Raw genomic sequence first — 461373 nt, forward strand, 5'->3', positions numbered from 1 at the left:
TCGTTTTACCCTTCTCCATGCTTCAGCCAATATGTCAGGACGATATATTTTGTCATACAACGCGTGAAACCTACGACTTGAACTTTCTTTGGCACAAAGATATAAAGTCTTCCAAAGTTCTTGAGCTTTTACATCAGTGTAGTTAGCTAGTTTTCCAGCATTCACTCACTCTTACCTCCTTCCAACTTATGAACAAAGTAGAGGTCCTTCCCTACATAACGTTGTGTTGTCGTTATGATATTCAGTACTATGACCTCCTCCGACTCCCTCTTTACAGTCCACCATTTCGTATATGCTTATAGGTTTCCTCTCTCCTTTCTGAAAGAAAGGGCAAAGGAGGGGCTCCCCAGTTCCAGACACTACTTTCTCAACATACCGCCCTCCGTACCCCGAGGGATTCTTCGATGTCGTATTTCCAAGTTCTTTACATCTTCCATGGTCTTCGCCCATATTCACCAGGCTCGACTTCCCTTTGTCCTATTTCTAGGTTGCTTTTAACGAGGCGGCAAGGTTCACTTTATGTTACGGTCTGTTGATTCGCTCGCACTTCTAGTAAAAGTTACTTTGTCACAGGGCTTCAACCTTAGGATTTCTCCACCAGCTGCCTGTCAGCTACTAGGCGACTTGGCTCTTACCTAGGCTGGACTTTCACCAGCAAGCAGTGCCCAGCTTAGCTGGGCACGCTAAATAAAAAGCCCCTCCTTACAAAAGGAGGGGCTTACATGTATTTCTATTATGATAAAGCAGGAGCTTTTTCAAGAAGCTCTTTCGCATCAGCGTATTGTAAGCTGTGCGCTTCTGCAACTGCTTCGAATGTTACGTAGCCATCTAATGTGTTAATACCTTTTAATAATGCAGTGTTGCCTAGGCAAGCTTCTTTGTAGCCTTTGTTAGCAATTTGTACTGCATATGGTACTGTTACGTTTGTTAATGCAAGAGTTGATGTACGTGGAACCGCACCTGGCATATTTGCAACTGCATAATGAACAACACCATGTTTCTCATAAGTTGGGTTGTCGTGAGTTGTAATACGGTCAGTTGTTTCGAAAATACCACCTTGGTCAATCGCGATATCTACAACGACAGAACCTGGTTCCATTGATTGAATCATTTCTTCTGTTACAAGTTTTGGCGCTTTTGCACCTGGGATTAATACTGCACCGATTACAAGATCAGATTCTCTTACAGCTTCTGCAATGTTATACGGGTTAGACATTAACGTTTTCACTTGGTTTCCGAAAATGTCATCTAATTGACGAAGACGTTCTGCACTTAAGTCGATGATTGTTACATCTGCACCTAAACCTACTGCAATTTTCGCTGCGTTTGTACCAGCTTGACCACCACCGATAATTGTTACTTTACCGCGTTTCACCCCTGGAACACCTGCAAGTAAAATACCTTTACCACCTTTGTTTTTCTCAAGGAACTGTGCACCGATTTGCGCAGACATACGACCAGCTACTTCACTCATAGGTGCAAGTAATGGTAAAGAACGATTGTCTAATTGTACTGTTTCGTATGCAATTGATACCACTTTGTTATCAATTAATGCTTTCGTTAATTCTGGCTCTGGAGCTAAGTGTAAGTATGTGAATAAAATTAAACCTTCGCGGAAATAACCGTATTCACTTTCAACTGGCTCTTTTACCTTCATAACCATATCTTGATTCCATGCTTCTTCAGCAGTTTCAACAAGTTTCGCACCAGCTTGTACGTATTCTTCATCTGTAAAGCCTGATCCTACACCTGATCCTTTTTGAACAAAAACTTCATGACCATTTTGTACTAAATGTACAGCTCCCGCTGGCGTCATTGCCACGCGGTTTTCATTGTTTTTAATTTCTGTTGGAATACCGATACGCATTATTAGTTCCCCCTTGAGTTATGAAATGACCCCTGAATCATTTTTTTAAAGCGCTTTCTATACTCTTATATTCTAACATAATATCTCAATATTTGACAAAAAATAATACAAGTTTTCCGATAGATTTAATCTTACATGAAAGGACAGTATTATCCGTACCTCTCAGTATAAAGGATAAACTGTCCAATTATTCGAAACTTCACTTTATTTAATTCTATCGATGTCTATGAATAACATCAACAGCGCCTGTTACTTCAATAATCGTGCCAGTAATCATATCAGAATCGTCCTCACATAAAAACGAAATGGTTCTTGCGATATCTTCCCCTGTTCCAGATCTACCAATTGGTGTGTTACTACCTTTCAGATTTCGTGCTTCTTCAATCGTTGCCTCTTTCATTTCACCAATTATATCACCAGGACATACCATATTCGCAGTAATACCGTATTCAGCTTCTTCGTATGCGACTGTTTTCGTTAAAGAAACAAGTCCGACTTTCGCAGCTGCAAAGGCTGAACGATAAATCCATCCAGGCGCGCTATCTGCCCCTTGAAATCCATAGTTAATAATACGACCAAATTGCTGGTTTCTCATAATCGGTACGACAAGTTTTAATAAATGAAACACCGCTGTTAAATTACCCTGGATCATTTCATTCCATTCGTCTTCTTCGTAATCGACTAATTTTTTCCTTTCAAATACGTAAGGACCAGCATTATTAATTAAGAAGTCAATTTTGCCAAAACGGCTCATCGCTTCTTCTACTATTTTATGTAAATCTTCCTTTTTCGTGACATCAGCTTGCACGAACTGTAGACGTTCTTCCATATTTTTATATGTTTCTTTCATTGTTTCCATAGCACTTGTATCGCTATGATATGTTATTGTTACTGAATATCCTTTATCCAATAACTTTTCTGTTACTTGCTTTCCTAAACCTTTCGTACCGGCTGTAATGAGCGCGTGTCTCACAAACATGCCTCCTTTTAAATTGCTATACTCCATATGTAACAAGTTCTCGCTTCAATTACAACTAAAATGAATTAAGGAAAAGTTTTCAAAATTCTGTAACGTTTCCGACAAGCACATTACCAAAATTTGTTTTATAATAAAGTTGTAAACGGTAATAAAAATGATTGGGAGGAATTTACTATGAATAATACATATACAAATATTTTAATTGCGGTGGACGGTTCTAAAGAAGCAGAAAAAGCCTTTAAAAAAGCAATTCAAGTTGCAAAACGAAACAACGCAACATTAACAATTGCTCATATCGTTGATGTAAAAGCATACTCAGCAGTAGAGGCTTATAGCCGCGCAATTGCTGAACGTGCAAATCTATTTGCAGAAGACTTATTAGAAGACTACAAAAAAACTGCGCTTGAAGCTGGTCTTGAAAAAGTGGAAACTGTATTAGAATTTGGTAATCCTAAATCTAAAATTTCAAAAGAAATCGCTCCAAACCATAAAGTGGATTTAATTATGTGTGGTGCAACTGGTTTAAATGCTGTAGAACGTTTCCTAATTGGTAGCGTCTCTGAACATATTATTCGCTATGCGAAATGCGATGTCCTTGTTGTTCGTGGTGACGAGGAGCAAGGTGATCTTTAATTTATAAATAAAACACCAAGTCCACATAGGCTTGGTGTTTTTCATTTCACAAACTTCACTATAAATACAAGACAAGCTACAACAACAACGGTACCTGCCAACACATACGGCGGAAGGAATTTCAAAGACCATAGCGCCATCATTATCGTCGCAACAATTAAGTACGTTTGCTTTGCATCTTCTGTCATTTTTTTACGAAGTAAGAAAACATACACATAACCGATTGGCGGCGCAATGAAGCAAAAAACATATATAATTTTTGATTTTAAATACCACTTTTGTTCGCCAAGTTTCTTTATGTCTTCTTCTATTCTCTTACTCTCTTGTTCTCTCACTTCTTCTTCAATCGGATCTTCCTCTTCTCCTCGCTTTTCTTTCATATAAGGAAGAAAGTGCATAAAAAAATAATATGCAAACACGAACGCTCCAAATCCAATATCTAATCTTTCTAATGGAATATACTCACTAAAAAAGACAGCAATAAGCACTAAAGATAAACAGTATGTCGGCATCCAAAATGAACGTTTTCTCTTTTTCCGTTCCATTTCTTTTTTATCTTGTACATGTTTTCTTTTCGAAAGCCATATCGATATACAGCAATCTACTACAAATAGAGCAAAGATAAATGTCGCAATGTGTACTGTTTCTATATCCTCAAATGAAAAGATATTTGGGAATGCACCGTGTAATACAATTAGCGTGTACAAAATTAACCGATACTATAAACTTAACTAAATCTATACAATTCAATCAAATTTACACAAGTTAGTGCTTCATCGTGTTCTCGCAACCCCGAAGGGACGAGGGGTATAACACTCCACACGAGGCAGTATCGTTACCTCCTATTATCAAGCATTTATTTTACCCATCTTGATAAATTTATCGAAGCATTTACATCCCTATCGTGATGGCTATTGCATGGAACACAGTCCCATTCACGAATCTTTAAACTCCATTGTCCTTCTGGTTGAACTGAATGGTCGTATTTTACTCCACAACATGAGCAAATCTTGCTTGAGGCGAACCATTTATCAGCTTTTACATATTCAATGCCGTACTTCTCACACTTGTATGATAAACATTGAAAGAAGAAGTTTAATTTTTGAAATGAAAATGCTTTCGATAGTTTTTTGTTTTTTAACAGGTTTGAGATAGGTAAGTCTTCCACAACAATCCTCATTGGTTTGGTTTTCACCAATTTAGCTGTTGATTGATGGATATGGTTATTTCGGATATTCGTAATTTTCCTAGATAACCGAAGGTGCTCAGTTTTAGCTTTTTCATATCCGGCAGATTGAATTTTTACACCTTTTTTAAATCTCCTAGACATATCTCTTTGCGCTGACTTTTTCCTTTTCAAAAGTTTTTTAACCTTAGCATCTTTGTTTATATTTCGTTCTTTCGTACCATTAGAAGCTACAAACAGCTCTTTTAAACCAACATCCACACCAATCGACTCATTGGTTAGTTCTTGTGATTCAAAGTCTTCCTGGAACCCTACACTAATCCACCAGTGACGACCATCAAATGTAACTCTTGGATTTGATGATTTTTTGTTTCTTGGTAGTTGTTGGCTTGTTTTCACTTCTCCAATGGACTGAATATGAACTACTTTCTTTCCTATAATCAGTCTTTCATAATTGGCATAAAATCCTTGGATTAAATCTTTTTTGGATTTATAAGAAGTGTGATAACCATTTTTGTACTTTTCGAACGAATTTTTCCTCGCCTTATCAAAATCTTTTGAAGCCTGTTTAGGAACTTGTGCATTGATGTCTTTTAACCACTCATATTTCTTTCGCTTCTTGATCTTTGTAAATCGTTTCTGTAAATCTAACTGTGAAACAGATTTCCCAAATAGCTTATAGTATCTATCACTCATTCTTTTACAATAGTTATAAGCAAATCTTGCAGCACCAGCATGGTTTCTAAGCACTTTTTCTTGTTCAGGCGTTGGAATCAGTCTAACTTTCTTCGCCAATATCATCAGAAGCCTACTCCTTTACTGTGCGATTATTCGAGCACGCATCTTTTAGATAATGAAAGATTGATTCTTCTGAATGGTAGCGTGTTCCATCAGCATTCTCCTAAGACTACTCGGATACAAACCTGTTAATTCCGATACTTGACTAACTCGTGAAAATTTCATTATTATTCTCACCTCATTGAATTTACCATAACACATACGTTCGATAGATTCATTAAAGTTTGATAGATTTAATTAATTTTATCTTGTTCAACTAGGGGCGCAATTCCTTAGCCAGTTCTCTTATGAACTTCTCATATTTTCACATGAGCGCAGACTATATGTTTATCTCTTTATAGGTAGAATATTTTTCCATCACCATAGGCTTGTGATGTACTCTCGTCAGTTATACGAGATAGTCGTTGAACGTTCATCTTATCAATTTTGACTTAGATGATTCGAGGCGGAAGACCCATTGTTCTAGTGTTTAGGATTTAACCTTGCACCATCTGATTGATTTTTTCTGCTTTCGCAACATTCACGCTCACCATTTCTAGCCACGTTGTAGTTCAATCAGCTTTAGGGATTGCCCGCAGTTAACCCTCACTACTAGCCAATTACTTGACTAGCAGGGCTTACTGATATATTTAATTAACTTTCGTTATAATTGGTTAGATAAATCGTAACAGTTAGTTACCCTACAAAATATATACGTCTCATTTCCCATTCCTTTCTCATTTCCTAACATTACGTTAACATACATTTTTTAGAAATAGACGGACAAAATATATATGTCTAAAAAAGGAGGATGCTATATGGATGATTCTGAACGTATTATTTTAGATGTGAATGGAAAAGAAATCGAAATGTTAGATACGATTCGTACTCATTTTAAAGAAAAACATGGTGTTGAACTAAGTCACGGTGCATTGCTTCGAGATTTAATGGATATTGAATACATTCGGATTACGGAAGATCGACACAAGTATGATTAATCGATGAAACTTTAAGCCTAGAACATATTGCTCTAGGCTTAATTACATCTATACGAAAAATGTTATAATTAGGAAAAAATGCAGAGGATACCAGAATATGAAATCTGAAAATATCTCAAAACATTTTCACACATTACATGTGCAAAGAAACCAGTTCCTTCCTGAGCTTCATTCACTTTCACAAGAACAACTATGGCATAGAAAAGAGGACGGAAAATGGTCTATTGGTGAACACTTTTATCACTTATATTTAATTGCAAGGATGCTAAAAGTAGCGATTAAATTCTCTTTCACTCTTATCCCTTATGCCAAACTAAGAAAAAACGCCCCATTTGCAACTGACATGCATGACATTTATGCCGAATATAAAGAAAAACACGGTAAAGGAATGAAAGCTCCTTGGATTTTAATCCCTTCAAAAAAAGTCTATTACTCTATGAATGTAAACGAATTAGAAGAATTACTTTCACGTGAAACAGATGAAATAAAAAAACTAGTTCAAAATATAGAAGAAGATATTGCAGGACATATCGTATTTTTAGATCCAATTGCTCACTATCCTAACCTTATTCAATCTATCCAACTATTAGCGATTCATGAGAAGCATCATTTTAGCATTATGAAGAACAACTATAAAATGCTCGACTCCCTTCTAAAAATATAAAAGACTGCTCATATTACTTATCAGCAGTCTCCTATATCTATTTAAGCTCTTGATGCTTCCCACCCATACCACCTGGCTCATTGCTATCTTGGTGTACAGTTATTTTATTTGTTTTAGCATCTTTCGAAACTCTATATGTATACGATTCATTTGGTTCATCTTTAAACTGTACATTCATACCGTAAGAACCGATTTTACTATAAAAGGCCGGTTTTATGTATGAAATATCACTTTCTTTATATCCTTTCTCTTGCAAGTGCCACATCGTTGCGATAATCGCTTCTTCTCGCTTTTCTTGTTCACCAACAAACATATATTTGTCCAAAAGAAATACTTTCACGTTTGCAATTAAGCTAATTAACAGTAAAATGATAAATACTATTTTTTTCATAAATTTCCCCTAAATTGTGTTTTTTCACTATACTATAACTTACACACTAGTAAAAAAGAAAGTACGCCAGACTTTCACAGACTGGCGTACTTTCCAACTCAATTCCTAATAACTTCTTTAGTTAACCCCTTCGCCTTCTCCAAAGCCTTTTCAATCTGCTCAAATCCTGTCCCGCCAGCACTGTTACGACGCTTTACAGCTGCATAAGGTGAAAGAACTTCATATAAATCTTCTTCAAATAACGGACTCATTTCTTTATACGTTTCAAGTGGTACATCTAATAAATAGATTCCTTTTTGCGTACAATGAAGAACTAGTTTCCCGACAATTTCATGAGCTTGACGGAACGGCAGTCCCTTGCTTGCTAAATAGTCGGCAATTTCTGTTGCGTTAGAGAAGTCTTGCGTCACAGCTTGCCCCATTTTTTCTTTGTTTACAGTCATCGTTTCAAGCATGCCTGCCATAATATGAAGGCATCCTTCTACTGTTTTCACTGTATCAAACATTCCTTCTTTATCTTCCTGTAAGTCTTTATTGTAAGCGAGTGGCAATCCTTTCATTACTGTAAGTAAACTGAATAAATTACCATATACTCTGCCCGTTTTACCACGAATAAGTTCCGCCATATCCGGATTTTTCTTCTGCGGCATAATACTGCTGCCTGTTGCGTATTGATCGCTCATTTCAATAAATTGAAACTCTTGGCTACTCCATAAAATAAGTTCTTCGCAAAAGCGTGATAAGTGCATCATAAGCATAGATGAGTTACTTAAAAACTCCAGTATGAAATCACGATCACTTACCGCATCTAAACTATTTTCATAGATTCCATTAAATCCAAGAAGCTCCGCACTATATTCTCGGTCAATCGGGAATGTTGTACCAGCTAGTGCTCCTGCTCCTAATGGTGAAATGTTAATACGCTTTAACGAATCTTCATAACGATTCACATCGCGCTCTAACATCCAAAAATAAGCAAGAATATGATGCGCAAATGAAATCGGCTGTGCACGTTGCAAGTGCGTATAGCCGGGCATAATTGTTTCGATGTTATTTTCCGCTTGATGAACAAGAACAGTTTGCAATTGTTTTGTAGCTTTTATAATATCTTCTACTTTTTCTTTTAAATACAAATGCATATCTGTCGCTACTTGATCGTTACGGCTTCGGCCTGTATGAAGTTTCCCTCCTACTTCACCGATTCTTTCAATTAACATCTTTTCAATATTTAAATGAATGTCCTCAGCCTCGACTGAGAAATTCAATTTATTTTGTTTCGCTTCCTCTAGTAAATATTGAAGCCCTATCTTTATTTTCTCTGCTTCTTCTTTCGTAACAATGCCTTGCTTTGCTAACATCGTTACGTGTGCGATACTCCCTTTTATATCTTGATTTACTAATTGTTGATCAAAGGAGATGGATGCTCCAAACTCTTCAACCCACGCTTCCGCTTCTTCTGTAAAACGTCCGCCCCAAAGTTTGCTCACGCTTCCACCTTCTTTTGATTCACTTGGCTGTATACTTTCGTAGGTAAACCGAATAATGAAATGAATCCAACTGCTGCATCATGATTAAATCCATCCTGGGCAGTATACGTTGCTAATTTTTCATCGTATAAAGAGTACTCAGATTTACGCCCTTCTACAATCGCATGACCTTTAAATAATTTCACACGCACTGTACCTGTTACATTTTTTTGCGTTTCTTGTAAGAAAGCATTGAGCGCTTGTTTTAAAGGTGAGAACCATAAACCGTTATAAATTAATTCTGTTAGTTTTTGCTCAATCATCGGTTTGAAATGAGCAACCTCTTTCACAAGTGTTAAATCTTCAAGTTCTTTATGCGCTGTTATTAATGTCATTGCCGCTGGGCATTCGTACACTTCACGAGATTTAATACCGACAAGGCGATTTTCTACATGATCGATACGTCCAACGCCATGTTTTCCAGCAAGTGCATTTAACTTTTTAATTAGTTCTGAAAGTGAATATGCAGTGCCGTTTAAAGTCGTCGGTACTCCTGCTTCAAATCCGATTTCTACAAACTCTGGTTTATTCGGTGTATCTTCTAATGCTAATGTCATCTCGTATGCTTCTTCTGGCGGCGCTGCCCATGGATCTTCTAAAATTCCACATTCGTTGCTGCGTCCCCATAAGTTTTGATCGATTGAAAACGGGCTATCTAAATTAATTGGAATCGGTATATCATTTTCTTTTGCATATGCAATTTCTTCTTCACGTGACCATTTCCATTCACGTACAGGCGCAATAACTTCTAAATATGGATTCAACGCTTGAATAGAAACTTCAAAACGAACTTGGTCATTCCCTTTCCCTGTACATCCATGTGCAACTGCACTTGCGCCTTCCTGCTCTGCAATTTCTACTAATTTTTTTGCAATAAGCGGACGAGATAATGCAGAGACAAGAGGATATTTCCCTTCGTATAACGTGTGAGCTTGCATCGCTATCAATGCATATTCATTCGCATATTCTTCTTGAACATCAATCATATATGATTTAATTGCACCTACTGAAAGTGCTTTTTCTTTTACAAACGCTAAGTCTTTACCTTCCCCTAGATCTAAGCAAAGCGCGATAATATCATAATTCTTCTCTTGTAACCATTTAATTGCAACGGAAGTATCAAGACCTCCGGAATATGCTAATACAACTTTTTTCTTCTCCATTTTGCATCCCCCTAAAGAATAAATATTCATCTTTTTTTATAATAATCCAAACTTTATCACCTTTCATAAAATGAATCAAGGGGAATTTATAAAATTTTTTCAAACAATTTCGTCGAACTTCTTTCTTTTTTTATGTAAAATAGAGGAAGGAAAATGGAGGGGTGTCTATGAAAAAGTATTTTATATACAATGAACATCTAGGAATTGAAGTACCGAACATACAAAAAAAATGGGAAGACATCTCTGAACAAGCGCAGCATTCTATTTTATTAAAATGGGAGCAAGTTCGCGGAAAAATACCTGATCGCATAAAGGAACTTGAGCACCATATTAACGCTAAACAACACCACTTAAATAACGAAGAAGACTTCGAAATTTCTTGCAGGCTAAATTCAGAAATTGCCGATCTTGCTTCAATTATTAACGATCTTTGGCTTTGGTATCGTCTAACCCAAAACGTATCTGAGGGAAAAGCACACCAATGAAAAAAGCATGCCCCTCAATTAATTCGGGTCATGCTTTTTTGTCGTAACAAGCTTTGCAATATATTTCTTGCGCCGTTTTTGCTAAACATACATCAAACGGGCCTACTAATACACTTCTTTCTTTCGGCAACTTCACAAAAGCAACTAGCTCTTCTTCATATTGAATCTTTTTCTGACATGAAACACATTTTAATTCTTTTCTTTTAAACATGTCTTTTAGCATATCTCCATTCTCCCCCTCATCTATCTATATTAATATACTCTCATAATAGTTAGAGCTTGTAAAAAAATGACACATTCCGAAACAAATTATTCATATACTATGTACAAAAGGAGGTCTCAAACTTATGCGAGCTTTCATTATTATCGCTTTAACTTTTTTAAGTATCATTAGCTGGGATGCATTTTTTAAAGATAAAAGTGATGAGAACAATACAATTGAATAAAAACCCTTCTTTTCTTACTTATTGGACAAACTTCTAAAAGTTGTCCAGTTCTACGAAATAACTTAGGCTTTTCTACAAAAATATTTAAACATAACATTTTTTGTAGATTCTCTTCGGTTATTGTCGGTTTCCATCCGCATGTATTTTTTGAAAGTATGATATAATAATATAAATCTTGAAGGAAGGGATTTTGATATCATGATCGCTCGAAGGAGCATGTGGCATCGTATTGACGAATCATACACGTAGCGTATTTTTCAGCTCAGATACTTTAGTCTAGCGAAAAAAATACGAGAGTGGGGAAATTATGATTGCCCGAAGGATAATTTGGCAAAAAAAAGACTCTTCTTACACATAGCGTTTTGTTTAGGACTTAATTGTTACTAGCTAAACAAAACAAAGAAGAGCAGGATTGCTAAATGAAGAATCCTACTCCCCGTTTTGTTTAGTCGCTTTAAGACTTAAACTAAAACGAAGGTAGGGAGAATTGATGGACGAGAGGATTATTCGTTATTTCTTCAGCGACATATAGCGTAGTTAGTTTTTTTCGTAAACTAACTGAAAGCTACATGTGAGCTCGTAGTTAGTTTACAACACCAAAGGACTACTAACTACGGAAAGAAGGAATAACGATGAGGAACATCCAAAGTCGACAAATTATTAAAGAAGTTTTTATGGTTTTAATCGGTTCATTTATATTAGCAGCAGCGCTATATCACATTCACTTCCAAAACCACTTAACAGAAGGTGGCTTTGTAGGTATTGCACTATTCATCCAAAATTTTTATGATATTTCACCATCTATTTCAACTGTAGTAATGGATATCCCTATTATTTTACTATGTGCTTCATTTTTAGGTAGAAAAATGGTTGGCTATTCATTCTTAGGTTCACTTTCATTCGGAGTATTTTATTCCCTTATGGAAAATTATTCTCCTTTTACGGTAGATTTATCAAATAATTTATTTGTAGCTGCAGTAGTTGGCGGTGCGTTAGCTGGTATTGGACTCGGTTTTATATTGCGATTTGGCGGTGCAACCGGTGGAGACGATATTTTAACAATTATATTAAGTAAACGAACTCGGTTTACAATTGGGCAAATTTTCTTCGTCTTTGACGCGATTGTTCTTGCGCTTTCATTATATTATTTAAATTGGACAGAAATTGCTTTTACTATTCTTTCGATTGCCGTACAGGCAAAAACATTGGATTTAATTTACTATCCAAAAACAGAAAAGAAAGCAGCAAAGCAACCCGTTTCTATTCCAATATCCAAAAAACATGCGACAAACTAAAAAGCGAAAGGCTTCGGCCTCTCGCTTTTTTCATGCTCTCTTTTCTTTTTCTAATATGTAGCGTACTTGATAAAACTTATTTGCAAATTCAGTAACATTCCTCGTTAAGCGGTAGTTCACTGTAGAGCCAATTGCCATTCCAAGTACAGGAATGCCTTGGAATACTTTACGACGGAGAGCATAAATCGAAAATGTCTTCAAAATTTGTTTTAACACAACCTCAGTAGAAGCTGGCTTTAATACTGCTTCGTCTCCTTCATAGAAGAATGAATCCTCTTGTTCGAGTTCTCTCAGTAAATTGTACCATGCATATTGCTGAAGTCTCGCCGGCAATAATGCTGCATGGAATACCTTTAACGCAAGCATCATTTCATACGGCTTGTTCACATCATGCCCAAATGATGTCGCAACAAGTTGGACAGCCTTCACATTTAACGCAATCATAACCGGAAAATCAGCCGTTAATAATAATAAACCACCAGCACCAGTTGCTCCACCTTGTACGAATGAATATAGACGATGACGTGCTGTTTGCTGCTCTGCTATGTATGTTAATTGATCAATAGATAACGCCTTCAAATCTTCAAGTTGCTCAATTGATTCATCAAACAATCTCGATGTTCCTAAAATACGATTACGTGCATCTAACTGTGATTGTGAACTTTGAATAAGTGCATGCAAATGAAAGAGCCATCCATCTGCTTTCGTAAAAAAGTCTTTTCGTTTTTTCTCAGGTAGTTTTGCAACTGTAGTATGCAACCACTTATCAAACATCTTTTGAAAATCGGTCGCTTCTTGCTCTACTAATTGCCCTTCCCACTCTTTTATATTGTCTAAAATGGCTTGTTCTCGCTTCGATCGCATCACAACAACCACCTCGTTCGATTTTTTTCCTATTGTAACATATTTCCGCTTGTTCTTTGCAAATATGCTTGTCTATCTTTATTCACATACCATTTTTTAATGACATAAAATATTAGCAAAAAGGATGAGATGCCTCACATGAATTTATCCAATATAAAACAAAATTATAATGCAGTATTCAGCTTAGGACAAAACTGCTGGCCTGCTTGGGCTTTATATCAATTCGAATTATCACCATTTTTTGGTGTTATCGATTTTATGCTAAGCCCTTCATTAGAAAAAGTGAATTTATTATTACAAAATCGATTTGACCGTTTTTTAGGATTAGAAAATTTGTCTTTCATCTCATTTTGGGATGATGATGCTAAGTTACGACTAAGAGACAATCTTTATGAAATCGACTCCTGCCATGATTTTAAAACCGATGTAAACACACCAACATCCTGGCCTTCTTATACAGAAATTAAGTTAAACTATGAGCATCGAATTAATCGTTTTCTAACTACAATCGAAACGGCAGAATCCACATTGTTTATTCGAACGGGAGGAACATACGAAGAAGCACGTTCCTTGGAACAAATTTTATCTCAAATAGTTAAACATACATTCTCTGTCCTATTACTCATTCCTGAAGATGTACCAACTATCGCCCAAGAAGATTGGGGATTACAAAATATTTGTGTTATAAAATGCCCAGTGATGGATATATACCAGTACAATGAAGCATTTTGGAATGACTTATTTAATGGCATCACAATTCGGCCAAACGCTTAAATACACGTCACCTTTTATCACACCCTGCCTTATAATCATCCTTATACAAAATAAATAAGGAGTGATTATATATGTATCCACGTGCAAAAGCTTTTGGCATTGCTATACATCACGGTCGCCTTCTTGTACAAGAATATCATACAGGCGATGAAACATATTACCGACCTCTTGGCGGATCAATTGAACTTGGTGAAAAATCAGCACATACTGTTATTCGCGAATTTCAAGAAGAGCTTCACACAGAAGTGGAAATCACCAATTATTTAGGCTGCTTAGAAAACATCTTTCATCTAGATGGAGAAATTGGTCATGAAATCATTCAGCTATATTCTTTACGCTTATTAGACATGTCACTATATGAAATGGAAAAAATGAATATACAAGATGAGCAAACCGTATCGTATGCGAAATGGATTCCCATTACAGCTTTCATTCAGAAGGAAAAATTACTATATCCGGATGGAATTTCGAAATATATCCAAAAGAAAAAAGACGAAATCCTATAGGATCTCGTCTTTCTTTTCATATAGTATATTAACCAATATCTCCAAGACGTAGTACGTCACGAGCGATCATAACTTCTTCGTCAGTTGGAATTACGATAATTTTTACTGGAGAGTGCGGGAAGCTGATGAATGCTTCTTCACCGAATACATTATTACGTTTTACGTCGAAGTATACGCCCATGTACTCAAGGCCTTCTAATACGCGCTCACGAATAATTGCACTGTTTTCACCTACACCAGCTGTGAAGATGATTGCGTCAACGCCTTTCATACGAGCTGTGTAAGAACCGATGTATTTATGGATACGGCTCACGAACACGTCAAGTGCTACTTTCGCACGGTGGTCGCCTTCTTCTTCTTTCGCAATGATGTCACGTAGGTCACTAGAGTAACCAGTAAGACCTAACATACCACTCTTCTTGTTTAATACGCTAACTACTTCTTCTACAGTTTGGCCTGTTTTTTCCATGATGTATGGAATTAACGCAGGGTCAATGTTACCAGAACGTGTACCCATTGTTACACCAGCAAGTGGAGTGAAGCCCATAGAAGTATCGATAGACTTACCGCCTTCTACTGCTGCGATACTTGCACCGTTACCTAAGTGACAAGAAAGTAGGCTTAAGCTTTCAATTGGACGACCTAATAATTCAGCCGCACGCTCAGTTACATATTTATGAGAAGTTCCGTGGAAACCGTATTTACGGATGCCAAATTTCTCATAGTACTCATATGGTAAGCTGTATAGGAATGCAGATTCCGGCATTGTTTGGTGGAATGCTGTATCGAATACTGCTACTGCTGGTACGTTTGGTAGTACTTCTTGGAATGCTTTAATACCAACAAGGTTTGCTGGGTTGTGAAGTGGTGCTAAATCGCTTAATTCTTCGATATCAGCTAATACTTCAGCATCAATTAAAACAGAATCAGCAAATTTTTCGCCGCCGTGTACAACACGGTGACCGATACCGCCAATCTCATCAAGAGATTTTACGATTCCGTTTTCAGTTAATTTCTTAAGAAGCATGTTAACTGCTACTGCATGATCTGGGATGTTTGTAATTTCTTTTTGTTTTTCGCCATTTACAGTAATTGTGAAGATACTATCTTCTAAACCGATACGTTCTACTAAACCTTTTGTTAATACTGTTTCACTTGGCATTTCAAATAATTGGAACTTTAACGAAGAGCTTCCTGCGTTAATCGCGATGATTTTTGACATCTAGTCTTTCGCCCCTTTTTCTCTTGGTAGTTGTGTGGATCATTCCACAAACCGCTCGATTTTATCTAATTAAATTCACTCATTATGAAAACGTTTCATCATTAGTAAATTTTATACTCACGATTTTAATTTAAACATCGTCCGACATATATTTCAAGTGAAAAAATTGTAACACCAAGAAAAAAAATATATTACAGATTTCAAAAAAATTCAGTTAAATCTTGTATATATTAAAAAACATTACATATCCTATAAAACTGTACTACATTAATTACTAACCCTGTTACATATATATCGTATTATTTATGTGTTGCAAACCAAGTATTCAATTGATCCATAATGTTCTCCATAGCCTTCATGTTAGAGAATTTAGGTAATTCCACTAGTAGTGCCTGTTTCGGCATTGTTACACCTTGGCCTTTCTTTTGGAGAACAAATATACTTTTTGCATTTTTCTCGTTTTTAAACATGGAAACAGGAAGCTGTAATAATCCTTGAATAAAACATGTCTCTTTAATGAATGCATGTAGCTTTGGCGCTTGATCACTTTCAAAAATGAAGTTTGGTACTAAGAAGAATAAATACCCGCCTTCTTTCGTATGTTTCACACTTTGTTCAATAAATAAGTGATGTGCATATGACATTCCTTCATTTGCTTTTAATGTATATTCACTTGCAACAATTTCATTTGGATAATAACCAATTGGTAAATCTGAAACGACTGCATCAACTGGATCAATATAAAGTGGTGCTAGTCCATCTTGGTGGAAGAATTCGATTGCATGCTTTTGTAAATTTGCATTTACTAAAGCAAGTTTAATTAACACCTCATCCACTTCTACACCAAATCCACTCATTGTTAGTTCTTCTTTGGCGCTATTAAACAATGTAGTCATTAAGTTACCAGTTCCAATTGCAGGGTCTAAAACAGTAATTTCTTTTTGACCTTGCATAAACTTATGGAATAAGTAGCTCATGAACATTCCAACTGCATCTGGCGTCATTTCGTGATTCGCTTGTACGCCCTCTTTCATTCCTTTTAAAATGGCTAGCTGAAATGCTTTACGAATTTCTTCCCCTTTATATGTTTCTTCATTAAACGTACTATATTCACGATTCAACCGTTCAATTGTTGATTCGGATAATTCCTCTTGTAAAATCGCTCCTTCAAACAAGTTATCACCTGTTTCTACAAGCGCCTCTAAATATGTTACATCTAATTCTTTACGTAAAACTACCGTAGAAGAATCAAAAATAGAAAATAATGTTTCTACTGCCTGACTCACGTACATTCCTCCTTCTCTCTTTTACACATAACTTATATCATACCATAATCTAAATTTTTCCCAAAAGAAAAAGCGACCTCTTGCAAAGAGCTCCCCTTCAAGTTGTTTATGATGTAACGTCTTTTCTCATATATTGGTTCAGTTAACAATACATGAGAAAAGACGACCTCTTCTAAAGTAAAACTTTAATGAGAGGTCGTCTTCATTTACATTACTTCGCAGATTTAGCTGCTTCTAATGCTGCTTCATAGTTTGGATGGCTTGTACCTTCGCCTACGTATTCTGCGTAAACTACTTTGTCATTGCTATCTACTACGAATACTGCACGAGCAAGTAAACGAAGTTCTTTCATTACTAAGCCGTAAGCTTCACCGAATGAAAGGTCACGGTGATCAGAAAGTGTTACAACATTTTCTAAACCGTTTGCTGCACACCAGCGTTTTTGAGCGAATGGTAAATCAGCGCTAATTGTTAATACTTTCGCGTTTTCAATACCTGCTGCATCTTGGTTAAAACGACGAGTTTGTGCATCACACACACCTGTGTCAATTGAAGGTACAACACTAATTAATTTCACTTCACCTTTGTATGTCTCTAAACTTACTGGAGATAAGTCATTTGCTAATACTTGGAAGTTAGGCGCTTGATCGCCAACTTTAACTTCTGTTCCAACTAAAGTCATTGGGTTACCTTTAAAAGTTACATTTGCCACTTAAAAATCCTCCCTTATTTTAAACAAAATATGTACAATGTAAATGATAGTTTGTCCCTATCAATAATGCAAATAAAATCGCTTTATTTACAAAAAAATAAAGAAGCTAATCCATTGATCAGCTTCTTTATTCGTTAAATTTGAAATTCAGGATCATCTTCTTTTCGTTTATCCATCATTTCTTTCACTTTATCAACAGCTTGTGGCGCTAATTCAATTATTTTATCGATGACGTGTGTTTGCTTATCTAAGTGTAATACTTTCACACCTTCTCCATTTATAACAAGAAAGGCAACAGGATTAATAGAAACTCCTCCACCACTTCCCCCGCCAAATGGATGACGGCCTGAATGTTCTACTTTACCAAATTCACTTCCACCAGCAGCAAATCCAAAACTGACTTTCGAAACTGTAAGAATTACACTTCCATCTGCCGCTTTAATTGGGTCACCAACAATTGTATTTACATCAGTCATTTGTTTTAAATGCTGCATTGCGGTTGTCATTAAACCTTGAATTGGATGGTCCATTTTATATCCCCCCTATGATTGAACTGATTTTTCGTTCGTACCAGATCTTTGTCTTCTCATAAACGTGAGTAATTTGATACCCGTTTTTATAGCACGAAATATACGAAAAGATGCTGTTAACTCACACCTTGATGCAAATCCTTTCCCTTGAAAAACAGGGGTAATTTCAAATTCTGGTACGTCGACAATATGCATATATTGTCCTACAACTCCAGCAGCCATTCCTTTTGTCCCCCATGCATACCCAGTGACAATTCCAGTACTAGCCGCATCGCCTGCTCCAATTTGTGAATGCCACTTCCAACTATTGATTTTCACTCGTTTGAGAAAATCTTTAACAATAGTATGAACTTCTTGAAGCTTTTTTATCAGTTCTCCAATGCTATCAAGTTGTGCCATAATTTTATTATCTATTCCGCCATCTTTCTCAGCTTTTTCGATTTTCTGCCCCGTTTTTTTCTGTTGTTTTTCAATTCTTTCCAATACATCAAACGTATATCGAATCATCCATATTTTCACTTGAAATAAACATTGTTTTTCCATTTCTGAATATAAAAACGTCACCTTAAGCGATATTTTCGATAATAGTATAAGCAAAATAAAAAGTAGAAGAATTATCATTCCAATTACAAGCCATTTCATTCTTACCATCCTTTCACTCCATACCCATTATCGACAAGTTTATTCATCATTAAACAGACTTTGATAAAATTGAATATAAAAATTTTTCTAAAAATAAAAAGGAATTTTGACAATTTATATCGAAATATACTATTTGAACATATCATCCAGAAACATACTCTGACGATATGTAGCACTAAGACTAGAAAATTTAACTGCAGTGGAGGGATACATAATGGCAAATCGTCGCAATTTATTTTTCTTTTATGGTGATGACAAAGTAACGCTCGTTGAAAAAATGAAACCAGTATATCGTATTTTAGAGGAGAATGGATTTACCATATTAGATCATCCAAAAAATGCAAACGCTATCGTCAGCGTTGGAGATGATGGGACTTTCTTACAAGCCGTTCGTAAAACCGGCTTTAGAGAAGATTGCTTATACGCAGGTATTTCTACGAAAGATGAAATTTCTTTCTACTGCGATTTCCACATCGATCACGTTGATACAGCCCTTCAAGAAATTACAAAAAACGAAATTGAAGTGCGAAAATATCCAACAATTAAAGTAGATGTAGATCACGGTACATCTTTCCATTGCTTAAATGAATTCACATTACGCTCTAGTATCATTAAAACATTTGTCGTAGATGTACACGTCGACAATTTACATTTCGAAACCTTTAGAGGTGATGGATTAGTTATCTCCACACCAACAGGTAGTACCGCTTACAATAAATCATTACATGGTGCAGTTGTCGATCCACTTATCCCATGTTTCCAAGTAAGCGAACTAGCATCTTTAAATAACAACACATACCGTACACTCGGGTCACCGTTCCTTTTAAATCACGAGCGTACGTTAACTTTAACACTTAAACCAGATGGAAATGATTATCCTGTTATCGGAATGGATAACGAAGCACTTAGCATTAAACAAGTGGAAAAAGCCGTTGTTCGTTTAAGCGATAAACAAATTAAAACTGTTAAATTAAAAAACAACTCTTTCTGGGAAAAAGTACAGAGAACGTTTTTATAGTAATCAAAAAACCCTCGAATTATGGGATTTCCATAATTCGAGGGTTTTTTATTTATCAAATGCAACTTGACGCTGTTTCACAAAACATTTTGGAACAGGACAAAAGTATATGAAATTATATCAACGATTTTATCCAAAATATCAATTTACCGACATCATCAACCTATCTAAAAAGAGGAAGCAGCACCAAAATGTATTTTCGGAGCCGCTCCCTCAAATTTTTAGACGTCTTTTCTATAAACAATCTTCCCATCAATGACGGTCATTTCTGCCTGTACTTCTTTTATTTCTTCCGCCTCAACTTCAAAAATATTGCGGTCTAATATCGTAAAGTCTGCTTCATATCCTTTTGTAATTTTTCCTCGCTTTCCTTCTTTTCCAATTGCATACGCACTTCCTGTTGTAAATAAAGAAACAGCCTCATACACCGTTAATCTTTCCTCTGGCATATAGCATACGCCGTCAATAAAACTTCTACGTGTAACAGCACTATATATACCTAAAAACGGATTCACTTGTTCAATTGGAGCATCAGAGCCTCCATTACAGTGTAATCCTGCATCCAGTAACGTCTTCCAAGCATACGCATAACGAAGACGGCGTTCTCCTAGTTTTTCAATAACTGATGGAAAATCTGACGAAACAAAGACTGGCTGAATATCAATAATAGCTGGCAATTGTTTCATTCTTTCAATCAACTCTTCACGAGCTAGCTGACAATGAATAATACGGTCACGTAATCCTTCTGCAGGTGGATATAATTCAAGCGCATCAATGACATATTCAAGCGATAAATCACCAATTGTATGAATGGCAACTGGCATATGTAAATCTCGTGCTTTTTTCACTAAACCTGCAAGCTCTTCACGTGAGAAAATGGCAACTCCATTCGTTTCCTTCGCATCTTCATACGGTTCACTTAATAAAGCTGTTCTTCCGCCGAAAGAACCGTCAGAAAAAATTTTCATCGCACCAAATTCAATATAGTGCTCATTTTCATATTCTTTTCGTTCATTCGCTACTTCATGGTGAACGAGTAAATGCGCTTTAAACCGCATTTCTTTTATAACGTGTGAAAACGCATTGTACGTTTTTTGAAAGCCGCCATAATAATTTAAGTCTTCCGTATGTCCGCCAACGAGTCCATATTGCCAGCAGTCTGAAATCGCTGTTTGCAGAGCACTTTGCAAATACACTCCATCTATTTCGGGCTGAACATGTTTAATTAACTCTTGTCCTTGCTCATATAAAAGTCCTGTTAATTTATTTAATGAGTCACGACCAATTTTTCCGCCCTTTGGATCTTGCGTCGCTTCTGTTATGTTCGCTTCTTGCAATATGTATGAATTCACCCATGTCACGTGACGACAAACACGCTTTAATAAAATCGGATGTTCTTTAGAGATTTCATCTAAATCACGTACATGAACTTGTTTTGTATCTGTGAAATTATTTTCATTCCATCCTTCTCCGATAATCCAAGATCCTTTTGGCGCTTCTTCTACGCGCTTCTGAACAAGAGTAAGTACTTCGCTATAAGATTTGCAATTTGATAGATCTAGACGAAGCAACCTCTCCCCATGCCCAATAAGATGCATATGGCTATCAACGAGTCCTGGAATCATCGTTTTCCCTTTTAAGTCATATAACTTCACTTCTGAATATCGGTTTTCTAACTCTTCTTTATTCCCCATATGAACAATGACGCCATTTTCAACGTAAATAGCTTCTACTTTTTCATTCTCTTCTCGCATAGTGTAAATGGTGCCGCCATACCAAATTTCTCCCATATACTCGTCCCCCTTTTCCTTTAGTCTACGAAATTAGAGCGTATAAAAAAAGCACCATTTCGATTAAAAATGGTGCTTTTCCAAAAATTATTTTTGTTCAGTAGGGTTCGTTGTAACTTGCCATTCAATGTTAAATTTATCTTTTAGTTGTCCGTATGCTGGGCTCCAGAAAGTTTCTTGAAGTGGCATAATAACTTCTCCACCTTCTTGTAACTTATCAAATACTTCTTTCGCTTTTTCTGCATTATTAATTTGAATTGCGATTGTTACTTGAGATCCGATTGCATGCCCTTGACCTGGGAATGTATCAGAAATCATAAGGTCCGTATTACCAACTTTTAAAGTAGCATGTAAAACGCGCTCTTTCGCTTCAGCTGGAATTGAGTATTCTGGATTTTCAGGCATGTCACCAAAAGTTTGCATTACTTCTACTTTTGCGTCTAACGCCTCTTTGTAAAACTGTACAGCTTCTTGCCCACTACCATCTAAAACTAAGTACGGATTAATACCTAAAATCATACGGACACCTCTTTTTTTAGTTTATAAAATCGAACTTGTGTTCGTTTTTATAATATCATCGTTTTACATTTCATTCAACTATTTACTTCCCTATTTTCAAAATTATTTTGAAGGAAGCTCCATTTCTTGTTTTCTAAGTTCAATACGGCGAATTTTTCCGGAAATCGTTTTTGGTAGTTCATCTACAAATTCAATTTTGCGAGGGTATTTATATGGTGCAGTCAATTCTTTGACGTGTTGTTGGAGCACTGGAATTAATGTTTCTTCGTTCTTGTCTATATTCTCTCTTAATACGATAAATGCCTTCACGACACTTCCGCGAATTTCATCAGGGCTTGCGACAACCGCACATTCTCTTACATATGGATGTTTTACAAGTGCATCTTCGACTTCAAACGGTCCGATTGTATAACCAGAGCTAATAATAATATCATCACCGCGACCTTCAAACCAAAAATAGCCTTCTTCATCTTTTTTCGCTTTATCACCGGTAATATAATAATCACCGCGGAATTGCATCGCTGTGCGCTCATCGTCTTTATAATATTGTTTAAAGAGTGCTGGTGTTTCAATGTGAACTGCAATATCACCAACTTCTCCTACCTGTACAGGAGTTCCTTCTTCATTTACGATATCAACATGGTTTCCTGGCGTCGGTTTTCCCATTGATCCTGGTCTAATGTCCATCCCTTTCATTATCCCAACGAGTAATGTGTTTTCCGTTTGCCCATAACCGTCTCTTACCGTAATATCAAAATGCCTTTGGAACGTTTCAATAACTTCCCTGTTTAACGGCTCACCTGCCGATACAGCGCTATGTAACGCTTCTAAATTGTACTCACTTAAATTTTCTACCTTTGCCATTAATCTATACTCAGTCGGCGTACAACAAAGCACATTCACCTTATTATCGCCTAATAAATTTAAATACGTTTTTGGTTCAAACTTACCATTGTATACAAATCCTGTTGCACCTGAACCGAGAGTCGCTACAAACGGGCTCCAAATCCACTTTTGCCAACCTGGACTAGCCGTTGCCCATACAACATCATTTCCTTCAATTCCGAGCCAGTTCGGAGCGCTTGTACGTAAATGAGCGTATGCCCATGCATGCGTATGAACAACTCCTTTTGGATTTCCTGTCGTCCCTGACGTATAAGATAAAAAGACCATATCTTCTTTATCTGTCTTCGCCATTTCTAACATGTCACTTTCTGTTTCTAATGCTGTTTTTAAATTTTTCCAACCATCTACTGAACGCTCGCTCAAAACGAATTTTTGAAGAGATTCCACCGCTTCTACGCCGTCGAATTGTCCAATATACGGTTCGTAACTTACAATTGCTTTCACTTCTCCGTGCCCAATACGGTACTCAATATCTTTTTTACGCAACATTTCTGAGCTTGGAATAACGACAAATCCTGCTTTAATCGCAGCAATATACGTCATGTAAGCTTCAATTAAGCGCGGCATCATAATAAGGAGCTTGTCCCCTTTTTGTAAGCCACTTTTTATAAAAGCGTTTCCAATTCTATTCGCACCTTGCATTAATTCAAAATATGTAATCTCTCGTCTATTCCCTTTATCATCTTGCCAAATTAAAGCAAGCTTCTCTTTATCACTCGTATATTTCTCTATTTCCGAAACTAAATTATAAGACGGCGGCGCTAACAATTCCTCTCTCTTCATATAACATCCTCCTTTATTTCTATGCCTCCCTTATATAATAAAGAATTTTCAGTAAATTTTGAACCCTCTTCTTTTGACAATTTTTTTATATTTATGTCGAATTGATGTATGAATGTATAGCGACGATGTTTTTAACATAACGATTCATCGGCAAATAACGACGAAAACGACAAAAAGAAAGAGCGGGAGAACCCGCTCTTTCTAAGCCATCGTATATGGGATTATTTTTGGTAACCGCCTAATTGTTGCTCAGCTAGTGAAACTAGACGTTTAGTAATTTCGCCACCAACAGATCCGTTAGCGCGAGATGTTGCATCAGCTCCAAGTTGAACACCAAACTCTTGAGCGATTTCGTATTTCATTTGATCTAATGCTGCTTGAGCACCAGATACTGCTAATTTATTTGTGCTTGCCATGTTGTATCACCTCCTTGTGAGTATAGAGTGTGATAAACAACATGACTTCATGCACATTTGAATGTGGTAATTTATGGGTTTAGAAAAGTTCTTCGAATTTTTCTTCTTCAGCCACTACTTCTACTGTTTGTAATACCATTGTTTCTTTGTTCGCTACAGCCTCTTCAATTAACGGCGCGAAATCGTACTTCGATTCAAAACGATTTGCTTTCTCACGCTTCGGTTTCGTCGATGGACTTGCTGGTGTAAATACTGTACAGCAGTCTTCATATGGACGAATTGAAATATCATACGTTCCAATTTCTTTTGCAATTTTAATAATTTCTAATTTATCCATCGTAATAAGCGGACGAATAACAGGATAGTTTGTCACTTCGTTAATCGTATGCATACTATCTAACGTTTGGCTCGCTACTTGTCCAAGACTTTCACCAGTCGTAATTGCAAGTGCATTACGCTCCTCTGCAATACGCTCTGTAATACGCATCATCATACGACGCATAACTGTCATAGAATAGCTAGATGGAATTTCTTTATTAATCGTTTTTTGCACTTCAGTAAATGGAACAAGGTGAAGTGTTACACGTTTACAGTATTTCGTTAACTCTTGTGCTAAATCGATTACTTTTTGTTTCGCGCGCTCGCTTGTGAAAGGTGGACTATGGAAGTGAACTGCTTCCACAGATACGCCGCGTTTCATCGTTAAGTAAGTTGCTACCGGGCTATCGATACCACCAGAAAGAAGTACCATTACTTTTCCGCCAACGCCAACTGGTAAACCGCCAGCTCCCATGTGCTCACCACACATAATATAGCTGTAACCACTGCGAATTTCTATACGTACATTCACATCTGGATTATGAACATCTACTGTGATATCCTCTGTATTTTCTAAAATGTGCCCACCGATTTCTGGAAGTAACTCCATCGTCTTCATTGGGAAGCGCTTATCAGAGCGGTGCACTGTAATTTTAAATGTTTTCACATCACCTTTTACTTGTAAGAAAGCTGCTAATGCACCTTTTTTAATATCTTCTAATTCTGATGGTACTTTCATTGCTAAGTTAAACTTATGAATACCAAATACATCTTTCAATCTTTCAGAAATTGCTTCATGGTCTTCACCATTTAACTGAATGTACATACGATCATGTGTTGCATCAATTTTAATGTTTGGGAATTTTTTTAATTTGAATTTCACATTATCTTTTAACGTACTTACAAACTTAGAACGGTTCTTTCCTTTTGTCGTCATCTCTCCATAACGAACTAAAATATATTCATATGTCATCATATTTCTTTACCTCATCACTTCATATAATTTTGGCATCGTCTCTTTAACAATACCTTCAAATTGTTTTACTTCTTCCATCGTGTTGTCTGGTGCTAGACTAATGCGAATCGCACTTGTAGCTGCGGCGTGCGGTACTCCCATTGCCACTAGTACTCTGCTCACTTCATTTGCTTTTGAAGAACAAGCAGACTTCGTCGATACATATACACCATGCTCTTCTAAAGCATGAACGACTACTTCTGGTTTTAAACCGACAAATGATACATTTAAAATGTGCGGTGCCGCATATTCAAGTGATGTATTAATCGTTACAGTTTCCATCTCTTTAAAGAAACGGACCAGCTCTGTTTGTAAATTTTGCAAATGAACTATCTTTTCTTTCACTTGTTCCATCGTCATACGAAGTGCTTTCACCATCGCTACAATACCAGGTAAATTTTCTGTACCTGAACGATACTTGAGCTCTTGTTGACCACCTGATAAGATTGGATCTAATCTTACACCATCACGTACGTAAAGAAGACCTGTCCCCTTTACGCTATGAAATTTATGTCCAGATATTGAACAAAGGTCAATATGAGAAGCATATAAATCAAGTGGTACTTTTCCTATCCCTTGTACATGGTCCACGTGGAATCTTATTTTCGGATAGTTCGTTAATAATGTTCCAATTTCAGCAACGGGCTGAATCGCTCCAGTCTCGTTGTTCACGTGAATAATTGACACAAGAATCGTATCTTCACGAAGTGCTCGTTTTAGATCTTCTACCGATACAACACCGTGCTCGTTAACCGGTAAATACGTTACATCAAAACCGAGATCTTCTAATTGTTTATATGCTTCAAACACAGACGCGTGTTCAATATTTGTTGTAATGATATGTTTGCCGCGCGAACGATTCCTCATCGCTATCCCTTTAATCGCAAGGTTATTCCCTTCCGTTCCACCTGATGTGAAAATAATTTCAGAAGGTTTAACGTGAAGGAGCTGTGCCGCAATCGTTCTCGATTGTGTTAATAGACGCTCTGCCTCTCCTCCAAGCGAGTGAATAGAAGAAGGATTACCAAAATATTTCCCTGCAACCGTTACGTACGATTGCAGCGCTTCTGGATATGGCTTCGTCGTCGCACTATTATCAAAATAGATCATCGTTCTTCCCCTTTCAGCGCTATCACATCATATAATCATATCACAAATACGTGTAATTACGCTAAGACTACTCAAAGGTTCCGTTTTTATATAAAAGTGTACATTTCCCCCGGCCATTTGCAGGCATACTGAGTGGTGAAGATTAATAATCAGTGGTGGATGAAACCCCATTACTTATGGTTTCACTTTATTTTGAAACGAACAACCTTACTGTATTCCGCTATTCATTATAGCAACATCGACTTCAAAATTACACAAAAAAACAAACCCTTTATTAAAGGGTTTGCTCATTGTCTACATATTCAGCTATTTTTTGAACAACACCAGGTTCAAGTTGCTCTAATATAGAAGCCGCTTGTTCTAAAGCTGCATCGTATTGATATTCACGGAATAATTTCTCCGCATAATTTAAGCTTTCTGCAAGATTCTCATCATGACTGCGGTATCGGTTACCGTATTGAATTAGTTTTTCAACTAAATAAGCTTGTCCAATTAATTCTTCTGTCATTTCAGATACACCATTCACAACTGTGTATGCTTCTTCTAAACTGCTATTTACAGTATTCATATTTAACGGCTTTACTTCTAATTGCTCATATACAGCTTGCATCGCCATTTGCCCTTTTTGTAAATCTTCCATAATATTCTCTGGAAGACCTGGTAAATTCGACTTCTGCATAAAACGTTTCGTCTCAAAAATTGTATTTCGCATTTCTTGTAACTTCTCACGTGCTTCAAATTCTTCTTTGCGCATCGTTTGCAGCATTTCTTTATATTCTGCATGAAGTACTTTTAAAGTTTCACATTGCTCATAAACCTCTTCTAGTTCCTCACGAATGATAGAGAATGCAATATCTTGTTCAGCAACGCGTATTTGTAACACTTCAAAACGTTTCATTAAAATATGCATTTGCTTTTCAATTACTTTTTGTGACTCAATATCTTTGTCTTGTAATTGATAACTTTGTTTCACAAGTTGTGTTTCTATTTTCGTTTCAATTGTTTCTGTACGAATTTCTTCTAAATCTTCATAAACAGACAGTGTTTTTTGCTCCACATAATGTTTCGCATGCACTTCTTGTTCAAGTTGATCATAAAAACTGTCTAAACGAGTCTTTAAGTTCTCTACTTTTTCTGCTGCTTCTGTTATATGAAGTTCCTGTATATCCATTAAACATGTGTGTAGTTGTGTCGTCATATCGCGGACTTCTTTAGGGATTTCCAAATACTCTAATACATAGCCTTGTCTTATCATATCATCATGGCCTTGTAATAAATCTTCCAGCTGAACTGGTAATGTCGCTTGACACTCTACCAATAAATCCGGAATTTGATGAATAACGATTTCTAAACTTGCTAAACCTTCTTCTAAACTAATAACAATTTCTCTCGCTTTTAAATAATCACCATTATCTGTTGCCTCTTCAAAAGTTTTGAACTTCTCGGATTCAACATCTAACATCTCTTCAATTTTTTGCTCAGCTGCTCCATACATGTGTCGATGAGCAAGAACGCTCTTTTTCATACTACGATATGTATCACGTAACCCTTCAATTTCCGAGCTATTTTTCTCATGGCTTTCTAACAGTTGCTGTAATTCATTTAAAATGTCTGTAATACGATTATCAGCGTCATCTAAACCACCTATGGATTCTTTCATCGCATGCTTTGCTTTGCGGAAGGAGAATTGCGAGGCGAATTTTCGCGCTTGCGCTAAATCTTTTTCAGCTTTCGGAAGAGTTGTTGATACAATTTCATCCCACTCTTCACGCCATTTACCAAACAGCTCTTCTGTTTGACCTGTCATATTTAAATCTTTTACCCGCTTTAGTTCATCTGCCACAGGTTTATCTTTTATCTCTTGTTTCCACTGCTCCAGTGCTTCAATATCTTTATATGAACGATTTCTTATCACAAGCTCTATCATGAGCAGCACTAGAATAGAGCTTACTACAATGATAACGATCGTCAGGATAGAATCCATGCAAAAAAGCCTCCTAGTTATATCTCTTTTTTTGTCCGTTCCGTTTATGAAATGGAAGGCATTATGTATAAAAAGGGAATTCCCCTATATTTAACAACTAACAATGTTCTAATCATACCATGTAATGACGTGTTTTTGACCTAGTTTTTTTTAAAATTTCATGTTTCTTTACATATGATTGTAATATTTCTTAATATTCCACTTATTACATTATCCGTCCTCAAATGAATGCAATAAAGGTAAGGCTTTTACGGGCAGTTAATGCAGGATAACGAGCTCTCTTTCATATGAGAGACGAAATAAATCTTTCGCATTAGTGGTGGTTCTACAGAAATCGCACGTACGTTACCTTGCATTACAGCTTACTGTAAAGCGGTTTCCGGAAGCAATGTTATACCAAGTCCAGCTCCTACCATCGCAATCATCGGTTCTGCATAAGATGTTTCAACCGCAATTATTGGTTTCGCGCCCATACATTGAAACACATTCATAATCATTTTCCTTACATCACATATTTCTAGGTATACAATTAGCTGTTCATTAACAATTATTGCGCTAGTATGCAACAATTTATGGCAAAGAAAACAACATATAAAAATCCCCACCTCAGTTCGTTAGGTGGGGATTTTTTACATATGAACAGCTCTTGGTAGTTCATAATACATACTCGCTTTATATAATGTTCGTTCCATCCATTGCTCAATTTCCTTCGTATACATTTCTAAGAAAAACGTCTCAGACGGAAATGAGTGTAGCACCTCTGATATATATTGTGGATATAAAAACGGCATATTTATCATGCCTTTTAATTGCGTCATAAACATTGTAAAAGATATCTTTTTAAATTCTTGCTTCATTTGTCCTTGTTTAATGATTTGCTCTATATAATATCTTTCTCTAGAAAAATAAACGGTCATCACTTCACGAATTAATGTCGTATCAAGCGAAAGCTCTCTATAAAAAAAACGTGTCAGTTCTCTATTATCAAATTGATATCGTAAAATCCCGCGCACCATTTGCACCATCACATCTTTAGCCGATAAATATTCTCTCTGTTCAAATGACGTTTCAATTACGTGAATATATCCTTCTAAAAAATCAGTAATAAGCTGTTCTAATAACCCTTGCTTTCCAGCAAAATAATATGAAATATTCGCTACATTCACATCCGCTCGCTTTGCAATTTCTCGCACCGACGTTCCATCATAACCTTTCGTATTAAACAATGATATTGCCGCATCAATTACTTTTTGTTTCGTCTGTTTCATGCGCTCACTTCCTCTCACTGAACAGCTATAGTTTAAATTTCTTGACTTTTAAGACAAATTCCTTTAATTTTCTATCGACAAAGTCATGTGAAATACATCGTATTTTGCTATCGTTTTACATATCTCGCTAAAAAGGGAGTTGTTTCCATGTTTACAAAAGAAAGTTATGCAGGATCTCGTGAAGAGCAATATGAGACAGTAATTAAACAACTGGATGCATTATTAACTGGCGAACCGAACGTAGTCGCAAACTTATCAAATGCGTCCGCACTATTAAATCAATTTTTAGATCGCGTTAATTGGGTTGGCTTTTATGTAACAGAAGGAAATCAACTTGTTCTTGGACCATTCCAAGGGATGCCAGCTTGCGTGCGTATTCCGTTCGGACGTGGTGTTTGCGGCGTTGCAGCTGAAACAAAAACAACGCAACTTGTAGCAGATGTTCACCAATTCCCAGGACATATCGCTTGCGATAGTGCCTCTAATTCTGAAATCGTTGTACCGATTATGAAAGAAGGGAATATCATTGGTGTGCTTGATATTGATAGTCCTGAAAAAAATCGTTTCGATGAAGTAGATCAGCACTATTTAGAAAAGTTTGTGGAAACACTCCTAAAACATATTTAAAAAAAGAAAAGAGCGAGTTATCGATTACGTACGTAACGTACGAAACCGATAGCTCACTCTTTTTTATTGATTACTCACAGTAGATATCTTCTTTAGCGCCTGTTCTAAATCAGAAACGATATCTTCCCATGATTCTAAGCCGACAGATAGGCGTATTAAATTATCGAAAATACCCATTTCTATTCTTAGTTCAGCTGGAATAGCTGCATGCGTCATCGTCGCTGGATGCTGAATTAACGTTTCTGTATCACCTAAACTTACGGCAATTGTAATAAAATGGAGGTCATTGATAAACGACTGTGTTTCCTCTTTCCCGCCTTTAATTGAAAAAGAAATAACGCCCCCGCCTCGTTTCATTTGGCGGGATGCTAATTCTCCCTCCGGATACCAAACACCTTCTACTGCTTCATGATTTTTCAAAAACGATACAATTTTTTCCGCATTATCACAATGACGATCCATTCTTACTGCTAATGTTTTTAATCCGCGTAACAATAACCACGCGTCAAACGGCGCCATAATACCGCCGATATCTTTTCGCATCGGACGAATTTTATCAGCTAACGTTTTCGTTCTACAAATTGTTACACCCGCTACAACATCCCCGTGACCACCAATATATTTTGTCGCACTGTGAACGACGGCGTCACAACCGAGCTCAAGAGGTCTTTGTAAATAAGGGGAACAAAACGTATTATCGACAATAACAAGCAAATCATTGCGCTTCGCTACCCCGATCACCTTTTCTAAATCAATTAATTTCATCGTTGGATTTATCGGTGTTTCAACGAAAATGAGCTTTGTATTTGGACGAATTTTATTTTCAATATCAGTCTCTGTCTCCATATCACAAAACGAATGCGTAATCATAAATTTCTCTTCTAATACTTCTAAAAAACCGTACGTACATCCATATAATCCATTTGAACAAATAATATGATCTCCAGCCTTTAGAAAACCGATTAAAGTTGCTGAAATGGCTGCCATACCTGAACCGAACGCCAGCGCTTCCTCTCCATCTTCTAAAACAGCCATACGTTATTCAAATAATTTCACTGTTGGATTCCCAAGCCTTGAATAAATATAAGATGGATCTTCTCCCGCAAAACTCGCTTCTCCTTGCTGTGCTGTCTCAAACGTAAATGTAGAAGTTTGAAATAAAGGTGGTGTTAAACTCCCTTTATTTTCATTTGATTCATATCCGTGATGAATTAATGCTGTCTCTATATGTTTCTTTTTCATAAAAACATCCCCCTTATGTCTTTATTTCCACATATCCACCAGGAAAAATCTGATGAACGTCTTTACTACATTTTATGTAAGCGTTTCACTTCTGTTTCTATCTCTTCTTTTATATTGTTTTAAATTCCTTCTTGTTAATTTCCAAAATTTATCTGCATAAAACAAAAAGGGAGTCTCTTGACGAAACTGTAAGTAAAAGATATAATAGCGTTTGTGTAAAATAAAAAGGCAGCCTTGTAATGTGAGTTTATCGTTTGTATTTTGTTCCTCTGCGGAGGTGTATCTCGTAACTCCCTGCTGCTGGAGCGAAGGTACATGAAAACAAAATACCCGTAAATATCGATTACGTCTGTTTTTATTTTACGAAAATAAAAACATTTTTAAAGGAGGAGTCAACTATGGCTCGTTATACAGGTCCAGCATGGAAACTGTCTCGTCGTCTTGGAATCTCTCTAAGCGGCACAGGAAAAGAATTAGAAAAACGCCCTTACGCACCAGGTCCTCACGGTCCTAACCAACGTAAGAAACTTTCAGAATACGGTTTACAATTACAAGAGAAACAAAAACTTCGTCACATGTACGGCATGACTGAGCGTCAATTCCGTCGCACATTTGACCAAGCAGGTAAAATGCCTGGTAAGCACGGCGAAAACTTCATGATCCTTCTTGAAGCTCGTCTTGACAACCTAGTTTACCGCATGGGCTTAGCTCGCACTCGTCGTGCAGCTCGCCAATTAGTAAACCACGGTCACATCACGGTTGATGGCGCTCGCGTAGATATCCCATCTTACCGCGTTAAACCTAACCAAACTATCAGCGTTCGCGAAAAATCTAACAGCCTTGTTGTTGTTAAAGAAGCGATCGAAGTTAACAACTTCGTACCAGAATACTTAACTTTCGATGCTGATAAGTTAGAAGCTACTTACACTCGTCACGCTGAGCGTTCTGAGCTAGCAGCTGAAATCAACGAAGCATTAATCGTAGAGTTCTACTCTCGTTAATCTCGGTACTCTGCAAAGAGTATTATTAAAAGCCTTAGGAACCTTGTTTATCAAGGGGCCTGGGCTTTTTTTATTTATATAAATGTCGTATGTATAGTAAGATACTTCAAGGAAGTTTTTTCATGAGTTATGGATAATCGTCCTTACTTCTCTTTTATTCATTCCAACGATTGGATTCTCTTTAATACTAGCTCCGTTTATTGTGCAAAATTTTATAATCCATCTTCATTACATGCTGTTATACTTATTCCTTTAAACATATAATCATTTCATTTTCAGACTACTCCTTTTTTCATTACTTCCAAATTATACCTCAATAGAAAAAGCTACCAAAGAAACTAAAACGTTCTCTCTGGTAGCTTTTATTTATATATTAAAATTATTTATTTTCCTCTTTTTGAACATATACATAAGCATCTTTCTGCTCTTTATGTACATCAACCTTCGAATGCTCTGCAAGCTGACCAGCGTTTAACAAAGAAAAAATAATGAGCGCTTCTAGTGACATTTTGTTTTACCACTCCTTTCTATTTGTTATACATTTATCATACCGCTTACATGTGATTTCCGTATGAACTCGAAAAGGAGATTACAACAAAAAGGTTCCAGGAATACGAATGCACGCTATAATAACCATTAAATAGGAGGTTGTTTCATTTTGACAATAAACCAAATGGTTCAGTTAGGCAGTGCATTTATGCTGTTTATTACTTCAGCACTTATGAGTTGGTATCAAGGGAGTAATTTAATAGATTATCCTGATGAATGGAAATATAGCGCTAAGTTTACGAATTATTTTAAAGGGTACGTTTCACATTATGACGATATTTATCAAATCGATTTCTTTATATATGCGGCAAAATTTTATCCCGGGGCATTTGTCGTTATGCTAATTAGCTTACTTTATATGCTCGTATTAATTCTTCATATTCTATTTAAAAGAAATCATGAGGCAATTTAAATGCATACATAAAAACCCCGAACGATAGACTTTTCAGCCTACCATTCGGGGTACTATTTGTTTTAAATTCTTTTCTGATTAGTAACGAATTAAGAAATATTTCTTCTTACCGCGACGAATGATTGTAAATTTACCTTCAATGCGGTCGTTTTCTGTTACAACGTAGTCTAACGCTTGTGTACGCTCACCGTTTACGTAGATTGCACCGTTCGTTACATCTTCACGTGCTTGACGTTTAGATGGTGAAATTTTGCTTTCTACAAGTAAGTCGATTAATACTGTATCTTCTGCAGTACGTTCTACAGATGGTACGTCTTTGAATCCTTGCTCGATTTCGCTTGCAGTAAGTTCTGCTACAGAGCCACTGAATAATGCAGCTGAAATTTTAATTGCTTGCTCTAACGCTTCTTCGCCGTGAACAAGTTTTGTCATTTCAGATCCTAATGATTTTTGTGCTGCACGTTTTTCTGGTGCTTCAGTTACTTGCTTCTCAAGCTCAAGAATTTCTTCATGAGATAAGAATGTGAAGTATTTTAAGTATTTAACTACATCGCGGTCATCTGTATTGATCCAGAATTGGTAGAACTCGTAAGGAGTTGTTTTCTCTGGGTCTAACCAAATTGCGCCGCCCTCTGTTTTACCAAACTTCGTACCATCAGATTTTGTAACTAGCGGAATTGTTAAACCGAATGCTTTCGCATCTTCTTCTGATTTACGGATTAATTCAAGACCAGCTGTAATGTTACCCCATTGGTCACTACCACCGATTTGAAGACGGCAATTGTGTTGTTGGTATAAGTTTAAGAAGTCGTATGATTGTAAAATCATGTAACTAAACTCAGTAAATGAAATACCAGTTTCTAAACGAGATGCTACTGTATCTTTTGCTAACATATAGTTTAAACCGAAGTTTTTACCGATATCGCGTAAGAATGAAATTACATCTAAGTTACCAAGCCAATCATAGTTGTTAGCCATTGTTGCTGGGTTGTCCACGTTTTCAAACTCTAAGAAGTTTGAAAGTTGGTTTTTAATGCTTTCTGTGTAGTAAGCAACTGTATCTTTCGTATTTAATGTACGCTCTGCTTTTTTACCACTTGGGTCACCGATCATGCCAGTACCACCGCCAACAAGTGCAATTGGTTGGTGACCAGCTAATTGGAAACGACGTAACATTAATACTGGTAACATATGACCGATGTGTAAGCTATCCGCTGTCGGGTCGAAACCACAGTATAATTTAACGCTTTCTTTTTCTAATAATTGCTCAAGTCCCTCAGCATCTGTTTGCTGATTAATTAAACCGCGAAATTCAAGATCTTGTAAAATACCCATATCCTACATACTCTCCTTTAAGTTCATTACTGGCGTGAAGGTTGAAAACATAAAAAAATCGCCCCTTAAATAAGGGACGATTTTGATTATCGCGTTACCACCCTAGTTGCAGGCAAAAAAAGCCTACCACCTTATTTACATAACGGCTTAGCACCGTCTTTTCCCTTTTGAATACACTTCAATCGAAAAAAGATGCTCTAGGGGCGTAATTCGCGATCATCTATGTGCTGATTTCCACCGACCATCAGCTCTCTAAAACAGGGAAATGATCACTACTTCTCCCTTTCCACGCTCAATTATTCATATACTTTTCTTTATACCATCATTTATATAGGCGTGTCAAATAGAGGTATGAGTTCTTTCCCTACCAATCCTTTATAAAGTCGCAAGGAATATCGTAATAAGAGAAATAACTGGAACACCAACTAATAACGACACATGAAACACAACCGATAAATCATTCCCAATCGTCGCTTCCACAGGATCTTTCGCTGGAGAAGCAAGAAATCCAAGAAATCGCTCGAAGCGGCTTACCGTTTTTGGAAAATCCGGTATTTCTACATGATCGCTATCTAAATGCTGCTTTAATTTATATTCATTCTTAAAAGGATTTTCGCTCAATTTCATCCACCTCCAGCAATTGTTTCAATTTCTTTATCCCGTTATGAAGTCTCGACTTCACTGTTCCAACAGGAATATCCAGTACCTCTGCAATTTCTTTTTGCTGCATATCATGATAATAAGAGAGAATCAGGACCGCTCGCTGTTCTTCAGGAACTTTCAAAATTGCTTCTCTTACCGTAAGCCGGTCTTCATGGGAAAACTCTACCTCTTGCACTGGTACTAAAAACGGTAAGAGCGAACGCCACTTTTTTCTTCTATTTAATTTATTAATCATAAGACGATAACCGATTTGAAATAAATACGTTTTAATTTTTCCTTTTCGGGTTTCATACATATGTTTCTTACGCTCTAGAGTCAAAAACGTATCTTGAACGAGATCTATACTCAGTTGTTCATCACGATTAAATCGATACAAAAATGTATATAGCGCTGGTTTGATTAAAACATATAGTTTTTCTCCAGCTTGCTTATCTCCATTTTGGTACGCAAGCATGAGCTCCTCCTCAATCCCAATCTGCGCCATTTTTTCTGATCTCCTTTATTCCTTTTAACGTTAATGAAATACGGGAAATTAAATATGCACTTGCGACAATGACCCATGCTTGTGACTGATTCGTAAAAAATTGAACATATGGGTTTTGAATCGTATGGCCGGTTGAAACTAAAATATTTAACGCCAGCACACATATACATGCATACACTGCAAGACAGACCGAAATTGTATCAAATACATTCCAACGAAAATATATTTTTGTTTTTGTAAAATCAATTTTATTTCCATTTTTTCGTACAATATACTTCTTATCAAACGGAATAAGGATTGAAAAGATAACAATCATTATAATCCCAACTGTAATCATTGAAATTTTAAATCCAATTGGTATAGGCAATAACATACCACAAGAAAACACAACTATAATTCCAATTAAAGCAAAAGTCAGCATCAATTTATTAGACATAAAAAAGCCTCCCTCATCTATTCTTTCATAAATGTATACAGACGAGGAAGGCGCTTCGTTCAAATATTATTTTATTTTTTTTATGATTCTCGCAGGATTCCCGCCAACTACTACATTACCTGGCACATCTTTCGTTACAACAGCGCCAGATGCGATGACAGCATTATCTCCAATTATTACGCCCGGATTAATAATCGCTCTTCCGCCAATCCATACGTTATCGCCAATTGTAACTGGTTTTCCGTACTCTGATCCGCTTATGCGCTCTACCGGATCAAGCGGATGCGTTGCTGTATAAATGTGAACACCTGGAGCTAACATACAGTTCACTCCGATTGTAACTGGGCATACGTCTAAAATCGTACAGTCAAAGTTTGCGTAAAAGTTTTCACCAACGTGAATGTTATAACCGTAATCACATCTAAAAGAAGATTCAAGATGAATGTTATCTCCAGTCGTTCCGAATAATTCTTTTACGATTGCACTACGTTCTTCTAGTTTTACTTCTGGTGTTTCATTTAATTTTCTCGTTAATATACGAGCTTGCTCCCTGTCCTTTACTAAAACGGGATCAGCCGGTATGTACATTTCCCGATACGATAAACTTAACTAAATCTATACAATTCAATCAAATTTACACAAGTTAGTGCTTCATCGTGTTCTCGCAACCCCGAAGGGACGAGGGGTATAACACTCCACACGAGGCAGTATCGTTACCTCCTATTATCAAGCATTTATTTTACCCATCTTGATAAATTTATCGCAGCATTTACATCCCTATCGTGATGGCTATTGCATGGAACACAACGCCACTCACGTATTTTTAAACTCCACTGTCCTTCTGGTTGAACTGAATGGTCGTATTTAACGCCGCAACATGAGCAAATCTTGCTTGAGGCGAACCATTTATCAGCTTTTACATACTCAATGCCGTACTTCTCGCACTTGTATGATAAACATTGAAAGAAGAAGTTTAATTTTTGAAATGAAAATGCTTTCGATAGTTTTTTGTTTTTTAACAGGTTTGAGATAGATAAGTCTTCCACAACAATCCTCATTGGTTTGGTTTTCACCAATTTAGCTGTTGCTTGATGGATATGGTTATTTCGGATATTCGTAATTTTCCTAGATAACCGCAGGTGCTCAGTTTTAGCTTTTTCATATCCGGCAGATTGCATTTTTACACCTTTTTTAAATCTCCTAGACATATCTCTTTGCGCTGACTTTTTCCTTTTCAAAAGTTTTTTAACCTTAGCATCTTTGTTTATATTTCGTTCTTTCGTACCATTAGAAGCTACAAACAGCTCTTTTAAACCAACATCCACACCAATCGACTCATCGGTTAATTCTTGTACTTCAAAGGATTCTTCAAACCCTACACTAATCCACCAGTGACGACCATCAAAGGTAACTCTTGGATTGGATGTTTTTTTGTTTCTTGGTAGTTGTTGGCTTGTTTTCACTTCTCCAATAGACTGAATATGAACTACTTTCTTTCCTATAATCAGTCTTTCATAATTGGCATAAAATCCTTGGATTAAATCTTTTTTAGATTTATAAGAAGTGTGATAACCACTTTTGTACTTTTTGAACGAATGTTTCCTCGCCGTATCAAAATCTTTTGAAGCCTGTTTGGGAACTTGTGCGTTGATGTCATTTAACCACTCATATCGCTTTCGCTTCTTGATCTTTGTAAATCGTTTCTGTAAAGCTAACTGTGAAACAGATTTTCCAAATAGCTTATAGTATCTATCACTCATTCTTTTACAATAGTTATAAGCAAATCTTGCAGCACCAGCATGGTTTCTAAGCACTTTTTCTTGTTCAGGCGTTGGAATCAGTCTAACTTTCTTCGCCAATATCATCAGAATTTAACTCCTTTACTGTGCGATTATTCGGCACTCACCTTTCAGATAATGAAAGATTTGTTCTTCTGAATAGTAGCGTGTTCCACCAGCATTCTCCTCAGACTACTAGGATACAAACCTGTTAATTCCGATACTTGACTAACTCGTAAAAATTTCATTATTATTCTCACCTCATTGAATTCACCATAGCACATACGTTCGTCATATTCAATAAAATTTATCTCGTTCAACTAAGGGCGCAATTCCTTAGCCAGTTCTCTTATGAACTTCTCATGTTTTCACATGAGCGCAGACTATATGTTTATCTCTTTAGAGGTAGAGGATTTTTCCATCACCATAGGCCTGTGATGTACTCTCGTCAGTTATACGAGATAGTCGTTGAACGTTCATCTTATCAATTTTGACTTAGACGATTCGATGCGGAAGACCCATTATTCTAGTGTTTAGGATTTAACCGTGCACGATCTGATTGATTTTTTCTGCTTTCGCAACATTCACGCTCACCATTTCTAGCCACGTTGTAGTTCAATCAGCTTTAGGGATTGCCCGCAGTTAACCCTCACTACTAGCCAATCACTTGACTAGCAGGGCTTACTGATATATTTAATTAACTTTCGTTATAATTGGTTAAATAAATCGTAACAGTTAGTTACCCTTGTATCATCTTTTCTTTTTCTGTTTTCATCATACTATCCCCTTTAACTCATATATATAAGTTGAACAACTACATCATAACATAAAAAAAGAAAGGTCTGAACATATTACTTGTTCAGACCCTTCCTCTTTTAATCTTCCATCGTCGATAAGTCACCTGTTGGTAAGTTTAATTCCCACGCTTTTAATACGCGGCGCATAATTTTACCACTTCTCGTTTTCGGTAATTTATCTCTAAATTCAATTTGTCTTGGCGCTGCATGAGCTGCTAAGCCTTTTTTTACAAATTGACGAATCTCTTCTTTTAATTCTTCAGATGGTTCGTATCCCACGCGAAGCGCGATAAATGCTTTAATGATTTCCCCGCGTACTGGATCAGGAATACCAATTACACCAGCTTCTGCTACAGCAGCATGCTCGATTAATTTACTTTCTACTTCAAACGGACCAACACGCTCACCTGACGTCATAATTACATCGTCAATACGTCCTTGGAACCAGAAGTATCCATCTTCATCCATATAAGCAGAGTCACCTGATACGTACCAATCTCCCGGCATAAAGTAAGAATCATATTTTTGTGGGTTATTCCAAACCGCACGCATCATAGATGGCCAACCTTTACCAATCGCTAAGTTCCCCATTGTGTATGGAGGCACTTCATTTCCTTCATTATCAACAATCGCTGCTTTCACACCCGGAATTGGTTTCCCCATTGAACCTGGACGGATTTCCATACAAGGATAGTTACAAATAACTTGTCCGCCTGTTTCTGTCATCCACCACGTATCATGAATACGAAGTCCAAATGCGCTCATACCCCAGCGAATTACTTCTGGATTTAATGGCTCACCAACACTTAATACGTGACGCACTTGTGATAAATCATATTTTTTAATTGCGTCTTGTCCAGCTCCCATTAACATACGGAACGCTGTCGGTGCACTATACCAAACTGTTACACCGTAATCTTGCAGTGCTTCATACCATGCCTCTGGACTAAATCTCCCGCCTAAAATAACATTTGATGCTCCCACTAACCACGGTGCAAAAATACCGTAAGCTGTTCCAGTTACCCAGCCTGGGTCAGCTGTACACCAATATACATCATCTTCTTTTAAATCTAATACCCATTTCGCTGTTTGATAGTGCTGAACCATTGCGTTTTGAGCATGAAGGACGCCTTTTGGCTTACCAGTAGAACCAGATGTGTAATGTAGAATTAAACCGTCTTCACGGCCTAACCACTCGATATGTAATTCTTTTGAAGCTTGTTCAAATAAAGGATTGAACGCTACAGTTTTACCGCCTTCTTCTGCATTGTCTCCAACAAGGAAAACTGTTTTTAAAGCAGGTAAATCATTTAATGGTATGCGCTCTAACAATTCAGGAGTTGTAATTAACACCTTCGCTTCGCTATCTTCTAAACGATCGCGAACTGCGCCTTCCATAAATGCTTCAAATAATGGTCCAACAATTGCCCCTAATTTCACTGCACCTAAAAGTGCGAAATATAATTCTGGGGAACGCGGCATAAAAATAAAAACGCGATCGCCTTTCTCAACATCACCATAGTTTTTCAGGACATTTCCTGCTTTATTCGAAAAATCCTTCATTTCCTTAAACGTATATTTCTCTTTTCGCGATCCATCTTGATAATAAAGTGCTACTTTATTCTTTCGATCTGATTTCGCATGCTTATCAATTGCCTCATACGCCATATTTACTCGTCCTGTTTCATTCCAAGTAAAATTTTTATTAACCTCTTCCCAGTTAAAATTCGCGTATGCCTCTTCATAATTCGGCAAATTATTTTCTCCTTTAATGACAGGAAGCGTTTCCACTTTCATACTTTACATCCCCCTCCTATGTATTCTATTATCTATTATAATGACATTATTTAAAATTTTCAGTATTTTTGTTGATTTTTAGACAAATTTTTAATGACAAAATTCGATTCACATCGCATATATTATAAAGTACGATATTAATAGATTCACAAACCCTCAAGGTGGTGAGCAATAAATTGATTCATAAAAAAATATATAATGCCAGAAACTTAAAAACAGCGAAAGGCACTTTAATTATTGAAGGTCCTGTCTCTACACATAATCTTGAAATGTATGAATTTCATCCAGACTTAATTGCGTTTCGTCCTGTCGAGCAGCAATATAAAGCAATTGTCGAAATTTCTAAGTTACCAGAAGCTCGTCTCATTATTGCTAGACATGACCAAACGATCGTTGGATATGTTACATACTTATATCCTGATCCGCTCGAGCGATGGTCAGAAGGAAAGATTGAAAACTTAATTGAACTCGGGGCGATTGAAGTTGTCCCAGCCTTTCGTGGTTGCTCTGTCGGAAAAAATTTATTAGAAGTTTCAATGATGGACGATCATATGGAAGATTACATTATATTAACGACTGAATATTATTGGCACTGGGATTTAAAACAAACAGGCTTAAATGTTTGGGAATACCGAAAAGTAATGGAAAAAATGATGAATGCTGGTGGTTTACAATGGATGGCTACAGATGATCCTGAAATTTGTTCACATCCTGCCAACTGTTTAATGGTCCGCATCGGTAAACGTGTTGATACGGATTCCATTCAAGCATTCGATCGTCTACGTTTTCACAATCGTTTTATGTATTAATAAAGGGGGCAACTGGAATGATTGTAGAAGAAATTATGAATCAAAATGTAGTAACACTACATCCAAACGATACAATCGAAACAGCAATCCGAACGATACGTACGAAAGGCATTCGGCACATTCCAATTGTCGATCAAAATAATCATGTCGTAGGCATTATTTCTGATCGGGATGTAAGAGATGCAAGTCCGTCTATTTTAGATGAACAAGTTTCACTCGATATGCTGAAGCAACCGCTTGAACTCATAATGAAACACCCTGTTATGACTTGTCACCCTCTCGATTTCGTTGAGGAAATTGCGACTTTATTTTTTGAAAATAAAATAGGCTGTCTTCCTGTTACGAAAGCTGGAAAACTCGTAGGTATCATTTCTGAATCTACAGTGCTGCACACGTTAGTAAAATTAACAGGAGCTCATCAACCGAGTTCACAAATTGAAATTCAAGTGAAAAATGAACCTGGTATTCTTGGAAAAGTCGTTGCTATTTTTAGTGATTTACAAATAAATATTGTGAGCGTTCTCGTCTATCCAGCAAAAGATGAGAATGATAAAGTACTCGTTTTCCGCATTCAAACGATGAATCCTCTAAAAGTGATCGATGCACTCGAAGCAGAGGGCTACCGCGTATTATGGCCAAACATAATGGGGATGCAAGCATGAGCAGCGCCTTCATTTATTCGGATGACTTTCGGGGCTATTCTTTTAGCCCTGATCATCCTTTTAACCAACTACGCGTCACACTTACGTATGACTTATTACAAAAGAGCGGTTTTATCTCCCCTTCTCAAGTCATCCCGCCAAGAATGGCTACAGATGAGGAAATTGCATTCATTCATACAGAGGAGTACATAAATGCGGTAAAACTTGCTGGAGAAGGAAAGTTAGAAAAATCAATTGCGATGACATATGGACTTGGAACAGAAGATACACCAATGTTTCCAAATATGCATGAAGCAAGTGCATTACTCGTTGGCGGAACATTAACAGCTGTCGATGCTGTTATTTCTGGGAAAGTAAAGCATGCCCTCAATTTAGGTGGCGGCTTACATCATGGCTTTCGTGGTAAAGCATCTGGCTTTTGTATTTATAACGATAGCTCTATCGCAATGAAATATATTCAGAAGAAATACGGTTTACGCGTTTTATATATTGATACAGATGCTCATCACGGTGACGGGGTACAATGGTCTTTTTACGACGACCCTAACGTATGCACCATTTCATTACACGAAACTGGGCGTTATTTATTTCCTGGAACTGGCGCAGTAAATGAACGTGGACAAGGAAATGGATATAATTATTCTTTTAACGTTCCACTCGACGCTTTTACAGAAGACGCATCGTTTTTAGATTCATATCGAACAGTTGTAAAAGAAGTGGCAGCATACTTTAAACCGGATATTATTTTAACGCAAAATGGTGCTGATGCACATTATTACGATCCACTTACACACCTTTGCGCAACGATGAACATTTACCGTGAAATACCGAAGCTCGCTCGTGAAATCGCTAATGAATATTGCGACGGTCGCTGGATTGCTGTCGGCGGTGGTGGCTATGATCACTGGCGCGTCGTACCAAGAGCTTGGGCACTCATTTGGCTCGAAATGAACAACATCCAAAACATCTCAGGTTATCTCCCTCCAGAATGGATTGACGCTTGGAAAGGACAAGCAGAAACCGACCTTCCCCTTACATGGGAAGATCCAGACAACATGTATCAACCTATCCCTAGAAAACCAGAAATCGAAGAAAAAAATGCATTAACTGTAGCGAAATCTCTTGAAATTATTCGGAATAATATGACAAAATCTTTATATTAAACAGAGAGGAGGCTCGCTTTTGAACAGCCTCCTTTTATTTATAGCTAGCTATTATTGTCGTTTTCTGTCGGTAAGTCGATATATTTTGAGATTCGCTGATATATTTTATTTAAGAATTAGCCGGTCCAACTTTTATGAGAAAAGGTCGTGATATTATGTGGACACAACAAATAATCAACACGAAACGTGGCACATTTGAAATCTTTACAAAAGGAAATGGCGAACCGCTTTGCATTACACATCACTATTCACAATTTAATGAAACTGGCGATTACTTTGCGGATGTTTTCACTGCTACGCATCGTGTATTGCTCATTAATTTACGTGATGCTGGTAATTCTGTAAAAGCCAATTCTGTAAAAGAATTGACCATGATTGAAACGATTCATGACTTAGAAGCAATAAAAGAAGCTTTACAACTTCCTATATGGCATTTCGCTGGTCATTCAACAGGCGGTATGCTGGGACTGTTATACGCTATTACATATCCAAATTCCTTACAATCATTATTCATCGCCGGAGCCGCAGCAAGTAACTATATCGAAACACCATTTTGTATTTATCATCCAAAACATCCACAGTTCCATTATATGCAAGAACTCATCGAAAACTTGAAAAGCCCTCATCTTACAAATGCAGAACGAAAAAAATTATCTACTAAGAGAACCGAATTATCATTGTATAAACCTGAAAACTACAACTCTTATTTTTGTAAACCAATCCAAAAAACAATGTCCGCTAGCCGGATGAATGCTTTCTCTTGTGAATATCCGTTATTTGATTTAAGAAAGTACTTACCTTCTATCCACACAAAGACGCTTATTATTTGCGGAAGACATGATGTGCAGTGCCCGATCCAATATTCTATCGAGATGCATGAGGGTATACGTAATTCTATCTTTGTGATATTTGAGGAGAGTAACCATTATCCTTTTTTAGAAGAAGCTGCTCAGTTTACTTCTACTACTCAAACATTTTATAAATCGTTACACTAGTACCGTTATTACTAAGGAAAGCTCACAGCCTCTATAAGAATATGAACTTTTTTCAAAAGAAATATTTCACACTAGAAACAACAAGAAGAACAAAAAAATCATTAAGCCTACATCAATGAATATCGACTTTTTATCTCCTGCTTTTATACTCATCATAAAATTAGAAATTATTTTAATTCCAAAAAAGACCATCATAAATAACCCACCGAAATGATCATTCGTAGAATCTTCATCATAAAACATTTGTATTGCACCGATAATTAATAAGATAAGTATGATATTGGTTCCAATCTTTAAAGCCTTGTTTGATTTATTATCTTTTAATGTATCTCCCAAAATGTAGCACGCCCTCTCATGCTCTCCTATGTTTTATCTCTCTTTATATTTTAACATAAATTACCTATTATTCCCTTTTTGTTCGAATAACATAAAAAACCTACCAATTACTTGGCAGGTACATTACACGTTAAAGCGATAACCAGCTCCCCACACTGTTTCAATATATTGCGGGTGAGCAGGATCTCTTTCAATTTTTTCACGTAGCTTTCTAATGTGAACAACGACAGTGGCTAAATCGCCAGCTGATTCTAGTCCCCAAATACGTTCAAATAACTGTTCTTTATTTAATACTTGGTTTGGATGCATTACAAAGAATGTTAATAAATCAAATTCTTTCGTTGTAAACGCAATTTCTTCATTGTTTATAAAAACTTTTCTCGCTCGCTGATCGATAGAAATTCCATGAATATATAACGTATCGCGTTGCTTACTCACATTTCCTGATAATCTTTCATAACGAGAAATATGTGCTTTTACTCTTGCGACTAACTCACTTGGACTAAATGGTTTCGTTATATAATCATCTGCACCTAATCCGAGTCCGCGAATTTTATCTATATCCTCCTTCTTTGCTGAAACAAGCAAAATAGGAATGTCTTTTATAGCACGTATTTGTTTACAAATTTCAAAACCATTCATTTTCGGAAGCATAATATCTAAAATAATTAAATCATAATCTTCCTGTAAAGCCCTTTGTAAGCCTGTTTCTCCAGAATGCTCTACATCAACTTGAAAATCACTAATTTCTAAATAATCTCGCTGTAATTCTGCAATACTTATTTCATCTTCTACTAGTAAAATTCTCTTCATTCTACTCACCACATTCCTGTACTTTTTTCAATGAGAAGAAAATACTTGTACCTTCCCCAAGCTTACTTTCCGCCCAAATTTCCCCGCCATGTTCTTCAACAATTTGCTTCGCTATCGCTAAGCCAAGTCCACTTCCACCTGTGCTAGAATTTCGCGATTGCTCTGCACGATAAAACCGCTCAAATATATACGGCAGCGTATCAGCTTCTATACCTGACCCATTGTCCATCACTTTCACAATAACTTTATTGTTATCACTCAATACTATTACAGTAATTTTCTTCTCTTCTTTATCCATGTATTTCACACTATTATGAATCAAATTTGATATAACTCTATTTATCTTTTCGCAATCAGCCGTTACATATAGTGGTGATGATTGTAATTGTAAGTAAACTTCTATACCTCCCTCACTTAAATCCATCTGCATCTCTTCTAATAATTCCTGCATAAACACGTTTAACTCTATCGTTTCAAACTGAAATGGAACTCGGTTCAAATCAAGCTTCGAAAACAAAAAGAGCTCATCAATGAGTGTATCCATATGTTTTGCCTTCGTATGAATGGTCGTTAAATACTTATCCATTTTTTCTGGCGTATTTGCGACTCCATCTTTTATGCCTTCTACATATCCAATAATAGATGTAATCGGTGTTTTTAAATCATGAGATATGTTTGAAATGAGTTCTTTTCGATTTTCTTCATACTGTGTTTGCATCTCTATCGACTCTTTTAATCTCTTCCTCATTTCCTCAAACCCTTGATTTAATCGTCCAATCTCATCATAGGATGTAACTGGAATTTGAAAATCTAAATCCCCTTCTTTAATTCTCCCAGTCGCATCTTTCAATACAAAAATTGGTTTTATCACACTTCTTGAGACGAAATAACTTAATAACCCTATGAGTAAAATGGCTAACAGTAAAAGCGCTCCGAACAAAATTGGAAATAATTTTTGTGTAAGATCGACAAATGAACTCTGCCTTTTTAGTACAAATATACTCCCTTCTTCATCTCCGGGAAAATAAAAATCAAATTTTACATATCGATAAAATGTGTCGCCTAGTTCCGTTGTACCACGACTATTAATATTTGCTGATTCAAATTTCGGAATGGCTTCTTTTAAAGATACACCTTCAAATATTTTTGTAGCATAAGAAATGGTTTCTCCCTTTCTTACAACTATTTTCACACCTTCTTTTTCAAGTGATGAAACGAACGATTCATCTAATAGTTGTGATTGATTTTTCTTTGCCGCTAATTTCAATTCAATATACGTATTCTCTTCTTCTGGCGTAAGCGGCTTTTGAATATAGGAACTTTTATAGAAATTTTTCACAGATTCCAAGTCTCCTGTTATGGAAAAAACAATTAAAAATCCCGCGACTAATATGAGCGTGATGGAAACGAGAATAACAGCGATATAAGAAAATAAAAATCTTGTTTTAATAGACATATGTTACATCCTCACTTTATCCCGCATTAACGGGCAGTAAGACCCCCCACCTCAAAATTCAGAGAAAGCAACGAAGTTAGGTAGGGATCAACTGCCCATAAAAGCCCGATTGGTTCAACTAATAATCAGTGGGGGGTACCCCCCACTGATTAAAGTTTCACTTTATCAAACCTTGTTATTCATAAGCATAAAAATATATGTTCAAATACTCAAGCGATTTTATAGTAATTTTAGCGTCAGTTTATAAAAATTTAATGTTCTTATTTTACAGTTGAAATGAGGAGGTTGGAATTCCATGTTCAAAAAAACATTAAGCATGATCTGTTGCGTAATTTTTTTGCAAGGATGCTCGCAAGAACAAGAGGTTAAAAAGGAGATGACAAACATGGAGACAGCGCTACTAACAGCTACTGAGAAACAAGAAACGAATACTGTTATATCATTACTCAAAAAAGGGGCTGACATAAATATAACAGACAATAAAGGACGTACCCCTCTTATGATTTCTACATACAAAAATGATGTAAAAACCGCCAAAGCTCTTATCGACGCTGGTGCTGACGTAAATATCCAAGACGATATGAAAAACAATCCCTTTCTATACGCCGGTGCAGAAGGTTACTTTGATATTTTAAAACTAACGATTGATGCCGGTGCAGATCCATCGCTTACAAATCGTTACGGCGGAACAGCTCTTATCCCCGCCTCAGAACATGGCTATATTGATGTTATTAAAGAACTCCTTACGCGAACAACTATTGATGTTAACCATGTAAATAATCTCGGGTGGACCGCTTTAATGGAAGCCATCGTACTAAGTAATGGAAACGAAACACAGCAACAAGTCATTCAGCTTCTTATTGAGCACGGTGCAGATGTAAATATTCCAGACAACGATGGTGTTACCCCGTTAGAGCATGCTCGCGCTCATAACTTTGAAGAGATAGAGAAGATTTTGTTAGAAGGGCGTAAGTAAAAAGCTAATTTTTGCCTTCCTCCCCCACCCTATGCTACATTTAACCCGTTACATTAATATTAATAGGGTGGGAATAAACATGAACAAACCTAAAATTGGGATGATTGGACTTGGAAGTATTGCGCAAAAGGCCTATCTTCCAACACTTACAAAAGAAACAGATTGGAATTTTGTAGGGGCGTTTACACCTAACGCAGAGAAAAGGAAACAAGTTTGCCAGCAATACCGCATTCAAGACTTCCATTCTATTGAAACGTTAGCTTCGGAATGTGATGCAATCTTCGTTCACAGTTCAACTGCTACACATTATGAAATCGTTTCTGAACTTCTAAAAAAAGGAATTGACGTTTATGTTGATAAACCGCTAGCAGCTACAGTGGAACAAGCTGAGCAACTAGTCGAGTTGAGCGAAAAGCATAACCGAAAGTTAATGGTCGGATTTAATCGCCGATTCGTTCCTATGTATGTTGCTGCAAAAGAACAAGCTCATAATATTTCATGGGTTCGAATTGAAAAACACCGCACAAATAAAGTCGGGCCATATACGTACGACTTTACTATGTTAGATGATTACTTACATATTGTAGATACTGCTCGCTGGTTAGCTAATGATGATCTTAACGTCGTTCATAATATGATGCAAATTAATGAAAAGAATGAACTTCTTTACGGACATCATACATATACAACTCCAAGTGGACTGTTACTTTCTACCGCGATGCATCGCCATGCAGGTACAAACTTAGAACAAATTGAACTTGTAACGACAGGGAAAATTATTCGCGTAAAAAATATGAATACATTTGAAATTGAACAAGAAAACTCCGTTTCGCAAAGCGGTTCACCATCATGGGATACGACGTTAAAACAGCGCGGTTTTGAAGATGCTGTTCATCATTTTATCGAATGTGTTCACGGAGATACAAAACCTGTTGTAGATGGATTAGAAGGATTAAAAACGCAGCAACTGTTGCAATCTCTACTGGAGAATGCAACTAAAAATTAAAACGGATACATTTTTCAGAATTTACTTTCATTCCCATTTTCCCTTTATTTCTGTCGCAAATTTCTATAGAATATGTTGATAGGAATTATAAATTTCATAATGAATCGTGGAAAGGATGGGATTAACACATGTGGAACGAGTTTAAAAAATTCGCATTCAAAGGGAATGTAATCGATTTAGCTGTCGGGGTTGTAATCGGTGCTGCATTCGGTAAAATCGTTAGTTCTTTAGTAAAAGATATCATCACACCATTACTTGGTATGGTACTGGGCGGCGTTAACTTTACAGATTTAAAACTTACATTCGGTAAATCATCTATTATGTATGGTAACTTCATCCAAACTATTTTTGATTTCTTAATTATTGCAGCTGCTATCTTTATGTTTGTTAAAGTTTTCAACAAACTAACATCTAAAAGAGAAGAAGAAGAAAAGAAAGAAGAACTTCCAGAACCAACAAAAGAAGAAGAAATTCTTGGCGAAATTCGCGACTTACTAAAACAACAAAACTCTTCTAAAGATAGAGCATAATTGAACGGATAAAAAGGCATGCCCCCTCGGGACATGCCTTTTCTATATGCTATAACGTTTCTGAATTCATATGAATAAATAAAATAATACCAGCGACCATAAGTACCATAATACTACCTGCAAATAGTGTAATACCCATGAACATTAAACTTGTGCTCATGTCCACTGATACACTTTCAATAAAAATAGAAATTACATACGTGATAAGGGCGATTCCTGCAAGAATACTTCCTGGAACAAATCGCTTTAAGCCATTTTGTTTTAACGTCATATATGCAAAAATAGCAGTCATGCAAAGCGTAATTATCCAAAGAACGATCATCTCTTCTCCCCCCTCACAAGCCTTTTCTTTCTATTATACATGACATTGCCCTATAATAGTTAAATTTGCACTTGTGTGACATATAACAAGGAATAATCCAAACTGTAGCGAATATCTTATGAAGAATCCAAAATACATTATCATTATCAAAGTAACGTATTTACAATACCGGCTTCACTTATCGCGAGTATTGTTTATAAAATAAAACATTCAGCATAAGGAGACTGATCTCATGTGTATGCTGTAAAATTATTATTTGAATCTGTCCATTCAGGTGAGCCTAATCCTAGTAAAATTGATGAACATTATGAAGAGAATCACGATACACTTTTTGAAGAAAGTATCATTCTCGTTAAGGCGAACAGTTTAGAGGAAGCTCATGAGCTAGGTGAAAAGATAGCTCTACAGTCTGAAGATACGTACGATAATATGTACGGTGAGCAAGTAACATGGACGTTTAGAAAAGTGTTGCATGTTTTCGAATTAGATGACACACCATTTGAGACAGGAAAAGAATTATATGCACGCTTTTTACATGTTAAGAAAACTGAAAGTGTAGATACAGTAGTTAAACACCATTATCCTGAATATGAATAAAAGCTCACAGCTATCGCTGTGAGCTCTCTTATTCTTACTTCGTTGAATCTCTAAATTGGATACGGTGAGGTAAGATAACTGAGTGATCTTCTACTTTTTCTTTGTTCATATATTTCGTTAGTAGACGCATTGCTACTGCACCGATATCATACATTGGTTGTACAACTGTCGAAAGTTGCGGGCGAACCATTAATGCAAGACGTGTGTTGTCAAAACCAAGCACTTCGATATCCGTTGGTACGTTTAATCCCGCGTCTTGTGCTGCGTGGATTACACCTAGTGCCATTTCATCAGAAGATACGAAGATTGCTGTTGGTTTTTCATCCATGCCCCAAAGTCTTTCAAACGCTTCTATACCTGAATCATATGTGTAATCTCCATCAATTATAAGATTTTCATCATATGAAATACCTGCTTCTTCTAAAGCTTTTTTATAACCTTGTAACTTCTTCGCGCTTCCTGCTTTATTAATGAAAGGACCAGAGACGAAACCGATACGTTTATGTCCTTGCTCAATAAAATGCTTCATTGCATCGTAAGCTGCTTGTGTATAATCAATATTTACTGATGACGTTTCATTTTGTTCATCAAATGACGCTGCTAATACAATTGGTACTGGAGATTTTTTGAACTCTTCAACGTGAATATCTGTAATATCTTCACCCATGAAAACAATCCCGTCCACTTGTTTCCCAAGCATCGTATTTAATAAGTGGAACTCTTTCTCTTTGTTCTGGTCAGAGTTACTTAAAATGATGTTATATTTGTACATTGTTGCGATATCTTCAATTCCACGAGCAAGTTCTGCATAAAACGTATTTGAGATATCCGGAATAATAACACCCACTGTAGTTGTCTTCTTACTTGCTAGTCCACGTGCTACCGCATTCGGGCGGTATCCTAAACGATCAATTGCTTCTAATACTTTCTTTCTTGTTGTAGGCTTTACATTTGGGTTACCATTCACAACGCGTGATACGGTAGCCATTGAAACATTTGCTTCACGCGCTACATCATAGATTGTTACGTTCATCTCTTCGCACACTCCTTCTATTTATGTTATCTATTTTTATGTATCGGTTCACTTGAATGAAAAAAAGACATCAACTCTATTTGCAGATGCCAACAATCGTCCCGAGTTCTTCCTTTTACTAATGATACGCTAAAAACACAGGGTCATACAATATTTTCCCGCAAAAGTTTCGAAAAAATTCGCTTCTTTTCTCGTATTTTCGTATTTTTTATGCAAAAAAGGTCAATTTTTGTAAAAAAACCATGTAACAAGGGCTACATAGACTAAGAAATCTTTTTATAATTTACTTCCGAATGATTTTAATTCTTTCATAAACTCATTGAATTCTGGAATGTCCATTTGCTGCGCTTCATCTGATAAAGTGAAACTTTAATCAGTGGGGGTTTTGTTCATCCCCCGCTGATTATTAGCCTTCACCAATCGGGCTTTTACGGGCAGTTGATCTCCCACCTAACTTCTTTGCTTCAGCCGAATTTTGAGGTGGGAGTTTTACTGCCCGTTAATGCGGGATAATGCAACTGCTGGGTCTGGATGTACTTCAGCCATAATAGCAAAAGCACCAATTGCCATAGCCGCTTTTGCAAACGGTAATAGAAGGCCACGTCGCCCTGTAGAATGCGTTACATCGACAACAACAGGTAAATGTGTTTCTTTCTTTTAAATTGGCACAGCGGAAATATCAAGCGTATTACGCGTTGCTGTTTCATATGTGCGAATACCACGCTCACATAAAATGATATTACCATTCCCCTCTGCCATACTATATTCTGCTGCATTAATAAATTCTTCAATTGTTGCTGATAAACCACGCTTTAATAATATTGGTTTATTTACAGCACCAGCTGCCTTTAACAGTTCAAAGTTTTGCATATTGCGAGCGCCAATTTGAATAACATCAACATAATCTGACACTTTAAAGAAGGCACTGAAAGAGTCTATTTCATAAGAAAAAAGAGGTCATTCCCTATTATGTACAGGTAATGACCTCCTTTCTTCTTTCAACATCTTTAGGAAATTCGAAATGTTTTTCTCGAAGTATTCACTTTTTCAGTAGCCTCAGCTTAAAAACTGTCTTTTTTTATTATAGGAAAGAAACAAACGGTTTATCGCTGTTCTTCTCTTTTATAATAACAGCCTCGATTTTATTCTCGGACTTTATTTGTAATTGAACTTTAGCATCTTTAGGAAATTGTTCTAACATACTTTGAGCAGCCGTTTGAGAGAGTGCCATTAATTCTGACTTACCGTTATATTTAACGACAATATCCATCTTTAATTTATCCATCTTATTTTGCTTATAAGAAATCTTAGCATTAACAGGGATATAATCTCCTGGAGAAAATGCCTTCATTGCTTCAGAAAATTTCTTTAGCTTATCATTATCTTCTCCATGTGCCCCCCCAAATTCTTGAGAAGGATACGAATACGACTTTTCATCAATAGTATCCCAATTCCCAAGATTAGTCTCGTTCTTTTGAACAGTAGCGCTTGAAATATAAGTACCATTCTTTAAAGAACTTGTACTTTCTTGCTTGAATATAGCAAATGTAATTGGAGATTTGTTATATTTATCATTTTTATTAATAGCTTCTATAAGCCCCTTAGCGACTTCAGTACCTTTAGAAATAGCTTCCTCATTAGATACACTTGAAGACATAGATAAACCAATAACAACACCAGATAAGCTTAGTTCATTTGAATTTTGTTTGCCGAAGTAGTCCTGTTCTATAATATTAGTCAAAACTGGTACTTCTTGTTTCGTAACTAATTCATCAATTGTTTTCTCTGGAATATATTGATTTAATTGTAATACGTAATTTTCTGTATCGAATTGTTTTGAAGCAATATCCATTAAACCATTTTCATATTCTGCTAAATCTAGTTTAGAATTAGTTTTAACATTAACTGTATTAATTACCTTTTGTTCTTTTAAAGGAATAACAGTTCTATAGTAATCCTTAGAAACAGCAGTTCTTGGAATCATACTTTTTTCTTTCGTATCTTTCTGTACAACTTCATCCTTCTTCTCAATAGTATTATTGCTGCAAGCCCCCAGTAATAAACTTAAGCTTGCGATGCATAATGCCATTTTCTTCATTGCTTAAAACCCACTTTCAAAAGTCAATTTACTTAGTTTTAAAGTATCTCTAGTGTACCACTAAATATATTGCAACAAAATAAAAAAGAAGCAAGCCCTTCGCTTGCCTCTCCCTATTTTACATTCTCTTCTAAAGCTTCTTTTTTAATATTCCAATGCGATGTATGCCATACTACCATTCCATCTTTTATGTATAACACTTGCGGAGATTCATGCTTAATGCTGTACTGCTCTGCAACATGGTTCGAAACATCTCTCGCCTCTTGTACGTATAAGTAATATGCTGGCACTTCTCTTTCTTCACCGCAATATGCTTGAAACTCTGTATATGCACCGTGACTAATTGGGCATGTCGTACTATGTTTAAAAAGAACGTAAGGCTCGTTCTTTTCTACTAACGCTTCAAATTCTTCAATTGTTTCAATCTTCATCATACTCATCATTACTCACCTCTCATGCGAAGTCTAGAGCGCTTCTCTCTCTTTTCAGCCTTCTGCTCAGCTCTCTCAAGTTTACGCTCTTCTTTTTCAATCTTTTTCTCTTGTCTCGTAGTACGGTAATGATTATATACTTCAATTGCTGCGCTGCTCCACTGTACAACTTGTGCTACTTTATCTGCATTATTTTCAATTTCGTCCGTAACAGACTCTGATACATTGCGAAGCTTCGTATTTAAAGAGTGAATCGTCGTTCCGATTCCATCCACACCTTCTACTACTTTATTTAGCGACTGTGACTTCTGTTGAATATCATCAGCTAACGCATTTGTCTTATGTAATAATTGCTCCGTCTCTACGCTTATTCCTTGCATTTGCTTTTCTAAACCTTCTAACGTGCTCGCAACGTTTTCTAACGTCTTCTGAACCGATAACAACGTTCTGCATACATACACTACTAATACTGCGAAAGCAACTGCGATAATAGCCGCACTTACATATAGAAGAACTTGCATTTCATCACTTCCTTTATCTTTTTCATACTTTCTCCCATTATACAATCATTTTCCGTTTCATTCTAATCCCTATCTTTTCATTAGAATTTTCATACTTATTCGTTAACTTTAACATAAATGATTCAACAAATTCCACTAAGTAGGTTACAATAGGAGAGGATACATAATTAGTAGGGAGGCTTTACATATGAAAGATCCACGCATTGAAAAGTTAGCATACAATTTAATTAACTACTCTATTCGTTTACAAAAAGGCGAAAAAGTATTAATTGAAAACTTTGGCTTACAAAAAGAACTTGTAACTGCACTTGTAAAAGAAGCATATGCAGCTGGTGGTTTCCCATTCGTTTCTTTAAAAGATCATCAAGTAGATCGCTCTTTATTAATGGGTGCTACTGAAGAACATTTCGAACAAATCGCTGCATATGAAGCTAGTGTAATGAAAGATATGGATGCTTACATTGGCCTTCGCTCTGGCGATAACATTAACGAACAAGCTGACGTTCCAAGTGAACGTATGAAAGTTCACGGCCAAACAGTTGGCAAAAAAGTTCATAGAGACATCCGTGTTCCGAAAACACGCTGGGTTGTTCTTCGCTACCCAAATGCTTCTATGGCGCAGCTTGCTAAAATGAGCACAGAAGCTTTCGAAGACTTCTACTTCGAAGTTTGTAACTTAGACTACGGTAAAATGGATAAGGCGATGGATAGCCTTGTTACATTAATGAATAAAACAGATAAGGTTCGCTTAACTGGCCCTGGAACTGACTTAACATTCTCTATTAAAGACATTCCAGCTATTAAATGCTCGGGTCATTTAAACATTCCAGATGGTGAAGTATACTCTGCACCAGTTCGCGATTCTGTTAACGGTACAGTTTCTTATAACACACCCTCACCTTACAACGGCTATACATTTGAAAATGTACAACTTAAATTTGAGAATGGCCAAATCGTTGACGCAACTGCAAACGATTCAGAGCGCATTAACAAAATCTTCGATACAGACGAAGGCGCACGCTACGTTGGTGAGTTCGCAATCGGCGTAAACCCATACATCTTACATCCAATGGGAGACATTCTATTCGATGAAAAAATCGATGGCAGCTTCCACTTCACTCCTGGACAAGCTTACGAAGATGCATGGAACGGCAACAACTCAAACATACACTGGGATTTAGTATGCATTCAGCGCCCTGAATACGGCGGCGGTGAAATTTACTTCGACGACGTATTAATCCGTAAAGACGGACGCTTCGTTGTAACTGAACTAGAAGCTTTAAACCCAGAGAACTTAAAATAATGAAAAACGCTCGGAATTTTCTCCGAGCGTCTTTTTATTAATATTGTAATAAATCTTTCGCCACATCTTCTGGCACTTTAAAACTCATTTTCTTATTTTTCATTTCAACTTCGACATACGGAACATCTTTATATACTGTCATAGTACCAATTTCATGTAATTCTTTTTTATCTTTACTCGACTCCGATAATTTTTTTGTATCCGCTTGGTACATTTTAAATGTTTTCCCTTGCGGAGTATCTAAAGGAGCCGACTGCATTTCCCACTTATCCATATTCATAACTTCAAACAGCTTTTCAATTTCTTTCTTATCAGTAATTACTTTTTTCTCACTTGAATCAGTAAGTGTTTCAATTTCAACCTTTTGTGCCTTTTCTAAGTTCATATCTGCCTTTTCCTTCTTCGTACTACACCCTATTACAAGAAATGATGCTGTTATCAGAAGCAAAAACAACATACAGATTTTTTTCATTTCTAACCCTCCTGTACTACATAGAGCTACTTTTCTCGCTTTTTGTTTGCTGAAAATGAAAATAATATAAAAGCGCCACTGCAATAGTACCTATTAATATTGGTACATATAGAGGCAGATCCCATTTCATATATACTCTAGTGCAACCAACAAGCACAAACAAAATTTCTAAACAGAATAAAGGTTTTACATATTTCATTTCTTACCTACCATTGCTATTTTCACATTTGGGTTCTCTTTCTCGATAAGCGCGAAAAATTCATTCATATCTTGCGGCATCGCAACCATATGTACTTTGTATGCATTCGTCGTAATTTCAAGAGATTTTCCCACTTGACGAATGATTCTTATCTCTTTCAATACGATATCGTCATTTAAAATGCCGTACTTTAATACACCATTTTCTACTTTATGCTTTTTAATAAATACTTCCCAAACGAGTGGTACATTTACAAGGAAACATAAACCCATTCCAATTAACGCTGACATCCACTGCTCTTTATTTGTGAGAATCATGACAAGTGGATATACAAACATAAAAGCTAACGTGAGACAAACGAAAATTACTACCGATTTACTTCTTTGAATCGGAATGTTCATACACGCACCCCCTACCCCAAATTATACCACTTTTTCCATTTTAGTTCATAAAAAAAGGCCATTTCTACATGACCTTCTTAAACAATATATCTATAGAATTTCTTATCCACCTGTAACACTGGAAAACTTTTTGGCAACTCGTCTATACTCACACTTTGGAAATTATTCTTTTCATAAAAGCGATGCGCTGCTAAAAATTTCACTGTTGTTCCTAAATAAATGTCTTTCAAGTTCTTTTCTTTCGCCCAAGAAATTGCCGTTTGAAGTAGCGTATATGATGCGCCCCATTCTTTTCCGCGGAACTCTTTCTTCACGAACATTTTTCTTAGCGCTACTTGATGCTTCCCAATATCTAATAAAGCTATCGTTCCAACTACTTTCCCATCATAAGTTGCTACCCAAAAATTTCCGTTGTCCCTTTGATAGAACGTTTCTATTTCAAGTAAGTCCGGCTGCTCTTCTTTCGTAATAGGGACATTGTACTCTTTTCGCTGAATATGAACGATAAGATCTACTACTTCATCTTGAAACGTACTTTCATACGGAATAATACAAATCTTCTCGTTCATCGAATCTTCTTCCATTCTGAAGCTAGTAAACTATACACAGCGATATCTTGGAAATGATCATATATCCATTCTTCATCTCTTAAAATACCATCTAATTTAAAACCTAAACGTTCTGGAATCGCACGGCTTTTCGCATTTTCAACACCGCAACGAATTTCAATTTTATTCAGCTTTAAATTATCAAATGCATAATGAAGCACAGTCTTCACACTTCGCGTCATAATACCTTTCGCGCCAGCATCTTCTGCAAGATAATATCCAAGACTCGTAGCTTTCTTACCCCAGCTCACCGGATGAATACCTACCATCCCAACGAGCTTTCCTTTATAGCGTATACCAGCCTCAAACCCATCTCCCTCTGCAAATTTCTTTAACCACATCGGAAAAATCTCATTATACGCATCAGCTGATTTCGTCCCATCTACCCACGGAAGCCATCTTCTTAAATGATTACGATTTTGATCTATTAATTCATATAGTCCCTCTTTATGATGTTTTTCTAATAGTTGTAATTCGATTTCGTCATCTACTCGGAGTGTGAACATGTTTTTTCAGCCCCTTTTAATTTTCCTATTATTCTAACACTTATAGGTGAAAAAAAGTTAAACATTCGCACTTTTTCGGTTTTACATAAGAACAATCACTATATATGATTGATATCTAGATATGAATCATATATAGTTAAAGTATGGAAAAAAATGATAATTTTATAATTCAATTACGTAAAGGTGTTTTTGATCTCGCTATTTTGTCTTTAATAAGCAAACAACCTATGTATGGATACGAAATTACAAGTGCCTTACAAGATATCCCTGTGTTTCATATCCCGAACGGTTCGATATACCCTATATTAAATCGAATCACGAAAAACAATTGGGCTGTTTCCTATTGGGAAGAGTCCGGTGATGGGCCAAAAAGAAAATACTATCGCATTACAGACGAAGGGAGAGAAATTTTAAATAGTCGCTTACATGATTATGATGCAGTATACCAAGCTCTAATGTTACTAGCTAAAGGAGAGGATAAAAAATGAACAAGGAACAATTCTTTTCAAATGAACTCATTGTTTCTTTCTTACACGATCTTCATAAAGGTTTAATGAACTTACCTACGTCAGCAAGAGAACAACATGTGCTAGAAATCAAATCCGATTTATATGAAAATGCATTAAGTAAAAAAAGTGAAGGGATACCATCAGCAAGCATTCCTTCACAAGTGATTGAAGAATTTCTTCCTCCAAAAGAATTAGCAAAGGAAATTGCAGTAGAATATACAGATGTTATTCAAAATGCACAGCAATCTACAAATACATTTATTAAATATTATTCCGGCCTATCTATCGGTCCACTCGGCGCTTTATCAGTGCCTATTGTACTCGGTTTTATAAATTTTTCTGCTAATTTACCATTTTTACTAGCCTTTATTGCAAGCAACATTTGGTTTATCTTTAGAGAAAACCATTGGAATATAGATTTATTAAAATACTTTAAAACAATTATTTTCATCAGTTCAAGACTGCTAATTGCTCTCCCATTCAGCTTTTTCGCTATTCGAATTATGATAACAAAACAATTCGATATGTTTTCATTCTATTATTTAATTGGATATGTACTTTTTAGTTCACTATATATATTCTTATTAAAACAACTATACAAAAAAAATGAACAATACCAACATATCAACGCTTTTTAAAAGATATCGAACACAACAAAAAAGACGCACAGCCACAGCTATGCGTCTTTTTTCTTACTTCTCTGCAACTTGAACTTCTTTTACGTAAGCTGCTTCGAATTTTTGGATGTCACCTGCGCCCATGAAAATAAGAACGCCGTTTTTATGTTTCTTTAACACATCCGTTGTTGTATCTGTAATTAGTTCTGCGCCATCGATACGTTTTTGCAGATCTTCAATTGTTAATTCACCTTTGTTTTCACGTGCTGATCCGAAAATATCACATAAGTATACTTGGTCAGCTTTACTTAGGCTTTCCGCGAACTCATCTAAAAATTTCTCTGTACGTGAGAATGTATGTGGTTGGAATACAGCGACAACTTCACGCTCTGGATGTTTTTGACGTGCTGCTTCAATCGTTGCATTAATTTCTGTCGGATGGTGTGCATAGTCATCAATGATAACTTGTTCTCCCATTGGCTTTTCATTAAAGCGACGTTTTACGCCTTCAAAAGTTGTTAGCTGATGCTTAACTGCTTCTACATCAACGTTTTCATAATGGCAAAGCGCGATTACTGCTAATGCATTTAATACGCTGTGATCGCCGTATCCTGTAATTTTGAACGTGTCATAATACGTATTACGAACGAATACATCGAATATAGTACCATCAGTTCTCTTTTGAATGTTACGTGCTTGGAAATCGTTATCTTCTCCAAATCCATAGAAAATAACAGGTACTTTCGCTTGAACTTTTTGAAGTTCTTCATCATCACCACATGCAATAATACCTTTTTTCACTTGCAATGCCATCTCTTGGAATGCATTAAATACATCATTGATGTCTGCAAAGTAATCTGGGTGATCGAAATCGATATTTGTCATGATTGCATAGTCTGGATAGTAAGACAAGAAATGACGACGATACTCACAAGCTTCAAATACAAAATACTTACTATTTTCTACCCCATGCCCCGTTCCATCTCCAATAAGGTATGATGTTGGGTGTGCACCTTGCATTACATGGGCTAACAAACCAGTTGTTGATGTTTTTCCATGTGCACCAGTTACAGCAACACTTGTGTACTGATTCATAAGATCACCTAAGAAGTGATGGTAACGATGTACTGGGATATTTAATTCTTTTGCTGCTACGATTTCTTCATGCGTATCAGGAAATGCATTTCCTGCGATAATCACTTGTCCTTCTTTAATATTATTCTTATCAAAAGGAAGGATGGAAATACCACGCTTTTCCAATGCTGTTTGTGTAAAGAAACGCTTTTCATAATCAGACCCTTGAACAGTATGCTTCATGTCATGAAGAATTTGTGCTAATGAACTCATTCCTGTTCCTTTAATTCCTACAAAATGGTAAACTGTCATCTTAAAGAACCTCCAACATTTCGAACTAATACAACGGCCTATCTATAAGACAGTATATGAATCTTTTCTTATTTTGGTAATCATCATACATTTCTGATGCAGTGAATTTCTTTTTATATTCACTTATCAGTGATAAACTCGTACGTACTTCTTTTATGTCCATAACACATTTATTATAGCAAAAAACAAGCCGCTATACTATGATAACAGAAAAACTGATAGGGTCAATCACCTATCAGTTTTTCTCGCTTTTACATATCTTCTTTTGTTTCTAATTGAACACGCTCTAGACGTGAATTTGGACGGTATTTACGACCAGCTTTTGCTTCTGGTTTTCCATTTAATTCTACGTTATCACCAGTAAAACCAATATTCATTTTTAATAAGCTACTTCCTACTCCGTATATATCGACAGGAACATTTTGAGCTTCAAATTCACGAATACGCTTCTCATCAAACCCACCAGTTACAACGATATCTACATGTTGGAACCCTTCCTCATCAAGAGCCTTACGAAGTGCAAATACAAGTGATGGATTTACACCACGTGGATCGAATGTTCCAAGTACTTCTGGGTGACGAATGAAGTATTGATCAATCATTGTGCGAGACGTATCGACACGTACACCTTTTAATGTTGATCCAAATTCACGCGCTACGCGAAGTGCATCTGTAATGACATCATTGTTATAATCAATTAGTACGACTAATTCATCTTCTGGGAATTTTTTATGATATGCCTTTGCAGCTTCAACAACATCACCATTAAACATTTGAATTAAAGCATGAGGCATCGTCCCCATACCACTTCTGCCCCACCATTCATTCATTGCATGCGTCGCTTGCGCGCTCATACCTCCGATGTATGCGGCATAGCCGTCACCAGCTTGTTGCGTATAATGATCGTCACGATCTCCCATGAAAATAACCGGTTTTTCTTTATCTACACTACGTGCAGCTTGGACAACGTTATATACGTTTGTCGCAACTGATGTACGACGAGCTAAAATCCCATCAATTACACCTTCTAAAAAGCCGAAGTATTCATAAGGACCATGAATTGTTAAAACTGTTTCAAACGGACTAATATTATCGCCATCCTTTAAAGAATGAATTTCTAATTCCTCAGGATTTTTGGCAAATGTTTGTAGCAATGCGATTACCTCATCTGCTCCGCAAAGAACTGCATGTTCTTTTTGAAAAAACTGCATTGTTACAACACTTTTCGGGCGAAATTCTTCAATGATTTCTCTAGTTTTTAAAAAGTAAACGGCAGAGAACCAGCCTTCTCCAACACGTTCATCAAATTTAAATGTTTTATTTGTTAGTCGATTTATTTCACCTTTTAATTTTAATTCAATTTCTTTCATGTCGCTTTACTCCCTACTTTACTATCCAACATTTTCTATTAGTATACAGCAAAACCGTTTCCTATACATTTGTTTCCTGCATAGCAGCGAATTCATCCTCAGAAATAAGGACATCTCTCGGTTTCGTTCCTCTTCCTTCAGAAATAATCCCTTGCGACTCCATCTCTTCAATTAGACGTGCCGCGCGATTATAACCTATGCGGAATTTTCTCTGTACAGAAGATGTGGACGCTCCCCCTTGCTCTACAACAAATTGACATGCATCAAAAAATAGTTCATCTTCAGACTCACTCTGCTCTGATTTTGCTAATAAATCCTCTTGCTTAAATAAGTAGTTTGGCTTCATTTGCTTTTTCACATGATCAACTGTTCTTTCAATCTCATCATCTGATACGTATACACCTTGTACACGAACTGGTTTAGATGTGCCGTTTCCTAAAAATAGCATATCACCACGACCAAGTAACTTCTCCGCGCCCCCAATATCGATAATCGTACGCGAATCAACTTGAGATGATACTGTAAACGCAATACGCGTTGGAATGTTTGATTTAATTAAACCTGTAATAACGTCTACAGATGGACGCTGCGTCGCAACTAATAAGTGAATACCACAAGCACGCGCTTTTTGTGCAATACGACAAATCGCTTCCTCAACATCACCAGGAGCAACCATCATTAAGTCCGCTAACTCGTCAATGACAATTACAATATAAGGTAATGTCTCACCTGGGATTTCTCTACCACTTACAATCGTATTGTAACGAGTTAAATCACGAGCACCAGCATGAGCAAACAATTCATAACGACGTTCCATCTCTTCAACCGCCCACTTTAACGCAGCTGTAGCTGCTTTTACGTCAGTAATAACAGGTGCTACAAGATGTGGAACAGAATTGTATGGTGCAAGCTCAACCATCTTCGGATCAATTAGTATCAACTTCACTTCATGCGGCTTCGCTTTATATAAAATACTCGTTAAAATCGCGTTAATGCACACACTTTTCCCTGAACCAGTTGCACCCGCAATAAGTCCATGTGGCATTTTTCGAATATCAGTTACAATTGGATCACCTGAAATATCAAGCCCCAGCGCAACTGTAAGCGGTGATTCACTCTTTGTAAATACAGGACTTCTTAAAATTTCACGCAGGAATACTGGCTTACTTTCCTTGTTTGGAACTTCAATTCCAATTGCACTCTTCCCTGGAATTGGCGCTTCAATTCGAATATCTTTCGCAGCTAAACTTAACTTAATATCATCACTTAAATTTGTAATTTTATTTACTTTCACACCTGGGTCTGGTTGTACTTCAAAACGAGTTACCGCCGGCCCTTGTGACACATTAATCACATGTGCTCCAACATGGAAATTATTAAATGTCGTATTTAATAATTCTTCCTGTTCTTCTAGCCACTCCGTATTATCTAATGCTGCCTGCTGTGGAATTGACAACAACGTTAATGGCGGAAGTTCATACTTCGGTGGCGCTTGTAGTACGTTGCGCATATCGTTCTCTTTTTGATTTACAACATATGCTTTCTCTTGTACTTCCGTACTTGAAATTGGCTCTTGTACTTGTCCAGCCACCACTACTTGTTGCATCGGTTTTTCTTCCACTTGCGGTTCCACTACCACTTGCTGCATTGGTTTTTCTTCCACTTGGGCTTCTACTACCACTTGCTGCATTGGTTTTTCTTCCACTTGGGCTTCTACTACCACTTGCTGCACTGGACTTTCTTCCACTTGCGGGTTTACTACCACTTGCTGCACTGGTTTTTCTTCCACTTGCGGGTCTACTACCATTTGCTGCACTGGCTTTTCTTCTGCTTGTGGTTCTACTACCACTTGCTGCACTGGCTTTTCTTCCACTCGTTCACTGACAGTTGATTGCATTACGTTCGTTCTTGCCGCATGTCTTTCCATTAATTTCTTTCTATCCTGCTTTAACATGACAACATTAAATGGGACATGACGTTTTTTCTCACGTTTCGGTTCTTCTATTTGTAAAGCAGGCTGTTCTTCAGCAACTTGCTTCTTTTCTTCCGCTTCTTCAATTAAAACGTTCGCAAAGTTTTGAACATCTTTCTTTGTTTGCTCATCCGTTTCTGAAACTGGTACGAATACTTCACTTTCTTCCTTGAACGTAATTGTTTCTTGTTGAGAAATCACTGGTTGCTCTGCAACTGGTGTATTTTCCACTAAATCTGTATTCATCGTTTCTTCAATTACTGTTTCTTGAGAAATTGGTTCTTCTTCCTTAGTACCCTCTAACTCCGCAACTTCTTCTGTCGCTTCCTCAGGTTTCTCTAATTCCACAACTTCTTCTGTCGCTTCCTCAGCTTCCTCTAATTCTGCAACTTCTTCTGCTGCTTCCTCAGGTTTCTCTAATTCCACAACTTCTTCTGTCGCTTCCTTAGTTTCTTCTAATTCCACAACTTCTTCTGTCACTTCCTCAGATTTCTCTAATTCCATAACTTCTTCTGCCGCTTCCTTAGTTTCTTCTAATTCCACAACTTCTTCTGTCGCTTCCTCAGATTTCTCTAATTCTGCAACTTCTTCTATTGCTTCCTCAGTTTCTTCTAATTCCACAACTTCTTCTGTCGCTTCCTCAGGTTTCTCTAATTCCACAACTTCTTCTGCTGCTTCCTCAGATTTCTCTAATTCCACAACTTCTTCTGTCGCTTCCTCAGGTTTCTCTAATTCCACAACTTCTTCTGTCGCTTCCTTAGTTTCTTCTAATTCCACAACTTCTTCTGTCGCTTCCTTAGCTTCTTCTAATTCTGCAACTTCTTCTGTCGCTTCCTTAGTTTCTTCTAATTCCACAACTTCTTCTGTCGCTTCCTCAGATTTCTCTAATTCTACAACTTCTTCTACTGCTTCCTCAGATTTCTCTAATTCCACAACTTCTTCTGCTGCTTCCTCAGGTTTCTCTAATTCCACAACTTCTTCTGTCGCTTCCTCAGATTTCTCTAATTCCACAACTTCTTCTATTGCTTCCTCAGTTTCTTCTAATTCCACAACTTCTTCTGCTTCCTTAGCTTCTTCAAAAGCATCTGGTATTTCTATAGTAATTGTTTCTTCAAGCTTTTCATCTGCTTTTACAATCACTACATCTTCTAATGTTTCTTCTTCGACTTGATTTGCTGCAACTTCAGCAACAGTTTCTTCTATTTCTGTATTACATTCATTTTCTTCTGTTAATATCGAATACACATGCTCTACTTTAGAATCTATTGACTCTTCTTGTAAAGTTTCTTCGTTATCTTCTGTAGATGATAACGCTACTACATCTTGCTCCTGCTTCAAGGCTTGTACAATTGTAGCCTCTTCTTCCACATGCTGTCCTACTGTTTTATGAAGCAAATCATCACTTAGGCTTTCTTCTAATGAAGGGGCTTGACGTTCAACTTCGTAACCGTTTTTCTCTAACCATGTATCCACAACCGATTTTTCTTCTACTTTATTACTTCGTTCGTTCACTCCGTTCTTAACAGATGAACTTCCTTGTAGAACTCCCGAAAAGTCAGATAATGTATATCCCTTTTTCTCTAACCATGCGTCAACAACAGCTTTTCCTTCAACAGATATTTCAAGATCTTCTCTTACCTTTTCTTCCTCCTGCACAACCTTCGTTTCTACTGAAGGACGGTTATATCCATAAATCGGAGAAATCATTTCTGTTGGACGAAATGGTCTACGGTTACTTTCTTGCGACGGTACGAATGCTTTTTTTACGACAGGCTCTGGTTCCGGTTCATATTGCAATTCCGGTTCCTCATATGTAGGTGCTTCTGTTTCCACATACGGTCGTCTGCTTCTTTCCACTTTTATTCCTCTTTGAGTAGGCTGTTCTTCATATGCTCCTCTTTGAATAGGTTGTTCTTCAAAGTTAGGCAGTTCTCTTACATCCTCCTCATCGAAGCCATTATCTGGTATTAATGGAAAACGACATTTCCCTGCATTCCGACTTGCCATTTGTGCTTCTCTTGCTTCAGTGTAGTGGTTTACACGAGGAATTTTCGGCTGACTTTCAATTTGTGCCGGTACTTCTTTATTCATCACTGTTTTTTCTTCCTCTTTGTTAAACAGCTTTTTCATCCAATCTAACATGTTTACCACTCTTTCTACTAAATAGTAACATCCTTTATTGTATCAGCATTCGGCAAAAAGTGCAGGTAAAATTAAGCATATTAGTTTTATCCATAATATTCTAATTCACGATTGTTTTTCATATAGAAAAACGAGGTCTTACATGTAAGACCTCGTTTAATCTTTACCCTTCCGATATTCATCCACACTATCCGTTACACTTTGCAATAAAGAATTTACATACTGTGGGTCAGATAATTTTTTGTCTTCTTCAGGGTTTGACATAAATCCAAGTTCTAATAGTACTCCTGGAACTTTTGACCAATTAAATCCAGAAAGATCATCCCGAAATTTAATTCCATTTACTTTCACTTGATGATTCTCTCTCATTTTATTTACTATCGTTTGAGAGATTTGAAGACTTTCAGCATAAATCTCTTTCGTATACGGACTTCCTTCTGCCGGTGTCAATACAGCAAATCCACTTTGATTTGGATTTTCAGAACCATCTGCGTGAAGGCGCAAAAATAAATTCGCTTTATAATCATTCGCGAATGTTGCTCGTTCCTTATTACTTATATCAACCTCATGTGACGTTCTCGTCATCAATACTTGTATACCTTTTGCTTCCAGTTTTTCTTTCAATATAAAAGCCATCTCTAATACAAGAACTGATTCCCTCTTTTTCGTTACAACTCCCGCTGTTCCGTCTGTTACTTTATATTTTTGCGTAGTTGCTCCTGGACCAATTGCCTCTAAATTTAAATTCGCTTTTTGTTGATGCCCTGGATCAATAACGACGAGAAACTTTCCTTGTTTTTCATTACTCTCTACTTTTTGTTCATTATTTTGTACTGGTTGCTCAGTTGGCTGCAGCGGCGTAGTTTCCTCTTTCTTTTCCTCGGCCGGCACTTCCTCCTGCTTATGTTCCACTTGCTCATTCGTTTGAATTGCTTGCGGCTGTTCTTTCTTTTCTTGTTCTTCTTGCTGCTTTTCTACCGGTGCGTCTTCCTTATTATCTTTGTTTTTTTCTTGTATAGAAGATGTTGTTTCTTTTTTCGTCTCTTCTTGCGAACAACCTCCCATATATATTCCAATGACTGCAATAGCGCTCATTATTTTTATATACTTCATTTTTCTCTCCTATCACTTTGCACCGGTCTCAAAGTTTTTCTTATAATTGTTTTATAATTTCATCCATATTTCCAATATGAACGGGTTGCCACGTTTCTGTACCACGCTCTGCGGTATAGACTAGATAAGCATCATCAGCTACATTTACGAAAACAGGATCCCCCATATCCGTTTCATATCCGATAACAATCCATTCCTCTTTCCATTTTCCACTTTCTTCACTTATTAATGAATTTTTATGTTTATCATATCGATAACCGATTTGTCCTTTTTCTAATTCATTTTCGCTAAACACATATATTTCATAGGAACCTAGTTCGATATCTTGCTGTTTTGAAGTTTCAATTCGTTTCAGAAGTTCTGCAATTTTTGGTTGTTGCTTCATACGTCTACCCCCTTCTTTTTTCTAAATTTTACCTAATCCGTTTTTGAAATACAATATAGATTTTGAGAGGAAACGTTACAATGCTAGGAATTTCGCACAAAAAAATAGCCTCACATATGCGAGACTACTTTTTCTAACATCAATTAAAATTTAAATTCTTGTCCAACTTCAAAGCTATCTTCTAATACAAGAATACCTTTTTCTTCTGGAGCATCTGGAAGCTCTAACTCACGTGCAGAGCAAATCATTCCAGAAGAAGGAACACCGCGAAGTTCAGCTGGTTTAATTAACATACCACTTGGCATTACAGCACCGATTTTTGCAACAACAACTTTTTGTCCTGCATCAACGTTTGGTGCACCACATACGATTTGTAATGTTTCTGTACCGATTTCTACTGTACAAATGTTTAATTTATCAGCATTTGGATGCTTCTCTTTTTCAGCTACATAGCCTACAACAAATTTCGGCGTGAAATCAGCTTCTACTTTTTCTTCAAAGCCATTCTTCGCTAAAATTCCGTTAATTTTTTCAACAAACTCTTTCGTTAATGTAACGTTTCCGTTGTCTGTTACTTCTACATAAGAAGACGCATTAAAGATGTTGAATCCTGCTGTTACGTTGCTTTCACGATCGTATACGCGAGCAACATCTCCTTTACGGTCAAATGTACGGTTTTCTAAAGTAATATCTTGTAAGGTAACAATTAAAGTGTCACCAATTCCTTCAAGGTTGTAAAAAACGTTCACTTCGTTCATCCTTTCTCTTTTCCATCTGTCTTCTTCCGATTCTTCGCTAAAATAAAGATTGGTTCGAAGTCCCCATCTTCATATACGAATGAAAGTGATGTAATCGGAACATGCCCTTCGGCAAAAAATTTCATTGTCATTTGTGCAATAATATCATAACCGATTTCGTTGACGATATCAGCAATAATTAATACATCTTGGTGAGGAACTGCAACAACCATATCACCAGAGATCTTTTCACGCATCGAGTGTAGTAACGATTCGTTTAAAATACGACTCGCATCGTATCCATCATTTGTGTTTAAAAAGTAGAATGTATTACCTGCTACTGTCTCCTGCTTAAATTCATAGCCTAATGAGCGAGCATTAAATAATGCCATTTCACGTACTTGTTCCTCTGTAAGCTCTAATTTTTGCAATAAGCGCTCATCAATTAATCGATACGTTTTATTAGAATCTAGCGCATAGTAAATACGTGTTTCCGCCGTATGGTCCGTCATAATAAACGGATTTCCTTCTTCTGATTGTTTCGGGAAAGAAGTAGAGCGAATAACAGGTAAAATTTTCGCCGTGCTATTTTCTTCTTTATGCATTGCAATTAGCGCTTCTTGTACGTAATAAGCGACCTCTTCAATTGCTTTTTCTTTGTTCACTTCCCATTTTGCAACTACTCCTGGAAGTGATACGTTAATACCTTTTTTCGAGTCTGTTTGTTCAATACGAAGAACTTCTTTCTCGCTATCATAATGACAGTCCCATTCTGGTCGAGATAATTTCTTCATTAACTCGTCTTTCATCTTTTTACTTGTCATTTTCATCTCTTTTTCCTCCCTTCCAAAAAAATAACCTCCCCCGCGAAGGTAGAGGTTGTTTTTACAATTCAATTGGCTAATTGTCTTATTTTAAACCTTCAATAAACTCTTCGATTTGCTCTTGTGTTTTACGATCTTTATTTACATAGCGTCCAGTTTCTTCACCTTTATTGTACGCTACAAAGCTTGGAATGCCAAATACGTCTACTTTCACGCATAAATCAATAAATTCATCACGATCTACATAGTAAAATGAGAAATCACTATACTTCTCTTCTACTTCTGGCATAAATGGATCAACGAAACGGCAATCTGGGCACCATTCTGCTGAGAACATGAAGACTACATTCTCTTCATTTTTTAATTCTTGGAATTGTTCCATGCTTTCTAATGATTTCATCTATATTTCCTCCTCTAACGAGTGCACTTTTTCACACTATAATCTTTTCTTTATACTACCATACATCGCGCATGGTGCAAGGTTTATGCTTGCTTTTCATCATACTTATATTGCCCAACAAGTAACTTAACAACGTGTACAAATAATTCCGTTCGGTCGACATAATCATCTGTAAAAATACCGATAGCACCTTCGTGACTACGAATATCTTTTCGCTCTACAAACTCTTCCATCACTTCACTTAGCTCTTTTCCTTCTTCAAGCGGTGCTAAAAAATCGTCTGGTAACTTAATACGTGCCCCGCCCGCAACAAATGTTTTACCTTCAATCGTCGCTAAAGCACCCCAGTTACACATAAATAACCCATGCTCCGTTTTCATAACGCCGCCTTCTAGCCCAATGCCGATATGAGCTGCACCTTCCTGCAATGCTCTCTTCGCTCTATTTACTGCTCCTTGCATCGTCTCTTCATCTGAAAAAGGCTGATTTGCTACTCCTGATGGAACAGAAAGAGATGTAATTTCAGCATCTTCCCAAACCTTCTCCACAGCCCCAACCTTCGTCTTATTCTTCGATCCAACTACTACCTTCATTTCATTCACCTCTATATAAATTCATCATTCTATCCTAATACTAGCCTCGAACACCAAATCAGTCTTCATGACTGAGATTTATACCGTAGTGCGCCTGACCGCACACACGCATCTCTGTGTCATCTCTCCCACCTAAAAAAAGAAAAGGTTTTCCAAAAACAGCCTTCCTCTCTCTTCCTACCCGCGGTCTTAATACATCGCTCGAACACCAACTAGGCACTGACCGCTCCCATTCATCGCTGGGTCATCTATTCAACCTAAAAAAAGAAGGGTTTTTCACCCTTCCTCTTTACGCGTTATTCTTAATTGTCTCTAACGTCGTTTTGTCCGTCGCTCTCACAAGCTTCGTAATTAATTCCTTCGCTGCCGCATAATCATCAACATGTAAAATAGAAGCATGTGTATGAATGTAGCGTGCACAAACACCAATTACTGCTGATGGGATACCAGAGTTACTTGTATGCACACGTCCCGCATCTGTACCACCTTGTGAAATAAAGTATTGGTACGGAATGTTATGTGTTTCTGCTGTATCTAAAATGAATTCGCGCATTCCTCTATGTGTTACCATTGTACGGTCATAAATACGAAGAAGAGCGCCTTTTCCTAATTGACCGAACTGCGTCTTATCACCAGATGCATCATTTGCTGGACTTGCATCAAGCGCATAGAAAATATCTGGTTGAATCATATTTGCAGCAGTTTGTGCTCCGCGAAGACCTACTTCTTCTTGTACAGTCGCACCAGAGTATAATGTGTTTGGTAATGTTTCATCTTTTAATTCCTTTAGCAATTCGATAGCAAGGCCACATCCATAGCGGTTGTCCCAAGCTTTCGCCATAATTTTCTTTTCATTTGCCATTGGTGTGAATGGGCAGATTGGAACGATTTGTTGCCCTGGCTTTATGCCAATTTCAATCGCATCTTCATAACTATCTGCACCTATATCAATTAACATATTTTTTATATCCATCGGTTTTGCACGTTGCGCATCACTTAATAAATGAGGAGGAATGGAACCAATAACCCCAATAACAGGACCATTCTTCGTCATAACTTGTACACGCTGAGCTAATAGTACTTGGCTCCACCAGCCACCTAACGTTTGAAAACGAAGCATCCCATTTTTCGTAATTTGCGTAACCATGAAACCTACTTCATCCATATGACCTGCTACAAGAACGCGCGGGCCAGTTTCGTCCCCTTTTTTCAGACCAAATACGCTACCTAAACCGTCTTGCACAATCTCATCAGCATATTTGCTTAATTCTTGCTTCATAAAACTGCGCACATCATGTTCAAAACCTGATGCACCTTGTAATTCTGTTAACGTACGAAATAATTGTAATGTCTCTTTATTCACGAAGTCCCCTTCTTTCAAACCTTAGTAGAATACCTCTTTTATTGTAACGAAATTTTCGAAATGTTTCTAGTTTCTTCTTTTTTAGTTGCATTTGCATTATAATTATTATTGGTACACTATTTTTATTTTACAGAATTGAGGTGAATATATGAGCTGGAAAGGTTTAGTCACAGGTCTTGGCGTTGGGTTCGCAGCTGGTTATTTCGTTGCAAACAAAGTACAAGAACAATCCCATATTTCTTCAGAAAAAGCATTGAAAATGGTGAAACAAGCATTAAGTCATAAAGGTGAAATTACTGGCTCTTGGGTACATATGGTTCCGGAGGCATTTGAAAAATATGATGTCGCGTACGAAGTTTATCGCGGCGGTCTTACAACGATGTTAGATGAAATACAAGAACGATTTGAATTTTTAGTTGATGCTAAAACAGGTACTGTTTTAGAGGTTATAGCAGCATAAAAAGAGGTTTCCCATTAGGTGAACCTCTTTTTTTTTAGAATTACCAACAAAAGCTGATAATAACAGCAATACATAATAAGTGGAGATTGTTCCAATAAATATTTTTGGACACCTTCCTCTTATTAATATTAAGCTTCTATATTTGTTTTTCTCTCTATCTTCTCCACTATATGCCCTTCCTCATTCCACTTTACTGCACGGTAATATGCATCATGATAAAAAGTAAACCACGCCTCTTTTTCAGCACCATACTTCATCCACTTTTGTTTATGTTCAATCGATGTCATTGGATAGTCATCGTATGCCATTACCCATAATACATTTTGATGTGCATGCGTCGGTAAAATGTCCGCTAAATGAAGCATCGTTTCACCCTGACTTTCAAGGACGACAACAGCATGTCCATCGCTATGACCACCCGTATGCACCATCTTTATTTCATCCGTAATTTCTATTTCTTGCCTGAACGTAACAATCTTATCAACGATTGGCTCCCAATTTTCCTTCCAATATGTATTACGCGATCTAACATTCGGATTTTTCATTTCATTCCATTCAGTCTCACTTACATAAATCGTTGCGTTCGGAAACGCCGGAACAAGGCGATTTCCCTCCCATTTTGTTAAACCAGATGCATGGTCAAAATGAAGATGCGTCATTAAGACGTAATGAATATCTTCATTATGCAGTCCCAATTTTTCTAAAGATTCCTTAACTGATGATTCTTCTGTTACACCTTGATTCCGCTTCATTTTCTCATTCAATTTACCATTCCCTATCCCTGAATCAATAAGCATGTTTCCTTCTTTCGTTTGTAAGAGTAACGGATCTGTTCGTAAATAAATATGATTTGTATCATTATGTTTATATTTTCGTGACCAAAGTACTTTTGGCACAACTCCAAACATCGCGCCTCCATCTAAATGTGTATTCCCACCTTTTAGCCACGTCACTTTTATATTTCCAATTTGTAACTGTTCCATATCCCATCCCCCTTTTCTATTTAATTTTAACATAATATTCCGATTCTTTTTCATATAAAAAACCTATGCATTACTGCATAGGCTCCGTACGATATTTTGCTTCAACTCGATAAATACGATGACCTTTACTAGAAAATTTCTCTTCGTATTCTGTCATAATGTTTCCTTCATAATCACTATTATGAAGATCTAGGCTAAGGTAAGTTAATAACATACCATACTCAGCCATACTCATAATAGAATATTCAAATAAACCTTGGTTATCAGTTTTGAAATGAATTTCTCCACCATCTACTAACACTTCTTCATAATTGCGTAAAAATGTTTTATACGTTAAACGACGCTTCGTATGACGATTCTTCGGCCATGGATCTGAGAAGTTTAAATAAACGCGGTCAATTTCACCTTTCGCAAAGAAAACTGTTAAATCTTCAGCATCTTTATTAATTAACTTTAAGTTCGGTACTTCTTCTTCAATTAATTTATCAAGTGCATCTACAACAACACTTGTGAATTTTTCAATTCCAATATAGTTAATATGCGGATTTGCTTTTGCCATATCATACATGAAGCGGCCACGTCCTGTACCTACTTCAATATGAATCGGCTGTTCATTTCCAAATATTTCTTTCCAGTTACCAGCGCTCTCCTCTGGGTTTCCAATTACGATATGTGAATACTCATTAATTCGATCCATTGCATAAGGCTTATGTCTTAAACGCATAGATGTCTCCCTCTCTTTACAAAACTATTTTAAAGGAAAAATTCCTTCTTTCTGTTTTAATCAATCTATCAAACAAAAAACCAAGTACGTACGAGCACTCGGTCCGTTTCTTTCAAGTATAAGATGTACCATTTTGATAAAAACTACATAAAGCATTAAACATTCCATGACGAAACAGCTTTTTCTCTTATATTTCTAGGGAGAGAAAAACACTCGAAAGGATGATCCGTTCATGCCAATTAATCAACAGCATCAATTAGAAGTATTAAAAGATATTTTAATCAACCATCAAAGTGATTGCTGCGGGACAGTTTCTGAATGCGAGCAATTAGAGCGACTCATTCAATCGTTACTCGCAAACGATAGTATAAGTAGTGACACTAAAGTAATGCTAAACGATGTATATTCTTATAGTCAATCGGGTAAATCTTCCTCTAATTTGGACAACCATATTTCCAATAATCAAGAACAACTTACTCAGTGGATTGCTGGAATGGACAATTTTTCTTAAGTATTATTCTGAAGCAAGTAGTTGCTGTAAATATTGATGCCAATATTTAGCTTCTGCTTGCTGCTTTTTTGTTGTGTGCCATTGCATAGATAAAATCGTTTGTGCTATCACATACCATCTCATACGCCTAAGCAATGATTCATCTAGTTCAATCTCATAATATCCGAGCCACTCACTCCATTCATGGCGCGGAACATACCAATATAATAACATACCAAGATCTAAAGCTGGGTCAGCAATAACAGCCCCATCCCAATCAATTAAAAACAATTCATCTTCGTCCGACAATATCCAATTGTTATGGTTTACATCACAATGGCATACAACGAATTCATTGTACTCAATATCTTTTAATGACTCCGTTAAATATTGAAGACCTTGCTGAATTGTTTCATCAACTCTTATATCTCCTCTTAAAACGAGCTGTAATTGTTGTAATAACTCTTGCGCATGAAGCGGCTGCTTTCCTAGCCTTTGAATCATCTGCACAAGCGCTTTAGAGGAGTGTATTTTCTTCAAAAGTTTCGCAACACGTTCTAGTTTCATATCCTCTGGCTCTAACTTCTGTCCCGGAAGCCATTTTTGAGCAGAAATTACATCACCGTTCGTTACCCTTCTTGTCCAAAGTAATTTTGGAACAATTCCTTCTGCTGACAATACCGCTAAAAAGGGCGATGTATTCCGCTTTAAAAATAACTTTTGTTGTCCGTTTTGCGCAATATATGCATCGCCCGTTACTCCACCAGCCGGTATAAGACTCCACTCTTTTCCTAATAATTGTTCCAACCATTCCATATTCATTACCCGTTAACAAATCCTTATCTTTTATAGTTATGAAAAGAAAAACCGCAACATTTCTACACATGTTGTGGATTCATATATTTTACTGTATTTGAATGAAAAAACTTGGCATAAGCCGAAAACAGGATAAATCACCTGTTCTTCTAGTTTATTTTACAAAATCAATCATAGAATGACAACTTATGAAAATCGTCACCTTTGTCAATTCTACATTTATTACATTCTCATCGTCAAGTAGCGATTTGTCACATTATCGTCAATATATACGTGCTAATTGGAGCCAATTGAAGTTCCTTTCCTCTAAATGAAGAAATTGGCTCTATTTTCGCTTGCTTTTCGTTTACTAACACATGCCACGTTTCTTCTTTTGGAAGCTGCACCGTTTTAGCTTCCAAACCGCTATTAAATAAAACTACAATCTCTTTCCACGGTCCAAATAATTCTACATGCTCTAGGTGGTATGCCAGTACTTCTGTAGATGTTTGCAAAAAAGTCATATGCTTTTTTATAAGGTCCGCATTTTGTAATCGGAATGCCCCGTGCCCTTTGCGAATCGCAATTAACCCTTTTATATAGTTAACGGTCTCCATCTCTTTCTCTTTTTGATCCCAATCTAATTGATTAATTTCATCATTTGCATTATAGCTATTTTCGTTCCCTTGCTTCGTACGATAAAACTCTTGCCCCGCATGTAAGAAAGGAATCCCTTGTGAAAGAATAACCATTGCGGTTGCTAAACGATGACGCCTTTTCAAAATTTCTTCTGATTCTGGATTACTTTGCACTAGTTTATCCCACATCGTCATATTGTCATGACATTCTACATAGTTGATGCTTTGTACTGGCTCTAGGAACAATCCTGTTTCTTTCATACTTAAAAGGCTACCAGCTACTATATACTGCAAATGATTACAGTCTACATGCCCACCAAATGCAAAGCCACGTTTATTTATATTAAAAGTACTTCCTTTTATTCCATCACGAAATTGATCATTAAACTGTGCGATACATGGCATTTTATTCGCATTATTTAACGTCGCTTTCTCTTCAAGAGGAAGCGGTGTTTGCAAATCCCATCCTTCACCTAATAACAGCGCATCCTGCTTTATTTTTCGTACTTCTTTTTGTAATTCATTCATCGTTTCAACATCTAAAATTCCCATTAAATCAAATCGGAATCCATCAACATTGTATTCAGTAAGCCAATATAAAACAGATTCTATAATAAATTTCCTCATCATTTTCCGTTCAGATGCTATATCATTTCCAACTCCCGTCCCATTAGAAGGCATACCGTCTTCCCCATGACGAAAATAATATCCCGGGACAAGCTTCTCAAATGATGATAATTCTCTTTCATAAACATGATTATATACAACATCTATAATCACTCGAATGCCGTGATCATGAAATGTTTCAATTAGTTGTTTACACTCTACTATCCTGTTATATGGATCAGAAAGGTTTGTAACATAAAATCCTGTTGGTATATTGTAATATAACGGATTGTAGCCCCAATTATATGCGGAAGCAGGATTCACTTCATCTATACCACCAAAACAATGTAAAGGTAATAGTTCAACATGTGTAACGCCTAAATCTTTTATATGAGACAATCCTGTTAATGTCCCATTTCGCCCTACTGTCTCCTCTTCCATTAGCCCTTTATATGTTCCTTTCTTATTCACCCCACTGTTTGGGTGAATAGTAGCGTCACGAATATGCAGTTCATACAATATGGCATCTGTCATTGACTGTAATGGTGATAATTCTACTCGTTTTGTCACATTCGTTTTTTCCAAATCGATAACGACGCCGTATTTTCCATTTATCGTCGCAGACTTTGCATAAGGGTCAACCGCTTCGTTCCATATCAAATTAATACAAACAAGGAATGTATATCGTACTCCATCATGATCACCTTGTAATGTATGAATCCACACTCCGTTTTCTTCTCTGTACATTTCATAATCAATATATTCTTTATCACTTTTATAAATCCGTACTTTCGCAAGCCTTGCAGTCGGAGCCCATACTTTAAATATTGTTTCTTCTTTTGTATACACAGCACCTAAGTCGGTACCTTCGTAATAATATTTTTCATCGAAAACTACTGTTCGAATCACAGCGCCTATTTGTAAATCTGTTTCTTCATTCCGTTCATCCCGTACTGTATAATACTTCCCCACATCTATCGGCTCTTCTATAAAACATTCATACTTCGTTGCATCTGGAAGAGCAATAGTATGAACAATCGGTAACTCTTTCACATTGCTTCCTTCTTGTAAACGAAATGTCCGGCTTGTTCCATACGCATGCGGGAGCAAAATTGTAATTTTATTCATTTCATCTAAATAGGCATCAAATGGACGTTTTACTTTCAACATAAAAAATCACCATCATTCTTAAAGTTAAAATGAAACGAGCTGCAAATGATAAGGTTTTTCTTATCAGCGAAGCTCTATACAGTAACACATTATTCCCTATAGTATATTCACCTGTATAAAAAACGTTTTCATACATTCTATTTTTGTAGTTTTATTTCAGTAATCGATTTATACTTCGGCGTTTCCTTAACGTGAGATTCATACAAAGTAATCGTATCTGCTTGAAATGATGTTACAGGTAACTCTTTTACATTTGTCAGATCAAACACTTTTTCTCCTACCCATTTACGCGCAACAGTAATATGTGGATGATAAGGACGTGTATCTAGAGAGAAGCCATTTTCTTCACAAATTGTATGCACTTGCTTTTGTAAAGTAAACAAATCTTGATTATCACTTATCCCCGCCCAAAATATACGCGGCTGGTCCACCTGTCCGAATGTAGAAAGTCCTTGTAACGTGAACGATAATTCCGTTTTTTCTGTAAGTGTTTGTAATCCATTCTTTATTCCTTCTAACTGTTCCTCTGTCGCACTTCCTAAAAATGAAAGGGTAATATGATAGTCTTCTTCATGTACCCACGAGCGAAATGGTAATTCATCCTTCATTTCCTCTTTATAATTAGAAAGAATTTCTTTTATATGACGTGGTAAAGTTACTGCGACAAAATAATGCGGCACCATCTACATCGTCTCCTTTATGTTATTGTTGCTTTTCTTCCATATCTCATTCAGCTAAAAAGAATCCGCCCTCTAAAGTAGAGAGCGGTCATTATTTAAATATCTTTTATTTCGCTAATTCATGAATTGCCTGAGCATAAATCGCTGTCGCTTTTAATAAATCTTCAATTTCAATGTACTCATCTTTTTGATGCGCAAGTTCTTCTTTTCCTGGGAATAACGGGCCAAATGCAACGCCAGCTTTCAATGAACGAGCATAAGTACCACCGCCAATTGCTAACAATTCAGCTTTTTCACCAGTTTGTTCTTCATATACACGTTGCAAAGTACGAATTAACGTATGATCTTTGTCAACGTGATGCGGGCGAGAGTTAGAATAATCCGCTACTTCAAATCCATGAGTACCAACATATTCTTTTAACTTTGCAATCGTTTCTTCAAAGTTAGTTGTAACTGGATAGCGTACATTTAATCCTAAATTACCACCGTTTTCTTGCGAGTAAGACAGGCGACCAACATTCACTGTTAACGGCCCGCTAATATCGTCTTTATAAGAAATACCAGCTTTTTCTCCAATAATATCACCTGTAAATGTTTCTGTTACAAACGAGGCAAATGAAGCCCCTTTTCCATCAAGAGAAACTTTCGTTAAGAAGTTTACCAATAATAAACCTGCATTTTCTCCCTTTTCCGGAGTAGATCCGTGAGCTGAAATCCCTTTGATTTGCAACGTCACCGTCTTTCCTTCTACAATTGCTTTACCTATTTTTTTAGCAGTTTGTAAATACTCTTCATATGCTACTGTAAGTGTATTTACATCTTCTCCTGTAATAACTGCTTCTGCAAAATCAGGAACCATATTTAAACGACGACCTGACTCAAATGAAATAAGCTTAAATGTGCCTTCTTTCTCTTCGCCACCACTTTGCACAACTTGTATGTCAGAAATTCCTTTTTCCGCATTAATAATCGGAAAATCTGCATCCGGCGCAAAACCGATTGTTGGCATTTCTTCATTTTTAAAATAATGATCTACACACTTCCAATTACTTTCCTCATCTGTTCCTAAAATCATACGAACACGTTTTGAAAGAGGTAAGCCCAATTCTTTAACGATTTTCATCGCATAATAAGCTGCCATCGTCGGCCCTTTATCATCAATTGCACCGCGTGCAAAAATCTTCCCGTCGCGAATATCCGCACTATACGCAGGAGTTGTCCAGCCATCTCCTTCTGGTACAACATCAACGTGACAAAGAATACCTACTAATTCTTCTCCTTGTCCCATTTCAAGATGACCTGCATATCCTTCTAAATTTTTAGAACAGAAACCTTCTGCTTCTCCTTTATGTAACATGAAAGATAAGGCTTTTTCTACACCTTCACCAAATGGTGCGCCCTCTTTCGCAGATTCTTCTTCCCATACACTTTTAATTTGTAAAAATTTTTGTGTATCACGAATTAAATCATCTTTTCGTTTTGTAACTTCTTCTGTCCAATTAATCGTCGACATCACGCATCCATCCTTCACTATATTGTCTCTTTCATCATAGCAAACGAAAATCTCTTATGCCATACATGAAAACCTAATAACGGACAATTGTAATATTTCAGATATTTCTTATTAGTTTTTCTTTTATTTTTTAAAAAAAATTTGCAGGAATTTGGCGTTTTACGTAGAAATTTATGAGTTAGTTGACTGACCAGATATACAATGTCAACTACCAATATTTTTCTATATGAATATTTGTTAAACTTTTGTAAAATTTAAGTAAGTTAAAGCATGAATTTTATCATGTAGAGTACAATGGTAGTAACGACCTTCTTTCCTGAATGGGGTCAAAAAAACTAGTAGAGGAGCGGTTTTCTCTTGAAACCTACAACTACTCGTATGCTAACACGCATTAAATCGATTTATATGTACATCAATGAAAACGGTACGGTAACAACGAAAGACCTTGTAGATGAGTTCGGGATCACACCGCGAACAATACAACGTGATCTAAATGTGTTGCAGTTTAATGAACTCGTGTATAGCCCTTGCCGCGGCAAGTGGACAACGACAGGAAAGAAAGTGAGAATGACCTCATAATAAAAAATAATTGTATGTAAATAAATACATACCCCTTTCTAACTCATTAGAAAGGGGTCTTTTCTATGCTCTGAAATTGGCGTTACAGATTTTGCGATACGGGAAAGCCCATATCGGACTTTAGTCCGCCTTTAGGCATGGGATGAAAGGATCGCTTTTTCATAGAAAAACAGTTGTGTGTTGGTTATAATTAAACTATAGACAAGTACAAGTCTTTAAAACGACAATGTGTTCCTTGAAAACAAGATATCATAGGGAGTTCGATAGCCGAATTCATGCTATCGGTAAAATGATATGTGTCGTCAAGAACAAGACGCTAAAACACCTGAACACGAATCTGTACGGTATGGTGATAGTACCGTAGCTCACGAACCTATATGGTCTGTCGTGAGAGTGGTGATGGCACACCGCAATCTTGCACGTCAGCGATACCAGAAATGGACTTCGCCTTTGATAGCAAGAATCCCACTGACGTTAGTCAGCTTGCCCCTTTAGGGGTGGGAGTGTCAATTTTCGTTATCTACTTGATACGTCTTTAACATTTCTACTTCTTCATCTGTTAATTCACGATATTGCCCAAGTTCTAACTCTTCGTCTAACATTAAAGGTCCCATCTCTGTTCTCTTTAAATACACTACTTTTTTCCCTACTGCTTCAAACATACGCTTCACTTGATGGAATTTTCCTTCTGTAATAACAAGCTCAATTTCGGAAATATCATCACTTTTTAAAATTGTAAGTTTGCCTGGCTTCGTTTCATAGCCATCTTCTAAAATAACACCTTTAGCGAATTCTATTACATCCTCTTCCGTTACAACGCCTGAAATGTGTGCATAATATTTTTTTGGCACATGCTTTTTCGGAGATAATAGTTGATGCGTTAACTTCCCATCATTTGTGATTAATAAGAAACCTTCTGTATCAATATCGAGCCTTCCAACAGGGAATGGATCAAAAATCGCATCTTCTAATTCTAATAAATCTATTACTGTTTCGTGATTATCATCTTCTGTCGCTGAAATAACACCCTGTGGTTTATGCATCATTAAATAAACAAACTCTTTATATTCCACAACTTCACCGTGAATCATAACCTCTTGCTCTTCTACATTCACATGAAACTTCGCATCTTTCACTGGCGTCCCATCAATTTTCACAACGCCGTCTTTCAATAATTTCTTTACTTCTTTTCTACTTCCGTGTCCCATGTTCGCTAATAATTTATCTAATCTCATGTTCTTCACCTTCTTTATTTATCATAAGAAAAGGGGACGTATTTACGCCCCTTTTGATTTCAACTTTATTTTGAATCTACTACCAAGTTTACGCTGGATTTTCTCTAAAGCTTCTCCGCCAAATACTCTTTCTAGTACTCCCGTGCGAATCGCTACCAATCCGTAAACAAGACCACCAATACCTGCACAAATCACAACTGTAATAAGAGCACCAATACGGCCATCAGGCGAAATCATGAAGGATAGAAGCCATTGTGATAGTTTCACAGCAATAACCATTACAAGTGTTAAGACTGCAATTTGGAATGTTCTCTTATATACAACACCAAATGAATAGTGTGCGTGTTTTTTAATTTGTCTATTCGTATACCATACGGAAGCTAAGAAGCCGACTGCAGTAGCCAAAATCGCCCCAACTGTACCGAAATAACGAATAAAGATTACGTTACATACAAATTTCAAAATAACACCCATCACAAGCGCAATAACCGCATGTTTCTGCTGATTAATCCCTTGCAGAATTGCTGCTGTTACTGTGAATAAAGCGAATAACAATGCAACTGGCGCATACCACATTAATACTTGTCCACCTAGTGGGTCTGAATCGTAGAAAGCAGTGTAAATCGGATATGCAAGTGTAGAAATACCGACAACTGCTGGCAATGTTAAAAACATATTCGCCTGGAATGTTTGTGTAATTTGTAATTTCAAATAACGGTATTGCTTTTCAGTAAACGACTTTGTAATCGCTGGCACGAGCGTTAAACTAAACGCTGTTGCAAGTGATACTGGAATCATAATTAATTTATGCGTCCACATCGTGAAAATACCGAGTGCTCGCTCTGCGATATCTCCTTGACCAATCGCCTGCATAATAGAGTTAAATGTCAATGTATCAATTTGTTGATATAAAGGAATTGTTAATCCAATTACAACGTAAGGGATTGCATATGCAAACAACTCTTTAAACAATTGAGCGGTACTTACCGTCGATTCTGGTACAGTTTGCTCAATTAAATATTGATCCAAATATTTTTTACGTTTTAACCAGTACCAAATTAATACGCCAAGTGCTCCAACTGCTGAAACGAACGCAGCGAATGTCGCAACCCCAACTGCCGTTGCTACTGTACCGCCAAGTACTTTAATAACGATGAAACTACCCGCTAATAAAAAGACGATACGAATAATTTGCTCAATAATTTGTGAAACCGTAGTCGGTCCCATCGATTGGTGGCCTTGGAAATAACCACGAATCAAACTTGCTGCCGGCACAACAATAAGCGCAAAACTTACGAGGCGAATAATCGTCGTAACTTCTTCTACCTTATTTTGTAAACTTTGTTTACCAAGCATTGCTTCTGCAAATAATGGTGCGGTCATGTACAGTACTAAGAAGGAAAGAACTCCTGTTACTATCATCATAACCATTCCCGAGCGGAACATTCTCCGGCTCGTTTTATAATCTCCAAGTGCATTATATTTGGAAACAAACTTAGAAACAGCAAGCGGCACTCCTGCCGTTGCGATACTTAAAAATATCGTATATGGAATGTATCCATATGTATAGAGCGTTCCGCCTTCTGTGCCTACTAATGCATGAAACGGAAAAACGTAAATCATGCCTAAGAACTTTACTAAAAATGTCCCTAACGTCACAATAAGCGTTCCGCGCAGAAATTTTGAATCGGACATACGAAAATCCTCCTACATCTACATAAAGTGAAACTATAATTAGTGGGAGACTCCCCTCCTACTAATCATTCGAGCATTTACGGACCTTTTTAACTCCCTCTTTACTTCTCCAAAATCTTAAGGTAGTAGTCTTATTGCCCATAAATAGCACGATAATGCTGAACTCTAACTTTTGTATTGTACCACAATTCTCCTCTTAAGCAGTACTTCACTCTATTTTTCTTTTAAGGGAAAACATGCTATTCTTTTAGGCAGGAAATGTAGAAAATGAGGTCGATATATTATGCATTATGATGTTATTGTCATCGGCGGCGGTCCTTCAGGGCTAATGGCTGCAATCGGTGCTGCTGAAGAAGGCGCAAGCGTCTTACTTCTTGATAAAGGAAATAAACTAGGACGTAAACTTGCGATTTCTGGTGGTGGTCGTTGTAACGTAACGAACCGTCTACCACTTGATGAAATCGTTAAACATATACCTGGAAATGGTCGCTTCTTATACAGTGCTTTTTCTATTTTCAGTAATGAAGATATTATTACATTCTTCGAAAATCTCGGTGTACAACTGAAAGAAGAGGACCATGGCCGCATGTTCCCAGTATCAAATAAAGCGCAATCTGTTGTAGATGCACTGTTAACACGATTAAAAGACTTAGGTGTGAAAATACGTACGAATACGCCTGTCGAAACGATTGAGTATGAAAACGGTCAAACGAAGGCTGTTATTCTGCAAACAGGTGAAGTGTTAGAAACGAATCACGTCGTTATCGCTGTTGGCGGAAAATCTGTTCCTCAAACTGGTTCTACTGGAGACGGATACGCTTGGGCTGAAAAAGCTGGGCATACAATTACAGAACTTTTCCCAACAGAAGTACCAATTCTTTCAAACGAACCGTTTATTCGTGACCGCACATTACAAGGTCTTGCTTTACGAGATGTAAACTTAAGTGTATTAAACCCGAAAGGAAAAGTTATCATTTCTCATAAAATGGACATGCTTTTCACTCACTTCGGCCTATCTGGTCCTGCTGCTCTTCGCTGTAGCCAATTCGTTGTGAAAGCGATGAAAAAGTTTAAAACGAACACAGTGCACATGAGTATCGATGCATTGCCAGAAGAAAATAGTGAGCAACTGTTCCAGCGCATGCTGAAACAAATGAAAGAAGATCCGAAAAAAGGAATTAAAAACGTTTTAAAAGGCTATGTTCCTGAACGTTACTTCCTATTCTTATTAGAAAAAAATGAAATTGACGGTAGCGAACAAGCTGGACAAGTTTCTCATGAGAAGATTCGCGCACTTGTGAAAGACTTTAAAGAATTTACCGTCCATGTAAATGGTACGCAGTCAATTGAAAAAGCATTCGTTACTGGCGGAGGGGTATCCGTTAAAGAAATTAACCCGAAAGAAATGGCTTCGAAATTCACGAATGGTTTATACTTCTGCGGAGAAGTTCTTGATATTCACGGTTATACTGGCGGCTATAACATTACATCTGCCCTTGTTACTGGCCGAATTGCCGGAACAACAGCAGGACAAAATGCGAAAATGCAATACTAAAAAAAGAAACAGGGACTCCTGTTTCTTTTTTTAGTATGTTGAAATAGCAAAGCAGTACACGAAATTATATTGGCGATACTTTAAATATATCGACCGTTTCTTCAAAAATATCCCTTCCTCCTAACTTCCCATTGCTTTTTTGTTGCTTTATATACCTTAGTACCTTTATATTTTATATTGTTGAATATTCGAAAAAAGGTAAGGGGAAAACAAATGAGAAAAAAAGTCATGATGTCTTTAATGCTAATGACGTTTCTTTCTGCGGTAGAAGGAACGATTGTTAGTACAGCGATCCCTCGTATAACGAGTGATTTGTCAGGTGTCGAACTTGTTAGTTGGGTATATGCAATCTATATGCTTGCAACAGCTGTTTCGACTCCAATATACGGAAAGCTAGCTGATTTATTCGGCCGTAAAAAAGTTCTGCTCATCGGAGCAACAATCTTCTTAATCGGTTCTGCACTTTGCGGAGTCGTTACATCAATGGAACAATTAATCTTCTTCCGTGCTCTTCAAGGTATAGGGGCTGGTGCTGTTATGCCGATCACAATGACGATTATTGGAGATCTATATAGCGAAGCTAAAGACCGCGCGAAAGCACAAGGCTGGATGAGTGCCGTTTGGGGTGTATCTGGTGTTATTGGGCCGTTAGTAGGTGGATTTTTAGTTGATTCTCTTTCTTGGCGCTATATTTTCTTCTTAAACGTTCCTTTTGGAATTATCGCTTGCTTAATGTTTGCCACTTCTTATAAGGAATCTGTTAAGTCCGCCGCTAAGCAACATATCGACTATCTTGGTGCGACAGTTTTCTCATTAAGTACAATTGCTTTACTATACGCATTATTAACAGGTAGCAGTAAGCAAAACTGGGGAGACATTTCAATTATCGGCCTATTAATCTTTGCCGCTGTTTCATTCATTATTTTCTTATACATCGAGAAAAAGTCTCCGGAGCCATTAATTCCGCTAGCACTTTTCTCTAACCGTACATTATCTACAATAAACATACTAACACTTATTGCTGGCGCAATGATTATTAGTATTACAGTGTATCTTCCAATTTGGAGCCAAGGTGTTTTAGGAAAAAATGCGACAGAGGCTGGACTCATTTTAATGCCGATTCCTGTTATGTGGACATTCGGTGCTATGTTCTCCGGTAACTTAGTTGGCAAGTTACAAACGAAACAAATTATTTTACTTGGAGCTAGCATTTTATCAGTTGCTACTTTCTTATTATTTACATTATCAACAGATTCACCATCATTCCTTATTTATGTTGCAGTCGGATTATTCGGCTTAGGAATGGGGCTTGTTACACCAATTTACATGGTAACAATTCAAGCAGCTGTACCGGCCCATACGCGCGGAACGGCAGTTGGTTTAAATACATTTATTAATACATTTAGTCAAACACTAGGAGCTGCAATCTTCGGAACGATCTTCAATACGATGATTCATGCACGTGGCATTAAAAACCTTGATCTTGTTTCTTCTGGCGGACATGGAGGGGCTACAGCAAACGTAGTAACCGAGTCACAATCCGCATTAGCATCAAGTGTACACGTCATTTATATGAGCACTTTCGTATTAGCGGTATTCACATTAATTATCGCTTGGATCCTATTAAAGCCAGCTAAACAAACAAGTGAACAATAAAAAGAGGATGACCATTTTGGTCATCCTTTTTGCATAAAATCTACTCTTCATTCTCCACAATATGTTTAAGCACGGACAATTTATTATCCCAAAATCGTTCATAGTACGAGAGCCACTGCTGTAATTCCTCTAATGGTTCTGGATGCAAACGATATATCTTCTCTCTTCCGCTCTTTCTTCCACTCACTAAATTCGCTTCTGAAAGAATATGAAGGTGCTTTACAACTGCAGTACGGCTCATCGGAAAATGATCCGTTATTTTTGAAATTGGTAACTCTTTATCACTTAATAACCGTAACACTTCTCGGCGGGTTGGATCAGCAATTGCTTGAAATACATCATATTTCGCTGCTGACGAGGACACTTAACCTTCGACAACCTTTTTCAGTTTTTCATTTACAATCGCTATCCAGCCACCATTCATTCTATCGCGAATAATAGAGCTCTTCGCATTCGCTTTCGGAAGGATTTCATCAGGATGTTTCCAGCCGCCGTGAATTAACGTAAATTCTGTTTTATTATCTCCTAGGTCTTTCAAATTAAATGAAACAACCCAGCCATCTGTGTCCCATGAGAAAGATAAATAATTCGGCTCATCAATCTCTAACACTTTACATGGTGATGGTCCGAAAGGTGATTGCACATGAAACTCATGTCCTACCGCCAATTCGAAATCATTTGGCATAAACCATGACGCAATTCCTTCTGCAGTCGATACTACCTTCCATACTTTTTGAATAGGCGCGTTAAAAACGATTGTTTGTTTAATATCATTTAATATATTTTGTTGTTCCATTTTATATCTCCTTTATTCGGCATTAAAATATAACACCTTTTAGTTTCACATTAACAATATAACACCTTTTGGTTACATGTCAAGAAAGACTCTTTTTCACTGTTGAGAAATTCTCAACATTTTTTCAACAGGACAAACACCCTCTCACCATTCCTTCATAATATACTCACAAAGGCAATGAAAAATAGAAAATTCCCTCAATATGAAACTCTATCACTCCTATTGAGAGAAGCGCCTAACTTATCTCATCTGTACTTCGTCTCCCCTCCTTCCCTCGGGGACAATACGCGAGATATGTAAAAATCAGAAGGAGTATGCCCGCCATTTGGGTAGGTAGTTATTTCTCTTCTCCTCAACATTTCTTTAGGAGCGAAATGACTACCAACCCACTTTTTTAAACAAAAATAAAAAGGAGATGAAAGCTATGTTCTATTGCATTAACTGTTCTGAAATTCACCATGAAAAACACCCGAATGATAAAGTTTTTAAAAACGGTTTTTATATTGATCCATTTTTAGGTGATCGTTATCACCTCGGTATGTGCACTGATGCTCAGGAGCACGAAGCAGGAAAAGTTCTTTTAACGGAAAAGAAAACAGGCGCAACACAATCTATTATGAATATTTTACCGACACATGTTGTCCCAACGTAAAGCATAAAAAAGAGCTGGCTCCCCAGCTCTTTTTTATGCTTTATAAACAATCATCGCTGAAAAACAATAAATTTGATTTTCATCATCGTTAATTGAAACACCAACTTGATACTTTATATCTACAAAATTTCCATCATCAATTTTTTTCAAAAATACATTTACAGCGTCTTCTAAGTCTTTTTCATGACTTTCATCAAACACTTTCACACGAATCATGTTAACACCATCCTAGATCGCAGCCCTCCGCCGCTTGTTTATTGCCACGGTGCGTATCTATGATGCGATAAAACTTTCCATCTTCATATATATATCCGTCTTCTAACACATATTGTTTATCTTCAGTATAGACATAAAACTTACCTATCATAAACTTACTCGTATATAATTCCAAATAATCTTGCCTAAATTTGGCTACAACTTTATTTGTAATATCAATTCTAATTGTGCGCCCCACCTTCTCTCCCTCCCTTGCAAAGAACGGATTTAGGTATATTGTATTAGCGATTTTATATTTTATGCTTAAAAATAAGTGGATATGCCCTCTTTCTGCGCCTGTACTATTTTTCTAAAAAAATTCCCCCTATTTATTCAACTTATAAGAGCAAAAAAACAAACAAAAAAACGACTTTTATATATTGACTACAGCATATCAGATGTGATATTATATAAAATTTGATATTTTTACCCTAGTATGTTATCATTAAAAGTAGTTACCACATACGGAGGTGGATGATTTGTTTCAAATTGGTGATAAAATCGTTTATCCAATGCACGGTGCAGGAATCATCGAAGCAATTGAAGAGAAAGAAATATTAGGCACTACGCGTCAATATTGTGTTATACGCATCATTAGTAAAGATATGCAAGTAATGCTTCCGATAAATCAATTACAAAAATCAGGTATACGTTATATCGTCGATAAAGGTACGTTAGATGGTATACTTCTTGAATTTCATCATGGGGAATCAGACCCCTCACTCTCTTGGAAACAAAGATATACAATGAATATGGAAAAAATGAAGAACGGCAATCTTCAAGATAGTGCAGAAGTTGTTCGTGATTTACTTCGTCGCAATAAAGAAAGAGCATTAAATGCGAGCGAAAAACAAATGCTAGATAATGCGCGTAAAATGGTTATTAGTGAAGTTGCACTTGTACAGAATGTTTCAGAACATCAAGCAACAGAATTTCTTCAAGATACAATCAATCATTAATTTTAAAAATAGCCGACCGCTATTTTTTTTTTGCTTTCAAAACCCCTTTTCCTCAAAAAAATTTCCATTAATTTCACCACATCCACTATTGATAATTGCTGGTACTGAAGCGGACACACGCTATTTTAGTGAAATGGCAATTGCAAGAGCGCAAGAGCCGAAAGAGCTATTCTTAATTAACGGCGCGACGCACGTTGACTTATACGATAGACCGCAGTTTGTTGGACCTGTAGTAGAACAGCTAGATAGTTTCTTTAAAAGATATTTATAGTCACACACATTATAAAAGGACAAAGAGATAAGAAGACTCTTTGTCCTTTTGCATTACCCACGCCCAGCTTGAAACGATGGGTATAAAGTCATTCCACCATCTGCAAATAACGTAATTCCAGTTACGTAACTCGCCTCTGATGAAGCGAGCCAAGTTGCTACTGCTGCGATTTCTTCAGGATTTCCAATGTAGCCCATCGGTATCATACTTTCTACGTCAGCACGTTTTTTAGGATCAGCAAACTTTTCAGCATTGATTGGCGTATTAATTGCACCTGGTCCAATATTATTTACTCGAATACCTTTTGGCGCATATTCTAACGCTAACGTTTCTGTCATAAGTTTAATACCGCCCTTACTTGCTGCATAGTGCACGAATAGTGGCCACGGAATTTTCTCATGAACACTAGACATATTAATGACAGATCCTTTAATGTCGTGTTCCACAAAATATTTAATCGCTTCACGACTTCCTAAAAATGCGCCTGTTAAATTTGTATTGATTACTTTATTCCAATCTTCTAACGGCATTTCATGCGACGGTACGGCGTTTTCTATTCCTGCATTATTAATCATAACGTCGAGCGTACCAAACTCTTTCACAGCAGATTGAATGAGATTCGCAACATCTGATTCAATCGTTACATCACCTTTTACAGCAATCGCTTCTCCGCCCACCTTTTTAATTTCTTCTAACACATCATTTGCTTCTGACTCTCGTGAGCGATAGTTAATAACCACTTTTGCCTTCTCCTTAGCAAATCGTACTCCCATCGCTCTTCCGAGACCAGTCGCTGATCCCGTAATAACTACAACTTTCCCTTCTAAATCGCTATACATTTCAATACCTCCTTTAACTTTTTGCAATCCCTAACATAATTCCGGCTGCGATAATAAAAACGATTCCAACAACAATCCCTGTTAATTGGCGTTTCGTTTTTCTTTCACCTAATATAAGAATCCCACCAAGCGTCGAAATAATAATTCCCATTTGTGAAAGGGAAAAGCTTGTTGCGACCCCGACTCTTGGCTGCGAAATGAATAAAAACATATTCCCAGCTGCCCAAATTAACCCTGGAATAATATTTCGTATCGCATATTTATTAAATGGATGATGTTTAAACGTAAGTAAAATACCTCCTAACACCATACCAACTGCTTGTGGTAATAAAGCCGACCAACCATCTACGTTAAATAGCCTAATAACTACTACGTAAACTAAATAACCGACTGTTGAAATTAATAAAATAATGATGCCTCTTTTAAAATTTGCTGCTTGCTCTGCATTTTTTTCTTCTTCACTTTGAAGTGATGTTAAAATAACACCGATAATAATACAAACGAGCGCCAAAACTCCAAGGACGACCGATATCGTCGTTGACCATTCATGAAACACGATAACCCCAAATAATGTTGTCGCGACTAATTGAAGCCCTGTTGAAATCGGCATCGTTCTGGAAACACCCATTAAATCAATACTTTTTAATTGATTCGCTTGACCAAGTGCCCAAAATAAGCCGGATACAATTCCAACTCCAATAACGGTCGGAGTTAATACCGGCTTCGTAAAAATATAAACAACAATTGAGAAGATAAGTGCACCGAACGTTGTACCGAGCGTTTGACTATACGGTCCCCCGCCCAGTTTCACGTTAAATAGCACAATACTCCCCCAAAATATAGCTGGTAAAATCGCTAAAAGTATATCCATCGCTCATTACCTTTCTCTACAAAATGTCATAGGTTACCGCTCTAAATCATTAGAATGAGCTTTTATTTTTTCGTTTTTCCGTGCACAAATCTTTTCTACAATAGCACCAGAAACATTCTTTTCTCGCTCCACTTTCTTTATCTTTACGTGATCTAAATTATCTTCCAAAGTAAGTGTAACTTTATCATTCGGCGGATTATGTGCACCCTGAAACGTAAGAAATTGTAGCGTCACTTCAAATCTAGGAATGAACTCATCTTTCTTGCCTAGACGCTTTATGTTTGTAACGGATTCACATTCATGTTGATCTTCTGTCACTTGCCTTATAACCGAGTAATATCGATTCAGTAACGCACTTTCTAAAAGCTGTTCCGTCGATTCTTTTGCCAAATAATTGCTTGGAGAAAAGAAAAAAACAGAACATATCATTGAAATCATTACACATATCTTTTTCATAACTTCCTCCTTTTCCTATAAGATAGTATTCTCCAAAACGCCATAAAAAAACGACTTTCCCTATGTAGGAAAGTCGTTTTTTATAGCAAAAATCCAATATTAACCACCACTCACTGGTGGTATTAGTGCAACTACATCACCAGATTGTATCGTATCATCTTCATTTGCGTACTCTTCATTAATCGCAACCATAATTGGCGCTGAAACTGGTACATTATATTCTTTCGCAACAATATCTTTTAACTCTGCAACAGTAATATCTTCTTTCTCTATTTGTAATTCACTCGTTCCTGCTTCTTCTTGCAAGTTCGCAAATAACAATACTCGAATCATATTTATAACTCCTTCCCAGGCTCTCCTGCTGGATATGGTGTTTTTTCTAATTGGTCACCAATCCATGAGTCACCATCTTCCCAAAACTCCTTTTTCCAAATTGGAACAATTTTCTTAATACGCTCCATAATATATTCATTCGCTTCATAAGCCTCTTTGCGATGAGGCGTTGATACAGCAACAACAACCGCTATATCAGAAATTTGCAGCGTGCCGATGCGATGCGTAATCGCAACATGTGTACCGGGCCACTTCTCCTTCACTTCTGACCCAATTTTCTGTAGCATCTTTTCTGCCATCGTCTTATAAGCTACATACTCTAAGTATAGTGTACGACGCCCTTTCGTAAACTCCCTAACTGTCCCGATAAATGTTGTAACAGCACCACATTCACGGCGAACTACTTTCTTTGTCACCTCTTCAATCGAGATTTCTGTATCAATTACTTCATAATACGTATTTATCATTTTGCACCCCTAGCCGTTTGTAAAAACCAGTCTATATACAATTTTTCTTCTGTTATATGAAATACTTTATATTCTTCTCGTACATTTGACGAAGTATCATACCACGTAATAACTGCCGCTATATTTTCTACTTTATGTAAAAGTTCAGCGTCTTCCGCAGAACGAAGTAACACTACTTTCGGATAGTTCTCAGCTTTATAGCCCTCTATTAAAATCGTATCTACTTCAAAAAATTCGTACAAGCGGATAATTTCTTGCAAGGACCATTCATCTCGCAAAGAGGACAAAGATAGTAATCCGGCACCTTCTACACTACTTACTACAGCACCAGCTTTTCTGTGTCTTTCACTATCTTTTTGCGCTACTTCAGGAAAGCCCCCGTGACCATGATGTTTAATTGTAGCAACCTTCATTTCTCTTTCAGCTAATGCATGTACCATCTTCTCTACAAGTGTTGTTTTCCCGCTATTTTGATACCCTACTATTTGTAAGATTGAAGAGGCTTTGCCCACGGCCAATCACTTCCCTCAGAGCATTCTAACAATAATACAGATACTTTCATTCCTACTTCAAATCCTCTCGTCCCTCCAGGCAGCACGATAAAAGCATTTGCATCCGCAAGTGAAGAGACTGCACTCGATTTATCTAAACCGACTGGCATCGCTTGTAGTGCCCCATTAACAATACTCGCTTTTGCTCTTACAAAACGAGTAAACGGATTTGGTTTCGGGAAATCTTTTTGTAAAATAGCATCAGTTCTATATACGTGAGGCTCCTTCACATGCAAATACGTTTTCATAATTGGATGCACAAATAATTCGAAACCTACATAACAAGCTGATGGATTACCTGATAAACCAAAGAGTAGCTTTCCATCAACTTCAGCTACTGTCGTTACACTCCCCGGTCTCATCGCTATTTTATTAAAGAGTACATTCGCCTGTAACCTTTCATAAATAGCTGGCAAATAGTCGTAATCCCCTACTGAAACACCGCCCGTTGTAATTAAAATATCAACCTCATCCATCGCTGATTTAACAGCTGTAAAACATGCATCTAACTCATCGGCAAGTTGCCCATAGTAACGCACTTTCCCGCCAGCTTTCATAATTTGAGCGGCAATCATGTAAGAGTTACTATTTCTAATTTTCCCTGGCTCTAACGCCTCATGCACTTCTAGTAATTCACTTCCTGTCGTTACAATACCGACAACAGGCTGTTTTACAACTTTCACAGTGCTATATCCAAACGTCGCTAATAATGCGGCAACACCTGGATTGATTACAACACCTTTCTTAACGAGGACTTGATTTTGTTTTATATCTTCTCCTTTAAATGACACATTGTCACCGTTTTGGAAAGGACGTTTTAACTTCATATATGTACTTTCGTTCCTCTCGAATCCTTCCGTCAGTTCTAGCATTACGACTGCATTGCAATCTTCTGGAATAGCTGCTCCTGTCATAATACGAACCGCCTGAAAAGCCCCTACTTCTTCTGTAAAAACAGATCCTGCTCCGATTTCCCCTATTACTTCAAATTCAATCGGCTGCTCTTGACTCGCTTCCTTCGTGTCTTCTGCTCGAATTGCGAAACCATCGTAAGGAGAACGATCAAAGTGAGGAACGTCGTGATCTGAGACAACATCCTCTCCAAGAATCCTACCATAACTTTCTGTAATAGAAACTTCTTCTACTTCACCATGCTTAGCATATTTCATAACCCGCTCTACAGCCTCAGCAACTTGAATCGGGATTCGTTTTTCTACCATTGTTTCTCACCTCATATTTGCAAAATATCTAATCTCGATTACACTTTATATATTAAATCGCAATTACTTCAAGGAGGAATTCCATGTCTTCATTCACACATTTCAACGACCAAGGGCGCGCTAAAATGGTTGATATAAGTGACAAAAAAATAACCGTTCGAACAGCAATAGCATGCTCTAGCATTCTCGTTACAAAAGAAATTTTTGATAAAATCTCACGCAACGAAATTGGTAAAGGTGACGTATTAGCCGTCGCACAAATCGCAGGTATTATGGCTGCAAAACGTACTTCTGATATTATCCCAATGTGCCATCCTTTATTATTAAAAGGTGTTGATGTCTCTTTCGATTGGAAACAGTCAGAAGAACAATATCGGCTACTTATTGAAGTAAAAGTTAAAACAGAAGGTAGTACCGGCGTTGAGATGGAAGCTTTAACAGCTGCTTCCGCTACCGCTCTTACTGTATATGACATGTGTAAAGCCGTTGATAAGGGTATGATTATTGGCGAAACGTACTTACTTGAAAAAACGGGCGGAAAAAATGGAGATTATATTAGAAATTCTTAATCCTACCTTTTCCATTTGAACCTAAAGGATTCCCCTTTAGGTTCAACCTATATATCTTGCATATAGTCGTTTCGCAACATTCATATCATTCGTACCATGAATAAACGCCCTGCCATCTGTAAATAAAACAAAACGATATTCTTCCACTGGAAATGATAATAAATACGGCGTTGCTTTTACATCCACACTTTTTTGTAAGCGCTTTTTAATTTCTTCTAAATTAAAACCCTGACGCACACCTGGACGGATTTGAACTGTATTTCGCCCACATAATACTTCTGTTTTCGTTTGTGCTTCAAATGTTAAACTCGGATATGTACGTAACTTTCCACAGGATAAACATGTATCCTTTTTCTGCCTATTCACTTTAAATGCCATCTGTTGATTATTCCAAAGATCAAATGATAGCATCGTTTCACGAAGTGCCTCAAAATCTTCTACTAATATTTTCAAGGCTTCCGTTATTTGATGTGCAACTACTAATTGCACTGCTGGCTGTATAATACCGGCCGTATCACATGTCGCTCCGCTCGCCGGATGTTCCATTAAACATCGAAAACACGGCGTTTTTCCTGGCAAGATTGTATAAGTTACTCCGTAGCTTCCAACGCATCCTCCGTATATCCACGGAACGTTATACATCTGCGATATATCATTAATAAGAAGGCGCGTTTCAAAATTATCTGTCGCATCTAATATTAAATCTACACCTTTAATTAACTCTTCCATTTCTTGCACCGTTACATCAGTCACAACCGGTACAATTTCTACTTCGGAATTAATTGCCTTTAAATGTTCTGCTGCCGCTATTGCTTTCGGTTTATAATGCTTTGCATCTTCTTCTGTATATAATTGTTGCCTTTGTAAATTACTCCATTCTACATAATCACGATCCGCAATTGTTATTTTTCCAACACCTGCTCTAACAATTGCTTCTGCATTCGCTGCTCCGAGTGCACCAGCACCGATAACGAGCACATGCTTCCCTCTTATTTTCCGTTGCCCTGCTTCCCCAACACCAGAAAATAACATTTGTCTTGAATATCGCTCTTGCATACGACATCCCCCTTTCTTATCCTCCTATATAAGACATTTCAATTTTCGGACGATTTTTCGCACTTTCTTCTGTCCGTTCATCTGAATATCGATCTTTTCTATTCTCCCATACATATTGTATAGCTTTTAATAACTCATTATCCGAAAGGTTCTCCCTCAGAAGTTTCCTTAAATCCATTCCTTCTGTTGCAAACAAGCAAGTATAAAACTTTCCATCTGCCGAAATTCTTGCTCTCGTACAAGAAGAACAAAATGACTCAGAAACAGAGGTAATAAAACCAACCTCTACATTCGTTCCAACGTATCGATACCGCTTCGCAACCTCACCAAAATAATGAGCTTCAGCTGGCTCAATTGGATACACCCCATGAATCATATCAATTAATTCTCGTTTCGTAATAACTTGATCAAAATTCCATCCATTCGTACTGCCAACATCCATAAACTCAATAAATCTAAGCGTGATTCCTTGTTCTTTAAAATACGTAGCAACCGGAAGTACTTGATGATCATTCATTCCTTTTTTCACAACCATATTTACTTTCACTTCAAGGCCTGCTTCTTTCGCTGCCATAATTCCTTTTAACACTGGCTTCGTATTCATATTCCGGCCATTAATTGCGCGGAACACATTATCATCTATCGCATCCAAACTAACATTTACTCGGTGTAACCCAGCTTCTTTTAACGCCTTCGCTTGCTTCGTTAAATGAATCGCATTTGTCGTTAATCCTATATCTACTAAACCGTCAATTTTCACGAGACGTTCGATAAGTTTTGTTAAGTCCTTACGGAGCAAGGGTTCGCCACCAGTAAGTCTAATTTTCCGTACACCGATGCTAACAAATACTTTTGCTAATCGCTCTATTTCATCAAATGTCAGTAAAAACTCATCTTTCAAAAAAGCATAATCAGGACCAAACACTTCCGCTGGCATACAATACGTACACCGTAAATTACAACGATCAATGACAGAGATGCGTAAATCTTGAAGTGGGCGTCCGAAAAAATCTTTAACCTTCTCCTGCATCGCCACTCTCCCTTTCTGCCAAATTTATACCTCTCTTCATTCTATTATAATATATTTTTGAACCGCGATGTTTTTGCTCAAGTGAATAAAGTGAAACTTTAATCAGTGGGGGTTTTGTCCATCCCCACTGATTATTAGCCCACAAATAGAGGGATAAAAAACCTTGAAACATAAAAGTTCCAAGGTTTTTTTGCTTATTAACTTAATCTAATAATAGTTAGAGTAGCTCCTGGCGTTGTCGTAGATAATGTAGCCACTGCAAGTAATCCAAATAACTGTAAACTAATAGCAGAGCCCGCAGCTAAATTACTAATAATTGTCGCATTAAATGAACCTGTAGCCACTGCCGGTGAATTTATTGTTCCTGCTAGCGGACTTCCATTTACAGTTATACGCGAACTTACAAGTAAAGCTGCCGTTATATTAATTGTGTAGGCTATATAATAATTACCTGCATTTGTAACGGTAAACACAGTATTTCCACCACTAACTGTTATTCCCGGTCCAATATTTTGATTGTTCGGTAATGGTATATTCGTACCGCCTAACAACACGGAAATAGCACTTCCTGAAGTATTATTTGCAAAGGAATACGTTGCAGTTGTACTAACTCCAGTCACCCCGGTCGCTCCAGTGGCTCCTGTTGCTCCTGTTGCTCCCGTTGGACCTTGAATTCCTTGTGAACCTGTCGCTCCTGTTGCCCCCGTTGGACCTTGAATTCCTTGTGAACCTGTCGCTCCTGTTGCCCCCGTTGGACCTTGAATTCCTTGTGAACCTTGCGCTCCTGTTGGACCCGTGTCCCCGGTTGGGCCTTGTGGACCTTGTAAACCTTGCGGACCAGTTGGACCTATTTCTCCTTGCACTCCTTGTATTCCGGTTGGGCCTTGTGGACCAGTCGGACCTTGCACTCCTTGTATCCCTTGAATGCCCTGTGGGCCTTGTGCTCCGGTTGCACCTGTTGCCCCTTGTATCCCTTGTGGGCCTTGATTTCCTTGGATTCCTTGAGGACCGGTTGGACCTTGGATTCCTTGCGGGCCTTGAATTCCTTGCGGCCCTTGATCTCCCGTTGCTCCAGTTATACCTTGGATCCCTTGTGGACCTTGAACACCTTGCGGACCGGTTGGGCCTATGTCTCCTTGTACTCCTTGTATTCCTTGTGGACCCTGCAGCCCCGTTGCTCCGGTTGCACCAGTTACTCCAGTTGCTCCGGTCACACCCGTCGCCCCTGTTGCTCCCGTATCTCCTACTCCTCCCGTTACACCTGTCGCTCCTGTCGGACCAGGTGGTCCACCTGATGGACCTGTCACTCCCGTCGGACCTGATGGACCTGTTGGGCCAGTCGGTCCGGCTGGTCCACCTGATGGACCAGTTACACCTGTTGGACCAGTTACTCCAGTTGCTCCTGTAGTCCCTTCCCCTGTCACCCCTGTTGTACCCGTATCTCCAGTTACTCCTGTCGGACCTTGGATTCCTTGAATTCCTTGTGGGCCTTGCACTCCTTGCGCACCCGTCGGTCCTTGAATTCCTTGGATACCTTGAACTCCCTGTGGACCCATTGGACCTGTTGGACCTATATCCCCTTGAGTACCTTGCACTCCTTGCGGGCCCTCTGGACCTGTTGCTCCTATATTCCCTTGAACACCTTGAACTCCAGTTGCTCCTTGTGCTCCGGTTGCTCCTGTTATACCTTGAATCCCTTGTATTCCCTGAATTCCTTGTGGACCTTCTGGACCTGTTACTCCTATTGGTCCTTGAATTCCTTGGATTCCTTGTGGGCCCTCTGGACCAGTTGCTCCAGCTGGTCCTGGCACTCCTTGTATTCCTTGCGGACCCTGAAGTCCTTCTGGGCCTTCTGGGCCTGTTGGTCCTATATCACCCATTGGCCCTTGAATTCCTTGGACTCCTTGTGAGCCTGTGTCCCCGGTTGGACCAGGTACCCCTTGGATTCCTTGTGGGCCTTGATCTCCTGTTGCTCCTGTTATACCTTGAGGTCCTATGGCCCCTTGTATACCTTGCGGACCTTGATCTCCAGTTGCCCCCGTTATCCCTTGAATTCCCTGAACCCCTTGGATTCCTTGTTCACCAGTTACTCCTGTCGGACCTGGAATACCTTGAATACCTTGCGGACCTTCTGGACCCGTTGGTCCAATTGGCCCTTGAACCCCTTGTATTCCTTGCAGGCCCTGTGCTCCTGTTTCTCCTGTACTTCCAGTCGGACCTGTATTTCCAGTCACTCCCGCACTTCCAGTTACTCCAGTATTTCCAGTCGCTCCCGTCGCACCTGTACTTCCACTCGGTCCACCTCCTGGCCCTGTCGCACCAGTTGCTCCAGTCGGACCTGGAGGTCCTCCAGATGGGCCAGTTATCCCTGTTGGACCTGTTATTCCAGTCGGACCACTAATCCCCTGACCAGTCGCTCCTGTTGCTCCCGTATTTCCACTCGGTCCTTGTGGGCCTTGTATCCCTTGAGCTCCTTGTATTCCTTGTGAACCTGTTGCACCCGGTACCCCTTGCACTCCTTGAATTCCTTGAGGTCCCTCTGGCCCGGTAGCTCCAATCGGCCCCTGTAATCCCTGTATCCCCTGTATACCTTGTGCCCCAGTCGCTCCGGTCGGACCAATTGGACCTTGTAACCCTTGCACTCCTTGAGGTCCTGTCGCTCCTGTTTCTCCCTGTGGTCCCCTTAATCCTTGTGGTCCCTGCTGTCCTTCTGGTCCTGTTGCACCCATTTGTCCAGCTGGTCCTTGAATCCCTTGCACTCCTTGAGGTCCTGTCGGGCCCATATCCCCCATCGGACCTTGAAATCCCCTTGGTCCTTGTGGGCCAGTCGGGCCTTGTGGACCGGTTGGACCAGTAATCCCAATGCCAGTAAATCCCGTTGGAACGGGAGGAAAAGTAGGTCCAATAAGATTCGGTGAAATTCTGAAATTAGAGTTTAATGAATTTTGTCTATCGCGCTCTTTCACACTTTCACCACCTACACACCATCTTTTTTACTTTAAACAAACCTCTTCTTCTTAATATGTATTTACAAAAACAATCTCAAAGACTATTTTTATTCTAAATAATAAAAACTCCCTTAATTCCTTAAGGGAGTCCAGCAACTGAATCCATATTATCTGTATTAGGGACAGCTTGCGATATACTCGACATATTTGCAACTTGCCCCATATTTGTTCCCGTTACAGTACCAGCAGGGGTACCTCGTGTATAGGTTGTCGTCACCGAATCTCCCGGTTGTAAACAAAGCTTCGTCTCCGTCCCTATTACTGTAACAACGTCAATCCAAGTGCACCCCATTGAACCACTATACGATTTCGAAGCAGTAAATGAAGTATCACTCAAATTATCCCCTGTAAATATATTCCCAGTATTATTAACGATAATAAATTCTTTAATACGTGCAGGCATACTTACACTCTACCTTTCCTTTATGCACCTAATGTACGTGTACTCGTCGCTAATGGCGGAAGAAACACTGATGTTCTAATCACAGCTTCTGGCTGTCGTTTCCCATTTAAAAAAACAGCCGCACTCGATCCTCCAGCACCAGCATATATTTTTGCCACAGCTAAAGGTGAGATATCATAACAGTCGCCAACATTAACAGCTCCTGTATTATTTATAATTTTTACTTTACGCATGTTAATTCCCATTTCGCCTCCCCCTTTTGTATACTGTATGCAAAAGAAAAAAACTTGAAACAGACTCGTTTCAAGTTTTTAACAATTAACTATTTCGTTTCACCTTCATATTGAAGCATACCGCCAACCATATTCACCGTTTTAAATCCTTGCTCATTTAAATAATGGCATACATTTTCACTACGCATTCCCGAACGGCAAATAAAGATATATTCATTCTCTTTCTCAAAGAAATCTACTTTATTTGGAATATCGCCCATTTTAATATGTACAGCTTCCGGAATTTTCCCTGCCGCTACTTCTTCATCTTCCCTTACATCTACTAAAAATAATGTTTCTCCATTTTCTAAACGCTCTTGCACTTCTTCTGTAGTAATTGTTTTTACTTCTGTCATATGTAGTTCCTCCTTATATACAATAAAACCTTCAGTTTCTTCTTTAAACAATCATTTCTCATCAATTTTAGCATGCGAAGGAAGGAACGCAAAGAATGGAACATTTATTTCTCAATTTCCCCGCAAAACTTATTCTTTACAAACATAACTGGCGCATTGTATCCTCAATATACTTGTTTGATGAAAGGAGCCAGTTAAAATGACACTTTTTCTTTTCATTATGGGCATCATTTTCTTAGTTTTTGCAGTTATTGCTCTTAGTATGAAAAATAATAAAAAGATAAAATCCCCTCAAGAAATGTCATTCTTATTTCTATTACTTAGTATAGCTTTCTTCGGTTTATCAGTCGCTTCATATATTTTCCGTCTGCAAATCATGTAAAAAAAGGTGCCTACTATAAATCATGCACCTTTCCACATTAATTATTTCCTACACAAAACTAGATACTTTCCGATTTAAAAACTCGTAAACTTTCTTTTCAAACAAATGAACATCTAATGCCCCAGCCATATGCCCATTTATACTTTCTATCTCATACACTTCTGCATATTTCCCCTGTTTTTGCAAAATGTCTACCATTTTATAATTATAACGAGGTGGCTGAAGTAAATCTTGTTTGCACGGAATCATGAGTACATTCGCTTCTATATTAGAAAGAGCCTCTTCTAAAGAAGAAAATCCATGCGCAATATCATGTAATAAGACTGCTTTCGCAGTGTACATCCACGAATTTGCATCTACTAAATCTATACTTTTGCATGTCACTTTATTAATCTCTTTCTCAAATGATGTTAATGCAGAAAATTCCTGATAAGGTGCCATTTCTATACTGTTCCGCGGGAATGCCATTTCATAAAAATGTTCATCAAACGCATTCATAAACATCATTCGATTTGCTAAATGAAGACCCTTCGTTGGCTGCTCTTCTCCATACTTTCCACCTTTCCAGTTTGGATCAAGCTGAATTGCTTCAATCGCATTTTGCGCTACATTTCCCGACGTTATAATTGGATTTTGTGGATTCGTAATAACTCCAATCACTCGCTCTACCATATGAGGATAGTGAACAGCCCATTGCTGCGCAATCATCCCACCTGCCGACGGTCCCATTACAGCATGTAGCCTAGCAATCCCCATATCTTTTATTAACTCATATTGCATACGTGCTACATCTAAAAATGTGAAAACTGGAAAATCCATCGCATACTCAAAACCAGTCATCGGATTTATCGATTTTGGTCCCGTTGTAATTACGTAGGGGTTCTTCACCTGTACATTACAAAGGTTATCAGTGCATATAACGAAATATTTATTTGTATCAATTGCTTTTCCAGGTCCAATCAATCCATCCCACCAACCAGCTTCCTCATCATGCTCTGTATATTTTCCTGCCGCATGACTTGTTGCACTAAAATAGTGACAAACCAAAATTGCATTTGATCTTTCTCTATTTAAAGTACCATACGTTTCATACCCCATTTGAACAGGAATTTCCCTACCATTTTCAAACACAAACTCTTTTAAAACAAACTTCTCCTTTTTTACAATTTGCACAGACTCGCCTTCTTCCCGCCATATTATGAACTGCTTACTAAAGGATTTTTTCTATACAAACCAATCTCCTCCTTCTTTTCATAAATAAATGAATAATATACAAAATTAGCCACAAAATAGCACTATATTACACAATCAAAGAGGGCATACATATGATTTGGAATTGGTTACGTAAGAAAAAAAACTCAAATACAGCAGAAGCAAAAGAGACAAATGAATCGGAACAACAGCCTAACGATCAAGAGAACAATAACACAAAGCAAACTAGAAGCATGAAACAGAGCAAAGATAAGAATAGCCAGCAAAAAAATATGGAACAAACTGAGGAACCTTCTAAGCAAGATGATTCTTCTCAAAACAAGCAACAAGATTCTAAGCAAGATGATTCTTCTCAAGACAAGCAGCAAAATTCTAAACAAGAAGATTCTTCTCAAAACAAGCAACAAAGTTCTAAACAAGAGGACTCTTCTCAAGACAAACAGCAAGGTTCTAAACAAGAGGACTCTGCTCAAAACAAACAGCAAGGTTCTAAACAAGAGGACTCTTCTCAAGACAAACAGCAAAGTTCTAAACAAGAGGATTCTTCTCAAGACAAACAGCAAAGTTCTAAGCAAGAGGATAATTCTCAAAACAAGCAGCAAGATTCTAAACAAGAGGACTCTTCTCAAAACAAACAGCAAAGTTCTAAGCAAGATGATTCTTCTCAAAACAAACAACAAAGTTCTAAGCAAGAGGATTCTTCTCAAAACAAACAGCAAGATGCTAAACAAGACAATTCTTCTCAAAACAAACAGCAAGATGCTAAACAAGACGAGTCTTCTCAAAACAAACAGCAAGATGCTAAACAAGACGAGTCTTCTCAAAACAAACAGCAAGATGCTAAACAAGACGAGTCTTCTCAAAACAAACAGCAAGATGCTAAACAAGACAATTCTTCTCAAAACAAACAGCAAGATGCTAAACAAGACGAGTCTTCTCAAAACAAACAGCAAGATGCTAAGCAAGACGAGTCTTCTCAAAACAAGCAGCAAAGCTCTGGAGGTAACAGCATTTATGACTTTAGCAAACCAGAAAGTGACCATATTCATTCTCTACAAGACTTAATAGCAAAGCTAAAGCAGTCTAGTGATTTTATTAATTATCACACATCAGATGATGAAACGATGCCTTATTGGATTTCTTATTATCGTCCTTCACTTGATGGAGAAAAGCTTCAAAAGTATTTAATGCCTACACTTTTAGAACACTATTGTTCTTCTCTTGAGGAATTAAAAGAACATATTCCAATGAGCGGTATTACAATTACGAACGACTTACAAAAAATTGAGGATATGGTTTTAAAAGGACATGCGATTATTCAATTGAACCAGCAAGATCAAAAGTGTATGCTTGCAAACATTGCAATTGATACTTATCGGGCACCAAGCCCTCCATTAAATGAATCAACAGTTATCGGTCCGCAAGAAGGTTTTGTAGAAGCTATTGATACAAATATTAATTTAGTCCGTAAACGCCTTCCTGTTTTAGAGTTACAAACAAAAGAAATGATAATTGGCTCCTTTTCGAAAACAAAGGTTGTAATAATGTATTTAGACAACCTTGCAGAAAAAGATAATGTGGATTTTCTCGAAGAATCATTGCGAGCTCTTGAATACGATCAAATTAATGATAGTGCTTATCTTCAAGAATTAATGGGAGAAAAGTCAATTTTCCCATTATATATAAATACAGAACGAACTGATAGAGTGACAAAGGCACTTATTGATGGCAAAATTGCAATTTTTGTTGACGGTTCACCAAACGTTCTACTAACTCCTGTCTCATATTTCGATTTCTTTATTTCACCAGAAGACTATAACGTCTCTTGGCTGTACGCTACATTTTCAAGGATTTTACGACTTATCGCGGTTCTTTTCTCAATTTGTGCAGCCCCATTATATGTTGCCGTTTTAAATTATCATTACGAACTCATTCCAAGCGATTTACTTGAAACATTGATTTTATCAAGAGCACAAGTACCATTCCCACCTTTAATCGAAGCACTCTTTTTGGAATTAGTTATTGATTTATTAAGAGAAGCTGGGGCTAGGTTACCGATGAAAGTAGGACAAACACTCGGTATTGTAGGTGGTATCGTAATTGGACAAGCATCCGTTCAAGCTGGGTTAACGAGTAACATTTTATTAATTATCGTTGCCTTATCAGCGTTAGCTTCCTTTATTACACCCATTTATAAAATGGGTAACGCCGTTCGTTTACTACGTTTCCCATTTCTCGCATTTGCAGAAATAGGTGGTCTATTTGGTATTTCTCTTGGGTTTATCTTTTTATTTACCCATCTTTTTAGACTAACTTCTTTACGTAAGCCGTACGCACTGTTTTATCCAACACGCGAACAATCAGCAAAGGACTCTTGGATTCGTTTTCCATTAACGATGATTGATACAAGGGATGTACAAGCTAGACCACAGCATGTTAAGAAATCAGCAAACGGAATTTCAACAAAACATACATCTGATTTTGATGATTAAGAAATGAGGTGCATCGATGAGTAAAATTAAAGCAGAACACCAAATATCACCTATCTTCGTTTTCTTCTTAATTCACGGTGCACAATTTGGTGCTGGTGTTCTGGGATTTGCCCGCATTATTGCGAAAACAGCTGGATACGATGGCTGGATAGGTGTCCTTCTCATAGGCATCACCATTCATATTCTCCTATGGATGATGTATTCCTCACTAAAAGGTATAGATGGCAATTTAATTGATTTGCATAAACAAACATTCGGAAAGTGGCTCGGGAATGGGATTAACATTATCTTTATGGTGTATTTTTTAATGGTCAGTATTTCTGTCGTTCGAACATATGTAGAAATTATTCAAGTATGGATGTTTCCTTCTGCTTCGATTTGGATGCTAACAACTTTTCTATGCTTAGTCGGTTATTATATAATCTCATCTGGTTTTCGTGTTATTACTGGTATCTGTGTCATTTCTATCGGCGGGACACTCGGATATCTTTTCATTAGCCTTTTTATCTTAAAATACACTCACTGGTCTAATTTACTCCCTGTATTTTCACATTCACTTTCAGACATTTTAAAAGCAGCTCAATTATCAATCTATACTATGAGCGGATTTGAAATTTTTCTTATGATTTATCCATTTGTAAAAGAGTCTAAGAAATCTCATAAATTTGCACAATACGGTGTGCTATTCTCTAATCTTTTATATTTATTTAGTACCCTCTTAGCTTTTACATTCTTTAGCGAAAAACAATTATCCAAAACAATTTGGGCCCAGCTCTCTATGACTCAAGTTATCCAACTTCCTTTCATAGAAAGGCTAGAGTACATTGCAATCTCAGCTTACACTCTCGTTATTGTTACAAGCTTCATTCTTCCTTTATGGGCAGCAACAAGAGGAACACACGAAATATTTCGTGTAAAACAAAGAGGTGTTTTAATTGCTTTTATGCTCATTACCCTCATTGTTTCACAACTTTTAACAAAAAGACATGATATTAATGACTTTATTAGTAATGCGTCAAGAATTAGTTTTTGGCTTATATACATATACATCCCAATTCTATTTATTATTGTGTGGGTGAAAAGAAAATGGAAAAAATCAAAAGAAAATTAATGCTTCTTTCTTGTATCAGCATCCTTAGTCTAACTGGTTGCTTACAAAAAAATATTATCGATGATGTCAATCTCATTCAAGGGACTGTTTTTGATACAGCAAAAGATAATAAAGTAAAAGTCACATTCGTTTGTCCTATACAGAAAAAAGGTAATAAAGTTCAAGTCTTTGAAGGAGTAGGAAACGCAGTAAAACAAGTAAAAGCGGATACTTCTTTAGAATCCTCTCAACCATTTGCAAGTGGACAAATGCGTATTGCTTTATTTACTACAAAAATCGCAAAAAAAGGATTATCAACTTCCTTTGACACGTTAATTCGTGATGTGAACATCGGGAACTCTATGTATGTCGGTTTATTAGAGGGAACAGGGATGGACTTACTAAAAGGTAAATATACAACATCATCTAACGTTGCAATTTATATAAAGAAAATGTTAGACCATAATATGCAAACAGGCCCTTTACCTACTGACAATCTACATTTAGGAGCCTATCGATATTATCGTGAAGGCCAAGATTCTTATTTACCAATCCTAAAAAGAGATAAAGATAAAATAAGAATTACTGGTATCGGTCTTTTAAAAAGAGATAAATACGTTGGAAAAATTAATTATCATGATATGTTCGCTTTCAAAGGTTTATTGGAAAAACACCGATTAGATTCACATGAATTTAAAGCAAACTCCGGATACACAATCATTAATAATATTCGCTCCGTCCCTACTTACCAAGTAAATATTAAAGACGGAAAACCATCATTTTTTATACACGTCAAACTAGAAGCGCGTATTCAAGAACTCTCTAAACAGTTCAACTTAGATAATAAAAAGAACACAAAAAAAATAGAAAAATCAGTTGAAAAACAATTAGATGCAACAGCTAACAAATTAATTAAACAGTTTAAATCGTTAAATGTGGATCCACTCGGCCTTGGTGCAAGGTATAAAGAACATTATCGTCCATTTAAATTAGAAGAGTGGAGAAAAATGTACAAAGATGTTCCCATTACAATAAAATACACAGTTAACATTACAAATTCTGGTGTAATTGAATAAGTTAATGATTGAACTCCCCTCTCTGGCATGGTACAACGGAGAGGGGAGTTTTTATTTTTAAATAGAGAAAAGGGATATTTACGGGGGAGCTTATGTCTAAAAAATTAGTAAAGCCTATTTTAAACGGTATTTTATTTCTCGGCGTCTTTTTATTTGCTCATACATACTTAAAAAATGTTTCCTTCACACGTTATCTACTTGTCGTTATACCAATGCTACTCATCGGAATGTTTGGCATCGATCTTATTTTATCCATTTTAATTAAGAAAGAAGAATAACGAGCGAACATCTTATTTCTCATAAGATGTTCTTTTTATTAAATAACTACCTTATGTTACAATAAACTTCGGCATAACGTAAGAAAGGATGAAACAACATGACAAACGAAAAAGGTTTAGATAAAGGATACGAACTTGTTGCGAAAATGCATGAAGAATTCGGACATCCTGTGACAAGTACTCCAACAAAACTAACAGAAGAGCGTGCAAAAATTCGTGCTAGCTTTATGCAAGAAGAGCTAGAAGAATTTCTAGAAGCAACAACTGTTGAAGATCAATATGATGCACTTATTGACCTTATTTACTTTGCATTCGGAACGTTTGCAGAAATGGGCGTACGTCCAGATAAAGGATTCGAAATTGTAAACAATGCTAACATGGCAAAACTATTCCCTGATGGAAAGCCTCGATTCCGCGAGGGCGACGGCAAAATTATGAAACCAGAAGGATGGCAAGCACCGGAACCACAACTTCGTGCGGAAATCGAACGCCAACGTCAAGAGGCATTAGCAAAAGCAGGAAAATAATATAGAATCAGCTGCTAGGAATATTCTTAGCAGTTTTTTTGTACTATCATTCACAGGTCATGAACCCCGTATTTTACTAATGAATCAATATCGCATTTCGAACTGCAAATATATTTTTCCTCAAAATAAAAAATCCCCTTGTGCACAAGAGAATTTTTCATGTAATTCATTAATGTCCAGCATGACCCGCTGCTCCAGCTGTTCCCGCTGCAGTTCCAGCTCCTCCACCGTACCAAATTTGTTGTTGCCCTTGTTGATGTTGTTGTCCTTGGTGATGTTGCTGCCCCTGGTGGTGATGTTGGCCTTGGTGGTGTTGCTGCCCTTGGTGGTGATGTTGGCCTTGATGATGTTGCTGCCCTTGGTGCTGATGTTGGCCTTGGTGCTGATGTTGACCTTGATGATGGTGTTGGCCTTGATGATGGTGTTGGCCTTGGTGATGGTGTTGGCCTTGGTGATGGTGTTGACCTTGATGAGTTTGATAAAGGACAGCCTGCGGGTGAATTTGATGATGACCTTGGTGATGTACTTGTTGCTGATGGTGGCCGTGGTGTTGATGATGGCCTTGGTGACCATGATGACCATGGTGTTGATGCTGGCCTTGGTGACCATGATGATGAGTTTGATAAAGGACAGCCTGCGGATGAATTTGATGATGACCATGATGATGTACTTGTTGTTGATGATGGCCATGATGCTGATGATGGCCGTGTTGTTGATGATGATGACCGTGATGACCGTGATGGCCGTGATGCTCATGATGTACATGCTGACCGTGATGACCGTGATGCTCATGATGACCGTGAACACCTTGAGGGAATCCGCCGATTCCACCAGCTACAACACCAACGCCTGGTACAGGGAATCCTGGTTGTACGCCTCCAACGAAAGATGGGAATGTAGTTGGCATACCTACAGGCACTCCTCCTTGTGTACCTCCTACTAGTGCCGGAAATCCTGTTTGCACTCCAGCTACTGATGTTGGGAATCCTGGTTGTACACCCGCCACTGACGTCGGAAATCCTCCAGCTGCTCCTCCCATCCAACTTGGAATTCCGCCATATCCGTGTTGACCATCTCCTCCCATGAACATCATTTGTCCATAACTATCCGATCCACCTCCGAAGAAGCCATGTGGTGCATTATTGTCCATCCCTTTCATTCCTTTCACCTCTTCTGTTCAATTTAACCTACCTTTTTCATCATATTTCCTATAGAAGAATAGGTGTTTGTCTATATGGGAATTCCGCGCCTTTTTCTTCGTTCTTCATTCATGACAAACTAAATTAACTGATTATTTTTTCAAAGGAGGCGTTTTCGTTGGAGAACGTAGCAAAAGCTTCCATCGACGATTTAGATTCAATCTTACATATAGATGTTGATGTAATCGGAGACGATAGTAGACGAGATTATATTAAACACGCTATTGATGAAGGAACCTGCATCATTGCAAAAGAGGACAATTCCATTTCTGGTTTTCTAACATACGATACAAATTTCTTTGGTTATACTTTCCTCTCATTAATCATTGTTTCGCCAACGAAAAGAAGACAAGGTCATGCAAGCTCATTAATCTCATATATGTTAAGACATTCTCCTACTCAAAAAATATTTTCTTCAACGAACAAATCGAATACAAATATGCAAAAAGTTTTTAAAGCAAATGGATTTATGCGTAGTGGAATGATCGAAAACTTAGATGAAGGTGATCCTGAGCTTATTTTTCACGCAAAAAAGCTCAGAGCATAAACGCTCTGAGCTTTTATTAATAATTAATTAGTTTGCAACAACGTTAACAAGTTTTCCAGGAACAACAATTACTTTACGAACTGTTTTTCCTTCAATTTGTTCTTTGATTGCCTCAAGTGCAAGTTGTTCCATTTCTTCTTTTGATGCGTCTTTACTCATTGTTAGTTTTGTGCGAACTTTGCCCATAATTTGAACAACGATTTCAACTTCATCTTCTACAAGTTTAGACTCATCAAATGTTGGCCAGCTTGCATATGTGATTGTTTCACTGTATCCAAGTTTGCTCCATAGTTCTTCCCCGATGTGAGGTGCAACTGGTGCAATCATTTTTACGAAACCTTCTACATATTCTTTCGGAAGTGTTTCAGCTTTGTATGCATCATTGATGAATACCATCATTTGAGAAATCGCTGTGTTGAAGCGAAGCTCTGCATAGTCTTCTGTAACTTTCTTCACTGTTTGGTGGTAAGCTTTTTCAAGCTCTTTATTTGGTGCATCAGTGATTTTCTCACTTAATTCACCGTTATCTTGAATGAATAGGCGCCATACGCGGTCTAGGAAGCGGCGAGCTCCGTCAAGACCATTTTCAGACCAAGCGATTGAAGCGTCTAATGGTCCCATGAACATTTCGTATAGACGAAGTGTGTCTGCACCGTGGCTTGCTACAATATCATCAGGATTTACAACGTTACCTTTTGATTTACTCATTTTCTCGTTATTTTCACCTAAGATCATACCTTGGTTGAATAATTGTTGGAACGGTTCTTTCGTTGGAACTACACCGATATCATATAATACTTTATGCCAGAAACGAGCATATAGTAAGTGAAGTACAGCGTGCTCTGCTCCGCCGATATAAATATCAACTGGAAGCCATTGTTTTACTTTTTCAGGATCTACAAGTGCTTCGCTGTTGTTTGGATCGATGTAGCGTAGGTAGTACCAGCAGCTACCAGCCCATTGTGGCATTGTATTTGTTTCACGACGACCTTTTTTACCAGTTTCAGGATCAACAACATTTACCCACTCTTCAATGTTTGCAAGTGGTGACTCACCTGTACCTGAAGGACGAATGTTTTCTGTTTTCGGAAGAACTAATGGTAATTCTTCTTCTTTCACAGCTGTCATTGTGCCATCTTCCCAATGGATTACTGGAATTGGCTCACCCCAGTAACGTTGACGGCTAAATAACCAGTCACGTAGACGGTATGTTACTTTTTGATTTCCTGCGCTTGTTACTTCAAGCCATTCAATCATTTTTACAATTGCTTCTTCTTTATTTAAACCATCAAGGAATGCTGAGTTTACGTGTGCACCACCACCTGTGTACGCTTCTTTCGTAATGTCTCCGCCTTTTACAACTTCCTTCATTGGAATATTGAACATTGATGCGAATTCATAGTCACGCTCATCGTGAGCTGGAACCGCCATTACAGCACCTGTTCCGTAAGTTGCAAGAACATAGTCAGCGATCCAGATTGGTAACTTCTCACCATTTACTGGGTTAACTGCGTAAGCACCAGTGAATACACCAGTTTTCTCTTTCGCAAGTTCTGTACGCTCTAGGTCACTCTTCATTTTTACAGAATTAATGTAAGCTTCTACAGCTTCTTTTTGTTCTGCTGTTGTAATGTCAGCAACAAGTGCATGTTCCGGAGCAAGTACACAGTATGTTGCACCAAATAGTGTATCAGGGCGCGTTGTGAAAACTGTGAACTTCTCATCTGTACCGTCGATGTTGAAGTGTACTTCTGCACCTTCAGAACGACCAATCCAGTTACGCTGCATATCTTTTAAGCTTTCTGGCCAATCAAGCTCATCTAGATCTGCTAATAGACGATCTCCGTAAGCTGTAATTTTTAACATCCACTGTCTCATCGGACGACGCTCAACTGGATGTCCACCGCGCTCACTCTTACCGTCAATGATTTCTTCGTTTGCAAGTACTGTACCAAGTGCTGGGCACCAGTTTACAGGTACTTCATCAACGTAAGCTAAACCTTTTTCAAATAGTTTTAGGAAGATCCATTGTGTCCACTTGTAGTAGGTTGGATCTGTTGTATTTACTTCACGATCCCAATCGTAAGAGAAGCCTAATGCTTTAATTTGATTACGGAACGTATTAATATTAAGCTCTGTAAATTCAGCCGGGCTGTTCCCAGTATCAAGTGCATATTGCTCTGCTGGAAGACCGAATGCATCCCATCCCATTGGATGAAGAACGTTATATCCTTGCATACGCTTCATACGAGATAAAATATCTGTCGCTGTATAACCTTCTGGATGACCTACGTGTAAGCCTGCACCTGATGGATATGGGAACATATCTAGTGCATAAAATTTTGGTTTTTCTGTTTCATCTGGCGTACGGAATGTTTTATTCTCTTCCCAATGCCCTTGCCACTTCTTCTCAATTTCTTGATGATTAAAGCTCATGAGATACCCTCCTTGAAATTCTATTTATTTTCACCGCCCAAAATACAAAAAACCTCTCATCCCTAGAAAGGGACGAGAGGTTATAGATTCCCGCGGTACCACCCTAAATTAATGTAATAAATACATTCGCTTAGATCCGTAACGTGGATTAACGGCAATTGCTACTAATGATTTCACAACTGCAACTCAAAGGCGAGTTCATAACGAAACGTGGATTGACTTGCACCGACCGTCAACTCTCTAAACCAGCTTCTATTACTACTACTCCTTCTCACTGTTATTACAAATATGAGTTAATGTGAACTACCCACCACTTAGTATCTCTTAAGAGCTTACTTGAAGCGAGGGCTTCTCGGTTAATCGTTATTCTTGCTAACTAACGAATTCGTCTTAGGACAGCCGAGCTAACTCCCTTGTTCCAAAGGTTATTTTGTTACTATTTATTTAAATATATTCTAAAACATGTTGCATGTTCCGTCAAACTAAACTGCAATTTTTTCTTCAACTGTTTCTTCTACTTTTACTCGTCTATCATAAATACTCGTTGCTATAAGCGCTACTACAAGCATTACCATGATCGCTATAAACAATACTTCCATATTGTATAAATCAACAATTGCCCCGCCAACGACCGGTCCGAACATTTTTCCTACAGTCGCTGCGCTATTTACAACCCCTTGATAAAATCCAAGTTTATCTTTCGGTGCAAGTATATTTGCAATAGTCGGAACTGCCGGCCATACGAATAATTCACCAATCGTTAATGTCACCATCGCAACAAGAAACATCGTAAATTGCTGCGCTTGGCTTAAAACAATAAACGACGCCGCAAAAATGACGATTCCAATCATAATTTGTTGTTTTAAAGAACGCTTCATCCAGCGAATTAACATACTAACAAGTGGCTGCGCACAAACAATCATCGCTCCGTTTATCGTCCATAATAAACTATAATGGCGGAGGCTAATATCTAATTCTCGCATATGAGTCGCAATTGCCCCTTGCCACTGTACGTATGTAACCCAGCATAAAGCATATGCTACACATACGATTAGAAGCGCTTTGAAGCCAGGTGTAAGTGACCAACCTTTTTTCGTTTCGGCTTCTTTTTGTACCTCTTGCTCTTTTTTTGCTTCCATACCACGAAATCCAATAAACGCAATTAAGAAGAAAATAAAATATAAAATAAAGTTCGCTAAGAAAATATAATCAAAACGATAAGACGCAACTAATCCACCGCACGCTGTTCCAATCGCAATCCCAACGTTTTGTCCAACATACATTGCATTGAACGCTCGTCTCCCGCCTTCTGGCCAAACCGTACCGACCATCGCATACATCGATGGAAACACCATTCCAGAACCGAATCCGATTAATGCTAGCCACACAACATATAATGGCCAACCATGGAAAAATACAAGACCTAAAATCGATACAAGTGTAATGACAATCCCTACTAAAATTGATTTATAACCGCCCCATTTATCAAATAAAACACCGCCGAGCAAGTTTCCGATTACACCAGTAAGCGAGTTGATCATTAATACCATTCCGGCTACTGATAAAGATTTCCCTAAACTATCATGTAAGTAAATTGTATTAAAAGGCCATAAAAAAGAAGCACCCGTGACATTAATAATCATCCCAGCTACTAATAGCCATACTTTCCTTGGCATAGTCTCCCCTCCTATTCTCTTTTTTTCGTTCATATATATAACAGTAAAATTGTAGTCGTTTTTAAATAGGAAGGCAACTGATTAATAGTTGATGAAATTCAGATAATAGCACAAAGACGATTAGAATGTATTCTAATCGTCTTTGTAAAATATTAATCTATAAATAATGGAATCGTTCCCTCGCGAAAGGTTATCCAACTTCCTTTTTACGTTTTGCACTTTCTTTCGCACTCCATTTAAATATTTTGTCTAGTAGAGAGTATATTCTCCCAGACTCCTTCGTTAATAATGGTCCTAACGACGCCAATATTAAAACATATAAAGCTGAGAATGGTTTAATCGTTGCCATTAAGCCACCCGCTATTCCGAGATTCGCGACAATAATGGAGAATTCCCCACGTGATATAAGTGTTAAACCGATATTCGTAGAAGCCTTATGCGATAACCCGGCTTTACGCCCTGCAATCATTCCAGCTGTAAAATTACCGATGAGAGTAATGAAAACTGCTCCTAATGCCAACCATACTGCTCCTCCAAGTGAAAACGGATCTATACTTAAACCGAAGCTGAAGAAAAATATAGCTCCAAAGAAATCACGAAACGGGACGACGAGATGCTCGATCCGGTCACTATGCTCTGTTTCTGAAAAGACGAGTCCTAACAATAAAGCCCCAATCGCTTCCGCAACATGAATTGTTTCTGAAAATCCTGCTACAAAGAATAAAATAGCGAATATTACGATAATAAAAATTTCGTTTGACGAAATATCTAATACTTTATTTAGGAACGGCGTAGCTTTTCTAGCGATTACAAAGAATAGGAGCATATACCCTACTGCGATTAACACCGATGTAAGAGCACCTACAAATGATGTTGCACCTCCGAGTACTAATCCTGAAACAACTGATAAATATACAGCTAAAAAGATATCATCAAACATAATGATTCCTAAAATTAGCTCTGTCTCTTTATTACCAGATCTTCTTAAATCAACGATTACTTTCGCTACAATTGCACTCGATGAGATTGTAATAATTCCAGCAATAATTAATGTTTCTAGTAAGGGGAAGCCCATTATATATCCATAAAGTAAACCTAATATGAAATTAAGCGATATATGAACACTACCCCCAAAAGCAATCGACTTTCCTGATTTAATTAATTTTTTTATTGAGAATTCTAAACCTAAATAGAATAAGAGGAATATGACGCCAACACGGCCGAGGAAGGAAATAACTTCTCCGCTTTCAATAAACCTTAAATCGATAAGTCCTAAATCTGGGGCATGAGGCCCCACTAACATACCGAGTATAATGAGAAACGGAATAATCGAGAACTTTAACTTCGCAGCGAGGATAGCTGCAAAAGCTACTAATACTAACGCAGTTCCAACTTCCAAAATTAAAGTATCCATCGATTAGGAATCACCTCCTGCCGAAAGTAATTCCTTAATGATTCTTTTCACTTCATGTCTTTCGCCCGATAATACGAGCATATCGCCAGCTTCAATGATAGAATCTGGGCCTGGATTAAAGAACTTCTTCATATTCTTTTTCAAAATAGCAATAATCGTTACGTTATACGTTTTTCTGACATGTAAGCTACCAATTGTTTGTTGTACTACTGGTGCATTATTCTCCACCTTAAACCATTCAATTGATAATCCTTCAAAAGCCATCTCAATTGTGTCTAGCGCTTGCGGCCTATATACCATTCCGCCTAATATAGCCGCAATTTGTCTCGCTTCAGAATCACGAAGAGAAATGCTTGAAATACTCTCATCGTGATCCGCATCAAAATGATACATTTCTCTTCGGCCATCATCATGAATAACGATAACCATTTTTTCATTACCTTTTGTTATCACTTCGAATTTACATCCAATGCCCGGTAGTTCACTCTCTCTAATATTCATATTTTCCGCCTCCTAAAGTTTTTAGTTACGGGTTTTACAAATCTACATCAATCTCTGTTTTAAACTTCTCATCTTTTGAGATTCCTAAATACTTGAGCGTCTCTGATGGAGTTGCGTGATGAAAATGCTTTTGCAATAGCGCAATCGCTATTCCTCTTTTGTACGCATGAAATCCAAATGTTTTTCGCATTGAATTCGTTCCAATCTTTCCAACAATCCCAACCGCTTCAGCTGCGCTATGGATAACACGATACGCTTGTTGGCGCGAGATTGAATTTGTCGTTTTATTAGATTGAAATACGTAGTTTTCTCTTTGAGCATCAATAGATTGTACGTAATCTAAAAGGGCTTCTTTTACTTTTGTATTTAAATAAATATCTTGTTTAAATTTTTCATCTTTCACAGGAAGAGAATAGAACTCTTTAACAGTTCCATCTTCATTCAATACCTCTTCAAATTTCATACTAAGTAGCTCAGTGATCTTTAATCCAGTGTTAATTCCAATAACAAATAAAAGATAATCTCGCTGCGAGTGCTCTTTTAAGTACTTTTTCATAGCCTCAATTTGGCTTATATCTTTTAATGCCTCTACAACTTCCATACATGTATCTCCTCATCTTATGAACGGTAATTTTCTCATTATCCTGTTCATTTTACCTTATCATGCTATGAGATTTCCATGTATTATCCATTATTTTCACAATATACGACTTAGGTCTGACAATTTTTCATTTGGAAATTTATGATTGTACAAATACGGTGTGGGTAGAAAAATAGGGGATACAAGTTCAGCTTCTTTCTATAGATCGAATTCCTCCTTTCGTTTTCCAGTTACTGATACTCACATATTATGTTACTTATTTACATTATATTATATATTTCAGTAACATTAAAGTGTTTTTTCTGAAAATATAAAAAGCCGAGCACTTTCACTCGGCTTTTTACCTATTAATCTTCTTTTGGAAGAACAATTCCTTTATACAATTGAACTGTAATGAAGTAATAAATCGCATAAATAACTACGAAAATTACGATTGGTACCCAAATACGGAAGTAAGGATCCATTAAAATAAATCCGAAAATATTCATACCAACTAATACGTGAGCGATCCCCACAATTGCTGGGAATAAGAATACTAAGAATAACTCTTTATAAATTGATTTCGTTAATAATTCACGACGCACACCGATTTTGCGAAGCATTTGATAACGCGTAATATCTTTTGATGCACCAGAAAGAATTTTAAACATTAAACAACTTGCCATCATTGCTAAGAACGCAATTCCAAGGAAGAATCCCATAAATACTGTTCCACTCGCAATGCCGTAGAATCCATTGTAAGATTGATATTTACTATCTAATCTTTCAGCTTTTACATTTTTATATTTAACTAGCTGCAACTCGTCAAGTTTTTTCCATTCTTTTGTGTATGCTACAAAATCGTCTGTTTTTCCAGTAACTACGATTCCTTCTTTACCATTTACAGTATCGTACATTTTCTGATCTACAATTTTAATTGCATGATCTTCATATAGATAAAATGGCTGAATTGTTCTGAAAGCCTCGTTCCATTCTTCTGGAAGTTCTTTAGCACTCGCATCTTTTTCATTCATTTCTCTAGAAACTGCACCTACTGGTAGTTCCTCTGAAACTTTCTTTGTTTTTCCTAAATCCTTCATACTTTCCATCTGTTTTGTATCTTGTACGAAAGGAGGGTTTTTCTCTAAATCTTCTTTTACATAATAAACGTATTTATTATCAACTTTGTAACGATATTCATTTTTCTCTTTAAATGTAATACCATCTAAAATTTTCTTTTCTTCAGCTGTTGGGTTATGAATAACTGAATCATATATTACTAAACCATCAACCATTTTTATAACGTTATTTTTAAACGCCATACCACCTGAAATTGCACCCGCTCCAAGAGCAACTAACATCGCTACCGTTGCAAGTACTTTCGTTAAGCTATTTATACGGAAATTTAATTGTGCAAATGTAAAAGCATTAAGTCCTTTTTCACTACGTTTTTTATTACTCTTTAACTTTCTAATGATAACTGGGAGAAGTGATCCAAATAGCATGTAAGTACCAGTTGTTGTTGTAATTAATGCAATAAGGATTCCCATTTCTCTTAATTTTTCCATGTAAATCATTGATGCATAGCCAATTCCTAATAAAATAACAGCAAGGATTGCAACGACACCTGTCATTTTACCTTTTACTGCAACACGCTCTGTTTGTGCATCTGCATGTACAAGTTGCAGTACTGAAATACGTGATAACTTAATACTGTTCATAATTGCTGATAATACAAATAATGCAAAGAAGAAAATACAAGTAACAGTCATAGATGGTAGATAAAATGCCTTATAGCCTTCACCAGCAAATTCTAATTGTTTCATTAATAACTGTCCGATACCTTCTGCAAGTCCTACACCAACTGTAAGTCCAATCGCAAGAGACGCAGCACCTAATACAATCGTTTCAATAAACATAAGTAATGTAACTTTATGCTTTTTTGCACCTAACATCATGTACATACCAAACTCTTTTTGACGAAGAGATAATAAGAAAGAGTTTGCATATAAAATGTAGAAGAACGTTATAATTGCTAATAAAAATGAACCTGCTTGGAATACGAATCCAATTGATTGAATAACTGAGTTAGATTCGATAAACGCTTTATTCAGCGCTAACGTTTGGAACATATAAAAAATTGAGATAGACATGACAAGACCAACAAGTAAGACGATATAATCTTTCAGCTTACTCTTCAGCCCCGACATGGAAAGTTTAAATAACATACTGGAACCTCCTTTCTTACGCTTTTTGTGTACCTAAATCTGCAAGTACATCTAAAATTTCTTTGTAGAACTCTTCACGCGTACCACCGCGATGAATTTCTTTATATAGCTCACCATCTTGAATGAATAAAATACGCTGACAGTAACTTGCACTATATGGATCATGCGTAACCATCATAATAGATACGCCTTGTTCTTCATTTAAGTTTGTCATCGCATCAAGTAAACTTGCTGCATTTTTCGAATCAAGAGCTCCTGTTGGCTCGTCTCCTAAAATAATTGCCGGCTCATGTACTAGTGCGCGTGCTGCTGCTGAACGTTGTTTCTGTCCACCGGATACTTCAGTTGGATACTTTTGAAGAATTTCTGTAATCCCTAACATATCCGCTACTTTCTCTACTTTCGGTCCAATATTACGTGATGAAACACCTTGAAGTGAAAGTGGAAGTGCAATGTTCTCATAAATAGATAAGTTCTCTAATAAGTTGAAGTCTTGGAAAATGAATCCTAACTTTTGCGAACGGAAATCAGAAAGCTCACCTTGCTTCATTTTCGTAATGTCCGTACCCGCAATTTCAACAACGCCGCCTGTCGCCTTATCAAGCGTTGAAATTACATTTAACAATGTCGTTTTACCAGAACCAGATGGTCCCATAATTCCAACAAACTCACCCTCTTGAATTGAGAATGAAACACCTTTTAACGCGTGTGATTGGTTCTCACCTTTTTTACCGTACACTTTTTGAACGTTTTTCACGTCTACAACTGGTTTCGTCATATATATCCTCCTACGCTTGTTTTTCCATTACCTATTTTGCGCCTTTTGGAGGTGAACTGCTATTTATTAACATTACAATTACCTTACACTTTTGTAATATAAAAAAGGTGAGCGTGTAAGCTTAGCTTTTATCCTTTTAAAAACAAATTCATTTTCTTCATTAGTAGATAAAATTTCATTAGCGATTTACCGCAAAAAGCTGACAAAAAAATAGACTGTTCCACAAGCGGAACAGCCCATTTCTGTCTTTATTTCTTTAAAGGCGTTACCGTCCAATACGTAATAACACGCCAAATCCATTCTAATGGACCCATTTTAAAGATTTTCATCCAAATCACACTGAAAATAATTTGAATTGCATAAATTGCGATACACACATATAGCGTCTGCATGTACGTTAAGTTTCCTGCAAAGTTAAATACACTACCTGCAATTAAAATCATTGCAGTTTGTCCAATATAATTTGTTAAAGCCATACGACCATAGTATTTCAGTGGAGCTAACAATGCTTGAACTGGTTTTAACTGAAGTAATAAAATTAATGCTCCTACATAGAAAGCTGAAATAATTGGTCCAACTGTAACACCAATTTTTAAAAACTGACCTGCAGCATCCATTGTTCCATCCTCAGTCATAAGTATCATATTTACAAATGGATTAGCAGGAACGTGCCCATATTGATACCATAAAGCTATCACACTTAAAACAAACATAACTCCTGTAAAAATAGCGACTTGCTTTATTTTCGCTGAAAGATTTTCAAATACTTTGTACTGTCCTGCAGCAAGACCTAATAAAATTAAACCTAATGGTAATAATTCCTTAGCTGCCATAATACTAAAAACTATCGTAAGAATAAGACCAATTACTAAATTTATTTGCTTCTTCACTTTATAAAATGGTAAAGTGACTAATCCACAAATTGCGTATAACGCTAGTGCTTCCCCAGGCTGAAACATTTGATGAATCAAACCAAAAATAAATAGTGCAACTAAGCGGCGTAGAAATAGAACATATCCATTCTTCCCTTTCGCAATTGCTCTTGTAATGAAGATATAGAATCCCACTCCAAATAAGAATGAAAAGATTGAGAAGAAACGACCTTCTACAAATAAGTATAGAAACCTTTGATAACTTGCATCCACTGTACTAGGATCTGGAACTTTAATATTCAGTAGTGCAAGAATATTTACTAAAATAATCCCCAGTAATGCGAAGCCACGAATGTAATCTAACTCTTCAATTCGTTTGTTTGTAATATTGTTCCCCATAATACAACTCCTTGTCCAAAATTAAATCCTCCCTCACTCTACTGGAAAAGTAAGCTTACAACTATCGACAAACCTTACAGAAATCTTACATTATTGTCATATAGCAAAATAAAACCAGGTCATATTGCGACCTGGTTTACTCTGATTGCTTTGATTTTTGAGGTTGTCCCTTTTTACTATTACGCTGTTTCACTTGAACAACTGGATCAAGTTCATTTGAAAACTCAGCGTTATGTCCATTTTGCGTTTTTTGCTCTGGATTATTTTGATCTGAACGTTTCGCCATTACATTCACTCCTTATTAATGCGGTGTAATAATCATTTGATGTTGCAATTGGCGAATTGCCATACGTGCTCTATTTAATTGCTCACGTTGCTCATCATTCGCATGTTGTTGCATCGTTTGTAAATCATTATATGCTTGTTCTAATTGCAACTGAGCATCCGAATACTCCATCGTATTGTAATGCTCCTGTCTCATGCCTTGGTCTAATTGTTCTTTCGCATATTCCACCGCTTGTTCTGCCTGTGTAATATACTCTTCAAGTGATTGACGCTCTGCCATAATTGTCCCTCCTTGCTTCAATTCCCCTTTAGTGTGTCCCTTCCATATGAACCTTATGAGTATGTTATAATGGATTTTGTTTCATTTTGACTCGTCTTAGGAGGGAAAATAATGAAGGTTCAAAACCCTTTTCCATATACAAATGACAATAAACGTTATCATACATGGAATTACCACTTACGAAATGAATTTGGTGAAAAAATCTTTAAAGTTTCATTAGATGCTGGCTTCGATTGCCCGAACCGTGACGGTACAGTTGCTTACGGCGGCTGCACGTTTTGTAGTGCTGCTGGATCTGGTGACTTCGCTGGTGATCGCCGCGATGATGTTATAACGCAATATCATGAAATGAAAGAAAAAATGCGCTCAAAGTGGAAAGACGGAAAATGTATCGCTTATTTCCAGGCGTACACAAATACACATGCACCACTTGAAGTGTTAAAAGAAAAATTCGAACCGCTTCTAGCAGAAAAAGACGTTGTCGGTCTTTCTATCGCAACTCGTCCAGATTGTTTACCAGACGATGTCGTTGAATATTTAGCGGACTTAAATAAACGTACGTACCTTTGGGTTGAACTCGGACTACAAACTGTTCATGAACGCACTGCAAATCTTATTAACCGTGCTCACGATTATCCATCTTATGTGGAAGGCGTAAATAAATTACGCAAACACGGCATTAGAGTTTGCTCTCATATTATTAACGGTCTTCCACTTGAAGATTACGACATGATGATGGAAACAGCTCGTGAAGTAGCGAAGCTTGATGTACAAGGAATTAAAATTCATTTACTTCATTTATTAAAAGGAACACCAATGGTGAAGCAATATGAAAAAGGACAACTAGAATTCCTTTCTCTTGAAGATTACGTAAGTCTCGTTGTTGACCAACTTGAGATTATTCCAGAAGATGTAATTGTGCACCGCATCACAGGTGACGGTCCGCCTGATTTAATGATTGGCCCAATGTGGAGCTTAAATAAATGGGAAGTATTAAATTCCATCGATGCAGAATTTGTACGCCGCGGAAGCTGGCAAGGAAAATATGCAAATGAGGAGAAACAAAAATGAAATTAGAACGTGTATTACCGTTTGCTCGCTCGCTGCTGCAAACGGCAGTAAAAGAAGGCGATTACGCTGTAGATGCAACGCTCGGCAATGGACATGACACATGCTTCCTAGCTGAAATCGTTGGAGATAACGGAAAAGTATTTGGATTTGATATTCAAAAAGAAGCAATTGAAAGCTCTACTATCCGTCTAAAAGAAAAAGAGCTTTTTGAACGTACTGTTTTAGTTCACGATAGTCACGATACGCTTCTATCCGTACTACCAGAAGATGCAAAAGAAAAAGTAACAGGCGCAATTTTCAACTTAGGTTACCTTCCAGGCGGTGACAAGCATATCGTCACAAAACCGAACTCAACTCTCTCGGCTATCGAACAATTACTAGGCGTAATGGCACCAGAGGGTATCATCGTCCTTGTTATTTATCACGGTCATCCAGAAGGACAAGTAGAACGCGACGCTGTTCTCAAATTTGCAGAAGAATTAGACCAAAAACAAGCTCACGTACTGCGATATGGCTTCATTAACCAACAAAATAACCCGCCATTTATTGTAGCGATTGAGAAGCGATAAAATATCAATGATTCGACAAAACATAACAAAAAAAGATGTGCACTCACTGCACGTCTTTTTCTTATTCTCCTATATAATGGATGTATACACTATTAAAGGGGACTAAACAATGATTGGAATACTAGCAGGAATGGGTCCAAAATCAACCGGACCATTCGTCGATACAGTTGTAGCAGGGTGCCAAACAATATATGGAGCAAAGCATGATATAGACTTTCCTCATATGATGATTTATTCGTGCCCAACACCGTTTTATATGGATCGCCCTATTGATCATGCGGCGATGAAAAAAGCGATTATTGAAGGAGCGCAAAGACTTGAAAGTACTGGTGTAGATTTCATCGCAATGCCATGTAATACAGCGCATCTTTATTTCGAGGAATTACAGCGTTCTATTACCATTCCTATTTTGAATATAGTCGATGAGACGTTAAAAGCAATTCCTGAAAATACAAAAAGAGTCGCTCTTCTTGCAACAGAAGCGACTGTTCAAGCAGGTATTTACCAAGACGGGATTACAAAACGTAATATAGAGTACATTCATAATGAACAATGGCAAGAAATGATTAATCAAATTATTACTTGTATTAAAGGCGGAGAAATTGAGGAAGCTCGCAAATTATGGAGTCTGCTCGTTTTACAGTTAAAAGACGAAGTAGATACCGCTATTATCGCATGTACCGATTTGAATGTGGTGGTGAGTGAGGACTTTGTTGATTCCGCTCAATGTCTTGCGAAAGCAGTTGTTAGGATCTATGCATCAAATATAAAAAGGTCTTCATAAACATAGAACACATCCCTTTTGAAATGTGCTTTGTATTTGATAAAAATCCCCAAAACTTTTAACTTTTTTCACAATTCTTTCAAAGTAATCACACTTAATCTCGCTATATTAAATAAGTAGTTTATTCATATAGGGAAGGTTAGGGGAACTGTCGTATGAAACAAAATCGTTCGCTTCATTATATTTTTTGGCGTTGGCATTTTTATGCCGGGCTTTTTATTACGCCGCTTCTTATTACTTTGTCACTGAGCGGAATTGGGTATTTATTTCGGGAAGAAGTTGAAGATTTCATCTATAAAGATTTATATTTTGGGAAGAGCGCCCAGACAGAATCTATTTCGATGTCTGATTCGCTTTTCTTAACAGAGACAAAATATCCGCATTATAGCGTGACGAAAATTAGTGAGTTTAATGGGGATTATAATACGAGACTTACCATTGCTAATGAATATACAGGAAAGCAAAAATTTGTGTATTTAGATAGCAATAATCAAATTGTTGGGGATCAAAATGCAGCTGAAACGTTTGCCAATATAATGCGTGAATTACATAGTTCTCTTTTAGTTGGTGGCACTGTCGTCAACTATACTGTAGAGCTTGCGGCATGCTGGACAATCTTTTTAATTGTGACTGGATTGTATATGAGTATACGCCAATTCAAAAACACACCCGCATCCACTAAGCGAGAAAAAGCAAAACGACGTCATTCTATTATCGGTATTATATTTACAATTCCACTCGTTTTGTTAGTCGCATCTGGATTACCATGGTCAGGATTTATGGGGAACCAAATTTATAAAATCGCATCGTCGAATGAATCGATTGGATATCCGACATTGTATATGGCACCGCCTGAATCGAAGGTAAAAGAATTACCGTGGGCAACTAGAAAAGAAGCTCCTCCTGAATCGAATTCAAATGAGCCAAAAGCAATTTCTGTCGATGAATTACAAAAAGGAATTGAAATAAAGAAGCCATACGTTATCTCACTACCGACTGATCCGAAAGGTGTATTCACTGTTTCGAAATCAAGCGGTTCCGGTATTACAGGTATGGATGTGGCACCAAATGAAGAAATAACAGCTTACTTTGATCAATATAGCGGAGAACTCATTTCGAAAACGGACTATCGTGATTATGGATTATTTGCACAATGGTTCACTTACGGTATCCCGCTTCACGAAGGACATTTATTCGGATGGCCAAATAAAATATTATGCTTACTAACGACGTTATCTTTATTACTTCTTATTTATTACGGAGTAAAAATGTGGTTAGCGAGAAAACCGAAAGGAAAATTAGCAGCACCTCCTAAGCAAAGAGATAAGAAAAGCACATTCATTTTCTTTATCATGATGGTTATACTAGGCGCTGGCATGCCTTTATTCGGACTATCTGTTTTAGTTATTTTCGCGATTGAACTTCTCATATATGTATTTTTAAAAATACGATCATAATAAAAAAACCACTCTACAAGAGTGGTTTTCTTCATCACTGCGCCATTTTCTTTCGGTACATCTTCCCGTTCCAATAGAAGAATCGTGAAGTAAGCCCTCCGTATTTTACAATGCGCCGTGCCATTTTGTGCATATTCTTTTGTGCTGATACTTTTTGATCTGATAAATAAATACCAAGTAACCCTCGGCTTATGAGACGATGAAACTTCGCATGAGGCAAATCACCAATACTCTTCTCTGCTTCTTCTACAAAATGTTTCATACGATCTAATATCACTTGCTCGTTTTCATAATAACTACAGAAATTCAAATCCCCGCCTATACGGTCTTCTTCTTGATCGATGAAATAATCAAGTAAAATGTGAAGTCCTTGTACGTAAGGGAAGTATCCTTGTCTAATTTTCGCAATATCTTCATCATGTAATTCATCATGAAATGCATATGCGACAAGACAGAAAATTCCAAGTGTAGAACCGGCACATGCTGAAAATTCAAACCAACTCATCTCTGGTAAGTTTTCTTTATGTGCTTCAAACCATGTTTTTAAGCGTGGTTCTCTTTCTTCTAACTTCACGTGTTTATGAATTTGCAAATCACAATAATAACAAGCAAGTTCATGAAGAATTGGAGCAATTTTATCATAATGCTTCGTTTTCTTTAAAACATCCTGACATGTTTCAACAAGCTCATCTAAATAACCACCATCATCTTGATCATCACGATAACGATAATAGTTACCGCCCCCTTCAACTTCAGGGCTTAATGCCATTACCATCGACTCATGAAGAGCCGCAAAGTCTTTCGGGTCAAGTGATGTACTACGATCACATAAATTATCTAAATAGTCGCTAATCGTTTGATAAGCTACGATAAAACGAATACATTCCTCTCGGTGTTCATTTGCTAGTAGCGCTAAAATGCCACCGCCCTCGCAATGAAACGTTTTATTCTCAATACTTGCGATTGCCTGACTATGAAGCTCGTCATTCGGAATATGGTAGGCACGCTCTTTCCACATCGCTAGCTCATGGTGTACTACCGGAAACACATCACGGTATACTTTCGCCATGAGCGTTATGGGATTACTCGGTACGTTCACTTCTTCCTTCATCTCCTCTATTCAATGTACAAATAATTTACTTATTTGTTTCTATTATGTTATTGATGCGTATTTCAGTAAATGACTGAATATAATTCAAAATTTCATCACGCTCATACTCATTTAATAACTCATGATAACAATTCGGCCATTCTTTAAAAGCCTTATCACTTATTTTAACATTATCAAACCAAGTACGGACACGTATTTTATCTACAAGTTTATCCTCACAAGCCTGCATTAGCAAGAGTGGAACGTCTGGAAAATCGCCTATTTTTTTATGCGCAATTTCGATAGACTTAATCAATTCACTATACCAACGTACTGATACTTTGCGCAAGAACAATGAATCATTCTCCATCGCATCTCTCACTTCATGATTACGAGTTGACATTTCCACTGTAAGATTCGTTGCAAATTGCAATTTTGGAGCAACAACATTTAATATTTTTGAGGCAGCTCGAAGCGGAGCAGAAGGTCCAGTTAATACACCTAAACATGGTGAACTTAAAATAATACCATCTACATCTTCTCTCTTCGTTTCTTGCATCATACGAATGACAATAAGACCACCCATACTATGACCAAATATAAAAATAGGTAATCGATACTTCCTTGCCTCTTTCACCCATAATTTAACTTCCTCTATGTATTCATCAAATGAATCAATATGTCCTCTATTTCTCGAAGTCGTTCCATGTGATGGAAGGTCTCCCATCACAACGTGGTAGCCGATATGATTCCACATTTCCGCTATAGCTTCGTAACGTCCGTGATATTCCATTGCGCCGTGCACGATAACGACTACAGCTTTCGCTTCCTCTGCTTCATAATTCCACATACGGACCTCCTCCATTTCACTCTTTCTCATAATTTGATACACTAAAACTAGTCTCTAGGAAAGGAAGGCTTTACATGATATATCCTTACAAAGAAAAAAATCCGAAAATTGCGAGTAGTGCTTTTATCGCTGACTATGTTACCATTACAGGCGATGTGACAATTGGCGAAGAATCTAGCATTTGGTTTAATACAGTCATCCGCGGTGATGTATCACCAACGATAATTGGAAATAGAGTAAATGTACAAGATCAATGTACACTTCACCAAAGCCCCCAGTATCCTCTTATTTTAGAAGATGACGTTACCGTTGGGCATCAAGTTATTTTACATAGCTGCAAAATTGAAAAAGATGCTTTAATCGGAATGGGATCTATCATATTAGATGGCGCTGAAATTGGTGAAGGAGCTTTCATCGGTGCTGGTAGTCTCGTTTCACAAGGAAAGAAAATCCCTCCTAATACGTTAGCTTTCGGTCGCCCTGCGAAGGTCATTCGCGAATTAACAGAAGAAGACCGTAAAGATATGGAACGTATCCGCACACAATACGTTGAAAAAGGACAATATTATAAATCGTTACAAAAGTGATTTTATCGCTGCCATAAGACTGGCAGCTTTTTTTATGAAAAAATCTAACTTTTTCTTTACAAAACATTATTATTCCCTCAATAAAATCTTATTAAAATAGAAGTTAATAACTCCATATATATGTAAATGAGGGAGGAAAAATCTCATGAAGGTCAGTGGACTATATAAAATAGAATGTTACATCTTCAAAGGAATTAATCGCTACTTTGATCAAAAAACATTAAACATCTTTTTCAGCAATATTACCCATATCGGTGGTGCAAGTTTTTCCATTGCACTTACCCTATTCTTTTTAATTTTCGCAACAGGGAATTTGCATCAAGCTGCAATTGCAACTGCTATTTCTTTAACAATTAGCCATATTCCTGTGCAAATATTAAAAAGATGGTATCCACGAAAACGCCCTTATTTAACAATTCAGGATGCGAAATATCCAGTTCATCCATTAAAAGATCATTCTTTTCCATCCGGACATACAACGGCTGTTTTCTCTGTCCTCATTCCATTTATTTGCTATAATCCAAACTTGCTTGTTTTTCTATTACCGTTAGCATTATGCGTCAGTATTTCCCGTATTTATTTAGGGCTTCATTATCCGTCAGATGTATTTGTAGGCATGTGCCTTGGCACTTGCTCTGGCATCATCTCTTTTTATCAACTCATTCCACTCATGTAAAGGAGCGATATGATGAGAGTCGCCATATTTACCGATACATTTACACCACAAGTCAACGGTGTGGCGAAAACTTTGGAACGTTTAACTAAATATTTTCAAAAAGAAAATATCGCCTATTCTGTTTTCGCCCCTCAGCATACGGCAGAAGATAATTTCGTAGCGAATGTGAACAAAATGAGAAGTATCCCGTTAACAATATTATATCCAGAATGTCGCTTTGCCTTTCCTACTCCGCGCATTAAGCGGGAACTTCTTGCCTTTAAACCTGATATCATTCACATCGCTACGCCTTTCAATATGGGACTTTGTGGGTTATATTATGCCAAAAAGTTAAATATCCCAGTTGTCGGTTCTTATCATACTGATTTTGACGCCTATTTACGCTATTACAAAATCGAATTTCTCTCCAATATGCTATGGAACTATTTAAGGTGGTTTCATAGTCATATGCAAAAAAACTTTGTTCCTTCTCCTGAAACATTACATCAATTAAAGAAAAAAGGATTTCAACAGCTCTATATTTGGGGACGTGGTGTAGATTGTACTCTCTTTCATCCAACTTACAATAAAGACCTATTCCGAAAAAAATATAATATTACAGCGAAATATATTCTTTCCTACGTCGGGCGCCTTGCTCCTGAAAAAGATATCGATACTCTTCAAACACTTATTCAAACGACAAACAAAGAACGTGACGATATTCATTGGCTCATCGCTGGAGATGGACCTCTTGCCAAGGGCCTGCATGAAAATGTTCCAAAAACAAATGTAACCTTTACTGGATATTTACAAGGTAAAGATTTAGCTGAAGTCTATGCTTCCTCCCATCTAATGGTATTTCCATCTACTACTGAAACATTTGGGAACGTCGTGCTGGAGTCACTCGCATGTGGTACACCTGTTATTGGTGCGAATAGTGGCGGGGTTAAAAATATTATTACAGATGGAAAAACAGGAATTCTTTGTCCACCAAAAGATATAGATTCCTTTCTATCCTCCATCAATTCTTTATTGCAAAATGAAGATCAACTTATGCAAATGGGCATAGCGGCTTCGTCTTATGCCCAATCAAAAAGCTGGGATGGAATCTTTCGTGGCTTACTTGACCAATATGAAACAGTCCTTCAGCACACCGCATCAGAATTACTCGCTTAAAAAGAAATGACAAAATTTATTAATGCTTATAAAAGTGCAAGTTCTCAACTAATCAAGAAAGACTTTCCACAAGTGAAAAAAACTTTAGAAAGAAATGTTTTGGTCAAGAAGTTTTTGCTTACTAACTACTGGTAGTTCGCCAATAGACGTAGTAAAGAAACATATTGAAAATCAAGGTAAAAAGTGAGGTGAAATGATATGACAAAGCAGAATAAAGCATATAAATTCCGGTTGTATCCAACAGAAGAACAAGCAAATCTTATACGTAAAACCTTCGGTTGTGTACGTTTCGTGTACAATAGAATGTTAGCTGAGCGAAAAGAAGCGTACGAAAAATACAAAGATGATAAGGAACAACTAAAGAAACAAAAGCCTCCAACCCCTGCGAAATATAAAGCAGAATTTGAGTGGTTAAAAGAAGTTGATTCATTAGCTTTGGCAAATGCTCAACTACACTTGCAAACTGCATATAAGAATTTCTTTAGTGGTCAAAATAACTTCCCAACATTCAAAAGTAAAAAGGACAGAAAGTCTTATACAACGAATGTAGTAAACGGTAATATTCTGTTGCTTAATGGTCATATCAAATTGCCAAAACTGAAAATGGTACGTATCAAAAAACATAGAGAGATACCACAAGATTATATGATCAAGTCTTGTACGATTTCTATGACACCTACTGGTAAATACTATGTGTCAATCTTGACTGAATACGAAAAAGAGATTGTACAAAAAGAAGTAGAAACAGTTGTTGGATTAGACTTTGCAATGGATGGATTATACGTCAGTTCTGAGGATGAGAAAGCCAATTATCCTAAGTTCTATCGTAACATGTTAGACCGATTAACAAAGGCGCAACGAGTATTATCAAGACGCAATAAAGGTTCTGAACGTTGGAATAAACAACGTATTCGTGTAGCTACGTTACATGAGAAAGTAGCTAACCAACGTAAGAATTTTCTTCATCATGAGTCTAAAAAGTTAGCTGCCAATTTTGATGTTGTAGCTATTGAATATCTAAACATGAAAGGAATATCGCAAGCACTTCATTTTGGAAAAAGTGTCGCTGATAATGGGTGGGGTATGTTCACTTCTTTCTTAACTTATAAACTAAACGAACAAGGAAAACAACTTGTGAAAATAGACAAATGGTTTCCATCAACAAAAACATGTAGTAGCTGTGGAAATGTGAAAAGTCTGACATTGTCTGAACTAATATATTCTTGTATATGCGGTGTAAATCTCGATAGAGATTATAACTCAGCCATCAATATCAAAAATGAAGCAATACGTCTTTTAGCGTCAGCATAAATTGTAATAAAATAACCTTTGGAACAAGGGAGTTAGCTCGACTGTCTTAGGACGAATTCGTTAGCTATCAGAAGTAATGATTAACCGAGAAGCCCTCACTTCAAACACTCCTTTAGGACGTTAAGTGGCGGGTAGTTCACGAAATCCCCTTAAAATCAACTTACTCACATACCTTTATACAGCAATTGTTCTCCAATTTCTGTATACCAAAAAACCTTTCATTCATTTGAAAGGTCTTTTTGAGCCTGCACATATTCTTCTTTCGTATTCACATTTATAAACCAATCTACATTCGCTTGTACATCTTCACCAGCAATATATTTCACATTACATTGTGATAAAAGCTGGCCCATACTTCTTTTTTCTTCTTGAAGCAAAGCATAAATCTTTTCTTTCACGCGGTTATTATACGCTGCAAGTAACGGTTGTTTTCTTCCATTAATAATAGGTACAACCGCATCATATTCATTGCTCGTTTGCTCTAATAAAATGGTAATCCATTCATTTGAAACGTTCGGTGCATCACAAGGCATGATAATATACCAATCTGAATCTATGTATTCCATTCCTGACACTATTCCAGCAAGTGGCCCATTTCCTTTATAGTGCGACATATCTTCTATAACTGGAACTTGTACTAATTGCTCTACTCTCTCTTTTATATCAGTATGACTAATAACAACAACATCTTGCAAAATACTTTCCATTACTTGCACAATATGCTCAACAAAAGTAGTTCCCTTCCAAATCGCCAATGCTTTCGGTTCTCCGAAACGACTAGACTGTCCGCCAGCTAATACAATTCCTGCAATTTTCATTGACGATGCAACTCAAATGTAATATGACCTAATTCCGGTAAAATTAACTTGTTCATCGCAAGACGAACCGCTCCGCTAGACCCTGGCATCGAAAAGACAACTTTACGCCCGATTGTACCACCGATTGCTCTACTTAACATCGCACTACTTCCGATATCTTCTAAGTAACTTATCATACGGAACAACTCACCAAATCCAACAATTTCTTTATCTAATAACACTGACACTGCCTCAATCGTTACATCACGTTTCGTAATACCAGTTCCGCCATTCGTTAACACGACATCAACGTCTTCCCTATGATAACCTGCTAACACTGCTTGCTGGATACTTTCTTTATCATCTTTCACAATTTCATAAGAGGTCACTTTATGTCCTGCTTCTTTTAATAATTCATGTAATAGTTGTCCGCTCTTATCCGTCTCTTCCGTACGTGTATCGGAAATCGTCACGATTTTGCAGCGCACTTCTTTTGGAGCTTGTTTTTTATGTTCAGTTACACTCATTTTTCATCTTTCCTTTCCTAAAGACTTTTCTTCATTTTATCATACATATCTTTACACAATTATGTATGAAGCCAATGATGCACCGTGATACAATATAAGTATATACGACCACAAAAAGGAAAATATACTTTCTTATACGCCTGGACTACACACCATTAGCTACTCTTTAAATCCCCTTATATTTTCTACATAGTAGATTTCATTTTAAATTACAAAATAATTTGGAGGTTCACTCACTATGGAACTATACAAAAAATTAACAACAACATTCATCCTCTTATTTGTTGCTTCCATCACTGTCGGTTTTTCTCTAAAAGGAGCAATTCCATACGCTACATTAGTGAGTATTATATTCGCAACGCTATTTTTACTGAGCAGTGCTTTTTGCGCAGGAAAAGCACGCCAACTGAAAGGGTGACCGTCTATGTTCCGTAAGAAACCAATCCTTTGTAAATCATGTGACAAGGAAATACAAACGTATGAAAAAGCGTGGATTCATATGCCATTTCCGGCAAGTGGTATGACAAATATGAAGAAGTATATTGAGCTAGACGGGGAAGTTTATTGTAGTTCTTGCATTCAAGTAGTAAATAAAGTGAAACTTTAATCAGTGGGGATTTTGTTCTTCCCCACTGATTATTAGTTAAACCAATCGGGCTTTTACGGGATAAAACCAAATAAAAAAAGCTTTGCGCACACAGCGCAAAGCTTTTTTTCATATATTATAGACCAGCTTGCTCTTTTAAAGTAGCTGCTTTGTCTGTACGTTCCCATGTAAGATCTACATCAGTACGTCCGAAGTGGCCGTAAGCTGCTGTTTGTTTGTAAATTGGGCGACGTAAGTCTAGCATTTTAATAATACCAGCTGGGCGAAGATCGAAGTTGTTACGAACTAGTTCTACTAATACGTCTTCAGATACTTTACCAGTGCCTAATGTATCAACTGAAATTGATACTGGTTGTGCTACGCCAATTGCGTATGCAAGTTGTACTTCTGCTTTGTCAGCAAGACCAGCTGCTACGATGTTTTTCGCAACATAACGAGCTGCATATGCTGCAGAACGGTCAACTTTCGTTGCATCTTTACCAGAGAATGCACCACCGCCATGGCGAGCGTATCCACCGTAAGTATCAACGATGATTTTACGTCCTGTTAAACCAGCATCACCTTGTGGTCCACCAATTACGAAGCGGCCAGTTGGGTTAATGAAGAATTTCGTTTCTCCATCCATTAATTCTGCTGGAACTACAGCTTTAATTACGTGCTCTTTTAAATCGCGATCGATTTCTTCCCACGTAACATCTGGATGATGTTGTGTAGAAATTACAATTGTATCCACACGTACAGGTTTACCATTTTCATCATACTCAACTGTAACTTGCGTTTTTCCATCCGGACGTAAGTATGATAATGTGTCATCTTTACGTACTTCAGTTAAACGACGAGCTAATTTGTGAGCAAGCGAGATTGGAAGTGGCATTAATTCTTGTGTTTCATTACATGCGAAGCCAAACATTAAACCTTGGTCTCCTGCACCAATTGCCTCAATCTCAGCGTCAGTCATTAGACCTTCGCGTGCTTCTAGCGCTTGGTCAACACCCATAGCGATGTCAGCAGATTGCTCATCGATAGATGTTAAAACTGCACAAGTTTCTGCATCGAATCCGTATTTTGCGCGTGTGTAACCAATGCCTTGAATTGTTTCACGAACGATTTTTGGAATATCTACGTAAGTAGAAGTCGTAATTTCCCCCGCTACCAATACTAAACCAGTTGTTACAGTTGTTTCACAAGCTACACGTGCATTTGCGTCCTTTGCTAAGATCGCATCTAAAATTGAATCAGAAATTTGGTCACAAATTTTATCTGGATGTCCTTCAGTTACAGACTCAGATGTGAACAGATGACGTTTTTTTGTCATGTGGTAAACCTCCCTACAGTAATTGTATATATTGTACGGAACTCATCCTTAATTTGCCACAAACTGCGACATACATTTATTCTCCCACACAAGCATACAGAAAAACCTTTCCTACTTAACATAGAGGAAAGGTTTAATTTGCTACTTGCATACTGCTTTTTGCCCTTTGCTCTTATCGTTCGAGACCGTTAGCCTCGCACAGGTTTTAGCACCTATTCACCTGTATTTACCACTACAAGTGAGGTTGCTGGGCTTCATCGGGCCTGTCCCTCCGCCAGCTCGGGATAAGAGAGTATCCGTCCCAACCTATACTAAAGAAATGATATTCATTTGTCAATTAATATTCACATTTTCCTGAAAGTTTTTCTCAATACCCATAGAATGAAATATTAATAGGGAAATGATACATTCACACAAACAAAAATAAATAAATAGTATACATTATTTATATAATTGTGTTATACTATTGATGGGGATTACGAGAAATATTTCATTAAATGAAAAGGATGGTATATAAATATGAGTACTGTGAATGTCCAAATTGGTTTACATGAATTATTGAACGGAAGCAATGCACAGATTCAATTAAGTGTTCCGCAATTAGTGGAAAAAGTATTAATGCGAAACGAAGGGAAATTAACTTCTACTGGTGCCGTTTCTGCTTCAACAGGAAAATACACAGGACGTTCTCCTAAAGATAAATTTATTGTGAAGGAAGCATCGGTTGCTGACAAAATTGCTTGGGGAGCCGTGAACCAACCGATCTCTGAAGAACATTTTAATAAATTATATATAAAAGTTTTAGAATACTTAAAAGAAAAAGAAGAGTTATTCATCTTCAAAGGATTTGCTGGCGCTGATCGCAACTATCGCCTACCAATTCAAGTTGTTAACGAATATGCATGGCATAATTTGTTCGTACATCAATTATTTATTCGTCCAAATGAAGAAGAATTAGCAACTCACGAATCAGAGTTCACAATTGTTTCTGCACCAAACTTCAAAGCAGATCCAGCAATTGACGGTACAAATTCTGAAGCATTCATTATGGTTTCATTCGAAAAACGTATCGTACTAATCGGTGGTACAGAATATGCTGGAGAGATGAAAAAATCAATCTTCTCTATTATGAACTTCTTACTACCTGAACAAGACATTCTTTCTATGCACTGCTCTTCAAACGTAGGCGAAGAAGGCGACGTAGCACTATTCTTCGGTTTATCTGGAACAGGCAAAACAACATTATCTGCTGATCCAAACCGTAAATTAATCGGTGACGATGAGCACGGTTGGTCTGATAACGGCGTATTCAATATTGAAGGCGGTTGCTATGCAAAATGTGTAAACCTTTCTCATGAGAAAGAACCACAAATCTTCGATGCAATCAAATTTGGTTCAGTTTTAGAAAACGTTGTCATTGATGGTCAAACACGCATCGCTGACTATAACGATACTACTTTAACAGAAAATACACGTGCTGCATACCCTATGCATGCGATTGACAATATCGTACTGCCAAGTGTTGCAGGACATCCAAATACAATTATTTTCTTAACTGCTGATGCATCTGGCGTATTGCCTCCAATCAGTAAGTTATCAAAAGAGCAAGCTATGTACCATTTCTTAAGCGGTTACACTAGTAAGCTAGCAGGAACAGAGCGCGGTGTTACATCTCCGCAAGCTACATTCTCTACTTGCTTCGGTTCACCGTTCTTACCGCTTGATGCATCTCGTTATGCTGAAATGCTTGGTGAAAAAATCGAGAAACATGATGCGAAAGTATTCTTAGTAAACACTGGCTGGACTGGTGGCGAATACGGCGTTGGTAAACGTATGAACTTAGGTTACACTCGTGCAATGATTCAAGCAGCACTAAGCGGTGAACTTGCTAAAGCTGAAACTGCAAAACACGACATCTTTGGCCTTGAAGTACCTCGTCATGTTCCAGGTGTACCTGATGAAGTATTAATGCCTGAACAAACTTGGGCTGATAAAGATGCTTACAAAGTGAAAGCAATTGAGCTTGCAAACGAATTTAAAGAAAACTTCAAAAAATTCGATAGCGTTTCTGAAAATATTATTAACTTAGGCGGTCCAATCGCTTAATTACAAATTTTCTGTTGGAATAACCCTTTTACTCATATGAATAAGTGTCGTGTAACCGTAAAGTTCCGCGTACTCACCGACAAAACCCAATGCGGCTTAACGGTTACACACACTTACATAAAAAAGAAGCTTACGTTAAAAACGTAAGCTTCTTTCTATATCTTATATAAAGTGAAACTTTAATCTCTTCATCTATTGCATACCAATACCCATAAATTTACATAAAATTCATTTTATAATCATTCGTTTGTAGTTTCCTATGATATAATTTACATATAAAGGAAATGGTGAGGCCCATGAAAAATTTTTCTCGTACAGGAAAAATTTTATTCAGTTATGGAGCGATTCAAATGTTTTGGGGACTTGTAATGCTTAACGTTAATTTATTTGAGCATACAAGTGAAACGACAAAATACATTATTCTAATTACCGGAATAGTTTGTTGTATTGTATCCAACTTTTTTAAAGAACCTAAGAGTCATACTACTAAGTGATTTCATATTAACTTATTGGAAGCGGAAACCTATATTTTATACAAAGTTACGCTTCCTGTTGTACTATCCATCGCCGGATCCCTTATTCCAGAGTAAGCCAATTTTCAATTTAAATAACCAGATTTTCATATATACAAATTACGGCTTCGAACATATAAATTATATTCCTGCTCACTACCTCGCTCTGGTTTCACACCGCATGGGGCTAAAAAAGGCTCTGAACGCTTCTATCCACCGCCGAATCCTCTATTCCATCTAAAAAGAGGCTTTTCATCTTTTTATCTTTTTCAGCCCTTCGTTAATTCTTCCTCATCCTTCATACTATAATACCCTAAATTAATAACGATTAAGAAATAACCACCCAGAATACCTACTGCAAATGCCCACATTACCATATGATGCTCAATTTCGTACATGATAATAGCACCCAAAATTGCAGCTGCAAAGCGATTAAACATACCAAGCGTCGGCGCTTTCGTCTTCTTTACTATACTATCTCCAAGCTTTTCGATACGCCTTCCTAAAATCCAAACACAATACATGCTTACAATAAGTCCAATTCCTGCACCTAGAAAATGTGCTGAAAACGGTGTTAACATCCAGCCTAATAACAGAATACCTAGTAGATAATACGATTGAATTTTAAACGACCTTAATGACATACTAATCATATTGTACTCCCCTTCAATAGTTTTTATCTATCCAACCAAAGCTATATAACTCATTTCTTTCGAGTCTATGCTACTTAAAATTCATTTCACTCAAATTTAAAAAACATAAACAGTATGTTTATGTTTTTTAAATGCTTTTAGGAAATAATATTATACAAGATTTCTAATATAGAATCCCTCATAAATGTGACGTTTTTCAAAACATTTTCGTCCAATTATGAAAAAATTGATATCAATCTATGAACATACGGATATGATGTAATAAGCACATAAATAAAGGGGGCGTCTAATGATTTATTTTTTAATGGCTCTCATTCATCTCATTGTTCCTGCACTTATTGGACTTTCCTTGTATTGGTACACGAAAAAACATAGTATTTTCTATGCTGTCCTCGGTGTTCTTCTTCCAGGTATTATTCTTATTACACTCTTCCGCATTCCTTTTCTTAATTTAATCCCACTTATTACTGCCATTTTATTCCTCGTATTTTTACCAAAAATAAAAAAATAGGAAAGCAGATCATAGGTGATCTGTTTTCCTATTTTGATATAGGTTCTTGCACGATAGAATTAGCTTCTACTTTCTCTGATTTCACAAACCATAGACCGAAGAAAATGATGATTCCACCAATTATTTGTTGAAACGATACATATTCATTTGCCCATACAGCTGCAAATAAAACAGCTACAAGCGGCGTAATATACATATATACCATCGTATGTGACGCACCAATTTTTTGAACACCAACATACCACATGACTAAACCGAATACTGTTACAAAGAAAATAGAATATAGTAAAGCAAACAATGTCATTCCGTGTGTAATGTGAATTGGCATGACAAATACATGTGGACCACTTAACAATAAGAGCGGAATCGCTCCAACTAATGTCGACCATGCAGTAACACGTAATGCTGAGTATTTTTTAATAAGCGGCCCTGCTAAAACGGGATAAAGTCCCCAACATATTGATGTAATAAGTCCAATCCCATTTCCGTAGAAAGAACTAGCGAGTGAATGCCCCGCTACTAAAACTAATGTAGCACCAATAAAGGCAATCATGGAACCAACTAACTTTCGAGAAGAAAATTTTTCTTGTTTCAAGAAAATCGCAAATACAGTTGTAAAAATAGGTGAAATAGATATGAGTAAAGAAGCATTTGTAGCGGATGTGTATTTTACAGTTTCCATAAATAACGTTTGATACAGTACAATACCTACAACGCTAACGATGATTAATCTTGGTATATCTTTTCGCTCCATATAAAGTGACTTTTCGATAAAGAACGTAAGTAATAACAGTAGTGGTGCTGCTGTCATCATTCGAACTGCAGTAAACTCTATTGCTGTAAATTCTAAAAGTCCATATTTCGCAATCGTATAGTTAATCCCCCAAATAATAACGACACTTAAAATTAATAACTCAATTCCCCATCTTTTCATGCGCAACCCCCTCCGCAAAGAGAATTATACAGAAAATTCAACTATATGTACATTTCATTATGTGAAAAAATCCATAAGAAAAAGGAGCATATTATATACTCCTTCTCTCTTCATTATACTCGAACATGTAACTTCATATTCGGATTATAAAACTGGCTTGGGCTCTTCAGCTGGAAAGTCCCTCCAACTTCATGCCAATCAACTGTTAATTTATCATCCATAAATACAAGCTTTGTGCGATCTGCAATAAAGTTTAGTACGCTTGATTCGATATCTACATCGCGCTCATCTTTCTCTGAAACGGCTACTAAATCAATAATCCCGCTCATAACACAACCGCAACCTTCATTATCATAAAATAACTTTATATATTTCGTTTCACTTGGAATCGTATCCATAATCTTTTTATATGCTGCTTCTGTTACAGTAACGTACATGCGTGAATCTACATCCTCTCTTCTCGTATCATTTATATATTGTACCACCATTTTTCTCGAATCTTATATGCAGAAAATTAAGACTACTATAAAATATATGTGATAAAGTGAAACTTTAATCAGGGAGGTATCCATCCCCCTCTGATTATTAGCCCTCGCCAATCAGGCTTTTACGAGCAGTTAATGCGTGATAAAGGAGGTTGTATCACTGATGTTCAAACTACAGCGATATCTCATTTTCTTAGGTCTATTAGGTAGCTTTTTTATTTCTAGCGGAATGGTATTACAACATATACTTCCCTATTCTCCTTCTATTGGCTGGATTCTAGGTTTTATTTGTTTCCTATCCGCTTCTTATTTTTCCATAAAAAAACAAAAACAACTAACAAAGTAAGAACTATCTTAAAGAGGATTACCAAACATGCCAGCCTTAAAAGAAATAGAACAATAACTTAATCATGTATTACAGGAGAAATCCATTGCCATATCGACAATGATTATGGTAGGCATAAATACTCACTCATCGGTGTGTCACACTCTGCCTCTGAATATTTAGTGAAAGAGACATTGATGTAGATGTTACTTTGATTCCGCAGGAGACCTGGTGGTTATAAAACTAATAACACCTCCCCTATTTTTAAAATCTATATACACAATACGATCGACCACACAAAAATATAGAATCTGCAATATATATATAGTAGTTCTACTTTTAAAACTAGATTTTCAAAAATATAGAAAGGAGATAATATATGTACCAACGCAATTGCTTTAGTTGTGACGGTAGACGCAACAGCGGTTCTATCGGCGCTACTGGACCTACTGGCAATGCCGGGGCCGGTTTGCAAAGTACTACCGCTTTTAGTCTAGCAGCCGCTCCTAACTATAAAACGGGACAAGTTGTCACTTACACGAGTAGCGGCTATGTTGTAAAAAAAGATGCACCTCAAGGATTTCCGAATGTGTCTCAAGATTATATCGTATTGGTAGAAGGTGGTCCTACCGGTTCTACTGGGTCTACTGGCTCTACTGGTTCTACCGGAGCTACTGGTCCTACTGGCAGCATTGGACCCACTGGTATTACTGGACCTACCGGAATCACTGGGCACACCGGTAGCAGTTCAGCAAAAAGCATCCTTTTCCAAGGAACTAACGCTGAGTTTCAACGTATAGCAGGTGCTCCAGCAGTTGATTCCAATATTATTCCTTATGTAATTGCTGGATTTGGAAATATAGCTGGTTTTTCTGCATCTATAAATGTAAATAATTTGCCTATAGAAGTTTATACAATTCAAATCTGCACTAATGTCCCAACAAACCTTTCCGCCCCTACCTCTAATCACGTTATATCTACTATTACTTTTACCACTACGGCTAAAATCACTGGAACAATCACATTTACTATTACTCCTTCAGACGTTGGATCACAGCTAGTTCAAGTGTATGACCCTACCCCTTTACCAGGACCTGCCACTGTTATTTGGACTAGTACAACAACTGGAAATCCAGTTTCAAGAGGAGACGCATTATGCCTTTATATTAGCCCTGGGATTACTGACAGTGCTATATACTCTATTTTTCTAATTACCTCTATTTAAACTGTACTCTATAGAAAAAGCTTTAATCAGTAGGGGGATCCCTTCCCTACTGATTATTGGTTGAACCAATTGGATCTTAACGCAAGATAAATTAAAAAAACATCACTTTTGATTAAGTGATGTTTTCTATTTATCTCTTACACTATCATTAAATCGGCAACATAATCTCAACAGTCGTTCCAACTCCAACTTCGCTTTCAAAGTTCAATTTACCGTGGTGATCTTTAATAATTTTTTCCGTAACTACTAATCCTAAGCCTGTTCCAGTTTCTTTCGTTGTGTAAAAAGCTTCATTTAGCTTCGGAATTTTATCTTTTGGAATGCCGCATCCCTCATCTATAACTTGAACAATGATTACATCTTCCACAATAACTTTCACAGTAATAGTTCCGCCAACTGACATTGCTTCAATCGCATTTTTTATTAAATTAAAAAATACTTGTTTCAATCGTTTTTCATCGCATGTAATTGGAGGTATATCTTTACTATAAATAGCATGTATTTTCACCCCTTGTTCTAATGCTGGCTTTTCCATAACTCGGATAACATAAGAGATGATTTCTTTTATGTTATGAGTTTCTGATTCTATCGATTTAGAGTTCTCAAATCCACTTAGTTCGTTAGCAATTATATTAATACGATCTACTTCCTGTTTCATAATGTCGCTATAAACCTTATCTTCTGGATGTTTTTTCGCTTGCTTATTCACAAGTTTTTTCAATTTCACTAACGGCCTTCTAATCTTATCGCCAATTACTGTTGCCATTTTTCCAACCATCGCTAATTTTTCTACCTTTTGTATTTCTTTATCCATCATTTCAAGTTTGCGAACGTAAGACTGAAATCTTAAAAGTATAATCCAACATATAATAGCAAATACGCTGCATAATGCCATTGGAATTAGAACGATAGCGGATTGAATAACGATTCCCATAAGAGCGTACTTTCCAACAAGTATCCCTGCCACTAACAAAAAATATCTTTTATTCACAAAGATTGGTGCAAATAAAATAAAAAATCCTTCTACTATATTACCGCCATCAAATTCAGCATCACTTCCGTAATAAATAATGAAGTTATGAATAAAATCCAATATATTATAGCCAATTAAAATAATGTACTTCACAATATATGGCTTTTTCTGTTTCATAAAATAAATTCCAGTAAAGAATAATAAGACCATCAAAATATATAACCATAAACCTAATCCTTCTCCAAAAACATCTGCTGGCTTTAGATCTCCCTCCGAGAAAAAGACAGTAGCCTTTTCAGCAAAATCATACACAAAAAATATAACAAAGAATAAACTTAAAAATATTTTCAACGCCTTTATTTCTTCCTTTTCAAATATATAGTCTTTGTCCATATAGTAGCTCCTTTAACAACACCTCTTAATCTTGTGCCACATTACGCTCAAGTTTTTTCAGAAGTACTATTTCTACTCTCGTTCCTTTCTTTACTTCACTAGAAATATGTAATTCTCCAAGATGCTCTTTAATAATTCGCTCTGCTACCGTAAGGCCTAATCCGATTTTGTCTTGCTTCGTTGTATAAAAAGCCTCTGTAACTCTTCCTAAATTCTCTTTTTTTATCCCGAAACCATTATCTACTATACTTACTATTACATAATCTCTTTTTTTATCTTCAACTTGTATTTGTAATGTTCCACCGTGCTCCATTGCCTCTAAAGCATTTTTAATAACATACAAGAATACCCCTTTTACTTTACGTTTATCACATTCAATTTCACTTCTATTATACTCTTCATTGAAGGTGAAATTTATATTTAGCTCATCCATTTTTTCACGCATATTTGCTACTGCTTGTATTAGAACATCACTTACAATATGTTTTTCATAAACAGAAGGTTTACATGTAGCAACCTCCATCAATTCGCTAATCATGTTATTTATATTTTCTATTTCAATAATCATTTGTCCATATGTCGCATCTTTTTTGTGCTTTTCTTTTTGTAATTGCGTAAACCCTTTTAATGACGCGAGTGGATTTTTTATTTCATGCCCGACTGTCGCTGCCATTTTTCCGATAACCGCCAATTTTTGTGACTGACTAGCCTCTGTAATACTTTTCTTTACTGCTGAAAGATATTGTAAAAACCGATTTAAAATAATATACGACACGAAAAGCAATAACATATTCATAACAAGAGGTGTAAATAAATTAAGTTCTCCAAATACAAATAGGTATATCATATATTTCCCTATAAGAAATGGCGTTAACATAAATAAATATCGTTTACTTAAAAATATTGGCACGAAAAAAATGAAAATAAATTCGATGATATTCCCTTCATCAAATGCTATTTTATTATGAAAGGCATACCATCCAATATTAAAAATCTCCGCAATCATGTATGCAAATAAGTATGTATATTTAACTAAATGTGCTTTGCCCCTCTCAAATAAATAAACACTAATACCTAATATAGTCATAATATATGTAATCTTCCATATTACTTTATACCAATTTTCTAAAGGCATTTTATCTTCTAATATAATGGCATATGCAACCTCGTATCCTATTAAAATAACATGTAATATCCATAAGAAAATCTTAGCGTTTTTCTTTTCTTCTTTAGCCGATAGAAAACTTCCTCTCACTTCAACACCCCTTCAAAATGATATTTCAAAGAATACCATTTATTATAATAAACGATTTTAATAGGTAAACAAAGATAAAATAAACCAAATAAGTAATATATACCCATAGTTATATAAGCATAAAACTAACGAAAAATAATACGTATAATATGGGAGGTGCTTTATATGGACGGTCGTGAAAATAAAAAAATAGAACAGTTACAATCCTTTACGAAAAACAATGAAGGAAAAGAGATGACAACGAATACGGGTGTCAAAATTTCAAATGATGAAAACTCTTTAACCGCCGGCGATCGTGGTCCTACACTTTTAGAAGATTTCCTGATGCGAGAAAAACTCGCTCATTTTGACCGTGAACGAATTCCTGAAAGAGTCGTTCATGCCCGCGGTTACGGAGCACATGGTGTTTTTGAGCTATATGATTCTTTAGAAGACTTAACAATGGCTCATTTTTTACAAGACCCATCTAAAAAGACACCTATTTTTATTCGTTTTTCTGAAGTTGCTGGATCAAAAGGTGCAAATGAAACGAACCGAGATGTACGAGGATTCGCTGTTAAGTTTTATACAGAGGAAGGAAATTTCGATTTAGTGGGTAATAACATTCCGATTTTCTTCATTCAAGATGGTATTAAATTTCCGGATCTTATTCATGCTCTTAAACCAGAGCCACATAATGAGATTCCCCAAGGACAAACAGCACACGATACTTTTTGGGACTTTATCGCCAATAATCAAGAATCAGCTGCGATGATGATGTGGATTATGTCGGATCGCGCAATTCCGAGAAGTTTTCGAATGATGCAAGGGTTCGGCGTTCATACATTTCGTTTAGTTAATAAACATGGGAAGTCACGATTCGTAAAATTCCACTGGAAGCCAAAGCTTGGCGTTCACTCGTTAATTTGGGATGAAGCTCAAAAACTAGGCGGCGCTGATCCAGATTATCATCGCCGTGATTTATGGGAAAATATTAATGCCGGAAACTACCCTGAGTACGAACTTGGCGTTCAAATTTTAGAAGAAGAGGATGAATTTAAATACGATTTCGATATATTAGATGCAACAAAAATTTGGCCGGAAGAAGACTTCCCTGTTAAGATCATCGGAAAAATGACGTTAAACCGAAACGTTGATAACGTATTTGCGGAAACAGAACAAGTCGCACTGCACCCTGGAAGCATCGTCCGCGGTATCGATTTTACAAATGATCCTCTCTTACAAGGTAGACTATTTTCTTATACAGATACACAATTAGCACGCGTCGGTACAAACTATCAAGAGTTACCGATTAATCGTCCGGTATGTCCTTTTCATAACAATCAAAGAGATGGTGCGTCTAAATATATAATTGATAAAGGAAAAGTCGCTTACCATAATAACTCTTTAGCTAATAACTCTCCCTTTACTGTACCTGGTACGAAAGGCGGTTTCGTTACATATCCTTCTACTGTTTCTGGACATAAAACAAGAGAGACAGCCGCAAGTTTTAAAGACCATTTCTCACAAGCCCGTTTATTTTGGAATAGTATGAGCCACGTCGAAAAAATCCATATTATGCAGGCCTTTTCCTTTGAATTAGGAAAAGTAAAAAGTAAATCAGTTCGCCAACAAGTCGTAGGTATGATTGGTCATATAAGTACGGAATTAGCTACTTTAGTAGCTGAAGCAGTCGGGGCAACAGTACCAAATGTTCAAGAATCAAATGTTACAAAATCCTCACCAGCACTAAGTATGGAACATACAACATTCAGCCCAAATACATTACGAGTAGGCGTCATTGTCGCAAACGGATATGACGGTCAAAACGCACAATATATTATAAATCAATTCAAACAAGCCGGTCTTCAGCCCGTTATTATTTCCGAACGATTAGGTTTTGTGCAAGGCTCTCAAAATGGACAGTGGGAAGTGAATGATACTTTCTTAACAGGATCACCACTTCTTTATGATGGGCTACTTCTTATTGGTGGAAATATTAATGATCATTTTCTTAACAAGGCAAGTTCATTCGTCGTAGAATCGTATAATCACTTTAAGCCAATTGGCGCTTTCCAAAATGGAACTACTATTGTTCAATCTTTAAACATCGAAGGAAAACCTGGCGTTATAACAGAACAAAATCCTACCTTACTTGCGAATGAATTTATTCAGGCAATGACAAAACAGCGATTTTGGAAGAGAGCCTACTAAAATGCATGAGGAGGATACATCATGTTCGTTACAGTGGAAAAAGATGTACACATTTTTGTTGAGGATATTAACCCAGGCCCTGGAAGTAAACCTGTCTTCTTCGTTCATGGCTGGCCTTTAAATCATCAAATGTACCAATATCAATTTAATATCTTACCACAACATGGTTTCCGCTGCATCGCCATGGATATACGAGGAAACGGACAGTCTGATAAACCATGGACTGGTTACACTTATGATCGTTTAGCTGATGATATCGCAATTGTATTAGATGCACTTCAAATAGAAAATGCTACGTTAGTCGGCTTCTCAGTCGGTGGTGCTCTCTCTATTCGGTATATGTCACGATATAATGGGCGTCGTATTTCCAAACTTGCATTAGTGGATGCTGTCTCTCCTTCTTTCGTGAAAAACCAAGAATCCCCTTACGGCGTACCGAAAGAACAAGCAGATGCTCTGATTGCTCAAATGTATGTAAATTTACCTAAGTTTCTAAGTGATGTATCTTTATCATTTTTTAATAGAAACTTAGGAGCTGCCACGTTAGAATGGTTTTCTTATCTCGGTATGCAGTCCGCTTCTTATGCTCTCATCAAAATTTTGCAAGCCGCTGCAAACGAAGACGTAACGAAGGACTTAAGTAAAATTAACGTCCCAACAAAAATATTCCACGGTGTTCACGACCAACTCATCCCTTATAAAAGTGCTGAGCTAACAAAAGAGCGAATTAAAAACTCTGAACTATATCCTCTTACAAATAGTGGCCACGGCTCTCCAATCGATCAAGCGGATGAATTAAATAAGGAACTGATAAAATTTTTAAATTCATAGTTCCTTTACAGTAAAAAAAGAATTTGCCCTTACGGCAAATTCTTTTTTCTTAACTACCTTTTGCACGAGCAAATTCCACATATGACTTATTCTTCTCTTCCATTAAAAATAAAACGATAATGCGGAAAAAATGAAGAGTTGGAACAATTGTCATACAAAGAATAGATAAAAAATAAACACGCTCATCGTTAAACGCATAAATACTAACCACTCGAAATCCTGTTTGTTTATAAATCCACACAACAAATAATTGTAAACTAAAAACTAATAATAAATCTGGAACTGATTCTATTAAAATTAAACAAATTGTCCAATTATATACTAGATGAAAAATTCACATACTTCTCACAAATCAATTATTAAAACGATTCTATTTTACTTTATACTAAATGTACAAGTAATACTCCCTAAACCTAGCTTGTCTGGTTACCCCGTTAAATACTATGAAAAAAGAACTTGTATCGTATACAAGTTCTTTTTTTCGCTTATTTAAATAATATATCCTTACTATATTGCTTTCCGGCGAGTAAGTCATATTGAATAAGCTCATATTGCTTTAGCATTTCTTTTTGTTTTTCTGTTAAACTTTTTATTGCTTTTCCGTCTTTTCCTATCCTCAATTCGTCACGAAGTACAGGAATTTCTTCATATAACTTCGATAAAAATTGATAGAATGGTACCTTATTTAATCCAGCATAATCAAAGACAAGATTTGAAAAATAAATTGGACTTACTAAACCTAAATTGTCATTTGGTATATCAAAATTTGCATACATTAATAACGGCGTTTGCGCCATCGCTAATCGTTCACTTGGCGTTTTTTCATTCGTTATATACCCATTCTCTTTATAAAGAGATTTATTTGTTCCTAGCGACGGAAGATGGTCCCCAAAGAATACTAATAATGTAGGTCTATCTAAATTATCTAGCTCCTCTATTAAATATTGAAGAGCTTCATCTGAACGTCTTAAACCTTCTGTATAAGTCTCTAATTCAGCCTTCGATTCTTCATTTTCTAATCCACTAATCTCGATTTGATTTTCGCCAAATCTTCCTTCTGTAAATGGAAAATGATTTTGCATCGTAACTGCATGAATAAAAGTAGGTTGTTTTTGCTTCTCTAATTCAGCTATTATCTCTTTACTCATAGATAAATCACTAATATAGTCTCCATCAACTTCTACATTTTTCATCGTATCTTGTGCATTAAACTTATCAAATCCTAACACTTTATATACATCATCACGTTTAAAGAATGAGCGACCGAACGAATGAATAGCGCTTGTGTAATACCCCTCTTTTTTCAGCGCTCGAGGAATAGATGGAACTTCTATCTTACTTGTAACGGCTTGCTGATATGGTATAGATCCTGGCTTTAACAAACTCATTGAATAACTCGTTAACGCCTCAAATTCAACGTTCGCAGTATTTCCTCCAAATGTAGGAGAAATAGTTTGTCCACCAGGAAAATTTTCTATATAATGATGCAAATTCGGTAAAGGATCTTCACTAAAGGACAGGTTCGTTAACTTCGTTGGATCCCAAAACGATTCACTCATTACAAAAATAATATTCGGTTTCTCTTTTTGCTTCTGCGCCCCTATATTGCTACTATATTGTTTCTTTATATCGTTTGCTATTTGAAGCATATTTTCTTTTGAATAATCTTTCGGCTTTTCAATGACTGTCGTATCTAAATTACTTATAAATCCTAGCACAAAACCATTTGAAGCATAATTTTCATTTTGATCCCACAAAACGAACTCTATACCCGACTTTTGAAACCATTTATTTATAAACGTATTCGTAAAATTACCATACACATATAAAATAAAAACGGATCCTATTATAAATAGAACTCGTACGCCTGCATGAACTTTTACATTTTGAATATACTTCCTCACATACATACCCGCCAAAATACAGACAACAACACTTACAATAACAAGAAGAATATAACCCCAACTAAAATAATCCATCACCATTGGTATAACAGATTGCATATGTCCAATCTGTGTAAAATCAGAAGGATATAGTGGGTCTCCCCTAAAAACAATTTTGAAGTGATTTACAATAGCCAAAATGATTAGCAAAATGCTTGCCAAAATAGTACTCAAAAAAACTTTCCCAAGCACGTTATACACCAAAACATATATCGCATAAATTACAATTAAACTAAATATAAACTGTGCGTTATAATTGTAAATCCAATTCAGTGTATTTACGAGATTCATATTATTTTGCGTGAAAATAAAAAGCAAAGTAACCACATGCGCTACTAAAAACATTCTAATATAAATCCGAATAATCGGTTTAAATTTATTAACAATATCTTTATTCAAATGCGCAACATACAATAGTACAATCCACATCAAAATTGTCATTATACTTAAGACAATTTTTTGATTTAACATATCTTTCATCGTATCTAAACTAAAATATTTTAAAATCAAAAAAAGTGTGGGTATTACATATAGGGTTACTAGGCCACTTAACATCGCTGAAATTAATATACTTCTTCTTGGCTGATGAAATGAAAAATCACACCTCAATTCATTCCCTCTTTTCTGTTTATTAATTTCACCCCGCACCGTAAAAACAGTTTCTATTAAGATAACATACTTCACGCATTTCGTCTTCACACTGGATTCTACTATAACTGTAGTTTCTTAATTCTCCCTTAATCAACAGTTAATTTTTGGAATACCAACTATTCATTCTTAAAAAACTAAATTCCTTCATTCCACTTTATGATATAATAACTATGTTTTGGAAAACCTTAATACTAATAGGGTTTTATCATGAAAATACGAAAGAAACAATAAAAAAGGAGATGCTCATTTTTGCTAAATAAGTTTAAAAATCTACCTAAAGCGGTATATGTAATTTTGGCGCTTTCTTTCCTACTGCACGTTTTTTGTCTAGTAAAACAGCCAGGATTAGATGGAGAGTTAGTCAAAGTAACATATGGTGCAAATGATGCCTTTAACTATTCGTTAACAGCTGAACAATTATTAAAACATGGTGTATTTGGCTATGTTTATTTAGAACCTAGTGAAGTGCCTGGAAAAAATGCATACATCACACCAGGTCAGCCGCTATTATTAGCTGGTGCTATGATTATTTCTGATGTTACATCACTTCCTTACTATTACGTAGCAACTGTTATTAATATGATACTAAACCTTTGCACAGTGTTATTAGTATTCTTAATAGGGAAAGAGTTATTTGAAAAGAATATTTATGGAATTGTTGCGAGTATTTTATATGCTATTTATCCAAGTAACTATACATACTTCCGTACATTACTAACAGAAGTTCCTTCAATATTCTTATTATCGTTAAGCGTGTATGTATTTGTTCTCGCATGGAAATACAATAAAGCAAAATTCCATATATGGTTTGGAATTGTCGTTTCCATTTTACTTATGTTCCGCCCAAATCCAGCTCCAATGATGCTCATTCCTGTTCTTGTCGTCTTATTCACATATGGATTTAAAGACTCAATTCGAATTGGATTATTATGGTTCATTGGCCCGTTCTTTATTATCGGTGCCTGGGTTGTTCGTAACTATTTAGCGTTCAATCAATTTATCTTATTCTCAACCCAAGGTGCAGACCCATTAATTGCCGGTGCAGATCCATTTAACAAAATTGGCTATGAAAATGTAGTTAACCAAATGAAAGCCCAGGGCTTAGATGATAAAAATGCATACGCAAAAGATTTAATCAAAAATGGATTTAAAACGGACTTCACATATTGGTTCGCTTGGTTCACTGTCGGTAAAACAATTGAGTTATTCAAAACAGCTCCTGCTGTAGACCAATACCGTATTCATAACTTTATACAAATGTGTCATAGAGTCTTTATCATTGGTACATTCTTGAGCAGTTTCTGCTTCATGCTAAATTCATTTAAGCATAAGCGCGTTATGATGCTAGTAGCAAGTTCTGTTATTTACATCATCTTCTCAAACTTATTCTTAGCAATTAATCGCTACGGATTTTTCATTAACCCTCTTATGTGCTTAATTCTTGCATATGGGTTAGTTTACGCTGTGCAGAAGCTTCCATTTTTCCGCACTAGCCAAGCATAACAAAAAAGAGGTCGTCCAAAAATGGACGACCTCTTTTTTATTTATCCAACACTTTGAACACGGCCAATTTGTCCATCTTGTAATCGAACTTTAATTCCGTACGTGTGTGTTTCTGTGTTTGTTAAAATATCTTTCACAACACCACTCACTGTTTTACTATAATCTTTATCCAATTGAATAACTACATGTGAACCAACCGAAATTTGTGATCTTGTCGGTTTCCCACCTGTTGCTTCTGTTGTTTTTTCTTGTTTCTGTGTTCTCTCTTGTTGTGCAGAATGTTGTTGCTGAGCCTTCTGTTTCTCTTCTTGCTTACGTTTTTCTTGCTCTACTCTTTGCAGCTCTTCTTGCTTACGTTTTTCTTCTTCTACTCTTTGCTGCTCTTCCTGCTTACGTTTGTCTTCCTCTTCCTTTTGCTGCTCTTCTTGCTTACGTTTTTCTTCCTCTTCCTTTTGCTGCTCTTCTTGCTTACGTTTGTCTTCCTCTTCCTTTTGCTGCTCTTCTTGCTTACGTTTTTCTTCCTCTTCCTTTTGCTGCTCTTCTTGTTTGCTTTCCTCTTCTACCTTCTTATCTTCTTCAACTTTCTTCTCATCTATTTTCTGTTCTTCCGCTACCTTCAGCTTTTCCTCTTCATCTTTACAAGCTGTTAAAACAACTACACATAAGCCCGTAAGTAAAAATAATAATAATTTTTTTAACATTAAAAAATCCTCCTATATATATATTACAAATAATGACCTTTAATAGAATAACAAATATGTATGAATCCCTTTGTCGTAATTTGTCGTATATATTGGATTTTCCATGTAACACTACATGCTCCAAATAGAGAAGAACCTGTCGTATGACAGGTTCTTCTCGTTATTTATTAGGATACGATGATTAGCATGTTTACTATACAAGAGGAAGCATCCATATTTTCCATATGATACTTACGATTACTATAAGTACAAAATCAAACAAATCTAATCTCGGACCCTTTTTCATAGTCATGTCTAGCCACATATGAATCCATTTCATTTCCTTATATTTATGAATATTTTTCTTTGCGAATCGGTAAGTGAGCACTTGCATGATGTAAATTCCAATTACACAAATAAGCAATAAGATGAGAAATTCAAACACAAAATTCCTCCCTATTTTTGAAGCGTTCTTTCTACTATATGGTTCTTCAAAACCCATTCCTCAAACTGAGCACTTCCAAATTCCCAGCTCAAATCACGAGCATGTACAGAAAAAACGTAATAACCGGCATATTCGTCCATAAACATTCCTGCCCCTACATCATCTTTTTGAATACCGTATACTCCAAAATTAAAATACACATCCCACACGTCTTCATGCTTCCTCTTATAAGCAATCGATTCCATATCACATTCAGTTCCGAAATAATCAAGATGTAAATGTACGCTATCATCATATTCGTAATCCATTTTATCACCCCTTATATTTGTACTTCTTTATTACCTAAAAAATTCCTGCTATCTATACTCACATATGGGCACTTACCTACATATTATGCTTGTAGATTGACTTCTAGGAGGTGTCATATAGTGAAAAAATTAATAACCGTTTTTTGCATCATGTTACTAGCTGTTTTCACATTCGCTGCTTGTAGTAGTACAAAGGAAAGTACGAAAGAACAAGCTCAAAAAATTCGCGTTGGCGAAGTTACACACTCTCTTTTCTACGCACCATTATATGTTGGAATTGAAAAAGGATTTTTTAAAGATGAAGGCTTAAATATTGACTTACAAACAACAGCTGGCGGAGATAAAACGATGACCACCCTTTTATCTGGCGGAATTGATATTGCTCTCGTTGGTTCAGAAACGTCTATTTATGTTCATCAACAAGGAGCAAAAGATCCTGTCATTAATTTTGCGCAGCTTACACAAACAGATGGCACATTTTTAGTTTCCCGTAAAAAATTAGACTCTTTTAATTGGAACGACGTAAAAGGCGTTACGTTTTTAGGACAGCGTAAAGGCGGCATGCCGCAAATGGTTGGTGAATACGTTTTAAAGAAAAATGGCATTGACCCTCGCAAAGATACGAACTTAATTCAAAATATCGAGTTTGCTAATATTGCAAATGCCTTTGCATCTGGTACGGGAGAATTTGTACAGCTCTTTGAACCGACTGCAAGTATACTTGAAAAAGAAGGAAAAGGTTATATCGTCGCGTCTTTCGGAGCTGAATCTGGTACTGTCCCTTATACAACGTTTATGGCAAAAGAAAGTTTCTTAAAGAAAGATAAAGCTGCTGCAGAAAAATTCACGCGCGCACTATATAAAGCGCAGCAATGGGTTGATACACATAGTCCAGAAGAGATTGCCGATGCCGTTTCACCACTATTTAAAGACACTTCAAAAGACATTTCAGTAAAAGTAATTGAGCGCTACAAAAAACAACATTCATATGCGACAAATCCATTATTAGATGATGCAGAATGGAAACAACTCCAAACGATTATGAAAGAATCTGGTGAATTACAAAAAGAAGTTCCACATGAAGCGCTCGTCAATACAAAAATTGCCGAAAGCGTTATTAAGAAATAGAGGCGAAGTGTATGAGCTTTTTACAAATACGTAACGTTTCTCACTGCTTTTTTGCAAAAGAAAATGCCAAACTTATTCTTGAAGATATGAGTTTGCAAGTAGACGAAGGCGAATTTATTTCAATCCTTGGTCCAAGTGGTTGCGGAAAAACAACGCTCCTCTCCATCATCGCAGGTCTACTTGATCCAATTGAAGGTATCGTATTTTTAGATGGTGAACCGATTACAACTAAGACCCCATCTATGGGCTATATGCTCCAGCAAGATTACTTGTTTCCTTGGAAAACAATTGAAGAAAATATTATGCTCGGACTTCATATTCGGAAGGTTTATGATGAAAATACGAAAGAACATACATTAAAGCTTTTAAAACAAGTCGGCCTATATGATATAGAACAGCAATACCCTCGTGAACTATCCGGTGGTATGCGCCAACGTGCTGCACTCGTTCGAACATTAGCGACCGACCCAAAAATTTTATTGTTAGATGAACCATTTTCCGCTCTTGATTATCAAACAAAATTAAAACTAGAAGATCTCGTCTTCACATTACTACGTAACTATAAGAAAACATCCCTACTTGTGACACATGATATTGAAGAAGCAATTGCGATGAGTGATCGTATTTATTTACTGCAGGCGAACCCTGGAAAAATTGCAAAAACGTTCATCGTCCCAGAAAGTATCCGTTCCTTATCGCCGTTAGAAGCACGCCACCACCATGACTTCCCATCCCTCTTCCAAGAAATATGGAAGGAGCTGGAACGACTTGGATAATATAAAACAACTACATGAACAGTTTCGAAAAAAAGAAAGACAACATGCATGGTTAGCTCGCTCTTTACAACTTGTACTTCTTGTTCTTTTCTTTGCAATATGGGAAATAGCTAGTAAAAAAGAATGGATTGATCCTTTACTCTTTAGTTCTCCTTCAAGTATTTGGGATCTCTTTTTAACGAAATGGATTGACGGTTCACTTTGGGTCCACATATGGACGACATTACTTGAAACAGGAATAGGCTTCATTCTCGGAACTGTACTCGGAGCTATTATTGCTACTCTCCTTTGGTGGATGCCACTTTTGGCCCGCGTACTTGATCCTTATCTCGTCGTCCTAAATGCAATGCCAAAAGTTGCACTCGGTCCAATCATCATTGTTATTTTCGGTCCAAATATTTCATCCTCTATCGCAATGGGGGTAATCATCTCCATCATCATTACCATTCTCGTTATTTACAGCGCATTTCAAGAAGTCGATTCCAACTATATTAAGGTCATGGACACATTTGGCGCAAATAAATGGCAATGCTATAAGCACGTTATTCTCCCTTCATCTTTCCCTGCAATTATTTCAACGTTAAAAGTAAATGTTGGCTTATCATGGGTCGGTGTTATTTTCGGGGAACTCCTCGTTTCTAAACAAGGACTTGGCTATTTAATTAGCTATGGATTCCAAGTCTTTAACTTCACACTCGTCTTGCTCAGTGTATTGCTCACTTGCGTCCTCGCAACTCTTATGTATGTATTTGTCGAGGCATTTGAAAAACTCCTTATTGGAAAACGAAAAAAAAGCTGACTTAGAGCGATATGCTAGAGTCAGCTTCTTTCTCTTACCTTTTATCACACATTTTTGAATCATCTGCAATATTCCCATTAGCAACCGTAACTGTATGGAAACAATCTTTCACACGCACCGTAACGACATTATCTTTTCGATCAATAATATGATAATCATTAAACTCTTTATTTAATGCACTACGAATTTGCTCTCCTTCAAAAATCGGAAAACCGTGAGACATTACCCAAATGAGACCAGCAACAGCAAGAATCGTTTTCATACGTTTCATTACCTCCTCGAGAGTAAACTTATAGCCCCTATACTATGCGCATTATAATTGTGTCTAATTTGTGACGTTTTTATACTAATTCTATTTTAATGATTCAGTTCCTTCTTCTTTTTTAAAAAAAGACAGAATTTTCAATTTTATCAACATAAAGAAACGCAAAGAACTATAATTCTTCACGTTTTCCCTTGGCTAAAATATATCGAACACATAATTCGCATTAGTGTCCACTTGGTTGTTCTATCGTTTTCGAAACATCATATAATCCCGCTAACACTTCCGCTCTCATTTTTACAAGCTCGGGGAATTGATAGAAGAAGATAATTTTTTTATATTTTAATTCTGTTCCTTCTTTCACCTTTTTTGAATCTTGTAAAATAAACGCTGTAAATGTATCCGCAATATCCTCTGCTACATTTGTCGTCCCATACAGTGAAACAAACTCACCATGCTTTTCCTTAAAAAATTCAATTTGAGCTTCTTCGCTTTCTTCCACTTTCTTTTCTGTCCACTCCTGGCCAATTGGTTTCCAGAAAGAATTATAAAATTGATTTATATAAGAGCTCTCCTTCGCACATCCTTCTTGTAAGAAAAGAGATTTACATTTATTTTGGTATGATGAAATATCTTTATCTTCTTCAAAAGCCTTTAAGTACTTTTCATTTACTGGTATTTGTTTATGTCCCAGCGTTAATACGTGAGCCGTCTCATGTATTAATGTTTTCATCACTTGATCGATATTTACTGCAGAATCAAGCGTATCTAAACTAATGGTCCACTCTTTCGGATACTCCATACTCGGCATAACATGAGCCACAATTCCATCGTATCCATCTGTTACCATATCAAACTCTTTTATGTCAGTGCGATACTTAGCAGGAATAAGCGTGCTATACATCTCCCATAACGATTCATGATAATCCCTATCTTGACGTTGCTTTAATACTTCTTCTTTCGCGTCCTTATCCTCCGCAAAAGCCTTATTCAATCGTTTGCGATCTAGTTTATCGAAATAAGGATCTACAATTTCATCACCATCGATATAATAAGAAGCTAAAAAGAAATAATTTTCATCATCCTTTTTTTTCATTTCTGCTTCTTTCATATCGTTACTTGAATGTCCTTCTAAATCATAATCCTCTAGTACTTCAAGTTCTGAAAGTCCATCTATCTTTTTATATACTTTTTGAAGTGTTTTATCACCTATTTGTGTGCATTCTTCTGTCGTTTCGCACACATCTTTTTTCTCTCTTTTCGAAGTTTGCTCCGACATATCACATCCAGCTACTAAGCCCGTTGAAATCATAAAACACATTAACTTGCCATACAGTTTCTTCATACGCACCTCCATTATTCCATTCTACAAAAATATCATAATCATTTTTTAACGAATATGCGATAATTAATTATAAAAGCTGTATGGAGGTTTCCCATGATTCGAGCAATCTTATTTGACTTAGATGGAACACTATTAGATCGTCGCCAATCTCTAGAGCAATTTATTCGCGATCAATATAATCGCTTCGCCTTTCATTTGATAAACATAGAAAAATTCGAGTATTGCTCTCGTTTTCTCGAACTCGACAATAATGGTTACACGTGGAAAGATAAGGTATATTCCACTCTCCTTTGCGAATACAACATTACCACTTTAACGCAAGAGCAACTGCTGCACGACTACATTACAAACTTCCAACATCATTGTATTCCTTTCCAAAACATGCATGAATTACTTCAACAACTAACTCAGCGAAACATTAAAATTGGTATTATTACAAACGGCTTTACTAAATTTCAGATGAGCACCCTTCGAGCACTAAACATACATACGTATACAAACACAATTTTCATTTCAGAAGCAGAAGGAATTAAAAAACCACATCCTGAGATTTTCGAACGAGCTTTGCAAAAGCTAAACGTAAAAGCAGAAGAATGCCTTTACGTTGGAGACCATCCAGAAAATGACGTAATAGGAGCTGAACAAATAGGCATTCTTGGCGTTTGGAAGAGAGATTCATTTTGGGGTGACTTTGAACATTCACGTGTCGTGGATGATTTGTTGGAGGTTCTTTCATTTTTAGAGGTGGAGGTAAAAACAATACAATAGTAAATAAATTATATCAGCGATTTTTCGAATATATCGACCGCAACTCCAAATATATCAGCAATTTTTGAAATATATCGATTTACCGACAAAAAGTGACAATAGTAAGTGGATACTTTCATTCCCAAATGCCTCCCTAAAAGTAAAGATATATTCACACCTTTTTTGGGTATTTAATCAAAAAAAGAAACCGGCCACTTTACTTCGTAAAACAGCCGATTTCTTCTATATGTTTCATCGTACGCGCTAATACATCATCGCGCATAATAAAGCTAAATTTTCTATCAGTTTTAATATTATCAGGAATGTCTTTTAATAAAACAGACCCTTTCGTTTCTTCGTAATGCGTATGTTGCTCTACCGCACTAATTGTTGCAAAATAAATGTTTTTAATGATTATTTTGTCTTTTCCGGATACTTTGTATTGCCCTAAGTAAGTTAAATCAGAAACTATGCCGCCGGTTTCCTCATGAACTTCTCGAACTGCCGCTTCTTCCGGTGTTTCCCCGAGTTCTACTTTACCACCTGGAAATTCAAGACCACGGCGTAAATGATGCGTTAATAACCATTGATCCCCGTACCGGCATACAACCCAAACATGCTTTGGCTCAGGAGAAAATGGGTAACGTTCAAACGATAATTGTACAGTGTTGTGGTAATAATCTTTAAATTTGTACATGCCATTACTCCCCTATTGATGATTACAAGTTTTTCCTACCACAAATTGTAGCATATTCTCGCTTTTCTGCATAATATTATCCAATTACAATCCATTGATTATTCCCATTTGTGCGACTAATTCTTTCGTTTCATGATTCCCTAGATCATAAATCATTTTATATGCTTTTTGTAGTTGTTCATCATATCGATCATTATTCGAATCGTGATGATACTCAACGAATGGAACGTGGGAGCGTACATACGAACCTAAGTCCTCTTCATACGCTTGATCAAAATACTCTCTTAACTCCGTAATCTCTTCGTCATTTGCATAAATTTCAAAATTATACGTATCCGCCGTCTTCACTTGCGAAATTTGACCATTTCCAACTGATATATAATATGTTTTTTTATTCTCCATGTAACACCCTTCTTTCATCCTTTTAATTTCTATTGTTTTCATCAATTACAAAATTATGTAAAATAAAGAAAAGGAGGGATTTCATGCTCAAAATATTAATTATCGGCATTATAATCGTACTGATCGTATTAGTACGATTATAATGCCGATTAATAAAGGCTATTCTTACAAACATTCGATTGATAAACCAGAAGATAACCCTTACTCGAAAAATAATAAGGAGGAATCATAGTATGCTTCGTATACTTCGCATCGCAATCGCACTCACTGTGATAATTATGTCGGCAATTGGGCTCTATACAGGTCAAAATAACTTTCTACCACTTTCACAATTTCTATTAGGAGCTTTAATGTTTCTCATCGCAATTGAGCAAATAAAAAAGAAGGATTCAGGAACCGGATTTATTTGCATTGTTGCTGGTGCTTTCATTTGGCTTGTTTTTATCATTACCTACATAAAATAGAGGAGGGTCTTTTATGCTGAAAGGATTACGGATTACTTTATCACTTATTGCTTTATCTATAGCAATCTATAGCTTTTTTACTGGTAATAGGGAAATCATGCCTTATATGTTCATCTTTTTAGGGGGGATGGCTTTCATTATTAGTATAGAGGAAATCTTAAAACAGCAAAAAGGTGGTAGCATACTTGCTCTGTTAGCAGGAGCTGTTGCTTTATTTCTTGGCTTCTCAGAAATATTTCGATAAATAGTCTCTTTAAAGGAGGAATTCGATGCTAACTGGAATACGCTATTTTTTCATGCTTCTCACAATCTCTCTTTGCACTTATTCTCTTGCTACCGATAATTTCACACTTCTCCCATACATGCAATTTGCTCTCAGTTGTTTCTTTATTCTTCTAGGAATTAATGAACTGAAATCCGGAAGAAAATCAATGGGTATCTCGCATTTTTTCGTTTCTATTCTTATGCTCTTCATTGTAATATCGAACTACCTTCGTTACATGTAACATGTAATTTTAATCACCTACTGACTATTCCCTTTCACCAATTTGGCTTTGTCGAACAGGTAATAAATTTGAGGATAACCTAAACAAAAAAAGGTGGAGAATAGTATGCTAAAAGTATTTCGTATTATATCCGCTCTGATCGTCATCGCTCTCGCTCTATATGGAATGTTTACAAACCCGCTTGTTATTATGCCCTATATGCTTATTGCCTTATCTATCATGGCTTTCATCATGAGCGCAGAAGAAAAACAGAAACAACAGAAAGTAAATAGTACAATCTCTTTCTTTTCTGGTGTCTTTACTTTAATTATTGTCATTCTTATTCTTGTCTCTCGATAACAATACTTCTACTAAGGAGGATTTCATGTTAAAAAACTTTCGAATTATAATAGCTACTATCGCTCTCATTCTCGCTCTACTTAGCCTCTTTGCAAACCTCTCTATGCTTTTACCATTCGTATTTATCCTTTTAAGTATTATGTTTATCCTTTTTGGAATTGATGAAATAAAAGAGCAGCAAAAAGCAAAAGCATTTGTTTATTTTCTCGGTTCTGTCTTTATTTTATATGTTGGAGTGTCTAGTATACTTTCATAAAAGAAGAGCAAGTTTTCTCTTAACAAAATAAAAAAAACTGCCCTTTCACAGGCAGTTTTTCTTTCTATCCAAATACTTTCTCAAGTTCATCTTTATCTTGGCTTAACCAGAAGTTCATTAAGCGTTGTGCTCCTTCTAAGTCGTGAAGCTTCGCTTGGCCACATTGTGTTTCATTTGCAGCTGGAATTTCTGTAATTTGAACCGCATCTTTTAATGTTAGTTCTAATAAATCAATGATTTCTCGAACCGTCGGTGTTCCGCTTACTACAAGATAATATCCTGTTTGGCAACCCATTGGTGAAATATCGATAATATCAAAATGCGGATAACGATCAATATATTTACGTAAATTAAATGCTAATAAATGTTCTAACGTATGAATAACATCTGGTTTCATTGCTTGTTTATTCGGTTGGCAGAAACGAATATCAAATTTATTTACAATACCGTCACTACCTACATTGTGGACTCCGCAATGTCTTACATAAGGCGCCTTTACAATCGTATGGTCTAATTCAAAGCTTTCTACTGATGGCATACAACATCTCTCCCGCTTTTAATTTAATTCCGTTATATCCAATATGATATAACGGAAATCGACATTAGTAAAGAATTATGTACTGTCGTGCTATAATACTTTAAGACTATGCTGAAAAGGAGACCATTATGAAACAGATTTTTATCGGTATTATACGCTTTTATCAAAAGTTCATTTCTCCGATGACACCGCCAACGTGCCGCTTTCATCCGACTTGCTCTCATTATGGATTAGAAGCGTTTCAAAAACACGGTGCCCTAAAAGGATTTTGGCTTACATGTAAGCGTATATTAAAATGTCACCCTTTCCATCCAGGAGGATTTGATCCTGTCCCAGATAAAAAGGATGACAAAGTAAATTCTTAATTGTCGTAACCATTCACAACTAAATCTAATTTTCCTGTGTCAGGATCTATAACAAGACCGTGAACAGGTACTTCTTCCGGAAGTAACGGATGGTTGCGGAGTATTGACACACTATGTTCTACACTTTCTTCTACACTAGAGAACCCTTGTAAGAATCTTTCTAAATCGATTCCAGAATAACGAAGTGTATCTAATTTCTCTTCTGTTACGCCGCGCTCTTTCATTTTTTCAATTGTACTGCTTGCTTGAATTTTTGCCATACCACAATCATGATGACCGACAACACATACTTCGTCAGCTCCAAGCTCATATACAGCGACTAAAATACTACGCATAATACTTCCAAACGGATGTGAAATAACAGCACCTGCTACTTTAATAATTTTCACATCACCGTTACGCATATTCATTGCTTTCGGTAATAATTCAACAAGACGAGTATCCATACAAGAGATAATTACCATCTTTTTGTTTGGAAATTTCCCTGTTTCATACTCTTCGTATTTTTTCTCTTCAACGAATTTTTCATTGTATTGTAAAATCTCTTCTAATGACTTCATAGTAAAGAACCCTCTTTTCTCTCATTTACATTACATATGTAGTGTACCAAAATTTGAAAAACTCAAAAAGGATATTGCTTTATAGTAAAAATAGGATATTTTCAGATAATCGACATAATTCTTTCAAAATATACACACACCTTTGTAACAAGTCTCACATACTTTAAACGTTTTTTCACTATAAACTGATTGTAGATAATGTAAAAAAGGAGTGAATATTTATTATGTCCGACGTTCTGTTACTAAGTCGTTTTCAATTTGCAATTACTATTTTTTATCACTTTTTATTTGTACCTTTGACAATCGGACTTGTTATTTTAGTAGCATGTATGGAAACTCAATACGCCCGCACATTGAATCCAACATACCGAAAAATGGCAAATTTCTGGGGAAAACTTTTTACAATTAACTTCGTAATGGGGATTATAACTGGGATTACGATGGAATTCCAATTTGGAACAAACTGGTCTGAGTACTCCAAATATATGGGGGATATTTTCGGATCACCTCTCGCAATCGAAGCACTCGTTGCCTTCTTCTTAGAATCTACTTTCATGGGAATATGGTTATTCGGTAAAGACAAAATCTCACCAAAGTTCCGTGCTTTCTGTATGTGGATGGTTGCACTTGGAACAAATATTTCTGCCCTTTGGATTATTACTGCAAACGGATTCATGCAAAATCCTGTTGGGTACGTAGTACGTAACGGCCGCGCTGAATTAAATGACTTCTGGGCACTTGTTACAAATCCATATGCATGGAATATGTTCTTCCACACTGTAATTGGTTGTTATATTGTCGGTGCTTTCTTCGTTATGGCAATTAGTGCATATCACTTACTACGTAAAAATGAAGTGGAATTCTTCAAAAAATCATTTAAGTTTGGCTTAATGTTAGGGTTATTCGCAGCAACAATTACACCATTTATGGGCCATCAATCTGGTGTATCAGCGGCTAAGTATCAACCAGCAAAAGGAGCTGCAATGGAAGCTGTTTGGGACACTGGAAAAGGACAAGGTTTCTCAATCATTCAAATTCCTGATGTAAAAAATGAAAAGAACTTTGAATTCCTTACTATTCCAAAGCTCGGAAGTTTCTTCTATACAAACTCATTTGATGGAGAAATTGTTGGTTTAAAAGATATTCCAAAAGAAGATCGTCCAAATGTTAACCTCGTGTACTATAGCTTCCGCTTAATGGTTGCACTTGGCATGCTCTTTATGGCATTAACTTGGTACGGTTTCTATTTAAACCGAAAAGGAAAACTAGAAAACTCAAAACGTTATTTAAAAATTACAATGTGGTCTGTCTTACTTCCGTACATTGCGATTAATGCTGGCTGGATTGTTGCTGAAGTAGGTCGTCAACCGTGGACAGTTTATAAACTAATGCGTACAGCAGAATCCGTGTCACCTATATCAGTTCCACAAATTTGGTTCTCATTAATTAGTTTAATATTGTTCTACACTTTACTCTTAATTGCAGACGTATACTTAATGCTGAAGTTCGCGAAAAAAGGACCAGCTGCATTAGAAGAACCTGCTACTGAAGGAGGTACAGCTCATGTCTCATGATATGCTTGCAATTATCTGGTTCGGTTTATGGGGCGTAATTTGGACAGTTTACTTCATTCTTGATGGCTACGCACTCGGTAACGGGATGATTTTCCCATTCGTGGCGAAAGACCGACAAGAACGAAATCAATTACAAGAAGCAATTGGTCCATTCTGGGGTGGTAATGAAGTATGGTTAATTACAGCTGGTGGTGCAACATTTGCTGCCTTCCCAATCACATATGCAAATATGTTTAGTTACCTATATACACCACTGTTTTTAGTATTACTTGCACTATTTGCTCGTGCCGCTGGACTTGAATTTATGCATAAAGACGATTCACCAATTTGGCAAAAAACTTGTAAATGGGCATTTACAATTGGTAGTTTCCTAATCGCCTTCTTATTCGGCGTTACATTCGCTAACCTGTATTACGGGCTGCAAATCGGAAAAGATGGTTATGAAGGAACTTTACTTAGCTTACTAAACCATTATGGTATTTTAGGTGGTCTTTTCTTCACTGCTATATTCGTCGTATCTGGTGCCCTTTGGATTATGATTAAAACAACTGGCGAAGTATCTGATCGTGCTTATAAAATCGTAAGACCATTTTCAATGGCAGCTGCTATCATTTTAGCTATCTTCTATGTCGCAACTGCAAATCGTACAAATTTATTCCAAAACTTCACGGAATATCCTGTACTATTCATTCTTCCAGTACTTGCAATGTTAATGAGTGTACTCACACTTATTATGGTGTACAAACATAAAATCAGCCTTGCATTCACATTCGTTTGCTTAACAATCGCAATGTTTATGACAACTGGTTTTGCAGGTATGTTCCCAAGAATGTTACCATCTCGTATTAACGACGCTTATAGTACAACGTTATACAACGCAGCTGGTAGTCAATTAAACTTAAAAATTATGTTCTTCATTGCAATCGTCATGGTACCAATCGTTATTGGATATCAGCTTTGGAGCTACAGCATATTTAAAAATAAAATTCATAAAGACTCTGCTAAAGGATATCACTAAAATGAAAAAGACACTTCGCTTGAAGTGTCTTTTTTTACGTATGATTTTCGATAAGATGTTACATTTCTAATCTAACAACTATGATAAAGAAGAATCACTAACAGCTCACAACTAAATTGTATCACAGGGCAAGCACATCATTTTATGCAATTTTACATATAAAAATTATAACGTAGATTGAATTACTTGGTCATACACATCGTTATCCGTTACATCTGCCGTACTAATACCACTGAATGTCCTCACATTTAGTCCCGTATTTGAAGATCCAGATCCATTATAAGCTTTCGTTTTTTCAATTGGATGTACGTTATATTTATCACCTAAGTTAATTGTCCCGTTACAATTCTCAATAATAACCCCTTCCACAATAGCTGGCATTTTATCACCTACTTTCATTTCGTTACTTTTATTTTATGAACATCGCCTACAAAAATAGCATGTTTCAATAAGAAAAAGCACTCAAATTGAGTGCTTTTTCTCTAAGCATTAATGGCAAGTTTGGAGACAGTTGACTTTTTCAAAAATTTATTAGGGGTAATATTTTGAAAAAGAAAGCCTTTCATATTTAACTTAACACCACTGGAATATATAGTAAATTGATAATATTTATACGGAAGATTGCTAATGTTTAGTATAGATAGTTTGCACTACGTTAATAGTGGAAATTATCTATACTAAGAAACAAAAAGACGCCTTTCAAGAAGACGTCCTTTCCCCTGTTTATATATACCCCATCCCGCTTTTTGTAAACACACACTAGAAAACAGAATCATGAATTGTTACAAGATTGTTAGGTAAAAAAAGAGTAGAGGTAAATATTAATATAAAATTCTGCTTTATAGCGTGTATCCACAACTTATATTTTAATCCTCTTCCCTTGAAAATAAACATAATATGCATAATTACATACCAAAAAGAAAAAGACACTCCACAGAGTGCCTCTTCAACCATTTTACTTTTAATATATCACTTTGAATACATTTTACCATATTTAACTATATCGGTTATTGAGAAAATTCGAAATCGTTATTTTTTTATCAACATCTTCAAAATCATGTAATATTAAGGATGCAATAAAACATTATACAAATTGAGGTGTACTATATTTATGTTTTTCGGAATCATTCCTCTTATATTGTTTATTATTTTTCTTATCTCTTACTTAAAAGATCCACGAAAAATAATAAATGGCTTTTTATTTAATGCCTTTTTCTGTTCATTTCTATTATTTTGTGCAATCGCCTCGTTTGCATCTGGTAGTAACACTTTACATTTCATCGTTATTCTACCCATGTTAGCTCTACTTTTCATGATACCTTTTGGCATCGTTGCTCTAATGTTTGGACTATTTCTTAATGCGAGAATCTTGATGAGGCGTGAAGGAAGACGCTTTACAAACTCTTTAACTTTAATTGCTGCTTTAGGGATTTTATTCTGTATACTAATCCCTATCATAAATCCAGCAAGTTTATTCTCAGAGCATTTTCAATTTATTTTTGCTGCTATTTCTCTTGTAACTATGTATTTCTTTATACATTTATCTAACTTCTTAAGCGCTTATTTTCTATACCAATTCAATAGACCGAGACGTAATCAAGATTTCATCATCGTTCTTGGTAGCGGCTTAATTAATGACAAAGTGCCACCCTTACTTGCAAGTCGCATTAATAAAGCAATCGACTTTTATTGGAAGCAAGCCGCTGTGAATACACCACCAACAATCATTTTCTCTGGTGGGCAAGGGCCTGATGAAGGTCTTCCGGAAGCAGAAGCGATGCAAAATTATGCTGTTGAAAAAGGAATTCCGCTTGAACATACGGTACAAGAAAATCGTTCTGTAAACACATATCAAAACATGTCGTTCTCTAAAGAAATTATGGATTCTTTAAAACCAGAAGGTAAGTATAAAAGTATTTTTACAACGAATAATTTCCATCTTTTCCGTGCTGGCATATATGCAAGACAAGCTGGCCTTAATAGCCAAGGAATCGGATCAAAAACAGCCTTTTATTACTGGCCTAATGCAATGATTCGCGAATATGTCGCAATTGTCGTTATGGGGCGTAAACGCCATATGAAAATATGTGGAACTATTTTAGGTTTCGCTTTATTCCTAACAGTCGTTAGTTTTATACTTTCTTAACAACATCCCATCCTTTAAAAGGATGGGATTTATTATACGAATTTCAAAAATATTTTAATGGTAATATGGTGATAATATCCCCTGCATACATCCATTAAAGGAGAATTTTTTCAAATTAAATGTTAAAATGGAATTTAGGTGTGAATTACGTAACAAATAAGAAACTAGTTTGAAACGAGGAAATTACATGAAGAAAATTGTCAAGAGTAAGCCCAATAAGCTAAAAATCGCTTCAAAAGCTTTGATGATTATTATTGGGGCATTTATCACAGCGTACGGATTAGAATCCGTATTAATTCCAAATAACGTATCAGACGGTGGTGTGACTGGTTTAAGTATCGTTAGTTCAAGATTATTTGGATTGCCATTAGGAGCTCTAATCGCAGTTATTAACATTCCTTTCGTTTGGTTAGGATATAAACAAATTGGTAAAAGTTTTGCAATTTATTCTATTATCGGGATTGCTTCATTAGCAATAGGTACCGTTGTCATGCACGGAATACCAATTATTATTGAAGGTGATACATTACTCGTTACAGTTGTTGGTGGTATTATTATCGGTTTTGGTATGGGACTAGCATTACGTAACGGCGGCGCATTAGATGGAATCGATATGCTAGCTGTATTACTTTCTCGTAAGTTACCTTTTGGAACAAGTGACCTTATTTTATTCTTAAATATGTTTGTCTTTATTTTTGTTTCAACAGTATTTGGTCTTCAAGGGGCTATCCTTTCGGCAATTGCTTACTTTATCGCTTCGAAAGTGATTCATATCGTTGAAGTTGGTTTAAGTGGTTCGAAAACATTTAAAATCATCACGAAAGAGCCTGAATTAATGGTAGAAACAATTCGCGATCGTTTAGGCCGAAGCGCAACGTATAACGAAGTATACGGTGGTTATTCAAGAGAGAAATTCAAAGAAATTTCTTGTGTAATTAACCGTTTAGAAGAAAGTAAAATGAAGGACCTGATTAATGAAATCGATCCTAATGCCTTTATTACAGTTTATGACGTAGCTGAAGTAAAAGGCGGTAACTTTAAGAAACGTGATATTCATTAATCATTATGAAAAAAGAGGCTGTGCCAAAATATTGGTACACCCTCTTTTTATTATGAAGTTGGTAAATCGATATTCCTTTTCGAATCGTTGATATATTTTGAGCTACGATAGATATAATCGAAAAACCGTTGATATATTTTACTCCCCCCATCTTCCCCCGCTTTTAATCCAATCGACGTATTTTTGAAAAGCGGGCACTTCATGCTGAAAGCGAAGCGGAATATATAGAAAGAGAGTACATGTACATAGTATCCATAGAATACCTACTATAAAGTGAAATTTCATCGTTGTGCTAATAAACAAACTGAGGAATAAGACGAGGAACATAATCAAACTAAACCTTTTATATATACTCATAATAATCTCCTCCTTATAACTTAATTGTACCAGCTATAAGGAATTAATTCCCATAATAAAAAGACCGAAAAGCAAATTCCACTTTTCAGTCTCTATACTATCTTCTCTTCATAATTTTCCCTGAACCGCCAACCCTTGTTTTCGGGGGCGACGTATTCTTTGGTGGGGTTTTAATGGATGATTTCGGCTTCACATCAGATCCACTCGAGCCACCCGGATTTTTCGAAATTTTCCCTTTGCTTCCGGTAGAAGGCGGTGGCGTCGTTTTACTTCCTTTTTCCGTAATACTTCCTTTATCACCTACAGATGATTTCGGATCTACATTATCGCCTCGCTTAATAATAGATCCTTTCCCTTCCTTCGTAATTGGAGGCGGGGTTTTCTTTTCCTCTTTCGTAGGTGGTCTTTCCGGGATCACCGGTTTATGATTTTGTCTGTCATTATATCCGCGATAATCACCGTATGATGATTTGCGTGAACCGAATATATCGTTTAATATACTCCCCATAATATATCCTTGTAAGAAGGATGGTTGGTAATTTTGACGGACAAATTCTTCATTGCTTATTTCAATTAACGTATCAGATGGTTTCTCTTTATCCTTTTGTAAATTATACATTTTATCAGAATAAACGAGGAACATTTGATTTTCGTCTTCTTTAGATGCTTGCTTCGGTTTCCTTTCGGCTATAAGTTCCTTTGCAACTTCAGGAACTGACCGATTGGCGGCCCTATACACGTAAGATTCTTGTTTACCATCCTTTGCGACAGACTCTAGTGGGTAACGGTCCTGAATTGACTTCGCCTGACCACTTTGACAGCCCGATAAAGCATAACCGGCAATAACAAGTAATGTAACGATAGCAAGTATAGGGATTACGAACGATTTAATCATGGTAAACAATCGGTTTGACATGATTACGCCCCCCTTATGTTGCTCTTATGATTTGTACATCAGCAGGAATAATTACTTCTCCCTCATACATCATTGTGCGACCATTTTGCCATTCAACACGTAATAATTTACGGTTATCAGATTGGAATTCCCATACGTACTGTTCTTCTGAAGCAGCAAATGGTGTTTTCCCCATAACAACAACACGTCCATTATATTGTTCTTCCATATGATACTCTATATCATCCATTTCAATCGTCGTCGGAATTTCATCGATTGAATCTAAACGACCATCAATCGGTGTATACAATTTGTAATACGTATTTTCACGGTCTTCAATTTTCAAATAACGAATATCTTTCCCATCCTGCAAAGTTAAAATAATCTCCTTGCGAGAATGCATGCTCGTTTTCCCAGTTAATTCGTACATGACTAACGAGACTTCAATCATATCGCCAGGAGCCAACGTTAAAAGACTCTTTTCTGGCTTCGGCGGCTCCGGACTCTTCATTATATTTTTAATACGTTTAAATAAACTCACAATCTACCCCTCCTTTTCTCTTTATAAACAAGCACCTAAAATAAGTGCACCAACGATATGTAATGAACCAGCTAACAACGCATGTGCTAAGCTGCCTTCTTTCGTTCCTTCTTCTAAATCTAAACCAGACATTTTCTTTAACACAAACTCAATGAACATTTCTACAATTAATAAAATAACGAATGAAACTGCTGAGGCAAGAAGCGCTTGCCATAAGTCATTCGCTTTCGTTATAGATTGAGATAAAATGTACCCTTGCGCAAATAATTTCATAACGAAACGCGTTGTCACTGCTGTATTTCCATTTTTCATTTCTTTTAAATCATTGTATTTTGTAAAAATCGAATCAACCCACATAATTGCAAATAAAAGTACCGCACTCGCTCCAGTCCATACAAGCATAGCTAAAACATTCATCCACGTCATTACAAAACCTCCTCTAAAAAAGTAAAGTGAAACTTTAATCAGTGGGGAGTTTTCCATCCCCTACTGATTATTAGTTGAACCAATCGGGCATTTACGGGCAGTCGATCTCCCACCAACCTCTCTGCTTTCACAAAATGTTGAGGTGGGAGTCTTTGCCCGCAAATAGCGGGGTAATAGAAAACCGACATGAATTCTCTTCAGACATGTCGGTTTCTTTGTCTATTCTATATTATTTCTCGTACTGCTTCATAATACGAGCTAATTCATCGTCAACAACAGAATTTTTGTTTAAGCTTGCGAATTCATCATCTAACGACTTTTCTTTCTTGTAAATTTCACCGCTTGCTTCTGCTTCAGCCTCTAATTGAAGTGCTTTCTCTTCCATACGGCTTAAACCAGCTTTTGCTGAATTTGAATCAAATCCAGACATCGCCTGATTAATATTCTTTTGTGCTTTCGCTGCATTTACACGTGCAACAAGTGTTTCACGTTTATTTTTCAGCTCTGTTAATTGCTTACGCATTTCTTCTAGCTTAAGACGAAGGTTATCAGCAGCTGCTTTGTTTTGCTCATAGCTCGCTTTATACTCATTCATCTTTTGCTCTGCATTTTGTTTTTCTTCTAAAGCACGGCGCGCAAGATCTAAGTTGCTAGCTTGAACAGCCATATGAGCTTGCTCTTCACGTTTTTTCACAAGTGCTTCTTGCTCTTCAAATAATATTTTGAATTTCTTCTCAAGTGCGATTTGAGCTGCTACACTTTTCTCAGCTTCTTGTACATCCGCTTGCATATCGCGTAAATATTGATCCGTCATCTTAACTGGATCTTCAGCTTTTTCAATTAATGAATACACATTCGACATTGTTAAATCTCTTAATCGTTTAAATACAGACATCCAAATTCCTCCTATGATATACCTCATATTTCAAATTCACTACTTGGAAAATTAAAAATCTCCCTTTTCAGTAAGAATATTCATTTTTACAACCTATGTGTTTATTATAACAAAACTAAGATGTCCTTACATGTTATTTCCAAAATACAACTAATATAATATGACATTCCAGATATAATATTGTATTCCTACTATATCCTTATTATTTCTGCCTTCAAAATTAACTTATTTTTGCGCGATTTCACTAAATTACATAATTGTAATGTTACTGTAAGCTAACTCGATAGTTACGTTTCAATATTTCTTATACACTAATACCAGAAGCAACGGAATAACAAAAAAGCTTCTCATACTGTAAGGACTAATACAAAAACTGTATTTACTATAAAACATATAAAAAGGAGAAATCATCATGAAAAAATTAGTAGGAATCGGGTTAGCAGCAGCAATTTCATTCGGAGCATTATCAGGTTGTTCTTTATTAGGAGAAAAAGCGAACGGCTTAGTATTATACGGAACGGAAGATCAAGTTCAGCAAATCGCAGATAAAAACAAAAAAGATGTAAAAGAAAAAGATGTATATAAAATGAAAGTTGCAACACTTGAAGGTAAAAAAGTACTTGTAATGGATAAGAAAACTGGTGAAGAACTCGTTAAGAAAGAACTACTTAAAAAAGTCGATAAAAATGATGACACAAAAGCAATTGATAAGTTACCAGCTGTAACAGCAGAGCAAGGTGTATTATTTGCAAAAGAGAAAGTTGAAAATGCTACACTTGATGGAGCGAAATTAAAATATGAAGGTAACACAATTATCGGTGACGGCCGTTCTTATGGAGATATGTTTGCCATCGTTGATGACGCAGCATATGGAAATGTAAAAGGTGAAGAAAAATCTGTAGGTATTCTAAAATTTGATAAAGACCCTAGCAAAGAATTACCTGGAGCAAATGGAGTAGAAGCATCACAACTTGTAAAAATTAAAAAGTAAACAAAAAAGCTTTGCGAAATTCGCAAAGCTTTTTTCTATTTCTGAGCAATTTGCTCCATATCTGGACTACAAGTTTGCGACTGACATGACTTACTTAAAGAGCATGCTGCGCATTTTCCCTTTTTACTTCTCTTTACAAAATTAACTAACGTATATGCTGCATAACCAAAAATGATAGCTCCAATTATAATATTGACCATCACCGCGATACATCTCCTTCTAGAATCCGAGTAAGGACCCAACTTGGTATATAATGAGCGTTAATACATAAGCAACAACGAGCGGATAAACGACAGAGAAAACTGTCCATTTCATCGATCCTGTTTCACGTTTAATAACAGCTACTGTCGCTAAGCACGGAACATATAATAAAATAAAGAACATAAATGCATATGCTGATAGCGCAGTATAATGTGCTCCCATTACATTTCCTAGCACATCTTCTTTAACCGCATAAATAATTGCCATCGTAGAAACGACAACTTCTTTCGCTAAAAATCCTGTTAAAAGGGATGCCGCAGCTTGCCACGTTCCAAAACCGAGCGGTGCAAAAAGTGGTGCAATAAATCCACCAATCATCGCTAAGAAACTGTCTCCCATATCAACACCAAATCCTGATGGACCTGCATAGTTTAATAACCAAATGACAACAGAACCACCGAAGATGAATGTACCCGCTTTACGAACAAATCCTTTACCTTTCTCCCACGTGCTCAGCCATAACGTTTTCACTTGCGGCACACGGTAAGGTGGTAGTTCAATTACAAAAATAGATTTTTCTGCTTTTAAAATAGTAAGAGACATAATTTTTGTAACGAGTAATGCAAGAACAATCCCTGCGATATATAAAGAGAACACAACAGTCGCCTGACTATGAGGGAAGAAAACTCCCGCAAATAGTGCATATACAGGTAAACGTGCCGAACAAGACATAAACGGTGTTACAAGAACTGTAAGTAACCTTTCTTTTTCTTGTTCAATCGTTCTCGCTGCCATAATACCTGGAACGTTACATCCAAAGCCGATAATCATCGGAATAAATGCTTTTCCGTTTAAACCGAAAAACTCCATAATTCTATCCATAACAACTGCAATTCGTGCCATATATCCTGAGTCTTCTAGTAATGAAATGAAGAAGAATAGTGCAAAGATTTGTGGAACGAATACTAATACCGCACCAACACCAGCAATAATACCTTCTGTAACGAGTGCTTGAATAAAGTCAGAAGCCCCAACACTTGTGAGCCCAGCTGTAACCCAATCAGTAAGTTGTCCGCCAAAAAATCCATCAAGTATATCAGATAAAGGTGTACCAATCCACGTAAACGTAACCTGAAAAATAAAAAACATAACTGCTAAAAAGATTGGAAGTCCTAAAATTTTATGTGTAATTAACCTATCAATTTTTTCTGAAAAAGGAATTTTTCCTTCTTTCTCATGTTGCATAACATTTGTTTTTAACTTTTCAATATACGCTTCACGAGTCTTGTAAATGTGCTCTTCCAACGTACAATCAAGTTTTCCATCTAAACGAGATCGAATGGCTATAAGTTCCTTATAAATTGGTAATGCTTTCATTTCTTTTTCTACTACTTCGTTATTGCTTAAAAATTGAAGGGCTAACCATCTCGGATGCTCATAATTCACTGTCTCTAAAAGAGCGATTACCTCTCGAATTCCTTCATCCATTTGTACACCATATGAAATAATGAATGGCTTTTTCTCTTTTTGTTTCTCTTCATGAAGAGTAGTAAGTAATTCTTCACAGCCTTTTCCGGTTCTTGCGATGACAGGAACGACTGTTACACCTAATATTTCTGATAGCCGTTTTACATTAATCACAATTCCTCTTTGCTTTGCCACATCAATCATATTTAAACCAATTGAAACGGGCTTACCAAATTCAAGTAATTGCAATGTTAAATGCATATTTCGCTCAAATTGAGAAGAATCCACTATATTTAACATATGATGAAATTCATCTGTTAGTAGAAAATTCGTAACGACACCTTCATCACGTGAAACTGGATTCAAATCATAAACGCCTGGTAAATCAATTAATGTTCCTTGCTTATCTTTTAATTTACCAACCTTCTTTTCTACTGTTACACCGCTCCAGTTTCCTACATATTCATAAGAACCAGTAAGTGCATTAAATAATGATGTTTTCCCTGTATTCGGATTCCCTAGCAAAGCAACCTTATTCACGCTAATTCCACCTTTATCATTTTCGCGTCACAATGACGAATACTAATTAACTGCCCACGACACTCCAATGTACAAGGACCTTTAAACATCGCTTTCTGTTTTATGCGAAGCTCGCTTCCTTCCGCCAGACCAAAAGCAGCTAGTCTCCGCTTTAATAACTGATCTAACGACTGAATACTTTTTACTAACACTTTCTCACCAATTTTAATATCTACTAAGCTCATAACCTTCCCCCTCAGAAGAGAATGATAATTATTTTCAAAAAAATTATATCATACTCTATTTCACTTGGACTATATCTTTTTGCTTCATATTTATTAACATTTCAATACAATTATATTTCAATAATTGTCATACAAAGTATGTTTGCCATTCTCATCCATTTCACTTACAATAAACAATAACAAATAAAGAATCTCGTTATCACAGGGGGAGCCTTACCGCTGAGAGGGAACAATTCGTTCCGACCCTTTGAACCTGTTAGTTAATGCTAACGCAGGAATTGTGCAAACGTCCGAAATACACACCTCTTTTTTTATTTACGTATTTCGTATCCTCCTATGATAATGTTCTTTTTTGTGCAACTTGGATTTAGGGGGAGACAACATGCGTAACACCAATTTACAAGCGATGATCGAATCTGCTATTCTTGCAGCCTTCGCCTTGATTATCGACATTCTACCATTATCAATTAAACTTCCAACAGGCGGTTCCATCTCATTTGCTATGATTCCTATTTTTATTATCGCATACCGCTGGGGCTTCAAAAGGGCTTTCTTAGGAGGCTTAATTTGGGGGCTTTTACAAATTGTCGTAGGCGATGCTTACATTCTAACACCAGTTCAAGCATTCATTGAGTACTTCATTGCCTTTGCCTTTATCGGCTTTGCTGGTTTATTCTATCGTCCAATTCAAAAAGCACTTGCCTCAGACAACAGTAATGCAGAGCATTCAAGTTTTGGTATTCGCAAAGATAAACCAAAACAAAACAAAGGAAAAAAAGCACTCGTTTACATTATCCTTGCCACATTTGTCGGCAGCTTTGCACGCTATTTCTGTCACTTTATTGCTGGTATTATTTTCTTTGGTCAATATGCACCTAAAGGACAATCAGCTGTGCTATATTCATTAATTGTAAACGGCAGTACCATGATTGGTTCTTTCATACTATGTACTGTATTACTAATTCTTTTATTTACAACTTCACCACGCTTATTCAAAAGCATCGGTGCTTATCAAATGAATACACAAAAAAAGGGCGCTTAACTTAGCGCTCTTTTTTCACATCGTAATATCAATTAAAAATACAATAAATGCACAAAAGAAAATAAATACCATTATACTTAGCCAATTGCTATGCACGGTTCATCGACTCCTTACATAACCTCATTTTCTATCCAAATTATACTGCTCCAAAATAAAGATTAGGTAAAGATAATATGAAAACAAATTAAAAAAGCGTAACATGATTGTCTACGCTTTTTTCGGTAAATAGAAGTAAAATAACACACCATCTTCGGTATTCTTCACCCCATATTCAGCATTGTGCAGTTCTAAAATATTTTTTGAAATTGCAAGACCAAGCCCTGTTCCACCTTGTGAACGTTTCCTTGCCGCATCCACGCGATAAAAACGATCCCAAATTTTATCTAATTGTTCTTCTTCAATGTGAGCACCTTTATTTTCAATACATACTTTTATATGATCCTTCCCGTCTATTGTGGAAATAATAATATCTTCTTTTTCTGGTGTATAACGTATTGCATTCGTAATAAAATTCACAATTACTTGTTCAATTCTATTTTGATTCCCAATCACTTCTGCTGGACATATATGTTTGTGCACACTCAGTTCTTTTTTCTCTATCTCCGATGAAAGCTGTTCACATATTTCTTCAATCACTCCATCGATATAGAAAGAATCCATCTTCATGTTGTATGTGCCAGACTCAAATTTAGCTAATTCAAGCATATCCAAAATTAGTATATCCATCTTGTCTACTTCTTTTTCCATCGCCTGAAAATAGTAGTCTTTCTTATGTTCAGCTACCCCATCTTTTAAAATGAAAATACAGCTTTTCATAATACTCAGCGGCGTTTTTAGTTCATGCGATACACCCGCAATAAATTCTTTCCTTGTGTTTTCTAACTTTCTTTCTTTTTCAATATCTTGTTCTAACTGTCCAATATGTGAATGTAGTTTATTAGATAATGTATTAATATTTTGCGATAAATCACCAATTTCATCTTTTGAAGTAATCGGAATTTTTTCTGTGAAATCCAAATGAGCTATTTTCTTCGTTGTATCATTTATTTTTAGTAGCGGTTTTGCAATTTGTTTTGAGTAATAAAACGAAGCTAGAAAAATTAGAACGACTACAAATGCAACAATATAGATGTAATAATCTTGCACCATTTGTACCGCCTCATCGACAGGTTGTAAAGAAGCCATCGCGTATATGTATGTCACCGATCCGTCTTTTTCTTTTTTTGGTTTAATTAATAATTTATATTTTATATCATTTTTTTCATAGTCCATTATTTGTGTTGAATACTGTATATGATTATTCTCTTTTAATAATAAATCAGTTTGAAATTCCTTTATGCTATCTAAGAATAAACTATTTTTATAAATTGGATTCACAGGACCTTTTACATCGGGGAACTGTACTTTCGTAACACGTCCTACTATGAAAGCATCTAATTCCTGAGCAACTTGCTCCTGAACGGCCGGCTTCTTTTCCTTAACAACTTGTTCCTCAGCTGCTTTCTTTTTCTCCTGATCTAATTTAATCATTTTCTCATTAAATGCTTTTTCTAACGGTTTATTAGATCCACTTAAATTTTGCTTACCTAACGAGAAAGAGAATGGAATAAAACTTTCTTCTTTTTTCACTCCAGAAAAATAGATTTCTTGTCCTAAAAACTGCTCTGATAATTTATTATCAATCTCCTCTATATTGACGAGATTACCTAAGGGAATCTTGAATATTTGTTGTCCAAAGCTCTTTTGTTGCCTACGGTCTATCGTTACTTCAAAATAAAAATCATCCACATGTTTTAAATTCCCATTCTGATCTAATATCGTAATCCACGTATTATTTTCTCTTAAAAAATCTTGCTCCAGCTTCTGAATTCCTTCTGCATTTCCTACATAATTCAAATAATTCTTCTCAAAGGAATTTAAATTCACTTTAATATCTTCTACTTTTCGGTTCGCATAATATTGTTTAAAAAATATCGTTTGACCAATAAATATCGTCGCTAAAATCAACATACATAGAGCTGTTGTAAGGATAAATAATTTAAGTACAATCCCTTTTCTCATATGTTCCCCTCGAATTTATAACCGGTTCGCACTACAGTTGTAATGTACTTTGCTTTCTCTCCTAATTTATTTCGCAAATTACGAATATGACTATTAACCGTTCGATCATCGCCAGCAAATTCGTACCCCCAAATTCTTGAAATTAACTGTTCTCTCGTTAAAACAATCCCTTGATTTTTCATGAAATAAGCTAATATTTCAAATTCTGTATGTGTTAAAGTAATGTCTGCCTCATCAACAGTAACAGTACGTGACGGAAAATGGATGTGAATGCCATGAATTGATAACGTATCATCTTCATTTTCTAAAGGTTTCTTTGATGCTTGTCTACTTTCTAATAATCGTTTCGCTCTCGCTAATAAAATAGGCGGACTATATGGTTTCGCAACATAATCATCTGCCCCAAGCTCAAATCCAAGTAACGTATCATCTTCATCTACACGTGCCGTCAGCATAATAATTGGGACCCCGGACGTCTTACGGATCCTTCGGCAAACAGACCATCCATCAAGTTCCGGCAACATAATATCAAGTATAACTAAATCGACCTCTTCTTCTTCAAATAAGACTAAAGCTTCTTTTCCATCTCTCGCTTCAAGCACTTTATATTGTTCACTCAAAAAGTAATCCTTTAATATTTCGCGTAAAATATCTTCATCTTCAACAATTAAAATGTTTTTTGACATAATCTATGTCTCCCCCTCTCATTTTAAGTAGCTAGCATTTTGTACTTGATAATTTTATTTTGAATTGCTCGTAATTAACTTTGCCTCGATAATATATCGATCCGGTGCATCCCCTATATAATCAAATGGATAGCAAGTCGTCAGTGTTAATGTCGGCTCTTCTTTTTTTACAATAACAGTGCGATCATCCGCATGTGTAATCCATGTCTTTTGAATTTCGTATGTGTAAATTTTATTATCATACTCCAAAATAAGGTTATCCTTTTCTTTTAACTCTCCTAAATCTGTAAATACAGTATCTCGATGCCCACTCAGTACAGTATGTCCCCCTCCAGATGGTGTTGTCGTTAAATCACTAACAAACATACCGACTCCTTTTTTCAATATTGCATCATTTGCTCCCCAATATATAGAAAACTTCTTCTTTATTTTCGGTATATTTAACATTGCTACCTTTTCTCCTTCTTTATGCTCGGTTTGAGAAGAAGGTACTTGGGAAGTTACAGGTGTTTCATGTGAAAGTTGATTATCTTGTATATTTTTAAGGCTCTTTATTTCTTCTTTCGTTAATTCTCGAGCAGAGCTTTTTCCTTTATACCATTCCACAGCGCAATACGATCCCATGAATAGCCCTATGGCCATCAATATGATACCGATATAATTGAGTAACTTCATGTTCCATCCCTCCATGCAAAAAATGGTAGGAATAACCTACCATTTTTAATATATGAAATTATCCCATTCTTTATAGAAAAATATTTTATTTACGCCTTAACTTTATTACGACGCTTCAAACCAAATAATGTCCCTATCCCTACAAGACATGCGCTTAGTGCCATCATTGCTACATTATTTGATGCTGTGTTTGGTAATTTTTCACCTTGTACAGCTGGCTTTGCTACTTCCTTTTTCGCTGCATCATTCTTTTGCCCGGCCTTAATTGCTTCTTCTTTTTTTGCAAGAGCTTCCTTTTCTTGAACTTGTGGTGTTACTTCTTTTTTCGCTGTATCATTCTTTTGCCCTGCTTTTATTGCTTCCTCTTTTTTAGCCATATCACTTTTTTCTTGTACTTGTGCCGCTTCTTTTTTCTCTACTTCGCTCTTTTGCTGTTCCTTAATTGCTTCTTCTTTTTTAGCTTTATCTTGCTGCATTTGCGCTGATTCTTCTTTTGTTAATGTTCCAGTAGAAGCGCTCGCTACTGAAGAATATCCTACTGTTAAAAGTGCCATTGCACAAATTGGTAATAGTTTTTTTTTCATTTTATTTCTCTCCTTTTATACTTTATTCTAGTAACACATCACGTCGCACCGGATGTATTATTAGAATAAACAAGAGATGTAAATATAAGATGCAGATGAAATGGAATTCTGTTAAAGATTTCATTTTAGAAAAATAAAAAAACACCGTAATATATACGATGTTTTTTCGGGTGTGTGTCTCGATATTTATTTGTTACTTTCGCGTGATTGAGAAGTAGAAAGGGCCGGAGTGATAACTAATTGTCTCGGCTCAGTTTTCTTGAAGTGATTTTTGACGTTACACTTACGACATTGAACGACCCATGCTTTAATAGGATTTGTTAAAATAATTTTTTGCCTTTCGTTAGGGGCCTCTTCTTCCAATTTACAACTATCGCTCCACTTACTCCATTTCATTGTAAATTTAGAAGAAGAATGATCGTCTTCTCGATCAAACGTATGCAAAAAATCCATTTCTCCAGCTAGCATTACGGTGTTACTAGTTGCTAAAAAAGAAAAGGTCGTCCAATGTTTCTCCATGCCCTCCTACTCCTTTTTCACATATAGAGTGCCTAAAACTTAATTTACCTAAAATATGCTTGCCTTTTACCTTACACCTATAGTTTATCCAAAACACTACTATGCAACTATCGATTTGTCTTACAAATCACCTTACATTTTTGTAAGAAACGAAAAACCTTCACTCTATATACGTGAAGGTTTTTCATTTCTTATCTATAGAATCTTTCATATCATCAAGTCCAGCCTCTTGCAGCTGCGACATCATACCGTGGGAAATTGCGCCTAATACTAAAGCCATTCCAATTAGTGAAATGCGAATTGCAGGTACATCAATTATGTAAGCCAACATACCAAGAACAATTGTTAAAAGCAATGCTTTTATAAATGTTACACTTGTATACTGTTTCTTTTTCATCATAATCACCCTTTTTGGAAGCGTTTTCTTAATATTATCAGTATATCATATCATCTGACTATTTTGTGGGGATTTCTGTAAAAACCTTATATCTTCTTTGACTTTTTTCTTTCTATCCTTTACAGTCGAAATGTTCACAAGTTTTACACTGTAGGAGGATTCAAATGAAAATTGAAATAAAAGACACTTTAATTTCTGAAGAACAATTACAAGAAAAAGTAAAAGAACTAGCGCTTCAAATCGAACGTGATTTTGAAGGAGAAGAAATCGTTGTAATCGCTGTATTAAAAGGATCTTTCGTATTCGCTGCTGATTTAATTCGCCATATTAAAAACGAAGTAACTATCGACTTTATCTCTGCATCTAGCTACGGAAATCAAACAGAAACAACTGGAAAAGTAAAACTATTAAAAGATATCGATGTAAACATTACTGGAAAAAACGTAATTGTCGTAGAAGACATTATCGATTCTGGTTTAACACTTCACTTCTTAAAAGATCACTTCTTCATGCATAAACCAAAAGCATTGAAGTTCTGTACGTTACTTGATAAACCTGAACGCCGTAAAGTGGACTTAAAAGCTGAGTATGTTGGCTTCCAAATTCCAGACGAATTTATCGTTGGCTACGGTATCGACTGTGCAGAAAAATATCGTAACTTACCATTTATCGCTTCAGTTGTAACGGAATAATATAATAAAGTGAAACCTTAATCATTGGGATTTTTGTCCATTCCCAATGATTATCGGCCCGCAAATAGCGGGATCAAATAAGCTTCCATGCATTATTGGTGGAAGTTTTATTTCTACCGTAATTTATAAAAACAAAGGGAGAGATGAAGAATGACAAAAACAAAATTTGAAAAAGTACTCCTCATCGTAAATCCGAAAGCAGGACAAGGCGATTTACATACGAACTTAACAAAAATCGTACCACCACTTGCCACAGCTTTTCCTGACCTACATATCCTTCATACGAAAAAACAAGGTGATGCAACAAAATATTGCCAAGAGTTTGCTAGTAAAGTAGATTTAATTATCGTCTTTGGTGGTGATGGAACTGTATTTGAATGCACAAACGGCTTAGCCCCTCTTGAAACTAGACCTACACTTGCAATCATTCCAGGTGGAACTTGCAACGACTTCTCTCGCACACTTGGTGTTCCGCAAAATATTGCAGAAGCAGCGAAACTCATTACAAAAGGACATGTAAAACCAATTGATGTCGCAAAAGCAAACGGACAACACTTCTTAAACTTCTGGGGCATTGGACTCGTATCTGAAGTATCAAACAATATTGATGCAGAAGAGAAAGCAAAGCTTGGTAAAATTGGTTACTATTTAAGCACCATTCGAACTGTAAAAAATGCTGAACCATTCCCAGTAAAAATTACTTACGACGGACAAGTGTATGAAGATGAAGCTGTCCTTGTTATGGTTGGAAACGGTGAATATCTCGGGGGTATCCCATCCTTTATTCCGAACGTAAAATGTGATGACGGAACACTTGATATTTTCGTAGTCAAATCAACAGGCATTCAAGCGTTTAAAGATTACATCGGAAAGAAACTATTTGAAGACTCAAATGAAAATGACATCTTCCACGTCAAAGCTAAATCCATTCATATTGAAACAGAAGAAGAAAAAGAAGTAGATACAGATGGTGAAAGCTCTCTACATACACCGTGTCATATTGAGTTGTTACAAGCGCACTTTACGATGATTTATAATCCTAATGTTGTGTAATGAAAAAAACGAGTGATATCACTCGTTTTTTTCTTCTAATCTAATTATGCCGTTGTATAATTTCTTGTATTTCTTTAACTCTCTCTAAAGTAATTCCATTTCTTTGTTCTATTGCTAAAGGGTGATTGGTTGGCTCTAATTCAACATTATGAACAATATTTTGGACATGCTTATTATTTGTACATACATACACCATCAATAAAGCCAAAAGAATAATTGAAAGAAATAATAATATTTTCTTCTTAGAAACCTGCATGATCATCTTGTTACTCCTTACTATTTTTTATCTTCTTTATAAAAAAATTTAAAATTATTATATACTACTATATCCAAAGTTTGATCGTTACTTAACAAATATTGAGAAGAGTTCTTAAGAGTTTATGAAGAATAAAAAAACAGCTATCACTTGTAGCGATAGCTGTCTCCTTATTACTTCGCGCTCACAATCTTATAATAAGATCGAACTGTTAAGAAGTAATATCCGATATAAATGACGCCATATACTCCGATACTAATTAGGAGCGGAATCATAATTTCGAATGGTAATAAGTTTGCTAAACCTTTTAGTGCAAATAAGCTATGCAGAATTCCGATTACTAACGGAATCGCAAAAATAAAGCTTACTTGTTTTGCGATAGCTTTTTTCATTTCTTGTTTCGTTACACCAACTTTACGAAGTACAACGTAACGCTCACGATCTGCATTTGCTTCAGTTAATTGCTTAAAGTAAATAATAGAGCCTGTTGCTAGTAAGAATACAAGTCCTAAGAACATTCCGATGAACATCATGAGCCCCGTTCCTTCAAGCCCCGTCTGGAAACCAGTATAGAAATCTCTAAATAGTGGTACCATTTCTGATTCACCAGCTGGCATCACTTTTGCTAACTTTTCTGTTAATACTTTACTGTTTCTTTCATCTTTTACATCAATATTTTTTACAGTACGTGTTCCAAATGCTTGCTTCGCCTGTTCATACATTTCATCTGAAACGACAATCACTAATTCACCTAAGTTCGTAATTGCTGTATTATTTGCACCTTGAATCGTTAATGTCTTCGTTTCATTGCCAATTTGGAATACTGCTTCACTTCCTTTATACCCAGGGCTAAACTCATACCCTTCAATATAAGAGCTATCATATATAAATGCTTCACCAGTAGCTACATTCACTGTTTCTGCATCGATTTTTTTTGCAAGTTTATTAAATTCGGACTGAGACATAAACTGATATTTCTCTGAAATCGTGTAGTTTAGATTAAGAATGAAGTCCACTTTATCCCCTTCGAACTTCCCTTTTACAGGAACCGTCTCAATTTCAAATTGATCTTTGACAGGGTGATTCGCCTTCTCTTCAGCAAAAATCGCATTTACTTTCTTATCAAGCTCTTCATCTTTTTTCTCATAAGAATAACTGTACGGCGCAGCTACTTTTGATTGCGTAAATGTGTTGTAATACATCGTAACTGACGTACCAACCGCTGTTAATGTCACTGCACTTAAAATAGAAATTGTCGCAAGTGACTTTGCATTTCCTTTAATACGATATAGTAACTGTGACGTCGTTACCATATTCATACCGTTATAAAACGATGATTTATTATTTCTTGCACGTTTTAATACGAATACTGTAAAGAACATAAATAGTAAGTACGTACCTACTACTGTCGCAAGTAAAATGTAAAGTGCGACTAACATAAAGTCTGCATACTTAAGTGCCTTCACATACATTAATGCTAAGAAATAACCTGAACCGATTAAGAAAACTGAAATTAATGCCATAATAACTGATCCTTTTGGCATTTCTTCTCCTTCACGTTCTGCGCGGAAAAGTTCAATTAGCTTAAATCGATAAATTAAACGATACCCTTGAAGTGATGTATACAATATAATCACAAAGAAAATAATTGCTGTATCCACAATTGCAGCCATCGGTACTTCAAAATGAACATTTAAGTTTAATCCCATCATGCTTACTAATAATTCAAGGAATAGTTTCGAAAGGACGCTACCAATCGCAATCCCTATAATTAAAGACATTAATCCCATTAACATATTTTCATAAAAGAGCATTTTACCGATTTGTTTTTTACGAATACCGAGTAACGAATATAGCCCAACTTCTTTTTTACGTTTTCGTGTAAAGAAACCGTTCGAATATATAATGAACACCGCTACGAAGATGATTAGCATGACACTTGAAACTTGAAATGCACCGCTAATTTTTTTAGAACCTTCCGCAGCTTTTTCCATTTGTGAATTATACTGCAACGCCTTAAATGTAAAATAGATGACGATGCTAAATATCATAGATGCAAAATATACAAAGTAGTCTTTAAAGTTCCGCTGTATGTTGCGGAGGGCAATGCTAGATAAGGTCATCAGCCATACCTCCAGAAATAGAAGACATTACGTCAACGACTTTTTGGAAGAATTGTTTACGTGTTGATTCACCACGGTGTAATTCTTTATATAACTCACCATCTTTAATGAAAATAACTCGTTTACAATAACTCGCCGCAAATGCATCGTGCGTTACCATTAAAATTGTAGAGTTATCATATTCATTTAACGACTTCATACTTTCTAATAAATCTGTCGCTGATTTAGAATCAAGTGCTCCAGTCGGCTCGTCCCCAAATATCATACTAGGACTTGTAACGATCGCGCGCGATGCTGCGCAGCGCTGCTTCTGTCCACCGGATACTTGATATGGGAACTGACTTAAAATATGATCAATACCGAATTTCTTTGAGATTTCAAGAACGCGGCGATCAATCTCACTCGCTTTCACCTTCGATAACGCAAGAGGTAACGCAATATTCTCTTTCACCGTTAACGTATCTAATAAGTTATAATCTTGGAAAATGAACCCTAAATGATCACGGCGGAATAACGCTAGCTTATCATCGTTCATCTTCACGATGTCTTTTCCATCAATTAAAATCTCACCGTTCGTCGCATTATCAATTGTAGAAAGAACATTTAAAAGAGTCGTCTTACCCGAACCAGAAGGTCCCATAATTCCAACGAACTCCCCTTCTTTTACTTGTAAGTTAATACCTTTTAAAGCTGCAAATTTATTCCCACCTGTGTCATATACTTTTTCAATATTTTTTGCTTCTAACACTGTTTTCATCTCGACATCCCTCATTTCTTCTATTCTCTATTTTCAACTATATACACTCTCTACTCTTGCCACTATCGATGTTTCTTACACAAACATGACAGTTATGTAAGGCACATAAGTAAAGACATCAGAATTTAACCTAATGTACTAAAGTACTTTGTTACTATAACATTGGGATATCATGCCATCCATTCATTCTCCTTACAGGAACATTACAATTTTGTAAGGTTAAAAATGCCCCCTACAAAGTTGTGCATGAAATGTCGGATGGAGCTATTTCATTCCTGATATTCTATATACAAAGGAGGTCATATAATGGATTCACTTAAAAATATGAATGCGGCAATGCAGTATATTGAAGACAACCTTACACACGAAATTGATTTTAAAGAAGTCGCAAAAATAGCTTTCTGCTCCGAATATCATTTCAAAAGAATGTTTTCTTTTCTAGCTGGCATATCACTATCAGAATATATTCGCTGTAGACGTCTTACCCTTGCTGCCTTTGAACTAAAAGATAGCAATGCAAAAGTCATTGATGTCGCTATAAAATATGGATACAACTCACCAGATTCATTTACACGTGCATTTCAAAATTTGCACGGAATAACGCCTTCAGAAGCTCGAAGGACAATTCGCTCTTTGAAGGCTTATTCACCAATGACATTCCAACTATCCATTCAAGGAGGAAATGAAATGAACTATCGAATTGAAGAAAAAGAGCCATTTCAAATCATTGGCATACAAAAACGAGTACCAATCGTTTTTAACGGTGTAAACGAAGAAATTGCTTCTATGTGGAAAAGTTTAACCCCACAGTCCATTCAAACATTAAAGATGCTTTCAAATGTGAACCCAAATGGAATCATTAATGCCTCTACTAACTTTTCTGAAGGAAGAATGGAAGAAAAAGGCGAACTCGATCACTATATTGGAGTAGCCACAACGAAAGATTGCCCAGAGCAATTTGCGCAACTTGAAGTCGCTGCTTCAACATGGGCTATATTTGAAGCTGTCGGTCCATTTCCTGATGCATTACAAAATGTGTGGGGACGTATTTATTCCGAATGGTTCCCTTCTTCGAACTATGAACTAGCAGAAGGACCGGAAATATTGTGGAATGAACAGAAAGATGTAACTTCTCCAAACTTCAAAAGTGAAATTTGGATACCGGCTTTGAAGAAATAATGTCTAGATCCAAATTTCCCTAAAATAAAAAAGCTACTGCTCCTTTCAAAGGAGCAGTAGCTTTTTTATTTTAACTTCTTCTTTACAAACAAAATACGAATATGACATTAACTTTATTTTATACTTCTTCTCGACTCGTTCTTATACAAGAAAATAGTAACAATCGTAAGTACTATAACAACTCCAAAAGTAAACACTCTGTAGTTCGAGATCGTAGCAGTACCGATTAACAAGGCAGGTATAACAGCCATAATTAAGCCACCGAACATACCGACAAACGATCCTATACTTTGTTTTACTACTTGAGTTTCTGATACCCAATCATAATAACCAAATCGATTATTAATAAAAATCCCCCATACTGCCGAAAATAATGAATATGTTATCGGTGTTATTACGATGAAAAGAGAACTCCAAACATCTAGTTTTAACCCTATTATCAGTAATACAGCACTAATAAGTGATGCAGGTATACTTAATGAAAGATTCATAAGAATTTTACTGTCATAAATCATCTTTGGCGCTATAGGCAACGACTTAATAATCCATACATTTTTTCCTTCTAAAGACAATGACACACATGTTGTACACGTCATCGAAATCGCTGCTGAAATAGCAAATGGAGCAATCTTTTGCAACAGGGCCTCAATTCCAGGATACGCTATTAATTGACTTGGCCCTGCTACAACTATAGCTAGTGCGAAAGCTAGCGCCATCACAACTCCCATTCCGCTATTTACCACATACACTGTAGAAGAAAAGAAACGCTTCAGTTCTTTTTTATACAATGCGGCCAATACACTTTCTTTTCTCATGCTATGAATTTCATAATTTGAAAGCATATGATAAGTGGTAATCTCTGTATTTATTTGCTTATATTTTAACGAAAGGATTTTTACAAAAAGATAATACCAAATAACCGATATCCCAACAAACAGGATGAAAGCTACAATATCAGCATGAACAATTGCTTTTTGAAACATGTTAGCTAATGGATACACTTTAGTTAATTGCTCCGAAACAATTGCACCAATCCCGTTCATATCATTAAGGCTATATTGAGCATTTCCGTTTTTCAGCATAAAGAAACCGAATGTAATAATTACTATGAAACTTAAAATTGTAGTTATTTTATTCGTATTTTTAAATTTAGAAGCGATTGCCGTAATCGCAGCTCCAAAAATCGCTGCTATTGTTGTTGGAATTAAAGATGCTATAAACATACTGATGAACCACATAAAGTAAAAAGAAACTGATGGCCTCTCATGTATGCCATAAACAACTCCCATTGGTAGCATGATTATGATTGAAAAGATCGTATTCAGCAAATATAAATATAAAAACCTACTTGTAATAACCGTACTTACACGAATCGGTAATGACATTAAAAGATCGTAATCCTTAAAAGCAAAAATCTCTCCATTTGCCTTAAATATAGTGAAAAACAACGTCAATACACTGCTAATAACTAGTGCATAAACTGGGATAATTTCACTTATTCCTAGTCTCACCAATCCATATGCCGAGGCCCCACAATATAGCATTAACATGACACCCACCAAGGCAATAGATGCTGTCAGTAAAATCTTATTCTGCTTCTTTTTCTTATCTTTTTCGTATTTAAAAGTATTTAAACCAAGCTGCGTTATCAAGCGGATTTTTAAAAGACCTAGACTACTAATATTCATTAGCAAGCTCCTTCATAAAGAGCTCTTCCAATGATCCTTCCTTTATTAAAGAATTCACTTCCCCTGAAAGTGCTAATTTCCCTCTATTAATCATCGCTATTTTATTACATAACTTCTCCGCCACATCTAAAACATGCGTAGAAAAGAAAATCGCGCTTCCCTTTTCACAAAGCTCCTTCATAATACCTTTCAACACTACAGCAGCCTTTGGATCAAGACCCACGAAAGGTTCATCTAAAACTAATAATTTCGGTTTATGCAAAACCGCTGATATAATCGCCACTTTTTGTTTCATACCATGTGAATAAGAAGATATTAAATCACCTAGGTACGGTGTAATCTCAAAAGCATCTCCATACTTTTGTATCTCCTTTTCCCGATCTTTTGCAGACACTTTAAACACATCCGCAACAAAGTTTAAATATTGAATTCCTGTTAATTGCTCATATAAATCTGGATTATCGGGAATATACGCCATTACTCTCTTACATGCAATCGGATCCTTTTTTACTGAATATCCATCAACAAAAATTTCACCCTCTTCAAAATCTATAACTCCAACTAACGACTTAATTGTTGTACTTTTCCCCGCACCGTTATGCCCAATAAATCCAAAGATATCTCCTGCTTGAACAGTAATATTTAACTGATCTACTGCTTTTTTGCCACCTTTGTATGTCTTGCTAAAATTTATAATTTCTAACATGTGATTTCCCCCAAACTATCTCTCGGATAAAAAACAAAATATTCAGATTATCAAGCTTTTAATTTTACTCAGCAAGTTTTGTTTGTTATCCCCACTGAGTATTAGAACCTGTTAACACATAAAAACTATAAATATATAATTTGATTAGTGTAGTTCAATCGCTTATTGCTTACAATTGCATTTCTTTTTTATAAATAACATATGACTTTATCGTTGATATGAAGATGCATACTAATATTATTCCAATCCCCACAAAGATATTGAATGGATCTGGAAGTAACGCTCCCGCATATATACAAAGTGCACCTATTACAAATACCTTCGAAGCAAATCTGTGTGTTTTTCTCCAAACTACAGGATTTTCTAAGGTCCAGTCCATTCGAATGCCTACTAAACCATTTGGCTTCGTTTGTTGCATGTGATTACCTAGTACAAGAAACAACGTTCCAATTCCGAAATTAAAGGCGATTGAGCCTGAAGCAATATAATTAGACGCTGCTAATAACGCAAATATGTTACAGCCGAATCCTATAAAAAGAATGGCATAGTTAATTGCAGAAAGGACTTTAGCATGCTGTTTATACTTATCTTTTGTTACATCAATATACCCCATAGCTAGCCATATCAAATACAGCAACACCATACTACCTATTGAAAATGAACTTGCCTCTACTTTAGAAAAATATCCATCTACTATTCCCGCAGCATTATAATGACGCGGAATTTGTTCCGGTAAATATGGCCATACAATGTACCATCCCATTGCAATTGCAATAATTAAACTCCATGGTAATACGTGTCTTTTCATCCTCTCTCCCCCATAAAATTTCTATTAAGCTCCTATCTCTTTCTTATAAGCAACATAGGAATACACCATCGTACCAACAACCAGTACAACAACAACACTTAACAAACAAATCATCTTCCACATTCCCGGTAGAAACGAGGAAAATATGATTACAATACCGCCAATCATCATGATCTTTGATCCTATCCTATGCGTTTTTCTCCATACATTTTCACTACTTAACGTCCATGGCGTCTTAATACCTATGAAGAAATTTGGTTTACATTGCTGCATATAATTGCCGAGTACGATGAAAAGGATACCGACCATTATGTTCACAACGATTCCAATTGGAATGTTATACCCTAAAGCATTTGCTAGTGTCATCATATTAATAGTAAATAAGAAAAATAAAATTGCTCCATTTATCATTCCAAGTGCTTTAGGAAATCTTTTGTAGTTGTCGTACTTCGGATCTATCTTAGGCAATACAGTAACTAGTGCATATATGAAAACCATAATTGCTACATCAAAAATCAGCATTCCCATTTTTGACATATGTCCATCTACCTCACCATTAATATTCCAATGACTTGGAACTTCTCCCGGTAAATAAGGCCACGCGATGCACCATGCAATAATCGTTAAAGCAATTAATAATAACGGAAATATATGCTTCTTCATTTCCCCTCTTCCCCCTTATTCGTAAACGTAAACACCCAAGTCAATAAATCTTGAAATACAGTTGTGTTTAAAGAGTACATAACAAATTGTCCTCTTTTTTCATCTTGGATAAGTTCAGCATTTTTAAGCGCATTTAGGTGATGAGAAATACTTGGCTTTGTCATATTGAACTGTTCAGCAATTTCGCCAGCTGTTAAATCGCCTTCTTTTAATAAGTCTAAAATTTTTCGCCTTGTCGGGTCTGCTAATGCTTTAAATGCTTGATTCAATGTCTTTCTTCCTTTCGATAATTAGACATTTAGATATTTATCTAAATGTTAAAATATTTTCAGTTAATTGTCAATTGTATCCCTAGCCCTTTTTACTTTTTCCACTTTTGACCTATATTGTTTACTAGCTTATATTTCAACATAATGAAAAGACGAGAAACACATGATACACTATAGCTACAATTGTTTTTTTAGGAGGAATATACATATGTATAAAATTTTAATCGTTGAAGACGATCCAAATATTTCATCATTACTACAATCTCACATTCAAAAATATGGCTATGATGCTGTTGTTGCGGAGAACTTCGATGATATTATGGAATCGTTTAACGCTGTGAAACCACATCTTGTTTTACTTGATGTAAACTTACCGAAATTCGATGGATTCTACTGGTGCCGTCAAATTCGCCATGAATCTACTTGTCCAATTATTTTCATTTCGGCACGCGCAGGTGAAATGGAGCAAATTATGGCGATTGAAAGCGGTGCGGATGATTACATTACAAAACCGTTCCACTACGACGTTGTAATGGCAAAAATTAAAGGGCAATTACGCCGTATTTACGGTGATTATGCACCAAATATTTCTGAGCGTATCGTTGAAGTTGAAGGACTAAAACTATTCCCTGAGCGTCCAGAAATTCATTTCGGCGCTGAGCAAGTTCTTTTAACGAAGAAAGAAGCAATTTTAGCAGAAATGTTGTTATCTAAATTTCCTCGTACAGCGAGTCGTGAAGATTTACTAGCCGCTCTTTGGGACGACGAAAGCTTCGTTGAGGAAAATACATTAAACGTAAACATCACGCGTCTTCGTAAAAAGTTCAATGAGCTTGGTATTGAAAATGCTATTGAAACAGTACGTGGACTTGGGTATCGTTTTAACGCAACTTGGAGTGAATAAGCATGAAACTATTTTTACGTGATCATTTTGCATTTTTCCTACTATATGTATTAAACTTCGGAATCATTTTCGTTCTTTATGATGCAGTAGACGGATTTCAAAATAATAAGTTTTACTTCATCGTTTTAAGTTTATACTTATTCATCTGTTTCCTCGCTTATCGTTACGTTCGTAACCGTAGAATGTATCACAGATTAAGTGAACCACCAGAGAAACTGGAAGATGCGTTTATTGAAAGAGCGACTGCTCCTATGCCACACGGTGTAAACGAGCTCGTTCGTACGCAATATCGTCTATTCCAAAAAGACCTACAAACATTCGAAGTAAAACAGCAAGAACACCAATTATTTATTAACCATTGGGTGCATCAAATGAAAACGCCTGTTTCTGTTATGCAGCTTATGGTGCTTGAAATGGAAGATGAACATTTAATCCCGAAATTCAAAAAAGAATTAGAACGATTAAATCAAGGACTCGATATGGCTTTATATATGGCAAGGCTAAATAACTTCCATGAAGACTTCCATGTTGAGACGATTTCATTAAAAGATGCTGTGACAAAAAATATTAACGGATTGAAAGAATTATTCATTCGAAACGGAGTCTTCCCCGTTTTAGAAGTTCATTCAGATTTAAAGGTTGCTTCTGATGCGAAGTGGCTAAAGTTCATCATTTATCAGTTAATGACAAATGCAGTTCGCTACTCTGGTGAGCGCGGAAAGAAAGTTTTCTTATCAGCTTATCGCAATGGTAAAGATATTATTTTGGAAGTTCGTGACGAAGGCGTTGGTATTCCACAAGAAGATATTCGAAGAGTATTTGAACCTTTTTACACTGGAAAAAACGGTCGTGCATTCGGAGAATCTACTGGTATGGGGCTTTATATTGTAAGTAAAATTTGTGATTATTTAGGTCACTCTGTGAAACTAGACTCTGAAGTTGGTAAAGGAACGACGATTAAAATCATCTTCCACAACGCTGCAAATAATCAAGCAGAAAATACAGAGAAGGTGACCGAAGCATGACCATAACATATGCTAGCAAAATGTATGAGAATTTACTCTCATACATTTTTTGCAATAAGACTACATATCGGCCTGCTAACGGGAGGCATATATTATGACATTTTGGCAGTTTGCATTTAAAAATGTAACGCGCAACTCAAGAGCTTATTTTGCCTATTTTTTAAGCAGTTCCTTTTCCATTGCTGTTTTCTTTTCGTTTGCTGTTTATTTATTTCATCCGAAATTACAAAATTCCAGTATGATCTCTGAAGTTTCAGGATTAATGATTTTTTCAGAAGTTGTCATTGTCTTGTTCTCTTTTTTCTTTTTACTATATTCAATCGGATCGTTTTTAAAAGTACGTAAAAAACAATTCGGCGTTTTGACCGTTTTAGGAATATCAAGAAAACAATTACACCGTCTCATTTTCACTGAAAATATGTTAATTGGTATTTTATCTATCTTTTTCGGTATGCAGTTTGGACTTGTCTTTTCGCAGTTTTTCTTATTAGTAACAGCGAAAATTACACATCTACCAGGGATATATTTATATATCCCTACGAATGCTTTCATTTTAACGACGATTGTGTTTCTTGGTCTCTTTATCGCTGTATCTTCATTTACACCCCTGCTAATTCGTACGAAAAAGACGGTAAACCTTTTAAAAACTAATGCTGGGAAACAAAAGGAAAGAAAACCATCCATATTTATCTCTCTATTTGGCGCTATCTGTTTAATAGGTGGCTACGCTTTAGCGAGCAAACCAATATATTTCGTATCAATAAGCCCACAAATAGGAATGGTTTATATGCTTTCAAGTATTTTCGTCATTCCGGCACTCGTTTCAATCGGAACATATTTCTTCTTTTCGCAAATTAGTTTCTTGCTCATTCACCTGTTGAAAAAGAGACGGAATTTTTATATGAAGCGTATTAATATGCTCTGGATTTCTGATTTAGCTAGCCGCATTCGCTCAAATATTAATATGCTTTTCGTTGTGGCAATGCTATCTACAATTGCTTTTACGATGATTACATTTTTATATGGGTTCGGGAAATTTATGAAGCTTGATGTTGAACGAAATTCGCCATTCGCATTTTCATATTTCTCATTTGATGAGAATCCATTTACTTCCCAGCACTTAAATTGGCTAGAAAAACAATTAGAAGATGGGCAATTCTCTTACGACAAAATTAAAGTAGATTTATACGCTACGCCTGTAGAAGCGAAAAATAATACAGAAATTTATTATGACACATATGCCATAAAGCAAAGTGACTATAATAAACTCGCTACGTCATTACAATTACAAAAACTATTTATAAATGAGAATGAAACATATGTATTATCTGGAGCAGCATATGTCCCATTATTTACTTCATTCGATCCAAATTACAATAGAACACATATTACACTCACTAATACAAATTATAAGCTACAAATAAAAGGGATCAAAATAGATAATACCCTCCCGTCTACTTTTGCTTATGAAACATTAGTATTATCTGATTCTGCCGTTAACAATTTACCAACTAACACTAAACATGTGACAGTCTATAATTACAACGTAGAAAACTGGGAGAATACATATGCTATTGCTGATGAGTTTGTAAAACGAGCAGATAAAGACCGCGCGAGTATCCAGCACGAAGGATCTCTCGTTCGTATTTTTGAATCAGGTAACTCTTTATACAGAATCAAATCCGGAAGTGCTTCCTACTTCCTTATTGGTACATTCCTTGGGATCATTTTCTTTATTGGAGCTGGTAGTGTACTGTACTTCCGTATGTATACAGATTTAACAAACGAGCAAGAAAAATATGTAACGATTACGAAGATTGGCTTAACAGAATCAGAAATGAAGCGTTCAGCGACCATTCAACTTGGAATCTTATTTTTCGTTCCATACATTATGGCTTCTATTCATACGATGTTTGCGACAAAGATGTTGCAAGATATTATTAACTTATCATTGTTCGCTGAAATTACGGTTGTACTTGTGATTTTTGGAACAGTTGAGATTATCTTTTTCCTATTAATTCGTTCACTTTATATGCAAAAATTATCGCAACATATTAAGTTTTAAATAAGCAAAAGGTGAGCTTTATGAAAAGAGTATGCGGACCCCCTCATACTCCTTTCACATTAACTCTATTAGGAGGTTTAGGCGCATGACATTTTGGCAGTTTGCATTTAAAAACGTGACGCGGAACGCCAGAGCTTATTTCGCCTATTTTGTAAGTAGTGCGTTTTCCATTGCAATTTTCTTCTCGTTTGCAGTTTATTTATTTCATCCTAAATTGCATATGACAGGCGTGAATGCTGCTCTGAACATATTAATGACAATCTCAGAAGTTGTCATTGTATTCTTTTCATTTTTCTTTTTACTATATTCAATCGGTACTTTCTTAAAAGTACGAAAAAAACAGTTCGGGATTTTAACAGTACTTGGCATATCTCCAAAGCAATTAAAGAGGCTCGTATTTCTAGAAAACATGCTAATTGGTGGCCTATCCATATTTTTCGGCATTCAATTTGGCCTTGTCTTTTCACAGTTCTTTTTATTAGTTACCGCCAAAATTACGCATGTGCCTGGTTTATATTTATATTGGTGGCCTACAGCTGCTATCGTTTTAACTATAATTATCTTTCTTGGACTCTTCATTCTCGTATCATCTTTTACACCGATGCTAATCCGTACGAGAAAAGCTGTACGTCTTTTAAAAGAAGGAACAAAACAAAAAGAAAGAAAAGCATCTGTACTCATCTCTCTCTTTGGTGCGATATGTTTAATATCTGGATATGTTTTAGCAGCAAACCCACTATATTTTATGTCACTAGGAGATATCGCTGGGCTTTTGTACGCTGCCTCCTGTATATTTGTCATCCCATCACTTGCTGCAGCTGGGACATATTTTTTCTTCTCACAAATTAGCTTCTTACTCATTCGCATATTAAAGACGAGAAGAAAATTTTATATGAAACGTATTAATATGCTTTGGGTTTCTGATTTAGCAACTCGGATTCGGACAAATATTAACATGCTCTTTATCGTGACGATGTTATCGACACTCGCTTTTACAATGATTACATTCTTATATGGGTTTGGGAAATTCACAAAGTTTGATGAAATAAGGCAAAACCCTTTCCCGTTTACTTATTTATCACATACTGAAAATACGTTAGCTGATGAACATTTAAACTGGTTAGAGCAAAAATTTAATGAAGAGCACTTTACTTATACAAAATTTAAAACAGACATATATGAAGTATCTTCAGCAGAAGATAACACACAGCTCTATTATGCCATTAAACAAAGTGACTATAATGTACTTGCTAAAGCATTAAATTGGGAAACGCTCACCGTAAGTAATAATGAGTCTTATATCCTTATTAAAGACATAGATGATCAATTCATTGGAACAGTTTTTGATCAAGAAAAGAGAAATACTCTGACACTTACTCAAAACTCTTTACAGCTACAAGTGAAAGAATATAAAAGTTATAACCCTTTCCCGAATAGCTTAATATCACAACTTCTCGTATTATCTGATGAAAATGTAGAAGCCTTATCAACCGCTTCAAAACAGATGAGTCTATATAGTTTCAAAGTTCCAGATTGGGAAAAGGCACATAATATCGGTTCAGCATTTATAACAAAAATTGATACTGACAATGCAGCTATTCAGGCAGAACATCCACCGTTTCATGCAAGTGAAGCAAGCGATTCTCTATACAAAACAAAATTAAATGTTGCTTCGTTTTTCTTAATTGGTACTTTCCTAGGTGTTATTTTCTTTATCGGAGCTGGCAGTGTTCTTTACTTCCGTATGTATACAGATTTAACAAATGAGCAAGAAAAGTATATAACGATTACAAAAATCGGTTTAACAGAAGTCGAAATGAAGCAATCCGCTACAATTCAACTTGCGATTCTTTTCTTTGTTCCTTACATTATGGCATCGATCCATACGATGTTTGCGACAAAGATGCTACAAGAGATATTACATCTATCATTATTCGCTGAGATTACAGTTGTACTTGTAATCTTTGGAACGGTTGAAATTATCTTTTTCCTTTTAATTCGTTCCTTTTATATGCAAAAATTATCACAACATATTAAGTTTTAAAAATAGAAAGGTGATTATTATGGAAGAAGTATTACACATAAAAAACGTCTCAAAAGTGTATGAAGGAAAGGTCCCTCATACTGCTTTAAAAAATATAAATTTACATGTAGATAAAGGAGAATTTGTTGCTATCATGGGACCATCTGGTAGCGGTAAATCTACATTTTTAAACGTTATCTCTACAATTGACTCCCCTACTTCTGGTGATGTCGTGATTAATGGAAAAAAACCGCACACATTTCGTAGAGAGAAACTAGCTATTTTCCGCCGCCAAGAGTTAGGGTTTGTTTTCCAAAACTTTAACCTATTAGATACACTAACAATCGGTGAAAATATCGTACTGCCTTTAACGTTAGATAATGTTCCTTTAAAAGAAATGGACGAAAAACTCGATAACATTTCAAAGAAACTTGGAATTGATCATATTTTGGACAAGCGTATTTTTGAAGTTTCTGGAGGACAAGCGCAGCGTACCGCGGTAGCACGCGCTGTTATTCATCATCCGTCACTTCTACTTGCGGATGAACCGACAGGAAACTTAGATTCTAAAGCAGCAATTGATGTAATGGAGCTATTTACGAAATTAAATAAAGAAGAGGATGCCACAATTTTAATGGTTACTCATGATCCGTTTGCAGCAAGTTATTGTAACCGCGTTATTTTCATTAAAGATGGTGGGCTTTACAATGAATTACACCGCGGACTATATCGCGAGAAATTTTATCAAGAAATATTAGATGTTTTAGCATTATTAGGAGGAAGGCGTGGATGACGTTTTGGCAATTTGCATTTAAAAATGTCTCGCGTAATTCTAAAGCATATTTTGCTTATTTTGTAAGTAGTGCTTTTTCTATTATGGTTTTCTTTTCATTTACTGTATACGCGTATCATCCACGCTTACAAAATGTACAAAGCTTTCAAGAACGGGATCCTCTAATGAACTTAGCGAGTACAGCACAGCTTGTGATTGTTATGTTCTCGTTCTTCTTTCTCTTATATTCAATTGGAACATTTTTAAATGTACGGAAGCAGCAATTCGGGATACTCACGATTCTCGGTATCTCACAGAAACAATTAAAAAGACTGTTATTTACTGAAAACATGATAATCGGGATATTGTCCATCTTTATCGGTATACAAGGTGGCCTAGTGTTCTCTAATTTTTTCTTATTAGTCACTTCAAAATTAACAAGTGCGAAAGGTCTCTATTTATATTGGCCAACAGAAGCGATTATCGTGACAACCGTAACGTTTATCATTTTATTTTTAATCGTTTCTACATTTACACCTATGTTTATTCGGACTCGTAAAACAGTCCATCTTATTAAAGGGAACAAGAAAGTGACAGCCGAAAAAAGGCCGTCTATACTCATTTCGATATTTGCTTTAACTTGTTTAGGGTTATGTTATTATATTGCTGGTTATCCACAAGGCTACGTAACCGAAAAAAATGTGCAAAACGGATCTGTCTTCTTTATTATATTATCTATTTTGCCACTCGTAGTAGTCGGAACATATTTTTTCTTTTCACAAACATTTCTTCTTTTTATCTATATTTTAAAGAAGCGTAGAAAGTTTTATTTGAAACAAATAAACATGTTATGGATTTCAGACTTAGTTGCTCGTACCCGTAGTAATATTAATGTACTCTTTATCGTTTCTATGCTATCTGCGCTTGCATTTACGATTATTATCGGACTATTTGCTGCGAATAATAATACAAAAGCGTCGATACTAGAGCGATATCCTATTCCTTTCACATACAAATTAGAAGGGGATCATTCCCTTGAACGAAAGCACGTTAATACTATTGAATCCGAACTTTCCAATGCTCATTTTCAATATAAAAAATATAAATTTACGCTTTTAAAAGATAATGCTTCAAAAGAAGAGATTGTAATTATGAAAATGAGTGATTATAACGAAATTGCTAAGCAGTTAAAGAGACCTACAATCACCCTTGATTCAAAAGAAGTTTACATTATTTCTGGCTATTCACCAGAGCTATTAAACCTTGTATCAAATCCATTTGTAAAACAAAATACAATTACGCTTGAATCCAATAAAAAGGAGTTTTATATAAAGGGATTTATTAACAAAGGAATAGCACCACCATTTGCATTAGCAAATTTAGTTATTATGCAAGATTATGCAATCGATACTATGATTCCTCATATTGAAACCATTACAGTTTATAATTACTTCGTGGATAATTGGGAAAATGCAATTATTCCAACGAAAAATATATTAAAAAGTATTAGTAATGACACCGAAAAATATTATGAGGCACATAAAGACGATAAGCATGCATCTCCCGTCCCTTTTAATATTTATACAGCTACTGATGAGTTACTCCATAATAAAGGAAATGCAGTTGCTCAATTCTTTATTTGGGCATTTCTTGGCTTTATCTTCTTTATCGGTGCGGCTAGCGTTTTATACTTCCGTATGTATAACGACTTAACGAATGAAAAACAAAAGTACATTACGATTACAAAACTGGGCTTAACTGAATCAGAAATGTTTCGCTCCGCAACGATTCAATTAGGAATTTTATTTTTCGTTCCTTACATCGTTGCTGGTGTTCACACGTTATTTGCGGTTAAGTTTTTACAAAGCATGTTTTCTTTCTCGTTACTAAAAGAGTTACTGATTGTACTCACCTTTTTCGGGATTATCGAGATTATTTTCTTTTTCTTAATCCGCTCTCTGTACATTAATAAATTATCACAGCATATAAAAATATGAATAAAATAGCCTTGTGCATATTGCACAAGGCTATTTTCAATAGTTTTTAAATAATTAGCAGCAATATCCACCATAGCCGCCGCCATAACCGCCGTAACCACCATAACCGCCGCCGCCTCCGCCGAAGCAGCTAGCACCGATAATGATTAATAAAATAAACAATACGATTAGAAGCGCAAAACCGCCGCCGCAGCCACGTCTACGGTCGCAATCATCATGCCTGCGGTTACAATCATCATGTCTGTGTTCACACTTTTCGCTCATTACTCTATTCCTCCTTTAGTATCATTCATAACAAGATCGTCTTGCTCTAAATGAGGGGATTCCATTTATATTATGTTTTCAGGGCAAATAGGAAGCTTGGCACTCCTAAAAACGGGCTTGTTTCATGAAAAGAGCCCCAACACAAAAAGAGGATACCTTTAAATAGGCACCCCCTTCTTCTAAACAAACATATTAAGTAAAAGCGCAAAGCCGAATGCAATAAATGATAACAATGTCTCCAGCACCGTCCACGTTTTAAACGTTTCTTTTACTGTCAAACCTAAATACTCTTTTACAAGCCAGAATCCTGCATCATTTACGTGAGAAAACATTAATGAACCTGCACCGGTTGCAATAACGAGTAATTCTAAATTTACACCAGACATGTGCTGAATAACCGGTGAAACAATTCCAGCTGCTGTCGTTAATGCTACAGTAGCTGAACCTGTTGCAATTCGGATTAATCCCGCTACCATGAACGCTAAGACGATTGGTGATAATGAAATGTGTTCTGCCATTTGAGCGATGGCTGTTCCAACGCCGCTTTCAATTAATATTTGTTTAAATCCACCGCCTGCACCAATTATTAAAATAATGGAACCGACAGGTAGTAAACTTTCATCTGTTAATTTTTTAATCATCTTTTTATTAATTCCTTGTTTTATACCAAGCAAATAAAACGCTGCGAAACATGAAATAAGTAAAGCGATTACCGGACTTCCCACAAATACTAAAAATTCAGTTATTTTTTTCGGTAATGAAATATATGGTGCGACTACTGATAAAATCATTAAAACTACTGGCAGTAAAATAATAAAAAATGAAACTTTACGACTCGGTAAATCAGTTGATACTGTCGTAACTCGAACAAGCTCCGGTTCATTTTCAGGTATAACCCTCTTATGTACCCACTTTGCAAATACCGGTCCTGCGATAATTGCTGTTGGTAACGCGATAATTAATGAATACAATAGTACCTTTCCTAAATTCGCATTATAAATACCGATTGCTGTCATCGCACCTGGATGCGGCGGCACTAGCCCATGTACAATCGATAATCCAGCAATAACAGGTAACGCAATTAATAATATATTTTGCTTCGTCGTTTTTCGAATTGAAATAACAAGTGGTAATAAAATGACGATTCCCACTTCAAAAAACACTGGAATACCTATAACAAATCCGGCGAATAACATAGCCCAAGGTAATTTTTTCACCCCGAAGAATCGAATGAAGAAATCTGCTACTTGCATGCCAGCCCCTGAATCAGACATCATTTTCCCTAAAATTGTTCCGAGAGCCAAAATACCAACTAAATGCCCTAGTACACTACCAACACCAGTTTCATAGGCAGTAACAATTTTGGTCAAGTTCAACCCAGACATAATAGCTAAAAATAGACTAGCAACTGTTAAACTAATAAACGCATGCCATTTCCACCATGATACTCCTAAAATAACAATTGCGATCGCAATTAACGTGACGATTAATAAGTATATATCCATATCCCATTCCCCTTCGATATGAAATTTTTTTACAAAAAAAGAGGGAATTGGTCCCTCTTCATTTTTTACACATCATAATTTACAACGTAATGCTGCATTTCCGTATTGTAGTAGCCTTCACTATATTCAATTACTTCGCCAACTTCATCGTAAGAATAGCGCATACGTTTTAATAACGCTGTTCCCTCTTTTTCTCCTAACGCTTCTGCAACGAAATTAGGCGCAAATCCAACAGCGAATTCATCTCTGAAGTTTTCTAAATGTATACCACGGTCCTCGACTAGATCATAAAGCGATTGTAAGTCAAAGTCCGCTAAGTCTGTACTTGCCATTTGTGCTGAGAAATAGTGCGTATAATGAATGTACGGAGTATCATTTAAAGCATATAGACGCTCAATACGAAAACTCTCTTTACCAAACAAACGAAATGGTACTGTTCCTTCTTCATTATGAACCACTTCTGCCTTTAGCAATTTCTTTTGTACTTTATAGCCTTCTTCCACTAACACTTCTGTAAATTTCTTTCCCTTTGAAAGCTTTGTCGCAGAAGTATTTCGAATGACTTTCGTTCCTTTACCACTTTTCTTTTCTAAATATCCTTCTTGAACGAGTTCTTTAATTGCATTTCGCACTGTAATTTTACTCACTTTGAACTCTTCTTCTAATTGTGGTTCAGAAGGAATATTTGTATGAATGGCATAAACACCATGTAATATTCGATCACGAATAATATTTTTAATTTGTAAATATAATGGACCTCTTTTTCTCGTTACGTTCACCGTTACACCCACTACCTTTCTACATCACCTACTGATGCCGTCATTGCCCGAAGTATATCTTTCTCTGATGACATTGGCGTATCACCGACGATTGTATGTGCAAGCATTCCAGCTGCTGACGCAAATGAAACAGCTTTCTCTGGTGCAAACTCTTCTATCTCGCCATGAATAATTCCGCTCGTATAAGCATCTCCAACACCTATTCTATCATATACAGAAAACGTAAGTGTTTTGGCAAAAGTGAACGTTCCATCTTTACATATGAATCCGCGAAGTGAGTGTGTATTATCGCTATTAATAGAACGATGTGTACCAGCAATTGTAGCGATATTATATATTTCAGCGACTTTTGGAATAAGATCAACAAGCTGTGCTTCTCGCTCTGTCTCTTCCGTTTTCATTCCGAGAACAAACATCGCATCTTTTTCATTCATCATTACAATATCGGCAAAGCCTAGCATTTCTTCATAATGAGGTTTCGCCTGTTCATACCCATCTTCTCCCCAAAGCGATGGACGATAGTTGCAATCGAAAACGACAGTGCCTCCATTTTCTTTAACTGCCTTCGCCAAAGATTTCATATGATGGCGCACAGTATCATTCATCGCAAGGGTAATTCCGCAAAAATGAACGATATCAATTTCTTTAGCTATTTTTTCAAACTGGTACATCTCTTCAGACGCCGTATTGAAACTACTTTCTAATCGGTTAGAATACGTAACGCGGCTTGCACGTGCGCCAAATCCATTTTCCAAAAAGTACATGCCCACATATTTACCGCCTCTTGAAATAAACGGTGCTTGAATCCCTAGTTTTTGAATGTGCGATACCGCCGCATCTCCAACCGAATTTTCCGGTAAAGTTGAAATAAGAAAACCTTCATGACCTAGATGAGAAAGTGCTGCTGCAACGTTCACACCTGTACCTGAAAATGAGTAATTTAATGAGTTTGCTTGCGACAGCAATTCATACCCTGGCACTTGCAGGCGCATCATTACTTCACCGAATGCTGCAATTTTCTTACGCATATTGATCAACTAACTTCTTCACGACCGCTAGTAATTCACGAACATCTTCTGTTTTCGTATTGCCAGTTTCTTTATCAATAATAGAAGAGTACACGTGCGGGATAACTTGCTCTACATTTGCCTCTAATGCAATACGTACAATTGTTTCAAAGTTCTCTTTATCAATTCCGCCTGTTGGCTCTAATGCAAATCCTTCTTCCGCACATGCTTTCGCAACAGCGCGATATTCTTCTTCATGAGCCAAGCCTTTCATTGGGAAGTATTTCAATGAATTCCCGCCCATATCACGTACAAGTGCGATTGCTGTTTTAATTGGAACGATTGCTTTTTCTTCCCCAGCCGCACTAATTGGGCCAGTAGAAATATTTACGTAACCTACTTTTCCTGTTGGTGATACTAAACTATTAATCCAGCTATCTTTGCCGCCAAGATTTGCGCGCGTCGCTCCTACTGAAGGGAACACTTGGTTAATATGACTACCAGGATAATGCTTCGCAATTTCAGCTACAACTGCCGCTTGGCGATTATCTCCTGCTCCAAGTCCGATTGATACAGCGTCATCAATTTCTTTTCCGTATGCTTTCATCGCAGTTACTGCTTCTTCTACTGTTGGATAATCTTTTGATAACACTCCAACGACTACATAACCTTCTGCTGCTTCAAAAATGTTTTTCGCATTTCGGGTATTGTTCGCTAATACATTTAATGCTACGCGGCCTTTATAAAAACGTTTTTGAATGTTTGTCATTTTAATTTCCCCCTATAATTCCTCTCATTTTTTCTTCAATCACATGTATGTCATCATCTTGAAGTGGACGTGGATCAATATCAAAGAACCCTTGTCTTACTCCGTAATCACGTGTGTAAATTGCGATTTCCCCTTCGCGTAATGCCGTCACAACATCTTTTGCTGATTTATTTAACTCTTTCTCGTTAATATGAATACGCGCTCTAAAAATCGCTCTTCCTGCCTCATCTTGAACGATCGTTACATTTATACCGTTTAATTCTTTTAGCGGCATAAGTACTTGTAATAACTCTTTTTCTTGTTCACTCTTATCTTCTTTTACTCCGTACTCATCAAGCGCTTGAAGTAAACCGAAAGTTGTTTCTTTCCCAACTTTCATACTTCTACCGCTGCAATGTAATTGCACTTTCAGCCACTCAATATATTTTTGTTTCCCTCCGACAATACCAGAAGTAGGTCCTTCAATTGCCTTTGAACCGCTATAAATGGCTAGGTCTGAATACTTCACGTATTTTTGAATGTCTTCTTCAGCTGCTGCATCAACGATAAGTGGTACATTATTTCGCTGTGCTACTTCCCACGCTTCTTCAACAGAAATCATATTTTTTTGTACTGCATGATGGGATTTTACATACAGAATCGCAGCTGTATTTTCGCCGATTGCATCTTCAATATGTTCCGCTTTCCCTTCATTTGCGTAACCTACTTCAACGAGCTTACCGCCGCCTAAATAAATCATCGTTTCAACAGGAGCACCGTATTGAACGTTATGACCTTTTAACATAATCACTTCGTTTTTCAGGATTACCTCTTGATGAAGTCGTTCACTCTTACGACGATTTCCTTCTGTAACAATACCAGCAATAGAAAGCGCAATTCCACTCGATGCTGAGTTCACAACGACCGCTGCCTCTGAATCTAAAATTCTCGCAATATGGTCTCCCGCTTTATCTACTAAATCGGCAATTTCCACATAATTTTGTCCACCATGTTTCATCGCATCCATGACTGTATTTGTCGGAGCGGATACACCTAAAATACTCATTCTACCGCTCGCATTAATAACTCTTTTTAATCCGTACTTAGCATTCAATGAATGACCCATTAATTACAACCCCTTTCGTATCAATTCTTCTTTCAGCAATGCGCTGATCCCCTTCTGAATCAATTAACGTAATCGGTTCATCTTTCACCGTAAACAAAGTTAAGTTTGCAATATCCCCTACTTGAATACGGCCAAGCTCTGGTTTCTTCAGCCACTCTGCCGCATTTTTCGTAACTGCATCAATTACTTCTTCTAGCGGATACCCTAAGTAAAGGAATTTCGAAAGAACGTTAGCCATACTGTAAACTGGACCGTGTATACGATTCTTCCGGTAAATATCTGTACTAATTGTATTAAAGGCAATACCGTAACGCTTCGCTGCCTCTGCTACTTTAAAAGAAAAACTAGCATTACCGTGACCAACATCTAAATGCACACCGCGTTTCAATGCATCTAATAACACAGATATCGGTTTTCCTTCTTCATCAAATAAATTATTTTCTTTCCCGTTTAAGTAATGTGTAATGACATCATCTTTTTCTAAAAGAGGTACAACTTCCTCTATACGTGGAGGAGCTGAACCGATATGTACCATAATCGGCAATGATGTTTCACGAGATAAAGAGCGCGCTACGTGCAGCGGTTCAATTCCGCTATCACAAACGACACTTTTACTCATTCTCGCTTTTAATCCAACGATTACATCTTTATACTTTTCTACTGCATCTATTACTTTCTCTTTATCTATCCATTCCATATTGGATAATTCATCAATTCGTTTCAAACCGATGCGAGAAATATTTAAAAAGGCAAATAAATTCGTTTTTGCCTGTTCTCTACTTAATACTAAATCCGCAATGCGATCAGCCCCGCAGCTTCCCGCATCAACAATTGTCGTTACCCCTTGCTTAACGCCAATTTCATCTACCTCATCGCCATACGGATCAAACTCTGGAAAAGCATGAACGTGCAAATCAATCCATCCACTCGATACGTAAGTACCTGAGTAATCAAGAACCTTTCCACCCTCGCCAGCACCAGCTTTCGTCACCTGTGCGATTTTATTATTTTCAACTACAATGTCAATCTCTTCCCCGTTCACACGCTTCACATTACGTAGCACGAATCGTTCTGTCATTGTATTTCCACCCTTTTCTATAAGAAGCCGTAAGAATACGCTTACATTAAAGTTTCATTTTATATCTCTTTCACATATTTAGAGTATCATGAAAAAAAAGAAAAGTAAATATAACGTTATAATGTTTAATGGTAAATAAAAAAACAATCCACAAAATGTTGATAGTACAGGAAATTATATCAATGATTCGACAAGGAATATCGATTTACCGACAAAAAACGGCAATCTATTTCTTATATGCCAAAAGACTGACCCAAAACGGACCAGCCTTTTTCTCTATTCCTGAACCGTCACAATAACCCCGTCCATATTGTTCCCCGAAATTTCATACTGCTTATTCACCGGAATATTCACGTTCATACGATCTGAAACTTTATAATAAGAAACCGTATATTTCTTACCTTCAACCTCAGTTGAAACTTCTTTTTCCTCTTTTAAAAAGTCCAAATATTCCTCTAACGTAATCTTCTTTTTTTGCATAATTGCGCTATGTGGTAAGCCGACATAACGTATGTGCCACGGCTCATATTGAATGCCCGTAATATCACTTTTATTTTTCGGATAACGTAAAACAAATCCGTGCTTCCATACGTTCTCTTCAATCCATTTTCCTTCAGGAGCTTTCTCCATTTTCTTTTGAGTAGACCCAACGTCGAGTGATAACCCTAAATTATGTTCACTATATCCTGCTGGAAGTGCATAATCCGATCCCATTTCTTTATATAATTTACTTTGTTCTTGAAAATCTCGGTAACCGCTACTCATTAAGAAATGCTGTACTCCATCTTTCCCAGCTGCATCGACAACGTTCAAAAACTTTTTTACAACACCCTCTGATAAGCGAAGATTTCTATCAAATATTACATAGCCTCTTACTAATTCACTATTGTGATTTACATTGACAATATCGGACCTAACACTATCTTTTTTAACCGGATAATCTTTATTAACTAATAATAGATCACCTTTATAAATTTGTTCCTCTGTAACCTCTATCTTTTCAGTGTTCACGGCTTTTACTTTGTAATCTTTTTCTGCAATTTTAACATCAATCTCCTTTTGAAATACTGGTGATATATAAAAGCCTACACATGCTGTACATACTATAAAAAGAGAAATAAATACCCACTTTTTCATTTCTAGTTCCTCCTTAACGTAACTTACGTATAGAATAGAAAAAACTATTAAAATAAAAAGTGGGGTAAAGTTTAAATTTTTATTAAATTGCTTTGCTCTCTTCTTTTGGTAATCTCACTTCAAATATCGTTCTAATTACGTTACTTTCAGCAGAGATTGTCCCATCATGCTGTTCGATAATATTTTTCGCAATAAATAGCCCAAGGCCTGTTCCGCCCTGTTGCTCTGACCTCGCCTTATCACCTGTATAAAACATATCAAATAAATATGGTAAATCCTCTTCTGGAATGCTATCGCCGTAATTAATAATTTGTACAACTACCTCTTCATGATCAATATATCCGTTCACATCAACAAACTTTCCATCGTATCCATAGCGAATCGCATTCGTTAAAAGATTTTCAAATACTCGAGCTAACAATTTCCCGTCACCGTTAATAGGTAAATGCGAATCCATATTCAATCTCGCTTCTAAACCTTTTTTTTCTAATAACGGATATAATTCTTCATCTAACTGTATAAGTAATTCACTTATATCAATTGGTCTTTTTTCAATTTGCAACATGCCATAATTCATTCTCGTTATTTCAAATAATTCATCAATTAAGATTTCAAGCCTTTCGGATTTCGTAAAAGCAATTGTGGAAAAATGTTTAATTTGTTCCTTCGTCAAATTCTCATCTTTAAGAATTAAATCTAAATACCCTAAAACAGATGTTAGCGGCGTTCTTAAATCATGAGCTAAGTTGACAATGAGCTGATCTTTACTACTTTCCGCAAAGTCTCCTCGTTCAACCGCTTCTTTTAATTTTTCACTCGCTACATTAATTTCGCGTGCGATATATCCAAACTCATCATTTGATGAAACACGAACTTGATTTGAAAAATCTCCGTTCGCAAGATGATGAATCCCGTTCGAAATCTCATCAAAATATTTTAAATACGGTCTAGTAAGGAAGAAGAAAAACATAATGGACAGAGGAATAAATACAATTAAAAAGAAATTAATGTCCCCAATTTGTCTTACCATTGAACGAAATTGGGCTAAAGGATCCTCATAACGAACTGCTAATTTATAATAGAGACGTAGCCCCTCATAAATTAAATACGTTACGCCACCAGCTAATATCATACTTAACGCAAATAGCATAATCATCTTCGAGCGAAAGCTTCTCATCGTTTTAGCCATTGAAAGTATAACCTACCCCCCACACTGTTTTTATTAACTTATCCTTTCTTTTATCTTCCCCAAGCTTTTTTCGCAAAGTACGGATATGTACCATAACTGTATTTCCACTTTCGTAATACCCTTCAGCCCATACTTGCTGAAAAATATTTTCCACACTGTACACTTTCTTCGGATGACTTGCTAATACATATAAAATATCAAATTCTTTTGGTGTTAATTCAATTGGCTCTCCGTACACATTTACTGTTCTTCGCTCAGGATCAATAGCGACTCCGCCTATTTCTAAAGCAGATTTATTCTCCGCTACTTTCGGCTGATTTAACGTAAGAAATCTACGCAGTTGTGCATTTACACGTGCAACTAATTCAATCGGTGTGAAAGGCTTTGTCATATAATCATCTGCGCCTAATACAAGACCTGTCACTTTATCAAAATCAGATGTTTTCGCACTTAAGAAAATGATTGGCATGTGGTGCTTGCCGCGAATCTGCCTCGTCACTTCATATCCATCCATTTTCGGCATCATAATATCTAAAACCACTAAGTCAATTGGCTGCGTTTGAATAATATGCATAGCTTCTTCTCCATCAGCTGCTTTAACGACGTGGTAACCCTCTTTTTCTAAATGTATCTCAATTAAATCAGCAATTTCCGCTTCATCATCAGCTATTAAAATTGAAATGCGCTTCATTTTAGTCCCCCTACTTTATTCTGTTTTCATACGCTCGATTTTAAACTAGTCTATCCAATTTGTACAATAAGAAAAGGCTACTCATAAGAGTAACCTTGATAAATGAAATTATATCGGCAATTTTCAAAATATATCAACTGTAATTTAAATTATATCAGCGATTTTTTAAATATATCGACTTACCGACAATTAACGACAAAATCATCCCGCTATTTGCAGGTAGTCAGTACTAATAAAAGCTCCCATTCATCGCTCAAAAATAATCCGCTGCTTTGTTACTTCTTCCAACCTGCCTCGATCTACTTCATACTCACGTTCAATACTTTGCGGTACCCTTACTTTTCCGCCTTCAAGCATCACTTCTGGTGAAATGATATCCTTCTCCCAATGTCTACTAGAAGCAGATATATCTCCAGGAATCGTAAAGTTTGGCAATGAAGCGAGTGCAACATTTTGAGCTCGTGAAATCCCCATTTCTACCATGCCACCGCACCAAACTGGTATGTTATGCTCCATACAATAATTATGGATTTGAACGGACTCTGTTAATCCGCCCACTCGCCCTGGTTTAATATTAACGACGCGGCAACTGCCAAGCCTAATCGCAACACGTGCGTCTTCTAAACTATGGATGCTTTCATCTAAACAAATCGGTGTTTCAATTTTCTTTTGCAGTTGTGCATGATCCAGAAAATCGTAATCCGCTAACGGTTGTTCAATCATCATAAGCCTGAATTCATCTAGTCGTTTCAACTTCTCCGTATCCGCTAATGTATAAGCTGAATTTGCATCAGCCATTAACGGGATGTTCGGAAACTCTTTGCGAATTTCTTTCAGTAATTCGTAATCATGTTCTGGCTTTATTTTCACTTTAAAGCGCTCGTATCCTTCTTCCGCGTACTTCTCGATTTGTTTTAACATAGTGGGAATTGTATTGATCCCAATCACAACGCCGACTTCAATTTCAGACCTATTTCCGCCAAGCAATATCGCTAACGACTGCTTTTGACGCTTCGCATATAAATCCCAAACAGCACCTTCAATTCCGGCCTTTGCCATTCGGTTTCTCTTTATATGTTTGAACAAAGACGGTACTTCATTCGGATGAGAAATTTCAGCTTTCAATAAATCTGGTAATAAAAAATCCTGAAGTACATGCAGCGCTGTCTTCACCGTTTCTTCCGTATACCACGGTTCAGAAAATGCAACGACTTCACCAAAACCAATGTATCCATCTGTATCTTCTAATTCAATGACGATACTTTCACGCTTTTCATAAGTCCCGTAACTTGCCGCAAACGGGATAATGAGCGGCATTTCCGTTATATAAAGTGTCGCTTTTTTTATTTCCACCTACATCTCCTCCACTAATTGTCTTAACTCTCGTCTTAACAATTTCTTCGAAGCATTTCGTGGTAATTCCTCTAAGAAACATGCTTTCTTCGGCACTTTATATTTCGCTAATTTCTCTTCGCAAAAACGAATAATTTCTTCTTCTGTTACGTCTCCACTTTTTACAACAAAAGCAGCTGGTACTTGTCCCCAACTTTCGTCAGCCATACCGACAACACCCGCTTCTACTACCGCCGGATGAGAGAGCAATACTTCTTCAATTTGAGCTGGATATATATTTTCCCCGCCAGAAATAATTAAATCACTGCGGCGATCTAATACGTATAAAAATCCTTCTTCATCTAAATAACCGAGGTCACCAGTATGAAGCCATCCGTTTTTAATTGTCTCACTCGTCGCATCTTCACGGTTAAAGTAGCCACCTGTTACGTTCGGTCCTTTTACTACAATTTCTCCTTCAGCACGTGGCGGCACAACTACGCCGTCTTTTTCAATACGAAGCTGACACTGAAATAGTGGTTTTCCGGCTGATCCTACTTTCGTTAACATGTAATCTGCTGTTAACGTACAAATTTGCGATGATGTTTCTGTCATACCGTACGTTTGATACACAGGAATTCCTTTTTCCACACATGTTTCTAATAACGGCTTCGGTGCTGGTCCTCCCCCAAGTAACATGCATCGTAAAGAAGATGGATATATCTCTTCTCCAAGTCGTTCTAATAAATCTGTTAGCATTTTAGAAACGACAGAAATAATCGTAACGCCTCTCGTTTGAAGTGCTTTATGAATAAAATTAGCATCATATTTTGGAACGAGTAAAATGCGCATACCGTACATAATATTTTTCATTAAAAGAGATAACCCGCCAACGTGGAACATTGGCATACAAGCTAACCAACAATCATCATCACGAAGCCCTAAATTAAGCGAAGAACCGACTGCACTTGCCCAGTGGTTACCGTACGTTAAAACAACGCCTTTCGGTTTCCCTGTCGTCCCTGACGTATAAATAATTGTCATCGCTTCTTCTAAAGAGAATTCTTCTTGTATAAATGCTTCCGCCTTCGGTCCTTGCATCACTTCAGCAAATGAACATACTGGAACATTTTCCGTCTCAAACTCTTGATCGGTCACTAAACAAACAACTTCCGCATCATCTATTTGCCAAAGTAGCTCTTCTCTTGAAAGACGCGTATTTAAAAGCACAGCTACTGCACCTATGTAAGATAGGGCGTGAATAACTGTAATCATCTCCATACCATTTTTCATCAGAACAGCCACCTTTTGCGCCCGCTTCACTCCTACATGCGTGAGGTGTTCACAAACAGATACTACTTTTTCATGCAGCTGCACGAAAGTAACCTTCTCCTCTTCAATTTCAATTGCAGTGCGATCAGGTGTTAAAAATGCACGTTGCATTAACCAATTCGGCATCGTCTCCATCACTCATTCTCCTTTCATGAAAGAAAGAGACCTGATATGACATCAAGTCTCTTAGTTGTTTTGTTTCCGGTGTGATCTTTTGGGAGCGTCTCACATTGTGTGCGAGCCGCTTCCGTCTAAGAACCTTCCGCACGAGAAAGTAAAAAACACTTTCTGTACGAAAGAACCTTAGCCTACGGGGCTAAACAGTCGGCTCCGCTTTGAAACATCCAGCTACAGGGGCTAGAACAGTCGGTCGTTTCACGCCTTCCTACGAGGCAAAAAGCGCCTCTACGTCAGGAGTTCCAACGCCCTCTTGTTCTAAGCGAACCGCTTCCGCTTTTGGTTTCATCCAGCTACAGCGGCTAGAACAGTCGGTCATTTCACGCCTTCCTACGAGGCAAAAAGCGCCTCTACGTCAGGAGTTCCAACGCCCTCTTGTTCTAAGCGAGCCGCTTCCGCTTTTGATTTGATCACGGGAAACGAGGGAATTGACCGAAGTCCGGAGTGCGTTTTTCTTTGAACGCGTCGCGGCCTTCTTTTGCTTCGTCAGTTGTGTAGTACAATAACGTTGCGTCTCCAGCTAGTTGTTGAATACCAGCTAAACCGTCTGTGTCTGCGTTGAATGCAGCTTTTAGGAAACGAAGTGCCATTGGGCTGTTTGCTAAAATTTCTTGTGACCATTGTACTGTTTCTGCTTCAAGTTCTTCTAATGGTACTACTGTGTTTACTAAGCCCATATCAAGTGCTTCTTGTGCACTATATTGACGGCATAGGTACCAAATTTCACGAGCTTTCTTATGGCCTACCATACGAGCTAAATAACCAGCTCCGTATCCACCGTCAAAGCTTCCTACTTTAGGACCTGTTTGTCCGAATACAGCGTTGTCTGCAGCGATTGTTAAGTCACATACAATATGAAGTACGTGTCCACCACCGATTGCATAACCTGCTACCATTGCGATAACCGGTTTAGGGATTGCGCGAATTAGACGTTGTAAGTCTAATACGTTTAAACGTGGGATTTGGTCGTCACCTACATAGCCACCATGACCGCGAACTTTTTGGTCGCCGCCAGAACAGAATGCACGTCCACCTTCACCTGTTAAAATGATAACGCCAACATTTGCATCATCACGAGCGTGTGCAAAAGCATTGATTAACTCCATTACCGTTTTAGGACGGAATGCATTATGTACTTCAGGGCGGTTAATCGAAATCTTTGCGATGCCATTGTATGTTGAATAAATAATATCTTCGTAATTGCCTTCTTTTACCCATTCAATAGTCATTACTATTACCTCCTTTTATATTTCTGATCTCCGCTATAAGTGCAACTTCCTTCTTGCTGAAAAAAGTATCACTGCATAGTTTTTAGAAATCCCTTTACTATTGTATCAAACTTTTCCGGTTGTTCCACATGAATTGCATGGCCAGCCCCATCAATTTTGACAAATTTCGCATGAGGGATGCATTTTTCGATGTTTTTTAATATGCGAAAGAACTTTTCATCGCTTTCTCCATTCAGTAAAAGGACAGGCATTTTTAGGTTTTGCAATTCGTTCCACCATGAAGGCTGAGCCCCTGTTCCCATGCCGCGAAGACTATTTGCAAGTCCTTTTGGATTATTAGCAAGTCGTTCTTTTCGCACCGCTTCTTTTACGCTTTGCACTAAACGTTTTTGCGTTTCAAATAGCGGAATATTTTCCCACATCGATACAAAACTTCGGATGCCTTCTTGCTCAATTTTATCGGCAAGTCGTTCATCTTTTTCCTTGCGTTCTTTTCGCTCCTTTGCACTCTCAAGTCCAGCTGTACAGTTTTCTAAAAGAAGCGAACGCACATATTCTGGATATAAGCATGCCATCGTAATCGCAAGTCTACCACCCATTGAATAGCCAAGTATGTGCGCATTTTCAATATGAAGATGATCCAGTAGTTCTTTCATTTGCAGTGCCACATTTTGAATATCATAATGCGTCACATCTTCAGGACTTTCCGTTTTCCCGTGTCCAACAATGTCTACTAGAATGACTTGAAACTGCTCGCTCCAAGAAGGAATAAAGGAACCCCACGTTTCCATGCTTCCCGTAAAACCATGAAGAAGTAGAAGTGGTTCCCCGCTTCCGGCTACTTCATATTCATACGATACACCTTGCAATGTTACTTTCATTTTGATTCACCTTGCAAAGATGTAGTAATAACGTCCATTGTTTTTGCCCATAGTTCACGATGTAATTTCAAGTTTCCTTCGCGATTCGTACAAATTTCCACAACGTGTAATCCATTCGTTTTCGTTCCAGTTTGTACTTCTTCTCGGAAGTTTTCCCAACCATTTACACGGCTAAATGAACCACCATACATTTTGACAACATGTTCATAATCAAGCCCAATTGGTGTTCCAAATAATGATTCGAAATGTTCCTTTTTCTCGTATTGTGGTAAGAATGAGAAAATACCTCCACCATCATTATTTACAACAACAATCGTTATATTTAACTCATGTAGTTTCGCGGCTAATAGTCCGTTTAAATCGTGATAAAATGATAAATCACCGATTACTAATACGAGCGGATCACAAATAATACTCGCTCCTAAAGCTGTTGAAATGATTCCATCAATACCATTTACACCGCGGTTCGCCATTACTTGAATGTTTTTATCCGATGTGAAGAAAAATGAATCGGTATCGCGAATTGGCATACTATTACTCGCAAATAACGTTGCCCCTTCTGGTAATACACTTACAATATCCGTAATTACTTTTCCTTCAAATGCAGTTTCATATGTTTCCATCTCACGAAGCGTTTCTCTCGTTTTCTCGTTTATATGTTTCCACGTTCCGAACCAATCATTCTTTTTCATAACTGGCATTTTCTCTAGTAATGCTCTGCAAAATTCACTGTCACTAGCTTGTACAACTTCTGTCGCAACTAAAGCTGGATCTCTCCATTGTCCAGATTCATCGACAACGATATGAACAGCTTTCGTTTGTTTTTTGATGAACTGCGTTAATGCTTTAGAGACAGGCATTCCTCCGAAACGAATTAAAACATTCGGCTTCCACGTTTCTTTTAACAATTCATTTCGTAAAAATGTATCGTAACAATCTATAACCATCGTTTTATCATGATTACCACTACGGAGGTTAGAAAGTGGATCTGCTAAAATTGGATACCCTGTTTTCTCAGCTACTTTCATAACAACTTCTGTTATTTCTGGATGACTGCCGTCTCCACAAATAATAAGCCCCTTTTCCATATGTGAAAGGCGCCCTACAAGAGAATCTACATATTCACTCGGCATCGTCACGTTCCCTTGCTGAACTACTCCTGTATATTCACCACGCCCTTTATCCCATAAACTTTCTAATGAGAAATCCGGTATAAGCGGCTCACGAACTGGAAAATTAAGATGAACAGGTCCTTGCGGCGCTAGAAGTGCGCTTGCTATCGTACGCTGCGTTGTCATTCGAGCGTAATGATACATTGCTTCACTCGCTTCAGGAAGTGCCATCTCTGTAAATTGCTTCACAAAAGTACCGTATAAATTAAATTGATTCATCGCCTGTGGTGCACCCACATCTCTTAATTCATGCGGTCTATCCGCTGTTAATACGATAAGCGGCACTCGTGAATGAAACGCTTCACATACAGCTGGATAATAGTTCGCTGCTGCCGTCCCTGACGTACATAATAGCGCAACAGGACGTTTTTTTGCTTTCGCAATACCGAGCGCAAAAAATCCTGCTGATCTTTCGTCTACATGTAAATATGTTTTCATTCCTTCATGTTGTTCCATTAGTAAGGCAATCGGCGTTGACCGTGAGCCAGGACTAATGACAACATCACATACATTTAGACGCGTCAGTTCGTCCACGAACGCGCCTAAATAATATGATAATGCTTCTATATGATTGTTCATTTCATTAATTCCTCCAAAGCACCAAGCATCGGTCTAAACTTCAAACTTGTTTCTTCATATTCAAGCTGCGCTACTGAATCAATTACGATACCACAGCCGGCAAACAAGGATGCCTTCTCGCCATTTAATAATCCGCAGCGAAGTGCAACCGCAAATTCACCATTTCCTTCATCATCTATAAAGCCAATTGGTGCACCATATAATCCTCTATCTAAAAGCTCTACATCACGAATTAATTTCAACGCCTCATGACGAGGTGTACCACCAAGAGCTGGTGTTGGATGTAATTCTTCTACCATCGTTAAAAGACTTGCATCACCTTTTGCTTCTACTGGCGTATATAAATGGATTAAATTTTTCGTCGTTAATAAGCCTGGGCTCTCCGGAATATTAACAGATTCGCAATGCTCACTTAGCACACCTCGAATCATGTTAACTACATAACCGTGTTCAGCCAAATTCTTTTCATCATGAAGAAGCGTCTCACCATTTTGTTTACTTTCTTCTATAGAATTGCCATGACCAATTGAGCCAGCAAGGCACATCGATGTGAACTTCTCGCCTTCTTTTCGAATCAATCGCTCAGGTGTCGCCCCTAAGAAGCATGCTCCTTTATAATCAAAAGAAAATACGTAACAATCCGGTTGCCCAATGCGAAGCGCTTCTAAAACAAGAACGGAATCAATATGCTGATCCATCGTTAATTTTAGCTCCCTTGCTAATACAACCTTCTGCACGTTCCCTTGCTTCATTTCATCTTGCACTTTTCCAATCGCGTTCATCCAGCCACTCGGATCAACTTCTACTTTAGAAGTAACTGTTAATTTTGATCCTACTAGTGCACATTTACTCTCTTGTAAAATTCTCTCTTCTACAGAAATAATTTCGTTATAAAGAGTTTCTGCACAATCTTCAGCTGAAACGAACTGATTAATCGTTAACCACGCCTTTTCATTTTTTACAGTTAATAAAAATGCTGGTAGTGAAAATGTGGTATCATCAAATTCTTTCCAAAGATTCGTTTTTTCTTTTTCTTGGTCAAATGAAAATCCACCAAATAAAAGAGGACCTGTTCCAAATTCGTATCCTTCTCTTTGTACGAATGCTTTCTCTTTTACTTGATCCCACTCGTCACGAGCAGTTTGAAAGCGTTTGTGAGAAGAATTTGCTATAGTGAAAACAGAGCCAATTCCAGCAAATATTACATGCTGAGCTGGGTCTGCAAAATAACATCTATTTTCGAATGCGATCCTTTTTCCTGCTGCATAAAACAGAAGTGGATCCACCCAATCTATTTGTTTTACAAAACTAACTAATGTTTTTTCATCAGTCGTACGCTTAATAGCTGTAACAAGAACTTCTTGTAAGCCTTTTCGTTTCGTTTGAATCACAATTGTCTCCCCCCTATGGGCGAAAAATAGTCATAATTACGCTTGATTTTAAGATACACCTCAAAGGAAAGGCCTGTCAACGTTTAGCATTCAAAGGAAAGGCCTGTCAACGTTTAGCATTTCTGAGAAATTCACCTTCTCTTCCTAGAAAATAAACGTTGACACTAAATGATGCTTTTTCTACACTTAATTGTGTACAATATGTGACCAAGGAGGATTCAACATGGAAATGAACGTCGAAACGAATTCCTCTCCTACGGCGCCAAAGCCAAGTAAACAAACAGGCTGGCGAATTTGGTGGAGTTTATTACGTCCCCATACATTAACAGCAGCTTTCGTTCCTGTTTTCATCGGAACAGCTTTTGCAATGCAGGTCGGAGGTATAAATCAAATACATCTTCCTCTTTTCTTTATGATGCTTCTTGCTTGCCTTCTCATTCAAGCAGCAACGAACATGTTTAATGAATACTTTGATTATAAAAGAGGACTCGATCATGAAGGTTCAGTTGGAATCGGAGGTGCTATCGTCCGCGATGGCATTAAACCAAAAACCGTGCTTAACTTAGCATTCGGATTTTTAGGCATCGCAACGCTATTAGGTGTTTATATTTGTATGAACTCTAGCTGGTGGCTTGCTGCAATCGGTCTTGTTTGTATGGCCGTTGCTTACCTTTACACTGGTGGCCCCATTCCAATTGCGTACACACCATTTGGAGAGCTAACAGCAGGATTATTTATGGGTGTCATTATTATTGGTATTTCATTCTTTATCCAAACAGGCGCAGTAACATCAGAAGTGATTTTATTATCTATTCCAAGCTCCATTTTAATTGGTGCAATTTTACTATCTAACAATATTCGTGATTTAGATGGTGATAAAGAAAATGGTCGTAAAACGTTAGCAATTCTCGTCGGACGCGAAAGAGCCGTTGGTGTACTTGCTTCTATGTTTATCGTTGCCTACATTTGGACAATCGCTTTAATCATCGTTAACATCGTATCACCATGGATGCTTATCGTATTCTTAAGTGTACCGAAAGCATTTAAAGCGACGAAAGGCTTTATCGGCAAAAGCATTCCAATGGAAATGGTACCTGCGATGATTTCAACAGCAAAAACAAATACAATTTTCGGTCTCCTAATGGGAATCGGATTATTGCTTGGATACTTCCTATAAAGTGAAACTTTAATCAGTGGGGGTTTTGTTCATCACCCACTGATTATTAGCCCTCACCAATCGGGCGTTTACGGGTAGCCCGACTCCCACCTAACTTCTTTGCTCCAGCCAAATTCTAAGGTGGGAGTTTTACTGCCCGACAAATAGCGGGATAGAAAGGAGCTGCTTATGCGGCTCTTTTTTCATATACCGACTTCCCGACTGAAATTCATCTCATAATTCCTACTCTCAACGCCCATACTATGTAAAGAAACTGAATTGTAGGAAGGTGGACGACTATGTTAACTCCACAACAAATAAATCAATTTAAATCTATTCTAGAAAAACAACAGCAAGAAGTTGAACAAACGATACAAACTCATGAAGATGAAAACCGTGCATCTGAACGTGATTCAGTAGGAGAATTGTCTAGCTATGACAACCATCCAGGTGATATGGCTACAGAATTGTACGAACGTGAGAAAGATTTCGGACTCATCGAATTTTGGCATAAACAGTTAGAAGATACGAAACATGCTCTGCAAAAAATTGAAGCTGGTACGTACGGAATTTGCGAAGTGTCTGGTGAGGAAATTCCATTTGAAAGATTAGAAGCAATGCCAACTGCTACAACGTGTATTCAGCACACTACAAATAAATTAGATATGCAGACGCGCCCAGTTGAAGAAGAGGTGCTAAATTCTTCGTTTCATAAGCACGACGAAGATCATTCTGTAGAGTACGATGCTGAAGATGCTTGGCAAGACGTCGCAAATTACGGAACATCAGAAACACCATCCGATTTAGAAAGACAGGATTCAAAAAACTATAATGGCATGTACGTAAATAGTGAAGAAAATGTTGGGTATGTAGAGGATTTCGAAAACTTTATTGGAACAGATATGTATGGAAAAAACCCACAAGTTTTCGCAACAGAAGAACATGAAGAATATGAACAATTGCTTGATGACTTTGAAGAACGCACCTTTAAAGGTGAATTATCTTCAGATGAGTCTGGTTCTAAAGCATAAAAAAAGCATTCCGAAATTCGGAATGCTTTTTTTCGCTAGCTAATTAGTTTTTTGTAACGTTAGCTGCTTGTGGTCCGCGGTTTCCATCAACGATTTCGAAAGAAACTTCTTGACCTTCTTCTAAAGTTTTGAAGCCGTCGCCTTGAATAGCTGAGAAATGTACGAATACGTCTTCTCCGCCTTCAACTTCGATGAAGCCAAAACCTTTTTCGCCGTTAAACCATTTAACTTTACCTGTTTGCATGTCATGTACCTCCTAAATAAAAATGAAACTATGAATCCACATGAAAAGGTGGATATAAAGGACATGAATGTATAACAAGCTTACAGCCTTTAATACAACGTGCTTTATTTCCGTACCACATTATGTAGCTCAATAGTGTTTTCACTATATCATGCTATATCAAAAACGTCAAATGAGAACACTTTCGTCCCATCGTTTTTTATAATTCTAGTATAACCTTAAATTTTCATTCTATTTTTATTCAAAAATTAATAAAACTACAGTATTCTAATTCCTTTGATTTCTGTACAATATAATTACTACATATGATGAGGTGAAAAAATGCAAGCACATGAAATCGAGTATAAATTATATGGCGATGATATGCAGTTTGTTGAAATTGAATTGGATCCAGAAGAAAGCGTTGTCGCAGAGGCTGGCGCAATGATGATGATGGAAGATCATATCGAAATGGAAACGATTTTCGGTGATGGTTCTGGACCATCTAGTGGTCTATTCGGTAAATTAATGGGCGCAGGTAAACGTCTCGTTACAGGTGAAAGTATGTTTATGACTGTATTTACAAATACAGGTCATGGCAAACGACACGTATCATTCGCCGCTCCTTATCCTGGAAAAATTATTCCTGTTGATTTAACAGAATATCAAGGAAAAGTAGTCTGCCAAAAAGATGCATTTCTTTGTGCCGCAAAAGGTGTTTCTATCGGAATTGAGTTTACTAAAAAAATAGGAACTGGTTTCTTTGGTGGTGAAGGTTTCATCATGCAGAAACTTGAAGGTGATGGTCTAGCTTTCATGCATGCAGGCGGAACTGTATATAAGCGTGAATTGAAACCTGGCGAGAAACTTCGCATTGATACAGGTTGTCTCGTTGCAATGACGAAAGATGTTAACTACGATGTTCAATTCGTTGGAAAAGTAAAAACAGCTCTATTTGGCGGCGAAGGTTTATTCTTCGCAACGCTAGAAGGTCCTGGAACGGTTTGGATTCAGTCCTTAACACTTAGCCGCTTAGCAGCACGCCTTACAAGCCCAGCAGCTCAAAACAGCGGTGAAGGCAGCGTTTTAGGCGGACTTGGTCGCCTTTTAGATGGGAAAGAATAAATAGTGTCCTTCTGGGGCCTTAGCCATCAACTTAAGAGAATGAATAAAATTAAAACACCCTTTCATAGTACTGCATGAAAGGGTGTTTTAATTTACGTCTACAAACAACAACACGTTGGTTGAGGAGTTACGCATACTAGGTGAAGAATTTCGAAATGAATTTTCCAAATCATCAGTCCATGAGGTTAGATAATATGTCCAGACATAATGCTGTCCTCGTTTTTTCTCCATTTTGGTTCACCCCGCATTATTTAGATAAAATCTGCCTTAAGCTAACGGGCAGGTTGGTTTAATAAGGTAATATTTGGATTAAAATAGATATAAGTAAAAAATTAATAAGGTTTACTTCAGTAAAATAAGGTATATTATATTGGTTGAATAGATTCTCTTTAAAGACAAGAAAAGTAGGTGAACAAAGTGGGAAAATATCAATTGGATTACAAAAGTCAGGTAGCTGTGGCAAAGTTTCATGAAAAACAGACGCCTGCCAAATTTGATAAAAAGCAGCAACTTGAAAAATTGCGTGCGGAGTATTTGAAAAAAAAGCAAAAACAAACAGATAAATAATATGTTATATTTTCCCTGATTTTCTGTATATGGTGCAAACAAACACAAGAAAATAGGTAAGTTATTCATCGTTCAAATATATACAGGCTATTTTTCAAACCTCTTACTTAATGAACTAACGCATGCGTTAGTTCATTAAGTATAAATAAAAAAGTCGATTCCTTGAGATTGAAATCGGCTTTTTTATTTAGGTGGACTATACAAACCATTTTTAACCATATAACATTCCATCGCTTCATTAAGCCATAACTCTTCTTCCTCTGTATAAGGAGAAGGCATCGTATTATTATATTGTTCTTCTACATTCTCTAATTTACCTAGAGAATACATTGTCTCTTCACCGACATACTTAAGAGTCGCTTTCATATGTTCATCAACCAATTTTTGCACTTCTGAATCCTCAATTTGTCTTCCAAATAACCTTTTCACTTCTTTTGCTAAACGCATAAACTCTTTATCAAGTGCTATGTCCTCTTCTTCCGGCTTATTATATAATCCATCAGCCACTTCTTTTGGTACATATTCTTCAAGCCATAAACGTTGTTCGTTTTCTTTTTGGATACTATTAATTAAGCTCATTAATATATTACTATCTACCGCTTCATCTTCCTCAAGGTATTCCATTGTTCGTTCAATCGCCTTTATCGAAACTTCAAGTTGGTTTTTCTTTTCTTCAAAGGCTACTCTTTGATTTTGTAATGTTTCTTTTAAGCTTATATTCAAACTTTTCACATTGAGCATGACACGAATTTCTTCTAAACTATATCCTAATACTTTAAGACTCACTATTTTTTGGAGCGCTAATATATCTCTATCTTTATATACACGGTGTCCTGAACTTATATTTTTTTCAGGTTTAAGCAGACCAAGTTCATCGTAATACTGTAGTGTTCGTATTGATATACCTGTTCTCTTTGAAAACTCACCAATTGAATAGCCTTCCTTTTTGCTCATCCTACACTCCTCCTAACAATATGTTTACAAAAATCATACTCCCTCACGTAACTGTAGGTTCAAGCCTTTTTTCAAAAAGAATGAATCAAGTCCCTCACTGCATATATTGAACTATACCTTTTCTTAAGGAGGGCTTTCTTGATGCGTACTCCTTTATCCTTTGATAAAGACACTGCCATATTGTTAGCATCTTGCTGCGAGTTAACGTATGAACAATATAAACAAAATGGCATTTTCGAAATACCCGATGGGTTCCAATATGTACAAGGGTTTCAAGGAAAGGCCATTCAAAAGACAGAATGGTTCGGATTCATATTAGAATCTGAGGATACGATTATTGTAGCTTTTAGGGGCACACAAACAGATACAGATTGGATTATCGATTCACTCGTCAACCAAAGACCATACCCATACGCTTTAAATAGCGGAAATGTTCATAACGGCTTTCTTTCAATTTATGAATCTTGCCGGGATTCTATTATGGATATGCTCGTGTCATTACCAGCCCATAAGAAACTTCTTGCAACAGGCCATAGCTTAGGCGGCGCGCTCGCCACACTACATATACTCGATGCGCGTATCAACACCGCCTTCGCACAGTACGGTCTTTATACATTTGCCTCTCCCAAAGTGGGCGATATTGTATTTCGTAATTATTATAAACTACAAGTAGCTAGTAGCTTTCGCTTTGTTAATTTATTTGATGTCGTTCCTCTTCTCCCTCCGCGCAATGTCCATTTTAATGAACAAGACTGGGAATATGCACATGTTCATCACAACATGACTTTTACAAAAAACACAAAATCTATTACAAATAATCATGCCATGACAACATACAAAACATGTCTGACTTCTCATTTTTAACCAGGTAATGATTGGAAACCCTATATCCTTATACTATAATAATATATGAAGTTATTTTTGGATAAGGGGACCTTACATGCTAAAATTTATCTTTGCACTTTTTCTAATTGTAATTTTTACGTTTACAGGTTTCTTTACATTTTCATACTTTGCGACGGGAGAATATGGTGGAACAGGTATCATATATACCGCTATCCCATTTCTTTCTTAAGCAAAAAAAGAAAACCGAGCTTAATGAGATTAAGCTCGGTTTTTTAAGTGATTATATTCCTCTTTTAAAAGTGAATACACTTTAGCGTCCCTATACGTATTATTCATTTTTACACTTTGTCTCCATGAATAAAAGTCCCTTCAAAAGGGACTTTCACTTAATACTGTGTAACCGCATTACCAATACTCCAAATCTCATTACTATACTGTAAAATCGTTCGATCACTCGCAAAATGACCAGACTGTGCAATATTTAAAATCGACATTTCTAACCACTTCGTTCGGTTTTCATACGCTCTACCAACAGCTTCTTGCCTTTCCGCATATGGACCAAAATCTCGCAGAACGAAGTATTCATCATTTTGAATTACAAGTGAATCATAAATCGCTTCAAATTCAGCCCCCGACTGTGCAAAGAAACCATTCGTTAACTGATCTACTACTTTTTTAATATGCATATTGTGGTGATAATAATCACTTGCACGATATCCACCATTTTGATAGTAATGAAGAACCTCTTCCGCTGTTAAGCCAAAAATGAAACAGTTATCATCACCGACCCGGTCTTTTATTTCAACATTAGCTCCGTCTAACGTTCCGAGTGTAATCGCACCATTCATCATAAATTTCATATTCCCTGTTCCTGATGCTTCTTTACTCGCAGTTGAAATTTGCTCACTCACATCCGCAGCTGGGAATATATCTTCCGCTAAAGACACTCGATAGTTTTCTAGAAAGATAACTTTCATATATTGGCTTACGTACGGATCATTATTTACTTTCCTTGCGAGTTCATTGATTAATTTAATAATTTTTTTCGCATAGTAATAGCCAGGTGATGCTTTCGCTCCAAAGATAAAAGTACGCGGATAAAATGTAAAACTAGCATCCTCTTTCAAACGGTTATACAAATATAAAATATGAAGAACGTTTAATAGTTGTCGTTTGTAAGCATGTAGTCTTTTTACTTGCACATCAAAAATAGAATTAGGATCAATTGTAATCCCCATTTTATTATGAATACGCTCCGCTAAAATCTCTTTACGCTCTTGTTTTACCTCTGCAAATTTCTCTTGGAAACTCGCATCGTGTTGAACTGTTTGCAGCGCTTGAAGCTTAATCGGTTCTTTCTTCCACTCTCTTCCAATCGCCTCTGAAATCAGGTTTGTCAGCTGCGGATTCGCCTTCATTAACCAACGTCTATGAGCGATTCCATTCGTTTTATTATTAAACTTATCTGGATAAAACTCATAAAACAATCGCATTTCACGTTGCTTTAAAATTTCCGTATGAATTTTTGCTACACCATTTACGCTATGGCTACCGACAATTGCTAAATGAGCCATTTTCACAAGATCATGCGCAATAATCGCCATCTCTTCAATACGATGCCATTCATATGGATAACGTTCCCAAAGTTCATGACAGAAACGTTCATTAATCTCTTCAATAATCATATAAATTCTCGGTAATAACGGTTTAAAAATGTGAATTGGCCACTTCTCAAGCGCTTCTGATAACGTCGTATGATTCGTATAAGAAATCGTTTGTGTCGTTATGTGCCAAGCTTCTTCCCATGCTAGTTTTTCTTCATCTAATAAAATACGCATTAGTTCTGGAATCGCCAAAACTGGATGTGTATCATTAATATGAATCGCAATTTTCTCATGTAATTGACGAAGGTCACCATATCTTTCTCTATGCATACGAACGATATTTTGCAAACTTGCTGATACGAGGAAATACTGTTGCTTCAAACGAAGTATTTTCCCCTCATCATGCGTATCATCTGGATATAAAAACTCCGATACAGCCTCTGTTTCACGCTTATATTTCAAAATATCTTTGCAATTTTGCGGGAAAGGAACTGGTTCAGCATTCCAAAGTCTGAGTGTATTTACAGTACTCGTCTCATAACCTACTACTGGAACGTCATATGGTACTGCCATAATCACTTCTGCATTCGTATGCCTGAACTCTAAACGCCCATCAATGTATAGCGGTTCAACATTGCCGAAATAACTTACTTCTACAGCTTGATCATGCCTTCTTACTTCCCATACGTTTTCATGAAGAAGCCACTGTTCTGGAAATTCAACTTGATAACCATCAACAATTTTTTGATCAAATAAGCCGTGTTTGTAACGAATTCCACAGCCATGACCTGGTAAGTTTAAAGATGCAAGTGAATCAAGGAAACAGGCTGCTAATCGTCCAAGTCCACCATTTCCAAGACCTGCATCTGCTTCCACCTCTTCTAATTGTTGCAAAGAAATCCCAAGCTCAGAAAGTCCTTGTTCACATACATCCCTGATGCCTAAATTTAATATGTTACTTCCAAGCAAACGCCCAAGTAAAAACTCAATGGATAAGTAATACATTTGCTTTTGCTCTCCAGACCGATAACTTTCGTTCGTTGCAATCCATTGACTATTCATATACTCACGTACCATGTACCCAAGCGTATTGTATTGATCACGAGTTGTAGAGTCTTTAAAACTTTTACCATACATCGTCTCTAACTTTTCTAGAAAAGCTGATTTGAAACTTTCAACATGAGTAAACATTTCTTCACCACCTACATGTTATTCCATGAGACTTTTATACAATTTCTTATAGGCAAGAGCTGATTTCTCCCAGCTATAATCTTCAGTCATCGCTTGTTTTACAAGCTGCTCCCATACCGGTTTATCATGATAAAATTCAATCGCACGAAGAACCGTGTGCAACATGTCATGCGCATTAAAGTTCGTGAAACTGAAACCATTTCCTTCTCCAGTTTCTTCGTCATAAGATTGTACAGTATCATTTAATCCGCCTGTCTCTCTTACAATCGGAATTGTACCGTACGCTAATGCAATAAGTTGTCCAAGTCCACACGGTTCAAATAGTGATGGCATTAAGAATAAATCACTTCCCGCATACACTTGGTGGGCTAGCTCTTCATTAAATCCGATATACACTTTTACCTTCTCAGGATACTCGTATGCCATCCACTCAAAGAATTGTTCATATTCAGAATCACCTGATCCTAAAATAATACATTGCACATCTTCCTCCATTATTTCGCGGAATACAGTACGTACTAAATCAAGACCTTTTTGCTTCGTTAATCTCGTTACCATCGAAATAATTGGTGTATCTTCTTTTTCTGGCAAACCAAAATAACGCTGCAATACGCGTTTATTTTCATTCTTTTCCTCTAATGACTCTGCATCATACTGAGCAGTAATATACGAATCCGTTTCTGGATTATATACGCTCGTATCAATTCCATTTACGATGCCGCTAAGCTTACCATTATTTTTTCGTAACAACCCATCTAACTTCTCACCGAAAAATTCATATTGAATTTCCTCTTTGTATGTCGGGCTAACTGCTGTAATTTGATCAGAAGCGATAATTCCGCCCTTCATAAAGTTCACATTTCCATAAAACTCTAGCTGCTCACTATGAAAATATTCATCACCAAGTTCTAACAAGTCGTACATCACTTCAGGAGGAAATACACCTTGGAACTGCAAGTTATGAATCGTATACACCGTTTTAATATGCTCATATAATGGATTATCTTGATACTTTTCACGTAGTAAGAAATTCACCATAGCTGTATGCCAATCGTGGCTATGGAGAACATCCACTTCGAAATCAAGATGCGGAATACACTCTAAAACTGCTTTCGAAAAATAAGAAAAACGCTCTCCGTCATCATAATGACCATATAGAGAATCTCTCTTAAAATAATATTCATTATCTATTAAGTAATACGTAATCCCGTCTTGCTCACCTTTTAAAATTCCGCAATATTGATTTCTCCACCCAAGCGGGACGTTAATTACTTTATGTAACGTACATCCATCCCTTAATTTTTGCGGAATAAGACTATAATTTGGAAGTATAATACGAACGTCCACACCTAATTTTTTCAGCTCTTTTGGGAGCGCACCTGCTACATCAGCTAATCCTCCCGATTTAACAAATGGTACACATTCTGATACTGCAAATAAAATATTCACTTGTTGTCCCACTGCACGAAAAGCTTATACGACTTCCCTTGCAGCTTCCTCCCTTCGAGTTTTCATTTGAATGAATGCTTTAATCAGTGGAGGAAAAACCCCCACTGATTCTTTTAAGAATAACTATTAATCGTACTGTTTTGAATGCTTCCTTTTTCTACAACATATGGCTCATCGGCGTTTCCTTTTAGTACAACACCGTCACCAATTTTCACGTCTTTATCAATAATAACACCGTCTATTATGCAATTATCTCCAATTTGGCTCTTTTGCATAATAATACTATTACGAACAATTGAACCTTTTCCAATTTTAACAGAACGGGAGACAACACTATTTTCTACTTCACCCTCAATAATACTGCCGTTTGCAATCATCGTATTTTTCACTACTGCACCCTTCACATAACGAGTTGGTGGCTCATCTTTTACTTTCGTAAAGATTGGTGCTTCTTTCTTAAATAATTGCTTCCAAATAGAAGGCTGCAAAATTTCTAGGCTATGTTTATAGTAACTTTCAATAGAATCAATAATAGCTACATATCCTGTATGTTCGTACGTAGTAATATGCAGTGATTTCCCGCTCTTTTCTCTCACTACATCAAATAAACTGTATTGCTCCACATCTTTATATGTCTCAAATAAGTCTAGCAATAATTGTTTCTTTAACACATATGTTTGAAGCGAAACCCCTTCATGACAAACTTCAGTAATATCTGCAGACGTATGTATATGTCGCTCTAACACCGCTTGAAAGTTTAACGCTGTTACAAGATGGCTATTCGTAATAACAACATATTCTTCTCTGCTTCTTAGAAAATAATCAATATGTCTTCTAAAATGTGCAAAAGATCCAAATTCGTCATGATCACATTGGCAGTTCGGTGGGAATAAAAACAGTCCATCACGCTTTCTATCTAAATCCCACTGTTTTCCTGAACCGACATGATCCATTAAAGAACGATTTTTATGACTTGTAAAAACCGCCACGCTATGAATATTAGAATTCACCATATTTGAAAGCATGAAATCAATGAGGCGATAACGGCCTCCAAACGGTAACGCCGCTAATGAACGATGCCCTGTTACTTTCTTTAAGGAAGGAAAACTTCCCGTTGCATTAATAATTCCTAACATTTTTTCTCCCATTCATTTCATCCCCCTTTTCTATTTTCCTTCAGCAATTAGTACTACATCATCAACATTTTTTTCTGGACGAATTATTGTCCCATCTTCAATAACCATTTCCGATCCAACGATCGCTCTTTCAATCACAACGTTTTTACCAATCTTTGCCCCCGGCATAACGACAGAATCGATTACCATACTACCTTCTTCCACCGTCACTCCTTGGAATAAAACAGAATGCTTCACGTCCCCTTCAATGACGCACCCTTCATTAATAAGTGACTCTTCTACTTTTGCCTGCTGTGCAATATATTGAGGCGGCTCGTTTGGATTTACAGAATAAATGCGCCAATTACGATCGTTCAAGTTCAACGATGTTTCATCGCGAAGTAAATCCATATTCGCTTCCCATAAGCTTTTCACCGTTCCAACATCTTTCCAATATCCTTCAAATGGATACGCCATCAACTTCTTCCCTTCATCTAACAAGAGCGGAAGTACATCTTTTCCGAAGTCATTACTAGATTCAGGGTTTCTTGCATCCATCTCTAAATATTCTTTTAAAATAGCCCAGTTAAAAATATAAATTCCCATTGATGCAAGATTACTTCTTGGAAATTGCGGTTTCTCCTCAAATTCAACAACTTCCATCTCTTCATTTGTATTCATGATGCCAAAGCGACTTGCTTCATCCCACGGCACTTCAATAACAGAAATCGAAACGTCCGCTTCTTTCTCAATATGGTAATCTAGCATTTTGCTGTAATCCATTTTATAAATATGATCGCCTGATAAAATAAGGACATATTCTGGTTCATACTGACTTAAATAGTTTAAGTTTTGATAAATAGCACTTGCCGTACCTGTATACCACTTCACACCTGAAGACTCCGCATAAGGAGGTAACACAGTGACTCCACCGTTTACACGATCAAGATCCCAAGCATTTCCGATTCCAATATAATTATGAAGTTCTAACGGTTGATATTGTGTTAAAATCCCCACCGTTTCAATACCGGAGTTTGCACAGTTACTTAACGTAAAATCAATAATGCGATATTTACCACCAAATGGAACAGCTGGCTTGGCTAAATTTTTTGTTAATGCACTTAAACGACTACCTTTTCCCCCTGCTAGTAACATTGCTACGCACTTTTGTTTTTGAGCCATCTTGTTTTTTGCTCCCCTTTCTCGTCTTCACTGGTCGTAATATGGATACGCCAAATGGTGGAATTGTAATTTCTACATGTGCCGCTTGATTATGATATGGCTCTAGAATCGTCTTGAGACGTTTCTTATTCACTTGCCCCGATCCGCCATATTGCGCCGAGTCACTGTTTAAAATTTCGTTATAGTACTCGAAATCCGGTACACCTACTTTATAGTTTTCATATGTAGCTTTCGTAAAATTACATACGACAACTAACGCATCTTCCTGCTTATCCCCTTGGCGGATAAACGAGAAAATACTTTGCTCATTATTATTAGCATCAATCCACTGAAATCCTTCAGGCGAGTGATCTAACTGCCAAAGTGGTTTTGAGCGCTTATACAATGCTATGAGCTCTTTAAAGTAATCATGCATATTACGATGCATTTCAAAATCATGTAAATTCCAATCTAAATCTTCAAGGTCTTTCCACTCATCAAATTGCCCGAATTCTCCACCCATAAAGAGTAATTTCTTACCTGGATGAGTAAAGAAATATCCATATAATAAACGAAGCTGAGCAAACTTATCCCAGTAATCTCCTGGCATTTTATTTAATAACGACTTTTTCCCATGAACGACTTCATCATGAGAAAGCGGCAATATGAAGTTTTCAGAGTGAGCATATATTAAAGAGAATGTCATTTTCTCATGAATGTATTTCCGGTACTCTGGCGCACATTCCATATATTTCAGCACGTCATTCATCCAACCCATATTCCATTTATAATTGAATCCAAGTCCACCCTCGTATGTTGGAGCTGTTACAAGTGGCCAAGCTGTTGAATCTTCCGCTGTCATAAGAAACTCTTCATCTTCTGCAAACACGGCTTCATTTAACTCTCGTAAGAAAGAAACAGCATGTTCATTGCTTTGCTCTTTTCCTTCTTTATTCCAGTACAGCATATTCGCAACTGCATCTACCCTGAAACCATCAATATGGAAATGCCTCATCCAAAATAACGCATTTGAAATTAAGAAATTACGTACTTCTCTCTTCCCTAAATCAAAATTAACAGTTCCCCATACAAGGTTTTCTTGTACGTCTCTATCTTTATATTCATAAGTCGGTGTCCCATCAAACAAATATAAACCGTGAGCATCTTTACAAAAATGCCCCGGTACCCAATCTAAAATGACACCGATTCCATATTTATGACATTCATCGACAAAATACATCAAATCATGTGGCGTGCCGAATCTACTTGTCGCTGCATAATATCCTGTTCCTTGATATCCCCAAGAACGGTCATAGGGATGCTCAACAAGCGGCATAATTTCAATATGTGTAAATTGATGTTCCACCACATACGGAATGAGCTCCTCGGCCATTTCTCTGTAAGAATACAGAGCGCCATCCTCTTTCTTTTTCCAAGAACCGAAATGTAATTCATAAACTGTCATCGCTTCTTTATAAATCGATTTTTTCTTTCTCTTACGAATCCAGTTTTTATCATTCCATTCATATCCCTCTATATCAAAAACTACAGATGCCGTATTTGGTCTTACTTCTGCATATACTGCATAAGGATCCGCTTTTAAAATAACGTCACCGTCCATCGTTTCAATCGCATACTTATATATATCATTCTCTTCAATATGCGGTGCAAACAAGGACCAAATCCCCTCTTCTGTCACTTGTAGCATCTTATGTTGCTCATAATCCCATTCATTAAAATCCCCAACAACACTCATTGCTTTCGCATGAGGAGCCCATACTGTGAATCGTACACCTCGCATCCCATCTTCCGTCACAATATGTGCCCCAAAGATGTTATAACTGTCATAGTACTTTTCTGTATGAAACTCATCTCGTTTCACTTCTTCACAATTTATTACATCCAATATGTTCACCTCACTAAGATGACAGAAATTTTTTACTCTTTATCATTTCTGCGAAAAACTGAAATATCCTTGTTATTTTTTTAAAAATATTCGTTTTTTTCTTAAATTTCACTTAAAATGTTCACATTTACTGTGTAAAATATCGAATTTTGACGAATATTCATTGCAAACGCTTCATTTCCTACTAGTCTTTCATCCTATTATTTATTTCTCAACCTTTATTTCATAAGATTTATCCTATTTTACTCGCTATTTATCACTTAAAATCGTAACAAAATAATCTGTCATAAAAAATGTTTCTCAACATTTTTTTGTCACAATTTTATTGAAACGGAAAATTCATAAGCATATACTTGTTCTCAATAAAGAACGTTGAACCTTCGCAAATATAATTCATACTGAAACACTATGTTTACTCTATCGATGCTCCAGGCGAAAGTTTGATAAAAATTAAATTAGGGGGCTTTCTTATGTCATTAAAACAAAAGGTTGGAATAGGAGTTGTCACAGCTTCACTTGGCTTATCCCTTACATTCGGCGGTGTATTCGCCTATTTCAGCGACTCCGAAACATCGGATAATTCATTTCAAGCTGGTACGTTAGACCTTTCTATTAACCCAAGTGTAATCGTTAACGTGAAAGATTTAAAACCAGGTGATTTTATTGAAAGAAATTTCAAGCTTGAAAACAAAGGAACATTGGATATTGCAAAAGTAGCACTTGAAACATCCTATGAGGTTACAGATGCAAAACAAAATAATGATGGTGAAGATTTAGGTGATCACATCATCGTCAAATTTTTAGTGAATGATGGAAAGCCATCTAATCCAAACGATGATCATGAAATTTTGTGGGAAACAAAACTATCAGAATTAAAAACTATGAAACCGGAGGATGTAGCTACTTCTCTAGAACGTCATAACTTAATAGACGGTATTAAATCTGGTGAAACGGATTACTTACACGTTCTCTTCTCATTTGAAGATAATGACCAAGATCAAAATAAGTTTCAAGGTGATTCTTTACAACTAAGCTGGACATTCAATGCAGAACAAACAAAAGGTGAAGAGAAATAATCCTATTTTTTCTCTATTAAAAAATACAAATTATCGGAGGCTTATAAATGAAAAAGAAAAATCGTTTTGTTACCGGAATTGTAACGGCTGGTGTTCTATTTTCAACTACCCTTCCGTTCAATGTACTTGCTGAAAACCCTATTAACCAAATTGACTCTTCAAACGCCCAGTCTTTACTATCAAAACTTTCTAAAGAACAGCGCCAGGCATTACAAACGTTAGATGCCAATCCTGGTTTTACTATTTCGCCAGATATTAATACGAGTAGTTCTGAACCAGTAAATATCATTGTAGAATTTCAAACTGCTCCAGTAAAGATTAATGAATTAAAACAAAAAGAAAAAGGGTTACAAGCTGCTCCTGAAAATATAAAGGCACGTATTGATCAAGAACATGAGGAATTCCAAAAAGGACTCAAACGTCTTTATCAATTTAGCCCATCAGTAAAATCAGGGAATTTCCAGTCTGTACAAATTAAACGTTCTTATAAACATGCGATGAATGGCGTGGCGATGACATTACCAGCTAATACAGTTGAAGAACTGTTGCGAATTGGCGTCGTAAAACGTATTTGGAAAGATTACGAAGTTAAATTAAATTTACCAAAACAAGCGGAGCAGAAAGCACCTCAAAAACTAACAGATAGCATTCCGCAAATTGGGATAGATAAGTTACATAGCGAGGGCATTACCGGAAAAGGAATTAAAGTTGGTGTATTAGATACAGGTATTGATTACAATCACCCTGACTTAAAAGACGTGTATAAAGGCTATCGCGCAAAACCGGGTGAAGATTCTAGTCAGGTAGACCCAAACTCCGTAAAAGGTTGGGACTTTATTAATAACGACGCAGATCCGATGGAAACAACTTATACAGAGTGGCAACAATCTGGCGCTCCTGAATTTGATGATCGTGGTTCTTCCTTCTACACAGCACACGGTACTCACGTAGCAGGTATCGTTTCTGCTCAAAAGAAAAATAAATCAGATTCCGCAGTAAAAGGTGTTGCACCTGACATTGAACTGTATAACTATCGTGTACTCGGTCCTTATGGAAGCGGCGATAGTTCTGGTATTATCGCTGCAATCGATAAATCTATTTCTGACGGTATGAACGTCATTAACTTATCGTTAGGTGACGATAGCAACAATCCGCTTGATCCAACGTCTATCGCTGTCAATAACGCAATGCTTTCGGGCGTTGTTACAGTCGTTGCTGCCGGGAACTCTGGCCCAAATCCAGCGACCCTCGGATCACCAGGCGCTTCTCCATTTGCTATTACAGTTGGGGCAAGCGATAGCTCTATTTCCTTACCGAAACTATCAGGTCATGCTGGACAATTACAATTCCCTAACCTAATTTTATTCGGAAAAAATTTCACTGATAAAATAGAAGATTTTAAAGGACAATCTTTACCTATTGAATCTGTAGGAATCGGTACCCCTGACGAGTTTAGCAAAAAAGATGTAAAAGGAAAAATTGCCCTCGTTACGCGCGGAACAATCTCATTTGATGAAAAAATCGCTAATGCGAAACAAGCAGGTGCAAAGGCCGTTATTATTTATAACAATGTCGATGGAGAGATTCCTTACTACATTGGCGAAAGTACAAAATACATTCCAGCATTCCGCCTAACGAAAGAAGATGGCGAAAAACTAAAAGCTCAAATTGAACAAGGCAAAACATCCTTAACTTTCGATGAAATCAATTACATTCAAACAGAAGGCGATCATCTTGCAGACTTTAGCTCACGCGGCCCTGTTACATCAAATGATGATATTAAACCTGATATTACAGCGCCTGGTGTTGCGGTACTTTCAACAGTCCCTGAATATATTAACGATCCACAAGAAGGGGAAAATTATGATGTTTCCTATGAGCGCATGCAAGGAACTTCAATGGCTTCTCCTCACATCGCTGGTGTGGCTGCACTTATTTTGCAAGAACACCCAGAATACTCTCCATTTGATGTGAAAGCTTCCCTCATGAATACTGCTGATGATTTAAAAGAGAAGTATTCCGTATATGAAGTTGGAGCTGGACGAGTAGATGCTTACAACTCCGTTCATACTGAAACGAGTTTTAAAGTGTTAGATACAACAAAAACAATAGTTAATGATGAAGTGATTGAAGTACCAGAAGAAACTGGATCAATTGCATTCGGGAAGTACTATCAAAAAGATGGGGAATCAATTGAACAAAAACGAAAAATTAAAATTGAAAATCGCAATAAACAGGAGAAAAAAGAATTTAAAACAGAAATTTCTTATACACCAGCATCTTCCACTATTAACGATGCTACCGCAAGCGGTGTAAAAGTTTCTACTTCTGAAACAATAACAATTGATGCTGGAAAAGCAGATGAAATCGAAGCGAAAATCCATGTCCCAGCAGGTGCAAAGCAAGGCCGATATGAAGGATATATTCATATTACGAACACGAAAAATAAAGAAGAAACGTATCAAATTCCGTTCTCTATTCGTGTGTCAGAGCCTGGTATTGAAAATGCACTATTATCAAGAAAAACAATCTCAACTGATACATCTACATTCAATCCATACCGTGAATCATATGTTCACGGGGCGTTCCAATTAAATAGCGAACTTGAAACGTTAGATCTTATCGTGAAAGACTCAAAAACAAATAAAGCGCTCGGCTTCATTGGAACATTGAATACAAGCGGACTAAAAACTGATGTTTATTACTACTTAGATTCATTCTTTAACGGAAAAGTGTATCCTTTTACAAGTGATCCTGCAAAACCAATCGGTGATGAGAAAATCGACTTACCAGAAGGTGATTACACAATTGAATTTGTTGGCTACGATAAAGCCGGGAAGGCACGTGTGAAAGGTGATTATGTCGTAATTGATAATACACCACCAGAAGTGAAATTAACTGGATTACAGCCTGGTATTTATGAATTAAATGAAGAAAACTACACAGTAGAAGACGGTAAAAAAGCACTATGGATTAAAGGAAATGTATATGATTCTAACGTTGACTACTTAAGAGGAAAAGGATTAAACATTACGCAAGAAGCGAACGGTGTTATGTACTATGATTATTCTCCATACTTGCACAAGTTTTTACCTATTAATGAAAATGGTAACTTTAAAGTTGGTATTACACCTGATTCATTTAAAACTGAAGGTCCAATGAACACAGGCGTATACATTTTCGATTATGCAACTGCAGGCCCCGACTATCCAAGCGGTGTAAATAACTATTGGTTTATCCCGCAAGGTGCTCAATATGCAAAAGCTAGTTATGATAAAAAAGAATTATATAAAAATGATGAATTCACTGTGACACTAGATGCTAAACATGTGAAACAATTTGTATCTGGAGAATTTAACGTGAAATTTTTAGAGAAAAACTTTAAATTCTCACACGCTAAATTAAATCCTACTTTTGAAAAATTAGCTGCCGAAAAAGGCGTGAAAACAAAACTAAATGAAACAAAATTAGAAGAGGGATCTGTTACGGTGGGCGGAGCTATCGATGATAAAAACTTCGCTGGATTAGACGGCGATTTCCCATTCATCGATGTAACTTTCAAAGTAGAAAATGATGAATTTTATCAAGCAAATGCTCAATTAGATTTACCAATGTTCGTTTACTGGAAACAAGGTGAAACAGAACCAAATGGAATGCGCATACTACAAGATCAAACATTCTCAGTTATGTCCTTAAATTCACTAGTAGAAGGTAATATTAAGCCTGGTGCATTCGTAAATGAACGTGGATATTTAGATGAAAAGTTCGATTATACGAAACTTGGCGTAAAAGTATATGCAACTGATTCTTACCGTCATAAGTTTGAAGGCTCGTTAGATCGATATGGATACTTCAAACTTAATGGACTCCCTGTTAATAAACGCGATTATAACTTATACGTAGAAGTGCCCGGGCATTTAACAAGCCGTCTAACAACGAAATTAGGTACTGAAAAAGATGGTAAGCTACTCGGTCAATATTATTATGCTCGTCCAGATGAAAACCTTGCAGGCGACGTAAATGGCGATAAAGTAATTGATATTAAAGATGCTGAAATTATCGCTAATAACTATGGTAAAAAAGGAGTATCTGTAAAAGATGGCGATCTTAATAATGACGGCATCGTCGACGAAAAAGACATTCGCTTCATAGAAAAGAACTTCTTGAAAAAAGGACCAGATGCAGCAAAATCACAAACACCTGTAGAAAAATCAAAGAGCGGTACACTCGCAGATATTTTAAAGAAATTAGGATTAACACCGAAAAAATAACACATAAAAGCACTCTATTCGAAAATAGAGTGCTCTTTTCTATAAACGACCCTTATCCAGCAAAAGGGGTATATTGGGGATATACAAGGGAAACCGGAAAAGGAATTTATATTAAATTATATAAAAACTCAGAGGTAGGAAGCAGTTTCCCGCCTCTGAATTATTTAGCAATTATTATAGTACTGGTGCCATTGTTTCTTTTAATACTTTTACAGAATGAGCGAATTTCGCTTTTTCTTCTTCATTTAGCTCAAGTTCTACGATTTCACGTACACCTTCGCGGTTAATAACAGCTGGAACACCTACGAAAGCATCTTTCTCACCATATTGACCTTCAAGGTATGCCGATACAGTTAATACGCTGTTCTCGTTGCTTAAGATTGCTTTAGTTACACGAAGTAGTGACATACCGATTCCGTAGTAAGTTGCACCTTTACGTTCGATGATATGATAAGCTGCATCGCGTACATTTTCGAAGATTTTATCTAAATCTTCTTGGTTATACTGTTCGTTGTTCGCTAAGATTGTTTCTAGTTTTTGTACACCTACAGTAGCGTGGCTCCATACTGGAAGTTCAGTGTCACCGTGCTCACCAACGATGTAAGCATGAACGTTACGTGGATCTACATCTAAGTAGTCACCTAACATGTAACGGAAACGAGCAGAGTCTAAAGTAGTACCAGAACCGATTACACGCTCTTTTGGTAAACCAGATTCTTTCCAAGTTACGTAAGTTAAAATATCAACTGGGTTTGTAGCGATTAAGAAAATTCCATCGAATCCGCTATCCATAATGCCGCGAACGATTTGTTTAAAGATCTTTGTATTTTTCTCAACTAAGTCTAAACGAGTTTCGCCTGGCTTTTGTGGTAATCCAGCAGTGATAACTACTAAATCTGCATCTTTACAATCTGCATAGCTACCGCTCCAAACTTTTGTTGGTGCTGGAGAGAATGGTACCGCATGGCTTAAGTCCATTGCTTCCCCTTCTGCTTTTGCTTCATTAACATCTACTAGTACGAATTCTTCAGCTACACCTTGGTTGATCATTGAGTAAGCGTAACTACAACCTACAGCTCCTGTTCCTACTAATACTACGCGATTAATACCTTTTTTCATGTTAATTTCCCCTTTCAATTGTTTACATCTATTTTTTATTATTGTTTAAGTAATTAATTAAAATACTAATTTAATGTTGTTTAACTTCTTTACATACATATTGTAGCACGGATTATTGTGAAAAAGTTCACAAATTATGACCTATTTGTGAACTTTTTCACATAGAGTGTAAAGTTGTTAGAATGCGGGTGAAATCCATCTCAATGGAGGCGTTTTCTTTAGATTGTGAAAGGTTTTTTCTTAAAGTTTTCTTGGTAAGTGAAATTATATCGAACAAAACTTTGGTTATATCGACGTTTCGACAAGGATAACACCATAAAGAAGCTGTCTCCAATAGATTACCTATTTAGAGACAGCTTCTTCTATCTATATATGTTATCTAAAGCAGACTACTAAAAGTCCGCTTTAGATAACATATATACAACAAAAAAGAGATAGCAGATTATGCTATCTCTTTTAGTATGACCCGTACGGGATTCGAACCCGTGTTACCGCCGTGAAAGGGCGGTGTCTTAACCACTTGACCAACGGGCCAAAATCTGGCAGAGAAGAAGGGATTCGAACCCTCGCACCGCGTTCGCGATCTACTCCCTTAGCAGGGGAGCCCCTTGAGCCACTTGGGTACTTCTCTATAATATGGCTCCGCAGGTAGGACTCGAACCTACGACCGATCGGTTAACAGCCGATAGCTCTACCACTGAGCTACTGCGGAATAATTATGGTGGGCCTAAATGGACTCGAACCATCGACCTCACGCTTATCAGGCGTGCGCTCTAACCAGCTGAGCTATAGGCCCATAAAAAGCGGGTGAAGAGAATCGAACTCTCGACCAGAGCTTGGAAGGCTCTTGTTTTACCACTAAACTACACCCGCATTAAATTAAAAATGGTGAGCCATGAAGGATTCGAACCTTCGACCCTCTGATTAAAAGTCAGATGCTCTACCAACTGAGCTAATGGCTCATTTTGAAAGTGGTGCCGGCTAGAGGACTTGAACCCCCAACCTACTGATTACAAGTCAGTTGCTCTACCAATTGAGCTAAGCCGGCTTGCGATTTCAAAATGGTGGCTCGGGACGGAATCGAACCGCCGACACGAGGATTTTCAGTCCTCTGCTCTACCGACTGAGCTACCGAGCCTTTATGTAAAAAAATGGCGGTCCCGACCGGGGTCGAACCGGCGATCTCCTGCGTGACAGGCAGGCATGTTAACCACTACACCACGGGACCATTTGGTTGCGGGGACAGGATTTGAACCTGCGACCTTCGGGTTATGAGCCCGACGAGCTACCGTACTGCTCCACCCCGCGATGATATAATATTTAATTTAGAAAAAATGGAGGAGGTAGAGGGATTCGAACCCCCGCGCGACTCTCGCCGCCTGTCGGTTTTCAAGACCGATCCCTTCAGCCGAACTTGGGTATACCTCCGAGATATGAACTTTGAGTGGTGGACCTTGTAGGACTCGAACCTACGACCGGACGGTTATGAGCCGTCTGCTCTAACCAGCTGAGCTAAAGGTCCTTTATGGTAGCGGCGGAGGGGATCGAACCCCCGACCTCACGGGTATGAACCGTACGCTCTAGCCAGCTGAGCTACACCGCCATAAGTTATATTCAAATAAGTGGAGCCTAGCGGGATCGAACCGCTGACCTCCTGCGTGCAAGGCAGGCGCTCTCCCAGCTGAGCTAAGGCCCCATATTTTGAAAATATCGGGAAGACAGGATTTGAACCTGCGACCCCCTGGTCCCAAACCAGGTGCTCTACCAAGCTGAGCCACTTCCCGTTAATAAAAAACGCGCCCGAGAGGAGTCGAACCCCTAACCTCTTGATCCGTAGTCAAACGCTCTATCCAATTGAGCTACGGGCGCATATGGTGCCGAGGGCGGGGGTCGAACCCGCACGGTGGTCACCCACCGCAGGATTTTAAGTCCTGTGCGTCTGCCTGTTCCGCCACCCCGGCATGTCATACTGAAAATTGGAGCGGAAGACGGGATTCGAACCCGCGACCCCAACCTTGGCAAGGTTGTATTCTACCACTGAACTACTTCCGCAAGACATGTTTGAGTTATTTTATTAAAGTGCGGGTGAAGGGAGTCGAACCCCCACGCCAAAGGCGCTAGATCCTAAGTCTAGTGCGTCTGCCAATTCCGCCACACCCGCATATTATAATTTAAAAAGAAAAATGGGGCGACTGATGGGAATTGAACCCACGAGTGCCGGAGCCACAATCCGGTGCGTTAACCACTTCGCCACAACCGCCATGATTTTCTGGTGCCGACTAGAGGACTTGAACCCCCAACCTACTGATTACAAGTCAGTTGCTCTACCAATTGAGCTAAGTCGGCTAAATGGTGGAGGATGACGGGATCGAACCGCCGACCCCCTGCTTGTAAGGCAGGTGCTCTCCCAGCTGAGCTAATCCTCCGAATTGCCTGGCAACGTCCTACTCTCACAGGGACAAGGTCCCAACTACCATCGGCGCTAGAGAGCTTAACTTCCGTGTTCGGTATGGGAACGGGTGTGACCTCTCTGCCATCATTACCAGACTGTATTCATTTAAGACAAGAATTATCATAACTTATTCGACATTTAAAGTCAACAAGTTTTTTATATTCTTTCAAAACTAGATAACAGTGCTTCATATTATATGGTTAAGTCCTCGATCTATTAGTATTCGTCAGCTCCACATGTCACCATGCTTCCACCTCGAACCTATCAACCTGATCATCTTTCAGGGATCTTACTAGCTTACGCTATGGGAAATCTCATCTTGAGGGGGGCTTCATGCTTAGATGCTTTCAGCACTTATCCCTTCCGCACATAGCTACCCAGCTATGCCCTTGGCAGAACAACTGGTACACCAGCGGTGCGTCCATCCCGGTCCTCTCGTACTAAGGACAGCTCCTCTCAAATTTCCTGCGCCCACGACGGATAGGGACCGAACTGTCTCACGACGTTCTGAACCCAGCTCGCGTACCGCTTTAATGGGCGAACAGCCCAACCCTTGGGACCGACTACAGCCCCAGGATGCGATGAGCCGACATCGAGGTGCCAAACCTCCCCGTCGATGTGGACTCTTGGGGGAGATAAGCCTGTTATCCCCGGGGTAGCTTTTATCCGTTGAGCGATGGCCCTTCCATGCGGAACCACCGGATCACTAAGCCCGACTTTCGTCCCTGCTCGACTTGTAGGTCTCGCAGTCAAGCTCCCTTATGCCTTTGCACTCTACGAATGATTTCCAACCATTCTGAGGGAACCTTTGGGCGCCTCCGTTACACTTTAGGAGGCGACCGCCCCAGTCAAACTGCCCACCTGACACTGTCTCCCGGGTCGATGAGACCCGTAGGTTAGAATTTCAATACAGTCAGGGCGGTATCCCACCAGCGCCTCCACCGAAGCTAGCGCTCCGGTTTCAATGGCTCCCGCCTATCCTGTACAAACTGTACCAAAATTCAATATCAGGCTACAGTAAAGCTCCACGGGGTCTTTCCGTCCTGTCGCGGGTAACCTGCATCTTCACAGGTACTATAATTTCACCGAGTCTCTGGTTGAGACAGTGCCCAAATCGTTACACCTTTCGTGCGGGTCGGAACTTACCCGACAAGGAATTTCGCTACCTTAGGACCGTTATAGTTACGGCCGCCGTTTACTGGGGCTTCAGTTCAGAGCTTCGCTTACGCTAACCCCTCTCCTTAACCTTCCAGCACCGGGCAGGTGTCAGCCCCTATACTTCGCCTTACGGCTTCGCAGAGACCTGTGTTTTTGCTAAACAGTCGCTTGGGCCTATTCACTGCGGCTTTCCGTTAAGAAAGCACCCCTTCTCCCGAAGTTACGGGGTCATTTTGCCGAGTTCCTTAACCAGAGTTCTCTCGCACACCTTAGGATTCTCTCCTCGCCTACCTGTGTCGGTTTGCGGTACAGGCACCTTTTATCTCGCTAGAAGCTTTTCTTGGCAGCGGGGAATCAAAGACTTCGCTCCATAAGGAGCTTCCCCATCACAGCTCAGCCTTCACGATAAGCGGATTTGCCTACTTATCAGCCTAACTGCTTGGACGTGCACAACCAATCGCACGCTTCTTCTATCCTTCTGCGTCCCTCCATTGCTCAAACGATAAAGAGGTGGTACAGGAATATCAACCTGTTGTCCATCGCCTACGCCTGTCGGCCTCGGCTTAGGTCCTGACTAACCCTGAGCGGACGAGCCTTCCTCAGGAAACCTTAGGCATTCGGTGGACGGGATTCTCACCCGTCTTTCGCTACTCATACCGGCATTCTCACTTCTAAGCGCTCCACCAGTCCTTCCGGTCTGACTTCACTGCACTTAGAACGCTCCCCTACCACTGATACCATTGGTATCAATTCGCAGCTTCGGTGGTGTATTTAGCCCCGGTACATTTTCGGCGCAGAGTCACTCGACTAGTGAGCTATTACGCACTCTTTAAATGGTGGCTGCTTCTGAGCCAACATCCTAGTTGTCTAAGCAACTCCACATCCTTTTCCACTTAATACACACTTTGGGACCTTAGCTGGCGATCTGGGCTGTTTCCCTCTTGACTACGGATCTTATCACTCGCAGTCTGACTCCTAAGGATAAGTCATTGGCATTCGGAGTTTGACTGAATTCGGTAATCCGATGAGGACCCCTAGTTCAATCAGTGCTCTACCTCCAAGACTCTTACACTTAAGGCTAGCCCTAAAGCTATTTCGGGGAGAACCAGCTATCTCCAGGTTCGATTGGAATTTCTCCGCTACCCACACCTCATCCCCGCACTTTTCAACGTGCGTGGGTTCGGGCCTCCATTCAGTGTTACCTGAACTTCACCCTGGACATGGGTAGATCACCTGGTTTCGGGTCTACGACCACGTACTAAACGCCCTATTCAGACTCGCTTTCGCTGCGGCTCCGCCTCTTCAGCTTAACCTCGCACGGGATCGTAACTCGCCGGTTCATTCTACAAAAGGCACGCCATCACCCATTAACGGGCTCTGACTATTTGTAGGCACACGGTTTCAGGATCTCTTTCACTCCCCTTCCGGGGTGCTTTTCACCTTTCCCTCACGGTACTGGTTCACTATCGATCACTAGGGAGTATTTAGCCTTGGGAGATGGTCCTCCCAGATTCCGACGGAATTTCACGTGTTCCGCCGTACTCAGGATACATTCAAGAGAGAACGAAGTTTCGACTACGGGGTTATTACCCTCTGTGACGGACCTTTCCAGGTCGCTTCGTCTACCTCGTTCCTTTGTAACTCCGTATAGAATGTCCTACAACCCCAAGAGGCAAGCCTCTTGGTTTGGGCTAGATTCCGTTTCGCTCGCCGCTACTCAGGAAATCGCATTTGCTTTCTCTTCCTCCAGGTACTTAGATGTTTCAGTTCCCTGGGTCTGTCTTCCATACCCTATGTATTCAGGTAAGGATACCATACCATTACGTATAGTGGGTTTCCCCATTCGGAAATCTTCGGATCAAAGCTTACTTACAGCTCCCCGAAGCATATCGGCGTTAGTCCCGTCCTTCATCGACTCCTAGTGTCAAGGCATCCACCGTGCGCCCTTTCTAACTTAACCAAACTAAAATTAAAAAAATATGAGCTACACTGTTATCTAGTTTTCAAAGAACATACATTTAAACTTGAGAGATAGTTCTCTCAAAACTGAACGAAACAAAACAAGTCAACGTTTATTGATGAACTGCGTTCATCAATTCTCCATAGAAAGGAGGTGATCCAGCCGCACCTTCCGATACGGCTACCTTGTTACGACTTCACCCCAATCATCTGTCCCACCTTAGGCGGCTGGCTCCATAAAGGTTACCCCACCGACTTCGGGTGTTACAAACTCTCGTGGTGTGACGGGCGGTGTGTACAAGGCCCGGGAACGTATTCACCGCGGCATGCTGATCCGCGATTACTAGCGATTCCAGCTTCATGTAGGCGAGTTGCAGCCTACAATCCGAACTGAGAACGGTTTTATGAGATTAGCTCCACCTCGCGGTCTTGCAGCTCTTTGTACCGTCCATTGTAGCACGTGTGTAGCCCAGGTCATAAGGGGCATGATGATTTGACGTCATCCCCACCTTCCTCCGGTTTGTCACCGGCAGTCACCTTAGAGTGCCCAACTTAATGATGGCAACTAAGATCAAGGGTTGCGCTCGTTGCGGGACTTAACCCAACATCTCACGACACGAGCTGACGACAACCATGCACCACCTGTCACTCTGCTCCCGAAGGAGAAGCTCTATCTCTAGAGTTTTCAGAGGATGTCAAGACCTGGTAAGGTTCTTCGCGTTGCTTCGAATTAAACCACATGCTCCACCGCTTGTGCGGGCCCCCGTCAATTCCTTTGAGTTTCAGCCTTGCGGCCGTACTCCCCAGGCGGAGTGCTTAATGCGTTAACTTCAGCACTAAAGGGCGGAAACCCTCTAACACTTAGCACTCATCGTTTACGGCGTGGACTACCAGGGTATCTAATCCTGTTTGCTCCCCACGCTTTCGCGCCTCAGTGTCAGTTACAGACCAGAAAGTCGCCTTCGCCACTGGTGTTCCTCCATATCTCTACGCATTTCACCGCTACACATGGAATTCCACTTTCCTCTTCTGCACTCAAGTCTCCCAGTTTCCAATGACCCTCCACGGTTGAGCCGTGGGCTTTCACATCAGACTTAAGAAACCACCTGCGCGCGCTTTACGCCCAATAATTCCGGATAACGCTTGCCACCTACGTATTACCGCGGCTGCTGGCACGTAGTTAGCCGTGGCTTTCTGGTTAGGTACCGTCAAGGTGCCAGCTTATTCAACTAGCACTTGTTCTTCCCTAACAACAGAGTTTTACGACCCGAAAGCCTTCATCACTCACGCGGCGTTGCTCCGTCAGACTTTCGTCCATTGCGGAAGATTCCCTACTGCTGCCTCCCGTAGGAGTCTGGGCCGTGTCTCAGTCCCAGTGTGGCCGATCACCCTCTCAGGTCGGCTACGCATCGTCGCCTTGGTGAGCCGTTACCTCACCAACTAGCTAATGCGACGCGGGTCCATCCATAAGTGACAGCCGAAGCCGCCTTTCAATTTCGAACTATGCAGTTCAAAATATTATCCGGTATTAGCCCCGGTTTCCCGGAGTTATCCCAGTCTTATGGGTAGGTTACCCACGTGTTACTCACCCGTCCGCCGCTAACTTCATAAGAGCAAGCTCTTAATCCATTCGCTCGACTTGCATGTATTAGGCACGCCGCCAGCGTTCATCCTGAGCCAGGATCAAACTCTCCAATAAAGTTAGTTTGTCTAGCATCTAAAAATAAAAATTGACGTTCACGTTGTTTGTTTCGTTCAGTTTTCAAAGAACTTATCTGCCGCTTCAGAAGCGACTTCATCATATTAACATCTTCATTTTTCGATGTCAACTATGTTTTTCAATTTCTTTTTTGTCGTTTTCTGCGTTTCTGCATCAGCGACGTTTATTAATATATCATGTGAAAAAATGAAATGCAACACCTTTTGAAAACTTTTTTGAAACCAACTACATTTCTTTTTTTAATATCATATACTTAAACGAAACATCTCTTTCATTTCTAAGTAATTCCTACATATATTCTATAGAAAGTCACTCTGTCAAAAAACGTTTCTTTCTATATAAAGTGAAACTTTAATCAGTGTGGGGTGTTAATCCCCCACTAATTATTAGCCTTCACCAATCGGGCATTAACGGGCAGTCGTCTCCCACCTAACTTTCTCGCATTCGGCGAATTTTGAGGCGGGGCTGACTGCCCGCAAATAGTGGGATAAACGTTTTATTCATATACCATATCATACAAGGAGGAATATACATGGACTACACCGACTTATTAATAAAACTAGGTCTCTCGGCTATTTTAGGATTCGCTATCGGTTTAGAGCGCGAATTAAAACGTAAACCACTCGGCTTAAAAACGTGTTTAGTTATTTCTATTATTAGTTGCCTCCTAACTATTGTTTCTATTAAAGCAGCTTACAACTTACCACATACCGATCATATGAATATGGATCCACTTCGACTTGCCGCTCAAATTGTATCAGGAATTGGTTTTTTAGGTGCCGGTGTAATTTTACGCAGAGGAAACGATAGTATTGCGGGGTTAACGACCGCCGCTATGATTTGGGGTGCTTCTGGCATCGGTATTGCCGTTGGAGCTGGTTTCTATATCGAGGCTATTTTCGGAATGTGTTTCCTTATGATTAGTGTAGAACTTATACCATTAGCGATGAAATACGTCGGTCCTAGATCATTTCGCCAACGTGATATCGCAGTGAGACTCGTTGTACGAAATATGGACAATATCCCGACCGTAATTGAAGAAATAAAAGAAATGGATATAAAAGTTAAGAACATGAAGCTCAAAACATTGGAAAATGGTTCGCACTATTTACATTTAAAATTGTCTATCGATCAAAAAAGACATACTGCTGATGTTTATTATGCTCTTCAGCGTCTTGAAAGTGTTCAACAAACTGAAGTTGAAAGTATGTATTAATTATGAAATGAACTCTCTTTTTTATTAGAGAGTTTTTCTTTTTTCTATAATGGTAACAATGAATGTAGTCCTGAAAAGTAAGGAGGAATAGGAACTTGAAATCCCGTCCGAATTTAGTAGATACATTTCGTGATTCCATTATTTTTCGTTTAATTTGCTTTATTATTGTACTTACTGCCCTCTCCGGCTTTCTTATACATATATTAGAGCCATCTCACTTCACCACATGGTTCGACGGGGTTTGGTGGTCAATCGTTACCATTTTCACCGTTGGATACGGGGATTTCGCCCCCCATACAACGATAGGAAAACTTATTGGTATATGTATTATTTTATTAGGAACGGGATTTTGTTCTTATTATATGGTTCTATTCGCTACCGACATGATTAATAAACAATATATGAGAATTAAAGGTGAAACAGCTGCTACCTCTAATGGTCATATGATTATCGTTGGCTGGAATGAGCGTGCAAAACATGTTGTAAAACAAATGCACATATTACAACCGAACCTTGATATCGTTTTAATTGATGAAACACTTTCTTTACTTCCAAAGCCATTTCATCATTTAGAGTTTATAAAAGGTTGTCCGCATCACGATCAAACTTTATTAAAAGCTAACATTACAACAGCTCACACTATATTAATAACAGCGGATAAAGAGAAGAACGAAAGCTTAGCAGATACACAGTCCATTTTAAATATTTTAACTGCAAAAGGACTTAATCCAAACATTCACTGCATCGCTGAACTTCTTACTTCTGAACAAATCCAAAATGCAACGAGAGCTGGCGTATCAGAAATTATAGAAGGAAATAAATTAACGAGCTATGTATTTACCGCTTCTCTTTTATTCCCTTCCATTTCAGGTGTACTATTCTCACTTTACGATGAAATCTCTGATAACAAATTACAACTGATGGAGATTCCCCCGTCCTGCACCGGACAACCCTTTGCAAATTGTAGCTATACTCTTTTAAAGCAAAACATTCTCTTACTAGGTGTAAAGCGCGACGAACAATATATGATCAATCCAGTTCATTCTTTCATTCTCATCGAAAGCGACATACTCATCGTTATTCACCATTAAAAAAATGATTTTCTAGTTCTTGTACCAATACTTTACCAATATTGACATACTTTCTTTTCACATCTCCATCTGGATCTTGCGGCTCCGCAAATTGATCCAATCCACTCGTTCCAGCTGTTAAAGCATTAACATTATCATCTAGTTCGTCTTGATATACGTGCGAAAGAATATACGGTGTTTCAAGACGGACTATTACACCAGGCACATCTAGTTCCCCATCCACCGCTGTAAATGGTACGCGTAAAAATTGATACCCTTCTTCTTCGTCTATTTTATAATCAAAGCATCCTTTATCATAATCCCAATTGCCGCCAATACTATATCCAAGTGGTTTCATAACCTCTTCTAACTTATATAACGCATATGTACATCCTTCTAATTTTGATTGAATCGGAATCAAGCCCATCCCTCCTAGACTTTTCCTTTAGCATACCCATTCTAGTTTGAATATACCGATGTACCTTTCAATAAAATAATAAAAAGCGACCGGAGACCCGATCGCTTTTTATTATTTTAAACGCTCTTCTAATTCTGCTTTTAATTCTTCAAATCCTGGTTTACCAAGTAAAGCAAACATGTTTTTCTTGTATGCTTCTACTCCTGGTTGGTCAAATGGATTTACGCCTAATAGGTAGCCGCTCATCGCACATGCTTTTTCGAAGAAGTATACAAGGTAACCGAATGTGTACTCATTTAATTCAGGGATGTTTACGATTAAGTTTGGTACTCCGCCATCGCTATGTGCAAGTAATGTACCTTCGTATGCTTTTGTGTTTACGAAGTCTATCGTTTCACCAGCAAGGTAGTTTAATCCATCTAAATCGTTGTCGTCTAATTCGATTTTTAGTTCGTGTGTAGATTTACCTACTTTAAGAACTGTTTCGAATAGGTCACGACGACCTTCTTGAATGTATTGACCTAATGAGTGTAAGTCAGTTGAGAAGTTTGCTGAAGATGGGAAAATACCTTTTTGATCTTTTCCTTCACTTTCACCAAATAACTGTTTCCACCACTCAGAGAAGTAGTGAAGTGCTGGCTCATAGTTAACAAGCATTTCAATTGTTTTCCCTTTATTATATAGAGCATTACGAACTACTGCATATTGGTAAGCTGGGTTTTCTTCAAGTTCTGATTTCGCGAAATCATTATGACCAGCAGCTGCACCTTTCATCATCTCTTCAATGTTTAGGCCACTTACAGCGATTGGCAATAAACCTACTGGTGTTAATACAGAGAAACGACCGCCAACATCATCTGGAATAACGAACGTTTCGTAGCCTTCATTATCAGATAATGTTTTTAAAGCACCGCGCGCTTTATCTGTAGTCGCATAAATACGTTTGCGTGCTTCTTCTTTTCCATACTTTTCTTCTAATAATTTACGGAAAATACGGAATGCGATTGCAGGCTCTGTTGTTGTACCTGATTTGGAAATAACGTTAATAGAAAAGTCTTTACCTTCTAGTACGTCCATTAAATCTTTCATGTAAGTGGAGCTAATGTTTTGTCCAACAAATAGCACTTGTGGAGTTTTACGTTGTTCTTTAGAAAGCGTGTTATAGAAAGAATGGTTTAACATTTCAATTGCTGCGCGTGCTCCTAGGTAAGAACCACCAATACCTACAACAAGTAAAATGTCAGAGTCATTTTTAATTTTTTCTGCGCATTTTTGAATGCGAGCGAATTCTTCTTTGTCATATTGAAGCGGAAGCTCTACCCACCCAAGGAAATCGTTCCCAGCTCCAGTTTTTTCGTGGATTGCATGATGTGTTACTTTTACTGCATCACGTAAATAAGTTAGTTCATTTTCACCGATGAAGGATAACGCTTTAGAATAGTCGAACGTTACATGTGTACTCATCTTTTTCCCTCCAATTATGTATATGTATTTCTGTATTCACTTTAGCGAAACTAAAGTTGTAAATCAAGCGATTCAACAATTGTAAACGTAACCATTATTTATTTTTTAGAAAAAGTTCATTTTTTGCATAAAAATTCGAATTTTTCGGTATAGATGTATATACATCGTTTTTCGTACATTTTTCATGTATAAAAACAACAAAACTATACCATTCTATAAAGGAGTTAAATTTTCTTATTAACTCCTTGCTTGCTCACGCTTCACATTAAGGGGGGGCTTTTCATGAGTACCTTGCAACGTATCGCATTAGTCTTCACTGTAATCGGCGCTGTTAACTGGGGACTGATCGGGTTCTTCCAGTTTGACTTAGTAGCGGCTATTTTCGGGGGACAGAACTCAGCTCTTGCACGTATTATTTACGGCATCGTTGGTATTTCTGGGCTTATCAATCTCGGCTTACTATTTAAACCATCCGAGAATCTTGGTACTCACCCAGAAACACATGAAATTCAATAGTCAGTATGTCTTTTTCGCCTCCGACATACGAATATGATTGCATGCAATCATATTTGCAAATATATATATCATAAGTCACAGTAAAAGAGGAACGCTCATATGCGTTCCTCTTTTACTTTATTACTTCCGACTCTTCAATCCATTCTGCTAGCTTTTCTCGCAGTGTATTAAATCCGTTCTCTGATGGATTCGGTATAAGAATTCGTCCTTGCTTTCTTTTCGCCGCTTTTAACGATAAACTCATTTTTCTGTGTTCTTCATCAATTGAAAGTACTTTTACTTCTACTGTATCTCCGACCTTTAAAAAGTCATGAATGTCTTTTACATACCCATTTGTGATTTCAGATATATGCACAAGTCCTTGTGTTTCTGCATCCAAAGCTACAAATGCACCGTAATCTTGAATTCCAGTTACTTTCCCTGTTACAACCACTCCCGTTGTATATTGTTCTGACATGTGAAACACTCCCATACGTTTACCATTTTCTCTACAATTGTAAATAGCAAAGCAGATGTATTTATTGTTAAATATCCGATTAGTGAGTAAGTATCCTAAGTAAAACACCGAGGATACTCCTACCTTATATTAGTAAATTATACCACTTTGATAGAACTCATTCAAAATTCACGAAAAAATTTCCTGTAATACGTATAATTCTCCAATATTAGGATAGAATACTAACACATGGCTTTCTAGTATTCCCCCCCTTTTATGGACAAAACGTATTGTGTTTTGTCCTTTTTTTATTCTCTATGAACCGTTCCATTCTCTTCATTGCTTCCATAAGTTGCTCAAGCGATGTTGCATACGAACAACGAATAAATCCTTCACCACTCCCGCCAAACACATTTCCAGGAACAACAGCCACTTTTTCTTCTAATAATAATTGTTCTGCAAATTCTGCTGAAGATAGTCCGGTTGAAGCTATAGAAGGGAAGACATAAAATGCCCCGCCTGGCACATGACATGTTAAGCCCATTTCATTGAAAGATGTCGTCATAAAGTTACGACGTTTTTTATAGCTATCTCTCATTCGAATTACTTCATCATTTCCCCCGCGTAATGCTTCAAGTGCTGCAAATTGAGACATCGTCGGTGCACACATCATTGAATACTGGTGGATTTTGAGCATTAATTCTGAAAATTGAACAGGGGCTGCAATCATCCCAAGACGCCATCCCGTCATGGCAAACCCTTTTGAAAATCCTGAAATTAAAATCGTATGGTCACGCATATTTTTAATACTCGCGAAACTCGTATATGCTTCGTCGTATACGAGCTCTGCATAAATTTCATCCGATAACACGATTAAATTATACTTCTCAACAATAACAGCTAGCTTTTCTAATTCGGATTTATTTAACATTGCGCCTGTTGGGTTATTGGGAGAACAAAGTAATATTGCCTTTGTTTTCGTTGTAATAGCTGCTTCAATTTGATCTGGCTGTACTTTAAATTCATCTTCTAATGAAGTCGCCACTGGAACTGGGACCCCGCCCGCTAACGTAACAAGCGGTGCATACGAAACGAAACTTGGTTCAATAATAAGTATTTCATCATCAGGGTTTACAATAGCACGCATCGCTACATCTAGCGCTTGACTCGCTCCAACTGTAACAATGATTTCATCATTCGGATCATAAGATACTGCAAATTGTTTTTTTAGATACTTTGCTATTTCTTGACGGAGCTCCAATAATCCTGCATTTGCTGTATATGACGTATATCCTTGTTCTAAAGAACGAATACATGCTTGCCTTACATTCCAAGGTGTAACAAAGTCCGGCTCTCCCACTCCAAGTGAAATAACACCTTTCATACTTGCCGCTAAATCAAAAAACTTTCGTATACCGGACGGTTGTAAAGATTCTGCTACTCTAGATAGGTCAAATTGCTTCACGGTGTCACCACAATTCTCTTATCATCATCTGTCTTTTCATAAATAATCCCCTCATGTTTATACTTCTTCAAAATAAAATGAGTTGTCGTTGAAACGACAGATTCAATTGTTGCTAATTTCTCAGAAACAAACATCGCTACTTCTCCCATCGTCTTTCCTTCTAATGTAATAGAAAGGTCATATGTCCCAGACATTAAATAAACGGATTTCACTTCTGAATAGCGATAAATTTGTTCAGCTACTGCATCAAAACCGACACCACGCTTCGGTGTAACTTTCACATCAATCATCGCCGTTAAACCAGTATGTTCTTTCACTTTTGTCCAATCGATATGTGTTACATAGTCCACGATAATCTTTTCACTTTCTAATTTCGTAACCATTTTTTCCACTTCTTCTACTTCTATATTTAACAACTTCGCTAATGTATCTACAGATAAACGACTATTCTTTTCAAGACAAGCTAATAATTCCAATTCTTTCTCTGTTACCATATAAATCATCCTTCCTTTTAGTTTCTGTCTAAATTATACAAATACTCTTTCCAATTTGAAAAGAAGATTTTTTTAGTGAATTATGTCAAAATAAAGTGAAACTTTAATCAGTGGAAAGACTCACCCCGCTGATTATTATTTGAACCAATCGAGCTTTTACGGACCGTTGCTTTCCCACCTAACCTCTTTGCTTAAGCTGCTTTTTGAGGCGGGAGGCTTACTGTCCGTTAAATCGGGGTAAAGTGAAACTTTAATCAGTGAAAAAACGCAGGATAAAGTGAAAGGGGATGGAACCGTGAAACCAAAAGTATATATTGCCGAACCAGTTCCAACATTTGTAGAAAACTATTTATCAGAACACTGTGATTTTGAAAAATGGGATCAAAACGAGAAAGTACCTCGTGATGTTCTATTAGAAAAAATAAAAGATAAAGATGGGTTATTAAATTTCGGATCTACTATAAATGAAGAGTTATTGCAGGTTGCTCCTAATTTAAAAGTAGTAAGTAACATTTCTGTTGGCCATGATAACTTTGATTTAAAAGCGATGGAGAAACAAAATGTTATCGGAACGAATACTCCATATGTGTTAGATGATACAGTAGCCGATCTCGTTTTCGCTCTTATGTTATCTGCTGGTCGCCGTGTTTGCGAACTCAATTCCTATGTAAAAAATGGTGAATGGAACGCTGAAATTGGAAAAGAACACTTCGGACTAGATGTACATCATAGTACGATTGGTATTATCGGAATGGGACGAATTGGAGAAGCTGTCGCAAAACGAGCGAAATTCGGCTTTGATATGAATGTCCTTTACTATAACCGTCGCCGTAAAGAAGAAGCTGAGCAAAAATTTGATGCTACATATTGTGATTTACAAACTTTAATCAAACAATCTGATTTTATTATTCTTCTTACTCCATTAACAGATGAAACGTATCATCTTATCGGTGAAAAGGAATTTTCACTAATGAAAGAAACAGCAATTTTCATTAATGCTTCTCGCGGGAAAACAGTAGATGAAACTGCATTAATTCATGCGTTAACAGAAAAGAAAATATTTGCAGCCGGCATCGACACATTTACACAAGAGCCGATTCAAAAAGAGAATCCGCTCTTATCATTACAAAACGTTGTAACTTTACCGCACATCGGATCTGCAACATTAAAAACTCGGCAGCAAATGGCAATGACAGCTGCTGAAAATTTAGTAGCAGGATTACAAGGAAAAACACCACCTAATATTGTGCGTGGGTAATTATAAATAAGCGAAAGGCAAGATGACGATGTCATCTTGCCTTTTTTTGTTAACATATTTTGTTTCTTGCCGGGAGATGATATGAACAAAAATCAATGGAGTGACAAAAAATGAACCATGAATGCAAATGCCCTTACTTCACTTTTTCCACTCGCGGGACTACTATTCATTACGAATTGTATGAACATAATACTAAAAAAGAACGACCTACTTTCGTACTCGTTCACGGCTTCCTCTCTTCCTCATTTAGCTATCGACGACTCATTCCTTTACTAACAAAGGAAGGTACAGTAATTGCCCTTGATTTACCACCATTCGGAAAAAGTGATAAATCTCATCTCTTTAAATATTCTTATCACAATTTAGCAGCTATTATTATCGATTTAATCGAACATTTATTTCTCTCGAATATTGTATTAGTTGGCCATTCTATGGGCGGACAAATTTCACTCTTTGTAAACCGTTTACGCCCTGAATTAATTTCAAAGACGATTTTACTATGTAGCTCTAGTTATTTAGCACGCGCAAACTTACCTTTACTGTACTCCTCTTATTTACCGTTCTTCCACTTATACGTGAAGAACTGGATTATTCGAAGGGGCATCGTCCATAACTTAATGAATGTCGTTCATGACCATTCATTAATTGACAATGAAATGATGGAAGGCTATGCTGCTCCTTTTTATGATGATCGTATATTCCCTGCTTTAACTCGAATGATAAGAGACCGGGAAGGTGACTTATCTTCAACTGAATTACAAAAAATCGAAACCCCAGTATTACTCATTTGGGGTGAAAAAGATCGCGTCGTCCCTGTACATGTAGGACACCGTCTCCATAAGGACCTACCTAATTCAACTTTCATTTCTTACGAAAATACAGGGCACTTACTACCTGAAGAAAAGCCCGATCATGTTTATGAAGAAATTATTACGTTTGCGACGCAATAAAGTGAAGCTTTAATCCGTGGGGGTTTTTTACGGGCAGTTTGATTTCTCGCCTAACCTCTTTGCTTCAACCGAATTTTGAGGCGGGAGTCTTACTGCCCGTTAAAACGGGATAAGGTGAAGCTTTAATCAATCAGCACAAATGAAAATAAACAAAAAGGCTGTCGTAAATTCCGACAGCCTATAACGAACAACTTCCGCCTTCTTTTAGTACGAGTAACTCTACTGCTAATTTTTCGCATTTTTCAAGTGCAGGTACTTCTTCAAAAGACATAAAGTATATATGTTGAATCTTCTTTGCGATGTATTTCGGATCATCAAACACACTTACGACGTTTACAACATCGCTCGCTTCTGTTTCATAAAACTCCGGTCCCATTTGAAACGGATCCCAATTTTTCACAACCTCAATCATTTTGTCATATGCACCCATCTGCTTCCCGCCTTTTCACTTTTTAATGCTTTTCTTTATCGTATCACATCAGCTATTCTATAAGAAGAGTGAGAATTTTCATAACTTAACAGTTTGACAGAAGAAAGGAGCAAACATATGCAACTATTTCATAAAACGGTAAATCGTCGCGGAACGCATAGTACAAAATGGGATACATATAAAAATGAAGAGCTCATCCACGCTTGGATTGCCGATATGGATTTTGAAGTACCAAAACCAATTCAAACTGCATTACAAAAACGCACAGAACATCCTATTTTCGGCTATACACTTCCTCCTGAAAATATTGGGGATATCATTTGTAATTGGACGAAAAGCCAATACAATTGGGAAATACAAAAAGAATGGATTGTATTTAGCGCAGGTATCGTTCCAGCTCTTAGTACGAGCATACAAGCTATAACGAAAGAAGGAGAAGCCGTACTAGTACAACCTCCTATTTATCCACCATTTTTTGAAATGGTCAAAACAAATAATAGACAATTATGTGAGAGTCCCTTATTTAAACAAAATGGCATATATAAGATAGACTTCGAGCATCTAGAAACTCAATTTAAACAAGGTGTAAAACTAATGCTTCTTTGCAGTCCTCACAATCCTATCGGACGCGTTTGGACGAAAGAGGAGCTAACAAAACTCGGTACATTATGTACGCAGTATAATGTAACCGTTGTCGCGGATGAAATTCACGCCGATATTATTTATAGAGGCCATACTCATACACCGTTTGCTTCTTTATCTGAAGAATTAGCAGCACGCACTATTACTTGTATGGCTCCGAGCAAAACATTTAATATCGCTGGATTACAAGCATCGATCATTATTATTCCGAATGAAAATCTCCGTAATGCCTTTATGTCTATCCAATATAGACAAGGATTCCACGGATTAAATACATTTGCTTATACAGCAATGCAAAGTGCCTATACAGAATGTAATGATTGGCTAAATGAAATTCGATTGTATGTTGAAGATAACGCTCAATTTGCTTGTGAGTATATTCAAAATCACATACCAGCTCTTTCTGTAATTAAACCAGAAGGTAGTTTTTTACTGTGGATTGATTGTTCCCACTTGGATCTTTCTCAAGATGAACGAACAGCATTGCTTGAAGAGAAAGGTAAAATCATCATTGAGCCCGGTGAGAAATACGGAATGGGCGGGGAAGCCCATATCCGAATTAACATTGGCTGTCCTAGATCTGTTTTAGAAGAAATTTTAAACAGACTACACCATACATTCTCATAACAAAAAAGGAGGCTATCCCAAAATGATTTTGGGATAGCCTCCTTTTTTCGGTAAATCGATATAATTCCACTTACTATCATGCGGTTTTACAACAAAAGCTATCATTCACGGTAGCTTCTATTTTTTCTTCAGATCCGACGCTTTTTTCACGATAACACCGCAAGCAATTCGGCCACCAGATTTACCAGTTGGTTGCGTCATACCATCATCAGCGTTTTCTGTAATAATAATAGACGCTCCATCTTTTCTATGAATCGTCGTTTTTCCTTCTTCAAGCGTTATATGCGGAGCATCGATTTCTGCTTTAATCTTTCCAGAACCATCCGCCACTACATTCGGTAAATCACCATTTTCCGCACCTTTCGGATTCAAGAGCCCATGTTTTTTATTATCTGGATTAAAATGATTCCCAGATGATTCGAAACTAGGCGCTTTACATTCTCCGATTTCGTGTACATGTATACCGTGTGGTCCTGGTGTAAAACCTTCCGCTTTAATCGTAATTTTCACTCCACTTGTTTGCTGAGCTACTTTTGCAGTCCCAACTTCATCACCTGAAGCATTATGTAATTTCACATCAATTTCTTTCGGCTTCCCTTGGTCACAACCCGCCATTAGAAATAATAAACAACAACTGAAAAAAAGCCGTCTTTTCATTCAATTCCCTCCAAAATGCTTTCTGCCCTTAGATTGTCCGAGCATAGAGGGAAACATACAAAAATGAATTACCGTTTCTTTTCAGCTAAAAGCTTTTCTTCTACTTTCTGTAATCGCTCTGCTTCTCGTTTTGATACACGAATAAACATACGCCACGTAGCAACCGCACCGATGATAAATAGAACGCAAACAATACCTGGAATAATATACTCCGTTTTATCTTCAGGGAAATATAAAGGCATCATAACGAACACTCCTTATTATAGGATTCAAAAAAACATCAGAATTTTCTGTTATATATCTTTAAATTATAGTTGAACCAGTTCATATTCTCAAGGGGGCGTTCCGAAAGCGAATGATTTCTTTGACTCCTTCGCGCACTTTCCTTACTATAAACTTGAGGTGAAAAATATGAGAGAAACATTTGAAATTGGTGAAATCGTTACTGGTATTTATAAAACTGGAAAATACATCGGCGAAATTACAAATAGCCGTCCTGGCAGTTACGTCGTAAAAGTACTAGCTGTTTTAAAACATCCAGTGCAAGGTGACTTACATAACGTAAAACAAGCTGACGTACCATTCTTCCATGAAAGACGTGCTTTAGCTTTTCGTGAACAGACGAACATTCCAGAGCAAATGGTGAAGAAATATGAAGGGGAAATTCCGGATTATACAGAGTCACTAAAATTAGCATTAGAAACTCAAATGAATTCATTTTCTGAAGATGATTCACCTTTTGCGGGGCGTAGTCTAGAAACACTTCAGCAATTGAAGCAAGATTACAAACTTTAAAAAACAAAACGACCAAATTACATATTTTGCAATTTGGTCGTTACTGTGTACTCACTTTCTTTAACACTTTCGAAAAATCAACAAGTTCGCCTAATGTCGGAGGTGCTGGTTTGACTAAATACTCTTTATCTTTTTCTACTAACTTAAAAATATTATATGTCGTCATCGCATCATCAAGCGCACAATGATGCTTTCCTGTTCCTGCTTTTCCATACGCCTCAATTGCTTTCCACAGCCCTGTTTGATTTCTCTCTCCAAAAAACTTCTTATACTCAAGCGATAAATCACGACACTGTCCAAAGAATGGAAATTCTACTCCCGCCATTTCACAGTTATGCTTTAAGACTTTCATATCCATATTTCCCCACGTTACAATTGTCGGTTTACCACTCTTTTCATATTCTGCAAGTTTCTCAACAAGTTCATGAAAAGAAATTCCTTTGTCCACTACTTCCTGTTTAATTCCTAAAAATTTTTTACATCGATCCGTTAAAGACGGAAATGTTTTCGGTCTAATATGCGATGAATACGTATCTTCCACCTTACAACCAACAACTGAAACGAGTCCGACCTCAATAATTTCTGGGAAAAAACCTTTTGGCTTTTTTCTATGCTGGGGCATCGTAAACTCAAAGTCTAAAAATAAAAATCGTTGTTCATCCATACGATCCCTTCCTTATCATATTTGTCATTCCTTTCTATTTGACACTCCTACACGAACAAGCTCGAATGCTGATTCGATTTTAAATATTCAGATTGGATGTATCTTATATATATGTCAGATGCCCACAAATATTTTTAAAAATAAGAAAAAATGACCTATGCAGAAAATATGACAAAATAAACCCTTTCATTTACATCCGCCATTTTTCTACTTTATAATGACGTTATGTGTGTTTCATCTAGTTAATTTTTTGACACACTAAGAAAAGTGAATGAAAGGAGATGAGAGTTTTGCACGAAACAACGCAAGAACTCGCAAACTGGCAGTATTATTTCGCTATCGCAGTCTTTTTAATTACATATGCCATTATTATTTCTGAAAAAATTAACCGTGCTGTCATCGCACTTCTTGGTGCAGCATTCATGGTAATTGCAGGGGTCGTTGACTTACACAATGCCTTTACGAAACATATTGAATGGGGAACAATTACATTACTCATCGGTATGATGATACTCGTAAACATTACAAGTAAGTCAGGTGTCTTCCAATACGTTGCCATTAAAGCCGCAAAAGGAGCACAAGGAAATCCAATTAAAATTTTAATTTCACTTTCCTTACTTACCGCGCTCGGTTCCGCATTTTTAGATAACGTTACAACAGTACTTCTTGTTGTTCCAGTTACTTTATCTATTACGCGCATCTTGCAAGTAAATCCTGTTCCATATTTACTTTCTGAAATTATTTTTTCAAATATCGGAGGAACAGCAACATTAATTGGTGATCCGCCAAATATTATGATTGGTTCTGCAAATAAGCATTTAGATTTCAATGCTTTCTTATTCAACTTAGCACCTATCGTGATCATCATTATTGCTGTTACGGCAACAATTCTTTACTTCATGTACCGTAAGCAATTAATTGCTGATCCTGTACAAATTAAAAAATTAATGAGCTTAGATGAAAAACAATACATTAAAGACCCAGTATTAATGAAGAAATCTTTAACAGTACTTGGCCTTACTATTTTAGGTTTCATGACTCATTCCATTTTCCATATTGATGCAGCTATCATCGCCTTAACTGGCGCTACTGTACTTATGCTAATCGGTGTGAAAGAGCATGAAATTGAAGAGGTATTCGCAAGTGTAGAGTGGGTAACAATCTTCTTCTTCGCGGGACTATTCGTACTCGTTGGAGGACTTATTGATATCGGGCTTATCAAAATGTTAGCTCAAAAAGTAATTGGAATAACAGGCGGAGATATTTCTCAGGCATCTATCCTTGTTCTATGGGTATCTGGTATCGCCTCTGCAACAATCGATAACATTCCATTCGTTGCAACAATGATTCCACTTATTAACGATATGGCAGTTGGGCTAGGTTTATCACCTTCTGACGCACAAATCGACGTACTATGGTGGGCATTAGCATTAGGGGCTTGCTTAGGTGGAAACGGAACATTAATCGGAGCTTCTGCTAACGTAATCGTAGCCGGAATCGCAAGTCGTGAAGGACATAAATTCAGCTACATGGAATTCCTTAAAGTCGGCTTCCCAATTATGATCGTTTCATTAATCATTTCTCATATTTACATTTACTTACGCTATCTTATGTAGTAGAAAAAAGCGCCCTGCTCAGCAGGGCGCTTTCGTTCTTTTTTCAGCATATCCGAATTATTATAGAACCAAATATATCGACCGCAGGGCAACTTTGATACGCCTACTCGTTATACCTCACCGGCTCATTCCGAATAATGAACAAATGAATCGGCAAGAAAACCGAAAACGTGATTGTATGAATGATCGTAAATAGTATGGAATTCGTTCCGTATCTATCCAAAATAGCATAGATAAGATAAATAGACAGTACAAGTGATACAGCTGTTGCTAATATATATAGAATTGGTACGAAATTAAAGATGAAGCATCCAACATATATGCCAAATACTTTCCACCCTGCTTCTTCTTTCAAGAAATCTGGTAATTTATCTTTCGCTAAATCACCCCATATCTTACTATTTATAAACGGAATAAAAGCAAGAACACCATCAGTTGCACCATCATTTTTCGCCATCGTATAAAGTGCAAAAGCCGTTAACAAATACGAAATAATTGCCCAAATTATTATAACAAGAATAAACGCAAAACTAAGAGCAAAGAAACCTGCTAGTACGCCTTGATCCTCCATCTTATCCTCTCCTCTCTCTTCTCAACATATTTCATTACATTGCAAGTTATGTTTTAAAATTTAACGCGTTATCCGAAAGAAGTCTCCTTCCTCAAGTGTGTGAAGGACAATAATCCAACGGTAGGTGGGAGATGAATTTCGGTTTAGAATTTATTTCGCCTCTGCTATAATCAGCCTTATAAGAGGTAACGTTTGGTATGACAATGAAATGAGATAATCATGTAGTGTTCATGTTGTGTTATCACCACCATAGATAAAGTAGAAATGTTTATGGGAAAGTGAGATGAACTGATATGACAAAGCATAATAAGGCGTACAAATTTCGTCTGTATCCAACAGAAGAACAAGCACATCTGATACGTAAAACGTTCGGATGTGTACGCTTGGTGTATAATAAAATGCTGGCTGAGCGGAAAGAAGTATACGAAACATACAAAGAGAATAAGGAAGAACTGAAGAAACAAAAATTCCCTACTCCTGCGAAATACAAAGTAGAGTATGAATGGTTGAAAGAAGTTGATTCATTAGCACTGGCCAACGCTCAATTAAACTTGCAAACTGCTTATAAGAATTTTTTTAGTGGTCAAAGTGATTTTCCTACATTCAAAAGTAGAAAGAGTAGAAAATCCTATACAACGAATCGAGTAAACGGGAATATTATGTTATTTCATGGTTATATCAAATTACCGAAACTGAAAGTAGTGCGATTAAAGCAACATAGAGAGATACCGCAAAACCACACCATCAAGTCATGCACGATTTCGATGACACCTACTGGTAAATACTTTGTATCGATCTTGACTGAATATGAAAAAGAGATTGTGCAAAAAGAAGTAGAAAGTGTAGTTGGATTAGACTTCGCAATGGCTGAATTGTACGTGAGTAGCGAAGATGAGAAAGCCAATTATCCTCGCTTTTATCGTCAGATGCTGGATCGATTAGCAAAAGCGCAACGAGTATTAGCAAGACGTATGAAAGATTCAGCGCGTTGGAATAAACAACGGATCTGTGTAGCGAAGTTGCATGAAAAGGTCGCAAATCAACGTAAAAATTTCCTTCATCATAAGTCTAAAGAATTGGCTACTCATTTTGACGTTGTAGCAATCGAAGACTTACATATGAAAGGAATGTCACGAGCACTTCGCTTTGGTAAGAGTGTAGCGGATAACGGTTGGAGGATGTTCACGACATTTTTAGCATATAAGCTACAAGAACAAGGAAAACAGCTTGTGAAAATAGATAAGTGGTTTCCTTCTACAAAGATGTGTAGTCGTTGTGGAAACAAAAAAGAAATGTCACTATCTGAACGCACGTATAAGTGTTCGTGTGGACTAACAATCAGTCGTGACTATAACGCAGCTATCAATATCAAAAAGGAAGCCATACGGTTATTAGCGTTGGCATAAATAGTAACAAAATAACCTTTGGAACAAGGGAGTTAGCTCGGCTGTCCTAAGACAAATTCGTTAGCTATCAAAAGTAGCGATGAACCGAGAAGCCCCCACTTAGGGGTAAGCTCGTAAGAGATACTAAGTGGTGGGTAGTTCACCCAAACTCTTTGTATAATAAGAGAAGAAAGATAATAAGAGAGGAGTACATACCTATGCATCCATTTGTAAAGGCATTACAAGAGCATTTTACAGCTCATCAAAATCCCGAAAAAGCAGAACCGATGGCACGTTATATGAAAAATCACTTCCCGTTTCTCGGTATTCAAACTCCTGAGAGAAGACAGTTATTGAAAGACGTAATTCAAATACATACTCTCCCAGATAAAAAGGACTTCCAGATTATCGTGCGTGAACTTTGGGACCTACCAGAACGTGAATTTCAAGCTGCCGCACTTGATATCATGCAAAAATATAAAAAACACATAAACGAAACTCATATCCCATTTCTAGAAGAACTTATTGTCACAAAATCTTGGTGGGATTCTGTTGATAGCATCGTCCCTACATTTTTAGGTGCTATCTTTTTAAAACATCCAGAATTAATTTCCGCATATATTCCAAAGTGGATTGCATCAGAAAACATATGGTTACAACGTGCCGCTATTTTATTCCAGCTGAAATATAAACAAAAAATGGATGAAGAACTCCTTTTCTGGATTATCGGTCAACTACATTCCTCAAAAGAATTTTTCATTCAAAAAGCAATTGGCTGGGTCCTTCGCGAATATGCAAAAACAAAACCAGATGTAGTATGGGAATACGTTCAAAACAACGAACTCGCTCCATTAAGTAAACGCGAAGCAATTAAGCACATTAAAGAAAATTACGGAATAAATAACGAAAAAATAGGCGAAACTCTATCCTAGATGGGCACGTTCCTCTATTGAGATTTAAAAAAGAACGTGTTAAAATATGTTCATTATTATTAATATAAGTAGCGATGACGGACTTATAAGTACTTGCATAAAAAGCGATTCAGGGATAGTGAAAGCCTGAAGCTGCGAGGAAACGGCAGTCTCGAGCAATACGTGATAAAGTGGATGCACATTTTGTGTATCAACTAGGGTGGAACCGCGGGCAAACGCTCGTCCCTAGGCGATTAAGCCTTGGGATGAGCGTTTTTTTATGTTTTTTAAAGCATATATTGCTCGTTTCCAAAGTACCCATCACGTCATCGCAAATACGTTAACTTTCAAAAGGAGGATTTTATTATGTATTCAATGGAACAAGTTGTAAACTTAGCGAAACATCGCGGTTTCGTTTTCCCTGGTTCTGAAATTTACGGTGGTCTTGCAAACACATGGGATTACGGTCCACTTGGAATCGAATTAAAAAATAACGTCAAAAAAGCTTGGTGGAAAAAATTCATTCAAGAATCTCCACACAACGTTGGTTTAGATGCTGCTATTTTAATGAACCCAAAAACTTGGATCGCTTCTGGTCACGTTGGTAACTTTAATGATCCAATGATCGACTGTAAAAAATGTAAAGCTCGTCACCGTGCTGACAAATTAATTGAAGATGCATTAGACGCAAAAGGTATCGAAATGGTCGTTGACGGTCTTACTTTCGACCAAATGGCTGACTTAATGAAAGAACATGAAGTAAAATGCCCAGATTGCGGTAGCCAAGAATTCACGGAAATCCGTCAGTTCAACTTAATGTTCAAAACATTCCAAGGTGTTACAGAGTCTAGCACAAACGAAATCTTCCTTCGTCCTGAAACAGCACAAGGTATTTTCGTAAACTTTAAAAACGTACAACGCTCTATGCGTAAGAAACTTCCATTTGGTATCGGCCAAATCGGTAAAAGTTTCCGTAACGAAATCACACCTGGTAACTTCACATTCCGTACACGTGAATTCGAACAAATGGAACTTGAATTCTTCTGTAAGCCTGGTGAAGATTTAGAGTGGTTCGCATTCTGGCGTGAAACTTGTAAAAACTGGTTACTTTCACTTGGTATGACTGAAGAAAGCATGCGTCTTCGTGACCACGGTGAAGACGAATTATCTCACTACAGTAACGCAACAACTGATATTGAATTCAGATTCCCATTCGGTTGGGGCGAACTATGGGGCGTTGCATCTCGTACAGACTTCGATTTAAAACGTCATATGGAACACTCTAACGAAGACTTTAACTATATCGATCCACAAACGAATGAGCGTTACGTGCCTTACTGCATCGAGCCATCTCTAGGTGCAGACCGTGTAACATTAGCATTCTTATGTGATGCATATGAAGAAGAGCAATTAGAAAACGATTCTCGTACAGTTCTTCGTTTCCACCCTGCTTTAGCACCATATAAAGCAGCTATCTTACCATTATCTAAAAAGCTATCTGAAGGTGCTACTGAAGTATTCGCAGAACTAGCTAAAGACTTCATGGTAGACTTTGATGAAACTGGTTCTATCGGTAAACGTTACCGTCGTCAAGACGAAATCGGTACTCCATTCTGTATCACATACGACTTCGACTCTGTTGAAGACAAAGCTGTTACAGTACGTGACCGTGACACAATGGAACAAGTTCGTATGCCAATTAGCGAACTAAAAGGTTTCTTAGAGAAAAAAATCCAGTTCTAATTATAAAAAAGAGGCGCTCTATTGAGCCGCCTCTTTTTACTTTTCACGTTTTTCTTTAATTGCTACTGTACATCTTGATATACATAGTAACTCATCATTTTCATCAATGATGCGAATATCCCAAACCATTGTCGATTGTCCTCTATGTATCGGTGTTCCAATTGCTGTTACAATTCCATCTTGCTTTGAGCGAATATGATTTGCATTAATTTCTAATCCGAAACAAATACATTTTTCTTGATCAATTAAATTGTATGAACCAACACTTGCCACAGTTTCTGCTAATGCAACAGATGCACCGCCATGTAAAAATCCAAACGGCTGATGCGTGCGTTCATCAACAGGCATTGTAGCAACTACTTTATCCTCTGTCATTTCTAACAACTCAATTCCAAGCGAATCCATTAAAGTTTTTGACATATCGTTTTCAACCTCTCTCACTTTAGATCAAATGTATAATTTTACCTGTTTAATTTCAAACTACCTATAACACTTATATAAGGAGGTTTCACTTAAATGAAACAGAAATTTTGTATACTATTGCTTATGTTCTCCTTGCTGACTATTGTACCAAATTGTGCAATAGCAGCCAAAGCATCCAACCTGACAATCAATGTTAAGACTGTAACGCAAAAAGGTAAGAAACCTTATATAGAATATCAAATTAATAGGCCTTCCTTTCACAACTTTTCTGATTCAAAATTTCAAAATAAGCTGAATTCCTATTACAAAAACTCTACTACTAAATTTAAAAGTAACTTAGAAAAAGAAGCGAAGAAATATTATGAAGAAACAGAAGGATCTAGCACACCTTTTCATCCATACGTTGCAAATGTTGACTATAAAGTAGCTTTAAACAAACCACCTTTCCTCAGCCTATATGTGAATTACTATCAATATACAGGCGGAGCGCATGGACTGTATACGTGGAAGGCAAATACATTTGATTTAAACGAAAAAAAATTATTACACTTAGACGATTTATTTCAACAAGAGGATAAATATAAAGAAATAATTCGCACAGAGATTGTAAGACAAATTAAACAAAATGAAAGCATTTATTTTCCTGATGCAGTCGAAAAGGTAACGAGCACTAAAAAGTTTCACTACTTTTTAGAACCGGATAATCTTGTAATTTATTTCTCTTTATATGAAATTGCTCCTTATTCAAGCGGAATTCCGCAGTTTCGTATTCCATACACATTGCTTAGAGACTATTTAAAGCCTTCTTATCAAAATATTTTGATTGACAACAAGTAAATATTTTCGCTACGATAATGTTAACCTAAACACAACTGGAGGTTAACATTATGAAGAAGCTTCATGTTTTAGATTTAGCATTAGCTGCCATGTTCGTCGCTCTTATGGCTATTGGTGCAAATATTGTATCGTGGGCACCATTCTTACAAATAGCGGGCATTCCATTATCTATGCAACCATTTTTCGCAATTTTAGCAGGTCTTCTTCTTGGGAGTAGACTTGGGGCATTATCAATGACTGTTTACATGCTTGTTGGAGTAGCAGGTGCGCCAATCTTCGCTAACTTCAAAGCTGGATTTGGAGCACTTTTAGATCCTACTGGTGGTTTTATTATCGCATTTATTATCGTTGCTTACGTATCAGGAAAACTAGTAGAACAAAAAGAACGACCAACATTCAGCACCTTTACAATTTCTTCTTTCGTCGGAATCATTTTAACGTATATTATCGGTACTACTTATATGTACGGGGCAGTCAATATTTTCATGGGTGGTAATATGAGTTATAAAGCTGCCTGGATGATTATGATGTGGTTCGCAGTAAAGGATATTGCGTTTACAATTATCGGCGCTATTATCGCACCTCGCATATACTATGCTGTACGTCGTTCCGCTTATCAGCATTCTCATTCGACGATTTCATAATAAACAAGGAGCTGTTCCTATAGGAACAGCTCCTTGTTTATTATATTAAGACTCTTGCTTCATTTGCTCGTCTAAAACTTTCTTCATCATTACTAGCATATCATCACGTAATTCTGGGTGCTGCAATGCCATTTCAATTGTCGTTTGAACGAATCCTAATTTTTCACCAACGTCATAACGCTTTCCTTCAAAATCATATGCAAATACACGTTGAATTTCATTTAAGCTTTGAATTGCATCCGTTAACTGAATTTCGCCACCCGCTCCAACTTGTTGCTGTTCCAAGAACATAAAGATTTCAGGAGTTAAAATGTAACGTCCCATAATCGCTAAGTTTGAAGGCGCAGTACCTTGCGCTGGTTTTTCAACAAATTTACGAACTTGATAACGACGTCCCTCTTGCTCTAACGGATCAATAATTCCGTAGCGATGTGTTTCTGCTTCAGGAACAGTTTGTACACCAATAACAGAAGAAAGTGTTTTGTCATACTCGTCCATTAATTGACGTAAACATGGTTTTTCAGCTTGAACGATATCATCGCCTAATAATACTGCAAACGGCTCATCACCAATGAATTTACGTGCGCACCAAACAGCATGTCCTAATCCTTTTGGTTCTTTTTGTCGAATGTAATGGATATCTACCATTTTAGAAGAAGCTTGTACTTTTTCAAGTAACTCATACTTTTTCTTCTCTAATAAGTTTTGCTCTAATTCAAATGCGTTATCAAAATGATCTTCGATAGAGCGCTTTCCTTTACCAGTAACGATAATAATATCTTCGATGCCTGATTTTACTGCTTCTTCTACGATGTATTGAATTGTTGGTTTATCTACAATTGGAAGCATTTCTTTTGGCATTGCTTTCGTTGCTGGTAAAAAGCGTGTTCCTAATCCCGCTGCCGGGATAATTGCTTTTCTCACTTTTTTCATGACAAATACCCTCGCTTTTCATTCTAATTCTCTTAGTAAAGTGTAAATTTATAACACTCGCTCGTAATAATCCTCTACATCAAACAAAACTACAAGAAAAGAGGAGGCCGTTCTCCGTTCTCCTCTTTTCCTATCAGTAGCACTCTATTCTATTATAAACGATTCATAATATCTTCTTTAATAGTAAGTAACTTTTGTTCACTATTTTGTAAGGAATCATCTTGTACACCAAAGTAGAATTTAATTTTCGGCTCTGTTCCAGATGGACGTAAGCAGAACCAAGAACCATCTTCTAATTGATATTTTAACACATTTGATTTCGGTAAGTGAATCTCTTCCTTATTTCCATCTTGTAACGTTGTAATGATGCTTTCTTTATAATCCTCAACTGCAACGACTGTTAAACCAGCTACTTCTTTCGGAGGATTCTCACGGAATGTTGCCATCATCTTTTGAATCTGTTCGGCACCATCTTTTCCTTTTAACGTTAACGATACAAGGTCCTCACGGAAGAACCCATACTTCTTAAATACTTCTAGCAGACCATCGTATAACGTTTTACCTTGTAATTTGTAGTATGCAGCTACTTCACATGCAAATAGAACTGATTGCACCGCATCTTTATCACGGCAGAATGGACGGATTAAATAACCGTAGCTTTCCTCATAACCGAATTGGAATTCATATTGTCCGCTTTCTTCATACTGTTTAATTTTTTCGCCGATAAATTTAAATCCAGTTAACGTATCAACTGTATCTAAACCGTATGCTTTTGCGATTGTACGGCCAATTTCAGACGTTACGATTGTTTTTAAAACAACACCGTTTTCTGGAAGCGTTCCATTTTCCTTCTTTTGTGATAATAAGTAATCAAGCATTAACGCACCTGTTTGGTTACCAGTTAATACTTGGAACTCACCATCGTGATTGCGAACTGCTACACCTAGACGGTCTGCATCAGGATCTGTTGCGATTAACACGTCTGCGCCTACTTTTTCACCGTCGCGAATTGCATACTCAAACGCTGCATGCTCTTCTGGGTTTGGTGATTTTACTGTAGAGAAGTTTGGATCTGGTAACTCTTGCTCTTTTACAACAGTTACATCTGTAAATCCAACTTCTTCTAAACCACGGCGTACCGAAATATTTGATGTTCCATGCAATGGTGTAAAGACGATTTTTAAATCTTTTCCTACTTCTTTCACCATCTCTTTATTAATAATGACATTGTTCAATTCTGCTGCATACGCATCATCTACTTCTTGTCCAATTATATGTAATAAACCGTCAGCTTTTAATTGTTCAACATCAGCAACTTCAACTGTTAATTCATTCTCTACTGCATTTACGTAGCTAATTAACTCATCAGCTTCCTTTGGAGGCAACTGGCCACCATCTTCACCATATACTTTATAACCGTTATATTCGGGCGGATTATGGCTTGCCGTAAGAACGATTCCACTTGCTGTATGTAAATGACGAACTGCGAAAGAAAGCACTGGTGTTGGACGTAAGCTTTCAAATACATATGTTGTAATGCCTTGTGCACCAAGAGTAGCAGCTACTTCCATTGCGAATTCAGGTGATTTATGACGAGAATCATACGCGACAACAACACCGCGTTTTTTCGCTTCTTCACCTAATTTTTCAATAAACTTAGCTAATCCTTTTGTTGCTTTACGAACTGTATATACATTTAAACGGTTCGTACCAGCACCAAGTTCACCACGCATACCACCTGTGCCGAACTCTAGATTTTTATAAAAGCTATCCTCGATTTTCTTCTCATCTTGCTTCATGTTTTCTAGCTGTTCTTTTAATTCTGCGTCTAATTCTGCATATGAAAGCCAGCGACTAAATTCTTGTTTCCAATTCATACTTCCATCTCCTCTCGCCTGTCGTACCTTCATTATATGAAAAAAACAACCTGCATCTCAATATTTTTTAAAATCTAACAGGATTTTACTATAAATATTTGTATACACTATGGTTAAATACTCCACCAAAGGGAATGAGGATTATGCAAGAATGGGGCTTGTCAGAAGAGCTCAAAATAAAAACAAAGCAGATGATTGAAATTGCTGAAAAAGAATTATCAAACATGAAGCATGCAATCGATAAAGAAGATGAATGTATTTTATGTAAAATGGAAGATATTCATCATATGTTAACAAATGTACAGACGTTAGCAGCTACATATTATATTCAAGCATATTTATCACCTTATACGGAAAGTTCACATTTCATCACTACAGCTGTCCAACATTTAAGCGCTCGAAAACACGGTGCTCTTATTATCGTGGAACGAAGTGAAGCTCTTGATTCTTTCATTCAAACTGGAACGACATTAAACGCACACTTAACCGCGCCACTACTTGAATCGATTTTTTATCCAGGGAACCCTCTTCATGACGGAGCCGTTCTCATTAAAAACAATCATATTCTCTCAGCAGCTAATATTCTTCCATTAACAAAAAGCACAGAAATCAATCCTGAGCTAGGAACACGTCACAGGGCTGCAATTGGCTTATCCGAGAAAATTGATGCACTTATATTAGTTGTCTCTGAGGAAACAGGGCGTACTTCATTCGCTTTAGGTGGGACGTTATATACGATTTCTTTATAGGACGAATCTTTCACTATGTAGCACTTTTTGGAACGGTAAAATAGTAAATGAAATTATATTAACCGTAACTCCAAATATATCGACTTACCGACAAAAACTGACAATAGTCATACCATATCAATAAGAAAAGGCTATCCCAAAAATTTGAGACAGCCTTTTCTTCAAAAATTATTCTTCTCCGAAACGCTCAACAAGTGTTGCAAGTGTACGCACCATTGCACCTGTTGCTCCAGATGGTCCTAAATCATGTGCTCCTGATGTTTCAGATGTTCCAGCGATGTCTAAGTGTACCCATGGTGTTTCTTCTGCAAATTCACCAAGGAATGCCCCAGCCATAACCGCATGTCCTTCACGGCCTGGTGAGTTATTTAAATCAGCAAATTTACTGTTTTTGACACGTTCTTTATCACGTTCAAAAATCGGCAATTGCCAAATTGGCTCATCCGTTTCCATAGAAGCCTCTAACACTTGTTCAAACAATTCTTCATTATTTGTCATCGCGCCTGTTGTATGATTTCCAAGTGCAACAATTACACCGCCTGTTAATGTTGCAACATCAACTAAGTAATTTGCGCCAAGTTTCTTCGCATACGTAATACCGTCAGCTAACGCTAGGCGACCTTCTGCATCTGTATTTAATACTTCAATTGTTTTTCCGCTCATAGATGTAATAACATCATCTGGCTTAAATGCTGTACCACTTACAACGTTGTCAGTTGATGGAATAACAGCAATTACATTTTGCTCTGGGCGAAGTTCACCGATGATCTCCATCGCGCCAAGAACAGCTGCAGCTCCGCCCATATCACCTTTCATACCAACCATGCCTTCACGTGGTTTTAAAGAATAACCGCCTGTATCATATGTAATCCCTTTTCCAACAAATCCAATTACATCTTTCCACTCTTCTTTTCCTTTATAAATAAGAGCGATCATTTTTGGCGGTTCAGTAGATCCTTGGTTTACTGCAAGTAATGCACCCATACCAAGCTCTTCCATCTCTTCTTTCTCAAGAACCTTATAATCCATATCGTATTTTTCTGCTAATTCAACTGCATACTCAGCAAGCTTTGTCGCTGTTAATACGTTTGGCGGCATATTTACAAGCGTACGAGCTGAATTCGTTGCACGTCCATGTACGTATCCTACCGTTAATGCTGCTTCAATTTCTTGTGCATCTTCTGCTGTAATAGCCGTAAACTTCTCTAATTCTACACGATCCTTTTTATCTGATTTATACGTTTGTAATTCATATGTACCAAGACCTTGTACTTCTGCCGCAATATGAGCTACATCAATCGCATCTAATTTATCTGTCACGAAAGAATCAAGTAAGATTGCTGCATCTTGTACTTTTGCTGCTTGTAACGCTTTAAACGCCTTACCAAGAGCAGCACGTAACGTTTCCGTTGTATATGACTCTTTCTTACCTAAACCAACAAAATAATAACGTTTAACATTTGTTTTTCCTAAGCTATGTACTTTTGAAATGGCTTTCTTCTTAGTTGAAAGTTCTTTTTCTTCTAATAAAACTTGTAATTGTCCTTCAAACGCTTTATCCAGTTCTTGTACAAAGCTACTCGTTTTATCTTCTTCAAATAAGGCAACAATTACCGCTTCATGACTTACTAATTCTTTTTGTACTTGAAACATGTTCAGACCCCCTAAATTTCTCTACGTCCATTATAACTTTATTTTCGATAAAATGCGACAATTCTAAATTCTGTTATTTCATATAAAGTGAAACTATAATCAGCCCGCACCAATCGGGCGTTTACGGGTAGCAGGGCTCCCACCTACCTTCTTTGCTCCAGCTGAATTTTGAGGTGGGGGTTTTACCGGCCGCAAATAGCAGGATAAAGATGCTATCTCCAATATCTTCTATGGTGAAATAAGACAAGAAAAAAGTCTAGCGTTATTACCACTAGACTATCTTTGTTTTAAATATTGTCCACGAAACACTTGCATCGTTTCGTCTTGATTTAACATCGTTAACTCTTCTTCCGAAAACTTGCCATTTCCTATTTTCACTATATACACATTTACTTTTTTCTTACCCCATTGGCTATAAACATCTTTCACCGTATCATAATATAAATCGAGACGATTTCCTTTTATAGCACCGCCCTTATCAGCTACAACACCATATCCGTAACCTGGCACGAATAGAATTGTCCCAAGCGGGAATACGCGTAAATCGGCAGCGATTGTGGAATATAAATCCCTTTTTGCTTTAACACCTGAATATGTAATGCCATACTCTGGATGCCCCGGCCTCTTTCCAGTCGACTCTATACCTGATGTATAACCAGTTGCAGTCATTTCTATAACACGATATTTAGACCAGTCATTTGCCTGCTCTAAAGCATTTATCACTTCTTTACTCGGAGCAACTTTTTTCTCAATTTCTGCTGCATGTACTTCTTTTACACTTGTTCCTTCATATGATTTTATAATCTCTAATAAAGAAACTCCTGTGAAAGCCTGCCATGTTACGCATAATGCGAATGCAAGTAAACAAGTCATCATAATGCGAATACAATATCGTTTTAACATTTTTATATTCCACACTCCTTCATCGTTAATCATTCCCTATACGATGAAGGAATATGCAAAAAAATAATCTCCAAATTGATTGGAGATTAAAACATTTGATATCCACTTTTCCGAAGTTTTTTAATTATAATTCCTGCTAAAGCAGCACCTACTAATCCAGTAGATAGAATAAACACATCTGCGTGTCCTAAATGCGATACACTTGTCCCAAATGAAGAAAATGTTTCTTTTGGCTTTGAAAAATAGTCCCATACACTCGCTTTATTAATAATAAGCATACAAATAATCGGATATACAATAACCATTACCCACGTAGCTCGCAAAATCATGTTGAGTAAAAATCCAATTCCAAAAAATAAAATAAAGAACAACATCATTGAAATAAGTAGTACCGGTATACTCACTTCTTCTCCCTCTCCTTCGCATACGCCGTAAACACATGATAAGCCGTATAACCAAATTGCTCTCCTGGATTTAATGTTTTGTCCATTTCAAAATGCGACTCTGCTCTTCCTTCTAATAAATATTTGATGAGTACAGAAGTATTTTGATCATCTGCAATATTTTCCGGATGTAAAAAAGCTACTTCCGACAATTCTTTCTCCTGTACGATAACGTCTTCTCCCTCTGGCTCTAGAAGAAAAATAATCATATTATCACTAATTTCATTATGAATAACACCTGAGCGAATACCAATAATCCCCTTTACATGAGCAACAATGCCTGTCTCTTCCAAAATTTCACGTTTCACAGCTTCATCAACAGTCTCGCCTTCATTAACAAAACCAGCAGGTAAAGACCATTGCCCTTTCAATCCACCGTATTTTTTCTTAACGAATAGCCATCTCCCATCTTCTGTAGCTACTAAGCCACTGACAGCTAACCACACTTTCCCTCGCTTCCCCATGATGTAACCTCCTCCATCAAAACGAACAGAATATTCTTTCTTTTTTATATATTATACTATATTTTCAATACGAAAAAAGCAGAAACAGCTCATAGCCGTTTCTGCTTTTTCTACTATATATTAAAAGAACTTCAATTTACCTTTTTTAAGAACTAATAAAGGTCCGCCTAGTAAGAATAAGTAACGGTTGTCGATTACTTTCTTCATGAATGAAGCTTTCCAACCTGTTAACTTTTTACCCATAACAACGCCCATTGCATCGTCATGACCTAATGAACATACAGATCCTTTATTATCAAATGCGAACTTTTTCATTTCACCTTTGTCGCGAACTAACACAGTTAAATTGTGTGCAATATTATAACCTTCTTGAATTGCAATCTGTGCTGTTGGTGGGTATGGACGGTTAATCTCTTCGTTGATGATTAACGCTGCATCACCAACCATGAATACATCTTCATGACCTGGAGCGTGCATGTACTCATCCACTTTAATACGTCCGCGCATTGCTTCAAATCCAGACTCTTCCACAATACCATTACCACGAACACCTGCAGCCCAAACTACAGTTTCAGATTTAAGAAGTTCAGCATCATCACCGTTGGCAACGATAATACCTTCTTCAGTTGCTTCCTTAATTGCTGTACCGATGCGGAATTCTACACCTTTTTTCTCAAGTTGTTTTACAGCGTACTCTACTAATGCTGGATCGAAACCAGGAAGTGCTGTTGGAGCAGCTTCTACACAGATGATACGTGCTTTTTCACGTGGAACATCGTACTCTTTGCAAAGTTCAGGAATACGATTTGCCAGCTCACCTACGTACTCGATACCAGTAAATCCAGCGCCACCAACAACGATTGTTACTAACTCATCACGTTTTTCAGTCGCATATTGAGCGAATTTTTCTTCCATATGCTCACGAATTTGACGAGTTGCATTAATGTTAGTGATTGAGAATGCATGCTCTTTTAATCCTTTAATTCCGAACGTTTCTGATTCGAAACCAAGACCGATTACTAAGTAATCATACTCTAATTCACCATCTTTTAAGATAATACGTTTTTCAGCAGCTTTAATCTCTACTACTGTATCTTGTACAAAGTTCACTTTATTTGTATCGATAACGTCTTGAATATCTAGACAGATTTTATCATCTTGTAATGTACCAGCTGCACTCTCATGTAACCAAGTTGCTTGGTAGTGATAGCTGTTGTTGTTTACTAACGTAATTTCAGCTTCACTTACAGATAATGTTTTTTGCAGACGAACAGTCGTAATCATCCCGCCATAACCTGCACCTAAAACTACGATTTTTGGAGTCTTCACTAAATCACAACCCTTTTCTTTATATAATAGTAATAAAAAATAATACCAAGTACTAAAAACTCTATTTGTCAAGAATGTGGAATTCATCACATTCTATATCATAACAAAACGCAGTCAAAAAATCGTACGAAATTTGTCATAGAAATTTAACATAATACTTCCCTATATTAGTCGGTTTCATTCCATAATTCAAGCACCTAGAGAATTATCAATATTTTAAAATAACATAGCGTTTTCAAGGGTTTTTTAGCCTTTTTTTCATGTATTTTCCTTTCGCTATATTTTATACAATTCTAAAACATCTATGCGCAAACTTACTTATTATTCAGTCGTTTCCAGAAGTATTATTAACTGAAATATGCTATCATTTATTTGAAAGTGTCATCATTTGCAGGATTTTCATGTACATATGAACAATATATGAAATCAATATTAAAATTCCATCATCTATAGGGGGAATGAAAATGACAGAAAATCAAAAAGTTTACGACATAACGATTATTGGTGGTGGCCCAACAGGACTATTCACCGCATTTTATGGCGGAATGAGACAAGCAAGTGTAAAAATTATTGAAAGCTTACCTCAACTTGGAGGGCAATTATCCGCACTATATCCCGAAAAATATATTTATGATGTAGCTGGATTCTCAAAAGTGCGCGCACAAGAGTTAGTTGATAACTTAAAAGAACAAATGAAAAAGTTCGATCCAACCGTTTGCTTAGAAGAAGCTGTTGATACGCTTGAAAAACAAGCTGACGGTATATTTAAGCTTGTTACAAATAAACAAACTCACTACTCTAAATCTGTCATTATTACTGCTGGTAATGGTGCTTTCCAACCACGCCGCTTAGAATTAGAAGGCACAGCAAAATATGAAAAGAAAAACTTACATTATTTCGTTGATGATATGAATAAATTTGCTGGAAAACGCGTCGTTGTATTCGGCGGTGGTGACTCAGCAGTAGATTGGACAATGATGTTAGAACCGCTTGCGGACAAAGTTACAATTGCTCATCGCCGCGATAAATTCCGTGCACATGAACATAGCGTAGAAAGCTTAATGAATTCCCGTGCAGAAGTAAGCACACCTTACGTTCCAGTTGAACTTATCGGTGATGATACTATTGAACAAGTTGTTCTTCAGCACGTAAAAACAGAAGAAAAAATTATCATCGATGTTGATGACGTAATCGTAAACTACGGCTTCGTTTCTTCACTTGGTCCAATTAAAAATTGGGGCTTAGATATTCAAAAAAACAGCATCCTCGTGAACTCAAAAATGGAAACAAATATTCCTGGCATTTACGCTGCTGGTGACATTTGTACATATGAAGGAAAAGTAAAACTCATTGCTTGCGGCTTTGGTGAAGCACCGACAGCAGTAAACAATGCCAAAGCTTACTTCGATCCAAACGCAAAACTTCAACCAATGCATAGCTCAAGCATGTTTTAATATAGAAATGAAAAGAGCTCCTTTTACATGAAAGGAGTTCTTTTGTTATAAAGATCCCTAATCCAAATTACCTCTCTTTCTTCACAGCTATGTACCTTAGAAAAAAATACCACATACTCCTAAAATATGTTACAATAAAACAGAACGTACGTTTCATTCAATGGAGGGAAATTTTATAATGAAAGAACCTATTATCATTAAGAAAGAAGCTTTCCAAGCAATCGGCGTTTCTATTACGACGACAAATAAAAAAGAGGCATCTACTGAAGGAAAAATCCCACAACTTTGGAACCAATACTTCCAAGAACAAATCATGCATCACATCCCAAATCAACAAACAAAAGAAACATTCGCTTTCTACTCAAACTACGAATCAGATGAAACTGGTACATATCAATTTACTATTGGCATGCCTGTTTCTTCATTAGAAGACGTTCCTGAAAATATGACAGCCTTAACAATACCTGCCGCAACGTATGCGGTATTTACAACGAGAAAAGGTCCTGTGTCTGAAGTCATTTGTGAAACTTGGGAATATATTTGGCAATGGTCGAAAGAAAACAAACGTGCTTTTACAACAGACTTTGAGCTTTATGACGAAAATGCAGTAGATCCAAATAACGTACAAGTGGATATTTATATCGCTTTAGCGTGAATGACAAAAAGAAGATACCCTTTGGTATCTTCTTTTTTGTCGTTAAATAGCCACTGTGCAAATTCATTATTATTGTCTACAATGAGAAAGTGCAGTATAGAAATATTAGAAACTGTATAAAGTGAAACTATACTCAGTGGGGGTTTACGGGCAGTTGGTCTCCCGCCTAACTTCTTTGCCCTAGCCCAATTTTGAGGTGGGAGTTTTACTGCCCGCAAATAGCGGGATAAAACGATTGTTAATAGGTTTTTCAGTCTAAATTTGGTACATAGAAAGGAAGCAATATGGAGGAACTACAACAAAATAAATCTGCTTTAGAAGGAAGCGGAAAACCGTTATTAAAAAATACGAACTTCCTTTTTCTTTGGGCAGCTACTCTCTTTTCAAGTTTTGCTTTAGCCTTTTTTACTTTTTCACAAACATGGTACATAGCAAAAACATTAAACCTTGAGGCTTCACTCGGTATTGTTTTCGTGGCTCTTAGTGTTCCAAGACTCATCTTTATGATTATCGGCGGAGCATTAGCTGATAAATTCCCGAAAAAAAATATTATGTTTTACTCTAATATTATTCGCGCTATTCTTGTCGCAACCATTCTCACCTGGTTCATCGTCGGTGATGTAACACTATATACATTTGCTTTGTTTGCTTTGTTCTTCGGACTTGCTGACGCTTTCTTCTGGTCAGCAGATGGATCTATTCTGCCTGAACTTGTAGAAAAAAACCGTTTAACACAAGCAAATTCACTTACTCAAATGACAAACCAAGCATCTGTCATTTTAGGACCTGTACTTGGCGGTATTCTCATTAAATTTACGAACTATGAAACAATCTTTTCAATTACAATCCTGCTACTCATTATCGCTGCGATACTCGTTCAAAAAATACAATTTACAGTACCCGAAAAAAATGAAACAGATAAAGGCATGTTTACTTCTATTAAAGAGGGAATTTCATATGTAAAAGAATCACCATTTCTTTCAACTTTCCTTATATGTAGCGCCTTTTTAAATTTATTTTTAATCGGCCCAATGCAAGTAGGCTTCCCGCTCTTCGTCAAAAACGTTCTGCACGGTGATTCACTTCAGTTTAGTTACTTAGAAGCGTCTGTTGGCGGCGGGATGGCGATAGGCGCTGTCATTGTCGGATTAAAAAACATTAACCGCAGACGTGGTCTATTTTGTATTATCATGATGCTACTGTCTGGTGTATTCTTCCTAGCCATCAACTTTAGCACCGTACTTTGGCAAGCGTTATTAGCTGGAATGTTTTACGGTATTACAATTGCGATGGCTATCGTTCCACTTATGGCAATGATTCAATCAACAGTAAAAGAAGAGATGATGGGACGCGTTATGAGCTTACTCATGCTTTCATCGATGGGATTCATTCCGCTCTCTTACGCATTTACATCGCTTACACTTGGGATAGGCATTCCAATTGTAACGGTTATGAAAAGCGGTGCAATCGCTGTTATCGTCTTTGTACTATTTGTAGCAATTCGTGTTCCAGTTGTAAGAAAGTTCGATTAGCTACTTGGAGTCATGTATTATACGCATGGCTCTTTTTTAAATGGATCGAATAACGGTATTCCCTTACTTCTCCTTAATGCCGCTCCCCACTCTAATCCAATTTCTAAAAATAAATCTCGCATCGTACTATACAATAGTGCTCCAACATCTTTACGAATTTCTCCGTACTTATACGCTCTCACAACACTTTTCACCCTCCAAATTAAATTCCCACGCACTTCTTCATCAGCTAATATTCCCTCTAATAAAGCACCTTGCTCTAGTAATCCGCTCTTTTTATAAGCAAGTTCCACCTTACTCCAAAATATATTAATCTTCTTCGGATTACTCGTCATCGACACCAGTGCGTATATAAAAGGCTTCGGTATATCGTGACGACAATACGTTTCATCAAGCTCGTACGTTACTTTTCTTTTCTCTTTTATTTGTGGAATGTTTTTAGAAAGAATTGTTTCTCCCGCTCGTTTTTGCTCGTTTCCACTACAGCCATCTGTACGATCATCACTTTCACATTCGGACATTTTCATACGGTCATCCATGCGGTCAATTGCAGATTTAAGAAATACATATAAGTTTGCACTATATCCCCCGCGCTTATATCTTTCTTTTGTCGCAACACGTTTTATAATTCCAAGCTCCTCTAGCTTCGCAATCGAGCGACGTACCGTCCGAATACTCTTTCCAATATTCGTCGCAATTGTCTCCATTAACGGACAAGCAACACCAACTGTTTTGTTCTTCTCATTAACCGCATACTTTCCTAAAAAATGAATGACGGTAGAATCCGTCTTATTCAGTTGAAACTGATAACATTTAAAAACTTGCTTTTGATATGTATTAAACTCTTCTTTACTTCGAAATTCACTATATGGTTTCATTAAGTTATATAAGCTTCCCATTTCTATCACCTCATCTATAGGTAAGAGTCAGGAAGAGAAATTGGCGTGATATTTAATATTTTTTATTGGAGATGAAAATATGATCGTAATTAGCGCTTGTTTAGGTGGTATTGCTTGTCGTTATGACGGTAACGATAATCTTGTTTCACAAATAGAAGAGTTATTACAGAGGGAAGATACCATCCTTGTTTGTCCCGAAGTATTAGGCGGTTTACCAACACCACGCCCTTCTGCTGAAATTATCGGCGGTAATGGCGATGATGTTTTAGATGGAAAAGCAAAAGTAATGACGAAAGAAGGACAAGATGTCACGGAAGCTTTCGTGCGTGGTGCTTATAAAGCATTAGAACAAATAAAAGATTTAAACCCAGAATATATAATTTTAAAAGAACGCAGTCCATCTTGTGGTAGTTCTACTATTTACACAGGGGAATTTAACGGCAATAAACAAACAGGTTACGGGGTAACAACAGCTTTATTCCGCCGACATGGATTTAAAGTCATTTCAGAAGAGGATTTTGAGAACGAAAAAAGGAATTGACCATGATCGTCAATTCCTTTTCTTCACTACTTATTTCACACCTAATTTTTCTTTCACTTTTGCAGGAAGCTCGTCCTTCTTCACTTCTTCCCAAGCAGATACACCTTTTTTATCTGAGTGGTATACGCGTAGGAATGCTTCTTTACGAAGATTTTTTTGCGCTATGAATTCTAATTCTTTCTCTTTACCGTCTTTATCAAAACCAGTTAGCTTATATTCGTAATCTTTATACGGCTGACCATTATCAGCTTTACCATTATATTCTTTTCCATCTACTGTAATTTGAACGTAATACTCATCTTTACCCATACGGTTTAAATCACAGCCAACTAATAGGCTTGCAAATACGACTAAAATACTAAAAAGTGCAATATATCTTTTCAATTCCTTCACCTCATATGTTTTTCTTATATTGTTATCTTAAGGCCTAAGCTTTAAAGAAGAAATTCAAAAACATGACATGAACATTACACTTTTGTAAGATAGTAAATTAAAACTTTAATCAGTTTTTTTTCATTAAAAACGTTATTGACACTCATCTAGCCTAGTCATGACAATCTATTAACGCCAATTTTTCCACTTGTCACGAATCTTATCACGTAATTTCCTTATACCGCTTATTACACCTTCTATTACGCACTCTATTATGATATCAATTATAAGGTAACTTACGAATCTAATTATAGGTTTAATCACATATCTCCTTACGAATTCAAAAATATCGTCAATCTTGCGTCCCCTCCCGCTCGTACAAAAAACTGCTACTTCCCATTCTTTTTGCGCAATCTACGTTCTGTTACAACCGCTGCGCCTACTGCAGTAGCTATCAACAAAAATAGTACGGCGATAGCGTCCACAATGAGGCTATTGAATTTGGATGAAACCCCAACAAATACTAACGCTATCGTTAATACTGCTAGCATAATTATCGTTATCTTATCTTCGTTCATCATTGTCCTCTCCGATTACTCACGGTTCTCTCTCCAAGACTTTATAAAGCCACCGACAACTTTACTGCAATTGTTCCCGTAATTAACTTATTATCGTTGTAATCCATCTTCTACTACCTGCGTAACAGTTCCATTCGGTTCGAATATTACACGTAATGTTCCTTCGCCGCCATAACCGGTATAGCCGTATACTGAATACGATTTATATTTCTCAATCATACGTGGCTGTCCAATCGCAGCTTTTACTTGATTCGCAGGCATACCTTTTTTGATTTTCAAATAGTGATTATAGTCTACTTCCGCCGAATCGTTATTTACATCTTTATACCACGGTACGCGGTCGTTTTTTTCTTCATATTCCTTTACAGGCTCTTCACTGCTTTTCGTAGATACCTGACTCTCTTTATCCGCATCCTTTATAGCAGTGCGTTCAATATTAACAACGTAACCATATGTATTTAATTCAACCATAATTTCATATGTACCATCCGTATCCTTTTCAGTATAAAACACGCGTTTTTCCTTGTTATTATAATTTTTTATGTTCTCACCGCCGTAGTCAATCGTATTAAGAATATCCGTATATGTCATGCCTTCCTCAATCTTTTCGGCTTCGTCGCGAGAAATATAACGCTTCTGTGATGACGGAGCGTCCTCATATTTAATGCTGTCACGTTCGCTCGTAGTCATAGGGGTTTCCTTCTGTTCTTTTAGTACTTCCGCTTCCGATTTCACCTGTTGCTTTGCTCCCGCTTTTGTTAACACGTCGGTATCGTTAGAACATGCTCCAAATATTGATGCTGTAACCAACGTCATCCCTAATACCAGTACTTTCTTAAATGACTTCATTGTAATTCCTCCGGTAGTTTTTAATTTCTAGTAATCAGCGTATTTTAATTAATATGGAACGAGTCAGTTCTATACAATTTGATATGGCCTGCACCTTCATGCATCCTCTTTATCCTTCTTCTTGCATATATTCGTTATCTTTGTCATGCTCTTTTTCTTTTTAGCGCAAAAGAAAAGACCTTCTTAACGATTTGGTTTCATCGCTAAGAAGGTCTTTATATGCAACCTACCCATTCAATTTCCACTTAGAATAAAGGGATGAAAAAACTTAGCAATCTTCTGGCTTACCAGCATTCGACGCTGTACGGAAAGATGATCCGCATCCACATGATGCGATCGCGTTTGGATTGTCGATTGTGAATCCGCCGCCAAGCATAGATTGCTTATAGTCAACTTTCACTCCCTTTACAATCGGAGCACTTTCTTTATCGATAACAAATTCAACACCGAAAAACTCAAGAACTGTGTCGTCTTCTTTTGGTTCTACTTCAAATCCTAAGCCGTAAGAAAGACCACTACATCCGCCGCCATGTACAGCAAGGCGCACGTACTTCTCTCCATCTTCAGCATCTTTTAACATATCTTTAATTTGAAAAGCTGCTTGTTCTGTTACTTCAATCATGAAATACACCATCCTTTCTGTTCTCATTCTATTATACATCTTTACGCTTCTATCTTGTACTCATACACTCCGCGGCAAATTATTTCCGCAGGTCCTTTCATTAATACATTTCCTTCTTCTGTCCATGCGATCATTAAGTCGCCGCCTGCTAAGTGAACCGTAATTTCTTTACCGTGTTCCATTTTCCCATTTAAAATTGCCGCAACGACAGCTGCGCATGCTCCTGTCCCGCAAGCTTGTGTTACACCAGATCCTCGTTCCCAAACGCGGAAATTCATCTCCTCATCATTCAAAATCTCGATGAATTCAACATTCACTCGCTCTGGGAACATTTCATGCGTCTCAAGAACCGGTCCTAACGTTGTAAGAGGCGCTTTTTCTACATCATCAACAAAAATAACCGCATGTGGATTCCCCATTGAAACAGCTGTAAATGCATAACGGTGATTATTGTATAAGAAGTTTTCACGAATAAATGGTGTTTCTCCTTCACCAAGCATCGGTATCTCTTCACGTGTTAAACGAGGTGCTCCCATGTCGATTTTCGCTAATGTAACTTTGTCATCTTCTACCGTTACTTCTGCCGTAACAATACCAGCTAACGTTTCAATTGTGAAAACTTTACCTTCTACTAGTTTATGCTCATACGCATATTTCGCTACGCAGCGTAAACCATTTCCACAGCTCTTTCCTTCTGAGCCATCGTTATTAAACATGCGCATTTTTACTGGTGCCACGTCAGAAGGACAAATTAAAATCATTCCATCTGCACCAATACCAGTATTAATATTTGAAACCTTTTCCGCTACAATTGCTAAATCTTCTTCTCTAATTTGTTCCTCAAACATATTTACATATATATAACTATTTCCAAGACCATGCATTTTTGTAAAAGAAAATTGGCTCATTTTTATTCACTCCAAAAATAATTTATTATTTCAAGTATAAAATGCATGCTTTTAGAACACAATATGAATGTCCCCCGTTTCTCATATTTGACAGTGTTTTGGCAATAAGCCGTTCTTACACAAATCGTGTAAGAAAAAAGCCCTTCTAAAAGGGCTTTTTTTTTCGAAATAAACACTCCTAATAAAGTGAAACTTTAATCAGTGGGGGGACGGGCAACAGGGCTTCAACCTAAATTCTTTGCTTCAGCTGGATTTTGAGGTGGGAGTCTTACTGCCCGCAAATAGCGGGATAAATGAAAAAAGAAAAACGTTGCCTGTTTGCAACGCTTTAAAACATTGGATTTTCATCCATATAATCATATACATTATTTACAAGTTCTTCTACTGTTGCACCTTGTACCACTTCACCATTTACAAGTGCAAATGGACCTTCAAAACAGATGCCACAATATCCTAAACAACCATATTCCATTACGTCTAAATTAGGATCTTTTTCTAATTTTTCTAAAGCTGCTTGCGAACCGCTTGCAAGGTTACCTACACAAAATTCGATTAATGGTTTAATCAAAACTCTCTCCCCCCTGTATCTCTAAACAAATTACCATTTACTTTATATGGTATGTGCATACCTAATTTGCGAAACGGATAAGTAACCCTCTCTACTTGTTACCATTCCACTTTATTTATAAGAAGAAAACTAAGCTGTTTCTTGTTGTTTTCGTTATATATTCTAAACTATTTAGTTACTTCACTATTTCACTTCATAATAGATGGTCTTCTTTATATAACATACTACTCATAATGAAATAGTAAATAGTAACTAGAAAATGAAAACCACTTACTTTACTTTTCTTCTTATTGTACAACAGAGTATTCATTCATGCATTGTTATTTGTTCACAAATTCGATATAATTTGATTGTGTAAAGTCAAAATATTTTATTAATATAAAATTGTATGATTAGGGGATATTTCAACAGAAAAGGGGTAATCCATCATGAAACACCTCGTACTAATAGGTGGTGGCTACGGTGGAATGAGAATTCTGCAGCGGCTACTTCCAAGCAACCAACTTCCAGATGATGTACAAGTGACATTAATCGACAAAGTACCATATCATTGCTTTAAAACTGAATATTATGCATTAGTTGCGGGTACAATTTCAGAAACGCATATTCGCATACCGTTTCCTGAGCACCCACGTCTCAATATTCAATACGGAACAGTAACAAATATTGACCTCGAAACGAAGGCCGTTCATCTCGATGGCGGTGAAACGATTCAATATGATGATTTAATTATCGGGCTTGGCTGTGAAGATAAATATCATAACGTTCCTGGGGCAAAGGAATATACACATAGCCTACAATCAATTGAACAAACACGTAAGACATATGAACAATTAAATAGCTTAGAACCAAATGCAACAGTAGCTGTCGTTGGGGCTGGTTTAAGCGGCGTTGAAGTGGCAAGTGAACTTCGCGAAAGCCGTTCAGATTTAAAAATCTATTTATTTGATCGAAAAGATAGAATTTTATTCCCATATCCAGAGAAATTAAGTAGATACGTAGAAGAATGGTTTGTAAAACATAAAGTTACCATTATACGAAACTCTAACATTACAAAAGTGGAACCAAACATTGTATACAACCATGATGAACCACTTGAATGTGATGCAATCGTCTGGACAGCTGGTATTCAAGCAAATGAAGTTGTTCGAAACCTTCCAGTAGAACAAGATGGTAGCGGACGGGTTGTTTTAACGAAATATCACAATATTCCAAATAACGAGCACGTTTATGTCGTAGGAGATTGTGCAGCACTTCCACACGCACCATCTGCTCAACTTGCTGAAGGTCAAGGAGAACAAATTGTCCAAATATTATTAAAACGTTGGAATAATGAACCCCTTCCTGATGAACTGCCTGTTATTAAATTAAAAGGTGTTCTCGGTTCTCTCGGCAAAAAACACGGATTTGGTTTACTAGCAAACCAACCATTAATGGGACGTGTACCGAGATTATTAAAATCCGGTCTTCTTTGGATGTACAAATATCATAACGGTTAATACTTTAAAGGCTGCCTACATAGTAGACAGCCTTTTTCTATTCATTTTTAAAAAATAACTTTCTCAATATAGATTCACGAAACTTCCCTATTTTAATATTAAAAACTATCAATTAAAAGTGTATGCTATATGTAAGAGTTGTTTCATTTTATTATTTTCTTTAGGACCGAATACGTTCGGTCTTATTTTTTATGCTATAAGTACTACACATAATAGGAGGCATTTCATTTCACTTATGAACTTAACAAAACTAAATAATCAAATAGAAGTGAAAAAGAAAGAATTAATCCACCTCGTTGAAAAATATGGATTTTCTCACGATAAAGTCATTTCTCTCAGTCAAGACTTAGATCGCTTGCTAAACTTATTAACGAAGCTAACTTCCGTCTCAAAACGATCTAATCCTACAAACAAAGAAAAAAGATGTTCCCTCTGAATAGACTTTATTTTCCTATTTTTCTCCCTTTTTGATACGATATAACTAGAATCAGAAAGGAGCAATTTATGTTTATATTAAAAGACATCATATATAAAGATATTCTACACATTCCTTATTTACAGATTCAAAAAGAAAAAACAACTTGTATTATCGGTGAAAGTGGTAGTGGTAAAAGCACATTACTTCGCATGTTAAACGATTTACAATCACCAACATCTGGCACAATTGAATATAACGGAAAATCTATTTTAGATTATCCTCCCATTCAATTACGCCGTGAAGTTGTCATGCTCGGACAAACTCCGCCTATTTTTGATGGAACAATTAAAGATAATTTATTAATGGGACTTCGATTTTCTGAAAAGCCATTTCCAAATGACGATGCCCTGCAAGGCGCATTAACGACTGTTAGCCTAGATAAAAAATTAGAAGATAACGCCTCTTCTTTATCAGGTGGCGAAAAACAAAGACTTGCTTTCGCTCGTATTATACTAATGGATCCGCCCGTCTATTTATTAGATGAACCAACTTCGGCACTAGATGGTGACACAGAACGCCGCGTTATGAAACAATTTACTATGCTAGCAAGAGAAAAGAAAAAAACAGTTATCTTCATCACGCACTCGCAACAACTTCCAGAAGAAATCGCAGACGATATTATTGAAATTAGTAAAACAAACGGTGCAACTAGAAAGGAAGTGCTATCAATTGAAGGGCGTTATTGAACTACAAATTTGGCAACTTGCAGCTGCATATATTTTCATCCTTATTTTAATCGGGCTTGTGAAATTAAAAGGAATACCGCGTGAGAAACAAATTACAATTGCTACATTACGTATGACAATTCAGCTCGTACTAGTCGCATATGTTCTTACATACATATTTGAAAATAGTAATCCGTTTTATACAATAGCTCTCATTACTTCTATTACTACATTTGCGATTTTCAATATTTATAAACGAGTTAATATTCCAATGTCAAAAGAATTAAAACGAGTAGCCGCCCTCTCCATGATTGCTGGATCAATTGGCCCTCTTCTACTATTTATCTTTGTCATTATCGGACACGATCCTTGGTATGCTCCGCAGTATATCGTTCCTATTGCCGGCATGCTAATCGGTAACGCTATGACAGGTATTTGCCTCGGGGCAAACACCTTTTTAAACAGTATGAAATCACAAAGAGACCATATTGAAGGTGCACTTATGCTTGGCGCAACTCCAAAACAAGCAGCTGCTCCGCTCATACGGGACGCTTTCGATTCTGCTATTTTACCAACAATTAATTCCATGGTCGGAATGGGAATTATAAGTCTTCCAGGCATGATGACAGGACAAATTTTATCCGGTGTATCACCATTTACAGCTATCCAATATCAAATTGCGATTATACTTGGCATTTCTGGAAGTACAGCTTTCTCTGTTATTATCTTCTTACAGCTTGGGTATAAAACGTTCTTTAATAAGCGGTGCCAGTTGAAAGAAGTTGAAGTACAATCATAAAAAAGACGCTCTGCACGTTACTTACAGAGCGTCTTTTTTCTTTGCTAATCTTACGCTTTCTTAACGAACTGTGATTTTAACTTCATAGCTCCGAAACCATCGATTTTACAATCAATATCGTGATCTCCCTCAACTAGACGGATACTCTTTACTTTCGTACCAATCTTTACAACTGAAGAAGTTCCTTTTACTTTTAAATCTTTAATTACAGTAACAGCATCGCCATCTTGAAGAACGTTTCCATTCGCATCTTTTACAACTTTTGCACCATCATTACTTTCAGCTTCCGCTTCTTGACCCCACTCATGGGCACATTCTGGACATACGAAAAGAGCGCCATCCTCATACGTATATTCTGAATTACATTTTGGACAATTTGGTAAAGTAGCCATAAATTCATTTCCTCCGTTCATTATTTATACGTAAAAATCAAATTTGATGTTTACATCTCGATAAATAAAATTTGTATAGCATTTCTTTATACTGCCATAGTCTCACGTTATTGACAACCCTACCTCAAATTCTCATTTTTTATTGTATTTTACAAATTTTCAATTCGTATAGTGTTTCCAATAAAAAAGAAGAACCTTCACAAGATTCTTCTTTTCAAAATGAACGAGCTCTCACTAGAAACTCCAACTATTTTCTTCAATGTAAAATTGATATTCTTCTAACTCTTCTTCACTTAACTTCTTATTATTCTCATATACTTCCTGCCACTCGAAATAATCTTCATCGAAATAAACAGCAAATTTAATTTTTATATTTTTCTTCTCTTCATAATCATATCCAGTAAATTCTACTACTTCATAATCTTGTTCTTTCTTTACAAACTTCCACGTTGGATTATCCGTCATAATCTCTAAAGTAACACCTTCACCACTTGAACGAACAACATTTTTAACGTTTGGCTCAGTTGGTAAAAAGGATAGTCCGAACGTGGCTCCGCCAAATACTATCACCACAATAACTTGTAAACCAATCATGCCAGCATAACTAGCGCCACCCTTTGATTGTAAGTAATACGCCTTCTCATGATCAGGCATATTTTCTCCCTTATGTAAAATACGAACAGCATGCTTATAATATAAACGGTTTCCTTGCCATCCAGTAAATATCATCATTCCTAGTTGAAGAACTACACTAAATGTTAAATAAATCTCATCTGGAATATCTATAAAAGGAGTTACAAATACACTAGGTACCGCCAATAATGTAAGTATAGTAAATAACTTATACATTTTACGATAAGCTAGCCAAAAAAATGGAAAGAAAAAGGCTACCCAGTTCCACGTATTTCCTTGCGCTGGATTTTCTACTTTTCCCCACTTAAAGTCATAATACGCCGTATTCTTTTGAACGACTGTATGTAACTGTTGCGGAGAAATTGTTTCTTGTAAAACAGTGTCCTTCACGTACATCATCCTTTTCTTATTTCTACATACGTGTATTTTATAGAAATAAAAAGAAGGAATCTAACAAAAAGTACATATATTTCATAAAAATGAACGTAAATCGAATATATTCCGACAATTACCTGTTTATTATTCCATTTTACTTTTAAATATATTAAAATACTTATAAATGATACGTTTAATACACTAAGTTAAGAATTTTATATATTTGATAATAAAAATGTTTCACATGAAACTATCCATAATTGTTCTTTATTTATATGTAATTTATACTTACTCATCGTCTTCCCCCATACACATATTTTTTCTATTATCTTTCCTCTACATAATACTTGTAAAGCCTTTTCTACCTACTGCAAAATAGGAAAGACGCCCTTTTCAAAAAGGCGTCTTTTTACATTTGAAAATTTACTAATATAAAAAATGAATTATTTAATAAATGAATTCCCCATGGAACGAGTAAATTATTTGTTTTCTTATATGTGTAGGCTAAACATACACCTATACCAAAAATATATAACATACTACCTAAAGTAAGGGGATGACCTAAAGTAAATATAAAAGCACTTATAACAATACTAGTAAGTGTAGAGAAGCGCTGAGATAATTTCGTGAAAAATATCCCCCGAAATAAAAGTTCTTCCCAAATCGGTGCAAAAATGGTGAGTACAACTACGTATAAAATGATTTCACTTATAGTAGGCTCTATTACTATATTTGACTCATCCACACTAAGCCCATGTGGTAAAACTAAATTTAATACCGCAAGATATATAAGCAGTATGATCATCGTCATTACTATTGTTACATAATGTTTAAAATTATTGAACTGTAGTGATTTTACTAGCTGTGAACAATAATTTCTTGCTGGTGCATACATTACAATAATCGTACAAAACGTAAAGAGTGGAATAAGATGGTCTACATACCATGGATATAATGAGGAGTCATATAAAAAGTTCAAAAAAACAAATCCATGCATTACCCCAAAAATAATTATTATAATGCTAATTACTTCGAGCATACTCATTTGTATATTCTTTTCTTCATATGTAGCTAATTCTGTGTTCATCCTATCTCCTCCAGTATAATTAAACCTTTTAAACCATTATATACCAATTTTAACACAAAAACAGACGATACAATTTACTGTATCGTCTGTTTTTTCCCCTACCATTTCTCTCTACATGTTTCAATTAAATGCAGCAAATACTGCTTCGTCATATCAGCCCTTCTCCACCTTGAGATTATTCGCTTTCCTTCTGGATTCTGCCTCATTCGCTCTACTTCTCTTAATAAAGGCTCCCACTTATGAGAGTAAAGTTCCAACATGTATTGTAATCCTCTATCTTTTGAAACAATTGTTTTATGATCTAACGTATATAAAATACGTCCCATCGTAACGACAGCTGATTCTACCCATTCTTCTATGAAAAATAAATAAGGACGCTTCACTTTTTCAAGCCAGTAATGTTCTACGTTGTATTTCATTGTATTTACTACATCGTCCCACTTTATTTGAAAGGAAAGGTCTTCTACTTCTTTCCCGCTAACTGTAATACCTTGATTTTTCAATGTCCACCATGTGACCGCGTTAATATCCCAATGACCAATATCAGCCTTACCATCTGTACAATACACGTACTCATTTATTTCATGATTGTATTTCCCTAAGTCAGCAAGCGGAATATACATACCATCCATTCTTTTACCTAACGTACTTTTACTAATTTTTTTATGCAGTTCTATAATTTGTTGTTTTTCAGCTCCATTCACGGAATCACTTATTACCGTAACAAAATCAACATCGCTCGTTTCTATATGAAATGCTCCTAGCGCGATTGATCCGTAAATATATACCCCGACTATTTTTTCATCCGAAAAAATTCCTTTTAATTCTACTATGTACTGCTCCATTAATTGCTTTACTTCTTCTGGTAAAGCATGTTTTATTCCATTCTCCACATCTATCCCTCCAATAAAAAAAGCCTTCGCAAATTCGCAAAGGCTTCATGCTTTATAAATATTTCTCGATTTCTTCATAAACATCCTTCAAACGTGGATTTCCTTCTCCAACGATTTCACCATTTACAAGAACGACTGGATAAAATAGATCTTCCTCCACTACTCGCTCTGCGAATACTTTTTTATCTTCATCTTCTTGTTCTTCTTGAAAATCAATATACTCAAACTTAAATTTATTTTCTTGTCCTTCATATTTACGACCAATCGCCGCTTGTAACCACTCAAACGTTTCTGTTGAAGATGGCATTCCAACGCAGCTCGCACAAATTACTTTCGTCCCATACACTTGCACATTAACCATTTCTTCTCCCCCACTTCTCGTTCTAACAGTATATTCAGATGTCTTATTTCATAAGCACATCATTTTACAAACTTATTCCATACCCCTATACTGAAAAAACACGTTGTACACACGATATAATATTTTGACAATAAAACAAGAAGAGAAAAAATAGATTTTCCCCTCTATCTTGATTATAATAAAACTGATGAAAGGAGTCGATAAAAATGGAAAACCCACATATGCAAGAACAGGTACTAGAGGTATTAGATAAATTACGTCCATTCTTACTTCGCGATGGCGGAGACGTTGAATTAGTAGACATTGAAGAAGGTATCGTAAAATTACGCCTTATGGGTGCATGCGGAAGCTGCCCAAGTTCTACAATCACACTAAAAGCTGGTATCGAACGCGCATTACTTGAAGAAGTACCAGGCGTTATTGAAGTAGAACAAGTATTTTAATCTAAAAGCGGAAGCGGCTCGTTCAGAACAGAAGGTCATTGGAGCTCCTGACGAAGAGGCGCTTTTTGCCTCACAGGAAGGCGCGAAATGGCCGACTGTTCTAGCCGCTGGAGCTAGACATTATCTAAAAGCGGCGGTGGCTCGTTCAGCTCTGACTGGCTAAGGTTCTTTCGCATAGAAGGCGCTTTTTGCCTTCTTATGCGGAAGGTTCTTAGACACGAAGAGCTAGCCACCAGAGCTAGATAACATCTAAAAGCGGAAGCGGCTCGTCCAAAATGTGAGGCGGAAGAAGCGAAGCCACCGAACATTTTAGCCGCTGGAGCTAGATATTAATCTAAAAGCAGAAGCGGCTCGTTCAGAATTGCTTCCTAGAAAGAGACCCAAATGGGTCTCTTTTTTTATTCAAATAACACTTCCCCTTTAACATCATAAAACAAAATTGGAAATCCTTCTCAAAAAGTGCGATAATTAATACTATAGAATCGTTCACACATATACAGAAAAAAACATAGGGGGACGACACATGCCAAGAATGGGGAACACTTTCTTAACAATTCAAGAACTAGAAAAGAAAAAAGAGTATTTATTAGACCTTTCATCCGTTATACCAACATGGAATGCAAGTTATCAATTTTTATTTAAAGAAATCCAGCAAGAATTATTGAGTAAAGTAAATGAAAAAATCGAAAGACATCAATTCATTTTAAATATATGTGCAGATCAACAGGTAGGGGCATAATGTATTACATACAATTGTGATATATAAAAAAGAGACCTCACCCGGTCTCTTTTTTCATTTTAAGACAGCCAATCTAATTTCCTAATGCCTAACTTATCAACAGGTAAACGAAATGACTCGTAAAAATGATTCATAAATTGCTCAGTGCGCTTCACATCATGTAAAATGATTTCTAAACGGGCTCTATATATGCCTTTTTGTTCTTCGTTTCCTGTTTGATAATATCGTTCAATTGTTTCAAAGTAGTGAAGCGGGAACAGAAGCCTTGCGAATAATAAGCGCCAACCAAATGAAGAGAGCGAATAATTACGTTCATAATCTGTAATGAATTGAACTACCGTTTGCTCCCAATCTTTCTTTTTTTCTATCATCATATAGCGAATACATTCTGCTATATCTCTACTTGGGTGATCATATACCCAATCAAAAGGAAGTTTTAAACGCTTCGTTTGCTGCCATAATAAAGGTGTAAATCGTTCTTGGCAAATTGTTGCTGCGTCAGTTATTTGTGGTGTATCATCCATTTCTGTATCGACAACATATTGAATTGCATTTTCTGCAACTCCTAAGTAATACGGGAAGGATTCAATAAACAATTGATCGAATACGTCTGAAGGATGGTTCATCACTTGCGATTGCCAAAACCTTTCTAATTGGTCGAGCCTTTTTTCCCATAATGCTTTCCATTCACCAATGCGGCTTAATTGCTCAACTTCTTCTGGAAAGAATGCGCCACGTTTATGGAATATAGAAAGCTCACTTCCTAATGATGTAGCATGTCGCTCTAACATACGCATACCTTTTAATAAGCAGTAATTTTTTTCTTCTATCTCACTTACATAGTAGCCGTGTATAGTCGGAACGAAAGTCGAAACAGTTATATCCCCTTGCTGGTTCATATAATCACTGAGCTTTTTCATCTCTACAAGTACTTCTTCCTCCATTTCTCCAATTGGAACAAGTACATAAATTTTGTTGCGAATCCAAAAGCTTTTATAGGGGCCAAGGGGGATTAATTCTTTAACATGCATGTGATAATGCTCATAAATATGCTGAATCATCGCAGTCGCCACCTATGGTTTTTCTTTATATATATGAGCTTGTGCTCGCCTTTCATTCCTATGCACATGATAAAGCAATGAAACGTATACAAATACTAAAAAGAAAAAAAGGTGATAAACATGAAAGACTCAAATCAACTACAAGAAAGAGCATTACAACTATTACAAGAACGCGGTGTAACAATTGACGATATTGCTGAACTTGTTCATTTTCTTCAAAAGAAATACCATGCAAATTTAGAGATGTCAGAATGTCGCTATAACGTTGAGCGTGTACTATCAAAACGAGAAGTACAAAACGCACTGATTACAGGCATTGAACTTGATGTCCTTGCTGAAAAGGGAATGTTAAGCGCGCCGTTACAAGATATCGTAAAACGCGATGAAGGACTATATGGCATTGATGAAGTCATCGCGCTTTCTATCGTTAACGTGTACGGGTCAATTGGCTTCACGAACTTTGGATATATCGATAAATTAAAACCAGGTATTTTAGAATACTTAAATGATAAATCAACTGGAAAGGTGCACACATTCCTTGATGATATCGTTGGCGGAATCGCTGCCGCTGCTTCAAGTCGTTTAGCGCACCGTGCTGAGCATTCAGAGTAACGTATCTAGGCCGTCAGTTTCATACTGACGGCCTTTCATATTCCATAAGCATAAACTCTCTTCCACGGCTCCAAAAAACAGGTCCTACTTGAAATCCAATATTTTTATATAGCCTAATCGCTCTCTTATTGAATGTCGCTACACTCAGTCGAAACATTTTCGAATTCAATTCCTCAGTAGCAAATGCTATTCCCGCTTGAAAAAATATTTCCCCCATCCCTTTTCCTGTTAACTCCGGCTTCATTCCAAGCCCAATATCTACTACATCTTCTCCCCTATATAAATTAGCATCTCTTCCCCCTGGCACTTGTGCATTTTCTCCAAAACAAAAATAGCCGATGAATTCTCCATTCTCTCCGCAACAACCGTAATACGTTCCATCTAGCAACTCTTCTATTACTTCAGCATCTCCCGAAAAGCTATATAACGTATAGGGATTTTCATACTTCCACGTATTTATTTCTTTCGCTTCTTCTTCTGTTAACTTATGTATATCCATTCATCTCGCTCCTTATCAAATACTCTACTAATCTATATGTATTTACTCATTCATTTTCCAAACTTGATTCTCCTCTAATCGTAATATGCATAGTTACATACGCACACCCCTTTAAAAAATGCTAAAATTTATTTGAATCGCTGTTGTTACACTTCTTGATTAAGAAAGACTGTTAACCGGAAAATTAACGTCTTATCAAACTCAAGCAATTGGCACGTTTTGTCATCATGAAAGACACTCGAAAGAGTGTCTTTTTTTCTATACCTGAGCAGGACCTGCTCATTTACAAAATTAATGCATAAATTAATATAACTCTTTAAACGCATTATTCCCTTTCTATATGTTGCGGCGTTCGTTGCGACAGATTCGGATAATAAAAAGCACTCCAGCCAGAGTGCTTTTTACTTTCAAACAAGGAGGTTACATATATGGATAGTACTCTTGTATTTAACTTTGGCATTGGTATTGTTATCATTTTATTCGTCTTCTTTGTTCTTTGTATGAGTGGAATATAGTAATCTTTTATGCTGATAACTCTTTTAAAGTATCACTTAATTTGAACCTTCTTAATTGTAATGAAGCAATCATTGCTGCTCCTGCTCCGAGTATAATGCTAGCTAGTGCCAATATTAAAACTTGATTATACGGAATGATAATAACCGTTAACTCTAAGCTTGATAACACAATATAACTAAATACAATTCCACCTAAAACCCCAATACAACCAGCTATCGCTCCAAGTAAAGTGCCCTCTAATAAAACAATCCGTCTCATTTGCTTCGGAATAGCTCCTACCGCACGAATCATACTAATTTCAGCACGTCTTTCATGTAAACTTGAGACAATCGCATTCATTAACCCTATACCAGAAATAATGAAAACAATTACAACTAACAAGCGAATTAACATCATCATTTGCGATAATAACTGCTCCTGTTCTTTTAATAAATCATGGCTATTAATAACTTCTACGTTCTCTTTATTATTTGTAATTTGTTTTACTTGCTTCTTAATCTCTTCAAATGATTGATTAGAATTTGTCATAACTTGAATTGCTTCATATCCTTGCACGTGAAACTTATCACGAACCCATTGTTCATTTACGAAAATGTCTAATCCTCTTCCCCTTAATCCTTGCTCAATAATCGAAACGACTTTAATCGTTTGTTTTTCTTTCCCTTTTCCTTGTACTTCAATCGTATCATGCAACTGAATCCCTAATGTTTTAGCAGTTCTCTTCGTAACGACTCCCTCACCATCTTGTAATGGCTTATTTAAATCTTGTCCTGTAATCACTTTCGCTTTGGTTACTTTTTGATAAGCAACAATATCATTCCCCACAACTTCTATCACATCATATTCAAAATCATCTTTCCTCACATTTTCATACCACTCTTGATCCGCTTTTTTAAAATCATAATTTATAAGCTTCGCTGTAAAGTCAGTAACATTTGCTACGCTCTCTTCTACACCATCAATTTTTTTAACCTTCTCCATCCAACTAAATGGTAATACTTCAGTACTTTGCGACTCTATTGGAATTCTTATTACTAAATCAGCTGGTAAATGTTTTTGTAACCCATCTTTCATGCCTTCGTAAATAGAGTTTATATACATCGTTCCAACAAGTGCTAACATAAAACCAAATGCTAGTATAGCAACCGATACAGCTGCCTTATTCCGATAACGGATTACATTCCGGCTGCTAATCGTCGTTTCAATTCGTAATATCATTTGAAGTGGTTTTGCAATCACTGGTGCTATCATCCGAATAAATAACGGAATCGCAAATAACAAACCAACTGCAAATAACAGCGCTCCTATCGCACTTGGATTAAAACCGATATACTGCTCTACTACGTTACCTGCTAGTCCAATAACAGTACCAATGATTAAAATGCTAAGGCTAAAAGCACTCCATCTTTTTTCTGTTTTCTCATTACTAGGAAGACCTGGCCGAAGTGCTTGAACTGGTGGAATCTTCCTAACCATGAAAGCTGGTATAATAGCCCCTATGACAGACATAACAATCCCTAGTAAAAACGTAATGAGTAAAATCTCACCTGAAATCGAGAATGATGCTTTCCCTGCCCCCTCAATATTCACCCATTTATTAATGAATGATGCGGCGATTGTTTGCGTACCCGCTCCAAGAATAACTCCTGCTAGCGATCCGATTGCCCCAATACATAAAGCCTCTAATAAAACGACTAATATAATTTGATTTGGATTACTACCAAGTGCACGTAATAATGCCCATTGCTTAAATCGACTTCTGACAGATAAGAAGAAACTTCCCATTATTAAAAGGGCTACAACAAATAAGGCAATACCACCTAAACTAAAAATTAATGGCTTCATTACATTTAGGCGTTCAAATGCCTTATCTACATAAGTACGTTGGTCCACCTTTATATTTTCAATCTTTTTATATACATCAAAAGCAATTGCTTTTTTCACATTTACATCTTGTACTTTCACTTGAACAAGATTGAATTGATTTGGTAAATTTAATTCTTTTTGAAGCCAATGGATTGGAAAATAAGCACTATGCCCCATTGACGCCATTAACGGTGGATTTAAAATACCGACAACTTTCACAGCCTTTTCACCATGCTGCGGGAATGGCAGTTTAATCGTATCTCCTACCCGTATATTTTCACGATCTGTATACCCTTTTGTCAGTGCTACTTCAGCACCTTCTTTCGGATATCGTCCTTCTAATATTTTATAAGAATGCATTTCTGGAGAATCTTGCTCAACACCCCAATAAGATGGCTTTCCCGATAGTTCTTTATAATGTGGAAAAGGATACGGTATAAGTGCTTTTGATATTTTTTCAGCATTTTCTAAGCCATCTATTCCTTTTAAACTTTCATTATTTAAATACATGTCATTTTTTATATAGCCAAATTGTAAATTATAATCTCCATACCGACTTACTACTTGTTCCTTCACACTTTGCTCTACTGATTGATTACCTAGTAATAACATCGTCGCTAACATAACACCTAAAGCTGCACCGAGGGCAATCAACATATTTCGCAACCAATTTTGTTTCATCGATTTTACCGCATACTTAATTACCCATCGCATCACCTTTACCTCCTACTTTAAAGTGACGATTCATAATCTCTTGAATTTGAGTAACTTGTTGCGGGATATTTCGAAATTTCCACCCTTTACTTTCAGTATGCTCATGAATCACCTCACCATCTAATAAGAAAACGACTTTATCAGCATGGGCCGCTACGAACGGATCGTGCGTTACAATGACAGCTGTTTGCCCTAATTCATCACATGCATTGCGAAGTGCCGCGATAATATTTTTGCTGTTTTCTGAATCTAACGCCCCTGTTGGCTCATCTGCTAATATAATAGCCGGCTCATTTGCAAAAGCTCTTGCTATCGCAACCCTTTGCTGTTGCCCACCTGATAACTGTGCTGGTAAATGCTTTTCTTTTCCTTTCAATCCAACGAGCTCTAATAAACGATTTGCTGTCACCGTTGCCTTCTTGTGCGAAACATTATCTAATAGTAAAGGCAACCCTACATTTTCCTCCGCATTAAACACTGGAATTAAATTAAACTGTTGAAAAATAAAACCGATTTTATGCCTTCTAAATAAAGCGAGCTCTTTTTCTTTTAATGTTGAAATCTCTGTACCATCAACTCGAATACTACCTACCGATGGAATATCTAATCCACCTAGCAGCTGAAGTAAGGTCGTTTTACCCGATCCACTTGCCCCCATAATACAAACAAAATCTCCTTTTTGAATTTGAACATTAATATCTTTTAAGATCTTTACTTTACTATCCCCAATATCAAATGATTTTTCTAACCTTTCAATTTCAATAATATTCATCCCAATATCCCCTTCTCTCTATTTACCAATCTATATATTCTATTCAGAAATGCAAAATCCCTACTATTTTGTATTTTTTTGTCACATACTAACATTTATATTAACCGGTAGTAAGTGCCCGATTAGTGTGAGCAAATACTCAGTGCGGGATGGCCCACCCACCGATTAAAGTTTCATTTTATTTCTCATGTCAGAAAAGTTGATTCTCGCAACGAAAGTAAACATAATAGTTACACAAATATATAAAAACTATTCACATATCCACAAATAGGAGGAAGAACAATGAAACATGTAATCGTTTATGCACACCCGAATACAGAAAGCTTCAACCATGCAATTTTAGAAACTGTAAAAAGTGAATTAGAAGGAAAAGGGCATGAAGTGCGCGTTCGTGATCTATACGAATTAAATTTCAATCCAGTATTAGGTGCTTCCGATTTCACCTCATTTTCTCAAGGAAATACACCAGAAGATATTAAAGAAGAGCAAGAGCATATCTCTTGGGCTGATAGCATTACATTCATTTACCCCGTTTGGTGGGCAGGACTTCCTGCTATTTTAAAAGGATATGTTGACCGCGTATTTAGCCACGGCTTCGCTTATGCTTACGGTGAAAATGGCATTGAAAAGTTATTAAGCAGTAAAAAAGGATTATTATTATCTACAATGGGAAATACAAAAGAAGCATACACAGCAGGTGGTATGTTTGACGCAATGAAGAAAACAGCGGATGTTGGTATTTTTGAATTTACAGGCATTGAAACACTTGAGCATACATTCTATACGAGTGTTCCTTCTGTGGATGACAGTGTGCGTAAACACTATCTTGAAGAAGTTAAAGACGTTGTGAATCGTGCATTTTAATAAAAAACTCCGGTTATAACAACCGGAGTTTTTATTTCATCATCAATTTCGGAATATATCTTTGAAGAATGCTTTCTAATTCATTCATATCTTCCTGTCTAATAAGTAAATTTACATTATCATTCATTTTTTCTCGCCCGCGATATAAAAATATATTTTCCTTTGGATTTTCCCATGTTGATGTTTTATAGCCTTTTAATTCTTCGTATGAATAAAAGTTCAATCCGTCTATTACACCTTTTTCATATATTTGTACACTTTTAATCAGATGGATAGCTATTAAAGTCATAAAACAACTTACTACAGCATAACTACCTGACTGAACGAGAAACTGTTCAATTGTACCAATATCACCACTTACGTACTGAGCATATGTATACATACATTGTCCGATGAAATACGCCGGTCCAAGTGATGCAATCCAACGCCGTTTCACCCGAGGATATGTTGCAATAAGTTTTCCCGCGCTTTTTTTCATTGCATTTATTTTATATATCTTCCATAGAACAAAGAACAAAACACATAATGCAAAAACAAACATAATGCATGACATCCAGTACACTCTTATTCCCTCCCCTTTTATATCAATACATATAAATTCTACATTTTATATAACTACAGTACATATGCAATTATGCATAAAAAAACAGGCAACCTCCTCCGGTTACCTGCATTTCATTACATCTTCTCAATCCACTCCGTCAAGTTGTGCACAACTTGCGTCGGTTGTACTTCATATTCTGTTAACTTGTCCACAGTTGTTACTCCAGTGTGGACAAGAAGGGTATGCATACTAGCATTTATCCCCGCTAAAATATCTGTATCGTAGTTATCCCCAACCATTAAAGCTTCTTCTTTTCCTATGCCAAGCACTTTTAACGCTTGTTCCATAATGATTGATTCTGGTTTACCAATAAAGATTGGGTCCACACCTGTTGATACTGCAACAACTGATGTTAATGAACCGTTACCTGGTAATAATCCGCGCTCAGTCGGAATTGCGATATCCCCATTTGTTGAAATAAACGTTGCACCGTTACGCACAGCAAGGCACGCTTTTGCTAATTTTTCATATGTGATATCGCGATCTAAACCAACAATGACGAAATCAGGATTTTCATCCACAATTTCAAATCCCTTTTCCACAAGAGCAGCGTGTAAGCCCTCTTCACCAATCATATATACAGTTGCATCTTGTTTACGCTCATAAATAAAGTTCGCTGTAGCCATACTTGTTGTGAATACTTGCTCCGCTTTCGCTGGAATATCGAAACGAACAAGCTTTTCTGCAACTTGTTCTGGTTTACGAGTTGAGTTATTTGTAACGAATAAATATGGAATACCGCGCTCTCCTAACGCTTTTACGAAGTCGCTTGCTTCTTCAATTTGCTCTTCACCGCGATACATTGTACCGTCTAAGTCAATTAAATAGCCTTTATACATCTGTTTGTCTCTCCTTCTATGCTAACGTTCTCATCTATCATACCACTCTTATATTAACCCCTTTTTCAAAAGAAAAAAACGCTTTACCTTAAAGCGTCCCATAACGTTCATTTTTTCTCTTTTATTTGGTACGAACAATTACAATCGCCCACGCACATGTTCGTTAGCGCTTTCACATTTGCACCTGCTAATAACCGCTTGTACATATCTTTTTCATCTTCACACACTTGCGGGTATTTCTCCGCTATTTCCTTTAACGGACAGTTTTGCTTTTCAAGTATGAAAGAGCGTTCCCCATCTCTCTTTATTTGAACCATATAACCATTTTTCTCTTGCATAGCAGCTATTTCTTGTACTTTATACGCTAAATTACTTTGGTTACTTATCTTCTTTTTTAACTGTTCTTCCATTCGTTTCGTTCTCGCTTGTAAAACGTAACGAAGTATTTTTTCATCGCCCATTCGAGCTAAATCATCTAATATTTCAATAGCAAACTGCTTATATTCTTTCGGGAATGTATCTTCTCCCTTTTGACTTAATCCATACAAATATGTTGGGCGTCCAACATGCTGCCTTACCATCTTTGAATAAATTAGCTCATCATTTTCTAGTTTACTTAAATGTCGACGAATCGCCATCTCTGTAATTTCTAAAGCTTCGGCTAATTCTGCTACAGTATGCTCTCCTTTTATCTTCAGTAATTGTACAATCTCTTCTCTCGTAGTACGTGCTTCCCCCATAGCTCACCCTTCTCCCTTTTCTTTCTCCTATACAATATAAGATCCCCAAAGGAATTCCCGGGGATCTTATAAGCACAATTATTCTGGTACAAATGCAGATACAGGTCCTAATTCCTTTTCTAAATAACTGTGAATATTCGCTGGGTATTTCTCTACCACGGCGATATGTTTTTGAATCGTCTTATATAATTCATCATGATTCATTTGAATATAATCTTGCGTAAGCATTTTTCGAAGAAGAATAATTTCTTTAATATGCGCTCCCTCTTCTCCACTTATAACTCTCTCGTCCATTAAAATATCAATAATATCTTCGTAACTTCCTGGATCGCGCATAATAAATCCATCAATCATCGCATTCCCTACATCTAATATACAATCGATAATAAGATGCGCCATGCGCTCTAATGCGTAAAATTCAAACTCGGTTTCATATGTCTTTTTCTCTTGAAATGTATTTGTTGCTCGTTCTAAACACACTAGCATTTGTTCTATTTTTTTTCTGTCTACGAAGTACATGAATGTCACCTACCTGGAAATTAAAGCATTTACATTTTAATTGTAACGCTTTCTTCTGAAAAAATCGACAATTTTTCGAATTCACCTTTTCCTCGTTATTTGTTATAGTTATATTTGTATGATTTTTGAAATTGGAGGAATGCAACCTTGGAACGTGAACTCGCACTAGAAATTGTCCGTGTAACAGAAGCAGCAGCCTTAGCATCCGCACAGTGGATGGGCCGCGGAAAGAAAAACGAAGCAGATGATGCAGCAACTACAGCTATGCGTGATATGTTCGATTCAGTAAACATGGCAGGTACAGTTGTAATTGGTGAAGGAGAACTTGATGAAGCACCGATGTTGTATATTGGTGAAGAACTAGGAACAGGTAACGGTCCAGAAGTAGATATCGCCGTTGACCCATTAGAAGGTACAAACATCGTTGCGAAAGGCCTTGCAAATGCAATGGCAGTTATCGCAATCGCGGATAAAGGAAACCTTCTTCATGCTCCGGATATGTACATGGAAAAAATCGCGGTTGGTCCAAAAGCAGCTGGTAAAATTAGCTTAGATGATCCAATTGAAAAAACAATTGATATTGTAGCAGAAGCAAACAATAAAAAAATTCGTGACCTAACGGTTATCATCCAAGAACGTGAACGTCATCAAGATATTATTGACCGTGTTCGTGCAAAAGGTGCACGCGTAAAACTATTTGGTGATGGAGATGTTGGTGCATCAATCGCTACAGCTTTACCTGGAACAGGTATCGACTTATTCGTAGGTGTAGGCGGAGCTCCAGAAGGCGTTATTTCTGCAGCAGCATTAAAATGCCTTGAAGGTGAAATGCAAGCTCGCTTAGTTCCAATGAACGAAGAAGAAGAAGCTCGTTGTCGTGAAATGGGATTAGAAGATCCTCGTCAACTTCTTATGTTAGATGACTTAGTATCTGGTGATGATGCAATCTTCTCAGCAACAGGTGTATCTGCTGGTGAATTATTAGACGGCGTGAAATTCCTTGGCGGAGATTTAGCTGAAACATATTCTATCGTAATGCGTTACAAAACAAGAACAGTACGTTTCATTAAAACGCATCACCATTTAGATCATAAACCACACTTAAACTTAGATATTTAATAAAGGAGCCATGTGTATGGAAGAACGTTTCTTTCTGTACGACGATACAGTCGCTACAAGAACTCGTTTCGTTAGCTTTTTGGGGGAAAATGAGCGTCATGATTTAGCGCTTTTATACTCCGATCGTCATTACGGTAAAACGATAGTCCTTGATATGCAAAGCAACAAATTTGCTATCATTGGTCCTGACGATTTAAACGAACAAGGCTACTTAGAGCATGCATTTTCGATGTCTGAAGAAAATGCAGAAGAATTACGCTCATTTTTATTTGAACTTATATAATTTATCTGGTGCACCAGCTATGTTAGCTGGTGTTTTTTTACAATTTATATTTTGAATTTTCAATCTTATGTGTTATACTTATGAACAAATCTATTTGGATAGAAAGGACGTTATCTGCGTATGCCAACATTTACTTTTTGAGACTCCCACGATTGAAGTCGCAAGCCCGAATCCTTACGGAGTTACGGCGGTGTGGGATTCTTGAATGACTAAACGTTCGCAGTCCATTTCTGTTTTGAACAGCCTTCAAGATAAGGGCATCTCATTGCCCCTCCTAAACCAGACCATATAGGTGCTTAAGCTGATTGACTGTTACCATCAATCACAGTTGCGTAGCGAATATTCATCGCCCCAACGATATCACGATGTGTCTCAAATCCACATTGACACTTGTACTTTCTGTCTTGTGCCCTGTTCTTTTCAGCGCATTTCGGACAGCTTTGACTTGTATAAGCCGGATTCACATATTCAACCTTAATACCAACTAATATTGCTTTGTATTCAATAAATTTTGACAAACGATAGAATGACCAAGTGTGTAGGTTTTTTTCGTTTTTACGGCTTGTTCTTGCCGTCTGTCTTATATTCGTTAGTTGTTCTAATCGAATGACAGAAATGTGATTAGCAATCGCAAAATTAATGATTTCACGACTTATTTTGTGATCTTTTTCTTGCATCCACCTTTGTTCTTTATCATCAAATCGCCGGATGGCATTCATTTTTTTGTCTTTTCCTAACTTCTTACGAACACTACGAAACTTACGCTTCCTATATTTGTTCTGCCTACCATTCCCAAAGAAACGAACCTTATCATCATCTGTGATTGCTACCGCAGGAACTTTGAGACCTAAGTCTACTCCTAAAATTCTTGTCCCTACTTTTTCATTTATAGGAAGCGCGACAGATATTTGTGCAATCCACTTATTCGATTTCCTTGTGATACGAAGTGTACCTAACTTATGTGTTAACAAATCCAAATTGCGATTGTTTTTATCGTTTAATAAAGCGCGGATTTTTAAACGTGTTGCCTTTCCATTTACCATAAACGGGATTGAAATATAAGTGGAATCAAATGAATAATTTTGATTGTTCCATACACAAACAGGTCTCTTTAGAATCGGAATAATTTTATAATTGCTTTTCTTTACTTTTGTAGCAAACAGACTTTTCGCGTCTTTGATTGCTTGATTCTTCACCGCACTTGGGATATTCGCTTCAATATCTTTTGTACTTTTTTTCGTGCTTTTCTTTGCTTCAACCATTTCAGATACAAGCATATTTATAACTTTGATATACTCACAGCTACTTTGTTCCAATAAGCTAATTTGTTCTTTTGTTGGAATCAATTTCACTTTAACTGTTAGGGCCTGTGACATACGTTTCACCCCCTTGTTTTTTTGATTTTCAACATATTGTTGAATTACCTCACTTGATACATTTCCAGCAATAGAAACAAAAAAGGAACGCGTTCATAAACTTTGCAAGTACATGAGATGAGGAAATTATTCTCTCAAACGCTTTGATGTCACTCCTTCTACATTTGCCATTGCATCAACAGGACTAAGTATTGGTAGTGTTTTTAAAAAACTTTCTTCTGTATCGTGGACAAAATACAAAATGATAGTGAATGATACGGTCGTTTTCGTTCTTCTATAATCATACTTACAATGTATCAGTTATTTCCGAAAAATTACAACAAAAAGACTCGAAGAAACATACTTTGAACACTTAAAGTACCACAAACCTTACGATCATTAGTGGTACTCCGTATCCAACCTCACTTTCAGCCCATGCCTAAAGACGATGGGCTTTCACGTTCGGAAATGGCTGTGAAAATTGCAGACGCACTATGAACATTCGCAGGCATAACGCAAACGGAAAGAACATATACCGATTTGCAATTTATAAATGTCCGAAAGATCATACGTGGAATCAAAAACTTCATATTTATAAATCATTTACTGATCACGTCGAAACTGTCGATATGACTCAGCAAGAACAAACGGAAACAAGTACTACTATTTCCATTACACAATACAAAGAAAGTGGTATAGCCGAAATAACGATCGTATTAGACATAGTTTTCGGTTCCCACCGGATTGATAAAGTGTTATCCACATATATTTCTGATTGGAGCCGTGCACTCATTGTGGAGAAAATTAAAAATGGAGCTATCCAACTAAATGGACAACAAATGAAACCAAACAAAACTCTTTCTGAAGGTGATTACATTTCAATTTGTTTGTAAGGAGGACTCTCATGTTAAAGGTGAGAAAAGGTACGATTGATTTATTGAATGAATTAGATGTAATGTAAACAGCCTCCTCATAATTGGTATAATTGCTATGAAAAAATCCTCTTACAATCGTAAGAGGATTTTTTCATTTCTTCACTTTTCGCAATACAAAGTGTGCACAACCGAAGTTACAGTACTCGTATAAATACTCTGATAAAGTACTAATTTTCGTATCATATGTCGAACGTTGATTACTATCATCAAAGAATCCGCGCAATCTAAGTTGCTCATAACCCCAGTCTCCAACGATATAATCATATTTATTTAAAATTTCTGCATAGCGCTCTTTAAGTGCTTCTTCACTAAAACCGTCACGAAAGTTTTTAATTACTTCGTACTGAACATTATTAACGCTCACCGTAGTATGAATCTCTTGCTTTTGCTCCATTATGAACTTCCTCTCTAAGCATTCTTCTTTTTATCGTATCACAAAGCATAACAACCAACAATTTCAAATACAAAAAATTGAAAATTAGTGCATGCTATGGAGAAGGAGGTGCTACATCGTGAAAAAACAAATTATACTCTCTCTTCTCACTCTTTCCTTATTTGCAGGCTGCCAATCAACTAATAAAGCCGAAATGGAGCGTGAAGAAGGAAGTCGTGTTCTTGTTTCCAACAAAAACGACATGTATCATACGGAAAATACAAATACACGGCTCACAAGGGTAGGCTATTCATCTAAACAAAAACATGAAGTATCTAACAAACAAGTAGGCGCCATTAACCGTGAGAAAGTCGCTGAAATGATTACAAGCATGACAGTCAAACTTCCTGACGTCACCAATGCCGCTACACTCGTTACCGACGACGAAGTGTTCGTTGTATACCGTGCAAACACAACAGATCCGAAACTCGTAACAGATCAAGTATATAAAACTGCTTTGTCCATCGTTCCTCGCTATTATAAAGCATATGTATCAACAAACCAAAAGTTGATTTCTCAAATTCAAGGTCTTCAATCTGGTAGCTTAAACGATAAAGAATATGAACAAAGTCTTGATATGTTAAAACGTGAAATGAGCGATAATCCTCATTTGAACAATACGGGGGATCAAACTTTAAATGACATGATTAAAAAATAAAAAGGTGGAGAAAACCTCCACCTTTTTACTATTTCTTACGATCCGCATAAACCTCCATCGCATCACACATAAACTGCGCTAAACCTTCACCAAACTTATCAATATTTTTCGTAAAACGCTCATCAGCAACATACATTTGACCGAGTCCCTTAAAGGCCTCTAATGAATATTCACCGAAGTTTTGCAAGTAATCGTACCATACCCCGATTGCGGATTGCGCCTCTTTAGAATCAGGTGCTCCATTTCGAAGTGTTGCTAGATTTCTGTAAATATTATTAAACTCCTCCTGTTTCTCTTTAGACATCCCCTTCGCTGTTTTATTCGCTTTATCTACAGCCTCATCTCCCCATCGTTCACGTGCTTCTTCTTCGTATGGGTTATGACTAAAATCAAATCCTTCAAATTTCTCTTTATTCGTCATATCAATCTCTCCTTTTGTATGCTGAATTGTTTTATTAATCGTCGCTATCACCTTATCTAACCTGGCACGCTTTTCAAGAAGCATTTTCTTATGAATCTGTAGTGCTTCTTTGTGGTCAAATGACGGACTCTTGATAATTTCTTTAATCTTCTTCAAAGGGAAGCCTAGCTCTTTAAAAAACAAAATTTGCTGTAACGTTTCTAAATTTTCATTGGAATACAGACGATATCCAGACTCTGTCGTCTCGTCTGGGGTTAATAACCCAATTTCATCGTAATGATGCAGTGTGCGCACACTAATCCCAACTAAATTAGCTACTTCTTTTACCTTCATTGTCATGCGTATCTCCCCCTTAGTACATACGATAAAGTATGACGCAACGTTAGAGTCAATAAGTAAATTCATTTATCTCTAAAAGTTTCATCTCTCCCATATTTCATGCATAATAGATATGTACATATATTAGAAAGCGGTGAAAGTATGGTTTCAAATACTGTAATTGCCAGCATCATATTTCAACTCGTTGTTTCGGTTCTGGTCCCAATTATTGTACTCGTTTATTTCCGTAAAAAATATAATATTAATTGGAAAGTGGTCGGCGTTGGTGTTCTTATCTTTATTGGATTTACCCAAATTCTCGAAACACCGTTCCACCTATTTATGCGTGGTAATCCAGCAATCGCTCCATTTTTAGAAAATCCGTATGTCTTTGCAATTTATGGCGGACTAACTGCTGGTATTTTTGAAGAATTAGGACGCTTCGTTGCCTTCTTCTTCCTACTAAAAAAATATCTAGAATATAAAGATGGCTTCGCTTATGGAATTGGTCATGGCGGGATTGAATCCATTTTAGTTGGCGGATTCTCTGCATTGCAGACACTTATATTCGCTAATGCTATTAACAATGGTAGCTTCGCTCAAATGGCAGAAAAACTACCACAATTAAATCTTGTAAAGGATATGTTAATAGAACAACCTGCTTATTTATACTTCCTTGGCAGCTTGGAAAGAATTATGGCTCTTGTATTGCAAATTGCCTTCACAATGCTTGTCGTATACGCAGTAAAACAAAAGAAATACATTTTCCTCGTATACGCTATACTATTCCACGCACTTGTAGACTTTTTCGCAGCACTTTACCAAACAAAAATGATTAACATCTTTGTAGCAGAAGGAATTACTCTTCTCTTCGCGATTGGTGGTTTCATTCTTATTCGTAAAATGAAAGAGAAATTAGTAAGTGTGCCAGAATAAAAAATAACCCACCAGTTGGTGGGTTATTTTTTACCCCGCATTAACGGGCAGTAAGACTCTCACCTCAAAGTTCGGCGAATACAGGGAAGTTCGGTGAGAGATCAACTGCCCATAACTGCCCGATTGGTTCAACTAATAATCAGTGGACAAATCCCCCACTGATTAAAGTTTCACTTTATACGGATTATCGTAATGATGATAGCTTTTCCCCCCTTGCAGCTCCCTCTTTGTTTCTGCATCTATAACGATATATTTATGCAACTCCTCTACTTCATTTTGAGAAAAAGAAGCGAAAAAGTATACTTGGCGATCAGGGTGAATAAACAAATCTTGAAGCACCACTCTACTACGACAGCCGACAGCTGTTTTTTGCCTAAAAATAAATTCCTCATCGGCCACTTCTTTAAATGAGATTTTTTTACGAACACTATATGCTGTATTTTTGTACTCTTTATAGATTTTCTTATCTAACTGTTCATAAAACACATCCTCACTCACAAATGGCTTATTTCGATTGCTTGGATAGTCTAATTTTTGATTTGATTGTGCATATGTTGTGGACAATTGCGCGAGAAAACAAATACTGAATACAATGCATATCATTTTTTTCATAATTGCACCTCAAATTTTCATTATCCACATTACTTTTCCACATACTTAGATCACTATTCCGTTTCCAATAAAAAGGAATTTTTTCCGCATTTGTCGAAGTATATATGGTCAACTTGAAAGATGGGGATGAATTATGAAGAAAATTATTGTAATACGACATTGTTCCGCAACTGGACAAGAGCGTAATGCCGAATTAACAAACATGGGAAGAGACCAATCAAACACCGTTGCTACATTCCTCATGGAAAATCATCTACAAATAGATCATATTATTTCAAGCCCATTTGTCCGAGCTATCGATTCTATTCGGCCATATGCCCTCCAAGCTAATTTATCTATTCAAGAAGATGAACGGTTAGCAGAACGCATATTAAGCACTGTTTCAATGGATGATTGGCTTCAAAAACTAGAATACACTTTTACCAATATAGATATTGCCTTTTCAGGCGGAGAGTCAACAAAACAAGCGATGGATCGCGCCATCTCACTTATTCAGGAAGTTTTAAAACTAGAGCATGACACAACATTACTCGTTACACACGGCAACTTACTCACATTAATTTTAAAGCACTTTAATCATACTATTGGCTTTGACACATGGAAAACTTTAACGAATCCTGATATTTATGAAATTACACTTGATGAACAATCTATCATAAAACGATTATGGGAAGCGCCATCCAAGTAATATCCCTTTCCAATACATTCAGTTGACACCGCGAGGAGATATGGTAGAACTGCAGTAAACATAGAGAGGGGTATCATTCAATATGTACGAAGACGTACTTTCTTTACTACATAAAACAAATGCTTCTTATGAAAAATTTGAACACGAACCAGTACTTGACTATGAAACAGATCGTATCGTTCGTGAAAGACTTGGTTTGCAAGGCACTCCAAGTAAAAGCTTATTTTTAAAATCAAAATCCGGGGAGCATTACGTATTCTTTACGTTAGAAGGCACTCGCCTCAACCGAGGAGAGATGAAGGAAATAACAGGAGAGAGCTTATCTCTCTGTTCTCCTAATGAGCTAAGAGAAGAGACTGGTTGCACTCCTGGATGTGTAGCTCCTTTCGGTTATTCACAAGATGTAACGATTATTGTGGACAGTTCAATTTATACTTACGATAAAATTTTAATTACACCTGGTGTACCTGAATTTACAATTGAATTATCCACAGAGGAATTAAAAAAGATTTTATCCACATGTCAAAATAAAGTTTTAGAGTATAAGAAAAAAGAGAGCTAATGATTAGCTCTCTTTTTTCATTATTTCGCTTCTGCTGTTTTTTCTTTTGCAGAACGTACTTGCTCGTCCGCATGATAAGAAGAACGTACAAGTGGACCAGCTTCACAGTGGCTAAATCCTTTGCTAAGTGCAATTTCTTTAAGCTCTGCAAATTCTGCTGGTGGATAATATTTAATAACTGGTAAATGCTTCTTAGATGGTTGTAGGTATTGTCCAAGAGTTAAAATATCCACATTGTTTGCACGTAAGTCATCCATTGCTTCAATTAAATCTTCTCTCGTTTCACCTAAGCCCAGCATAATGCTCGATTTAGTTGGAATATCAGGCTGCATTTCTTTTGCTCGACGTAAAAACTCTAATGAACGGTCATATTTTGCTCTAGCGCGAACTCGGTTAGATAATCGACGTACTGTTTCAATGTTATGGTTCAAAATATCTGGTTTTGCATCCATTAACATTTTTAAGTTTTCTTCTACCCCACCCATATCAGATGGTAATACTTCGATAGACGTGAATGGATTTTCACGACGTACAGCGCGTACTGTTTCAGCAAAAACAGCTGCTCCGCCGTCCTTTAAATCATCACGTGCAACCGCTGTTATAACAACGTGCTTTAAGCCCATTTGTACTACAGAATCTGCTACGCGTTCTGGCTCTTGTAAATCAAGCTCAGTTGGTAAGCCTGTTTTAACCGCACAAAAACGACAAGCACGTGTACAAACCGCACCTAAGATCATAAATGTTGCTGTTTTCCTTACAGCCCAGCATTCATGAATATTCGGACATTTCGCCTCTTCACAAACTGTATGAAGATTCTTAGAACGCATCATTTTCTTTAAGCCTGTATAGTTTTCATTCGTGTTTAACTTAATTTTCAACCATTCGGGCTTGCGCTTATACTCTGTTTGTTTTGTCATGGTTATCAACTCCGCACAATATGAAATAGTTTACCGTGTTCGCTTCTTTCAATGTAACATATCTATTCTAACGTATGAAAGCGATTTGCTCAAATGAAGATTCTAAGATTTTTTCCAATCGTTCCCTATAATGAAATACTCCGTATATCCCACACTAAAAAGAGTGATGTTGTGAAAGGAGTCTATTTCATGCTTCGAAAAATTTCTCTTTTGCTTTCGATTTGCTTTCTTCTCCACCAAAACATCGCTTACGGTGAAGATAATCAGCAAAGCATATATGAAAAGCGCATGGCACTATATAAAGAAACTGAGCAATCTTCCGGTATTCCGTGGTATTACTTAGCCGCAATGGATCAATACGAAAGAAACATACGGAGCGTAAGAAAAGATATTCCGAAAAAACCAGATGCCATCATTTCCCTTTATTTCAAACCTGAAATATGGGCTGGACCTGTTAATAGTAATGATACTCTCCCCCATACAATTTCTCTATTTGGCGGAATGGGTTTAGATGGTGACAAAGATGGATTTGCAAATGCAAATAACGACCGTGATCTTCTGCATACAGCAGCAACTATTTTAAAGAAACAAGGAACATCGGAAGACCGTATTAACATTATGCTTTGGGAATATTATAGACGTGCAAAAACAGTTGAATTAATTACAGAATACGCCCGAATTTATAAACATTATGGACGCATTAATTTAGAAGGTAATGCTTTCCCTCTCCCGATTCGCAGTGACCATAGCTATCGTAGTACTTTCGGTGCTGGTAGAAGCTTTGGCGGCAGGAGGATTCATGAAGGAACCGATATTTTTGCTGGATATGGCGTACCAGTACGATCAACCTGCTATGGCGTTATTGAAACAAAAGGATGGAATCGTCTTGGTGGATGGCGCATTGGTATTCGTGACCTTCATAATAATTACCACTATTACGCTCATTTAGGCGGGTTCTCTAAAGAAATACAGCTCGGACAAATTGTCGAACCAGGAAAAGTAATCGGATTTGTCGGTAGTACCGGCTACGGTCCTCCTGGTACAGCTGGAAAATTCCCGCCCCACTTACATTTCGGCATGTATAAAGACAATGGCTATACAGAATGGGCTTTCGATCCATACATGCATTTAAGCCTTTGGGAACGAAAAGAACGAGCAAATACAAAACGATAACCGTAGCAAATTGCTACGGTTATTTTTTATAAATATAAATCAATAGAACACTACTGACTAATTATCCGTTTTCTTTTTATCTGGTACAACAACTCCGCCACTTCCGTAATAAGTAGGCACTTCACCTTGAACGATGCGCGTCGCAATCGGAATGTTTTGCTTCACTTTAATTTCTTTCGTGCGTAACGGAATCATAACTTGTAACGTCACTTCCACTTCCATAATAATTTTGATCGCTGTATTATTAATTCCTTGCGGCTCAACTAATTGTTTAATATCCGTATTCACATGACCAATTGGCGTAAAATTAATCGGAATATCCGGTCCTATATTACCAAGAAGCGCATTATCAGTTATACGCCCAAAAGGAACTGACATAGATACCCCATTCTCTTCAAAAATACCAAGTGCTTTCGTATCCCCTTTTTCTACTTGTTGTAAATATTTTTCTATGTATGCAGTAGTCGATGTTAATATTTCATTTACTTGTTTTGTATTTAAATCAATTGTAGATACTTTCCCGTTCCTATCCGTTTGTACTTTCATTAATGAATCTACATCAAACCCTTCATTAATTCGGTCTTTTACCGCTTTCGTCATAACTGCTGTTGCCATTTTATGAGTCTCTGTTTCCCCATATTTAATTAACGTTGGCTGAATACTTTTATTTACAATCCATAAACCTTGAACTACCATTACGATAAAAAGAATAAATGAAATAAGCAGTATATACCGAAAGGAAATCGGTCCCCTTCGAAACCGCGAATTTTTCGAACGAAATATGCCCATAAGAAAACCCTCCTTCTTATATTATTTCTATGCAAGAAAGAGGGACGATATATGCTTATCTCATTTTTAATAGTGCATCTTTTCCGATTGTGCCTACCGGAATACCTAAAGCTTCGGCTCCAGTCGTTACTGATTCCAGCGGTGCTTCAAGAAGTTGTTCAATCGTTCTTACACCAACCGCACGGCCAGCAATAATTCCTCGATCACCTAACTTCTCATTTAGAAGACCTACATCTAAAGCACCGCACATAATATATCCTTTATCGCTCATTACAGCTAGCAAATTTGTCTTTGGAAGTTTTACGCTAACAGCAATGAACGTATAGTTATCAATTATAATTGGCTCTACATTAACCATAGTTCACACTCCTCTCTTTCTTATCTTTATGACAAGAGAAAAATGAGTGTTACAAGTTAACTAGCCTATAGTTTGACTGAAGATGTATAAGTTATCAACATGTCTGTTAGTACATCTCTAAGCAATTCCGGCATATAATATTGTTTGTCAGAAAGTGTGGATAGCTCTGGGTATAAGTATCCGAATGTAAACATATCAATCGTTCCTACCGTATATATCCGGTCTAATTCCAGCGATTCGCCGTTAATCAATACATCTTCTAGTAAAATTTTATTCCCTGGAATCGTATCTGGAATCACTTCCAAACCATCGTAAATCATTTTCCCCATTACTTTTCCACGAAATCCGAATCCTTTCACCTCAAGATTCTCCATATTCGGGCGGCGCGCTTTCAAAATAACTTCTCTTAACGTTTTCCCTGGTACTTTTAACAGACATGGATTAATTGGATGTGGACAAATCCGATGAATATCTCCGCGCGTCACAACACCTTCATTTAATCCCTCAAGAAGTACACCAGCATTCACCATCCCAACATCCGCATTACACCACTCTTTAAGTGCACTTGCCAACATATGAGAAAACGTCGTCTCCTTAAACCAATCAACCGGCAATGATTCTTTTAAATGAACGACAGGCTCAGCCATTATCTGTTTACTTTCTTCCTTTAGCATTTCAATTGTGGATAACGGCTCGCTATAAGCACCTAACCGTTCTGTCTTAATCGCTCTACCGTCTTTTTTCAACAGTCTCTTCGTCTCTTTATCCATAGTAAGCTGAACGTGACCGACGTAATGTCCCCACTTTTCACAACAGCAAAGCAAAGTATTATCCACAAGAACGCCACGCTCAAATAAATGATGCGTATGTGCCCCTAAAATAACATCTATATCATAATGCTCCGCCATATACTCATCCATACTTTTTCCAAGATGAGAAAGCACAACAGTAATATGAGCTGTATCCTTAACTTCTTCTAAAATAGACTCTAAATGGATGATTGGATCTTCAATATGCCAATCTAACATATGATAAAACTCTGGATAAGCTACCGTTAATCCAATAAAGGCAATCGTAATCCCATCTGTCGTTGTATGTAATTTATAAGGCTGCGCCCACGCCGGACGTACACCTTCTTTTTCAAATAAATTCGCTACGAGCACCTCAAACCCAGCATCATCATATAGACGATTCAAATGCTCTTTCGCCAATGTAATTCCTTCATTATTTCCGATCGTTACATAATCATATAGCGCCTCATTTAATAATTTTGTATTCCCAAGTCCATTTGTCGCTTCCGAAATACTATGAAAACGATCCACATGATCGCCAATATCCACAGTTAAAACAGTCTCTCCCGCTTCCTGTCTTCGCCTTTTCTCCCCTAGTACAAACCGAGAAATTTGCGGCCAATTTTCAAAATGACTATGTATATCGTTTGTATGATAAAGGTGGATGATTGTTTCTTTATTTATATTCAGAGAAAAAACCTCCTCTCAGTTCCTTACTGCCATTTACGCTATACGTACGCAATAATCCTGTAAATACTTTTCGTCTTTTCTTGCTATTCTACATTGTACTCGCATTAAGAGAAAAAGCAAAAGATTGCCCTTTTTAATATAAAAACTTTTTCTAGTGTGTGGAAGGATTTTAGTTGGTGGAGTTGGGTTGGGTTGGGTTGGGTTGGGTTGGGTTGGGTTGGGTTGGGTTGGGTTGGGTTGGGTTGGGTTAGGATTCGGGGGATTTGTCAAAAAGTTTAACAGAAATTCCGGTGGTTGGGGTTCGATTGGATTCTCCAATAGATTGTCAGTGGATTTGTCAGTATCTTTGCCTTACTTCCAGTCGTTCTTTTTTCATATAAAATGTTGCGGGGTATATGAAGAATTTCTTTTGTCTTACTTTGTCGATAAGTCGATATCCCTTGTCGAATCGTCGATACATTGCAATAATCGCCGATATATTCCGAGTTGTGGTCGATATATTTGAATAATCGCTGATATATTTTAATGGATACTAGACGGGGGATCACCCTACATATATACCTTGTAATACGACATATGTCGTGTTACAATCTCATCATAAGGTGGTGAACCATAAAATGGATAAAGAGATATTAAAAGGAAGTATTGATATTTTACTTCTCTCCATCATTAAACAGCACGATACGTACGGATATGAAATTATTCAAAAGCTAAAAGAAAACAGCAATGATCTATACACGATGAGCCAAGGTACACTCTATCCAGCACTTAAGCGCTTGGAACAAAAGGATTTAATCAATTCCTACTGGGGTGAATCTGAAACTGGTATGAAACGAAAATTTTATCGCATTACTACGAGCGGCAAGAAAATTTTAGAAGAAAAACTAACAGCGTGGGATTCAGTTACAGCTCTTATTAAAACTTGTCAGAAAGGAGCTTTAAATTAATGACGATTGAAGAATACATAAAGAGTATCGTTCAAAAAACAAACCTATCGCAACCTGATAGAGACGAACTTTACTTCGAAATTTACGATCATCTTACAAGTTTGAAACAAGAATTTCTCGATCAAGGAAAATCTGAAGAAGAAGCTACTACATTAGCCATTCAAAACTTCGGAGAAGCCTCTACTTTAGGAACTGAAATTGAAAAAGCGATGCAATCTTCTACGCAAAAATATGTACAGTGGATTGGTTGGGGATTATTTTTACCGTATTCATTTGTTTTATTATTTAAACTGTTGCTCGGGAGGCCAGCTTTTTACTTTGGTAATCTGAAGTACTTCTTTGAAACAGGTGACTGGCATTCTATACACGGTGGGTTAATAAACTTAGTTCCTTTCAGAAGTACAATCCGCTATTTAACTGAATTTGATTCTTATAATCTAGACATCGTACTTATGAATACATTAGGAAACGTCATCATATTTATCCCATTCGGATTCCTTCTACCTTTATTATTTAAACAAATAAACAATGTAAAAATGGCATCAAAAATTTTCATTAAGTTTATTTTATTAATTGAATCGTTACAACTCCTTACTTTTACTGGTGTTTTCGATATTGATGACATCATATTGAATATGTTAGGTGCTTTAATTGGATATGGTTCTTTCATTGGGATGAAACATATTTTGGAGCGTATTAAACCTGTGGATAAGGTGGATACGATTTAGGTTCGGGGTATACGGGCTGTTCTTCCTGTCGTAATTTGTTGATAAGTCGATATCCCTTGTCGAATCGTCGATATATTTGAATAATCGCTGATATATTTAGCTGAATACCCGCCTTAGTATTCGAAGCCTGACTTAACCAAGCACAACATAAAAAAAGCGCCCTGCACAACAGGGCGCTTTTTTCATACATATATTAGCCGATAGAACCTTCCATCTCAAACTTGATTAGACGGTTCATTTCAACTGCGTATTCCATTGGAAGTTCGCGAGTGAATGGCTCGATGAAGCCCATTACGATCATTTCTGTAGCTTCTTGCTCAGAAATACCGCGGCTCATTAGGTAGAATAATTGTTCTTCTGATACTTTAGATACTTTCGCTTCGTGCTCAAGTGAAACGTAATCGTTTTTGATTTCGTTGTAAGGAATTGTATCAGATGTAGATTGGTTATCCATGATTAACGTGTCACACTCGATGTTAGAGCGAGAGTTTTTCGCTTTTGGTCCGAATTGTACGATACCACGGTAAGTTACTTTACCACCATGCTTCGCAATCGATTTAGAAACGATTGTTGAAGACGTGTTTGGTGCTAAGTGAATCATTTTCGCACCAGCATCTTGGTGTTGGCCTTTACCAGCAATCGCGATAGATAATGTTAAACCACGAGCGCCTTCGCCTTTTAAGATAACTGCTGGATATTTCATCGTTAATTTAGATCCGATGTTACCGTCAATCCATTCCATCGTTGCGTTTTCTTCACAAACCGCACGTTTTGTAACTAGGTTGTATACGTTGTTCGCCCAGTTTTGGATTGTTGTATAACGGCAATATGCATCTTTCTTAATGATGATTTCTACTACCGCACTATGAAGTGAGTTAGTCGTGTAAACAGGTGCTGTACAACCTTCTACGTAGTGTACGTGTGCGCCTTCGTCTACGATGATAAGCGTACGCTCGAATTGTCCCATATTTTCAGAGTTAATACGGAAATACGCTTGAAGTGGTGTATCAACTTTAATACCTTTTGGAACGTAGATGAATGATCCACCAGACCAAACTGCAGAGTTTAATGCAGAGAATTTGTTGTCTGTTGGTGGGATTACTTTTCCGAAATGCTCACGGAAAATATCTTCGTTCTCTTTTAATGCGCTATCTGTATCTTTGAAGACGACTCCTAGATCTTCTAGGTCTTCTTTCATGTTGTGGTATACAACTTCAGATTCGTACTGTGCAGATACACCAGCTAAATATTTTTGCTCAGCTTCAGGAATACCTAATTTATCAAATGTCGCTTTAATTTCCTCAGGTACTTCATCCCAAGACTTCTCAGATTTCTCAGATGGTTTTACGTAGTACGTAATTTCATCGAAATCTAAGTCGTTTAAGTCGCCACCCCATTGTGGCATTGGCATTTCATAGAACTTATCCAGTGATTTTAAACGGAAGTCTAACATCCACTGTGGTTCTTCTTTCATACGTGAAATCTCTTCAACGATTTCTTTTGTTAAACCGCGTCCAGCACGGAAAATCGAAACGTCTTTATCCTTGAAACCATATTTATAATCGCCGATATCTGGCAGTTGCTTCGCCATGTTGGTGTGTCCCTCCTTATATAACCTCGTTTTTAGGAACCTTTAACATTACTTATCTTCGTTTAAGCCCTTTTCTAACGCTTTCCACGCTAATGTTGCACATTTAATACGTGCCGGGAACTTGCATACGCCTTGTAATGCTTCAATATCTCCTAAATCAATGCTGTCATCATACTCTTTTCCTAGCATCATGTCAGAGAAAATTTTAGAAAGCTTAAGGGCCTCTTCAATTTTCTTTCCTTTTACTGCTTGTGTCATCATTGAAGCTGAAGACATTGAAATTGAACATCCTTCGCCTTCAAACTTCGCTTCTTGTACAATACCCTCTTCTACTTTCATCGTAAGTTGAATACGATCGCCGCAAGTTGGATTGTTCAAGTTAACGGTAACACTATCTTCTAACACGCCATGGTTACGAGGATTTTTATAATGATCCATAATAACTTGACGATATAACGTATCTAAATTATTAAATGACATTTGTGAAATACTCCTTTGTCTTGATTAGTGATTCAACAAATGTATCAATTTCTTCTTTTGTATTATATAAATAGAAGCTCGCACGTGCTGTAGAAGAAGCTTTTAGCCACTTCATAAGCGGTTGTGCACAGTGATGTCCTGCGCGAACCGCAATGCCTTCTACATCTAATACAGTTGCTACATCGTGAGGATGTACGTCTTCAATATTAAATGTAACTAGACCAGCGCGATGCTTTGGACCATAAATTGTAACGCCATCTACTTCTGATAGTCTCTCTAAAGCGTATTGCGCTAATTCATGTTCATGCTTTTCAATATTATGAAGACCGATTTCTTCTAGGAAATCAATTGCCGCACCAAGTCCGATTGCATTACCGATAATCGGTGTACCTGCTTCGAACTTCCACGGAAGCTCTTTCCAAGTAGACTCTTGTAAGTCTACGAAATCAATCATTTCACCACCAAATTCAATTGGTTCCATATTGTTTAGCAATTCTTTCTTACCATATAATACGCCGACACCTGTTGGTCCGCACATCTTATGAGCAGATAATGCGTAGAAATCACAGTTTAAATCTTGTACATCCACTTTCATATGAGGTGCACTTTGTGCTCCATCAACGATCATGATTGCACCGTTTTCATGTGCGATTGCTCCGATTTCTTTTACAGGGTTAATCGTTCCAAGTACGTTAGAAACGTGCATGATAGAAACGATTTTTGTATTCGGTGTAACTGTTTGACGAACATCTTCTAAAGAAATTGTACCGTCTAGTTGAAGCGGAAGGTATTTTAAAGTTGCACCAGTTTTCTTCGCAACTTGTTGCCACGGAATGATGTTACTATGGTGCTCCATGTAAGAGATGACGATTTCATCGCCTTCTTTTACATTATCAAGGCCATAGCTAGCTGCTACTGTATTTAATGCAGTTGTCGTTCCGCGTGTGAAAATAATCTCTTCCATTGATTTCGCATTAATAAACTTGCGAACTTTCTCACGTGCACCTTCATACGCGTCGGTAGCTTTCGTACCGAGCGTATGAACACCGCGATGCACGTTAGAATTATATTCTTTATAATAACGTTCTAACGTTTCAATGACTTGAATTGGTTTTTGAGAAGTTGCTGCACTATCGAAATATACAAGTTGTTTGCCGTTCACTTTTTGATCAAGAATTGGAAACTGTTTGCGTATTTCATGAATATTCATTAGCGAACTTTCCTTTCAATTACCTCAACAAGCTGTGCCTTTACTCCTTCAATTGGAAGCTCATTTACTACAGGTGCTAAGAATCCATGGATGACTAAACGTTCTGCTTCGCGTTTTGGAATACCACGGCTCATCAAGTAGTATAATTGGTATGGATCTACGCGGCCTACTGAAGCTGCGTGACCTGCCATTACATCATCTTCATCGATTAAAAGAATTGGGTTTGCATCACCGCGAGCTTTCTCATCTAACATAAGAACGCGAGAAGATTGTTGTGCATTTGATTTAGATGCACCGTGTTCAATCTTACCAATTCCGTTAAAGATAGATGTTGCACTATCTTTTTGTACACCGTGTTTTAAAATCCAACCTTCAGAGTGTTTACCGAAGTGAACAACTTTAGTTGTAAAGTTTTGTGTTTGGTTACCACGACCAATTGTTACTGTTTTTGTATCAGCATATGATCCGTCGCCCATTAAATTCGTAACGTTCTCTGAAATTGTGTTTCCGTCATTCATAAGGCCTAGAGCCCAATCAATGCGGCCGTCGCGTCCAACAATACCGCGGCGGTTAACGTAAGTTGTTACGTCTTTTGCTAATAGATCAACCGCACCGAATTTCACTTGTGCGCCTTGTTCCACGATTACTTCTGCTACGATATTTGCAATACCTTTAGCATTTTCATTTGCAACGTAGTTTTCTACATATGTTGCAGTACTGTTCGCATCAGCTACGAATAATACGTGGTTATATACGTTAGCTTCTTCGCCGTCTACTAAGAATACAGCTTGAAGTGGAGTTTCAAGAACAACGTTTTTCGGAACATATACGAATGCACCGCCGTTGATTAATGCAGCATGAAGTGCAGTTAGACGATGCTCGTCTACTTTCACGCCGTCTTTCATTAAGTACTTTTGTACTAATTCAGCATGCTCTGTTGCAGCTGTTACGATGTCTGTAAAAATAACACCTTTTTCTTTTGCTTCGTCTGCTAAAGAAACGAAAGCAGTTGTACCAGTACGTTGTACTAATACGCTGTTATTTTCATCGATTAAGTTTTTCACTGCTTCTGGAAGCTCTGTTAAAGAACTTACAGGCTCTTGCTTAGCAGCGTCGCCTTTTCCGATAAAGTCCCATTTTTCAATTTTCGTTTTATCAGGCGTTGGCATTGGAAGTTCAGTTGCTTGTGCAAGAGCTTGTAAGCGGAACTCAGTCAACCAAGCAGCTTCGTTTACTTCGCTTGCGCGCTGACGGATTGTTTCTTGATCGAAAGGTAATGTACCGATTGTCATGTTTATGCTCCTCTCTTACGCTTCTTGCTCTGCTGTTTCGTCTTCAATACCTAATTCTTTTTTAATCCAGTCGTAACCTTCAGCTTCTAGACGTTGTGCAAGCTCAGGGCCACCAGATTTAACGATACGACCGTTCATCATAACGTGAACGAAGTCTGGAGTGATGTAGTTTAATAAACGTTGGTAATGCGTAATCATTAGGCAGCCGAACTCTTCGCCGCGCATTTGGTTAATACCTTTAGATACAACTTTTAATGCATCGATATCAAGACCTGAGTCGATTTCATCTAAGATTGCGATTTTTGGCTCAATCATCATTAATTGAAGAATTTCGTTACGTTTTTTCTCTCCACCAGAGAAACCTTCGTTTAAGTAACGTTGTGCCATTTCTGGATCCATTTCTAGGAATTCCATGTTTTTATCTAAAGTACGGATAAATTTCATAAGAGAAATTTCTTCGCCTTCTTCACGACGTGCATTAATTGCAGAACGTAAGAAGTCAGCGTTTGTTACTCCGCTAATTTCACTTGGATATTGCATTGCTAAGAATAGACCTGCTAGTGCGCGCTCGTCTACTTCCATTTCTAATACATCTTCACCGTCAATGATGATGCTACCTTCTGTTACTTCATACTTTGGGTGACCCATAATCGCAGAAGATAAAGTTGATTTACCTGTTCCGTTAGGTCCCATAATTGCGTGGATTTCTCCACCTTTTACTTCAAGGTTTACACCTTTTAAAATTTCTTTACCGTCGATTGATACGTGTAAGTCTTTAACCGTTAATGTAGAACCAGCCATCTCAATACCTCCATTAATCCTCTATATACATTTTAAAAATTCCTAAAACGTTCATATTCTCATTTTATTCTCATTCTAATCTTATAGCAAATAAAATGATATCGCAAACGACGAAAAAAAGTAACAATTTTTTCACAAATGTATATAAGTATTTCCCTTGCATCCTTATATGATACACTTTTCTTCTTATATATATAAAGAAAAAAGGACTGGGAATTTCCCAATCCTTTCCTGCACCTATTCGTTCACAGGAAGTACAGCACCTTTATATTCTTTGTTAATAAAATCTTGAATTTCTTTTGAATGTAGCACTTCTACTAGCTCTTTAATTTCTTTTTTCTTCTCGTCACCTTTACGAACTGCGATAATATTTGCGTAAGGAGAGTCTGATCCTTCAATTGCGATTGCATCCTTTGTTGGATTTAATTTCGCATCAATTGCGTAGTTTGAATTAATGAATAAAGCATCACCTTCATTGTTTTCGTACAGCTTCGGTGAAAGTCCAGGTTCTACATCTGTTTTAAACTTTAAATTTTTCGGATTTTCTACAACATCTTTTACTGTCGCTTTAACAACATCTACACCGTCTTTTAATTTAATAACGCCGCCTTTTTGTAACAACGCTAACATACGACCACGCTCAGCTACGTTATTACTCATAATAACCGTTCCTCCATCTGGAAGTTCTTTTAAACTTTTATATTTCTTAGAATAAATGCCCATTGGCTCTAAATGGATTTTTCCTGCGTTTACAATTTTATATCCCTTTTCTTGAATTTCTTTATCTAAATAAGGGATATGTTGAAAATAATTTGCATCGATTTCTTTATCAGCTAATGCCTTATTTGGTAAAACATAATCCTGGAATTTTTTTATCTCTAACTTAATGCCCTTTTTCTCTAATATTGGCTGTGCCTTTTCTAAAATAACAGCGTGCGGTATATTAGAAGCGCCAACGACAAGCTTATTCTCATCTTTCCCCCCGCAAGCAGCTAATGTAAATACAGACAGTGCTGTAACAACTGACAATAGAATCTTTTTCATATGATGTCCCCTTCTCCCCTATAGTTATGTAGTAAAAAAAGGACCGGCATACACCAGCCCTTTTTCCGCAATTATTCTTTTACAGGAACAACTGCCCCTTTATATTCTTTAGTAATAAAGTCTTCAATTTCTTTAGAATGCAGTACTTCTATAAGAGCTTTAATCTCTTTTTTATCTTTATCGCCTTTACGAACAGCTACTACGTTTGCGTATGGAGAATCATTTCCTTCAATTGCAATCGCGTCTTTTTCTGGGTTTAATTTCGCATCAATTGCATAGTTAGAATTAATGAGAACCGCATCGCCTTCTTTATTGTTATACACTTGTGGCAATAAACCAGGCTCGATATCTGTTTTGAACTTTAAGTTTTTCGGATTATCCGCAATATCTTTTGGAGTTGCTTTAACTGGCTCTACTCCGTCTTTAATTTTTAAAATGCCTTCTTTTTGTAAAATTGCTAAACCACGACCATGATCAGTAACAGAATTACTCATAATAATTGTCGCCCCGTTTGGAAGTTCTTTTAAGCTCTTATATTTTTGAGAATACACACCAATCGGTTCTAAATGAATTTTTCCTGCTATTTCAAAATCATATTTCTTATCTTTAATCTCTTTTTCTAAATAAGGAATGTGCTGGAAGTAGTTTGCATCTAATTCTTTATCTGCTAACGATTTATTCGGTAACACGTAGTCTTGGAATTTTTTAATCTCTAACTCAATTCCTTTTTTCTCAAGTAACGGTTTTGCCTTTTCTAAAATTTCAGCGTGCGGTACGTTAGAAGCACCAACAACAAGTTTTTTTTCATCTTTATCTTTCCCGCCACAAGCAGCTAACCCAAAAATTGAAGTTGAAATAAGTGCTGTAAGTAATAATTTTTTCATTTGAAATATCCCCCTGTTTTCATTATCTTTTATCTATTCGAGTCGTTAAACTATCACCAATCCACTGAATTAAAAATACAACGAGTAATACACAAATTGTCGCAACGATTGTTACATCGTTATTTCCACGCTGGAATCCCTCTAAGTAAGCAAGTGTTCCAAGACCACCAGCACCAACAACACCTGCCATTGCTGTATAGCCTACTAAAGCAATAGTAGTAACCGTAATACCAGATACTAACGCTGGTAACGATTCTGGAATTAACACCTTCAAAATAATTGTGCTTGTTTTTGCTCCCATCGCTTTTGAAGCTTCAATTACACCTTTATCAATTTCACGAAGCGCGATTTCAACCATTCTCGCATAAAACGGTGCTGCACCAATAATTAAAGCTGGCAGCGCTGCACTCGCTCCGAGAATTGTTCCAAGAAGAATCTTTGTGAATGGGATTAATAAAATAATTAAAATGATGAACGGTATAGAACGGAAAATGTTTACGAACGCTCCAATCACCGTATTAATCGCTTTATTTTCCCATAAATTATCTTTCGCTGTCATAAAGAGTAATAATCCTAAAATAAGTCCTAAAACAAATGTGGCAAGCGCTGCGATTGCCGTCATATATAACGTTTCACCAGTTGCTTCTAACATTTGATTCCAATCAATATTTGCGATTAACTTATCCATGTGCAATCACCTCCAGCTCTACTTGATCTTGATGAATCCCTTCTATTGCTTGCTGGATCGCTGTTTCTTCACCATTTAAATGAACGACTAAACTTCCGTAAGAGCCGTTATTCGTTTGCGCGATATTTCCTTGCAAAATGCTAACTTCTATATCACCGCGCTGCATTAACCTTTGAAGTACCGGTCTTTCTACCGCTTCACCGACAAACTGCAAACGAATTACTTTTCCATCTGGATACTTTTCTATTAAACTTTCAATCGTTTCATTTGTATCTTCAGAATCAGTTAACTGCTGTACAAATCGTTTTGTAATGTCTTGCTGTGGATTACGGAATACGTCAAGTACTGGACCCGTTTCTACGATTTTCCCTTTCTCCATTACAGCAACTCGATTACAAATTTTGCGAATAACGTGCATCTCATGCGTAATCAATACAATTGTTAAGCCGAGACGCTTATTAATATCTAACAATAAATCTAAAATTTGATCTGTCGTTTCCGGATCAAGAGCTGACGTTGCTTCATCACATAAAAGTACTTGTGGATTATTTGCTAACGCTCTTGCAATCCCGACGCGCTGCTTTTGTCCACCACTTAGCTGAGATGGGTACGCGTCTCCTCTTCCTTCTAATCCAACAAGATGAATTAACTCATCGACACGTTTTCTTCTCTCCGCCTTATCGACACCTGCAATTTCAAGTGGGAATGCGATATTTTCACGCACAGTTCGTGACCAAAGTAAGTTGAAATGCTGAAAAATCATTCCGATTTCTTGTCTTGCCTTACGAAGTTCATTTCCAGTAATCGCTGAAATCACACGATTCGCAATTGTAATTTGGCCAGAAGTTGGTTTCTCTAACTGATTAAACAATCTGATTAACGAACTTTTCCCAGCGCCACTATATCCAATAACACCAAATATTTCGCCTTTCTCTATTTGTAAGTTGGCGTTATCTACAGCAGTGACATCACCGCTTTTTGCCTTATATATTTTCTTTACATTTTCTAATAAGATCATGATGTTCACCCCTTTTTTTAATAAAAAGCGCAAGCGGCTCGTTTAGAACAAGAGGGCGTTGGAATCCCTGACGTAGAGGCGCTTTTTGCCTCATAGGAAGGGATGAAACGACCGACTGTTCTAGCCGCTGAAGCTAGATTTTGGATAGACTCCGCAATTTTTTTATTTTTGATGCGTGTAGTCCATCGTTATAGCTCCTCTTATTATTTGAATGTCCTCCGCATTCAAACGACAAAAAACCTTTCCGCTTCTAGAGAAGCAGAAAGGTTTATATGCGTATATAACAACATTATCCCTCTCTCTCATCTCTCAAAGCATTTGCTTTGCAGGAATTGGCACCATTTCAACATAAGTTGACGGTTGCCGGGCTTCACAGGGCACAGTCCCTCCACCTCTCTTAATAAGAGAAATCAGATTAAATTTTCGTCTGATTTAAAATTTATGAAATTGTCTATATTTTATGAATTGAATTGTATCAATATCCACACGCTCTGTCAACAGAAATTTTCGTAAAAAAAGAAACTTCAGAATTTTAAGCTCCGACTGACATCGGTTTACATATATGAAACATCGATTCAACTAATAACATCGTTCGATACGTTCCAGAATATTGTACCCGTCCATCACTCATTAACTTTTGCAACCTCATATTTCCAGTCACTAACTTTTGTACATCCTCTTCCTCTAAACAAACGATTTGTTCCGTTCCTCTCGCCTCTTTCAAAAGTTCTATATAATCTCTTGAAATTTGTAACGAACAGCATTCATCTCCAAAACGAAAATTAACAGTTCTTTCTCCTTGCCTTAAAAGCGGTTCTAAATGATATTGACCATTAGCGTAATTTACAAATGATTGAAGCAAAGAATATAATTTCATCCTAAACCACATCCCTCATATCACTTTCTATTACATACCATTCCCTCTTATTAAAGGGCAATCCTGTTATTTTCGCTCGACAAATACTGTATCTATCACGCATGTCGACATATTTCCCAAGAAATATGTCGAGGCGGCAAAAACTTTGCCGCCTACTTTAATTCCGTATATAAATATTCCACCGAATGAAATGCATATATTTTCTTCATCAGTGTCCCATTTTCAAAAATAAGTAAACACGGTACACTTTCTATCCCATACTCTTTCGCTAAATGCGGGGCATAATTTAAATCTAACATTCCAATTTTCAAATCTTCAATCGTCATCTCAACGACCGTTAACATCTTCTTTGCCAATTGGCATGTTCCACACATTGGTGTATACACATATAACACTGTTTTTTCTTCATTTCCTATTAGGGCTGTAGCTTCGGCACCTGTCCAATCAATCACTTCTATCATTCCTTACCGTAAATATTCTGTATAAACGTCAATGTCTGCTCCCCATAATACATTTGCTAAATGTAAAGAAGGTGCAGTCGCCACCTCGCGATACGAGCGATCAATATAAATATGCTCTGCTTGCGGAAATTCTTTTCGGAATTGTTTCCTTAACTTTTCTCCTGCATCATCAGCATCCACTAGCACATATACGTCCTTATCAAAAAATTGATCAATGAGCTCATCCATTTTCGACAAACCAATTGTACCATTTGTACAAACAATTTCCACTGGTTCACGAATAATAGATTCAATCTTTCTTCTATCCGATTTACCTTCTACAATAATGACTTTTTCCACATAAATCATATGTCATCACCCGATCACCATATACTATACAACCTTTAACTTAGTATATAGTATATTCGTTATTTTCATGTTGTTTCCTGTTTATTTTTGCAAAAGAAAAGCGCAAGCGGCTCGTTCAGAACAGGAGGGCATTGGAACTCCTGAACTAGAGGCGCTCTTTGCCTCAAGTGAAGGAGTGAAATGACCGACTGTTCTAGCTGCTGGAGCTGGATCACAACGAAAAGCGCAAGCGGCTCGCTCAGATTGTGGGGGGGATGGAGCTTCTGACGTAAAGGCGCTTTTTGCCTTGTAGGAAGAAGCGAAGCCACCGAACAATCTAGCCGCTGGAGCTGGACAATAACGAAAAGCGGAACCGACTGTTTAGCCCTGTTGGCTAAGGTTCTTTCGTACAGAAGACGCTTTTTGTCTTCTCGTACGGAAGGTTCTTAGACATGAAGGGCTAGGAGGTGGAGCTAGACAAAGAAAAGCGCAAGCGGCTCGTTCAGATTGTGAGGGGGATGGAGCTTCTGACGTAGAGGCGCCTTTTGCCTCACAGGAAGACGCGAAGCCACCGAACAATCTAGCCCGCTGGAGCTAGACAATGAAAAGCGCAAGCGGCTCGCTCAGCATGAAGCCTCCATGAAAAAAGTTTTTCAAAAACGTTCTCCTACATAATAATTAATATATATGTTTTTAAATTCATTATGTACACAACATAAAAAAGGACAGCACAAAGGCTGTCCTTTTTCTTCGACTATAATTAGTCTTGGTTTGTCATTTCTGCATATTTTTCTGCAGTTAATAACTTCTCAACTTGGCTTGCATCAGAAAGTTCAACTTTAACCATCCATGCACCCTCGTATGGAGATTCGTTAACTAGTTCTGGTTGGTCACTTAATTCTTCGTTTACTGCTACAACTTTACCACTTACAGGTGCGTATAGTTCAGAAACTGTTTTAACAGATTCTACGCTTCCGAATGGCTCGTCAGCTTGGATTGTTGCACCTACTTCAGGAAGTTCAACGAATACGATATCGCCTAACTCACCTTGCGCAAAATGAGTAATACCGATAACAACCGCATTACCTTCTGTTTTTACCCATTCGTGTTCTTCAGAGTAACGTAAATTATTTGGAATGCTCATGACTGTACCTCCAGTGAATGTATTAATTATGTAAAAATACCTTATTGGTACTTTTTCCACACACTTTCAAACTGCTCTTCGTTAAAACCAAGTGTTACACTCGTTCCATCTGTTACAATTGGACGTTTAATTAACATGCCATCAGATGCTAAAAGCTCATACATTTCGTCTTCGCTTGCATCCTTTAACTTATCTTTTAAACCAAGTTCGCGGTAACGCATTCCACTTGTATTAAAGAATTTTTTTAATGGTAATTCACTTTTCTCATGTAAATTACGTAAATCTTCTTTTGACGGTGGATTTTCAACAATATGAATCATCTCATATGCTACATCGTTTGCCTCAAACCATTTCTTTGCTTTTTGACATGTGCCACATTTTGGATATGAATAAAATGTTACTGTCATAAATTCACCTACTTTTTTACTAACCTTTACCTTTATCATATAGAAAACATTTTATTATTTCAAACGATTATTCGCTAAACTTTTACTTATTTCGTGATAATTTTTAATAATCCTGCTAATTTTTCTTATTTTTCCGCCATTTATTAAGAAAAAATAAATATATAATTTTTTAAAAATTTTTTCTCATCCCACGCCGAACATATATCTTAAACAAACGTTTGATTAATTTCATATTTTTCTACCTCAACCTTCGGAATACGTAGATTCTTTTATACCGAACATATACCTTAAACAAACGTTTGATTAATTTCATGTTTTTCTACCCCAGCCTTTGGAATACATGAATTCTTCCATACCGAACATACCTCTTAAACAAACGTTTGATTAATTTCATGTTTTTCTATATCACCTTTGGAATACATGATTTTCTATACCGAACATATATCTTAAACAAACGTTTATCCCGTATTAACGGGCAGTAAGACTCCCACCTCGAAATTCGGCAAATGCGAGGAAGTTAGATGGGAGATAACTTCCCGTAAAAGCCTGATTGGTGCGGGCTAATAATCAGTGGGGAATGGACAAAACCCCCACTGATTAAAGTTTCACTTTATTTAAAAAATAAGAAGTCCTTTTACAGGCTCCTTCATCATCGACTTAAATAGTCCGAAATGGTTTGAAATACTACTATATACATATTATGAATACTTTCTTCTGTATTTCCACCATTCGATAAACCTACTCCCCATTGTTGCCCTTCGCCACTTCCAATATTTGCAAAACCTTGCGCGTACATAGCATTTACATCTTTTGGTGCACTGTTATACTCTATATTTTTTGTAATAAAAGTCGAATATGATTTATCTTGTAAGCCAATAAAAAACACTGGTTTCTTTAACGATAAAAATAAATCTTTATACTGCTCTTTCGAAGCTTCTTGAAAGTGCTCTTTCATTATTAGAAAACCATCTACTGCTCCAGATTCCTTTTTCAGTTCTTCTAACTTAACGTTTTCAAACTTTATATTTCTAAACGTATCTTTCGGCTTTTCACCAACAACTCCAATTACGAGTGCTCTCCCGTTGTATTCTAATTTCTCTCCTTCTTTATCCTTTGCACACCCAGTACTCACTAGGCATAACAATATAAAAACTAAGAAATAAAATGAACGCTTCATATAGCACCCTCCCCCTCTTTTAAGTCAAGTGACAAAAATGTAAGGTGAATTCAAGAAAATGTAAGTAAAATCGATAGCCCAATTGGATTTTCTATATTATAATCAATTGAATTTATTTACATTACTAAAACATAGGAGATTATCATGAAGAAATTTAAACTTTCATCTCTTCTTCCGTTAAGTTATATACTTCTACTCGTACTCGTAAGTCCCCTTTACGATGTATTAAATAAATCTACTGTTCACGCAGTAGATGTCACAACTGTAGTAGATGATTGGATTCCATTTGTGAAAGCATTTATTATTCCTTACTTACTTTGGTTTCCATACTTATACGGTGCACTTATTTATTACTGTTTTGCTGATCGAAAGCAATATTATGTCACTTTAAGTAGTGTAATTCTTGGAAAACTTGCTTGTTTTTCGATTTACTTTTTTTGGCAGACAACTGTACCACGCCCAACCGTCGTTGGAACAGATGTATTTTCCGAACTAGTCCGCTATATTTATAGTATTGATCAACCAGTAAACTGTTTCCCAAGCATTCATGTCCTTACGACATTTGTAATTATGTTAGCTGCCTTTAAGCGCAAGGAACAGCATACTTTGGAATATTACATCCTTACTTTCTTCGGTACGCTTATTATTTTATCAACATTATTTACGAAGCAGCATGCATTTGTAGACGCCATTTCTGGAATGACGCTTGCAAGCGTACTTTACTTCGGCGTTCAGTTGTTATTAGCAAAAGAAACCGTACGTGTTCCAGTAAAACAAAATCAAAAAATGTAAAAAGCAGACTGTGGCTTCAGTCTGCTTTTCTCTATATTAAGGAGATTTTCAAATTAAGATTGTGGTACAGTCATGTCACCAGAATGAATACGACCTGCTTTTTTAAGAGCAATGTACAGTATATAAGAAACAGCTACTGGAATGATGATATAAGTGATTACCATCGCTGGGACAACTTCCCACCCTTGGCTGGAAATTAAATTAATTGGTGCGATAAGAGAGCTTAATCCAAGACCTGCAATTTCTTTTCCTGCTTCCAGTTGGAAAATTAATGCTGATACTGGGCCCACTATAGCACTGGCGACGACAGTTGGGATGAGAATCATTGGATTTTTAGTAATGTTCGGCAACTGTACTTTTGGAGTACAAAGTGCCTGAGCTAATATGCCACCTAAATTATTCTCTTTCGCTGAAATAACAGAGAATCCGATAAACTGAGCAACACATCCTGCAAGTGCTGCACCGCCTGCAACGCCGTCTAAGCTAAGCGCTATCGCTAACGCAGCTGATGAAGCTGGAGAGATAAGTAACAATCCCCAAACTACAGCAATCACGATAGAAGCGATAAACGGGCTACCAGCTGAACTATCTTTAATGAATGCTCCAACTGTATTTAAAACTGGGCTAATATTTTGAGCTAACCAAATACCGACTAAACCAGAACCTAATATTGCTGCAAATGGAACGAGCATCATATCTAAAGCAGTTTTTCCGCTTAATCGTTTACCAATATAAACTGCTAAAGTCGCTGTTAATAATGCACCGATTGGTTCACCTGTTTTAATGATGAGACCAGCTTCAGTAATTGAAATGGAACCTGCTCCAATTGCTCCAGCTACCATTGCTGAGAAAATTACGAGTCCGTTTGCACCAAGCATAAAAGCAATTCCGGCTCCAATTGCTGGTGCCATAAGTGATTTTGCAACAACTCCGATTGTAATAAGTAATGGTATATCAACAATTCTTCCTATATTTTCGATCAGTAAACCAATTCCAAGGGATACGAAAATACCCTGTGCGATTCCGGCAGAAGCTTTAAACACACGAGACATTATATATTCCTTCATTTGTTTCACCTTCTCCTATAATTTAGTAACCAATTGTTTTCATATAATCGCGTAAAACATCGTTTGATTTTGCAAAGCGACTTTCTTCATCTTCTGATAAGTTTAGTTCTACCACTTCTCTTACACCGTCTCTAGTAATAATTGCTGGTACTCCTGTACAAATATCATATTCGCCATATTCACCATCTAAAATAGCTGAAACAGCGATAACACGGTGATCATCATTGAAAATTGAGCGAGCAATATAAGCTAAAGAATTTCCGATTCCGTAATAAGTAGTTCCTTTACGCTTATAAATTTCCCATCCCGCTTTTGCAGTCTTCTCAACAATTTCATCTAAATCGATTTCACCAAATCGTTCTTTTTGTTCCTCTAAAATTTGTAGAATCGGCTTACCACCGACAGTTACGTGAGACCAAGCAACCATTTGAGAATCACCATGTTCTCCTAATGAATACCCATGAATACTACGAGGATCTACATGTAACATTTCAGATAGAATTGTTCTTAAGCGAGAAGAATCTAGTGATGTACCAGTACCAATCACACGATTTCTAGGTAATCCAGATAGCTTCCACACTTGATATGTAATAATGTCAACTGGGTTCGATGCGAGTAAGAAAATGCCATCAAATCCACTTTCTATGACGCCGCCAACAACAGCCTCCATAATCTTAGCGCTGGCTCCTAAAGTGTCTAAACGACTTTGTCCAGGCTTCGGCGCTGGTCCTGCTGTAATAATGACAATGTCCATATCTTTGCAGTCTTCATAACTTCCTGCATATACTTTTGTTCTTGTATTTGTAAAGTTAATGCAGTGCGATAAATCCATCGCTTCTCCAACTGCACGTTCATGATTTATATCAATTAACAATAGCTCTTCGCAAATCCCTTGGTTTACAATGGAATACGCACAGCTTGATCCAACTAATCCAGTACCGATAATTGCAATTTTTCTTGTGTTTCTATTCATAGCAATCTCTCCTAATTGATCATGTAGTCTATTTCTTTCGTTCTTTACACCCCTAATTATAGAGGTTCTCACGATAGAAACCATGGATACTTTGTGAAATATTGAGCAAAGTTTTTGTCCTTTTTGTGAATTGTCATATTACATTTTCGTCATATTTGTTACAACTGAAAAAATATTTATTATGTATTTATTGACATATACCAAACAAAAAAACGAGCGAATCCATTCGCTCGTTTCATTCATCACACTATTCCGCACTTAATTGACTTTTCAATTGCTGCACAATCATTGGATTAGCAGGTGCTGCCGGCTTATAATAACTTTTTTGCTTTGCGTATTCATACATATTACGTTGACGGGATTCATCTTGATTACGAATTTGAATTAACGTTTGATGTAACTGTTCATTATCAGACTGAGAAATATAATTTGCATAACTTGTTAAACTTGAGTTTAACCCTGCTAAATAATCATTTACCATATCTTTTTCATTCATTTCTCTCTTCCTCCTATCCTAGAAAATTCATTAATTGCTGTTTCGTATTTCGTGCATCTTGTGCATCCTTTTGTAGCATTTGCTTTAGCTGTGGATCTGTACAAGCCTGTGCATACTGGTCCAATTTGTTAATAATCGTCGCATGTCCACCAATTAAATGACGTAAGTTTTCTACTTCAAGCTCTGTTAAGTTTTGCATAGAATACTCCTACCTTTCTTCTTTCATTCTCCTTTAGTATTCTGTTCTTTCTAAATCATATTCATTAAAAAGCTTTCTTACATTTCAAATCAATCACATCTATTTATAAATCCAATAAAATGTTATAATTACAGAAAAATACAAATTTTCAACAGGTAACCTATAACAACAATATAATCCACAAACAACCCATAGCATAGTAGGTAGGTGTGCTTATGCAAAAACATTTTAAAGTTATCTTCTTAATGGTTTATGCAATCCTGTATGTAAAATTGTTGATTGATATATCAACTTTAAAACCACTATTCACTTCTATACCTTTACATATGTTATTTCTCATTTGTTTTTTGTTCATTGCGCTTAACAACTATAGAAATCGTAATACCACGTTTTTCTTAATATTTATTAGTGCAACTCTATTGGTAAGCGTTAGTTTAATGAAAAACATCCTTTTATAAACTCTACATAACAAAGGAGCAACGACTATGAAAACTCATGAATTCCTTACAGAAATCCAGAAAGGCTCTGAACCTAACCCCTATCAAGATCCTATCGCATTCAGTTTCGTTTGCTTTTTTTTAGCCATATACACATTTTTCAAACCTGCAAAATAATATCATTTAATAAGAAAGAGCCTCTAAACCATTAGAGACTCTTTTCCATCTAATATCTTCTTTTCAAAACTACGATAGTTAAAGCATACGAACAAAGTACTCCAGCTAATAAAAATGCATTTGCTAATTTATACTGTTCGCCTGTCAATGAATATAGATTCCCAATTAAAAAGATAACTAAATATAGAAATAAAAATACAAATAATGAAATTTCAGCTGCATTCCCGTAATATGCTCACCTCTTTCATCTTCCCCCTCATTCTTCTGAAAACGTGTTGAATATAAAACACCTATTAGTCCTGCTACTGAAATTATTATCCCTATTACAATACTCATTCCGTTTCCCCCTCTATCTTATATTGAAAAACTTCATGAAACTCCTTACCTAAAATATGTGCAATTTCAAATGCTAAAATTAAAGATGGATTGTAACGATTCGCTTCAATTGAGGCGATCGTTTGTCTACTTACCCCAGCTTTGTTCGCTAAATCAGTTTGTGACCAGCGCTTTTCTGCTCTAAGTACAACGAGATTATTTTGTGAATTCCCACTCTGTTTCATAACCTCTCCTTGTTTTACATTATTTTCTATATTTTAATTGTAATTTATTTTTAACATCTATAAAGTGAAACTTTACTCGGCCCACCTACCGTTCTTTTAAAATCATATGCACTAAAAAAACCTTAGAATTTCTTCTAAGGTTTCCGGGTGTCTCGCTTCCTATTCAATCCCTCATTACATGTAATCCTTGAATAAACGTTTCCAATAATACATGTAAACTTTTATCTAAATCTAGTGGCAAACCAAATCCACCTTGCTGTTCAATCGACGCAAATCCATGACAAATACTTCTGAATCCACGTGTCGCATGAAGTGCATTCTCTCCCTCTAAGCCGTATTGTTGTAAAACCTGAAGACAAAGCTTTACAATTCCGTCACCTGCTTTTCTTACTTCTTCCTCTCGTAAAAAAGTTGCTTCATATAATCCAGGATGTTTGCGTACGAATGCGACATACGCTTCTCCTAAAGCATGAATTGCTTCGTCCATACATTTACCCTCAGCAGCTTCTTCCAGTCTGTTATGCAGCTGTTTTATTCCGTACATACCGAGATTTTTCCGTACATCTTGTAAACCGTTCACATGATTGTATAGCGAGGGTGAACGTACCCCTAATCTTTTCGCTAATGAAGCTAACGTTACTTCTTGTATTCCATTTGTATCTGCAATTTCTGCCGCTGTTTCTACAATTTTCTGTAATGTAAGTCCGATTCTCGGTGACATAAATTATCCCTCTTTCCTACCTTCTATATTCCGCTTAGCTTCCTTAATAGCAAGTTTTATGACAGTGCCTGGATCCTTTATCATTTTCCCATGTCCTGCCGCAAGTAAGGAAGGCTCATATTCGCTTAGCTTCTCTGCACTTTGTAATGATATTTCTTTGCTCCACGTTGCCATTGCAGGAAACGGAAACCAAAATTTCATTTGCCCCGAAACAGCCATACCCCCTCTTGTTTGGAAGGCATCCCCGACAATAAGAGCTTTATTTCGTACATCAAGAAATGACATGGAGCCTGGCGTATGTCCCGGTGTCATAATCGCAAGAAGGGATCCAACTCGGTCGCCATCTTCCAATAAAACATCAGGTACCGTTTTTACTTTTTTAGGTACACCGCCTTTTATCGGTATATTCGGTTCATCCTTTTGTAACGTCGTATCTCCTTCTAACAGCTTTGCGTCCCGCTTAGAAATATAGACTGGAACATTAGGAAGTACTTCCTTTAACGCGTCTAATGCACCGATGTGATCATCATGCGCATGTGTTAATACAATCTTAGTAATTGGCTTCCCTATTTTCTCAGCCGCCTGTAAAATACCTTTTGCGCTATATGGCAAAGCCGCATCAATTAAAGTTAAACCATCTTCTTCCTCCACAAAGTAACAATTCACAGGAAACACTCTTGGCAAAAATGACAATTGATATACCGTTTTTTCATGCATCATTCTCATATTTCCATCTCCCTTTTCACGAAAACTAATATCATTAGTTTCATTATACTAATGGCATTAGTTTTGTGTCACTAAAAATTTCATTTTTACAAAAAAAAAAGAAAAGTAGCCGTTTATACGACTACTTTTCTTTACAGCTATTAAACTGTGTAACGCTCATCTTCTAAAATTTTCGCAGCAATTTCACGTTTCTTCGGAATTACATTAAGTGGTGTGTGGCGAGTTAATTTACGTAATGATGATAACATCATGCGCAGCATGTCGCCGTTTTCAACTGCGATAAGTGTTTCTTTCGCATCTGCTTCGATTTCGTTGAATGCTTCTTGGCAGAATACTTCAGTGTATAACACTTTTTGTTTATTCTTTTCAAGACCAGTTGTTTTAATTGCTTTCTCTGTACGAAGAACAGCTGACTCCATTGCGTATAGGTTGCTTACGATGTCAGCGATATTCACAAGAATTTCTTGCTCTTTATCTAATGCTTTACCGTATTTTTGAGCTGCTAATCCAGCTACCATTAAGCCGATTTTCTTCGCGTTCTTTACTAAATATTTTTGAAGTGCTAATGGCTCATCGCCTACTTCTTCTGGCATCATCATCATTAACTCTTCTTGTAATTTTTGTGCTTTTTGAAGAAGCGGTAATTCACCTTTCATCGCTTTACGTAAGAACGTACCTGGTACGATTAGGCGGTTAATTTCGTTCGTTCCTTCGAAAATACGGTTAATACGAGAATCGCGGTACATTCTTTCAATCTCGTATTCTGCCATAAATCCGTAACCACCGTGAATTTGAACACCTTCATCTACTGTATAATCTAGTACTTCAGAACCGAATACTTTATTTAAAGAGCACTCGATTGCATATTCAGCGATAGAAGCTGCTACTGCTTTACCGTCCTTTACTTCTTCTTCAGATAATGTGCTCATGCGGCTTTCGAATAAACCTACTGTACGGTATACAGAGCTTTCAGCTGCATATGTTTTCGCTGCCATATTCGCAAGCTTCTCTTGAATTAATGGGAAACGAGCGATTGGTTGTTTGAACTGTTGACGTTGATTTGCATATTGTGCTGAAATTTCTACTGCACGTTTCGCAGATCCAACTGTACCAACACCTAATTTATAACGGCCGATATTTAAAATGTTGAACGCGATAATATGACCTTTACCGATTTCACCAAGTAAGTTTTCTTTCGGTACTAATGCATCTTCTAAAATTAACGTACGAGTTGAAGAACATTTAATACCCATTTTCTTTTCTTCTGGGCTTGTAGATACACCAGCATATTCTTTCTCTACGATAAATGCTGAGAAGTGCTCTCCATCAATTTTTGCGTATACGATAAATACGTCAGCGAATGCAGAGTTTGTAATCCATTGCTTTTCACCATTTAATACGTAATGTGTACCTTCTGCATTTAAACGTGCCGTTGTTTTTGCACCTAATGCGTCAGATCCTGAACCTGGCTCTGTTAATGCGTATGCAGCTAATTTTTCACCAGTTGCAAGTAATGGTAAATACTTTTTCTTTTGCTCTTCGTTACCGAATAATACGATTGGTAAAGATCCGATACCAACGTGAGCACCGTGAGTGATTGCAAAACCACCAGCGCGCGAGAATTTCTCTGCGATTAACGCTGAGCTTACTTTATCAAGACCAATTCCGCCGTACTCTTCTGGTACGTCAGCGCCTAGTAAACCAAGTTCACCAGCTTCTTTTAAAAGACGAACAGAACGATCAAACTCGTGTTGCTCTAAATATTCAAGCTCTGGAAGAACTTCATTTACGATAAAGTCCTCTGTCGTTTTTGCAATCATTTTATGCTCAGATGAAAAATCTTCTGGCGTAAACACTTGATCAATTGTAATTTCCTCTACTAAAAAGCTACCGCCTTTAACCGCATTTCCTACTGTTTTTTCCATGAAAATTTCCTCCTTCATATTTTCATAAGCCGCTTCTCTCATTTTGAAAGAAGCTGGCTCTCAATTTTATTTTTTATAAACCTTTGTTGCTTCCATTCTTTGCTTTAGCGTCCTCTTGTTCTGAGCGAGCCGCTTCCACTTTTTTCATAATCCAGTTCCAGTGGCTAGAACAGTCGGTCGTTTCACCCCTTCCTGTGAGGCAAACAGCGCCTCTTCGTCAGGGCTTCCAACGCCCTCCTGTTCTGAGCAAGCCACTTCCACTTTTTATATAATCCAGTTCCAGCGGCTAGAATGTTCGATGGCTTCGCTTCTTCCTACGAGGCAAACAGCGCCTCTTCGTCTGAAGCTCCATCCCCCTCACATTCTGAGCGAGCCGCTTCCACTTTTTTATAGTAATTCAAACACTCCCGCTGCTCCCATTCCGCCGCCGATACACATTGTTACGATACCGAATTGTTGGTTGCGACGTTTCATTTCGTGAATAAGAGATAGTGTTAGTTTTGCTCCTGTACAGCCAAGTGGATGTCCAAGTGCGATTGCACCGCCGTTTACGTTTACTTTATCTTCATCTAGACCAAGTTCACGAATAACTTGGATAGATTGAGAAGCGAATGCTTCATTTAGTTCAAATAGACCGATATCAGATAGCTCTAAACCAGCTAATTTTAACGCTTTCGGAATTGCAGCAATTGGGCCGATTCCCATTACTTCTGGTGGTACTCCAGCTACTGCGAATGAACGGAATTTTGCAAGTGGCTTCATGCCATCGCTCACTGCTTTTTCACGATCCATTAATAGTACAGATGCTGCACCGTCACTCATTTGTGAAGAGTTACCAGCCGTTACAGAACCGCGAACGTTAAATGCTGGACGTAATTTACCTAAAATGTCTAGCGTCGTCTCTGCTCTTACACCTTCGTCTTGTGCGAAAATGATTGTTTCTTCTTGCAGTTTGTTGTTTGATCCAACCGAGCGTAACGTCACATCTACAGATACTGTTTCATCCGCAAAGTTCCCTGCAGCTAATGCTTTCGCAGCACGTTGATGACTTCTTACTGCAAATGCATCTTGTTCTTCACGAGAAATTCCATATTTCACAGCAACTTGCTCTGCTGTATGTCCCATACCCATATAATATTCTGGAGCAGCTTCTACAAGGCGACTGTTCGGACGAACAACGTGCCCCATCATTGGAACTAAACTCATTGATTCCGCTCCGCCTGATAATACAGCTTCAGAGTGACCAAGCATAATGCGCTCTGCTCCGTAAGCGATACTTTGTAAACCTGAAGAACAGTAACGGTTAATTGTAATAGCTGGAACATCGTAAGAAAGTCCTGCTAGCCCGCCGATATTACGAGCCATATTTAAACCTTGCTCTGCTTCTGGCATCGCACAACCGAAAATTAAATCATCAATTGGTCCTTCATAATTCGCACGCTTTAACGTTTCTTTTACTACTAACGCCCCTAGATCGTCAGGACGAACTGTTTTTAATGAACCCCTCTTTGCTTTTCCAATTGGTGTTCTTGCTCCCGCAACAATGACAGCTTCTCTCATGAACGATATCTCCCCTCGTTATTAGTTACGTAATGGTTTTCCTTTTACAAGCATGTGCTGCATTCTTGCTTGTGATTTCATCTCACTTACTAAGCTAATAAATGCTTCACGTTCTACATCTAATAAATACTGCTCATCAACTTCTGTTCCGTACGGCACTTTTCCGCCCGCAATGACATATGCCAGTTTCTTCGCAATGTGCAGATCATGTTCAGAAATGTAACCTGATAAATGCATTGCCTCTGCACCAAGTACAAGCGCTGCATATCCTGTCTCACCAACAACTGGTATCTTTTTGCGGATAGGTGCTTTATAACCTGCTTCATATAAAGAAAGTGCTTTTTGTTTCGCATCATATAGTAAGTGATCACCATTCACACTAATACCGTCTTTATCGCCTAAGAAGTTGTTCGATACAGCTTCTTGTGCTGATGTAGAAACTTTCGCCATCGCTACAGATTCGAATACTTTATTCGCAACTTTTTGTAAGTCAAATTCTACACCGTTTGCCATTTTGTTTAAGTGTTTAATGTATAACTCTTTGTTACCGCCTCCGCCAGGGATTAAGCCAACACCTACTTCTACTAAGCCCATATATGTTTCGCTAGAAGCTTGAATGCTCGCTGCTGGTAAACAAACTTCTGTACCGCCGCCAAGCGTCATACCATATGGCGCCGCTACAACTGGCTTAGAAGAGTACTTAATTTTCGTCATTGCATCTTGGAAGTTTTTCACAACCCACTCAATTTCAAAGTAGTTGTCGTCTTGTGCTTCCATTAAGATCATTGCAAGGTTTGCACCAACGCAGAAGTTCTTCGATTGGTTTCCGATAACAAGACCTTTATAATTTTTCTCTACTTCATCAACAGCGTAGTTAATCATTTGCGTAATATCCATACCGATTGCATTGCTCTTCGAATGGAATTCTAAGCAAAGGATACCATCGCCTAAATCGATTAAGCTCGCTCCGCTATTTTTCTTTAATACGCCATTTTTCGCTTTTAATTGTTTAAGAGAAATTGCCTTTTTATTACGTTCGATTAGCTTATATTCGCCATTATCGTAATAGTAGCTATCTCCGTTATCGTGTTTGTAGAAAGTAGTGAAACCTTTCTCTAACATTTCTTTCACCCAAGTCGGAACAACTGCGCCGTTTTCTTCCATCTTTTGAACGGACTTTTCAACGCCGATTGCATCCCAAACTTCAAATGGCCCTTGCTCCCAGCCGAAGCCCCACTTCATCGCTTGGTCAATTGCAACGATATCGTCAGCAATTTCTTTATGAAGTTTTGCAGAGTATAAAAGAGTTGGTGTAATGATGTTCCATAACAACTCTCCTGCGCGGTCTTTCGCGTATACAAGCGCTTTCAATTTATTCGATAAACCTTTTTCTTGTTTACTTAACTCGATAGATGCAGCTTTTAATTTCTTGCGAGCTTCGTATTCCATCGTTTCAGGATTTAGTTCTAAAATTTCTTTTCCTTGTTTTAAGAAGAAGCCTTGACCTGTTTTGCTTCCAAGCCATTTTTTATCAAGCATGTCATGCATGAAAGCAGGTACTTTAAATACATCACGCTCTTCTTCTTGTACATTTTCATATACGTTATTTGCAACGTGTACAAATGTATCTAAACCAACAACATCTAATGTACGGAACGTTGCGCTCTTCGGACGACCAATTAATGGACCTGTTACAGAGTCAACTTCTCCAATGCTATAGCCACGCTTAATCATTTCTTGAAGCGTTACAAGCAAGCCATACGTACCGATGCGGTTTCCAATAAAGTTTGGTGTGTCTTTTGCGATAACAACGCCTTTTCCAAGAACGTCTTCGCCAAATAGTTTCATGAAGCTTAATACTTGTGGATCAGTTTCTTTCGTCGGTATTACCTCTAGAAGTTTTAAATATCGTGGTGGGTTAAAAAAGTGTGTTCCTAAGAAGTGTTTCTGGAAGTCGTCTGAACGACCCTCTGCCATTTTTTCAACGGAAATGCCTGATGTATTTGAGCTCACAATTGAGCCTGGTTTACGAACAGCATCTACTTTTTCAAATAGTTTCTTCTTTATATCTAAGTTTTCAACTACTACTTCAATAATCCAATCTACATCAGCTAGAAGCTCAAGATCATCTTCTAAGTTACCTGCTTCAATCAGTGCTAAATTTCCTTTCACTGTCAGAGGAGCTGGTTTTTGCTTTAATAGTTTTTGCACAGCCGTATTACTAAAACGATTTCTCACACTTTTATGTTCTAATGTAAGTCCCTTCGCCTCTTCTTCTTTCGTAAGCGCAGGTGGTACAATATCAAGCAATAATGTCGGAATACCAATATTAGCTAAGTGTGCCGCAATCCCTGAACCCATTACGCCTGAACCTAGAACAGCAGCCTTTTTAATTTGGAACATCCATTTCTCCCCCTATTCTTGAATGAATGCTCATTCAATTTTTCGACATAAGTCGCAATCAATGAGTGAGCCTCTACTAATAAATATATGATACAGTTTGAATTTTCGCAATATATTTATTGATAAAATTTTCTGAAATAAATATATTTCTTTCATTTGGCTATGCTATACATGTGTATTTTCTTCATCAAAATGCACTTTTCCTTTTTATAATCTGACGAAACTGGAGGAATATATATGGCAAAACTTAAGAAGAACCCTTCAAAAGCTGGAATTAGCGCAGCAAGCGTAACTGGAAATGCAGGCCCGCATAATCAAGGTGTTGAAAAAGGGCGTCAAAGTAATAACCAACAATATAAGAAGCATAATATGGGCGAAAAATAACGCTATATTTTTGGGCAGAGAACGTGGCATAATGATTAATGGCTGCTTTTTCTGCCCAATTTATTTGTACATATGGAAAACAAAAGAGGGAACGACGATGAAACGAACAATAATTATGATTGTAATGATTGCCACACTATTTACAGGGATGATTTTCTTCTCTTATGCACAAAGGCAACAAGTTGTAAGAGCAGATCAGCCTAACATTACTGGGCAATACGGGATTACAATCGATGCAGACACAGGTGAAATTTTGTATGGAAAACGGGAAGATGAACGCTCTTATCCGGCTAGTATAGGGAAAATGATGACTACCTTACTCTTACTAGAAAATGTGAAAGAAGATGAAGAAATTACGGTTACAGAGAATGCGATTAAAACGGAAAGTCAAAGTAAGAAGATTAAGCTTCGCGCGGGTGAAAAATTAAAACGTGATGAGGCATTAAAACTTATGCTTATTATTAGTGCAGACCCAATCGCTGAGTCAATTGCAGAACATATCGCAGGATCAAAAAATGAGTTTATGAAAATGATGAACGCTAGGGCGAAGGAACTTGGGACAAAACATGCGACTTTCAAAAACGCAAGCGGTGCTGATGCACTTGGAAATAAAGTATCACCATATGACATTGCTATTATTACGAAAGAAGCCTTGAAGTATCCGATCGTTTTAGAATATATGAATTCAATACATACAACACTACATACTTCAGAGCGTTCTCCGAAAATCGCAAACTATGGACGGGAAGAACTATATGATGATCCATATGCGATTGGAAGTAAAAGCGGTTTATCAGCACTCGGAAAATACACAGTCGTAACAGTTGATGAAAAAGACGGTAAACGCGTCATTAACGTCGTGTTATCTTCTACTCGTACGCAGCTATATCCTGATACGAAGAAAATGGCGCACTACGCATTTCAGCAATTAAAATAACCAAGGAGTATTTTCTCCTTGGTTATTTTTTGATCATACCTTTTAATACGAACGCAACGTTTGCTGGACGTTCTGCTAGACGGCGCATGAAATAGCCATACCAGTCGTTTCCATAAGGCACGTAAACGCGCATTTTGTAACCTTCTTTTACTAGCTCAAGTTGACGCTCTGTACGAATACCAAATAACATTTGGAATTCAAATTGATCCCTTGGAATGTTGTGTTCTTCCGCAAGTTTTTTCGTATATTCAATAATCGCTTCGTCATGCGAAGCAATTGCAGTGTAATTTCCATTTAATAAGTGCATTTTAATAATTTTTTTATAATTGTCATCTACATCTTTCTTTTCCGGGAACGCTACTTCTTCAGGTTCTTTATAGGCCCCTTTTACAAGACGTAAATTAGGATTATAAGCGTTTAAATCTTCAATATCTTTTTCTGTACGATATAAGTAAGCTTGAATAACTGTACCAATATTATCGTATTCAGATTTTAATTGTTTAAAGATATCAATTGTTTTTCCGCAGCGCGTATAGTCTTCCATATCAATTGTAATAAACACACCATTTTCTTTTGCAGCTTCTAAAATACGGCGCATATTGTTCATTACGATTTCGTCAGAAATATCTAATCCCATAGAAGTCATTTTTAAAGAAAGCTGTGAATTAAGACCTTCTCTTCCAATTGCACGAATCGCTTCAATCGATTCGCTAGCCATTTCATTTGCTTCCGCTTCGTTATCAACGAATTCACCTAAATAATCGATTGTTACACAAAGACCTTGCTTATTTAATGCTTTAATTGCAGCTGTCGCTAATTCAATCGTTTCCCCTGCGACGAAGCGACCTGCACCAAAGCGTAAACCGTACTTTTTAGCCAGTTTTGTTAGCGCTTTATTTTTAGATAAGAAAAGAAACGAATTTCGCATTAATTGTTCCATGTAATTCACCCCTACGACTATAATTTATCTGTTTTTTACCCCTCTCCGAAATTATATCACTGTTTAAAATTATTTGATACAAATAATTATTTAGATAATTTATAAAATACTATCAAAACATTTAAAACTCTATATTCTCGTTTGTAAATATAAAGAAACTATTTTTCGACATTCAGAAAAAACGGGTTTACTAGGGAAAAAATGAGCATGCCGAAAATATTCGACATGCTCACAAAACCATTTATATTTCCTGTAAATTATATAAGGATATTAATAACAAAAACTTGAGGTAACATTATCTCAAGCCTTCTTACTTCTCATTTCGCTTCTCATCATTCAGCTTTTTAATATTCGTAATTAACTGTACCATCTCTTCTTTTGCATCTGGATACGTCTCATTCCAATGTTTCACTAAAGCTGGCATCGTCTTAGCCATATAAGAATAAAGTGCCCATTTCTGTACCTGCTCTTTTCGCTCTTCGTTGCTCTCTCCAAGTAATAGTTCCGTGTATTTCTCTAGCAAGCCATCAAACTGCTCATTAAACTTTTCACTCATCTTATTTTCCTCCTATATGAAAAAAGCAGCGAAGATCGCTGCTTTTTCTTATAATTTTGATCGAACAGAGTTTAATTTCTTCTCCATCGTACTTACTTTATCACGGCGATCATCGATACGAATTGTTGTCGCAACGCGCTGTGCACCTTTCGTGTATGGAACTTCATGCATTTGTTGAATGACTTCTAAAATGACAGGAAGATCTCCTTCAATTACTGTATTCATCGGTGTTAATTGATACTTCACGCGATCAGCATTTTTCTCTAGTACCTTTTGTACTTCTGCTACATATTCACTAACACTTGGATTACCTGTTCCTACTGGAATAATCGATACATCAACAATTGCCATAATAATCTTCCTCCTATTACTGCTTCTTATATATCCATTGTCTATTTTACCGAAATTCTCATCATTTTACTAATACGTTACTCTTCTACTTTAAACTGCTCAACCAATCTTTCTAAGTCCTGCATATTCTCTGTCAAACTTTCCATCGTATGAGCTACTTTTTCTAAATGATTCACTTGTGACTCAGTTGCTGCATTTACCTCTTCAGAAACAGCCGCACTCTCTTGACTCGTGCTACCAATTGTTTGCATAACTTCTGTAATTTCTTCTTGCTCGTGACCTATGTTATTTACCTCTTCTACAATTTTTTCAACTGAGGTACTAATAGTATTTACAACTGACATAATTGTGCGGAATTCTGTCTCCGCCTCTGTCGTAACTTTATTTTGTATATCCGCAATGTCTTTCAATTTACTTACAACTTCTACAACTCGTTTTACTTCTAACTGCACATCGCTAATCATTATTGTAATCTCACCCGTTGCCTCTTTTGATTGTTCAGCTAATTTCCGAACCTCTTCAGCAACAACAGCAAAGCCCTTACCTTGCTCACCTGCACGTGCTGCTTCAATTGAAGCGTTTAAAGCCAGTAAATTCGTTTGATCCGAAAGACCTTTTATAAGTTCTACCACATTTTGAATCGATCCAACCCTTTGCTCTAACTTACCGGACGCTTCTTCCGTATGAACAACGATAGAAGATGATTGTTCTCTTGTACGAACTAAATTACGCATCGTATTGAGTCCCTGCTTAGATGCCTCTTCAGCTTTGCCAGCCACTCCTTTTATTTCACCAACGGAGTTATTCATTTGTTCCACTGACTGCGCCATATTCTCGAGCTGTTCTGAAACTTCATCTACACTATTAGCAAGAGTAGACGCGCCTCCGCTCACATCATCCATTGCACCTGAAACTTCTCTACTAGCTGCTACAGTTTCATTCGTTAAATAATGCAGATTGTGAGTCGATTTCTGTACTGTCGATACACTATTTTTAATTTTACTTACCATTTCATTCATTTGCTCAACCATATCATTAAAGTGAGTCGTAAGCATACCAACCTCATCTTTACTTGTCACCTTCATTTGTAGTGTTAAATCACCTTCCGCTACTTTTTGAACGTGATTTGTTAATAGTTGTAATGGTCTTGCTAATCTTCTTGAGAATAAATATGATGCTACTATTCCAACCAATAAACTAATACACGCCATTATAATAACTGTATTTCTCGTACTACTTAACAATCCATCAATCGTTTGTTTCGGATAAAAGATTCCTATCTTCCATTTCATCGCATCAAATGACTGACTATAAACAACTACATCTTCACCTTTTAATGTAGTGACAGCATATTTTGTTACCTCTTTATTTAAACTCTTCATAAGTGGCTCTTTAGAAACATCTTTCCCTACTTTTTCTGGATAAACAAGAGCCATATTTTTATCATTTATAATAAACATTTCTCCGTCATTATTGTATTGAATATTGTGAAGCAATTTCTGAATTGTTCCGAGCGATACATCCATCGCAACAACGCCTAATACAGATCCATCTTGAGCTGTAATTGCTTTAGAAACCCCTACACTTAACTTTCCTGTCGCAATTTCATAAGAAGGTTGTCCCCAATGAACCCTTTTCACATCAGCCTCTGAATCTTTATACCACGTTCTTGTCGTTGGATCATATCCTTCTGGCACTTGCCCACCTTCAGCAAGATTGGCACTTAATGTTTTTTTATCTTTCGTACCAATATATAAATCTAAAATACCGGGATGATTCTTTTTATACTCTGCAAACTCTTTCGTTAAAAACGCTTCCTCTTCTGGAGTAACCCCATCTTGAATCATATTACGAATCATCTCACTGTTCGCGTAATACCCCATATCTTCATCAGTTCTTTGAACAAATGTCGTAAGTTGCTCTGTCACAAGGTCCATCGTATTTTGAGAATACTGGTCTAAGGAACGCACTTCCTTTTCTTTCTGTAATTGATACATAGCTGTACCTAATATTACGAACATCATAGAAATAAGTACCGAAAATACTACTGCAATTTTTAAACGTAAACTTCTCAACATATTCCCTCAAGCATCCCCTTCTCGGTAAAATTTAATCGTATTAATCACTATATTAAGTATAATAGATAAATTAGAAAGCTCAATCCATATAGTTTAAAAAATTGAAATTTATTCTCATTTCAATCAACTTACTTGTTATCTCAACACTTGTGTAAAAACAAATAGTTCATTATCCTTAACATATAATCTCATTCGTTCGGAGGGAACTATGCTACAAAAATTCGGTTTCTCACAATATGAAAGCCAAGCTTATGAAGTTGTCGTATCAAGCAATGACCCATTAGATGCAACAACTATCGTTAAACATTCAGGTGTTCCAAAAGCAAAAATATACGAAGTGTTAGCACGACTCATTGATAAAGGGATGGTAATGGATTCTGTTTCTGAGAAGAAAAAATTGTATACAGCATTACCACTCAAGCTAGCAATTGAAAAGTTAACGACAGAATTCCAATCTAATATTAAAGAACTTGAAAATAATATTTCTAAAAAATCATTTACAGATGACCGCGTTTGGAGTTTAAAAATGCAGTCTTCTATTAAAGTACAAAGTAGGCAACTTATAGAAGATGCGAAAGAATCCATACGCATCTCCGCATGGAACGATACCCTTTTAGAATATCTTCCTTTACTAGAACAAAAAGAAAAACAAGGCGTCCAAGTCGAGTCCCTCATAGTTGGAAAAGTGGAAACTGACTTAGAAAACATGCATTTTTTAATCCCAGCTCAAGAACCTAACGCATTAGAGCGTTATTTACTACTCATCGTTGACGATAGTGAAATTTTATTTGCTGGTGTAGAGCAAGAATCATGGCAAGCGATGAAAACAATGTCACAACCTTTCGTGAAGTTCTTTACGGAGTTCTTCTATCATGACGTTGCACTTGCGAAGATTACAGAGAAGCACCATGATCTCTTTATGCAGGATGAGGAAATTAAGGAATTGTTGATGAAGTTGAGGTATTAACAAATCCCAAAATCGATTCTACCATTTGAATAGATAATATAATTTTTATACAAAAAAAGCTGTACCAAACGGAGTTTTACATACTCATTTGGTACAGCTCTTTTTTACGCTTTCGCTAATTCAATTTTATGTAGTTGGTTTTTCGGATGGTTTTGATTTGTAAATACAGAACGTTCATTTCACGACTTCTTTTGCTCCTTTATCTCCATCAAAAGCTCAATAATCTTCTCATTTTGCTCTACTTGTTTCTCAGAATTTTGATAGATGAAACGAATCCATCTAAATACAAAAATAATAAGAAATAATGGGACTAAAGAAATTAGAAAACCAATAATTGAAAAATTAGACTCCATATACTATCACCTCGCTATATACTCCCTTCTCCATTTCTCTACTAACCCCTGCAATTTTTTACACAAAAAAGAACCTATCAAATGATAGATTCTTCTTTCGTAAGCTGATTCGAGCGTCCTCTCGTAATAGAGAAAATCGCACAAAACAGTGCCAATATAATGAAAACGCCGCCTACCCAAGCGTTATATATAACAGATGATTTCTCAATAACAACTCCGCCCACTGTTGAGCCAAGTGCAATTCCTAAATGAAGTGCAGAGTTATTTAAACCTTGCTGAATACCAGCTGATTCTGGCGCAATTTCAATTAAATAGTTTTGCTGTGCTGGCGAAATTGCCCAGCTCAGCATACTCCAAAGCCCCATCATAATAATGAAAAGCGGGAATGAGAATGTCATCATCGGCAACATAAAGATTGCACATGCAAATACGATAATGATGGAAATAATACTTTTCTTCGATCCCCATTTATCAGCAAGCCAGCCGCCAAGGCCACCTCCAAGTACCGCTGCAATTCCGAAAATGAAGTAAAACACACTAATCCAATTTGCTTCAACATGCATCACATCTTTTAAAAACGGTGTTAAATATGCGTATAGCGTTAAATGACCTGTTAAAAATAAAAATGATGTTAACTGTGCGCTTACAATTTTTTTATCCTTTAACGTAGCAATTTGTTCTCTTATTGATAATACCGATGTCGCTGGTACTTTCGTTAAGAATAATGAAATACAAGCAATCGCCATAACCGTTAATATTGAAATTAATACAAATGGTGCACGCCATCCATATGCATTTCCGAGCACAAGACCGAGCGGTACTCCAAGTACGAGTGATCCACTAATACCCATGAAAATGATTCCAATTGCACGCGCACGGAAATGCGGCTCTACTACACTAGAAGCAAGTGTTACCGATAGTGCAATAATAAGCGATCCACTCGCTGCACAAATTACTCTCGAGAACATTAACATCTCGTAATTCACACTAAATGCCGAAATGATATTTCCAATTAAGAAAATTGATAATGCCACAACATACAATTTCTTTCTTTCAAACTTGCCTGTTAATGCTAATAAAACTGGCCCTGATAGAGCGAATACTACTGAAAATATTGTAATAAGCTGACCAGCTGCACTAATCGACACACCTAAATCATTGGCAACTAAATCAAGCGTTCCTCCTATAATTAGCTCAACCGTTCCGACTACGAAAGCCGCAATAGCTAAAATATATACACGAAAATTCAAGTCTTCCCCCACACTTTCTCTTTTGGTTACTACCATTATAGTAACCAAAAGAGAAGGTGGACGCAAGTACAATTTTTTTACAGCGAAAAAAGCAGGCGTATTATACGCCTGCCCTTCAATCATTAAACTCCAGTTTCTTTCTTCTTATTTAAGTACCAATACACCGGAAGTCCAGTAAATACCATTCCAATTGATAAGAAACAACTTACCGGATCGTTAATAATCGCACTTCCAAGTACAAACAATGACCCTAAAATCGCAACGATTGGTACAATCGGGAATAACGGTACACTATATGCACGCTCTTTATCCTTGTTACGTCTTCGTAAAATGAAGACACCAATAAACGTCATTACGTAGAAAATATAAATAATGAATACGGAAATCTCAGATAGCTTATTCGGATCACTAATAAGCATTAAAATAATTCCTAAAATGATTTCAACAGTAATCGCATTTGCTGGTGTTTTAAATCTCGAATTTTCTTTTGCAATAAACTTAGAAAACGGAAGGTGTCCACGCTCTGCCATCGACATCGGAATACGTGGGAACGTTAAAATCTTTCCATTTAAACAACCGAAAATAGAAATGATAATACCGATACTAATAATTTTCCCGCCATATTCTCCAAGTAACATACCCGCAGCTGTCGCTGTTGCATTTTCTCCAAGGTCTACAATTTTCGCTGCTGGTAATACATTTAATAACGCTAAGTTAATTAACACGTAAGCAGCTGTTACAATTAAAATCCCAACTGTCATTGCCTTCGGTAATAACTTTGTTGGATTCTTCATTTCTCCGCCAATAGAAGCAAGCAAAATCCAGCCATCATAGGCAAATAAAGTTGCTAAAATTGCCATCCCGATACTTTGATTTTCTGATATCGGTACAACTACGTTGAAGATATCACTATTCCCTTTCCAAAACCCTAGCACAACAATTAATATAATTGGAATCATCTTCCCAACTGTCGTAACCGTTTGGACGATGCCCCCATATTTTGTTCCCAAACTATTTATAACGCCTAGGAACACAACTGTTCCAATTGCGATTGGTAAATTCCAGACTTTATCTAAATAGAAAAAATTGATCATTAAAGAACTAAAATACAAACCTAACGTTCCAATAATAGCTGGTCCATAAACAATTGTTTGCATCCAGCCAGATAAATACCCCCAAAAACTTCCGTAAATCTCCTCTAAATACGTATACAACCCACCATTTTTCGGAATTTGCGCTCCAATTTCGGCTACTGTTAAACCACTTGCTAACGTCAACAGACCACCAATTACCCAAGCAAGAATAGCCATATTAGAACTCCCTGAGTAATCTAATACGCTCCCTGGTTTCATAAACACACCAGACCCAATAATAGTTCCTACTACGATAGAAAGTGCTACTGTTAAACCAATTTTGTTTTTCTCATCATGATGCATGCTGCGTATCCTCCTTCCAATTCTAGTGTGATGCAAAAATGAAATAAAAAAACACTCCTCCCTAAAAAAGGGACGAGTGTTGTATTCGTGGTTCCACCCTTGTTTCAATTAGTAAAGTGACACACTTCACCAATTTCTCAAGTCTAAATAACGGTTTTTGCCGGCATGCAATTACTAGATATACGTTCACTGCTGCAGTTCAGAGGTGGTAATCGATTTTCCCGTATTAGGAAGCTCACAGCCAAAGGCCTCCCTCTCTGATAATCGTAAAAAACTGATCATATCCTCATCATCACTTCTTGATGTCGAATTTTGTAGTTGTTTCCCATTATATTGAATTGTTAGAAAAAATCAATATATTTTTTATATAACATAAGAAACATTTCTCTTCTTATATTATAACAGAAGTTCCAACACTTCTCTAATTCCCTAAAATGGTACAATTCATGTAGGAGGTGTACTAATAATGATTGCTATTTTTTGTATCATCGCTACGGTTCTTTCTTTTATATTCGCTATCATGTATCGATATAAGTATCCTAGTTATAGCATTTTAGCGGTAGCTATTATACCAGCTGCTTCCTTCTACGTATTAGGTAAATACCAATATACTGAAGTGTTTATCGGTTTTGCAATCTTCTACTGCATCTTTGGATACATACTAACAATGAAAAGAATTTCAATGAATCATTAAAAGGGACCGATTTCTGCTTACAGAAATCGGTCCTCGCATTTGTCATATGTACCTTTCGGTTGCCCACACGAAAGATACTACATAGTTCAATTATTTATCATCTTTTTTCATAAAAAATTTATGATTTGGAAGATCCACATTTAAATCTGCTAATTGTTTCTTTTCCTTTTCTAGAATCGCTTTCGCTTTTTCTTTTGTCGCCTCATCTAAGTTTGCAAAGATGTCTTCATGCTTCCCTTTCTCTGGAAGATTCACACCTAGTTTTGTCAATTCTTCTTTCGCTTGCTCGCGAGTTAATTCCCCGGACTTTTCTTGCTCAAAAATGGACTTCGCTTTTTCTTTTGTCGCCTCATCTAGATTCGCGAACATATCACCATGCTTCCCTTTCTCTGGGAATTTCACACCTAGTTCTTTCAACTTCGCTTTCGCTTGCCCACGAGTCAGTGTTCCAGACTTTTCTTGCTTCAAAATTGCTTCCGCTTTTTCTTTTGTCGCCTCATCTAAATCCGCGAACATGTCACCATGCTTCCCTTTCTCTGGAAGCGTTACGCCTAATTCTTTCAATTTCTCTTTCACTTGCTCATGCGTTAATGCTCCGGACTTTTCTTGCTCAAAAATGGACTTCGCTTTTTCTTTTGTCGCCTCATCAAAATTCGCGAATATATCTTTGTGCTTCCCTTTCTCTGGGAATTTCACGCCTAGCTTTGTTAATTCCTCATTTGCTTGTTCGCGAGTTAATTTCCCGGATTTTTCTTGCTCTAGAATCGACTTCGCTTTTTCTTTTGTCGCCTCATCTAAGTCCGCAAGCATGTCTTTGCGTTTCTCCTTCTCTGGAAGTTTCACACCTAGTTCCTCTAACTGTTTCTTTGTATCATCCATAATCGTTTTTACTTTTTGTTTTGTTGCTTCATCTAAATTCTTCTTTGCAGTTCCTTTTGTAACTTGCTCAGCTGCTGGAGTATTAGTTGCCGCAAACGCTGGTATACCAGCTCCTCCTACAATTCCAAATGATAGAGCACCTGCAATTACTAAATACCCAACTGTTTTCTTCTTCATAGGAAATTTCCTCCTTCATAGTTCTAAAGCATGTACACTTTCGTATACAATGCCAATAGTAATGTTGGTTTCTTAAAATTTCCTTAACGATTTAAATAAAAAACACCGCTCATCACGAGCGGCGTTTTTCTAAGCTTTTTGTAATTGTAATTCTTCACGTTCCATTACTTTTCTTAATACAATTGTTTGTGTCATTGTAAATAAGTTACCTGTAATCCAATACAGTACCAGTCCTGATGGCGCCGCAAATCCCATAAATAGAATCATTGCAGGCATCATAATTTGCTGTATTTTCAGCATTTGAACTTGTTCTCCAGGCGTTACATTTGATTGGAACACCTTCATTTGAATAAATGTTGTTAACGCTGCGATAATCGGTAATATATGATATGGATCTGCATGTCCTAGGTTCACCCATAAAAATGAAGATGTACGAATCTCTTCAGTTCGGCTAATCGCATAATACAAAGCAGAGAAAATCGGCATTTGTATAAAGATTGGCCAGCACCCAGCTAACGGATTCCAACCGCCTGATTTCATTAGTTCTGACATTTCTTTTTGATACTGCTTTTGTTTTTCAAGATCTTTACCCACATCACCATATTTCTGTTTCAGCTTCTGTAATTCAGGTTGCATTTTTTTCATTTTCGCTTGGCTACGATATTGCGAAACAGCTAATGGAATCATTGCTGAACGAATAACGAGCGTCATGATAATGATGGCAATCCCGAAGCTAGCTCCAGGTATATGATGAGCAACAAATTGAATCATAAATGAGATTGGATATACGAAATAATGGTTCCAAATCCCCGTACTATGTGAATCAATTGTGCCTGCATTACTGCAGCCAGATAAAACAAAAACAAGTAATAATGATAAACTAATGAGCCTAGCTCGGTATGATTTTAACATGTTCATTCCTCCAATGTTTCGTAATTAATTAGCGAAACATTGGTGTATACGGACCTACCTCGTCACTCTCTCCACTCGATTCTTGTCTGCGGACAGAACGAATCATTCCATATTTATAAAAAATAGAAAATAGCGGTACATTTCTTGTACCCTCTTCACACGTATCTACTAGTTTAAAAGCTCTCTGTCTACCGCTCGATGCTTGCTGACGCACAAAGCGAGAAACGTTAGCAAGAAAAAAGACTTCTAATACACAAAGCGCTGTCGTTACAAACGATATATATAGAATTGCATCCTGCAATAAAAATTCCATCGCTTCACATCCTTAATAAAGTCATTTTAGCATATTCAGCAAACATTCTCTATTTCCTTTTGTTCTCAAAAGTTTTTTTGCATATTTTCTCAAAAAATTATGCTAGAAAACCAATGTATTCGCTTTCTTTAGTATATTCACACGTATCTTTGAATAGGTTTGATTTGTTAGAAATTTATAAAATTTTTGCATTATAATAAAACTATTGCCAGTTTTTGAAAAAAGCTTTATTCTCTTCTTGTAATCAAAAATGAATATGGAGATGAAACATACTATGGGTCAACTAGGAGACGCCGATTACGTTCCCGACACCGCCTTTTTATCCTTCCCAGCAGCTAAAACATTTCATTTAGAATTCATCATACAGTTAGTTGTTATTTTTATAGCTTCTATTTTGTATGCAATTTCTATGAATATGTTTTTTATCCCGCATAATATGATTAGCGGTGGATTCGCTGGTGTAGGGATGATTATCGGTTATTTAATGCACTACAATATCGGAGCACTTATCTTTTTACTAAACATTCCGCTTCTTATTTTAAGTCACTTTTACTTAGGAAAGAAGACAACCTTTTTAACGGCATACTTTGTAGCTGTATCATCTTTAGCGATGAACATTATCCCAGTACACCAAGTTTCAGATGATATTTTGCTGTCTTCTGTATTCGGTGGTGTCATCTGCGGTGCTGCCTCAGGAATCATATTCCGATTTGCTTCTTCAACAGGTGGTTTTGATGTTGTTGGATTGATTGTAGCGAAACATCGCGATGTTTCAATTGGAGCAATCATCTTTGGATTCAACTTAATCTTACTTGTTGCAGCAGGATTTATTTTCGGATGGGATATTACGCTTTATACGTTAATTAGTCGGTTTGTAGTCAGCAAAGTAATTGATGCCGTGCATACAAAACATATTAAATTAACGATAATGACAATTACAGAAAAAGGTGAGGAAATAAAAAGCTCACTATTACATCACGGCATACGTGGCGTAACAATGGTAGATGCTGTCGGCGGCTATACAAACCATAAGAAAAAAATGATTTACACTGTCGTAACTCGCTACGAGTTGGGCGAAATGAAACGTATTATCCGCCAAGTGGATAATAAAGCATTTATGAACATTACTGAAACAGTTGAAATTGTCGGCCGTTTCAAACGTATATAAAAAAGCGCAAGGAACTACAATTCCTTGCGTTTTTTATTTTTTACACTTATTACAAAATCAGATAATTCTATTATTGTATCACTAAATATGTTATAATAAAACTAGACTTACAAAAAAGAGTATATAGACTTGGAAGTTTCTCTTATTTTTATAAGCAAAAAGAAACGAGCAGTCGGGTATATTTCAGACACCATACACGTAACGGTTAAAAAAAACCGATCATCTTAGTTATTCTTCACTGATCTTTTTATAAAAGATACGTACAACTAAAATTCACTTCAATATACTATACCTACCTTTTTGACTTCCAAATCATCTTATTACATAAGGAGATGAACATATGAATCAATATATACGATACACACTAGCTGTCCTATTTGCGATCGTCGGCGGCGTGATCTGTTTCTGGACAAACACAGAGCTTGGAGAGAATATCATTTTTAATGGAATCGAAACCCTTGTAAGCGCTTCAATTTTAGGTGGATACATTTTCTTCCTCTTCAATCCAGAAGAAAATGCTCAAAAAACAATGTTATTAACAATGATCGGAATCGTTGGTGGATGTATTTCCTACTCAATGACAAACTATACATTACCACTTCAATTAAGCTCAGCTTTCTTCCACGGTCTATGGACTTGGTTTATCGCATTCTGCCTAGCAGACGTATTCAATCTATTACAGGACACTGAAGAAGAAAATGGTCGTCAAATTGAAAGTAACTCGTAAGCTGGAAGAAATTCTTCCAGCTTTTTTGTTTACTGTTCTTTCCTGTTCATACCCCATCACCAAAATAAAAAGAAGTTACCTCCACGGCAACTTCTTTCCCATATACCCCACTTAGTATTCAATTAAATATATCAACGATTTTTAAAATATATCGATCGTTTCTCCACTTATATCAGCGATTTTTTCATTATACCGACGGTTCGACACTCAAAACGCACAACATGCCTATCCCCCAAGTAACTTACTGCCGAACTCAACAATTAAAAAGATAATTAATAGGATCGCGAGTACCTTTAATGCTACATACGCCACTTTAAAAACAGCATAAATGAGCAAGACTATCAAAATAATCGATAAAATTTCCATATGTATCTCCTCCTATCTCTTTTATTCTACCTGTACTTCGTTTTTTATGAAATCGAATAAGATGACATATAAAAAAGAGGATACCTCACCCATCGTAAGATACCCTCGCCTGTAGCTGCTCAAACCATTCTCTCTCTACTTGTAAATATCCCATTCCACTCTTCTCAGCACTCTCTAATTCCTTATCAGCTTTCTTCATATAACAGCGGGAAGCTTCCATATCGTCCTCTAAATATTTAATAATTCCTTGTGTACGGTAATATCCGTTTAAATCCATTTTGGTAATGGCCTTTGCATGTTCCTTTGCTTCTTGCAGAGAAAGGCTATCCATCTGATAAAGAGCTTTATATAAAAGATACCAACTATGAAAACTACCAACGAAAAATTTATTTTCCTTCGTTACAGATAGCTGAACAATTTGTTCTATATACGGTATCGCTCTTTCCATTCCCTTTTGATCAGCTCGGGCATAAAAGACGAGCATAAGTCCGCTCATTATCTCTCTTATACTTTTATCCTCTTTTAATTTTTCCTCACTAAGTTCTACTAATCTCTCATCCCAATCTTTCGGTCTTTTATAACTAAATAACTCACTCGATATTTGAATCGTATATAAATGCTGCTTAGCTTTTTCATCATCTTTAATTAAAATGAGAAATTGCATGCCATCACTCAGAAGCGTTCCTTTTATCGGCACGATTGTAACTGCAAAAATCACAAAGTGGAAAACGGAAAAATATAAAAGATATTGATAATAGCTCACCATGTATATGTAACCTGAAGTAATACCGAATAATAAACTCATAATTGGTCCGCCTAAAGTCATCCACGCCCATTTCTTTGAAAGGTTCGGTGTCTCTATAGAAGACGGTACTAACATCACCACGCCACCAAAGTACGCCCATAATTTATTTTCTCGAATGCGTAATTTCCCCTTTTCTTTTTGAACAGTGATAGGTCCTACTGTCATAAATTTAAAATTCAAACCACCTATCAAACCAAATACTATGTGCCCTAGCTCATGAATGGCTAACACTAATAATACAATTCCAAATACTGCCCATATATTCAACATTACTTCTAATTTCCCAGTTCGAATTACTCCGTATAAAATGGACAGAACTAGCGCCGCCGTCATGGAACCAGCTGGCCTTCTTAAAATATCCACCTTTTTCTCCCCTTAATAAATCATTTTTCTCTGCATTTCGTACATGAATTTTCCGAGATGCAATATCCAAATAAATGAGATTAAGCCAATTAATACAAAATCGATATCACTAGCCGCTGTATATATAACGGCAGCCCACCATACATATGCCAATATTGTATTCGTAAATTCATATGCTTTATATCCAGCCTCATGCACAATGTGCTTTAATCCTTCATCTGCGTTTTTCGTCCACATTTTCATAGATTCCATATATGTTACACCTTGTTCAGGATATAGCTTATTATAACGATTTTTTGTTATGAGCCCGATAACCACTACAATAGTTAAACAGACAATAGAAGCTACTAAATTCCACACTGCAAATGACACATTTGTATCCTGTAACAGTGCACGTCTACATGTAATAACTGCATATACAAACCATGCCTGCGTAACTATATCACCTACACGTAAATATATACTTATAATGCCTAATTTTCTGCCTTGTACGCTCTCTTCTTCATCGCGTGCCTCCGCTAACATACGTGTATTCTTCCAAGTGTAGTACATCATTAAGATTCCAAAAATAGTACATACACCTATAAATGTATTAGATGATAATTCTCTCGGTTCATTCGAGAGTAAATTTAAAGCTATATAAGATGTTAAAAATCCACCCATCATACTTAATGCTATTTTCCCCACAAAATCAAATTGTTTTTTTCGTTTACTCTTCATCTTCATCGTCCTCTTCCCCCTCCACCAACATAAATATCTCCTCCACCGGCGCTCCAAAAATTTGTGCGATTTTTAGCGATAACACAATAGATGGTGCATAATCTCCACGCTCAATTAAACTAATGGTTTGCCGTGATGAGCCAATCGCTTTCCCTAAATCCCCTTGTGATAAACGATGCTTTGCTCGAAATTCCCTCACTCGATTTTGAAGCTTCATGTCTTCCCTCTTTTTCATTTATTTAAATAAAATTGTAAATAATATCCTTATCTTTGTCAATTATAATTGTCATTTTGACTTATATACATGTCAAAAATAAATCTATATTCTCCTAAATATATAACTTAGATAATAGATTTTAATAATCACATACGGAAAAAAAATAGAAACGTATTATATACCAGCCACCGGTGACGGTATCGATGGAAAAATAAAAGCAAACTGGAAAATACAATAAAAAAGGCAGTGCTTTTGCACTGCCTCCCTAAAATCTGACATAGAATGGATTCCATATTAACTTGCGTTTTGTAAAAATACTCGTTTTAGTTGCTTGCGGAAACGAACGCTTAACGTAATTGCTACAATGACAATCGCTCCGAAAATGATTTTGCCGATATGATCTCCCAGTAATCCGAAAATATCATGTAAGTTACCACCTAACCAGTAGCCGCCAATTAAGAAGAACGATACCCAGAATAAAGCACCTGAATAAATTGTAATTGCAAAGCGGCGAAACGGTAAGTTAATGATACCTGCAAAGTATCCTGTAAAATGACGTACACCAGGAATGAAGAAGCCAATAAAGATAAGGAAATATCCGTATTTATCGAACCACATTCTCGTTAAATCAATTTTTCTTTGTGTTAAAAATACGTACTTCCCGTATTTTTGAACAAAAGGCATACCAAGCTTATTACCTAAAAAGTATTGAATCGTCATTCCTACACTTGTCCCAATAAAGGAAAGGATAATTAAAATAGGTAAACTTAGATCACCCTTCTGTGCTAAAAACCCCGCATATGCTAATGTTGGCTCTCCCGGAAACGGAAGTGCAATATATTCTAACAGCAGGCCTACAAGTACTACATAATACCCATATTGCTGAAATAATTCATGAACCCATTCCATGTCATCTCCCCTTTCATTCACGTACAACTTGTTACTATTATTGTATAAAAAAATTGTCGAAATAACTATCACAATAGCTTACATTTTTATTACATTTTTGTAAGGCTCATTCTAAAGTTTTTTGTTCTCTATTTACTTATATCTATTAGCATTTAAAAACAAGCTAACAACTATATATCACGCGAAGGAAATCCATTAATATACATTTTTCATCCAGTTTTTAACTCTCGAAAACCACCTTATTTTGTTCTCTATAAAAAACCACCACAAACTCATATGAACTTCATATTAGCTTCATATACGTATTGTAAGATTATATCGGAATTTGTTGAAAAATTTAGCTAATATATGACTAAACATTAAACTGAATAAATATAAGTCGCTTTTCGAAATTGAAAAAAGGGTGAATAAGAAATGGAAGCTTATAAAATGCACGATTTTATTAATACGAATGTTGAATCTCATCAAAATGAAACCGTTTTTAATTTACAAATATGTGAAACAAATGAATTTGACGTAAGTTTAACAAAATCTACAACGCTGTCTTTTATCGTTTCAAAAAAGAACATTAAGATCGTCACGAGAAAATGGGTTAATTCAAATCAAGAAAGCATGATTGGCAAAAGCTACATCATTCCAACGAAAGCTTTTCACTATTTCTTACCGATTATTTCTGAAACTGAAGATGAACTAAATATTCGAGTTCAAAGTTTTGGACTACATGGTGAGCTTTTATTAAATGAAAGATTACTTATCGATAAAAACAACAAATGTAATACAAAGATTACTACCTTCTTTGAAACATTAGATGAAAATGTCAATCAAGCATTACGAGGATTACAAATTCATTGTATGTAAGACTACTACAATAAGTAAAAGGAGAATATAATGAAAAAACTATTATTAAGTGCGCTATTATCATTAGGATTTTTAACTCTTCCATTCACTACTGCAGAAGCAGCTACGACGAAAGATCAGCTTATCGTAAACACAAAAATAAATAAAATGGATTATTATCAAGATGGAAAATTCATAAAAAGTTTCACTGTCGCTACTGGAAAAGCAGCAACACCAACACCTAAGGGTACTTTTCAAATCGTAAATAAAATTAAAAACCGTCCTTACTATACAGGAAAAATTAAAGGCGGCGATCCACGTAATCCACTTGGGGACCGCTGGCTCGGATTAAATATGGCAGGAACTTACGGAACAACGTATGCGATTCATGGAACTAACAATAATCAAGCAATCGGGAAAGCAACAACACTTGGTTGTATTCGTATGTTTAACAATGATATTCACTGGTTATTTGAGCGCGTTCAGCAGCAAGCTACTGTCACTGTAAATTAGCCTAAGAACAAGATTTATGTGTAGCCAAGAATTTTATGTCTTGGCTTATTTTATTTATTCATTTACAGTAGCAAAATAACTGTATTTACATATATAATAAAAATAGATTGCATTCAACATCATCGTAACATTGATAAACATAGATATTAAAATTATACAGTTATAATATTTTATAAATTTTACAATACATACTATAATAGAACTACTGTAATTCTGAACTATTCAGTGACACTAAACAATCCCCCTTGCTACTTTCATTACTATTTTATAGCGGGGGCTTATTATATGTATAAACAATCTGAGTCATCCGAAAAATGATGAATTCGAATATTGCAGTAAAAAGCGTTATTTAGGAGGTGTTACTATGACGCATATACTGGTGATTGAAGACAACCCAGATATACAAGAACTTATTCGTGAATTTCTAATGGCACAAAACTTTACTGTTGATGTAGTTGGTGCTGGAACAGAAGGCATTCTTCTTTTCCAAAAAAATTCATACGATCTTGTCCTCCTCGATGTAATGTTACCAGATATAGATGGCTATAGTATTTGTAAAATTATGCGAGGACAATCTGATGTACCAATCATTATGTTAACAGGCTTACATAATGAAGAAAGTGAAATTAAAGGATTTGAGTTAGGTATTGATGACTATATTACAAAACCGTTCCATTACACCGTATTTATAAAACGTGTAGAAGCTGTATTAAGAAGGGCAGCAACAAAGGAAGCAGAAGCTGCAACTATACTACAATTCCATGAATTGATGTTAAATTCTACAGCATATGCCGCTTATGTTCATGGTAATCAAATTGAATTGACTACAAAAGAATTTGAAATTATATATACTTTACTGCAAAATCGGGGAAAAGTACTATCAAGAAGTGATTTGTTGAATAAGGTATGGGGCTATGAACATTATGGTGATGTGAGGGTTATAGATACACATATTAAAAACTTACGAAAAAAATTAGAAATTCCTTATATTAAAACGGTGAAAGGCATTGGCTACAAAATCGAATCGTAGCAAAGACAACATCACCAAAAATATATTCATCAAAACCTTATTATTTTGTATTCTGTTATCACTTTGTCTTTATCAAATTATTTATTTTCTAGCCTCAAATTACGATAAAGATCGTTTGAAAGCTTCTGGAACGCAAACTGCGGAACAAGCGGAATCAGACAAACAAAACGACCAAAGTAAAACAAAGCAAAATAAAGCTGTGTCAGAGAGTAGCATCTCTAATTTTCAATCTTCTCAAATAGACATGAAAACACTCTCTACAGCCATCAATCATCTTTTGCAGCCTAGCCAAACTGCAAAAGCAAAAGAACATGCACAAAATATTCCGGGGAAAAGTAACACAACGTCTTCACTTACAGAAGCGGAAAAGCAAGTTACTAACAATGATTCCTTACATACACAAAATGCAGCAAGTAAAGCAAATGATGCACATGATAATCCAAAGTTAACAGATGTGTTGCAGCAGTTAGCTCCACATATTGGGGCGACAATGCTTGCATTATCTCTGCTTGGATCTTTAATCTACGCAAAAATAATCGCCAAACCTTTCCGATATATGAGCGATGCTTTAAAAGATATTATGAATCTTGATTTCTCAGATAAAAAGCTACTTAACAAAAATACAGATCAAACAGATTTTAATTTGCAAGTAGCTGCCTCACAAGTACCTACTATTGTGAAAAATTTACATGAAAGCAATCAAGATTTAAGAAATGAACTCAAGAAGGAACAACAGTTAGAACAATCTCGTAAAGAATTTATGTCTATGATATCCCATGAATTAAAAACACCAATCGCAGCCGTTATGGGACAACTCGATGGCATGATTCACGGAATTGGCGCTTATAAAGATAGAGATAAATATTTAAAACGTTCATATGAGATGATGCAAGATATTAACATATTAACGGAAAAAGTGTCAGAATTATCCAAAATACAAAACCCTCAATTTAAACCAAATTTAAAAGTTATCTCATTAACTAATATTATTGAGGACGTTATAAAGAAAGTAGATTATTTTGTATCTGTAAAACAATTAAATGTTCAATCTAACATTAAACAAGATGCACAAATTTTAGCTGATCCTAAATTTATGCAAACTGCTATTTTTAACATTATTTCAAATGCAATTCATTATACAATTGACCATCAGCATGTATATATAAAACTTTATGAAAAGCCAAACGGTTACGCATTAGAAGTATTAAATACAGGTTCTCAAATTGATGAAGATAAACTTGCCCATTTATTTGAACCATTCTATCGCGCAAATCCTGACAAACATGGCTTAGTACAAGGTAGTGGTCTTGGGTTATATATTGTAAAACAAATATTAGATAAACATCAGTTTCCTTATGGAATACAAAACACACCTCAAGGTGTAAAATGCTCCATTGTATTCCCAAAAGCAATGTAAAACCTACTCTAATTTCATACCCCAAATTCATACTTCGTATGAATGGCGGAATTTTGTAGAGTATCTTACTCTGTTTCGTTCGCCCGTTATCCTTATTTGGATAGCGGGCGTTTTTTATTATTTAAAAGGAGGATTTTTATGGAGAAGTTTAAGTATTCATTACTAGTTTTATTCGGCGCTTGTAGCTACGGCGTACTTTCAACTATTTTTAAACTCGGATTCATCGACGGATTTTCCGCACACCAACTACTAGGAGGGCAATATGTCTTCGGATGGATTGGACTCCTTTTACTCGTTCTGTTCTTTTCACGTCATAAAGTATCAAAAAAACAATTCTTTTCGTTACTAACAGTCGGCACAACAATGAGTATGACAGGTATTTTCTATGCTATTTCCGTAGAAGAATTGCCAGCCTCTATCGCTGTCGTTTTACTCTTTCAGTTCACTTGGATTGGTGTAGTCATCGAAGCGATTGCCAACCGGACATTCCCAAGCCGTGAGAAAGTTATATCTATTATTATTTTATTTACTGGTACATTGTTTGCTGGTGGAGTATTTGAAGGTCTTGGACAAAACTTTTCTACGAAAGGTATTATTTTCGGACTATTAGCTGCCGTCTCTTTCTCATTCTATGTATTTGTAAGCGGGCGCGTTGCTACAGATGTTCCGCCTTATACGAAAAGCTTTCTTATGACAACGAGTGCTACTCTTATTGTATGCTTATTTTTCCCGCCTACCTTTTTAACGGACGGCGCTTTACAAGCAGGCCTATGGAAATATGCTTTCTTCCTTGGACTGTTCGGGGTTATTATACCTGTCATTTGTTTTTCAATTGGTGTACCAAAAGTCGGAACGGGACTTGGTACAATATTAGGTGCAGCTGAATTACCAACAGCAATTATCGCTTCTATTACACTTGTTCATGAAGTTGTATCGCCAATGCAGTGGATTGGGATTGTGGTTATATTACTCGGTATTTTCACACCACAACTACTTACTGCTAGGAAAGAAAAAAAACATAATCGTGTTCATAGTGCGTGACAACATCAACTTGTATATAAATGTGAATAAAGTTACGATATGTTAAACTTTATTACTACCTTCAAAATAACATATGATATTGCGGCTATTATTCTCGTAATCCTTGCTGTGCTTTTCTTTTTGAAAGATAAGAAAGAGGGTTATACAGCATAACAAAAGACCTTTCATTTATTTGAAAGGCCTTTTCCTTATATTTCACTTTACCGCTCCATATAACTTCTCTACCTCATGTTCAATTTGTTTTACATCGATTCGCTCAAATAATGGCTGCACATTATCAATTCGGTTTGGCAACGTATTTTGAGGTTCCCAATTTACTTTAACACTCGATAATGTATTTCTAACTCTTTCACTTGAAAACGGTAAAAATGGTTCAAGCAGTTGTGCAAAGTTTGCTATTAGGTAAACACAATTATAAATTGTTTCCTCACATGAAACTGGGTCGTCTTCTCTTTGTTTCCAAGGCTGCTTTTCATCAAAGTATTTATTTGCAAAGCGTACTGCATCAAATATTGTTTCTAGTGCCACCTTAAATTTAGTTTGTTCAATCGCCTCTCCTACACTTTTATATAATCCTTCTACTTTATCTTTCAGCTCTACATCAATACTTCCCTTCGGTACAGTACCACCATAATATTTTTCAATAAACTTTAATGTCCGGTTCACAAATTTCCCATATGCACCTAACAATTCACTATTATGACTGTAAATGAATTCACGCCATGAAAAATCAGTATCACGATTTTCTGGTGCGTTAACTGTTAAAAAGTAACGAATAGAATCTGGATTATAGCGTTCTAATATGTCAGGCACCCATACTGCCCAGTTTTTACTTGTCGATAATTTTCTTTTTTCAACTGTTAAATATTCATTCGAAACGATATGACGCGGGATTGCTTCTTCTCCTATTCCAAGTAATACCGCTGGCCAAATGATTGAATGAAACGGAATATTATCCTTACCATGTACATAATATGTTTTCGCTTCTTTATCCCAAAACTCTTGATCATCTTTCCCTGTTTCTTCAACCCAGTGTTTACTCGCCGAATAATATCCTGTCACTGCTTCAATCCATACGTAAATTTTCTTATCTTCATATCCTGCCACTGGAATTGGTACCCCAATTGGTAAATCACGTGACACTGCCCTATCTTGTAATCCTTCCTTTAAATATCTCTCTGTTAATTGAATTGCATTGTCGCGCCATGTTCCTTTCTGCTTTGCAATTTCTACGGCCTCTTTAATTTGCTGCTGAAATTTATGCAATGCAAAATAGAAATGCTCTGTTTCCTGTACTGATGGCGTACTACCACATAACTTACATTTCTTTTCTAACAAATCGAGTGGATCTAAAATAGCGGAACAAGCATCGCATTGATCGCCCCTTGCTGCTTCATGACAATGCGGACAAATACCTTCTACATATCGATCCGGTAAAAATTGCGTACACGTTTCGCAATAAGCTTGTTCAACTACTTTTTTATAAATATAACCTTCTTCTAATAGTCGCAAAAAGACTTTTTGAACAGTTTCATGATGATGCTCGCTATCTGTACGTGTATAGCAATCATAAGTAAAACCAAGGCTACGAAAACATCTCTCAAACTCTTCGTGATACTTATCAGCAATTTCTTTCACCATCACACCGTCTTGCTTTGCTCTAATTGTAATCGGTGTTCCATTACAATCACTTCCTGAAACATACAACACATGCTCACCTTTTGCCCTGTAATAACGTGCTAAAATATCTCCTGGTAACAAACTAGCAATGTGTCCAAGGTGTAACGAACCATTTGCATACGGCCAAGCGCCTCCAATAAAAATACTCATCTTATATTCCTCCTTTAAAATATAAAAAGCCCCGCCCTTATCTTAAAAAAGATAAGGGCGGGGCTTTATAAACAGTCGCGGTACCACCTTATTTCGTCAGTCATTCGCATAACTAACCTTAACAAGTACGGAGCAATTCATGCTCTTATACTGTGGTTTTGATAACGAGTACCAACTCTCGTCGCCGCCTACTATTATCATTTGATAAGTTCAGGACGAAGCTCAAAGGCCATTGTTCAAATGAATATTCTTGCTTCTTCTCAGCTACCGAAGCTCTCTGGAAAGAATGGTTCCATTCTACTTTTCCTTTTCAACGCTTTTATGTATAAAACGTATTTTACGACTTAACAACAGAAAAATCAAACTTTTATTCAAAAAAACAGGAAATCCTACTCATTCACCGAATAACTATACGTTCACAAAAGGAGTGATAAAATTGAATCAAAAACAACTAAGTACTATTAATGAAAAAAGTTGGAACGCAGCTGCTTATGAAGCTTGGACAAATCGCCACGGGGCACCAGAGGATTATGCGAAAAAGCTCATGGAAGATCCCGTGCGCGAGGTAAATCATTATTTACCTTACATACAATCTCCAAAAGGAAAGCGTATTATTAACTTACTCGGATCAAAAGGAAATAAAGCAGTTGCTCTTGCTCTTTTAGGAGCCGATGTAACAGTTGTAGACATTTCAGCAAGTAATGAAAAATACGCAACCGAACTAGCCGAAGCTGCTGGTGTCTCTATTCAATATATCATTTCCGATGTACTAGATTTAAATCTATCCCAATCATTTGATATCGTGTTACTGGAACTTGGCGTGCTCCATTACTTTTTAGACTTAAAGCCACTCTTTCATATAATCTCTCACTTACTAAAACAAGATGGGACCTTTATACTACGTGACTATCATCCCGTTTATACAAAATTATTAGGAGTAGATCATCCATCATTTCGAGCAAATGGAAATTATTTCGACGAGGAACTTATTGAAGATGACGTAGCTTATAGTACTCTCCTTACGGGATCACAGAAATACGCTTTACCGAGAACAAAAATTAGGCGCTGGACACTAGGAGAAATAATTACATCAATGGCAGAAACAAATTTCAAGGTTGAAAAATTGATTGAAGAACACGGATCTCATCAAAGGTGGGTTTTCCCTTCTACTTCACCCGAAGGAATTGAAGAACGTATACCAGGTCTATACACATTAATTGCGACAACATGCAAAAAAGGATCCCTTCACGGATAGGATCCTTTTTTTGCATGCTTACGCATATAAGTTGAGGTTGGAGATTACCATAATTCTGTAGAATAGGACACAAGATATTTCAACATTCGTCTCTGACTTACGTCGTCAAAAAGGGGTATGACCAACATAACGAAGAGTAATGTTTAGTTGATAGTGATAATCGTTATCAACTAATTAGAAGTATACAGGATGTTATTTCAAATTACAATACCATTTCTGATTTTTATTTATGAATTTTTTGATATACAAATGTATACATTTTAAGAACATTTACTCACATTAATCTGCCATATTCCATTATCTGCTATAATTTTCATTGAACAGATTAATAACTTCTTAATTATGTTTTTATTAGTTTCGTTCTCGATATTTATAAATCACAATAAATAGTTTTTCAAAAAAGGTAGGGGTAACAATGAAATATGTTAGCATTCGAAAAAAACTACTGTTCACACTCTTAAGCATTTCTTCTTTATTTAGCATTGCTCTTATTGTTATTCTTTCATTCGCGATGAATCAAGCAAGTGAAATCGAAACATTAAAGAATGATGTATCGAAAAGAGCAACGATTTTAAAAGAACGTGGCGATTGGTTCCAAGCGCAGGTCGCTGGTTTACAAGAATATTTACTATCACATGACCAAAAAGGATTGGATAAATTCAACCGGGAAGGAAAAAAACTAGCTGATACTAGGGAGAAAGTAACAAGTGATAAAAAACTCCCAGAAGGAATGAAAGAGGCCATTTTAATGGGAGCAAAATGGCGCAGCGTCGTAGATAATGAAGTCCTCCCTCTTGCACGGGAAGGAAAATGGGATGAAGCATCCAAAATTGCTCTTGCTCAAACAGATTATGTAAATGATCTTTTAAGTCGTTTTACTAAATATGCAAATGAAGAAAATGACAAACGGGACGTATTAATTGCTGACGTAGAGTCTTCTTCATCCCTTATTCAATATATTATTTTCTTCTCACTCATTACATGTACATTAACGTCTATTCTATTGGCATGGTGGTTCTCTGGTAAACTCGTTAAACCGATTCGACAAATTGATGCGAAGTTAAAAGAATTAGCTTCTCAAGATGGCGATTTAACCGCTAGATTACACGTAACGAGTAAAGATGAAATTGGTGACATCGCAAATTCCTTTAATCAAATGCTTGCTAACTTACAGCGTATAATAAAGCAAGTTCAACAAACATCAACAAGTGTAAAAGAAGCTTCTGAAAATGTGTTTATCGAAACAACTGCTTCTATGGAAAATACCGCAAAAACTAAAGAGACTATGAATGCTCTTGAGCACAATATTCGTTCACAAGTTTCTAGCATTGAAGAAAGTTCAACCGCAATGGATGATATGGCAACGAGTGTTCAGCGCATTGCACAAGCTGCCTCTTCTGCCGCTAGCCTAGCTGTTACAACTTCTGAAAAAGCAGATGATGGAAATAAAGTCATTGAAAAATCTATTACACAAATGCATACAATTAACGAAGCTGTTAACGCTACATCACAAGTGGTAGAGCGACTCATTACACATACGAATCATATTGATACTGCACTTCAATCTATTTCTAATATTGCCGAGCAGACGAATTTGCTCGCTTTAAATGCTTCTATTGAAGCGGCCCGTGCTGGTGAACACGGAAAAGGATTCGCTGTTGTTGCCGATGAAGTACGAAAACTTGCTGAACAATCTCAGCTAGCAGCAAATGACATTAACCATTTACTTCATCAAATTCAAGCGGACACAAAAATAGCAAATGACATGATGACACAAGGTCAGTCAGAAGCTTCTGAAGGAATTACAGTCATTCGTACCGCTGGATCTTCATTCTCAGAAATTGTTAATCACATTAACAATTTCTCTACACAAATACAAGAAATGTCTGCAACTGCTGAAGAAATGGCCGCAAGTTCTGAAGAAATGAATGCAGCTTTAAATAATATCGCTTCTATTTCAAATGAAGTTGCTGCCGAAACATCGAAAACAGCAACTTCAGCTGGTGACCAAGTAAACAAAATGAGTGTCGTTGCTAAAAAATCATCAGAAATGAAAACAATTGTGCAAGAACTTGAAGTGCTCGTTTCTCATTTCAAAACAAATAGTTAAAATGAAAATTTCATTTATACTTCTACGAACTCTAAATTGTTAGAAAGAGCGATTTAGAGTCTCTCTTTTTTCACGCTAAAATATCTCTTTCTATCTCCCATTCTGTCTGCTATAATTCCTAAAGGAAAGAAGAAAGCTTTATTCCAGATGGAGTAAAGCTTTCTTTCAATTTTTTACATTAATTAATTAATTAATTCTAATACTAAGATTTTACAAGGAGGATTTTTATCATATGAATTTTATTAGCATTCGAAAAAAACTAATGTTCATGATGGGAATGATTTGCGCTTTATTCGGCATCGCCTTAGCTTTTATTTTATTCTTTACCATGGATCAGTCTCATAAAGCTGAAACATTACAAAAAGAAATTTCTCCTCTTGCAACAGAATTGAAAGAGCGCGGAGACGCTTATCAAGTACAACTTTCTGCTTTAAGAGGTTATTTACTACAACATGATCAAGTCGAATTAGACAAGTTTAATGAGATGAGTAAACGTCTTGAAGATACAAAAGGGCAACTTCTTTCTAACCCTAACACTTCTCAGTCCGTGAAAAGCACAATGGAATTAGGATCCACTTGGAGAAAGTTCATTGAAGAGAAAGTATTCACTCTTGCAAAAGAACAAAAATGGGAAGAAGCTTTACAAGTAGCTTCTACAGAGAATGGCACTGTTTATAAAGTAATCGGTGATTTCACAAATTACAGTAATGAACAAGCTAAATTACGTGAACAATCTATTGAAAAAATTGATCAATCTTCACTACGAATTGAATATGTTGTCTTCTTATCACTTGTTATTTGTATTGTAACTGCAATTATTCTTGCATGGTGGTTCTCTGGTAAGCTTGTAAAACCAATTCAACAAATTGATACTAAACTAAAAGAATTAGCCTCTCAAGAAGGCGACTTAACAGCCCGTCTACAAGTAAATAGCAATGATGAAATCGGTGCAATTGCATCATCGTTTAATAAAATGTTAGAAAACCTGCAACATATCATTAATCGTGTTCAAAAAACATCTGTAGAAGTACAAACAGCTTCTGAAAATATGCTAGAAAAGACTAATACATCACGCGAGGCAACAATAAGAGTTCAAAGCTCGATGTCCAACTTAAATTCAAGTATTCAATCGCAAACTTCTAGTATGGAAGAAAGCTCGACTGCGATGGATGATATGGCAATAAGTGTTCAGCGTATCGCTGAATCTGCTTCATCTGTAGCCGAACTTGCTGTAGCTACATCTGAACACGCTAACGACGGAAGTACTGTTATCCAAAAATCTGTTTCACAAATGACAACGATACATGAAGCTGTAAATGCTACATCAGAAGTAGTCGAACGTCTAATCACTCATACAAAATATATTGATACAGCTGTACAATCTATTTCTAATATCGCTGAACAAACAAATCTACTTGCTTTAAATGCTTCTATTGAAGCTGCTCGTGCCGGTGAACAAGGAAAAGGATTTGCTGTCGTAGCTGATGAAGTTCGTAAACTTGCTGAACAATCAAAAACAGCTGCAACAGATATTAACCAATTGCTGCACCAAATTCAAAATGATACTGAGACCGCTAGCTCTATGATGTCTCAAGGCCGCTCTGAAGCATTTGAAGGCATTACTGTCGTTCGTGAGGCTGGTACTTCTTTCACAACAATTGTTGAACAAGTAAATAAAGTATCAACTCAAATGCAAGACATATCAGCAACTGCTGAAGAAATGGCTGCAAGCGCTGAAGAAATGAACGCTTCACTTAATAACATCGCTTCTATTTCAAATGAAGTATCTAGTGAAACAGCCGCAACGGCACAATCTGCTGAACAGAAAGTCATCGTGATGAATGAAATGACTCTCACTGCAAAACAAATGAAACAAACAGTTGAAGAATTAGATCAGCTTGTATCTCATTTTAAAACTGAATAGCTTTTCAAAAAAATATTCCTCTCAGGGAGGAATATTTTTTTGAGCTCATTTCCTGCACTTATCCCGCATATCCGTTATAATGAGAACCGATATCATTAATATTTAGGGGGTGCTACACATGTCACAACAAGCATTTGAAGAAAAGTTATATGCCAACTTAGAAGCTGTTATTGACCCTGAGCTAGGTGTTGATATTATCAATCTTGGATTAGTTTATGACGTTACAGCGGATGAAAATAATAATGCTGTCGTTACAATGACAATGACTTCTATCGGTTGTCCAATGGCTGGCCAAATCGTATCAGACGTTAAAAAAGTATTATCAACGAACGTACCTGAAGTAAATGAAATAGAAGTAAACGTTGTATGGAATCCGCCATGGACAAAAGAACGTATGTCACGTATGGCAAAAATTGCATTAGGTATTCGTGATTAAATAAGAAAAAGACCTGACAATGGTCTTACCCCTGTCAAGTAGACAGTATGAAAAAGACTAAGCAGCCATCGAGATTCGATATTCTATCGGAGCTCGATGGTTGAGTCGTTTTTGGAACCGTTTATAGTTATAAAAGTAAATATATTCTTCAATTGCTTGTATTAAATCTTCTTCTGTTTTAAAATGATTCAAATACAACATCTCCGATTTAAAATGGGAGAAAAATGACTCGATACAAGCGTTATCATGGCAGTTTCCTTTGCGAGAGTGGCTACCAATGATACCTAAATCGGAAAGTCGTTTGTTGTAGGCATGAGATGTGTACTGGAATCCCTGATCTGAATGGAGAATGGTTCCACGCACATCTCTTTTTTGTGCCAACATTTCAATCGTATCTAATACAAGTTCATTATTATTGCGCGTAGATATTTTCCAAGAAACAACTTCGTTATTATAAACATCTTGTACAACAGAAAGATACCGAAATCCCTCTTGGAATCGTAGGTAAGTAATATCTGTAACAAGTGCCTCATTTTGTTGGCGATCTTTAAATTCACGGTTTAAAACATTCGGAAAAATATTGGAATAGTTCCCTTTAAAGAAGCGACGCTTCTTTCGAATAATAGATTGAATATTGAGCTCACTCATTAAGCGATATACTTTTTTGTGATTTATAAAATATCCCTCTTCCTGTAAAGCGATTTTCATACGTGGATAACCATATTCTTTGTGCTTTACGTGAATAGATCGTATTACCTTTTTTAATCGTTTCTCGGATTTTAGTCGTATGTTTTTCATACCTTTGGTATGAATCCATTTATAGTAACTTGAACGATGTACACCCGCAAATTTCGTAAGCCATATAACTGGATACTTTGTCTTTAATGATTCAATGATATGATATCTCTCTTTATATTTTAGTACACCTCCATTTATAGATTTGGATACTGCTTTTTTAAATATTCAACCTGTGCCTTATAGTAGTCACGTTCCTCTTCAATTGTCTTAAAATAAACACGTTTTCCTTTTAGAGGGTTTGGTATACCTTTCATTCCCCCATTTTTCCCGCGAGTATCTGTAATCTCACCACATTCTTTATATTTTTTGACCCAATTTTTAAGTTGGGTAGAACTTCTAATCTGATATCTTTCCTTTATCATATTGTAACTTCCTTCTCCGTTTAAATAACTTTGAACAGCTGATAACTTTAATTCTTCTGAATAGGTATTAAATGTCGATCCTTTTTTAGTCATGAAAAATCCCCTCCAAGTAATAGTGTAACATCCATGTGTGTACATGGTCTTTTTTACACTGTCTACCTAAAGGGGATAATATCACAATCCAGTCAGGTCTTTTTTCTCTTATTATTTTACTCCTACTGCATCATAAGCTTTCGTTACAGCTTGTACCTCTTTAGAGTTTTTACCGTATAGATCCTCTGCTGATTGAAGTGCAGCTTGGCGCATCATTTTGAAATCAGAGTTTGCAGTTAAATATTTTGTAAGAGCACGATAGTAAATTTTTTCTGTTGCTTCACGGCCCACTCCAGTTACTTTCACATTGTAATGCGTGCCGCCCTCAGACACTAAATACGCCGCCTTATTGTTAATACTACTGTTAATATGAACGCCGCCATTATCAGCTGTTCCAGTATAACGTTTATTATAGTGATCTGGGTAACCTTCACCTGGTTTTAATGGGTTTGGAATAGATGCTGGATCCTTCAGAGAACGAAGTGCATCACCAGGTTTACCAGGTGTATAAATATCAGCTCCTAAATCCCAGCTCTTCTTCTCTACCATTACACCCATAATGTCAGATAACGATTCATTTAACGCTCCTGATTCATTTTTATATACAAGGTTTGCTGTATGTTCAGTTACAGCATGCGTTAATTCGTGGCCAATAACATCTAGCCCTGCTGATAATGGAATAAATGTCTTACCATCTCCATCACCATACATCATTTGCACACCGTTCCACGCTGCGTTATTCCAAGATTCACCTACGTGAACAGCAGAAATAAGTTTTGCACCTTTATCATCGAAAGAGTTACGGTTAAATGTCTTTTTATAATAATCATATACTTTTCCTGCATTCACATGCGCATCAACTGCCGCTTTATCTTCGAAGAACTTAGATTTACTTGCAATTTCTTCTCCTGTATATCCAAGAATTTGTGAGAATAAATTAAACCAGTCTTCATTCATATTCTCTGCATCAAATGTATGGACACCTTGTCCTCGTGTACCATCAAATAAGTTGAACGCTCCTGTTTTCGTATCTTGAGCAATTTCAAATGATTGTCTAGCACCTAATACTCCGTAACCAAATCCAGTAATGTTATCTACAGCATTATATTTCTCAATAACATTTCCATTTGTTGCATCAACAAAGTAATGCCAATATCCTGGAGCTGGTTTCGAAACCGACGCTTTTACAAGATATGCAAGATAGTATTGACCATCTTTTTCATACACATATAAATCTTTTTTCACACCATCATAATTCTTTACTTTACCAATTTCTTTCTCAATATTAGCTTTTGCAATCGTTTCTGCTTGTTCCGCACTAATACTTGCAGATGCAGGAATATTTTTATCATCTAAACTCGGAATAACTTGTCCGAAAAATGCTTTTACATTGTTCTCTTTATCAAGCGTAACCGTTTGATCTGAACCATACACAGGAATGTTATTATGCTTCTCAACTAACTTCACATGTGTTGTACCAGACTCAGCATCTTTTTCTTCACCAACGATATTGAAATGTTTGTCAATATTTCCCGCTAGTTTAAACATATCCTTTTTACTCTCTAAATATTGAAAGACCGTCTCTTTTTTATCTAGTCCTTCCGGCGCTTTCCATTCTTCACCTATGTAAGCTGGTGTTTTAAACTCTTGGTGATACTGGATTTTTTGCTCTTCTGCTTTCGTCGTAGTTGCTCCAAATGCCCCAAACCCACTTGCGATAACAGTTAATGCTAATGCTGATGAAATTACTTGCTTTTTCAATCTAACACTCCCCATTTCCCTAAAAGTTTTTAACACCTTTATAAATATTCTGAATAATCTTTCCAATACCTGCTCTCAAAAATTGAGAAAGTTTTTTCTGTTAATTTAACTCACACAAAAAAGGATATCGTTTTCGATATCCTCTTCCCTATAACTTTTTATCTCACTATTCACATACTTAAAACCGCCATGGGTTAAAGTTTCACTTTATTCCATTTTCATTTCAATCGCTAAGTAGTGAGAGTTTTCTTTCGCTTGAATGTGAATATCTTCTTCTACAGCCTCCGCTGCATCACGCATTACAAGTGTTTCACCGTTTACAACGCTGCTACCTTCAATTTGTACAAGGTACAATTGACGTCCTTCTTTAACAGGAAAATGAATTTCTTTACCAGCTTCTAATGATAAAGAATATAAATTTGCATCTTGGTGAATATGAATTGGTGCATCTCCATCAGAAGGAGATACCATATGGAACCACTCATTTTCACGTTTACTCCAATCAAATTTAAACTCACCATAGTTTGGTTTATGACCGTCGCGGTCTGGTAAAATCCAAATTTGCAATAAACGTAATGTTTCACTTCCTAAGTTATGCTCACTGTGAAATACACCAGTACCTGCACTCATATATTGAACATGCCCACGCTCAATTGTCCCGCGGTTCCCCATACTATCTTCATGTGTTAATTCACCATCTATAACGTAAGAGATAATCTCCATATCACGGTGCGGATGCATATCAAAACCAGTTTGTGGCGCTATTAAATCATCATTCATAACACGTACTGCTCCAAAATTCATGTTGTTTGGATTATAATAATTTGCAAAGGAAAAATGAAAATGTGTATTTAACCAACCGTGATTTGCTCTTCCCATATTTTTATGATCAACTTTTCTAAACATATCCTTCACCTCATATTATCTCGAAATCGAGATATTTATTTTTAATTTTATCACTGCAACTTCTTCAGTAATTCTAATAATTGTTTTTGTTCTTCTCTATTTAACTTATCAAATTGCTCTGCTTGAAATGTTTCTTGCGGCGGGACTATTTCTTCATATAGAACCTTTCCCTCTTCTGTTAATGAAATATATTTTGTGGTACCTTCTTGTTCACGCTGAATCCAATCTAGTTGCTCCATCTTATTTAAAAGTTGAGTAACATTTCCTTTCGTAACAAACAACTTATTTCCAAGTTCTTGCTGCGTTAAACGATCGTTTCCTCCAATTTGAACTAATACATCAAACTGAGCGGCAGATACATTCCACTTTTTCAAATGCTGATTCGTCTCACGAATACTTCTATTATAAAAGCGTGATAAACGAAACCATAATAGTACTCCAAGTCTTTCCCCTGCTTTCATTCCATCACCTCGCTCATTTGATACTATTAGTTTAGAATTAAACTTATTAAAGGTCAACTACTTATTTTTAATTAGCAATAAATAAAAGCACAGTGATTTTTCTCCACTATGCTTCAGATTAAATTTCTATTTTTATATTCATCTAGCTTCCTCTCCGCGAAATGCCTCGCATCTTTCTCAATCCATCTTTCTTCGTATAGTTCATTTCCAACATATAGTACATCGTCCTTATGCTGCATCGCATGCCTGAATTCATGCAATAGCGTTTTGAGCACTTGCTCATACTCTTCCCACATACAAACGAAAATTAATTGTTTTTCTTTATGATAAAAACCACCTACTGGGAATAAAAACTCCTCTTCTTCTTCTCCTAATGATAAAAGTACATGATTCGCATCACACGTATCACAAAAAATAACTGGCGTTGCACTTACTTCAATAAGAGAAAACAAATCATTTCTTAACTTTTTGACATCCCAAGGAAGCTCCGAATCCAACACATACCAATTCTCAACTTGTTGATATACATTTTGAAACTGGAGTTCCATTTCTCAATAATCCCCTTCCTAAACTCCCTTTTCCTATATGTATGCCACAATATGTAAAATATTAAACATATCCTTCTCTAACAAATAACAGCCAGTTATTAATTTCCCATAAAAAAAGGAATCTATTTAACTATAGATTCCTTCACGATAATACCTTATATAAAATCTGACCTTACACGTCAATTGTTTAAAATTTAGCTATTCTTTGTATCCCACTTAAAGATTTTATTTAAAAATTTATATACATTCTTTGACTCTTTCGTCAGAAGTGGACCTAAGATCGATAGTATAAGCACGTATAGTGCTGAGAATGGTTTCAGTACTGACATTAAACCACCGGCGATGCCGATATTAGCCATAATGATGGAGAATTCTCCTCTTGAAACGATTGTTAATCCAATATTTGTTGATGCTTTATGAGATAATCCAGCTTGTCGTCCCGCAATCATCCCTGCTACAAAGTTTCCGATTATCGTCAGAAGTACAGCACCTAACGTTAACCATATTGCTCCGCCCAATGAAAACGGATCGATACTTAATCCGAAACTGAAGAAGAAGATAGCTCCGAAGAAGTCTCTAAATGGAACAACAAGATGTTCAATTCGATCACTATGCTCTGTCTCAGAGAAAACTAACCCTAAAAGAAGTGCCCCGATTGCTTCTGCAACGTGAATTGTTTCTGAAAAACCTGCAATAAAGAACAACGAAGCAAATACTACAATAATGAAAATTTCATCCGAACTAATATTAAGCAATTTATTTAATAACGGCGTCGCCTTTCTAGCTACAATAAAGAATAGAAGCATATATCCTAAAGCAATTCCAATTGAGGTAAGAGCGCCTAGGAAGGAAGCATGATCCCCTAGAACTAAACCAGAGACAACTGATAAATATACAGCAAGGAATATATCTTCAAACATAATAATTCCTAAAATTAATTCGGTTTCATTATTACCAGTTCTTCTTAAATCAACTAATACCTTTGCAACGATAGCACTAGAAGAAATCGTAATAATACCCGCAATAATTAAGATTTCGAGTAACGGGAACCCCATTATAAATCCGTATAATAATCCTAGTGAAAAGTTAATCAAAATATAGATTGTTCCGCCAATCGCGATAGAACGTCCAGATTTAATTAGTTTTTTCATCGAAAACTCTAATCCCAGATAGAAAAGAAGGAACAGAACGCCAATCCTTCCAAGGAAGGATATCACACTTGCACTTTCAATAAATTTGAGATCGATAACACCTATTGTCGGCGCGTGCGGCCCTACTAACATGCCAAGAACAATTAGAAAAGGAATTACTGAGAATTTAAACTTTCCAGCGATTACCGCCGCAATTGCTACTAAAACTAAAGCTGTACCAACTTCAAAAATTAAAGTATCCATCTAGTCAGTCCCCCTATTCGAAAGTAATTCATTAATAATCTTTTTAATTTCTTCTCTCTCACCAGAAACTACAAGCATATCTCCTTCTTCAATCACCGTGTCTGGACCTGGATTAAATAGCTTTTTCATATTCTTTTTCATAACTGCAATTATCGTTACGCTATATGTTTTTCTTATTTCAAGATCACCAATTGTTTTTCCAATTGCTGGCGCTGCATTCTCCACTTTGAACCACTCAATTGCTAAACCTTCAAAGACCATCTCAACATTTTCTAGTGCCCTAGGCTTATATACCATCCCGCCTAATATTGCTGCAATTTGTCTTGCCTCTGAGTCGCGCAATGAAATGCTTGATAGACTTTCTTCATGGTCTGAATCGAAATGATACATTTCTCTACGTCCATCATCATGAATAACAATCACCATTTTTTCGTTACCTTTCGTAACGATTTGAAACTTGTAACCAATACCCGGAAGTTCACTTTCTCTAATATTCATATTTAGCTCCTCCATAACTTCTTTATTTTAATTTTCTGTTTTTCTGTCTTTTGTTCATCCAATCAATTTTAGAAATTCTAACCATTCAGGATACCTATGACTTGGAAATCTTTTATTGTAATAATAAGTGGCTCCTAAAAAGATACTTAAAGATGTAATGATAAAAAATAAATTACTTCTTATTTTCAAACTCTTAAGACTTACTTTCAATAAAGATTCTTCTTTCAAATTATCCCCTCTTTTTCGCTTTAAATTTAGTTTTTCAAAATGTAAATAATTCTAAAAATATCGCTATGTAACATAATCATAACATAAAACGCATTTAAGTAACATGATTTTTTAGAAAAATTGATTCTGGTATATTTTTTGCATATAATTTTCTTATTACGAAAAAAAGGAAGTGTATTATATGGTTGATATCTTTAGCAGATTCCTTGAAGTAACGAATAATATTTTGTGGTCATATATTCTTATTGCAATGCTAATCGGCTTCGGTCTTTATTTCTCTTTTAAATTAAAATTTGTCCAAATTACTCATTTCAGTGAAATGGTCAGTTTAATTAGTAAAGGGTTCAATCGAAAAGAAAAGAAAAAAGATAGCGTCTCTCCATTCCAAGCATTTTGCTTAAGTGCAGCTGCACGTATTGGTATCGGGAACTTAGCTGGTGTAGCACTAGCAATTTCAATGGGCGGACCTGGCGCAATATTTTGGATGTGGTTTATCGCCATTATCGGTGCAGCTACTAGTTTTGTAGAATGTACTCTCGCACAAATTTATAAAGTAAAAGACGGACGTGGATTCCGTGGTGGTCCTGCTTACTATATGGAAAAAGGCTTAAACAAGCGCTGGATGGGTATTTGGTTTTCACTTCTCATTACAGTTGCATACGGATTAATCTTCAACTCAGTACAAGCAAATACAGTAACAATAGCGTTTGAAAATGCTTTTGGACTAGAGCGAACTATCGTAGGAGCTGTATTAGCTTTATTAGTTGCTGTTATTATTTTTGGTGGTATTAAAAGCATTTCACGTATTACAGAATTGATTGTTCCTCCAATGGCAATCATTTATATCGGCGTAGCTGTTTTTGTCGTTATTAACAACTTCAATATGTTACCAAGCATTTTCATGGAAATATTTAACGGCGCATTCGGTTTAGACCAAGCCATCGCTGGTGGTATTGGAGCAGCAATCAAATTCGGAATTCAGCGCGGTTTATTCGCGACAGAAGCAGGTATGGGTAGCTCTCCTAACGCAGCTGCAACATCAGATGTATCTCATCCTGTAAAACAAGGACTTGTTCAAGCATTAGGTGTTTTCGTAGATACATTCTTAGTATGTACATCAACAGCATTTATCGTATTATGTTCTGGACTTTACAAAGGATCAAATTTACAAGGAATTGAATTAACACAACAAGCATTAAGTTCACAAATCGGACCGTGGGCTAGCACTTTCTTAGCGATTATTATTTTCCTATTCGCTTTCAGTTCTTTACTTGGAAACTACTATTATGGTGAAACAAATATCGCATTCATTAAAGAAAGCAAAACATGGTTAATGATTTACCGTGTTGCAGTTGTAGGAATGGTTTTCTTCGGATCAACCGCTGCCCTTCAAACAGTTTGGAGCTTAGCTGATTTATTCATGGGACTAATGGTACTCACAAACTTAATTGCCATCTCATTCCTTAGCAAATTTGCCTACTCAGCATTAGTAGACTATATAAAACAAAAGAAACAAGGAAAAGATCCTGTTTTCGTCGCAAGTTCTATCCCTGGCTTAAAGAATACTGAGTGTTGGGATGGGCAAGATTTAGAAGAGAAGAAACAAGCTATATAATAATTAAAAGCGGATGCGGCTCGTTCAGAATGTGAGGAGGATGGAGCTTTTGACGTAGAGGCGCTCTTTGCCTCGCAGGAAGAAGCGAAGCCACCGAACATTCTAGCCGCTGGAGCTATATATCAAATAAAAAATCCCTATTACTTCACAGTAATAGGGATTTTTTATTTACAACAGTTCATAATTTGTTCAAATTAATTCCAGCAAAAGGGTTGATTTATACAAATTACTAGATTATAATAATTATAAATTAGTAATTTGTATAAAATAATAACTCAAGAGGAGATTGATCATAATGAATACACAAGTAATCGAAGCATTAAACAAACAAGTAGCAAACTGGAGCGTTTTATTTACAAAACTACACAACTTCCATTGGTACGTAAAAGGACCTCAATTCTTCACACTACATGAAAAATTTGAAGAGCTTTACACAGAATCAGCTACTCACATCGATGAAATCGCAGAACGCATTTTAGCAATTGGCGGCAAACCAGTAGCAACAATGAAAGAATACTTAGAACTATCTTCTATTCAAGAAGCAGCTTACGGAGAAACTGCAGAAGGGATGGTCGAAACAATCATGAAAGACTACGAAATGATGCTAACTGAACTGAAAAAAGGCATGGTAATCGCTCAAGAATCTGACGACGAAATGACATCTGACCTACTACTAGGCATCTACACAGAACTAGAAAAACACGCTTGGATGCTACGCGCGTTCTTGAATCAATAATATATTTTAAAGCGGAAGCGGCTCGTTCAGAATCGCAGGGCATTGGAGCTCTCGACCTTGAAGCGCTTTTTGCTTCGAGCGAGAGAGCGAAATGACCGGAGATTCTAGCCGCTGGAGCTGGATATCATTAAAAGCGGAAGCGGCTCGCTCAGAATGTGAGGGGGATGGAGCTTTTGACGTAGAGGCGCTCTTTGCCTCGCAGGAAAAAGCGAAGCCACCGAACATTCTAGCCGCTGGAGCTGGATATCAACTAAAAGCGGAAGCGGCTCGTTCAGAGTCGCTTTTTTCTATTGATTGGTCGCACTTGATAATACATAAAATTATATCGATTGCAACTCACGATATATCAACGTTTCGACAAAGAATATCGCTTTACCAACAAATCACGACAATAATAGCACTCCCCTCCACTACTTTTATCAATATATTACAATCTCTTTTATGTTAAAATATAGGAAACACCCTTTAGTAATTAGATCCAAAAAGCTTGTCCAAGTTCATCATTTACTACTTAAATGGCGGGAGTGGTTCAGTTGAAAGACTACTTAATTAGAGCATTTTTTGCGTTAATAACAGTTGGGATTCTCTTACTCATAGCTAATATTTTCAACATACGTGTCGAGGTTAAAGACTATGCATTCCTCGTTGTTGTAGCTATTGGTGGCGGCTGGGGTGGCTGGTACCTGTATAAAAAACAAAGTAATCAAAATGATAAAGGCATTCCAAAATAATATGGAATGCCTTTTTTCTCTAATACATAATTAAGCTTAAACCACTAATAAAATCAGTCCCCAAAAACATCATACAACCCATATTCTATCGTAAATAAAAAGAATTCATTTTGAATATAGAAATAGTCCAAAATCTTGCATAACAGAGGTATGCCCCATTTGCCGCAACATTGTGGCTATATTCCCACGGTGATATGCTCCGTGGGTGACGACGTGTAGTATTGTTTCAGAAACCGTCGTATCCAGGAGCCCAGCATACGGATTATCAACCTCAAACACTTTTTCATAATCTTGTTGACTACTTAAAAGTTCTTTATATCGTTTAGATAATTCATAAAAACTAGTTTCCATTTCCTCAATATTTTTTGTTTCTAGCTGTTCTTTCAATTGGTCTGTGTGTACCATTGCATCACTCATACTTTTGCCGGAAATGATCTCGAGCCAGGCTAAATCTGTGAGGTATATGTGAGACATTACTTTTGCCACCGAAGAAAAACCACTCTTAACTTCCTTATGGAAAATGTCTTGCGGTAGTTCTTTTAAGCGATTTAAAATAACTTCATTTGCCCATAAGTGGTAGTTATACATTTTTAATACAGAACGACCCATGCTCATTTCTCCTCCAATTTTCATTTTAATGATTAGATTATGATACATAACTGATTAAAAATTCCCAAAGGATTACATCTATAAAATTTATTCTGATTACGATTAAAAAAACCTCTATTAACTTCATAAAAAACATTCGCCATCTTCCACAATCTGACCCTTTAACGGAACAATTCTATGTCACTCAATAAATCCTTACTCACCGTTTATTCAGATGTTCTTTTTTTAAGTCAGCAAAACATACATCCATCTACTTCCCCTCTTCCAACGATTTCACATCTCGCTATCAATATATTTAACCAAATTAAAAACACATGTCTTTTTGCGATAAAAAGACATGTGTTTCCAAAATCCACTATAAAAATGTACTATGATAACTGCTTCCACTTCGTCCCCAAAACAGGACGCTCATAATTTTGTATTTCATGAATTAATTTAGCAGCCGTCTCAGCTGAAACGATTAACTCTTTATTCGATGGGTTCATAAAGCCTTCTTCCGCTGCGCGATCAACCATTTGCAGAATTGGTCCGTAAAAGTCTTTAATGTTTAATAAACCAACTGGCTTATCATGTATACCAATTTGTGACCAACATACAACTTCAAATAGCTCTTCAAATGTTCCGTATCCGCCTGGTAATGCAATGAAAGCATCCGCAAGCTCTGCCATTTTTGCTTTACGTTCGTGCATCGTTTCTACTTCAATTAATTCTGTTAATCCTGTATGAACGATTTCACCACGGAATAAACCACGCGGCATAACACCTGTTACACGTCCACCTAAACGAAGAACTTCGTTTGCTACTTCTCCCATTAATCCAACGCATGAACCGCCGTATACAAGCTCATAATCGTTCTCAACAAACATTTTCCCTAACTCTATTGCCTGCTCTTTAAATTCTGGTCTTCCCCCTAAATTCGAACCCGCAAACACACAAATCTTTCTCATTCCTACACCCCGAAACTATATATTGTTATGATACAATGGGTATTGTACAACATATTGAAGGGATGAGAAAGAAATGGATATCGTCGCATTTCAAAGGTGGGTGGAGGAATTTTATGAAAAACGAAGCTGGTCACAGTATAATTCCTTTATTCGCTTAAATTTCTTAACTGAGGAAGTTGGGGAAGTTTCACGCGTTGTTCGCGCAATTGAAATCGGTCGTGATCGCCCTGATGAACAAACGAAAACACAAGAAGAGCTAAAACAAGAACTAAAAGAAGAACTTGGTGATGTACTTTCTAATCTTATTATTCTTTCACAAAAATATGATTTGGATTTACAAGACATTATGGAAACACACGTCACAAAGCTTTCAAAAAGATTCGAAACATCTAAATGAGAACATTATCAATTGTGATATAATGTTCTTGTCAAAATAATAAGGGGGATTTTATGTTATCTAAAAAATTGCACGACGCACTAAATGAACAAATGAATTTTGAATTTTACTCTGCCCACGCTTATATGGCAATGGCTGCTTACTGTACAGCGGAAAGCTACGATGGATTCGCTAACTTTTTCCTTGTACAAGCTGAAGAAGAGCGTTTCCACGCAATGAAGCTTTACAACTACATTAATGACCGCGGCGAGCGCGCTATTATTACTGGATTTGATCATCCTAATAACGAATATAATTCTGTATTGAATGCTTTTGAAGTAGCACTTGAGCACGAGCGTGAAGTAACGAAGCGCATTTATCACTTATCTGATATCGCTTGGGATGAGCGTGAACACGCAACAATTACCTTCTTAAAATGGTTCGTTGACGAGCAAGTAGAAGAAGAAGCTTCATTTGATAGCATCATCCAAAAATTAAAACGTATTACAAGCGATTCAAACGCATTATTTATGCTAGATGCTGAATTAGAGAAACGTACATTTACGCCTCCAGCTGAATAATATTTCAATCACCTTAATGAATGTATTAAGGTGATTTTTTTATTTTCTCTATAGCTTAAAATCACCTTAAATTTCCTTGTATTTGACATAGTACCAGTAAAAAAATGGTATTATTTTCAATATAAAGTGAAACTTTAATCAGTGGGGGTTTTGTTCATCCCCACTGATTATTAGCCCTCACCAATCGGGCGTTTACGAGCAGCCCGACTCCCACCTAACTTCTTTGCTCCCGCCGAATTTTGAGGTGGGAGTCTTACTGCCCGCAAATAGCGGGATAAAATAATATACGAGGAGAGAAAAAATGAATCAGCGTGTAGAAGCTGTTGATGCAATCCGTGGTTTCGCTTTGTTTGGTATTTTACTTGTCAATATGACCTTAATTCAATTTGGGTTCTTTTCCAGTGAAAAACCAACTTACATATTTGGCAAACTTGATGAAGGTGCTAATTGGTTTATTCAATTTTTCGGCACCCACAATTTCATGTCCCTATTCTCTTTTTTATTTGGTCTTAGCATTATTTTGTTGCAAAAAAGTATTATTGCAAAAGGAAAAAAGTTTTTCCCTACATATATAAGGCGTATTAGCATTCTTTTACTACTAGGTTTCATTCACGGCACTTTTGTTTGGGAGGGAGATATTTTATTTGCCTACGGGATTGTCGGGATTTTCTTAATGATGTTCATCAATCGAAAACCAAAAACGTTACTCATTTGGGCATCCATTTTATTAGCACTCATTATGTTCGCATCTTATCAATCTGAACCAACATCAAACACATTCAATGATGTCACACCTTATATTGAAAAAGAGCATAAAGTTCATGAAACTGGAAGCTATATGGATCATATCAACTTTAGATTAAATGAGAATCCTTTTGATTACATGGGAATTAACGGTGTCTTCGGATTAGTTATCCTGTCAATTTTCGCATTAATTTTTATGTCTCCACTCTTCTTACTCGGCATGTACGTAGGAAAAAAGGGGTGGTTATTTGAGATTGATAAACATATGTCTGCTGTCAAAAAAATATGGCTTATTACTGGTATTTTCTCTTTTACAATCAAAATTTTAGCCACGTTCGTAAATCATCCGATTTTAATTATGTTACAGGCAGGTATTACACCAGTAACCATGACCTTCTTTTACGGAAGCACAATTATTTTATTGTTCCATTACAAAAAAGCATCGCGCTTACTAACATACATGGCGAACATGGGAAAAATGTCAGTTAGTAATTACTTAGCTCAATCTATTATCGCAACAACTATTTTTTACGCATACGGATTTGGCTTATACGGTAAAATTGGCTATTTCTTCGGTATTCTGTTAACCATCGGAATTTATACGATTCAACTATTTGTTAGCACTTACTGGCTACAGAAATACCGAATGGGGCCTGTAGAATATGCGTGGAGAATGGGAACTTATTTAAAAAGACCACGATTTAAAAAAGACTTGGATAAAGCAAGTTAAACAAAAAAGCAATGAGCCTACGCTCATTGCTTTTCTTAATTTATTAAAGCATAACCCCAACGATAATCGCTGATAATATACTTACTAACGTTGCACCGTATACAAGTTTTAGTCCGAATGATGATACAACATTTGCTTGTTTGCCATCGATACTCTTCGTTGCACCTGCGATAATTCCGATAGATGAGAAGTTCGCAAATGATACAAGGAAGATTGATAAAATACCTACTGTACGGGCTGATAACTCACCAGCTACTTTTCCTAGATCAAGCATCGCAACAAATTCGTTCGTTACTAATTTCGTTGCCATAATTTGTCCCGCTGTTAGCATCTCTGATGTTGGAATACCCATTACAAATGCTAATGGTGAGAAGATATATCCTAAAATGCTTTGGAATGTGATTCCGAAAATAGAATCGAACACACCGTTAATTGCTGTAATTAATGCCACGAAACCAATTAACATTGCCGCTACTGTTACAGCGATAGAGAAACCTAGCATAATATATTCGCCTAACATTTCAAAGAATGTTTGTTTCTTATCTTCTTGTAATTCTAAAATATCGTCTTCTTCGTTTACGTCATATGGATTAATGATATGAACGATAATGAATCCACTAAATAAGTTTAGTACAAGTGCTGTTACTACATATTTCGGATCAATCATTTTCATATAAGAACCAACGATTGACATTGATACTGTTGACATTGATGATGCACAAAGTGTGTATAAACGATTTCTCGGTAATTTGCTTAGTTGATCTTTTACTGTAATAAATACTTCACCTTGACCAACAATTGCAGCTGCTACTGCGTTATATGATTCAAGTTTTCCTAAACCGTTAATTTTACTTAATACGAAACCGACTGCACGAATGATAATCGGTAAAACTTTAATATGTTGCAGGATCCCGATTAATACCGCTAAGAAAATAATCGGTAATAATACTGTTAAGAAGAATGGTGCTTGTCCATCGTTCGCTAGACCACCAAATACGAAATTAACCCCAGCTTCCGCAAATTTTAAAATAGCGCCAAACCCATCTGCAATCCCTTTTACTAACACAAATCCGACCTTTGTATTTAGTAAGAAATACGCAAGTACCAATTGAATTACAAGCATAAGTGCAATTGGCTTATATTTAATTTTCTTACGATCTGAACTTATAAGGAAACCTAGTACAAACACTACAAGTAAACCGACTAAAAACATTACTAACTTCATATGTGAATCCTCCACTTCTCTCACGAGTTATTGGTCGTATAACGTATAACGAATGACGTCTGACCATCGATGTTAAAAAAATTTAAAACCCCTAAATATTATTCAACTGTTATCTAAAACCAGTAAGCGTTTACATAAATTGCGATTTATAAAAGGTAGCCTCTTCTCTCCTACCATACTTGAAAGTCTGAAATTGATACCACCTACAAATCAAATTGTAAGCGTTAACTAATCGAAATGCAATATAAATTTTAAAATATTTTTATATGTTAATATATTCCTAAATAATTGGTTTTTTCATGTAAATTTACCATAAAAAAACAGCCCTAGCTATGAGCTAGGACCATCTTTTTTATAACATAACACCAACGATAATCGCCGATAAAAGACTTACTAATGTCGCACCGTATACAAGTCGTAATCCGAATGATGAAACAACGTTTGATTGATTTTCATCGATCCCTTTCGTTGCACCTGCAATAATTCCGATAGATGAGAAGTTCGCGAATGATACAAGGAATACAGAAAGAATACCGACTGTACGAGCTGATAAATCACCAGCTACTTTTCCTAGATCAAGCATCGCAACAAACTCGTTTGATACTAATTTTGTTGCCATAATTTGTCCCGCTGTTACCATTTCTGCTTGCGGGATACCCATTACGAATGCTAATGGAGAGAAAATATATCCTAAAATAGCTTGGAATGTAATACCGAACACTGAATCAAACAAGCTATTGATTGCTGTAATTAATGCTACGAAACCAAGTAACATTGCTGCTACCGTAATCGCAATCGTGAAACCAAGCATAATATATTCGCTTAACATTTCAAAGAATGACTGTTTTTTCTTATTTTCTAACTTCAGTGTATCTTCTTCTTCTGTAATATCGTACGGGTTAATAATATGAATGATAATGAAACCACTAAATAAATTTAATACAAGTGCTGTTACTACATATTTTGGTTCAATCATTTTCATATAAGAACCAACGATCGACATCGATACTGTCGACATGGAAGATGCACATAGTGTATATAAACGATGTTTTGGGATTTTACTTAATTGATCTTTTACTGTAATAAATACTTCTGCTTGCCCAACAATTGCGGCCGCTACTGCATTATATGATTCTAATTTTCCTAAACCATTTACTTTACTTAGCATAGTACCAATAGCACGAATAAATATCGGTAAAATTTTAAAGTGTTGCAGAATTCCGATTAACACTGCAAAGAATACGATTGGTAATAAAGCTGTTAAGAAGAATGAAACCTCCCCTTTATTAACAAGGCCACCAAATACGAAAACGATTCCAGATTCCGCGTATCCAAGAAGCGCTCCAAATCCATCTGAAATTCCTTTTACTAAAATATAACCAATTGGCGTATTTAATAAGAAATACGTTAACGCTAGCTGAATAACAAGCATAATTGCGATTGGTTTATACTTGATCTTCTTACGATCAGAACTTATAAGAAAGCCGAGTACGAATACAACTAGTAGTCCTACAAGAAACATAACAAACTTCATTAATAAAATCCTCCATTTAACTCTTCATTAACGTTGAACGTCTGACTACTCAAAACAAGGAATAATCCGAACTTTCCATTTCTCCTCCAAAACCTTTAATTGGATATGAAAAACCATAAAATCTCTTGTCTCAAAGCCATTTTCCATTCTAACACAAATTATAACTCACATCCGCACTTTTCTTAAAAAAATACATTTTATTATAAAACACTCATTAATGTTCGTATTTTCCCTCTCCCTTTAGTTTATCACCATAAAAAAAACGAGCATCAAATTTCTCTGATGCTCGTTCCTTTTTATTATACAGCTTTTTCTTTATCTGCTACTGCTGGCTTGTCCCAGCACTCTGTACTGTTTAAACCAGGAATAGACTCCGCATAAAAGACTGGATCTTTTCCTTGTTTCTTTTGTTTTACGTAATCTGATAATGCCGCGAAAGCATACTTAGAAAGGAATACAATCGCCACTAAGTTAATAATAGCCATGATACCCATGAATAAATCTGCTAAGTCCCAAACAATTTGAATTGTTGCTACAGAACCTAACATAACCATACCAAGTACCGCGATTCGATAAACATTTAGTAAAACTTTACTTCCATTTAAAAACTCAATATTTGTTTCACCATAGTAGTAGTTACCTACTAATGAACTAAATGCAAACAAGAAGATTGCAACTGCTACAAATATAGAAGCCCACGGTCCGATATGTTGACTTAATGCTTGTTGCGTTAATTGAATTCCGTTTAAATCAGCCGCTCCAGGCACATCTGATAATAGAATGATAAATGCTGTACAACTACAAATTAATAATGTATCTGTAAATACCCCTAAAGTTTGAATGAAACCTTGTTTAACTGGGTGCGTTACGTTTGCAGTCGCAGCTGCGTTCGGCGCACTCCCCATACCTGCTTCATTTGAGAATAATCCACGTTTTACCCCTAGTAAAATCGCAGCTCCTAATCCCCCGCCCACTACTTCTTTAATTCCGAAAGCATGTAAGAAAATTTCTTTAAATACATATGGAATTGCCGTAATGTTTGTTACAACAACGAATAATGCCACTGCTACATATATAATTGCCATTACTGGAACAATCATTTCAACCGCACGTGCAATACGTTTTACTCCGCCGAAGATAATGATTGCAAGTAAACCAGCCATAAACAGACCTACAAACTTACCATCTGTGTTAAATGCTCCATCAAAAGCCGCCGCTACTGTGTTTGACTGCACGGCGTTGAAAATTAATCCGAAACTAACTGTTATTAGAACAGAGAAGACAACTCCTAGCCAGCGTTTCTTTAAACCCTTTTCCATATAATACGCTGGACCACCACGGAACGCATTCCCATCTTTTACTTTATAAATTTGCGCTAATGTGCTCTCTACAAATGCAGAAGCACCCCCAATTACCGCGATTAACCACATCCAAAATACCGCTCCTGGTCCACCTGCTGAGATTGCGATAGCTACACCAGCTAAGTTACCAGTACCTACACGAGAAGCTGTACTCATACAAAAAGCCTGGAATGATGATACACCACTTTTTTCTTTTTGCGCTTTTCTTGTTTTTGAACTCGCTCCATCCCCAAGTAAACGAATCATTTCTCCAAAGTAACGTATTTGAACAAACTTTACTCGGAAAGAAAAATAAAGCCCAAGTCCAATTAGCATTGCAATAATAATATATGACCAAAGAACATTATTTATATCCCCAATAACACTAGTTAAAAAATCCATCATTGCGTTCCCCCTCTTCATAACACTAAGAAGATTATATTCTAAAAACTTTTAACAATCAAGAATTTTCGACAAGAAATGTAAGGTTTTATAACATGAAAATGTTAACAATTATAACATCCGTATTTTTTATAAAAATTATATTAATCATCTTTTAGCCTTAATATCATTAATTACAACAAAAAAACGAGCATCGAATTCATCTCGATGCTCGCCTTTTTATTATACTGCTTTTTCTTTATCTGTTACCGCCGGCTTATCCCAACACTCTGTGTTCGTTAAACCAGGAATAGAATCTGCACTGAATACCGGATCTTTTCCTTGTTTCTTTTGTTTCACATAGTCCGCCAACGCAGCATACGCAAATCGGCCAAGAAGTGTAATCGCAATTAAGTTTGTGATTACCATTAGACCCATAAATAAGTCTGCCATATTCCATACAACTTGAAGCGTCGCAATAGAACCGAATAATACCATTCCCACTACCGCAATACGGTAAATCGTTAACCAAGTTTTACTTTGCTTAATAAACTCAATATTCGTTTCACCATAATAGTAGTTTCCTAGAAGTGAACTGAAAGCAAATAAGAAAATGATAATCGCTAAGAAGCTACTTGCCCATGGGCCAATTTGTGAACTTAATGCATTTTGCGTTAATTCAATACCTTCTAAATTTGTTGCTTTATATGCACCAGAACATAGTACGATAAACGCTGTTGATGTACATACTAAGAACGTATCTACTAAAACACCGATTGTTTGAATAAATCCTTGTTTAGCTGGATGCGTTACATCAGCTGTTGCAGCCGCGTTTGGCGCACTACCCATACCTGCTTCATTCGCAAATAATCCGCGCTGAATACCAAACTTCATTGCAGCACCGATACCGCCACCTACAGCTGAATCTAAACCAAATGCCCCTTTAAAGATTTCTGTAAACATATCCGGTATTAAATAATAATTTTTAATAACGACGAAAATTGCTACTGCAATATAAATAAGCGCCATTGGCGGAACGATCATTTCAGACATACGCGCAATACTTTTTACACCACCAAAAATAATAACCGCGACTAATACCGCTAACACAATCCCAACAACGTAACGCTCAATACCAAAAGCATTTTTAAATGCTAATGTAACTGTATTTGCTTGTACGGAGTTGAAAATTAATCCGTAAGTAATTGTAATTAGAATAGAGAACCAAATTCCCATCCAACGTTTATTTAAACCTTTTTCCATATAATAAGCAGGACCACCACGGAAGCCACTGCCATCTTTTACTTTATAAATTTGCGCAAGCGTACTCTCTACGAAGCTCGAAGACGCACCGATAATCGCAATCACCCACATCCAAAATACCGCTCCAGGTCCTCCCATTGAAATAGCTAACGCTACCCCAGCTAAGTTCCCAATACCAATACGAGCTGCTGAACTCATACAAAACGCTTGGAAAGAAGATACACTACCTTTTTTACGCGTCTTTCCAGTTAATCCATCACTCATTAGTCGAACCATTTCCCCTAAATGAGTGATTTGTACGAATTTCAATTTAATAGAAAAATAAAGACCTAAACCAATCAACATTGCAATAAGAATATACGACCAAAGAATTGTATTCGTTGATGAAACGAATTGCTCTAAAATATTCATACAATTACCCCCTCCTTTTTTCTTCATAAAACGAATTATATTTAAAAAATATTTAAAAATCAACATTTTTCGACAATTTACACTTTTCCAAATGTTAGTGGTTTATAACGTAACAATCTTTTTATGACTCTCCTCCCTTTAAATGTACATACTAAAACAAAAAATAAATCTACAAACAACACCATTGACAAAAATACCAACCTGTAACTATAATAGTTACAGCAGGTTGTAACAAACCTAATTACAATACATTTATTTACTTTCAGATATACATTTTAACAAAACACTTTGGAGGGATTTATTATGAAAATCGGAATCATCGGAGCAACTGGTAAAGCAGGAAGTCGTATTTTAAAAGAAGCATTAGATCGCGGACATGAAGTAACTGCAATCGTAAGAAGCGCTGCAAAAATTACAGAAGAAAATATAAAAGTTTTAGAGAAAGATGTATTCGCTCTTACATCTAATGACCTACAAGCATTTGATGTAGTTGTAAATGCATTCGGTGCTCCAGCCGGACAAGAACACCTTCACGTAGATGCAGGAAACGTACTTATCGAAGCTATGAAAGGTGCACCTAATACAAAATTACTTGTTGTTGGCGGCGCTGGTAGCTTATTTGTAGACGAAGAGAAAACAACACGTGTATTTGATACACCAGGATTCCCAAATGAATACCTTGCAACAGCTCAAAACCAAGGTAAAAACTTAGAAATTCTGCAACAAACAAACGATATTACCTGGACATTCATCAGCCCTTCTGCACTATTTGCATTAGGAAAACGCACAGGCTCTTATACAGCTGGAAAAGACAACCTTCTTGTTAACTCAAAAGGTGATAGCTACGTAAGTTACGAAGACTTCGCAGTTGCAGCACTTGATGAAATCGAAAATCCAAAACACGTAAACGAACGCTTCACAGTAGTTTCTGAAGCTGAGTAATAGAAAAAAATGCGCGTAGATCCAATATCTACGCGCATTTTTTATTACAATGTTCCCTTTACTAGTTCTAATCCACTTTGAGTGATTTTAAATACAACTTCTGCTGAAGCTACTTGTTCTGCTAACTCATTCTTTTTATACCATTTCAGACGACTTGGTTCTGCATGATACACTTTTACAACATCCCCATACTCAAATGGAGTACCATTTACTTGTTCTGCAAAATTCTTTGAGGTTTCTTGACCGTCTGCTGATATATGCTTTTTCTCATTTCCATTTTGATCATAAATCGTAAAACCTAAATACTGTTCATTCACAAAACGATAATGAATCACATCATTCGTAAATGTTGCATGTAATTTCTTTTCGTCATGATTTAACGTAACAATAGAACGTGTAACATTGGACACACCTTGATACACCAGGCTATCTCCATACGTCACTTCAATCGGTACTTCTGTTATTGTCTTATTCCCAAAACGATCTTTCGTCTCTACTTTTACTTTTTGCTCACCGAGTTTCATTGTGTCTGGTTTCTCTACAAATCCAATTACTTCTCCGTCTTTTACTTCAACAAAGTTTTTCACTTCTAACTTTTCAGCATCTGTTCCGATTACTACTTTTTGCTGTACTGCCTTTACTTCTTGTAGAGCTTCTATTCTTTCAAAACCTTTTTCTGTTACTTTAAAGAATAATTCTTTTTCTACTTTCGCCTTACCTTGACCAGTAAAGTTATTATTTTGATACCAATTAAATCGATCCGATTCTGCATGATACACTTTTACAACGTCACCGTATTCAAATTCTAAGCCGTTAATCGCTTTTGCAAACTCTTTCGTGTTTTCAACACCTTTTACAGTCGCTTTCTTCTTCTCTATTCCTTTTTGATCTAATAATGTAAATTCAAAGTACGTTTCTTCTTTAAAATAATGGTGCACCGGATTCGGATCAGCTGTCGTACTGAATTTTTTCTGATCATGTTGCAATGTTACAATCGATTTAATATCAGTACTATAATTTAGCCCTTTAAATACCAAGCTATCCCCATACGTTACTTCTAGTGATACTTCCGTTACTTTCTTATTCCCGAAACGATCTTTCGTTTCTACCTTTACTTTTTGTTCTCCGATTTTCGTTGTATTTGGTTTCTCTACAAAACCAATCACTTCTCCATCTTTCGCTTGAACAAAATCTTTTGCATTTAATTTTGCATCATCTGTTCCGATTACTATTTTTTGTGGTACTGCCTTTATTTCTTGCTGAGCTTCCATTCTTTCGAAACCTTGCTCCGTAACTTTAAAGAACACTTCATGAACGCCATACTGTGCATCCACGAATTCATTCTTTTTATACACTTTAAATCTATCAAACTCTTTTTGATACACTTTTACCATATCGCCATATTCGAATGACATTCCATTAAATTGCTCTGCGAATGCTTTCGTATTTTCAGACGCTTTTACAGATACTGCTTTCTTCTCTTTTCCATCTTTATCGTATACAGTCATTTCCATATACTTCTCATCTGCAAATGAAGTATGCATTGGACCTTCTGAATTTGTCGTACTAAATTTCTTTTCTTCATGATTTAATGTAACAACCGATTTAATATTTGTTCCGCCATAGCTTGTACCAAAGAACATAATGCTATCTTCGTAAATTATTTCTAACGGTACTTCCGTCACTTGCTTATTTCCAAAATGATCTTTTGTTTCTACTTTTACTTTTTGCTCACCGATTTTTGATGTATTTGGTTTCTCTACAAATCCAACTACTTCTCCATCTTTTACTTCAACAAAGTTTTTCGCTTCTAACTTTTCTACATCTGTTCCAATTACTACTTTTTGTGGATTTGCTTTTACTGTTTGCTCACCGTCTAACCTTTCAAATCCATTTTCAGTAATTTTGAAGACTAATTCCTTTATCTCTTTACTGTTTCCTTCTCCCACATATAAATCTTTTTGGTACCAATGTAAACGAGAAGATTCTGCATGGTATACTTTCACCACATCTCCATACTCAAATGCAAGTCCATTTACTTCCTTGGCAAAAGCTTTCGTATTCTCCAAACCTTTTACCGCTATATTTTTCTTCTCTGTTCCCTCTTTATCGTACAGTGTGAATTCAAAATACTTCTCATCTTTAAAGTAATCATGAATCAGATTCTTTGTATCTGTTGCACTCAGTTTTTTCGTATCATGATGTAACGTTATAATTGATTTCATATCGTCAGCACCATAGCTTAATCCATATACAAGTAAGCTATCTCCATATGTTACTGTTAGAGGAACTTCCGTCACTTGCTTATTTCCAAATCGATCTTTTGTTTCTACTTTTACTTTTTGTTCACCGATTTTTGATGTGTTTGGTTTTTCTGCAAAACCACTCACTTCCCCATCTTTTACTTGTACGAAGTTTTTCGCTTCTAACTTTTCAGCATCTGTTCCGATTACTACTTTTTGCGGTACTGCTGTTACTTCTTGTAAACCATCTTTAAATTCGAACCCTTGCGGAGTGATTTGGAATAATTTTTCTTTTTTATTTTTAGCATTTCCTTGATCTACAAGTGCGTTATTTTGGTACCACTTCAAACGGCTTGGTTCTGCATGGAATACTTTTACTACATCACCATATTCAAAATCCAATCCATTTAGTTCAAGCGCAAATCGTTTTCCATTTTCTTGCCCTTCTGCTGATACACTTTTCTTTTCAATCCCATTTCGATCATATAGCGTTAAGCCCATATATTCTTCTTTTTCAAAACGGTAATGTATTTTATTATTAGTAAAGTTTACATTTAATTTTTTTTCATTGTGACGAAGCATCACTGTGGACATTACTTCATTTGAAAGTCCTTGAAAAATTATACTGTCACCATAAACTCCATTAACTTGGACAGGAATTGAATTTTTATTTCCTTTCTCATCCTCAATTTCTACTAACACTTCCTGTTTTCCATTCTCTAATTTAGGCCATATGATCTTACCTGTTACTTTTACATTCTCACCTAAATTTTGAACGAGTTTACTCGCCTCGTTTTCATCAGAATCCGTACCAACTAAAAGGTTTTGTACCTCATTAGCAGGTTCACCATACGGAACCTTATACGGTTCAACTTGCTTCTCACGAATATCATTACTATCAGTAGCTTTCCATATTTCTTTTTCTAATTTAGGTAAATTTAATTTTTCTATCTTCTCTCTAGTATCATCATTTGGCGTTAATCCCCATTCCTCAAAGAAAGGAATTAAATTTTGCCCAGCCACTTTTGATGTCATATAAATAAATAGTTGCTTTTTCTCTTCATCAGAATTAGGCATTTCACTCTGAGGCAACAAACGATAAGCTTGATGTAACCTAGGATAAAAATGTTCTCCATACACTACATTTAATTGCCAAAACATTGTAAGAGGATTGATTTCATCAATGACCCTTTCTGCTTTAGGTCTCTCTAAATACTCAAATGATTCTTTATAGTGCTCATCCATTTCTAATTGATTCCCTAATGCCTTTTGAACAGCTAATGAGTAAATATTTACTGTGACTTCTCTTACTTTAGACCACTTCCAAGGTTCTTGCTGATGTAAATGTCCAACTTCATGCCATGGTCCCCAGCCATCCTTTTCAAGTACTTCTAAATCTAAAACTCTATTCATTGCCGTCGGGATATATCCTGTATGATAATTTGTCGCAAACATAAAGTTCCCTTCAGCAGGCTTCCGTTTTTCAACAAACTGAACATAATGAGTTGGAGATTTCGCAACCCCAACACCGTCCTCAGATAATCCTGCCACTGCGTTTTCCAAACGAATAATCTTATCGTGTAATTTCATTAGCTCTGTTGGATCCGTATTCTTCGTATATTTCTGCACAGAATCATAAGTAGTAGTAATTAAGCTTCTCTCACCTTTTAATTCAACTGCATAAGGATCCTTATATTTTTTTAACATTTCATCCCAATCTTTTTTCGTATGTTTACCTAAAATAAACAAAGGGAAGTGGCTACCACCATTCGTAACTGTAGCTGTTACATTACCTTCGCTATTCATATTGTAAAAATATAAAATACCGCCTCTTGGAGATGAAATAACGTTTTTCCCTGGTTTTAAATCAAACTCTTCTGGATCCTTTTCATCATAAGATCTCGTTCCTATGAAAGCTTGAATAGACTGCGTTCCTTTTATGTCAATTGTAATCTCTTCATTTGGCGCTGCATAAATTCCAGTCGGCTCATTAGCAGAAAGTTTCCAAGTAACTCTTAAACGTTCATTTTCTTCATCTACGCTACCTTTACCCGGCAACTGAAACGCCCTCTGCTCAAATTTATTCTCTTCTAAATTCCCACCTTTATTCTCTTCCAAAGGTGCCGCATATCCTTTTGATGCTTCGAAAGCTACTGGTGATAATAATGTAGATATGCATATACCAGCTACTAATACCCTACTCTTCTTTTTCTTCGACATAATCTGTGTCCCCTATTCTTTTTGTAATGCAAACCATCATAGATATATTTATTTACTGTAAAATCAAATTATCTTTATACAATCATTTAATATATACAACTCAACCTCGCGCCCCTACACCTCTTACCATCGTTCACTTTAAATGTATCCTCTTTCTTATGTGACAAATTTTTTAAAGCAAAAGTTCCTCCTCACCTTTCTCTATATTTCGTGATGAGTTCTCTTTTTCATGTCAAAATAATGATGAGAGATGGTTTTATCAAGTATTGTTGTCTATACATGAAAAATGTGTATAAAAATATCGTTTTTTACAATTCATTCATAGGCATCCATCTATGGACAGTTTTTCCAAAATGAATTGTACATGATTTCTTTCTCGTTAGATAGCCTTTTCAATTAGATTAATATCACAATTTTATGAGTAAAATCCAAAAATCGTAATGTTTTTATTTTAAACGTTTAATGCTATTTCAAAATAAATCCTTTTCCGTGTAACCACTCATCCTCAATTTCACCGGTTAAATGGAACCCAATTGATTCATATAATTTTTGCGCGAGTTTGTTTTCTGGATGTATGCTTAAATACATAACTTTGCAATTATATTCTGTTTTAAAATGCTCCATTAACAAACACAATAATGGTTTTGCATACCCTTTTCCTTGGCATGCACTATCGATGACAAATTGATTTAAATATACAGCCTTTTCTTCTTCCTCAAACCAGCCATACATTGCATATCCAATAGGTATATCAGCATCATATAGACCTACTGAAACTGCATCTTCTTTATATTTTGTTTCAGCATCAACTAAACAATTTCCAACTGTACTTTCAATAAATTTATGCTGTTCTTCTGTTACTTTTAAGTTAGCAATTTCATGCCGATTTTCTTTCGTTATTTCACAAATACGAAGTTTCATTTTTTATCTCTCTTTCTAATTTCTTGTTTTCATTATACCGTACAGATCAAAACATTAATGCTGGCGATGTAAGAAATCCAAAGCATGCAAAAAAGCACTGGCAAACGCCAATGCTTTTTCCACTATCTTTTAATTTGATTCGGTTTATGTGGTTCATTTGGTGTATAGGGTTTATTTGGTTTATTATCATGACCATTTGCTTTTTTCCAACTTACCGCCAACTCTGGACTTGTTTTCTCTTCACTACGCTCTAATAATACAACTGCATTTTGAATTGTCGGTGTTCCTTTATGTGCAATTCCTTGTAGTTTCGTTAAATTCCCTGATACTTTAAAGCTAAATCCACCCGATGGTGTTTGTTTCGGAATTAAAATGCGGAACTTTTCTCCTACATTAAATTCTGTTTTTCCCTCGCCTTTTTCATTTACGAACTTCGCGCCTTCTGGTGCACCTGTTGCTTGTACTTTATACGTTCCGCTTTTTGCATTTGTTTGCACTGTATATAAACCAGTTTCAAAAAACTCATCTTTTAATACGGCTTCTTGTTCTTCTGACGGTATTACACTCATCGTAATTTCTTGTAAATCTTCACTAGCATTGGCTTTTTCAACTATAGCTTTCGTTACTTTTTCTACATTTTTATTACGGAAATCTAAATCGTTAATATCAATTTGTTTTAACGCATTCCACACCGCAAGCTGCGTTGCGTAATGTGCCTCTCTCCAATCGGAAACACCTAATTCTTGTGGGCTCTTCTGTGGATACCCGTTTAATAGTACACGATATACGTTAATATCTACTTTACCCATTTCAGGTAAGTCTTGGCCGCTCGGAGATTTCAAATCTACATTTAAGCAAAAAGCAATTTTGCCATCTGCTGTTTTAATAAGCTCTGTTCGAATTGGTTTTTTCTTTGACTTACTATAACTCCAATCCATTTGATACTTCGTGTGATCCATAACCTCTGCGGATGCCTTTTGAAGTGGGAATAATAAGTTCGCAAATACAAATAAAACACTCAAAAAAGCGGCCATTAGCTTGAACGATCGTTTTATATTCATGTCTACAACCCCTTATAAAATAACAAATTTACTACTATGTATTATTTAGCTAGAAAAGTTTTTTATGCATAGACAAAACAAAAAAGAGTGCAAACTTTTTTGCACCCTTTGAACTTACCTCTATTAGAAATCAAAGTTATCAGGATCTGGACCAACGCGGTGGTTCTGATTTAAAGCATCAATCTTTTCCATATCTTCTTTTGTTAATTCGAAGTCGAATATATTAGCATTCGCAATAATACGCTGTTCTTTCGTTGATTTCGGAATCGTTACAACTTCATTTTGAAGATCCCAACGTAAAATGATTTGCGCTGTTGTTTTACCGTACTTATCAGCAACTTCTTGTAAAGTTTCATTATCTAATAATTGCCCTTGCATAAGTGGTGACCATGCTTCCATTTGGATTCCTTGTTCTTTACAGAAAGCTTGTAGTTCTTTCTGCGTTAAACGCGGGTGATACTCTACTTGGTTAATCATCGGCTTAATTTCCGCACCTTCCAGTACGTCTTTCAGATGATGGATTTGGAAGTTACTTACGCCAATTGCACGCACGCGTTCTTCTTTATAAAGTGTTTCTAACGCTCTCCACGAATCTTTATATTTCCCTTCAACAGGCCAATGGACAAGATATAAATCTAAATAATCTAGTTCTAATTTTTTTAAGCTCTCTTCGTATGCAGCAAGTGTCGTTTCATATCCTTGATCTGCGTTCCACACTTTTGAAGTAATGAATAAATCTTCTCGAGAAATTCCTGCTTCTTTTATACCAGCGCGAATGCCTTCTCCAACTGCTTTTTCATTTCCATAAATCGCAGCTGTATCAATGCTACGGTATCCTTCTTTAATGGCTACTTTCACAGCCTCTACAAGTTCCGGTCCATCTTCTACTTTAAATACACCTAAACCGAACCAAGGCATTTCCACACCGTTACGCAATGTTGTTTTACTTTGTAAATTTTTCATTATATTTTTCTCTCCTTTATTTTGCTTGATCTCTTTTTTCTAAGTTCATACTCCAAGCTGTTAAAATAACAGCGCCTACTACCATAATGCCGCCTACCCAAGCTGTATGAATTAATCCTAACGAGTTCGTTACAATACCGCCCAAATAAGCCCCAAGAGCAATTCCTGCGTTAAATGCTGCAATATTCATTGCTGATGCGATATCAACGGCACTCGGCACGAAACGCTCAGCCAATATAACGACATACACTTGTAGTCCTGGAACATTCATAAACGCGAATAGCCCCATAAAAATAATTGTGATAAGCCCCGCTACTTGAAACGGCGCTGTAAATGTTAGTACGAATAATACAATTGCTTGAATAAAGAACATGTAAAATAGTGCACGAATTGGATTATGATTCGATAATTTTCCGCCGACCATATTCCCAATCGCAATTGCAATCCCGTACACTAACAAAATGATTGTAACGGTACTCGATTTAAATCCTGTTACTTCTTGTAATAGCGGAGATAAATACGTAAATGTTACGAATGTTCCTCCGTATCCTAATGCAGTAATGACGAAAACAAGTAAGAGTCTTCCGTTCGTGATAAGTTTGAATTGATCACGAAATGATACTCGTGTACCCTTTTTTAAGTTAGACGGAATTAACATGCTGTTTGCGACTAAGGCAACAATTCCAATGACCACAATCACCATAAAAGATGCTCTCCAGCCAAATTGTTGACCAATAAACGTTCCAATTGGTACACCTGTAATCGTCGCAACAGTTAAACCAGTAAACATAAATGCAATTGCACTTGCACGTTTATTCTCTGGTACAAGCGCAGCCGCAATTGTGGATCCGATCGACATAAAAACGCCATGTGCAAACGCAGAGACAACCCTCGCGATAAGTAACACAGTAAAACTTGTTGCCACTGCCGCAATTCCATTACCAATAATGAAAATAATCATAATCCACATTAATAACGTCTTTCGCGACATACTAGCTGTTAATGACGTTAATACTGGGGCACCAAACGCTACCCCTAATGCATATAAAGAAACGGTTAAGCCCGCTGTTGTAACAGAAACATGTAAATCTTCCGAAATAGATGGTAATAAACCGACACTAATAAACTCGGTTGTACCAATTCCAAATGCACTAATTGCTAGCGCTAATAAAGCAAACATACTTCTTCGATTCGTCTGAACAGCCGAAGATGATACTGCATATGAATTCAATTGAATTCCTCCTTAATGCGAGAAATCCAATCATAATAGTGTGATAAAAAGGCCTTTTTATCTTCTACAAAAATAATGTTACTGCTGATATATGCTATTATGAATGGCTTCACTCTTTTTTTGAAGAACGCACTTTAAAGTACGATAGGTACCAAAAAGTAACATAGGCACTTTTTAGTACCGTACTACTCATTTCCCTCTTACGTATGCTATTATGGAACATATTCAACATGATAAAAAGTACGTACTTTAAAGTGCTATAGGTACTTTTTAGTAACATTTAAATTATTTGGCTTCTTTTGTTGGAGAACTGAAATCTACATTCATCAAAGGAGATTTTTATATGAAGAAATATAATATTCCCGTTGAAGCGACTTTAGAGGTTATCGGCGGAAAATGGAAAGTCGTTATTCTTTGCCACTTAACGAAAGGTACAAAGAGAACGAGTGAATTAAAACGTCTCATGCCTGGTATTACACAAAAGATGTTAACACAGCAATTACGCGAATTAGAAGAAGACGGAGTTATTCAAAGAAAGGTATACAATCAAGTACCACCGAAAGTAGAATATTCTCTTACAGACTACGGTTGGTCTTTAGAATCCATTCTTGATTCTCTTTGTACTTGGGGCGAATGCCACCTTGAAAAAAGCGGTAACACATCAATGCTAATTACAGAAGGTGAACAATAAAAAAAGGAAAAAATGAACATAAATTTGTCCATTTCCTCCTTTTTTTCTTTATATATATGTACATTTTTAAGATAGATAAAATAATTTATGCGCTTTCATACCTTGTCATTACTAGGTTACGGGCTCAATATCAAATAATTAGGAATCATTTTTATGTTAACATACGTGTATATAGTATATAATATAGGATATATATTATATACACTTTCCGATAAGGGAACTTTCCATTATGCGGACAAGCCATGTATCGGACAGTTCATAAATAATAGGTAAGACGTTATGGTTTTAAATTTATGTTTTCAGCCTACTTGCTGTCATAAATTTAAAGGCATTTTATTGTGTTTTGTGAAACTTTGTATAAAGTTTCGTAAACGGTTACTATCTTACTTATAAAAAATAAGAGTATTGCTATCGTAAAGGAGAATTGGAGATGCCAGAAACTATGACTCAAACAAAGCCAGAACAAGAAACTGTACAAATTTCTGCTAGCCAAGGACAACTTGATGTACTTGATCAGTTGTTAAAACCTGAGGTACAAGAATCATTAACAACACTAGTGGAACAGCTTCCAAAATTAACTGAGCTTGTTAACATTTTAACTAAGTCTTATGACTTCGCTCAAACTGTTGCTACTGATGAAGTATTAAAAAACGACACTGTTAGTGCAATCACAGAGCTTGTAGAACCTGTAAAAGATACAGTGAAAAGCATGGCTGCAACTGCTATCGAAGCGAAAGATCGTGCTGACGAAAGCAACGAAGTTATCGGCCTGTTCGGTCTATTAAAATTACTAAAAGACCCACAAGCACAAAAAATGTTCCGCTTTGTGAACGCATACCTTCAAATTAGTGCAGAACGTAATAATAAATAATTTTACTTATAACAACAATTAGTAAAGACGGGGGATAACATACTATGTCAAAACAAATTGTCATCTTAGGCGCTGGTTATGGCGGTCTTCTTGCCGCTTTAAACGTACGTAAATATTACAGCAAATCAGAAGCACAAGTTACAGTGATCAACCAATACCCAACACACCAAATCATCACTGAACTACACCGCCTTGCAGCTGGTAACGTTGCTGAGCAAGCAATTGCAATGCCACTTACAAAGCTTTTCAAAGGCAAAGACATCGATCTTAAAATTGCAACAGTTGAGTCATTCTCAGTTGATAGCAAAGAAATCAAACTAGCTGGTGGCACTACGCTATCTTACGATGCACTTGTAGTTGCTTTAGGAAGTAAAACTGCTTACTTCGGTATTCCAGGACTAGAAGAAAACAGCATGGTATTAAAATCTGCTGCTGATGCAAACAAAATCTACAAACACGTTGAAGACCGTATTCGTGAATACGCTAAAACGAAAAACGAAGCTGATGCTACAATCGTAATCGGTGGTGGCGGATTAACTGGCGTTGAGCTAGTTGGTGAGCTTGCTGACATTATGCCTAAACTTGCAAAAAGCCACGGCGTAAATCCAAAAGAAGTTAAACTTCTTCTTGTTGAAGCAGGTCCAAAAATCCTTCCAGTATTACCAGACCACTTAATCGAACGTGCAACTGCTAGCTTAGAAGCACGCGGTGTTACATTCTTAACAGGTCTTCCTGTAACAAACGTTGCTGGTAATGAAATCGACTTAAAAGACGGTCAAAAAATCGTTGCTAACACATTCGTTTGGACAGGCGGCGTACAAGGTAACCCATTAATTGGTGAATCAGGTCTTGAAGTAAACCGCGGTCGTGCAACTGTTGATGCACATCTACAATCTACTTCTCACAAAGACGTATTCGTTGCTGGAGACAGCGCTGTTGTCTTCTCTCCAGACGGTCGTCCATACCCACCAACTGCACAAATCGCTTGGCAAATGGGTGAGTTAATTGGATACAACTTATACGCAGCACTAGAAGGCAAAGCATTCGAAGAGTTCGCACCTATCAACTCTGGAACACTTGCTAGTCTAGGACGTAAAGATGCTGTTGCTACAATCGGAGCAAGCAATACTCCGCTTAAAGGTTTACCAGCATCATTAATGAAAGAAGCAAGTAACGTTCGTTATTTATCACACATTAAAGGTCTATTCAGCTTAGCATACTAATCTGAATATAAGCCCGAATCATGCCCTGCATGGTTCGGGCTATTTTTATCCCGCTATTTGCGGGCTGATAATCAGTGGGGATGAACAAAACCCCCCACTGATTAAAGTTTCACTTTATCCGTAATTTTCTCTAACTTATTTATTCGGCAAAAGAATAATATAACCTCTTTAATTATCAAAATATACTGACTTTTTTATGTCGAAATTGTGTATATGAAAAGAGCGGAAGTAGATATCTTCCCTACTTCCGCTCTTTCACAAGAACTATTCTCCTAATTCCACTAAGCTGTAGTTCTTCTTCCCTTTACGAATAATGATGAATCGTCCATCAAATGAATTTTCTACAGTAACATCCCTACTGACATCCGTTACTTTTTCACCATTCATAGATATAGCCCCATTATTAATATCTTCACGAGCTTGACGTCTAGAAGGTTCAATTCCTAAATCAACTAGCCACTCTACGATATTTTTCGTCTCTTTTGAAGATTGGAATGTCGGCATCTCTTTAAAGCCTTGTTCAATTTCATCAGCTGTTAACGACTTAATATCTCCGCTAAATAACGCTGCTGTAATTTTCACTGCCTGTAAAAATGCTTCTTCTCCATGAACGAATTTCGTCATTTCTTCCGCTAATACTTTTTGTGCTTCACGTTTATGAGGCTCTGTTTCTACCTTCGCTACTAATTCATCAATTCGCTCTTTCGTTAAGAACGTAAAGTATTTCAAGTATTTAATTACATCACGGTCATCTGTATTCACCCAGAACTGGTAAAATTCAAACGTTGTTGTCTTTTCCGGATCAAGCCAAATAGCACCACCTGCTGATTTACCAAACTTCGTACCATCTGATTTTAATAATAATGGAATCGTTAATCCGAATACTTTCGCTTCATGACCTTCTAACTTACGAATTAAATCTAGACCACTCGTAATATTTCCCCATTGATCACTACCACCAATTTGCAATTGAACATCTTCTTTTGTGTATAAATGATGAAAATCCATCGCTTGCAAGATTTGGTACGTGAATTCTGTGAAAGAAATCCCTGTATCTAAACGACTTGCGACAATATCTTTCGCTAACATGCTATTTATGCTAAAGTTTTTTCCGTAATCACGTAAAAACTCGATAATGTTTATTTTATGTGTCCAGTCATAGTTATTTACCATCTTCACTTCGCTATTCCCGCCAAAGTCAAATAGCTTTTTCATTTGCGCTGTTAACGCATCTACATTATGCTGCACCACTTCTAAAGTTTGCAGTTGACGCTCTGATTGACGTCCACTTGGATCACCAATTGTTCCTGTTGCCCCGCCAATTAAAATAACCGGATGATGGCCAGCTAATTGAAATCTTTTCATCATCATGAACGGAATCAAATGTCCGATATGCATACTATCACCAGTCGGATCAACTCCGCAGTATAGTGAAATCTTTTTCTCTTCTACTAACTTACGTAAACCTTCTTCATCAGTCTGCTGATTCACAGCACCGCGCCATTCTAATTCATCAATAATATTCATCTTTTGTCATCCCCTTTATTTTTTTGAAAACAAAAAAGCCCCTATGTCTACAATAGACATAGGGACGATTATTCACCGTGTTACCACCCAGTTTGCATAAATAGCATAGCTATTCATACCACTCTTAGCAATAATATCGATTGCTAGTCCGCTTAGCGTTACCTAAGATACTCCAGAGTGTAATTCACAAGTTTGTTTGTGCTAGGTTCCAGCAACCCCTAGCTCTCTTTAATAACAGTGACAAACTGCTACTGGGCTCTTTCAACGTATATTTTATTTGTTAAATTATTAGCCATTATATTGAATCCAAATCAAATTGTCAACAATACCCAAATGTTATTTCGAAATAATTCATACTTTTATACGTTTTTTATTCAAAGATTACTGTAGATCTTCTCCAATAATCCTTACTTCTCTCTCTAATTTCACACCGAATTTTTCTTCAACAGTTGTTTGTACGAAATGAATTAAATCGATATAATCTTGTGCAGTTCCGTTATCAACATTCACCATAAATCCAGCGTGTTTTAAAGAAACTTCAACTCCGCCAATTCGCTTACCTTGCAGTCCTGATTCTTGAATAAGCTTACCCGCAAAATTATTTGGTGGACGCTTAAATACACTGCCACATGAAGGATACTCTAAAGGTTGTTTTGATTCACGCTTATACGTTAAATCATCCATCTTTTCCTTAATCTCTTCACGCACACCTTCTTCAAGTTCAAACCTCGCTTCAAGAATAATGTAATGATTGTTCGCAAATACACTCTTACGATATCCAAATTCAAATGCATCTTTCGTTAAAGTACGTAGCTCTCCATCACCTGTCATTACGACAGCTTCTGTTAGCACATATGCAACCTCACCGCCATATGCACCAGCATTCATATATAACGCTCCGCCAACTGAACCTGGTATACCACAAGCAAACTCAAGTCCTGTTAAACAGTGATCTAATGCAATTCGTGACACATCAATAATTGCTGCACCACACCCCGCAACAATCGCTGTCCCTGTTACAATAACATTTGTAATATGAATTAAACTTACTGTAATCCCGCGCAGACCACCGTCTTTAATAATAACATTAGAGCCGTTTCCTAAAAACGTAACTGGAATATTGTATTGATTCGCATACTTTATAACTTCTTGAATTTCATCATAATTCGTAGGAGAAACGAACACATCCGCTTTCCCGCCCACTTTAATATGCGTATGATTCTTTAACATTTCATCTTGCTTCACATGACCTTCAGGCAATACTGTACTTAAATATTTATAAACCTCGTGCATATTCATTTTACGATTCCTCTATTTCTATAATCTTTTTATCCCGCTATATACGGGTCCATAATATCCCCACATAAAAATGCATTACAAAACAACAGCTAACGTGGTGAATACAGTGTACATAAAGCACACCTATAAACCTCTTAAATTATAAGAGGTTCCACTCATATTAAAATATATATCGCATAATAAAGCAACCCAAATGGGCTACTAAACTTGACATGTAACCATATAGACAACAATTTGTAAAATATATAGGCTTTTCAAAGTAATACCCTTCAATATCTTACTATACCATACGAAAGAAAAGTGGTATTTTTTTGTAATCTTTACTTTATTTTCATCAATAAAAAAGAGCACATCCCACAGAATGTGCCCTTTCTATACTTTTTAACTTATTTTTCGTTCTCTTCTTTTTCCTTATCAAACCATAATAGCTCATCGTCATCAACTTCACCATTATAATTGATTAGAATCTCTTCTCCCGCTTTTATATCTTTGTAAGCAAAGAAGTTAAACGTATGATTCTCGAAGACAATATCATACGTTGCATTCGGATTATATGCATGATTAAATAACATGCCGTATCCTAACAGGAATGCCGTATGATTTACCCCATACTCAAATGCGTAGTCAGCAAGTAACGTTTTCTCAATGTGTTCATGCTGTTCATTCGGATAAGAGATAACTGGTGCTGAGTGTATCAACTCACCCTTTTTAATATCACGAGTTGCAAATACACCTCTATTAAATTCTCCATCACTAAGTTCAGAAGTCTTAACTTCAATCATATGCGTCACCTATATATTTCTTTCTTCGAAGTATTTTTCTCCTTAAGCTTGGCAGAAAATGCGGAGAAAAGCAATTAAATTCCTACCAAGTGGTCTTTTTCATCGATATTACTTTTCTAAAATATCTTCTAGCAACTTCACTTGCTCGCTAACAGTATGTAACGTCTTCACCGATGTATCATTTCGATGCTTTTCTTCTTCAACACTCGCTAACACTTCTTCCGTAGCTGCAGAAGTTTGTTGAATTACGTTAGAAGCATGTGTAACGTCCTTTACGATATTCGTCGTTTTAGCTTGGAAACTTTCTTGATGACCAACAATCTCCCTCATTACATCATTAATCGCATCAATAAACTTCCCTAAATCCGTTACATTCGTCAAAACACTTGCTAACATTTCGTTACATTCTTCTTGTACTCTTTCTGACTTCTCTACCTGCACTTCTACTTTACTTGCTTGATTACTAAACTCCTTCAAAATTCCTTGAATTCTCCCCGCAGAACGATTCGATTCTTCAGCAAGCTTTAATACTTCATTCGCTACAATAGCAAAACCTTTTCCATGCTCGCCTGCCCTTGCAGCTTCAATATTTGCATTTAAAGCTAGCAAACTCGTCTGACTTGAAATATTCGTTATTACATCTACAATTTCATTAATTTGTTTCGATTGTGTCATTAATTCTCTAAATATCGTTCCTGATTGTGAAACAACATCATTTAAACTTCTCATGTTAGCTTCAAAATTTCTTAAAGTATTTACACTACCCTTTGAGATTTCCAAACTTTTATCAACACGCATCGACGCATTTCTTACTTGAGAGATGATTTGGTCAATATTTCCCTCCATATCATTCAATACTTCTACTGAACGTGACATCATCTCTGATTGCGATTGAGTTCCCACTGCTACTTCTTCAAAAGCAAAGTTAATTTCACTCATTGACTCCATCGATGTATTCATATTTTGTCTTAAATGATTGAAATTACTATCTAGTTTCACAACTGTTCTCTCAATAAGCCTTTGCGTTTCTTCTAACTCCTGAGCTTTCTTCATCACCGCTTGCTTCTCATCACTTAAACGAGCCAACAGATTAGAACCAATCTTCGTTACACCCCACATTGCAATCGTTACAATCGCTAACAAGCTTGCGAAATTTGCAGCTTCAGATGACGCTGTATACGCAAAAAATTGATTTGGCCAATAACTACAAAGTATAAATGTAACAACAACTGCTACCCCGCCAAGAATTAAAATAAGACGTTCACTCAAATAAATAAGTGAAACCGCTAATGTAAAATAGACCATTTGAAATACAGCTGGGCTTTCATTAAATGCTTGTACCATAATGAAAGACATAATAAGTAGCATACATGTCATGATGTATTTATACATTGCTTCCATACTTTCTATAAAAGTAAGCAGCGTTCCAAATACTACGATAGAAATACCACACATCCAAAATGCTATTGCTCTCTCTGTAAAAATATATCCGTAATACCCAATCGCGATTATCCCAAGGAAGAAACTAAACATCGTGATAAATAGCAATAAATGATTTTTCTGTGATTCTTTCTCAAGGTTAGAAAAACAAGTTCTCTTTAACCACTCCATATATGAAGCCCCACCTTCTACTCATACGTATCGATTACTTCAGCTTGAATACCGCACTCACTGGGTTATGATCGCTATTTTCAAACTTCAAATCTTTCCCTTGTACATTTACAATTTCAACATTCGGTGAAACGATAAAGCCATCAATAATCGTGACGAAATTTTCACCTTCCTCATATTTCTTCACATCATCTCTCACAGTCATAACAGACGGATCTACAGCCCACTTAAAGCCACCATCAGTAAAGTCCTTTGGTAACTCTACTAACCACTCAGGACGCTCTTTCACGAACTTCGGATCACTTAACTGAGCGTTAGAAATTAATTGATTCCAGTCTCCGCCCATTATTACATAATCACCATTTTTATAATGCTTGTTCATATATTCTTTTAAATACTCCACTTGCTGCTTTCTAATTTTTCCGCCTTCATCATAAGCAGACAAATGTAAATTTACGAGTCTAACAAATTTCCCATTATTAACAGGAATTTTATGTTCAACAATCGCTCGGTCTAAATCAAATAAACGCTTTGGCCACGGCTCCATTCCAGGAAGCTGAAATCTCTTCGCTGTTTGAACCGTATATTTAGAAAATGTACTTAATCCAGCTTCAGCATATCCCATTGGACTTGTGATTGGTACAGGAACCCATTTTGTATCATAGTTCTTTCCGAACGAAGAAGTATAATCAGGCAGTCCTTTTTTCAAAAATTCATGCCCATTTACATCAAATGATCGCATTGATTTTATATCTACTTCTTGTAATAGCGCAAAATCACTATTCTCATTTTGTAAAAACGAAAGCATATTCTTTAAGTTAGTTTCCGTTTGTTCTTTACTACTTGAACCAGACCCTTTTCCCCCATCCATAAAGAAGTCTTGATCCTTATCTAGTCCAGCATATCCAATATTAAATGTTGTAACTTTAAATTCATTTTCATGCGCAATTACGCGCTCCTTATTGTTTTCCACCTTCAAGCTTATAACATCAGCCGGCTGTTCTTTTGTAAGTGTCATATAAGCTAAAAAACCACCTACAACTCCCACACCTACTAAAATACATATAAGTACTATTTTTAATAACTTTTTCAAATAAACGACTCCTTTTCTAAAACATACGATTTTACTTTTCTTTATTTTCAGTTAAATAAAAAAATGACAGACATACGAAATATTTTATCACATTGAAAACCTTATATCACTATATTTAGTTTATAAGTAAGTATTCCTTATCTTAAACTATTATATAAATACAAAATGCACCAACTTCTCCACTGGAAATTAAACGCAATGTTTAGTACACTATATGTAATAATCATAGGCGATGGAGTTCGCCATAACCGCTGCTTAGCTAATGACTCCTACCAGTATAACTACTGGTAGGAGTCTATTTTTTTGAGCAAGCTATTTAAAGAGGTGAGAAAATTGATTTATATTATCGTTGGCATCGCCGGCATATTAGGAGCCCTTTCCCGCTATTATTTAGGTCTTACTATTCATACATTTTGGCATCATTCTTTTCCATTAGCTACATTACTCATTAACTTAGCCGGCTGCTTCTTATTAGCATGGCTAACTACGTATATCGCCCGGCTAAACATCTTACCTTCAGAGGTTATCACAGGCATCGGGACTGGATTCATCGGTTCCTTTACGACGTTTTCAACATTTAGTGTAGAAACTGTGCAATTAATCAATCATTCTGAATGGAGCACGGCTTTCTTATATGTATCATGTAGCATACTTGGCGGCCTCATTATGTCTAGTCTTGGCTATACACTAGGTGATTTCTTAATTAAGAAACATCTTACGGAAGGTGATCGCTTATGATGGAAGCTTTATTAGTGGCAACTGGAGGGTTTTTCGGTGCGATTACACGATTTGCAATTAGCAATTGGTTTAAAAAAAGAAATAAAACACCCTTTCCAATTGCTACATTCCTTATTAATATAACAGGAGCATTTTTACTCGGGTATATAATTGGCAACGGAGTCTCTACAGGATGGCAATTATTATTAGGAACTGGATTTATGGGCGCATTCACCACATTTTCGACACTTAAATTAGAGTCCATTCAGCTTCTCAATCGCAAAAAAATTTACACATTCCTTTTATATTTAAGTACTACTTACATAATTGGTATCCTATTCGCATTCCTTGGAATGAAGCTCGGTGGAATATAAAAAAGCGACTCTATTGAGTCGCTTTCTTTCATAAGAAGTATGTCCCGCCATATGGAATGGAAAATAAAGTGAAACTTTAATCAGTGGGGGTTTTGTTCTTACCCACTGATTATTAGCCTTCACCAATCGGGCGTTTACGGGCAGTTGATCTCCCACCTAACTTCTTTGCTCCTGCCAAAGTAATAGCCGATCCTACTTGTCTTTCAGGATAACAATAATGATTCACCATGATTCAGCTCACTTTTTATTTTTCTTCCCTATCGTATGTTTCTATTTCATGGCAAGTGTTTTATTACGCTGTCTTTTTTCGAAGCACCGAGAAAAGAGCCACAAACAAAATTGCAACAATTCCAGTGAAGGTAAATAAATATGCTAACGGAATTAAGTAAAATGGCTCCACTAAAGTTCCGTCTGGTTTTACTTCCGAACCAATTACATTAAACATAATGATGCATAACACTCCTAAAAATATTGGACTAGAAGCTAATAAATATTTTTTCATAATATATTCTCCTTTGATTTCACAATTAATTTATCTGCATTCCTTTTTACTATTCTCAATACCATCATAATAAGCCCACTAACATTTTAAGTCAACAACTTTTTATTGTTTTACAATAAAAAGTTGTTGTTAAACATAATAAAAAAAGGCTATAGACAATGATCGTCTATAGCCTTTTCACTCCATTATTTCGTTCTAAAATATTCCTTCTGGAACATGCACATTCTTATCGCATTATGGTAGTTTCCATCAACGAAAAACTCGTCGAGAAGTTCTCCTTCTACCATAAATCCAACCTTTTTATAAACATGTACAGCCTTTTCATTCTCTTTATCAACAACTAAATAGAGTTTATGCATATTTAATACAGAAAAAGCGTAATCCATCGCTAAACGCGTCGCTTCCGCTGCATAACCATGTCCTTGATAATTCGGATCAATAATAATCTGGAATTCAGTTCTTCGATGAATATAATCAATTTCCACTAACTCAACTAATCCAACCATCTCATTATCTTTCTCCAGGATAAAACGGCGTTCACTTTGATCGTGGATATGTTTATCATATAAATCCTTTAGTTCTACAAAAGCCTCATACGGCTCTTCAAACCAATAAGACATAATATGTGCGTTATTATTAAGTTCGTGCACGAACTTTAAATCTTCCCGTTCTAAAGGACGTAACTTTAATTCCTGACTCATTTCTATAACCTCCAAGTAAAATAACCTCTTCACTTAATTTCTCAATTTTTTTCGATTTCAAACGCCCTAATTACATTGTAAACCTTCAAGTAACTTGAAGGTCAAGGTACAAAAAGTAGTGCAAACTTATGTCTGCACTACTCTTTTCTCAAATCTCTCATATTCGATATGTATAAAGCAATAACTAAAACAAGAATGGATCCCGCATATAATAACGTCTCCATCGGTTCCTCATGAGATACAATAATTAATCTAATTAAAGCCGTAATTCCGATATAAATAAAATAACGTAACGGAAAATGATAATTCGATTTGAAATACTTAATAATTAATGCGATAAACTCGAAGTATAAGAAATAGACGATAATACTTTCAACTAATTTATAAGATGTATACTTCTTCGTCGAAAATATGTATTGAATAAAAGTAATCGTTTCATTAATTAAAAAGATAGATAAGACAATGGATAATATGATTAGAGCTATATTTAATATCCACTGCAAGACACTAGCAATAAAATGATCGATGTTAAATGATTTCATTTTCTCTTTAAACTCCCCTTCGTATAAGTACTTGTTCATTATAGCAAACTTACAATTATAGGAGTGTTAAATCATATATGATCGTCCTCTTTCACTATCACCATTAGGATATCTTTGCTTAATATAGTTGCCTCCCCAATCGCAAAGTACTTTTAAAACTTCTTTTAATGATTGTCCCTGTTTCACTCAACTTTCGGTGGTACTTGATTGTATACTTTTCTAGACACAAGCCCATCTTTTTCAAGCTCTTTCAATTGCTCAGTAAGCATTTTTTGCGTAATACCAGTTACCAATCGTTTTAACTCGCCCGTTAATGCGGGATAAAAATCAAACGACTTTATTATCTCTATACAAATAGGGATTAGCAAATAATGTTACTATAACCTCAAAAAAAGAAATCTTATTTTAACTTTCCTATTGATAGGTTAACACGATAATTCCCGTACTCTAATAGTCGTCCTAGAAATTTATCTAAGTCTTCATTGGAAGCAAAATGTGTTTTTAATAAATAACATCCGTCACCACTTATACGGTCTACTTCAGAAATCCCTTCTTCTTTTTGAAAGAAATTCATAAACTCTTGATGATTAGCTGTTGTTACGAATAAAGTAACAAATGCAGTCACTACTTGTCCTAATTTGATTCGGTTTATTGCGATTGTATATTGTTCAATAATCCCTAAATCCTCTAATCTTCGAATTCGATTTCCTACAGCCTGCCCCGTCATATGTATTTTTTGACCAAGTTCTTTCCATTGTATTCTTGAGTTTTCTCCTAATAATTTCAGTATCTCAAAATCTGTTTGATCAATGATATAAACCAATCCTTTCATCGTGAAAGTAGAAAGTCAGAAAGTGTTTCGCCAACTTATTCTGCTTGTCGATACAATTCACTATACTTAGTTTATCCTCTTACATCACATTGTTTATCAGTTATATTTACTTATAACACAGAGGACGCAACAAAAAAATACATCTAGATTTAAAGGAGGTTACAAATATGTTATTACAAGAGATTTTATCGTTCAATGAACAATTTGTAGAAAATAAAGAATACGCTCCTCGTGAAGCGACAAAACTGCCTAAAAAACGTATGGTTGTTGTTTCTTGCATGGACGCTCGTTTAATTGAGCTACTTCCAAAAGCTTTAGATATACACGATGGTGATGCAAAAGTTATCAGAAATGCAGGTGGTAAAATTGCCTCTGCTTTCGATAGTGTTATGCAAAGTGTTGTCGCATCAGTATATGATCTAAATGCAGATGAAATCTTCCTTATCGGACACCAAAGATGTGGTGCGAGCCAAACTAATCCAAAAGGAACACTTCAAAAAATATTAGATCGTGGAGTAGCTTCACCAGAAATTTTATCAGCGATTGAATATGCTGGTGTTGACCTTGAAAAATGGTTATTTGGATTCGATGATGTCAACGGTTCAACTCAAGCTAATGTTGATTTAGTAAGAAATCATCCACTTATTCCAAAAGATGTTCCTGTACATGGTTTAGTTATTGATCCTCACACAGGTAAATTAGATTTAATAGTTGATGGATATAAAGCATTAAATGGTATGAAAAATTAATTATTACTTAAATGAAGGGAAGTTATTAGATATGAATAGACAAGAAGCTACGCAAAAAATTATGGTAGCAAAAATTGCAAAAGGTTTAACATGGGAAGAAATTTCAAAAGTAAGTGAAAACTCTGAGACTTGGGTTGTAACAGCGTTATTAGGACAAGCTACAATGACACGTCCAGAAGCAGAAAAAATCGGTAAACTATTAGAATTAGATGAAGAAGTAGTTCAAGCATTAACAGTAGTTCCACTTAGAGGTCAAGTAATGCAAATGCCTCCTACTGACCCAATCTTATATCGATTATATGAAATGATGTTACAATACGCACCAACTCTTAGAGAATTAATCCTAGAAAAAGCTGGCGAAGGTGTAATGAGTGCAATTAACTTCAATCTAGGTGTGGACACACAAGAAGATCCAAAAGGTGGCGACCCTCGTATCGTGATTACACTTAACGGGAAATTCTTACCGTTCCGTACATGGTAATTAATTAAAAATCTATCTATATAATTAAAGTAATTTTATAGATTTACAAAATCCATCCTTTTTAATCTAGCTGTGTAGAAAGGATGGATTTTTACTATGAGATTCTTTTTATACAAGGGAGAATAATATGAATAAAAAATACGTCGATACGAGCTTTAGTATTCTACAGTGGTTTGTGTTTTTATTAGCAAATGCAATTGCATTGCCGATCATTATTGGTGGCATATTCCATTTATCAATAGAAGATATCTCAACATTAATGCAACGAACTTTTTTAGTTGTAGGAGTAAGTTCATTTATACAAGCATGGTTTGGGCATCGCTATCCCATAGCGGATGGGCCAGCCGGCTCATGGGTAAGTATATTTGTCATATTGGGACAAGTCGCTATGCATCAGGGACAAAGTGCAAAGGATGTATTACAACTTTTAGAAGGTGGATTAATTATTGCAGGTATATTACTCTTCGTCCTTGGTATAACAGGGCTTGTTCATCGAATTCTACGTTTATTTACACCCTTGGTTACAGGAACTTTTCTTTTAATATTATCTCTTCAGCTTAGTGGTGTGTTACTAAAAGGAATGATGGGATTACAAGGAGCTGTAACTCATCCTGATTATACAACGGCTGCTATTGCGCTCTTTGTTTTTGCCCTTATTACTTTCTTATCAATTAAAGGGAACGAATGGATGAAAAGTTACGCTGTGTTACTTGGAATTTCATGTGGTTGGCTTTTGTATGCTGTATTAGGAAAATCATCTCATATGCCTTCACACACACCGCTAGTTAAGTTACCAGAGCTATTTTCTTGGGGCACACCTAGATTAGATATTGGAATGGCTCTAACTGCAACTTTATTTACATTTCTTTTAGTTGCAAATACAATCGCTGCTATTTCGGCTGTAAAACAAGTGGCTCCGTTATCTAAAGAAAATGAAAAGCAAATACTGAACCGCGGCGTGTGGGCCGGAGGTATATCGCATATTATCTCGTCGTTGTTTTCTACAATTGGAATTGTACCATTACCTGCATCAGCAGGATTTATTCAACTAACAGGACAAAGAAAAGTGAAGTCGTTCCTTATAGCAAGTCTTATATTAGCAGGAATTTCTTTTATTCCTTCAATTGTAAACTTTATATCCTTGCTACCAGGTCCTATTGCTAATGCCGCACTTTTAGCAACATTTGTCCAAGTAATAGGCATTTCATTTCAATCCATTTTACGTGAAGAATTAAATCAACGCCGATTAACTATATTAGGAATTTCATTATTAATCAGTTTGGGAATAATGTTTCTTCCAGAAAGTGCATTTAGCAGAATTCCTTCTTCCTTACAATATGTTTTAAGTAATGGATTACTTGTGGGTACCATGCTTGTCATTCTACTGGAACAGTTTTGGAAAGAGTAAAATTTGTGACTAAGTAAAAAAGCGCCCTGCTCACAGGGCGCCTTTTTATACCTAATGGCTAATACTAGCAGTTGGGTATAATGTTGTTCCTCCAATTGAAACTTTTATTTCATTTGTTAATGGAACATTTTGTTCATTAATAATTGTTCTCCACCATTCCCATGCAAGACCAGTACATTCTCTTGCTACGATTTTTATATTTTTTGAATTTGGTGGAAGAGGGATAACTGTAGAGTAATGAGCCGTTTTGTCTTTGCCGCTACCATCCCATGTTTTATGTGTTAGTACTTCTTTACCATTTTGATCAAATGTGAATTCATCCCAAGATACATCAAATTGCGCAACGTAAGCACCGTAATGATCCAGTGTCATTTTAGCACTTGAATATTCTGTAGTTGTCGTCTCGATATAATCTGTATTGTTATGAACAGCAGCAGTTGCATTATCTTTTAAAAAAGTACTTGTATATGAAATTGGGTATGCTGGATTTTTAAGACTTAATTCAGCATTATCTTTAATGATATTTCGGATTTCATTGAAATCTTTAGTAACAACCTTGTTATGCTCTTTCGCATCTCCGCCTAATACTACAGCAGTAAAGGTACTTTCTTCAAAAATATCTTTGTACTGTCCATTCGTTTCGACGCTGTTATTCTTAAGTAAGGCTTTAAAAGCAGCTTGTACATCTTTGCTCTTAGATGTTGTTTCTAATTTTACATAAACAGTTCTACCATAAGCTACATTCGAGACCATAACAGGTGGGGCCGAATTACTTACACCTTTACGAGTTAACTCACCAAAAGTAACACTATTATCAAAAAGATCGGATGGATTGTTAGGTAGTTCAGCACTTACGGTATAAAATATTTGCTTATATGCCGCTACCATCACTTTTTTCTCTCCATTTGCAACCGCATTAAAATCAATGTTTAGACTGTTATCAAGATATTTGGCGTTAACGTTAAGGGCACTTGCGATTTGTGATTTACTATAAACCATAGATTCTGTATACTGCATTCTTGCGGGTAACGTATGTGTTTTAGAATACTTTTCATTCCAAGTAGATACTAAATCATCTACTGCTCCAGCCACATTACCATATGTCGGATTTTGGACAGTAATTGTATTTTCTTTTCTCATGCCAGGTAAGTCTATACTAATATTCAAAGGCTTTCTCTTAGCCACTAATAAACTCGGTTGATTGTCTGCAAAAGCTTTATTTGCAAGTTGTACCGCTCCTGGATACGTACGATTCACCACAGAATCAATAATCGAAATATCGACTGGTGAAGTTGTAAGTGATTTTTTCTCGCGTTCCACTACTACAAATTTACCATTTGAATTGATACTTTCTTTCGGAACAAAGCTCTCTACTTTATCACCATTTACAGCTAAAACCTCTTGATTATTATATTTAAGATTTGCTATACCAGTATCAATGCCACTAGCATTTTTGGTTACATCAGTTGCATTACCTACTTGTGTTTCTGCGAAGGAAATAGATGAATAATTAATAGTGCATAGACTAACTAATAAACACGCAAGGAACTTTCTTCTTTTAGTGTTTTTCTTAATATTCAGAAAAATCACCCCGTTCTTTTTTTAGTAAGATATGATAATGATTGATAAATGATAGCTAACTAATAAACCTACATAAATGCTTTCAAAAGTTCTTGAATTAACGGGATTACGCCACCTACAAATTTCAAAACTGCCATTGCGATTTCCATATTATTTCCTCCTTTTTTATTGCTACGAAAATGTGATTTATCTTTATGCCCTCATTATAGTGACCCCTTACACTTTTATCAATACACTCTTATATGCAATATTACATACAAAAAAAACAAGCTGAATTCTTATAAAAAGTTATACAGAGATAAATTTTCCGTTTGGTAAATACTTGAAAACACGAAGCGTTCCTTTGCATTTCATGAGTAATTTACAAGTTTATTGTTGGAAGCATCGCAGGACCGGAAGTAATGAAATACATGTAGGACTGTTACGAGCAGCCAGAAATATTAAGAGTTATCATGGGCAACCGCATTAAAAAAAGCTGCTGCCTATAAAATACAGACAGCAACTTCAACTAGAGTAGCTGGCATGATTTACACAAGCTACAGTATTTTTTTGACATACTCATTTTTCACATTTTGTAACTAATAAACAGCGATTGGCCCATAAGGACCTTTGATAATTTCAATTTTCGTTTCAAAAATATCTGTTAAAATTGTTGGGTCCATAACCTCTTCTACTGTTCCAAAAGCAGCAATTTGTCCATCCTTCATAGCACAAATTTTATCCGAATATTTGGCTGCAAAATTTATGTCATGCATAACAGTCAAAATTGTTCTTCCAAATTCATTAGCTGCACGTCTCAAATGCTCCATCATTTGAACAGAACGAGCAACATCAAGGTTGTTCAGAGGCTCGTCCAAAAGTACATATTCAGTCTCTTGGCACAATACCATCGCTACATATGCCCTTTGTCTTTGACCACCAGAAAGCTCATCTAAATATCTATTCTCTAAATTAGTTAAATCTAGGAAATCGATATATTTAGAAATAATAGCTTCATCCTCTTTAGTTAATCTTCCCTTTGAATAAGGAAAGCGCCCAAATCCAACTAATTGTCTAACAGTAAGCCTAGTTACAAAATGATTCTCTTGTCGCAATATAGTCAAAACTTTTGCTAAGTCTTTTGATTTGGATTCAGAAACATCCATATTTGCTACCTGAATTTGGCCTTCATCCATATCTAAAAGTCTTCCAATCATCAATAGTGTCGTTGACTTTCCAGCGCCATTTGGTCCAATTAAAGAAGTAAAGCCCGCTTTTGGTATTTCAATATCCAAAGGTCCTATTTTCACCTTATCAGTATAGAACTTTTTAACATTATCAATTTTTATCATAAAGCCCTCTTCCTTAAAACTATAGTTAAGAATATTATTCCACCAAATAATTCAATAATAACTGAAACTACACCTTGAGCATGGAATACATGATACATTAAAAAGTATGCACTCGTCATTATCAAAAATCCTATTGCAAAAGCCATTGGAAAAATATATCTATGATCATAAGTTGACGCCGCCTGATAACTCAAAGTTGCTACTAAAAAGCCGTAGAAAGTAAGTGGCCCAATTAGAGCTGTTGAAATGGACATCAAAATAGCAACTAATACAAGCGTATAAATTACACTAGGTTGATATTTAACTCCAAAAGAAGTAGCAACATCCTTTCCTAGTGACAAAACATTCAAATTCTTAGAATGAGCAAAAATTAATACTGCTACAATTATGATCATAGGAATTACAATAGGAAAATATGCAGGATCTGCGTGATTAACAGAACCAAATAATTTCGCTTGTAAAATATCAAACTCTGAAGGCGCAAGTAGCTTTCTCATAAAAGTTGACACAGAATTTAGTCCGGTACCAATAATAATTCCAACTAAAAGCATAAGTTGTAAATTCCCGTATTTACCGGAAAGTAACCATCCATAAAGTATCAAACTCATGAAGACCATAACAACAACTTGTAATACAAACGATCCAATTCCATTAAAGTTTATTAATGCACTAGCACCAAAGAAGAATATTGTACTCGTATGAATTGCTGAATAAAGTGATTCGAAACCTAAAAGCGAAGGAGTAATAATCTTATTGTTCGTAATAGATTGGAAAGCAACTGTCGACAAGCTATGACAAACTGCAGCAATAATCATCGCAACAATGGCTATTATCCTTCTCTTAACAACTGGGATAAAAGAAGGTGAATCTATCGGAACTGGATTGTTATAAACTAAAAGTCCATATGAAGAAAGGAGACCTAAAGCGATCAATGTTATCAGTACAATCCAATAACGTCTTGCTTCCTTCTTAGAACGAAAAGCGCTAGCTGATCTACTTTCATTATGAAGGCTAGAATCGATTTCGACATTTTCTTTATTTCTATAGTCTAATGTGATCATCGCAGCCTCCTTGGTTTTCTTTTTCTCAATAAAATAGTAATAAATACGACTGCTCCCACTGTTGCAAGTATTAAAGAAACAGGTACTTCAAAAGGCTTTATAATTGTTCGAGAAATGATGTCACAGGCAGTTATTGTCCCCATTCCGATCACACATACCCAAGGTAAATTACTCCTAAGATCATCTCCCCTAAACATTGAAACAATGTTTGGAACAATTAATCCCAAGAAAGGTAAGTTTCCAATAACAGCTGCAACAATTCCAACTGCAACAGAGATAAGGCCAGTCCCAAAAAGAACAATTCTATTGTAATTAACTCCAAGGCTTGTTGCGACATCTTCTCCTAGTCCAGCTAGAGTCAATCTATTAGCATACATAAAAATAAGCACAGTAACGATAACAATCAGCCATAAATATTCATATCTTCCCACCTGAACGGTAGCAAATGAACCTACGAACCAAGTTTCAATACTTTGCGTCATTTGAAAAAGGAGTCCCAAAAAAGTAGACACTGCAGAAATAACTGCTCCAAGCATCAATCCAATAATCGGAACAATTAAAGACGAACGAAGTTTAACTCTTCTTAAAAATAGAAAGAAAATCATAGTTCCTATAAAAGAAAAAATGATTGCACCAGTCATTCTTTGAACTAACGTCGGGGCAGGAAATAATAAATATACAAAAAGCAGGCCTAAGCCTGACCATTCAATAGTCCCCGTTGTAGTAGGTTCAACAAAACGATTCTGTGTAATTAATTGCATTACGAGCCCTGCCATCGCCATTGCGGCTCCAGTAAGCATTAATGCAACTGTTCTCGGAACACGAGTTATGAAAAACATCTCCATTCCGTCCTCTTGTCCACGTATATCATAAACTCCAGTAAACAGTGATATACTCCCTAAAATTATAACAACTATAATCGCTATTATAAAAGGTTTTGTCCATATTTTATTGTGATTATAAAACTGGGGTTGAGAAATATTCTCAACCCTAGAAATCATATTTTTTGACACTGTTTCGTACTCCTTTACACTACTTAGCTAAAGTTTTTGCGATATTTCCAAATAACTCTATATAAGTCTCAATTGATTCATTTGTGTAAGTATCTGCTGGTGCATAAATAACTTGTTTTTTAGAAACAGCAGTTGTATTTTGAAGAGCAGGTGATTTAGAAATAACATCTTGAGCAGGAGCTGAAGTAGCAGCATCAGATGTTGCAGCATCACGATCTAATACGAAAAGCCAATCAGGATTTGTTTGTGCAATAGCTTCAACAGAAACGTCATCACCTTTATGACCTGCAGTAGAATTAGACACTTCTAGTGCTGGAGTCCAACCAAAAATTTCATACATTGGTCCCCAAACGCGACCAGAGTGTGGCGCAGCAAAACCAATATTCCCACCAGTAACGATAACACTCATAACTTTATCTTTTCCATTATAAGCAGATTTTGCATTTTCAATAGATTTATCAAAATCAGCTACTAATTGTTTAGCCTCTTTATCTTTATCAAAGATTTTCCCTAAAGTAGTTGTAGAATCTTTAAGTCCTTTTACTAAGTTTTCTCCAGGCTTAGTAGCTTTCTCAGAAACATCAACATTAAGATCAATAACAGCTGCATTTGGCACTAATTTTTTGATTTCTTCGTAATGGCCAGCAAATCTTTGACCAACGATTACAAGGTCAGGGTTTGCAGCTGCTATAATTTCAAGATTTGGTTCGCGGTGATTCCCAATATTTTTAACTGAATCATCTTTTTTATATGCTGAATCTGCAGGCATTACATCCTTTGGAGCAGCCGCTAATTTAATTCCCCAATCAGATAAAGTTTCAAAAGTTCTATTATCTAAAGCAACTACATTCTTTGGATTTACAGGGACTTTAACAGTTCCATGGGCATCAGTGATTTCAACCGTCTTTGGCTTATCACTACTATCACCTTTATTAGCTTTCGAAGTTTCCTTACTTGAATCTGAGCAAGCTACTAACATTAAAGTGAAAATTGCTAGAATACTTACTAATTTTAAAAGCATAGTTTTTTTCATACGTATACTCCTTATAGTGTAATTTATTTCGAAAATGATGACGTCCATAGATTAAATTAGATAGTAACCTTTATGCATCTAAATTGCTATTGATAATCATTTTCATTTGAACATCCTGTTAATAAGTATAGTCATTAATTATGTGAAAATCTTGTGAATGGTGTGAGTTAATAAAATTAAACATACATTAGATACAGTCTCATCTAATGCGCACCAGAGTCATCCCCCACACGTACTAATCAATAGATTAGGCACCTTATAAACCATGATTTCTACTGCAAAAAAAGTGCCCATTAATAGCTAATTTTTTCATAATCCATTGCCTGGTAGCAATCTTCTTTTTATAGTTTCCGTCTTTTAATATTTCACAGAAACTATTTGATTATCAGGTTTAATAGAAAAAACGAGTAAAACTGAATGAAACAGTTTTACTCGTTTTTTCTATTATGCTGGATATTGATTGTTATGAAAAACCGTACTTTACCTATTATCTTATTTTTATCATTCAATCATTGAATAGCCCCTGCCGTGTATTGTTTGAATATATCTGTCTTTCTTCTCGCACTTTAACTTTTTTCTTACATACCCAATATATAAGTCTACTACATTGGGATTTACTACTACGTTATATCCCCAAACTTGGTTCAAAAGCATTTCACGGCTCAATATTGTATTTTTATTCTTGATTAAAAATACAAGCAAATCGTACTCGCGCTTAGTAAGCGAGAGATTTTTACCACCTTTTTTTACAATATTACTAGATGCATCAACAAAGAGATCTTTAAACTGAAAAAAGGTTGTCTCATTTTGCTGGTTACAGTCACTTCTCCTTAAAATAGCTTGAACCCTTGCTACTAATTCTTCTTTCGCAAATGGTTTTCTTATATAATCATCTGCTCCTGCTTGTAACCCTGCTACGCAATCCTTACTAGAAATATTATCGGTTACAATAATTATCGGTGTCGTTTTAACAAGTCGTATTTGTCTACAAATTTCTGGTCCAGATATACTTAATGAATCCCAATCCAATACGATAATATCCCAATCTTCTTCATATATTATATTTAAACCTTGGTTTTCATTGTGAAGTTTTAAAATGAAATGGCCTTCTTGCGTCAAACCGCTTACGATTTTCTTTGCAAAAGACCGTTCATTCTTAATTACTAACACCTGCTTCACCGATGGTTCACCTCTACTTCAATATAACTTAGTTGGATAAAAAGTTATCCCCAAAAAATAATTTAAGATTTATAAATATTAAATACCTAAAAAAAGTCATTATAACAGCTTATTAGGAGAACTCTATATAATCTTACAATAGATATGGAGAAAAACACAAAATATATGAAGATTTAAATGAATATTTTTCAATCATTAAGGGGCAGCTATAGTATCTACCTGCTTATCATCAATAACTATTCATTCAGTTTCTGTTTCAAGGGCACCATCCTCAACTTAAGCATTTTATAAAACCACAAAACAAAAAAACTGTATTCTTTCTATTAAACCTGCCTTTTATACATTGAATCATTTTTTAAGATGTTCTTAAGATTGACTTTAATAGAGTTTAAGGTTGATCTCCTATAATGCAATTGTAGCAAGTTAACAAACAATGAAATAAGGAGAGATACAACATGAAAAATGTATTGAAATGGGGTTGTCTAACATTATTGATATTAACGATTTTGGGAGGCATTGGTTTATTTCCACTCGGGAAAACGCTTTGGGGAGCTGCAGATAAGATGGTTCAGGATCCTCCGAAAGAAGAATTAGTAACTGTAGATACACACCAATATTCTAACGAATATGTTCAAGATCCAACCGGTAGGAAATACGCTGGGAAAGTCGTTGAGATAGCTGGTGTGGTGAAAAAAGTAAATACAGATAACATTGAGCTAGAGGGCGAAAAGAAAATCAGTATAGATTTTCAAAAAGATGTAACAATTACTGATTTAACAGTTGGCGATACTGTTACTGTACGTGGGTTTGATGCAGGATACGATAAGGATAAAGATGAATTTTCAATTGTGAAAAGCATTATTATAAAATAATAATAAGAAAAGGCAGCCAAGATAAACTGCCTTTTCTTATTAGCAAAAATGAGAATTGATACAATGTTACACAAAGCTAGAAATAGGACAAGCTATTCTATTTGTAAATATTTTATTTATATCAGCTATTTTCAGTCGTTTTATGACGTATTTTTAGGCAATGAAATTGTAAATATCGTGCCTCTATCCAATTTACTATCGACGGTAATATTCCCATTATGTAATTCGATAATACGCTTAGAAATGGCTGCTGGACAAGGTTCTTCCGAATTAATTGGTTATGGTACAGCTGTTATTGTAAAGTAAGAAAACGTTATTACTACTAATAAAAGTGTTTCTAACAATAACCTTTGCCTTCCAAGCATAAGTTCCCTCAAATAAAAAAACAGGCTATTCTTTCTGTATATTTCTACAAAAAGAATAGCGCTTTTTTTGTAAATTAAAAAGTTATTTTAGTGTCTTTTTTACAAACAGAATAAAAATTAGCAGACTAATAAATCCAGATACAGCACAAACAATAAATATCATTTGATATCCCATGAGCTGTGAAACAAACCCTAAAAGAATAGCGCCTAAACCAATTCCTAAATCAAAAGCAGTAAAAAATGTCGCGTTTGCCACTCCTCTTTTCTCTGGTGGAGCTAATCGTAAAATTGCCACTTGAAGCGCAGGTTGTGCCGATCCAAATCCAATTCCGTACAAAATAGCTGTAATAACTAGTCCGACAACCCCATTTGTCATTGCTAGGACTAATAGTGCGACTATCAGTATAAAAAGCGCAGGAACAATAATGACTCCTTCTCCATGTTTATCGGATATCTTTCCCCCAAGTGGTCTAATTACGATAAGTGTAACAGCATAAACTAAGAAAAAAGTACCAGCATTAACTTGAATGTTTGCCGCAAACAGTGGTAAAAATGTTGTAATGCCACCAAAAGTGAAGGATAAGAAAAATGTAACAATAGCGGTTGGTAATACTGTTTTTTCAAAAAATGATATTGGCTTTTTTGATGTATATTGAACTGCTGGAATTTTTGTACCAAATGCAAGTATGAATGCAATAAGTGCTAATGCTGTGCATAGAAGAAATAGATAATGAAATGAAAATGATTTTACTACCCAAAGACCTAATATTGGTCCTAAAGCCATACCTAAAGTCATTGCAAGTCCATACCAGCCCATTCCTTCTCCGCGACGAGATGGTGGAATCACATCAGTCACAGCTGTGGAGATCGAAGTGGTACCAACTGCCCAGCTGATTCCATGAATGATACGTAATACCACTAAAAATGCAATTCCTGTTACCCAATCATAAAAATACATTGTAATTGCAAAAAATAGTAGTCCGCTTATTATAAATACGCGCCTGCCATATCGATCCATTAATCCTCCAACAATAGGACGGAAAATGACTGCCGATATTGTAAACACTCCAATAATAAATCCAACTTGCGATTCACTTCCACCTAATTGTTTAATAAACATAGGTAGTGTTGGCATTAATAAATAAAAACCACTAAATAGTAATAATGATGTAATTGTCAGCATTATATAGTTTTTCGTCCATAAACGTTCCATTGTAATGTAATCCTTCTTTCTATCGTTTGAATAACTTGAGAATGGAAAGTTCGCATCAATTGGGGTCTTAGCACTCAAAAGTAAAGAGATAAGTGAATAAAAAAAGCAGTACCACCGCTATAAAAGTGTTGGTACTGCTATATAGAAGTAACAAATATTTTTGTTACTTAAAACGTACTTGCTACTTTAATCGCTTTTTCAAGCCCTTCAGCAATAATATCTTCTGCTTTATCTGGGAATTGGTTGTGACCTTCAATTACTATTTTTTCTATATCTTTTGCACCGAAGAAGCTCATCATACTTGCTACATATTTAACAGCCATTTCCATTTCAGCTTTTGGTCCTTTAGAATATACACCGCCACTTGCGTTTAATAATGCAATTTTCTTATCTCCAATAAGACCTACTGGACCTTCTGGCGTATATTTAAATGTTTTGCCCGCACGGTTTAAGTAATCAATATATGTGTGTAGTACAGCTGGGATTGTTAAATTCCATAGCGGGAAACCAAATACAACTTTATCAGCTGCAAGGAATTGATCTAAATATTTATCAGCAACAGCTACTGCCTTTGCTTCTTCTGCTGTTAAATCAAATCCTCTACCAGACTTAAATGTACCGTTAATCATATCTACTCCTACATATGGCAATTCCTCATTGTATAAATCAAGCTCTACCACTGTATCATTTGGATGTGATTCTTTATAACTTGCTAAAAAAGCATAATATAATTTCACACTAACTGCTTGGTTTGCTGGACGATTGTTTGCTTTTACAAATAAAACTGTTGTCATGTTTTTTTCCTCCTATTACTCACTCTTACGTTTTTCTATATTTACTCATTAAAAAGAGTAACCTATTACTTTTATAACAAAAACAATATAGTCAACACAATTGACTTCATTATGTATTTTACAACAGCATTAAAATACAGTCAACAAGGTTGACTGTATTTTTTTGAAATCTATATTTTACTACTAATCTAGCATTAACACTCTCCATCTATACTACATTGCAGTCCATCCAACTCATTCTCTTTATTCTTTTCTATTTCTTGATCAATTATCTTTGCTAATTTTTCTTTACTAGTAAACCCTTGAATAACTTCATCACCAATACAGAACGTAGGAACAGCCATAATTTCTGCTTCTCTATGGGCATGCTTTATCGCTTCTTGATGCATTTCTCGGTACTTTCGTGATACCAATGCTTCCTTAAATACATCCTGAGAAAGTCCCACTTCCTCCGCCAATTTTGTTAACACTTCGATATCTTCAATATTTTGTTCCTCTTGGAAATGTGCAATAAACACTTTATGATGAAACTCATTTCCTTTTCCATGTTCCTTTGCAAATTGATAACCTTCAAACGCAAGGTGCGTATATGAACGAAAATGTGGAAACTTTATTTCTAATCCTAATTTTTTAGCAGTAGGATAAATAAATGTATTCCAAGCTTCCATTACACGAGGTTGTGTCCGTGGATCAATTTTCGGTGATGGACTAGGACGCAATTCAAATGGCATCCATTCTACTTCTACATCTTTTTCCTTTACAACCTCATCCAAAGGACCTGTTGCTAAAAAACAAAATGCGCATACAAAATCAGAATAAACTTTAATTTTTACAGTCATATATACGTTACCTCACTTTTTTATCTATCTAGATGAAAAAATATATGCTTACATTGTATCCGCATACTTACGGCGAAGAATTTATTTACTAATAATGTAACGGGATTGTTCCATTGTCATTTATTTTGGTTCCATAACAATTTGATAAAACATCGTCCTTACAATATCTTTTTAAAACTGTACTCCATGTCCCCACCTAGAGCTTCAGGTGTATCACCAGTTTCTCTGAAATCGTGTGTATGAATTTGTTCAAACGGACCAAAATCTGTTTGTTTATAAAATTCATAACAAGGGAACCCATCATGTTTACCTTCAATATCAACAGTACCATCTTTTTTGACATGCACAGTTAAAAGATAGTCAACAGCAGGTGCATTTATATTTAATGGATTGCTAGCACTTGCACTCATTTGAAACTTGACGTCATCAGAAGCCCATTCAATATCAGTGCATACAATACGTTCTGTACTAGCTTTTCCTGATTTCTTATTAACAGAACCATCTGAAGTTGTGACTCTTTCTGTTGTTATACCCGTATTCCCATATGTGAAAATTTCTTTTTTGTGAAAATCTACAACTACTTCTTGTTCAACTCTAGAACGCATAGCGTTTACAGCATAAGGGGTAAATTCACGTGCGTCACCTTCGAATTCGATTAAGGTTCCCGTTTGATTATCTTTCTTAGATCCAGTCCAACCTATTGGAGTCCAAGACGTTGGAATGAATACACTTGCTCTAATTTTAACGATATTAGTCATGAGAAACACCTCTGGAATTTTATTTTGGATAATACATAACCTTTAATCATTGAGCAAAACAGGTTGCAATTTCTTTCTCATAATCAATTGCTTTTCCTTTCATATTCGCTCTTTCTTGTCTAAATAGTAATACGCTTCTGATTCATATTTATATTTAAATTGTCTTTTTAAAACTGTATTCCATTTCTCCAGCTAGCGCCGCTGGAGTATCACCGGTTTTTCTGTAATCATGTGTATAGATTAATTCAAATCGACCAAAATCCGTTTGCTTATAAAATTCATAGCAAGGGAACCCATCATGAGAACCTTCAATATACAAAGCTCCACTTTTGTTAACACGTATAGTTAATAAATAGTCAGCCGCAGGTGCTGCTGTATCTAAAGGGTTGCTGGCACTTGCTCTCATTTCAAAAGAAACTTCATCAGTGCCCCACACAACATTCGTACATACAATGTTGTCTGTACCTGTTTTTCCTTTTTTATGCTCAATAGAACCATCTGGATTTGTAATTTTTACAGTTGTAATACAAGCATCTGCAAATGTGAAAATTTCTTTTTTATAAAAATCAATAATCACTTCTTGCTCTAATCTTGATCGCATTGTGTTTACTGCATATGGTGTAAATTCACGTGCATCACCAGCATATTCTAAGATTCTTCCTGTTGCAGACTCCTTAATAGGTTCTAACCAAGCATAAGGTGCAAATACACTTCCTCTAATTTTTACGATATTAGCCATGAGAAACCTCCATAATGTATTAATTTTATTTAGGTGAATCTTATTCTTTTCATGCTCCAAATACAGTCAATTAAGTTGACTATATCCCGTATAGTACAACAGAACTCTAATATAGTCAACTTAATTGACTTAATTGGAGAAGGTTTTACATATGAATCATCCAATACTGAGTGAATTGGATCTTACATCACTTTTCCCATTATTCATTCTCACCTTTCTGTTTTTAATATGATCGATAACAAACCACGCATAGGGTGGTCGATAAAATAACAAAGTTACAAATAGTAACCTATATGATTAATTTATCCAAATACTTTTTATTGTATTTATATTTTCCTTTCTAAAAAACATCTACATAAATTCTTATTTTCTAAATTATTTCTATTAATTTTTTGATGTAAATAAAAAACAAAACCCTTATTATATATGGTTTTTATTTACGTTTATATAGAGGAAACTATTTATTTACTAGCCTATAAAAAAAGAATTAGAAATAAGAATAAGGGAAAATAAGGAAAAATAAAATTGTTGACTATTTAAATCACCCTGGTTACGATTAGTAACATTGAGTGACACGAGTTACTATTAGTAACCTTGAGTGACGCAATCAAATAAGACACTTTACAAATACATTAAGGGTTTAAGAAAGAAGGAATAATCACATGACTACATTTAATCTTTCCAATGAAGGATCTATTCAAACAAATTTGAAAGGGAAAAATCTTCTTGCTCAACCTTTCTTAAATAAAGGATTAGCATTCACAAAACAAGAACGTAAAGATCTTGGCTTAGAAGGGATATTACCTCCAACAGTTTTAACGTTAGAAGAACAAGTTAAGCGTGCTTATCGACAATTTAAAGAACAACCTAATAACTTACGAAAAAATGTTTGGTTAAATGATTTATCTAATCGCAATACCGTATTATTCTATCGATTACTAACAGATCATCTTAGTGAAATGTTACCTATCATTTACACTCCGACTGTTGGACAAGCCATTCAAGAGTATAGTCATGAATATCATCGTCCAGACGGTGTTTATCTTTCTATTAATGATATGGATGGAATTGAAAAAGCATTTGCAAATAGTGGAGTTAAAGCAGAGGATATTGATTTAATTGTAACTACAGATTCTGAAAGTATTCTGGGTATTGGAGATTGGGGAGCAAATGGAATTAATATTTCTGTTGGTAAATTGGCTGTTTACACGGCAGCTGCTGGTATCGATCCCAGTCGTGTGTTACCTGTTGTATTAGATGTAGGGACAAACAACGAAGAGTTGTTACAAGATCCTCTTTATATTGGAAATCGAAATGAACGTGTTCGAGGCGAAAAATACGACGAATTTATTGATGCATATGTTGAAAAAGCATTAGAAATGTTCCCAAATGCTTTATTACATTGGGAAGACTTCGGTAATGTCAATGCGCGCAACATTATTGAAAAATACGGAGATAAGATTTTAACATTTAATGATGACATTGAAGGTACTGGAGCTATTACATTAGCAGCCATCCTTTCTGCTGTTCAAGTTACTGGTGTCCCATTACGAGAGCATCGAGTAGTGGTATTTGGACCAGGAGCCGCAGGGATTGGTAATGCTGATCAAATTCATAATGCGATGGTGTTTGATGGTCTTTCGACAGAAGAAGCATATAGTAGATTTTGGGCTGTTGATTACCGAGGACTTTTAACAGACGATATGGATGTTATTTTAAACTTCCAAAAACCTTACTTACAAAAATCGGAAGAAGTAAAAGATTGGGCGCGTGATGAATCCGGTAAAATAACTCTTCTGGAAGTAATTAAACAAGTAAAACCTACTATTCTGATTGGAACATCAGGTGTAACGGGAGCCTTCTCAGAAGAAATTGTAAAAGAAATGGCCAAACATGTGGAACGCCCAGTCATTATGCCAATGTCAAACCCAACGCCATTAGCAGAGGCAACTCCGCAAGATTTACTTACTTGGACAGATGGAAAAGCACTAATTGCAACAGGAAGTCCATTTGATCCCGTTTCTTATAAAGGGACAGTATACGAAATTGGTCAATCTAACAATGCATTTGTATTCCCTGGTTTAGGACTTGGTTCGATTGTCGTAAAAGCTAAAGTGATTACAAGTGGTATGTTTACTGCTGTTGCAAATGCTGTGACTGATATGACTGATAGTCGTAAAGCTGGTGCTTCATTACTTCCAAGTACAAAGGACTTGCGTTCTGTTTCTATAGCAGTAGCAATTCAAGTTGCAAAAGCAGCTATTCAAGATGGCGTGGCTCAACATGTTCCAGAAGATGTTGAACAAGCTGTAAAAGATGCTATGTGGCACCCAACTTATAAATCAATCAAAGCTAGTGAAAATTCGGAGATAACTATGTAGGTTTAAATGAATGCCTATCACCTTGATAGGCATTGGTATTTACTAGAAACTATTCACTTTGAAGTTAAATCGTAATTTAGGGATATATATACCCAGATCAATGTGAAGTATGGAGGATTTTAAAATGGAAACGAGTCAAATCTTTATTATTCTAACACCTATTTTCTTTACCATCCTATTAGGATATTTAGCTGGATATTTTAAAAAATTTGATGCGACGACATCAAAAGGATTAAATACATTAGTAACGAAATTTGCATTACCAGCCCATCTGTTTGTGGGGATTACAACAACCCCTAAGCAAACATTAATTGAAAAATGGCCATTTTTACTTGCCTTAGTTATTGGTATTGTAGGTTTTTATATTGTTTTCCTATTAATTGCTAAATACGTATTTAAGTTTTCATTAACAGAAGCATCCATGTTTTCTTTAAACTCAGCCCAACCAACTTTTGCATTTATGGGAACTCCGGTTTTAGGAAGTTTGTTTGGAGCAAGTGTGGCTGCGCTTCCAATTGCCATTACAGGAATCGTTGTGAATGCCATACTAGATCCATTAGCTACTATTATTGGTGCAGTAGGTCAAAGTAAAAATAAAGAGACCGACGAGAAAGAAAGTCTTTTGAAAGTAACTATTAAATCAATTTTACATGGTCTTTCAGAGCCGTTGGCCTGTGTTCCTTTAATTGGGGTTATTCTTGTGCTATGCGGGTTCCAGGCACCTCATTTATTAGCGAAAAGTTTAGAGCAAATTGGTGGTATTACATCGGGCGCAGCGTTATTTGCTGTTGGGGTTACAATCGGAATTCGTAAAGTTCAATTTAGCTCAACTGCATTTGGGATTTCGCTTCTTAAAGTAATCGTCCAACCACTTCTCATGATTGGAATTGCGCATGCAATCGGATTATCTTCAGGTGACGTAACAAAGTTAGTTTTATTAGTAGCATTCCCAGGATCTGCAGTAGCTGCTATGATTTCAGTGAAATTTGACAGTCTAGCAGGTGAGACAGCCTCTTCTTTCTTTATTAGTGCGCTTATGTCTCTTGTCACTCTTCCCTTTTTGATTTCTTGGTTGATGTAAATAAGTTACTGTCAATCAATTGAGATTGTAAAGAATTGAACTGTACTCTATAAAATGGACAGTTTAATAAAAAGACCATAAAAAATCGAGCACTTAAAAGATGGTTTCGATATTCTATCGGAGCCATCTTTTTTAGTGTCTACTGATAACGGTTATAATTATAGCCCTAAAATGATCTGAGTAAACGACTGAAAATTTTTTTGGTGGATTAAGTTGATGTACACAATACTATAGAGCGAGATAATACTGTAGGATGAATTAGATACAAGGTAAGCGAAGAAAATCCTAGGAGAGTTTTTATTAAACACAGTATTGCTACTATAATAAATATAATTAGTAATACTGTGTTTTTAGATTGAAATATTTAAAAATATTTAGCAACTTCTTTAGCTCTAATAATAGCTTTTCCCTTAATTTCTTCAGCCTGTTCTGGAAATTTGTTATGTCCTTCGACAAATATTCCTTCAAAGAAAGAGGTTCCAAAGAATTCCATCATAACCTCTAAATACCGATGTCCCATCTCCTTACGCGCTTCTGGTCCTTCAGAATAAATATCGCCACGTGCTTGAATATGCAATGCTTTTTTACCTGTTAATAATCCTACCGCTCCTTCTTTTGTATACTTAAATGTTTTTCCTGATACAGCCACAGCGTCAAGATATGTTTTTAAAATGGCTGGAATAGAGAAATTCCACATTGGAGCGACGAATACATACTTGTCAGCTAATACAAATTGCCCGCCTAATTCAGCTAGACGTCCTACTTTTGATATTTCAATAGGTGTTAATTCATGTAAAGGAATGCCAGATCTAAGTTTCTTCCACCCATTAAATACATCAGCATCAAGATATGGAATATCCGCTTTGTATAAATCAAGATGAACAACTTCATCATAGGGGTTTAATTCTTTATAGGATTTAATAAATTCTTTTCCAACTGCCATACTGTATGATTCGGTATCGTCAAATGGATGCGCTGTAATATAAAGAAGATTTGCCATTTGTTTCTTCCTGCCTTTCTAAAATGAGGTCAGTTATTACTTTAATATGAAACAGTGTAATTTTTTTAATATGAATTGTCTACTTATTGAATTGATTGACTATATTTTTTAGGAAATTGCACTTCGTCTTGTCTTAATATGTGTTTGATTTACATATTTGAAAGGGCCTTTTTATTTACTCTTTTATCCAACTTTCAGCCCATTGACTAATCGGTCCAAGAATTCTTCCTAATTCTGTTCCTTTTTTTGTTAGTAAATACTCTATTCGTACAGGTCGTTCCGCGGTCACATGTCGTACTACCATATCGTTATCCTCAAGTTCTTTCATTCTTTCTGTAAGCATACGTTTACTTAAATCTGGAATCATTGAATGAATTTCACTAAACCGTTTAGGACCACTCATAAGTACATAAATAATTAGTCCTGTCCATCTTTTTCCTATTAATTCAAAGCTTTTTTCTATTTTCGGCCCTATGTCTCGTTGTTCATCCATTTCTCATACCTCCATATAGATGATTTGTAATCTTTTATTCTCCGTACATTTATTGTAATCACATAAATTATATCAAATAAATAAAACAATTCCTTTACTTTAGTAGGAATTTATAATTAATTGGATATTTAAAGTAACCTGTATATTTTTATGATGAGGAGTTTTATTGAAAAAACTCAATATTTTCATCCTGTTATTTCTTATTAATATGTAATTTTATTGAGCTTTTATGTGAGGAAATAGTCATTGACGTACAAATACCTTAAGGGTATCGCGATTACATAAAGCAAACCAACTTACTAAAGGTTACTTTGAATGCTGTTATTAAGTTTTTGAATATTTGAGTTCTATTACTGTTTATAAAAGAAATTTTACAAATAATGCGTTGCTTTAAGTGAGTCATATTTCTTTCATAACAAAAACTACATAGTTAACTTGATTGATTATGCCGTTTGTAGTAAAATTAAAGTCAACTTAATTGACTTTATTCAAGGAGGTCATATGTATGAATCATCAAGGATTTAAGGAACTAGATCTTACATCACTTTTGTCATTATCCTTTAGTACATCGATTAATGAACTACATGACAGATTGAGTGAATTGGGATTTGGAGATATTAGACCTATACATGGTTTTATGTTTAAATACATCACTCCTAATGGAGCAACAGGTATAGAACTAGCTGAATATTTAGGGATTACAAAGCAGGCTGTAAGTAAAATGGTGGATTATCTTGAGAAAAGTGGTTATGTAATGCGTAAAACTCATCCCACTGATAAGAGAGGGAAAATTATCGTTTTGACTGAACGAGGTTGGTTAGTAGTGCAAGCAAAAGAGAAGATACTAACTGAAATTGAGGCGCGCTGGATTGAAAACATAGGTGCTGAACGAATGCAAATGCTCAAGGAAGATTTAACAAAACTAGTTTATGAAGCAAATGAAGGTAATTTACCATTGAAGTTGAGACCTGTCTGGTAAATATAGAATGCCTCAAGACCTTAACTTGATGCATTCCCATCAAGTTAAGGTCTTATAATACCCCTATAACAAAAATTTTGTGCATTTTGCTTGTTTTTATTGTTTTGGGGTAACTCGTTCTTTTTAGCCTAATGGCAATGGGGCAGGATTCCAAAATGAAAATTTGATCTCTCCACAGTTGTCTATGAAAATTCAATTCATTTATAGCCTCTATTTCAAGTGCAGGCTTACAAACTTGCCAACTTCCTCTATTGTTAGAATCAGCATATGTATAACTCTTTCCACCCTCATTTAAAAAGGCAGGTATAATCTCAAATTTGATACCATCGCTAAAATCCATAAATTAAAGTTAATTACAACGTAAAAATTGGAAGCATAAATTTGCCGCAAACTTATGGTTCATATCACACAATGTAAATTAAATCATATTTTGACCATGTATTAAATCATAAAATATCCTAATATTAGTTAAGAATTATGTATTATTCCAAAATAAATAAAGCATATTTTGACTTAAACTTCATATTTAAACCATAAAGTGTCCAAAATATTGACTCAAATCTAGGAAGAGAAAGAGCATGCTTTGAAAAAATATTGTTCAAAACATGCTCTTATTTATTTTTTCTTTTATTACTTTATTCTGACGTGCATAAAAACTAATTTTCCCTAACTATAACTTCCCCATTAGGGTACCTATACTTAATATAATCTCCTCCCCAATCACAAAGTACCTTTAAAACTTCTTTTAATGATTGTCCCTGTTCTGTAAGGGAATATTCAACTTTTGGTGGTACTTGATTGTATACCTTTCTAGATATCAAACCATCTTTTTCAAGCTCTTTTAATTGCTCAGTGAGCATTTTTTGGGTAATACCAGTTACTAAGCGTTTTAATTCACCTGTTCGTATTGGGCCCCTTGTTAAGTGATATAAAATATGCGCTTTCCATTTCCCACCAATAACTTCTAAAACTACTTCTATTCTATTATTGTATTCCTTCTTCATACCAAACTCCTTTATATATCCGACAGGTACTTTTCCGTGCCTATAGTACGAAAAGGTGTCTATATCACGAAAAAGTGCGTACTTTTCATTATATCAGTACTATACCATAATAGGGGTTGTTAGCAACTTATGTGAAAGGGTGATGTATTCTTATACATTAAACATTCCATTCATAATGAGTTCACTATCATACAAGATAAATAATGGAGGTAACACATATGAAAAAAGAAAATCACACGACAAATTTTTATGATGTGATTCGCGACCGTCGTTCGGTTCGCTTTTACGACCCTTCAGTTAAAATGACTGAAGAAGAAATCAAAGAACTTCTTGGAGAGGCTATGCTTGCACCAAGTGGAACAAATCTAAATCCTTGGCGTTTTATGGTCTTTACAGATCCAGCTATGAAAGAGAAGCTTCTTCCAATGGCTTCTGGACAACAGCAAGTGGTCGATGCATCCGCAGTTATTGTGGTGTTAGGAGATATGAATGCTTATACAATAGAGAACGCTGATAAAATCAATCAAAGAGCTGTTGATATTGGTTATATGACAGAAGAAATTAAAGACAGAATTAACAACAGTGTGCAGGGTTATTATGGTTCTGTAAGTGAACAAGTAAAAAAAGAATGGCAAATGCTTGATGGTGGTCTGCTAGCTATGCAATTTATGCTAGCTGCAAAAGCAAGAGGATATGATACAGTACCTATGCTTGGTTATAGCATTGAAGAATTCCGTAAGGAATTTAATGTCCCAGAAAATTTAGTTAACATCCTAATGATTACTGTTGGTAAAGCAAGAGAGGCGGGATTCCCCACTGTAAGATTAGGTGTTGATGAAGTAACCTGCTGGAATGGAAAGCTTTAATCATCACTAATTTGCAAATCACTTTTTTATAATCGGGGAACCATTGATAAATCGGTTCCCTTAACATAAAAGAACAGCGAAAAAAACAAAATTTCTTAACACCGAAAATCCCTGATTTACTTGTAGACTCTTACTAGTCTGCCTATAGACAAGGAATTTCCAAATACAAGATATGAAACCAATACAGAAATAAAAAACACACTCTAATTATGGATATTAAATATCTATATTAACTATGAAAGAAGGTTATTTTATGAAATTAAGCGTTTTAGACCAAACTCCAGTTTCAAACGGGCAGACTGCTCTTAAAACTATACAAAATACTATTGAATTAGCTCAATTAGTAGATGGATTAGGATATCACAGAATATGGTATTCAGAACATCATGGATCTGCAAACTTAGCGAGTGCTTCACCTGAAATATTGATTGCTCATATTGCATCAGTGACGAACCAAATTCGTGTTGGTTCTGGTGGAATCATGCTAATGCACTACTCGCCATTAAAAATGGCAGAAATATTTAAAACATTAACGACTTTATATCCTAGCAGAATTGATTTCGGTGTAGGTCGTGCACCCGGTGGTGATCAATTTTCTACCCTTGCATTACATGAAGGAAAACAACCGAACTTGTTCAATCAGTACGATAAATTAGCGGAAACAATGATGTTTATGTCAGAAACGATGCCTGCTGATCATCTGTATAATCGTACGCTCGCTGCTCCATTAGGCGCTCCATTACCTGAAGTTTGGTTATTAGGATCTAGTGGTAGTAGCGCTGCGCAGGCAGGACGATTCGGTATTGGATATTCATTTGCTCAATTCATTAGCGGACAATTATCTGCCGAAATGTTGGAGTCTTACCGTACAAATTTCACTCCTTCGGAGTTTATGCAGAATCCTAAAATTAATGTTGGCTATTTCGTGATGGCAGCAGAAACAACTGAAAAAGCTGAATATCATGCAGCTAGTTTAGATTTAAACTTATTATTCTTAGATAAAGGGATGCCTTTTCAAATAGTATCTCCTGAGGAAGCATTAAGTTATTCTTATACGGAAATGGATAAGATGCATATACAGAAAAATCGTAACCGATTCCTAGTAGGAAGCGCAAAAGATGTTGCGAGTACGTTACGTGAACATGATGAGAAGTTTGATATTAATGAAGCTGTAATTGGAACAATAAGTCATAGTCATGAAGCAAGACTACAGTCTTACCGATTACTTGCAAAAGAACTTTTATAAAGAGAAAGGTGGAAAAAGAAATGATTGAAATTTTAAATCGAATTAACATATTAGCAAAAAAACAAAAAGAAGATGGTTTAACACAAACAGAGTTACAGGAGCGTCAAGAATTACGCCAAGAATACCTTCAAATTATTCGCGGTCAAGTGAACAGCACTGTTACAGGGTTAACGATATTAGACCCTTTGGGTAATGATGTTACACCTGAAAAATTGAAAAAAGAACAGGAAAAGCAATCATTCAAAAAGAATGATAACACATGAAAATGACCACTGGTGTGGAACAAGCTGTATATGCTCTTTTGTTACTTAATCGTTTACCTAAACAGGCAATGTTATCAGGTGAATCATTAAGTCAACAACTACTTGTTTCTCCAACTTACCTTCAAAAATTAATGAGAAAACTTGTACGAGCAGGGCTTGTTTCTTCAGTGCCAGGGGTAAAAGGCGGATTTCGATTATTAGCTGTTCCTGAAAACATTCGAATATATGACGTGTACATTGCCGTAGAAGGTGTAGAATCCCTTTATCATTCAAATGGCATCTATCATACGATGTTCCAATTAAAAGAAAACACAACCTGTCTATTATCTGACGTAATGGAAGAAGCTGAAAATGCATGGAAATCCATCCTAAAACATACAACAATTCTCTCTTTACACCAGGCGCTTAATAATACATCGTCAAAGGGCTCTCTTACTAAAATTGATTCTTGGTTGAAAGAAAAAATCGTCTCATAAGGATCAATCTCATTTTTTTCGTTAAGGGAAGTAAAAATTCGTAGAACAACTCAACAATAGAAGGTACGATTGGTTGAAATATGTTCTAAACAAATAATTTTTAGGGGGTAAATTAATGTTAATTAGAGTAGTAACTCTTGATAGTAAAGCGGGAATGGAAGAACAATTGCGAGAAATGGGTCGAGATGTACTCATACCTATCAACAAAGAATCCGGCTCTATGAATGCATATTTCTTAGAGCCTAGTGCTGAAGATGACAATCTTTCTTTTGGTGTAGTAAGTATTTGGTCAGACAAAGAAACATTAGATACTATGAAAAACAGTGAAAGGTATCTTACTTTAATTCAAAATATGAGTCCTTTAATTAAATCATTAACAGATCGTCTATACTTGACTAGGTGAAAGTTTTGAATATTTTTTTCATAATTATTATCATTAAAAAAATAAGAAATATATATCCAAGGTACAATATAACATGCAAACGGGTCATAACTGGAATTACAATCCAAATTATGATCCATTTTTGCATTTGTCTCCGTAGTATCCCTAATCTTTGAAACGAGTGTCCTAGTTAGGGTAGAAAATTCAACACGCTCATCTACCTTATCATTTCTTACAAGTCATAACTTTAGTGCAATATATCCTTGTATAACAAAAAGGAAGCATAAGTTTGCCACAAACAAAAAGAACCATACCCCCGCCACTCTGGCAAAGTTATGGTTCATATCATACAAAATAAAAAACCACCAAACAGTTATGTATTGGTGGAGACGGTGGGAGTCGAACCCACGTCCAAAAATATCGGCACTTAAGCTTCTACGAGTGTAGTCGATATATTAGCATTTCGCGAACTCTTCGGCCTATCGACAGGCTTCCAAGTTGCTAGTCTGATTGTTCTCTTCCTTCGCCCTCAGACGGCGAACTCCGGCGTAGTCCACTTAGTTTGAGTCCCTTACCCTACCACATGGACGATGGAGGGAGGAACCTTTAGTGCAATTAAGCAGCTAAAGAAAGATTGTTTTGTTTGCCAATTATAGGCTTTGACGTTTTAACGAGGCCGATCCCCTCGACTCGCAACCTAAGCTCGAACTATCCCTGTCGAATCCGTAACGTCCCCATGATAAAAATGGAGCATACGAAGAAATATCGTGATAGCTACTAAGAGCTGTTTTTCAATGTGCAACAATCTTACATAAGTTATTATATCATACGCGCGCCGTTTTACAAATGTAAATATCTGTATTACATCTTTTGACGATCACGGAACACGCGTGCAATTTCACGTTTAGCTTCTTTCTCTTTTAAATCGTGACGCTTATCATATTGCTTCTTACCTTTTGCTAAACCAAGTGCCATTTTCGCAAATCCATTTTTCAAATAGATTCTAACTGGAACTAATGCATATCCTGTTTCTTTTGCGTAACCTGCTAGCTTATCAATTTCTTTTTTATGAAGAAGTAACTTCCTTGTACGTAGCGGATCGTGATTGAAACGATTCCCTTGTTCATATGTATTAATATGCATATTATGAACCCATACTTCACCGTTATGTATACGTGCAAACGCATCTTTCAAGTTCACGCGTCCAGCGCGAATCGACTTAATTTCCGTTCCTTGAAGGACAAGCCCTACTTCGTATGTTTCTTCGATGAAATAATCATGAAATGCCTTTTTATTTTGCGCAATAACCTTACCTGTACCTTTTGGCATATAACGTCCCTCCTCTATTTTTACCATTGTAACAAATGTAAACAAAAAGCGAAAGTGGCTCGCTCAGAATGTGAGGTGGATGGAGCTTCTGACCTTGAGGCGCTCTTTGCCTCCTGGAAAGAAGCGAAGCCGCCAAACATTCTAGCCACTGTAGCTGGATTCCATAAAAAGCGAAAGTGGCTCGCTCAGAATGTGAGGCGAAGCCACTCTTTTCTTACTTGCGCTTTTTCTTTTTCTTCTTGAATCCTGGTACATTTTCAAAGAATCCTTTTTTCTTCTTACCATTACTATTACCATCTTTTTTCCCTGGCTGACTAACGGATGTGGATGCAGATGCAGATGCTGATGCTGATGCTTTTCCTTGTCCACTACGATCAAACTTTCTTCCTGTGCCGCGTTCACCACCGCGCTCATTACTACGTTCGCTACGTCCACCGCGTTTCTTTCTGCCTGTTCTTGGCTGTTCAATCACAACTGGACGATCTTTGAACTTACGACGAGGTGTGCCTTTCATGCCAACGATTTCAAAGTCGATTGCACGCTCGTCTTTATTTACGTTAATAACACGAATTGTAATTTCGTCACCGATGCGGAATACGTTACCTGTACGTTCTCCGATCATCGCAAAATGTTTTTCGTCATAACGGTAGTAATCATCTGTTAAATAGCTAACGTGTACAAGACCTTCAATTGTATTTGGAAGCTCTACGAATAAACCGAAGTTTGTTACAGAGCTAATCATACCGTCATACTCTTCACCGATCTTATCGACCATATACTCTGCTTTTTTCATTTCGTCTGTTTCACGCTCTGCTTCAACAGCACGGCGTTCCATATTAGAAGAGTGCTCTGCAATCTCAGGTAAGTTTTCACGCCATTTCGCTTGCGTTTCGTTGTCTACTTTACCATTAATGATGTATTCACGAATCAATCTATGAACAATCGTATCTGGGTAACGACGAATTGGCGATGTGAAATGCGTGTAGAACTCAGTTGATAAACCAAAATGTCCTAAGCTGTTCGAATCGTAACGTGCTTGCTTCATAGAACGAAGCATAACTGTTGAAATGACTATTTCTTCCGGCTGACCTTGAACCATTTCAAGAATTTGCTGCAATGCACGAGGGTGTATTTCATTCGCACGTCCCTTTACTGCATATCCGAAGTTTGTTACAAACTCGAAGAAACGCTCAAGCTTATCTTCTTTCGGATCTTCATGGACACGGTACATAAACGGTACGTTCATCCAGTGGAAATGCTCCGCTACTGTTTCGTTCGCAACAAGCATAAACTCTTCAATTAACTTCTCTGATACAGAACGATCACGCATTACAACATCAGTCGGTTTTCCTTCTTCATCTACTAGTACTTTCGCTTCTTTAAAGTCAAAGTCAATCGCACCACGGCGCATACGTTTTTCACGTAAAATTTGTGCTAACTGCCCCATTTCTTTAAACATTGGTACTAGCGGCTCGTAACGTTCAATTAGTGCTTCGTCTTCATCTTCTAAAATGCTTCTTACGTCAGCATACGTCATACGCTCTGTCGTTTTAATTACACTTTGGAAAATCTCGTGTTTTACAACATCACCTAGATTGTTGATTTCCATTTCACAAGATAGTGTCAGACGGTCTACTTTCGGATTTAATGAACAAATACCGTTTGATAAACGATGCGGAATCATCGGAATTACACGGTCTACAAGATATACACTCGTTGCTCTCTCTGCTGCTTCAACATCAATTGGAGAACCTTCTTGAACGTAATGACTTACATCCGCAATATGAACACCAAGCTTATAGTTACCGTTCTCAAGCTTCGTTACTGTAACAGCGTCATCTAAGTCTTTCGCATCCGCACCATCAATTGTAACAATCATTTGATCACGTAAATCACGACGATCTTTTATATCTTCTTCTGAAATCGTTTCTGGTACACTGTTTGCATGCTCCATCACTTCTTCAGGGAATGCTAAAGGTAAATGATGTTTATGAATGACAGATAAAATATCTACTCCTGGGTCATTTTTATGACCTAGAATTTGAATAACTTCACCTTCTGCACTTAAACGGTTCTCTGGGTAGCCCGTAATTTTCACAACTACTTTATGGCCTTCTACAGCGCCCATAGATGCACTTTTCAAGATAAAAATGTCACTTGTCCAGCGTTTATTATCAGGTATAACAAATCCAAAGTTCTTTGACTCTGTATATGTACCAACTAGTTCCTTCGTTCCACGCTCTAAAATACGAACAATCGCGCCTTCTTGGCGTGATCCACTTGATTGTGCGCTAACACGTGCTAATACTGTATCACCATGAAGTGCACCATTTAATTCTGTCGGCGGGATGAAAAGATCATCATCTCCTGTTTTCTTCTCTTCTGGAACGACGAACGCAAAACCACGTGCGTGCCCAATTAATTTACCGCGTACTAAATTCATTTTTTCTGGAAGACCGTAGCGGTTACTACGTGTGCGGATAACAAGCCCCTTCTCTTCCATCATTACAAGTGCCTTTACGAAATCTTTAAAGCCCTCAGAGCCTTCGATTCCAAATGCCGATTCTAATTCTTGTATCGTTAACGGTTTATACGCTTCTTCCCTCATAAATAATAACAACTTATCAATATGTTCTTGCATGATTTCTTCCAAGCAGAAATACCTCCTTTAAACCCTTATATTATTTAGTGTATCCGAAAGATGGGGGATGTATAAAGTGAAACTTTAATCATCTCCCAATGATTTTTTACAGCTTTCATAAAGTGTAACTTTAACCAGTGGTTTTTTGTCCGTCCCCACTGATTATTAGCCCACAAATAGCGGGATAAAAATTCCCTTATGAAAAAAAGAGGCAACTAGACCTTACCAATCTAGTTGCTCCAAGAAGTTATATACATCCTCATGTAGCACATCACGTTCTTTATCAAGTGTAATGACATGCGTAGAGTCTTCATACCATTTAATGTCTTTTAACGTAGATTCTACACCGTTATAAATAATGTTAGCACTATCTGTATTAATCATCTCATCATGACGTGCTTGTACAACGAATGTTGGAGCATAAATCATATCAACATTATTGCGTACGTCACGAATCAACTCCTGTAATGCTTTTAATGTATTCATTGGTGTCTGTTTAAATTCAAACATTTCCTGCTCAATTCGTTCTGGTGATTTTTGCTCACGCTTTTTATATTCGCGGGCATATGCCAATATACCTTGGTACATAATTTCTTCACTTTTAATGTACATCGGTGCACACATTGGTACAACACCTAAAATCGGTAATGTATAAGCAAGTTTTAATGAGAATACTCCGCCTAATGATAATCCAACCGCAGCTATTTTCTCGTAACCTTGATCTTTTAAATGCTGGTAGGCATTCATTACATCTTTCCACCAGTCTTCAGGGCCTGTACGAACAAGCTCTTCTGGTGGTACACCGTGTCCTTTATAAATTGGCGCATGACAAGTATAGCCTTTCTTCTCTAAGAAACGCCCTAGCATGCGTACGTCAGCTGAGTTCCCTGTGAATCCATGTAATAATAAAACAGCGCGGTCTCCACCTTCAAATGTAAATGGTTTTGGAGATGCTAATTTCATCATGTACTTCTCCTCTTTCTCTTCTGTAATCTAGTCGTATTCTTTCTATTCTTAGTGTACCATATTTATAATTCTATAATCTAATTAGAAACTTTTTTTGAATAACAAATCAAAAAAAGAAGAACCATTAGCATAATCCGCTAACGCTTCTTCTTTTAATTTTATAAATTTAAGTACGTAACACCAATTGTTAGTACGAAGAATAGTACAGCTAAGACAACTGTAACACGGTTTAATACCGCTTCAATTCCACGTGCTTTTTGCTTACCAAACAATTGCTCTGCACCACCTGAAATAGCGCCTGAAAGGCCTGAGCTATTACTAGACTGCATAAGTACCATAACAATCATTAAAATCGATACAATAATAAGTAAAACTGATAATAACGTATGCACTTGGCGTACCTCCTACAAAGATTCAGTTATTTTAAATGTAGCATAAATCCTATAGAAAAGCGAGAGCTATAGAATCGCTCTCGCTTTTCTTCTATTACATGAACATCATTGCGAATAACGGTCCAAGCAAACATGTCAAAATTGCTGTTAATGTCATTGTTACCGATCCAATAACACCTTCATGCTCATTATTTTTCATCGCTCTCATAACACCCATAATATGAGACGCACATCCAAAGCCAATCCCTTTACCAACTGAGTTTGTAACACGGCTCCATTTTAATAAAATTGGTCCTGAAATCGTTCCAGTAATCCCTGCGATAACGACGAATGCTGCTGTTAAGGACGGGACACCACCAACTTGTTCAGATACACTCATCGCAACTGGCATTGTCACTGATTTTGGTAAAGAAGATAAAATTAAGCTTTTATCTGTTCCCATAAGTGTGGCGATAGCAAAATCACTTGCAATAGCAACTGTTGTACCTACTAATACACCACCAGCAATTGGTACAACATATTTTTGCAGAACATGACGTTGTTTATAAAGCGGGATTGCAAATGCTACAACACCTGGTCCTAGTAGCTTCGCAATCCAGCCACCACCACTTTCCATATAATTTTGATATGGTATATCAAGCATTATAAATAAGAAAGCCATTAATCCTGTTGCAACAAGCATTGGAATGGTAAATGGTGTTGGAAATAATTTGTAGATTTTTTTAGATAATTGATATAATAGCACCGTAAAAAGAACCCAACCGATTCCGATTAATATTTGGCTCATTGTGTCTCTTTTTCCTTTCTATTCGCAAGATATTGTCCTGTATGTCCTGCGACAATAATAATTAAAAACGTACTCGCTACAACTGTAATGAAAAGGGAAATTCCTTTACTCATAAAAAAAGCACCGTAATTCATTAAGCCAAGCGTTGGCGGAATTAATAAAAACGGCATAATAGCAACGAGTGTTTCTGCTCCTAAATCAAACCATTTCACTGGAAGTACTTTTAGGCTAAGCAAAACAAGTAGGAGGAACATCCCAATCAAACTTCCTGGAATCGGAAGATTCAACATTTCTTGCACCCAATTTCCAACCATATAAAATACATAAAGAGCAGCAATTTGGACAAGAATCTTTGTAAGTTTCATGTTCATCATCCCTTATGTTTATACGATCTTCTGTTAATATCCTTATCATAGTATAAATTGTAAAAACCTGCAATTTATCAAATCGACAACGAAAACCCACTATATTACACGCTTACACCCTTGATATGACTGCGTTTCCCAATGTGATTTACGTCAAAAACATTGACCTAATATATAAAGTTTATATTTTCTGAATTTTGATGGTTATTATTTTAATAAAACAAAATCCTTCACTTCATTTTTATTCTGCCTTCTCTCTAGCACACATATATATAAAGTGAAACTTTAATCAGTGGGGGTTTTGTTCATCCCCCACTGATTATTAGCCCTCACCAATCGGGCTTTTACGGGACAAAGATAGGTGGTGAACGTATGTCTAAAAAAATTCTCATTTTTTGTGATCCTGGAATCGACGATGCGATAGCCCTCCTCCTCGCATTCTTTATCGATGAAATTGAAATTGTTGGGATTGTCGCTGATTACGGCAATGTTCCAAAAGAAATGGCCGTACAAAATGCTCATTTTCTTAAACAAAAATCAAGAAATAGAGATATGAAAATATTTGGTGGTTCAGACCGTCCTCTCAATGGAGGTCCACCCGCTTTTTTTACTAATATTCACGGTAAAGAAGGGTTAGGGCCAATCATCCCAAATGAAAAGTTACAAAACGGAGAAATGGAGAATTTTTTTGAAGTTATCCCTCTTATCGAGCAGTATAAAGACGAACTAATCATTGTAAGTTTAGGGCGACTCACTTCCCTAGCTGCTTTATTTATTTTATGTAAAAACTTAATGCAGCAAATTAAATCTTATTATGTAATGGGTGGTTCCTTTATGCACCCAGGTAATGTAACTCCCGTATCAGAAGCGAATTTTTATGGCGATCCAATCGCGGCTAACATTGTATTACAATCTGCATCCAACATGTACATATATCCGTTAAATGTAACTCAGTATTCCATCGTTACACCTGATATGGCTGAATATATTGAGGCGAAAGGAAAGGCTTCTCTCGTCAAACCTCTATTCGATCATTACTACTATGGATATTACGAAAAAATTTTACCACAATTAAAAGGCTGCCCTTTTCATGACACGATACCGATATTAGCTTTACTTGATAATTCTATGTTTACCTACTACAAATCACCAATTACCGTCATGACCGAATCTTACGCTCAAGGAGCAAGCATCGGTGATTTCCGCTCTTTAGTAGGATTAAGCCCATTCACCAATCGGCCCTCGCAGCAAATTGCTATCGATTTTGATTATAATCTCTTCTTTAAATACTTCATGTCACTTATGACAGACGAACAATTTTAGCAAAAAAAAACAGACCGTGATTTCTCACGGTCTGTCGTTATTTTCTACAATTATCGTTTGATATTGTAGAAAGATTGTAAACCAGCGTAAACAGCGATTTCGCCTAGCTCGTCTTCGATACGTAATAATTGGTTGTACTTAGCAATACGGTCAGTACGGCTCATAGAACCAGTTTTGATTTGGCCAGCGTTAGTTGCAACTGCGATGTCAGCGATTGTAGCATCTTCAGTTTCACCAGAACGGTGAGATACAACTGCTGTGTAACCAGCACGTTTAGCCATTTCGATTGCTTCGAAAGTCTCAGTTAAAGTACCGATTTGGTTAACTTTAATTAAGATTGAGTTAGAGATACCTTTTTCGATACCTTCAGCAAGTTTTTGAGTGTTAGTTACGAATAAATCGTCACCAACTAATTGTACTTTATCACCGATACGCTCAGTTAATAATTTGTGACCATCCCAGTCGTTTTCGTCTAAACCATCTTCAATAGAGATGATTGGGAAGTCTTTGCAAAGCTCTTCGTAGAAATCAACCATTTCTGCAGAAGTTAAGCCAGTACGGCCTTCGCCTGCAAGGTCATATTTACCAGTTTCTTTGTTGTAGAACTCAGAAGAAGCAACGTCCATTCCTAAGAATACGTTCTCGCCAGCTTTGTAACCAGCTTTTTCGATAGCTTCGATGATTACTTCTAATGCTTCACGGTTAGAACCAAGGTTTGGAGCGAATCCACCTTCGTCACCTACTGCAGTGTTAAGACCTTTGTCATGTAATACAGCTTTAAGTGCATGGAATACTTCAGCACCCATACGGATTGATTCTTTGAATGTTGGAGCACCAACTGGTAAGATCATGAACTCTTGGAAGTCAACGTTGTTATCAGCGTGAGAACCACCGTTGATGATGTTCATCATTGGAGTTGGTAATTGTTTTGCATTGAATCCACCAAGGTAACGGTATAATGGAAGACCTACGAAGTCAGCTGCTGCGTGAGCTACTGCCATAGATACACCAAGGATAGCGTTAGCGCCTAGTTTACCTTTGTTTGGAGTGCCATCTAATTCGATCATAGCACGGTCGATACCAGCTTGGTCAGTTACGTCGAAACCAACGATTTCTGGAGCGATTGCTTCGTTAACGTTGTTTACTGCATTAAGAACACCTTTACCAAGGTAACGAGATTTGTCACCGTCACGTAATTCTACTGCTTCGTGCTCACCAGTAGATGCACCACTTGGTACGATAGCGCGTCCGAATGCGCCGCTTTCTGTGTAAACTTCTACTTCTACAGTTGGGTTACCACGAGAGTCAAGGACTTCGCGAGCATAAACATCAATAATTGTTGACATAATAAATTCTCTCCTTTTTATATAAGCAAATTATTTAATAATTGTTTTACCTGTCATTTCTTTCGGTTGTTCCACATTTAAAAGTGTAAGCATTGTTGGGGCGATATCTCCTAAAATACCACCTTCACGAAGCTCTACATCATTTTTTGTAACGATGAAAGGAACCGGGTTAGTTGTATGAGCTGTCATTGGTCCACCTTCAGCAGTTAACTCCTGATCGGCATTACCATGGTCAGCAGTAATAAGTGCTACACCATCTTTTGCAAGAATCGCTTCTACAACTTTTCCTAAACATTCGTCAGTTGCTTCTACTGCTTTAATTGTTGGTTCCATCATCCCAGAATGGCCAACCATATCACAGTTTGCAAAGTTAAGAATGATAACATCATGTTTATCATTTTCGATGTCATTTACTAAAGCGTCCGTTACTTCATAAATGCTCATTTCAGGTTTCAAGTCATACGTTGCAACCTTCGGTGAGTTAATTAAAATACGCTCTTCTCCTGGGAATTCAGCCTCACGACCACCGCTAAAGAAGAATGTAACGTGCGGATACTTTTCAGTTTCCGCGATGCGAAGTTGCTTTAATCCCGCTTGCGCAACAACTTCACCTAATGTGTTATCAAGGTTCATTGGCTTGAATGCCACGTAACCATCTACAGTTTCACTGAAATGTGTCATACAAACGAACTCAGGAATGTGAGGTACTTTTTCACCACGATCGAACTCACGGAAGTCTTCGTTTGTAAATACACGAGCAATTTGAATTGCACGGTCTGGACGGAAGTTATAGAAGATAACTGCATCATCATTATTGATTGTTGCAACTGGCGTGTCATCTTCGTTAACAATTACAGACGGCAATACGAATTCATCATGAATACCATTTGCATAAGAGTCTTCTACACACTCTTCTGCTGATTTATAAGTAGGGCCTTCACCATTCACCATAGCACGGTAACATTTTTCTACGCGATCCCAGCGCTTGTCACGGTCCATGGAGTAATAACGACCAGAGATAGTCGCGAATTGTCCTACTCCTGTTTCTTTAATTACTTCATTTGTTGCATCGATATAACCTTTTGCTGTTTGTGGTCCAACATCGCGGCCATCTAAGAATGCATGGATATATACTTTCTCCACGCCTTCTTTTGCTGCTAAGCGAAGAAGAGCAAACATATGGTTCATGTGACTGTGCACACCACCATCAGAAAGTAAACCGAATAAATGAAGAGCAGTACCTTTTTCTTTCACGCTTTTAATTGCATTTTGGAAAGTTTCGTTCTGATCGAACTCACCTTCACGAATTGCAACGTTTACGCGTGTTAAGCTTTGATATACGATGCGGCCAGCACCGATATTTAAGTGACCAACCTCTGAGTTACCCATTTGACCTGCTGGAAGACCTACTTCCTCACCAGAAGCTGTAAGCGTTGTGTGAGGGAATTTGTTCCAGTAACCATCAAAATTAGGTTTCTTAGCTTGTGCTACAGCATTCCCGTAAGTTTCTTCACGTAGTCCGAAACCATCAAGAATGATTAAAGCTGTTGGCTTTCTCATTTTACCGCCCCCAGAAGACCTAAGAACGAAGCAGGCTCTAAGCTAGCACCGCCAACTAAAGCGCCGTCGATGTCAGATTGTGCCATATACTCTTTAATGTTTTCTGGTTTTACGCTACCGCCGTATTGAATACGAACAGCTTCTGCAGCTTCTGGAGAAACAGCTTCTGCAACAACTTTACGGATGTGCGCACATACTTCATTTGCATCTGCAGAAGAAGAAGATTTACCTGTACCGATAGCCCAGATTGGCTCATAAGCGATAACAGTTACTTTAACTTGCTCTTCCGTTAAACCTGCAAGTGCTTTTGTTACTTGACCTGCTACTAGATCAAATGTTTTTCCGCTTTCGCGCTCTTCTAAAGTCTCACCACAACAAACGATTGGTGTTAAACCATGTTCAAATGCTGCAAGAGTCTTTTTATTTACTGACTCGTCTGTTTCAGCAAACATTTCACGACGCTCAGAGTGGCCAAGTACTACGTAGCCTACTTTTAAGTCGCTAAGTGCTACTGGGCTAATTTCGCCAGTGAATGCACCATTTTTTTCGAAGTGCATGTTTTGTGCACCTACTTGTAAGTCAGTTCCTTCAGCCTTTGCTACTAAGCGCTCTAAGAATAGAGCTGGCGAACAAACTACTGCATCAACAGCTGAAGCTGCTGGGATTTGACCTTTAACTTCCTCTACGAAGCTAACTGCTTCAGATAGAGTTTTATTCATTTTCCAGTTACCTGCGATAATTGGTTTACGCATGCTTTGCACCGTCCTTTTTCTTTGGCTGCTACTTATTTGTCGTTAAGACAAACTACACCTGGAAGTTCTTTACCTTCCATGAATTCTAATGACGCACCGCCGCCAGTAGAAATGTGGCTCATTTTATCAGCCATACCGAATTTTTCAACAGCTGCTGCAGAGTCACCACCGCCGATAACAGAGTATGTATCTTCTGCATCTGCTAATGCTTGCCCTACTGCTTTTGTACCTTCTGCGAATGGAGTCATTTCGAATACACCCATTGGTCCATTCCATACAACAAGCTTAGAGTTTTTAATTACATCTGCATAAATTTCACGTGTTTTAGGACCGATGTCCACGCCTTCCCATGTAGAAGGGATAGAGTCGATACCAACGATTTGAGTTGTTGCAGTTTCAGAGAATTCCTCTGTGATTACAACATCAACTGGCATATAGAAGTTTACGCCTTTTTCTTTTGCAAGTTGCATAAATTCTTTAGCTAGTTCAATTTTGTCGTTTTCACATAGAGATAGACCAATTTCATGACCTAATGCTTTAACGAATGTGTAAGCAAGTCCGCCACCGATGATTAAGTTATCTACTTTGTCTAATAGATGACGAATTACACCGATTTTATCTTTTACTTTCGCACCACCGATGATAGCTGTGAATGGACGTTCTGGGTTAGAAAGTGCTTTACCTAATACATCTAACTCTTTTTCCATTAATAAACCAGATACTGCTGGTAGGTAGTCTGCGATTCCTGCTGTAGAAGCGTGAGCACGGTGAGCTGCACCGAATGCATCGTTTACGAAGATATCAGCAAGAGCTGCAAATTCTTTCGCAAGTTCTGCATCGTTCTTTTCTTCGCCCGCATAGAAACGTACGTTTTCAAGAACTAATACGTCGCCTTCGTTCATTGCTGCAACCATTTCTTGTGCAACTGGTCCGAATGCTTCGTCCGCTTTTTTAACATCTTTACCAAGAAGCTCGCCTAAACGTGCTGCTACTGGCGTAAGACGTAATTCTTCTACTGCTTGACCTTTTGGACGGCCTAAATGACTTGCTAAAATTACTTTCGCACCTTGCTCTATTAAATATTGAATTGTAGGAAGAGCTGCACGGATACGAGTTTCATCTGTAATTTTGCCTTCTTTCATAGGTACGTTGAAATCAACGCGGCAAAATACACGCTTACCTTTTAAATCTACGTCACGAATTGATTTTTTGTTCATTGGATTTCCCTCCGACTACTAGTTAGGATTGACAAAACCCATTCAAAAGCTTAACACATTTGCTTCTAAAACGAAAGAAGAGAGAGAGGGAACAAACCCTCTCCCTCGTTTTGTCATTGATTGCTTATATACTTAAGAATTAAAGACCTTTAGAAGTCATGTATGCAGCTAGGTCTACTACGCGGTTAGAGTAACCAGTTTCGTTATCGTACCAAGAAAGTACTTTAACCATGTTACCTTCCATTACCATTGTAGATAATGCATCGATTGTAGAAGAAGCTGTACATCCGTTATAGTCGATAGATACTAATGGCTCTTCGCTGTATCCAAGGATACCTTTTAATTCGCCTTCAGAAGCTGCTTTGAATGCTGCGTTTACATCTTCAACTGTTACTTCTTTGTCAAGTTCAACAACTAAGTCAACAAGAGAAACGTTAGCAGTTGGAACACGTACAGCGCCGCCGTTTAATTTACCTTTAAGTTCTGGTAATACTAATGCTACAGCTTTAGCAGCACCAGTAGATGTTGGGATCATGTTTTCAGCTGCTGCACGAGCACGACGTAAATCTTTGTGTGGTAAGTCTAAGATTTGTTGGTCGTTAGTGTAAGAGTGAATTGTTGTCATCATTCCGCGTTTTACGCCGAATTTTTCGTTTAATACTTTAGCGAATGGAGCTAGACAGTTTGTAGTACAAGAAGCATTAGATACTACGTTGTGGTTAGCTGCATCGTATTGTTCGTGGTTAACACCCATAACTACAGTGATATCTTCGTCAGAAGCTGGAGCTGAGATGATAACTTTCTTAACTGATCCACCTAAGTGTTTCTCAGCGTCTGATTTTTTAGTGAAACGGCCAGTAGATTCTACTACTACTTCTACTCCGTAGTCGCTCCATGGTAATTGAGCTGGGTCACGCTCAGCGATAACTTTAATTTCTTTACCGTTAACAACGATGCTGTTTTCGTTAGCAGATACTTCTGCATTTAAAGTTCCGTGAACTGTATCATATTTTAAAAGGTGAGCTAATGTTTTAGCATCTGTTAAGTCGTTGATTGCTACTACTTCTACCTCAGAGTTGTTAAGAGCTGCGCGGAATACGTTACGTCCGATACGTCCAAATCCATTAATACCAATTTTAGTCATTTAAATTTCCTCCTTGGGGGATTATATTAAAGGGTAATACCCTTTGTTAATTGTTTTGCTGCACCTTCATCTGTAATTAGAATTGAAGTGTGCCCTTGCTTTATTACAGCCTGTATTGCTTTTGCTTTTGAAGAACCTCCAGCGACTGCGACAACGTGAGATACATGTTGTAAATCTTCAAGTTGCATACCAACTGTTCTTACTTTATGAACAACATTTCCTTGTTCATTAAAGTAGTAACCGAAAGCTTCGCCAACTGCTTCGCTTGCCTGAATCTTTAACCAATCTGCTTCTGAAGTATTTCTGCGACGTGCCATTGTTAACGCATCACCAATTCCATGAATGACGATATTGGAAGATCGAATCAACTCAAGAACTTCTTTCACGGAGGGCTCTGTTACAATAGACGCATATGCTTCGCTACTAACGTGATCAGGAACATACAATAAGCGATAATTACTCATCGTATTTTGTGCCATTTTGGCGCAAATGGTATTGGCTTCTAACTCGACACCTTCTCCAATTCCACCACGTGCTGGGACAAATAGCATATGTAAATCTTTGCAATCAAGTTGCATCATGTCCGCAGCAGCAGCTAGCGTAGTTCCTCCAGCCACAGCAACGATATTATTCACTGTCAGACGGTCTTTTATACAAGTCACACAAGCACGGCCCATCTCCAGTTTGACCCAAGGTGATTCATCACTATCACCAGGGACAACGAAAACTTCATCCAAGTCTAATGTTTCCTTAAGTTGTTTTTCTAAAACCTTTAACCCGGAAATTTCTTTCATAAAGTCTTCCAAAGCAAGAACTAAAGCTGTTCCTTCTTCTGTCAAAGTCATTCCAGAAGAAGCGACGTGAACTAAGTTTTGTTCTTTCAAAACTTGAACTTCACTTCGCAATACTCGTTCTGTCATACCGAGACTTGCAGATAAGTTTCTTCTTCCAATCGGCTGCATAAGCCTAATGTACTGAAGCACTTGCATTCTCGTTTGCATAACAGGTAGCAGATCAGGTAATAATTTTTTTGTGTTCTGAATCCATGAGCGCATATCTTTTCTCCTCACTACATCGGTTCATTTCCCTTCGTGGTCACTTTATGTCCCGTAGTGACATTTTGTGTCCCACTTAGGTTAAAAAAATAATCCCTGCTACGTGTATTATTGTAACAGGAGACAGAAACTTATTCAACTCTTAACTGCATTGTTTATATAGTTTATTATGACACCTTTGTGAATGTTACCATATTCTACTTGTCTTCCGCCTATTTCTACAACAGGAATCATTAGATGGTATTTCTCTAAAAGGTCATTATCTTCATATATATCTATTTCCTCAATTTGAAAAGAATATTCATATTGTACTTCTTTTAAAACTTGTTTCGCCTTCACGCAAAGACCACAATCTTTTTTTGTATATAGTACAACCTTCATCTTCTTCACCTATCCAATTGTTTTTCTTAGAGACGAAGCAGGAATATGCATTTGTTCTCTATACTTCGCAACCGTTCTTCGAGAAATAACTATTTCATGCTCTTCTTCTAATAATTTTGAAATCTTTTGATCCGAAAGTGGCTTTTTCTTATTTTCTGCTCCAACAAGCGTTTGAATGAATTGTTTCACACGCTTTGTAGAAACCGCCTCATCTTCCGTCGTAGAAATAGAATTACTAAAGAACGATTTCATCTCAAATAAACCGTGCGGCGTTTGCACATATTTATTACGCGTTGCACGACTAATTGTAGACTCATGCACACCTAACTCTTCCGCCACCTCTTTTAAAGCAAGTGGTTTTAAATACTCTGGACCTCCCCAGAAGAAATCATGCTGTTTTTCCATAATAATATTCATCACTTGTAAGAGTGTTTGTTTTCTCTGTTTCAAACTGCGCATAATCCATTGCACATGCTGATACTTCTCCGATACGTAAGAAGCCACTTCACTTTCACTATTATTTAGTAACGCACTATACTCAGAGTGAATTTCAATTCTTGGCATATTTCTCTCATTCATCTGTAAAACGAGATGATCGCCATCTTTTTTCACCGCCATATCAGGCACAATATAAAGTGGTTTATCAGAAGAAAATGCAAGACCTGGTTTCGGCTGCAATGATGTAATACAGTTCACCGCATCCTGTAATTCCTCGTTGGTACACTTCAACACTTGAACGAGCTTTCGCCAATCTTTCTTAACGAAATAATTAAAATGATCATCTATAATTTCTTCCGCTAACCCATTCCTTCTTTGTAAGCGCTTCAATTGGATTGATAGACATTCCTGAATATTACGCGCACCTACCCCTGCTGGCTCTAACGATTGAACAAGCTCCACGGAACAGTCCACTACATCAATTGGCGCAGAAAGAAGCTCTGATAACTCTTCATTTGTTTCTTGTAAATAGCCATTTCCATCCATGTTCATAATAATGAAAGAAGCTGCTTTTCGCTCTTCTTCATCTATTTTATAATACTGTAGTTGATTTAATAAATGTTGCTGAATCGTTGTAGAATCCACACTGTAGATTTCCATTTGATTCTCGACTTGTTTGCGGGTACTTTTACTTGTGTTAGAGCTCTTTTTCTTCTCCCTCTCAAAACCACCTAACTCAATAAGGGGATTCTCTAACGATTGCTCATACAAAAACTCCGATAATTCTTGTACATTATACTGGAGCATTGTAATCGCTTGCCTTAACTCTTGTGTCATTGCCAAACGTAAGCTTTGTTCTTGTAAAAGACTTGCCTTCAAACTAATCTCCCCCTTGTTTCTATTGTACAATAAGTTTGGTAAAAGGAGAATCCTCACGCAGACACCCATTCCAAAATATTATTAATTTATATGTATTAATGAGATTTACAACTTACAACCGAAATTTGAATAATATTGAAAGAAAATAATAACGCATAAAAATTATTACCACGTACTAATAGTAAATCTTATTATCAGATATAACAAGTGATAATAAAAAAAGGTCGGAACTTATACTTGTAAGTTCCGACCTTTTTTTACAATGGCGAGTACATATCGAATATTACACGTTTCTTCACCATTGTCGCATTTTCATTTGATAGATTAATTCCGTTCGTATCCTCTACGAGTACCACACGCACCAAATTCAAAGCGTTGCGATTTGCTATAAAGATACTTTCTTGTTTATCTGCTTTGTGTAATTTTCGAATTGTGACTTGGATTACCTCTGAGTTATTTTTCCAGGGTCTATTCGTACAAGTGAACAACATTTATGACATGTACTTTTTACTTAACTGCAATAAATACCTAGCGATGCCGTTATCTTATAAACTTCATTGAAATTTTCATCTTCCATGAAGACCTCCATGATTTCAGGTATTCCTTTTGCATACACAACTAACATTTCGAATGCATCATCTTTCGTTATCTTGTGACGAGTCACACTACTGTTGTGATGTTCCATCGTTACATAATAGACCTTTTCTCCGCACTCCTCTTCTTCAATACATGTAAGAAACGATTTTATTTCAAATAGCTTGCGAGAACCTTTTTTCATTCTTCTTCTCCTTCATAACGGTCAAGAAAGTCCGATAATGCCAACGAAAGATGATTACTTTTATTAAAACTTCAGCTTACTGGCAAAGACGGCTAGCCTGCCCCTATTGCTTTGTGAATCACTACTATCTTACGTGTCATATCTTCGTTCAGCAACTTAACAATACGCTTGTGCAATATATCTCGTTACAATTTCTTTTAGTGCTAAAATCTGTTCTGATTTGAATTGCATTTCACTCTTTAATTCTTTTCATAACGAAAAACCCCCTATACACGATTATTTCTAATCACATACAAGGGGTTTCTTTAGATTTACTATTAATTTTCAACACGTTCTTCACGCTATTATGTGCTATTTACTCAATACTTTTAAATAGAACACATCACAACAACAATACATAACGCGCCCAGAGGGATTCGAACCCCCGGCAGACGTGGTACCGGAAACCACCGCTCTATCCGACTGAGCTATGGGCGCATGAGATTATGATAATATCAACGGTTTGCTTCCGTCTTCTTCCGATTTGTTCTTACCGAAAGTTAAACGTAGGATACGAACACCAACACGTAGACGTTCGCTTCTTTACATATGGATATTATATCCTGACGCTAACCTAATACGCAAGCATAAAAACCTCTTCTACACTAGCTTTAGCGCGCAGTTTTCCTTCTTTCGTTCCCCCTTAATCTACTTAAATCGAAATAGAACGTATATAGGCTCATAACTTCATCATATTAAATCTAATCGTCTAGAATTGCATCTCTCGGCATCGCACTTTTCGCATATAGTCTATAAAAAAAAGACAGGCGAAGTGATGCCCGCCCATCTCCGCACTATTTTATATATTTTGATCGCAGGCTAAATATATCTTCCCCTTCACGAATGCCTGCCGATCCCTTCCTCACATTTTTTACGACAGTCCAATTCGGGTTAGTTTCATCACCGATGTTCTGTACTGTAAAGTTGCCGTCACCATATTCTCGGTGACCTTCTGCCAATTTCTCCGTTAAATCATTCTCTTTTGATCTCACCATCTTTGCGCCATCTCCCTTTTTATACAACCCTCTTAAACTGTCCAACCGATCACACGTCCAGTCAATTGGAGATCCTCGTTTTCCGCTTCGATTAATTTTAACACACTGTCGGGGGTAAGTTCCGATAACGGCTGCCCAATCGCATTAGAAACGTTATTTTCTTTGATAGTAGAAACTCGGCGAGGATTGGGTAAAAGACAATTCGCTGGGCTGCGTCAGGACTTCGCGAGAGATCAACCCCCTGATTCAAAAATCACAAATACTATCTCTAAGGGACTCCTGCGACGGCTCAGCGGGGTGGCTTGGAGGGTTCGGAAAATTTTCATTTGGGTTGGCTTGTGGTGAATAGCGTATTCATTTTGATGAATGACGAATACAACATAAATGACTTTTGTTACTTTCGACTTTCTCTTCTAAACGTTGATTTAATAACGTTCTTCTTTCGTGAATGACTTCGATTGAATGAATAAGATAATGAAGATATTATTTTTTAAAAACTGAACACATCCTTTTTTTTACTATACAAGAAAATTTTATTTTAAATTGAAAATAACTACAAGAATAGAAATATATATATTTTATTGATGTGTTTTTTGTGAATAATTAGAAATTTAACCTCATGTAATTTTCAGTTACTTTTTAATCTTCAACAGGTAACATACCTACATCATGAATTACATATCATCCTCTTCCATCTTATAAAGCGCCACTATAACAAAGAATTCATTGACGCTTGAATCAAAGCTTCAACTTCAAAAACCTAAATTTTCCAATCATAAATTCACCCAAACCCACAAATTATAATCTTTGAATTGATATTCCAAAGGGGGCTTCATTCAATGACTGTAATTACAAAACTAAAGCAAACTGTTTCTGGATTAAAAAGTGCACAAGCTAGCTTAGAGGGATTCGCTCTTGATACGGATAACCAACAAGCAAAGCAACTTTTCCAAACAGCTGCGCAGCAAACACAAACAATTATTGATTCTTTAAACCCACGTGTTGAAGAAGTCCAGCAAGAAGAACCACAATACACACAGCAATAACCAAAGGTGCCATTGTATCTAATGGTACACAATGCGAGAAAAAGGATGATATGCAATCATCCTTTTTCTCGCAAATTACATACTGCAATAGAAATGGAATGATTATAATGCGAAAACTCGGAATCATAACCGCGTTATTTATGCTCCTATTCGGTTCACTTACCGGATGTGATAATAGCCCGTTAGATAAAAAAGTAAAGAAAGAAGAAGCTAAGCGAACAGATGAGAAAAAGGGCCCTAAATTAACAAAAATGAGTACAGAATCCTTTAATCAATCTATATCGCAAGAAGCTAAGAAAAAGGCTCTCACTATAGAGGGAATTACAGAAGCCACCGCAGTTAATACAAATTTAGATCTTTACATAGCCGTTAAACCTGAACATCACGAAAGATTTGGTTTAAAGCCTTTAAGAAGTAAATTAAAAAAGAAGCTAAGTGATGAAAACCCTACTTTCGATATTCGTGTAAGTACAGACAAAAAGATCTTTATGCTCATAGAAGAACTTGAAAACAAAATTAAGAAAAAGAAAGTGAGTAAGGATGGCATTAAAGAACAGTTAAAACTCATTCAATCAGAAATGGGATCTAATATTTAAGCTTTCTAAAAGAGAAGGAAGGATTCAAATGTCTAGTAAAGATAAAAATTTAACACCTGTACAACAAGAATATAAAAAATTCGAACAACAGCGCGAACCGAAGCGCCCCGTTTTAAAAAATTGTATGAAAGCTTTTTTCGTCGGGGGATTAATTTGTCTAATAGGCCAACTGATTTCCACCTTTTATATTACGTACTTTGATTTCACTGAAAGATCTGCCGGGAACCCTACCGTTGCAACTCTTATTTTTATCTCCATGCTACTGACGGGATTTGGCGTCTACGATCGCCTCGGACAATTTGCTGGTGCTGGTACCGCAGTTCCCGTTACTGGATTTGGTAACTCTGTTATTGCCGCGTGTATTGAACACCGTACAGAAGGGTTCGTTCTCGGCGTTGGTGGTAACATGTTTAAACTAGCAGGATCGGTCATCTTATTTGGCGTATTTTCCGCTTTCGTCATCGCACTTATTAAAACGATTCTCTTTCAATGGGGAGGGCTGTAAATGTTACAAGGACACCGAACATGGGTATTCGAAAACAAACCAGTTATCATCTCAACAGGTGTAGTCGGTGGCCCATTTGAGGCAAATGGAAAAATTCCTGAAGACTTCGATACCCTGCATGAAGATTTATGGCTCGGACAAGATTCTTACGAAAAGGCGCATAAAATTTTATTTGAAGAAGCTTGTAGCCGCGCTACCGAAAAGGCAAAGCTCCGTAAAGACGATATTCAATTCGTACTCGCAGGGGATTTAATTAACCAAATAACTCCAACGAGCTTTGCATGCCGCACACTCGGAACACCTTATCTCGGTTTATTCGGCGCCTGTTCTACCTCTATGGAAGGCTTAGCACTCGGCGCAAGTATCGTAAATGCAAAAGGTGCAAAGTATTTATTAACTGGGGCATCAAGTCATAACGCTGCGGTAGAAAAACAATTCCGCTATCCAACTGAATATGGTGGTCAAAAACCTCCTACGGCTCAGTGGACAGTGACCGGTGCAGGCGCGGCTATTTTAAGCGACACTGGATATGGTCCACAAGTAACATCGGCCACCATTGGACGTGTTATTGATATGGGACTAACAGATCCTTTTAATATGGGTGGTGCGATGGCCCCAGCTGCTGTCGATACGATTGAAGCTCATTTACGCGAACGACAAATTGACGCCTCTTATTACGACTTAATCGTAACAGGTGACCTTGGACATGTCGGTCGCGAAATCGCTTACGACCTACTACATAAACATGGAACAAAGGTAAAGAGCGAGCAATTTCAAGATTGCGGAATCATCATTTATAGAGAAGGTCAACCTGTCATAGCTGGTGGAAGTGGTCCAGGCTGTTCAGCAACAGTCGTATACGGACATTTATTAAACCGAATGAAAAGAGGAGAATTCAAGAAAATACTTGTCGTTGCGACAGGCGCTTTACTATCTCCACTTACATTCCAACAAGAAGAAACGATTCCGTGTATCGCTCACGCTGTTTCGATTGAATTTGGAGGTGCAACGCAATGATTTTTTTCTGGGCTTTCGTCATTGGTGGACTCATATGCGTAATCGGACAGCTTATGTTTGATGTCGGCAAACTAACCCCCGCTCATACGATGGCAACACTCGTTGTTGCTGGAGCTATATTAGATGGATTCAATCTGTATGAACCATTAATCGACTTTGCAGGCGCTGGCGCAACTGTACCTATTACAAGTTTCGGTAATGCCCTCGTTCATGGCGCGATGGAGGAAGCAGCCAAACATGGCATCGTCGGCGTTATTACCGGCATGTTTAAAGTAACGAGTGCTGGTGTATCAGCTGCCATTATTTTCGGCTTCATTGGAGCATTGCTATTCAAACCGAAAGGATAAGGTGTTCGTATGACAGTTATCGCTAGCGTTAAAACCTGCCTTGCCAGTGTAAGGGGCGCTCAAGCAAGTTTAAGCTCCCTTTCACTAAATTCACAGGACGCGGAATCAAAACGTGTATTTCATGAATGTATGTTAGAAATGGACAGCATCATCACCGATTTACAGAATAGAGTTTCAGTATTAGAACGTGAAGAACCTCAATATAAAGGGTTTTAAGTAGACTGGAGGAAATGACTATGTCTCACCTGCCGGAATGGACACTTGTCATTCTTCGCTCTGTATTCATATTAATTATTTTATTCGCTATTACGAAATGGTTAGGAAAAAGACAAATCTCTCAGCTCTCCTTTTTTGAATACATAGCCGGAATGACAATCGGTGACATCGCTGCCCAAGTATCTACAGGGCTTGATTCAAAATTTTTCCACGGCGTCTTTGCGATACTCATTTTCGCTGTGGTACCTTTTTTCACTGGAATCCTCTCTTTAAAGAACAAAACAGCTCGAGATTTTTTTGAAGGAAAATCTACCGTATTAATAAAAGATGGCAAAATACTTGAAGATAATTTAAAG

General features: G+C 36.7%; 477 protein-coding genes, 23 tRNA genes, 3 rRNA genes, 1 other RNA gene, 13 pseudogenes, 4 riboswitches and 5 other annotated features (2 of these 526 running past the window's edge). Of the genes and pseudogenes, 178 read left to right on the top strand and 339 right to left on the bottom strand.

What is annotated here, in order from left to right; all coding sequences use genetic code 11:
• The 3 genes from ltrA to QCI77_RS23515 all read right to left on the bottom strand — a co-directional run.
• Positions 1–165, bottom strand: the 5' portion of a protein-coding gene (gene ltrA / locus QCI77_RS23505) for a group II intron reverse transcriptase/maturase (RefSeq protein ID WP_088031616.1). The gene continues 1134 nt to the left of window position 1, outside the view; 165 of the gene's 1299 nt are visible here — the first part of the coding sequence; the start codon lies at positions 163–165; its stop codon lies beyond the left edge, outside the window.
• Positions 166–733: 568 nt separating this feature from the next.
• A complete protein-coding gene (ald, locus tag QCI77_RS23510; protein WP_002015529.1) occupies positions 734–1867 on the bottom strand; it encodes an alanine dehydrogenase in 1134 nt (377 codons plus the stop codon).
• A gap of 214 nt (positions 1868–2081) precedes the next feature.
• Positions 2082–2873 (bottom strand): SDR family oxidoreductase, encoded by a 792-nt coding sequence (locus QCI77_RS23515; protein ID WP_113770280.1) that lies wholly within the window; start codon positions 2871–2873, stop codon positions 2082–2084.
• Between the two features lie 147 nt (positions 2874–3020).
• Here QCI77_RS23515 and QCI77_RS23520 point away from each other — a divergent pair, with 147 nt between their 5' ends.
• The gene (locus QCI77_RS23520) at positions 3021–3479 is read left to right on the top strand and encodes a universal stress protein (RefSeq protein ID WP_001066676.1); all 459 of its coding nucleotides are present in this window, start codon (positions 3021–3023) and stop codon (positions 3477–3479) included.
• A 41-nt stretch (positions 3480–3520) separates the two neighbouring features.
• Here QCI77_RS23520 and QCI77_RS23525 read toward each other — a convergent pair whose 3' ends face one another.
• Together QCI77_RS23525 and QCI77_RS23530 are read right to left on the bottom strand one after the other, a co-directional pair.
• Positions 3521–4186, bottom strand: coding sequence for a hypothetical protein (locus tag QCI77_RS23525; protein ID WP_353825523.1), 666 nt, complete (start codon positions 4184–4186; stop codon positions 3521–3523).
• A gap of 149 nt (positions 4187–4335) precedes the next feature.
• Positions 4336–5466, bottom strand: coding sequence for an RNA-guided endonuclease InsQ/TnpB family protein (locus tag QCI77_RS23530; protein WP_353825524.1), 1131 nt, complete (start codon positions 5464–5466; stop codon positions 4336–4338).
• A gap of 794 nt (positions 5467–6260) precedes the next feature.
• On the opposite strand from QCI77_RS23530, the gene QCI77_RS23535 reads away from it, so the two are divergent.
• Entirely contained in the window at positions 6261–6440 is a 180-nt protein-coding gene (locus tag QCI77_RS23535) for a ProA domain protein (RefSeq protein WP_113770015.1), read from the top strand.
• 97 nt (positions 6441–6537) lie between these two features.
• On the top strand, positions 6538–7104 hold the full coding sequence (locus tag QCI77_RS23540) for a DinB family protein (protein ID WP_002138616.1): 567 nt from the start codon (positions 6538–6540) through the stop codon (positions 7102–7104).
• 37 nt (positions 7105–7141) lie between these two features.
• Here the strand turns inward: QCI77_RS23540 and QCI77_RS23545 are convergent, their stop codons facing one another.
• The 3 genes from QCI77_RS23545 to QCI77_RS23555 form a co-directional block, all read right to left on the bottom strand.
• Entirely contained in the window at positions 7142–7495 is a 354-nt protein-coding gene (locus QCI77_RS23545; protein ID WP_002067555.1) for a DUF3139 domain-containing protein, read from the bottom strand.
• Between the two features lie 98 nt (positions 7496–7593).
• Positions 7594–8982, bottom strand: coding sequence for an argininosuccinate lyase (gene argH / locus QCI77_RS23550; RefSeq protein WP_002129392.1), 1389 nt, complete (start codon positions 8980–8982; stop codon positions 7594–7596).
• Positions 8979–10184: an argininosuccinate synthase gene (locus tag QCI77_RS23555; RefSeq protein ID WP_113770014.1), complete on the bottom strand. Its 1206-nt coding sequence runs from the start codon at positions 10182–10184 to the stop codon at positions 8979–8981. The genes argH and QCI77_RS23555 overlap by 4 nt, the downstream gene beginning before the upstream one ends.
• Positions 10185–10351: 167 nt before the next feature.
• Here QCI77_RS23555 and QCI77_RS23560 point away from each other — a divergent pair, with 167 nt between their 5' ends.
• Positions 10352–10669, top strand: coding sequence for a hypothetical protein (locus tag QCI77_RS23560; RefSeq protein ID WP_002034320.1), 318 nt, complete (start codon positions 10352–10354; stop codon positions 10667–10669).
• A 28-nt stretch (positions 10670–10697) separates the two neighbouring features.
• Here QCI77_RS23560 and QCI77_RS23565 read toward each other — a convergent pair whose 3' ends face one another.
• Positions 10698–10892: a hypothetical protein gene (locus QCI77_RS23565; protein ID WP_002015541.1), complete on the bottom strand. Its 195-nt coding sequence runs from the start codon at positions 10890–10892 to the stop codon at positions 10698–10700.
• Positions 10893–11747: 855 nt separating this feature from the next.
• Here QCI77_RS23565 and QCI77_RS23570 point away from each other — a divergent pair.
• Positions 11748–12410, top strand: coding sequence for a YitT family protein (locus QCI77_RS23570; RefSeq protein WP_002015542.1), 663 nt, complete (start codon positions 11748–11750; stop codon positions 12408–12410).
• 30 nt (positions 12411–12440) lie between these two features.
• Here the strand turns inward: QCI77_RS23570 and QCI77_RS23575 are convergent, their stop codons facing one another.
• The gene (locus QCI77_RS23575) at positions 12441–13274 is read right to left on the bottom strand and encodes an EcsC family protein (RefSeq protein WP_016102963.1); all 834 of its coding nucleotides are present in this window, start codon (positions 13272–13274) and stop codon (positions 12441–12443) included.
• Positions 13275–13412: 138 nt separating this feature from the next.
• Between QCI77_RS23575 and QCI77_RS23580 the strand changes: the two genes are divergently transcribed.
• Both QCI77_RS23580 and QCI77_RS23585 read left to right on the top strand, forming a co-directional pair.
• Positions 13413–14048: a DUF1796 family putative cysteine peptidase gene (locus QCI77_RS23580; protein WP_215590244.1), complete on the top strand. Its 636-nt coding sequence runs from the start codon at positions 13413–13415 to the stop codon at positions 14046–14048.
• Positions 14049–14119: 71 nt separating this feature from the next.
• Entirely contained in the window at positions 14120–14554 is a 435-nt protein-coding gene (locus QCI77_RS23585) for an NUDIX hydrolase (protein ID WP_215590245.1), read from the top strand.
• 28 nt (positions 14555–14582) lie between these two features.
• Here QCI77_RS23585 and ackA read toward each other — a convergent pair whose 3' ends face one another.
• The 5 genes from ackA to QCI77_RS23610 form a co-directional block, all read right to left on the bottom strand.
• Positions 14583–15776 carry an acetate kinase gene (gene ackA / locus QCI77_RS23590; RefSeq protein WP_002015546.1) on the bottom strand — a complete coding sequence of 398 codons (1194 nt, stop codon included), beginning with the start codon at positions 15774–15776 and terminating at the stop codon, positions 14583–14585.
• 299 nt (positions 15777–16075) lie between these two features.
• Entirely contained in the window at positions 16076–17062 is a 987-nt protein-coding gene (locus tag QCI77_RS23595) for a class I SAM-dependent methyltransferase (RefSeq protein ID WP_002015548.1), read from the bottom strand.
• Between the two features lie 211 nt (positions 17063–17273).
• Complete coding sequence (gene tpx / locus QCI77_RS23600; RefSeq protein ID WP_000024524.1) at positions 17274–17774, bottom strand: thiol peroxidase; 501 nt, start codon at positions 17772–17774, stop codon at positions 17274–17276.
• Between the two features lie 134 nt (positions 17775–17908).
• Positions 17909–18304: a GerW family sporulation protein gene (gene ytfJ, locus QCI77_RS23605; protein ID WP_000350005.1), complete on the bottom strand. Its 396-nt coding sequence runs from the start codon at positions 18302–18304 to the stop codon at positions 17909–17911.
• 12 nt (positions 18305–18316) lie between these two features.
• On the bottom strand, positions 18317–18955 hold the full coding sequence (locus QCI77_RS23610) for a DUF2953 domain-containing protein (protein ID WP_016106347.1): 639 nt from the start codon (positions 18953–18955) through the stop codon (positions 18317–18319).
• Positions 18956–19160: 205 nt separating this feature from the next.
• Between QCI77_RS23610 and QCI77_RS23615 the strand changes: the two genes are divergently transcribed.
• The gene (locus tag QCI77_RS23615) at positions 19161–19964 is read left to right on the top strand and encodes an NAD kinase (protein ID WP_002015552.1); all 804 of its coding nucleotides are present in this window, start codon (positions 19161–19163) and stop codon (positions 19962–19964) included.
• A 221-nt stretch (positions 19965–20185) separates the two neighbouring features.
• Here the strand turns inward: QCI77_RS23615 and QCI77_RS23620 are convergent, their stop codons facing one another.
• From QCI77_RS23620 to refZ, 9 genes and pseudogenes are all read right to left on the bottom strand, one after another.
• Positions 20186–21754: an amidohydrolase gene (locus QCI77_RS23620; protein WP_353825525.1), complete on the bottom strand. Its 1569-nt coding sequence runs from the start codon at positions 21752–21754 to the stop codon at positions 20186–20188.
• Between the two features lie 87 nt (positions 21755–21841).
• Entirely contained in the window at positions 21842–22273 is a 432-nt protein-coding gene (locus QCI77_RS23625) for a VOC family protein (protein WP_353825526.1), read from the bottom strand.
• A 102-nt stretch (positions 22274–22375) separates the two neighbouring features.
• Entirely contained in the window at positions 22376–23962 is a 1587-nt protein-coding gene (gene mbcS / locus QCI77_RS23630) for an acyl-CoA synthetase MbcS (protein ID WP_002034333.1), read from the bottom strand.
• Between the two features lie 221 nt (positions 23963–24183).
• Positions 24184–24378 carry an alpha/beta-type small acid-soluble spore protein gene (locus tag QCI77_RS23635; protein ID WP_000168891.1) on the bottom strand — a complete coding sequence of 65 codons (195 nt, stop codon included), beginning with the start codon at positions 24376–24378 and terminating at the stop codon, positions 24184–24186.
• A 79-nt stretch (positions 24379–24457) separates the two neighbouring features.
• The gene (gene thiI, locus QCI77_RS23640) at positions 24458–25672 is read right to left on the bottom strand and encodes a tRNA uracil 4-sulfurtransferase ThiI (protein ID WP_113770011.1); all 1215 of its coding nucleotides are present in this window, start codon (positions 25670–25672) and stop codon (positions 24458–24460) included.
• A gap of 6 nt (positions 25673–25678) precedes the next feature.
• Positions 25679–26821 carry a cysteine desulfurase family protein gene (locus QCI77_RS23645; protein ID WP_002167571.1) on the bottom strand — a complete coding sequence of 381 codons (1143 nt, stop codon included), beginning with the start codon at positions 26819–26821 and terminating at the stop codon, positions 25679–25681.
• 274 nt (positions 26822–27095) lie between these two features.
• Positions 27096–28805: a septation ring formation regulator EzrA gene (gene ezrA / locus QCI77_RS23650; RefSeq protein ID WP_113770010.1), complete on the bottom strand. Its 1710-nt coding sequence runs from the start codon at positions 28803–28805 to the stop codon at positions 27096–27098.
• 248 nt (positions 28806–29053) lie between these two features.
• A pseudogene (locus QCI77_RS23655) lies at positions 29054–29347 on the bottom strand (LysR family transcriptional regulator substrate-binding protein); the annotation flags it as partial.
• Between the two features lie 87 nt (positions 29348–29434).
• Positions 29435–30073 carry a forespore capture DNA-binding protein RefZ gene (refZ, locus tag QCI77_RS23660; RefSeq protein WP_060750625.1) on the bottom strand — a complete coding sequence of 213 codons (639 nt, stop codon included), beginning with the start codon at positions 30071–30073 and terminating at the stop codon, positions 29435–29437.
• A 147-nt stretch (positions 30074–30220) separates the two neighbouring features.
• On the opposite strand from refZ, the gene QCI77_RS23665 reads away from it, so the two are divergent.
• Positions 30221–30700: a GAF domain-containing protein gene (locus QCI77_RS23665; protein WP_002138633.1), complete on the top strand. Its 480-nt coding sequence runs from the start codon at positions 30221–30223 to the stop codon at positions 30698–30700.
• Between the two features lie 63 nt (positions 30701–30763).
• Here the strand turns inward: QCI77_RS23665 and megL are convergent.
• A pseudogene (megL, locus tag QCI77_RS23670) lies at positions 30764–31942 on the bottom strand (methionine gamma-lyase).
• Between the two features lie 398 nt (positions 31943–32340).
• On the opposite strand from megL, the gene rpsD reads away from it, so the two are divergent.
• Positions 32341–32943 (top strand): 30S ribosomal protein S4, encoded by a 603-nt coding sequence (gene rpsD, locus QCI77_RS23675; RefSeq protein WP_002015568.1) that lies wholly within the window; start codon positions 32341–32343, stop codon positions 32941–32943.
• A gap of 379 nt (positions 32944–33322) precedes the next feature.
• Here rpsD and QCI77_RS23680 read toward each other — a convergent pair whose 3' ends face one another.
• A complete protein-coding gene (locus QCI77_RS23680; protein WP_000050938.1) occupies positions 33323–33451 on the bottom strand; it encodes a hypothetical protein in 129 nt (42 codons plus the stop codon).
• A 150-nt stretch (positions 33452–33601) separates the two neighbouring features.
• Here QCI77_RS23680 and QCI77_RS23685 point away from each other — a divergent pair, with 150 nt between their 5' ends.
• Positions 33602–33904, top strand: coding sequence for a YjdJ family protein (locus QCI77_RS23685; RefSeq protein WP_002190894.1), 303 nt, complete (start codon positions 33602–33604; stop codon positions 33902–33904).
• Positions 33905–33982: 78 nt separating this feature from the next.
• Here the strand turns inward: QCI77_RS23685 and tyrS (QCI77_RS23690) are convergent, their stop codons facing one another.
• From tyrS (QCI77_RS23690) to acsA, 7 genes are all read right to left on the bottom strand, one after another.
• Complete coding sequence (gene tyrS / locus QCI77_RS23690) at positions 33983–35239, bottom strand: tyrosine--tRNA ligase (RefSeq protein ID WP_044442161.1); 1257 nt, start codon at positions 35237–35239, stop codon at positions 33983–33985.
• A 69-nt stretch (positions 35240–35308) separates the two neighbouring features.
• Positions 35309–35537, bottom strand: a binding site (T-box leader).
• A gap of 77 nt (positions 35538–35614) precedes the next feature.
• Positions 35615–35860 carry a hypothetical protein gene (locus QCI77_RS23695; protein WP_353825527.1) on the bottom strand — a complete coding sequence of 82 codons (246 nt, stop codon included), beginning with the start codon at positions 35858–35860 and terminating at the stop codon, positions 35615–35617.
• A complete protein-coding gene (locus QCI77_RS23700) occupies positions 35841–36386 on the bottom strand; it encodes an RNA polymerase sigma factor (protein WP_353825528.1) in 546 nt (181 codons plus the stop codon). The genes QCI77_RS23695 and QCI77_RS23700 overlap by 20 nt, the downstream gene beginning before the upstream one ends.
• Positions 36367–36822, bottom strand: coding sequence for a hypothetical protein (locus tag QCI77_RS23705; protein ID WP_193652351.1), 456 nt, complete (start codon positions 36820–36822; stop codon positions 36367–36369). Before QCI77_RS23705 ends, QCI77_RS23700 begins: the two co-directional genes overlap by 20 nt.
• 66 nt (positions 36823–36888) lie before the next feature.
• The gene (locus QCI77_RS23710; RefSeq protein WP_193652350.1) at positions 36889–37410 is read right to left on the bottom strand and encodes a sugar O-acetyltransferase; all 522 of its coding nucleotides are present in this window, start codon (positions 37408–37410) and stop codon (positions 36889–36891) included.
• A 146-nt stretch (positions 37411–37556) separates the two neighbouring features.
• Positions 37557–38687 carry an RNA-guided endonuclease InsQ/TnpB family protein gene (locus QCI77_RS23715; protein ID WP_193652349.1) on the bottom strand — a complete coding sequence of 377 codons (1131 nt, stop codon included), beginning with the start codon at positions 38685–38687 and terminating at the stop codon, positions 37557–37559.
• Between the two features lie 788 nt (positions 38688–39475).
• Positions 39476–41194 (bottom strand): acetate--CoA ligase, encoded by a 1719-nt coding sequence (gene acsA, locus QCI77_RS23720; protein WP_003191836.1) that lies wholly within the window; start codon positions 41192–41194, stop codon positions 39476–39478.
• Between the two features lie 176 nt (positions 41195–41370).
• Between acsA and acuA the strand changes: the two genes are divergently transcribed.
• The 4 genes from acuA (at position 41371) to QCI77_RS23740 (ending at position 44823) form a co-directional block, all read left to right on the top strand.
• Positions 41371–42003 carry an acetoin utilization protein acetyltransferase AcuA gene (gene acuA, locus QCI77_RS23725; RefSeq protein ID WP_113770005.1) on the top strand — a complete coding sequence of 211 codons (633 nt, stop codon included), beginning with the start codon at positions 41371–41373 and terminating at the stop codon, positions 42001–42003.
• 17 nt (positions 42004–42020) lie between these two features.
• Complete coding sequence (locus QCI77_RS23730; RefSeq protein WP_002123078.1) at positions 42021–42665, top strand: acetoin utilization AcuB family protein; 645 nt, start codon at positions 42021–42023, stop codon at positions 42663–42665.
• Positions 42662–43828 (top strand): acetoin utilization protein AcuC, encoded by a 1167-nt coding sequence (gene acuC / locus QCI77_RS23735; RefSeq protein ID WP_201065574.1) that lies wholly within the window; start codon positions 42662–42664, stop codon positions 43826–43828. Before QCI77_RS23730 ends, acuC begins: the two co-directional genes overlap by 4 nt.
• A gap of 134 nt (positions 43829–43962) precedes the next feature.
• Positions 43963–44823, top strand: coding sequence for an alpha/beta fold hydrolase (locus QCI77_RS23740; protein ID WP_113770003.1), 861 nt, complete (start codon positions 43963–43965; stop codon positions 44821–44823).
• 66 nt (positions 44824–44889) lie between these two features.
• Here QCI77_RS23740 and QCI77_RS23745 read toward each other — a convergent pair whose 3' ends face one another.
• The 3 genes from QCI77_RS23745 to QCI77_RS23755 form a co-directional block, all read right to left on the bottom strand.
• Entirely contained in the window at positions 44890–45159 is a 270-nt protein-coding gene (locus tag QCI77_RS23745) for a hypothetical protein (protein WP_002129432.1), read from the bottom strand.
• Between the two features lie 123 nt (positions 45160–45282).
• Positions 45283–45972 (bottom strand): response regulator transcription factor, encoded by a 690-nt coding sequence (locus QCI77_RS23750; protein ID WP_113770002.1) that lies wholly within the window; start codon positions 45970–45972, stop codon positions 45283–45285.
• A 1-nt stretch (position 45973) separates the two neighbouring features.
• Positions 45974–47428 carry a sensor histidine kinase gene (locus tag QCI77_RS23755; RefSeq protein ID WP_113770001.1) on the bottom strand — a complete coding sequence of 485 codons (1455 nt, stop codon included), beginning with the start codon at positions 47426–47428 and terminating at the stop codon, positions 45974–45976.
• A 295-nt stretch (positions 47429–47723) separates the two neighbouring features.
• Here QCI77_RS23755 and QCI77_RS23760 point away from each other — a divergent pair, with 295 nt between their 5' ends.
• The 3 genes from QCI77_RS23760 (at position 47724) to mscL (ending at position 49940) form a co-directional block, all read left to right on the top strand.
• Positions 47724–48404: an ankyrin repeat domain-containing protein gene (locus QCI77_RS23760; RefSeq protein ID WP_113770000.1), complete on the top strand. Its 681-nt coding sequence runs from the start codon at positions 47724–47726 to the stop codon at positions 48402–48404.
• 79 nt (positions 48405–48483) lie between these two features.
• Positions 48484–49410 (top strand): Gfo/Idh/MocA family protein, encoded by a 927-nt coding sequence (locus QCI77_RS23765; protein WP_113769999.1) that lies wholly within the window; start codon positions 48484–48486, stop codon positions 49408–49410.
• A gap of 128 nt (positions 49411–49538) precedes the next feature.
• Positions 49539–49940: a large-conductance mechanosensitive channel protein MscL gene (gene mscL / locus QCI77_RS23770; protein WP_002015591.1), complete on the top strand. Its 402-nt coding sequence runs from the start codon at positions 49539–49541 to the stop codon at positions 49938–49940.
• 49 nt (positions 49941–49989) lie between these two features.
• Here the strand turns inward: mscL and QCI77_RS23775 are convergent, their stop codons facing one another.
• Complete coding sequence (locus QCI77_RS23775; RefSeq protein WP_000636592.1) at positions 49990–50262, bottom strand: DUF3917 domain-containing protein; 273 nt, start codon at positions 50260–50262, stop codon at positions 49990–49992.
• Between the two features lie 111 nt (positions 50263–50373).
• Here QCI77_RS23775 and QCI77_RS23780 point away from each other — a divergent pair.
• Positions 50374–50481, top strand: a pseudogene (locus tag QCI77_RS23780) (DUF3949 domain-containing protein); the annotation flags it as partial.
• A gap of 15 nt (positions 50482–50496) precedes the next feature.
• On the top strand, positions 50497–50859 hold the full coding sequence (locus QCI77_RS23785) for a DUF4288 domain-containing protein (protein ID WP_002138663.1): 363 nt from the start codon (positions 50497–50499) through the stop codon (positions 50857–50859).
• A 34-nt stretch (positions 50860–50893) separates the two neighbouring features.
• On the opposite strand, the gene ccpA is transcribed toward QCI77_RS23785, so the two are convergent.
• The 5 genes and pseudogenes from ccpA to QCI77_RS23815 form a co-directional block, all read right to left on the bottom strand.
• The gene (ccpA, locus tag QCI77_RS23790) at positions 50894–51892 is read right to left on the bottom strand and encodes a catabolite control protein A (RefSeq protein WP_002034370.1); all 999 of its coding nucleotides are present in this window, start codon (positions 51890–51892) and stop codon (positions 50894–50896) included.
• A gap of 489 nt (positions 51893–52381) precedes the next feature.
• A pseudogene (locus tag QCI77_RS23800) lies at positions 52382–52798 on the bottom strand (bifunctional 3-deoxy-7-phosphoheptulonate synthase/chorismate mutase); the annotation flags it as partial.
• Positions 52799–52973: 175 nt separating this feature from the next.
• Positions 52974–53990, bottom strand: a complete 1017-nt coding sequence (locus tag QCI77_RS23805; protein ID WP_002015611.1) for a CamS family sex pheromone protein — start codon at positions 53988–53990, stop codon at positions 52974–52976.
• Between the two features lie 113 nt (positions 53991–54103).
• The gene (ytxJ, locus tag QCI77_RS23810; RefSeq protein WP_033728252.1) at positions 54104–54430 is read right to left on the bottom strand and encodes a bacillithiol system redox-active protein YtxJ; all 327 of its coding nucleotides are present in this window, start codon (positions 54428–54430) and stop codon (positions 54104–54106) included.
• 2 nt (positions 54431–54432) lie between these two features.
• A complete protein-coding gene (locus QCI77_RS23815) occupies positions 54433–54942 on the bottom strand; it encodes a DUF948 domain-containing protein (RefSeq protein ID WP_088032316.1) in 510 nt (169 codons plus the stop codon).
• A gap of 187 nt (positions 54943–55129) precedes the next feature.
• On the opposite strand from QCI77_RS23815, the gene QCI77_RS23820 reads away from it, so the two are divergent.
• The gene (locus QCI77_RS23820; RefSeq protein ID WP_061689098.1) at positions 55130–56245 is read left to right on the top strand and encodes an aminopeptidase; all 1116 of its coding nucleotides are present in this window, start codon (positions 55130–55132) and stop codon (positions 56243–56245) included.
• A 37-nt stretch (positions 56246–56282) separates the two neighbouring features.
• Here the strand turns inward: QCI77_RS23820 and QCI77_RS23825 are convergent, their stop codons facing one another.
• From QCI77_RS23825 to QCI77_RS23845, 5 genes are all read right to left on the bottom strand, one after another.
• Entirely contained in the window at positions 56283–56717 is a 435-nt protein-coding gene (locus tag QCI77_RS23825; protein WP_137075982.1) for a hypothetical protein, read from the bottom strand.
• Between the two features lie 16 nt (positions 56718–56733).
• Positions 56734–56916 carry a hypothetical protein gene (locus QCI77_RS23830; protein WP_042875795.1) on the bottom strand — a complete coding sequence of 61 codons (183 nt, stop codon included), beginning with the start codon at positions 56914–56916 and terminating at the stop codon, positions 56734–56736.
• Positions 56913–57317 carry a PH domain-containing protein gene (locus QCI77_RS23835; RefSeq protein ID WP_002143426.1) on the bottom strand — a complete coding sequence of 135 codons (405 nt, stop codon included), beginning with the start codon at positions 57315–57317 and terminating at the stop codon, positions 56913–56915. The genes QCI77_RS23830 and QCI77_RS23835 overlap by 4 nt, the downstream gene beginning before the upstream one ends.
• A 77-nt stretch (positions 57318–57394) precedes the next feature.
• On the bottom strand, positions 57395–57886 hold the full coding sequence (locus tag QCI77_RS23840) for a GNAT family N-acetyltransferase (protein WP_012261843.1): 492 nt from the start codon (positions 57884–57886) through the stop codon (positions 57395–57397).
• Positions 57883–58431, bottom strand: coding sequence for a GNAT family N-acetyltransferase (locus tag QCI77_RS23845; protein ID WP_002034364.1), 549 nt, complete (start codon positions 58429–58431; stop codon positions 57883–57885). Before QCI77_RS23845 ends, QCI77_RS23840 begins: the two co-directional genes overlap by 4 nt.
• A 143-nt stretch (positions 58432–58574) precedes the next feature.
• On the opposite strand from QCI77_RS23845, the gene QCI77_RS23850 reads away from it, so the two are divergent.
• The gene (locus QCI77_RS23850; RefSeq protein ID WP_012261844.1) at positions 58575–58919 is read left to right on the top strand and encodes a PadR family transcriptional regulator; all 345 of its coding nucleotides are present in this window, start codon (positions 58575–58577) and stop codon (positions 58917–58919) included.
• A complete protein-coding gene (locus QCI77_RS23855) occupies positions 58916–59578 on the top strand; it encodes an HAAS signaling domain-containing protein (RefSeq protein WP_012261845.1) in 663 nt (220 codons plus the stop codon). Before QCI77_RS23850 ends, QCI77_RS23855 begins: the two co-directional genes overlap by 4 nt.
• Positions 59579–59632: 54 nt before the next feature.
• Here the strand turns inward: QCI77_RS23855 and murC are convergent, their stop codons facing one another.
• The 10 genes from murC to QCI77_RS23905 form a co-directional block, all read right to left on the bottom strand.
• Entirely contained in the window at positions 59633–60943 is a 1311-nt protein-coding gene (murC, locus tag QCI77_RS23860; RefSeq protein WP_002015598.1) for a UDP-N-acetylmuramate--L-alanine ligase, read from the bottom strand.
• Positions 60944–61194: 251 nt separating this feature from the next.
• Positions 61195–62313 (bottom strand): nicotinate phosphoribosyltransferase, encoded by a 1119-nt coding sequence (locus tag QCI77_RS23865; RefSeq protein ID WP_002015597.1) that lies wholly within the window; start codon positions 62311–62313, stop codon positions 61195–61197.
• 61 nt (positions 62314–62374) lie between these two features.
• Positions 62375–66427: a DNA translocase FtsK gene (locus QCI77_RS23870; RefSeq protein ID WP_353825529.1), complete on the bottom strand. Its 4053-nt coding sequence runs from the start codon at positions 66425–66427 to the stop codon at positions 62375–62377.
• 156 nt (positions 66428–66583) lie between these two features.
• Positions 66584–67540: an N-acetylmuramoyl-L-alanine amidase gene (locus QCI77_RS23875; protein WP_353825530.1), complete on the bottom strand. Its 957-nt coding sequence runs from the start codon at positions 67538–67540 to the stop codon at positions 66584–66586.
• Positions 67541–67580: 40 nt separating this feature from the next.
• Entirely contained in the window at positions 67581–67925 is a 345-nt protein-coding gene (locus QCI77_RS23880) for a hypothetical protein (protein ID WP_002015616.1), read from the bottom strand.
• Between the two features lie 143 nt (positions 67926–68068).
• Complete coding sequence (ytpR, locus tag QCI77_RS23885; RefSeq protein WP_002089041.1) at positions 68069–68683, bottom strand: YtpR family tRNA-binding protein; 615 nt, start codon at positions 68681–68683, stop codon at positions 68069–68071.
• Positions 68680–69492 (bottom strand): DUF1444 domain-containing protein, encoded by an 813-nt coding sequence (locus tag QCI77_RS23890; protein WP_002089043.1) that lies wholly within the window; start codon positions 69490–69492, stop codon positions 68680–68682. The genes ytpR and QCI77_RS23890 overlap by 4 nt, the downstream gene beginning before the upstream one ends.
• A gap of 79 nt (positions 69493–69571) precedes the next feature.
• A complete protein-coding gene (locus QCI77_RS23895) occupies positions 69572–69886 on the bottom strand; it encodes a thioredoxin family protein (RefSeq protein WP_002015619.1) in 315 nt (104 codons plus the stop codon).
• 83 nt (positions 69887–69969) lie between these two features.
• Positions 69970–70479, bottom strand: a complete 510-nt coding sequence (locus QCI77_RS23900; protein ID WP_002089045.1) for a DUF84 family protein — start codon at positions 70477–70479, stop codon at positions 69970–69972.
• A gap of 289 nt (positions 70480–70768) precedes the next feature.
• Positions 70769–71842, bottom strand: a complete 1074-nt coding sequence (locus QCI77_RS23905) for a M42 family metallopeptidase (RefSeq protein ID WP_107887359.1) — start codon at positions 71840–71842, stop codon at positions 70769–70771.
• Positions 71843–71990: 148 nt separating this feature from the next.
• Here QCI77_RS23905 and QCI77_RS23910 point away from each other — a divergent pair, with 148 nt between their 5' ends.
• Positions 71991–72302, top strand: coding sequence for a PepSY domain-containing protein (locus tag QCI77_RS23910; RefSeq protein ID WP_002015622.1), 312 nt, complete (start codon positions 71991–71993; stop codon positions 72300–72302).
• A 128-nt stretch (positions 72303–72430) separates the two neighbouring features.
• On the opposite strand, the gene QCI77_RS23915 is transcribed toward QCI77_RS23910, so the two are convergent.
• Together QCI77_RS23915 and trmB are read right to left on the bottom strand one after the other, a co-directional pair.
• On the bottom strand, positions 72431–73285 hold the full coding sequence (locus tag QCI77_RS23915; RefSeq protein WP_002190924.1) for a YtnP family quorum-quenching lactonase: 855 nt from the start codon (positions 73283–73285) through the stop codon (positions 72431–72433).
• A 70-nt stretch (positions 73286–73355) separates the two neighbouring features.
• Positions 73356–74009 (bottom strand): tRNA (guanosine(46)-N7)-methyltransferase TrmB, encoded by a 654-nt coding sequence (gene trmB, locus QCI77_RS23920; protein WP_002015624.1) that lies wholly within the window; start codon positions 74007–74009, stop codon positions 73356–73358.
• A gap of 232 nt (positions 74010–74241) precedes the next feature.
• Between trmB and QCI77_RS23925 the strand changes: the two genes are divergently transcribed.
• Positions 74242–74520 carry a YtzH-like family protein gene (locus QCI77_RS23925; RefSeq protein ID WP_002015625.1) on the top strand — a complete coding sequence of 93 codons (279 nt, stop codon included), beginning with the start codon at positions 74242–74244 and terminating at the stop codon, positions 74518–74520.
• A 3-nt stretch (positions 74521–74523) separates the two neighbouring features.
• Here the strand turns inward: QCI77_RS23925 and QCI77_RS23930 are convergent, their stop codons facing one another.
• The 4 genes from QCI77_RS23930 to pepV all read right to left on the bottom strand — a co-directional run bounded on the left by QCI77_RS23930 (position 74524) and on the right by pepV (position 79901).
• Positions 74524–75321: a phosphotransferase family protein gene (locus QCI77_RS23930; protein WP_002034382.1), complete on the bottom strand. Its 798-nt coding sequence runs from the start codon at positions 75319–75321 to the stop codon at positions 74524–74526.
• Positions 75322–75566: 245 nt separating this feature from the next.
• Positions 75567–77708: a type I pullulanase gene (gene pulA / locus QCI77_RS23935; RefSeq protein WP_353825531.1), complete on the bottom strand. Its 2142-nt coding sequence runs from the start codon at positions 77706–77708 to the stop codon at positions 75567–75569.
• 137 nt (positions 77709–77845) lie between these two features.
• Positions 77846–78391: an RNA 2',3'-cyclic phosphodiesterase gene (gene thpR, locus QCI77_RS23940; protein WP_002067707.1), complete on the bottom strand. Its 546-nt coding sequence runs from the start codon at positions 78389–78391 to the stop codon at positions 77846–77848.
• 103 nt (positions 78392–78494) lie between these two features.
• Positions 78495–79901, bottom strand: coding sequence for a dipeptidase PepV (gene pepV, locus QCI77_RS23945; protein ID WP_002089051.1), 1407 nt, complete (start codon positions 79899–79901; stop codon positions 78495–78497).
• A 357-nt stretch (positions 79902–80258) separates the two neighbouring features.
• Between pepV and QCI77_RS23950 the strand changes: the two genes are divergently transcribed.
• Positions 80259–80480, top strand: a complete 222-nt coding sequence (locus tag QCI77_RS23950; RefSeq protein ID WP_000805512.1) for a DeoR family transcriptional regulator — start codon at positions 80259–80261, stop codon at positions 80478–80480.
• A gap of 506 nt (positions 80481–80986) precedes the next feature.
• Here the strand turns inward: QCI77_RS23950 and QCI77_RS23955 are convergent.
• On the bottom strand, positions 80987–81715 hold the full coding sequence (locus tag QCI77_RS23955; RefSeq protein ID WP_353825532.1) for a pseudouridine synthase: 729 nt from the start codon (positions 81713–81715) through the stop codon (positions 80987–80989).
• Positions 81716–81757: 42 nt separating this feature from the next.
• On the bottom strand, positions 81758–83410 hold the full coding sequence (locus QCI77_RS23960; RefSeq protein WP_353825533.1) for a putative polysaccharide biosynthesis protein: 1653 nt from the start codon (positions 83408–83410) through the stop codon (positions 81758–81760).
• Positions 83411–83693: 283 nt separating this feature from the next.
• Between QCI77_RS23960 and QCI77_RS23965 the strand changes: the two genes are divergently transcribed.
• The gene (locus QCI77_RS23965) at positions 83694–84965 is read left to right on the top strand and encodes a BaiN/RdsA family NAD(P)/FAD-dependent oxidoreductase (RefSeq protein ID WP_002034390.1); all 1272 of its coding nucleotides are present in this window, start codon (positions 83694–83696) and stop codon (positions 84963–84965) included.
• A 213-nt stretch (positions 84966–85178) separates the two neighbouring features.
• On the top strand, positions 85179–86621 hold the full coding sequence (locus QCI77_RS23970) for an MDR family MFS transporter (RefSeq protein WP_078173965.1): 1443 nt from the start codon (positions 85179–85181) through the stop codon (positions 86619–86621).
• Between the two features lie 40 nt (positions 86622–86661).
• Here QCI77_RS23970 and QCI77_RS23975 read toward each other — a convergent pair whose 3' ends face one another.
• Both QCI77_RS23975 and QCI77_RS23980 read right to left on the bottom strand, forming a co-directional pair.
• Positions 86662–86985, bottom strand: coding sequence for an ArsR/SmtB family transcription factor (locus tag QCI77_RS23975; RefSeq protein WP_002015665.1), 324 nt, complete (start codon positions 86983–86985; stop codon positions 86662–86664).
• Positions 86986–87417 (bottom strand): SRPBCC family protein, encoded by a 432-nt coding sequence (locus tag QCI77_RS23980; RefSeq protein WP_353825534.1) that lies wholly within the window; start codon positions 87415–87417, stop codon positions 86986–86988.
• A gap of 424 nt (positions 87418–87841) precedes the next feature.
• Here QCI77_RS23980 and QCI77_RS23985 point away from each other — a divergent pair, with 424 nt between their 5' ends.
• On the top strand, positions 87842–88069 hold the full coding sequence (locus QCI77_RS23985) for a DUF3973 domain-containing protein (protein ID WP_353825535.1): 228 nt from the start codon (positions 87842–87844) through the stop codon (positions 88067–88069).
• A 33-nt stretch (positions 88070–88102) separates the two neighbouring features.
• Here the strand turns inward: QCI77_RS23985 and QCI77_RS23990 are convergent, their stop codons facing one another.
• Together QCI77_RS23990 and QCI77_RS23995 are read right to left on the bottom strand one after the other, a co-directional pair.
• Positions 88103–88285 (bottom strand): sporulation protein Cse60, encoded by a 183-nt coding sequence (locus QCI77_RS23990; protein ID WP_000621746.1) that lies wholly within the window; start codon positions 88283–88285, stop codon positions 88103–88105.
• Between the two features lies 1 nt (position 88286).
• Positions 88287–88523 carry a DUF2553 family protein gene (locus QCI77_RS23995; RefSeq protein WP_002089059.1) on the bottom strand — a complete coding sequence of 79 codons (237 nt, stop codon included), beginning with the start codon at positions 88521–88523 and terminating at the stop codon, positions 88287–88289.
• 280 nt (positions 88524–88803) lie between these two features.
• Between QCI77_RS23995 and QCI77_RS24000 the strand changes: the two genes are divergently transcribed.
• Complete coding sequence (locus QCI77_RS24000) at positions 88804–89283, top strand: CarD family transcriptional regulator (RefSeq protein WP_002143447.1); 480 nt, start codon at positions 88804–88806, stop codon at positions 89281–89283.
• A 133-nt stretch (positions 89284–89416) separates the two neighbouring features.
• Positions 89417–89554, top strand: a complete 138-nt coding sequence (locus QCI77_RS24005) for a hypothetical protein (protein WP_353825536.1) — start codon at positions 89417–89419, stop codon at positions 89552–89554.
• A gap of 53 nt (positions 89555–89607) precedes the next feature.
• Here the strand turns inward: QCI77_RS24005 and QCI77_RS24010 are convergent, their stop codons facing one another.
• The 7 genes from QCI77_RS24010 to QCI77_RS24040 form a co-directional block, all read right to left on the bottom strand.
• Positions 89608–90393: a glucose 1-dehydrogenase gene (locus QCI77_RS24010; protein WP_193645446.1), complete on the bottom strand. Its 786-nt coding sequence runs from the start codon at positions 90391–90393 to the stop codon at positions 89608–89610.
• A 13-nt stretch (positions 90394–90406) separates the two neighbouring features.
• The gene (gene glcU / locus QCI77_RS24015) at positions 90407–91264 is read right to left on the bottom strand and encodes a glucose uptake protein GlcU (protein WP_353825537.1); all 858 of its coding nucleotides are present in this window, start codon (positions 91262–91264) and stop codon (positions 90407–90409) included.
• 33 nt (positions 91265–91297) lie between these two features.
• Positions 91298–91720 carry a DUF3888 domain-containing protein gene (locus QCI77_RS24020; protein ID WP_353825538.1) on the bottom strand — a complete coding sequence of 141 codons (423 nt, stop codon included), beginning with the start codon at positions 91718–91720 and terminating at the stop codon, positions 91298–91300.
• A 99-nt stretch (positions 91721–91819) separates the two neighbouring features.
• Entirely contained in the window at positions 91820–92053 is a 234-nt protein-coding gene (gene moaD / locus QCI77_RS24025; protein WP_353825539.1) for a molybdopterin converting factor subunit 1, read from the bottom strand.
• 2 nt (positions 92054–92055) lie between these two features.
• Complete coding sequence (gene moaE / locus QCI77_RS24030; RefSeq protein ID WP_002164944.1) at positions 92056–92520, bottom strand: molybdopterin synthase catalytic subunit MoaE; 465 nt, start codon at positions 92518–92520, stop codon at positions 92056–92058.
• Positions 92517–93038 (bottom strand): molybdopterin-guanine dinucleotide biosynthesis protein B, encoded by a 522-nt coding sequence (mobB, locus tag QCI77_RS24035; protein WP_353825540.1) that lies wholly within the window; start codon positions 93036–93038, stop codon positions 92517–92519. The genes moaE and mobB overlap by 4 nt, the downstream gene beginning before the upstream one ends.
• Positions 93002–94291, bottom strand: coding sequence for a molybdopterin molybdotransferase MoeA (locus tag QCI77_RS24040; RefSeq protein WP_060750862.1), 1290 nt, complete (start codon positions 94289–94291; stop codon positions 93002–93004). The genes mobB and QCI77_RS24040 overlap by 37 nt, the downstream gene beginning before the upstream one ends.
• 83 nt (positions 94292–94374) lie before the next feature.
• Here QCI77_RS24040 and moaC point away from each other — a divergent pair, with 83 nt between their 5' ends.
• On the top strand, positions 94375–94860 hold the full coding sequence (gene moaC / locus QCI77_RS24045) for a cyclic pyranopterin monophosphate synthase MoaC (protein ID WP_002129484.1): 486 nt from the start codon (positions 94375–94377) through the stop codon (positions 94858–94860).
• 42 nt (positions 94861–94902) lie between these two features.
• On the opposite strand, the gene QCI77_RS24050 is transcribed toward moaC, so the two are convergent.
• The 7 genes from QCI77_RS24050 to QCI77_RS24080 all read right to left on the bottom strand — a co-directional run bounded on the left by QCI77_RS24050 (position 94903) and on the right by QCI77_RS24080 (position 100985).
• Complete coding sequence (locus QCI77_RS24050) at positions 94903–95916, bottom strand: molybdopterin-synthase adenylyltransferase MoeB (RefSeq protein WP_002190938.1); 1014 nt, start codon at positions 95914–95916, stop codon at positions 94903–94905.
• A gap of 16 nt (positions 95917–95932) precedes the next feature.
• Entirely contained in the window at positions 95933–96946 is a 1014-nt protein-coding gene (gene moaA, locus QCI77_RS24055; protein WP_002138702.1) for a GTP 3',8-cyclase MoaA, read from the bottom strand.
• A complete protein-coding gene (locus tag QCI77_RS24060) occupies positions 96930–97118 on the bottom strand; it encodes a hypothetical protein (RefSeq protein ID WP_002089074.1) in 189 nt (62 codons plus the stop codon). Before QCI77_RS24060 ends, moaA begins: the two co-directional genes overlap by 17 nt.
• Before the next feature lie 25 nt (positions 97119–97143).
• Positions 97144–99912: a BclA-related collagen-like exosporium protein gene (locus tag QCI77_RS24065; RefSeq protein WP_353825541.1), complete on the bottom strand. Its 2769-nt coding sequence runs from the start codon at positions 99910–99912 to the stop codon at positions 97144–97146.
• 121 nt (positions 99913–100033) lie between these two features.
• On the bottom strand, positions 100034–100357 hold the full coding sequence (locus tag QCI77_RS24070; protein ID WP_353825542.1) for a hypothetical protein: 324 nt from the start codon (positions 100355–100357) through the stop codon (positions 100034–100036).
• A 20-nt stretch (positions 100358–100377) separates the two neighbouring features.
• Positions 100378–100602, bottom strand: a complete 225-nt coding sequence (locus tag QCI77_RS24075; RefSeq protein WP_000512595.1) for a spore germination protein — start codon at positions 100600–100602, stop codon at positions 100378–100380.
• 77 nt (positions 100603–100679) lie between these two features.
• Complete coding sequence (locus QCI77_RS24080) at positions 100680–100985, bottom strand: rhodanese-like domain-containing protein (RefSeq protein ID WP_000141214.1); 306 nt, start codon at positions 100983–100985, stop codon at positions 100680–100682.
• Between the two features lie 199 nt (positions 100986–101184).
• Here QCI77_RS24080 and QCI77_RS24085 point away from each other — a divergent pair, with 199 nt between their 5' ends.
• Entirely contained in the window at positions 101185–101367 is a 183-nt protein-coding gene (locus QCI77_RS24085) for a hypothetical protein (protein ID WP_002015640.1), read from the top strand.
• A gap of 48 nt (positions 101368–101415) precedes the next feature.
• On the opposite strand, the gene QCI77_RS24090 is transcribed toward QCI77_RS24085, so the two are convergent.
• Entirely contained in the window at positions 101416–102540 is a 1125-nt protein-coding gene (locus QCI77_RS24090) for a homoserine O-acetyltransferase family protein (RefSeq protein ID WP_098167614.1), read from the bottom strand.
• A gap of 152 nt (positions 102541–102692) precedes the next feature.
• Between QCI77_RS24090 and QCI77_RS24095 the strand changes: the two genes are divergently transcribed.
• The 5 genes from QCI77_RS24095 to QCI77_RS24115 all read left to right on the top strand — a co-directional run bounded on the left by QCI77_RS24095 (position 102693) and on the right by QCI77_RS24115 (position 108042).
• On the top strand, positions 102693–105071 hold the full coding sequence (locus QCI77_RS24095; RefSeq protein WP_353825543.1) for a spore germination protein: 2379 nt from the start codon (positions 102693–102695) through the stop codon (positions 105069–105071).
• 16 nt (positions 105072–105087) lie between these two features.
• Entirely contained in the window at positions 105088–106182 is a 1095-nt protein-coding gene (locus QCI77_RS24100) for a spore germination protein (protein WP_113770936.1), read from the top strand.
• Entirely contained in the window at positions 106158–107237 is a 1080-nt protein-coding gene (locus tag QCI77_RS24105) for a Ger(x)C family spore germination protein (protein WP_113770937.1), read from the top strand. The genes QCI77_RS24100 and QCI77_RS24105 overlap by 25 nt, the downstream gene beginning before the upstream one ends.
• A 92-nt stretch (positions 107238–107329) precedes the next feature.
• Positions 107330–107515 (top strand): hypothetical protein, encoded by a 186-nt coding sequence (locus QCI77_RS24110; protein ID WP_000038778.1) that lies wholly within the window; start codon positions 107330–107332, stop codon positions 107513–107515.
• 98 nt (positions 107516–107613) lie between these two features.
• Positions 107614–108042, top strand: coding sequence for a pyrophosphohydrolase domain-containing protein (locus QCI77_RS24115; RefSeq protein WP_113770938.1), 429 nt, complete (start codon positions 107614–107616; stop codon positions 108040–108042).
• A gap of 169 nt (positions 108043–108211) precedes the next feature.
• Here QCI77_RS24115 and QCI77_RS24120 read toward each other — a convergent pair whose 3' ends face one another.
• Positions 108212–109201: a VrrB protein gene (locus QCI77_RS24120; protein WP_353825544.1), complete on the bottom strand. Its 990-nt coding sequence runs from the start codon at positions 109199–109201 to the stop codon at positions 108212–108214.
• A 158-nt stretch (positions 109202–109359) separates the two neighbouring features.
• On the opposite strand from QCI77_RS24120, the gene QCI77_RS24125 reads away from it, so the two are divergent.
• The gene (locus QCI77_RS24125; protein WP_002015699.1) at positions 109360–109788 is read left to right on the top strand and encodes a GNAT family N-acetyltransferase; all 429 of its coding nucleotides are present in this window, start codon (positions 109360–109362) and stop codon (positions 109786–109788) included.
• 27 nt (positions 109789–109815) lie between these two features.
• Here the strand turns inward: QCI77_RS24125 and leuS are convergent, their stop codons facing one another.
• The 10 genes from leuS to QCI77_RS24175 form a co-directional block, all read right to left on the bottom strand.
• Positions 109816–112224, bottom strand: a complete 2409-nt coding sequence (gene leuS, locus QCI77_RS24130; protein WP_113770940.1) for a leucine--tRNA ligase — start codon at positions 112222–112224, stop codon at positions 109816–109818.
• A gap of 65 nt (positions 112225–112289) precedes the next feature.
• Positions 112290–112508, bottom strand: a binding site (T-box leader).
• 198 nt (positions 112509–112706) lie between these two features.
• Positions 112707–113900 (bottom strand): MDR family MFS transporter, encoded by a 1194-nt coding sequence (locus QCI77_RS24135; RefSeq protein WP_002089089.1) that lies wholly within the window; start codon positions 113898–113900, stop codon positions 112707–112709.
• Between the two features lie 190 nt (positions 113901–114090).
• Positions 114091–115314: a cation:proton antiporter gene (locus QCI77_RS24140; RefSeq protein WP_060750061.1), complete on the bottom strand. Its 1224-nt coding sequence runs from the start codon at positions 115312–115314 to the stop codon at positions 114091–114093.
• A 3-nt stretch (positions 115315–115317) separates the two neighbouring features.
• The gene (locus QCI77_RS24145) at positions 115318–115815 is read right to left on the bottom strand and encodes a cation:proton antiporter regulatory subunit (RefSeq protein WP_060750062.1); all 498 of its coding nucleotides are present in this window, start codon (positions 115813–115815) and stop codon (positions 115318–115320) included.
• A gap of 34 nt (positions 115816–115849) precedes the next feature.
• Positions 115850–116416: a tyrosine-type recombinase/integrase gene (locus tag QCI77_RS24150; protein ID WP_060750063.1), complete on the bottom strand. Its 567-nt coding sequence runs from the start codon at positions 116414–116416 to the stop codon at positions 115850–115852.
• Positions 116417–116763: 347 nt separating this feature from the next.
• A complete protein-coding gene (locus QCI77_RS24155; protein WP_016102929.1) occupies positions 116764–118623 on the bottom strand; it encodes an FtsX-like permease family protein in 1860 nt (619 codons plus the stop codon).
• 16 nt (positions 118624–118639) lie between these two features.
• Positions 118640–119401: an ABC transporter ATP-binding protein gene (locus QCI77_RS24160; protein WP_002129519.1), complete on the bottom strand. Its 762-nt coding sequence runs from the start codon at positions 119399–119401 to the stop codon at positions 118640–118642.
• A 248-nt stretch (positions 119402–119649) separates the two neighbouring features.
• Entirely contained in the window at positions 119650–120672 is a 1023-nt protein-coding gene (locus QCI77_RS24165; RefSeq protein WP_326997194.1) for a DUF418 domain-containing protein, read from the bottom strand.
• Between the two features lie 136 nt (positions 120673–120808).
• Complete coding sequence (locus QCI77_RS24170) at positions 120809–120958, bottom strand: hypothetical protein (RefSeq protein WP_001129344.1); 150 nt, start codon at positions 120956–120958, stop codon at positions 120809–120811.
• 15 nt (positions 120959–120973) lie between these two features.
• Positions 120974–121237, bottom strand: coding sequence for a YtzC family protein (locus tag QCI77_RS24175; protein WP_002089099.1), 264 nt, complete (start codon positions 121235–121237; stop codon positions 120974–120976).
• A 111-nt stretch (positions 121238–121348) separates the two neighbouring features.
• On the opposite strand from QCI77_RS24175, the gene mnmL reads away from it, so the two are divergent.
• From mnmL to QCI77_RS24195, 4 genes are all read left to right on the top strand, one after another.
• On the top strand, positions 121349–122308 hold the full coding sequence (mnmL, locus tag QCI77_RS24180; RefSeq protein ID WP_000868033.1) for a tRNA modification radical SAM protein MnmL/YtqA: 960 nt from the start codon (positions 121349–121351) through the stop codon (positions 122306–122308).
• A complete protein-coding gene (gene mnmM / locus QCI77_RS24185; RefSeq protein ID WP_353825545.1) occupies positions 122305–122877 on the top strand; it encodes a tRNA 5-(aminomethyl)-2-thiouridylate-methyltransferase MnmM in 573 nt (190 codons plus the stop codon). The genes mnmL and mnmM overlap by 4 nt, the downstream gene beginning before the upstream one ends.
• Before the next feature lie 109 nt (positions 122878–122986).
• Positions 122987–123661, top strand: a complete 675-nt coding sequence (locus QCI77_RS24190; protein WP_353825546.1) for an aspartate/glutamate racemase family protein — start codon at positions 122987–122989, stop codon at positions 123659–123661.
• A 155-nt stretch (positions 123662–123816) separates the two neighbouring features.
• The gene (locus QCI77_RS24195) at positions 123817–125118 is read left to right on the top strand and encodes a PepSY-associated TM helix domain-containing protein (protein ID WP_353825547.1); all 1302 of its coding nucleotides are present in this window, start codon (positions 123817–123819) and stop codon (positions 125116–125118) included.
• 34 nt (positions 125119–125152) lie between these two features.
• Here the strand turns inward: QCI77_RS24195 and QCI77_RS24200 are convergent, their stop codons facing one another.
• Both QCI77_RS24200 and QCI77_RS24205 read right to left on the bottom strand, forming a co-directional pair.
• Positions 125153–126217: a tetraprenyl-beta-curcumene synthase family protein gene (locus QCI77_RS24200; RefSeq protein WP_353825548.1), complete on the bottom strand. Its 1065-nt coding sequence runs from the start codon at positions 126215–126217 to the stop codon at positions 125153–125155.
• Between the two features lie 37 nt (positions 126218–126254).
• Positions 126255–127058, bottom strand: a complete 804-nt coding sequence (locus tag QCI77_RS24205) for an alpha/beta hydrolase (RefSeq protein WP_002167521.1) — start codon at positions 127056–127058, stop codon at positions 126255–126257.
• Positions 127059–127132: 74 nt separating this feature from the next.
• On the opposite strand from QCI77_RS24205, the gene QCI77_RS24210 reads away from it, so the two are divergent.
• The 5 genes and pseudogenes from QCI77_RS24210 to QCI77_RS24230 all read left to right on the top strand — a co-directional run bounded on the left by QCI77_RS24210 (position 127133) and on the right by QCI77_RS24230 (position 130787).
• Positions 127133–127645 carry a gamma carbonic anhydrase gene (locus tag QCI77_RS24210; RefSeq protein WP_002015678.1) on the top strand — a complete coding sequence of 171 codons (513 nt, stop codon included), beginning with the start codon at positions 127133–127135 and terminating at the stop codon, positions 127643–127645.
• 145 nt (positions 127646–127790) lie between these two features.
• The gene (locus QCI77_RS24215) at positions 127791–128321 is read left to right on the top strand and encodes a phosphatase PAP2 family protein (RefSeq protein ID WP_353825549.1); all 531 of its coding nucleotides are present in this window, start codon (positions 127791–127793) and stop codon (positions 128319–128321) included.
• 12 nt (positions 128322–128333) lie between these two features.
• On the top strand, positions 128334–129476 hold the full coding sequence (locus tag QCI77_RS24220) for a glycosyltransferase family 4 protein (RefSeq protein ID WP_353825550.1): 1143 nt from the start codon (positions 128334–128336) through the stop codon (positions 129474–129476).
• A 3-nt stretch (positions 129477–129479) separates the two neighbouring features.
• Positions 129480–129663 (top strand): annotated as a pseudogene (locus tag QCI77_RS24225) (IS200/IS605 family transposase); the annotation flags it as partial.
• 11 nt (positions 129664–129674) lie between these two features.
• Positions 129675–130787 (top strand): RNA-guided endonuclease TnpB family protein, encoded by a 1113-nt coding sequence (locus QCI77_RS24230; protein WP_353825551.1) that lies wholly within the window; start codon positions 129675–129677, stop codon positions 130785–130787.
• Between the two features lie 218 nt (positions 130788–131005).
• On the opposite strand, the gene QCI77_RS24235 is transcribed toward QCI77_RS24230, so the two are convergent.
• A complete protein-coding gene (locus tag QCI77_RS24235) occupies positions 131006–131605 on the bottom strand; it encodes a molybdenum cofactor guanylyltransferase (RefSeq protein ID WP_113770946.1) in 600 nt (199 codons plus the stop codon).
• On the bottom strand, positions 131602–132111 hold the full coding sequence (locus QCI77_RS24240) for a MogA/MoaB family molybdenum cofactor biosynthesis protein (RefSeq protein WP_002034407.1): 510 nt from the start codon (positions 132109–132111) through the stop codon (positions 131602–131604). The genes QCI77_RS24235 and QCI77_RS24240 overlap by 4 nt, the downstream gene beginning before the upstream one ends.
• Positions 132112–132349: 238 nt before the next feature.
• Between QCI77_RS24240 and QCI77_RS24245 the strand changes: the two genes are divergently transcribed.
• Positions 132350–132529: a hypothetical protein gene (locus QCI77_RS24245; RefSeq protein ID WP_002067722.1), complete on the top strand. Its 180-nt coding sequence runs from the start codon at positions 132350–132352 to the stop codon at positions 132527–132529.
• A 6-nt stretch (positions 132530–132535) separates the two neighbouring features.
• Positions 132536–132718: a hypothetical protein gene (locus tag QCI77_RS24250; protein ID WP_353825552.1), complete on the top strand. Its 183-nt coding sequence runs from the start codon at positions 132536–132538 to the stop codon at positions 132716–132718.
• Positions 132719–132833: 115 nt separating this feature from the next.
• Here the strand turns inward: QCI77_RS24250 and metK are convergent, their stop codons facing one another.
• A complete protein-coding gene (gene metK / locus QCI77_RS24255) occupies positions 132834–134033 on the bottom strand; it encodes a methionine adenosyltransferase (RefSeq protein WP_215554493.1) in 1200 nt (399 codons plus the stop codon).
• Between the two features lie 169 nt (positions 134034–134202).
• Positions 134203–134324: riboswitch (SAM riboswitch) on the bottom strand.
• 228 nt (positions 134325–134552) lie between these two features.
• Here metK and pckA point away from each other — a divergent pair.
• Together pckA and QCI77_RS24265 are read left to right on the top strand one after the other, a co-directional pair.
• Positions 134553–136139, top strand: coding sequence for a phosphoenolpyruvate carboxykinase (ATP) (gene pckA / locus QCI77_RS24260; protein WP_353825553.1), 1587 nt, complete (start codon positions 134553–134555; stop codon positions 136137–136139).
• A gap of 296 nt (positions 136140–136435) precedes the next feature.
• Positions 136436–136633, top strand: a complete 198-nt coding sequence (locus QCI77_RS24265) for a hypothetical protein (protein WP_353825554.1) — start codon at positions 136436–136438, stop codon at positions 136631–136633.
• A gap of 287 nt (positions 136634–136920) precedes the next feature.
• Here QCI77_RS24265 and QCI77_RS24270 read toward each other — a convergent pair whose 3' ends face one another.
• Positions 136921–137304, bottom strand: coding sequence for an ATP synthase subunit I (locus QCI77_RS24270; RefSeq protein ID WP_002089121.1), 384 nt, complete (start codon positions 137302–137304; stop codon positions 136921–136923).
• 289 nt (positions 137305–137593) lie between these two features.
• Between QCI77_RS24270 and QCI77_RS24275 the strand changes: the two genes are divergently transcribed.
• On the top strand, positions 137594–137815 hold the full coding sequence (locus QCI77_RS24275; RefSeq protein WP_002034446.1) for a hypothetical protein: 222 nt from the start codon (positions 137594–137596) through the stop codon (positions 137813–137815).
• A 28-nt stretch (positions 137816–137843) separates the two neighbouring features.
• On the opposite strand, the gene QCI77_RS24280 is transcribed toward QCI77_RS24275, so the two are convergent.
• Both QCI77_RS24280 and QCI77_RS24285 read right to left on the bottom strand, forming a co-directional pair.
• Positions 137844–138749 carry a DMT family transporter gene (locus QCI77_RS24280; RefSeq protein ID WP_353825555.1) on the bottom strand — a complete coding sequence of 302 codons (906 nt, stop codon included), beginning with the start codon at positions 138747–138749 and terminating at the stop codon, positions 137844–137846.
• A gap of 113 nt (positions 138750–138862) precedes the next feature.
• A complete protein-coding gene (locus tag QCI77_RS24285) occupies positions 138863–139186 on the bottom strand; it encodes an iron-sulfur cluster biosynthesis family protein (protein ID WP_002089124.1) in 324 nt (107 codons plus the stop codon).
• A 211-nt stretch (positions 139187–139397) separates the two neighbouring features.
• On the opposite strand from QCI77_RS24285, the gene QCI77_RS24290 reads away from it, so the two are divergent.
• The 3 genes and pseudogenes from QCI77_RS24290 to QCI77_RS24295 all read left to right on the top strand — a co-directional run bounded on the left by QCI77_RS24290 (position 139398) and on the right by QCI77_RS24295 (position 140784).
• Positions 139398–139580 (top strand): hypothetical protein, encoded by a 183-nt coding sequence (locus QCI77_RS24290; RefSeq protein WP_002034443.1) that lies wholly within the window; start codon positions 139398–139400, stop codon positions 139578–139580.
• 68 nt (positions 139581–139648) lie between these two features.
• Positions 139649–139800: pseudogene (locus QCI77_RS30970) on the top strand (Nif3-like dinuclear metal center hexameric protein); the annotation flags it as partial.
• A gap of 138 nt (positions 139801–139938) precedes the next feature.
• Positions 139939–140784: a collagen-like protein gene (locus QCI77_RS24295; RefSeq protein WP_353825556.1), complete on the top strand. Its 846-nt coding sequence runs from the start codon at positions 139939–139941 to the stop codon at positions 140782–140784.
• A 148-nt stretch (positions 140785–140932) separates the two neighbouring features.
• Here QCI77_RS24295 and QCI77_RS24300 read toward each other — a convergent pair whose 3' ends face one another.
• Together QCI77_RS24300 and QCI77_RS24305 are read right to left on the bottom strand one after the other, a co-directional pair.
• On the bottom strand, positions 140933–142150 hold the full coding sequence (locus QCI77_RS24300; RefSeq protein ID WP_353825557.1) for an ATP-binding protein: 1218 nt from the start codon (positions 142148–142150) through the stop codon (positions 140933–140935).
• A 25-nt stretch (positions 142151–142175) separates the two neighbouring features.
• Entirely contained in the window at positions 142176–143405 is a 1230-nt protein-coding gene (locus QCI77_RS24305; RefSeq protein ID WP_353825558.1) for an ATP-binding protein, read from the bottom strand.
• 165 nt (positions 143406–143570) lie between these two features.
• Between QCI77_RS24305 and QCI77_RS24310 the strand changes: the two genes are divergently transcribed.
• Together QCI77_RS24310 and QCI77_RS24315 are read left to right on the top strand one after the other, a co-directional pair.
• Positions 143571–145598 (top strand): catalase, encoded by a 2028-nt coding sequence (locus QCI77_RS24310; RefSeq protein WP_353825559.1) that lies wholly within the window; start codon positions 143571–143573, stop codon positions 145596–145598.
• Positions 145599–145619: 21 nt separating this feature from the next.
• Entirely contained in the window at positions 145620–146429 is an 810-nt protein-coding gene (locus QCI77_RS24315; RefSeq protein WP_002129555.1) for an alpha/beta fold hydrolase, read from the top strand.
• 49 nt (positions 146430–146478) lie between these two features.
• Here QCI77_RS24315 and QCI77_RS24320 read toward each other — a convergent pair whose 3' ends face one another.
• Together QCI77_RS24320 and QCI77_RS24325 are read right to left on the bottom strand one after the other, a co-directional pair.
• Positions 146479–146763, bottom strand: coding sequence for an ABC transporter permease subunit (locus QCI77_RS24320; protein WP_306302657.1), 285 nt, complete (start codon positions 146761–146763; stop codon positions 146479–146481).
• A 151-nt stretch (positions 146764–146914) separates the two neighbouring features.
• A complete protein-coding gene (locus QCI77_RS24325; RefSeq protein WP_040963183.1) occupies positions 146915–148981 on the bottom strand; it encodes an LTA synthase family protein in 2067 nt (688 codons plus the stop codon).
• A 291-nt stretch (positions 148982–149272) separates the two neighbouring features.
• Here QCI77_RS24325 and QCI77_RS24330 point away from each other — a divergent pair, with 291 nt between their 5' ends.
• Entirely contained in the window at positions 149273–150526 is a 1254-nt protein-coding gene (locus tag QCI77_RS24330) for a glycosyltransferase family 39 protein (protein ID WP_353825560.1), read from the top strand.
• Between the two features lie 41 nt (positions 150527–150567).
• On the opposite strand, the gene QCI77_RS24335 is transcribed toward QCI77_RS24330, so the two are convergent.
• The 3 genes from QCI77_RS24335 to QCI77_RS24345 all read right to left on the bottom strand — a co-directional run bounded on the left by QCI77_RS24335 (position 150568) and on the right by QCI77_RS24345 (position 151959).
• Positions 150568–151227 carry a YwbE family protein gene (locus QCI77_RS24335; protein ID WP_353825561.1) on the bottom strand — a complete coding sequence of 220 codons (660 nt, stop codon included), beginning with the start codon at positions 151225–151227 and terminating at the stop codon, positions 150568–150570.
• Positions 151228–151420: 193 nt separating this feature from the next.
• Positions 151421–151651: a hypothetical protein gene (locus QCI77_RS24340; protein ID WP_002034470.1), complete on the bottom strand. Its 231-nt coding sequence runs from the start codon at positions 151649–151651 to the stop codon at positions 151421–151423.
• Between the two features lie 11 nt (positions 151652–151662).
• Complete coding sequence (locus tag QCI77_RS24345; protein ID WP_002112440.1) at positions 151663–151959, bottom strand: DUF3986 family protein; 297 nt, start codon at positions 151957–151959, stop codon at positions 151663–151665.
• 120 nt (positions 151960–152079) lie between these two features.
• Here QCI77_RS24345 and QCI77_RS24350 point away from each other — a divergent pair, with 120 nt between their 5' ends.
• The 3 genes from QCI77_RS24350 to QCI77_RS24360 are packed head-to-tail and all read left to right on the top strand — an operon-like array spanning position 152080 to position 154662.
• Positions 152080–153087: an ABC transporter substrate-binding protein gene (locus QCI77_RS24350; RefSeq protein ID WP_002089139.1), complete on the top strand. Its 1008-nt coding sequence runs from the start codon at positions 152080–152082 to the stop codon at positions 153085–153087.
• An 11-nt stretch (positions 153088–153098) separates the two neighbouring features.
• Positions 153099–153863 (top strand): ABC transporter ATP-binding protein, encoded by a 765-nt coding sequence (locus tag QCI77_RS24355; protein ID WP_016102906.1) that lies wholly within the window; start codon positions 153099–153101, stop codon positions 153861–153863.
• On the top strand, positions 153856–154662 hold the full coding sequence (locus QCI77_RS24360; protein WP_353825562.1) for an ABC transporter permease: 807 nt from the start codon (positions 153856–153858) through the stop codon (positions 154660–154662). Before QCI77_RS24355 ends, QCI77_RS24360 begins: the two co-directional genes overlap by 8 nt.
• Positions 154663–154696: 34 nt before the next feature.
• On the opposite strand, the gene QCI77_RS24365 is transcribed toward QCI77_RS24360, so the two are convergent.
• Both QCI77_RS24365 and QCI77_RS24370 read right to left on the bottom strand, forming a co-directional pair.
• A complete protein-coding gene (locus tag QCI77_RS24365) occupies positions 154697–154924 on the bottom strand; it encodes a hypothetical protein (RefSeq protein WP_002129567.1) in 228 nt (75 codons plus the stop codon).
• A gap of 226 nt (positions 154925–155150) precedes the next feature.
• Entirely contained in the window at positions 155151–156269 is a 1119-nt protein-coding gene (locus QCI77_RS24370) for a recombinase family protein (protein WP_193652306.1), read from the bottom strand.
• Between the two features lie 93 nt (positions 156270–156362).
• Here QCI77_RS24370 and QCI77_RS24375 point away from each other — a divergent pair, with 93 nt between their 5' ends.
• A complete protein-coding gene (locus QCI77_RS24375) occupies positions 156363–157037 on the top strand; it encodes an HAD family hydrolase (RefSeq protein WP_353825563.1) in 675 nt (224 codons plus the stop codon).
• Positions 157038–157233: 196 nt separating this feature from the next.
• Here QCI77_RS24375 and mutTA read toward each other — a convergent pair whose 3' ends face one another.
• Together mutTA and QCI77_RS24385 are read right to left on the bottom strand one after the other, a co-directional pair.
• Entirely contained in the window at positions 157234–157713 is a 480-nt protein-coding gene (gene mutTA, locus QCI77_RS24380; protein ID WP_002015736.1) for an antimutator 8-oxo-(dGTP/GTP)ase, read from the bottom strand.
• 84 nt (positions 157714–157797) lie between these two features.
• The gene (locus QCI77_RS24385; RefSeq protein ID WP_002089150.1) at positions 157798–158115 is read right to left on the bottom strand and encodes a hypothetical protein; all 318 of its coding nucleotides are present in this window, start codon (positions 158113–158115) and stop codon (positions 157798–157800) included.
• A gap of 83 nt (positions 158116–158198) precedes the next feature.
• Here QCI77_RS24385 and ytzI point away from each other — a divergent pair.
• From ytzI to QCI77_RS24410, 5 genes and pseudogenes are all read left to right on the top strand, one after another.
• Positions 158199–158347 (top strand): annotated as a pseudogene (gene ytzI / locus QCI77_RS24390) (YtzI protein).
• Between the two features lies 1 nt (position 158348).
• Positions 158349–158579 (top strand): DUF3953 domain-containing protein, encoded by a 231-nt coding sequence (locus QCI77_RS24395; RefSeq protein ID WP_002190991.1) that lies wholly within the window; start codon positions 158349–158351, stop codon positions 158577–158579.
• 13 nt (positions 158580–158592) lie between these two features.
• Positions 158593–158823, top strand: coding sequence for a DUF3953 domain-containing protein (locus QCI77_RS24400; protein WP_002089156.1), 231 nt, complete (start codon positions 158593–158595; stop codon positions 158821–158823).
• A 367-nt stretch (positions 158824–159190) separates the two neighbouring features.
• Complete coding sequence (locus tag QCI77_RS24405) at positions 159191–159424, top strand: hypothetical protein (protein ID WP_002138769.1); 234 nt, start codon at positions 159191–159193, stop codon at positions 159422–159424.
• 25 nt (positions 159425–159449) lie between these two features.
• Positions 159450–159680 (top strand): YczI family protein, encoded by a 231-nt coding sequence (locus tag QCI77_RS24410; RefSeq protein WP_002138770.1) that lies wholly within the window; start codon positions 159450–159452, stop codon positions 159678–159680.
• A gap of 64 nt (positions 159681–159744) precedes the next feature.
• Here QCI77_RS24410 and luxS read toward each other — a convergent pair whose 3' ends face one another.
• Positions 159745–160218 carry an S-ribosylhomocysteine lyase LuxS gene (luxS, locus tag QCI77_RS24415; protein WP_001141371.1) on the bottom strand — a complete coding sequence of 158 codons (474 nt, stop codon included), beginning with the start codon at positions 160216–160218 and terminating at the stop codon, positions 159745–159747.
• Positions 160219–160346: 128 nt separating this feature from the next.
• Between luxS and yidD the strand changes: the two genes are divergently transcribed.
• Entirely contained in the window at positions 160347–160583 is a 237-nt protein-coding gene (yidD, locus tag QCI77_RS24420) for a membrane protein insertion efficiency factor YidD (protein WP_000809328.1), read from the top strand.
• Here yidD and QCI77_RS24425 read toward each other — a convergent pair.
• Positions 160580–161143 carry a beta-class carbonic anhydrase gene (locus tag QCI77_RS24425; protein ID WP_002015742.1) on the bottom strand — a complete coding sequence of 188 codons (564 nt, stop codon included), beginning with the start codon at positions 161141–161143 and terminating at the stop codon, positions 160580–160582. The two genes, yidD and QCI77_RS24425, sit on opposite strands and share 4 nt — an antisense overlap.
• A gap of 224 nt (positions 161144–161367) precedes the next feature.
• Here QCI77_RS24425 and cydA point away from each other — a divergent pair, with 224 nt between their 5' ends.
• Both cydA and cydB read left to right on the top strand, forming a co-directional pair.
• Positions 161368–162717: a cytochrome ubiquinol oxidase subunit I gene (gene cydA / locus QCI77_RS24430; protein WP_353825564.1), complete on the top strand. Its 1350-nt coding sequence runs from the start codon at positions 161368–161370 to the stop codon at positions 162715–162717.
• Entirely contained in the window at positions 162707–163735 is a 1029-nt protein-coding gene (gene cydB / locus QCI77_RS24435) for a cytochrome d ubiquinol oxidase subunit II (protein ID WP_353825565.1), read from the top strand. The genes cydA and cydB overlap by 11 nt, the downstream gene beginning before the upstream one ends.
• A 165-nt stretch (positions 163736–163900) precedes the next feature.
• Here cydB and QCI77_RS24440 read toward each other — a convergent pair whose 3' ends face one another.
• The gene (locus tag QCI77_RS24440) at positions 163901–164134 is read right to left on the bottom strand and encodes a spore germination protein (protein ID WP_002015747.1); all 234 of its coding nucleotides are present in this window, start codon (positions 164132–164134) and stop codon (positions 163901–163903) included.
• A gap of 712 nt (positions 164135–164846) precedes the next feature.
• Here QCI77_RS24440 and QCI77_RS24445 point away from each other — a divergent pair.
• Positions 164847–165881: a YdcF family protein gene (locus tag QCI77_RS24445; protein ID WP_002129589.1), complete on the top strand. Its 1035-nt coding sequence runs from the start codon at positions 164847–164849 to the stop codon at positions 165879–165881.
• Between the two features lie 187 nt (positions 165882–166068).
• Entirely contained in the window at positions 166069–166941 is an 873-nt protein-coding gene (locus QCI77_RS24450) for a YitT family protein (RefSeq protein ID WP_012261882.1), read from the top strand.
• Between the two features lie 138 nt (positions 166942–167079).
• Here QCI77_RS24450 and QCI77_RS24455 read toward each other — a convergent pair whose 3' ends face one another.
• The 5 genes from QCI77_RS24455 to QCI77_RS24475 all read right to left on the bottom strand — a co-directional run bounded on the left by QCI77_RS24455 (position 167080) and on the right by QCI77_RS24475 (position 170055).
• Entirely contained in the window at positions 167080–167298 is a 219-nt protein-coding gene (locus tag QCI77_RS24455; RefSeq protein WP_353825566.1) for a hypothetical protein, read from the bottom strand.
• 97 nt (positions 167299–167395) lie between these two features.
• The gene (locus tag QCI77_RS24460; RefSeq protein WP_353825567.1) at positions 167396–168214 is read right to left on the bottom strand and encodes a DUF4247 domain-containing protein; all 819 of its coding nucleotides are present in this window, start codon (positions 168212–168214) and stop codon (positions 167396–167398) included.
• 13 nt (positions 168215–168227) lie between these two features.
• On the bottom strand, positions 168228–168734 hold the full coding sequence (locus QCI77_RS24465) for a DUF4178 domain-containing protein (protein ID WP_002015752.1): 507 nt from the start codon (positions 168732–168734) through the stop codon (positions 168228–168230).
• A gap of 21 nt (positions 168735–168755) precedes the next feature.
• Positions 168756–169160 carry a DUF350 domain-containing protein gene (locus QCI77_RS24470; protein WP_002015753.1) on the bottom strand — a complete coding sequence of 135 codons (405 nt, stop codon included), beginning with the start codon at positions 169158–169160 and terminating at the stop codon, positions 168756–168758.
• A 229-nt stretch (positions 169161–169389) separates the two neighbouring features.
• Positions 169390–170055, bottom strand: a complete 666-nt coding sequence (locus QCI77_RS24475) for a PspA/IM30 family protein (protein ID WP_002015754.1) — start codon at positions 170053–170055, stop codon at positions 169390–169392.
• A gap of 412 nt (positions 170056–170467) precedes the next feature.
• On the opposite strand from QCI77_RS24475, the gene QCI77_RS24480 reads away from it, so the two are divergent.
• Entirely contained in the window at positions 170468–171046 is a 579-nt protein-coding gene (locus QCI77_RS24480; RefSeq protein ID WP_044443882.1) for a lipoprotein BA_5634 family protein, read from the top strand.
• Positions 171047–171081: 35 nt separating this feature from the next.
• Here QCI77_RS24480 and QCI77_RS24485 read toward each other — a convergent pair whose 3' ends face one another.
• The 3 genes from QCI77_RS24485 to QCI77_RS24495 are packed head-to-tail and all read right to left on the bottom strand — an operon-like array spanning position 171082 to position 173478.
• Complete coding sequence (locus tag QCI77_RS24485; protein ID WP_033708410.1) at positions 171082–171249, bottom strand: FeoB-associated Cys-rich membrane protein; 168 nt, start codon at positions 171247–171249, stop codon at positions 171082–171084.
• A 16-nt stretch (positions 171250–171265) separates the two neighbouring features.
• A complete protein-coding gene (gene feoB, locus QCI77_RS24490; RefSeq protein ID WP_353825568.1) occupies positions 171266–173254 on the bottom strand; it encodes a ferrous iron transport protein B in 1989 nt (662 codons plus the stop codon).
• Entirely contained in the window at positions 173251–173478 is a 228-nt protein-coding gene (locus tag QCI77_RS24495) for a FeoA family protein (RefSeq protein WP_000060510.1), read from the bottom strand. The genes feoB and QCI77_RS24495 overlap by 4 nt, the downstream gene beginning before the upstream one ends.
• A 194-nt stretch (positions 173479–173672) precedes the next feature.
• A riboswitch (TPP riboswitch) is annotated at positions 173673–173774 on the top strand.
• An 86-nt stretch (positions 173775–173860) separates the two neighbouring features.
• On the opposite strand from QCI77_RS24495, the gene thiT reads away from it, so the two are divergent.
• Positions 173861–174520: an energy-coupled thiamine transporter ThiT gene (thiT, locus tag QCI77_RS24500; RefSeq protein WP_113770448.1), complete on the top strand. Its 660-nt coding sequence runs from the start codon at positions 173861–173863 to the stop codon at positions 174518–174520.
• A gap of 207 nt (positions 174521–174727) precedes the next feature.
• On the opposite strand, the gene QCI77_RS24505 is transcribed toward thiT, so the two are convergent.
• From QCI77_RS24505 to QCI77_RS24530, 6 genes are all read right to left on the bottom strand, one after another.
• A complete protein-coding gene (locus tag QCI77_RS24505; protein ID WP_353825569.1) occupies positions 174728–176581 on the bottom strand; it encodes a sensor histidine kinase in 1854 nt (617 codons plus the stop codon).
• A complete protein-coding gene (locus QCI77_RS24510) occupies positions 176578–177267 on the bottom strand; it encodes a response regulator transcription factor (protein ID WP_353825570.1) in 690 nt (229 codons plus the stop codon). Before QCI77_RS24510 ends, QCI77_RS24505 begins: the two co-directional genes overlap by 4 nt.
• A 54-nt stretch (positions 177268–177321) precedes the next feature.
• Positions 177322–177942 (bottom strand): class D sortase, encoded by a 621-nt coding sequence (locus QCI77_RS24515; protein ID WP_353825571.1) that lies wholly within the window; start codon positions 177940–177942, stop codon positions 177322–177324.
• Positions 177943–178031: 89 nt separating this feature from the next.
• Entirely contained in the window at positions 178032–178526 is a 495-nt protein-coding gene (locus tag QCI77_RS24520; RefSeq protein ID WP_071733392.1) for an LPXTG cell wall anchor domain-containing protein, read from the bottom strand.
• Between the two features lie 186 nt (positions 178527–178712).
• Positions 178713–179045 carry a hypothetical protein gene (locus tag QCI77_RS24525; RefSeq protein WP_000410949.1) on the bottom strand — a complete coding sequence of 111 codons (333 nt, stop codon included), beginning with the start codon at positions 179043–179045 and terminating at the stop codon, positions 178713–178715.
• Between the two features lie 184 nt (positions 179046–179229).
• Positions 179230–179445: a hypothetical protein gene (locus QCI77_RS24530; RefSeq protein WP_353825572.1), complete on the bottom strand. Its 216-nt coding sequence runs from the start codon at positions 179443–179445 to the stop codon at positions 179230–179232.
• 161 nt (positions 179446–179606) lie between these two features.
• On the opposite strand from QCI77_RS24530, the gene hpt reads away from it, so the two are divergent.
• Both hpt and QCI77_RS24540 read left to right on the top strand, forming a co-directional pair.
• Positions 179607–180134 carry a hypoxanthine phosphoribosyltransferase gene (hpt, locus tag QCI77_RS24535; RefSeq protein ID WP_000687586.1) on the top strand — a complete coding sequence of 176 codons (528 nt, stop codon included), beginning with the start codon at positions 179607–179609 and terminating at the stop codon, positions 180132–180134.
• A 150-nt stretch (positions 180135–180284) separates the two neighbouring features.
• Positions 180285–181187: a diacylglycerol/lipid kinase family protein gene (locus QCI77_RS24540; RefSeq protein WP_000167914.1), complete on the top strand. Its 903-nt coding sequence runs from the start codon at positions 180285–180287 to the stop codon at positions 181185–181187.
• Between the two features lie 40 nt (positions 181188–181227).
• Here QCI77_RS24540 and QCI77_RS24545 read toward each other — a convergent pair.
• The 4 genes and pseudogenes from QCI77_RS24545 to QCI77_RS24560 all read right to left on the bottom strand — a co-directional run.
• A pseudogene (locus tag QCI77_RS24545) lies at positions 181228–181335 on the bottom strand (DUF2199 domain-containing protein); the annotation flags it as partial.
• Positions 181327–181449, bottom strand: a pseudogene (locus QCI77_RS24550) (rod shape-determining protein MreC); the annotation flags it as partial. The pseudogenes QCI77_RS24545 and QCI77_RS24550, both read right to left, overlap by 9 nt.
• 167 nt (positions 181450–181616) lie before the next feature.
• Positions 181617–183566, bottom strand: a complete 1950-nt coding sequence (locus tag QCI77_RS24555; protein WP_353825573.1) for an ABC transporter permease — start codon at positions 183564–183566, stop codon at positions 181617–181619.
• A complete protein-coding gene (locus tag QCI77_RS24560) occupies positions 183553–184323 on the bottom strand; it encodes an ABC transporter ATP-binding protein (protein WP_000859659.1) in 771 nt (256 codons plus the stop codon). Before QCI77_RS24560 ends, QCI77_RS24555 begins: the two co-directional genes overlap by 14 nt.
• 306 nt (positions 184324–184629) lie before the next feature.
• On the opposite strand from QCI77_RS24560, the gene QCI77_RS24565 reads away from it, so the two are divergent.
• The gene (locus tag QCI77_RS24565) at positions 184630–185502 is read left to right on the top strand and encodes an AraC family transcriptional regulator (protein ID WP_353825574.1); all 873 of its coding nucleotides are present in this window, start codon (positions 184630–184632) and stop codon (positions 185500–185502) included.
• 113 nt (positions 185503–185615) lie between these two features.
• On the opposite strand, the gene QCI77_RS24570 is transcribed toward QCI77_RS24565, so the two are convergent.
• The 5 genes from QCI77_RS24570 to QCI77_RS24590 all read right to left on the bottom strand — a co-directional run bounded on the left by QCI77_RS24570 (position 185616) and on the right by QCI77_RS24590 (position 189636).
• Positions 185616–187190, bottom strand: coding sequence for a permease (locus QCI77_RS24570; protein WP_353825575.1), 1575 nt, complete (start codon positions 187188–187190; stop codon positions 185616–185618).
• A complete protein-coding gene (locus QCI77_RS24575) occupies positions 187180–187896 on the bottom strand; it encodes an ABC transporter ATP-binding protein (RefSeq protein WP_002089208.1) in 717 nt (238 codons plus the stop codon). Before QCI77_RS24575 ends, QCI77_RS24570 begins: the two co-directional genes overlap by 11 nt.
• Before the next feature lie 169 nt (positions 187897–188065).
• Positions 188066–188704 (bottom strand): SdpI family protein, encoded by a 639-nt coding sequence (locus tag QCI77_RS24580; RefSeq protein ID WP_215590290.1) that lies wholly within the window; start codon positions 188702–188704, stop codon positions 188066–188068.
• Positions 188705–188728: 24 nt separating this feature from the next.
• On the bottom strand, positions 188729–189367 hold the full coding sequence (locus QCI77_RS24585) for an SdpI family protein (protein WP_078421880.1): 639 nt from the start codon (positions 189365–189367) through the stop codon (positions 188729–188731).
• Entirely contained in the window at positions 189364–189636 is a 273-nt protein-coding gene (locus QCI77_RS24590) for an autorepressor SdpR family transcription factor (RefSeq protein WP_002089211.1), read from the bottom strand. The genes QCI77_RS24585 and QCI77_RS24590 overlap by 4 nt, the downstream gene beginning before the upstream one ends.
• Before the next feature lie 208 nt (positions 189637–189844).
• Between QCI77_RS24590 and QCI77_RS24595 the strand changes: the two genes are divergently transcribed.
• From QCI77_RS24595 to QCI77_RS24620, 6 genes are all read left to right on the top strand, one after another.
• The gene (locus QCI77_RS24595; protein ID WP_000276730.1) at positions 189845–190540 is read left to right on the top strand and encodes a response regulator transcription factor; all 696 of its coding nucleotides are present in this window, start codon (positions 189845–189847) and stop codon (positions 190538–190540) included.
• Positions 190541–190542: 2 nt separating this feature from the next.
• Entirely contained in the window at positions 190543–191565 is a 1023-nt protein-coding gene (locus QCI77_RS24600) for a sensor histidine kinase (protein WP_002015836.1), read from the top strand.
• A gap of 94 nt (positions 191566–191659) precedes the next feature.
• Positions 191660–193630 (top strand): FtsX-like permease family protein, encoded by a 1971-nt coding sequence (locus QCI77_RS24605; RefSeq protein ID WP_353825576.1) that lies wholly within the window; start codon positions 191660–191662, stop codon positions 193628–193630.
• 85 nt (positions 193631–193715) lie between these two features.
• On the top strand, positions 193716–195674 hold the full coding sequence (locus QCI77_RS24610) for an FtsX-like permease family protein (protein ID WP_113769848.1): 1959 nt from the start codon (positions 193716–193718) through the stop codon (positions 195672–195674).
• A 19-nt stretch (positions 195675–195693) separates the two neighbouring features.
• Positions 195694–196446 carry an ABC transporter ATP-binding protein gene (locus tag QCI77_RS24615; RefSeq protein WP_000393251.1) on the top strand — a complete coding sequence of 251 codons (753 nt, stop codon included), beginning with the start codon at positions 195694–195696 and terminating at the stop codon, positions 196444–196446.
• A complete protein-coding gene (locus QCI77_RS24620; RefSeq protein WP_353825577.1) occupies positions 196443–198422 on the top strand; it encodes an FtsX-like permease family protein in 1980 nt (659 codons plus the stop codon). Before QCI77_RS24615 ends, QCI77_RS24620 begins: the two co-directional genes overlap by 4 nt.
• 54 nt (positions 198423–198476) lie before the next feature.
• Here the strand turns inward: QCI77_RS24620 and QCI77_RS24625 are convergent, their stop codons facing one another.
• The 16 genes from QCI77_RS24625 to QCI77_RS24700 all read right to left on the bottom strand — a co-directional run bounded on the left by QCI77_RS24625 (position 198477) and on the right by QCI77_RS24700 (position 216039).
• Positions 198477–198686 (bottom strand): YjcZ family sporulation protein, encoded by a 210-nt coding sequence (locus QCI77_RS24625; protein ID WP_353825578.1) that lies wholly within the window; start codon positions 198684–198686, stop codon positions 198477–198479.
• Positions 198687–198865: 179 nt separating this feature from the next.
• Complete coding sequence (gntP, locus tag QCI77_RS24630) at positions 198866–200191, bottom strand: gluconate permease GntP (RefSeq protein WP_002167483.1); 1326 nt, start codon at positions 200189–200191, stop codon at positions 198866–198868.
• 65 nt (positions 200192–200256) lie between these two features.
• A complete protein-coding gene (locus QCI77_RS24635) occupies positions 200257–200982 on the bottom strand; it encodes a GntR family transcriptional regulator (protein ID WP_002015828.1) in 726 nt (241 codons plus the stop codon).
• Positions 200982–201998: a sugar kinase gene (locus QCI77_RS24640; protein ID WP_353825579.1), complete on the bottom strand. Its 1017-nt coding sequence runs from the start codon at positions 201996–201998 to the stop codon at positions 200982–200984. The genes QCI77_RS24635 and QCI77_RS24640 overlap by 1 nt, the downstream gene beginning before the upstream one ends.
• The gene (gene dagF / locus QCI77_RS24645) at positions 201991–202746 is read right to left on the bottom strand and encodes a 2-dehydro-3-deoxy-phosphogluconate aldolase (protein WP_002143558.1); all 756 of its coding nucleotides are present in this window, start codon (positions 202744–202746) and stop codon (positions 201991–201993) included. The genes QCI77_RS24640 and dagF overlap by 8 nt, the downstream gene beginning before the upstream one ends.
• Position 202747: 1 nt before the next feature.
• Complete coding sequence (locus QCI77_RS24650; RefSeq protein WP_353825580.1) at positions 202748–203851, bottom strand: DgaE family pyridoxal phosphate-dependent ammonia lyase; 1104 nt, start codon at positions 203849–203851, stop codon at positions 202748–202750.
• On the bottom strand, positions 203829–204929 hold the full coding sequence (locus tag QCI77_RS24655; RefSeq protein WP_353825581.1) for an amidohydrolase/deacetylase family metallohydrolase: 1101 nt from the start codon (positions 204927–204929) through the stop codon (positions 203829–203831). Before QCI77_RS24655 ends, QCI77_RS24650 begins: the two co-directional genes overlap by 23 nt.
• Before the next feature lie 276 nt (positions 204930–205205).
• Positions 205206–206066: a M15 family metallopeptidase gene (locus QCI77_RS24660; protein ID WP_353825582.1), complete on the bottom strand. Its 861-nt coding sequence runs from the start codon at positions 206064–206066 to the stop codon at positions 205206–205208.
• Between the two features lie 82 nt (positions 206067–206148).
• Positions 206149–207255 (bottom strand): HAMP domain-containing sensor histidine kinase, encoded by a 1107-nt coding sequence (locus QCI77_RS24665; RefSeq protein ID WP_002164874.1) that lies wholly within the window; start codon positions 207253–207255, stop codon positions 206149–206151.
• On the bottom strand, positions 207248–207946 hold the full coding sequence (locus tag QCI77_RS24670) for a response regulator transcription factor (RefSeq protein WP_002015820.1): 699 nt from the start codon (positions 207944–207946) through the stop codon (positions 207248–207250). Before QCI77_RS24670 ends, QCI77_RS24665 begins: the two co-directional genes overlap by 8 nt.
• A gap of 246 nt (positions 207947–208192) precedes the next feature.
• Entirely contained in the window at positions 208193–209299 is a 1107-nt protein-coding gene (menC, locus tag QCI77_RS24675) for an o-succinylbenzoate synthase (protein WP_353825583.1), read from the bottom strand.
• A complete protein-coding gene (locus QCI77_RS24680) occupies positions 209300–210745 on the bottom strand; it encodes an o-succinylbenzoate--CoA ligase (RefSeq protein WP_353825584.1) in 1446 nt (481 codons plus the stop codon).
• 452 nt (positions 210746–211197) lie between these two features.
• The gene (gene menB / locus QCI77_RS24685) at positions 211198–212016 is read right to left on the bottom strand and encodes a 1,4-dihydroxy-2-naphthoyl-CoA synthase (protein ID WP_002089233.1); all 819 of its coding nucleotides are present in this window, start codon (positions 212014–212016) and stop codon (positions 211198–211200) included.
• Between the two features lie 68 nt (positions 212017–212084).
• Positions 212085–212897 carry a 2-succinyl-6-hydroxy-2,4-cyclohexadiene-1-carboxylate synthase gene (menH, locus tag QCI77_RS24690; RefSeq protein ID WP_033709544.1) on the bottom strand — a complete coding sequence of 271 codons (813 nt, stop codon included), beginning with the start codon at positions 212895–212897 and terminating at the stop codon, positions 212085–212087.
• Complete coding sequence (gene menD, locus QCI77_RS24695; protein ID WP_113769857.1) at positions 212894–214648, bottom strand: 2-succinyl-5-enolpyruvyl-6-hydroxy-3-cyclohexene-1-carboxylic-acid synthase; 1755 nt, start codon at positions 214646–214648, stop codon at positions 212894–212896. Before menD ends, menH begins: the two co-directional genes overlap by 4 nt.
• Positions 214645–216039 (bottom strand): isochorismate synthase, encoded by a 1395-nt coding sequence (locus QCI77_RS24700; protein ID WP_113709400.1) that lies wholly within the window; start codon positions 216037–216039, stop codon positions 214645–214647. The genes menD and QCI77_RS24700 overlap by 4 nt, the downstream gene beginning before the upstream one ends.
• Before the next feature lie 223 nt (positions 216040–216262).
• Here QCI77_RS24700 and QCI77_RS24705 point away from each other — a divergent pair, with 223 nt between their 5' ends.
• Together QCI77_RS24705 and QCI77_RS24710 are read left to right on the top strand one after the other, a co-directional pair.
• Positions 216263–217216 (top strand): 1,4-dihydroxy-2-naphthoate polyprenyltransferase, encoded by a 954-nt coding sequence (locus QCI77_RS24705; RefSeq protein ID WP_002015811.1) that lies wholly within the window; start codon positions 216263–216265, stop codon positions 217214–217216.
• A 278-nt stretch (positions 217217–217494) separates the two neighbouring features.
• The gene (locus tag QCI77_RS24710) at positions 217495–218226 is read left to right on the top strand and encodes a yteA family sporulation protein (protein ID WP_353825585.1); all 732 of its coding nucleotides are present in this window, start codon (positions 217495–217497) and stop codon (positions 218224–218226) included.
• Positions 218227–218269: 43 nt separating this feature from the next.
• Here the strand turns inward: QCI77_RS24710 and cspD are convergent, their stop codons facing one another.
• Positions 218270–218470, bottom strand: coding sequence for a cold-shock protein CspD (gene cspD / locus QCI77_RS24715; protein WP_001193051.1), 201 nt, complete (start codon positions 218468–218470; stop codon positions 218270–218272).
• Between the two features lie 321 nt (positions 218471–218791).
• On the opposite strand from cspD, the gene QCI77_RS24720 reads away from it, so the two are divergent.
• Both QCI77_RS24720 and QCI77_RS24725 read left to right on the top strand, forming a co-directional pair.
• The gene (locus tag QCI77_RS24720) at positions 218792–219574 is read left to right on the top strand and encodes a TIGR00266 family protein (protein WP_002191043.1); all 783 of its coding nucleotides are present in this window, start codon (positions 218792–218794) and stop codon (positions 219572–219574) included.
• 417 nt (positions 219575–219991) lie between these two features.
• A complete protein-coding gene (locus QCI77_RS24725) occupies positions 219992–220141 on the top strand; it encodes a hypothetical protein (protein WP_000521653.1) in 150 nt (49 codons plus the stop codon).
• Between the two features lie 183 nt (positions 220142–220324).
• On the opposite strand, the gene QCI77_RS24730 is transcribed toward QCI77_RS24725, so the two are convergent.
• Positions 220325–221095: a MerR family transcriptional regulator gene (locus QCI77_RS24730; RefSeq protein ID WP_353825586.1), complete on the bottom strand. Its 771-nt coding sequence runs from the start codon at positions 221093–221095 to the stop codon at positions 220325–220327.
• Between the two features lie 141 nt (positions 221096–221236).
• Between QCI77_RS24730 and QCI77_RS24735 the strand changes: the two genes are divergently transcribed.
• Together QCI77_RS24735 and QCI77_RS24740 are read left to right on the top strand one after the other, a co-directional pair.
• A complete protein-coding gene (locus QCI77_RS24735; protein ID WP_113769860.1) occupies positions 221237–221959 on the top strand; it encodes a lipase family protein in 723 nt (240 codons plus the stop codon).
• 76 nt (positions 221960–222035) lie between these two features.
• Complete coding sequence (locus tag QCI77_RS24740) at positions 222036–222170, top strand: hypothetical protein (RefSeq protein WP_000911073.1); 135 nt, start codon at positions 222036–222038, stop codon at positions 222168–222170.
• Between the two features lie 157 nt (positions 222171–222327).
• On the opposite strand, the gene glgP is transcribed toward QCI77_RS24740, so the two are convergent.
• The 5 genes from glgP to glgB all read right to left on the bottom strand — a co-directional run bounded on the left by glgP (position 222328) and on the right by glgB (position 230367).
• Positions 222328–224736 (bottom strand): glycogen phosphorylase, encoded by a 2409-nt coding sequence (gene glgP, locus QCI77_RS24745; RefSeq protein WP_353825587.1) that lies wholly within the window; start codon positions 224734–224736, stop codon positions 222328–222330.
• Between the two features lie 18 nt (positions 224737–224754).
• Positions 224755–226185, bottom strand: a complete 1431-nt coding sequence (gene glgA / locus QCI77_RS24750) for a glycogen synthase GlgA (protein ID WP_002143574.1) — start codon at positions 226183–226185, stop codon at positions 224755–224757.
• A 113-nt stretch (positions 226186–226298) separates the two neighbouring features.
• A complete protein-coding gene (glgD, locus tag QCI77_RS24755) occupies positions 226299–227333 on the bottom strand; it encodes a glucose-1-phosphate adenylyltransferase subunit GlgD (RefSeq protein ID WP_002034525.1) in 1035 nt (344 codons plus the stop codon).
• A gap of 18 nt (positions 227334–227351) precedes the next feature.
• Positions 227352–228482, bottom strand: coding sequence for a glucose-1-phosphate adenylyltransferase (gene glgC / locus QCI77_RS24760; RefSeq protein WP_002089246.1), 1131 nt, complete (start codon positions 228480–228482; stop codon positions 227352–227354).
• On the bottom strand, positions 228430–230367 hold the full coding sequence (glgB, locus tag QCI77_RS24765; protein WP_085312677.1) for a 1,4-alpha-glucan branching protein GlgB: 1938 nt from the start codon (positions 230365–230367) through the stop codon (positions 228430–228432). The genes glgC and glgB overlap by 53 nt, the downstream gene beginning before the upstream one ends.
• 470 nt (positions 230368–230837) lie before the next feature.
• Between glgB and QCI77_RS24770 the strand changes: the two genes are divergently transcribed.
• Both QCI77_RS24770 and QCI77_RS24775 read left to right on the top strand, forming a co-directional pair.
• A complete protein-coding gene (locus tag QCI77_RS24770) occupies positions 230838–231443 on the top strand; it encodes a TasA family protein (RefSeq protein WP_353825588.1) in 606 nt (201 codons plus the stop codon).
• Between the two features lie 47 nt (positions 231444–231490).
• Positions 231491–235714: a S8 family serine peptidase gene (locus QCI77_RS24775; protein ID WP_353825589.1), complete on the top strand. Its 4224-nt coding sequence runs from the start codon at positions 231491–231493 to the stop codon at positions 235712–235714.
• Between the two features lie 174 nt (positions 235715–235888).
• On the opposite strand, the gene QCI77_RS24780 is transcribed toward QCI77_RS24775, so the two are convergent.
• The 26 genes from QCI77_RS24780 to QCI77_RS24905 all read right to left on the bottom strand — a co-directional run bounded on the left by QCI77_RS24780 (position 235889) and on the right by QCI77_RS24905 (position 244101).
• Positions 235889–236833: an L-lactate dehydrogenase gene (locus tag QCI77_RS24780; RefSeq protein WP_002129674.1), complete on the bottom strand. Its 945-nt coding sequence runs from the start codon at positions 236831–236833 to the stop codon at positions 235889–235891.
• A 462-nt stretch (positions 236834–237295) separates the two neighbouring features.
• Positions 237296–237367: transfer RNA gene (locus tag QCI77_RS24785), tRNA-Glu, on the bottom strand.
• Positions 237368–237373: 6 nt separating this feature from the next.
• Positions 237374–237464, bottom strand: a tRNA-Ser gene (locus tag QCI77_RS24790).
• 6 nt (positions 237465–237470) lie between these two features.
• A tRNA-Asn gene (locus tag QCI77_RS24795) sits at positions 237471–237545 on the bottom strand.
• Positions 237546–237552: 7 nt separating this feature from the next.
• Positions 237553–237629, bottom strand: a tRNA-Ile gene (locus QCI77_RS24800).
• Between the two features lie 6 nt (positions 237630–237635).
• Positions 237636–237706 (bottom strand) — tRNA-Gly (locus QCI77_RS24805).
• A gap of 13 nt (positions 237707–237719) precedes the next feature.
• Positions 237720–237795: transfer RNA gene (locus tag QCI77_RS24810), tRNA-Lys, on the bottom strand.
• A gap of 10 nt (positions 237796–237805) precedes the next feature.
• Positions 237806–237881, bottom strand: a tRNA-Thr gene (locus tag QCI77_RS24815).
• 14 nt (positions 237882–237895) lie between these two features.
• Positions 237896–237971, bottom strand: a tRNA-Phe gene (locus QCI77_RS24820).
• A gap of 14 nt (positions 237972–237985) precedes the next feature.
• A tRNA-Asp gene (locus QCI77_RS24825) sits at positions 237986–238061 on the bottom strand.
• A 3-nt stretch (positions 238062–238064) separates the two neighbouring features.
• Positions 238065–238141, bottom strand: a tRNA-Met gene (locus QCI77_RS24830).
• A gap of 27 nt (positions 238142–238168) precedes the next feature.
• Positions 238169–238261, bottom strand: a tRNA-Ser gene (locus tag QCI77_RS24835).
• Positions 238262–238278: 17 nt separating this feature from the next.
• A tRNA-Ile gene (locus tag QCI77_RS24840) sits at positions 238279–238355 on the bottom strand.
• A 4-nt stretch (positions 238356–238359) separates the two neighbouring features.
• Positions 238360–238436, bottom strand: a tRNA-Met gene (locus QCI77_RS24845).
• A gap of 20 nt (positions 238437–238456) precedes the next feature.
• Positions 238457–238529, bottom strand: a tRNA-Ala gene (locus tag QCI77_RS24850).
• 14 nt (positions 238530–238543) lie between these two features.
• Positions 238544–238617: transfer RNA gene (locus tag QCI77_RS24855), tRNA-Pro, on the bottom strand.
• 11 nt (positions 238618–238628) lie between these two features.
• A tRNA-Arg gene (locus QCI77_RS24860) sits at positions 238629–238702 on the bottom strand.
• Between the two features lie 3 nt (positions 238703–238705).
• Positions 238706–238794 (bottom strand) — tRNA-Leu (locus tag QCI77_RS24865).
• Between the two features lie 16 nt (positions 238795–238810).
• Positions 238811–238885: transfer RNA gene (locus QCI77_RS24870), tRNA-Gly, on the bottom strand.
• Between the two features lie 28 nt (positions 238886–238913).
• Positions 238914–238994, bottom strand: a tRNA-Leu gene (locus QCI77_RS24875).
• A 23-nt stretch (positions 238995–239017) separates the two neighbouring features.
• A tRNA-His gene (locus QCI77_RS24880) sits at positions 239018–239093 on the bottom strand.
• Positions 239094–239103: 10 nt separating this feature from the next.
• A tRNA-Thr gene (locus tag QCI77_RS24885) sits at positions 239104–239179 on the bottom strand.
• Positions 239180–239183: 4 nt separating this feature from the next.
• A tRNA-Val gene (locus QCI77_RS24890) sits at positions 239184–239259 on the bottom strand.
• 5 nt (positions 239260–239264) lie between these two features.
• Positions 239265–239380 (bottom strand): 5S ribosomal RNA (gene rrf / locus QCI77_RS24895).
• Between the two features lie 101 nt (positions 239381–239481).
• Positions 239482–242403, bottom strand: a 23S ribosomal RNA gene (locus QCI77_RS24900).
• 146 nt (positions 242404–242549) lie between these two features.
• Positions 242550–244101: ribosomal RNA gene (locus QCI77_RS24905) — 16S ribosomal RNA — on the bottom strand.
• The 16S, 23S and 5S rRNA genes sit together here with 22 tRNA genes alongside, the layout of an rRNA operon.
• Before the next feature lie 553 nt (positions 244102–244654).
• Here QCI77_RS24905 and QCI77_RS24910 point away from each other — a divergent pair.
• Together QCI77_RS24910 and QCI77_RS24915 are read left to right on the top strand one after the other, a co-directional pair.
• The gene (locus tag QCI77_RS24910; protein WP_353825590.1) at positions 244655–245338 is read left to right on the top strand and encodes an MgtC/SapB family protein; all 684 of its coding nucleotides are present in this window, start codon (positions 244655–244657) and stop codon (positions 245336–245338) included.
• A 95-nt stretch (positions 245339–245433) separates the two neighbouring features.
• Positions 245434–246429, top strand: coding sequence for a potassium channel family protein (locus QCI77_RS24915; RefSeq protein WP_002143581.1), 996 nt, complete (start codon positions 245434–245436; stop codon positions 246427–246429).
• Here QCI77_RS24915 and QCI77_RS24920 read toward each other — a convergent pair.
• Entirely contained in the window at positions 246416–246829 is a 414-nt protein-coding gene (locus tag QCI77_RS24920; RefSeq protein ID WP_002131278.1) for a YugN-like family protein, read from the bottom strand. The two genes, QCI77_RS24915 and QCI77_RS24920, sit on opposite strands and share 14 nt — an antisense overlap.
• Positions 246830–246937: 108 nt before the next feature.
• Positions 246938–248290 carry a glucose-6-phosphate isomerase gene (locus QCI77_RS24925; protein ID WP_002015845.1) on the bottom strand — a complete coding sequence of 451 codons (1353 nt, stop codon included), beginning with the start codon at positions 248288–248290 and terminating at the stop codon, positions 246938–246940.
• A 282-nt stretch (positions 248291–248572) separates the two neighbouring features.
• Here QCI77_RS24925 and QCI77_RS24930 point away from each other — a divergent pair, with 282 nt between their 5' ends.
• Entirely contained in the window at positions 248573–248806 is a 234-nt protein-coding gene (locus QCI77_RS24930; protein WP_002034535.1) for a DUF378 domain-containing protein, read from the top strand.
• A gap of 112 nt (positions 248807–248918) precedes the next feature.
• On the opposite strand, the gene yugI is transcribed toward QCI77_RS24930, so the two are convergent.
• The 3 genes from yugI to QCI77_RS24945 all read right to left on the bottom strand — a co-directional run bounded on the left by yugI (position 248919) and on the right by QCI77_RS24945 (position 251201).
• A complete protein-coding gene (gene yugI / locus QCI77_RS24935) occupies positions 248919–249263 on the bottom strand; it encodes a S1 domain-containing post-transcriptional regulator GSP13 (protein ID WP_002015848.1) in 345 nt (114 codons plus the stop codon).
• 253 nt (positions 249264–249516) lie between these two features.
• Positions 249517–250707 (bottom strand): aminotransferase, encoded by a 1191-nt coding sequence (locus QCI77_RS24940; RefSeq protein WP_002129685.1) that lies wholly within the window; start codon positions 250705–250707, stop codon positions 249517–249519.
• Complete coding sequence (locus QCI77_RS24945) at positions 250704–251201, bottom strand: Lrp/AsnC family transcriptional regulator (RefSeq protein ID WP_353825591.1); 498 nt, start codon at positions 251199–251201, stop codon at positions 250704–250706. The genes QCI77_RS24940 and QCI77_RS24945 overlap by 4 nt, the downstream gene beginning before the upstream one ends.
• Before the next feature lie 277 nt (positions 251202–251478).
• Between QCI77_RS24945 and QCI77_RS24950 the strand changes: the two genes are divergently transcribed.
• Together QCI77_RS24950 and QCI77_RS24955 are read left to right on the top strand one after the other, a co-directional pair.
• A complete protein-coding gene (locus QCI77_RS24950; protein ID WP_002034537.1) occupies positions 251479–252459 on the top strand; it encodes a 2-hydroxyacid dehydrogenase in 981 nt (326 codons plus the stop codon).
• A 110-nt stretch (positions 252460–252569) separates the two neighbouring features.
• Positions 252570–253409: an alpha/beta fold hydrolase gene (locus QCI77_RS24955; RefSeq protein WP_353825592.1), complete on the top strand. Its 840-nt coding sequence runs from the start codon at positions 252570–252572 to the stop codon at positions 253407–253409.
• Between the two features lie 178 nt (positions 253410–253587).
• On the opposite strand, the gene QCI77_RS24960 is transcribed toward QCI77_RS24955, so the two are convergent.
• The gene (locus QCI77_RS24960) at positions 253588–253839 is read right to left on the bottom strand and encodes a YugE family protein (RefSeq protein WP_002015854.1); all 252 of its coding nucleotides are present in this window, start codon (positions 253837–253839) and stop codon (positions 253588–253590) included.
• Between the two features lie 117 nt (positions 253840–253956).
• On the opposite strand from QCI77_RS24960, the gene QCI77_RS24965 reads away from it, so the two are divergent.
• A complete protein-coding gene (locus tag QCI77_RS24965) occupies positions 253957–255108 on the top strand; it encodes a MalY/PatB family protein (RefSeq protein ID WP_063218138.1) in 1152 nt (383 codons plus the stop codon).
• Between the two features lie 117 nt (positions 255109–255225).
• On the opposite strand, the gene QCI77_RS24970 is transcribed toward QCI77_RS24965, so the two are convergent.
• Together QCI77_RS24970 and QCI77_RS24975 are read right to left on the bottom strand one after the other, a co-directional pair.
• Entirely contained in the window at positions 255226–255765 is a 540-nt protein-coding gene (locus tag QCI77_RS24970; RefSeq protein WP_002089287.1) for a superoxide dismutase family protein, read from the bottom strand.
• A gap of 68 nt (positions 255766–255833) precedes the next feature.
• On the bottom strand, positions 255834–256010 hold the full coding sequence (locus tag QCI77_RS24975) for a hypothetical protein (RefSeq protein WP_000982764.1): 177 nt from the start codon (positions 256008–256010) through the stop codon (positions 255834–255836).
• Between the two features lie 166 nt (positions 256011–256176).
• Here QCI77_RS24975 and kapB point away from each other — a divergent pair, with 166 nt between their 5' ends.
• Positions 256177–256560, top strand: a complete 384-nt coding sequence (gene kapB, locus QCI77_RS24980; protein ID WP_001209324.1) for a kinase-associated lipoprotein KapB — start codon at positions 256177–256179, stop codon at positions 256558–256560.
• Between the two features lie 40 nt (positions 256561–256600).
• On the opposite strand, the gene kapD is transcribed toward kapB, so the two are convergent.
• Complete coding sequence (gene kapD / locus QCI77_RS24985) at positions 256601–257224, bottom strand: 3'-5' exonuclease KapD (RefSeq protein WP_002034559.1); 624 nt, start codon at positions 257222–257224, stop codon at positions 256601–256603.
• A 290-nt stretch (positions 257225–257514) separates the two neighbouring features.
• On the opposite strand from kapD, the gene QCI77_RS24990 reads away from it, so the two are divergent.
• Positions 257515–258840: an ArsB/NhaD family transporter gene (locus QCI77_RS24990; RefSeq protein WP_002145115.1), complete on the top strand. Its 1326-nt coding sequence runs from the start codon at positions 257515–257517 to the stop codon at positions 258838–258840.
• Between the two features lie 103 nt (positions 258841–258943).
• Here QCI77_RS24990 and QCI77_RS24995 read toward each other — a convergent pair whose 3' ends face one another.
• Positions 258944–259411 (bottom strand): hypothetical protein, encoded by a 468-nt coding sequence (locus QCI77_RS24995; RefSeq protein WP_002015861.1) that lies wholly within the window; start codon positions 259409–259411, stop codon positions 258944–258946.
• Positions 259412–259704: 293 nt separating this feature from the next.
• Between QCI77_RS24995 and QCI77_RS25000 the strand changes: the two genes are divergently transcribed.
• From QCI77_RS25000 to QCI77_RS25010, 3 genes are all read left to right on the top strand, one after another.
• Complete coding sequence (locus QCI77_RS25000; protein WP_483298984.1) at positions 259705–260817, top strand: RNA-guided endonuclease TnpB family protein; 1113 nt, start codon at positions 259705–259707, stop codon at positions 260815–260817.
• 197 nt (positions 260818–261014) lie between these two features.
• Entirely contained in the window at positions 261015–261728 is a 714-nt protein-coding gene (locus QCI77_RS25005) for a DNA alkylation repair protein (protein ID WP_353825593.1), read from the top strand.
• Between the two features lie 345 nt (positions 261729–262073).
• Positions 262074–263450: a glycine--tRNA ligase gene (locus tag QCI77_RS25010; RefSeq protein WP_002015863.1), complete on the top strand. Its 1377-nt coding sequence runs from the start codon at positions 262074–262076 to the stop codon at positions 263448–263450.
• Between the two features lie 36 nt (positions 263451–263486).
• On the opposite strand, the gene QCI77_RS25015 is transcribed toward QCI77_RS25010, so the two are convergent.
• Positions 263487–263870 (bottom strand): hotdog fold thioesterase, encoded by a 384-nt coding sequence (locus tag QCI77_RS25015; RefSeq protein WP_002034550.1) that lies wholly within the window; start codon positions 263868–263870, stop codon positions 263487–263489.
• A gap of 96 nt (positions 263871–263966) precedes the next feature.
• Between QCI77_RS25015 and QCI77_RS25020 the strand changes: the two genes are divergently transcribed.
• Both QCI77_RS25020 and QCI77_RS25025 read left to right on the top strand, forming a co-directional pair.
• Complete coding sequence (locus QCI77_RS25020) at positions 263967–264710, top strand: DUF3298 and DUF4163 domain-containing protein (protein ID WP_353825594.1); 744 nt, start codon at positions 263967–263969, stop codon at positions 264708–264710.
• Positions 264711–264760: 50 nt separating this feature from the next.
• Positions 264761–265354 (top strand): biotin transporter BioY, encoded by a 594-nt coding sequence (locus QCI77_RS25025; RefSeq protein WP_353825595.1) that lies wholly within the window; start codon positions 264761–264763, stop codon positions 265352–265354.
• A 45-nt stretch (positions 265355–265399) separates the two neighbouring features.
• On the opposite strand, the gene galU is transcribed toward QCI77_RS25025, so the two are convergent.
• Positions 265400–266287: a UTP--glucose-1-phosphate uridylyltransferase GalU gene (gene galU, locus QCI77_RS25030; RefSeq protein WP_002015869.1), complete on the bottom strand. Its 888-nt coding sequence runs from the start codon at positions 266285–266287 to the stop codon at positions 265400–265402.
• Positions 266288–266439: 152 nt separating this feature from the next.
• Positions 266440–268164: a phospho-sugar mutase gene (locus tag QCI77_RS25035; RefSeq protein ID WP_353825596.1), complete on the bottom strand. Its 1725-nt coding sequence runs from the start codon at positions 268162–268164 to the stop codon at positions 266440–266442.
• Between the two features lie 143 nt (positions 268165–268307).
• Between QCI77_RS25035 and cdaS the strand changes: the two genes are divergently transcribed.
• Entirely contained in the window at positions 268308–268913 is a 606-nt protein-coding gene (gene cdaS / locus QCI77_RS25040) for a sporulation-specific diadenylate cyclase CdaS (protein WP_353825792.1), read from the top strand.
• A 168-nt stretch (positions 268914–269081) separates the two neighbouring features.
• Here cdaS and pepA read toward each other — a convergent pair whose 3' ends face one another.
• The 5 genes from pepA to QCI77_RS25065 form a co-directional block, all read right to left on the bottom strand.
• Positions 269082–270566: a cytosol aminopeptidase gene (gene pepA / locus QCI77_RS25045; RefSeq protein WP_353825597.1), complete on the bottom strand. Its 1485-nt coding sequence runs from the start codon at positions 270564–270566 to the stop codon at positions 269082–269084.
• A 276-nt stretch (positions 270567–270842) separates the two neighbouring features.
• Positions 270843–271469, bottom strand: a complete 627-nt coding sequence (locus tag QCI77_RS25050) for a 3D domain-containing protein (RefSeq protein ID WP_002089307.1) — start codon at positions 271467–271469, stop codon at positions 270843–270845.
• Positions 271470–271555: 86 nt separating this feature from the next.
• Positions 271556–271873 (bottom strand): YuiB family protein, encoded by a 318-nt coding sequence (locus tag QCI77_RS25055; RefSeq protein WP_002089308.1) that lies wholly within the window; start codon positions 271871–271873, stop codon positions 271556–271558.
• Entirely contained in the window at positions 271870–272376 is a 507-nt protein-coding gene (locus QCI77_RS25060; RefSeq protein WP_002015875.1) for an NUDIX hydrolase, read from the bottom strand. Before QCI77_RS25060 ends, QCI77_RS25055 begins: the two co-directional genes overlap by 4 nt.
• 120 nt (positions 272377–272496) lie before the next feature.
• Positions 272497–273705 carry an NAD(P)/FAD-dependent oxidoreductase gene (locus QCI77_RS25065; protein WP_353825598.1) on the bottom strand — a complete coding sequence of 403 codons (1209 nt, stop codon included), beginning with the start codon at positions 273703–273705 and terminating at the stop codon, positions 272497–272499.
• A 464-nt stretch (positions 273706–274169) separates the two neighbouring features.
• On the opposite strand from QCI77_RS25065, the gene QCI77_RS25070 reads away from it, so the two are divergent.
• From QCI77_RS25070 to QCI77_RS25080, 3 genes are all read left to right on the top strand, one after another.
• A complete protein-coding gene (locus QCI77_RS25070; RefSeq protein WP_353825599.1) occupies positions 274170–275159 on the top strand; it encodes an NAD(P)/FAD-dependent oxidoreductase in 990 nt (329 codons plus the stop codon).
• 178 nt (positions 275160–275337) lie between these two features.
• Positions 275338–275814, top strand: coding sequence for a GyrI-like domain-containing protein (locus QCI77_RS25075; protein ID WP_353825600.1), 477 nt, complete (start codon positions 275338–275340; stop codon positions 275812–275814).
• A 284-nt stretch (positions 275815–276098) separates the two neighbouring features.
• Positions 276099–277346 carry an MFS transporter gene (locus QCI77_RS25080; RefSeq protein WP_353825601.1) on the top strand — a complete coding sequence of 416 codons (1248 nt, stop codon included), beginning with the start codon at positions 276099–276101 and terminating at the stop codon, positions 277344–277346.
• Positions 277347–277363: 17 nt separating this feature from the next.
• Here the strand turns inward: QCI77_RS25080 and QCI77_RS25085 are convergent, their stop codons facing one another.
• Positions 277364–278245: a helix-turn-helix domain-containing protein gene (locus QCI77_RS25085; protein WP_353825602.1), complete on the bottom strand. Its 882-nt coding sequence runs from the start codon at positions 278243–278245 to the stop codon at positions 277364–277366.
• 79 nt (positions 278246–278324) lie between these two features.
• On the opposite strand from QCI77_RS25085, the gene QCI77_RS25090 reads away from it, so the two are divergent.
• Entirely contained in the window at positions 278325–278786 is a 462-nt protein-coding gene (locus QCI77_RS25090) for a 2-thiouracil desulfurase family protein (protein WP_044439145.1), read from the top strand.
• 30 nt (positions 278787–278816) lie between these two features.
• On the opposite strand, the gene QCI77_RS25095 is transcribed toward QCI77_RS25090, so the two are convergent.
• From QCI77_RS25095 to QCI77_RS25120, 6 genes are all read right to left on the bottom strand, one after another.
• Positions 278817–279170, bottom strand: coding sequence for a YxeA family protein (locus QCI77_RS25095; protein ID WP_060749319.1), 354 nt, complete (start codon positions 279168–279170; stop codon positions 278817–278819).
• A gap of 377 nt (positions 279171–279547) precedes the next feature.
• On the bottom strand, positions 279548–279739 hold the full coding sequence (locus QCI77_RS25100; protein WP_002166530.1) for a hypothetical protein: 192 nt from the start codon (positions 279737–279739) through the stop codon (positions 279548–279550).
• Positions 279740–279826: 87 nt separating this feature from the next.
• Positions 279827–280585, bottom strand: a complete 759-nt coding sequence (locus tag QCI77_RS25105; RefSeq protein ID WP_002015896.1) for a hypothetical protein — start codon at positions 280583–280585, stop codon at positions 279827–279829.
• A 268-nt stretch (positions 280586–280853) separates the two neighbouring features.
• Positions 280854–281207 carry a HesB/IscA family protein gene (locus QCI77_RS25110; RefSeq protein ID WP_002034566.1) on the bottom strand — a complete coding sequence of 118 codons (354 nt, stop codon included), beginning with the start codon at positions 281205–281207 and terminating at the stop codon, positions 280854–280856.
• 41 nt (positions 281208–281248) lie between these two features.
• Complete coding sequence (dapF, locus tag QCI77_RS25115) at positions 281249–282115, bottom strand: diaminopimelate epimerase (protein ID WP_002015893.1); 867 nt, start codon at positions 282113–282115, stop codon at positions 281249–281251.
• Positions 282116–282443: 328 nt separating this feature from the next.
• Positions 282444–282683 (bottom strand): YuzB family protein, encoded by a 240-nt coding sequence (locus QCI77_RS25120; protein ID WP_002015892.1) that lies wholly within the window; start codon positions 282681–282683, stop codon positions 282444–282446.
• A gap of 428 nt (positions 282684–283111) precedes the next feature.
• Here QCI77_RS25120 and QCI77_RS25125 point away from each other — a divergent pair, with 428 nt between their 5' ends.
• The 4 genes from QCI77_RS25125 (at position 283112) to QCI77_RS25140 (ending at position 286124) form a co-directional block, all read left to right on the top strand.
• Positions 283112–284182: an NAD(P)/FAD-dependent oxidoreductase gene (locus tag QCI77_RS25125; protein ID WP_353825603.1), complete on the top strand. Its 1071-nt coding sequence runs from the start codon at positions 283112–283114 to the stop codon at positions 284180–284182.
• A gap of 235 nt (positions 284183–284417) precedes the next feature.
• A complete protein-coding gene (locus tag QCI77_RS25130) occupies positions 284418–284618 on the top strand; it encodes an aspartyl-phosphate phosphatase Spo0E family protein (RefSeq protein ID WP_044439152.1) in 201 nt (66 codons plus the stop codon).
• 68 nt (positions 284619–284686) lie between these two features.
• On the top strand, positions 284687–285346 hold the full coding sequence (locus QCI77_RS25135) for an ABC transporter ATP-binding protein (protein WP_016102210.1): 660 nt from the start codon (positions 284687–284689) through the stop codon (positions 285344–285346).
• Complete coding sequence (locus tag QCI77_RS25140) at positions 285330–286124, top strand: ABC transporter permease (protein ID WP_002129719.1); 795 nt, start codon at positions 285330–285332, stop codon at positions 286122–286124. The genes QCI77_RS25135 and QCI77_RS25140 overlap by 17 nt, the downstream gene beginning before the upstream one ends.
• 50 nt (positions 286125–286174) lie before the next feature.
• Here the strand turns inward: QCI77_RS25140 and phnA are convergent, their stop codons facing one another.
• The 5 genes from phnA to QCI77_RS25165 form a co-directional block, all read right to left on the bottom strand.
• Positions 286175–286516: an alkylphosphonate utilization operon protein PhnA gene (phnA, locus tag QCI77_RS25145; protein WP_002089332.1), complete on the bottom strand. Its 342-nt coding sequence runs from the start codon at positions 286514–286516 to the stop codon at positions 286175–286177.
• 234 nt (positions 286517–286750) lie between these two features.
• Positions 286751–287545 carry a DUF2628 domain-containing protein gene (locus QCI77_RS25150; RefSeq protein WP_060749325.1) on the bottom strand — a complete coding sequence of 265 codons (795 nt, stop codon included), beginning with the start codon at positions 287543–287545 and terminating at the stop codon, positions 286751–286753.
• 388 nt (positions 287546–287933) lie between these two features.
• Positions 287934–288611: a CPBP family intramembrane glutamic endopeptidase gene (locus QCI77_RS25155; protein WP_353825604.1), complete on the bottom strand. Its 678-nt coding sequence runs from the start codon at positions 288609–288611 to the stop codon at positions 287934–287936.
• A 98-nt stretch (positions 288612–288709) separates the two neighbouring features.
• A complete protein-coding gene (locus QCI77_RS25160) occupies positions 288710–289504 on the bottom strand; it encodes a nucleotidyltransferase domain-containing protein (protein ID WP_353825605.1) in 795 nt (264 codons plus the stop codon).
• Positions 289505–289556: 52 nt separating this feature from the next.
• Complete coding sequence (locus tag QCI77_RS25165; protein WP_002068102.1) at positions 289557–289865, bottom strand: YuzD family protein; 309 nt, start codon at positions 289863–289865, stop codon at positions 289557–289559.
• A 206-nt stretch (positions 289866–290071) separates the two neighbouring features.
• Between QCI77_RS25165 and QCI77_RS25170 the strand changes: the two genes are divergently transcribed.
• Positions 290072–290308 carry a NifU family protein gene (locus QCI77_RS25170; protein ID WP_000431159.1) on the top strand — a complete coding sequence of 79 codons (237 nt, stop codon included), beginning with the start codon at positions 290072–290074 and terminating at the stop codon, positions 290306–290308.
• Positions 290309–290831: 523 nt separating this feature from the next.
• Positions 290832–291047, top strand: a complete 216-nt coding sequence (locus QCI77_RS25175; RefSeq protein ID WP_001137788.1) for a hypothetical protein — start codon at positions 290832–290834, stop codon at positions 291045–291047.
• A 59-nt stretch (positions 291048–291106) separates the two neighbouring features.
• On the opposite strand, the gene yutH is transcribed toward QCI77_RS25175, so the two are convergent.
• Positions 291107–292108, bottom strand: a complete 1002-nt coding sequence (yutH, locus tag QCI77_RS25180) for a spore coat putative kinase YutH (protein ID WP_002089339.1) — start codon at positions 292106–292108, stop codon at positions 291107–291109.
• A 120-nt stretch (positions 292109–292228) separates the two neighbouring features.
• Between yutH and QCI77_RS25185 the strand changes: the two genes are divergently transcribed.
• Complete coding sequence (locus QCI77_RS25185; RefSeq protein WP_002089340.1) at positions 292229–292720, top strand: phosphatidylglycerophosphatase A family protein; 492 nt, start codon at positions 292229–292231, stop codon at positions 292718–292720.
• 19 nt (positions 292721–292739) lie between these two features.
• Here the strand turns inward: QCI77_RS25185 and QCI77_RS25190 are convergent, their stop codons facing one another.
• The 3 genes from QCI77_RS25190 to QCI77_RS25200 all read right to left on the bottom strand — a co-directional run bounded on the left by QCI77_RS25190 (position 292740) and on the right by QCI77_RS25200 (position 297087).
• Entirely contained in the window at positions 292740–293219 is a 480-nt protein-coding gene (locus QCI77_RS25190) for a GNAT family N-acetyltransferase (RefSeq protein ID WP_353825606.1), read from the bottom strand.
• Positions 293220–293741: 522 nt separating this feature from the next.
• The gene (locus tag QCI77_RS25195) at positions 293742–296315 is read right to left on the bottom strand and encodes an FtsX-like permease family protein (protein ID WP_353825607.1); all 2574 of its coding nucleotides are present in this window, start codon (positions 296313–296315) and stop codon (positions 293742–293744) included.
• Positions 296299–297087: an ABC transporter ATP-binding protein gene (locus QCI77_RS25200; protein WP_353825608.1), complete on the bottom strand. Its 789-nt coding sequence runs from the start codon at positions 297085–297087 to the stop codon at positions 296299–296301. Before QCI77_RS25200 ends, QCI77_RS25195 begins: the two co-directional genes overlap by 17 nt.
• A 282-nt stretch (positions 297088–297369) precedes the next feature.
• Here QCI77_RS25200 and QCI77_RS25205 point away from each other — a divergent pair, with 282 nt between their 5' ends.
• A complete protein-coding gene (locus QCI77_RS25205) occupies positions 297370–297951 on the top strand; it encodes an NAD(P)H-dependent oxidoreductase (RefSeq protein WP_353825609.1) in 582 nt (193 codons plus the stop codon).
• 31 nt (positions 297952–297982) lie between these two features.
• Here QCI77_RS25205 and QCI77_RS25210 read toward each other — a convergent pair whose 3' ends face one another.
• From QCI77_RS25210 to QCI77_RS25225, 4 genes are all read right to left on the bottom strand, one after another.
• Positions 297983–298513 (bottom strand): hypothetical protein, encoded by a 531-nt coding sequence (locus tag QCI77_RS25210; protein ID WP_002166524.1) that lies wholly within the window; start codon positions 298511–298513, stop codon positions 297983–297985.
• 116 nt (positions 298514–298629) lie between these two features.
• Positions 298630–299394: a TIGR01457 family HAD-type hydrolase gene (locus QCI77_RS25215; protein WP_002129729.1), complete on the bottom strand. Its 765-nt coding sequence runs from the start codon at positions 299392–299394 to the stop codon at positions 298630–298632.
• A gap of 107 nt (positions 299395–299501) precedes the next feature.
• Positions 299502–300134: a helix-turn-helix transcriptional regulator gene (locus tag QCI77_RS25220; protein WP_002015909.1), complete on the bottom strand. Its 633-nt coding sequence runs from the start codon at positions 300132–300134 to the stop codon at positions 299502–299504.
• Positions 300135–300212: 78 nt separating this feature from the next.
• Positions 300213–300653, bottom strand: a complete 441-nt coding sequence (locus tag QCI77_RS25225) for a DUF86 domain-containing protein (protein ID WP_002015910.1) — start codon at positions 300651–300653, stop codon at positions 300213–300215.
• A 147-nt stretch (positions 300654–300800) separates the two neighbouring features.
• On the opposite strand from QCI77_RS25225, the gene glpX reads away from it, so the two are divergent.
• Positions 300801–301772, top strand: a complete 972-nt coding sequence (gene glpX, locus QCI77_RS25230) for a class II fructose-bisphosphatase (protein ID WP_002015911.1) — start codon at positions 300801–300803, stop codon at positions 301770–301772.
• A gap of 16 nt (positions 301773–301788) precedes the next feature.
• On the top strand, positions 301789–302055 hold the full coding sequence (locus QCI77_RS25235; protein ID WP_002015912.1) for a DUF3055 domain-containing protein: 267 nt from the start codon (positions 301789–301791) through the stop codon (positions 302053–302055).
• 296 nt (positions 302056–302351) lie between these two features.
• Here the strand turns inward: QCI77_RS25235 and QCI77_RS25240 are convergent, their stop codons facing one another.
• Positions 302352–303431, bottom strand: coding sequence for an RNA-guided endonuclease TnpB family protein (locus tag QCI77_RS25240; RefSeq protein WP_113769718.1), 1080 nt, complete (start codon positions 303429–303431; stop codon positions 302352–302354).
• A gap of 9 nt (positions 303432–303440) precedes the next feature.
• Positions 303441–303728, bottom strand: a pseudogene (locus QCI77_RS25245) (transposase); the annotation flags it as partial.
• Positions 303729–303883: 155 nt separating this feature from the next.
• Here QCI77_RS25245 and QCI77_RS25250 point away from each other — a divergent pair.
• A pseudogene (locus tag QCI77_RS25250) lies at positions 303884–304303 on the top strand (cytoplasmic protein); the annotation flags it as partial.
• A 133-nt stretch (positions 304304–304436) separates the two neighbouring features.
• On the opposite strand, the gene QCI77_RS25255 reads toward QCI77_RS25250, so the two are convergent.
• Positions 304437–304739 carry a YutD family protein gene (locus tag QCI77_RS25255; protein WP_002015914.1) on the bottom strand — a complete coding sequence of 101 codons (303 nt, stop codon included), beginning with the start codon at positions 304737–304739 and terminating at the stop codon, positions 304437–304439.
• A 118-nt stretch (positions 304740–304857) separates the two neighbouring features.
• Between QCI77_RS25255 and QCI77_RS25260 the strand changes: the two genes are divergently transcribed.
• A complete protein-coding gene (locus QCI77_RS25260; protein WP_002015915.1) occupies positions 304858–305436 on the top strand; it encodes a YhcN/YlaJ family sporulation lipoprotein in 579 nt (192 codons plus the stop codon).
• Positions 305437–305464: 28 nt separating this feature from the next.
• Here the strand turns inward: QCI77_RS25260 and QCI77_RS25265 are convergent, their stop codons facing one another.
• On the bottom strand, positions 305465–306196 hold the full coding sequence (locus tag QCI77_RS25265) for a MerR family transcriptional regulator (protein ID WP_353825610.1): 732 nt from the start codon (positions 306194–306196) through the stop codon (positions 305465–305467).
• Between the two features lie 99 nt (positions 306197–306295).
• Between QCI77_RS25265 and QCI77_RS25270 the strand changes: the two genes are divergently transcribed.
• Positions 306296–307111: a YhfC family intramembrane metalloprotease gene (locus tag QCI77_RS25270; RefSeq protein WP_353825611.1), complete on the top strand. Its 816-nt coding sequence runs from the start codon at positions 306296–306298 to the stop codon at positions 307109–307111.
• Positions 307112–307273: 162 nt separating this feature from the next.
• On the opposite strand, the gene QCI77_RS25275 is transcribed toward QCI77_RS25270, so the two are convergent.
• A complete protein-coding gene (locus QCI77_RS25275) occupies positions 307274–307714 on the bottom strand; it encodes a hypothetical protein (RefSeq protein ID WP_353825793.1) in 441 nt (146 codons plus the stop codon).
• A 142-nt stretch (positions 307715–307856) separates the two neighbouring features.
• Here QCI77_RS25275 and QCI77_RS25280 point away from each other — a divergent pair, with 142 nt between their 5' ends.
• Both QCI77_RS25280 and QCI77_RS25285 read left to right on the top strand, forming a co-directional pair.
• Positions 307857–308411, top strand: a complete 555-nt coding sequence (locus QCI77_RS25280; RefSeq protein WP_113769711.1) for a histidine phosphatase family protein — start codon at positions 307857–307859, stop codon at positions 308409–308411.
• An 82-nt stretch (positions 308412–308493) separates the two neighbouring features.
• Positions 308494–308973 (top strand): YbaK/EbsC family protein, encoded by a 480-nt coding sequence (locus QCI77_RS25285; RefSeq protein WP_002034581.1) that lies wholly within the window; start codon positions 308494–308496, stop codon positions 308971–308973.
• A gap of 20 nt (positions 308974–308993) precedes the next feature.
• Here QCI77_RS25285 and lipA read toward each other — a convergent pair whose 3' ends face one another.
• A complete protein-coding gene (gene lipA, locus QCI77_RS25290; RefSeq protein WP_002034580.1) occupies positions 308994–309890 on the bottom strand; it encodes a lipoyl synthase in 897 nt (298 codons plus the stop codon).
• A gap of 189 nt (positions 309891–310079) precedes the next feature.
• On the opposite strand from lipA, the gene QCI77_RS25295 reads away from it, so the two are divergent.
• Positions 310080–311063, top strand: coding sequence for a M23 family metallopeptidase (locus QCI77_RS25295; protein ID WP_002034579.1), 984 nt, complete (start codon positions 310080–310082; stop codon positions 311061–311063).
• Positions 311064–311120: 57 nt separating this feature from the next.
• Here QCI77_RS25295 and yunB read toward each other — a convergent pair whose 3' ends face one another.
• The 3 genes from yunB to QCI77_RS25310 form a co-directional block, all read right to left on the bottom strand.
• Positions 311121–311852: a sporulation protein YunB gene (gene yunB, locus QCI77_RS25300; RefSeq protein ID WP_088040371.1), complete on the bottom strand. Its 732-nt coding sequence runs from the start codon at positions 311850–311852 to the stop codon at positions 311121–311123.
• A 55-nt stretch (positions 311853–311907) separates the two neighbouring features.
• On the bottom strand, positions 311908–312210 hold the full coding sequence (locus tag QCI77_RS25305; protein ID WP_002015926.1) for a YunC family protein: 303 nt from the start codon (positions 312208–312210) through the stop codon (positions 311908–311910).
• Between the two features lie 65 nt (positions 312211–312275).
• A complete protein-coding gene (locus QCI77_RS25310) occupies positions 312276–313691 on the bottom strand; it encodes a bifunctional metallophosphatase/5'-nucleotidase (protein WP_353825794.1) in 1416 nt (471 codons plus the stop codon).
• A gap of 617 nt (positions 313692–314308) precedes the next feature.
• On the opposite strand from QCI77_RS25310, the gene QCI77_RS25315 reads away from it, so the two are divergent.
• Both QCI77_RS25315 and QCI77_RS25320 read left to right on the top strand, forming a co-directional pair.
• Positions 314309–314638: a PadR family transcriptional regulator gene (locus QCI77_RS25315; protein ID WP_001990837.1), complete on the top strand. Its 330-nt coding sequence runs from the start codon at positions 314309–314311 to the stop codon at positions 314636–314638.
• Positions 314638–315366, top strand: a complete 729-nt coding sequence (locus QCI77_RS25320; RefSeq protein ID WP_193652091.1) for a VanZ family protein — start codon at positions 314638–314640, stop codon at positions 315364–315366. Before QCI77_RS25315 ends, QCI77_RS25320 begins: the two co-directional genes overlap by 1 nt.
• A gap of 193 nt (positions 315367–315559) precedes the next feature.
• On the opposite strand, the gene sufB is transcribed toward QCI77_RS25320, so the two are convergent.
• The 15 genes from sufB to QCI77_RS25395 all read right to left on the bottom strand — a co-directional run bounded on the left by sufB (position 315560) and on the right by QCI77_RS25395 (position 328767).
• Positions 315560–316957: a Fe-S cluster assembly protein SufB gene (gene sufB / locus QCI77_RS25325; protein ID WP_002015928.1), complete on the bottom strand. Its 1398-nt coding sequence runs from the start codon at positions 316955–316957 to the stop codon at positions 315560–315562.
• A gap of 48 nt (positions 316958–317005) precedes the next feature.
• Positions 317006–317437 (bottom strand): Fe-S cluster assembly sulfur transfer protein SufU, encoded by a 432-nt coding sequence (gene sufU / locus QCI77_RS25330; protein ID WP_002089369.1) that lies wholly within the window; start codon positions 317435–317437, stop codon positions 317006–317008.
• Positions 317427–318647 (bottom strand): cysteine desulfurase SufS, encoded by a 1221-nt coding sequence (sufS, locus tag QCI77_RS25335; protein WP_002015930.1) that lies wholly within the window; start codon positions 318645–318647, stop codon positions 317427–317429. The genes sufU and sufS overlap by 11 nt, the downstream gene beginning before the upstream one ends.
• The gene (gene sufD / locus QCI77_RS25340) at positions 318647–319939 is read right to left on the bottom strand and encodes a Fe-S cluster assembly protein SufD (protein ID WP_002089372.1); all 1293 of its coding nucleotides are present in this window, start codon (positions 319937–319939) and stop codon (positions 318647–318649) included. Before sufD ends, sufS begins: the two co-directional genes overlap by 1 nt.
• Positions 319940–319954: 15 nt before the next feature.
• Positions 319955–320740: a Fe-S cluster assembly ATPase SufC gene (gene sufC, locus QCI77_RS25345; protein WP_002015933.1), complete on the bottom strand. Its 786-nt coding sequence runs from the start codon at positions 320738–320740 to the stop codon at positions 319955–319957.
• Positions 320741–320977: 237 nt separating this feature from the next.
• A complete protein-coding gene (metQ, locus tag QCI77_RS25350) occupies positions 320978–321784 on the bottom strand; it encodes a methionine ABC transporter substrate-binding lipoprotein MetQ (RefSeq protein ID WP_002089377.1) in 807 nt (268 codons plus the stop codon).
• 71 nt (positions 321785–321855) lie between these two features.
• Positions 321856–322668, bottom strand: coding sequence for a methionine ABC transporter substrate-binding lipoprotein MetQ (gene metQ / locus QCI77_RS25355; protein ID WP_002015935.1), 813 nt, complete (start codon positions 322666–322668; stop codon positions 321856–321858).
• Between the two features lie 22 nt (positions 322669–322690).
• Complete coding sequence (locus QCI77_RS25360; RefSeq protein ID WP_002129754.1) at positions 322691–323356, bottom strand: methionine ABC transporter permease; 666 nt, start codon at positions 323354–323356, stop codon at positions 322691–322693.
• Positions 323349–324374 carry a methionine ABC transporter ATP-binding protein gene (locus QCI77_RS25365; RefSeq protein ID WP_061673671.1) on the bottom strand — a complete coding sequence of 342 codons (1026 nt, stop codon included), beginning with the start codon at positions 324372–324374 and terminating at the stop codon, positions 323349–323351. The genes QCI77_RS25360 and QCI77_RS25365 overlap by 8 nt, the downstream gene beginning before the upstream one ends.
• Before the next feature lie 299 nt (positions 324375–324673).
• A riboswitch (SAM riboswitch) is annotated at positions 324674–324781 on the bottom strand.
• Between the two features lie 125 nt (positions 324782–324906).
• Positions 324907–325251, bottom strand: coding sequence for a hypothetical protein (locus tag QCI77_RS25370; protein ID WP_002015939.1), 345 nt, complete (start codon positions 325249–325251; stop codon positions 324907–324909).
• A 152-nt stretch (positions 325252–325403) separates the two neighbouring features.
• Positions 325404–325712: a thioredoxin family protein gene (locus QCI77_RS25375; RefSeq protein ID WP_002015940.1), complete on the bottom strand. Its 309-nt coding sequence runs from the start codon at positions 325710–325712 to the stop codon at positions 325404–325406.
• Positions 325713–325715: 3 nt separating this feature from the next.
• The gene (locus tag QCI77_RS25380; protein ID WP_353825613.1) at positions 325716–326060 is read right to left on the bottom strand and encodes a toprim domain-containing protein; all 345 of its coding nucleotides are present in this window, start codon (positions 326058–326060) and stop codon (positions 325716–325718) included.
• A 739-nt stretch (positions 326061–326799) separates the two neighbouring features.
• A complete protein-coding gene (gene gcvH / locus QCI77_RS25385; RefSeq protein WP_000026895.1) occupies positions 326800–327183 on the bottom strand; it encodes a glycine cleavage system protein GcvH in 384 nt (127 codons plus the stop codon).
• A 41-nt stretch (positions 327184–327224) separates the two neighbouring features.
• The gene (locus QCI77_RS25390; protein ID WP_002129756.1) at positions 327225–327590 is read right to left on the bottom strand and encodes an arsenate reductase family protein; all 366 of its coding nucleotides are present in this window, start codon (positions 327588–327590) and stop codon (positions 327225–327227) included.
• 649 nt (positions 327591–328239) lie between these two features.
• Complete coding sequence (locus QCI77_RS25395; RefSeq protein WP_353825615.1) at positions 328240–328767, bottom strand: hypothetical protein; 528 nt, start codon at positions 328765–328767, stop codon at positions 328240–328242.
• A 144-nt stretch (positions 328768–328911) separates the two neighbouring features.
• On the opposite strand from QCI77_RS25395, the gene QCI77_RS25400 reads away from it, so the two are divergent.
• Positions 328912–329559, top strand: coding sequence for a phosphatase PAP2 family protein (locus QCI77_RS25400; RefSeq protein WP_098636703.1), 648 nt, complete (start codon positions 328912–328914; stop codon positions 329557–329559).
• A 53-nt stretch (positions 329560–329612) separates the two neighbouring features.
• On the opposite strand, the gene QCI77_RS25405 is transcribed toward QCI77_RS25400, so the two are convergent.
• From QCI77_RS25405 to QCI77_RS25455, 11 genes and pseudogenes are all read right to left on the bottom strand, one after another.
• A complete protein-coding gene (locus QCI77_RS25405) occupies positions 329613–330626 on the bottom strand; it encodes a PTS sugar transporter subunit IIC (RefSeq protein ID WP_002143642.1) in 1014 nt (337 codons plus the stop codon).
• A 22-nt stretch (positions 330627–330648) separates the two neighbouring features.
• Positions 330649–331599, bottom strand: coding sequence for an L-lactate dehydrogenase (locus QCI77_RS25410; protein ID WP_483298985.1), 951 nt, complete (start codon positions 331597–331599; stop codon positions 330649–330651).
• A gap of 247 nt (positions 331600–331846) precedes the next feature.
• A complete protein-coding gene (locus QCI77_RS25415) occupies positions 331847–332095 on the bottom strand; it encodes a spore coat protein (protein ID WP_002034620.1) in 249 nt (82 codons plus the stop codon).
• A 13-nt stretch (positions 332096–332108) separates the two neighbouring features.
• Positions 332109–332294, bottom strand: coding sequence for a hypothetical protein (locus QCI77_RS25420; RefSeq protein WP_201034464.1), 186 nt, complete (start codon positions 332292–332294; stop codon positions 332109–332111).
• Between the two features lie 663 nt (positions 332295–332957).
• A pseudogene (locus QCI77_RS25425) lies at positions 332958–333244 on the bottom strand (DUF2178 domain-containing protein).
• A complete protein-coding gene (locus QCI77_RS25430; RefSeq protein WP_353825616.1) occupies positions 333241–333468 on the bottom strand; it encodes a helix-turn-helix transcriptional regulator in 228 nt (75 codons plus the stop codon). The pseudogene QCI77_RS25425 and the gene QCI77_RS25430 overlap by 4 nt, the downstream one beginning before the upstream one ends.
• Before the next feature lie 163 nt (positions 333469–333631).
• Positions 333632–334189, bottom strand: coding sequence for a TetR/AcrR family transcriptional regulator (locus tag QCI77_RS25435; RefSeq protein WP_044439222.1), 558 nt, complete (start codon positions 334187–334189; stop codon positions 333632–333634).
• 3 nt (positions 334190–334192) lie between these two features.
• Complete coding sequence (locus tag QCI77_RS25440; protein WP_113769704.1) at positions 334193–334915, bottom strand: MBL fold metallo-hydrolase; 723 nt, start codon at positions 334913–334915, stop codon at positions 334193–334195.
• Between the two features lie 140 nt (positions 334916–335055).
• A complete protein-coding gene (locus QCI77_RS25445) occupies positions 335056–336840 on the bottom strand; it encodes an acyl-CoA dehydrogenase family protein (RefSeq protein WP_193646951.1) in 1785 nt (594 codons plus the stop codon).
• 387 nt (positions 336841–337227) lie between these two features.
• Positions 337228–338400, bottom strand: a complete 1173-nt coding sequence (locus QCI77_RS25450) for an acetyl-CoA C-acetyltransferase (protein WP_353825617.1) — start codon at positions 338398–338400, stop codon at positions 337228–337230.
• A 21-nt stretch (positions 338401–338421) separates the two neighbouring features.
• On the bottom strand, positions 338422–340803 hold the full coding sequence (locus QCI77_RS25455; RefSeq protein WP_353825618.1) for a 3-hydroxyacyl-CoA dehydrogenase/enoyl-CoA hydratase family protein: 2382 nt from the start codon (positions 340801–340803) through the stop codon (positions 338422–338424).
• Positions 340804–341040: 237 nt separating this feature from the next.
• On the opposite strand from QCI77_RS25455, the gene QCI77_RS25460 reads away from it, so the two are divergent.
• Positions 341041–341187 carry a YuzL family protein gene (locus QCI77_RS25460; protein ID WP_080448040.1) on the top strand — a complete coding sequence of 49 codons (147 nt, stop codon included), beginning with the start codon at positions 341041–341043 and terminating at the stop codon, positions 341185–341187.
• Between the two features lie 97 nt (positions 341188–341284).
• Positions 341285–342124 (top strand): D-alanyl-D-alanine carboxypeptidase family protein, encoded by an 840-nt coding sequence (locus QCI77_RS25465; protein ID WP_353825620.1) that lies wholly within the window; start codon positions 341285–341287, stop codon positions 342122–342124.
• A gap of 22 nt (positions 342125–342146) precedes the next feature.
• Here QCI77_RS25465 and QCI77_RS25470 read toward each other — a convergent pair whose 3' ends face one another.
• The 4 genes from QCI77_RS25470 to QCI77_RS25485 all read right to left on the bottom strand — a co-directional run bounded on the left by QCI77_RS25470 (position 342147) and on the right by QCI77_RS25485 (position 346049).
• The gene (locus tag QCI77_RS25470) at positions 342147–343064 is read right to left on the bottom strand and encodes a proline dehydrogenase family protein (protein ID WP_002015957.1); all 918 of its coding nucleotides are present in this window, start codon (positions 343062–343064) and stop codon (positions 342147–342149) included.
• A 310-nt stretch (positions 343065–343374) separates the two neighbouring features.
• Entirely contained in the window at positions 343375–343620 is a 246-nt protein-coding gene (locus QCI77_RS25475; protein ID WP_001290599.1) for a YusU family protein, read from the bottom strand.
• Between the two features lie 48 nt (positions 343621–343668).
• Entirely contained in the window at positions 343669–343971 is a 303-nt protein-coding gene (locus tag QCI77_RS25480) for an MTH1187 family thiamine-binding protein (RefSeq protein WP_001018862.1), read from the bottom strand.
• A 77-nt stretch (positions 343972–344048) separates the two neighbouring features.
• Positions 344049–346049, bottom strand: a complete 2001-nt coding sequence (locus tag QCI77_RS25485) for a methyl-accepting chemotaxis protein (protein ID WP_340779226.1) — start codon at positions 346047–346049, stop codon at positions 344049–344051.
• A gap of 208 nt (positions 346050–346257) precedes the next feature.
• Here QCI77_RS25485 and QCI77_RS25490 point away from each other — a divergent pair, with 208 nt between their 5' ends.
• Positions 346258–347016, top strand: a complete 759-nt coding sequence (locus QCI77_RS25490) for a TrmB family transcriptional regulator (RefSeq protein ID WP_002034606.1) — start codon at positions 346258–346260, stop codon at positions 347014–347016.
• A 179-nt stretch (positions 347017–347195) separates the two neighbouring features.
• Here the strand turns inward: QCI77_RS25490 and QCI77_RS25495 are convergent, their stop codons facing one another.
• The 3 genes from QCI77_RS25495 to QCI77_RS25505 all read right to left on the bottom strand — a co-directional run bounded on the left by QCI77_RS25495 (position 347196) and on the right by QCI77_RS25505 (position 350055).
• Positions 347196–347369, bottom strand: coding sequence for a hypothetical protein (locus tag QCI77_RS25495; protein ID WP_002034605.1), 174 nt, complete (start codon positions 347367–347369; stop codon positions 347196–347198).
• 77 nt (positions 347370–347446) lie between these two features.
• Positions 347447–348742: an MFS transporter gene (locus QCI77_RS25500; protein ID WP_353825621.1), complete on the bottom strand. Its 1296-nt coding sequence runs from the start codon at positions 348740–348742 to the stop codon at positions 347447–347449.
• The gene (locus QCI77_RS25505; protein WP_002143658.1) at positions 348742–350055 is read right to left on the bottom strand and encodes an APC family permease; all 1314 of its coding nucleotides are present in this window, start codon (positions 350053–350055) and stop codon (positions 348742–348744) included. Before QCI77_RS25505 ends, QCI77_RS25500 begins: the two co-directional genes overlap by 1 nt.
• A 65-nt stretch (positions 350056–350120) precedes the next feature.
• Positions 350121–350357 (bottom strand) — a binding site (T-box leader).
• A gap of 164 nt (positions 350358–350521) precedes the next feature.
• Here QCI77_RS25505 and QCI77_RS25510 point away from each other — a divergent pair.
• On the top strand, positions 350522–350749 hold the full coding sequence (locus QCI77_RS25510; RefSeq protein ID WP_016121012.1) for a hypothetical protein: 228 nt from the start codon (positions 350522–350524) through the stop codon (positions 350747–350749).
• A gap of 90 nt (positions 350750–350839) precedes the next feature.
• Here the strand turns inward: QCI77_RS25510 and QCI77_RS25515 are convergent, their stop codons facing one another.
• The 3 genes from QCI77_RS25515 to QCI77_RS25525 all read right to left on the bottom strand — a co-directional run bounded on the left by QCI77_RS25515 (position 350840) and on the right by QCI77_RS25525 (position 353030).
• Complete coding sequence (locus tag QCI77_RS25515) at positions 350840–351805, bottom strand: hypothetical protein (RefSeq protein WP_113769701.1); 966 nt, start codon at positions 351803–351805, stop codon at positions 350840–350842.
• 129 nt (positions 351806–351934) lie between these two features.
• On the bottom strand, positions 351935–352717 hold the full coding sequence (gene yidC, locus QCI77_RS25520) for a membrane protein insertase YidC (RefSeq protein ID WP_002015966.1): 783 nt from the start codon (positions 352715–352717) through the stop codon (positions 351935–351937).
• A gap of 28 nt (positions 352718–352745) precedes the next feature.
• Positions 352746–353030: a hypothetical protein gene (locus QCI77_RS25525; RefSeq protein WP_002015967.1), complete on the bottom strand. Its 285-nt coding sequence runs from the start codon at positions 353028–353030 to the stop codon at positions 352746–352748.
• Between the two features lie 274 nt (positions 353031–353304).
• On the opposite strand from QCI77_RS25525, the gene QCI77_RS25530 reads away from it, so the two are divergent.
• Positions 353305–354198 (top strand): YitT family protein, encoded by an 894-nt coding sequence (locus tag QCI77_RS25530; RefSeq protein ID WP_000530031.1) that lies wholly within the window; start codon positions 353305–353307, stop codon positions 354196–354198.
• Between the two features lie 340 nt (positions 354199–354538).
• Complete coding sequence (locus tag QCI77_RS25535; RefSeq protein ID WP_002034640.1) at positions 354539–354925, top strand: DUF3938 domain-containing protein; 387 nt, start codon at positions 354539–354541, stop codon at positions 354923–354925.
• A 225-nt stretch (positions 354926–355150) separates the two neighbouring features.
• On the opposite strand, the gene QCI77_RS25540 is transcribed toward QCI77_RS25535, so the two are convergent.
• The 5 genes from QCI77_RS25540 to QCI77_RS25560 form a co-directional block, all read right to left on the bottom strand.
• Entirely contained in the window at positions 355151–355291 is a 141-nt protein-coding gene (locus tag QCI77_RS25540) for a DUF3985 family protein (protein WP_080784442.1), read from the bottom strand.
• Positions 355292–355376: 85 nt separating this feature from the next.
• Complete coding sequence (locus QCI77_RS25545) at positions 355377–356429, bottom strand: site-2 protease family protein (RefSeq protein ID WP_353825796.1); 1053 nt, start codon at positions 356427–356429, stop codon at positions 355377–355379.
• 42 nt (positions 356430–356471) lie between these two features.
• Entirely contained in the window at positions 356472–357179 is a 708-nt protein-coding gene (locus tag QCI77_RS25550) for a DUF3169 family protein (protein WP_033728257.1), read from the bottom strand.
• Positions 357169–357414, bottom strand: a complete 246-nt coding sequence (locus QCI77_RS25555) for a helix-turn-helix transcriptional regulator (RefSeq protein ID WP_002067963.1) — start codon at positions 357412–357414, stop codon at positions 357169–357171. The genes QCI77_RS25550 and QCI77_RS25555 overlap by 11 nt, the downstream gene beginning before the upstream one ends.
• Positions 357415–357690: 276 nt before the next feature.
• Positions 357691–358305, bottom strand: coding sequence for a DedA family protein (locus QCI77_RS25560; RefSeq protein WP_002129815.1), 615 nt, complete (start codon positions 358303–358305; stop codon positions 357691–357693).
• A 414-nt stretch (positions 358306–358719) separates the two neighbouring features.
• Between QCI77_RS25560 and QCI77_RS25565 the strand changes: the two genes are divergently transcribed.
• From QCI77_RS25565 to QCI77_RS25585, 5 genes are all read left to right on the top strand, one after another.
• Entirely contained in the window at positions 358720–359163 is a 444-nt protein-coding gene (locus QCI77_RS25565; RefSeq protein WP_002034632.1) for a DUF3978 family protein, read from the top strand.
• Positions 359164–359193: 30 nt separating this feature from the next.
• On the top strand, positions 359194–359655 hold the full coding sequence (locus tag QCI77_RS25570; protein WP_002015973.1) for a L,D-transpeptidase: 462 nt from the start codon (positions 359194–359196) through the stop codon (positions 359653–359655).
• Between the two features lie 364 nt (positions 359656–360019).
• A complete protein-coding gene (locus QCI77_RS25575; protein WP_000148832.1) occupies positions 360020–360685 on the top strand; it encodes a response regulator transcription factor in 666 nt (221 codons plus the stop codon).
• The gene (locus QCI77_RS25580) at positions 360663–362102 is read left to right on the top strand and encodes a sensor histidine kinase (protein ID WP_353825622.1); all 1440 of its coding nucleotides are present in this window, start codon (positions 360663–360665) and stop codon (positions 362100–362102) included. The genes QCI77_RS25575 and QCI77_RS25580 overlap by 23 nt, the downstream gene beginning before the upstream one ends.
• 138 nt (positions 362103–362240) lie before the next feature.
• A complete protein-coding gene (locus QCI77_RS25585; protein WP_002015976.1) occupies positions 362241–363143 on the top strand; it encodes an EamA family transporter in 903 nt (300 codons plus the stop codon).
• A gap of 195 nt (positions 363144–363338) precedes the next feature.
• On the opposite strand, the gene metG is transcribed toward QCI77_RS25585, so the two are convergent.
• A complete protein-coding gene (gene metG / locus QCI77_RS25590; RefSeq protein ID WP_353825623.1) occupies positions 363339–364973 on the bottom strand; it encodes a methionine--tRNA ligase in 1635 nt (544 codons plus the stop codon).
• Between the two features lie 50 nt (positions 364974–365023).
• Positions 365024–365296: a binding site (T-box leader), on the bottom strand.
• Positions 365297–365409: 113 nt separating this feature from the next.
• Between metG and QCI77_RS25595 the strand changes: the two genes are divergently transcribed.
• The 4 genes from QCI77_RS25595 to QCI77_RS25610 all read left to right on the top strand — a co-directional run bounded on the left by QCI77_RS25595 (position 365410) and on the right by QCI77_RS25610 (position 370698).
• Positions 365410–366228: a class I SAM-dependent methyltransferase gene (locus QCI77_RS25595; protein WP_078206615.1), complete on the top strand. Its 819-nt coding sequence runs from the start codon at positions 365410–365412 to the stop codon at positions 366226–366228.
• Positions 366229–366643: 415 nt separating this feature from the next.
• Complete coding sequence (locus QCI77_RS25600) at positions 366644–368338, top strand: methyl-accepting chemotaxis protein (protein WP_002129822.1); 1695 nt, start codon at positions 366644–366646, stop codon at positions 368336–368338.
• Between the two features lie 232 nt (positions 368339–368570).
• The gene (locus tag QCI77_RS25605) at positions 368571–370262 is read left to right on the top strand and encodes a methyl-accepting chemotaxis protein (RefSeq protein ID WP_088040390.1); all 1692 of its coding nucleotides are present in this window, start codon (positions 368571–368573) and stop codon (positions 370260–370262) included.
• Between the two features lie 118 nt (positions 370263–370380).
• Positions 370381–370698, top strand: a complete 318-nt coding sequence (locus tag QCI77_RS25610; RefSeq protein WP_002015982.1) for a metal-sulfur cluster assembly factor — start codon at positions 370381–370383, stop codon at positions 370696–370698.
• A 57-nt stretch (positions 370699–370755) separates the two neighbouring features.
• Here the strand turns inward: QCI77_RS25610 and QCI77_RS25615 are convergent.
• From QCI77_RS25615 to QCI77_RS25645, 7 genes are all read right to left on the bottom strand, one after another.
• Positions 370756–371951 (bottom strand): IS3 family transposase gene (locus QCI77_RS25615; RefSeq protein WP_483298979.1). Its coding sequence is split into 2 segments (ribosomal slippage): positions 370756–371657 and positions 371657–371951, totalling 1197 coding nucleotides; the frame shifts between segments, so codons are not numbered across the junction.
• Between the two features lie 111 nt (positions 371952–372062).
• A complete protein-coding gene (locus QCI77_RS25620; RefSeq protein WP_148706570.1) occupies positions 372063–373712 on the bottom strand; it encodes a M4 family metallopeptidase in 1650 nt (549 codons plus the stop codon).
• Positions 373713–373919: 207 nt separating this feature from the next.
• Positions 373920–374618 carry a pirin family protein gene (locus QCI77_RS25625; RefSeq protein WP_002191122.1) on the bottom strand — a complete coding sequence of 233 codons (699 nt, stop codon included), beginning with the start codon at positions 374616–374618 and terminating at the stop codon, positions 373920–373922.
• 50 nt (positions 374619–374668) lie between these two features.
• The gene (locus QCI77_RS25630; protein ID WP_088040393.1) at positions 374669–375079 is read right to left on the bottom strand and encodes a MarR family winged helix-turn-helix transcriptional regulator; all 411 of its coding nucleotides are present in this window, start codon (positions 375077–375079) and stop codon (positions 374669–374671) included.
• Between the two features lie 113 nt (positions 375080–375192).
• Positions 375193–375627: a DUF3920 family protein gene (locus tag QCI77_RS25635; protein WP_002015986.1), complete on the bottom strand. Its 435-nt coding sequence runs from the start codon at positions 375625–375627 to the stop codon at positions 375193–375195.
• Between the two features lie 194 nt (positions 375628–375821).
• A complete protein-coding gene (locus tag QCI77_RS25640) occupies positions 375822–377021 on the bottom strand; it encodes a cation:proton antiporter (protein WP_002015987.1) in 1200 nt (399 codons plus the stop codon).
• A complete protein-coding gene (locus tag QCI77_RS25645) occupies positions 377022–377519 on the bottom strand; it encodes a cation:proton antiporter regulatory subunit (protein WP_002015988.1) in 498 nt (165 codons plus the stop codon).
• Between the two features lie 409 nt (positions 377520–377928).
• On the opposite strand from QCI77_RS25645, the gene QCI77_RS25650 reads away from it, so the two are divergent.
• The 4 genes from QCI77_RS25650 to QCI77_RS25665 all read left to right on the top strand — a co-directional run bounded on the left by QCI77_RS25650 (position 377929) and on the right by QCI77_RS25665 (position 380829).
• Entirely contained in the window at positions 377929–379362 is a 1434-nt protein-coding gene (locus QCI77_RS25650) for an alanine/glycine:cation symporter family protein (RefSeq protein ID WP_353825624.1), read from the top strand.
• A 295-nt stretch (positions 379363–379657) separates the two neighbouring features.
• Positions 379658–380098 (top strand): Dps family protein, encoded by a 441-nt coding sequence (locus tag QCI77_RS25655; protein ID WP_078185091.1) that lies wholly within the window; start codon positions 379658–379660, stop codon positions 380096–380098.
• A gap of 91 nt (positions 380099–380189) precedes the next feature.
• Positions 380190–380546: a hypothetical protein gene (locus QCI77_RS25660; protein WP_353825625.1), complete on the top strand. Its 357-nt coding sequence runs from the start codon at positions 380190–380192 to the stop codon at positions 380544–380546.
• An 85-nt stretch (positions 380547–380631) separates the two neighbouring features.
• A complete protein-coding gene (locus QCI77_RS25665; protein ID WP_000656312.1) occupies positions 380632–380829 on the top strand; it encodes a hypothetical protein in 198 nt (65 codons plus the stop codon).
• Between the two features lie 105 nt (positions 380830–380934).
• Here the strand turns inward: QCI77_RS25665 and QCI77_RS25670 are convergent, their stop codons facing one another.
• Both QCI77_RS25670 and QCI77_RS25675 read right to left on the bottom strand, forming a co-directional pair.
• Entirely contained in the window at positions 380935–381438 is a 504-nt protein-coding gene (locus QCI77_RS25670; protein WP_000533787.1) for a DinB family protein, read from the bottom strand.
• A gap of 368 nt (positions 381439–381806) precedes the next feature.
• Positions 381807–382385 (bottom strand): LOG family protein, encoded by a 579-nt coding sequence (locus tag QCI77_RS25675; RefSeq protein WP_033707925.1) that lies wholly within the window; start codon positions 382383–382385, stop codon positions 381807–381809.
• A 73-nt stretch (positions 382386–382458) separates the two neighbouring features.
• Here QCI77_RS25675 and QCI77_RS25680 point away from each other — a divergent pair, with 73 nt between their 5' ends.
• The 3 genes from QCI77_RS25680 (at position 382459) to QCI77_RS25690 (ending at position 384816) form a co-directional block, all read left to right on the top strand.
• On the top strand, positions 382459–382782 hold the full coding sequence (locus tag QCI77_RS25680) for a MazG nucleotide pyrophosphohydrolase domain-containing protein (RefSeq protein ID WP_002034656.1): 324 nt from the start codon (positions 382459–382461) through the stop codon (positions 382780–382782).
• A gap of 53 nt (positions 382783–382835) precedes the next feature.
• Complete coding sequence (locus QCI77_RS25685; protein ID WP_113769696.1) at positions 382836–383342, top strand: ferritin; 507 nt, start codon at positions 382836–382838, stop codon at positions 383340–383342.
• Between the two features lie 301 nt (positions 383343–383643).
• Positions 383644–384816, top strand: a complete 1173-nt coding sequence (locus QCI77_RS25690) for a DUF418 domain-containing protein (RefSeq protein WP_353825626.1) — start codon at positions 383644–383646, stop codon at positions 384814–384816.
• Between the two features lie 43 nt (positions 384817–384859).
• On the opposite strand, the gene QCI77_RS25695 is transcribed toward QCI77_RS25690, so the two are convergent.
• From QCI77_RS25695 to QCI77_RS25710, 4 genes are all read right to left on the bottom strand, one after another.
• On the bottom strand, positions 384860–386041 hold the full coding sequence (locus QCI77_RS25695; RefSeq protein WP_113769694.1) for a NupC/NupG family nucleoside CNT transporter: 1182 nt from the start codon (positions 386039–386041) through the stop codon (positions 384860–384862).
• Positions 386042–386393: 352 nt separating this feature from the next.
• Positions 386394–387575: a NupC/NupG family nucleoside CNT transporter gene (locus tag QCI77_RS25700; protein WP_002089478.1), complete on the bottom strand. Its 1182-nt coding sequence runs from the start codon at positions 387573–387575 to the stop codon at positions 386394–386396.
• Between the two features lie 299 nt (positions 387576–387874).
• Complete coding sequence (locus QCI77_RS25705; RefSeq protein ID WP_113769693.1) at positions 387875–389317, bottom strand: alanine/glycine:cation symporter family protein; 1443 nt, start codon at positions 389315–389317, stop codon at positions 387875–387877.
• Between the two features lie 222 nt (positions 389318–389539).
• Positions 389540–390970 (bottom strand): alanine/glycine:cation symporter family protein, encoded by a 1431-nt coding sequence (locus QCI77_RS25710; RefSeq protein ID WP_002192327.1) that lies wholly within the window; start codon positions 390968–390970, stop codon positions 389540–389542.
• 303 nt (positions 390971–391273) lie between these two features.
• Here QCI77_RS25710 and QCI77_RS25715 point away from each other — a divergent pair, with 303 nt between their 5' ends.
• Positions 391274–391912 (top strand): NAD(P)-dependent oxidoreductase, encoded by a 639-nt coding sequence (locus tag QCI77_RS25715; protein WP_113769691.1) that lies wholly within the window; start codon positions 391274–391276, stop codon positions 391910–391912.
• 44 nt (positions 391913–391956) lie between these two features.
• Here the strand turns inward: QCI77_RS25715 and QCI77_RS25720 are convergent, their stop codons facing one another.
• From QCI77_RS25720 to QCI77_RS25740, 5 genes are all read right to left on the bottom strand, one after another.
• Positions 391957–396375 carry a putative mucin/carbohydrate-binding domain-containing protein gene (locus tag QCI77_RS25720; protein WP_353825627.1) on the bottom strand — a complete coding sequence of 1473 codons (4419 nt, stop codon included), beginning with the start codon at positions 396373–396375 and terminating at the stop codon, positions 391957–391959.
• Between the two features lie 465 nt (positions 396376–396840).
• Positions 396841–397296 carry a GNAT family N-acetyltransferase gene (locus QCI77_RS25725; RefSeq protein WP_353825628.1) on the bottom strand — a complete coding sequence of 152 codons (456 nt, stop codon included), beginning with the start codon at positions 397294–397296 and terminating at the stop codon, positions 396841–396843.
• Positions 397297–397418: 122 nt separating this feature from the next.
• Positions 397419–398357, bottom strand: coding sequence for a thioester domain-containing protein (locus QCI77_RS25730; RefSeq protein WP_353825629.1), 939 nt, complete (start codon positions 398355–398357; stop codon positions 397419–397421).
• Between the two features lie 123 nt (positions 398358–398480).
• Positions 398481–399320, bottom strand: a complete 840-nt coding sequence (locus QCI77_RS25735; protein ID WP_113769689.1) for an aldo/keto reductase — start codon at positions 399318–399320, stop codon at positions 398481–398483.
• Positions 399321–399336: 16 nt separating this feature from the next.
• On the bottom strand, positions 399337–400500 hold the full coding sequence (locus QCI77_RS25740; RefSeq protein ID WP_215587972.1) for an MFS transporter: 1164 nt from the start codon (positions 400498–400500) through the stop codon (positions 399337–399339).
• A 394-nt stretch (positions 400501–400894) separates the two neighbouring features.
• On the opposite strand from QCI77_RS25740, the gene QCI77_RS25745 reads away from it, so the two are divergent.
• The 3 genes from QCI77_RS25745 (at position 400895) to QCI77_RS25755 (ending at position 403336) form a co-directional block, all read left to right on the top strand.
• A complete protein-coding gene (locus QCI77_RS25745) occupies positions 400895–401242 on the top strand; it encodes a winged helix-turn-helix transcriptional regulator (RefSeq protein ID WP_000760478.1) in 348 nt (115 codons plus the stop codon).
• Positions 401243–401672: 430 nt separating this feature from the next.
• On the top strand, positions 401673–402113 hold the full coding sequence (locus tag QCI77_RS25750; protein WP_002124127.1) for a DUF1641 domain-containing protein: 441 nt from the start codon (positions 401673–401675) through the stop codon (positions 402111–402113).
• 44 nt (positions 402114–402157) lie between these two features.
• Complete coding sequence (locus QCI77_RS25755) at positions 402158–403336, top strand: NAD(P)/FAD-dependent oxidoreductase (RefSeq protein ID WP_002016002.1); 1179 nt, start codon at positions 402158–402160, stop codon at positions 403334–403336.
• A 264-nt stretch (positions 403337–403600) separates the two neighbouring features.
• Here QCI77_RS25755 and tyrS (QCI77_RS25760) read toward each other — a convergent pair whose 3' ends face one another.
• The 5 genes from tyrS (QCI77_RS25760) to QCI77_RS25780 form a co-directional block, all read right to left on the bottom strand.
• Positions 403601–404863 carry a tyrosine--tRNA ligase gene (tyrS, locus tag QCI77_RS25760; protein ID WP_353825630.1) on the bottom strand — a complete coding sequence of 421 codons (1263 nt, stop codon included), beginning with the start codon at positions 404861–404863 and terminating at the stop codon, positions 403601–403603.
• 57 nt (positions 404864–404920) lie between these two features.
• Positions 404921–405137 (bottom strand) — a binding site (T-box leader).
• A 107-nt stretch (positions 405138–405244) separates the two neighbouring features.
• Positions 405245–406162, bottom strand: coding sequence for a UDP-N-acetylmuramate dehydrogenase (murB, locus tag QCI77_RS25765; RefSeq protein ID WP_113769687.1), 918 nt, complete (start codon positions 406160–406162; stop codon positions 405245–405247).
• Positions 406163–406548: 386 nt separating this feature from the next.
• Positions 406549–406944, bottom strand: coding sequence for an SET domain-containing protein (locus tag QCI77_RS25770; protein ID WP_000573650.1), 396 nt, complete (start codon positions 406942–406944; stop codon positions 406549–406551).
• A gap of 108 nt (positions 406945–407052) precedes the next feature.
• Positions 407053–408555, bottom strand: coding sequence for a DUF4077 domain-containing protein (locus QCI77_RS25775; protein WP_353825631.1), 1503 nt, complete (start codon positions 408553–408555; stop codon positions 407053–407055).
• 34 nt (positions 408556–408589) lie between these two features.
• Positions 408590–409648: an endonuclease/exonuclease/phosphatase family protein gene (locus QCI77_RS25780; protein ID WP_353825632.1), complete on the bottom strand. Its 1059-nt coding sequence runs from the start codon at positions 409646–409648 to the stop codon at positions 408590–408592.
• Positions 409649–409867: 219 nt separating this feature from the next.
• Positions 409868–409927, top strand: a riboswitch (Fluoride riboswitch).
• A 54-nt stretch (positions 409928–409981) separates the two neighbouring features.
• Here QCI77_RS25780 and crcB (QCI77_RS25785) point away from each other — a divergent pair.
• Entirely contained in the window at positions 409982–410386 is a 405-nt protein-coding gene (gene crcB, locus QCI77_RS25785; RefSeq protein ID WP_341026432.1) for a fluoride efflux transporter CrcB, read from the top strand.
• Positions 410383–410739: a fluoride efflux transporter CrcB gene (gene crcB / locus QCI77_RS25790; protein WP_002167412.1), complete on the top strand. Its 357-nt coding sequence runs from the start codon at positions 410383–410385 to the stop codon at positions 410737–410739. Before crcB (QCI77_RS25785) ends, crcB (QCI77_RS25790) begins: the two co-directional genes overlap by 4 nt.
• Before the next feature lie 292 nt (positions 410740–411031).
• On the opposite strand, the gene QCI77_RS25795 is transcribed toward crcB (QCI77_RS25790), so the two are convergent.
• The 5 genes and pseudogenes from QCI77_RS25795 to QCI77_RS25815 form a co-directional block, all read right to left on the bottom strand.
• Complete coding sequence (locus QCI77_RS25795) at positions 411032–411244, bottom strand: DUF3955 domain-containing protein (protein WP_181295495.1); 213 nt, start codon at positions 411242–411244, stop codon at positions 411032–411034.
• Positions 411245–411426: 182 nt separating this feature from the next.
• The gene (gene speG / locus QCI77_RS25800; protein WP_353825633.1) at positions 411427–411942 is read right to left on the bottom strand and encodes a spermidine N1-acetyltransferase; all 516 of its coding nucleotides are present in this window, start codon (positions 411940–411942) and stop codon (positions 411427–411429) included.
• Positions 411943–412079: 137 nt separating this feature from the next.
• Entirely contained in the window at positions 412080–412484 is a 405-nt protein-coding gene (gene psiE / locus QCI77_RS25805) for a phosphate-starvation-inducible protein PsiE (RefSeq protein WP_002089513.1), read from the bottom strand.
• Between the two features lie 71 nt (positions 412485–412555).
• Positions 412556–412852: pseudogene (locus QCI77_RS25810) on the bottom strand (winged helix-turn-helix transcriptional regulator).
• Positions 412853–412884: 32 nt separating this feature from the next.
• A complete protein-coding gene (locus tag QCI77_RS25815; RefSeq protein ID WP_353825634.1) occupies positions 412885–413316 on the bottom strand; it encodes an Lrp/AsnC family transcriptional regulator in 432 nt (143 codons plus the stop codon).
• 167 nt (positions 413317–413483) lie between these two features.
• Here QCI77_RS25815 and QCI77_RS25820 point away from each other — a divergent pair, with 167 nt between their 5' ends.
• The 3 genes from QCI77_RS25820 to QCI77_RS25830 all read left to right on the top strand — a co-directional run bounded on the left by QCI77_RS25820 (position 413484) and on the right by QCI77_RS25830 (position 415954).
• Positions 413484–414065 (top strand): beta-class carbonic anhydrase, encoded by a 582-nt coding sequence (locus tag QCI77_RS25820; protein ID WP_002129867.1) that lies wholly within the window; start codon positions 413484–413486, stop codon positions 414063–414065.
• Positions 414066–414096: 31 nt separating this feature from the next.
• Positions 414097–414546, top strand: coding sequence for a cyanase (gene cynS, locus QCI77_RS25825; RefSeq protein WP_113769683.1), 450 nt, complete (start codon positions 414097–414099; stop codon positions 414544–414546).
• A 127-nt stretch (positions 414547–414673) separates the two neighbouring features.
• A complete protein-coding gene (locus QCI77_RS25830) occupies positions 414674–415954 on the top strand; it encodes a purine/pyrimidine permease (protein ID WP_353825635.1) in 1281 nt (426 codons plus the stop codon).
• A 51-nt stretch (positions 415955–416005) separates the two neighbouring features.
• On the opposite strand, the gene alo is transcribed toward QCI77_RS25830, so the two are convergent.
• The 6 genes from alo to QCI77_RS25860 form a co-directional block, all read right to left on the bottom strand.
• Positions 416006–417544 carry an anthrolysin O/cereolysin O family cholesterol-dependent cytolysin Alo gene (alo, locus tag QCI77_RS25835; protein WP_002167407.1) on the bottom strand — a complete coding sequence of 513 codons (1539 nt, stop codon included), beginning with the start codon at positions 417542–417544 and terminating at the stop codon, positions 416006–416008.
• Positions 417545–418113: 569 nt separating this feature from the next.
• Positions 418114–418866: an iron ABC transporter ATP-binding protein gene (locus tag QCI77_RS25840; RefSeq protein ID WP_002089518.1), complete on the bottom strand. Its 753-nt coding sequence runs from the start codon at positions 418864–418866 to the stop codon at positions 418114–418116.
• Positions 418863–419927: an iron chelate uptake ABC transporter family permease subunit gene (locus QCI77_RS25845; protein WP_353825636.1), complete on the bottom strand. Its 1065-nt coding sequence runs from the start codon at positions 419925–419927 to the stop codon at positions 418863–418865. The genes QCI77_RS25840 and QCI77_RS25845 overlap by 4 nt, the downstream gene beginning before the upstream one ends.
• Positions 419924–420940, bottom strand: a complete 1017-nt coding sequence (locus QCI77_RS25850) for an ABC transporter permease (protein WP_353825637.1) — start codon at positions 420938–420940, stop codon at positions 419924–419926. Before QCI77_RS25850 ends, QCI77_RS25845 begins: the two co-directional genes overlap by 4 nt.
• Before the next feature lie 19 nt (positions 420941–420959).
• The gene (locus QCI77_RS25855) at positions 420960–421973 is read right to left on the bottom strand and encodes a siderophore ABC transporter substrate-binding protein (protein ID WP_353825638.1); all 1014 of its coding nucleotides are present in this window, start codon (positions 421971–421973) and stop codon (positions 420960–420962) included.
• A 501-nt stretch (positions 421974–422474) separates the two neighbouring features.
• Positions 422475–423152, bottom strand: coding sequence for a response regulator transcription factor (locus QCI77_RS25860; RefSeq protein ID WP_353825639.1), 678 nt, complete (start codon positions 423150–423152; stop codon positions 422475–422477).
• Positions 423153–423607: 455 nt separating this feature from the next.
• On the opposite strand from QCI77_RS25860, the gene QCI77_RS25865 reads away from it, so the two are divergent.
• Positions 423608–424024 (top strand): OB-fold protein, encoded by a 417-nt coding sequence (locus QCI77_RS25865; RefSeq protein WP_353825640.1) that lies wholly within the window; start codon positions 423608–423610, stop codon positions 424022–424024.
• 48 nt (positions 424025–424072) lie between these two features.
• Positions 424073–424330 (top strand): hypothetical protein, encoded by a 258-nt coding sequence (locus QCI77_RS30975; RefSeq protein ID WP_483298986.1) that lies wholly within the window; start codon positions 424073–424075, stop codon positions 424328–424330.
• 141 nt (positions 424331–424471) lie between these two features.
• Here QCI77_RS30975 and QCI77_RS25875 read toward each other — a convergent pair whose 3' ends face one another.
• From QCI77_RS25875 to QCI77_RS25895, 5 genes are all read right to left on the bottom strand, one after another.
• Positions 424472–425602 (bottom strand): MFS transporter, encoded by a 1131-nt coding sequence (locus QCI77_RS25875; RefSeq protein WP_353825641.1) that lies wholly within the window; start codon positions 425600–425602, stop codon positions 424472–424474.
• 167 nt (positions 425603–425769) lie between these two features.
• Positions 425770–426396 carry an FMN-dependent NADH-azoreductase gene (locus QCI77_RS25880; protein ID WP_353825642.1) on the bottom strand — a complete coding sequence of 209 codons (627 nt, stop codon included), beginning with the start codon at positions 426394–426396 and terminating at the stop codon, positions 425770–425772.
• 194 nt (positions 426397–426590) lie between these two features.
• Positions 426591–427235: a DsbA family oxidoreductase gene (locus QCI77_RS25885; RefSeq protein WP_353825643.1), complete on the bottom strand. Its 645-nt coding sequence runs from the start codon at positions 427233–427235 to the stop codon at positions 426591–426593.
• A 158-nt stretch (positions 427236–427393) separates the two neighbouring features.
• Positions 427394–427993: a DUF3238 domain-containing protein gene (locus QCI77_RS25890; protein ID WP_353825644.1), complete on the bottom strand. Its 600-nt coding sequence runs from the start codon at positions 427991–427993 to the stop codon at positions 427394–427396.
• Between the two features lie 154 nt (positions 427994–428147).
• Positions 428148–428732, bottom strand: a complete 585-nt coding sequence (locus tag QCI77_RS25895; RefSeq protein ID WP_353825645.1) for a DUF3238 domain-containing protein — start codon at positions 428730–428732, stop codon at positions 428148–428150.
• Between the two features lie 662 nt (positions 428733–429394).
• On the opposite strand from QCI77_RS25895, the gene QCI77_RS25900 reads away from it, so the two are divergent.
• Positions 429395–431113 carry an NAD-dependent malic enzyme gene (locus QCI77_RS25900; RefSeq protein WP_353825646.1) on the top strand — a complete coding sequence of 573 codons (1719 nt, stop codon included), beginning with the start codon at positions 429395–429397 and terminating at the stop codon, positions 431111–431113.
• A gap of 124 nt (positions 431114–431237) precedes the next feature.
• Positions 431238–432194, top strand: coding sequence for an AEC family transporter (locus tag QCI77_RS25905; protein ID WP_113734815.1), 957 nt, complete (start codon positions 431238–431240; stop codon positions 432192–432194).
• A 364-nt stretch (positions 432195–432558) separates the two neighbouring features.
• Here QCI77_RS25905 and QCI77_RS25910 read toward each other — a convergent pair whose 3' ends face one another.
• On the bottom strand, positions 432559–433194 hold the full coding sequence (locus QCI77_RS25910; RefSeq protein WP_070143956.1) for an FMN-dependent NADH-azoreductase: 636 nt from the start codon (positions 433192–433194) through the stop codon (positions 432559–432561).
• Between the two features lie 175 nt (positions 433195–433369).
• Positions 433370–433687, bottom strand: a complete 318-nt coding sequence (locus tag QCI77_RS25915) for a winged helix-turn-helix transcriptional regulator (RefSeq protein ID WP_113734813.1) — start codon at positions 433685–433687, stop codon at positions 433370–433372.
• A 505-nt stretch (positions 433688–434192) separates the two neighbouring features.
• Between QCI77_RS25915 and QCI77_RS25920 the strand changes: the two genes are divergently transcribed.
• Positions 434193–434666 (top strand): MarR family winged helix-turn-helix transcriptional regulator, encoded by a 474-nt coding sequence (locus QCI77_RS25920; protein ID WP_353825647.1) that lies wholly within the window; start codon positions 434193–434195, stop codon positions 434664–434666.
• Between the two features lie 52 nt (positions 434667–434718).
• On the opposite strand, the gene QCI77_RS25925 is transcribed toward QCI77_RS25920, so the two are convergent.
• Together QCI77_RS25925 and QCI77_RS25930 are read right to left on the bottom strand one after the other, a co-directional pair.
• Complete coding sequence (locus tag QCI77_RS25925) at positions 434719–435006, bottom strand: SMODS domain-containing nucleotidyltransferase (protein ID WP_353825648.1); 288 nt, start codon at positions 435004–435006, stop codon at positions 434719–434721.
• Positions 435007–435322: 316 nt separating this feature from the next.
• Entirely contained in the window at positions 435323–435670 is a 348-nt protein-coding gene (locus QCI77_RS25930; protein WP_060749285.1) for a winged helix-turn-helix transcriptional regulator, read from the bottom strand.
• Positions 435671–435888: 218 nt separating this feature from the next.
• Here QCI77_RS25930 and QCI77_RS25935 point away from each other — a divergent pair, with 218 nt between their 5' ends.
• The 5 genes from QCI77_RS25935 to QCI77_RS25955 all read left to right on the top strand — a co-directional run bounded on the left by QCI77_RS25935 (position 435889) and on the right by QCI77_RS25955 (position 438924).
• On the top strand, positions 435889–436536 hold the full coding sequence (locus tag QCI77_RS25935; protein WP_353825649.1) for a nitroreductase family protein: 648 nt from the start codon (positions 435889–435891) through the stop codon (positions 436534–436536).
• 253 nt (positions 436537–436789) lie between these two features.
• On the top strand, positions 436790–437782 hold the full coding sequence (locus QCI77_RS25940; RefSeq protein WP_353825650.1) for an LLM class flavin-dependent oxidoreductase: 993 nt from the start codon (positions 436790–436792) through the stop codon (positions 437780–437782).
• Positions 437783–437802: 20 nt separating this feature from the next.
• The gene (locus QCI77_RS25945) at positions 437803–438045 is read left to right on the top strand and encodes a DUF896 domain-containing protein (protein WP_060749282.1); all 243 of its coding nucleotides are present in this window, start codon (positions 437803–437805) and stop codon (positions 438043–438045) included.
• Positions 438042–438521 carry an Rrf2 family transcriptional regulator gene (locus tag QCI77_RS25950; protein ID WP_353825651.1) on the top strand — a complete coding sequence of 160 codons (480 nt, stop codon included), beginning with the start codon at positions 438042–438044 and terminating at the stop codon, positions 438519–438521. Before QCI77_RS25945 ends, QCI77_RS25950 begins: the two co-directional genes overlap by 4 nt.
• A gap of 115 nt (positions 438522–438636) precedes the next feature.
• On the top strand, positions 438637–438924 hold the full coding sequence (locus QCI77_RS25955; protein ID WP_353825652.1) for a putative quinol monooxygenase: 288 nt from the start codon (positions 438637–438639) through the stop codon (positions 438922–438924).
• A gap of 360 nt (positions 438925–439284) precedes the next feature.
• Here the strand turns inward: QCI77_RS25955 and ssrA are convergent.
• From ssrA to QCI77_RS25990, 7 genes are all read right to left on the bottom strand, one after another.
• Positions 439285–439639, bottom strand: a transfer-messenger RNA (tmRNA) gene (gene ssrA, locus QCI77_RS25960).
• Positions 439640–439764: 125 nt separating this feature from the next.
• On the bottom strand, positions 439765–440232 hold the full coding sequence (smpB, locus tag QCI77_RS25965; RefSeq protein WP_002034685.1) for an SsrA-binding protein: 468 nt from the start codon (positions 440230–440232) through the stop codon (positions 439765–439767).
• A gap of 214 nt (positions 440233–440446) precedes the next feature.
• On the bottom strand, positions 440447–442885 hold the full coding sequence (gene rnr / locus QCI77_RS25970) for a ribonuclease R (RefSeq protein ID WP_353825654.1): 2439 nt from the start codon (positions 442883–442885) through the stop codon (positions 440447–440449).
• Positions 442886–443095: 210 nt separating this feature from the next.
• Positions 443096–443836, bottom strand: coding sequence for an alpha/beta hydrolase (locus QCI77_RS25975; RefSeq protein ID WP_353825655.1), 741 nt, complete (start codon positions 443834–443836; stop codon positions 443096–443098).
• Between the two features lie 161 nt (positions 443837–443997).
• Complete coding sequence (secG, locus tag QCI77_RS25980; RefSeq protein ID WP_002016062.1) at positions 443998–444231, bottom strand: preprotein translocase subunit SecG; 234 nt, start codon at positions 444229–444231, stop codon at positions 443998–444000.
• A 94-nt stretch (positions 444232–444325) separates the two neighbouring features.
• The gene (locus QCI77_RS25985; RefSeq protein ID WP_002129877.1) at positions 444326–445018 is read right to left on the bottom strand and encodes an LrgB family protein; all 693 of its coding nucleotides are present in this window, start codon (positions 445016–445018) and stop codon (positions 444326–444328) included.
• The gene (locus QCI77_RS25990; RefSeq protein WP_002016064.1) at positions 445015–445392 is read right to left on the bottom strand and encodes a CidA/LrgA family holin-like protein; all 378 of its coding nucleotides are present in this window, start codon (positions 445390–445392) and stop codon (positions 445015–445017) included. Before QCI77_RS25990 ends, QCI77_RS25985 begins: the two co-directional genes overlap by 4 nt.
• Positions 445393–445755: 363 nt before the next feature.
• Here QCI77_RS25990 and QCI77_RS25995 point away from each other — a divergent pair, with 363 nt between their 5' ends.
• Positions 445756–446706 (top strand): nucleoside hydrolase, encoded by a 951-nt coding sequence (locus QCI77_RS25995; RefSeq protein WP_353825656.1) that lies wholly within the window; start codon positions 445756–445758, stop codon positions 446704–446706.
• A gap of 50 nt (positions 446707–446756) precedes the next feature.
• Here the strand turns inward: QCI77_RS25995 and eno are convergent, their stop codons facing one another.
• The 11 genes from eno to QCI77_RS26050 all read right to left on the bottom strand — a co-directional run bounded on the left by eno (position 446757) and on the right by QCI77_RS26050 (position 457290).
• Positions 446757–448052 carry a phosphopyruvate hydratase gene (gene eno / locus QCI77_RS26000; RefSeq protein WP_002034740.1) on the bottom strand — a complete coding sequence of 432 codons (1296 nt, stop codon included), beginning with the start codon at positions 448050–448052 and terminating at the stop codon, positions 446757–446759.
• 30 nt (positions 448053–448082) lie between these two features.
• Positions 448083–449612: a 2,3-bisphosphoglycerate-independent phosphoglycerate mutase gene (gpmI, locus tag QCI77_RS26005; RefSeq protein ID WP_002129880.1), complete on the bottom strand. Its 1530-nt coding sequence runs from the start codon at positions 449610–449612 to the stop codon at positions 448083–448085.
• A complete protein-coding gene (gene tpiA / locus QCI77_RS26010; RefSeq protein ID WP_002016069.1) occupies positions 449609–450364 on the bottom strand; it encodes a triose-phosphate isomerase in 756 nt (251 codons plus the stop codon). The genes gpmI and tpiA overlap by 4 nt, the downstream gene beginning before the upstream one ends.
• 32 nt (positions 450365–450396) lie before the next feature.
• Positions 450397–451581: a phosphoglycerate kinase gene (locus tag QCI77_RS26015; RefSeq protein ID WP_002016070.1), complete on the bottom strand. Its 1185-nt coding sequence runs from the start codon at positions 451579–451581 to the stop codon at positions 450397–450399.
• Between the two features lie 139 nt (positions 451582–451720).
• Complete coding sequence (gene gap, locus QCI77_RS26020) at positions 451721–452725, bottom strand: type I glyceraldehyde-3-phosphate dehydrogenase (protein WP_002016071.1); 1005 nt, start codon at positions 452723–452725, stop codon at positions 451721–451723.
• 26 nt (positions 452726–452751) lie between these two features.
• Positions 452752–453780, bottom strand: coding sequence for a gapA transcriptional regulator CggR (cggR, locus tag QCI77_RS26025; protein WP_002089545.1), 1029 nt, complete (start codon positions 453778–453780; stop codon positions 452752–452754).
• 135 nt (positions 453781–453915) lie between these two features.
• Positions 453916–454161, bottom strand: a complete 246-nt coding sequence (locus QCI77_RS26030) for a glutaredoxin family protein (protein ID WP_002089547.1) — start codon at positions 454159–454161, stop codon at positions 453916–453918.
• A gap of 9 nt (positions 454162–454170) precedes the next feature.
• Entirely contained in the window at positions 454171–455478 is a 1308-nt protein-coding gene (gene rpoN, locus QCI77_RS26035) for an RNA polymerase factor sigma-54 (RefSeq protein ID WP_002016074.1), read from the bottom strand.
• A gap of 511 nt (positions 455479–455989) precedes the next feature.
• A complete protein-coding gene (locus QCI77_RS26040; RefSeq protein ID WP_199662722.1) occupies positions 455990–456256 on the bottom strand; it encodes a hypothetical protein in 267 nt (88 codons plus the stop codon).
• A gap of 401 nt (positions 456257–456657) precedes the next feature.
• A tRNA-Arg gene (locus tag QCI77_RS26045) sits at positions 456658–456733 on the bottom strand.
• A 356-nt stretch (positions 456734–457089) separates the two neighbouring features.
• On the bottom strand, positions 457090–457290 hold the full coding sequence (locus QCI77_RS26050) for a hypothetical protein (protein WP_002129884.1): 201 nt from the start codon (positions 457288–457290) through the stop codon (positions 457090–457092).
• Between the two features lie 839 nt (positions 457291–458129).
• Between QCI77_RS26050 and QCI77_RS26055 the strand changes: the two genes are divergently transcribed.
• From QCI77_RS26055 to QCI77_RS26085, 7 genes are all read left to right on the top strand, one after another.
• On the top strand, positions 458130–458336 hold the full coding sequence (locus tag QCI77_RS26055; RefSeq protein ID WP_000216167.1) for a DUF1657 domain-containing protein: 207 nt from the start codon (positions 458130–458132) through the stop codon (positions 458334–458336).
• Positions 458337–458443: 107 nt separating this feature from the next.
• On the top strand, positions 458444–458932 hold the full coding sequence (locus QCI77_RS26060; protein ID WP_002143725.1) for a YhcN/YlaJ family sporulation lipoprotein: 489 nt from the start codon (positions 458444–458446) through the stop codon (positions 458930–458932).
• Between the two features lie 28 nt (positions 458933–458960).
• Positions 458961–459437, top strand: a complete 477-nt coding sequence (spoVAC, locus tag QCI77_RS26065; protein ID WP_002129887.1) for a stage V sporulation protein AC — start codon at positions 458961–458963, stop codon at positions 459435–459437.
• Positions 459438–460454, top strand: a complete 1017-nt coding sequence (gene spoVAD / locus QCI77_RS26070) for a stage V sporulation protein AD (RefSeq protein ID WP_000938981.1) — start codon at positions 459438–459440, stop codon at positions 460452–460454.
• Positions 460451–460801: a stage V sporulation protein AE gene (spoVAE, locus tag QCI77_RS26075; protein WP_000575919.1), complete on the top strand. Its 351-nt coding sequence runs from the start codon at positions 460451–460453 to the stop codon at positions 460799–460801. The genes spoVAD and spoVAE overlap by 4 nt, the downstream gene beginning before the upstream one ends.
• A gap of 9 nt (positions 460802–460810) precedes the next feature.
• Positions 460811–461017 (top strand): DUF1657 domain-containing protein, encoded by a 207-nt coding sequence (locus QCI77_RS26080; protein WP_002034728.1) that lies wholly within the window; start codon positions 460811–460813, stop codon positions 461015–461017.
• Positions 461018–461037: 20 nt separating this feature from the next.
• Positions 461038–461373, top strand: the 5' end (the start) of a protein-coding gene (locus QCI77_RS26085; protein ID WP_002016080.1) for a DUF421 domain-containing protein. 534 nt of this gene lie beyond the right edge of the window; the window shows 336 of its 870 coding nt (coding positions 1–336); the start codon lies at positions 461038–461040; its stop codon lies beyond the right edge, outside the window.

Source organism: Bacillus cereus group sp. MG9 (genome assembly GCF_040459995.1).
GTDB classification, from domain to species: Bacteria; Bacillota; Bacilli; order Bacillales; family Bacillaceae_G; genus Bacillus_A; species Bacillus_A mycoides.

Excerpts from the sequence above, each read along its gene's own strand:
- QCI77_RS26030 (WP_002089547.1), bottom strand. The coding sequence starts at position 454,161 with ATGAAGGTTGTACTATATACAAAAAAAGATTGTGGTCTTTGCGTGAAG.
- QCI77_RS23750 (WP_113770002.1), bottom strand. The coding sequence starts at position 45,972 with ATGAAGAGAATTTTACTAGTAGAAGATGAAATAAGTATTGCAGAATTA.
- QCI77_RS25370 (WP_002015939.1), bottom strand. The coding sequence starts at position 325,251 with ATGAAATTATATTCTTTGCTTCAATCATTTGTAAATTACGCTAATGGT.
- QCI77_RS25690 (WP_353825626.1), top strand. The coding sequence starts at position 383,644 with ATGAATCAGCGTGTAGAAGCTGTTGATGCAATCCGTGGTTTCGCTTTG.
- QCI77_RS24555 (WP_353825573.1), bottom strand. The coding sequence starts at position 183,566 with ATGACCTTATCTAGCATTGCCCTCCGCAACATACAGCGGAACTTTAAA.
- kapD (WP_002034559.1), bottom strand. The coding sequence starts at position 257,224 with ATGGATGAACAACGATTTTTATTTTTAGACTTTGAGTTTACGATGCCC.
- cydB (WP_353825565.1), top strand. The coding sequence starts at position 162,707 with ATGTCTCATGATATGCTTGCAATTATCTGGTTCGGTTTATGGGGCGTA.
- QCI77_RS24965 (WP_063218138.1), top strand. The coding sequence starts at position 253,957 with ATGCAACTATTTCATAAAACGGTAAATCGTCGCGGAACGCATAGTACA.
- QCI77_RS23775 (WP_000636592.1), bottom strand. The coding sequence starts at position 50,262 with ATGATCGTTCTTTGGATAATTACGCTTTGCATGACTGCTATTTTTGCA.
- dapF (WP_002015893.1), bottom strand. The coding sequence starts at position 282,115 with ATGAGCCAATTTTCTTTTACAAAAATGCATGGTCTTGGAAATAGTTAT.
- QCI77_RS26015 (WP_002016070.1), bottom strand. The coding sequence starts at position 451,581 with ATGAACAAAAAATCAATTCGTGACGTAGATTTAAAAGGTAAGCGTGTA.
- QCI77_RS24540 (WP_000167914.1), top strand. The coding sequence starts at position 180,285 with ATGACAAAAACAAAATTTGAAAAAGTACTCCTCATCGTAAATCCGAAA.
- QCI77_RS25110 (WP_002034566.1), bottom strand. The coding sequence starts at position 281,207 with ATGATTGAAGTAACAGAACAAGCAGCTTTTCAAATTAAAGATATGTTA.
- QCI77_RS23990 (WP_000621746.1), bottom strand. The coding sequence starts at position 88,285 with ATGATTCGTGTGAAAGTGTTTGATGAAAGTCATGAAAAAGACTTAGAA.
- QCI77_RS25650 (WP_353825624.1), top strand. The coding sequence starts at position 377,929 with ATGGTTGATATCTTTAGCAGATTCCTTGAAGTAACGAATAATATTTTG.
- QCI77_RS24165 (WP_326997194.1), bottom strand. The coding sequence starts at position 120,672 with ATGGGGAACAATATTACAAACAAACGAATTGAAGAGTTAGATTACATT.
- QCI77_RS25935 (WP_353825649.1), top strand. The coding sequence starts at position 435,889 with ATGAAAAAAGAAAATCACACGACAAATTTTTATGATGTGATTCGCGAC.
- QCI77_RS23865 (WP_002015597.1), bottom strand. The coding sequence starts at position 62,313 with ATGAAAGAAATTGAATTAAAATTAAAAGGTGAAATAAATCGACTAACA.
- QCI77_RS25365 (WP_061673671.1), bottom strand. The coding sequence starts at position 324,374 with ATGATCTTATTAGAAAATGTAAAGAAAATATATAAGGCAAAAAGCGGT.
- spoVAC (WP_002129887.1), top strand. The coding sequence starts at position 458,961 with ATGTCTAGTAAAGATAAAAATTTAACACCTGTACAACAAGAATATAAA.
- QCI77_RS24505 (WP_353825569.1), bottom strand. The coding sequence starts at position 176,581 with ATGAGAAAAGGGATTGTACTTAAATTATTTATCCTTACAACAGCTCTA.
- mnmL (WP_000868033.1), top strand. The coding sequence starts at position 121,349 with ATGAAGGTTCAAAACCCTTTTCCATATACAAATGACAATAAACGTTAT.
- tyrS (WP_353825630.1), bottom strand. The coding sequence starts at position 404,863 with ATGAATATTATTGATGAATTAGAATGGCGCGGTGCTGTGAATCAGCAG.
- QCI77_RS24355 (WP_016102906.1), top strand. The coding sequence starts at position 153,099 with ATGAGCTTTTTACAAATACGTAACGTTTCTCACTGCTTTTTTGCAAAA.
- QCI77_RS24720 (WP_002191043.1), top strand. The coding sequence starts at position 218,792 with ATGCAAGCACATGAAATCGAGTATAAATTATATGGCGATGATATGCAG.
- QCI77_RS24135 (WP_002089089.1), bottom strand. The coding sequence starts at position 113,900 with ATGCCAAGGAAAGTATGGCTATTAGTAGCTGGGATGATTATTAATGTC.
- QCI77_RS25420 (WP_201034464.1), bottom strand. The coding sequence starts at position 332,294 with ATGCAAAACTTAACAGAGCTTGAAGTAGAAAACTTACGTCATTTAATT.
- luxS (WP_001141371.1), bottom strand. The coding sequence starts at position 160,218 with ATGCCATCAGTAGAAAGCTTTGAATTAGACCATACGATTGTAAAGGCG.
- QCI77_RS25000 (WP_483298984.1), top strand. The coding sequence starts at position 259,705 with ATGACAAAGCATAATAAGGCGTACAAATTTCGTCTGTATCCAACAGAA.
- phnA (WP_002089332.1), bottom strand. The coding sequence starts at position 286,516 with ATGGCTACTTTACCAAATTGTCCAAAATGTAATTCAGAATATACGTAT.
- QCI77_RS25025 (WP_353825595.1), top strand. The coding sequence starts at position 264,761 with ATGAAGAAGCTTCATGTTTTAGATTTAGCATTAGCTGCCATGTTCGTC.
- QCI77_RS25315 (WP_001990837.1), top strand. The coding sequence starts at position 314,309 with ATGGATAAAGAGATATTAAAAGGAAGTATTGATATTTTACTTCTCTCC.
- QCI77_RS23730 (WP_002123078.1), top strand. The coding sequence starts at position 42,021 with ATGATTGTAGAAGAAATTATGAATCAAAATGTAGTAACACTACATCCA.
- ccpA (WP_002034370.1), bottom strand. The coding sequence starts at position 51,892 with ATGAACGTAACAATCTATGATGTAGCGCGTGAAGCAAATGTTTCAATG.
- QCI77_RS26060 (WP_002143725.1), top strand. The coding sequence starts at position 458,444 with ATGCGAAAACTCGGAATCATAACCGCGTTATTTATGCTCCTATTCGGT.
- QCI77_RS25090 (WP_044439145.1), top strand. The coding sequence starts at position 278,325 with ATGATCGTAATTAGCGCTTGTTTAGGTGGTATTGCTTGTCGTTATGAC.
- QCI77_RS25645 (WP_002015988.1), bottom strand. The coding sequence starts at position 377,519 with ATGAATATTAGAGAAAGTGAACTTCCGGGTATTGGTTACAAGTTTCAA.
- QCI77_RS24190 (WP_353825546.1), top strand. The coding sequence starts at position 122,987 with ATGATTGGAATACTAGCAGGAATGGGTCCAAAATCAACCGGACCATTC.
- gap (WP_002016071.1), bottom strand. The coding sequence starts at position 452,725 with ATGACTAAAATTGGTATTAATGGATTTGGACGTATCGGACGTAACGTA.
- QCI77_RS24145 (WP_060750062.1), bottom strand. The coding sequence starts at position 115,815 with ATGAATATTAGAGAGAGTGAACTACCGGGCATTGGATGTAAATTCGAA.
- QCI77_RS24600 (WP_002015836.1), top strand. The coding sequence starts at position 190,543 with ATGAAACTATTTTTACGTGATCATTTTGCATTTTTCCTACTATATGTA.
- QCI77_RS26080 (WP_002034728.1), top strand. The coding sequence starts at position 460,811 with ATGACAGTTATCGCTAGCGTTAAAACCTGCCTTGCCAGTGTAAGGGGC.
- QCI77_RS25085 (WP_353825602.1), bottom strand. The coding sequence starts at position 278,245 with ATGGGAAGCTTATATAACTTAATGAAACCATATAGTGAATTTCGAAGT.
- speG (WP_353825633.1), bottom strand. The coding sequence starts at position 411,942 with ATGAGTCAGGAATTAAAGTTACGTCCTTTAGAACGGGAAGATTTAAAG.
- rpsD (WP_002015568.1), top strand. The coding sequence starts at position 32,341 with ATGGCTCGTTATACAGGTCCAGCATGGAAACTGTCTCGTCGTCTTGGA.
- QCI77_RS25285 (WP_002034581.1), top strand. The coding sequence starts at position 308,494 with ATGTACGAAGACGTACTTTCTTTACTACATAAAACAAATGCTTCTTAT.
- QCI77_RS24070 (WP_353825542.1), bottom strand. The coding sequence starts at position 100,357 with ATGCCTGCACGTATTAAAGAATTTATTATCGTTAATAATACTGGGAAT.
- QCI77_RS24235 (WP_113770946.1), bottom strand. The coding sequence starts at position 131,605 with ATGAAAATTGCAGGAATTGTATTAGCTGGCGGACAGTCTAGTCGTTTC.
- QCI77_RS25015 (WP_002034550.1), bottom strand. The coding sequence starts at position 263,870 with ATGTCAAAAACTTTAATGGATTCGCTTGGAATTGAGTTGTTAGAAATG.
- QCI77_RS23645 (WP_002167571.1), bottom strand. The coding sequence starts at position 26,821 with ATGATCTATTTTGATAATAGTGCGACGACGAAGCCATATCCAGAAGCG.
- hpt (WP_000687586.1), top strand. The coding sequence starts at position 179,607 with ATGAAAATTGAAATAAAAGACACTTTAATTTCTGAAGAACAATTACAA.
- QCI77_RS25725 (WP_353825628.1), bottom strand. The coding sequence starts at position 397,296 with ATGAAACTTCGTATTTGTGAAATAACGAAAGAAAATCGGCATGAAATT.
- QCI77_RS24085 (WP_002015640.1), top strand. The coding sequence starts at position 101,185 with ATGACACTTTTTCTTTTCATTATGGGCATCATTTTCTTAGTTTTTGCA.
- QCI77_RS25990 (WP_002016064.1), bottom strand. The coding sequence starts at position 445,392 with ATGATGAACATGAAACTTACAAAGATTCTTGTCCAAATTGCTGCTCTT.
- QCI77_RS25715 (WP_113769691.1), top strand. The coding sequence starts at position 391,274 with ATGAAAATCGGAATCATCGGAGCAACTGGTAAAGCAGGAAGTCGTATT.
- QCI77_RS25455 (WP_353825618.1), bottom strand. The coding sequence starts at position 340,803 with ATGTTCCAAATTAAAAAGGCTGCTGTTCTAGGTTCAGGCGTAATGGGT.
- QCI77_RS25165 (WP_002068102.1), bottom strand. The coding sequence starts at position 289,865 with ATGGTTAATGTGCAAGTGTATGGGACGAAAGTAATTTGTGCGAGCTGC.
- menD (WP_113769857.1), bottom strand. The coding sequence starts at position 214,648 with ATGAACAATCATATAGAAGCATTATCATATTATTTAGGCGCGTTCGTG.
- QCI77_RS25320 (WP_193652091.1), top strand. The coding sequence starts at position 314,638 with ATGACGATTGAAGAATACATAAAGAGTATCGTTCAAAAAACAAACCTA.
- QCI77_RS25955 (WP_353825652.1), top strand. The coding sequence starts at position 438,637 with ATGTTAATTAGAGTAGTAACTCTTGATAGTAAAGCGGGAATGGAAGAA.
- sufC (WP_002015933.1), bottom strand. The coding sequence starts at position 320,740 with ATGGCTGGTTCTACATTAACGGTTAAAGACTTACACGTATCAATCGAC.
- QCI77_RS24955 (WP_353825592.1), top strand. The coding sequence starts at position 252,570 with ATGAACCATGAATGCAAATGCCCTTACTTCACTTTTTCCACTCGCGGG.
- QCI77_RS24665 (WP_002164874.1), bottom strand. The coding sequence starts at position 207,255 with ATGGCTAAAACGATGAGAAGCTTTCGCTCGAAGATGATTATGCTATTT.
- QCI77_RS23715 (WP_193652349.1), bottom strand. The coding sequence starts at position 38,687 with ATGATATTGGCGAAGAAAGTTAGACTGATTCCAACGCCTGAACAAGAA.
- QCI77_RS23665 (WP_002138633.1), top strand. The coding sequence starts at position 30,221 with ATGTTTACAAAAGAAAGTTATGCAGGATCTCGTGAAGAGCAATATGAG.
- QCI77_RS24560 (WP_000859659.1), bottom strand. The coding sequence starts at position 184,323 with ATGAAAACAGTGTTAGAAGCAAAAAATATTGAAAAAGTATATGACACA.
- moaE (WP_002164944.1), bottom strand. The coding sequence starts at position 92,520 with ATGATAAATACGTATTATGAAGTAATTGATACAGAAATCTCGATTGAA.
- QCI77_RS23700 (WP_353825528.1), bottom strand. The coding sequence starts at position 36,386 with ATGGCGCAGATTGGGATTGAGGAGGAGCTCATGCTTGCGTACCAAAAT.
- QCI77_RS24245 (WP_002067722.1), top strand. The coding sequence starts at position 132,350 with ATGGAACTATACAAAAAATTAACAACAACATTCATCCTCTTATTTGTT.
- QCI77_RS25195 (WP_353825607.1), bottom strand. The coding sequence starts at position 296,315 with ATGCGATGGGTAATTAAGTATGCGGTAAAATCGATGAAACAAAATTGG.
- glgP (WP_353825587.1), bottom strand. The coding sequence starts at position 224,736 with ATGTTTACTCATGTTGAAAGTTTCAAATCAGCTTTTCTAGAAAAGTTA.
- QCI77_RS25050 (WP_002089307.1), bottom strand. The coding sequence starts at position 271,469 with ATGTTAAAACGATATTGTATTCGCATTATGATGACTTGTTTACTTGCA.
- QCI77_RS25750 (WP_002124127.1), top strand. The coding sequence starts at position 401,673 with ATGCCAGAAACTATGACTCAAACAAAGCCAGAACAAGAAACTGTACAA.
- QCI77_RS25010 (WP_002015863.1), top strand. The coding sequence starts at position 262,074 with ATGTATTCAATGGAACAAGTTGTAAACTTAGCGAAACATCGCGGTTTC.
- QCI77_RS25900 (WP_353825646.1), top strand. The coding sequence starts at position 429,395 with ATGACTACATTTAATCTTTCCAATGAAGGATCTATTCAAACAAATTTG.
- QCI77_RS25915 (WP_113734813.1), bottom strand. The coding sequence starts at position 433,687 with ATGGATGAACAACGAGACATAGGGCCGAAAATAGAAAAAAGCTTTGAA.
- ytpR (WP_002089041.1), bottom strand. The coding sequence starts at position 68,683 with ATGAACGAAGTGAACGTTTTTTACAACCTTGAAGGAATTGGTGACACT.
- mbcS (WP_002034333.1), bottom strand. The coding sequence starts at position 23,962 with ATGAAGAGAGAGGAATTGTTAGCGCCGCCGTCTTATAATTTAGTTTCG.
- QCI77_RS25155 (WP_353825604.1), bottom strand. The coding sequence starts at position 288,611 with ATGAACACAGAATTAGCTACATATGAAGAAAAGAATATACAAATGAGT.
- QCI77_RS23625 (WP_353825526.1), bottom strand. The coding sequence starts at position 22,273 with ATGATTTTAGGTATTAATCCGTACTTAGTTTTAGATGGTAGTGGGCAA.
- QCI77_RS23880 (WP_002015616.1), bottom strand. The coding sequence starts at position 67,925 with ATGAAGCAACAACCAAAAATTGCAGAACTTCTGAAACGAATTGAAACT.
- QCI77_RS24450 (WP_012261882.1), top strand. The coding sequence starts at position 166,069 with ATGAAGAAAATTGTCAAGAGTAAGCCCAATAAGCTAAAAATCGCTTCA.
- QCI77_RS25840 (WP_002089518.1), bottom strand. The coding sequence starts at position 418,866 with ATGATAAAAATTGATAATGTTAAAAAGTTCTATACTGATAAGGTGAAA.
- QCI77_RS25020 (WP_353825594.1), top strand. The coding sequence starts at position 263,967 with ATGAAACAGAAATTTTGTATACTATTGCTTATGTTCTCCTTGCTGACT.
- QCI77_RS23855 (WP_012261845.1), top strand. The coding sequence starts at position 58,916 with ATGAACAAGGAACAATTCTTTTCAAATGAACTCATTGTTTCTTTCTTA.
- QCI77_RS24575 (WP_002089208.1), bottom strand. The coding sequence starts at position 187,896 with ATGTTAGAAATTATAAATTTTAGCAAGACATACAAAGGTGGCAAAAAA.
- QCI77_RS25685 (WP_113769696.1), top strand. The coding sequence starts at position 382,836 with ATGTTATCTAAAAAATTGCACGACGCACTAAATGAACAAATGAATTTT.
- QCI77_RS25505 (WP_002143658.1), bottom strand. The coding sequence starts at position 350,055 with ATGCATCATGATGAGAAAAACAAAATTGGTTTAACAGTAGCACTTTCT.
- QCI77_RS25700 (WP_002089478.1), bottom strand. The coding sequence starts at position 387,575 with ATGAAGTTTGTTATGTTTCTTGTAGGACTACTAGTTGTATTCGTACTC.
- QCI77_RS25895 (WP_353825645.1), bottom strand. The coding sequence starts at position 428,732 with ATGGCTAATATCGTAAAAATTAGAGGAAGTGTATTTGCACCTTATGCT.
- QCI77_RS24480 (WP_044443882.1), top strand. The coding sequence starts at position 170,468 with ATGAAAAAATTAGTAGGAATCGGGTTAGCAGCAGCAATTTCATTCGGA.
- QCI77_RS24660 (WP_353825582.1), bottom strand. The coding sequence starts at position 206,066 with ATGAAAAAGTGGGTATTTATTTCTCTTTTTATAGTATGTACAGCATGT.
- ackA (WP_002015546.1), bottom strand. The coding sequence starts at position 15,776 with ATGTCAAAAATCATCGCGATTAACGCAGGAAGCTCTTCGTTAAAGTTC.
- QCI77_RS25540 (WP_080784442.1), bottom strand. The coding sequence starts at position 355,291 with ATGGAAATTTTATCGATTATTTTGATAGTCTTGCTCATTTATGCTGTT.
- QCI77_RS24455 (WP_353825566.1), bottom strand. The coding sequence starts at position 167,298 with ATGAGTATATATAAAAGGTTTAGTTTGATTATGTTCCTCGTCTTATTC.
- QCI77_RS24470 (WP_002015753.1), bottom strand. The coding sequence starts at position 169,160 with ATGACGTGGATGAATGTTTTAGCTATGCTTGTATGGACTGGAGCGAGT.
- QCI77_RS25190 (WP_353825606.1), bottom strand. The coding sequence starts at position 293,219 with ATGGATATACATAAGTTAACAGAAGAAGAAGCGAAAGAAATAAATACG.
- QCI77_RS23910 (WP_002015622.1), top strand. The coding sequence starts at position 71,991 with ATGAGCTGGAAAGGTTTAGTCACAGGTCTTGGCGTTGGGTTCGCAGCT.
- QCI77_RS25815 (WP_353825634.1), bottom strand. The coding sequence starts at position 413,316 with ATGAAAGGATTGGTTTATATCATTGATCAAACAGATTTTGAGATACTG.
- QCI77_RS25865 (WP_353825640.1), top strand. The coding sequence starts at position 423,608 with ATGAAAAATGTATTGAAATGGGGTTGTCTAACATTATTGATATTAACG.
- QCI77_RS25905 (WP_113734815.1), top strand. The coding sequence starts at position 431,238 with ATGGAAACGAGTCAAATCTTTATTATTCTAACACCTATTTTCTTTACC.
- QCI77_RS25400 (WP_098636703.1), top strand. The coding sequence starts at position 328,912 with ATGAAGAAATTTAAACTTTCATCTCTTCTTCCGTTAAGTTATATACTT.
- QCI77_RS25465 (WP_353825620.1), top strand. The coding sequence starts at position 341,285 with ATGAAACGAACAATAATTATGATTGTAATGATTGCCACACTATTTACA.
- QCI77_RS25770 (WP_000573650.1), bottom strand. The coding sequence starts at position 406,944 with ATGATTGAAGTTAAGACTTCTGAACTTAGTGATGGAGAATTTAATAGA.
- QCI77_RS25820 (WP_002129867.1), top strand. The coding sequence starts at position 413,484 with ATGTTATTACAAGAGATTTTATCGTTCAATGAACAATTTGTAGAAAAT.
- QCI77_RS25855 (WP_353825638.1), bottom strand. The coding sequence starts at position 421,973 with ATGAAAAAAACTATGCTTTTAAAATTAGTAAGTATTCTAGCAATTTTC.
- QCI77_RS24945 (WP_353825591.1), bottom strand. The coding sequence starts at position 251,201 with ATGGTAACAGAGAAAGAATTGGAATTATTAGCTTGTCTTGAAAAGAAT.
- QCI77_RS25500 (WP_353825621.1), bottom strand. The coding sequence starts at position 348,742 with ATGATTGAAGGGCAGGCGTATAATACGCCTGCTTTTTTCGCTGTAAAA.
- QCI77_RS23925 (WP_002015625.1), top strand. The coding sequence starts at position 74,242 with ATGCCAATTAATCAACAGCATCAATTAGAAGTATTAAAAGATATTTTA.
- QCI77_RS24565 (WP_353825574.1), top strand. The coding sequence starts at position 184,630 with ATGGATTCACTTAAAAATATGAATGCGGCAATGCAGTATATTGAAGAC.
- QCI77_RS25560 (WP_002129815.1), bottom strand. The coding sequence starts at position 358,305 with ATGGAATGGGTTCATGAATTATTTCAGCAATATGGGTATTATGTAGTA.
- QCI77_RS23580 (WP_215590244.1), top strand. The coding sequence starts at position 13,413 with ATGAATTTATCCAATATAAAACAAAATTATAATGCAGTATTCAGCTTA.
- QCI77_RS24730 (WP_353825586.1), bottom strand. The coding sequence starts at position 221,095 with ATGAGCAAAAAGGAAGGCTATTCAATTGGTGAGTTTTCAAAGAGAACA.
- glgD (WP_002034525.1), bottom strand. The coding sequence starts at position 227,333 with ATGGGAGAAAAAATGTTAGGAATTATTAATGCAACGGGAAGTTTTCCT.
- QCI77_RS24345 (WP_002112440.1), bottom strand. The coding sequence starts at position 151,959 with ATGGATTACGAATATGATGATAGCGTACATTTACATCTTGATTATTTC.
- QCI77_RS24460 (WP_353825567.1), bottom strand. The coding sequence starts at position 168,214 with ATGTCAAACCGATTGTTTACCATGATTAAATCGTTCGTAATCCCTATA.
- QCI77_RS25080 (WP_353825601.1), top strand. The coding sequence starts at position 276,099 with ATGGAGGAACTACAACAAAATAAATCTGCTTTAGAAGGAAGCGGAAAA.
- QCI77_RS23530 (WP_353825524.1), bottom strand. The coding sequence starts at position 5,466 with ATGATATTGGCGAAGAAAGTTAGACTGATTCCAACGCCTGAACAAGAA.
- QCI77_RS23915 (WP_002190924.1), bottom strand. The coding sequence starts at position 73,285 with ATGGAACAGTTACAAATTGGAAATATAAAAGTGACGTGGCTAAAAGGT.
- QCI77_RS24930 (WP_002034535.1), top strand. The coding sequence starts at position 248,573 with ATGAGTACCTTGCAACGTATCGCATTAGTCTTCACTGTAATCGGCGCT.
- QCI77_RS25225 (WP_002015910.1), bottom strand. The coding sequence starts at position 300,653 with ATGTACTTCGTAGACAGAAAAAAAATAGAACAAATGCTAGTGTGTTTA.
- QCI77_RS24495 (WP_000060510.1), bottom strand. The coding sequence starts at position 173,478 with ATGAGCTTAGTAGATATTAAAATTGGTGAGAAAGTGTTAGTAAAAAGT.
- QCI77_RS25135 (WP_016102210.1), top strand. The coding sequence starts at position 284,687 with ATGTTTATATTAAAAGACATCATATATAAAGATATTCTACACATTCCT.
- QCI77_RS25215 (WP_002129729.1), bottom strand. The coding sequence starts at position 299,394 with ATGTATAAAGGCTATTTAATTGACTTAGACGGTACAATGTATCGCGGT.
- pepV (WP_002089051.1), bottom strand. The coding sequence starts at position 79,901 with ATGTCGACGATTAATTGGACAGAAGAAGTTACAAAACGAAAAGATGAT.
- menB (WP_002089233.1), bottom strand. The coding sequence starts at position 212,016 with ATGACTATTGAATGGGTAAAAGAAGGCAATTACGAAGATATTATTTAT.
- QCI77_RS25635 (WP_002015986.1), bottom strand. The coding sequence starts at position 375,627 with ATGGAACTCCAGTTTCAAAATGTATATCAACAAGTTGAGAATTGGTAT.
- QCI77_RS25475 (WP_001290599.1), bottom strand. The coding sequence starts at position 343,620 with ATGAGTGAAAAGTTTAATGAGCAGTTTGATGGCTTGCTAGAGAAATAC.
- QCI77_RS24925 (WP_002015845.1), bottom strand. The coding sequence starts at position 248,290 with ATGAGTACACATGTAACGTTCGACTATTCTAAAGCGTTATCCTTCATC.
- QCI77_RS25305 (WP_002015926.1), bottom strand. The coding sequence starts at position 312,210 with ATGGTTAATGTAGAGCCAATTATAATTGATAACTATACGTTCATTGCT.
- cdaS (WP_353825792.1), top strand. The coding sequence starts at position 268,308 with ATGCAAGAATGGGGCTTGTCAGAAGAGCTCAAAATAAAAACAAAGCAG.
- QCI77_RS24735 (WP_113769860.1), top strand. The coding sequence starts at position 221,237 with ATGCGTACTCCTTTATCCTTTGATAAAGACACTGCCATATTGTTAGCA.
- QCI77_RS23835 (WP_002143426.1), bottom strand. The coding sequence starts at position 57,317 with ATGAACATTCCGATTCAAAGAAGTAAATCGGTAGTAATTTTCGTTTGT.
- QCI77_RS24425 (WP_002015742.1), bottom strand. The coding sequence starts at position 161,143 with ATGAAGTCATTAGAAGAGATTTTACAATACAATGAAAAATTCGTTGAA.
- gcvH (WP_000026895.1), bottom strand. The coding sequence starts at position 327,183 with ATGAGCATTCCAAATAATTTACGTTACTCTGAAGAACACGAATGGGTA.
- QCI77_RS23570 (WP_002015542.1), top strand. The coding sequence starts at position 11,748 with ATGAGGAACATCCAAAGTCGACAAATTATTAAAGAAGTTTTTATGGTT.
- QCI77_RS24110 (WP_000038778.1), top strand. The coding sequence starts at position 107,330 with ATGTCTAAAAAATTAGTAAAGCCTATTTTAAACGGTATTTTATTTCTC.
- QCI77_RS24100 (WP_113770936.1), top strand. The coding sequence starts at position 105,088 with ATGAGTAAAATTAAAGCAGAACACCAAATATCACCTATCTTCGTTTTC.
- QCI77_RS24175 (WP_002089099.1), bottom strand. The coding sequence starts at position 121,237 with ATGGCAGAGCGTCAATCACTTGAAGAGTATATTACACAGGCAGAACAA.
- psiE (WP_002089513.1), bottom strand. The coding sequence starts at position 412,484 with ATGAAATCATTTAACATCGATCATTTTATTGCTAGTGTCTTGCAGTGG.
- sufB (WP_002015928.1), bottom strand. The coding sequence starts at position 316,957 with ATGGCGAAGCAACTGCCAGATATCGGCGATTATAAATATGGTTTCAAG.
- QCI77_RS23840 (WP_012261843.1), bottom strand. The coding sequence starts at position 57,886 with ATGAACGAGAAGATTTGTATTATTCCGTATGAAAGTACGTTTCAAGAT.
- QCI77_RS25495 (WP_002034605.1), bottom strand. The coding sequence starts at position 347,369 with ATGGAGTCTAATTTTTCAATTATTGGTTTTCTAATTTCTTTAGTCCCA.
- QCI77_RS24315 (WP_002129555.1), top strand. The coding sequence starts at position 145,620 with ATGTTCGTTACAGTGGAAAAAGATGTACACATTTTTGTTGAGGATATT.
- QCI77_RS24040 (WP_060750862.1), bottom strand. The coding sequence starts at position 94,291 with ATGGTAGAAAAACGAATCCCGATTCAAGTTGCTGAGGCTGTAGAGCGG.
- QCI77_RS24595 (WP_000276730.1), top strand. The coding sequence starts at position 189,845 with ATGTATAAAATTTTAATCGTTGAAGACGATCCAAATATTTCATCATTA.
- QCI77_RS23985 (WP_353825535.1), top strand. The coding sequence starts at position 87,842 with ATGTTCTATTGCATTAACTGTTCTGAAATTCACCATGAAAAACACCCG.
- QCI77_RS25565 (WP_002034632.1), top strand. The coding sequence starts at position 358,720 with ATGGAAGCTTATAAAATGCACGATTTTATTAATACGAATGTTGAATCT.
- QCI77_RS25610 (WP_002015982.1), top strand. The coding sequence starts at position 370,381 with ATGTCACAACAAGCATTTGAAGAAAAGTTATATGCCAACTTAGAAGCT.
- QCI77_RS25470 (WP_002015957.1), bottom strand. The coding sequence starts at position 343,064 with ATGGAACAATTAATGCGAAATTCGTTTCTTTTCTTATCTAAAAATAAA.
- yidD (WP_000809328.1), top strand. The coding sequence starts at position 160,347 with ATGAAACAGATTTTTATCGGTATTATACGCTTTTATCAAAAGTTCATT.
- QCI77_RS25985 (WP_002129877.1), bottom strand. The coding sequence starts at position 445,018 with ATGAGCCAAATATTAATCGGAATCGGTTGGGTTCTTTTTACGGTGCTA.
- QCI77_RS25995 (WP_353825656.1), top strand. The coding sequence starts at position 445,756 with ATGTCTAAAAAAATTCTCATTTTTTGTGATCCTGGAATCGACGATGCG.
- QCI77_RS25490 (WP_002034606.1), top strand. The coding sequence starts at position 346,258 with ATGCTACAAAAATTCGGTTTCTCACAATATGAAAGCCAAGCTTATGAA.
- QCI77_RS23710 (WP_193652350.1), bottom strand. The coding sequence starts at position 37,410 with ATGTACATACCGGCTGATCCCGTTTTAGTAAAGGACAGGGAGCAAGCT.
- QCI77_RS23620 (WP_353825525.1), bottom strand. The coding sequence starts at position 21,754 with ATGGGAGAAATTTGGTATGGCGGCACCATTTACACTATGCGAGAAGAG.
- QCI77_RS25220 (WP_002015909.1), bottom strand. The coding sequence starts at position 300,134 with ATGGGGGAAGCACGTACTACGAGAGAAGAGATTGTACAATTACTGAAG.
- QCI77_RS23980 (WP_353825534.1), bottom strand. The coding sequence starts at position 87,417 with ATGGAACAACAAAATATATTAAATGATATTAAACAAACAATCGTTTTT.
- QCI77_RS25485 (WP_340779226.1), bottom strand. The coding sequence starts at position 346,049 with ATGTTGAGAAGTTTACGTTTAAAAATTGCAGTAGTATTTTCGGTACTT.
- QCI77_RS25175 (WP_001137788.1), top strand. The coding sequence starts at position 290,832 with ATGCCAAGAATGGGGAACACTTTCTTAACAATTCAAGAACTAGAAAAG.
- QCI77_RS25680 (WP_002034656.1), top strand. The coding sequence starts at position 382,459 with ATGGATATCGTCGCATTTCAAAGGTGGGTGGAGGAATTTTATGAAAAA.
- QCI77_RS24020 (WP_353825538.1), bottom strand. The coding sequence starts at position 91,720 with ATGAAAAAGATATGTGTAATGATTTCAATGATATGTTCTGTTTTTTTC.
- QCI77_RS24270 (WP_002089121.1), bottom strand. The coding sequence starts at position 137,304 with ATGATTAGTATGTCATTAAGGTCGTTTAAAATTCAATCGTATTATCTA.
- QCI77_RS25755 (WP_002016002.1), top strand. The coding sequence starts at position 402,158 with ATGTCAAAACAAATTGTCATCTTAGGCGCTGGTTATGGCGGTCTTCTT.
- metK (WP_215554493.1), bottom strand. The coding sequence starts at position 134,033 with ATGACAAAAAAACGTCATCTGTTCACATCTGAGTCTGTAACTGAAGGA.
- QCI77_RS25845 (WP_353825636.1), bottom strand. The coding sequence starts at position 419,927 with ATGATCACATTAGACTATAGAAATAAAGAAAATGTCGAAATCGATTCT.
- QCI77_RS24445 (WP_002129589.1), top strand. The coding sequence starts at position 164,847 with ATGTTTTTCGGAATCATTCCTCTTATATTGTTTATTATTTTTCTTATC.
- QCI77_RS24710 (WP_353825585.1), top strand. The coding sequence starts at position 217,495 with ATGTTAACTCCACAACAAATAAATCAATTTAAATCTATTCTAGAAAAA.
- QCI77_RS23575 (WP_016102963.1), bottom strand. The coding sequence starts at position 13,274 with ATGCGATCGAAGCGAGAACAAGCCATTTTAGACAATATAAAAGAGTGG.
- QCI77_RS24605 (WP_353825576.1), top strand. The coding sequence starts at position 191,660 with ATGACATTTTGGCAGTTTGCATTTAAAAATGTAACGCGCAACTCAAGA.
- leuS (WP_113770940.1), bottom strand. The coding sequence starts at position 112,224 with ATGAGCTTTAATCATCAAGAAATTGAGAAGAAGTGGCAAGGGCATTGG.
- QCI77_RS23560 (WP_002034320.1), top strand. The coding sequence starts at position 10,352 with ATGAAAAAGTATTTTATATACAATGAACATCTAGGAATTGAAGTACCG.
- lipA (WP_002034580.1), bottom strand. The coding sequence starts at position 309,890 with ATGACAAAACAAACAGAGTATAAGCGCAAGCCCGAATGGTTGAAAATT.
- QCI77_RS24220 (WP_353825550.1), top strand. The coding sequence starts at position 128,334 with ATGAGAGTCGCCATATTTACCGATACATTTACACCACAAGTCAACGGT.
- QCI77_RS24160 (WP_002129519.1), bottom strand. The coding sequence starts at position 119,401 with ATGACGAAACCAGTTGTAGACGTGAAAAACGTTCAAAAAGTGTACGGT.
- ald (WP_002015529.1), bottom strand. The coding sequence starts at position 1,867 with ATGCGTATCGGTATTCCAACAGAAATTAAAAACAATGAAAACCGCGTG.
- sufD (WP_002089372.1), bottom strand. The coding sequence starts at position 319,939 with ATGACAATCGGTACATTACCTTTCGATCAAGAAACAATCCGTCAGCGC.
- QCI77_RS25655 (WP_078185091.1), top strand. The coding sequence starts at position 379,658 with ATGAATACACAAGTAATCGAAGCATTAAACAAACAAGTAGCAAACTGG.
- QCI77_RS24410 (WP_002138770.1), top strand. The coding sequence starts at position 159,450 with ATGTTAAAAAACTTTCGAATTATAATAGCTACTATCGCTCTCATTCTC.
- tpiA (WP_002016069.1), bottom strand. The coding sequence starts at position 450,364 with ATGCGTAAACCAATTATCGCAGGTAACTGGAAAATGAATAAAACTCTA.
- QCI77_RS23760 (WP_113770000.1), top strand. The coding sequence starts at position 47,724 with ATGTTCAAAAAAACATTAAGCATGATCTGTTGCGTAATTTTTTTGCAA.
- QCI77_RS25200 (WP_353825608.1), bottom strand. The coding sequence starts at position 297,087 with ATGAATATTATTGAAATTGAAAGGTTAGAAAAATCATTTGATATTGGG.
- QCI77_RS25430 (WP_353825616.1), bottom strand. The coding sequence starts at position 333,468 with ATGAAACAGAGTGGGAATTCACAAAATAATCTCGTTGTACTTAGAGCA.
- QCI77_RS23740 (WP_113770003.1), top strand. The coding sequence starts at position 43,963 with ATGAGAAAAGGTCGTGATATTATGTGGACACAACAAATAATCAACACG.
- QCI77_RS24640 (WP_353825579.1), bottom strand. The coding sequence starts at position 201,998 with ATGCGTAAGAAAATTGCAGCATTCGGTGAAGTAATGATGCGCCTGCAA.
- QCI77_RS23615 (WP_002015552.1), top strand. The coding sequence starts at position 19,161 with ATGGCAAATCGTCGCAATTTATTTTTCTTTTATGGTGATGACAAAGTA.
- QCI77_RS24400 (WP_002089156.1), top strand. The coding sequence starts at position 158,593 with ATGCTGAAAGGATTACGGATTACTTTATCACTTATTGCTTTATCTATA.
- cggR (WP_002089545.1), bottom strand. The coding sequence starts at position 453,780 with ATGCGCTCATGGATTCAGAACACAAAAAAATTATTACCTGATCTGCTA.
- QCI77_RS24210 (WP_002015678.1), top strand. The coding sequence starts at position 127,133 with ATGATATATCCTTACAAAGAAAAAAATCCGAAAATTGCGAGTAGTGCT.
- QCI77_RS24120 (WP_353825544.1), bottom strand. The coding sequence starts at position 109,201 with ATGAAAGGGATGGACAATAATGCACCACATGGCTTCTTCGGAGGTGGA.
- QCI77_RS23955 (WP_353825532.1), bottom strand. The coding sequence starts at position 81,715 with ATGAGATTAGATAAATTATTAGCGAACATGGGACACGGAAGTAGAAAA.
- gntP (WP_002167483.1), bottom strand. The coding sequence starts at position 200,191 with ATGGATATATACTTATTAATCGTCACGTTAATTGCGATCGCAATTGTT.
- refZ (WP_060750625.1), bottom strand. The coding sequence starts at position 30,073 with ATGAAACAGACGAAACAAAAAGTAATTGATGCGGCAATATCATTGTTT.
- QCI77_RS25605 (WP_088040390.1), top strand. The coding sequence starts at position 368,571 with ATGAATTTTATTAGCATTCGAAAAAAACTAATGTTCATGATGGGAATG.
- QCI77_RS25360 (WP_002129754.1), bottom strand. The coding sequence starts at position 323,356 with ATGGATAAGTTAATCGCAAATATTGATTGGAATCAAATGTTAGAAGCA.
- QCI77_RS25775 (WP_353825631.1), bottom strand. The coding sequence starts at position 408,555 with ATGGAGTGGTTAAAGAGAACTTGTTTTTCTAACCTTGAGAAAGAATCA.
- pulA (WP_353825531.1), bottom strand. The coding sequence starts at position 77,708 with ATGTTGAAAGTAAAACGTCCATTTGATGCCTATTTAGATGAAATGAAT.
- QCI77_RS24250 (WP_353825552.1), top strand. The coding sequence starts at position 132,536 with ATGTTCCGTAAGAAACCAATCCTTTGTAAATCATGTGACAAGGAAATA.
- QCI77_RS25035 (WP_353825596.1), bottom strand. The coding sequence starts at position 268,164 with ATGAATTGGAAACAAGAATTTAGTCGCTGGCTTTCATATGCAGAATTA.
- QCI77_RS23805 (WP_002015611.1), bottom strand. The coding sequence starts at position 53,990 with ATGAAGAAAATGGCATTATGCATCGCAAGCTTAAGTTTATTACTGGGG.
- QCI77_RS24290 (WP_002034443.1), top strand. The coding sequence starts at position 139,398 with ATGTTCAAACTACAGCGATATCTCATTTTCTTAGGTCTATTAGGTAGC.
- QCI77_RS23895 (WP_002015619.1), bottom strand. The coding sequence starts at position 69,886 with ATGAAATCATTAGAAAGCATGGAACAATTCCAAGAATTAAAAAATGAA.
- QCI77_RS24405 (WP_002138769.1), top strand. The coding sequence starts at position 159,191 with ATGCTAAAAGTATTTCGTATTATATCCGCTCTGATCGTCATCGCTCTC.
- QCI77_RS24230 (WP_353825551.1), top strand. The coding sequence starts at position 129,675 with ATGACAAAGCAGAATAAAGCATATAAATTCCGGTTGTATCCAACAGAA.
- spoVAD (WP_000938981.1), top strand. The coding sequence starts at position 459,438 with ATGTTACAAGGACACCGAACATGGGTATTCGAAAACAAACCAGTTATC.
- QCI77_RS25570 (WP_002015973.1), top strand. The coding sequence starts at position 359,194 with ATGAAAAAACTATTATTAAGTGCGCTATTATCATTAGGATTTTTAACT.
- QCI77_RS25880 (WP_353825642.1), bottom strand. The coding sequence starts at position 426,396 with ATGACAACAGTTTTATTTGTAAAAGCAAACAATCGTCCAGCAAACCAA.
- QCI77_RS25075 (WP_353825600.1), top strand. The coding sequence starts at position 275,338 with ATGAAAGAACCTATTATCATTAAGAAAGAAGCTTTCCAAGCAATCGGC.
- QCI77_RS23565 (WP_002015541.1), bottom strand. The coding sequence starts at position 10,892 with ATGCTAAAAGACATGTTTAAAAGAAAAGAATTAAAATGTGTTTCATGT.
- cspD (WP_001193051.1), bottom strand. The coding sequence starts at position 218,470 with ATGCAAACAGGTAAAGTTAAATGGTTTAACGGCGAAAAAGGTTTTGGC.
- yidC (WP_002015966.1), bottom strand. The coding sequence starts at position 352,717 with ATGTTAAAATCATACCGAGCTAGGCTCATTAGTTTATCATTATTACTT.
- QCI77_RS25885 (WP_353825643.1), bottom strand. The coding sequence starts at position 427,235 with ATGACTGTAAAAATTAAAGTTTATTCTGATTTTGTATGCGCATTTTGT.
- eno (WP_002034740.1), bottom strand. The coding sequence starts at position 448,052 with ATGTCAACAATTATTGATGTTTATGCTCGCGAAGTCCTTGACTCTCGT.
- QCI77_RS25925 (WP_353825648.1), bottom strand. The coding sequence starts at position 435,006 with ATGGATTTTAGCGATGGTATCAAATTTGAGATTATACCTGCCTTTTTA.
- QCI77_RS23820 (WP_061689098.1), top strand. The coding sequence starts at position 55,130 with ATGAAAGATCCACGCATTGAAAAGTTAGCATACAATTTAATTAACTAC.
- QCI77_RS24365 (WP_002129567.1), bottom strand. The coding sequence starts at position 154,924 with ATGAAAACGATTCTTGCTGTTGCTGGTCTCATTTGGGTAATGTCTCAC.
- QCI77_RS24525 (WP_000410949.1), bottom strand. The coding sequence starts at position 179,045 with ATGGAGAAACATTGGACGACCTTTTCTTTTTTAGCAACTAGTAACACC.
- QCI77_RS25545 (WP_353825796.1), bottom strand. The coding sequence starts at position 356,429 with ATGACGGCGGCGCTAGTTCTGTCCATTTTATACGGAGTAATTCGAACT.
- metQ (WP_002015935.1), bottom strand. The coding sequence starts at position 322,668 with ATGAAAAAATTATTACTTACAGCACTTATTTCAACTTCAATTTTTGGG.
- QCI77_RS25380 (WP_353825613.1), bottom strand. The coding sequence starts at position 326,060 with ATGATTTATGTGGAAAAAGTCATTATTGTAGAAGGTAAATCGGATAGA.
- QCI77_RS25435 (WP_044439222.1), bottom strand. The coding sequence starts at position 334,189 with ATGTCACCGAGAATCGGACTTACATTACAGAAAATTGTAGAAACAGCG.
- QCI77_RS24440 (WP_002015747.1), bottom strand. The coding sequence starts at position 164,134 with ATGAAAGTAGGTGATAAAATGCCAGCTATTGTGGAAGGGGTTATTATT.
- QCI77_RS24740 (WP_000911073.1), top strand. The coding sequence starts at position 222,036 with ATGCTAAAATTTATCTTTGCACTTTTTCTAATTGTAATTTTTACGTTT.
- QCI77_RS24010 (WP_193645446.1), bottom strand. The coding sequence starts at position 90,393 with ATGTATAGCGATTTAGAAGGGAAAGTTGTAGTTATTACGGGATCAGCG.
- QCI77_RS23815 (WP_088032316.1), bottom strand. The coding sequence starts at position 54,942 with ATGCAAGTTCTTCTATATGTAAGTGCGGCTATTATCGCAGTTGCTTTC.
- dagF (WP_002143558.1), bottom strand. The coding sequence starts at position 202,746 with ATGACAAACATTCAAAAACGTTTTTATAAAGGCCGCGTAGCATTAAAT.
- cynS (WP_113769683.1), top strand. The coding sequence starts at position 414,097 with ATGAATAGACAAGAAGCTACGCAAAAAATTATGGTAGCAAAAATTGCA.
- QCI77_RS24585 (WP_078421880.1), bottom strand. The coding sequence starts at position 189,367 with ATGAAGAAGCATATATTTCCGTTATTATTAATTGCTTTAACGATTATT.
- QCI77_RS25410 (WP_483298985.1), bottom strand. The coding sequence starts at position 331,599 with ATGAATAGAAACACAAGAAAAATTGCAATTATCGGTACTGGATTAGTT.
- QCI77_RS25660 (WP_353825625.1), top strand. The coding sequence starts at position 380,190 with ATGACCGGAGATTCTAGCCGCTGGAGCTGGATATCATTAAAAGCGGAA.
- QCI77_RS24475 (WP_002015754.1), bottom strand. The coding sequence starts at position 170,055 with ATGTCTGTATTTAAACGATTAAGAGATTTAACAATGTCGAATGTGTAT.
- QCI77_RS25575 (WP_000148832.1), top strand. The coding sequence starts at position 360,020 with ATGACGCATATACTGGTGATTGAAGACAACCCAGATATACAAGAACTT.
- QCI77_RS25390 (WP_002129756.1), bottom strand. The coding sequence starts at position 327,590 with ATGACAGTAACATTTTATTCATATCCAAAATGTGGCACATGTCAAAAA.
- cydA (WP_353825564.1), top strand. The coding sequence starts at position 161,368 with ATGTCCGACGTTCTGTTACTAAGTCGTTTTCAATTTGCAATTACTATT.
- QCI77_RS23870 (WP_353825529.1), bottom strand. The coding sequence starts at position 66,427 with ATGTTAGATTGGATGAAAAAGCTGTTTAACAAAGAGGAAGAAAAAACA.
- QCI77_RS25515 (WP_113769701.1), bottom strand. The coding sequence starts at position 351,805 with ATGAAGAAGAAAACAGTTGGGTATTTAGTAATTGCAGGTGCTCTATCA.
- QCI77_RS25240 (WP_113769718.1), bottom strand. The coding sequence starts at position 303,431 with ATGTCACAGGCCCTAACAGTTAAAGTGAAATTGATTCCAACAAAAGAA.
- yunB (WP_088040371.1), bottom strand. The coding sequence starts at position 311,852 with ATGGGCATATTTCGTTCGAAAAATTCGCGGTTTCGAAGGGGACCGATT.
- QCI77_RS24105 (WP_113770937.1), top strand. The coding sequence starts at position 106,158 with ATGGAAAAAATCAAAAGAAAATTAATGCTTCTTTCTTGTATCAGCATC.
- QCI77_RS23520 (WP_001066676.1), top strand. The coding sequence starts at position 3,021 with ATGAATAATACATATACAAATATTTTAATTGCGGTGGACGGTTCTAAA.
- QCI77_RS24530 (WP_353825572.1), bottom strand. The coding sequence starts at position 179,445 with ATGATGAAAAAGAAACAGTATACAAGTGTAACATTTATAAAAGCATTG.
- moaD (WP_353825539.1), bottom strand. The coding sequence starts at position 92,053 with ATGATTCGAGTATTGTTATTTGCGAACTTGCAAGAAGAAGCAGGAACG.
- QCI77_RS25060 (WP_002015875.1), bottom strand. The coding sequence starts at position 272,376 with ATGGGGAAGCGAGGGAAAGTGTGGTTAGCTGTCAGTGGCTTAGTAGCT.
- QCI77_RS25830 (WP_353825635.1), top strand. The coding sequence starts at position 414,674 with ATGAATAAAAAATACGTCGATACGAGCTTTAGTATTCTACAGTGGTTT.
- QCI77_RS25950 (WP_353825651.1), top strand. The coding sequence starts at position 438,042 with ATGAAAATGACCACTGGTGTGGAACAAGCTGTATATGCTCTTTTGTTA.
- thiI (WP_113770011.1), bottom strand. The coding sequence starts at position 25,672 with ATGATGACATATGAATATATTTTAGTTCGTTATGGAGAGATGACGACA.
- QCI77_RS23900 (WP_002089045.1), bottom strand. The coding sequence starts at position 70,479 with ATGAAGGTAGTAGTTGGATCGAAGAATAAGACGAAGGTTGGGGCTGTG.
- glgC (WP_002089246.1), bottom strand. The coding sequence starts at position 228,482 with ATGGCTCAAAAACAAAAGTGCGTAGCAATGTTACTAGCAGGGGGAAAA.
- QCI77_RS24960 (WP_002015854.1), bottom strand. The coding sequence starts at position 253,839 with ATGGGTGCATATGACAAAATGATTGAGGTTGTGAAAAATTGGGATCCG.
- QCI77_RS24370 (WP_193652306.1), bottom strand. The coding sequence starts at position 156,269 with ATGAAGAAACTGTATGGCAAGTTAATGTGTTTTATGATTTCAACGGGC.
- menH (WP_033709544.1), bottom strand. The coding sequence starts at position 212,897 with ATGAAAGTAACATTGCAAGGTGTATCGTATGAATATGAAGTAGCCGGA.
- glcU (WP_353825537.1), bottom strand. The coding sequence starts at position 91,264 with ATGGATATACTTTTAGCGATTTTACCAGCTATATTTTGGGGGAGTATT.
- QCI77_RS25130 (WP_044439152.1), top strand. The coding sequence starts at position 284,418 with ATGAACTTAACAAAACTAAATAATCAAATAGAAGTGAAAAAGAAAGAA.
- QCI77_RS25270 (WP_353825611.1), top strand. The coding sequence starts at position 306,296 with ATGCATAATAGATATGTACATATATTAGAAAGCGGTGAAAGTATGGTT.
- QCI77_RS25480 (WP_001018862.1), bottom strand. The coding sequence starts at position 343,971 with ATGGCAATTGTTGATGTATCGATTATTCCAGTAGGAACAGGTAATCCA.
- QCI77_RS25675 (WP_033707925.1), bottom strand. The coding sequence starts at position 382,385 with ATGAGAAAGATTTGTGTGTTTGCGGGTTCGAATTTAGGGGGAAGACCA.
- QCI77_RS25920 (WP_353825647.1), top strand. The coding sequence starts at position 434,193 with ATGAATCATCAAGGATTTAAGGAACTAGATCTTACATCACTTTTGTCA.
- QCI77_RS24520 (WP_071733392.1), bottom strand. The coding sequence starts at position 178,526 with ATGAAAAAAAAACTATTACCAATTTGTGCAATGGCACTTTTAACAGTA.
- QCI77_RS24335 (WP_353825561.1), bottom strand. The coding sequence starts at position 151,227 with ATGTTAAAAAAATTATTATTATTTTTACTTACGGGCTTATGTGTAGTT.
- QCI77_RS24680 (WP_353825584.1), bottom strand. The coding sequence starts at position 210,745 with ATGGAGACGATGCCGAATTGGTTAATGCAACGTGCATTTTTAACACCT.
- QCI77_RS24050 (WP_002190938.1), bottom strand. The coding sequence starts at position 95,916 with ATGCAAGAGCGATATTCAAGACAAATGTTATTTTCTGGTGTTGGGGAA.
- QCI77_RS25295 (WP_002034579.1), top strand. The coding sequence starts at position 310,080 with ATGCTTCGAAAAATTTCTCTTTTGCTTTCGATTTGCTTTCTTCTCCAC.
- QCI77_RS23755 (WP_113770001.1), bottom strand. The coding sequence starts at position 47,428 with ATGTCTATTAAAACAAGATTTTTATTTTCTTATATCGCTGTTATTCTC.
- QCI77_RS25710 (WP_002192327.1), bottom strand. The coding sequence starts at position 390,970 with ATGAATATTTTAGAGCAATTCGTTTCATCAACGAATACAATTCTTTGG.
- mnmM (WP_353825545.1), top strand. The coding sequence starts at position 122,305 with ATGAAATTAGAACGTGTATTACCGTTTGCTCGCTCGCTGCTGCAAACG.
- QCI77_RS24150 (WP_060750063.1), bottom strand. The coding sequence starts at position 116,416 with ATGGAAGTTGTAGAGGCATTAAAAGATATAAGCCAAATTGAGGCTATG.
- mscL (WP_002015591.1), top strand. The coding sequence starts at position 49,539 with ATGTGGAACGAGTTTAAAAAATTCGCATTCAAAGGGAATGTAATCGAT.
- QCI77_RS24080 (WP_000141214.1), bottom strand. The coding sequence starts at position 100,985 with ATGACAGAAGTAAAAACAATTACTACAGAAGAAGTGCAAGAGCGTTTA.
- QCI77_RS24285 (WP_002089124.1), bottom strand. The coding sequence starts at position 139,186 with ATGTACGTTACTGTAACAGAAGCAGCATATAAAAAGATTATGGATACG.
- QCI77_RS23540 (WP_002138616.1), top strand. The coding sequence starts at position 6,538 with ATGAAATCTGAAAATATCTCAAAACATTTTCACACATTACATGTGCAA.
- QCI77_RS26055 (WP_000216167.1), top strand. The coding sequence starts at position 458,130 with ATGACTGTAATTACAAAACTAAAGCAAACTGTTTCTGGATTAAAAAGT.
- QCI77_RS23635 (WP_000168891.1), bottom strand. The coding sequence starts at position 24,378 with ATGGCAAGCACAAATAAATTAGCAGTATCTGGTGCTCAAGCAGCATTA.
- QCI77_RS23535 (WP_113770015.1), top strand. The coding sequence starts at position 6,261 with ATGGATGATTCTGAACGTATTATTTTAGATGTGAATGGAAAAGAAATC.
- QCI77_RS25705 (WP_113769693.1), bottom strand. The coding sequence starts at position 389,317 with ATGGATTTTTTAACTAGTGTTATTGGGGATATAAATAATGTTCTTTGG.
- QCI77_RS25150 (WP_060749325.1), bottom strand. The coding sequence starts at position 287,545 with ATGTACGTGAAGGACACTGTTTTACAAGAAACAATTTCTCCGCAACAG.
- QCI77_RS23970 (WP_078173965.1), top strand. The coding sequence starts at position 85,179 with ATGAGAAAAAAAGTCATGATGTCTTTAATGCTAATGACGTTTCTTTCT.
- QCI77_RS25440 (WP_113769704.1), bottom strand. The coding sequence starts at position 334,915 with ATGAGAATGATGCATGAAAAAACGGTATATCAATTGTCATTTTTGCCA.
- QCI77_RS25585 (WP_002015976.1), top strand. The coding sequence starts at position 362,241 with ATGGAGAAGTTTAAGTATTCATTACTAGTTTTATTCGGCGCTTGTAGC.
- QCI77_RS25105 (WP_002015896.1), bottom strand. The coding sequence starts at position 280,585 with ATGAAGTCATTTAAGAAAGTACTGGTATTAGGGATGACGTTGGTTACA.
- QCI77_RS25460 (WP_080448040.1), top strand. The coding sequence starts at position 341,041 with ATGGCAAAACTTAAGAAGAACCCTTCAAAAGCTGGAATTAGCGCAGCA.
- QCI77_RS24650 (WP_353825580.1), bottom strand. The coding sequence starts at position 203,851 with ATGGGTCATTCATTGAATGCTAAGTACGGATTAAAAAGAGTTATTAAT.
- yugI (WP_002015848.1), bottom strand. The coding sequence starts at position 249,263 with ATGTCAGAACAATATACAACGGGAGTGGTTGTAACAGGGAAAGTAACT.
- acuC (WP_201065574.1), top strand. The coding sequence starts at position 42,662 with ATGAGCAGCGCCTTCATTTATTCGGATGACTTTCGGGGCTATTCTTTT.
- QCI77_RS25940 (WP_353825650.1), top strand. The coding sequence starts at position 436,790 with ATGAAATTAAGCGTTTTAGACCAAACTCCAGTTTCAAACGGGCAGACT.
- QCI77_RS25280 (WP_113769711.1), top strand. The coding sequence starts at position 307,857 with ATGAAGAAAATTATTGTAATACGACATTGTTCCGCAACTGGACAAGAG.
- QCI77_RS25890 (WP_353825644.1), bottom strand. The coding sequence starts at position 427,993 with ATGACTAATATCGTTAAAATTAGAGCAAGTGTATTCATTCCAACGTCT.
- QCI77_RS24215 (WP_353825549.1), top strand. The coding sequence starts at position 127,791 with ATGAAGGTCAGTGGACTATATAAAATAGAATGTTACATCTTCAAAGGA.
- QCI77_RS25550 (WP_033728257.1), bottom strand. The coding sequence starts at position 357,179 with ATGAAGAGTAAACGAAAAAAACAATTTGATTTTGTGGGGAAAATAGCA.
- QCI77_RS23555 (WP_113770014.1), bottom strand. The coding sequence starts at position 10,184 with ATGGAGAAGAAAAAAGTTGTATTAGCATATTCCGGAGGTCTTGATACT.
- QCI77_RS25875 (WP_353825641.1), bottom strand. The coding sequence starts at position 425,602 with ATGGAACGTTTATGGACGAAAAACTATATAATGCTGACAATTACATCA.
- QCI77_RS25005 (WP_353825593.1), top strand. The coding sequence starts at position 261,015 with ATGCATCCATTTGTAAAGGCATTACAAGAGCATTTTACAGCTCATCAA.
- ytxJ (WP_033728252.1), bottom strand. The coding sequence starts at position 54,430 with ATGAGTATGATGAAGATTGAAACAATTGAAGAATTTGAAGCGTTAGTA.
- QCI77_RS24075 (WP_000512595.1), bottom strand. The coding sequence starts at position 100,602 with ATGGGAATTAACATGCGTAAAGTAAAAATTATAAATAATACAGGAGCT.
- pckA (WP_353825553.1), top strand. The coding sequence starts at position 134,553 with ATGAGTACTGTGAATGTCCAAATTGGTTTACATGAATTATTGAACGGA.
- QCI77_RS25555 (WP_002067963.1), bottom strand. The coding sequence starts at position 357,414 with ATGAAAAAGAGGGAAGACATGAAGCTTCAAAATCGAGTGAGGGAATTT.
- QCI77_RS23830 (WP_042875795.1), bottom strand. The coding sequence starts at position 56,916 with ATGAAATATGTAAAACCTTTATTCTGTTTAGAAATTTTGTTTGTGCTT.
- QCI77_RS24300 (WP_353825557.1), bottom strand. The coding sequence starts at position 142,150 with ATGGACAAAGACTATATATTTGAAAAGGAAGAAATAAAGGCGTTGAAA.
- yutH (WP_002089339.1), bottom strand. The coding sequence starts at position 292,108 with ATGATTCAGCATATTTATGAGCATTATCACATGCATGTTAAAGAATTA.
- QCI77_RS25930 (WP_060749285.1), bottom strand. The coding sequence starts at position 435,670 with ATGAAGAAGGAATACAATAATAGAATAGAAGTAGTTTTAGAAGTTATT.
- QCI77_RS25525 (WP_002015967.1), bottom strand. The coding sequence starts at position 353,030 with ATGGAATTTTTATTGCAGGATGCAATTCTATATATATCGTTTGTAACG.
- QCI77_RS24995 (WP_002015861.1), bottom strand. The coding sequence starts at position 259,411 with ATGGAGGATCAAGGCGTACTAGCAGGTTTCTTTGCTCTTAGTTTTGCG.
- sufU (WP_002089369.1), bottom strand. The coding sequence starts at position 317,437 with ATGTCATTTAATAATTTAGATACGTTATATCGTCAAGTTATTATGGAT.
- QCI77_RS24170 (WP_001129344.1), bottom strand. The coding sequence starts at position 120,958 with ATGGCGAAACGTTCAGATCAAAATAATCCAGAGCAAAAAACGCAAAAT.
- QCI77_RS23585 (WP_215590245.1), top strand. The coding sequence starts at position 14,120 with ATGTATCCACGTGCAAAAGCTTTTGGCATTGCTATACATCACGGTCGC.
- QCI77_RS23930 (WP_002034382.1), bottom strand. The coding sequence starts at position 75,321 with ATGAATATGGAATGGTTGGAACAATTATTAGGAAAAGAGTGGAGTCTT.
- acsA (WP_003191836.1), bottom strand. The coding sequence starts at position 41,194 with ATGAAAGTGGAAACGCTTCCTGTCATTAAAGGAGAAAATAATTTGCCG.
- QCI77_RS24580 (WP_215590290.1), bottom strand. The coding sequence starts at position 188,704 with ATGAAAAGACACGTATTACCATGGAGTTTAATTATTGCAATTGCAATG.
- QCI77_RS25740 (WP_215587972.1), bottom strand. The coding sequence starts at position 400,500 with ATGTTTGCTTTATTAGCGCTAGCAATTAGTGCATTTGGAATTGGTACA.
- QCI77_RS24910 (WP_353825590.1), top strand. The coding sequence starts at position 244,655 with ATGGACTACACCGACTTATTAATAAAACTAGGTCTCTCGGCTATTTTA.
- QCI77_RS24775 (WP_353825589.1), top strand. The coding sequence starts at position 231,491 with ATGAAAAAGAAAAATCGTTTTGTTACCGGAATTGTAACGGCTGGTGTT.
- QCI77_RS30975 (WP_483298986.1), top strand. The coding sequence starts at position 424,073 with ATGAGAATTGATACAATGTTACACAAAGCTAGAAATAGGACAAGCTAT.
- QCI77_RS25450 (WP_353825617.1), bottom strand. The coding sequence starts at position 338,400 with ATGAGAGAAGCTGTCATTGTTGCGGGAGCAAGAACACCAATTGGAAAA.
- QCI77_RS25405 (WP_002143642.1), bottom strand. The coding sequence starts at position 330,626 with ATGAAGGAATATATAATGTCTCGTGTGTTTAAAGCTTCTGCCGGAATC.
- sufS (WP_002015930.1), bottom strand. The coding sequence starts at position 318,647 with ATGAATATTCATGAAATACGCAAACAGTTTCCAATTCTTGATCAAAAA.
- QCI77_RS25415 (WP_002034620.1), bottom strand. The coding sequence starts at position 332,095 with ATGAATGAAAAAGATATGGTAAATGATTATTTAGCAGGGTTAAACTCA.
- trmB (WP_002015624.1), bottom strand. The coding sequence starts at position 74,009 with ATGCGTTTAAGACATAAGCCTTATGCAATGGATCGAATTAATGAGTAT.
- ytfJ (WP_000350005.1), bottom strand. The coding sequence starts at position 18,304 with ATGGACCATCCAATTCAAGGTTTAATGACAACCGCAATGCAGCATTTA.
- QCI77_RS24655 (WP_353825581.1), bottom strand. The coding sequence starts at position 204,929 with ATGACAGAACGATTCGTGCTACGTAATGTGAAGCGTGTGAACGGGGAA.
- murC (WP_002015598.1), bottom strand. The coding sequence starts at position 60,943 with ATGACAGTTTACCATTTTGTAGGAATTAAAGGAACAGGAATGAGTTCA.
- thiT (WP_113770448.1), top strand. The coding sequence starts at position 173,861 with ATGCGTAACACCAATTTACAAGCGATGATCGAATCTGCTATTCTTGCA.
- QCI77_RS25945 (WP_060749282.1), top strand. The coding sequence starts at position 437,803 with ATGATTGAAATTTTAAATCGAATTAACATATTAGCAAAAAAACAAAAA.
- QCI77_RS24155 (WP_016102929.1), bottom strand. The coding sequence starts at position 118,623 with ATGTTATTTAAACTTTCCATGTCGGGGCTGAAGAGTAAGCTGAAAGAT.
- QCI77_RS25670 (WP_000533787.1), bottom strand. The coding sequence starts at position 381,438 with ATGGGTCGTTCTGTATTAAAAATGTATAACTACCACTTATGGGCAAAT.
- QCI77_RS25070 (WP_353825599.1), top strand. The coding sequence starts at position 274,170 with ATGACAGAAAATCAAAAAGTTTACGACATAACGATTATTGGTGGTGGC.
- QCI77_RS23965 (WP_002034390.1), top strand. The coding sequence starts at position 83,694 with ATGCATTATGATGTTATTGTCATCGGCGGCGGTCCTTCAGGGCTAATG.
- QCI77_RS25625 (WP_002191122.1), bottom strand. The coding sequence starts at position 374,618 with ATGTTTAGAAAAGTTGATCATAAAAATATGGGAAGAGCAAATCACGGT.
- QCI77_RS25745 (WP_000760478.1), top strand. The coding sequence starts at position 400,895 with ATGAAGAAATATAATATTCCCGTTGAAGCGACTTTAGAGGTTATCGGC.
- QCI77_RS23680 (WP_000050938.1), bottom strand. The coding sequence starts at position 33,451 with ATGTCACTAGAAGCGCTCATTATTTTTTCTTTGTTAAACGCTGGTCAG.
- QCI77_RS24385 (WP_002089150.1), bottom strand. The coding sequence starts at position 158,115 with ATGGAGAATAAAAAAACATATTATATATCAGTTGGAAATGGTCAAATT.
- QCI77_RS24510 (WP_353825570.1), bottom strand. The coding sequence starts at position 177,267 with ATGTCAAAAAACATTTTAATTGTTGAAGATGAAGATATTTTACGCGAA.
- metQ (WP_002089377.1), bottom strand. The coding sequence starts at position 321,784 with ATGAAAAAGATTCTATTGTCAGTTGTTACAGCACTGTCTGTATTTACA.
- QCI77_RS24060 (WP_002089074.1), bottom strand. The coding sequence starts at position 97,118 with ATGTTTCAAGGTTTTTTATCCCTCTATTTGTGGGCTAATAATCAGTGG.
- QCI77_RS24670 (WP_002015820.1), bottom strand. The coding sequence starts at position 207,946 with ATGAAGCGCATTTCAATTTTAATAGCTGATGATGAAGCGGAAATTGCT.
- QCI77_RS25445 (WP_193646951.1), bottom strand. The coding sequence starts at position 336,840 with ATGGAAAAAACAGTAGGAAATGCGGTTAAAGGCGGTAGCTTTTTAGTA.
- QCI77_RS25395 (WP_353825615.1), bottom strand. The coding sequence starts at position 328,767 with ATGAAGCGTTCATTTTATTTCTTAGTTTTTATATTGTTATGCCTAGTG.
- QCI77_RS23850 (WP_012261844.1), top strand. The coding sequence starts at position 58,575 with ATGGAAAAAAATGATAATTTTATAATTCAATTACGTAAAGGTGTTTTT.
- thpR (WP_002067707.1), bottom strand. The coding sequence starts at position 78,391 with ATGGTGCCGCATTATTTTGTCGCAGTAACTTTACCACGTCATATAAAA.
- QCI77_RS24970 (WP_002089287.1), bottom strand. The coding sequence starts at position 255,765 with ATGAAAAGACGGCTTTTTTTCAGTTGTTGTTTATTATTTCTAATGGCG.
- QCI77_RS23705 (WP_193652351.1), bottom strand. The coding sequence starts at position 36,822 with ATGTCTAATAAATTGATGCTGACTTTTGCTTTAATTGGAATTATAGTT.
- QCI77_RS25530 (WP_000530031.1), top strand. The coding sequence starts at position 353,305 with ATGGGTCAACTAGGAGACGCCGATTACGTTCCCGACACCGCCTTTTTA.
- QCI77_RS25170 (WP_000431159.1), top strand. The coding sequence starts at position 290,072 with ATGGAAAACCCACATATGCAAGAACAGGTACTAGAGGTATTAGATAAA.
- QCI77_RS24975 (WP_000982764.1), bottom strand. The coding sequence starts at position 256,010 with ATGATGCCTTTATATTTCCCTGAAGATAAAACGGAGTATATTATTCCA.
- QCI77_RS24205 (WP_002167521.1), bottom strand. The coding sequence starts at position 127,058 with ATGTGGAATTATGAAGCAGAGGAAGCGAAAGCTGTAGTCGTTATCGTG.
- tyrS (WP_044442161.1), bottom strand. The coding sequence starts at position 35,239 with ATGGGTATTTTACAAGATCTTGAATTTCGCGGTTTAATTAATCAGCAA.
- smpB (WP_002034685.1), bottom strand. The coding sequence starts at position 440,232 with ATGCCAAAAGGTACAGGTAAGGTTATTGCGCAAAATAAAAAGGCATTT.
- QCI77_RS24770 (WP_353825588.1), top strand. The coding sequence starts at position 230,838 with ATGTCATTAAAACAAAAGGTTGGAATAGGAGTTGTCACAGCTTCACTT.
- QCI77_RS23960 (WP_353825533.1), bottom strand. The coding sequence starts at position 83,410 with ATGTCCGATTCAAAATTTCTGCGCGGAACGCTTATTGTGACGTTAGGG.
- QCI77_RS25125 (WP_353825603.1), top strand. The coding sequence starts at position 283,112 with ATGAAACACCTCGTACTAATAGGTGGTGGCTACGGTGGAATGAGAATT.
- moaA (WP_002138702.1), bottom strand. The coding sequence starts at position 96,946 with ATGCAGGAGAAGGTTAAAGATTTTTTCGGACGCCCACTTCAAGATTTA.
- QCI77_RS25975 (WP_353825655.1), bottom strand. The coding sequence starts at position 443,836 with ATGAAATTAGCATCTCCAAAACCATTTACATTTGAAGGTGGAGACCGC.
- moaC (WP_002129484.1), top strand. The coding sequence starts at position 94,375 with ATGTCTTCATTCACACATTTCAACGACCAAGGGCGCGCTAAAATGGTT.
- pepA (WP_353825597.1), bottom strand. The coding sequence starts at position 270,566 with ATGTTTCAAGTACAAAAAGAATTAGTAAGTCATGAAGCGGTAATTGTT.
- QCI77_RS25265 (WP_353825610.1), bottom strand. The coding sequence starts at position 306,196 with ATGACAATGAAGGTAAAAGAAGTAGCTAATTTAGTTGGGATTAGTGTG.
- QCI77_RS24265 (WP_353825554.1), top strand. The coding sequence starts at position 136,436 with ATGAAAAATTTTTCTCGTACAGGAAAAATTTTATTCAGTTATGGAGCG.
- QCI77_RS25255 (WP_002015914.1), bottom strand. The coding sequence starts at position 304,739 with ATGGAGCAAAAGCAAGAGATTCATACTACGGTGAGCGTTAATAATGTT.
- ezrA (WP_113770010.1), bottom strand. The coding sequence starts at position 28,805 with ATGGATTCTATCCTGACGATCGTTATCATTGTAGTAAGCTCTATTCTA.
- QCI77_RS24570 (WP_353825575.1), bottom strand. The coding sequence starts at position 187,190 with ATGAATATTAGTAGTCTAGGTCTTTTAAAAATCCGCTTGATAACGCAG.
- QCI77_RS25630 (WP_088040393.1), bottom strand. The coding sequence starts at position 375,079 with ATGAAAGCAGGGGAAAGACTTGGAGTACTATTATGGTTTCGTTTATCA.
- QCI77_RS24140 (WP_060750061.1), bottom strand. The coding sequence starts at position 115,314 with ATGGATACTTTAATTTTGGAAGTTGGAACTGCGTTAGTATTAGTAGCT.
- QCI77_RS25100 (WP_002166530.1), bottom strand. The coding sequence starts at position 279,739 with ATGATGAACGAAGATAAGATAACGATAATTATGCTAGCAGTATTAACG.
- QCI77_RS23825 (WP_137075982.1), bottom strand. The coding sequence starts at position 56,717 with ATGAAAAAAATCTGTATGTTGTTTTTGCTTCTGATAACAGCATCATTT.
- QCI77_RS23545 (WP_002067555.1), bottom strand. The coding sequence starts at position 7,495 with ATGAAAAAAATAGTATTTATCATTTTACTGTTAATTAGCTTAATTGCA.
- QCI77_RS25600 (WP_002129822.1), top strand. The coding sequence starts at position 366,644 with ATGAAATATGTTAGCATTCGAAAAAAACTACTGTTCACACTCTTAAGC.
- QCI77_RS25235 (WP_002015912.1), top strand. The coding sequence starts at position 301,789 with ATGGAAGAACGTTTCTTTCTGTACGACGATACAGTCGCTACAAGAACT.
- QCI77_RS26040 (WP_199662722.1), bottom strand. The coding sequence starts at position 456,256 with ATGAAAAAAGGTTCTCGCAAGCTATTTGAAATAAAATCGTTTCTTACA.
- QCI77_RS23610 (WP_016106347.1), bottom strand. The coding sequence starts at position 18,955 with ATGGTAAGAATGAAATGGCTTGTAATTGGAATGATAATTCTTCTACTT.
- QCI77_RS25535 (WP_002034640.1), top strand. The coding sequence starts at position 354,539 with ATGAATCAATATATACGATACACACTAGCTGTCCTATTTGCGATCGTC.
- QCI77_RS24375 (WP_353825563.1), top strand. The coding sequence starts at position 156,363 with ATGATTCGAGCAATCTTATTTGACTTAGATGGAACACTATTAGATCGT.
- QCI77_RS24395 (WP_002190991.1), top strand. The coding sequence starts at position 158,349 with ATGCTTCGTATACTTCGCATCGCAATCGCACTCACTGTGATAATTATG.
- QCI77_RS24610 (WP_113769848.1), top strand. The coding sequence starts at position 193,716 with ATGACATTTTGGCAGTTTGCATTTAAAAACGTGACGCGGAACGCCAGA.
- QCI77_RS24615 (WP_000393251.1), top strand. The coding sequence starts at position 195,694 with ATGGAAGAAGTATTACACATAAAAAACGTCTCAAAAGTGTATGAAGGA.
- QCI77_RS24295 (WP_353825556.1), top strand. The coding sequence starts at position 139,939 with ATGTACCAACGCAATTGCTTTAGTTGTGACGGTAGACGCAACAGCGGT.
- metG (WP_353825623.1), bottom strand. The coding sequence starts at position 364,973 with ATGAGTATTTTTATTGGAGGCGCTTGGCCGTATGCAAATGGTTCGTTA.
- QCI77_RS24625 (WP_353825578.1), bottom strand. The coding sequence starts at position 198,686 with ATGAGCGAAAAGTGTGAACACAGACATGATGATTGTAACCGCAGGCAT.
- kapB (WP_001209324.1), top strand. The coding sequence starts at position 256,177 with ATGAGAGAAACATTTGAAATTGGTGAAATCGTTACTGGTATTTATAAA.
- QCI77_RS25730 (WP_353825629.1), bottom strand. The coding sequence starts at position 398,357 with ATGAATATAAAACGATCGTTCAAGCTAATGGCCGCTTTTTTGAGTGTT.
- QCI77_RS25185 (WP_002089340.1), top strand. The coding sequence starts at position 292,229 with ATGAAAGACTCAAATCAACTACAAGAAAGAGCATTACAACTATTACAA.
- QCI77_RS23875 (WP_353825530.1), bottom strand. The coding sequence starts at position 67,540 with ATGAAGTATATAAAAATAATGAGCGCTATTGCAGTCATTGGAATATAT.
- QCI77_RS24005 (WP_353825536.1), top strand. The coding sequence starts at position 89,417 with ATGGCAATTGCAAGAGCGCAAGAGCCGAAAGAGCTATTCTTAATTAAC.
- spoVAE (WP_000575919.1), top strand. The coding sequence starts at position 460,451 with ATGATTTTTTTCTGGGCTTTCGTCATTGGTGGACTCATATGCGTAATC.
- QCI77_RS25510 (WP_016121012.1), top strand. The coding sequence starts at position 350,522 with ATGATTGCTATTTTTTGTATCATCGCTACGGTTCTTTCTTTTATATTC.
- QCI77_RS25910 (WP_070143956.1), bottom strand. The coding sequence starts at position 433,194 with ATGGCAAATCTTCTTTATATTACAGCGCATCCATTTGACGATACCGAA.
- QCI77_RS24515 (WP_353825571.1), bottom strand. The coding sequence starts at position 177,942 with ATGAAGTTACTCAATTATATCGGTATCATATTGATGGCCATAGGGCTA.
- QCI77_RS25275 (WP_353825793.1), bottom strand. The coding sequence starts at position 307,714 with ATGATATGCATTGTATTCAGTATTTGTTTTCTCGCGCAATTGTCCACA.
- QCI77_RS25695 (WP_113769694.1), bottom strand. The coding sequence starts at position 386,041 with ATGAAGTTAGTAATGTTTTTAGTCGGTTTACTTGTAGTGTTTGTACTA.
- galU (WP_002015869.1), bottom strand. The coding sequence starts at position 266,287 with ATGAAAAAAGTGAGAAAAGCAATTATCCCGGCAGCGGGATTAGGAACA.
- QCI77_RS24095 (WP_353825543.1), top strand. The coding sequence starts at position 102,693 with ATGATTTGGAATTGGTTACGTAAGAAAAAAAACTCAAATACAGCAGAA.
- QCI77_RS25735 (WP_113769689.1), bottom strand. The coding sequence starts at position 399,320 with ATGAAAAATTTACAAAGTAAAACAACATTGCGTAACGGTGTGGAAATG.
- QCI77_RS24705 (WP_002015811.1), top strand. The coding sequence starts at position 216,263 with ATGGAAATGAACGTCGAAACGAATTCCTCTCCTACGGCGCCAAAGCCA.
- QCI77_RS24275 (WP_002034446.1), top strand. The coding sequence starts at position 137,594 with ATGATTTATTTTTTAATGGCTCTCATTCATCTCATTGTTCCTGCACTT.
- QCI77_RS24280 (WP_353825555.1), bottom strand. The coding sequence starts at position 138,749 with ATGAAAAGATGGGGAATTGAGTTATTAATTTTAAGTGTCGTTATTATT.
- QCI77_RS26050 (WP_002129884.1), bottom strand. The coding sequence starts at position 457,290 with ATGGTGAGATCAAAAGAGAATGATTTAACGGAGAAATTGGCAGAAGGT.
- gpmI (WP_002129880.1), bottom strand. The coding sequence starts at position 449,612 with ATGAGAAAGCCAACAGCTTTAATCATTCTTGATGGTTTCGGACTACGT.
- QCI77_RS24780 (WP_002129674.1), bottom strand. The coding sequence starts at position 236,833 with ATGAAAAAAGGTATTAATCGCGTAGTATTAGTAGGAACAGGAGCTGTA.
- QCI77_RS25640 (WP_002015987.1), bottom strand. The coding sequence starts at position 377,021 with ATGGATACTTTAATTTTTGAAGTTGGTACAGCTTTAGTTTTAGTAGCA.
- crcB (WP_002167412.1), top strand. The coding sequence starts at position 410,383 with ATGATGGAAGCTTTATTAGTGGCAACTGGAGGGTTTTTCGGTGCGATT.
- QCI77_RS25375 (WP_002015940.1), bottom strand. The coding sequence starts at position 325,712 with ATGATAGAAGTGATTGATTGGACAGGTGCCGAAGCTACAGCCCTAATA.
- QCI77_RS24620 (WP_353825577.1), top strand. The coding sequence starts at position 196,443 with ATGACGTTTTGGCAATTTGCATTTAAAAATGTCTCGCGTAATTCTAAA.
- mutTA (WP_002015736.1), bottom strand. The coding sequence starts at position 157,713 with ATGTACAAATTTAAAGATTATTACCACAACACTGTACAATTATCGTTT.
- QCI77_RS24310 (WP_353825559.1), top strand. The coding sequence starts at position 143,571 with ATGGACGGTCGTGAAAATAAAAAAATAGAACAGTTACAATCCTTTACG.
- QCI77_RS23845 (WP_002034364.1), bottom strand. The coding sequence starts at position 58,431 with ATGTTCACACTCCGAGTAGATGACGAAATCGAATTACAACTATTAGAA.
- QCI77_RS25205 (WP_353825609.1), top strand. The coding sequence starts at position 297,370 with ATGAAACATGTAATCGTTTATGCACACCCGAATACAGAAAGCTTCAAC.
- QCI77_RS25720 (WP_353825627.1), bottom strand. The coding sequence starts at position 396,375 with ATGTCGAAGAAAAAGAAGAGTAGGGTATTAGTAGCTGGTATATGCATA.
- QCI77_RS23765 (WP_113769999.1), top strand. The coding sequence starts at position 48,484 with ATGAACAAACCTAAAATTGGGATGATTGGACTTGGAAGTATTGCGCAA.
- QCI77_RS24195 (WP_353825547.1), top strand. The coding sequence starts at position 123,817 with ATGAAACAAAATCGTTCGCTTCATTATATTTTTTGGCGTTGGCATTTT.
- murB (WP_113769687.1), bottom strand. The coding sequence starts at position 406,162 with ATGAATATGCACGAGGTTTATAAATATTTAAGTACAGTATTGCCTGAA.
- QCI77_RS23890 (WP_002089043.1), bottom strand. The coding sequence starts at position 69,492 with ATGAAAATGACAAGTAAAAAGATGAAAGACGAGTTAATGAAGAAATTA.
- QCI77_RS23515 (WP_113770280.1), bottom strand. The coding sequence starts at position 2,873 with ATGGAGTATAGCAATTTAAAAGGAGGCATGTTTGTGAGACACGCGCTC.
- QCI77_RS24240 (WP_002034407.1), bottom strand. The coding sequence starts at position 132,111 with ATGAGTGTAACTGAACATAAAAAACAAGCTCCAAAAGAAGTGCGCTGC.
- QCI77_RS24115 (WP_113770938.1), top strand. The coding sequence starts at position 107,614 with ATGACAAACGAAAAAGGTTTAGATAAAGGATACGAACTTGTTGCGAAA.